Annotated in this window: 403 protein-coding genes, 8 tRNA genes and 7 pseudogenes (2 of these 418 only partly in view); 248 read left to right on the top strand and 170 right to left on the bottom strand. The window is 64.6% G+C overall.

What is annotated here, in order from left to right:
* From rpsI to ACVIGB_RS09675, 3 genes are all read left to right on the top strand, one after another.
* Nucleotides 1–217: the end of a 30S ribosomal protein S9 gene (gene rpsI / locus ACVIGB_RS09685; protein ID WP_092114692.1), read on the top strand. 260 nt of this gene lie to the left of the window's left edge; 217 of the gene's 477 nt are visible here — the last part of the coding sequence; the start codon falls outside the window, past its left edge; the stop codon is at nucleotides 215–217.
* Nucleotides 218–463: 246 nt separating this feature from the next.
* Nucleotides 464–1,681: a GGDEF domain-containing protein gene (locus ACVIGB_RS09680; protein WP_092114691.1), complete on the top strand. Its 1,218-nt coding sequence runs from the start codon at nucleotides 464–466 to the stop codon at nucleotides 1,679–1,681.
* Nucleotides 1,682–1,725: 44 nt separating this feature from the next.
* Complete coding sequence (locus ACVIGB_RS09675; protein WP_456722846.1) at nucleotides 1,726–1,962, top strand: hypothetical protein; 237 nt, start codon at nucleotides 1,726–1,728, stop codon at nucleotides 1,960–1,962.
* Here ACVIGB_RS09675 and ACVIGB_RS09670 read toward each other — a convergent pair.
* Nucleotides 1,955–3,118: an AI-2E family transporter gene (locus ACVIGB_RS09670; protein WP_456722847.1), complete on the bottom strand. Its 1,164-nt coding sequence runs from the start codon at nucleotides 3,116–3,118 to the stop codon at nucleotides 1,955–1,957. The two genes, ACVIGB_RS09675 and ACVIGB_RS09670, sit on opposite strands and share 8 nt — an antisense overlap.
* 274 nt (nucleotides 3,119–3,392) lie before the next feature.
* On the opposite strand from ACVIGB_RS09670, the gene ACVIGB_RS09665 reads away from it, so the two are divergent.
* On the top strand, nucleotides 3,393–4,163 hold the full coding sequence (locus ACVIGB_RS09665; protein ID WP_456722848.1) for a gamma-glutamyl-gamma-aminobutyrate hydrolase family protein: 771 nt from the start codon (nucleotides 3,393–3,395) through the stop codon (nucleotides 4,161–4,163).
* Between the two features lie 767 nt (nucleotides 4,164–4,930).
* On the opposite strand, the gene ACVIGB_RS09660 is transcribed toward ACVIGB_RS09665, so the two are convergent.
* A complete protein-coding gene (locus tag ACVIGB_RS09660) occupies nucleotides 4,931–5,965 on the bottom strand; it encodes an aldo/keto reductase (RefSeq protein ID WP_456722849.1) in 1,035 nt (344 codons plus the stop codon).
* 160 nt (nucleotides 5,966–6,125) lie between these two features.
* Between ACVIGB_RS09660 and ACVIGB_RS09655 the strand changes: the two genes are divergently transcribed.
* The 5 genes from ACVIGB_RS09655 (at nucleotide 6,126) to ACVIGB_RS09635 (ending at nucleotide 11,299) form a co-directional block, all read left to right on the top strand.
* On the top strand, nucleotides 6,126–6,965 hold the full coding sequence (locus tag ACVIGB_RS09655) for an ABC transporter permease (RefSeq protein ID WP_456722850.1): 840 nt from the start codon (nucleotides 6,126–6,128) through the stop codon (nucleotides 6,963–6,965).
* A gap of 87 nt (nucleotides 6,966–7,052) precedes the next feature.
* Nucleotides 7,053–8,015 carry an ABC transporter substrate-binding protein gene (locus tag ACVIGB_RS09650; protein WP_456722851.1) on the top strand — a complete coding sequence of 321 codons (963 nt, stop codon included), beginning with the start codon at nucleotides 7,053–7,055 and terminating at the stop codon, nucleotides 8,013–8,015.
* Between the two features lie 26 nt (nucleotides 8,016–8,041).
* Nucleotides 8,042–8,812 (top strand): ABC transporter ATP-binding protein, encoded by a 771-nt coding sequence (locus tag ACVIGB_RS09645; RefSeq protein WP_456722852.1) that lies wholly within the window; start codon nucleotides 8,042–8,044, stop codon nucleotides 8,810–8,812.
* Between the two features lie 17 nt (nucleotides 8,813–8,829).
* The gene (locus tag ACVIGB_RS09640) at nucleotides 8,830–9,921 is read left to right on the top strand and encodes an LLM class flavin-dependent oxidoreductase (RefSeq protein WP_456722853.1); all 1,092 of its coding nucleotides are present in this window, start codon (nucleotides 8,830–8,832) and stop codon (nucleotides 9,919–9,921) included.
* A 22-nt stretch (nucleotides 9,922–9,943) separates the two neighbouring features.
* On the top strand, nucleotides 9,944–11,299 hold the full coding sequence (locus tag ACVIGB_RS09635) for an LLM class flavin-dependent oxidoreductase (RefSeq protein WP_456722854.1): 1,356 nt from the start codon (nucleotides 9,944–9,946) through the stop codon (nucleotides 11,297–11,299).
* Between the two features lie 36 nt (nucleotides 11,300–11,335).
* Here the strand turns inward: ACVIGB_RS09635 and ACVIGB_RS09630 are convergent, their stop codons facing one another.
* The gene (locus ACVIGB_RS09630; protein ID WP_456722855.1) at nucleotides 11,336–13,636 is read right to left on the bottom strand and encodes an NF038122 family metalloprotease; all 2,301 of its coding nucleotides are present in this window, start codon (nucleotides 13,634–13,636) and stop codon (nucleotides 11,336–11,338) included.
* 308 nt (nucleotides 13,637–13,944) lie between these two features.
* Here ACVIGB_RS09630 and ACVIGB_RS09625 point away from each other — a divergent pair, with 308 nt between their 5' ends.
* The 5 genes from ACVIGB_RS09625 (at nucleotide 13,945) to ACVIGB_RS09605 (ending at nucleotide 19,615) form a co-directional block, all read left to right on the top strand.
* A complete protein-coding gene (locus ACVIGB_RS09625) occupies nucleotides 13,945–15,432 on the top strand; it encodes a PAS domain S-box protein (RefSeq protein ID WP_456749132.1) in 1,488 nt (495 codons plus the stop codon).
* Nucleotides 15,425–16,249 carry an ATP-binding protein gene (locus ACVIGB_RS09620; RefSeq protein WP_456749370.1) on the top strand — a complete coding sequence of 275 codons (825 nt, stop codon included), beginning with the start codon at nucleotides 15,425–15,427 and terminating at the stop codon, nucleotides 16,247–16,249. The genes ACVIGB_RS09625 and ACVIGB_RS09620 overlap by 8 nt, the downstream gene beginning before the upstream one ends.
* 87 nt (nucleotides 16,250–16,336) lie before the next feature.
* Complete coding sequence (locus ACVIGB_RS09615; RefSeq protein ID WP_456722857.1) at nucleotides 16,337–17,458, top strand: dipeptidase; 1,122 nt, start codon at nucleotides 16,337–16,339, stop codon at nucleotides 17,456–17,458.
* 135 nt (nucleotides 17,459–17,593) lie between these two features.
* Nucleotides 17,594–18,661, top strand: a complete 1,068-nt coding sequence (locus tag ACVIGB_RS09610; RefSeq protein WP_456722858.1) for an ABC transporter substrate-binding protein — start codon at nucleotides 17,594–17,596, stop codon at nucleotides 18,659–18,661.
* Between the two features lie 57 nt (nucleotides 18,662–18,718).
* A complete protein-coding gene (locus ACVIGB_RS09605) occupies nucleotides 18,719–19,615 on the top strand; it encodes a haloalkane dehalogenase (protein WP_092114684.1) in 897 nt (298 codons plus the stop codon).
* A 162-nt stretch (nucleotides 19,616–19,777) separates the two neighbouring features.
* Here ACVIGB_RS09605 and ACVIGB_RS09600 read toward each other — a convergent pair whose 3' ends face one another.
* Both ACVIGB_RS09600 and ACVIGB_RS09595 read right to left on the bottom strand, forming a co-directional pair.
* Nucleotides 19,778–21,007 carry an ABC transporter substrate-binding protein gene (locus ACVIGB_RS09600; RefSeq protein ID WP_456722859.1) on the bottom strand — a complete coding sequence of 410 codons (1,230 nt, stop codon included), beginning with the start codon at nucleotides 21,005–21,007 and terminating at the stop codon, nucleotides 19,778–19,780.
* Nucleotides 21,008–21,192: 185 nt separating this feature from the next.
* A complete protein-coding gene (locus tag ACVIGB_RS09595) occupies nucleotides 21,193–22,170 on the bottom strand; it encodes a GlxA family transcriptional regulator (protein WP_456722860.1) in 978 nt (325 codons plus the stop codon).
* 151 nt (nucleotides 22,171–22,321) lie between these two features.
* Between ACVIGB_RS09595 and ACVIGB_RS09590 the strand changes: the two genes are divergently transcribed.
* Nucleotides 22,322–22,585 (top strand): tautomerase family protein, encoded by a 264-nt coding sequence (locus ACVIGB_RS09590; RefSeq protein ID WP_092114681.1) that lies wholly within the window; start codon nucleotides 22,322–22,324, stop codon nucleotides 22,583–22,585.
* 179 nt (nucleotides 22,586–22,764) lie between these two features.
* On the opposite strand, the gene glnA is transcribed toward ACVIGB_RS09590, so the two are convergent.
* Nucleotides 22,765–24,174, bottom strand: a complete 1,410-nt coding sequence (glnA, locus tag ACVIGB_RS09585; protein ID WP_092114679.1) for a type I glutamate--ammonia ligase — start codon at nucleotides 24,172–24,174, stop codon at nucleotides 22,765–22,767.
* Between the two features lie 151 nt (nucleotides 24,175–24,325).
* Nucleotides 24,326–24,664, bottom strand: a complete 339-nt coding sequence (locus ACVIGB_RS09580) for a P-II family nitrogen regulator (protein WP_011441447.1) — start codon at nucleotides 24,662–24,664, stop codon at nucleotides 24,326–24,328.
* A 354-nt stretch (nucleotides 24,665–25,018) separates the two neighbouring features.
* Between ACVIGB_RS09580 and ACVIGB_RS09575 the strand changes: the two genes are divergently transcribed.
* The 3 genes from ACVIGB_RS09575 (at nucleotide 25,019) to ACVIGB_RS09565 (ending at nucleotide 28,742) form a co-directional block, all read left to right on the top strand.
* Complete coding sequence (locus ACVIGB_RS09575; RefSeq protein WP_092114678.1) at nucleotides 25,019–26,518, top strand: NAD(P)H-hydrate dehydratase; 1,500 nt, start codon at nucleotides 25,019–25,021, stop codon at nucleotides 26,516–26,518.
* A gap of 19 nt (nucleotides 26,519–26,537) precedes the next feature.
* Nucleotides 26,538–26,957, top strand: coding sequence for a GNAT family N-acetyltransferase (locus ACVIGB_RS09570; protein WP_456725208.1), 420 nt, complete (start codon nucleotides 26,538–26,540; stop codon nucleotides 26,955–26,957).
* Between the two features lie 168 nt (nucleotides 26,958–27,125).
* Complete coding sequence (locus ACVIGB_RS09565; protein ID WP_092114677.1) at nucleotides 27,126–28,742, top strand: B12-binding domain-containing radical SAM protein; 1,617 nt, start codon at nucleotides 27,126–27,128, stop codon at nucleotides 28,740–28,742.
* A 42-nt stretch (nucleotides 28,743–28,784) separates the two neighbouring features.
* On the opposite strand, the gene ACVIGB_RS09560 is transcribed toward ACVIGB_RS09565, so the two are convergent.
* Entirely contained in the window at nucleotides 28,785–29,612 is an 828-nt protein-coding gene (locus ACVIGB_RS09560) for an oxidoreductase (protein WP_456722861.1), read from the bottom strand.
* A gap of 101 nt (nucleotides 29,613–29,713) precedes the next feature.
* Here ACVIGB_RS09560 and ACVIGB_RS09555 point away from each other — a divergent pair, with 101 nt between their 5' ends.
* Complete coding sequence (locus tag ACVIGB_RS09555) at nucleotides 29,714–30,679, top strand: LysR family transcriptional regulator (RefSeq protein ID WP_456722862.1); 966 nt, start codon at nucleotides 29,714–29,716, stop codon at nucleotides 30,677–30,679.
* A gap of 20 nt (nucleotides 30,680–30,699) precedes the next feature.
* Here ACVIGB_RS09555 and ACVIGB_RS09550 read toward each other — a convergent pair whose 3' ends face one another.
* Nucleotides 30,700–30,963 (bottom strand): hypothetical protein, encoded by a 264-nt coding sequence (locus ACVIGB_RS09550; protein WP_456722863.1) that lies wholly within the window; start codon nucleotides 30,961–30,963, stop codon nucleotides 30,700–30,702.
* 105 nt (nucleotides 30,964–31,068) lie between these two features.
* On the opposite strand from ACVIGB_RS09550, the gene ACVIGB_RS09545 reads away from it, so the two are divergent.
* Entirely contained in the window at nucleotides 31,069–31,896 is an 828-nt protein-coding gene (locus ACVIGB_RS09545; protein WP_456722864.1) for a tetratricopeptide repeat protein, read from the top strand.
* Between the two features lie 33 nt (nucleotides 31,897–31,929).
* On the opposite strand, the gene ACVIGB_RS09540 is transcribed toward ACVIGB_RS09545, so the two are convergent.
* The 4 genes from ACVIGB_RS09540 to ACVIGB_RS09525 form a co-directional block, all read right to left on the bottom strand.
* Nucleotides 31,930–32,640 carry a hypothetical protein gene (locus ACVIGB_RS09540; protein WP_456722865.1) on the bottom strand — a complete coding sequence of 237 codons (711 nt, stop codon included), beginning with the start codon at nucleotides 32,638–32,640 and terminating at the stop codon, nucleotides 31,930–31,932.
* 103 nt (nucleotides 32,641–32,743) lie between these two features.
* Entirely contained in the window at nucleotides 32,744–33,574 is an 831-nt protein-coding gene (locus tag ACVIGB_RS09535; protein WP_456722866.1) for a hypothetical protein, read from the bottom strand.
* A 127-nt stretch (nucleotides 33,575–33,701) separates the two neighbouring features.
* Entirely contained in the window at nucleotides 33,702–34,787 is a 1,086-nt protein-coding gene (locus ACVIGB_RS09530) for an enolase C-terminal domain-like protein (protein ID WP_456722867.1), read from the bottom strand.
* A 32-nt stretch (nucleotides 34,788–34,819) separates the two neighbouring features.
* On the bottom strand, nucleotides 34,820–36,133 hold the full coding sequence (locus tag ACVIGB_RS09525; RefSeq protein WP_456722868.1) for a multicopper oxidase family protein: 1,314 nt from the start codon (nucleotides 36,131–36,133) through the stop codon (nucleotides 34,820–34,822).
* Nucleotides 36,134–36,286: 153 nt separating this feature from the next.
* Between ACVIGB_RS09525 and ACVIGB_RS09520 the strand changes: the two genes are divergently transcribed.
* The 5 genes from ACVIGB_RS09520 (at nucleotide 36,287) to lon (ending at nucleotide 43,213) form a co-directional block, all read left to right on the top strand.
* Nucleotides 36,287–36,371 (top strand) — tRNA-Leu (locus tag ACVIGB_RS09520).
* Nucleotides 36,372–36,535: 164 nt separating this feature from the next.
* Nucleotides 36,536–37,894, top strand: a complete 1,359-nt coding sequence (gene tig, locus ACVIGB_RS09515; RefSeq protein ID WP_456722869.1) for a trigger factor — start codon at nucleotides 36,536–36,538, stop codon at nucleotides 37,892–37,894.
* 206 nt (nucleotides 37,895–38,100) lie between these two features.
* The gene (locus ACVIGB_RS09510) at nucleotides 38,101–38,736 is read left to right on the top strand and encodes an ATP-dependent Clp protease proteolytic subunit (RefSeq protein WP_092114669.1); all 636 of its coding nucleotides are present in this window, start codon (nucleotides 38,101–38,103) and stop codon (nucleotides 38,734–38,736) included.
* Between the two features lie 453 nt (nucleotides 38,737–39,189).
* Complete coding sequence (gene clpX / locus ACVIGB_RS09505; RefSeq protein ID WP_092114668.1) at nucleotides 39,190–40,464, top strand: ATP-dependent Clp protease ATP-binding subunit ClpX; 1,275 nt, start codon at nucleotides 39,190–39,192, stop codon at nucleotides 40,462–40,464.
* A gap of 319 nt (nucleotides 40,465–40,783) precedes the next feature.
* Nucleotides 40,784–43,213, top strand: a complete 2,430-nt coding sequence (gene lon, locus ACVIGB_RS09500; protein WP_092114667.1) for an endopeptidase La — start codon at nucleotides 40,784–40,786, stop codon at nucleotides 43,211–43,213.
* Nucleotides 43,214–43,294: 81 nt separating this feature from the next.
* On the opposite strand, the gene ACVIGB_RS09495 is transcribed toward lon, so the two are convergent.
* Nucleotides 43,295–44,506: an MFS transporter gene (locus tag ACVIGB_RS09495; protein ID WP_456722870.1), complete on the bottom strand. Its 1,212-nt coding sequence runs from the start codon at nucleotides 44,504–44,506 to the stop codon at nucleotides 43,295–43,297.
* A gap of 1 nt (nucleotide 44,507) precedes the next feature.
* Entirely contained in the window at nucleotides 44,508–45,176 is a 669-nt protein-coding gene (locus ACVIGB_RS09490; RefSeq protein WP_176530996.1) for a GntR family transcriptional regulator, read from the bottom strand.
* A 200-nt stretch (nucleotides 45,177–45,376) separates the two neighbouring features.
* On the opposite strand from ACVIGB_RS09490, the gene ACVIGB_RS09485 reads away from it, so the two are divergent.
* Nucleotides 45,377–45,781 (top strand): GFA family protein, encoded by a 405-nt coding sequence (locus tag ACVIGB_RS09485; protein ID WP_456722871.1) that lies wholly within the window; start codon nucleotides 45,377–45,379, stop codon nucleotides 45,779–45,781.
* A 55-nt stretch (nucleotides 45,782–45,836) separates the two neighbouring features.
* A tRNA-Val gene (locus ACVIGB_RS09480) sits at nucleotides 45,837–45,911 on the top strand.
* A 112-nt stretch (nucleotides 45,912–46,023) separates the two neighbouring features.
* Here ACVIGB_RS09480 and ACVIGB_RS09475 read toward each other — a convergent pair.
* The gene (locus ACVIGB_RS09475; RefSeq protein WP_425304801.1) at nucleotides 46,024–46,272 is read right to left on the bottom strand and encodes a PRC-barrel domain containing protein; all 249 of its coding nucleotides are present in this window, start codon (nucleotides 46,270–46,272) and stop codon (nucleotides 46,024–46,026) included.
* A 248-nt stretch (nucleotides 46,273–46,520) separates the two neighbouring features.
* On the opposite strand from ACVIGB_RS09475, the gene ACVIGB_RS09470 reads away from it, so the two are divergent.
* From ACVIGB_RS09470 to ACVIGB_RS09460, 3 genes are read left to right on the top strand one after another with little or no spacing between them, the layout of a single operon-like run.
* Nucleotides 46,521–46,817: a hypothetical protein gene (locus ACVIGB_RS09470; protein WP_092114663.1), complete on the top strand. Its 297-nt coding sequence runs from the start codon at nucleotides 46,521–46,523 to the stop codon at nucleotides 46,815–46,817.
* Between the two features lie 22 nt (nucleotides 46,818–46,839).
* Nucleotides 46,840–47,145: a YciI family protein gene (locus ACVIGB_RS09465; RefSeq protein ID WP_456722872.1), complete on the top strand. Its 306-nt coding sequence runs from the start codon at nucleotides 46,840–46,842 to the stop codon at nucleotides 47,143–47,145.
* Nucleotides 47,146–47,178: 33 nt separating this feature from the next.
* Nucleotides 47,179–48,030 (top strand): class I SAM-dependent methyltransferase, encoded by an 852-nt coding sequence (locus ACVIGB_RS09460; protein ID WP_456722873.1) that lies wholly within the window; start codon nucleotides 47,179–47,181, stop codon nucleotides 48,028–48,030.
* On the opposite strand, the gene pepT is transcribed toward ACVIGB_RS09460, so the two are convergent.
* Both pepT and ACVIGB_RS09450 read right to left on the bottom strand, forming a co-directional pair.
* Nucleotides 48,031–49,287, bottom strand: a complete 1,257-nt coding sequence (gene pepT / locus ACVIGB_RS09455; RefSeq protein WP_456722874.1) for a peptidase T — start codon at nucleotides 49,285–49,287, stop codon at nucleotides 48,031–48,033.
* A gap of 163 nt (nucleotides 49,288–49,450) precedes the next feature.
* Nucleotides 49,451–49,774 (bottom strand): HU family DNA-binding protein, encoded by a 324-nt coding sequence (locus ACVIGB_RS09450; RefSeq protein WP_224924859.1) that lies wholly within the window; start codon nucleotides 49,772–49,774, stop codon nucleotides 49,451–49,453.
* Nucleotides 49,775–50,081: 307 nt separating this feature from the next.
* On the opposite strand from ACVIGB_RS09450, the gene ACVIGB_RS09445 reads away from it, so the two are divergent.
* Nucleotides 50,082–50,158 (top strand) — tRNA-Asp (locus ACVIGB_RS09445).
* A gap of 1 nt (nucleotide 50,159) precedes the next feature.
* On the opposite strand, the gene ACVIGB_RS09440 is transcribed toward ACVIGB_RS09445, so the two are convergent.
* Nucleotides 50,160–50,399 carry a hypothetical protein gene (locus ACVIGB_RS09440; RefSeq protein WP_456722875.1) on the bottom strand — a complete coding sequence of 80 codons (240 nt, stop codon included), beginning with the start codon at nucleotides 50,397–50,399 and terminating at the stop codon, nucleotides 50,160–50,162.
* A gap of 362 nt (nucleotides 50,400–50,761) precedes the next feature.
* Between ACVIGB_RS09440 and ACVIGB_RS09435 the strand changes: the two genes are divergently transcribed.
* The gene (locus ACVIGB_RS09435) at nucleotides 50,762–51,640 is read left to right on the top strand and encodes a class I SAM-dependent methyltransferase (RefSeq protein ID WP_456722876.1); all 879 of its coding nucleotides are present in this window, start codon (nucleotides 50,762–50,764) and stop codon (nucleotides 51,638–51,640) included.
* A gap of 84 nt (nucleotides 51,641–51,724) precedes the next feature.
* On the opposite strand, the gene ACVIGB_RS09430 is transcribed toward ACVIGB_RS09435, so the two are convergent.
* The 3 genes from ACVIGB_RS09430 to ACVIGB_RS09420 all read right to left on the bottom strand — a co-directional run bounded on the left by ACVIGB_RS09430 (nucleotide 51,725) and on the right by ACVIGB_RS09420 (nucleotide 53,599).
* Entirely contained in the window at nucleotides 51,725–53,026 is a 1,302-nt protein-coding gene (locus ACVIGB_RS09430) for a hypothetical protein (protein ID WP_456722877.1), read from the bottom strand.
* Between the two features lie 166 nt (nucleotides 53,027–53,192).
* On the bottom strand, nucleotides 53,193–53,360 hold the full coding sequence (locus ACVIGB_RS09425; protein ID WP_244549469.1) for a hypothetical protein: 168 nt from the start codon (nucleotides 53,358–53,360) through the stop codon (nucleotides 53,193–53,195).
* Nucleotides 53,361–53,398: 38 nt separating this feature from the next.
* Nucleotides 53,399–53,599 carry a hypothetical protein gene (locus tag ACVIGB_RS09420; RefSeq protein ID WP_050405629.1) on the bottom strand — a complete coding sequence of 67 codons (201 nt, stop codon included), beginning with the start codon at nucleotides 53,597–53,599 and terminating at the stop codon, nucleotides 53,399–53,401.
* Between the two features lie 146 nt (nucleotides 53,600–53,745).
* On the opposite strand from ACVIGB_RS09420, the gene ACVIGB_RS09415 reads away from it, so the two are divergent.
* On the top strand, nucleotides 53,746–53,901 hold the full coding sequence (locus ACVIGB_RS09415) for a hypothetical protein (RefSeq protein WP_456722878.1): 156 nt from the start codon (nucleotides 53,746–53,748) through the stop codon (nucleotides 53,899–53,901).
* Between the two features lie 7 nt (nucleotides 53,902–53,908).
* Here the strand turns inward: ACVIGB_RS09415 and ACVIGB_RS09410 are convergent, their stop codons facing one another.
* Nucleotides 53,909–54,112: a hypothetical protein gene (locus ACVIGB_RS09410; protein WP_092114654.1), complete on the bottom strand. Its 204-nt coding sequence runs from the start codon at nucleotides 54,110–54,112 to the stop codon at nucleotides 53,909–53,911.
* A gap of 256 nt (nucleotides 54,113–54,368) precedes the next feature.
* Here ACVIGB_RS09410 and ACVIGB_RS09405 point away from each other — a divergent pair, with 256 nt between their 5' ends.
* Nucleotides 54,369–55,325: a TRAP transporter substrate-binding protein gene (locus ACVIGB_RS09405; RefSeq protein ID WP_456725209.1), complete on the top strand. Its 957-nt coding sequence runs from the start codon at nucleotides 54,369–54,371 to the stop codon at nucleotides 55,323–55,325.
* A 133-nt stretch (nucleotides 55,326–55,458) separates the two neighbouring features.
* Here ACVIGB_RS09405 and ACVIGB_RS09400 read toward each other — a convergent pair whose 3' ends face one another.
* Nucleotides 55,459–57,288, bottom strand: a complete 1,830-nt coding sequence (locus ACVIGB_RS09400; protein WP_456722879.1) for an FAD-binding oxidoreductase — start codon at nucleotides 57,286–57,288, stop codon at nucleotides 55,459–55,461.
* Between the two features lie 161 nt (nucleotides 57,289–57,449).
* On the opposite strand from ACVIGB_RS09400, the gene ACVIGB_RS09395 reads away from it, so the two are divergent.
* From ACVIGB_RS09395 to ACVIGB_RS09385, 3 genes and pseudogenes are all read left to right on the top strand, one after another.
* Nucleotides 57,450–58,457, top strand: a complete 1,008-nt coding sequence (locus tag ACVIGB_RS09395; RefSeq protein ID WP_456722880.1) for a LytTR family DNA-binding domain-containing protein — start codon at nucleotides 57,450–57,452, stop codon at nucleotides 58,455–58,457.
* 1,250 nt (nucleotides 58,458–59,707) lie between these two features.
* Nucleotides 59,708–62,330: pseudogene (locus ACVIGB_RS09390) on the top strand (autotransporter outer membrane beta-barrel domain-containing protein); the annotation flags it as partial.
* 139 nt (nucleotides 62,331–62,469) lie between these two features.
* Nucleotides 62,470–63,288 (top strand): alpha/beta fold hydrolase, encoded by an 819-nt coding sequence (locus tag ACVIGB_RS09385; RefSeq protein ID WP_456722882.1) that lies wholly within the window; start codon nucleotides 62,470–62,472, stop codon nucleotides 63,286–63,288.
* On the opposite strand, the gene ACVIGB_RS09380 is transcribed toward ACVIGB_RS09385, so the two are convergent.
* On the bottom strand, nucleotides 63,285–64,577 hold the full coding sequence (locus tag ACVIGB_RS09380) for a spinster family MFS transporter (RefSeq protein ID WP_456722883.1): 1,293 nt from the start codon (nucleotides 64,575–64,577) through the stop codon (nucleotides 63,285–63,287). The two genes, ACVIGB_RS09385 and ACVIGB_RS09380, sit on opposite strands and share 4 nt — an antisense overlap.
* Nucleotides 64,578–64,628: 51 nt before the next feature.
* On the bottom strand, nucleotides 64,629–65,819 hold the full coding sequence (locus ACVIGB_RS09375) for a Rieske 2Fe-2S domain-containing protein (RefSeq protein ID WP_456722884.1): 1,191 nt from the start codon (nucleotides 65,817–65,819) through the stop codon (nucleotides 64,629–64,631).
* Nucleotides 65,820–65,970: 151 nt separating this feature from the next.
* On the opposite strand from ACVIGB_RS09375, the gene ACVIGB_RS09370 reads away from it, so the two are divergent.
* The 21 genes from ACVIGB_RS09370 (at nucleotide 65,971) to mtnK (ending at nucleotide 86,088) form a co-directional block, all read left to right on the top strand.
* Nucleotides 65,971–66,486, top strand: coding sequence for a MarR family winged helix-turn-helix transcriptional regulator (locus ACVIGB_RS09370; protein WP_456722885.1), 516 nt, complete (start codon nucleotides 65,971–65,973; stop codon nucleotides 66,484–66,486).
* 214 nt (nucleotides 66,487–66,700) lie between these two features.
* Entirely contained in the window at nucleotides 66,701–67,066 is a 366-nt protein-coding gene (locus ACVIGB_RS09365; RefSeq protein ID WP_018271860.1) for an NADH-quinone oxidoreductase subunit A, read from the top strand.
* Entirely contained in the window at nucleotides 67,057–67,647 is a 591-nt protein-coding gene (locus tag ACVIGB_RS09360) for a NuoB/complex I 20 kDa subunit family protein (protein WP_050402390.1), read from the top strand. Before ACVIGB_RS09365 ends, ACVIGB_RS09360 begins: the two co-directional genes overlap by 10 nt.
* Nucleotides 67,648–67,657: 10 nt before the next feature.
* Nucleotides 67,658–68,275 (top strand): NADH-quinone oxidoreductase subunit C, encoded by a 618-nt coding sequence (locus ACVIGB_RS09355; RefSeq protein WP_456722886.1) that lies wholly within the window; start codon nucleotides 67,658–67,660, stop codon nucleotides 68,273–68,275.
* 2 nt (nucleotides 68,276–68,277) lie between these two features.
* Nucleotides 68,278–69,468 (top strand): NADH-quinone oxidoreductase subunit D, encoded by a 1,191-nt coding sequence (locus ACVIGB_RS09350; RefSeq protein WP_456722887.1) that lies wholly within the window; start codon nucleotides 68,278–68,280, stop codon nucleotides 69,466–69,468.
* A gap of 41 nt (nucleotides 69,469–69,509) precedes the next feature.
* Nucleotides 69,510–70,121, top strand: a complete 612-nt coding sequence (gene nuoE, locus ACVIGB_RS09345) for an NADH-quinone oxidoreductase subunit NuoE (RefSeq protein ID WP_029080758.1) — start codon at nucleotides 69,510–69,512, stop codon at nucleotides 70,119–70,121.
* Nucleotides 70,121–70,345: a hypothetical protein gene (locus tag ACVIGB_RS09340; protein ID WP_092114644.1), complete on the top strand. Its 225-nt coding sequence runs from the start codon at nucleotides 70,121–70,123 to the stop codon at nucleotides 70,343–70,345. Before nuoE ends, ACVIGB_RS09340 begins: the two co-directional genes overlap by 1 nt.
* Nucleotides 70,346–70,364: 19 nt before the next feature.
* Entirely contained in the window at nucleotides 70,365–71,690 is a 1,326-nt protein-coding gene (gene nuoF, locus ACVIGB_RS09335; RefSeq protein WP_092114643.1) for an NADH-quinone oxidoreductase subunit NuoF, read from the top strand.
* Nucleotides 71,691–71,699: 9 nt separating this feature from the next.
* A complete protein-coding gene (gene nuoG / locus ACVIGB_RS09330) occupies nucleotides 71,700–73,775 on the top strand; it encodes an NADH-quinone oxidoreductase subunit NuoG (protein WP_456722888.1) in 2,076 nt (691 codons plus the stop codon).
* Nucleotides 73,776–73,785: 10 nt separating this feature from the next.
* Nucleotides 73,786–74,856 carry an NADH-quinone oxidoreductase subunit NuoH gene (gene nuoH, locus ACVIGB_RS09325; RefSeq protein WP_456722889.1) on the top strand — a complete coding sequence of 357 codons (1,071 nt, stop codon included), beginning with the start codon at nucleotides 73,786–73,788 and terminating at the stop codon, nucleotides 74,854–74,856.
* Nucleotides 74,857–74,863: 7 nt separating this feature from the next.
* Nucleotides 74,864–75,358: an NADH-quinone oxidoreductase subunit NuoI gene (nuoI, locus tag ACVIGB_RS09320; RefSeq protein ID WP_212314863.1), complete on the top strand. Its 495-nt coding sequence runs from the start codon at nucleotides 74,864–74,866 to the stop codon at nucleotides 75,356–75,358.
* Between the two features lie 9 nt (nucleotides 75,359–75,367).
* The gene (locus ACVIGB_RS09315; RefSeq protein WP_456722890.1) at nucleotides 75,368–76,006 is read left to right on the top strand and encodes an NADH-quinone oxidoreductase subunit J; all 639 of its coding nucleotides are present in this window, start codon (nucleotides 75,368–75,370) and stop codon (nucleotides 76,004–76,006) included.
* Nucleotides 76,003–76,311 carry an NADH-quinone oxidoreductase subunit NuoK gene (gene nuoK, locus ACVIGB_RS09310; RefSeq protein WP_027537255.1) on the top strand — a complete coding sequence of 103 codons (309 nt, stop codon included), beginning with the start codon at nucleotides 76,003–76,005 and terminating at the stop codon, nucleotides 76,309–76,311. Before ACVIGB_RS09315 ends, nuoK begins: the two co-directional genes overlap by 4 nt.
* A 7-nt stretch (nucleotides 76,312–76,318) precedes the next feature.
* The gene (gene nuoL / locus ACVIGB_RS09305) at nucleotides 76,319–78,379 is read left to right on the top strand and encodes an NADH-quinone oxidoreductase subunit L (protein ID WP_456722891.1); all 2,061 of its coding nucleotides are present in this window, start codon (nucleotides 76,319–76,321) and stop codon (nucleotides 78,377–78,379) included.
* On the top strand, nucleotides 78,380–79,894 hold the full coding sequence (locus ACVIGB_RS09300) for an NADH-quinone oxidoreductase subunit M (protein WP_456722892.1): 1,515 nt from the start codon (nucleotides 78,380–78,382) through the stop codon (nucleotides 79,892–79,894). It begins immediately after the preceding gene.
* Between the two features lie 10 nt (nucleotides 79,895–79,904).
* Nucleotides 79,905–81,341 (top strand): NADH-quinone oxidoreductase subunit NuoN, encoded by a 1,437-nt coding sequence (gene nuoN / locus ACVIGB_RS09295; protein WP_092114636.1) that lies wholly within the window; start codon nucleotides 79,905–79,907, stop codon nucleotides 81,339–81,341.
* Nucleotides 81,342–81,402: 61 nt separating this feature from the next.
* Nucleotides 81,403–82,209 (top strand): biotin--[acetyl-CoA-carboxylase] ligase, encoded by an 807-nt coding sequence (locus tag ACVIGB_RS09290; protein ID WP_456722893.1) that lies wholly within the window; start codon nucleotides 81,403–81,405, stop codon nucleotides 82,207–82,209.
* Nucleotides 82,209–83,879, top strand: coding sequence for a ribonuclease J (locus tag ACVIGB_RS09285; RefSeq protein WP_456722894.1), 1,671 nt, complete (start codon nucleotides 82,209–82,211; stop codon nucleotides 83,877–83,879). Before ACVIGB_RS09290 ends, ACVIGB_RS09285 begins: the two co-directional genes overlap by 1 nt.
* A 42-nt stretch (nucleotides 83,880–83,921) precedes the next feature.
* Nucleotides 83,922–84,326: a methylmalonyl-CoA epimerase gene (gene mce, locus ACVIGB_RS09280; protein WP_092114633.1), complete on the top strand. Its 405-nt coding sequence runs from the start codon at nucleotides 83,922–83,924 to the stop codon at nucleotides 84,324–84,326.
* 6 nt (nucleotides 84,327–84,332) lie between these two features.
* On the top strand, nucleotides 84,333–84,608 hold the full coding sequence (locus tag ACVIGB_RS09275; protein ID WP_456722895.1) for a DUF1467 family protein: 276 nt from the start codon (nucleotides 84,333–84,335) through the stop codon (nucleotides 84,606–84,608).
* A gap of 175 nt (nucleotides 84,609–84,783) precedes the next feature.
* Nucleotides 84,784–86,088, top strand: coding sequence for an S-methyl-5-thioribose kinase (gene mtnK / locus ACVIGB_RS09270; RefSeq protein ID WP_456722896.1), 1,305 nt, complete (start codon nucleotides 84,784–84,786; stop codon nucleotides 86,086–86,088).
* A gap of 677 nt (nucleotides 86,089–86,765) precedes the next feature.
* On the opposite strand, the gene ACVIGB_RS09265 is transcribed toward mtnK, so the two are convergent.
* From ACVIGB_RS09265 to ACVIGB_RS09235, 7 genes are all read right to left on the bottom strand, one after another.
* Nucleotides 86,766–88,139, bottom strand: coding sequence for a S8 family serine peptidase (locus ACVIGB_RS09265; RefSeq protein WP_456722897.1), 1,374 nt, complete (start codon nucleotides 88,137–88,139; stop codon nucleotides 86,766–86,768).
* A gap of 78 nt (nucleotides 88,140–88,217) precedes the next feature.
* A complete protein-coding gene (locus ACVIGB_RS09260; RefSeq protein ID WP_456722898.1) occupies nucleotides 88,218–89,042 on the bottom strand; it encodes a phosphatase PAP2 family protein in 825 nt (274 codons plus the stop codon).
* A 41-nt stretch (nucleotides 89,043–89,083) separates the two neighbouring features.
* Nucleotides 89,084–90,814: an adenylate/guanylate cyclase domain-containing protein gene (locus ACVIGB_RS09255; RefSeq protein ID WP_342711414.1), complete on the bottom strand. Its 1,731-nt coding sequence runs from the start codon at nucleotides 90,812–90,814 to the stop codon at nucleotides 89,084–89,086.
* 902 nt (nucleotides 90,815–91,716) lie between these two features.
* Nucleotides 91,717–92,751 (bottom strand): ABC transporter permease, encoded by a 1,035-nt coding sequence (locus tag ACVIGB_RS09250; RefSeq protein ID WP_092125653.1) that lies wholly within the window; start codon nucleotides 92,749–92,751, stop codon nucleotides 91,717–91,719.
* Between the two features lie 12 nt (nucleotides 92,752–92,763).
* Nucleotides 92,764–94,266, bottom strand: a complete 1,503-nt coding sequence (locus tag ACVIGB_RS09245) for a sugar ABC transporter ATP-binding protein (protein ID WP_456722899.1) — start codon at nucleotides 94,264–94,266, stop codon at nucleotides 92,764–92,766.
* Nucleotides 94,267–94,275: 9 nt separating this feature from the next.
* Entirely contained in the window at nucleotides 94,276–95,313 is a 1,038-nt protein-coding gene (locus ACVIGB_RS09240; protein ID WP_456722900.1) for a sugar ABC transporter substrate-binding protein, read from the bottom strand.
* An 88-nt stretch (nucleotides 95,314–95,401) separates the two neighbouring features.
* Entirely contained in the window at nucleotides 95,402–95,827 is a 426-nt protein-coding gene (locus ACVIGB_RS09235; RefSeq protein ID WP_456722901.1) for a globin, read from the bottom strand.
* A gap of 209 nt (nucleotides 95,828–96,036) precedes the next feature.
* Here ACVIGB_RS09235 and ACVIGB_RS09230 point away from each other — a divergent pair, with 209 nt between their 5' ends.
* The 10 genes from ACVIGB_RS09230 (at nucleotide 96,037) to ACVIGB_RS09185 (ending at nucleotide 107,072) form a co-directional block, all read left to right on the top strand.
* The gene (locus ACVIGB_RS09230) at nucleotides 96,037–96,657 is read left to right on the top strand and encodes a DUF2946 domain-containing protein (RefSeq protein ID WP_456722902.1); all 621 of its coding nucleotides are present in this window, start codon (nucleotides 96,037–96,039) and stop codon (nucleotides 96,655–96,657) included.
* Between the two features lie 82 nt (nucleotides 96,658–96,739).
* Complete coding sequence (locus ACVIGB_RS09225; protein ID WP_456722903.1) at nucleotides 96,740–99,118, top strand: TonB-dependent receptor family protein; 2,379 nt, start codon at nucleotides 96,740–96,742, stop codon at nucleotides 99,116–99,118.
* 11 nt (nucleotides 99,119–99,129) lie between these two features.
* Entirely contained in the window at nucleotides 99,130–100,356 is a 1,227-nt protein-coding gene (locus ACVIGB_RS09220; protein ID WP_456722904.1) for an exo-alpha-sialidase, read from the top strand.
* Nucleotides 100,353–100,850 (top strand): TlpA family protein disulfide reductase, encoded by a 498-nt coding sequence (locus ACVIGB_RS09215; RefSeq protein ID WP_456722905.1) that lies wholly within the window; start codon nucleotides 100,353–100,355, stop codon nucleotides 100,848–100,850. Before ACVIGB_RS09220 ends, ACVIGB_RS09215 begins: the two co-directional genes overlap by 4 nt.
* Before the next feature lie 34 nt (nucleotides 100,851–100,884).
* The gene (locus ACVIGB_RS09210; RefSeq protein ID WP_456722906.1) at nucleotides 100,885–101,412 is read left to right on the top strand and encodes a copper chaperone PCu(A)C; all 528 of its coding nucleotides are present in this window, start codon (nucleotides 100,885–100,887) and stop codon (nucleotides 101,410–101,412) included.
* Between the two features lie 7 nt (nucleotides 101,413–101,419).
* Nucleotides 101,420–101,947, top strand: a complete 528-nt coding sequence (locus tag ACVIGB_RS09205; protein WP_456722907.1) for a YcnI family copper-binding membrane protein — start codon at nucleotides 101,420–101,422, stop codon at nucleotides 101,945–101,947.
* Between the two features lie 3 nt (nucleotides 101,948–101,950).
* Nucleotides 101,951–103,528, top strand: coding sequence for a copper resistance CopC/CopD family protein (locus ACVIGB_RS09200; RefSeq protein ID WP_456722908.1), 1,578 nt, complete (start codon nucleotides 101,951–101,953; stop codon nucleotides 103,526–103,528).
* Nucleotides 103,529–103,692: 164 nt separating this feature from the next.
* Nucleotides 103,693–105,012: a proline--tRNA ligase gene (proS, locus tag ACVIGB_RS09195; protein ID WP_456722909.1), complete on the top strand. Its 1,320-nt coding sequence runs from the start codon at nucleotides 103,693–103,695 to the stop codon at nucleotides 105,010–105,012.
* Nucleotides 105,013–105,084: 72 nt separating this feature from the next.
* Nucleotides 105,085–106,365: a lipoprotein-releasing ABC transporter permease subunit gene (locus ACVIGB_RS09190; RefSeq protein WP_092114619.1), complete on the top strand. Its 1,281-nt coding sequence runs from the start codon at nucleotides 105,085–105,087 to the stop codon at nucleotides 106,363–106,365.
* 8 nt (nucleotides 106,366–106,373) lie between these two features.
* Nucleotides 106,374–107,072 carry an ABC transporter ATP-binding protein gene (locus ACVIGB_RS09185; RefSeq protein WP_092114618.1) on the top strand — a complete coding sequence of 233 codons (699 nt, stop codon included), beginning with the start codon at nucleotides 106,374–106,376 and terminating at the stop codon, nucleotides 107,070–107,072.
* 109 nt (nucleotides 107,073–107,181) lie between these two features.
* Here the strand turns inward: ACVIGB_RS09185 and ACVIGB_RS09180 are convergent, their stop codons facing one another.
* Nucleotides 107,182–107,463: a DUF3551 domain-containing protein gene (locus ACVIGB_RS09180; RefSeq protein ID WP_456722910.1), complete on the bottom strand. Its 282-nt coding sequence runs from the start codon at nucleotides 107,461–107,463 to the stop codon at nucleotides 107,182–107,184.
* 115 nt (nucleotides 107,464–107,578) lie between these two features.
* Complete coding sequence (locus ACVIGB_RS09175; protein WP_244549464.1) at nucleotides 107,579–107,875, bottom strand: DUF3551 domain-containing protein; 297 nt, start codon at nucleotides 107,873–107,875, stop codon at nucleotides 107,579–107,581.
* A gap of 294 nt (nucleotides 107,876–108,169) precedes the next feature.
* Here ACVIGB_RS09175 and ACVIGB_RS09170 point away from each other — a divergent pair, with 294 nt between their 5' ends.
* The 15 genes and pseudogenes from ACVIGB_RS09170 (at nucleotide 108,170) to fabZ (ending at nucleotide 125,952) form a co-directional block, all read left to right on the top strand.
* Complete coding sequence (locus ACVIGB_RS09170) at nucleotides 108,170–108,904, top strand: outer membrane protein (RefSeq protein WP_092114616.1); 735 nt, start codon at nucleotides 108,170–108,172, stop codon at nucleotides 108,902–108,904.
* Nucleotides 108,905–109,079: 175 nt separating this feature from the next.
* Entirely contained in the window at nucleotides 109,080–109,217 is a 138-nt protein-coding gene (locus ACVIGB_RS09165; protein ID WP_171947601.1) for a hypothetical protein, read from the top strand.
* Between the two features lie 514 nt (nucleotides 109,218–109,731).
* Nucleotides 109,732–113,256, top strand: coding sequence for a DNA polymerase III subunit alpha (gene dnaE / locus ACVIGB_RS09160; protein WP_456722911.1), 3,525 nt, complete (start codon nucleotides 109,732–109,734; stop codon nucleotides 113,254–113,256).
* Between the two features lie 110 nt (nucleotides 113,257–113,366).
* On the top strand, nucleotides 113,367–113,894 hold the full coding sequence (locus tag ACVIGB_RS09155; protein ID WP_456722912.1) for a DUF2846 domain-containing protein: 528 nt from the start codon (nucleotides 113,367–113,369) through the stop codon (nucleotides 113,892–113,894).
* 260 nt (nucleotides 113,895–114,154) lie between these two features.
* Complete coding sequence (locus tag ACVIGB_RS09150; RefSeq protein WP_092114613.1) at nucleotides 114,155–115,147, top strand: 30S ribosomal protein S2; 993 nt, start codon at nucleotides 114,155–114,157, stop codon at nucleotides 115,145–115,147.
* 128 nt (nucleotides 115,148–115,275) lie between these two features.
* Nucleotides 115,276–116,199: a translation elongation factor Ts gene (gene tsf / locus ACVIGB_RS09145; protein ID WP_456722913.1), complete on the top strand. Its 924-nt coding sequence runs from the start codon at nucleotides 115,276–115,278 to the stop codon at nucleotides 116,197–116,199.
* Nucleotides 116,200–116,269: 70 nt separating this feature from the next.
* Nucleotides 116,270–116,986 carry a UMP kinase gene (gene pyrH / locus ACVIGB_RS09140; protein WP_092114611.1) on the top strand — a complete coding sequence of 239 codons (717 nt, stop codon included), beginning with the start codon at nucleotides 116,270–116,272 and terminating at the stop codon, nucleotides 116,984–116,986.
* Nucleotides 116,987–117,038: 52 nt separating this feature from the next.
* The gene (frr, locus tag ACVIGB_RS09135) at nucleotides 117,039–117,602 is read left to right on the top strand and encodes a ribosome recycling factor (RefSeq protein WP_028334007.1); all 564 of its coding nucleotides are present in this window, start codon (nucleotides 117,039–117,041) and stop codon (nucleotides 117,600–117,602) included.
* Between the two features lie 21 nt (nucleotides 117,603–117,623).
* Nucleotides 117,624–118,382: an isoprenyl transferase gene (locus tag ACVIGB_RS09130; protein ID WP_456722914.1), complete on the top strand. Its 759-nt coding sequence runs from the start codon at nucleotides 117,624–117,626 to the stop codon at nucleotides 118,380–118,382.
* The gene (locus tag ACVIGB_RS09125; protein WP_456722915.1) at nucleotides 118,379–119,251 is read left to right on the top strand and encodes a phosphatidate cytidylyltransferase; all 873 of its coding nucleotides are present in this window, start codon (nucleotides 118,379–118,381) and stop codon (nucleotides 119,249–119,251) included. The genes ACVIGB_RS09130 and ACVIGB_RS09125 overlap by 4 nt, the downstream gene beginning before the upstream one ends.
* A 4-nt stretch (nucleotides 119,252–119,255) precedes the next feature.
* The gene (gene dxr, locus ACVIGB_RS09120) at nucleotides 119,256–120,482 is read left to right on the top strand and encodes a 1-deoxy-D-xylulose-5-phosphate reductoisomerase (protein WP_456722916.1); all 1,227 of its coding nucleotides are present in this window, start codon (nucleotides 119,256–119,258) and stop codon (nucleotides 120,480–120,482) included.
* Between the two features lie 44 nt (nucleotides 120,483–120,526).
* Nucleotides 120,527–121,678, top strand: coding sequence for an RIP metalloprotease RseP (gene rseP / locus ACVIGB_RS09115; RefSeq protein WP_092114608.1), 1,152 nt, complete (start codon nucleotides 120,527–120,529; stop codon nucleotides 121,676–121,678).
* 177 nt (nucleotides 121,679–121,855) lie between these two features.
* Nucleotides 121,856–124,400 (top strand): annotated as a pseudogene (gene bamA, locus ACVIGB_RS09110) (outer membrane protein assembly factor BamA).
* Between the two features lie 32 nt (nucleotides 124,401–124,432).
* On the top strand, nucleotides 124,433–125,494 hold the full coding sequence (gene lpxD / locus ACVIGB_RS09105; RefSeq protein ID WP_092114606.1) for a UDP-3-O-(3-hydroxymyristoyl)glucosamine N-acyltransferase: 1,062 nt from the start codon (nucleotides 124,433–124,435) through the stop codon (nucleotides 125,492–125,494).
* Nucleotides 125,494–125,952: a 3-hydroxyacyl-ACP dehydratase FabZ gene (gene fabZ / locus ACVIGB_RS09100; RefSeq protein WP_016841580.1), complete on the top strand. Its 459-nt coding sequence runs from the start codon at nucleotides 125,494–125,496 to the stop codon at nucleotides 125,950–125,952. Before lpxD ends, fabZ begins: the two co-directional genes overlap by 1 nt.
* 21 nt (nucleotides 125,953–125,973) lie before the next feature.
* Here fabZ and ACVIGB_RS09095 read toward each other — a convergent pair whose 3' ends face one another.
* On the bottom strand, nucleotides 125,974–126,297 hold the full coding sequence (locus tag ACVIGB_RS09095) for a KTSC domain-containing protein (RefSeq protein WP_456722918.1): 324 nt from the start codon (nucleotides 126,295–126,297) through the stop codon (nucleotides 125,974–125,976).
* Between the two features lie 138 nt (nucleotides 126,298–126,435).
* On the opposite strand from ACVIGB_RS09095, the gene lpxA (ACVIGB_RS09090) reads away from it, so the two are divergent.
* From lpxA (ACVIGB_RS09090) to ACVIGB_RS09065, 6 genes are all read left to right on the top strand, one after another.
* Nucleotides 126,436–127,230 (top strand): acyl-ACP--UDP-N-acetylglucosamine O-acyltransferase, encoded by a 795-nt coding sequence (gene lpxA, locus ACVIGB_RS09090; RefSeq protein ID WP_456722919.1) that lies wholly within the window; start codon nucleotides 126,436–126,438, stop codon nucleotides 127,228–127,230.
* Nucleotides 127,231–127,249: 19 nt separating this feature from the next.
* Entirely contained in the window at nucleotides 127,250–128,107 is an 858-nt protein-coding gene (locus ACVIGB_RS09085; RefSeq protein ID WP_456722920.1) for an LpxI family protein, read from the top strand.
* Entirely contained in the window at nucleotides 128,104–129,285 is a 1,182-nt protein-coding gene (lpxB, locus tag ACVIGB_RS09080; RefSeq protein ID WP_456725210.1) for a lipid-A-disaccharide synthase, read from the top strand. The genes ACVIGB_RS09085 and lpxB overlap by 4 nt, the downstream gene beginning before the upstream one ends.
* Nucleotides 129,286–129,457: 172 nt before the next feature.
* On the top strand, nucleotides 129,458–129,829 hold the full coding sequence (locus tag ACVIGB_RS09075; protein WP_456722921.1) for a DUF1330 domain-containing protein: 372 nt from the start codon (nucleotides 129,458–129,460) through the stop codon (nucleotides 129,827–129,829).
* Between the two features lie 564 nt (nucleotides 129,830–130,393).
* Nucleotides 130,394–131,050 carry an SRPBCC family protein gene (locus ACVIGB_RS09070; RefSeq protein WP_456722922.1) on the top strand — a complete coding sequence of 219 codons (657 nt, stop codon included), beginning with the start codon at nucleotides 130,394–130,396 and terminating at the stop codon, nucleotides 131,048–131,050.
* A 5-nt stretch (nucleotides 131,051–131,055) separates the two neighbouring features.
* The gene (locus ACVIGB_RS09065) at nucleotides 131,056–131,391 is read left to right on the top strand and encodes an ArsR/SmtB family transcription factor (protein ID WP_456722923.1); all 336 of its coding nucleotides are present in this window, start codon (nucleotides 131,056–131,058) and stop codon (nucleotides 131,389–131,391) included.
* Nucleotides 131,392–131,423: 32 nt separating this feature from the next.
* Here ACVIGB_RS09065 and gltA read toward each other — a convergent pair whose 3' ends face one another.
* Together gltA and gltX are read right to left on the bottom strand one after the other, a co-directional pair.
* A complete protein-coding gene (gene gltA, locus ACVIGB_RS09060) occupies nucleotides 131,424–132,725 on the bottom strand; it encodes a citrate synthase (protein WP_456722924.1) in 1,302 nt (433 codons plus the stop codon).
* Nucleotides 132,726–132,885: 160 nt separating this feature from the next.
* Nucleotides 132,886–134,307 carry a glutamate--tRNA ligase gene (gltX, locus tag ACVIGB_RS09055; RefSeq protein WP_456722925.1) on the bottom strand — a complete coding sequence of 474 codons (1,422 nt, stop codon included), beginning with the start codon at nucleotides 134,305–134,307 and terminating at the stop codon, nucleotides 132,886–132,888.
* A gap of 179 nt (nucleotides 134,308–134,486) precedes the next feature.
* On the opposite strand from gltX, the gene ACVIGB_RS09050 reads away from it, so the two are divergent.
* Nucleotides 134,487–136,166: a glutamine--tRNA ligase/YqeY domain fusion protein gene (locus tag ACVIGB_RS09050; RefSeq protein WP_456722926.1), complete on the top strand. Its 1,680-nt coding sequence runs from the start codon at nucleotides 134,487–134,489 to the stop codon at nucleotides 136,164–136,166.
* A 35-nt stretch (nucleotides 136,167–136,201) separates the two neighbouring features.
* Entirely contained in the window at nucleotides 136,202–136,588 is a 387-nt protein-coding gene (locus tag ACVIGB_RS09045) for a YybH family protein (protein WP_456722927.1), read from the top strand.
* A 158-nt stretch (nucleotides 136,589–136,746) separates the two neighbouring features.
* On the opposite strand, the gene ACVIGB_RS09040 is transcribed toward ACVIGB_RS09045, so the two are convergent.
* Complete coding sequence (locus ACVIGB_RS09040) at nucleotides 136,747–137,355, bottom strand: LysR family transcriptional regulator (RefSeq protein WP_456722928.1); 609 nt, start codon at nucleotides 137,353–137,355, stop codon at nucleotides 136,747–136,749.
* Nucleotides 137,356–137,495: 140 nt separating this feature from the next.
* Between ACVIGB_RS09040 and ACVIGB_RS09035 the strand changes: the two genes are divergently transcribed.
* The gene (locus ACVIGB_RS09035; RefSeq protein WP_092114593.1) at nucleotides 137,496–137,972 is read left to right on the top strand and encodes an L-2-amino-thiazoline-4-carboxylic acid hydrolase; all 477 of its coding nucleotides are present in this window, start codon (nucleotides 137,496–137,498) and stop codon (nucleotides 137,970–137,972) included.
* A gap of 106 nt (nucleotides 137,973–138,078) precedes the next feature.
* On the top strand, nucleotides 138,079–140,364 hold the full coding sequence (locus tag ACVIGB_RS09030) for a ComEC/Rec2 family competence protein (RefSeq protein ID WP_456722929.1): 2,286 nt from the start codon (nucleotides 138,079–138,081) through the stop codon (nucleotides 140,362–140,364).
* On the opposite strand, the gene ACVIGB_RS09025 is transcribed toward ACVIGB_RS09030, so the two are convergent.
* The 7 genes from ACVIGB_RS09025 to ACVIGB_RS08995 form a co-directional block, all read right to left on the bottom strand.
* A complete protein-coding gene (locus ACVIGB_RS09025) occupies nucleotides 140,361–140,588 on the bottom strand; it encodes a hypothetical protein (RefSeq protein ID WP_092114591.1) in 228 nt (75 codons plus the stop codon). The genes ACVIGB_RS09030 and ACVIGB_RS09025 overlap by 4 nt on opposite strands.
* A gap of 145 nt (nucleotides 140,589–140,733) precedes the next feature.
* Nucleotides 140,734–141,162 carry a hypothetical protein gene (locus tag ACVIGB_RS09020; protein ID WP_092114590.1) on the bottom strand — a complete coding sequence of 143 codons (429 nt, stop codon included), beginning with the start codon at nucleotides 141,160–141,162 and terminating at the stop codon, nucleotides 140,734–140,736.
* A 256-nt stretch (nucleotides 141,163–141,418) separates the two neighbouring features.
* The gene (lexA, locus tag ACVIGB_RS09015; protein WP_092114589.1) at nucleotides 141,419–142,123 is read right to left on the bottom strand and encodes a transcriptional repressor LexA; all 705 of its coding nucleotides are present in this window, start codon (nucleotides 142,121–142,123) and stop codon (nucleotides 141,419–141,421) included.
* Nucleotides 142,124–142,354: 231 nt separating this feature from the next.
* Nucleotides 142,355–143,566, bottom strand: a complete 1,212-nt coding sequence (locus ACVIGB_RS09010; protein ID WP_456722930.1) for a molybdopterin molybdotransferase MoeA — start codon at nucleotides 143,564–143,566, stop codon at nucleotides 142,355–142,357.
* A gap of 23 nt (nucleotides 143,567–143,589) precedes the next feature.
* Entirely contained in the window at nucleotides 143,590–144,216 is a 627-nt protein-coding gene (locus ACVIGB_RS09005; protein WP_456722931.1) for an HAD family hydrolase, read from the bottom strand.
* Between the two features lie 1,616 nt (nucleotides 144,217–145,832).
* Nucleotides 145,833–146,495, bottom strand: a complete 663-nt coding sequence (locus ACVIGB_RS09000; protein WP_456722932.1) for a response regulator — start codon at nucleotides 146,493–146,495, stop codon at nucleotides 145,833–145,835.
* Complete coding sequence (locus ACVIGB_RS08995) at nucleotides 146,492–147,901, bottom strand: histidine kinase (RefSeq protein WP_456722933.1); 1,410 nt, start codon at nucleotides 147,899–147,901, stop codon at nucleotides 146,492–146,494. Before ACVIGB_RS08995 ends, ACVIGB_RS09000 begins: the two co-directional genes overlap by 4 nt.
* Before the next feature lie 223 nt (nucleotides 147,902–148,124).
* On the opposite strand from ACVIGB_RS08995, the gene ACVIGB_RS08990 reads away from it, so the two are divergent.
* The 6 genes from ACVIGB_RS08990 to ACVIGB_RS08965 all read left to right on the top strand — a co-directional run bounded on the left by ACVIGB_RS08990 (nucleotide 148,125) and on the right by ACVIGB_RS08965 (nucleotide 154,815).
* The gene (locus tag ACVIGB_RS08990) at nucleotides 148,125–149,057 is read left to right on the top strand and encodes a DUF2380 domain-containing protein (RefSeq protein WP_456722934.1); all 933 of its coding nucleotides are present in this window, start codon (nucleotides 148,125–148,127) and stop codon (nucleotides 149,055–149,057) included.
* 149 nt (nucleotides 149,058–149,206) lie between these two features.
* The gene (locus ACVIGB_RS08985; protein ID WP_456722935.1) at nucleotides 149,207–150,118 is read left to right on the top strand and encodes an amino acid ABC transporter substrate-binding protein; all 912 of its coding nucleotides are present in this window, start codon (nucleotides 149,207–149,209) and stop codon (nucleotides 150,116–150,118) included.
* 251 nt (nucleotides 150,119–150,369) lie between these two features.
* Nucleotides 150,370–151,386, top strand: coding sequence for an ABC transporter substrate-binding protein (locus tag ACVIGB_RS08980; RefSeq protein ID WP_456722936.1), 1,017 nt, complete (start codon nucleotides 150,370–150,372; stop codon nucleotides 151,384–151,386).
* A gap of 419 nt (nucleotides 151,387–151,805) precedes the next feature.
* Nucleotides 151,806–151,955 (top strand): hypothetical protein, encoded by a 150-nt coding sequence (locus ACVIGB_RS08975; RefSeq protein WP_456722937.1) that lies wholly within the window; start codon nucleotides 151,806–151,808, stop codon nucleotides 151,953–151,955.
* A gap of 136 nt (nucleotides 151,956–152,091) precedes the next feature.
* Entirely contained in the window at nucleotides 152,092–153,279 is a 1,188-nt protein-coding gene (locus tag ACVIGB_RS08970; RefSeq protein WP_456722938.1) for an NADH:flavin oxidoreductase/NADH oxidase, read from the top strand.
* 186 nt (nucleotides 153,280–153,465) lie between these two features.
* A complete protein-coding gene (locus tag ACVIGB_RS08965) occupies nucleotides 153,466–154,815 on the top strand; it encodes a S41 family peptidase (RefSeq protein ID WP_092114580.1) in 1,350 nt (449 codons plus the stop codon).
* A gap of 105 nt (nucleotides 154,816–154,920) precedes the next feature.
* On the opposite strand, the gene ACVIGB_RS08960 is transcribed toward ACVIGB_RS08965, so the two are convergent.
* The 6 genes from ACVIGB_RS08960 to ACVIGB_RS08935 form a co-directional block, all read right to left on the bottom strand.
* On the bottom strand, nucleotides 154,921–157,653 hold the full coding sequence (locus ACVIGB_RS08960) for a bifunctional diguanylate cyclase/phosphodiesterase (RefSeq protein ID WP_456722939.1): 2,733 nt from the start codon (nucleotides 157,651–157,653) through the stop codon (nucleotides 154,921–154,923).
* A 154-nt stretch (nucleotides 157,654–157,807) separates the two neighbouring features.
* The gene (locus ACVIGB_RS08955) at nucleotides 157,808–158,599 is read right to left on the bottom strand and encodes a hypothetical protein (protein ID WP_456722940.1); all 792 of its coding nucleotides are present in this window, start codon (nucleotides 158,597–158,599) and stop codon (nucleotides 157,808–157,810) included.
* A gap of 9 nt (nucleotides 158,600–158,608) precedes the next feature.
* On the bottom strand, nucleotides 158,609–159,124 hold the full coding sequence (moaC, locus tag ACVIGB_RS08950) for a cyclic pyranopterin monophosphate synthase MoaC (protein ID WP_456722941.1): 516 nt from the start codon (nucleotides 159,122–159,124) through the stop codon (nucleotides 158,609–158,611).
* A 4-nt stretch (nucleotides 159,125–159,128) separates the two neighbouring features.
* Nucleotides 159,129–159,950, bottom strand: a complete 822-nt coding sequence (trpC, locus tag ACVIGB_RS08945; RefSeq protein ID WP_456722942.1) for an indole-3-glycerol phosphate synthase TrpC — start codon at nucleotides 159,948–159,950, stop codon at nucleotides 159,129–159,131.
* An 11-nt stretch (nucleotides 159,951–159,961) separates the two neighbouring features.
* Complete coding sequence (gene trpD / locus ACVIGB_RS08940) at nucleotides 159,962–160,975, bottom strand: anthranilate phosphoribosyltransferase (RefSeq protein ID WP_456722943.1); 1,014 nt, start codon at nucleotides 160,973–160,975, stop codon at nucleotides 159,962–159,964.
* Between the two features lie 70 nt (nucleotides 160,976–161,045).
* Nucleotides 161,046–162,947 (bottom strand): SurA N-terminal domain-containing protein, encoded by a 1,902-nt coding sequence (locus tag ACVIGB_RS08935; protein WP_456722944.1) that lies wholly within the window; start codon nucleotides 162,945–162,947, stop codon nucleotides 161,046–161,048.
* A 240-nt stretch (nucleotides 162,948–163,187) separates the two neighbouring features.
* On the opposite strand from ACVIGB_RS08935, the gene tpiA reads away from it, so the two are divergent.
* Nucleotides 163,188–163,940: a triose-phosphate isomerase gene (gene tpiA / locus ACVIGB_RS08930; RefSeq protein ID WP_456722945.1), complete on the top strand. Its 753-nt coding sequence runs from the start codon at nucleotides 163,188–163,190 to the stop codon at nucleotides 163,938–163,940.
* A 192-nt stretch (nucleotides 163,941–164,132) separates the two neighbouring features.
* On the opposite strand, the gene ACVIGB_RS08925 is transcribed toward tpiA, so the two are convergent.
* Together ACVIGB_RS08925 and ACVIGB_RS08920 are read right to left on the bottom strand one after the other, a co-directional pair.
* Nucleotides 164,133–164,666, bottom strand: coding sequence for a GNAT family N-acetyltransferase (locus ACVIGB_RS08925; RefSeq protein WP_456722946.1), 534 nt, complete (start codon nucleotides 164,664–164,666; stop codon nucleotides 164,133–164,135).
* Between the two features lie 3 nt (nucleotides 164,667–164,669).
* Nucleotides 164,670–165,236: a helix-turn-helix domain-containing protein gene (locus ACVIGB_RS08920; protein ID WP_456722947.1), complete on the bottom strand. Its 567-nt coding sequence runs from the start codon at nucleotides 165,234–165,236 to the stop codon at nucleotides 164,670–164,672.
* Nucleotides 165,237–165,440: 204 nt separating this feature from the next.
* Between ACVIGB_RS08920 and secG the strand changes: the two genes are divergently transcribed.
* Both secG and ACVIGB_RS08910 read left to right on the top strand, forming a co-directional pair.
* Complete coding sequence (secG, locus tag ACVIGB_RS08915) at nucleotides 165,441–165,830, top strand: preprotein translocase subunit SecG (protein ID WP_092114570.1); 390 nt, start codon at nucleotides 165,441–165,443, stop codon at nucleotides 165,828–165,830.
* A 167-nt stretch (nucleotides 165,831–165,997) separates the two neighbouring features.
* Nucleotides 165,998–167,629 (top strand): CTP synthase, encoded by a 1,632-nt coding sequence (locus ACVIGB_RS08910; RefSeq protein ID WP_092114569.1) that lies wholly within the window; start codon nucleotides 165,998–166,000, stop codon nucleotides 167,627–167,629.
* Nucleotides 167,630–167,648: 19 nt separating this feature from the next.
* Here the strand turns inward: ACVIGB_RS08910 and ACVIGB_RS08905 are convergent, their stop codons facing one another.
* The 4 genes from ACVIGB_RS08905 to ACVIGB_RS08890 form a co-directional block, all read right to left on the bottom strand.
* On the bottom strand, nucleotides 167,649–168,314 hold the full coding sequence (locus ACVIGB_RS08905) for a class I SAM-dependent methyltransferase (RefSeq protein WP_456722948.1): 666 nt from the start codon (nucleotides 168,312–168,314) through the stop codon (nucleotides 167,649–167,651).
* A gap of 222 nt (nucleotides 168,315–168,536) precedes the next feature.
* Nucleotides 168,537–169,916, bottom strand: coding sequence for a sensor histidine kinase (locus ACVIGB_RS08900; RefSeq protein WP_456722949.1), 1,380 nt, complete (start codon nucleotides 169,914–169,916; stop codon nucleotides 168,537–168,539).
* Nucleotides 169,913–170,587, bottom strand: a complete 675-nt coding sequence (locus ACVIGB_RS08895) for a response regulator transcription factor (RefSeq protein WP_456722950.1) — start codon at nucleotides 170,585–170,587, stop codon at nucleotides 169,913–169,915. The genes ACVIGB_RS08900 and ACVIGB_RS08895 overlap by 4 nt, the downstream gene beginning before the upstream one ends.
* A 132-nt stretch (nucleotides 170,588–170,719) precedes the next feature.
* Entirely contained in the window at nucleotides 170,720–173,557 is a 2,838-nt protein-coding gene (locus ACVIGB_RS08890; RefSeq protein WP_456722951.1) for a DUF3857 domain-containing protein, read from the bottom strand.
* Nucleotides 173,558–173,794: 237 nt separating this feature from the next.
* On the opposite strand from ACVIGB_RS08890, the gene ACVIGB_RS08885 reads away from it, so the two are divergent.
* Nucleotides 173,795–174,121, top strand: a complete 327-nt coding sequence (locus ACVIGB_RS08885) for an NIPSNAP family protein (protein ID WP_092114564.1) — start codon at nucleotides 173,795–173,797, stop codon at nucleotides 174,119–174,121.
* A gap of 93 nt (nucleotides 174,122–174,214) precedes the next feature.
* Here the strand turns inward: ACVIGB_RS08885 and ACVIGB_RS08880 are convergent, their stop codons facing one another.
* Entirely contained in the window at nucleotides 174,215–175,297 is a 1,083-nt protein-coding gene (locus ACVIGB_RS08880) for an alkene reductase (RefSeq protein WP_456722952.1), read from the bottom strand.
* A 141-nt stretch (nucleotides 175,298–175,438) separates the two neighbouring features.
* On the opposite strand from ACVIGB_RS08880, the gene ACVIGB_RS08875 reads away from it, so the two are divergent.
* Nucleotides 175,439–176,383, top strand: coding sequence for a LysR family transcriptional regulator (locus tag ACVIGB_RS08875; RefSeq protein WP_456722953.1), 945 nt, complete (start codon nucleotides 175,439–175,441; stop codon nucleotides 176,381–176,383).
* Nucleotides 176,384–176,438: 55 nt separating this feature from the next.
* Here ACVIGB_RS08875 and ACVIGB_RS08870 read toward each other — a convergent pair whose 3' ends face one another.
* The gene (locus tag ACVIGB_RS08870; RefSeq protein WP_456722954.1) at nucleotides 176,439–176,774 is read right to left on the bottom strand and encodes a PAAR domain-containing protein; all 336 of its coding nucleotides are present in this window, start codon (nucleotides 176,772–176,774) and stop codon (nucleotides 176,439–176,441) included.
* 164 nt (nucleotides 176,775–176,938) lie between these two features.
* On the opposite strand from ACVIGB_RS08870, the gene kdsA reads away from it, so the two are divergent.
* Nucleotides 176,939–177,796, top strand: a complete 858-nt coding sequence (gene kdsA, locus ACVIGB_RS08865) for a 3-deoxy-8-phosphooctulonate synthase (RefSeq protein ID WP_456722955.1) — start codon at nucleotides 176,939–176,941, stop codon at nucleotides 177,794–177,796.
* Between the two features lie 15 nt (nucleotides 177,797–177,811).
* Nucleotides 177,812–179,020, top strand: coding sequence for an MFS transporter (locus tag ACVIGB_RS08860; RefSeq protein WP_456722956.1), 1,209 nt, complete (start codon nucleotides 177,812–177,814; stop codon nucleotides 179,018–179,020).
* Between the two features lie 65 nt (nucleotides 179,021–179,085).
* Here ACVIGB_RS08860 and ACVIGB_RS08855 read toward each other — a convergent pair whose 3' ends face one another.
* The 3 genes from ACVIGB_RS08855 to ACVIGB_RS08845 all read right to left on the bottom strand — a co-directional run bounded on the left by ACVIGB_RS08855 (nucleotide 179,086) and on the right by ACVIGB_RS08845 (nucleotide 184,004).
* On the bottom strand, nucleotides 179,086–179,613 hold the full coding sequence (locus ACVIGB_RS08855) for a hypothetical protein (RefSeq protein WP_456722957.1): 528 nt from the start codon (nucleotides 179,611–179,613) through the stop codon (nucleotides 179,086–179,088).
* A gap of 696 nt (nucleotides 179,614–180,309) precedes the next feature.
* Complete coding sequence (locus tag ACVIGB_RS08850) at nucleotides 180,310–180,672, bottom strand: response regulator (RefSeq protein WP_456722958.1); 363 nt, start codon at nucleotides 180,670–180,672, stop codon at nucleotides 180,310–180,312.
* A 272-nt stretch (nucleotides 180,673–180,944) separates the two neighbouring features.
* A complete protein-coding gene (locus tag ACVIGB_RS08845) occupies nucleotides 180,945–184,004 on the bottom strand; it encodes a hypothetical protein (protein WP_456722959.1) in 3,060 nt (1,019 codons plus the stop codon).
* Between the two features lie 46 nt (nucleotides 184,005–184,050).
* Between ACVIGB_RS08845 and ACVIGB_RS08840 the strand changes: the two genes are divergently transcribed.
* A complete protein-coding gene (locus ACVIGB_RS08840; RefSeq protein ID WP_456722960.1) occupies nucleotides 184,051–184,257 on the top strand; it encodes a hypothetical protein in 207 nt (68 codons plus the stop codon).
* Between the two features lie 104 nt (nucleotides 184,258–184,361).
* On the opposite strand, the gene ACVIGB_RS08835 is transcribed toward ACVIGB_RS08840, so the two are convergent.
* The 3 genes from ACVIGB_RS08835 to queF all read right to left on the bottom strand — a co-directional run bounded on the left by ACVIGB_RS08835 (nucleotide 184,362) and on the right by queF (nucleotide 185,767).
* Nucleotides 184,362–184,658: a DUF718 domain-containing protein gene (locus tag ACVIGB_RS08835; RefSeq protein ID WP_456722961.1), complete on the bottom strand. Its 297-nt coding sequence runs from the start codon at nucleotides 184,656–184,658 to the stop codon at nucleotides 184,362–184,364.
* Between the two features lie 119 nt (nucleotides 184,659–184,777).
* The gene (locus ACVIGB_RS08830; protein WP_312001179.1) at nucleotides 184,778–184,951 is read right to left on the bottom strand and encodes a DUF1059 domain-containing protein; all 174 of its coding nucleotides are present in this window, start codon (nucleotides 184,949–184,951) and stop codon (nucleotides 184,778–184,780) included.
* A gap of 339 nt (nucleotides 184,952–185,290) precedes the next feature.
* Nucleotides 185,291–185,767, bottom strand: a complete 477-nt coding sequence (queF, locus tag ACVIGB_RS08825; protein WP_194454218.1) for a preQ(1) synthase — start codon at nucleotides 185,765–185,767, stop codon at nucleotides 185,291–185,293.
* 121 nt (nucleotides 185,768–185,888) lie between these two features.
* Here queF and eno point away from each other — a divergent pair, with 121 nt between their 5' ends.
* Complete coding sequence (eno, locus tag ACVIGB_RS08820) at nucleotides 185,889–187,172, top strand: phosphopyruvate hydratase (RefSeq protein ID WP_176531090.1); 1,284 nt, start codon at nucleotides 185,889–185,891, stop codon at nucleotides 187,170–187,172.
* Between the two features lie 48 nt (nucleotides 187,173–187,220).
* Entirely contained in the window at nucleotides 187,221–188,360 is a 1,140-nt protein-coding gene (locus ACVIGB_RS08815; protein ID WP_456722962.1) for a zinc-binding dehydrogenase, read from the top strand.
* Nucleotides 188,361–188,471: 111 nt separating this feature from the next.
* Here ACVIGB_RS08815 and ACVIGB_RS08810 read toward each other — a convergent pair whose 3' ends face one another.
* Nucleotides 188,472–189,587 carry a D-alanine--D-alanine ligase family protein gene (locus tag ACVIGB_RS08810; protein ID WP_456722963.1) on the bottom strand — a complete coding sequence of 372 codons (1,116 nt, stop codon included), beginning with the start codon at nucleotides 189,585–189,587 and terminating at the stop codon, nucleotides 188,472–188,474.
* Nucleotides 189,588–189,837: 250 nt separating this feature from the next.
* On the opposite strand from ACVIGB_RS08810, the gene ACVIGB_RS08805 reads away from it, so the two are divergent.
* The 12 genes from ACVIGB_RS08805 to ACVIGB_RS08750 all read left to right on the top strand — a co-directional run bounded on the left by ACVIGB_RS08805 (nucleotide 189,838) and on the right by ACVIGB_RS08750 (nucleotide 200,077).
* Complete coding sequence (locus ACVIGB_RS08805) at nucleotides 189,838–190,389, top strand: NADPH-dependent FMN reductase (RefSeq protein WP_092114551.1); 552 nt, start codon at nucleotides 189,838–189,840, stop codon at nucleotides 190,387–190,389.
* A gap of 167 nt (nucleotides 190,390–190,556) precedes the next feature.
* Complete coding sequence (locus tag ACVIGB_RS08800; RefSeq protein WP_092114550.1) at nucleotides 190,557–190,874, top strand: FtsB family cell division protein; 318 nt, start codon at nucleotides 190,557–190,559, stop codon at nucleotides 190,872–190,874.
* A 206-nt stretch (nucleotides 190,875–191,080) separates the two neighbouring features.
* Nucleotides 191,081–192,100 carry a pyruvate dehydrogenase (acetyl-transferring) E1 component subunit alpha gene (gene pdhA / locus ACVIGB_RS08795; RefSeq protein ID WP_092114549.1) on the top strand — a complete coding sequence of 340 codons (1,020 nt, stop codon included), beginning with the start codon at nucleotides 191,081–191,083 and terminating at the stop codon, nucleotides 192,098–192,100.
* A gap of 45 nt (nucleotides 192,101–192,145) precedes the next feature.
* The gene (locus ACVIGB_RS08790) at nucleotides 192,146–193,540 is read left to right on the top strand and encodes a pyruvate dehydrogenase complex E1 component subunit beta (protein ID WP_456722964.1); all 1,395 of its coding nucleotides are present in this window, start codon (nucleotides 192,146–192,148) and stop codon (nucleotides 193,538–193,540) included.
* Nucleotides 193,541–193,545: 5 nt separating this feature from the next.
* A complete protein-coding gene (locus tag ACVIGB_RS08785; protein ID WP_021079261.1) occupies nucleotides 193,546–193,851 on the top strand; it encodes a DUF5076 domain-containing protein in 306 nt (101 codons plus the stop codon).
* A gap of 2 nt (nucleotides 193,852–193,853) precedes the next feature.
* A complete protein-coding gene (locus tag ACVIGB_RS08780; RefSeq protein ID WP_456722965.1) occupies nucleotides 193,854–195,221 on the top strand; it encodes a pyruvate dehydrogenase complex dihydrolipoamide acetyltransferase in 1,368 nt (455 codons plus the stop codon).
* A 12-nt stretch (nucleotides 195,222–195,233) separates the two neighbouring features.
* The gene (locus tag ACVIGB_RS08775) at nucleotides 195,234–195,410 is read left to right on the top strand and encodes a hypothetical protein (protein ID WP_171947596.1); all 177 of its coding nucleotides are present in this window, start codon (nucleotides 195,234–195,236) and stop codon (nucleotides 195,408–195,410) included.
* Nucleotides 195,411–195,653, top strand: coding sequence for a hypothetical protein (locus ACVIGB_RS08770; protein ID WP_092114546.1), 243 nt, complete (start codon nucleotides 195,411–195,413; stop codon nucleotides 195,651–195,653).
* Nucleotides 195,654–195,670: 17 nt separating this feature from the next.
* Complete coding sequence (lpdA, locus tag ACVIGB_RS08765) at nucleotides 195,671–197,092, top strand: dihydrolipoyl dehydrogenase (RefSeq protein WP_456722966.1); 1,422 nt, start codon at nucleotides 195,671–195,673, stop codon at nucleotides 197,090–197,092.
* A 168-nt stretch (nucleotides 197,093–197,260) separates the two neighbouring features.
* Nucleotides 197,261–198,502, top strand: a complete 1,242-nt coding sequence (locus tag ACVIGB_RS08760; RefSeq protein ID WP_456722967.1) for a threonine synthase — start codon at nucleotides 197,261–197,263, stop codon at nucleotides 198,500–198,502.
* A 79-nt stretch (nucleotides 198,503–198,581) separates the two neighbouring features.
* Nucleotides 198,582–199,550: a tripartite tricarboxylate transporter substrate binding protein BugD gene (locus tag ACVIGB_RS08755; RefSeq protein WP_456722968.1), complete on the top strand. Its 969-nt coding sequence runs from the start codon at nucleotides 198,582–198,584 to the stop codon at nucleotides 199,548–199,550.
* Nucleotides 199,508–200,077, top strand: coding sequence for a hypothetical protein (locus tag ACVIGB_RS08750; protein WP_456749418.1), 570 nt, complete (start codon nucleotides 199,508–199,510; stop codon nucleotides 200,075–200,077). Before ACVIGB_RS08755 ends, ACVIGB_RS08750 begins: the two co-directional genes overlap by 43 nt.
* 161 nt (nucleotides 200,078–200,238) lie before the next feature.
* Here the strand turns inward: ACVIGB_RS08750 and ACVIGB_RS08745 are convergent, their stop codons facing one another.
* Nucleotides 200,239–202,464, bottom strand: coding sequence for a lytic transglycosylase domain-containing protein (locus ACVIGB_RS08745; protein WP_456722970.1), 2,226 nt, complete (start codon nucleotides 202,462–202,464; stop codon nucleotides 200,239–200,241).
* A gap of 292 nt (nucleotides 202,465–202,756) precedes the next feature.
* Between ACVIGB_RS08745 and ACVIGB_RS08740 the strand changes: the two genes are divergently transcribed.
* The gene (locus ACVIGB_RS08740) at nucleotides 202,757–203,605 is read left to right on the top strand and encodes an SMP-30/gluconolactonase/LRE family protein (protein WP_456722971.1); all 849 of its coding nucleotides are present in this window, start codon (nucleotides 202,757–202,759) and stop codon (nucleotides 203,603–203,605) included.
* On the opposite strand, the gene ACVIGB_RS08735 is transcribed toward ACVIGB_RS08740, so the two are convergent.
* Entirely contained in the window at nucleotides 203,602–203,772 is a 171-nt protein-coding gene (locus tag ACVIGB_RS08735; RefSeq protein ID WP_456749131.1) for a hypothetical protein, read from the bottom strand. The two genes, ACVIGB_RS08740 and ACVIGB_RS08735, sit on opposite strands and share 4 nt — an antisense overlap.
* Nucleotides 203,773–203,888: 116 nt before the next feature.
* Between ACVIGB_RS08735 and ACVIGB_RS08730 the strand changes: the two genes are divergently transcribed.
* A complete protein-coding gene (locus tag ACVIGB_RS08730; RefSeq protein ID WP_158231348.1) occupies nucleotides 203,889–204,026 on the top strand; it encodes a hypothetical protein in 138 nt (45 codons plus the stop codon).
* A gap of 36 nt (nucleotides 204,027–204,062) precedes the next feature.
* On the opposite strand, the gene ACVIGB_RS08725 is transcribed toward ACVIGB_RS08730, so the two are convergent.
* Genes ACVIGB_RS08725 through dctP form a run of 3 tightly spaced genes read right to left on the bottom strand, consistent with a single transcriptional unit; the run spans nucleotide 204,063 to nucleotide 206,991 of the window.
* Nucleotides 204,063–205,421 carry a TRAP transporter large permease gene (locus tag ACVIGB_RS08725; RefSeq protein ID WP_092114540.1) on the bottom strand — a complete coding sequence of 453 codons (1,359 nt, stop codon included), beginning with the start codon at nucleotides 205,419–205,421 and terminating at the stop codon, nucleotides 204,063–204,065.
* Nucleotides 205,418–205,969 (bottom strand): TRAP transporter small permease, encoded by a 552-nt coding sequence (locus ACVIGB_RS08720; RefSeq protein ID WP_456725211.1) that lies wholly within the window; start codon nucleotides 205,967–205,969, stop codon nucleotides 205,418–205,420. Before ACVIGB_RS08720 ends, ACVIGB_RS08725 begins: the two co-directional genes overlap by 4 nt.
* On the bottom strand, nucleotides 205,969–206,991 hold the full coding sequence (gene dctP, locus ACVIGB_RS08715) for a TRAP transporter substrate-binding protein DctP (protein ID WP_456722973.1): 1,023 nt from the start codon (nucleotides 206,989–206,991) through the stop codon (nucleotides 205,969–205,971). The genes ACVIGB_RS08720 and dctP overlap by 1 nt, the downstream gene beginning before the upstream one ends.
* A 336-nt stretch (nucleotides 206,992–207,327) precedes the next feature.
* On the opposite strand from dctP, the gene ACVIGB_RS08710 reads away from it, so the two are divergent.
* Nucleotides 207,328–207,561, top strand: a complete 234-nt coding sequence (locus tag ACVIGB_RS08710) for a pentapeptide MXKDX repeat protein (RefSeq protein ID WP_092114537.1) — start codon at nucleotides 207,328–207,330, stop codon at nucleotides 207,559–207,561.
* A 56-nt stretch (nucleotides 207,562–207,617) separates the two neighbouring features.
* Here ACVIGB_RS08710 and ACVIGB_RS08705 read toward each other — a convergent pair whose 3' ends face one another.
* The gene (locus ACVIGB_RS08705) at nucleotides 207,618–207,974 is read right to left on the bottom strand and encodes a DUF6481 family protein (RefSeq protein WP_456722974.1); all 357 of its coding nucleotides are present in this window, start codon (nucleotides 207,972–207,974) and stop codon (nucleotides 207,618–207,620) included.
* Nucleotides 207,975–208,178: 204 nt separating this feature from the next.
* Nucleotides 208,179–208,400, bottom strand: coding sequence for a hypothetical protein (locus ACVIGB_RS08700; RefSeq protein WP_456722975.1), 222 nt, complete (start codon nucleotides 208,398–208,400; stop codon nucleotides 208,179–208,181).
* A 185-nt stretch (nucleotides 208,401–208,585) separates the two neighbouring features.
* On the opposite strand from ACVIGB_RS08700, the gene ACVIGB_RS08695 reads away from it, so the two are divergent.
* Complete coding sequence (locus tag ACVIGB_RS08695) at nucleotides 208,586–208,762, top strand: hypothetical protein (protein ID WP_456722976.1); 177 nt, start codon at nucleotides 208,586–208,588, stop codon at nucleotides 208,760–208,762.
* Nucleotides 208,763–208,902: 140 nt separating this feature from the next.
* The gene (locus ACVIGB_RS08690; protein WP_456722977.1) at nucleotides 208,903–209,208 is read left to right on the top strand and encodes a hypothetical protein; all 306 of its coding nucleotides are present in this window, start codon (nucleotides 208,903–208,905) and stop codon (nucleotides 209,206–209,208) included.
* A gap of 97 nt (nucleotides 209,209–209,305) precedes the next feature.
* Here the strand turns inward: ACVIGB_RS08690 and ACVIGB_RS08685 are convergent, their stop codons facing one another.
* Entirely contained in the window at nucleotides 209,306–209,482 is a 177-nt protein-coding gene (locus ACVIGB_RS08685) for a hypothetical protein (protein ID WP_171947593.1), read from the bottom strand.
* A gap of 208 nt (nucleotides 209,483–209,690) precedes the next feature.
* Here ACVIGB_RS08685 and ACVIGB_RS08680 point away from each other — a divergent pair, with 208 nt between their 5' ends.
* The 3 genes from ACVIGB_RS08680 (at nucleotide 209,691) to ACVIGB_RS08670 (ending at nucleotide 211,642) form a co-directional block, all read left to right on the top strand.
* The gene (locus ACVIGB_RS08680; protein ID WP_050402491.1) at nucleotides 209,691–209,906 is read left to right on the top strand and encodes a hypothetical protein; all 216 of its coding nucleotides are present in this window, start codon (nucleotides 209,691–209,693) and stop codon (nucleotides 209,904–209,906) included.
* 174 nt (nucleotides 209,907–210,080) lie between these two features.
* Nucleotides 210,081–210,995 carry a 2-dehydro-3-deoxygalactonokinase gene (locus ACVIGB_RS08675; RefSeq protein WP_456722978.1) on the top strand — a complete coding sequence of 305 codons (915 nt, stop codon included), beginning with the start codon at nucleotides 210,081–210,083 and terminating at the stop codon, nucleotides 210,993–210,995.
* An 11-nt stretch (nucleotides 210,996–211,006) separates the two neighbouring features.
* Nucleotides 211,007–211,642, top strand: a complete 636-nt coding sequence (locus ACVIGB_RS08670) for a 2-dehydro-3-deoxy-6-phosphogalactonate aldolase (protein ID WP_456722979.1) — start codon at nucleotides 211,007–211,009, stop codon at nucleotides 211,640–211,642.
* A gap of 27 nt (nucleotides 211,643–211,669) precedes the next feature.
* Here the strand turns inward: ACVIGB_RS08670 and ACVIGB_RS08665 are convergent, their stop codons facing one another.
* Nucleotides 211,670–211,975: a hypothetical protein gene (locus ACVIGB_RS08665; RefSeq protein WP_092114532.1), complete on the bottom strand. Its 306-nt coding sequence runs from the start codon at nucleotides 211,973–211,975 to the stop codon at nucleotides 211,670–211,672.
* A 243-nt stretch (nucleotides 211,976–212,218) separates the two neighbouring features.
* On the opposite strand from ACVIGB_RS08665, the gene ACVIGB_RS08660 reads away from it, so the two are divergent.
* Complete coding sequence (locus tag ACVIGB_RS08660; protein WP_092114531.1) at nucleotides 212,219–212,632, top strand: SRPBCC family protein; 414 nt, start codon at nucleotides 212,219–212,221, stop codon at nucleotides 212,630–212,632.
* 203 nt (nucleotides 212,633–212,835) lie between these two features.
* Nucleotides 212,836–213,078 (top strand): YdeI/OmpD-associated family protein, encoded by a 243-nt coding sequence (locus tag ACVIGB_RS08655; RefSeq protein ID WP_456722981.1) that lies wholly within the window; start codon nucleotides 212,836–212,838, stop codon nucleotides 213,076–213,078.
* A 282-nt stretch (nucleotides 213,079–213,360) separates the two neighbouring features.
* Here ACVIGB_RS08655 and ACVIGB_RS08650 read toward each other — a convergent pair whose 3' ends face one another.
* From ACVIGB_RS08650 to ACVIGB_RS08640, 3 genes are all read right to left on the bottom strand, one after another.
* Nucleotides 213,361–213,807: a hypothetical protein gene (locus ACVIGB_RS08650; protein WP_456722982.1), complete on the bottom strand. Its 447-nt coding sequence runs from the start codon at nucleotides 213,805–213,807 to the stop codon at nucleotides 213,361–213,363.
* A 373-nt stretch (nucleotides 213,808–214,180) separates the two neighbouring features.
* Nucleotides 214,181–214,648, bottom strand: coding sequence for a DUF992 domain-containing protein (locus ACVIGB_RS08645; RefSeq protein ID WP_456749130.1), 468 nt, complete (start codon nucleotides 214,646–214,648; stop codon nucleotides 214,181–214,183).
* 213 nt (nucleotides 214,649–214,861) lie between these two features.
* On the bottom strand, nucleotides 214,862–214,996 hold the full coding sequence (locus tag ACVIGB_RS08640; RefSeq protein WP_276327610.1) for a hypothetical protein: 135 nt from the start codon (nucleotides 214,994–214,996) through the stop codon (nucleotides 214,862–214,864).
* A gap of 715 nt (nucleotides 214,997–215,711) precedes the next feature.
* On the opposite strand from ACVIGB_RS08640, the gene ACVIGB_RS08635 reads away from it, so the two are divergent.
* From ACVIGB_RS08635 to acuR, 3 genes are all read left to right on the top strand, one after another.
* Entirely contained in the window at nucleotides 215,712–216,230 is a 519-nt protein-coding gene (locus tag ACVIGB_RS08635) for a hypothetical protein (RefSeq protein ID WP_092114527.1), read from the top strand.
* 138 nt (nucleotides 216,231–216,368) lie between these two features.
* Nucleotides 216,369–217,958 (top strand): alpha/beta hydrolase domain-containing protein, encoded by a 1,590-nt coding sequence (locus ACVIGB_RS08630; RefSeq protein WP_456722984.1) that lies wholly within the window; start codon nucleotides 216,369–216,371, stop codon nucleotides 217,956–217,958.
* 59 nt (nucleotides 217,959–218,017) lie between these two features.
* Nucleotides 218,018–218,650, top strand: a complete 633-nt coding sequence (gene acuR, locus ACVIGB_RS08625) for an acrylate utilization transcriptional regulator AcuR (protein WP_223966387.1) — start codon at nucleotides 218,018–218,020, stop codon at nucleotides 218,648–218,650.
* A 124-nt stretch (nucleotides 218,651–218,774) separates the two neighbouring features.
* Here the strand turns inward: acuR and ACVIGB_RS08620 are convergent.
* Nucleotides 218,775–218,851 (bottom strand) — tRNA-Arg (locus ACVIGB_RS08620).
* A 289-nt stretch (nucleotides 218,852–219,140) separates the two neighbouring features.
* Here ACVIGB_RS08620 and ACVIGB_RS08615 point away from each other — a divergent pair.
* The 8 genes from ACVIGB_RS08615 (at nucleotide 219,141) to ACVIGB_RS08580 (ending at nucleotide 232,398) form a co-directional block, all read left to right on the top strand.
* Nucleotides 219,141–224,348, top strand: a complete 5,208-nt coding sequence (locus ACVIGB_RS08615) for an alpha-2-macroglobulin family protein (protein ID WP_456722985.1) — start codon at nucleotides 219,141–219,143, stop codon at nucleotides 224,346–224,348.
* Nucleotides 224,345–226,558: a penicillin-binding protein 1C gene (gene pbpC / locus ACVIGB_RS08610; RefSeq protein ID WP_456722986.1), complete on the top strand. Its 2,214-nt coding sequence runs from the start codon at nucleotides 224,345–224,347 to the stop codon at nucleotides 226,556–226,558. The genes ACVIGB_RS08615 and pbpC overlap by 4 nt, the downstream gene beginning before the upstream one ends.
* Before the next feature lie 61 nt (nucleotides 226,559–226,619).
* Nucleotides 226,620–228,365, top strand: coding sequence for an ArnT family glycosyltransferase (locus ACVIGB_RS08605; RefSeq protein ID WP_456722987.1), 1,746 nt, complete (start codon nucleotides 226,620–226,622; stop codon nucleotides 228,363–228,365).
* Nucleotide 228,366: 1 nt separating this feature from the next.
* Nucleotides 228,367–229,212, top strand: a complete 846-nt coding sequence (locus ACVIGB_RS08600) for a phosphatase PAP2 family protein (RefSeq protein WP_456722988.1) — start codon at nucleotides 228,367–228,369, stop codon at nucleotides 229,210–229,212.
* A gap of 67 nt (nucleotides 229,213–229,279) precedes the next feature.
* A complete protein-coding gene (locus ACVIGB_RS08595; protein ID WP_456722989.1) occupies nucleotides 229,280–230,056 on the top strand; it encodes a glycosyltransferase family 2 protein in 777 nt (258 codons plus the stop codon).
* The gene (locus tag ACVIGB_RS08590; RefSeq protein WP_092114520.1) at nucleotides 230,056–230,394 is read left to right on the top strand and encodes a lipid-A-disaccharide synthase N-terminal domain-containing protein; all 339 of its coding nucleotides are present in this window, start codon (nucleotides 230,056–230,058) and stop codon (nucleotides 230,392–230,394) included. The genes ACVIGB_RS08595 and ACVIGB_RS08590 overlap by 1 nt, the downstream gene beginning before the upstream one ends.
* A gap of 29 nt (nucleotides 230,395–230,423) precedes the next feature.
* On the top strand, nucleotides 230,424–230,648 hold the full coding sequence (locus tag ACVIGB_RS08585; RefSeq protein ID WP_456722990.1) for a hypothetical protein: 225 nt from the start codon (nucleotides 230,424–230,426) through the stop codon (nucleotides 230,646–230,648).
* 7 nt (nucleotides 230,649–230,655) lie between these two features.
* A complete protein-coding gene (locus ACVIGB_RS08580) occupies nucleotides 230,656–232,398 on the top strand; it encodes a peptidoglycan DD-metalloendopeptidase family protein (protein ID WP_456722991.1) in 1,743 nt (580 codons plus the stop codon).
* A 19-nt stretch (nucleotides 232,399–232,417) separates the two neighbouring features.
* On the opposite strand, the gene ACVIGB_RS08575 is transcribed toward ACVIGB_RS08580, so the two are convergent.
* Nucleotides 232,418–234,100 carry a Na/Pi cotransporter family protein gene (locus ACVIGB_RS08575; protein WP_456722992.1) on the bottom strand — a complete coding sequence of 561 codons (1,683 nt, stop codon included), beginning with the start codon at nucleotides 234,098–234,100 and terminating at the stop codon, nucleotides 232,418–232,420.
* 290 nt (nucleotides 234,101–234,390) lie between these two features.
* Here ACVIGB_RS08575 and ACVIGB_RS08570 point away from each other — a divergent pair, with 290 nt between their 5' ends.
* Both ACVIGB_RS08570 and ACVIGB_RS08565 read left to right on the top strand, forming a co-directional pair.
* Nucleotides 234,391–234,636, top strand: coding sequence for a PilZ domain-containing protein (locus ACVIGB_RS08570; RefSeq protein ID WP_021079298.1), 246 nt, complete (start codon nucleotides 234,391–234,393; stop codon nucleotides 234,634–234,636).
* Between the two features lie 139 nt (nucleotides 234,637–234,775).
* Nucleotides 234,776–235,600 carry a tetratricopeptide repeat protein gene (locus ACVIGB_RS08565; RefSeq protein WP_456722993.1) on the top strand — a complete coding sequence of 275 codons (825 nt, stop codon included), beginning with the start codon at nucleotides 234,776–234,778 and terminating at the stop codon, nucleotides 235,598–235,600.
* 27 nt (nucleotides 235,601–235,627) lie between these two features.
* Here ACVIGB_RS08565 and ACVIGB_RS08560 read toward each other — a convergent pair whose 3' ends face one another.
* The 5 genes from ACVIGB_RS08560 to metC all read right to left on the bottom strand — a co-directional run bounded on the left by ACVIGB_RS08560 (nucleotide 235,628) and on the right by metC (nucleotide 241,423).
* Nucleotides 235,628–236,896: an AAA family ATPase gene (locus ACVIGB_RS08560; protein ID WP_092114516.1), complete on the bottom strand. Its 1,269-nt coding sequence runs from the start codon at nucleotides 236,894–236,896 to the stop codon at nucleotides 235,628–235,630.
* A complete protein-coding gene (locus tag ACVIGB_RS08555; protein ID WP_456722994.1) occupies nucleotides 236,893–237,633 on the bottom strand; it encodes a CpaD family pilus assembly protein in 741 nt (246 codons plus the stop codon). Before ACVIGB_RS08555 ends, ACVIGB_RS08560 begins: the two co-directional genes overlap by 4 nt.
* Before the next feature lie 27 nt (nucleotides 237,634–237,660).
* Nucleotides 237,661–239,049: a type II and III secretion system protein family protein gene (locus ACVIGB_RS08550; protein ID WP_456725212.1), complete on the bottom strand. Its 1,389-nt coding sequence runs from the start codon at nucleotides 239,047–239,049 to the stop codon at nucleotides 237,661–237,663.
* A gap of 91 nt (nucleotides 239,050–239,140) precedes the next feature.
* Entirely contained in the window at nucleotides 239,141–239,944 is an 804-nt protein-coding gene (cpaB, locus tag ACVIGB_RS08545) for a Flp pilus assembly protein CpaB (RefSeq protein WP_092114513.1), read from the bottom strand.
* A gap of 282 nt (nucleotides 239,945–240,226) precedes the next feature.
* Complete coding sequence (gene metC / locus ACVIGB_RS08540) at nucleotides 240,227–241,423, bottom strand: cystathionine beta-lyase (RefSeq protein ID WP_456722995.1); 1,197 nt, start codon at nucleotides 241,421–241,423, stop codon at nucleotides 240,227–240,229.
* Nucleotides 241,424–241,753: 330 nt separating this feature from the next.
* On the opposite strand from metC, the gene ACVIGB_RS08535 reads away from it, so the two are divergent.
* Genes ACVIGB_RS08535 through ACVIGB_RS08520 form a run of 4 tightly spaced genes read left to right on the top strand, consistent with a single transcriptional unit; the run spans nucleotide 241,754 to nucleotide 246,269 of the window.
* Entirely contained in the window at nucleotides 241,754–242,770 is a 1,017-nt protein-coding gene (locus tag ACVIGB_RS08535) for an amino acid ABC transporter substrate-binding protein (RefSeq protein ID WP_456722996.1), read from the top strand.
* 24 nt (nucleotides 242,771–242,794) lie between these two features.
* Nucleotides 242,795–244,000 carry an amino acid ABC transporter permease gene (locus ACVIGB_RS08530; RefSeq protein WP_456722997.1) on the top strand — a complete coding sequence of 402 codons (1,206 nt, stop codon included), beginning with the start codon at nucleotides 242,795–242,797 and terminating at the stop codon, nucleotides 243,998–244,000.
* Nucleotides 243,997–245,517: an amino acid ABC transporter permease gene (locus ACVIGB_RS08525; protein WP_456722998.1), complete on the top strand. Its 1,521-nt coding sequence runs from the start codon at nucleotides 243,997–243,999 to the stop codon at nucleotides 245,515–245,517. Before ACVIGB_RS08530 ends, ACVIGB_RS08525 begins: the two co-directional genes overlap by 4 nt.
* Before the next feature lie 11 nt (nucleotides 245,518–245,528).
* A complete protein-coding gene (locus ACVIGB_RS08520) occupies nucleotides 245,529–246,269 on the top strand; it encodes an amino acid ABC transporter ATP-binding protein (protein WP_029083902.1) in 741 nt (246 codons plus the stop codon).
* Nucleotides 246,270–246,332: 63 nt separating this feature from the next.
* Here the strand turns inward: ACVIGB_RS08520 and ACVIGB_RS08515 are convergent, their stop codons facing one another.
* Together ACVIGB_RS08515 and ACVIGB_RS08510 are read right to left on the bottom strand one after the other, a co-directional pair.
* Nucleotides 246,333–247,367 (bottom strand): cysteine synthase A, encoded by a 1,035-nt coding sequence (locus tag ACVIGB_RS08515; RefSeq protein WP_092114509.1) that lies wholly within the window; start codon nucleotides 247,365–247,367, stop codon nucleotides 246,333–246,335.
* A gap of 206 nt (nucleotides 247,368–247,573) precedes the next feature.
* Nucleotides 247,574–247,771, bottom strand: a complete 198-nt coding sequence (locus tag ACVIGB_RS08510) for a hypothetical protein (RefSeq protein WP_456722999.1) — start codon at nucleotides 247,769–247,771, stop codon at nucleotides 247,574–247,576.
* A 214-nt stretch (nucleotides 247,772–247,985) separates the two neighbouring features.
* Between ACVIGB_RS08510 and ACVIGB_RS08505 the strand changes: the two are divergent.
* From ACVIGB_RS08505 to ACVIGB_RS08480, 6 genes and pseudogenes are all read left to right on the top strand, one after another.
* Nucleotides 247,986–249,456, top strand: a pseudogene (locus ACVIGB_RS08505) (efflux transporter outer membrane subunit).
* On the top strand, nucleotides 249,446–250,897 hold the full coding sequence (locus ACVIGB_RS08500; RefSeq protein WP_456723001.1) for an efflux RND transporter periplasmic adaptor subunit: 1,452 nt from the start codon (nucleotides 249,446–249,448) through the stop codon (nucleotides 250,895–250,897). The pseudogene ACVIGB_RS08505 and the gene ACVIGB_RS08500 overlap by 11 nt, the downstream one beginning before the upstream one ends.
* A 48-nt stretch (nucleotides 250,898–250,945) precedes the next feature.
* Nucleotides 250,946–254,074, top strand: coding sequence for an efflux RND transporter permease subunit (locus ACVIGB_RS08495; protein WP_456749129.1), 3,129 nt, complete (start codon nucleotides 250,946–250,948; stop codon nucleotides 254,072–254,074).
* The gene (locus tag ACVIGB_RS08490; RefSeq protein WP_456723002.1) at nucleotides 254,071–257,175 is read left to right on the top strand and encodes an efflux RND transporter permease subunit; all 3,105 of its coding nucleotides are present in this window, start codon (nucleotides 254,071–254,073) and stop codon (nucleotides 257,173–257,175) included. The genes ACVIGB_RS08495 and ACVIGB_RS08490 overlap by 4 nt, the downstream gene beginning before the upstream one ends.
* 37 nt (nucleotides 257,176–257,212) lie before the next feature.
* Nucleotides 257,213–257,938 (top strand): tRNA-uridine aminocarboxypropyltransferase, encoded by a 726-nt coding sequence (locus tag ACVIGB_RS08485; protein WP_456723003.1) that lies wholly within the window; start codon nucleotides 257,213–257,215, stop codon nucleotides 257,936–257,938.
* 55 nt (nucleotides 257,939–257,993) lie between these two features.
* Nucleotides 257,994–258,067 (top strand) — tRNA-Cys (locus ACVIGB_RS08480).
* Nucleotides 258,068–258,110: 43 nt separating this feature from the next.
* Here ACVIGB_RS08480 and ACVIGB_RS08475 read toward each other — a convergent pair.
* Complete coding sequence (locus tag ACVIGB_RS08475) at nucleotides 258,111–258,293, bottom strand: hypothetical protein (RefSeq protein WP_092114503.1); 183 nt, start codon at nucleotides 258,291–258,293, stop codon at nucleotides 258,111–258,113.
* Between the two features lie 433 nt (nucleotides 258,294–258,726).
* A complete protein-coding gene (locus ACVIGB_RS08470; protein ID WP_456723076.1) occupies nucleotides 258,727–259,374 on the bottom strand; it encodes a TetR family transcriptional regulator in 648 nt (215 codons plus the stop codon).
* A 92-nt stretch (nucleotides 259,375–259,466) separates the two neighbouring features.
* Here ACVIGB_RS08470 and ACVIGB_RS08465 point away from each other — a divergent pair, with 92 nt between their 5' ends.
* The 9 genes from ACVIGB_RS08465 to ACVIGB_RS08425 all read left to right on the top strand — a co-directional run bounded on the left by ACVIGB_RS08465 (nucleotide 259,467) and on the right by ACVIGB_RS08425 (nucleotide 268,481).
* Nucleotides 259,467–259,952, top strand: a complete 486-nt coding sequence (locus ACVIGB_RS08465) for an anthrone oxygenase family protein (RefSeq protein ID WP_456723077.1) — start codon at nucleotides 259,467–259,469, stop codon at nucleotides 259,950–259,952.
* A gap of 114 nt (nucleotides 259,953–260,066) precedes the next feature.
* A complete protein-coding gene (locus tag ACVIGB_RS08460) occupies nucleotides 260,067–260,225 on the top strand; it encodes a hypothetical protein (RefSeq protein ID WP_456723078.1) in 159 nt (52 codons plus the stop codon).
* Between the two features lie 265 nt (nucleotides 260,226–260,490).
* A tRNA-Asn gene (locus tag ACVIGB_RS08455) sits at nucleotides 260,491–260,565 on the top strand.
* Between the two features lie 130 nt (nucleotides 260,566–260,695).
* A complete protein-coding gene (locus tag ACVIGB_RS08450; protein ID WP_092114500.1) occupies nucleotides 260,696–260,875 on the top strand; it encodes a hypothetical protein in 180 nt (59 codons plus the stop codon).
* Nucleotides 260,876–261,010: 135 nt separating this feature from the next.
* Nucleotides 261,011–261,676 (top strand): protein-L-isoaspartate O-methyltransferase family protein, encoded by a 666-nt coding sequence (locus ACVIGB_RS08445; RefSeq protein ID WP_092114499.1) that lies wholly within the window; start codon nucleotides 261,011–261,013, stop codon nucleotides 261,674–261,676.
* A 215-nt stretch (nucleotides 261,677–261,891) separates the two neighbouring features.
* Nucleotides 261,892–263,274, top strand: a complete 1,383-nt coding sequence (locus ACVIGB_RS08440; RefSeq protein ID WP_456723079.1) for a TolC family outer membrane protein — start codon at nucleotides 261,892–261,894, stop codon at nucleotides 263,272–263,274.
* A 331-nt stretch (nucleotides 263,275–263,605) separates the two neighbouring features.
* Nucleotides 263,606–264,343 (top strand): PopZ family protein, encoded by a 738-nt coding sequence (locus tag ACVIGB_RS08435; protein ID WP_456723080.1) that lies wholly within the window; start codon nucleotides 263,606–263,608, stop codon nucleotides 264,341–264,343.
* A gap of 251 nt (nucleotides 264,344–264,594) precedes the next feature.
* The gene (locus tag ACVIGB_RS08430; protein ID WP_456723081.1) at nucleotides 264,595–267,462 is read left to right on the top strand and encodes a valine--tRNA ligase; all 2,868 of its coding nucleotides are present in this window, start codon (nucleotides 264,595–264,597) and stop codon (nucleotides 267,460–267,462) included.
* A 248-nt stretch (nucleotides 267,463–267,710) separates the two neighbouring features.
* On the top strand, nucleotides 267,711–268,481 hold the full coding sequence (locus tag ACVIGB_RS08425) for a hypothetical protein (protein WP_456723082.1): 771 nt from the start codon (nucleotides 267,711–267,713) through the stop codon (nucleotides 268,479–268,481).
* A 10-nt stretch (nucleotides 268,482–268,491) separates the two neighbouring features.
* Here ACVIGB_RS08425 and ACVIGB_RS08420 read toward each other — a convergent pair whose 3' ends face one another.
* The gene (locus ACVIGB_RS08420) at nucleotides 268,492–269,103 is read right to left on the bottom strand and encodes a DNA-3-methyladenine glycosylase (protein ID WP_456723083.1); all 612 of its coding nucleotides are present in this window, start codon (nucleotides 269,101–269,103) and stop codon (nucleotides 268,492–268,494) included.
* Nucleotides 269,104–269,235: 132 nt separating this feature from the next.
* Here ACVIGB_RS08420 and lipA point away from each other — a divergent pair, with 132 nt between their 5' ends.
* From lipA to ACVIGB_RS08405, 3 genes are all read left to right on the top strand, one after another.
* Complete coding sequence (lipA, locus tag ACVIGB_RS08415) at nucleotides 269,236–270,195, top strand: lipoyl synthase (RefSeq protein ID WP_298372592.1); 960 nt, start codon at nucleotides 269,236–269,238, stop codon at nucleotides 270,193–270,195.
* Nucleotides 270,196–270,284: 89 nt separating this feature from the next.
* Nucleotides 270,285–270,824: a DNA topology modulation protein gene (locus ACVIGB_RS08410; RefSeq protein WP_456723084.1), complete on the top strand. Its 540-nt coding sequence runs from the start codon at nucleotides 270,285–270,287 to the stop codon at nucleotides 270,822–270,824.
* Nucleotides 270,824–271,291, top strand: a complete 468-nt coding sequence (locus ACVIGB_RS08405) for a type II toxin-antitoxin system RatA family toxin (RefSeq protein WP_097671889.1) — start codon at nucleotides 270,824–270,826, stop codon at nucleotides 271,289–271,291. Before ACVIGB_RS08410 ends, ACVIGB_RS08405 begins: the two co-directional genes overlap by 1 nt.
* A gap of 101 nt (nucleotides 271,292–271,392) precedes the next feature.
* On the opposite strand, the gene ACVIGB_RS08400 is transcribed toward ACVIGB_RS08405, so the two are convergent.
* The 3 genes from ACVIGB_RS08400 to ACVIGB_RS08390 all read right to left on the bottom strand — a co-directional run bounded on the left by ACVIGB_RS08400 (nucleotide 271,393) and on the right by ACVIGB_RS08390 (nucleotide 273,747).
* The gene (locus ACVIGB_RS08400) at nucleotides 271,393–271,779 is read right to left on the bottom strand and encodes a BA14K family protein (protein ID WP_456723085.1); all 387 of its coding nucleotides are present in this window, start codon (nucleotides 271,777–271,779) and stop codon (nucleotides 271,393–271,395) included.
* 170 nt (nucleotides 271,780–271,949) lie between these two features.
* The gene (locus ACVIGB_RS08395; protein ID WP_456723086.1) at nucleotides 271,950–272,549 is read right to left on the bottom strand and encodes a CinA family protein; all 600 of its coding nucleotides are present in this window, start codon (nucleotides 272,547–272,549) and stop codon (nucleotides 271,950–271,952) included.
* A gap of 1 nt (nucleotide 272,550) precedes the next feature.
* A complete protein-coding gene (locus ACVIGB_RS08390) occupies nucleotides 272,551–273,747 on the bottom strand; it encodes a bifunctional 2-C-methyl-D-erythritol 4-phosphate cytidylyltransferase/2-C-methyl-D-erythritol 2,4-cyclodiphosphate synthase (RefSeq protein WP_456723087.1) in 1,197 nt (398 codons plus the stop codon).
* Nucleotides 273,748–274,033: 286 nt separating this feature from the next.
* On the opposite strand from ACVIGB_RS08390, the gene dusB reads away from it, so the two are divergent.
* The 9 genes and pseudogenes from dusB (at nucleotide 274,034) to mgtE (ending at nucleotide 286,466) form a co-directional block, all read left to right on the top strand.
* A complete protein-coding gene (dusB, locus tag ACVIGB_RS08385) occupies nucleotides 274,034–275,035 on the top strand; it encodes a tRNA dihydrouridine synthase DusB (protein ID WP_456723088.1) in 1,002 nt (333 codons plus the stop codon).
* The gene (locus ACVIGB_RS08380; protein WP_092114488.1) at nucleotides 275,032–276,198 is read left to right on the top strand and encodes a two-component system sensor histidine kinase NtrB; all 1,167 of its coding nucleotides are present in this window, start codon (nucleotides 275,032–275,034) and stop codon (nucleotides 276,196–276,198) included. The genes dusB and ACVIGB_RS08380 overlap by 4 nt, the downstream gene beginning before the upstream one ends.
* A 9-nt stretch (nucleotides 276,199–276,207) precedes the next feature.
* Nucleotides 276,208–277,652, top strand: a pseudogene (gene ntrC, locus ACVIGB_RS08375) (nitrogen regulation protein NR(I)).
* A gap of 179 nt (nucleotides 277,653–277,831) precedes the next feature.
* On the top strand, nucleotides 277,832–280,288 hold the full coding sequence (locus ACVIGB_RS08370) for an ATP-binding protein (protein ID WP_456723089.1): 2,457 nt from the start codon (nucleotides 277,832–277,834) through the stop codon (nucleotides 280,286–280,288).
* Nucleotides 280,289–280,305: 17 nt separating this feature from the next.
* Nucleotides 280,306–281,676 (top strand): nitrogen assimilation response regulator NtrX, encoded by a 1,371-nt coding sequence (ntrX, locus tag ACVIGB_RS08365; RefSeq protein ID WP_028331957.1) that lies wholly within the window; start codon nucleotides 280,306–280,308, stop codon nucleotides 281,674–281,676.
* Between the two features lie 386 nt (nucleotides 281,677–282,062).
* Nucleotides 282,063–282,311 (top strand): RNA chaperone Hfq, encoded by a 249-nt coding sequence (hfq, locus tag ACVIGB_RS08360; RefSeq protein ID WP_006020546.1) that lies wholly within the window; start codon nucleotides 282,063–282,065, stop codon nucleotides 282,309–282,311.
* Between the two features lie 11 nt (nucleotides 282,312–282,322).
* Nucleotides 282,323–283,717 (top strand): GTPase HflX, encoded by a 1,395-nt coding sequence (gene hflX, locus ACVIGB_RS08355; RefSeq protein ID WP_456723090.1) that lies wholly within the window; start codon nucleotides 282,323–282,325, stop codon nucleotides 283,715–283,717.
* A 44-nt stretch (nucleotides 283,718–283,761) separates the two neighbouring features.
* Nucleotides 283,762–284,937 carry an FAD-dependent oxidoreductase gene (locus ACVIGB_RS08350; RefSeq protein WP_456723091.1) on the top strand — a complete coding sequence of 392 codons (1,176 nt, stop codon included), beginning with the start codon at nucleotides 283,762–283,764 and terminating at the stop codon, nucleotides 284,935–284,937.
* 158 nt (nucleotides 284,938–285,095) lie between these two features.
* The gene (gene mgtE, locus ACVIGB_RS08345) at nucleotides 285,096–286,466 is read left to right on the top strand and encodes a magnesium transporter (RefSeq protein ID WP_456723092.1); all 1,371 of its coding nucleotides are present in this window, start codon (nucleotides 285,096–285,098) and stop codon (nucleotides 286,464–286,466) included.
* A gap of 169 nt (nucleotides 286,467–286,635) precedes the next feature.
* Here mgtE and mazG read toward each other — a convergent pair whose 3' ends face one another.
* On the bottom strand, nucleotides 286,636–287,490 hold the full coding sequence (mazG, locus tag ACVIGB_RS08340) for a nucleoside triphosphate pyrophosphohydrolase (protein ID WP_456723093.1): 855 nt from the start codon (nucleotides 287,488–287,490) through the stop codon (nucleotides 286,636–286,638).
* A 128-nt stretch (nucleotides 287,491–287,618) separates the two neighbouring features.
* Here mazG and queC point away from each other — a divergent pair, with 128 nt between their 5' ends.
* Nucleotides 287,619–288,338, top strand: a complete 720-nt coding sequence (gene queC, locus ACVIGB_RS08335) for a 7-cyano-7-deazaguanine synthase QueC (RefSeq protein WP_456723094.1) — start codon at nucleotides 287,619–287,621, stop codon at nucleotides 288,336–288,338.
* 374 nt (nucleotides 288,339–288,712) lie between these two features.
* Here the strand turns inward: queC and ACVIGB_RS08330 are convergent, their stop codons facing one another.
* The 3 genes and pseudogenes from ACVIGB_RS08330 to nthA form a co-directional block, all read right to left on the bottom strand.
* A complete protein-coding gene (locus ACVIGB_RS08330; RefSeq protein WP_456723095.1) occupies nucleotides 288,713–289,090 on the bottom strand; it encodes a nitrile hydratase accessory protein in 378 nt (125 codons plus the stop codon).
* Complete coding sequence (gene nthB / locus ACVIGB_RS08325) at nucleotides 289,090–289,749, bottom strand: nitrile hydratase subunit beta (protein ID WP_456723096.1); 660 nt, start codon at nucleotides 289,747–289,749, stop codon at nucleotides 289,090–289,092. Before nthB ends, ACVIGB_RS08330 begins: the two co-directional genes overlap by 1 nt.
* Nucleotides 289,746–290,376 (bottom strand): annotated as a pseudogene (nthA, locus tag ACVIGB_RS08320) (nitrile hydratase subunit alpha). Before nthA ends, nthB begins: the two are co-directional and overlap by 4 nt.
* Before the next feature lie 74 nt (nucleotides 290,377–290,450).
* Between nthA and ACVIGB_RS08315 the strand changes: the two are divergent.
* The gene (locus ACVIGB_RS08315) at nucleotides 290,451–291,257 is read left to right on the top strand and encodes an enoyl-CoA hydratase/isomerase family protein (protein ID WP_456723097.1); all 807 of its coding nucleotides are present in this window, start codon (nucleotides 290,451–290,453) and stop codon (nucleotides 291,255–291,257) included.
* 27 nt (nucleotides 291,258–291,284) lie between these two features.
* Here ACVIGB_RS08315 and ACVIGB_RS08310 read toward each other — a convergent pair whose 3' ends face one another.
* Nucleotides 291,285–292,532, bottom strand: coding sequence for a DUF763 domain-containing protein (locus ACVIGB_RS08310; RefSeq protein WP_456723098.1), 1,248 nt, complete (start codon nucleotides 292,530–292,532; stop codon nucleotides 291,285–291,287).
* 236 nt (nucleotides 292,533–292,768) lie between these two features.
* On the opposite strand from ACVIGB_RS08310, the gene ACVIGB_RS08305 reads away from it, so the two are divergent.
* The 4 genes from ACVIGB_RS08305 (at nucleotide 292,769) to ACVIGB_RS08290 (ending at nucleotide 298,711) form a co-directional block, all read left to right on the top strand.
* Nucleotides 292,769–293,470, top strand: coding sequence for a L,D-transpeptidase (locus ACVIGB_RS08305; RefSeq protein WP_456725213.1), 702 nt, complete (start codon nucleotides 292,769–292,771; stop codon nucleotides 293,468–293,470).
* A gap of 637 nt (nucleotides 293,471–294,107) precedes the next feature.
* Nucleotides 294,108–295,127, top strand: coding sequence for a TRAP transporter substrate-binding protein (locus tag ACVIGB_RS08300; RefSeq protein WP_456723099.1), 1,020 nt, complete (start codon nucleotides 294,108–294,110; stop codon nucleotides 295,125–295,127).
* 22 nt (nucleotides 295,128–295,149) lie between these two features.
* Nucleotides 295,150–297,036 carry a TRAP transporter large permease gene (locus tag ACVIGB_RS08295; protein ID WP_456723100.1) on the top strand — a complete coding sequence of 629 codons (1,887 nt, stop codon included), beginning with the start codon at nucleotides 295,150–295,152 and terminating at the stop codon, nucleotides 297,034–297,036.
* Between the two features lie 25 nt (nucleotides 297,037–297,061).
* On the top strand, nucleotides 297,062–298,711 hold the full coding sequence (locus ACVIGB_RS08290; RefSeq protein ID WP_456723101.1) for an acyl-CoA synthetase: 1,650 nt from the start codon (nucleotides 297,062–297,064) through the stop codon (nucleotides 298,709–298,711).
* Nucleotides 298,712–298,903: 192 nt separating this feature from the next.
* On the opposite strand, the gene ACVIGB_RS08285 is transcribed toward ACVIGB_RS08290, so the two are convergent.
* A complete protein-coding gene (locus ACVIGB_RS08285) occupies nucleotides 298,904–299,371 on the bottom strand; it encodes a MarR family winged helix-turn-helix transcriptional regulator (protein WP_456723102.1) in 468 nt (155 codons plus the stop codon).
* Nucleotides 299,352–300,110 carry a nitroreductase family protein gene (locus tag ACVIGB_RS08280; protein ID WP_456723103.1) on the bottom strand — a complete coding sequence of 253 codons (759 nt, stop codon included), beginning with the start codon at nucleotides 300,108–300,110 and terminating at the stop codon, nucleotides 299,352–299,354. Before ACVIGB_RS08280 ends, ACVIGB_RS08285 begins: the two co-directional genes overlap by 20 nt.
* Nucleotides 300,111–300,211: 101 nt before the next feature.
* On the opposite strand from ACVIGB_RS08280, the pseudogene ACVIGB_RS08275 reads away from it, so the two are divergent.
* Nucleotides 300,212–300,482 (top strand): annotated as a pseudogene (locus tag ACVIGB_RS08275) (AMP-binding enzyme); the annotation flags it as partial.
* Here ACVIGB_RS08275 and lpxA (ACVIGB_RS08270) read toward each other — a convergent pair.
* The 7 genes from lpxA (ACVIGB_RS08270) to ACVIGB_RS08240 form a co-directional block, all read right to left on the bottom strand.
* Nucleotides 300,434–301,270: an acyl-ACP--UDP-N-acetylglucosamine O-acyltransferase gene (gene lpxA / locus ACVIGB_RS08270; protein WP_456723104.1), complete on the bottom strand. Its 837-nt coding sequence runs from the start codon at nucleotides 301,268–301,270 to the stop codon at nucleotides 300,434–300,436. The pseudogene ACVIGB_RS08275 and the gene lpxA (ACVIGB_RS08270) sit on opposite strands and share 49 nt — an antisense overlap.
* A gap of 128 nt (nucleotides 301,271–301,398) precedes the next feature.
* A complete protein-coding gene (locus ACVIGB_RS08265) occupies nucleotides 301,399–302,205 on the bottom strand; it encodes an MBL fold metallo-hydrolase (RefSeq protein ID WP_456723105.1) in 807 nt (268 codons plus the stop codon).
* On the bottom strand, nucleotides 302,202–302,993 hold the full coding sequence (locus ACVIGB_RS08260) for a TatD family hydrolase (RefSeq protein ID WP_456725214.1): 792 nt from the start codon (nucleotides 302,991–302,993) through the stop codon (nucleotides 302,202–302,204). The genes ACVIGB_RS08265 and ACVIGB_RS08260 overlap by 4 nt, the downstream gene beginning before the upstream one ends.
* A 14-nt stretch (nucleotides 302,994–303,007) precedes the next feature.
* Nucleotides 303,008–304,990 (bottom strand): methionine--tRNA ligase, encoded by a 1,983-nt coding sequence (metG, locus tag ACVIGB_RS08255; RefSeq protein ID WP_456723106.1) that lies wholly within the window; start codon nucleotides 304,988–304,990, stop codon nucleotides 303,008–303,010.
* An 88-nt stretch (nucleotides 304,991–305,078) separates the two neighbouring features.
* Nucleotides 305,079–306,119, bottom strand: coding sequence for a DNA polymerase III subunit delta' (locus tag ACVIGB_RS08250; RefSeq protein ID WP_456723107.1), 1,041 nt, complete (start codon nucleotides 306,117–306,119; stop codon nucleotides 305,079–305,081).
* Nucleotides 306,116–306,802, bottom strand: a complete 687-nt coding sequence (gene tmk / locus ACVIGB_RS08245) for a dTMP kinase (protein WP_456723108.1) — start codon at nucleotides 306,800–306,802, stop codon at nucleotides 306,116–306,118. The genes ACVIGB_RS08250 and tmk overlap by 4 nt, the downstream gene beginning before the upstream one ends.
* A gap of 1 nt (nucleotide 306,803) precedes the next feature.
* A complete protein-coding gene (locus ACVIGB_RS08240; RefSeq protein ID WP_456723109.1) occupies nucleotides 306,804–308,063 on the bottom strand; it encodes a D-alanyl-D-alanine carboxypeptidase family protein in 1,260 nt (419 codons plus the stop codon).
* Nucleotides 308,064–308,225: 162 nt separating this feature from the next.
* On the opposite strand from ACVIGB_RS08240, the gene ACVIGB_RS08235 reads away from it, so the two are divergent.
* Complete coding sequence (locus tag ACVIGB_RS08235) at nucleotides 308,226–309,161, top strand: alpha/beta fold hydrolase (protein WP_456655666.1); 936 nt, start codon at nucleotides 308,226–308,228, stop codon at nucleotides 309,159–309,161.
* Nucleotides 309,162–309,194: 33 nt separating this feature from the next.
* Here ACVIGB_RS08235 and ACVIGB_RS08230 read toward each other — a convergent pair whose 3' ends face one another.
* Nucleotides 309,195–310,127: a septal ring lytic transglycosylase RlpA family protein gene (locus ACVIGB_RS08230; protein WP_456723110.1), complete on the bottom strand. Its 933-nt coding sequence runs from the start codon at nucleotides 310,125–310,127 to the stop codon at nucleotides 309,195–309,197.
* An 856-nt stretch (nucleotides 310,128–310,983) separates the two neighbouring features.
* On the opposite strand from ACVIGB_RS08230, the gene ACVIGB_RS08225 reads away from it, so the two are divergent.
* Nucleotides 310,984–311,418, top strand: coding sequence for an NUDIX domain-containing protein (locus tag ACVIGB_RS08225; protein ID WP_456723111.1), 435 nt, complete (start codon nucleotides 310,984–310,986; stop codon nucleotides 311,416–311,418).
* Here the strand turns inward: ACVIGB_RS08225 and ACVIGB_RS08220 are convergent.
* Nucleotides 311,411–311,842: an arsenate reductase/protein-tyrosine-phosphatase family protein gene (locus ACVIGB_RS08220; protein ID WP_456723112.1), complete on the bottom strand. Its 432-nt coding sequence runs from the start codon at nucleotides 311,840–311,842 to the stop codon at nucleotides 311,411–311,413. The two genes, ACVIGB_RS08225 and ACVIGB_RS08220, sit on opposite strands and share 8 nt — an antisense overlap.
* 246 nt (nucleotides 311,843–312,088) lie before the next feature.
* Here ACVIGB_RS08220 and ACVIGB_RS08215 point away from each other — a divergent pair.
* Nucleotides 312,089–312,178 (top strand) — tRNA-Ser (locus ACVIGB_RS08215).
* A gap of 23 nt (nucleotides 312,179–312,201) precedes the next feature.
* Here ACVIGB_RS08215 and ACVIGB_RS08210 read toward each other — a convergent pair.
* Entirely contained in the window at nucleotides 312,202–313,122 is a 921-nt protein-coding gene (locus tag ACVIGB_RS08210) for an alpha/beta fold hydrolase (protein WP_456723113.1), read from the bottom strand.
* 147 nt (nucleotides 313,123–313,269) lie between these two features.
* On the opposite strand from ACVIGB_RS08210, the gene ACVIGB_RS08205 reads away from it, so the two are divergent.
* Together ACVIGB_RS08205 and ACVIGB_RS08200 are read left to right on the top strand one after the other, a co-directional pair.
* Nucleotides 313,270–313,740, top strand: coding sequence for a winged helix-turn-helix transcriptional regulator (locus tag ACVIGB_RS08205; protein WP_456723114.1), 471 nt, complete (start codon nucleotides 313,270–313,272; stop codon nucleotides 313,738–313,740).
* A gap of 52 nt (nucleotides 313,741–313,792) precedes the next feature.
* Nucleotides 313,793–313,993: a hypothetical protein gene (locus ACVIGB_RS08200; RefSeq protein WP_456749128.1), complete on the top strand. Its 201-nt coding sequence runs from the start codon at nucleotides 313,793–313,795 to the stop codon at nucleotides 313,991–313,993.
* 12 nt (nucleotides 313,994–314,005) lie between these two features.
* Here the strand turns inward: ACVIGB_RS08200 and ACVIGB_RS08195 are convergent, their stop codons facing one another.
* On the bottom strand, nucleotides 314,006–314,824 hold the full coding sequence (locus tag ACVIGB_RS08195; protein WP_456725215.1) for an aminoglycoside phosphotransferase family protein: 819 nt from the start codon (nucleotides 314,822–314,824) through the stop codon (nucleotides 314,006–314,008).
* A 197-nt stretch (nucleotides 314,825–315,021) separates the two neighbouring features.
* Here ACVIGB_RS08195 and ACVIGB_RS08190 point away from each other — a divergent pair, with 197 nt between their 5' ends.
* The gene (locus ACVIGB_RS08190) at nucleotides 315,022–315,279 is read left to right on the top strand and encodes a hypothetical protein (protein WP_092114459.1); all 258 of its coding nucleotides are present in this window, start codon (nucleotides 315,022–315,024) and stop codon (nucleotides 315,277–315,279) included.
* Nucleotides 315,280–315,297: 18 nt separating this feature from the next.
* On the opposite strand, the gene ACVIGB_RS08185 is transcribed toward ACVIGB_RS08190, so the two are convergent.
* The 3 genes from ACVIGB_RS08185 to ACVIGB_RS08175 all read right to left on the bottom strand — a co-directional run bounded on the left by ACVIGB_RS08185 (nucleotide 315,298) and on the right by ACVIGB_RS08175 (nucleotide 324,580).
* A complete protein-coding gene (locus ACVIGB_RS08185) occupies nucleotides 315,298–316,641 on the bottom strand; it encodes a PQQ-dependent sugar dehydrogenase (RefSeq protein WP_456723115.1) in 1,344 nt (447 codons plus the stop codon).
* Between the two features lie 138 nt (nucleotides 316,642–316,779).
* Nucleotides 316,780–318,273 (bottom strand): sensor histidine kinase, encoded by a 1,494-nt coding sequence (locus ACVIGB_RS08180; RefSeq protein WP_092125634.1) that lies wholly within the window; start codon nucleotides 318,271–318,273, stop codon nucleotides 316,780–316,782.
* Nucleotides 318,274–318,289: 16 nt separating this feature from the next.
* Nucleotides 318,290–324,580 carry a HAMP domain-containing protein gene (locus tag ACVIGB_RS08175; protein WP_425304799.1) on the bottom strand — a complete coding sequence of 2,097 codons (6,291 nt, stop codon included), beginning with the start codon at nucleotides 324,578–324,580 and terminating at the stop codon, nucleotides 318,290–318,292.
* A gap of 283 nt (nucleotides 324,581–324,863) precedes the next feature.
* Between ACVIGB_RS08175 and ACVIGB_RS08170 the strand changes: the two genes are divergently transcribed.
* Nucleotides 324,864–326,819, top strand: a complete 1,956-nt coding sequence (locus ACVIGB_RS08170; RefSeq protein ID WP_456723116.1) for a PAS domain S-box protein — start codon at nucleotides 324,864–324,866, stop codon at nucleotides 326,817–326,819.
* Nucleotides 326,820–327,183: 364 nt separating this feature from the next.
* Here the strand turns inward: ACVIGB_RS08170 and ACVIGB_RS08165 are convergent, their stop codons facing one another.
* Complete coding sequence (locus ACVIGB_RS08165) at nucleotides 327,184–327,504, bottom strand: hypothetical protein (protein ID WP_092114455.1); 321 nt, start codon at nucleotides 327,502–327,504, stop codon at nucleotides 327,184–327,186.
* Nucleotides 327,505–327,565: 61 nt separating this feature from the next.
* Here ACVIGB_RS08165 and ACVIGB_RS08160 point away from each other — a divergent pair, with 61 nt between their 5' ends.
* Both ACVIGB_RS08160 and ACVIGB_RS08155 read left to right on the top strand, forming a co-directional pair.
* A complete protein-coding gene (locus ACVIGB_RS08160) occupies nucleotides 327,566–327,766 on the top strand; it encodes a DUF3072 domain-containing protein (RefSeq protein ID WP_229166414.1) in 201 nt (66 codons plus the stop codon).
* Nucleotides 327,767–327,868: 102 nt separating this feature from the next.
* Complete coding sequence (locus ACVIGB_RS08155) at nucleotides 327,869–328,123, top strand: hypothetical protein (RefSeq protein ID WP_092114454.1); 255 nt, start codon at nucleotides 327,869–327,871, stop codon at nucleotides 328,121–328,123.
* Nucleotides 328,124–328,283: 160 nt separating this feature from the next.
* Here ACVIGB_RS08155 and ACVIGB_RS08150 read toward each other — a convergent pair whose 3' ends face one another.
* Nucleotides 328,284–328,541, bottom strand: a complete 258-nt coding sequence (locus ACVIGB_RS08150; RefSeq protein ID WP_092114453.1) for a hypothetical protein — start codon at nucleotides 328,539–328,541, stop codon at nucleotides 328,284–328,286.
* Between the two features lie 112 nt (nucleotides 328,542–328,653).
* Between ACVIGB_RS08150 and ACVIGB_RS08145 the strand changes: the two genes are divergently transcribed.
* The gene (locus ACVIGB_RS08145) at nucleotides 328,654–330,723 is read left to right on the top strand and encodes an ATP-dependent helicase (RefSeq protein ID WP_456723117.1); all 2,070 of its coding nucleotides are present in this window, start codon (nucleotides 328,654–328,656) and stop codon (nucleotides 330,721–330,723) included.
* A 143-nt stretch (nucleotides 330,724–330,866) separates the two neighbouring features.
* On the opposite strand, the gene ACVIGB_RS08140 is transcribed toward ACVIGB_RS08145, so the two are convergent.
* Complete coding sequence (locus ACVIGB_RS08140) at nucleotides 330,867–331,598, bottom strand: adenylate/guanylate cyclase domain-containing protein (RefSeq protein WP_456723118.1); 732 nt, start codon at nucleotides 331,596–331,598, stop codon at nucleotides 330,867–330,869.
* Between the two features lie 82 nt (nucleotides 331,599–331,680).
* A complete protein-coding gene (locus ACVIGB_RS08135) occupies nucleotides 331,681–331,932 on the bottom strand; it encodes a PilZ domain-containing protein (protein ID WP_092114450.1) in 252 nt (83 codons plus the stop codon).
* Between the two features lie 343 nt (nucleotides 331,933–332,275).
* Here ACVIGB_RS08135 and ACVIGB_RS08130 point away from each other — a divergent pair, with 343 nt between their 5' ends.
* From ACVIGB_RS08130 to ACVIGB_RS08120, 3 genes are read left to right on the top strand one after another with little or no spacing between them, the layout of a single operon-like run.
* A complete protein-coding gene (locus ACVIGB_RS08130; protein ID WP_456749127.1) occupies nucleotides 332,276–333,607 on the top strand; it encodes an MFS transporter in 1,332 nt (443 codons plus the stop codon).
* Nucleotides 333,608–333,618: 11 nt separating this feature from the next.
* Nucleotides 333,619–334,806, top strand: coding sequence for an acyl-CoA dehydrogenase family protein (locus tag ACVIGB_RS08125; RefSeq protein ID WP_456723119.1), 1,188 nt, complete (start codon nucleotides 333,619–333,621; stop codon nucleotides 334,804–334,806).
* Between the two features lie 24 nt (nucleotides 334,807–334,830).
* Nucleotides 334,831–335,232, top strand: a complete 402-nt coding sequence (locus ACVIGB_RS08120; RefSeq protein ID WP_456723120.1) for a VOC family protein — start codon at nucleotides 334,831–334,833, stop codon at nucleotides 335,230–335,232.
* 262 nt (nucleotides 335,233–335,494) lie between these two features.
* Here the strand turns inward: ACVIGB_RS08120 and ACVIGB_RS08115 are convergent, their stop codons facing one another.
* Nucleotides 335,495–336,232 (bottom strand): Spy/CpxP family protein refolding chaperone, encoded by a 738-nt coding sequence (locus ACVIGB_RS08115; protein ID WP_456723121.1) that lies wholly within the window; start codon nucleotides 336,230–336,232, stop codon nucleotides 335,495–335,497.
* A 455-nt stretch (nucleotides 336,233–336,687) separates the two neighbouring features.
* Here ACVIGB_RS08115 and ACVIGB_RS08110 point away from each other — a divergent pair, with 455 nt between their 5' ends.
* The 7 genes from ACVIGB_RS08110 to ACVIGB_RS08080 all read left to right on the top strand — a co-directional run bounded on the left by ACVIGB_RS08110 (nucleotide 336,688) and on the right by ACVIGB_RS08080 (nucleotide 344,398).
* Nucleotides 336,688–338,028, top strand: a complete 1,341-nt coding sequence (locus ACVIGB_RS08110; RefSeq protein ID WP_092114445.1) for an ABC transporter substrate-binding protein — start codon at nucleotides 336,688–336,690, stop codon at nucleotides 338,026–338,028.
* 116 nt (nucleotides 338,029–338,144) lie between these two features.
* Entirely contained in the window at nucleotides 338,145–339,083 is a 939-nt protein-coding gene (locus tag ACVIGB_RS08105) for a carbohydrate ABC transporter permease (RefSeq protein ID WP_456723122.1), read from the top strand.
* Nucleotides 339,083–339,994 carry a carbohydrate ABC transporter permease gene (locus ACVIGB_RS08100; RefSeq protein ID WP_092114443.1) on the top strand — a complete coding sequence of 304 codons (912 nt, stop codon included), beginning with the start codon at nucleotides 339,083–339,085 and terminating at the stop codon, nucleotides 339,992–339,994. Before ACVIGB_RS08105 ends, ACVIGB_RS08100 begins: the two co-directional genes overlap by 1 nt.
* A 20-nt stretch (nucleotides 339,995–340,014) precedes the next feature.
* Complete coding sequence (locus ACVIGB_RS08095; protein WP_456723123.1) at nucleotides 340,015–341,115, top strand: ABC transporter ATP-binding protein; 1,101 nt, start codon at nucleotides 340,015–340,017, stop codon at nucleotides 341,113–341,115.
* Between the two features lie 30 nt (nucleotides 341,116–341,145).
* Entirely contained in the window at nucleotides 341,146–342,135 is a 990-nt protein-coding gene (locus ACVIGB_RS08090) for a hydroxyacid dehydrogenase (protein WP_456723124.1), read from the top strand.
* 69 nt (nucleotides 342,136–342,204) lie between these two features.
* Nucleotides 342,205–343,629 (top strand): amidase, encoded by a 1,425-nt coding sequence (locus tag ACVIGB_RS08085; protein WP_456723125.1) that lies wholly within the window; start codon nucleotides 342,205–342,207, stop codon nucleotides 343,627–343,629.
* A gap of 91 nt (nucleotides 343,630–343,720) precedes the next feature.
* Nucleotides 343,721–344,398: a hypothetical protein gene (locus ACVIGB_RS08080; protein WP_456723126.1), complete on the top strand. Its 678-nt coding sequence runs from the start codon at nucleotides 343,721–343,723 to the stop codon at nucleotides 344,396–344,398.
* Between the two features lie 16 nt (nucleotides 344,399–344,414).
* Here ACVIGB_RS08080 and ACVIGB_RS08075 read toward each other — a convergent pair whose 3' ends face one another.
* Nucleotides 344,415–344,939 carry a DUF1993 domain-containing protein gene (locus ACVIGB_RS08075; RefSeq protein ID WP_456723127.1) on the bottom strand — a complete coding sequence of 175 codons (525 nt, stop codon included), beginning with the start codon at nucleotides 344,937–344,939 and terminating at the stop codon, nucleotides 344,415–344,417.
* A gap of 86 nt (nucleotides 344,940–345,025) precedes the next feature.
* Between ACVIGB_RS08075 and ACVIGB_RS08070 the strand changes: the two genes are divergently transcribed.
* Complete coding sequence (locus ACVIGB_RS08070) at nucleotides 345,026–345,799, top strand: transporter substrate-binding domain-containing protein (protein ID WP_456723128.1); 774 nt, start codon at nucleotides 345,026–345,028, stop codon at nucleotides 345,797–345,799.
* Nucleotides 345,800–345,984: 185 nt separating this feature from the next.
* Nucleotides 345,985–346,791, top strand: coding sequence for a DUF2147 domain-containing protein (locus ACVIGB_RS08065; RefSeq protein ID WP_456723129.1), 807 nt, complete (start codon nucleotides 345,985–345,987; stop codon nucleotides 346,789–346,791).
* A 161-nt stretch (nucleotides 346,792–346,952) separates the two neighbouring features.
* On the opposite strand, the gene ACVIGB_RS08060 is transcribed toward ACVIGB_RS08065, so the two are convergent.
* Both ACVIGB_RS08060 and ACVIGB_RS08055 read right to left on the bottom strand, forming a co-directional pair.
* The gene (locus ACVIGB_RS08060) at nucleotides 346,953–347,357 is read right to left on the bottom strand and encodes a (R)-mandelonitrile lyase (protein ID WP_092114437.1); all 405 of its coding nucleotides are present in this window, start codon (nucleotides 347,355–347,357) and stop codon (nucleotides 346,953–346,955) included.
* Nucleotides 347,358–347,380: 23 nt separating this feature from the next.
* The gene (locus tag ACVIGB_RS08055; protein WP_456723130.1) at nucleotides 347,381–348,079 is read right to left on the bottom strand and encodes a ribonuclease activity regulator RraA; all 699 of its coding nucleotides are present in this window, start codon (nucleotides 348,077–348,079) and stop codon (nucleotides 347,381–347,383) included.
* A 212-nt stretch (nucleotides 348,080–348,291) separates the two neighbouring features.
* Between ACVIGB_RS08055 and pxpB the strand changes: the two genes are divergently transcribed.
* The 4 genes from pxpB to ACVIGB_RS08035 all read left to right on the top strand — a co-directional run bounded on the left by pxpB (nucleotide 348,292) and on the right by ACVIGB_RS08035 (nucleotide 351,418).
* Complete coding sequence (gene pxpB / locus ACVIGB_RS08050; protein ID WP_092114435.1) at nucleotides 348,292–349,023, top strand: 5-oxoprolinase subunit PxpB; 732 nt, start codon at nucleotides 348,292–348,294, stop codon at nucleotides 349,021–349,023.
* Nucleotides 349,020–350,054: a 5-oxoprolinase subunit C family protein gene (locus ACVIGB_RS08045; RefSeq protein ID WP_092114434.1), complete on the top strand. Its 1,035-nt coding sequence runs from the start codon at nucleotides 349,020–349,022 to the stop codon at nucleotides 350,052–350,054. Before pxpB ends, ACVIGB_RS08045 begins: the two co-directional genes overlap by 4 nt.
* 32 nt (nucleotides 350,055–350,086) lie before the next feature.
* On the top strand, nucleotides 350,087–350,860 hold the full coding sequence (locus ACVIGB_RS08040; RefSeq protein WP_456723131.1) for a LamB/YcsF family protein: 774 nt from the start codon (nucleotides 350,087–350,089) through the stop codon (nucleotides 350,858–350,860).
* A 150-nt stretch (nucleotides 350,861–351,010) separates the two neighbouring features.
* Complete coding sequence (locus tag ACVIGB_RS08035) at nucleotides 351,011–351,418, top strand: hypothetical protein (protein WP_456723132.1); 408 nt, start codon at nucleotides 351,011–351,013, stop codon at nucleotides 351,416–351,418.
* Nucleotides 351,419–351,571: 153 nt separating this feature from the next.
* Here ACVIGB_RS08035 and ACVIGB_RS08030 read toward each other — a convergent pair whose 3' ends face one another.
* The 3 genes from ACVIGB_RS08030 to ACVIGB_RS08020 form a co-directional block, all read right to left on the bottom strand.
* Nucleotides 351,572–351,724: a hypothetical protein gene (locus ACVIGB_RS08030; RefSeq protein ID WP_171947587.1), complete on the bottom strand. Its 153-nt coding sequence runs from the start codon at nucleotides 351,722–351,724 to the stop codon at nucleotides 351,572–351,574.
* 254 nt (nucleotides 351,725–351,978) lie between these two features.
* On the bottom strand, nucleotides 351,979–353,136 hold the full coding sequence (locus tag ACVIGB_RS08025) for a CmpA/NrtA family ABC transporter substrate-binding protein (protein ID WP_456723133.1): 1,158 nt from the start codon (nucleotides 353,134–353,136) through the stop codon (nucleotides 351,979–351,981).
* Nucleotides 353,133–353,723: an ANTAR domain-containing response regulator gene (locus ACVIGB_RS08020; protein WP_018271619.1), complete on the bottom strand. Its 591-nt coding sequence runs from the start codon at nucleotides 353,721–353,723 to the stop codon at nucleotides 353,133–353,135. The genes ACVIGB_RS08025 and ACVIGB_RS08020 overlap by 4 nt, the downstream gene beginning before the upstream one ends.
* A 900-nt stretch (nucleotides 353,724–354,623) precedes the next feature.
* Between ACVIGB_RS08020 and rimO the strand changes: the two genes are divergently transcribed.
* Entirely contained in the window at nucleotides 354,624–355,943 is a 1,320-nt protein-coding gene (rimO, locus tag ACVIGB_RS08015; protein WP_456723134.1) for a 30S ribosomal protein S12 methylthiotransferase RimO, read from the top strand.
* 6 nt (nucleotides 355,944–355,949) lie between these two features.
* Here the strand turns inward: rimO and ACVIGB_RS08010 are convergent, their stop codons facing one another.
* Nucleotides 355,950–356,246, bottom strand: a complete 297-nt coding sequence (locus ACVIGB_RS08010) for a hypothetical protein (RefSeq protein ID WP_456723135.1) — start codon at nucleotides 356,244–356,246, stop codon at nucleotides 355,950–355,952.
* A 411-nt stretch (nucleotides 356,247–356,657) separates the two neighbouring features.
* On the opposite strand from ACVIGB_RS08010, the gene ACVIGB_RS08005 reads away from it, so the two are divergent.
* Nucleotides 356,658–357,854 (top strand): acetylornithine transaminase, encoded by a 1,197-nt coding sequence (locus ACVIGB_RS08005; protein ID WP_456723136.1) that lies wholly within the window; start codon nucleotides 356,658–356,660, stop codon nucleotides 357,852–357,854.
* A 98-nt stretch (nucleotides 357,855–357,952) separates the two neighbouring features.
* Here the strand turns inward: ACVIGB_RS08005 and ACVIGB_RS08000 are convergent, their stop codons facing one another.
* From ACVIGB_RS08000 to pcsA, 3 genes are all read right to left on the bottom strand, one after another.
* Complete coding sequence (locus tag ACVIGB_RS08000; RefSeq protein WP_092114426.1) at nucleotides 357,953–358,927, bottom strand: quinone oxidoreductase family protein; 975 nt, start codon at nucleotides 358,925–358,927, stop codon at nucleotides 357,953–357,955.
* Nucleotides 358,928–359,060: 133 nt separating this feature from the next.
* Nucleotides 359,061–359,786 (bottom strand): TerC family protein, encoded by a 726-nt coding sequence (locus ACVIGB_RS07995; RefSeq protein WP_456723137.1) that lies wholly within the window; start codon nucleotides 359,784–359,786, stop codon nucleotides 359,061–359,063.
* Nucleotides 359,783–360,511, bottom strand: coding sequence for a phosphatidylcholine synthase (gene pcsA, locus ACVIGB_RS07990; protein WP_092114424.1), 729 nt, complete (start codon nucleotides 360,509–360,511; stop codon nucleotides 359,783–359,785). Before pcsA ends, ACVIGB_RS07995 begins: the two co-directional genes overlap by 4 nt.
* Before the next feature lie 133 nt (nucleotides 360,512–360,644).
* On the opposite strand from pcsA, the gene ACVIGB_RS07985 reads away from it, so the two are divergent.
* A complete protein-coding gene (locus ACVIGB_RS07985) occupies nucleotides 360,645–361,829 on the top strand; it encodes a UbiH/UbiF family hydroxylase (protein ID WP_456723138.1) in 1,185 nt (394 codons plus the stop codon).
* A gap of 70 nt (nucleotides 361,830–361,899) precedes the next feature.
* On the opposite strand, the gene ACVIGB_RS07980 is transcribed toward ACVIGB_RS07985, so the two are convergent.
* Nucleotides 361,900–362,853, bottom strand: a complete 954-nt coding sequence (locus ACVIGB_RS07980) for an AEC family transporter (RefSeq protein WP_456723139.1) — start codon at nucleotides 362,851–362,853, stop codon at nucleotides 361,900–361,902.
* Nucleotides 362,854–362,974: 121 nt separating this feature from the next.
* Here ACVIGB_RS07980 and hspQ point away from each other — a divergent pair.
* Nucleotides 362,975–363,308: pseudogene (gene hspQ / locus ACVIGB_RS07975) on the top strand (heat shock protein HspQ).
* Nucleotides 363,309–363,358: 50 nt separating this feature from the next.
* On the opposite strand, the gene ACVIGB_RS07970 reads toward hspQ, so the two are convergent.
* Both ACVIGB_RS07970 and ACVIGB_RS07965 read right to left on the bottom strand, forming a co-directional pair.
* Entirely contained in the window at nucleotides 363,359–364,633 is a 1,275-nt protein-coding gene (locus tag ACVIGB_RS07970; RefSeq protein ID WP_456749126.1) for an MFS transporter, read from the bottom strand.
* Between the two features lie 394 nt (nucleotides 364,634–365,027).
* Complete coding sequence (locus ACVIGB_RS07965) at nucleotides 365,028–365,864, bottom strand: invasion associated locus B family protein (protein ID WP_456723140.1); 837 nt, start codon at nucleotides 365,862–365,864, stop codon at nucleotides 365,028–365,030.
* A 384-nt stretch (nucleotides 365,865–366,248) separates the two neighbouring features.
* On the opposite strand from ACVIGB_RS07965, the gene ACVIGB_RS07960 reads away from it, so the two are divergent.
* The 3 genes from ACVIGB_RS07960 (at nucleotide 366,249) to ACVIGB_RS07950 (ending at nucleotide 370,915) form a co-directional block, all read left to right on the top strand.
* The gene (locus ACVIGB_RS07960; RefSeq protein ID WP_456725216.1) at nucleotides 366,249–367,985 is read left to right on the top strand and encodes an extracellular solute-binding protein; all 1,737 of its coding nucleotides are present in this window, start codon (nucleotides 366,249–366,251) and stop codon (nucleotides 367,983–367,985) included.
* A gap of 85 nt (nucleotides 367,986–368,070) precedes the next feature.
* Nucleotides 368,071–369,582: an AMP-binding protein gene (locus ACVIGB_RS07955; protein ID WP_456723141.1), complete on the top strand. Its 1,512-nt coding sequence runs from the start codon at nucleotides 368,071–368,073 to the stop codon at nucleotides 369,580–369,582.
* 106 nt (nucleotides 369,583–369,688) lie between these two features.
* Nucleotides 369,689–370,915: a GGDEF domain-containing protein gene (locus ACVIGB_RS07950; RefSeq protein WP_456723142.1), complete on the top strand. Its 1,227-nt coding sequence runs from the start codon at nucleotides 369,689–369,691 to the stop codon at nucleotides 370,913–370,915.
* A 108-nt stretch (nucleotides 370,916–371,023) separates the two neighbouring features.
* Here ACVIGB_RS07950 and ACVIGB_RS07945 read toward each other — a convergent pair whose 3' ends face one another.
* From ACVIGB_RS07945 to ACVIGB_RS07920, 6 genes are all read right to left on the bottom strand, one after another.
* Nucleotides 371,024–376,924 (bottom strand): AIDA repeat-containing protein, encoded by a 5,901-nt coding sequence (locus tag ACVIGB_RS07945; protein WP_456723143.1) that lies wholly within the window; start codon nucleotides 376,922–376,924, stop codon nucleotides 371,024–371,026.
* A 553-nt stretch (nucleotides 376,925–377,477) separates the two neighbouring features.
* Nucleotides 377,478–383,798, bottom strand: coding sequence for a hypothetical protein (locus tag ACVIGB_RS07940; RefSeq protein ID WP_456749125.1), 6,321 nt, complete (start codon nucleotides 383,796–383,798; stop codon nucleotides 377,478–377,480).
* Between the two features lie 117 nt (nucleotides 383,799–383,915).
* A complete protein-coding gene (locus ACVIGB_RS07935; protein WP_456749369.1) occupies nucleotides 383,916–384,161 on the bottom strand; it encodes a hypothetical protein in 246 nt (81 codons plus the stop codon).
* 214 nt (nucleotides 384,162–384,375) lie between these two features.
* Nucleotides 384,376–384,942 carry a hypothetical protein gene (locus ACVIGB_RS07930; protein WP_456723146.1) on the bottom strand — a complete coding sequence of 189 codons (567 nt, stop codon included), beginning with the start codon at nucleotides 384,940–384,942 and terminating at the stop codon, nucleotides 384,376–384,378.
* A gap of 511 nt (nucleotides 384,943–385,453) precedes the next feature.
* The gene (gene mfd / locus ACVIGB_RS07925) at nucleotides 385,454–388,972 is read right to left on the bottom strand and encodes a transcription-repair coupling factor (RefSeq protein WP_456723147.1); all 3,519 of its coding nucleotides are present in this window, start codon (nucleotides 388,970–388,972) and stop codon (nucleotides 385,454–385,456) included.
* The gene (locus tag ACVIGB_RS07920; RefSeq protein WP_456723148.1) at nucleotides 388,969–389,259 is read right to left on the bottom strand and encodes an FAD assembly factor SdhE; all 291 of its coding nucleotides are present in this window, start codon (nucleotides 389,257–389,259) and stop codon (nucleotides 388,969–388,971) included. The genes mfd and ACVIGB_RS07920 overlap by 4 nt, the downstream gene beginning before the upstream one ends.
* 278 nt (nucleotides 389,260–389,537) lie before the next feature.
* On the opposite strand from ACVIGB_RS07920, the gene recG reads away from it, so the two are divergent.
* Nucleotides 389,538–391,646, top strand: a complete 2,109-nt coding sequence (gene recG / locus ACVIGB_RS07915) for an ATP-dependent DNA helicase RecG (RefSeq protein ID WP_456723149.1) — start codon at nucleotides 389,538–389,540, stop codon at nucleotides 391,644–391,646.
* 114 nt (nucleotides 391,647–391,760) lie between these two features.
* Here recG and ACVIGB_RS07910 read toward each other — a convergent pair whose 3' ends face one another.
* The 3 genes from ACVIGB_RS07910 to ACVIGB_RS07900 form a co-directional block, all read right to left on the bottom strand.
* On the bottom strand, nucleotides 391,761–392,546 hold the full coding sequence (locus ACVIGB_RS07910) for a DUF502 domain-containing protein (RefSeq protein WP_092114412.1): 786 nt from the start codon (nucleotides 392,544–392,546) through the stop codon (nucleotides 391,761–391,763).
* 197 nt (nucleotides 392,547–392,743) lie between these two features.
* Nucleotides 392,744–394,570: a glutamine--fructose-6-phosphate transaminase (isomerizing) gene (gene glmS / locus ACVIGB_RS07905; protein WP_456723150.1), complete on the bottom strand. Its 1,827-nt coding sequence runs from the start codon at nucleotides 394,568–394,570 to the stop codon at nucleotides 392,744–392,746.
* 211 nt (nucleotides 394,571–394,781) lie between these two features.
* The gene (locus tag ACVIGB_RS07900) at nucleotides 394,782–394,961 is read right to left on the bottom strand and encodes a hypothetical protein (protein ID WP_456723151.1); all 180 of its coding nucleotides are present in this window, start codon (nucleotides 394,959–394,961) and stop codon (nucleotides 394,782–394,784) included.
* A 100-nt stretch (nucleotides 394,962–395,061) separates the two neighbouring features.
* On the opposite strand from ACVIGB_RS07900, the gene ACVIGB_RS07895 reads away from it, so the two are divergent.
* Both ACVIGB_RS07895 and ACVIGB_RS07890 read left to right on the top strand, forming a co-directional pair.
* On the top strand, nucleotides 395,062–395,205 hold the full coding sequence (locus ACVIGB_RS07895) for a hypothetical protein (RefSeq protein WP_456723152.1): 144 nt from the start codon (nucleotides 395,062–395,064) through the stop codon (nucleotides 395,203–395,205).
* Nucleotides 395,206–395,298: 93 nt separating this feature from the next.
* Nucleotides 395,299–396,513 carry a sensor domain-containing diguanylate cyclase gene (locus ACVIGB_RS07890; protein ID WP_456723153.1) on the top strand — a complete coding sequence of 405 codons (1,215 nt, stop codon included), beginning with the start codon at nucleotides 395,299–395,301 and terminating at the stop codon, nucleotides 396,511–396,513.
* A 177-nt stretch (nucleotides 396,514–396,690) separates the two neighbouring features.
* Here ACVIGB_RS07890 and ACVIGB_RS07885 read toward each other — a convergent pair whose 3' ends face one another.
* Together ACVIGB_RS07885 and ACVIGB_RS07880 are read right to left on the bottom strand one after the other, a co-directional pair.
* The gene (locus tag ACVIGB_RS07885) at nucleotides 396,691–397,485 is read right to left on the bottom strand and encodes an adenylate/guanylate cyclase domain-containing protein (RefSeq protein WP_456725218.1); all 795 of its coding nucleotides are present in this window, start codon (nucleotides 397,483–397,485) and stop codon (nucleotides 396,691–396,693) included.
* Between the two features lie 141 nt (nucleotides 397,486–397,626).
* The gene (locus ACVIGB_RS07880; RefSeq protein ID WP_456723154.1) at nucleotides 397,627–398,691 is read right to left on the bottom strand and encodes a carbon-nitrogen hydrolase family protein; all 1,065 of its coding nucleotides are present in this window, start codon (nucleotides 398,689–398,691) and stop codon (nucleotides 397,627–397,629) included.
* 160 nt (nucleotides 398,692–398,851) lie between these two features.
* On the opposite strand from ACVIGB_RS07880, the gene ACVIGB_RS07875 reads away from it, so the two are divergent.
* The 4 genes from ACVIGB_RS07875 to ACVIGB_RS07860 all read left to right on the top strand — a co-directional run bounded on the left by ACVIGB_RS07875 (nucleotide 398,852) and on the right by ACVIGB_RS07860 (nucleotide 403,133).
* Nucleotides 398,852–399,802: a LysR family transcriptional regulator gene (locus tag ACVIGB_RS07875; protein ID WP_092114407.1), complete on the top strand. Its 951-nt coding sequence runs from the start codon at nucleotides 398,852–398,854 to the stop codon at nucleotides 399,800–399,802.
* A gap of 78 nt (nucleotides 399,803–399,880) precedes the next feature.
* Complete coding sequence (locus tag ACVIGB_RS07870) at nucleotides 399,881–400,183, top strand: DUF485 domain-containing protein (protein WP_456723155.1); 303 nt, start codon at nucleotides 399,881–399,883, stop codon at nucleotides 400,181–400,183.
* A gap of 15 nt (nucleotides 400,184–400,198) precedes the next feature.
* The gene (locus ACVIGB_RS07865; RefSeq protein WP_456723156.1) at nucleotides 400,199–401,782 is read left to right on the top strand and encodes a solute symporter family protein; all 1,584 of its coding nucleotides are present in this window, start codon (nucleotides 400,199–400,201) and stop codon (nucleotides 401,780–401,782) included.
* A 310-nt stretch (nucleotides 401,783–402,092) separates the two neighbouring features.
* Nucleotides 402,093–403,133 (top strand): IS110 family RNA-guided transposase, encoded by a 1,041-nt coding sequence (locus ACVIGB_RS07860; RefSeq protein WP_456721091.1) that lies wholly within the window; start codon nucleotides 402,093–402,095, stop codon nucleotides 403,131–403,133.
* A 325-nt stretch (nucleotides 403,134–403,458) separates the two neighbouring features.
* Here ACVIGB_RS07860 and glmU read toward each other — a convergent pair whose 3' ends face one another.
* Nucleotides 403,459–404,817, bottom strand: a complete 1,359-nt coding sequence (glmU, locus tag ACVIGB_RS07855) for a bifunctional UDP-N-acetylglucosamine diphosphorylase/glucosamine-1-phosphate N-acetyltransferase GlmU (RefSeq protein ID WP_456723157.1) — start codon at nucleotides 404,815–404,817, stop codon at nucleotides 403,459–403,461.
* Between the two features lie 183 nt (nucleotides 404,818–405,000).
* On the opposite strand from glmU, the gene ACVIGB_RS07850 reads away from it, so the two are divergent.
* The gene (locus ACVIGB_RS07850) at nucleotides 405,001–406,383 is read left to right on the top strand and encodes a hypothetical protein (protein ID WP_456723158.1); all 1,383 of its coding nucleotides are present in this window, start codon (nucleotides 405,001–405,003) and stop codon (nucleotides 406,381–406,383) included.
* 95 nt (nucleotides 406,384–406,478) lie between these two features.
* On the top strand, nucleotides 406,479–406,859 hold the full coding sequence (locus ACVIGB_RS07845; RefSeq protein WP_092114402.1) for a hypothetical protein: 381 nt from the start codon (nucleotides 406,479–406,481) through the stop codon (nucleotides 406,857–406,859).
* Here the strand turns inward: ACVIGB_RS07845 and ACVIGB_RS07840 are convergent.
* Entirely contained in the window at nucleotides 406,819–408,447 is a 1,629-nt protein-coding gene (locus tag ACVIGB_RS07840; RefSeq protein ID WP_092114401.1) for a glycoside hydrolase family 17 protein, read from the bottom strand. The genes ACVIGB_RS07845 and ACVIGB_RS07840 overlap by 41 nt on opposite strands.
* Before the next feature lie 244 nt (nucleotides 408,448–408,691).
* Here ACVIGB_RS07840 and ACVIGB_RS07835 point away from each other — a divergent pair, with 244 nt between their 5' ends.
* From ACVIGB_RS07835 to ACVIGB_RS07825, 3 genes are all read left to right on the top strand, one after another.
* Nucleotides 408,692–409,303 (top strand): beta-1-3, beta-1-6-glucan biosynthesis protein, encoded by a 612-nt coding sequence (locus ACVIGB_RS07835; RefSeq protein ID WP_456723159.1) that lies wholly within the window; start codon nucleotides 408,692–408,694, stop codon nucleotides 409,301–409,303.
* Nucleotides 409,304–409,496: 193 nt separating this feature from the next.
* A complete protein-coding gene (locus ACVIGB_RS07830) occupies nucleotides 409,497–412,322 on the top strand; it encodes a glycosyltransferase (RefSeq protein WP_456723160.1) in 2,826 nt (941 codons plus the stop codon).
* Between the two features lie 178 nt (nucleotides 412,323–412,500).
* Nucleotides 412,501–412,576 (top strand) — tRNA-Lys (locus ACVIGB_RS07825).
* Nucleotides 412,577–413,002: 426 nt separating this feature from the next.
* Here ACVIGB_RS07825 and ACVIGB_RS07820 read toward each other — a convergent pair.
* From ACVIGB_RS07820 to ACVIGB_RS07775, 10 genes are all read right to left on the bottom strand, one after another.
* Nucleotides 413,003–413,260, bottom strand: coding sequence for a hypothetical protein (locus tag ACVIGB_RS07820; RefSeq protein ID WP_143046575.1), 258 nt, complete (start codon nucleotides 413,258–413,260; stop codon nucleotides 413,003–413,005).
* Between the two features lie 602 nt (nucleotides 413,261–413,862).
* Nucleotides 413,863–414,066 carry a cold-shock protein gene (locus tag ACVIGB_RS07815; protein WP_092114124.1) on the bottom strand — a complete coding sequence of 68 codons (204 nt, stop codon included), beginning with the start codon at nucleotides 414,064–414,066 and terminating at the stop codon, nucleotides 413,863–413,865.
* Between the two features lie 634 nt (nucleotides 414,067–414,700).
* Nucleotides 414,701–414,829 (bottom strand): hypothetical protein, encoded by a 129-nt coding sequence (locus ACVIGB_RS07810; RefSeq protein ID WP_456723161.1) that lies wholly within the window; start codon nucleotides 414,827–414,829, stop codon nucleotides 414,701–414,703.
* A 771-nt stretch (nucleotides 414,830–415,600) separates the two neighbouring features.
* Nucleotides 415,601–415,846 (bottom strand): hypothetical protein, encoded by a 246-nt coding sequence (locus tag ACVIGB_RS07805; RefSeq protein WP_456723162.1) that lies wholly within the window; start codon nucleotides 415,844–415,846, stop codon nucleotides 415,601–415,603.
* 206 nt (nucleotides 415,847–416,052) lie between these two features.
* On the bottom strand, nucleotides 416,053–416,247 hold the full coding sequence (locus ACVIGB_RS07800) for a hypothetical protein (protein ID WP_092114120.1): 195 nt from the start codon (nucleotides 416,245–416,247) through the stop codon (nucleotides 416,053–416,055).
* A 595-nt stretch (nucleotides 416,248–416,842) separates the two neighbouring features.
* Nucleotides 416,843–417,325 carry a hypothetical protein gene (locus ACVIGB_RS07795; RefSeq protein ID WP_456723163.1) on the bottom strand — a complete coding sequence of 161 codons (483 nt, stop codon included), beginning with the start codon at nucleotides 417,323–417,325 and terminating at the stop codon, nucleotides 416,843–416,845.
* A 37-nt stretch (nucleotides 417,326–417,362) separates the two neighbouring features.
* On the bottom strand, nucleotides 417,363–417,527 hold the full coding sequence (locus ACVIGB_RS07790; protein ID WP_456723164.1) for a hypothetical protein: 165 nt from the start codon (nucleotides 417,525–417,527) through the stop codon (nucleotides 417,363–417,365).
* A gap of 87 nt (nucleotides 417,528–417,614) precedes the next feature.
* Nucleotides 417,615–417,875 (bottom strand): DUF3551 domain-containing protein, encoded by a 261-nt coding sequence (locus ACVIGB_RS07785; RefSeq protein WP_092114117.1) that lies wholly within the window; start codon nucleotides 417,873–417,875, stop codon nucleotides 417,615–417,617.
* A 298-nt stretch (nucleotides 417,876–418,173) separates the two neighbouring features.
* Nucleotides 418,174–419,154 (bottom strand): 3-hydroxybutyryl-CoA dehydrogenase, encoded by a 981-nt coding sequence (locus ACVIGB_RS07780; protein WP_456749368.1) that lies wholly within the window; start codon nucleotides 419,152–419,154, stop codon nucleotides 418,174–418,176.
* An 11-nt stretch (nucleotides 419,155–419,165) separates the two neighbouring features.
* Nucleotides 419,166–419,357 (bottom strand): hypothetical protein, encoded by a 192-nt coding sequence (locus tag ACVIGB_RS07775; protein ID WP_456723165.1) that lies wholly within the window; start codon nucleotides 419,355–419,357, stop codon nucleotides 419,166–419,168.
* Between the two features lie 529 nt (nucleotides 419,358–419,886).
* On the opposite strand from ACVIGB_RS07775, the gene ACVIGB_RS07770 reads away from it, so the two are divergent.
* The 6 genes from ACVIGB_RS07770 (at nucleotide 419,887) to ACVIGB_RS07745 (ending at nucleotide 423,765) form a co-directional block, all read left to right on the top strand.
* Nucleotides 419,887–420,102, top strand: a complete 216-nt coding sequence (locus ACVIGB_RS07770) for a hypothetical protein (protein WP_092114112.1) — start codon at nucleotides 419,887–419,889, stop codon at nucleotides 420,100–420,102.
* A 128-nt stretch (nucleotides 420,103–420,230) separates the two neighbouring features.
* Nucleotides 420,231–420,488: a hypothetical protein gene (locus tag ACVIGB_RS07765; RefSeq protein WP_456723166.1), complete on the top strand. Its 258-nt coding sequence runs from the start codon at nucleotides 420,231–420,233 to the stop codon at nucleotides 420,486–420,488.
* A gap of 216 nt (nucleotides 420,489–420,704) precedes the next feature.
* Complete coding sequence (locus ACVIGB_RS07760) at nucleotides 420,705–421,994, top strand: hemolysin family protein (protein WP_092114108.1); 1,290 nt, start codon at nucleotides 420,705–420,707, stop codon at nucleotides 421,992–421,994.
* Between the two features lie 119 nt (nucleotides 421,995–422,113).
* Nucleotides 422,114–422,713 carry a formyltransferase family protein gene (locus tag ACVIGB_RS07755; RefSeq protein WP_092114106.1) on the top strand — a complete coding sequence of 200 codons (600 nt, stop codon included), beginning with the start codon at nucleotides 422,114–422,116 and terminating at the stop codon, nucleotides 422,711–422,713.
* Between the two features lie 193 nt (nucleotides 422,714–422,906).
* Nucleotides 422,907–423,266: a hypothetical protein gene (locus ACVIGB_RS07750; RefSeq protein WP_244549451.1), complete on the top strand. Its 360-nt coding sequence runs from the start codon at nucleotides 422,907–422,909 to the stop codon at nucleotides 423,264–423,266.
* Nucleotides 423,211–423,765, top strand: a complete 555-nt coding sequence (locus tag ACVIGB_RS07745; RefSeq protein ID WP_456723167.1) for a hypothetical protein — start codon at nucleotides 423,211–423,213, stop codon at nucleotides 423,763–423,765. Before ACVIGB_RS07750 ends, ACVIGB_RS07745 begins: the two co-directional genes overlap by 56 nt.
* A gap of 154 nt (nucleotides 423,766–423,919) precedes the next feature.
* Here ACVIGB_RS07745 and ACVIGB_RS07740 read toward each other — a convergent pair whose 3' ends face one another.
* Nucleotides 423,920–424,318, bottom strand: coding sequence for a RidA family protein (locus ACVIGB_RS07740; RefSeq protein WP_456723168.1), 399 nt, complete (start codon nucleotides 424,316–424,318; stop codon nucleotides 423,920–423,922).
* Nucleotides 424,319–424,460: 142 nt separating this feature from the next.
* Between ACVIGB_RS07740 and ACVIGB_RS07735 the strand changes: the two genes are divergently transcribed.
* Entirely contained in the window at nucleotides 424,461–425,336 is an 876-nt protein-coding gene (locus tag ACVIGB_RS07735; RefSeq protein WP_456723169.1) for a DMT family transporter, read from the top strand.
* A gap of 79 nt (nucleotides 425,337–425,415) precedes the next feature.
* Here the strand turns inward: ACVIGB_RS07735 and ACVIGB_RS07730 are convergent, their stop codons facing one another.
* Both ACVIGB_RS07730 and cysK read right to left on the bottom strand, forming a co-directional pair.
* Nucleotides 425,416–425,661 carry a BrnA antitoxin family protein gene (locus tag ACVIGB_RS07730; RefSeq protein ID WP_092114100.1) on the bottom strand — a complete coding sequence of 82 codons (246 nt, stop codon included), beginning with the start codon at nucleotides 425,659–425,661 and terminating at the stop codon, nucleotides 425,416–425,418.
* Nucleotides 425,662–425,664: 3 nt separating this feature from the next.
* A complete protein-coding gene (gene cysK / locus ACVIGB_RS07725) occupies nucleotides 425,665–426,639 on the bottom strand; it encodes a cysteine synthase A (protein WP_092114098.1) in 975 nt (324 codons plus the stop codon).
* Nucleotides 426,640–426,866: 227 nt separating this feature from the next.
* On the opposite strand from cysK, the gene ACVIGB_RS07720 reads away from it, so the two are divergent.
* Nucleotides 426,867–427,082 (top strand): hypothetical protein, encoded by a 216-nt coding sequence (locus ACVIGB_RS07720; protein ID WP_092114096.1) that lies wholly within the window; start codon nucleotides 426,867–426,869, stop codon nucleotides 427,080–427,082.
* Nucleotides 427,083–427,091: 9 nt separating this feature from the next.
* On the opposite strand, the gene tgt is transcribed toward ACVIGB_RS07720, so the two are convergent.
* Nucleotides 427,092–428,225 carry a tRNA guanosine(34) transglycosylase Tgt gene (tgt, locus tag ACVIGB_RS07715; RefSeq protein ID WP_456723170.1) on the bottom strand — a complete coding sequence of 378 codons (1,134 nt, stop codon included), beginning with the start codon at nucleotides 428,223–428,225 and terminating at the stop codon, nucleotides 427,092–427,094.
* Between the two features lie 254 nt (nucleotides 428,226–428,479).
* Between tgt and ACVIGB_RS07710 the strand changes: the two genes are divergently transcribed.
* From ACVIGB_RS07710 to ACVIGB_RS07685, 6 genes are all read left to right on the top strand, one after another.
* Nucleotides 428,480–429,613: a patatin-like phospholipase family protein gene (locus ACVIGB_RS07710; protein ID WP_456723171.1), complete on the top strand. Its 1,134-nt coding sequence runs from the start codon at nucleotides 428,480–428,482 to the stop codon at nucleotides 429,611–429,613.
* Between the two features lie 97 nt (nucleotides 429,614–429,710).
* Entirely contained in the window at nucleotides 429,711–430,448 is a 738-nt protein-coding gene (locus ACVIGB_RS07705) for a TetR/AcrR family transcriptional regulator (protein WP_092114091.1), read from the top strand.
* Nucleotides 430,449–430,753: 305 nt separating this feature from the next.
* Nucleotides 430,754–431,356, top strand: coding sequence for a PepSY domain-containing protein (locus ACVIGB_RS07700; protein ID WP_244549450.1), 603 nt, complete (start codon nucleotides 430,754–430,756; stop codon nucleotides 431,354–431,356).
* 249 nt (nucleotides 431,357–431,605) lie between these two features.
* A complete protein-coding gene (locus ACVIGB_RS07695) occupies nucleotides 431,606–432,643 on the top strand; it encodes an aspartate-semialdehyde dehydrogenase (protein ID WP_456723172.1) in 1,038 nt (345 codons plus the stop codon).
* A gap of 86 nt (nucleotides 432,644–432,729) precedes the next feature.
* Nucleotides 432,730–432,921, top strand: a complete 192-nt coding sequence (locus ACVIGB_RS07690; protein WP_456723173.1) for a hypothetical protein — start codon at nucleotides 432,730–432,732, stop codon at nucleotides 432,919–432,921.
* A gap of 285 nt (nucleotides 432,922–433,206) precedes the next feature.
* Entirely contained in the window at nucleotides 433,207–433,719 is a 513-nt protein-coding gene (locus tag ACVIGB_RS07685) for a GNAT family N-acetyltransferase (protein WP_456723174.1), read from the top strand.
* 1 nt (nucleotide 433,720) lies between these two features.
* Here ACVIGB_RS07685 and queA read toward each other — a convergent pair whose 3' ends face one another.
* The 5 genes from queA to coaD form a co-directional block, all read right to left on the bottom strand.
* Nucleotides 433,721–434,797 carry a tRNA preQ1(34) S-adenosylmethionine ribosyltransferase-isomerase QueA gene (gene queA / locus ACVIGB_RS07680; RefSeq protein ID WP_456723175.1) on the bottom strand — a complete coding sequence of 359 codons (1,077 nt, stop codon included), beginning with the start codon at nucleotides 434,795–434,797 and terminating at the stop codon, nucleotides 433,721–433,723.
* 75 nt (nucleotides 434,798–434,872) lie between these two features.
* Entirely contained in the window at nucleotides 434,873–435,337 is a 465-nt protein-coding gene (locus ACVIGB_RS07675; RefSeq protein ID WP_016846097.1) for a peptidylprolyl isomerase, read from the bottom strand.
* The gene (locus tag ACVIGB_RS07670) at nucleotides 435,313–435,753 is read right to left on the bottom strand and encodes a hypothetical protein (protein ID WP_456723176.1); all 441 of its coding nucleotides are present in this window, start codon (nucleotides 435,751–435,753) and stop codon (nucleotides 435,313–435,315) included. The genes ACVIGB_RS07675 and ACVIGB_RS07670 overlap by 25 nt, the downstream gene beginning before the upstream one ends.
* 6 nt (nucleotides 435,754–435,759) lie before the next feature.
* On the bottom strand, nucleotides 435,760–436,323 hold the full coding sequence (locus ACVIGB_RS07665; RefSeq protein ID WP_173643492.1) for a peptidylprolyl isomerase: 564 nt from the start codon (nucleotides 436,321–436,323) through the stop codon (nucleotides 435,760–435,762).
* A gap of 46 nt (nucleotides 436,324–436,369) precedes the next feature.
* Complete coding sequence (gene coaD, locus ACVIGB_RS07660; RefSeq protein WP_092114077.1) at nucleotides 436,370–436,867, bottom strand: pantetheine-phosphate adenylyltransferase; 498 nt, start codon at nucleotides 436,865–436,867, stop codon at nucleotides 436,370–436,372.
* A gap of 267 nt (nucleotides 436,868–437,134) precedes the next feature.
* Between coaD and ACVIGB_RS07655 the strand changes: the two genes are divergently transcribed.
* Nucleotides 437,135–437,392, top strand: a complete 258-nt coding sequence (locus ACVIGB_RS07655; protein WP_456723177.1) for a hypothetical protein — start codon at nucleotides 437,135–437,137, stop codon at nucleotides 437,390–437,392.
* A 154-nt stretch (nucleotides 437,393–437,546) separates the two neighbouring features.
* Nucleotides 437,547–439,445 (top strand): potassium transporter Kup, encoded by a 1,899-nt coding sequence (locus ACVIGB_RS07650; RefSeq protein WP_456725220.1) that lies wholly within the window; start codon nucleotides 437,547–437,549, stop codon nucleotides 439,443–439,445.
* An 82-nt stretch (nucleotides 439,446–439,527) separates the two neighbouring features.
* Here ACVIGB_RS07650 and ACVIGB_RS07645 read toward each other — a convergent pair whose 3' ends face one another.
* Complete coding sequence (locus ACVIGB_RS07645) at nucleotides 439,528–439,719, bottom strand: hypothetical protein (RefSeq protein ID WP_456723178.1); 192 nt, start codon at nucleotides 439,717–439,719, stop codon at nucleotides 439,528–439,530.
* Entirely contained in the window at nucleotides 439,716–440,525 is an 810-nt protein-coding gene (locus ACVIGB_RS07640) for a transglutaminase-like domain-containing protein (protein WP_456723179.1), read from the bottom strand. The genes ACVIGB_RS07645 and ACVIGB_RS07640 overlap by 4 nt, the downstream gene beginning before the upstream one ends.
* A 261-nt stretch (nucleotides 440,526–440,786) precedes the next feature.
* On the opposite strand from ACVIGB_RS07640, the gene ACVIGB_RS07635 reads away from it, so the two are divergent.
* The gene (locus ACVIGB_RS07635; RefSeq protein WP_092114072.1) at nucleotides 440,787–440,966 is read left to right on the top strand and encodes a hypothetical protein; all 180 of its coding nucleotides are present in this window, start codon (nucleotides 440,787–440,789) and stop codon (nucleotides 440,964–440,966) included.
* Nucleotides 440,967–441,390: 424 nt separating this feature from the next.
* Here ACVIGB_RS07635 and gyrA read toward each other — a convergent pair whose 3' ends face one another.
* Both gyrA and ACVIGB_RS07625 read right to left on the bottom strand, forming a co-directional pair.
* Complete coding sequence (gene gyrA / locus ACVIGB_RS07630; RefSeq protein WP_092114068.1) at nucleotides 441,391–444,117, bottom strand: DNA gyrase subunit A; 2,727 nt, start codon at nucleotides 444,115–444,117, stop codon at nucleotides 441,391–441,393.
* Between the two features lie 235 nt (nucleotides 444,118–444,352).
* Nucleotides 444,353–444,751, bottom strand: coding sequence for a DUF2306 domain-containing protein (locus ACVIGB_RS07625; protein ID WP_456723180.1), 399 nt, complete (start codon nucleotides 444,749–444,751; stop codon nucleotides 444,353–444,355).
* A 340-nt stretch (nucleotides 444,752–445,091) separates the two neighbouring features.
* Between ACVIGB_RS07625 and ACVIGB_RS07620 the strand changes: the two genes are divergently transcribed.
* Nucleotides 445,092–445,460 carry a low molecular weight protein tyrosine phosphatase family protein gene (locus tag ACVIGB_RS07620; RefSeq protein WP_456723181.1) on the top strand — a complete coding sequence of 123 codons (369 nt, stop codon included), beginning with the start codon at nucleotides 445,092–445,094 and terminating at the stop codon, nucleotides 445,458–445,460.
* A 20-nt stretch (nucleotides 445,461–445,480) separates the two neighbouring features.
* On the opposite strand, the gene ACVIGB_RS07615 is transcribed toward ACVIGB_RS07620, so the two are convergent.
* Nucleotides 445,481–445,975 (bottom strand): single-stranded DNA-binding protein, encoded by a 495-nt coding sequence (locus ACVIGB_RS07615; RefSeq protein ID WP_092114064.1) that lies wholly within the window; start codon nucleotides 445,973–445,975, stop codon nucleotides 445,481–445,483.
* A gap of 445 nt (nucleotides 445,976–446,420) precedes the next feature.
* On the opposite strand from ACVIGB_RS07615, the gene ACVIGB_RS07610 reads away from it, so the two are divergent.
* The 3 genes from ACVIGB_RS07610 to uvrA all read left to right on the top strand — a co-directional run.
* Nucleotides 446,421–447,167: an outer membrane protein gene (locus ACVIGB_RS07610; protein WP_456723182.1), complete on the top strand. Its 747-nt coding sequence runs from the start codon at nucleotides 446,421–446,423 to the stop codon at nucleotides 447,165–447,167.
* 316 nt (nucleotides 447,168–447,483) lie between these two features.
* Nucleotides 447,484–448,143, top strand: a complete 660-nt coding sequence (locus ACVIGB_RS07605) for an outer membrane protein (RefSeq protein ID WP_456725221.1) — start codon at nucleotides 447,484–447,486, stop codon at nucleotides 448,141–448,143.
* 317 nt (nucleotides 448,144–448,460) lie between these two features.
* On the top strand, nucleotides 448,461–451,189 hold the 5' portion of the coding sequence (gene uvrA / locus ACVIGB_RS07600; protein WP_092114062.1) for an excinuclease ABC subunit UvrA. Its footprint extends 247 nt past the window's final position; the window shows 2,729 of its 2,976 coding nt (coding positions 1–2,729); it begins with the start codon at nucleotides 448,461–448,463; its stop codon lies off the right edge, out of view.

The following is a 451,189-nucleotide window of genomic DNA, read 5'->3' as shown; positions in this document are numbered from 1 at the left end:
CCAGTACGACGTGATCTGCACCGTCGCCGGCGGCGGTCTGTCCGGCCAGGCCGGTGCCGTCCGCCACGGTATCTCGAAGGCGCTGACCAACTTCGAGCCCGAGCTGCGCGGCGTCCTCAAGAAGGGCGGCTTCCTGACCCGCGATAGCCGCACGGTCGAGCGTAAGAAGTACGGCAAGGCCAAGGCCCGCAAGTCCTTCCAGTTCTCGAAGCGCTAATTCGAGTCTTCAAATTCGCGGCAATTGCCGCGTGCATCGAGTTGCAGAGGGCGCCGCGAGGCGCCCTTTTTGCTGCGCCCAACCGCGCGTGCTTCGACGCGAATTAGCGCAGTTTTTCATGAAAACTTGCGTGTGCGTGCAAACGAAATTGGAACTCGGGCCTTTTAGCCTGCGGGCTCGCACTGGCGCTGCATCACCGTATTATTTGCGCCTGCGAACGTTGCATCACCGGGCTGGGGTGACTCTATGTCGTTCGATCCATCGACGCTTTATCTGTTCGCCACCATGGTTGCGGGCATGCTCGGCGCCATGCTCTGGTTGTTCGGCAGGCAGGAGAACATTGCCGCGCTGAAATGGTGGGGCACCGCCTATCTGCTCGGCGCGGCCTCCGTCGCGCTCTGGACGGTCGGCAGCTCGACGCTCGATCCGCTCGTCTTGCTAGGTCTCAACGCGATCGGCTTCGCCGCCTGCGGCATGGTCTGGAATGCCGCGCGTATCTTCCACGGCCGCAAGGCCAACCTGCCGGGTCTCGTGCTCGGCCCGATCGTGTGGATCGGTGCCGCGACGTCAATCGCGGATCCGGCGATGCGCCTGACGATCGGCGCCGGGATCGTCGCGATCTACGCGGCGCTGACCGCCTCCGAACTCTGGAGCGAGCGACGCCGCGCGATGCAGAGGCGCTGGATTGCGATCGCGATCCCGGTCGCACATGGCTGCGTCCTGATGCTGCCGATCCTGGTCGGCGACGTGCTGCGACTGAACGGCCAGAATTTCGTCAGCAGCTTCTGGGTCACGCTGTTCTCGATCGAACTCGTGCTGTATGCGATCGGCACGGTGTTCGTGATCTTCATGATGGTGTCGGACCGCGCGGTCGCCGTGCACAAGACGGCCGCGTCGATCGATCCGTTGAGCGGCATGCTCAACCGCCGCGGCTTCACCGAGGCCTGCACGCGGGTGATCGAGCGGGAGGCCACGGCCGGCCGGCCGGTCACCGTGATGATCTTCGACATCGACCACTTCAAGTCGATCAACGACCGGTTCGGCCATCCCGCCGGTGACGAGATCCTGAAATTGTTCTCCGCCGTGGTGGTCAACAGCCTCAGGATCAGCGATCTGTCGGGCCGGATCGGCGGCGAGGAGTTCGCGGCGCTGCTGCCGTGCTCGCTGGAGGAGGGCGTCTTGGTCGCCGAGCGCGTGCGCGAGGCGTTCGAGAACAGCAACATCACCTGCGAGGACGGCGCGGTCGACACCACGGTCAGCATTGGCGTGGCCGGCGGACCTGCCGGGACCGAGCTCGAGGTGCTGTTGGCCTCGGCCGACACCGCGCTCTACCAGGCCAAGCGCGGCGGCCGCAACCGCGTCGAGGCGGCAGAGGAATTGCCGCTGTCGCTGGAGAATTGGCGGCGCAAGACCGCCGGCCTGCCGGCATCGGCGCGGCAAAAGCCGGCGCCCGCCCGCGCGTGAGCGCGGTAACGACTGGTTAACCATTCGATCCCATGCTTTCGGGCATGGAGTCGATCAGCACCCGCAACCCGCATTCAGCCCTGATGTCGCTCGAAGCCGACGCGGCTTCGGCGCGCGGCGGCTTCGCCTGCCTGTTCTCGGACTCCGATGAATACGAGACCGCGCTGATCGCCGAACGCCGCGCGCAGGGACGATACCAAGCGCCCAGGCGCCGTTGGCCGATCGTGATGCTCGTCGGCGTGATGCTGATGGTCGTCGGTACCGTCCTGCTGTTCAACTGAGCTGCGGCACGTTCGACGGAGCGGGCGTCTGCGCCGGCGCCTGATCTTCCGCCTTGAAGTGGTCGATCATCACCTTGGCGATCGCCATCAGCGGCAGCGCCAGCGCGAGCCCCCAGATGCCGAACACGACGCCGAGCAGGATCTGGAACGCGAACAGTGTTGCCGGCGGGATGTCGAGCGCCTGGCGCTGGATGATCGGCGTCAACACGTAGCTTTCCAGCGCGTGGACGCCGAGGAACAGGATGAAGGCCGACAGCGCCGCGATCCACCCGGTCGCGAGGCTCGCCAGCACCACGATCAGCCCGCCCAGGATCGCGCCGACCGTCGGGATGAAGGCGAGCAGGCCGGCCTGGATGCCAAGGATGAACGAGCTCGGAATCCCGATGATGGCGAGCCCGATCCAGGTGACGAGGAACACCGCGGTCATGGTGATGATCTGCGCGATCAGCCAGCGCTCCAGCGTCTCGCCGATGCGGTCGACGATGACGGTCGCCTGGGCGCGGTATTTGGCCGGCGCGATGAACAACAATCCGGCGCGGTAAATGCTCGGCTGGGCCGCGAAGGCGAGCCCGAGGAACAGCACGATGAAGAAATTGCCGACGACGCTGACGGTGCCGAGCAGCACCTTCAGCGTCTGACTGATGATCGCGCCGCCGCTCGAGGCCAGCGCGCCGGCGCCGGGGATGCCATGAGACTGCGACGCTGGCGGTGTCGTCGTCGTCACGGCGGAGCCTTCGCCCTTCGCCTCGCCGGCGGCATTGGTGAAGTCGAGATAGCTGGTATCGACGCCGCGCTGCTCGAGGAACTCCTTGACGTTGCCGAGCTGCGATTTGATCGTGTTGCTCAGCACCGTGGCCTGCTGCGCGATCGTGGTGCCGCCGAGGAACACGATGCCGGACAATAGCCCGGCCATCGCCAGGCAGACGATCGCAAGCCGCAACGCGTGAGGCAGCGCGGTCAGCCGGCCGAGCAGGGTGGTCATGGCATTGAGGGCGACCCCGAGCAGCATGCCCGCGAACAGCAGGAACAGGGTCGCAGCGAACTGCCAGGCGAAGGTCAACAGGGCGGCGAACAGCACGATGCCGATGCCGCCGACGCCGATCGCCCACGCCATGTCGTTGCGGGCCTGCAGGCGATTGTCAGCCGGGTCTGTCACGGGTGATTCCCCCTTCGCGACGGTGTCCAGCAGTCTTTGGCGAAAATCCCGCCGGGATCAAGCTGGGCGGACCGTGCCGGTTTGCCGCTGACGCGCCGTGGTCCGGGCGTGACCGTGGGGCGCCCGCCGGATTTGGGGCCGCGAGAGCGCCAATCTGTGCAGGACTGCAAGGTCCCCTGTGCAGATATAGGCAGTTGATCCGGGGGGAACTCGAAGGCATGATCGTCTCCGCAAAGTCGCAAACTTAGAATAATCATTGCGCGAGACTTTAATAATGAGACGGCCCGTGGTCGGCGTGATCGGAAACGCCCATCGCATTGAAAATCGTTTCACAGTCCAGATGGTCGGAGAGCGCAACCTTCGGGCGGTTGCCGAGGTGTCGGGTGCCGTGCCCTTGATGTTCGCGGGCAGCCCCGAAATCACCGATGTCGGCGCCTTGCTTGACGTGGTCGACGGCGTGGTGCTGACCGGGGCTCGCGCCAACGTTCATCCGACCCGCTTCAACACTGAACCTTGCGCGGCTCATGAGCCTTACGACATCCACCGCGACGACGTCGCGCTGGCGCTGTCGGAGGCTTGCGTCGCGCGCGGCGTGCCGATCTTTGGCATCTGCCGCGGCCTGCAGGAGATGAACGTCGCGTTCGGTGGCTCGCTGCATCCGGAGATCCGCGAGATCCCGGGCCGCATGAACCACCGGATGCCGCGACTGGAGAACGGCGAAATCCATCCCGATCCCACCGTGGTGTTCGCCGACCGTCACGACGTCGCGCTGACGCCGGGTGGCGCCTTCGCAAGGATCCTCGGCTGCGAGACCATTCGGGTCAATTCGCTGCACGGCCAGGGCATCCTCGAGCCCGGCAGGCGCGTCGTGATTGAGGGCATCGCCGAGGACGGCACCATCGAGGCGATCCGCATCGCCGATGCGCCCGGCTTTGCGCTCGGTGTGCAATGGCACGCCGAATACGATCCGCAACGCAACCCGATCAACCGCGCGCTGTTCGAGGCATTCGGCGACGCACTGCGCGAGCGTCGGCGAGCGGCGTAGGGGCTGCTGGTCATACAACGACCACCGCCGTCGTCCCTTCGGGCGTGTTGTCATGGTTTTCTGACATGGCGCGGGCAGGTGCCGCACACGCGCATGTCGTCCTGGCGAAAGCCAGGACCCATAACCACCGCAGTCGATTGGGAATGGGATCGCGGCCGCAGCGTCGTGCAACGACTGACATTTGGGGTAATGGGTCCTGGCTTTCGCCAGGACGACGATTGAGGATGTTGACGCGGCTTCGCATTCTCGCGGCTTGATTTGCCCGAGTCTTGCCATTCGTTCCGCCCTCTCGCTTGAAGAGGGCGCAGGGAAAGCCGGGTGCCGATCGCACCCATGGGCCCCGAGCAAAAGGTAGAAAGCTCGGGGGTAGGACCACAGGTGTAACCGGAAACAACCCGGCTTTCCCTGCGCGATGGGTTACGGCTTACTTCGTGCTCTCCCCGGCGAGACTGGGCTTGTTTGTCACCGCCTTCGCAAAGCGCTTGCGCGTTCTGCGAGAGGACACCTGCCGCTAGGGCGTCAGGACCACACGACTTCACCGTCCGCTTTAGCCACACTCGTCAGTCGTGGCATCAGCGTCCACCGCATCTCGACCCACGTTCGTGACGATCGCGAAGCGCCCCTAGATCGGGTGAGACAGCGATTTCATAGCACTGAGTTGCCCTTCCGATAAACCGAATATTTTCGATTTGGGGGCTTGCGCCGTCGGGCAAATCAGCGCTAGCGGGTCGTGGCCTCCCGAGGATCGGTCTCCTCGTCGTCGCTCCTCATCGTAAGCCGACCGACTGGCGAAACAGCCGCTTGAGGTCCGCTGCTGCAGTCTGCCCCGATTGCAGTTGTTCATTGCGATCGTGTTGGACTTGTTGCGGGCGATAAGGCTCTTCCAGTGCATCGAGCTCCTGGTCGGTCAACCGGATGTCGAGCGCGGCAATGGCATCGTCGATATGATGGAGCTTGGTCGCGCCGAGGATGGGAGCCGTCACGGCAGGGTTGTGCAGCAACCAGGCAAGCGCGATCTGGGCGGGCTTGCACCCGCGCGCCTGCGCCACGGCGAGCACGCGATCGATCACCGCGTCATCTTCCGGACGTGAGAAGTCCTTCACGACGCGTGACCGCTCGGTACTTTCGCGGCGGCTGCCGGCGAGTAGTCCCCGCGCAAGAGGGCTGTAAGGAATGATTCCGACGCCCTGGTCGAGACAGAGAGGGATCATCTCTCGTTCTTCTTCGCGATAGAGAAGATTATACTTGTTCTGCATGGTGACGAATTTCGTCAACCCGTTCGTCTGCGCAAGCGCCTGCAGCTTGGCAAACTGGAACGCGTGCATGCTTGAAGCGCCGATGTGGAGTGCCTTGCCGCTGCGCACCACTGCATCAAGCCCCTCAAGGATCTCCTCGTAAGGCGTCAGCGGATCGAGGCGGTGGACCTGGTACAGGTCGACATAATCGGTGCCGAGGCGACGCAGGCTGTCGTCGATGGCATGTCGAATATGCTTGCGCGACAATCCCCCCTGATTGGCGCCGGCTCCCATCGGAAAAAAGACCTTGGTGGCGATGACGACCTGGTCCCGTCCTGCGGCGAACCGCTTCACCGCGCGCCCAAGGATCTCTTCGCTGAGGCCGGATGAATAGGAGTCGGCGGTATCGAAGAAGGTAAAGCCATCCTCAAAGGCGCGACGATAATGATCTTGTGCCTGCTCCTCGTTCAACGCCCACGGCATCCAATCCTTCGATCCATAGCTTGAACACCCGAAGGCTATTCGCGACACCTGGATTCCGGTGTTCGCGAGCGTTACATATTTCATCTGCATATCCTTCACTGTCGTGCGGGGCTTTACGAGATGGGTCATCACGCACGGCCGCAAACTATGGAATATCTTGTCTGACGAATTGGTCTAGTTTGCTTCCACTGCAAGGGTGCGGTCGCAAGCGTGATCTCTGCCCGTAGCGTATTAGGGCATGGCCATGTCAGTCGAGTCGATCGAAACCGTTGTTGATGTTCAGACCAACGACAAGGAGAGCCGCGCAAAGCTGCGCTCTCTCGCTGCCAAGCTGCCGTGGATCGCCATCGTTCAGGTACTGGTGGTTGCTGCGATCCTGCTGGCTGTGCAGATCGCGGTCGATAGCGGCGCAGTTAAACGAATCTACCTGGCTTCGCCGACGCAGATCGTTGCTGCCTTCCCTCAGCTCTTCGCCAGAGAGAATTTACTCTTTCATCTCTCGGTGACGCTTGCCGAAGCGGGCGTTGGCGTGGGGTTGAGTGCGATCCTCGGCATTGTGACCGGCATAGCCATGGGCCTGTTTCCGAAGGTGCATCAATTTCTCAGCCCCTTCCTGATCTGGTTCATGGCGATACCCAAGGTCACCATCATTCCGCTTCTCACGCTCTATCTGGGCCTCGGGTTCGAGCACAAGGTGTTCATCATCTTCCTGTTTTGCTACTTCCTGTTCGTCTTCAATACGATTGCCGGTATCAAGCAAGTCCAGGACAATCACGTCAAGGTCGCGCTGACGCTCGGGGCGAGCCAGCGTCAGATCATCTGGAAAGTGGTGCTGCCGTCCGCCACACCATCGATCGTGGCCGCGGTGCGGATCGAGGCAGCGACCTGTCTGCTCGCAACTCTTTTCGCCGAGATCGTCGCCTCCAAGGCCGGCGTCGGCAACCTCCTCAACAAGCTATCCGGCATCTACGACACCGCCGGTGTCTTCGCCCTCGTCATTCTCGTCACGTCGATCGCATTGCTGATCATCTATCTGGTGGATCTGCTCGAGCGACGTCTCTTGCTCAAGTGGAAATACGTCTGACCGGTCCCGGTTCCGCGTCTTCCCGTCACTGCTCGTTCGAAGGGATCGATCATGTTCTCAACAAGCCTTCCGGCTCGTCTCCTTGTCTTGACTGCACTCACTCTCGGCTTCTCCGCGTCGGCAAATGCGCAGGACAAGAAAACCCTCAAGCTTCAGGATACCACAAGCTATACGCAGCAGCCCATCGTGTTTGGTGTAGAGAAGGGGTTCTTCGCGGAGGAAGGCCTGAACGTCGAATTTGTGGGAACGCAGGATCCGGTCACGGCCACTTCGCGAGGCGACGTGACCTTTGCCTTCGGACCGACCAGCGTCTATCTGCGAGCCGCCGCTTTGGGGGCTCCGATCAAGATCGTCTCCGCGGCCTTCCGCTCGAAGGGGCCTTATTTTCTCATCGCGCGGAAAGGCATCAAGTCCTTCGCCGATCTGAAGGGCAAGACGATCGGCGTCGGACCCGACACAAGCGGCAATCTCGCTTCGGTCGCTCGCTATCTGCTGCGGGCCGAAGGTATCAATCCCGATCGTGACGTGACGCTTTTTGCCGCGGGCGCAACCGAAAAGGCCTACGGTGCGCTCGAAACCAGCCAGGTTGACGCCACCATCATCCATCAACCTTTCGCGGCACTCGGCGAGATCGAAGGAGTCTCGACGACGCTTGCTCGCGCCTGGGATTACCTTCCAACCTATCACACGGGCGTCCTGATTGCGGGCGACTCGGTGATAGCGCAGGATCCAGACCTGCTGCGGCGGGGCCTACGGGCCTATTTCAAGTCCTACAGCTACGCCAAGGCGCATTATGACGAGTATCTGCCTTGGCTGCAGGCCCGCTTGAAGATCAATCCGGAGGCGGTGAAGCGCGCCATCTATCAGGAGGATGACGTCTGGGATGCCAATCCGGCGATCGATCCGAAGGCGATCCACGACACCCAGCAGCTGGAGATCGAGGTCGGCAACCAGAAGGAATTCTACGACGCCGCCAAGTATATCGATGTCCGCTTCATCCCACAGGACTATGTGAAGCCATTCACCTATCCCGAGCGCAAGACGCAGTGAGTGAGAGCAAGCGGAGCGCAAAGGGCATGCCTGCCTTCACCATCAGGTCTCTCGATAAGGTCTATCCGGGCGCGCCGCCGGTGCGCGCGCTCAGCAACATCAGTTTCTCGGTCGAGGAGGGCGAGTTCATCGTCCTGCTCGGCCCCAGCGGCTGCGGCAAGAGTACGCTTCTGGAAATTCTCGCCGGGCTCCAGCAGCCGAGCGGCGGATCGGTGCTGTTTCGCGACAAGCCGATCAACGGTCCCGGCGGAGAGCTTGGCGTGGTGTTCCAGGATGCCTCGCTCTACCCGTGGCGAACGGTTGCGGCCAATGTCGGCCTCGGGCTGGAATTGCGCGGAGTGGACAAGCAGCAAGCCCGGCGATTGGTCGAGGAGCATCTGTCCCTGGTCGGGCTCGACGGCTTTGGCGGCAAGTTTCCGCACCAGATCTCCGGCGGCATGAAGCAACGCGCCGGCATCGCGCGCGCGCTCGTCAATGATCCCGACGTCATCCTGATGGACGAACCGTTCGGAGCCGTCGATTACGTGACGCGCAACAGGCTGCAGGAAGACCTGATCCGGATCTGGCAGCAGCGCCGCAAGACCATCGTCTTTGTGACACACGACGTCGGCGAGGCGGTGTTTCTGGCCGATCGTATCGTCCTGCTGTCACCGCGGCCCGGAAGGATCGCTGAAATCGTTACCCTCGACCGGCAGCGTCCGCGTCGGCGGGGCGACATCGAACTTCTGCAATGCGAAGCTCGGATCTACGAGGCGCTCCGCGCGCTGGAGCCGGCTGCGACGGCAACCGTGGCCTGACAGAACGGAGACCAAAAATGGCCAAACCGCTCCACCTCGGCTTTCTCTATGCGCCGCAATCCGGACACCAGACGCACGACGAAGGTTTCGATCCCCTGAACCCTCTCCACCTGACGGCTCTCGCGCGGGACCTCGAGGGGGCCGGCTTTGCCTTCCTTCTGGTAGACGACAGCATCGGCCATGCGGAGCCCGCGCGCAGCGAAGCGTTCACCACGGCGTCCTTCCTCGCGACCAGGACGCGCCATATCGGTCTGATCGCCGCGGCCAACACAAGCTATGTCGAGCCGTACAATGTGACGCGGCTCGCCGCGTCGCTCGACCATGTCACGCATGGGCGCGCCGGCTGGCTGGTCTCGACCGGCGCGGTCGACCCCGCCGGCGCCAATTACGGGCAGGCCGCTGTTGCACCTGATGTCCACTACGAGCGCGCCGATGAAATCCTCGATATCGCGCGCCGGCTCTGGGATAGCTGGGAGGATGATGCCTTCATCCGCGACAAGCAAAGCGGCGTGTTCGTCGATGGCGCCAAAATCCATCCCATCGATCACATAGGGCCTTCCTTCAGGGTCAAGGGACCCCTCAACGTCGCACGACCGCCTCAGGGCCAAGTCATCGTTGCTCATCGCGTGGTGGACAGACGGTCGGCTGACTTCGCGGGACGGCACGCAGATATCGCCATCCTCGGAGCTGACACGGCGGGCAATATCGCGGCCTTGCGTGACAATGTGCTCGCTGCCGCGCGGGGCGTCCATCGCGATGAGCAACATGTGCGCCTGTTTGCGGAGATCGTGCCTTTCATTGGGCCGGACCATGCGGCAGGCACGCCGACAACACGCGCGGCGAACCATGTGTCCGGTACCCCGACGGAAATCGTCGACCAGATCGAGGCGCTGGCGAATGCAGTGACGCTGGATGGTCTGGTGGTGGCGCCTCGGGTTCTGCGTAGCGGCCTCGATGCCTTTTCCCGGGATGTCGTCCCGGAGCTGGCGCGGCGGCAGCGGCTGCGATCCGGCGACACATCGGCCACCCTGCGCGAAAGGCTCGGTCTGGCCCGGCCGCGCAATATCTTCGAACACAAGGCACCACGTCAGGCCAGCACGGCAGCCTGAATCCTCCTGCGAGCGTTGCATCATGTCCAAGCGAGAACTCCATTTCGGCCTGATGTTCTGGGCCGGCGGCACGCACCCGAGCGGCTGGCGCTATCCGTCCTCCCATGCCGGGGCCGCGTTCGACATCGAGTTCCTGCAGCGGGTCACCCGGATTGTGGAAGCGGCCAAGTTCGACTTTCTCTTTCTTGGCGACCGGCTGGCGAGCGATCCAAGCCTGCAAACCACCAATCCCGCCCAGATGTCGCGGCTCGAACCCTTCGTGTCCGGCGCGAGCCTGGCGGCGGCGACCAGTCATATCGGCATCGTCGTCACGGCCAATCCGACCTACTACGATCCCTATAATCTGGCGCGCATGTTCGCTTCGCTGGATCATCTGAGCCAGGGCCGCGCATCGTGGAACCTGGTGACCGGCGCGGATGAGATCGCGGCCGGCAATTTCTCGCGCCAGGCCCATTGGGACACCGAGCGGCGCTATGATTGGGCGGATGAATTCGTCACCGTGGTGCGGGGACTTTGGGATAGCGATGCGGTCACGCCGCTGCACCACAAGGGGCGCTATTTCGACGTCGCCGGGCCGCTCAACGTCAGGCGCCCACCGCAAGGCCACCCGGTGATCCTGCATGCCGGCACGTCAGACCGTTCGCGTGAACTCGGGGCGCGCGATGCCGACGTCATCTTCGCCGGTCAGGCGACGATCGAGAGCGCGAAAGCCTACTATGCCGACCTCAAATCCAGGGCCGGCAAATACGGCAGGAGGGATGGCGACATCGCCATTCTGCCCGGGCTCACCCCCGTCGTTGCGGAAACGACGCAGAAGGCGGTTGAGATATTCGACCATCTCAATTCCTTCATCGCGCTGGAGCCCGATGGCGATGGCGGCGAGGCCAGCCGCTACGGTTCTCTTGGCAGAATGGGGAAACGCCGCAACCTCACGGCGGTGTCGGCTGCGATCGGTGTCGATATCTCCGGTCAAGACCGCGACGCGGCTGTCGATCCCGTGGTGCTGGCAGAGGCCAATGAAGACGGCCAGCGGCTGTTTGCCGATGTCACGCGTCTCACCCGCCGCGACGTGAAAGGCCGCAACCGTCTGACTTATCGCGATCTCATCATCGGGCACATCAGCTCCGGTGCCGTCGTGGTCGGCGATCCGAATGAGGTCGCCGACCACATCCAGCTCTGGTTTGACCAAAGGGCGGCCGACGGTTTCAATATCTTCCCGCCCTATGTGCCGGAATCCGTCGAGGCCTTTACCAGCCTTGTGATCCCTGAATTGCAACGGCGCGGCCTCTACCGGACCGACTATTCCGGTTCGACCTTTCGCGATCATCTGGGCTTGGCAAAGCCGGCGCCCATTCTGGCCAACGCCTCCAGCCTTTGAGGCCGGCCGACGAGAGGTCCTCGGCGACGGCCGGGGTCACACCAGATGAAAGCCGTCTGCGCCCGTCGCGGGCACCGGCGGGTAGGGCGTTCCGGCGGGCAGGCCGAGATAGAGATATTCGAGGCCGTAGGTCGCCGCGAAGCTCGATGCCGCGGCGTCGAGGACGATGTTGCCTGCCGTGCCGAAATGCAACTCGGGACGGGTCAAGCCGTCGGCCGAGAAGGCCGGCGCATCATTGACGGACAGGCCGTTGAAGCTCGCATTCACGTGCGACAGGTCGGCGGCGTTGCCGGCAAGGTCGGCGATAGCAGCGCCGCCGTTGAGATTGACGCCGGTCACGGCGAGCGAAGAAGTCGCGCTGTCACTCCCTGACACCAGATAGTCGAAGGCGAGTTTGGTCGCATCGTGCAGCGCCGCGGTCGCTGCCGCGTCGTAGGTCGCGCTGCCACCATTGCTCAGCGCAAGCGTGGGAGTGCCGCCCGTTACCGTGACGGCTTCATTGAAAGCGAGCGTCAGGGCGACGGACGCGCCAGCGGTCTCGATGCCGGTCGCCGGTGCCGCGCTGACCCCTGAGGACTCCGGCGCAGTGGTGTCGATTTGCAGGATGCCGCCGGGATTGGTCACCGCACCTATGAGGCTCGCATGATGGCCGTAGCTGTCCGTCAGCGACGCGCCGTGCAGCAGGAAACCTGATACCGCGAGATCGGCGGTGTTGTCACCGGCAGCGACCGTGTAGCTGAAGGCCGGGGCGTCGCTGCCGCTGCCACCCGTAAAGGTCGCGACACCACCATCGTTGAGCAGCAAGGTCGGCATGCCATGAGCGGTGTCCACGGTGACGGCGTCGCTCATGTTGAGGCTGAAGGTGACGGCATGACCGGCGTTGAGGTCGCCATTGCCGCCGGAGATGCCGGCGCCGCTGGTCGCAACCGACAGCACCGACGGCAGCAGGAAGATCGCGGTGCCGCCAAAGCCATCGCCGCCGACACCAAAGGTCTGGCCGGCGAAATTGTCGTTCGGATCGAGCTGGAAGTCGAACGTCTTGTTGTGCTCGGTGAGCTCGAGCACGTTGCCGGGCAGCAGCGTGACCGCGGCATTGCTGCCGATGTTGACGCCGTAGAAATCGATGGTGTCGCCGATCGCAAAGCCGCTGATGATGTTGGCCGGCGGCGTGTGTCCGTCGATCTCGAGCGTGCCGCCTGCGCCCTGGAACACGATCGGTGTGCCGCCGGTTACCGCGCCGCTCGTGACATCGACCAGCCCGCCTGCGATGGTCACGCCATCGGCCGCGCCTCCGGAATCGACGGTCAGCGTGCTGCCGGCATCGACGATGATGCCGTGGATTGCACCGCCGCTGTCGATCTCGGCATTGCCGCCATCAAGCGCAACGGCGGTTGCGGTACCCGCGACGTCGAGCGTGCCGCCCGCCTGCACGACAAGGTTGCTGGAGGTATGGCCGGCTGCGACGAAATAGATCTCGCCGTTGAACACGAAGTTGTCCGGCGCCGACGGATTCCACCCGAGCGTCTGCATCTGGATGAAATCGGTCTGGGTAAAGCCGTTGATGAGGCCGGAATTGCTTTCATTGTTGAAGGCGTCGTCGCCGAACGGGCCCGGACCCCCGCCGGAGCCGAAGCCGGAATCCCAATCGCCGAGATCGCCCTTGGCGACATGGTTGTTCCAGCTTGCAAGGCTGGTTGCGCCATTGTCGATCGAGAAATAGCCGGTGGAATGGAGGGGGCCGGGTACGAGTTCGCGGACGCCGGGCGCCGAGAAGCGGAACAGGTCGGGGACGCCCCAGCCATTGGCATAGTGCTCGCCATTGACGCCGAGCAGCGAGTCGCGGCCCAACACCTCGGTGATCTCGTGCTCGATCGAGCCGACGAGATAGTATTGATTGCTTCCCGGCGTGGCCGTCGGGTCGTAGGACCAGTTCGCCGTGGCATCGAAGCCGACCCAGCCGTCATTGGCCGGGTCGTTGGCGGCGATCAGACCGAGCGCCTTGGCTTCCGCGCGCCCGATATCGAACGTTCCACCGCCGGTCGGATCCAACGCGGGCAAGGTCGCGAAGGCCGCGAGTTGGGCGCTGGAGGTGCCGTCCGCGATCAAGGCATTCCTGATCGTGGCGTAGTCATAGGCCGGCGCCTTTGCCTCCTCGCTTTCACCAAGGAAACCCGACGCGATCGCCGAGCCGCCGACCTCGCCCCAGCCGACATGGATGCTGAGGGTGACGTCATTGGTGAAGGCGGTGTCGAACAGGTTGACGACATAGGCGACCGCGGTCTTGAAGCCTGACGGCGCGGACGCGACGCTCGGGTCGTAGACGACGTTGATCTGCACCGATGCCTCCCGGGAGACGGCGAGCGACTTTGCGGAGCGCAGGCGGCTCGTGCGCGCCGGCGACCGCGCGAAGATGCCCTAAATCGGGACCGCCGGCTTGGACTCCCCGGCGCCGGAGGCGGTTCAACCGGCATCGGCGCGAGCGTTCTCCGTACTTATACGGATACGAAAGTGGCGGATTGCAGGGCCGGACTCGGCTAAGCAAGAAGGCGCAAGCCACCCGATATTGCCCCGGCGCCGACGATCCTTTTCGATATTGTTTTGCTTTTCCATTTTCCGGTGCAACTGCTCACGATGAGTTGGTCGGGATGAATTTGTCGGACCGACTGGCGGCCGGGATGATGCTTCCCGTCGTCACACTCCTGCTCGCGTTGGGCTTCATCTATGGCGTCGCGTGGCCGGGCATTCTGCTCGCCGGTGGTGTGGTTTCGGTGGTGTTGATGACGGCTGAGATGATTGCGAGGTCGCAGTCCAGAACGCCCGCCCAGTTGGTGCGGGCGGCGGAGGCGCTGTCGCGCGGCGAGCCGGTCTCGATACGCCCAAGCGGCGACGACGAGGCCGTCCAGCTCGCTACGACGCTTGCCGAACTGTCCGCGCAATTGGGCAGCAGGCAGCACCTGCTGGAGAAGACCGTCGAGAGCATCCGCGATCCGGTGGTGGTCGCCGACGAGCATGCGATGATCGTGATCGTCAACGCCGCGGCGCGGCGGCTGTACCGTGTCGAACCCGGTTTTGACACCCTGACCGGCGTTCGCACCTTCCAGAACTATTATGCCGACGGTACGACTGTCATGCCGATCGCGGAGACGCCGATGGCGCGTGCGCTGCGCGGCGATGACGTCGACGATTGCGAGCTGATCGTCAGACCCCTGCGGCCGGAACCGGCTGTCTGCCTTGTCGCCAACGCCAGGCCGCTGCGCGACGATACCGGCAATTTGCGCGGCGCGGTTATCGTGCTGCGCGATGTCACCGCGGAGCGTCAGGCGCATCAGGCGCTGGTGGAGAGCGAGCAGATGGCGCAGGCCATCGTCAGGACCGCGCTCGACGCCTTCGTTCAGACCGACCAGGACGGCATCGTGCTCGACTGGAGCCCGCAGTCCGAAGCGTTGACCGGCTGGACGCGCTCGGAGGCGGTCGGCCAGCGCGTGGTCGAACTGGTGTTCCCGGAAGAGCTGCGGGTTGCACACCGCCAGCGCATCACCCGCTTCCTGCAGGAGACCGCGGCCGGCGGCATGGGCATGCGCTATGAAACCGCATCCGTGCACCGCGACGGCCACCGGTTCTATGTCGAGGTGTCACTCAATGCGCTGCGCCGTGGCGACGGCTGGATCATCAACTCCTTTGTCAGGGACGTCACCCAGCGCCGGCGCGCCGAAGAGCAATTGATCCAGGCGCAGAAGACGGAATCGCTCGGGCGGTTGACCGGCGGCATCGCGCACGACTTCAACAACATGCTGACCGTGATCACCGGCACGATCGAGATACTTGCCGACGGCGTCAGGGATAACCCGCAGCTTACCGCGATCGCCAAGCTGATCAGCGATGCCGCCGATCGCGGCGCGCAACTCACCTCGAGCCTGCTGGCATTTGCGCGCAAGCAGCCGTTGCAGCCCGCCGAGACCGACGTCAACGACCTGATCGACGAAGTGGTCCGGCTTGCTGTCGCAGACGCTGGGGTCGCAGACCGAGATCAGGACGGAGCTCGGCCGCAACGCCTGGCTTGCTTTCGTCGACCGCAGCCAGCTCGGCGCTGCGCTGGTCAATCTCGGCATCAATGCGCGCGATGCGATGCCTGATGGCGGCACGCTGACCTTTGCGACCCGCAACATGCAGCTCGGGATTCCCGATGCCGTGGCGCACGGCGTCGAGCGCGCCGGCGACCATCTCGTGATCGAGGTGAACGATACTGGTACCGGAATTTCGCCGTCGCATCTGGAGAAGATCTTCGATCCGTTCTTCTCCACCAAGGAGGTCGGGCAGGGCACCGGGCTCGGGCTCAGCATGGTGTTCGGCTTCGTCAAGCAGAGCGGCGGCGGCATCGAGGTCAAGAGCGAGCAGGGGCGCGGCACCATCTTCAGGATCTATCTGCCCAAGGCGGACGGCATCGCGCAGCGCGCGGCCGAGGAGGACGATCTGCCGGTCAGGGGCGGCAACGAGACCATCCTGTGCGTCGAGGACGATCCGACGATCCGCGACTATGTGATGGGCCAGCTCGAAAGCCTCGGCTACAAGGTGCTGGTCGCGGCAAACGCAGATGCCGCGCTCGAGATCGTCAGCCGTGGCACCGCGTTCGACCTCCTGTTCACCGACATCGTGATGCCCGGCAGCATGAACGGCCGGCAATTGGCGGAGACGCTAATGGCCGGGCGACCGGCGCTGCGGGTGCTGTTCACCTCGGGCTACAGCGATGGCGCGCTGCCGGCGCAACAGAGCCGTGGCGGCCACGGCATTCCGCTGCTGACCAAGCCCTATCGGCGCAGCGAACTGGCGCGGATGCTGCGGCGCTGCCTCGATCTTCAGGTCGACTTTCAGGGCGATCCGGTTCCGCAGCCTTACTCCGTGCAGCCCGATCTCGAACGCTTCCTGCGCGAGAACCCGCCCGAGAAGAATTAGTCCACAGCGTGGACCCATCACTTTCGTAAGCCCCGACACGATGGATATCGCGGAGTTTGTCATCGGGCCGCGCGCTGCGCGGACCCGTTGGCTCAACCCATCCTGCGCGCTACGCTGCTCGACGCGGGCAAGGCGAAGGAGAACGGTCCGGTGCAGGAAAGCGGCAAGGTTGCGATCTTCGACGGCCATAATGACGCGGCTCAGCATCTGGCTGAATACCGGGAAGGCGGGCGGGATTTTCTCGTGCGCTCCGAGGATGGTCATCTCGATCTGCCGCGTGCCCGGGAAGGCGGCATGGTTGGCGGCCTGTTCGCGATGTACGCCAAGGCAGAACATCCGCGCCAAGGCGATTTCACCCGAACCGCCGACGGATACGAGGTGCGCCTTGCGGAGCCGCTCGGTGTGGCGTACGCGCGCCGTACCATCGATGCCCAGCTGAGCGCGCTCGAGACCGTGGTGGCCCGCGCAGGCGGGAAAATCCGGTGCGCGACGACCGTGGATGAGATCGAGGGAGCACGCCGCGACTCCGCATTCTCAATCGTGCTGCACCTCGAGGGCGCCGAAGCGATCGACGCCGATCTGGACGGGCTGGCGAGGCTCTACGCCCGCGGCCTGCGTTCGCTCGGCCTGGTCTGGAGCCGTCCCAACATCTTCGGCCATGGCGTGCCGTTCGCCTATCCGCGCTCCCCGGATACCGGCCCCGGTCTGACTGACGCGGGGAAGGCGCTGGTGAAGGCCTGCAATGAACTCGGAATCATGCTCGACGCGGCTCACCTCAACGAGCACGGCTTCTGGGATCTGGCGGCGGTCAGCACCGCGCCCATCGTGGCGACCCACGCCTGCGCGCATGCGGTCTGTCCCGCGACCCGCAACCTGACCGACCGGCAGCTCGATGCTGTCAGGGCATCGGGCGGCGTCGTCGGCTTCAATTTCAGTGTGTCCGAGGTGCGCCCGGACGGGCACCGTGATCCGGACATCCCGATCGAGACCGTCGTCGACCACCTCAGCTACCTGGTCGAGCGGATGGGTGACGACCACGTTGCGCTGGGATCCGATTTCGACGGCGCGCTCATGCCCCTTCCGTTGAAGGATGCAAGCCACCTCCCGAACCTGATCGATGCGCTGCGGGCACACGGCTTCGATGACGCCACATTGCGCAAGATCGCCTTCGACAACTGGATGCGTGTGTTTCGCCAAAGCTGGCGGTGATCAGTCGGTAGTCTGTAGGATGGGTAGAGCCAACGGTCCGCGCAACGCGCGGACCCGTTGGCTCTACCTGTCCTACGCGCTATGGTCCCGCAACAATGGCGCGGCTGGTCAACGGCCCGATTTAGGGAGCATGGAATGCAGGACCGCAAATGGTCGAGACGCGACTGGCTCAAGGTGACGGCGGCGACGGCCGCGGGCATGGTGTTCGCCGAACCGTTGCGGGCGGCGGCGCCGCCGGCCGAGGCCGTGATGCCGGAGTTGATCGCAGCCGCCAAGAAGGAAGGCAAGATCTCGTTCTACAGCGCGCTCGAACTGAACACGGCGGAGCGTCTCGCGCGCGACTTCGAGCAGAAATATCCGGGCATCAGCGTCCGCGTCGAGCGCTCCGGTGCCGAGCGCATCTTCCAGCGCATCGCGCAGGAGCAGGGTAGCGGCATCCATGCCGTCGACGTCGCCAACTCGACCGACCCTGCGCATTACCTCGACTGGAAGAAGAACGACTGGCTCGCGGCCTATCTGCCCGAGGGGGTCGCAAGGCATTTTCCCGCCGATCAGATCGATCCCGACGGCACCTCGGTGACATCCTGCGCCTGGTTCGAGGTGATCGGCTACAACACCGAGCAGGTGAAGCGCGAGGAGGCGCCGAAGAGCTACGCCGATTTGCTCGATCCGAAATGGCGCGGCAAGATCGTCAAGGGCCACCCGGGCTACTCCGGCGCGATCTTGACCGCGACGTTCGTGCTGGCGCGCGATCTCGGTTGGCCGTACCTGGAAAAGCTGGCGCAGCAGCGCGTGATGCAGGTGCAGTCGGCTGCCGATCCGCCGAAGAAGATCCTGCTCGGCGAGCGTGCGGTCATGGCCGACGGCAACGACTACAATCTCGTGCTGGCCAAGGATCAGGGCAAGCCGGTCGAGGTGGTCTATCCGACGGAGGGCGCGCCTCTGATCATCGTGCCGAGTGGCGTGTTCAAAAGCGCGCCGAACCCGAACGCGGCACGGCTGTTCCAGAGCTACTTCTTCAGCGCCGAAACCCAGCAGATGCTGGCCGACGAGTTCGCGCACCGCTCGTTCCACGCCAAGGTGAAGGAAAAGGCCGGGCACGTGCCGCTCGACAAGCTGAAGATGCTCAAGGCCGACCCGGTCCAGGTGCAGGCGCAGAGCGAGGAGATCAAGGCGCGTTACGCGAAGCTGTTTCGCGTGTGACGGCCAGTCCTCGCCCCCCATCCTGCGAGCGACGTCAACAATGAGGAGCATTGGACAATGGCGATCGGGGCTTTGCGGACCGCGGATGTATGCTTTGATGGCCTTCCCGGCTATTCGTTCGCGCCCAACTATCGTGACGATCTTCCCGGCTATGCCGGCTTGCGCATGCATTATCTCGACGAGGGAAGGGGCAATGCCCGTGTTGCGCTGTGCCTTCATGGCCAGCCGACCTGGAGCTACCTTTACCGCAAGATGATTCCCGGCCTCGTCGCCTCCGGCTATCGGGTGATCGCGCCTGACATGTTCGGGTTCGGTCGCTCCGACAAGCCTGTCGAGGAGTCCGTCTACACCTTTGACTTCCATCGTGAGAGCCTGATCGCCCTGATCCGTGCGCTCGATCTCGGTCGCATGACGCTGGTTTGCCAGGACTGGGGCGGTTTGCTCGGTCTCACCATCCCGATGGAGATGGCCGGTCGCTTCGAAGCGCTGCTGGTCATGAATACCATGCTCGCGACCGGGGACCGCCCGCTGACGAAGGGCTTCATGGATTGGCGCGCGTGGAGCAACGCAAATCCCGACATGGCGGTCGGCAAACTGATGGCGCGCGCCTGCCCGCAGCTCTCGCCCGCGGAGGCAGCCGCCTATGACGCACCTTTCCCTGATGCCAGCTACAAGTCCGGTGTGCGCAGATTCCCGAACCTCGTGCCGGACCAGCCCAGTGCCGGCGGCGCGGCCCTGTCACGCAAGGCGCGCGAATGGTGGCGAAGCGAATACTCCGGCAAGACCGCGATGGTGATCGGCATGACCGACCCGGTGCTCGGGCCGGCTGTCATGGCGGAGATGCGGCAAACGGTCCGCAATTGCCCCGAGCCGGTCACGCTCACCGCAGCCGGTCACTTCGTGCAGGAATGGGGTGAGGATGTCCTGAGGGGCGCGCTGCCGCTCCTGTCCTGAACGCGGAGGCGAGCAAGCCGGGCAACCGCAGCCCGCAAAAAATGGGTAGAGCTCAGCGAAACCCATCGCCTGTGCAAGGAGCGAGATGATGGGTTTCGCGGAGTTTATCATCGGGCCGCGCGTTGCGCGGACCCGTTGGCTCTACCCATCCTGCAGATCGCGCTAACCGCCGACTTCTGCGCTGAGCATCGGCCCGAACAGCTCCCATCGCTCGCCCGTGAGCCGTCTGAGCTGCATCTGCTTGATCGGCGCGAAATCAATCGGACTGGTGTTCATCGTGATTCCGGGCAGCAGGTTGTTGGTCCGGAAGGCCTTTAGGTTGGCGGCCTGTTTCATCACGTTGGCGCGCGTGAGGTCGTCGCCGCACTGCTTCAGCACCTGAACCAGCGTCTGGGCGGCGTTGTAGCCAGTTACCACCAGGCCATCGGCTCGATTGCCCTCGGGGAAATATTTGGAGAGATATTGGTCGAATGCCTTCATGCCGGGGTCGTCCTTCCATTGCGGATCGAGCGGATCCATTAGGTAGGCCACCGAAATGATACCTTGTGCGTTCTCGAGGCCCGCAGGCTGGATCACGGCGCCGAGCGAGGAGCCGACCGAGTTGAGGATGTGCAACGGCTTCCAGCCGATCTCGGCCGCCTTCTTGATGGCCTGCGCTGCGAATTTCGGTGTGGCAATGTTGACGAATACGTCGGCATTCATCGACTTCATCTTGACGATGTGCGTGTCGATCGTCGGCTCGGCCACCTCATAGGCATCCTCGATAACGATCATCGCCGCCGCCTTGTCGCCGAGGCCGTCCTTCAGCCCCTTGAGATAGTCCTTTCCATAATCGTCGTTCTGGTAGAGGACGGCGATCCTGCCGCCCGGCTTTTCCTTCAGGATGTGCTTGGCGTAGATTCGTCCCTCGCTCTGATAACTGGGTTGCCAGCCCATGGTCCACGGAAAGTTCTGCGGATCGTTCCACTTGGTCGCACCGGTCTGGATGAACAGCTGCGGCACCTTCTTCGCATTCATGTATTTCTGAATCGCGCCATTGGAGGCCGTGCCGAGTGCGGCGAAAATCAGCAAGACCTCGTCGCCTTCGACCAGCTTGCGTGCCTGCTCGACCGTCTTCGGCGGACTGTAGCCGTCATCATAGGAAATGAACGTGATCTTGCGGCCATTAATGCCTCCCTCGGCGTTGACCTTGCGGAAATACGCCGCCTGAGCCCGGCCGCTGGTGCCATAGGCGGATGCCGGCCCGCTGTAGGGCATGATGTTGCCGATCTTGATTTCCGTATCGGTTGCGCCGGTGTCGTATCTCTTCTGCGCGAATGCGCTGCCTGCACCGACAGCGAGGATGATGATGGCGGTCGAAAGCGCCGCCATTCGTCGTGCGACGAAAGACATCTCGTTTCTCCCCATGCGAAAATGACTGTGCTTGTGTTATCGGAGACCGCTTTTGAGTCCTTGCCGGAAGTGAACACCCGACTCCACACGTTGTCGATTCCGAACATCGCGCTTTGCGTGTCGGCTCGCGTCACGTCATTGGGTTCGTCAGTATTGCTGACCGTAGTCTTGCGGGCAGCTTGCAACTACGCCGCGCGCATGGTGCGCTGTGCGCGGTAGGCCTGAGGCGACAGCAGCGTCAGCTTGCGGAAGGCCTTGCGAAAGCTGCTCTCGTCTTCATAGCCGGTGGCGCGGGCGATGGCCTTGATCGGTTGCGCCGTCGTCTCCAGCAGCGTGCGCGCGTGCTCGACGCGGCGTCGCATGATGAAGGCCTGCGGCGGCTCGTGGGTCAGTTCGCGGAAGCGGCGGTTCAGCGTGCGCTCGCTGAGGCCCAGCGCCTGCGCGAGGCCGCGCACCGTGATCGGCGCCTTGCCGGTGCGGCGCACCAGCATGTCCGCCTTCATCAGCAGCGGATCCTGGGCGAGCATGTAGCCAAGCGGCATGAAGATCGCCTGCGTGCGTTGCGCGGTGTCGATCACCGCATAGTCGGCGCAGACCTTTGCGACCTCCGGGCCTTCGACGAGCTCGATCAGCCGCAGCAACAGGTCGACCCACGACATCGGGCCGGCGGCACAGACCAGGCGGTCGGCCTGGGTGAGCACGGCATCGCTCGCGAGATCGATTCTGGGATGGCGGCGGCGGAGTTCGCTCTGCAGCCACCAGGTGATGGTGGCGCGGCGGCCATCGAGCAGGCCGGCATTGGCGAGCAGCAGCACGCCGCTGCAGAAGGCGCCGATCAATCGTCCACCAGCATGTTGCTGGCGCAGCCAGGCGCCGGCCTGGTCATATTGCGGTTGCAGGCGCTCGGCGGTCAGATGATCTACCAGGCTGCCCGGCACGATGATCGCGTCGAATGCCGTCCGGTTGCTGACGGCGCCGTCGACGGCGAGCAACTTGCCGCCGCCGGCGCGCACCGCCTTGCCATCGAGCGAGAGCGTCTGCCAGGTGAAGCGCGCCTTGCCGCCGCGCAGTTGCATCACATGGTTGCCGAGCGTGAGGATGTCGGCGATGCCGGCGACCGCCGATTGCATGCAGCCTTCCAGCGCGAGTATCGCAAGCTTCATGGGACCTCCGGAATTTGCCGCCATCCTACCCGATCGGCGCAGGCAGGCCATGGCAGATATTGCCCGATCTCTGTCCGATCGGCCACTGCCTGATCGCACCGCGCCGGTCCATCTTCGTTGCGTTGTCACAACTCAGCAATGGAGAGAGACCATGCCTTACGTCACCATTTCCACCGTCCGCGGCATCTTCGATGTCGTGCAGAAGCAGACGCTGCTGCAGCGCGTCACCGATCTCATGGTCGAGGTCGAGGGGCAGGGTAACCCAGATTTCCGCCGCAACGTCTGGGTCAAGATCGAGGAGGGCGAGCCGGCGAGCTGGTCGCTCGGCGGCATGATCCCGACGCCCGACATGATCGCGGGCAATTTCGGAGCGCTCGATGCCGGCGGGCGGCGGGTCGCGAAGGTGAAAGCCTAGCCGCACGTCGTAGGGATGGGTAGAGCGAAGCGAAACCCATCGTTTTTCGCCGAGGTCCGCGACGATGGGTATCGCTTCGCTCCACCCATCCTACGGATCGCGCCTTGTGGCTACACCACCCAAAAACAAAAGGCGCTTCCGATGGAAGCGCCTTTCGCATTCGTGAGTGGCCGTAGAGCTTACAGCGAGTAGTACATCTCGAACTCGACCGGGTGCGGGGTCATTTCGAAACGGGCGACCTCGGTCATCTTCAGCTCGATATAGGCGTCGATGAAGTCGTCGTCGAACACGCCGCCGTTCTTGAGGAACGCGCGATCCTTGTCGAGGCACTCGAGCGCCTCGCGCAGCGAGCCGCACACGGTCGGGATCTGCTTCAGCTCTTCCTTCGGCAGGTCGTAGAGGTCCTTGTCCATCGCCGGACCCGGATCGATCTTGTTCTTGATGCCGTCGAGGCCGGCCATCAGCATCGCGGCGAAGCCGAGATAGGGATTGGCCATCGGGTCGGGGAAACGCACTTCGACGCGCTTGGCCTTCGGGTTCGCCGTATAGGGGATGCGGCAGGACGCCGAACGGTTGCGCGCGGAGTAGGCGAGCAGCACCGGCGCCTCATAGCCCGGGACCAGACGCTTGTAGGAGTTGGTCGACGGGTTGGTGAAGGCGTTGATCGCCTTGGCGTGCTTGATGATGCCACCGATGTAGTGAAGGCAGGTCTCCGACAAATCGGCATATTTGTTGCCGGCGAAGGTCGGCTTGCCGTCCTTCCAGATCGACTGGTGGACATGCATACCCGAGCCGTTGTCGCCATAGACCGGCTTCGGCATGAAGGTGGCGGTCTTGCCGTAGATGTGGGCGACCTGGTGGATGCAGTACTTGTAGATCTGCATATGGTCGGCCATCAGGGTCAGCGTGTCGAACTTCATGCCGAGCTCGTGCTGGGCGGACGCCACTTCATGGTGGTGCTTCTCGACCTTGACGCCCATCTTGGCCATCGCGCCGAGCATCTCGGAGCGCATGTCCTGCACCGAGTCCTGCGGCGGCACCGGGAAGTAGCCGGCCTTGGTGCGGATGCGGTGGCCGAGGTTGCCGCCTTCATACTCGGTCGCCGAGTTGATCGGCAGCTCGGAGGAATCGAGGCGGAAGCCGGTGTTGTAGGGTTCGGCCGAATAGCGCACGTCGTCGAACACGAAGAACTCGGCCTCGGGGCCGACGAACACGGTGTCGCCCACGCCCATCGACTTCACCATGGCCTCGGCCTTCTTGGCGATGCCGCGGGGATCGCGGTTGTAGGGCTCGCCGGTGGTCGGCTCGAGCACGTCGCAGGTGATGACCATGGTGGTCTCGGCGAAGAACGGGTCGATCGTCGCGGTGACCGGGTCCGGCATCAGGCACATGTCGGATTCATTGATCGCCTTCCAGCCGGCGATCGAGGAGCCGTCGAACATCTGGCCTTCGGAAAAGGTGTCCTCTTCGATCATGCCGACGTCGAAGGTCACGTGCTGCCACTTGCCGCGCGGATCGGTGAAGCGCAGGTCGACGTATTTGACGTCGTTGTCCTTGATCGATTTCAGGACGTCTTTGGCGGTCTTCATGAATACCCCTTATGGATGTGCGGGTCGGTTTCCAGCGGAGAGGGACGTTATTCCCGCTTTTGGCGAGTTCGTGTGACTGCTGAAACGAAATGAGGCTGCCGAAGCAGCCTTTTTTCTCTTTTGCCGTCAGAAAATCCGGATAGCACCGGGCTTAAATAGCGTCCAGCCCGGATTCGCCGGTCCGGATGCGGATGGCTTCCTCGATGTTGGAGACGAAGATCTTGCCGTCGCCGATCCGCCCGGTCTGGGCCGCGCGGCGGATCGCGTCAATCGCCTTCTCGACCAGGTCGTCGCCGATCACGATCTCGATCTTCACCTTGGGCAGGAAGTCGACGATGTATTCCGCACCGCGATAGAGCTCGGCATGGCCCTTCTGGCGGCCAAATCCCTTGGCCTCGGTCACGGTGATGCCTTGCAGTCCGACTTCCTGGAGCGCTTCCTTCACCTCGTCGAGCTTGAAGGGCTTGATGATGGCTTCAATCTTCTTCACTGAGCGCCTCCCGGGCATTGCAGATTGCAGGGTCGAGTTCGATGCGCGTGGGGCGCAGTCTGGTTGGTCTTAAGCCTTCCGGCGGGTGGCCGGAAACACGCGCAATGGTCGCATCGAGCGGCATTGTGCGCGGCTTCCTCAAAAGCAGGGTCTATGCCAAGTTGTTAAGGTCCCCGATTTTGGAATGTTATCAGCCTTTTAACAGGCAGTCGGCTGATATCGAACCACACGGGCTATGATATCCAAGCCCAACAAATAGGCAAATAGATCAATCCGTATGCAGTCGGCCAGTAGAAATCCCGCGAACGTCACAGGAATTGCCTCTCGAAAAGGCGAAGCGATTGAGGATTCGGCATGGACGTTCTGACCACCACCGAGATGGAGCGCGCCGACCGGCTGACCATCGCAGCCGGCACGCCGGGCTTCGCACTGATGATGAGCGCCGGCCAGGCCGTCGCTGAAGCCGCGATGGACCTGGTCGAGGAGGGGCCGATCGTCGTGGTCGCCGGCCGCGGCAACAATGGCGGCGACGGCTTTGTCGCCGCCGCTGAGCTCGCCGCGCGCGGCCGCGAGGTGTCGGTGATCTTGCTTTGCGAGCGCGACAGCCTGCAGGGCGACGCGGCGCTGGCGGCGAAGGGCTGGAAATATCCGGTGTTGCCGTTCAACCCGCAGGCGCTGGGCAAGCCGGCGCTGATCATCGACGCGCTGTTCGGCGCCGGGCTCAATCGCCCGGTGAAGGGCGACCCGCTGGAGATGATCGCGGCCATCAACGCCAACGGTATGCCGGTGCTGGCAGTCGACCTGCCGAGCGGTATCAACGGCACGTCGGGCGCCGTCATGGGCGCGGCCGTGCAGGCGACCGAGACCGTCACCTTCTTCCGCAAGAAGCCTGCGCACCTGTTGCTGCCGGGACGGATGTATTGCGGCCGGGTGCGCGTCGCCGACATCGGCATCGCGGCGCAGGTGCTCGACGAGATCAAGCCGCTGACTGCGGAGAATCTGCCACAGGTCTGGCGCTGGTCGTTCCCGGTCCCGCGGATCGACGGCCACAAATACGCAAGGGGCCATGCCGTCGTGGTCTCGGGTGACATCGCCTCGACCGGGGCGGCGCGGCTCGCCGCGCGCGCGGCGCTGCGCGCAGGCGCCGGCCTCGTCACCCTGGCCTCGCCGCGCGATGCGCTCGCCGTCAACGCGGCGGCGCTGACCGCGGTGATGGTGCGCGCGGTCGACAATCCGATCCAGTTCGCCGAACTGCTCGACGACAAGCGCCTCAATGCCTGCGTGATCGGTCCTGGTGCGGGCGTCAGCGCGCGCACCCGCGACTTCGTTCACACCGCGTTGTCGGCGCAGCGGCATCTGGTGCTCGACGCCGACGCGCTGACCAGCTTCGCAGGTTCGCCGGACCGGCTGTTCGAGGCGATCAGGGCCTCCGACGGTCTTGGGGTGGTGCTCACGCCGCATGAAGGCGAGTTTCCGCGGCTGTTCAGCGACATCTCCAACAAACATCCCGGCCGCTCGAAGCTCGAGCGCGTCCGCGCGGCGGCCGAGCGTTCCGGCGCGGTGGTGCTGCTGAAGGGCGCAGACACGGTGATCGCATCTCCGGACGGCCGCGCGACCATAGCCGCCAACGCGCCGCCTTGGCTTGCCACCGCCGGCGCCGGCGACGTGCTGGCCGGCATCATCGCCGGCTTCCTGGCGCAGGGCGTCGCGGCATTCGAGGCGGCCAGCATCGGCGTGTGGCTGCACGGCGAAGGCGCCAGCGAGGCGGGGCCCGGCCTGATCGCGGAGGATCTCACCGAAGTGCTGCCTTCCGTGTTCCGCCGGCTCTATGATGAGTTCGGAATTGAATATTAGGCGGCTCCAGCTTGCCGACATGGATGCCGCCGCACGCGTGCACCGCGCGGCGTTCGACGAAGCGTTGCCGTGGCTCGCGGGCCTGCACACACCGGATGAAGATCGCTGGTTCTATCGCGAGCGGATGTTTGCGACCTGCGCGCTGTGGGGCGCGTTCGACGGCGATGCGATGAGCGGCGTCATCGCGTTCCACGACGACTGGATCGAGCAGCTCTATGTGCTGCCGGCCGCACAGGGCCGCGGCATCGGCGGCGCGCTGCTCGAGATCGCGCAGCAGGGTGCGGACCGGCTGCAACTCTGGACCTTCCGGCGCAATGCGCGGGCGCGCCGCTTCTACGAGGCGCGCGGTTTTGCCGCGGTCGAGGAAACCGACGGCAGCCGCAACGAGGAGAGGGAGCCGGACGTGTGCTATCTCTTGGCGCGCAGGGCCGGCGGATGACATATTGATCGGATTGACTGACCCCAGGCGGATCCGGGGAACAGGACGGGGCTCACGGCGGGACGAAAGATCGTCTGGCAATCGGCCACCATTTGAGCACTTAATGCCTGTATCGACGAGCGAAAGTACCCTTGAGCCTCGAAGCCGCGTGGTACGGACCGGAGCACCATGACGAGTCCCTGCCGCGTTCTAATGATCTATCCGAAGTTCGTTCCAGACTCGTTCTGGAACTATACGGAAGCTTGCGAACTCGTCGGCGCGAAGTATCCGGCGGCGCCACTCGGACTGATCACCGTCGCCGCCATGCTGCCGAAGCATTGGGAGATTCGGCTCGTCAACCGTAACACCGAGCCTTCGACCGACGCGGACCTTGACTGGGCCGATCTCGTCATGATCGGTGGTATGCTCAACCAGCAGCCTGATTTTCTCCACCTGATCGATCTCGCCCACCGGCACGGCAAGCCGGTATGTGTCGGTGGGCCTGACGTCTCCTCGAGCCCGCACCTTTACGCGGCTGCGGACTTCCAGGTGATCGGCGAGGCCGAACACATCATCGAGGAATTCATCGCCGCCTGGGAACGCGGCGAGCGCGAGGGTGTGTTCATCGCCGAGAAATTCAAGATCGACGTCACGCTAAGCCCGATGCCCCGCTACGATCTGATCAAGTTCGATCATTATCTCTTTATTGGCGTGCAATATTCGCGTGGCTGCCCGTTCACCTGCGAGTTCTGCGATATTATCGAGCTGTACGGGCGCGTGCCGCGCACCAAGACTCCCGATCAGATTCTCGCTGAGCTGCAAGCGCTCTACGATCATGGTTATCGAGGGCATGTCGATTTCGTCGACGACAATTTCATCGGCAACAAGAAAAACCTCCGCATTTTGCTGCCGCGGCTCAAGGCCTGGCTGGAAGAGCGAGACTATCCGTTCGAGTTCTCGACCGAAGCCTCGATCAATATCGCTGATGACAGCGAGCTGTTGCAGGCAATGAAGGACGCGAACTTCTTCGGAATTTTCGTCGGCATTGAGAGCCCGGATCCAGAGACCCTCGTGCAGATGAAGAAAAAGCAGAACACCAGGCGCAACATCGCCGAGAGCGTTCACAAGATTTACGACTATGGCATGTTCGTCACCGCGGGTTTCATCGTCGGGTTCGATACCGAGAAACTCTCAATGGCGCAGGCGATGATCGACTTCATCGAGGAGGCGAGCATTCCAGTCTGCATGGTCGGACTGCTCTATGCGCTGCCTGGCACACAGCTGACGCGGCGGCTAGCCCAGGAAGGCCGCCTGCACGAAGGCCATGATCTCATGAAGGTCGAACAGGCGGGCGACCAATGCACGCTCGGCTGCAATTTCGACACCAAGCGTCCGCTTCGTGACATCCTTACGGATTACAAGGCTGTGCTCGGGCACGTCTACAGCCCGACAGCATACGCAGGACGGCTGTCGCGGCTTTCCGTCATGCTCGACCGGTCCGACCGGCGCCGCGATCTGCCCGATGGCGACGTGCGCACGAAGCTTGGCGGCATCGAGGGCGTGCACAGGATCATGCGGACCCTGCCGGAGGTTCGCGAGCCGTTCTGGAAGACCTTCGTCGAGGTCGCCAAGTCCAACCCAGGCGCACTGCGCTACATCGTGATGCTGATGGCGCTGTACCTGCATTTCGGGCCGTTCTCGAAGCACGTGATCGGTGAGATTGACCGCCGGATTGCCGAGCTGGATGCCATGCCTCCGGTAAGGGGCGCGGAGCTTGTGCCGCGAGCTCAGCTTGACGCCGTTTGACGGACGGCAAAGTTCGCCGGACTCTTGGGCAGCTGACGCAACTCAGGCAACGTCGGTGGAAAGCGAAACGCTCTTCCACGCATCGAATTCGGCTTGCAGCAGTTTCATTTTTTCCTCGACCAGCCGCACGGCATCGCTGCCGAGCAGGAGATGCGTCGGCGGATCGGCCGACAAAGCGAGTTTCAACATCGCCTGCGCCGCCTTTTGGGGATCGCCGACCTGCCAGCCACTCAGTTCCATGCGACGTTTGCGGATTGGATTGATGACAGCGTCATAATCTCCGATCGACCGCTCCGCCCGTACCATCGATCGTCCGGCCCAGTCGGTGCGAAAGCCGCCCGGCTCGACCGCGGTGACCTTGATGCCGAGGTCTTTGACCTCCTTGCCGAGGGATTCCGATATCCCTTCCAGCGCGAACTTGCTGCCGTGGTAGTAGCTGAGACCGGGCATCGTGATGATCCCGCCCATCGACGTGATGTTGAGGATGTGCCCGGCGCGCCGCTTGCGCATGAAGGGCAGCACCGCCTGGATCATCGCCACCGCGCCGAAGACGTTGACCTCGAACTGGCGTCGTAGATCGTCGATCGACGATTCCTCCAGAATGCCCTCGTGGCCGTAGCCGGCATTGTTCACCAGAATGTCGATCGCGCCGATCCTGTGCTCGACGTCGGCGACGGCGGGCGCGATGGCCTCGGTGTTGGTGACGTCAAGGACCACCGCGTGCACGCCGGCGCCGAGCGCTTCGAATGTCCGCTTGTCATTCTCGTTGCGCACGGTGCCGGCGACGGTGTGGCCGTCGCCCAATGCTGCCTCGGCCAACGCGCGGCCGAAGCCGGACGAAACGCCCGTGATGAGGAAAGTCTTTGCCATAGGAGATGTCCTTCAGATCGAGATTGCGGGCTCGATATAGGCGACTTGATTGCTGCAATAATCGGCATAGAGTGGTATGACCTGATGCAGATAATCGAACAATGCAGCATGCTGGCCTTTTCGAGCTGAACGCCGTCGTCGCGATTTCAACGCATCGCAGCTTTCGCGCGGCCGCGACTGAACTCGGCATTTCACCCTCGGCGTTGAGCCATGCGATCGCCGCGCTGGAAAAGCGGTTGGGCGTGCGCCTCATCAATCGGACGACGCGCAGCGTCGCGCTTTCGGAGGCGGGAGAGCGTTTCCTTGCCAGGGTCAGTCCCGCGCTGCGCGAGATTGCCGGCGCGATGGAGGATGTGAACGAGTTTCGCGACACGCCCGCGGGAACGCTGCGTATCAACCTGAAGGAGCGCGCCGCGCACCAGATCCTCCGCCCGGTCGTCGCAAAGTTTCTGCGGCGCTATCCCGACATGAACGTCGAGCTGACCCTGGAGGGACGTCCCATCGATATCGTCGCGGAAGGTTTCGACGCCGGCATCCGGCTGGCCGAAGCCGTGCCGCAGGACATGGTCGCGATCCCCTGCGGCCCGGACACGCGCTTCATTGTCGTCGGCGCGCCCGATTATTTCGCGCGCTGTTCGGTGCCGCGGTCTCCGCTCGATCTGCTCGCCCATGAATGCATTCGCAGACGGATGCCCAGCGGCAAGCTGTACCACTGGGAGTTCGAAAAGCGCGGCGGCGAGCAGATGGTGGTGGATGTTCGGGGCAGGCTGACCCTCGACAATGACAGTCTGATGGTCGAAGCCGCACTCGAAGGCGTGGGACTGGCGTTCGTCAGCGATTTTTGGGTAGCGGGGCATCTCGCCGCCGGAGCCCTGCGCGCCGTGCTGGACGACTGGACGCCGCCATTTCCCGGCTTGCGTCTCTACTATCCGAGGCACCGGCACATGACAGCCGGGCTTCGTGCTTTCGTCGACATGGTGCGGGAGGAGACCAAGGTGGCCGCCAGGGGCGGGGAGGTCCACTCACCCCCCGCCAAGCGATCGGGTAGTCATCGCAAGCGCGCGTGAGCCGTCTCTACATCGGCCATCTACAGATGCGGCACCACCTCGACGCTTGCCTTGAGGAGCGCTGAAGCCGGCGAGCTGTTCATCAGCTCGGAGGAAAATCGCGTCTCGAAATAGTCGCCGCCGGGAAAGCCCGTGTTCGGGCTGTAGGCGGTGTTGGTCTCATTATCAGCCCAATACTTGCCGCGGTTGGGGCTGATGAGAATCTTCTGAGGGCGCATCGGCCCCGGCGAACCATAGTTGGTCCGGCACACGTGATCTTGCAGCACGACGGCGACCCATCCCATCCGAGCGCGATCCACTGTGCCTGCGTCACGAGACTTTTGGTGGACGCGTGGGAAGAGGCGGGTTAAAGCCGCATGACATCCCTTTGTATCCCGTGAATCTCCCTCGTGAGTGACAGGCAGAACAGTTTCCTCGTTCAGGCGCTGCAACAAGGCGCATCCGCGTTGCGGGCGCGGCAGTTTGCTGAGGCAGAGCAGATCGCGACAAGCATCCTGAAATCAAACCGCAAGGACAGACACGCGGCGCTTCTCCTGGCGCATGCCCTGATGGGGCAAAAGCGGGGAGGCGAGGCGATTGCACCGCTCGAGCGGCTTGCACGCCGCGGCGACGATGGCGAGGTCGAGACCTTGCTTGGCGCATTGTTGTGCGGTGCGGGGCGCGCCACGGACGGCCTCGCACAGCTTCGGCGCACGGCGGCACGCCGCCCACCATATCTCCCTTCCTTTCAGGAACTCGCCGGGCAGCTTGCCAAGGCCGGTCAATACGACGAGGCGATCAGCACGGTCGAGGCCGGCCTCGCGCTGGCCCCTGACAGCGTCGATCTGAGGCTCGATCTCGGGCGGCTGTTGCATGATACCAATGACTTCGCGCGGGCTGCGAGTGTCCTGACCGCCGCACGTGATGCTGCGCCGGGACGCCCGGACATTCTTAACCAGCTCGGGCGGGTCCTGATCCTTCATGGCGACTACGCCGCAGCCGCGGACGCTTTCCGCCGCGTACTCGCGCTCTATCCGGACGATCGCTCGACCCGCGCCTACCTCGCCACATCCTTGTTCGAGCAGGGGGAGCGCGACGCCGCCGAAGCGGCGCTGCGCTCCATCATTCGTGGTCAGCCCCAGCTGCTGGGTCGCGCGGCATTCGTCATGGCCGCGGCATCGCATGGTCGCTTCTTCTTCTCCCAGCGCGACGTTGCGAAATTCCTCGGCGGGGAGTGAGGCCGGACGCACTGGACGAAATCTGGTCGCGCCTCACGCCCTGAAGTTTCTCCGGTAGAGGTTGGGCTGCCGCCTGAGCTCATTCCGGAACTGGCCGACGCGCTTGGCTTCTTCCGCGGTGAAGGAGGATGTCTGCGCAGTCCAGTCGTCTCGCTTGACCGGAATGCATTGCGCGATCGGAGTCCCCTTGGGGAGGACGCCTCTGAAATTCCGGTCGTGCCAGTATGCCGGGAAATGCACCCAATTGTCGGTATAGAGGTCCGAATTGACCAGGCCGCTGAGCGTGGTGAACGGCAGGTCGAAGCGGTTGACGGGATGGGTGAAATAAATCGCGTAGCCTTCGGGCGCCTCGACGGTCCACAGATTGTGGAATTTGAGAAAGAAGCGGCCCGCTTCGAACAATGGCGTGCCGCTGACCTGACCCGGATCGTGAAAGCCGATCGGCGAACGCGGAAATTCGGGTGTGCCTCCCGGCGGCAGGTCGTGATCCCAGGTGATTTCGCCGTTCTCGACTCTGAGATCGCAGACCAGTGGGAGCAGGAACCCGCAGGTCATCGCGTCCACGAAGGGCGGGCAGCGCTTGATGGTGTCCTCGTCGTGCAGGTTGATCGAAGAGAAGGCCGTCGCAGGCATTGTCTTGAGCCAATCGGGAACGCCCTGCGCCGCCGGGATGGGGGCCGGAATTTGTCCCTCAAGCTCCTTCGGACAGCGAAATTTGAGCGTCAGTTTGCTGTTGGTGGACATTGGGCGCTCCGATGTCGTGATGACCTACATGAATGCGTTGCAAAGGTGAAGCTCACGATCAGGCGCAAGATCGGCAGATTGCAAGAGCGGTCGGCAGGCTCCATCAATTGCGCACGAGATAGAGCGGCGTTCTCAGCGTCAGCTGATAAGATGGCTTCGGCACCCAGATGATTTGGGCCGTGACCCCGAACAGTCGATTGTCGTTGTCATCCATCCGGTCGAGGTCAAGTCGGAGGATGGGCTCGGTGAAGGACTGGATTGGCGTGAAATTCAGGAGTTGCGCGCCGCCGAAATGCTGTACTCCGACCCGGCCGGTGAATTTCCAGTTGCTCGGCCACTGATAATAGCCGCCGACATAGCCGATGATATTTGGATGGATCCGTGCGAGATCGGTCGCTACCTCGACGCGGGTGTCCTGGATGCCCGCCAGCATTCCACGCGTTCCGTCCTTGTCGAAGGCATAGTCGAACTCGAGAATGTTGTTGAAGGTCGTCGTCCCAGTCGGCCCGTTCGGGATCGCCTGGGTGATTGTCGATTGCCAGGTGATGGTCGGGATTGAGCCGCCATTCTGGCTGTAGAGGTCCGCCTGAAAGCCGACGTTCCAGCTGGTGACGTCGAAGGGCGTCCACCCCTGTGCGGGGCCATAGGTCGTGGTGCCGGAAATGCCGGCATACAGCGAGACCGCATCGGTGACATCTACCGTCAATGGAAGATCGACGGCGAGGGATTGCCGGGACGGCAAGGAGACGCTGGTCGGAAGCGAGCTGCCGTTCGCGAGCGCAAGCGATTGCAGCGCGCTAAACAGAGCCGGGCTGCCGAAACCTACCGGCAAAGCGCCGGCCGGCACCGTTGCGTAGCTTGTCCGCAAATCGAGATAGATATTTGGCGGAGCGCTGTCGTCGTCGCGATCTTTGCCGAACGCTGGTCCGGCCAAGCATGAGCCGATGAAACAGGCCAGCACAAGGCCCGGTAACGACGGAAAATCGCCAAAAGAAGAGGTGGTCAGAATGCGCGGAGAAACTGGCACGACCTTTAGGCTCCTCTCTTGACCCGGCGAGCCGCTAGCTCACGAGATACATCGCCACCGCCGGCTCGTTCCATTCGATGCCGAGCCCGGGACCGCGGGCGGTCACCGCGCTGTCTATGATCTCGGCGGGCCTTGCGAGGATCGCGCCCGCGAAGTCGAGGAACTCGAGCCAGTGCGCGGTCGGCGTCACCGCGAGCAGATGCGCGCTGACTTCCGCGAACAGATGGCTCGACATCGGGATCGACGCGGCATCGGCCTGTCCCGCGACCTGCATCCAGCCGGTGACGCCGCCGACCTTCATCACGTCGGGCATGATGAAGTCGGATGCGCCGGCCGCGATCGCCTCGGCGAAGCCGCGCGGAAACCACCAGTTCTCGCCGGCCTGGATCGGCGTCGGCGAGGTCGCGCGGACCTTGGCATGGCCGGACAGGCTCTCCTGCGGCACCGGCTCCTCGATCCAGTGCAGGTCGTAGGGCGCAAGCCGGGCGATGCGACGGGTGGCTTCCGCCGGATCGAGCGACTGGTTGAAATCGATCATCAGCGCGATGTCGGGGCCGAGCAGCGCGCGCACGCCCTTCACGACGCGCTCGTCATTGGCGGCATCGCCGTCGCCGCCCTTGATCTTGATGCCCTTGAAGCCTTGGTCGAGCGAGCGGCGCAGCGCGCGCTCGTCGGCAACGGGATCGACCGCGCCGTAGCTGTCATAGGCCTTGATCGGCTTCGCCGAGCCGCCGAGCAGCTCGACCAGCGGCCGGCCGGCGAGTTGGCCGAGCACATCCCAATAGGCCATGTCGAGGCCTGACACGGCCATCCCGACCAGACCCTGCGCGCTGAGCAGCCGAAACTTGGCGTCCATCGCCTTCATCAGATCGAACGGGGCGACCGGCCTGCCGATCAGCTCGCGTCCGATCTCCTCGATCAGATAGCAGAGAGGGTGAAGTGTGAGCTTGCTGTAGGCGAAGATGTAGGTGCGGCCGGTAACGCCTTGATCGGTTTCGACATCGATCAGCACCAGCGGACCGGAATCGATCACGCCAAACGCGGTCTTCACAGGACGCTTAAGCGGCACCACGACGCTTCGTGCCTTCACTCCGCGAATCGCTGCAACTGTCTGGCTCATCGGTGTTTCCTTAAGGCGGTTTCCACTTCTTGTTATTGGACACTGTACCATCGCAGCAGCCGCGGCGCGGCCCAATCAGTCGCGACCTGCTCGATCAGATAGCGGCCCGGATATTCGGCGAGGAAGGCGATGCGCTGGGTCTGGCCCGGTTCGACCGCGAGCGTGTCGAGCCAGAACGGCTTCCAGCCGTCGTCGAGCCGGTCGAGCAGACGGAAGTGATGGCCGTGCAGGTGAAAGGCGCTGGCGATCGTGGCCTGGTTGGTCAGGGCCAGCACGACGGTTCGGCCTGCCTTGGCCTGAAAGGCCGGAGCCGCTGACGGCTTGAAATCGGCCGGGCGGAACCACTCGGTGGGTGCGCCGAGCGCCAGATCGAATCGCGTCGCGCTCTTGAGGTCGAGCTGGGCGGGCATGTCGTTGCCCGGCAGCGGTGGGGCCGGCGGGAACGGCGCCGTTCGGATCGGCGGCTCGTTCGAGACGGCGAGCTTGCCGACCGGACGGGCTTGCTTGCCGTCGTGCAGCAGGATCGGGAAGCTCGTTCCGGCCGGACCGGCCGCATCGACAAAGACATCCGTGCGGCTTCCGGGAGCCAGGACCAGCGCGCCGTTGCGGGCCGGGAACGGTTCGGCTGGCTGGCCGTCGATCGCCATCACCCGGACGTCGAGGTTGTCCAGCTTGACCGCCAGCACGCTGCGTTGGCTGCCATTGATAAAGCGGAGTCTGAGGCGGGCATTGGACGGTGCCGAGATGTCGTATGAGGTTTTTCCGTTAATTGTATGAATTTGCGTCGAATCTTTTGGATCGCTTCCAGGCGGGATCGCGGTTCCATCGGACCGCAGACGCCACTCCTCGATCAGCAAGACCTCGTCGCGATCGACAGCGACCGGCGAGGTGCCGGTCACGATCAGCGGGCGCGGCCGTGCCGGCGCCGTGCCGTCCCCGAACAGCGGCTCGCAAAGGAAGGTGCCGGCATGCCGAAGCGGCAGCTGAAAGGTATCCTTTGCCCCCGTGGCAAGGGGCGCCCGCGAGGCCAGCGGCTCCGCGGCCGGGACGCCATCGAGCCCGCGGCAATCGAGCGCGGCCGCGACCGGCAGCTCGTTGCCGAACGTCACGTCGAGGATCTCGCCGCGCTTGAAGTGGAGATCGCCGCTGCCGAGCGACCAGACCAGGGTCTCCGGTCCGTCGGGACGAAGCAGGATGCGGTCGATCTTGGCCTGCAGCGTAACCGCCGTCCGGCCCTGCGCCGAGCCGGTGGCTGGCCAAGCGGGGCAAAGCGCCGCGGCGCCGAGGCCGGCGATCAGGTCGCGCCGGGTGAGGGAAAATTGGGGACTTGCTGGGGGACTTGCCATTCGGCCGATGCGGACCATTTTCAAGTGTACCTGTCCAGTCGCGATCGGTCGCAGGGCGGGCTCTCCAGCGGCCATTTTTTTGCTGCGAACCGGTGGGCGCATGTTATAAGCCCGGCCGCCCGCGGCATCGCGGCCGGACTGGATGCTTTTCGCGCGGGCGTGGCGGAACTGGTAGACGCGCTGGATTTAGGTTCCAGTGACGAAAGTTGTGGGGGTTCGAGTCCCTCCGCCCGCACCAAGCGCTTACAGCGTTTGCATGACGATTCCTTGGAGAACCTTGGCCCCCGAAGGGGACGAGGGTTCGCCGAACCCACAGACGTTAGGCCGCAAGGCTCACCGTCGAACAGATTGACACTGCCACGGCCACTCGGGCCGCGGCAAAAGCGGAAGAAGATTGATACCATGCAGGTCACCGAGACCCTCAACGAGGGACTGAAGCACGAATTCAAGATCAGCGTTCCGGCATCCGATCTCGATGCCAAGGCGGGCGCCAAGCTGGTCGACCTCAAGGACAAGGTCCGTCTCAACGGCTTCCGTCCCGGCAAGGTGCCGGTGGCGCACCTGAAGAAGATCTACGGCCGCTCTGTCATGGCCGAGACCATCGACCAGACCATCAGCGACACCAACCGACAGATTTTCGAAGATCGCGGCTTCCGCCTCGCCGGCGAGCCGAAGATCACGATGCCGACCGAGAAGGACCAGGTCGAGGAATTGCTGTCGGGCAAGACCGACCTGACCTACACCGTCGCGATCGAGGTCGTGCCGCAGATCCAGCTCGCCGATTTCAAGTCGTTCTCGGTCGAGAAGCCGGTGGTCGATGTTTCCGATGCCGACGTCGACGATGCCATCAAGCGCATCGCCGAAGGCAGCCGCCCGTACAGCGCCAAGACCGAGGGTGCGGCGGAGAAGGGCGACCGCGTCACCATCAGCTTCAAGGGCACCATCAACGGTGAAGCCTTCGAGGGCGGCACCGGCGAGGGCATCCAGGTCGTGATCGGCGCCGGCCAGTTCATTCCGGGCTTCGAGGAGCAGCTGATCGGCATCGGCACGGGCGAGACCCGCACGCTGAAGGTTGGTTTCCCGAAGAACTACCTCAACGACAAGCTCGCCGGACAGCCGGCCGAGTTCGAGACCACCGCGACACTGATCGAGGCGCCCGGTGAGACTACGATCGACGACGAGTTCGCCAAGACGCTCGGCCTCGAGTCGCTTGACAAGCTGAAGGAAGCCGCACGCGAGCGCCTGACCGCCGAGTTCGCCGGCGCGACCCGTCAGAAGGTCAAGCGCGCGCTGCTCGACCGGCTCGACGAGAGCCACAAATTCGAGGCGCCGCCTTCGCTTGTCGCCGAAGAGTTCAACCTGATGTGGAACTCGATCAAGGCCGAGATGGATTCCTCCGGCAAGACCTTCGCCGACGAGAACACCACCGAGGATGCGGCCAAGGAAGAGTACCAGAAGATCGCCGACCGCCGCGTCCGCCTCGGCCTCGTGCTGTCGGAGATCGGCGAGAAGAACAAGATCACCGTGACCGACGACGAGGTCTCGCGCGCCGTGATCGAGCGCGCGCGCCAGATGCCGGGCCGCGAGAAGGAAGTCTGGGATTACTACCGCAGCAACGCCCAGGCGCTGGCCCAGCTCCGCGCCCCGATCTACGAGGACAAGGTCGTCGACTTCGTCCTGGAGCTCGCCAACGTGACCGAGAAGAAGGTCTCCAAGGATGAGCTGTTCAAGGATGAAGACGCCGAGCAAACTGCCGCCTAATTGCGGCACCTCGCGTTAATGATGAACTGCGAAAGCAAGCCTGGCGAGGGTTCCCCTCGCTAGGCGCGCCGACGCGAATCGGCTTGAACTTCTGCGTCCTGCCCAGGTGGCTAGTACGGCCAGTGCCGGCCTTGTCGGCCGGAAATTGGTCCATATCTGGGTTAAGCCTTAACGTTCTGCATCACCCCTAACCCTTGGGTTCTTTCATGCGCGATCCCGTTGAAACCTACATGAACCTCGTGCCGATGGTCGTCGAGCAGACCAATCGCGGCGAACGCGCCTACGACATTTTCTCGCGCCTGCTGAAAGAGCGCATCATCTTCGTCACCGGTCCGGTGGAAGACGGCATGGCGACGCTGACCGTCGCGCAGCTGTTGTTCCTCGAGGCCGAGAATCCGAAGAAGGAAATCTCGATGTACATCAACTCGCCGGGTGGCGTGGTGACGTCGGGCCTTGCCATCTACGACACGATGCAGTTCATCCGTCCGCCGGTGTCGACGCTGTGCACGGGGCAGGCGGCCTCGATGGGCTCGCTGCTGCTCGCAGCCGGCGAGAAGGACATGCGCTTCACGCTGCCGAACTCCCGCATCATGGTGCACCAGCCGTCCGGCGGCTTCCAGGGACAGGCGACCGACATCATGCTGCACGCGCAGGAGATCCTGAATCTCAAGAAGCGCCTCAACGAGATCTACGTGAAGCACACCGGCCAGACCTACAAGGCGATCGAGGACGCGCTCGAGCGCGACAAGTTCCTCACCGCCGAGGACGCCAAGGCGTTCGGTCTCGTCGACAAGGTCATCGACAAGCGGCCGGAAGACCCGTCGGCCGCCAAGGCGGCGTAACAGGCTGCCTGATCTGCACAGGCAACCCGAGGCGTCGGTGTGATCTCCACATTGGCGCCTCACATAGTCGGCAAAGCAGGACGGCGGAGTACCTCGCAAGCGCATATGTGGGGGCAGAAAGTTCCGCTTTCGTGCTCATGGTCCGGCGTGGTAATCCCGCAACGTTCCGTGGATTTCGAAGCGTGTTCCACGTGCGATCGTGGAAAATCACGGTATTGTCACGGTCTTGAGCCTGCCCCCCGATTAGCGAATTCTTGATAGTCGGGTGCCAGCATGGTTGGCTGTAATGCATCGGCTATGATCGCGGAGATTCGAATAAACCGTGATCCACACGGTCAGTATTGCGTAGGGTCTTTTTTGGTACGGAATTTGCTCTATCTACCCAATACTCCGGTTTTGTACCGGATTGGGTCGATCTGGCAAACGAGGTCGAACGGCGGACGGAGATAATGAATGAGTAAGGTCGGCACGAGCGACGCCAAGAACACGCTATATTGCTCGTTCTGCGGCAAGAGCCAGCATGAAGTTCGCAAGCTGATTGCCGGACCGACTGTCTTCATTTGCGACGAGTGTGTCGAACTCTGCATGGACATCATTCGCGAGGAGAACAAGTCCTCGCTGGTGAAGTCGCGCGACGGCATCCCGACGCCGAAGGAAATCTGCAAGGTCCTGGACGACTACGTGATCGGTCAGAGCCATGCCAAAAAGGTGCTGTCGGTCGCTGTCCACAATCACTACAAGCGGCTTAACCACCAGACCAAGCACAACGACGTCGAGCTGGCGAAGTCGAACATCCTGCTGATCGGTCCGACCGGTTCGGGCAAGACGCTGCTCGCGCAGACGCTCGCCCGCATCCTCGACGTGCCGTTCACCATGGCTGACGCGACGACGCTGACCGAAGCCGGCTACGTCGGTGAGGATGTCGAGAACATCATCCTGAAGCTGCTGCAGGCCGCCGACTATAACGTCGAGCGCGCGCAGCGCGGCATCGTCTATATCGACGAAATCGACAAGATCAGCCGCAAGTCGGACAATCCCTCGATCACCCGCGACGTGTCGGGCGAGGGCGTCCAGCAAGCGCTGCTGAAGATCATGGAAGGCACGGTGGCCTCGGTCCCGCCGCAGGGCGGCCGCAAGCATCCGCAGCAGGAGTTCCTGCAGGTGGATACCACCAACATCCTGTTCATCTGCGGCGGCGCCTTCTCGGGCCTCGAGAAGATCATCTCCGCGCGCGGCCGTTCGACCTCGATCGGCTTCGCGGCGCAGGTGCTCGCGCCGGAGGATCGCCGTACCGGCGAGATCTTCCGTCACGTCGAGCCGGAAGATCTGCTGAAGTACGGCCTGATCCCGGAATTCGTCGGCCGTCTGCCCGTCGTGGCGACGCTGGAGGACCTCGACGAGGCCTCGCTGAAGAAGATCCTGACCGATCCGAAGAACGCGCTGGTGAAGCAGTACCAGCGGCTGTTCGAGATGGAGAACATCGAGCTGACCTTCGCCGACGAGGCGCTTGGCGCGGTCGCCCGCAGGGCGATCGAGCGCAAGACCGGCGCGCGCGGCCTGCGGTCGATCCTGGAGAGCATCCTGCTCGAGACCATGTTCGACCTCCCGGGCCTCGAAGGTGTCGAGGAAGTCGTGATCTCGCGCGAGGTCGTCGAGGGCACGGCGCGTCCGCTCTACATCTACGCGGATCGTTCCGATCGCGCCGTCGAGAGCAGCGCGAGCGCCTAAGGCGCAACTTTCTGTCGTCGCAATTCATGCGGCTGCCGGGCGATCCGGCGGCCGTTGCGGCGCAGCAGCAGGCCATTTTCGCGTCGCAGTAAATGCCTGTTTAGCCTACATTTCCCGGCACTTCTCAGACTTGACACCCCCCCGCCTGATAGCCACCTAATGCTATCGGTGAGGGATCTCGTGCGTTGAGATTCGTCGCTTTACGATGCGGAATATGCGGCTGCTGACGGCAATCTAATTCCGGATCACCAAGGCACCTTGTGGCGGTTGCGCAAGCAGGCGGACTGCGTGCAAGGGGGCAAAACAAAAGGATAAGGCCATGACGACTTCAAAACCCCGGCCAACGATCGTCCACGGCGAAAGCCATTCCTATCCGGTGCTGCCGCTCCGTGACATCGTCGTCTTCCCGCACATGATCGTGCCTCTCTTCGTCGGCCGCGAGAAATCGATCCGCGCGCTCGAAGAGGTGATGAAGAACGACGCGTTGATCATGCTCGCGACGCAGAAGAACGCGTCCGATGACGATCCGGCTCCCGATTCAATTTACGAGACCGGTACGCTTGCCAGCGTGCTGCAGCTCCTGAAACTGCCCGACGGCACCGTCAAGGTACTGGTCGAGGGCCTCGAGCGCGCGCGTGTCGAAAAGTATTCCGACCGCAGCGAGTACTACGAGGCGACCGCGGTCGCGCTCGCCGACACTGACGCCAACTCGGTCGAAGCCGAGGCCTTGGCGCGTTCGGTCGTGTCCGACTTCGAAAGCTATGTGAAGCTGAACAAGAAGATCTCCGCCGAAGTCGTCGGCGTGGTTCAGGCGATCACCGATTTCGCCAAGCTCGGCGACACCGTTGCCTCGCATCTCGCGGTCAAGATTGCCGATCGGCAGGCGATCCTGGAGACGTTGTCTGTCACCCAGCGCCTGGAGAAGGTGCTCGGCCTGATGGAGAGCGAGATCTCGGTGTTGCAGGTCGAGAAGCGCATCCGCTCGCGCGTCAAGCGCCAGATGGAGAAGACCCAGCGCGAGTATTACCTGAACGAGCAGATGAAGGCGATCCAGAAGGAGCTCGGCGACGACGAAGGTCGCGACGAGCTGGCCGATCTGGAGGAGAAGATCTCCAAGACCAAGCTTTCCAAGGAAGCGCGCGAGAAGGCCCAGCACGAGCTGAAGAAGCTGCGCCAGATGTCGCCGATGTCCGCGGAAGCGACCGTCGTGCGCAACTACCTGGATTGGCTGCTGTCGATCCCGTGGGGCAAGAAGTCCAAGGTCAAGAAGGACCTCGAGGCCGCGCAGGCGGTGCTGGACTCCGATCACTACGGGCTCGAGAAGGTCAAGGACCGTATCGTCGAGTATCTCGCGGTGCAGTCACGCGCCAACAAGCTGACCGGACCGATCCTGTGCCTGGTCGGGCCTCCCGGCGTCGGCAAGACCTCGCTCGGCAAGTCGATCGCGAAGGCGACCGGCCGCGAGTTCGTGCGCGTGTCGCTCGGCGGCGTGCGTGACGAGGCCGAGATCCGCGGTCACCGCCGCACCTATATCGGCTCGATGCCCGGCAAGATCATCCAGTCGATGCGGAAGGCGAAGACCTCGAACCCGCTGTTCCTGCTGGACGAGATCGACAAGATGGGCGCCGATTTCCGCGGCGATCCGTCGTCGGCGCTGCTTGAGGTCCTGGACCCCGAGCAGAACTCGACCTTCAACGACCATTACCTGGAGGTCGACTACGACCTGTCCAACGTGATGTTCATCACGACCGCGAATACGCTGAATATTCCGGGCCCGCTGATGGACCGCATGGAGATCATCCGGATCGCCGGCTACACCGAGAACGAGAAGGTCGAGATCGCGCGCAAGCATCTGATCCCGAGCGCGCTCTCCAAGCACGGTCTGGACTCCAAGGAATGGTCGATCGACGACGCGGCCTTGCTCTTGATGATCCGCCGCTACACCCGCGAAGCGGGCGTGCGTAACCTGGAGCGTGAGCTCTCCACACTCGCCCGCAAGGCGGTGAAGGAGCTGATGATCTCCAAGAAGAAGTCGGTGAAGGTCACCGAGGCGAACATCGAAGAGTTCCTCGGCGTGCCGAAGTATCGCTTCGGCGAGATCGACGACGAGGATCAGGTCGGTATCGTCACCGGTCTGGCGTGGACCGATGTCGGCGGCGAGCTGTTGACCATCGAAGGCGTCATGATGCCCGGCAAGGGCAAGATGACCGTCACGGGCAATCTGCGCGACGTGATGAAGGAGTCGATCTCGGCGGCGGCGTCTTACGTCCGCTCGCGCGCGATCGTCTACGGCATCGAACCGCCGATGTTCGACCGCCGCGATATCCACGTTCACGTGCCGGAGGGCGCAACGCCGAAGGACGGTCCGTCCGCCGGCGTGGCGATGGCCACCGCGATCATCTCGGTCATGACCGGCATCCCGGTCCGCCACGATGTCGCGATGACCGGGGAGATCACGCTGCGCGGCCGCGTGCTGCCGATCGGCGGTCTGAAGGAGAAGCTGCTGGCTGCCGCGCGCGGTGGCATCAAGACGGTGCTGATCCCTGAGGACAACGCCAAGGATCTCACGGAGATTTCCGATGCGATCAAGGGCGGCATGGAGATCATTCCGGTGTCGCGGCTGGACGAGGTCGTTGCCAGGGCGCTGACCCGTGTGCCTGTGCCGATCGTCTGGGAAGAGGAGACCAGCAAGGTCGACGTCAAGCCCGACGCTTCGGATGAGGCATCCGGTGGCCTGACGGCGCACTGAAGCGAGCTCCAATCGAAATAATGAAACGGCGCCTTCGGGCGCCGTTTTTGTTTGGCGCTTCGTGCGCCTTTATCGTCCGGATTACTCTTTCTTCTCGACGACGAAATTGCCGATCGCCCCGAGTGCCATCAGCACGCTGGTGCCGAGAAACACCGCGCGCATGCCGATATGGCCGCCGATAAAGCCGCCGGCGAGCGGGCCGATTACCTGGCCGGCATATTGCGCCGAGATCGAATAGCCCAGCATGCTGCCGGTGACCGTGTCAGGCACGTTGTGCCGGATCACGCTTGCGATGCAGGGCAACAGGCCGCCGAGCGCGAGCCCCATTAGGAAGCGGAGCAGGATCAGCTGCCAGCCGCTGACCACGAAGGCCTGCGGGATCAGCAGCAGCGCCGAGGCGGCCAGGCATATGGTGATGATCCGCCAGTGGCCGACGCGATCGGCCAGCTTGCCGAGATGCGAAGACGACAGCAGGCTGCCGAACGCCGCCGCCGACATCACGAGGCCGGCGACGAACGTCACCTGCGGCGCCTCGACCAGCTGCGCGACATAGACCGTGATGATCGGCTCGATCGACATGTTGGCGATCATCAGCAGCAGGCCGGTGCTCCACATCGCGAGCACCGGTCGCTTGTCCGGAACCAGCGACCAGCCGCCACGCGCCTTGGCACCTTTCGCCATCTTCGGGTGCGCCTCCTCGCGGATCAGGAAGGTCGTGCCGAGGAAAGTGAAGAAGATGACGCCGCCGATCAGGAAGAAGGTCGCGCGGATGCCGATCAGGCCGGGCAGGACGCCACCGATCAAGGGACCGACCAGGCTGCCGGCCATGATGCCGGCTGACAGCACGCCGATCGCCCAACCGGACCGCGCCTTCGGCGTCTGCGACGCGACCAGCACGGTCGAGCCCGAGGCGTAGCCGCCGAGCAGGCCGGTCAACAGCCGCAAGCCGACCAGCTCATAGACGTTGTGCGCCATGCCGATCAGCGACATGGCAACCGCCATGCCGAGGCTGGCACGGATCAGCATCAGCTTGCGGCCATAGCGGTCCGCGAGCCGTCCCCACAGCGGCGCCGTCAGCGCCGCGCTGAAGAAGGCTGCGCCATAGGCCACGCCCGACCATTGCACGATCGCGGCATGATCGGTCACGCCGAGCTGCTCGACATAGAGCGGCAGGAACGGCAGCAGCAGCGTCATCCCCACGATGGTGGTGAAGGATCCGAACACACAGACGATCAGGTTGCGCTTCCAGGGGCCGGCGTCGAGGGCCGCCTCGCGATCGATTTCCATGTTCATGTCAGCGAAGCCCGATCACGGCGAAGCCGCGCGCCCGCAGGCCGCGGCGATCCTCGTTCAGCGAACGCAGCAGCCGATCGCGGGTGTCGGTGATGTGATCGGCGGCTTCGCGCGCGGCCGAATCCGGATCGTTGGCCTTGATGAAGCCGAGAATGCGCCGGTGCTCGCGCCAGGCCTGCTCGCGCGACGGCTCGGTCCACACTTCGAGCCAGCGCGCCCGCGACAGCCGGGTCATGGCGCCGGCGATCGCCTTGACGATGAAGGGATTGCCGGACAGGCGCGCGATCTCGACATGGAAATCGGTGCCGACGCGGTGCCATTCCTCGCGCGGCGCGCCCGACTGGCAGGCATCCAGCATCGCTTCGACGCCGGCGATGTCGGCCGCACTCGCTCGCGCGCAGGCGAGGCGGACGGCTGTCGTCTCCAGCGGGATCCTGAACTCGGCCAGCGCCTCCAGCTCTCCGAGGTCGATCGGTGCGACGATCCAGTTGCGGCCGTCGCGGCGGACCAGCTCTTCGCCTTCGAGCCGCACCAGCGCGGCGCGGATCGGCGTGCGCGATCCCTCGAACCGGCTCTCGAGCCAGCGCTCGGTCAGCCGCTCTCCGGGGCCGAGATCGAGGGAGAGGATCATCTCCCGGAGCTGGTCGTGGATCTGAAGCATCTGCGACATGGCGGTCTGCCGGCCTGGGAGTAGAGATTTGAGTCTCTGTCGACGTATCCCGAATTGGTATCCCAAACAATCCTGTTTTGGGATGCCAGCATTGTCCCAACGGGGCACCCGACCGTGTTCCGGATACCTTGCGGGCCGCATCCCGGGAACGACCTCTTGGAGACCGCCTTGTTGCACGACGCCGAATTGGGAGAACGCAGATGCAGATCGACGGGCAATGCCACTGCGGGGCCGTGACCTATCAGGCGGAGATCGATCCCGAACGGATGTCGATCTGCCATTGCACGGACTGCCAGGCGCTGACCGGCTCGCCCTATCGCGTCACGGTGATCTGCGCCGCCGAGCAGGTCCGGCTGACCGCAGGTGCGCCGAAGATTTACGGCAAGCGGGGCGATAACGGCCGAATCCGCTTCCAGCACTTTTGCGGCGACTGTGGTTCCCCCTTGTTCACGAGCGGAGAGGACGGCGGTCCCGACGATTGGGGTATCCGCTGGGGCAGCATTCGCCAGCGCGGCGAATTGACCCCGCGACGCCAGGTCTGGTGCCGCTCCGCCGCGTCCTGGATCAATGATCTCAAGGGATTGCCGGCGCGGCCGATGGATTGAGGCTCTGCGACCTTGCGCCTGAGGGGCGGGCGAGGCTAAAGAGGCGCGCTGGTAAGGGCGGTTAGCTCAGCGGTAGAGCACTGGTTTTACACACCATTGGTCGGGAGTTCGATCCTCTCACCGCCCACCATTCGCAAGCCCTCTGAAGCCCGCAGAGCGACCCGGCTGCCGGAACCAGCGGGGGATGATTGGGAGATTTTCATCGGCGCTGGCCCGATGAGGTAAGGGGACCGGATCCAGCCCTATGGTTGGAGCATCCTGATTGTCGAGATCGGCCACTTCCCGATGTGCCCTTTGATCGAGATGCGCAACCCGTGCGACTCGTCCAGCGCCACGCTCTCGACGGTCCCTGCCGTCCCATCGGTGAGAACCGCAGCCCTTCCGACAAGCTCAGCCTCCACTTGCACATGCTCGCGCAAGATGACGGTGGCGCGGTGTTTCACGAGTTGCAAAGCGGCCTCTGGTTGATGGGCTCTGCGTAGCGAGGCCATTGTTCGGCCCTCCGTGAGCGCGCGGAGAGGGCGCGATCCCGGCCTTGGGGTAGTCTATGGGGTGGCCGGGACCGCGCTTGCTCCGCGCTGGTGTGCCGAATGTCATTCGATATCCGATGGCGCGAAAGGTGCCGAAAGTCACGCTCTCGTCGCGGGGCGGGATCGGTTCCTGTTGGCGCGATGTCGCTCAGGTTTGGCACCGACGCCGCTGCGATGCTATTCTCTGCGTCTAACCGGGAACTTGATGCATGCGCAAACTCGCCGCGATTTTTCTTCTCACCATGATTGCCGGACCGGCATGGGCGCAGCAGGACCATGTTCAGCGCTATCGCGAAGAGATCGAGAAGTCGCCGTCGGATGTGGCCAACGAGGCGCGGCAGCAGCGCGCCTACCAGCGCGCGCTCAGCGGCGTGCCGGACCAGAAGCCCACCGACCCTTGGGGCATTGCGCGCAGCAATGACGGGCAGGCCGCGCCGAAGGCCAATGCCGCCAAGACGACCCCAGCGCCGAAGCAGGCCAAGCCCACGAGCGCTGCCGCCAAATAATCCCCGAGCGCGGAGCAGGTCGATGAAGTACTACGTCTGCAAATTGACCGGACCGCGCCCAACCTTTCCGCAGGACATGACGCAGCAGGAAGCCGCCATCATGCAGGCGCATGTCGCCTATTGCGGCGAATTGCTGCAGGCCGGCAAGGCGCTGATCTTCGGGCCGGTGGCCGATCCCGCCGGCGTCTGGGGACTCGGCGTGCTGCAACTTCCCGACGATGCCGATCCGCAGGAGATCGTCGCCAACGATCCCGTCAGCAAGGCCAATGCCGGATTCACCTATCAGGTCACGCCGATGTTGCGCGCGGCCACGCGCGAGACTTGCTAGGATCGGCGCAACTCCTCAACAGGTTTGGATCGCATGAACGCAGGCCATCCGCAAAACGCCGATCAGATTGCATATTGGAACGGGCCGGGCGGTCAGCGCTGGGCCTCAAGGCAGGCCGCGCAGGATATCGTGCTGCAGCCGGTGCTCGACCTGCTGATCGATCGCGCCGCGCCGAAGGCCGGCGAGCGCATCGTCGATGTCGGCTGCGGCAGCGGCGCCTCGACGAACGGGTTTGCGACCAAGGTGGGGCCGTCAGGCCATGTGTTCGGCGTCGACGTCTCCGGACCAATGCTGGAGCGGGCACGGCAAAGCACGCCGAAGGATGCGCCGGTCACCTATGCGCTTGCCGACGCCACGGTCTATCCGTTCGATCCCGCAAGCTTCGATCTGTTGGCGTCGCGCTTCGGCGTGATGTTCTTTGCCGATCCGGTGGTGTCGTTCGCCAATCTGCACAAGGCGCTGAAGCCGTCGGGCCGGCTCGCCTTCGCCTGCTGGCAGGAGCCGCGCGAAAATCCGTTCTTCATGGCGCCGCTGCAGGCGGTCTACAAGCACGTGCCGAAGCTGCCGCAGCTTGGTCCCGAAGACCCCGGTCCGTTCTCATTCGCGTCCGAAGCGCGCGTGAACCGGATCCTCGGCGAAGCCGGCTTTTCCGACGTTGCCATGGAGCCGTGCCGGGTCGAACTCGATGTTGCGACCGGGCGCGGCATCGATGCGGCGATCCAGGGCGCGCTCGAGATCGGGCCGGCCAGCCGTGCGTTGGAAGGGCATCCGGATGAGGTTCGCTCCGCCGCCGTCGCGTCGATGCGCGAGGCGCTGGCGCCGTTCGTCAAGGGCGATTCCGTGCCGTTGCCGGGCGCGATCTGGATCGTAACGGCGCGGGCCTGATCAGGCTTTCTCTTCCCAGATCATCGCCAGGTGGACGATGGTCTGCACGGCCTTTTCCATGTCCTGGCGGCTCACCCATTCGAGCCGCGAATGGAATGCGTGCTCGCCGGCGAAGATGTTCGGGCAGGGCAGTCCCATGAACGAAAGCCGCGAGCCATCCGTGCCGCCGCGGATCGAGGTCTTCACCGGCGATAGCCCGGCGCGCTCGATCGCCTCGATCGCATAGGCGACGATCTGGGGGTAGCGATCGATCACCTCTTTCATGTTGCGGTATTGCTGCTTGACCTCCATGCGGTAGGTCGAGCGCGGATATCCCTTCATGACGTCCCGCACGATGTTTTCGAGCAGCGCCTCCTTCTGCTTCAGGCCTTGCTCGGTGAAATCGCGCACGATGAAGTCGATCCGCGCATTCTCCAGCGCCCCCGAGATCGCGACCGGATGCAGGAAGCCTTCCTTGCCTTCGGTGGTCTCGGGCGAGCAGGTGTCCTTCGGCAGCCGATCGACGATCGCGGCCGCGATCTTGATCGCGTGCTCCATCTTGCCCTTGGCAAAGCCCGGATGGGTCGCGACGCCTTCGATGATGATGCTGGTGCCGTCGGCGGAGAAGGTCTCGTCCTCGATGTGGCCTGCGGTCTCGCCGTCCATGGTGTAGCCGAAATCGGCCCCGAGCTTCTTGATGTCGACCTTGTCGACGCCGCGGCCGATCTCCTCGTCCGGCGTGAACAGGATCTTGATGGTGCCGTGCTTCACCTGCGGGTTGGTGACCAGGAAATGCGCGGCGTCCATGATCTCGGCGAGGCCGGCCTTGTTGTCGGCGCCGAGCAGGGTGGTGCCGTCGGTCGTGATGATGTCGTTGCCGATCTGGTCGGCCAGCGCCTCGTGCTCGGCGGCGCGGATCACCTGCGAGGAATCGGCCGGGAGCACGATGTCGCCGCCGCGATAGTTCTTCACGACCTGCGGCTTGACGTTCGTGCCGGTGCAGTCGGGTGAGGTGTCCATGTGCGAGCAGAAGCAGATCACCGGCACCGTCTTGTCGGTGTTGGCCGGGATCGTCGCATAGACGTATCCGTGTGGATCGAGATGCGCATCGGATATGCCCATCGCCTGCAGCTCGGCGACCAGCAGGCGGCCGAGATTCTTCTGCTTCTCGGTGGAGGGCGTGGTCGGTGAATCCGGATCGGACTGGGTGTCGATCACGACATAGCGCAGGAAGCGCTCGGTGACGGTGTGCTTGAAGTCGAGAGCCGGTGCCAGCATGAAGACCGCGCGAGGGTAGGAGAACGGGAATAAGACGCTCAGGCGACGTTGGTTCGCGCAAGCAAAGCGCATCGAGAGACAACTCTACAACAGAAAAGCGCCACTCCGGGGCCGCGTCGCGAGCCGGAATGGCGCCTGGTATCAAACCGGGAAAGCTAAAGCCTTAGACGGCCTCCTTCAGTTCCTTGGCGGCGCGGAAGGCGACCTTCTTGCTTGCCTTGATGTGGATCTGCTCGCCGGTCGCCGGGTTGCGGCCCATGCGGGCGGCGCGCTTGCGAACCTGGAGGATGCCGAGGCCAACGATGCGAATCCGCTCGCCCTTCTTGAGGTGCTTGGTGATCCGGGTGACCATGTCGGTCAGGATCGCCTCGGCCTGTTTCTTGGACAGCTCCTGCTCTTCGGCGATGGCCGCCGCCAGGTGCTTCAGCGTGATCGTCGCCGGGGTCGCTGCTTTCTTCGCCATGTGTGGCCCTCCTCGTTGCTGAATGGCTGGATTGCTGCTTTCACGCGAATGGCGCGCCGTTCGCGTCGGGAAAATGCGTCCGGAAAAGTCCTGAAACCGGCGGTTCTGGGAACGGGCAGCGCCGGGCCCGGCCACAGGAAACCCAGACGTATCAGGCCTTATTTGATTCGGGGCTTTGCTGACTACGCCGTTTCCCCTGAAAACAGGCGACAACTCGTGCCCGTGGCGCGAAAATGCCCGCGCTGTGCAGGGCTCCGCAACGCGCTTGACTATCGGGATGCGGGCCTTTATGCCCTCGATCCTGCGCGGATCAATCCGATGATCGGCATCCGCGGGAGTAGCTCAGTTGGTTAGAGCGCCGCCCTGTCACGGCGGAGGCCGCGGGTTCGAGTCCCGTCTCTCGCGCCATTTATTTCAATGACTTAGCAGAAATGTCGGTTCCCAAGAGTATTTCTTGGGAGGTCGCCGGAATGCGTTTTTGTCCCTCGGGCAGGTCCGTCCGGATGAGCTGGCCGTGGTCGAAACGGCGGGTGCTCCCGACGTTTGCCGGGCCGCAAGTCTCGCGCACCTTCTCGTTGTGATGGACCATGTTTGCCATCGTGTCGATCCCCCCCGCCGCGCCGCCGGCGTCACCCTCGACAATGGTCATCAACTGGTTCCCGCGCCTGCGCGTGTGTCATCCGATGTGACCACATTGCGGTCGACGTTGCCGACACGGGTTCTGCGACGGCATGCGTCGGCTTCGTTTCAGCGTCTTGTCGCTGGCGGCGCGATGGAAGCTGACGAAACAGATCCAAGTTCTGCGGTTGAGGTCTGTCGCTATCACTCCTGGTGACGGCGATCGCTCGTCCATGGCGCAGAAACGACATCAGCGGTTCCACCACCTTGCGGAACTCACGCGCTTTCGATGGGTCTTAAAGTTGCCGGAGTAAGCGAAGACAGTCCACGACATTCAAACGACGCGAGCGTGGGCGAGGGCTGATCAAGCGAACCTAACACGGAGGCGTGCCGATGAACTGGAGTTCGTGGCTGAACGAATACTACAACGACGAACTGGAAAGAGCTGACGCTGCCTGCCGAAGGGGAGAGTCCGTATACGACGCACTCAAATGGATCGACGATCCGTATCTGTGGAATGTATTGCTCTGGAAGGAATATGATGGCTTCAAGGCTATCAAGGCCGCCATTCCCGATCCGCCGGATGCCGGGACCCAGAAAAACTGGAGCGGTCGTTCCGGGATGGAGCTCGGCGCCGCCGTCATCGAAACCTATCGTCTTTTGCACGATAAGCTCAGGCGGCATCTGGATAAGCCGTTCGATGAATGCGAGGTGCTGGACTATGGCTGCGGCTGGGGCAGTGTGCTCCGGTACTTCATGAAGGATGTGCCACTGCGCAATCTGCATGGGTGCGATCCGCACAAGGGCATCATCCAGGTCGCGCAACGCTCCAACCCGCACGCCGACATCGTGTTGTCGGACAGCCTGCCGAGACGTCTCCCGTTCAACCAGAAATTCGATGTCGCTTACGCACTATCGATCTGGACGCACCTCTCGCCTGCCGCAAGCGACACATGCCTGACCGCGGTTCACGACTCTCTGGAGAATCGCGGTCTCTTTCTTCTGACCGTTCGGCCGCCGGCATACGCATTCTATGAGCCGATTTCCAAATTGCCCGGCTGGGATCAGCAAAGGATTGCCGAGACTGTGGCGCGGGAGGGATTCTACTTCTATCCGCAAAGCTATCCGGTCGATGGCGAAATGACCTACGGCGAGACGATCATCAGCAAGCGCTACATCGAGACGCACTGGACCGACCGGTTTGATCTCGTTGACGTCGGCATGAACGGGATCTCACCGTATCAGAGCATCATCGTTCTCCGAAAGAAGTGAGGCCACAGGGTCGTATCGGCGTTGCTTGGTCGCGGCTGTCGATCGCTCAGGCCGCAGCGTCGTGCCGCGGCAGGGCGCTAGACATCAGGCCGCGACACCGACGGCATCGATAGGCCGCGTTGACTGTTGCTGTTGCTGCGAAGCTTCCGCTCGCCATTCGGGCGTCAGCCACCACAGCAGGAACAGCAGCGCGATCCCGTTCGAGACCAGGCTTGTCGTGAGCGGCACGTTCATGATGGCCTGAACGGCGATGCCTGAGGACACCGCGATGAAGCGCGGCGACAGGTGCCGCGAGACCATCGACCCCACCGACAGGATCAGGCCGCATACGAGTGCCGAAACCGGCGTGAGCGCAAGACCGACCGACGCGATGCCCTCGGTGGCGAGGAAGGAGGCGTTGAAATTGCCGTCCCGATAGATCGCTCCGAGCGCCGGGCCGAGCTCGCCATACGGGCAGGCGGTCACCTGTCGCACGATCGATATCTGGCAGAAGCGGGTCAGGTCGCGGTGCGCGAAGAAGTCGGCATATTGATCAAGGGCGAGCGACGGGATTGCGAGGAAGCGCAGATTGATGGCGCTGAACACGACGTAGTCCCTGTCGGCGCCGAGCACGGCGAACGCCGTGAGCCCAATGATCATCGGAATGAGGAATGCGAGCACCGTGGCCAGCCGCGGGGTGAACCGGCCGAACAGCCAGAACAGAAACGGCAGCCAGATCGGCAACAGCAGCACGGTCTTGTTGTTGACGACCGGATAGAAGCAAAGCGCAGACAGCAACACGCAAGCGGCCTGCACCCATTGCCTGCGCGACGCGAAATGCGCGAACAGATAGGGCAGGACCGCGCCGATCATGATCCCGGTGAGATAATTCAACAGCGCCGGCCGCGTGACGGCGTTGCGGGCTGCGCCGTAGGGATTGCCGAGATTGGCGCCGTACGAGATGTCGGCGACCAGCACGGCCAAGGACGACGCCAGCAGCAGCAGCGCAATGCGTTTGATCGCCGTTTCGGACAGGCCGGGCCGCCAAACCGGCATATTCTGGAACATCAGGGGGATCATCGCGGCGGCCAGCGCGGCGATCATGGCCCAGCGGGCGATGGCATGCGGATAATCGAACGCGCTGAAGAAGCTGAGCCAGACGAAGCCGAACACCGCCGAGAGCAGCGCGAAGCTCACCAGATAACCGAAGCTGAAGCGGCCCGCGACGAACGCCGGGATGAAGACGGCCATGACGGCGGTGCCGAGGATGGCCTCGGCAGTGATGCCGGAGCGCCAGACATGCATCGCCGGGAACGCGTGCCCGCAGGCGATCATCGAGGCGGTGCTGAGGACGAGGAATCCAGGGATTGTGACCCCGACAGTCAGGTCGTCGCGCGTCAATTGCATCGGCCCGTCCGAATCGAAAGCTGTGCGACAGCTAGCCGATCGACCTCGGGCTAATCAAGTCAAGCAAGGTTAAGCGACGTCTCGGTCTGTATTGTTATGTTTCCGCCGGGCGATCTGTCACCGCGGCGCCGCATTGAATTCACAAACGCGGAACGCGCCGCCTTGATCAGGCAAAGAATGCGGCGACCGCGTTGAGGTCGGATTGTCCCGGGGCCTCGCCGCGCAAATTCGCGTCGATGATACGGCGGCAGGCGTCAACCGTGTGGGTATCGCCCAGTTCGTTGGCGGCCTCGAGGATCGACCAGACGGTGTCCAGGGGAATGTCGCTCTGCATGGTCGCGTTCGGGTCTGACAGCATCGGCGGCGCCGGGGTTAGAATTCGAACAGGTCGCGGCCGCGCCGCGCCAGGGTGTGCAGATCCGCCACGGTGCCGCGCACGGCGTTGCAGCGGCGGCATTCGATGATGGTGTCGCCGGACGCATGCGCGGGATCGGCGACCTTGATCGCCAGGCTGCCGCAATCCGTGCAGATGATCTTGAAGCCGGTCGAAATTACTTGCTGCTGCAAATTCATTGTGGGCCTGCGCCTCTGTTGACGCCGACCCTAACGGAACAATTTTTAAAACGGGGGTCGCGGAGCGGATTGCAATCGAACGACCGCGTTAGGAGGCGGTTAAGATTTCGCCGCGGCTGCGCGGTCCCGCGTCAGCCAGACCGCGCATGCACAATCAGCAGCGGATTGCGGCACAGGATCGAGAACAAGCAATCGCTGTAACCGAACTTGGCGAAGGCCACACCGCTCTGATCGGAGTGCGGGACGATCAGACCCAACAAAAAAGCCGCCCGAAGGCGGCCGCTTTGTCTGCCGAAGCCTGAATTCGTCTCAGCGGACCGTCGAGGTGCCCGAGGAGGTGATCGCGACGGGCTTGCCGGCCTTGATGACCTGGTTGGTCTGGGCGGTCTGGGTGAAATCCGCGTTGTTCCGGGCCGAAATACCGAAAGCCGCAATCCCGATGGCGGCAACGAGGGCAACAACCACAATCTTGAGGTGGGTCGCGCGATCGGCTGAATGGATCGAGTGGTTCATGGTCGCCTCCGGGCGTCTATGCGCCGTCTATGGCAGCTACTGGTAAGCGCCATCTGTTTCCGGATCGTTTCGTGAGTTCCCGGAAATGGTTTCGTGCCACGGGCGGATTGGTTTCACCGTGCCTTGCGTCACAGAAAGAGAGGGCTGAAACTGACCATGGGCGCGGACTGCGCCTGGGAGAAAAACAATAATGAAAACAAGGAATATGACTCGCCGCCGGATGCTGGGAACCGGCTCCGTGGCACTTGCCGCCGCGATGTTTGGTAAGCCGTCTCTTGCCGCTGCAGAGTTCGACTTCAAGCTCGGCGTCAACACTCCGGAAACCCATCCGCTAACAATCCGTCTGGCCGAGGCGGCCAAGGCGGTCGGCACGCAGGCGTCCGGCAGGATCAACATCACGGTGTTCGCCAACAGCCAGCTCGGCGGTGATCCGGAAATGCTGTCGCAGGTCCGCGCCGGCGGTATCGAGCTATTGGCGGCACCGAGCATGACCTTGTCGACGCTGGTGCCGTTGTCGGGCCTGCCCAGCATCGGTTTTGCGTTCCAGTCCTACGATCAGGTCTGGGCGGCGATGGATGGCGGCGTCGGCGGCATCGTCCGCGATGCGATCGCCAGGACCGGCGTCGTGCCGCTGAAGAAGGTCTGGGACAACGGCTTCCGCCAGATCACCTCGTCGTCGAGCCGGCAGCTCAACAGCGTCGACGATCTCAAGGGTTTCAAAATTCGCGTGCCGGTGACCGCATTGCTGACGTCGCTGTTCTCAGGACTTGGCGCGCTGCCGTCGAGCATCTCCTACAGTGAACTCTATTCGGCGCTGCAGACCCACATCGTCGAAGGGCAGGAGAATCCGCTGGCGCAGGTCTCGACCGGAAAGCTGTACGAGGTGCAGAAATACTGCGCGCTGTCGAACCATTGCTGGAGCGGCTACTGGATCCTCGGCAACCGCCGCGCGATGGCGGCCCTGCCGCCCGATCTGCTCGAGCTCATCAATGCGGCGTTCGACGCGGCGGCGGTGAAGGAGCGCGCCGATCTGGTCGAGATGGACCGCTCGTTGCAGGCCGAGCTGACCGAGAAGGGCATGACCTTCAACACGCCCGATCCCGTGCAGTTCAGGGCAGCCTTGGTGAAAGCCGGTTTCTACACGCAGTGGCAGAAGACCTATGGCGCGGACGCCTGGGCGGCGCTGGAGAAATACACCGGCAAGCTGACCTGACGGTGTGAGCGCGGCGATCTCTGGCGTCGCGCTCCACTTTACCCCTCTCGCGCGGGAACTCGCTTCGCGACGTTCAAATGAACCGGAGCGAGGCTTCCGGTCCGCAAATCGTCGACGGTTCATATCGGCACGCTCATGGACGCGTCGCCAGCCGCGTAAATCCGTCGTCGCTCCAGTCGTCGCTGCCGACGCCGTGGCGCACGAAGAACAGGCCGGCCGGATCGTACTTCTGCTTGATCTCCAGAAGCCGCTGGTAGTTCGGGCCCCAATAGGCCTGCTGCCACTTCGGTTCGAAGAAGCTGCTTTCCGCAAGATAGGCGCCGCCGTCCGGCGCCACCTTTCTAAGTTCGCCGACCGCCTTCGCGATCCCTGCGGCATTCTTGTGCGCGTCGGCCAGATCCGGCTCGTGGCCGCTGAGGCCGGAATAGGCGGGCGGGCCCTCGCTCGCGATGATGGCGAGCACGAAGGCGTCGATCACGGCGGGGTTCGTGGCGGTTTCCCTTGCGGAGGCGATCGCGGCTTCAGATCCGCCGGCCAGCCCTTTCTGGAAGTGCAACTCGACCGTCGCATGGTGGGCGGCCGCCAGCAGGGCTTCGACAAGCCGCGGACGTTCCACGCCGCTCAGCAGCGATGCCGGAAGCCAGAGCGATTCAAAACCGTGGATGAAGTGTCCGGCTTCGCTCAGATTGGCGGCCCAGAACACGTTCTCCGCCGGAGCGCCCGGACGATCGTCGGAGAGGATCGCCTGCGGAGCGCGCTGTCGGATGTAGGCGGCGTCCCAGCGGTGCGCTGCCGGACCGGTGCGGATCGATGGCGGACGGGTGAAGGTGAATTCCCCCTCGGCCTCCGTGACGAAGCGAATGAAGGGCCGCCACAGTTCGTCGGCCTGCGGCTTGTCGAGGCCCTGGAACGAAAGCTGGATGTCGAGCACGTTGCCCGGCTTGATGTTGACGATCTCGCCCCAATGAGGGTTGTGCAGGCGCTCCGCGTAGAGATCGATGAATGCGCCGACGAGCTTGCGGAATGATGCGTCCGACGCTGCTCGGATCGTCATGGAGGCAAAGCCGAAGACGTCGGGTAGTTCATGGGTGCGCAACGTCAGGCGGGTGACGACGCCAAAGGTGCCGCCACCGCCGCCGCGCAAGGCCCAGAACAGGTCCGGGTTGCTGCGGGCATTTGCGATCCGGACGACGCCGTCCGCGGTGACGATCTCGGCTTCCAGCAGGCTCGCCGCGGCGATGCCGTAGTTCTTCGAGTAGCTGCCGAAGCCGCCGCCCTGCACCAGTCCCGCTACGCCGACGGTTCCACAGCCGCCACCCTGGACATAGCGGCCACCTCGGGTCGTCACCTCATTGTAGACATGCATCCAGATCGCGCCGGCGCCGATGGTGACGGCCGGCCGTGGCGGATCCAAGCAGCCTTGCGGGACGAAGCTGTCGTGCAGCGTGATGTCGTGCATCGCGCGGGTCCAGATCATCAGCGAGTCCGGCGCACTCGATGTGCCGAGATAAGAGTGGCCGCCGCCCCTGACGACCAGCCGCAGATTGTTGTCACGTGCGAAATTGACGGCGGCAACGACGTCACCTGTCGTGCGCGCCGCGACGGCGTAGACACTTGGCTGGGACGCCCATGCATCGAGATAGCCCGTGGTCTGGGTCAGCGCCGCGTCGTCGCCGATGTAGTAGGGGTTCTTCAGCCCCTTGAACACATCGCGGCACGCCGGACCTGAGGGACTGTCCTGACACGCCGCCAGCGGCGACTTCACCGCCATGAGGTGGTCATCGGTTTGCTCGTTCAGCCGGTTCCAGCTGGCGGCCGACGGCCACTGCGGGTCCGAGGGACGCGTTCGCCGAAACGTTTCCGAGGAATTGCTCGCGCCCTGCGCGGCGGCGACAGGCCTCGGTACGATCCAGTGCGCCATCGGCGTCAGCACGCCGCCGATCAGGAGTTCGCGACGATTCATCGACCGGTCACCTGTCCGTGAGCATGGCGGACTTCACGCCCGTCCGGACGGCGCGCCATCCTGTCCTGCGGGACGCCGCTCGCCCGCCTGTGATAAGGACCCGATTGCGTGACGAATCGCAATTGGGTCCCGGACCTGTCCGCAGGGGCAGGTGACGTGACGTGTTGCAGCATTTATTCCATCCCGACATGTCCACGACGCAGCCAGAGAATTCCATTGAACGCGGCATCGATCGGCGCGTCGAGCGGGGTTGGGATGAGCAAGCGGATTCCGGGGACGAAAATCGCAGCGATGTGACCGCGATCCGGCCGGGCGGGGCGAAGCGCGGCTCGATGCTCGCCTATGGTTGGGTGGCGCTGCTGATCGTGGCGAGCGGGGTGGTCAACGTCTTCTCCTCGGTGAGCGAATTCAAACTGTCCGCGGGGTTCGCGCCATTGCGCATGCCCGTGCTGCTCGAGGTGACGAGTGCCATTGCCTGGATCCTGTTTCTGCCGCTGCTGCGAAGCGGCATCACCCAATTGCGTGTTGGTCGCAGCCGAGTGATGGCTGTCACATGGGCAGTGGCGGCGACGCTGCTCTACGCGCTCGCACATCTCGTCACCATGGTCGGGTTGCGCAAGCTGCTGCTGGCCGACGGCTATTCCTTTCATTGGGCAACGGCGTTTCCGCATGAGCTCCAGAAGGATGCCGTCTCGTCCCTGATGGTGGCCGTGGTGATCTGGCTGATGGATCGCAAGGTGTTGGCGCTGCCCGTAACACCGATGCCCGCAACACCAGCGCCGCCGGCCCCGGCGCTTGCACTGCCGCTGGCCGGACCGTCCGTCGACACCGCCAATCCCGGTTTGTGGCTGCGGGACGGCACCACGAGCTTTCGGGTCGATCCTCGCGATATCGTGGCCGTGACGTCTGCGGGCAACTATGTCGAGTTTAGCCTCCCCAACGGACGTCGCCTGATCCGCGGCACGCTTGCGCGGGAGGAGGATCGGCTGAAGCCGTTCGGCCTTGTCCGCGTGCATCGGGCGCGGCTGGTGAATTTGGCGCGGGTCGTGGCAGTCGAGCATCGTCCGGCGGGGGACTTCGTCCTGCGGATGGACAATGGCGAGACAATCGCGGGCAGCAAGCGCTATCGGAATGTCGTGACGAGCTTCACGGAAAATACCAACAGGTAAGTCCCACGTGACCCCGCGCCGACGACGGCCCATCGTTCTGCCGCCGACGGGTCGGGATGAAGTGGGGCCTCGCCTTGTGGCAAAGAAGGCACATCGTCGCGCTTTCAGTTCCATTCTTGTTTTTTGTCATGCGGCAGGATTTCTCAGGGGATACAACCTCCCGCTGAGATTTTCAGTGGCCGCCCATGCGCGGCCCGAGTTGGAATGCCATGCGCGTGTCCGTTGTTGAACGCTTTCGAACCCGTGCGTGCTGTTGTGATCGGCGGCTTCCCAGTGGTTCCTGTGTGTCTGCGCCTGCGCGTGCCACGGAGCTGAGCGATACCGTTGGCGAAATGAAACGTGCGGAGCTCCGAGTACGGCGATCCTCTGGGCGCAGCCTGACGTCGATGCCAGCCGGTGCTGCAGCGCTTGCACTGGTTGCTCTGCTCTGTTGGTCGCCGCTCGCGCCGGCGTTCGCTGATGGCGGCACGGGAGGCAATGCCCATCATGGCAATCCTCCCAATCTGGTCGGTATTGGTGGCCCAGGCGGAGCGGACGGCCTGGCGGGAGCCCCGGGCACCAATGCGGCTCCCGGCAGCGCCAGCGGTGGGGGAGGTGGCGGAGGCGGTGGCGCCGGAAGCGCGCCGGGTGGCCAGGGCGGGCTCGGCGATACCTCCGGCAGCGCATCGGGCGGTAATGGTGGCGCGGGCGGCGCCGGCGGCGCCAACGGGTTGTCAGTCCCCTTTATCCAGAATGTTGCTCCGATCGTCGGCGGGACAGGCCTGACTGGAGGCAGCGGCGGCAACACCAGCGGCGGTCCCGGCCCTGACGGTGGTGGTGGTGGCGGCGGCGGCTCGGGCGGGCATGCCCTGGTCGTGACGGGGGCTGCCGCAAGCTCGAACGGCTCTACGCTGACGGGCGGCACCGGTGGAACGGGTGGCAGCGGCGGCAACGCCTCGGCGTCGGGCGGTGGTGGCGGCGGTGGTGGCGGTGGCGGGGCTGGCCTGAAGCTTGGCGGGCCCGGGGCAGTCTTCACCAACACGGGTACGATTCAAGGAGGTCTCGGCGGGGTCGGCGGGGTGGGTGGCAACGGACCTACAGGCGGCAATGGCGGCAATGGCGGGTCGGGGGGCGTGGGGGTCCTCGGCGCCGGTCTGCCTGCCGTGCTGGTCAATAATGGGTTTATCCAGGGCGGCAATGGCAGTGTCGGAGGCGCCGCAGGTAGCGGTGCTATTGCGATTGCAGGTACGGCAGGGACAGGTGGTGCCGGCATTGTCGGTGCCAATCTCACCGTCATCAACAGCGGCACCGTTGCAGGCGGGATATCGGGCGCAGGCGGCATTCGCGCCAACGCCATCACGTTTACCGGCGGCAGCAACATACTCGAACTGCAAGCCGGCTCGACCATCATCGGCAACGTGGCCGGCACCGGCAGCGACACGTTGCGCTTGGGTGGCGTGGGTAATGCGAGCTTCGACGTGTCCACGATCGGGTCGGCTGCGCAGTATCAGGGTTTTGCGGCCTTCGTTAAGACCGGCACCGGCACCTGGACGCTCACCAGCGCGACGGCAGCCGTGACGCCCTGGAGCATCAACCAGGGTGTTCTGTCGATCTCATCGGACGCCGCGCTCGGCAGCGCGTCGGGAAATCTGAACTTCAACGGCGGCGTGCTGCAGACGACCGCGGTGTTCTCGACCGCGCGCGCCATCACGCTGAACCTCGGCGGGGGCACTTTCCAGACCGACGCCGACCTTTTGCTCAACGGCACAATCTCAGGCCAGGGCGCTCTCACCAAGACGGGTGCAGGGACGCTGGTCCTCATCGGCGCCAGCACGTATGCGGGGCCGACCGCCATCGATGCCGGCAGGCTGCAGGCGGCCGCCGTCGACAGCTTCGCGCCTGCCAGCGCCTATACAGTGGCGAGCGGGGCGGTGCTCGATCTCAACGGCCACGACCAGACCATCGGCTCGTTGGCCGGGGCCGGCGCTGTGACGCTCGGCGCAGCGACGCTGACGACCGGCAATGACGGCACAAGCACGACGTTCTCCGGCAGCCTGTCCGGGACCGGCGGGCTGACCAAGGTCGGTGCCGGCACGTTGGCGCTGTCAGGCATTAACATCTACACCGGCTCGACCACCGTCAGTGGCGGTACGCTCGAAGTGGACGGTTCGATCGCCAATTCGTCGAATGTGACGGTCAATTCCGGCGGCACCTTGAGCGGCACCGGCGTCGTCGGTCGTGCGCCCGTCACCGTTGTGAACGTCGACAGCGTGTTGACGCTGTTAGGCACCAACCCCAACAGGATAGCCATCAGCGGCGGCGTTGTTGATCCGGCGCCCACAACCATCATGAGCGGCGGGCACGCTCGCGCCCGGCAGTGCGGCAAACCCGACCGGCACACTGACCGTCAACGGCAATCTCGCCTTCCAGTCCGGCGCGATCTATCTGGTTCAGGTCACGCCGACCGCTTCGGCGTCGACCAATGTCGGCGCGACGGCGGCGCTCGGCGGCGCCACCGTCAATGCAGCGTTTGCCAACGGCAGCTACATCTCGAAGCAATATACGATCCTCAGCGCCGGCAGCGTCAGCGGGACCTTCGGCGCGCTCGTCAATACCAACCTGCCGACGAATTTCACCGACACGCTGAGCTACGACGCCACCCACGCCTATCTCAATCTGGCGCTGAATTTTCCGGCTCCCAACTTCGGCGGCGGGCTTTCCACCAACCAGCAGAACGTCGCGAACACGCTGGTCAACTACTTCAATGCGACCGGCGGCATTCCGATGGCCTATGGCACGCTCACGCCGGCGGGGCTGACCCAGGCCTCCGGCGAACTGGCGACCGGCTCGCAGCAGACGACGTTTGATGCGATGAACCTGTTCATGGGGCTGCTCACCGATCCCTTCACGAACCGCACCGGTGCGGCGGGTTCGATGCCGGGCGCGCCTGGCTATGCGGACGAAGGCGAAGCGAGCGCCTACGCCGCAACCCGGAAGACCGATGCGTTCGCGATGTTCACCAAGGCGCCGCCGGTGCCGTTCGTGCCGCGCTGGAACGTCTGGGCCGCCGGCTTCGGCGGTTCGCAATCGACCAGCGGCAACGCCATGGTCGGATCGAACGACACCACCAGCAGCGTTTACGGCACGGCGGTCGGCGCCGACTATCTGTTCTCGCCGAACACGGTTGCCGGGTTTGCGGTCGCCGGTGGCGGTACCAGCTTCTCCGTCGCGGGCAGCGGCAGTGGCCGGTCCGATCTGTTCCAGGCCGGCGCCTATGTTCGCCACACCGAAGGTCAGGCCTATGTCACCGCAGCGCTCGCCTATGGCTGGCAGGACATCACCACTAACCGCACCGTGACGGCCGCAGGCATCGACCAGCTTCGCGCCGAGTTCAATGCCAACGCCTATTCGGGGCGGCTCGAGGGCGGCTATCGTTTCGTCGCGCCGTGGATCGGCGGCGTCGGTATCACGCCTTACGCCGCCGGCCAGTTCACGACATTCGAGCTGCCTGGTTACGCCGAGCGGGTGATCTCGGGTTTGTCGACGTTTGCGCTGACCTATGGCGGCAAGAGCCTGACCGATACGCGCAGCGAGCTCGGCCTCCGCACCGACAAGTCCTTCCCGGTGCAGGACGGCATCCTGACGCTGCGCACGCGTTTCGCCTGGGCCCACGACTACGACCCCAGCCGCTCGGCTGCCGCGACCTTCCAGGCGCTGCCGGGCACCAGCTTCGTCGTCAATGGCGCGGCGCAGGCAAGCGACTCCGCGCTGACCACGGCGTCGGTCGAGATGAACTGGCGAAACGGCTGGTCGGCGGCCGCGACGTTCGAAGGCGAGTTCTCCAACGTCACCTCGAGCTACGCCGGCAAGGGCGTTGTGCGCTATCAGTGGTGAGACGGAGGCGCTTCCGCTTCGGGCAGCCTTACATCACGCGCGTGATTACCTGACGCGTAATCGCGCGCGCGATCTCCCTTTGCGATGGTCGGTGCATCGGCGGCGATGTTGCCGATCGATCTGCAAAGGGACATCCATCATGGCCAGCAAACCGCTCTATGCGACCGCGAGCGACGGCACAAAACTGTTCGTGCAGGATTGGGGCTCGGGTAAGCCGGTGCTGCTGCTTGCTGCCTGGACGTTCAATTCCGGCGTCTGGGGCAGCCAGATCGTGGCGCTGAACGCCAAGGGTTTTCGTTGCGTGGCGCCGGATCGGCGCGGCCACGGCCGTTCCGACATGCCGATGACGGGATACGATCTCGACACGCTGACCGATGACGTCGCTGCCGTGATCGAGCAGCACGATCTCCACGACGTCACGATCGTCGCGCATTCGATGGGATCGATCGAGGCGGTGAACTATCTGGCCCGTCACGGCGCCGATCGTATCGCCCGGCTGGACCTGGTGGCACCGACCACGCCGTTCATCGTCCAGACCGAGGACAATCCGGTCGCGGTGCCGAGGGCGATGGTCGAGGCGCAGAATGCCGCGATCGCGCAGGACTTTCCGAAATGGATGGGCGAGAACGAGGCGCCGTTCTTCATGCCCGACACGCCCGAGGCGACGCGGGCCTGGATCAGGGAGATGATGCTGGGCGTGCCGCTGCCGGTGGCGCTGGCCTGCCGCAAGACCATCTCCTTTGCCGACCTGCGCGCCGCGGCCAAAGGGATCGATCGCCCGACGCTGATCGTGCACGGCGACAAGGATGCCAGCGCGCCGCTCGAGCTGACCGGCGCGAAGACGGCGGCGCTGATCAAGGGCAGCAAGCTCGCCGTCTATGAAGGCGCGCCGCACGCTTTGCCGCTGACGCACAGTGCGCGCTTGATCGCCGACCTGCTTGCCTTCATGGACGCTTAGCTGGCGCGCGCGATATCGGCACGGATCCAGCGCGCCGTCCAAGCGAACAGCAGTGCGCCCAGCGTCGTCGTCACCGCGGCCGACAGCAGCGAGTAGCGAACCGCATCCGTGCCGTACGCGCCCTTCAGGGCGTCGTTGATCATGCCGACGGCGAGGGGGCCGACGCCCTGGCCGAAGCAGGTCGCGGTGAGTAGTACGATCGCCGAAGCCAGCGCCCGCATGCTGGGCTTTGCGACCGTCTGGGCGATCGCAAAGATCGGGCCGAGATGGAAGCCGACCATGAACGAGGTCAATGCGAGCGTCGCGACCATCAGCGTGAAGCTTTGCGTCAGCATGCACAATGCGAAGACGGGGCCCGCGAGGCCGGACATGATCGCGGGCGCCCACAGCTTCCAGCGATCGTCGCGGCGGCCGATCTGCGCTACCACGAGGCCGCCGATCAGCGTGCCCGCCATGCCGGCGAGACCCTTGAAGGTGCCGGCATAGGTGCCGATCTCGGCGCTGGTGAGATGATGGATGCGCGCCAGGAACGGCGGGATCCACACCGCGGTGGCGTAGTTGGTGTAGGTCGTGAGGCAGAAGCCGACCAGCACGATGACGAAGCTCGGCTGCGAGATCAGGAAGCCCAGCGTCGGCCCGATCGGCTCGGCCTTGAAGGTCTCGGCCATCGCACCGCGCTTCGGCTCGGAGATCGTCAGCCACAGCACCCCGGCGAGCGCGATGCCGGGCAGGCCCGCGGTGAAGAAGGCCATCCGCCAGCCATAGTGCTGATTGACATAACCGCCGATGAAATAGCCGAGGAAGACGCCGAGATAGGTGCCGATCGCGTAGATGCCGAGCGCGCGCGGACGTTCGTTCTTGTCGAACAGATCGGCGATCATCGATTGCGAGGCTGGCGTGCCTGCGGATTCCCCGATGCCGACGCCGACCCGCGCCAGTGCCAGCGTCGCGACGCTGGAGGCCAGGCCGCAGAGATAGGTCATCGCGCTCCAGAACGCGAAGGCCAATGCTACGATGTTGCGGCGGTTGAGGCGATCGGCCATCCGCGCAATCGGAATGCCGAGCAACGAGTAGAACAGCACGAAGCCGAACCCGGCGAGCAGGCCCATCGTGGTGTCGCTGAGCGCGAACTCCTTCTTGATGGGCTCGATCAGGACGTTGAAGATCGTGCGGTCGAGGAAATTGAGGGCGTAGATGATCGTGAGCAGGCCGAGGACGTAATAGCGGCGGGCAGCAGGCCTGGCGCTGACTTGCGCTTGCGCAGCCGCCTGCGGTGCGACATCGACCATGACTTCCTCCCCCGATGATCTCTTGTCTTTTCTTGTTTGCCTGCGCGGGCCTTACGCCTCGCGGATGTAATTCCCTGCCTCGAATTCGACCGGCCTGGCATCGGCATCGAACGACACGCCGATCGGGTCGCGGCCGGCGGCCACGGCCTCGATCTGGTCAGAAAGCATCCGGCGGATCATCAGGATGCCGCGGTCGCTCTGGCCGAAGTGCTCTTCCGAATGAATCGTCACCGGCCCCTGGCCGACCTGGGCCTCGTAGTCGCCGGGGAATTGCTGGTGCTCCTGCTCCGTCATGTCCCACCAGAACTTGCCGTTGAACTTCGAGCGCATGCGGCCGATATCGCCTGACTGCTTGACGCGGCCGGCGACATAGATGCGGAACGCGGTGTCGTCGATCGGCAGGGTCCAGCCGATTGATTCGACGCGGGCGAATTGCGCGACCCGCGGATTGGGCACGACGCGGAGCGTGGGGAGGGCGGCCTCGGTGACGCGATAGAACACCTTGCCGTCGTCCTGCTTGCGGATCGAGCGCACCGCGACGCCGCGCGGCGACATCTCGAACTTCACCTCGGGCATCGAGGCCATCATGGTGGTGAATTGCGGCCCTGAGAACGAGCCGTGCAGCACCGGCACATGATAGGGGTCGGCGACGTTCTCGAAATGCTGCAGCCAGTTGCAGGGGATCACGGCGGGCCCGCCGCCGCCGATCGAGGAATCGTCGGCCTCGACGAATTCGCCGTCGTCCATATTCTCCAGGCACTCGTAGCGCGGCAGCACCGGCTTCTTATCTGCCGAGCCCATATAGGCGAAGATCAGGCCGTAGCGTTCCTGCACCGGATACCAGGGCTGGCGCACCTTGCCCTTGAACAGGCCGCCTTCGGGCTCGCAGGGCTGTTCGAGGCAGCGGCCCTCGGTGTCGAACTTCCAGCCGTGATAGCAGCAGCGGATGCCGTCTTCCTCGACCTTGCCGTAATAGAGTGTGGTGCCGCGATGGCAGCAGCGCGCATGCAAGAGGCCCACCCGGCCATGCCGGTCGCGGAAGAGGATCAGGTCTTCGCCGAGCGCACGGACTTTTCTGGGGATATCGGTGGCGTCGCCGGAGAGCCCGATCGGGTGCCAGTAGCGGCGCAGCAGCTCGCCCATCGGTGTGCCGCGGACGACCGAGGTGAGCTCGGTCCGGGTGGTGGACGGCTTCATCGCATAGGCCGTGCCGAGATCGCGATCGAGCTGGGACGTCGTCATGCTGGTTTCCTCCCGTCGCCGGATTCTTGCCGACGGTCGCTGTGTCGTTGATGGCAGTCAACGTTGTTGACGAAGTCAACGATATATCGATGACAATGTCAACGATCTCGTTTAGCTTGGCAGGGACAGGCTTTGTTGGCAGAGGTTGGCGATGACCGAGAAGCTCAGGACTGCGAGGGCCTTGCCGCCGGAAGCGGTGGTGGATGCCGAGCTGGCGCCGATCACCGCGATGATGTCGTCGCGGCTGATGGTGCTGGCGAATCTGCTCAGGCGCGGTGCGCTGCTGCGCTACAAGCGGCTGACCGGCCTGTCCTCGGTCGAGTTCGGCCTGGTTGCCTCGCTCGGCCGGCGGCCGCCGATGAGCGTGGTGCGGCTTGCCGAAGCCGTCGGCATGGACAAGGGGCAGATCAGCCGTGCGCTCGCCGAGCTCGTCGCGCGCAAGCTGGTCGCCAAGGCCGCCAACCCGCGTGACAATCGGGAAACACTTGTCTCCCTCACCAAGGCTGGGCTCGCCGCCCATGACGCCATTGTGGCCGGTGCGCAGGAACGAAACCGGCGTCTGCTGGAACAGCTTGGCCCGCAGGATCTTGAGTTGCTGCTCGGACATATTGACCGGCTGACGCTGACCGCGGCCGAGATGCTCGCTGCCGAGCGGGAGCCGGGCTGATATGGGGAGAGCGCAGGGCACCGGATGGCCGGCGCAGCGTTGCCCATTGAGGCAGCGCATCCGCCCGATGAGGCCATCAGCCCGCGGCAAGGGGCGGTAAAAGCGTCAAAATAGCTTGTCTTGCGCCCCCTGTTGCGCTGCGCTAAAGCCTCAAGAACAATTCCAATCAACGAATCTGCGGCACGTCCGAAACCGCAGCAAGAAGGCCTCGCCGATGACCGGCATCCTGCAGAATTATCTCCCACTTGTGGTCTTTATCGGGGTCGCGAGCCTGATCGGGCTGGCGCTCCTGATCGCGCCGTTCCTGGTCGCGTTCCAGTCGCCGGATCCGGAAAAGCTGTCCGCCTATGAATGCGGATTCAACGCTTTTGACGACGCCCGCATGAAGTTCGACGTCCGCTTCTACCTGGTGGCGATCCTCTTCATCATCTTCGATCTCGAAGTGGCGTTCCTGTTCCCGTGGGCCGTGGCGTTCGGAAAACTGGGCGCGACCGGCTTCTGGTCGATGATGGTGTTCCTGGCCGTGCTGACGGTCGGGTTCGCGTATGAATGGAAGAAAGGCGCGCTCGAATGGGATTGAGCCCCACCGCCGCATCCTCGCAGCCGGCGATTGCGCAAGCTCCGAGAGGCATTCTCGATCCGTCGACCGGCAAGCCGGTCGGCGCCAATGATCCGTTTTTCCTCGAGGTCAATCACGAGCTGTCCGACAAGGGCTTCTTCGTCGCGGCGGCCGACGACCTGATCACCTGGGCGCGCACCGGCTCGCTGATGTGGATGACCTTCGGTCTCGCCTGCTGCGCGGTCGAGATGATGCAGGTCTCGATGCCGCGCTACGACGTCGAGCGCTTCGGCTTTGCACCGCGTGCCTCGCCGCGGCAGTCCGACGTGATGATCGTTGCGGGCACCCTGACCAACAAGATGGCGCCCGCGCTGCGCAAGGTCTACGACCAGATGCCGGAGCCGCGCTACGTCATCTCGATGGGCTCCTGCGCCAACGGCGGCGGCTACTACCACTATTCGTACTCGGTGGTGCGTGGTTGCGACCGCATCGTGCCGATCGACATCTATGTGCCGGGCTGTCCGCCCACGGCGGAAGCGCTGCTCTACGGCGTGCTGCTGCTGCAGAAGAAGATCCGCCGTATCGGCACTATCGAACGCTAAGGTTTCAGGCATGGACGACGGCAAGCTCGACGCCCTTGGGCAGACGATCGTGAGCGGGCTTCCGGGCGCCGCCACGGCGCACTCGGTCGCGTTCAATCAACTCACTATCGACGTCGAGATTGGCAGAATCGTGGACGTCGTCACTTTTCTGCGTGACGATCCGAACTGCCGCTTCGTCAACTTCACCGACGCGACGGCGGTCGACTATCCGAGCCGCGAAAAGCGCTTCGATGTCGTCTATCATCTGCTGTCGCCGACGCTGAACACGCGCATCCGTTTGCGCGGGCAGGCCGACGAGACCACGCAGGTGCCGTCGATCATCGGCGTCTTCCCCGGCGCCGACTGGTTCGAGCGCGAGACCTACGATCTCTACGGCGTGATCTTCATCGGCCACCCCGACATGCGCCGCCTGCTGACGGATTACGGCTTCGACGGCCATCCGCTGCGCAAGGATTTCCCGCTCACCGGCTTCGTCGAGGTTCGCTACGACGACCAGGAGAAGCGGGTGCTGTACGAGCCGGTCCGGCTCAACCAGGAATTCCGCAAGTTCGATTTCCTGTCTCCGTGGGAAGGGGCCGACTACCCCTTGCCGGGTGACGAAAAGGCGAAGGCGGAACCGAAGGCCTGATCATGAACGAACAGAATCTTCGCAATTTCACCATCAACTTTGGCCCGCAGCATCCGGCCGCCCACGGCGTGCTCCGTTTGGTGCTCGAATTGGACGGCGAAGTCGTCGAGCGCGTCGATCCGCATATCGGCCTGCTTCACCGCGGCACCGAGAAGCTGATCGAGCACAAGACCTATCTGCAGGCGATTCCGTATTTCGACCGGCTCGACTATGTCGCGCCGATGAACCAGGAGCATGCGTTCTGCCTCGCGGCCGAAAAGCTGCTCGGCATCATGGTGCCGCGCCGCGGCCAGCTGATCCGGGTGCTGTATTGCGAGATCGGCCGCATCCTATCGCATCTGCTCAACGTCACCACACAGGCGATGGACGTCGGCGCGCTCACCCCGCCGCTGTGGGGCTTCGAAGAGCGCGAGAAGCTGATGGTGTTCTATGAGCGCGCCTCGGGCTCGCGCATGCACGCGGCGTTCTTCCGCGTCGGCGGCGTGCACCAGGACCTGCCGCCAAAGCTGATCGACGATATCGAGGCGTGGTGCGATCCGTTCCTGAAGGTCGTCGACGACCTCGACACGCTGTTGACCGGCAACCGCATCTTCAAGCAGCGCAACGTCGATATCGGCGTGGTGCCGCTGAAGGAGGCCTGGGAGTGGGGCTTCTCCGGCGTGATGGTGCGCGGCTCGGGCGCGGCATGGGACCTGCGCAAGTCGCAACCCTATGAGTGCTACGCCGAGATGGATTTCGACATTCCGATCGGCAAGAACGGCGACTGCTACGACCGCTACCTGATCCGCATGGAAGAGATGCGCCAGTCGGTGCGCATCATGAAGCAGTGCATCCAGAAGCTGAAGGCTGCGGACGGGCAGGGCCCGGTCGTGGTCGAGGACAACAAGATCGCGCCGCCGCGCCGTGGTGACATGAAGCGCTCGATGGAAGCGCTGATCCATCACTTCAAGCTCTACACCGAAGGCGTCCACGTGCCGGCCGGCGAGGTCTACGCCGCGGTCGAGGCGCCGAAGGGCGAGTTCGGCGTCTATCTCGTCGCCGACGGCACCAACAAGCCCTACAAGTGCAAGATCCGCGCGCCGGGCTTCGCCCATCTGCAGGCGATGGATCACATCTGCAAGGGCCATCTGCTGGCCGACGTTTCCGCCATCCTTGGCTCGCTGGACATCGTGTTCGGCGAGGTCGACCGGTGATGATGTCCGCATCCGCACCGCCCGTAATGAGAGTTTGATCGATGTCCGTCCGCCGCCTTGCCCCGAAGGAATTGCAGCCCGCGAGCTTCACGTTCACGGACGAGAATCTCGCCTGGGCCAAGAAGCAGATCGAGAAATATCCGCCGGGCCGTCAGGCTTCGGCTGCGATCGCGATTCTGTGGCGTGTGCAGGAGCAGCATGACGGTTGGGTCTCGGAAGCGGCGATCCGCGCCGTCGCCGACCTGCTCGAGATGCCGCATATCCGCATGCTGGAGATCGCGACCTTCTACACCATGTTCCAGCTCTCACCGGTCGGCAAGAAGGCGCACGTCCAGGTCTGCGGCACCACGCCGTGCCGGCTGCGCGGCGCCGCTGACCTGATCGAGGTGTGCCAGCATCGCATCCATCACGATCCCTTCCAGCTGTCGAAGGACGGCAACTTCTCGTGGGAAGAGGTCGAGTGCCTGGGGGCCTGCGTGAACGCGCCGATGGTACTGATCTGGAAGGACACTTACGAGGACCTCACCAAGGAAAGCTTCGGCAAGGTGCTCGACGGCTTTGCCGCCGGCAATCCGCCGAAGCCGGGCCCGCAGGTTGACCGTCAGTTCTCGGCCCCCGCAGGCGGGCCGACGACGCTGAAGGAAACCACCTGATGGGGGGCTTTCAGGTGCAGGCAAACGGGCAGGAAAACAAGGTGGGGAGGGGCGCGGCGATGAAGGCCTGGCGCACGATCGCCCTGCATACCGCCGTCGCGGCGGGCTTCATGTTCCTGCTGCAACGTTACGGCCTGAGCGCGACGCTGGAATCCAGCCTGTTGTGGGCCATCGTGTTCGGCGGCTGCGCTGCCGGGCTCGCTTATTCGCAAGCCAATCGGTGATGTTCGGAAAGTTTTGAGCATGCTCGACGACAAGGACCGCATCTTCAAGAACCTCTACGGCCAGTATGATTGGGGCCTCGAGGGCGCGCGCCGCAGAGGCGCCTGGGATGGCACCAAGGGGATCATCGACAAGGGCCGCGACTGGATCATCAACGAGATGAAGGCGTCGGGCCTGCGCGGCCGCGGCGGTGCGGGCTTCCCGACCGGCATGAAGTGGTCCTTCATGCCGAAGGAATCCAAGGACGGCCGTCCGAGCTATCTCGTCGTCAATGCGGACGAGTCGGAGCCCGGCACCTGCAAGGACCGCGAGATCATGCGGCACGATCCGCATCTCCTGGTCGAAGGCTGCCTGCTCGCGAGCTTCGCGATGGGCGCACATGCCTGCTACATCTACATCCGCGGCGAGTTCATCCGCGAACGCGAGCGGCTGCAGGCTGCGATCGACCAGGCCTATGAGGCCAGGCTGGTCGGCAAGGACAACATCAACGGCTGGCCGTTCGACATCTATGTCGCGCACGGCGCTGGCGCCTATATCTGCGGCGAAGAAACCGCGCTGCTCGAGAGCCTCGAGGGCAAGAAGGGCCAGCCGCGGCTGAAGCCGCCGTTCCCGGCCAATGTCGGCCTCTATGGCTGCCCGACCACCGTCAACAACGTCGAGTCGATTGCGGTCGCCCCCGACATCCTGCGCCGCGGCGCCGCCTGGTTCGCCGCCATCGGCCGGCCGAACAATGTCGGCACCAAGCTGTTCTGCATCTCCGGTCACGTCGAGCGGCCCTGCAACGTCGAAGAGGCGATGGGCATTCCGTTCCGCGAGCTGATCGAGAAGCATTGCGGCGGCATTCGCGGCGGCTGGGACAACCTGAAGGCCGTGATCCCCGGCGGCTCGTCGGTGCGCATGGTTCCGGCCGACCAGATCATTGACACGCCGATGGATTTCGACAGTTTGAGCAAGCTGCGCTCGGGTCTCGGCACCGCGGCCGTGATCGTGATGGACAAGTCGACCGACCTGATCCGGGCGATCGCGCGCATCTCGTATTTCTACAAGCATGAGAGTTGCGGCCAGTGCACGCCGTGCCGCGAGGGCACCGGCTGGATGTGGCGCGTCTTGACCCGCATGGCCGACGGCCGCGCCCACAAGCGCGAGATCGACATGCTGCTCGAAGTCACCAAGCAGGTCGAGGGCCACACCATCTGCGCGCTCGGCGACGCCGCGGCGTGGCCGATCCAGGGTCTGATTGCGCATTTCCGTCACGAGATCGAAGAGCGCATCGATCAGTATTCGCACAAGGCCGATCTCGACGATCAGGGCGTTCGTGATCCCGTCCACATGGTCGCGGCGGAGTAGAGAAGAGACATGAGCAAGATCATCGTCGATGGCAAAGAGATCGATGTGCCGCCGGAGTACACGCTGCTGCAGGCGTGTGAGGCGGCGGGCGCCGAGATTCCGCGCTTCTGCTATCACGAGCGGCTGTCGATCGCCGGCAATTGCCGGATGTGCCTGGTTGAGGTGAAGGGCGGCCCGAAGCCGGTCGCGAGCTGCGCCTGGGCCGTGCGCGACTGCCGTCCGGGACCGAAGGGCGAGCCGCCGGAGATCTCGACCCGTTCGCCGATGGTCAAGAAGGCGCGCGAAGGCGTGATGGAATTCCTGCTGATCAACCATCCGCTGGACTGCCCGATCTGCGACCAGGGCGGCGAGTGCGATTTGCAGGACCAGGCGATGGGCTACGGCGTCGACACCAGTCGTTTCGCCGAGAACAAGCGCGCGGTCGAGGACAAGTATCTCGGCGCGCTGGTCAAGACCTCGATGAACCGCTGCATCCAGTGCACGCGTTGTGTCCGCTTCTCCGCCGAAGTCTGCGGCGCGCCGGAAATGGGCGCGACCGGGCGCGGCGAGGACATGGAGATCACCACCTATCTCGAGCAGGCGCTAAGCTCGGAGCTGCAGGGCAATCTCGTCGATATCTGCCCGGTCGGTGCGCTGACCTCGAAGCCCTATGCTTTTGCGGCGCGCCCCTGGGAGCTCGGCAAGACGCAGTCGGTCGACGTCATGGACGGCGTCGGCTCCGCGATCCGGGTCGACACCCGCGGCCGCGAGGTGATGCGCATCCTGCCGCGCATCAACGAGGCGGTGAACGAGGAGTGGATCTCCGACAAGACCCGCCACGTCGTCGACGGCTTGCGCACGCAGCGCCTCGACCGTCCCTATGTGCGTGAGAATGGCCAGCTCAGGTCGGCGACCTGGCAGGAGGTCTTTGCTGCCATCGCCGCCAAGGCCGGCCGCACCGACGGCAAGCGGATCGGCGCGATCGCGGGCGATCTCGCCGCGGTCGATGAAATGTATGCGCTGAAGGAGCTGCTCGCGAAGTTCGGCTCGGTCAATCTGGCGGTGCAGGGCGGCGACGCGTTCGACGCCAAGGCCGGCCGTGGCTCCTACATCTTCAACCCGACCATTGCCGGCATCGACCAGGCCGACGCGATCCTGATCATCGGCTCGCATCCGCGCAAGGAAGCGGCGGTGCTGAACGCCCGGATCCGCAAGCGCTGGCGCACCGGCGGGCTCAAGGTCGGCATGATCGGCGCCAAGGCCGATTTCACCTACGACCACGACTATCTCGGTGCGGGCACCGACACGCTCGCGGACCTCGTGGCCGGCAAGCACTCCTTTGCCGATGTGCTGAAGAACGCCAAGAACCCGATCATCCTGGTAGGCGCCGGCGCCTACACCAGGCATGACGGCGCGGCAGTGCTGGCGCAAGCCGCCAAGCTCGCCGTCGATGTCGGTGCGCTGAAGGACGGCTGGAACGGCTTTGCCGTGCTGCAGGACACCGCCTCGCGCGCCGGCGCGCTCGATATCGGCTTCTCGCCGGCGGCAGGTGGCCTGACCACGGCGCAGATGACGACGTTCGGCACCCTCGACGTGCTGTTCCTGCTCGGCGCCGACGAGATCAAGGCGCCGGACGGCACCTTCGTGGTCTATATCGGCACCCATGGCGACAAGGGCGCGCACCGCGCCGACGTGATCCTGCCGGGCGCCGCCTATACCGAGAAGTCCGGCATCTACGTCAACACCGAGGGCCGGGCGCAGATCGCCAACCGTGCCGCGTTCCCGCCGGGTGAAGCCCGCGAGGACTGGGCGATCATCCGCGCGCTGTCCGACGTGCTTGGCAAGAAGCTGCCGTTCGACTCGCTGCAGGCGCTGCGCCAGGCGATGTTCAAGACCTATCCGCATCTGATGCGGCTCGACCAGATCGAGGCCGGCAACGCCGACGACGTCAAGGCGCTGGCCGGCAAGGGCGGCAGCGTCGACAAGGCGGCATTCAAGCCGACCGTCGAGGATTTCTATCTGACCAACCCGATCGCGCGGGCCTCTGCCGTGATGGCGGAATGCTCGCGGCTGGCGTCGGGCCGAATGCTGACGGCAGCGGAGTGAGCGTGACCTGATGGCTGAATTCTTCGCAAGCGCGTTCTGGACCGGCTTCCTCTGGCCGCTGATCATCATGGTCGCGGAAAGCCTGTTGCTGCTCGTCGTGCTGCTGATCGCGATCGCCTACATCCTGCTCGCCGACCGCAAGATCTGGGCGGCGGTGCAGATCCGCCGCGGCCCCAACGTGGTCGGCCCGTTCGGATTGCTGCAATCCTTCGCCGACCTTCTGAAGTTCGTGCTGAAGGAGCCGGTGATTCCGTCCGGCTCCAACAAAGGCGTGTTCCTGCTGGCGCCGCTGGTCTCGTGCATCCTGGCGCTGGCCGCCTGGGCCGTGATCCCGTTCAATCTCGGCTGGGTGATCTCCGACATCAATGTCGGCATTCTCTACATCTTCGCGATCTCCTCGCTGTCGATCTACGGCGTCATCATGGCCGGTTGGTCGTCGAACTCGAAGTACCCGTTCCTGGCCGCGCTGCGCTCGGCGGCGCAGATGGTGTCCTACGAAGTCTCGATCGGCTTCGTCATCATCACCGTGCTGCTCTGTGTCGGCTCGCTGAACCTGTCGGCGGTGGTCGAAGCGCAGAACTCGCGCGGGCTCGCGCATCTGATCGGCCTGCCGCAGCTCACCATCCTGAACTGGTATGTGTGGCCGCTGTTCCCGATGTTCGTGGTGTTCTACGTCTCGGCGCTGGCGGAGACCAACCGTCCGCCGTTCGACCTGGTCGAAGCGGAGTCCGAGCTGGTCGCCGGCTTCATGACCGAATACGGCTCGACGCCGTACCTCCTGTTCATGCTCGGCGAGTATGTCGCGATCACCACGATGTGCGCGCTGGCGTCGATCCTGTTCCTGGGCGGCTGGCTGCCGCCGGTCAACCTGCCGCCGTTCACCTGGGTTCCGGGCATCGTCTGGTTCGCCCTGAAGGTGTTCTTCATGTTCTTCATGTTCGCGATGGCGAAGGCGATCGTGCCGCGCTACCGCTACGATCAACTGATGCGGCTCGGCTGGAAGGTGTTCCTGCCGCTGTCGCTGGCGATGGTGGTGATCGTGGCCGGTGTGCTGCAGTTCGCCGGCATCGCGCCGAAGTGAGGTCGTCATGAGTGTCAACGTCAACGCAACAGCCCGCTCGCTTCTGCTCTCGGAATTCGTCTCGGCGTTCGTTCTCGCCATGCGGTATTTCTTCAAGCCGAAGCCGACGCTGAACTATCCCTTCGAGAAGGGGCCGATCTCGCCGCGCTTCCGCGGCGAGCACGCGCTGCGCCGCTATCCGAACGGCGAGGAGCGCTGCATCGCCTGCAAGCTGTGCGAGGCGATCTGCCCGGCGCAGGCGATCACGATCGAGGCCGGCCCGCGCCGCAACGACGGCACCCGCCGCACGGTGCGCTACGACATCGACATGGTGAAGTGCATCTATTGCGGCCTGTGCCAGGAGGCATGCCCGGTGGACGCCATCGTCGAGGGACCGAATTTCGAATTCGCGACCGAGACCCGCGAGGAACTCTACTATGACAAGGCGAAGCTGCTCGCCAATGGCGACCGCTGGGAGCGCGAGCTCGCGAAGTCGATCGCGCTCGACGCGCCGTACCGGTGAGGTGAGGGCATGATCCTTCCGGCGCTGTTCTTCTATCTGTTTGCCGCGGCCTGCGTGGCCTCGGCGGTCATGGTGATTGTCTCGCGCAATCCCGTGCACTCGGTGCTGTACCTGATCCTGGCGTTCGTCAACGCCTCGGGCCTGTTCATCCTGATGGGCGCCGAGTTCCTCGGGATGATGCTGATCGTGGTTTATGTCGGCGCCGTCGCGGTGCTGTTCCTGTTCGTGATCATGATGCTCGACGTCGACTTCGTCGAACTGCGCGAGGGCTTCATGCAGTACCTGCCGATCGGCATCGTGATCGGCGGCATCTTCCTGTTCGAGCTGCTGCTGGTGGTCGGCGCCTGGGTGATCAACCCGTCCGTGACCAAGACGATCACGGCGGCGATCCCAACCAATATCAGCAACACCGAGGCGCTCGGCCTCGTGCTCTACACGAAGTACATCCATTACTTCCAGCTCGCCGGCATGGTGCTCCTGGTCGCGATGATCGGTGCCATCGTGCTGACGCTGCGCCACAAGGCGAACGTCAAGCGGCAGAACATCAACGTGCAGAACGCGCGCACGCCCGAGATTGCGATGGCGATGCGCAAGGTGGCGTCGGGGCAGGGCCTGCAGGATGCCGATGCGGCGGAGTGGGTGAAATGACGATCGGGCTAGGGCACTATCTGGCGGTCGGCGCGATCCTGTTCACGCTCGGGATCCTCGGCATCTTCCTGAACCGCAAGAACATCATCGTCATCCTGATGTCGATCGAGCTGATCCTGCTCTCGGTCAACATCAACCTGGTGGCGTTCTCGACCTTCCTCGGCGACATCGTCGGCCAGGTGTTCGCGCTGCTGGTGCTGACGGTGGCGGCGGCCGAGGCCGCGATCGGCCTCGCGGTGCTGGTGGTGTATTTCCGCAACCGCGGTTCGATCGCGGTTGAAGACGTCAATCTGATGAAGGGCTAATCCGGCGATGATACAGGCAATCGTATTTCTGCCTCTGCTGGGAGCCATTCTCGCGGGGATCATCTCGCTGGTCGGCGCGCATGCGCGCTGCCCGAGCGGCGACACCGTCGACCATCACGACGACGCGCATGCCTCAGCGGCCCACGACGATCACGGCCATGATGATCATGGTCACGACGACCACCACGTCGCCGAGCCGCCGGCGGCCGGATCGCGGCTGGCCGAACTGATCACCACGGGTCTCTTGTTCGTCTCGGCGGCGCTGTCCTGGTTCACGCTGGTCGATGTCGGCTTCATGCACCATGACGCGCGCGTCGTGCTGCTGCCCTGGATCACCTCGGGCGACCTTCAGGTGACCTGGACGCTGCGGGTCGACACCCTGACGGCGGTGATGCTGGTCGTGGTCAACACCGTGTCCGCGCTCGTCCACCTCTATTCCATCGGCTACATGGACGAGGACCCGAACCGGCCGCGCTTCTTCGGCTATCTCTCGCTGTTCACCTTCGCGATGCTGATGCTGGTGACCTCCGACAATCTGGTGCAGCTGTTCTTCGGCTGGGAGGGCGTCGGTCTCGCGAGCTACCTCCTGATCGGGTTCTGGTACCAGAAGCCGTCGGCGAATGCGGCGGCGATCAAGGCGTTCGTGGTCAACCGCGTTGGCGACTTCGGCTTCGCGCTCGGCATCTTCGCGATCTTCGCGCTGGTCGGTTCGACCGACTTCGAGACCATCTTCCACGCCGCGCCCGGGCTGACCGGCAAGACCATCGACTTCTTCGGCTGGCATCCTGATGCGCTGACGCTGACCTGTCTGTTCCTGTTCATGGGCGCGATGGGCAAGTCGGCCCAGTTCCTGCTGCACACCTGGTTGCCGGACGCGATGGAAGGCCCGACCCCGGTGTCGGCGCTGATCCATGCCGCGACCATGGTCACCGCCGGCGTCTTCATGGTGGCGCGGCTGTCGCCGCTGTTCGAGCTGTCGCCGACCGCGCAGGCGGTGGTGATGTTCTTCGGTGCGACCACGGCGTTCTTCGCCGCCACGATCGGCCTCGTGCAGAACGACATCAAGCGCATCGTCGCGTACTCGACCTGTTCGCAGCTCGGCTACATGTTCGTGGCGATGGGAGCGGGGGCCTATTCGGTCGGCATGTTCCATCTGTTCACGCACGCCTTCTTCAAGGCGCTGCTGTTCTTGGGCTCGGGCTCCGTGATCTACGCGATGCACCACGAGCAGGACATCCGCAACATGGGCGGCCTGTGGCGCAAGATCCCGTACACCTTCGCGGTGATGTGCATCGGCACCCTGGCGCTGACCGGCTTCCCGCTGTTTGCCGGCTACTTCTCCAAGGACGCGATCATCGAGGCGGCCTACGCCGCGCACAACCCGTTCGCGACCTACGCCTATCTCTTGACCATCGTGGCTGCTGGCCTGACCTCGTTCTACTCCTGGCGTCTGATCTTCAAGACGTTCTTCGGTGAGCCGCACGACCAGAAGCACTATGAGGCCGCGCATGAGAGCCCGGTGTGGATGCTGGTGCCGATCGGCGTGCTCGCCGCCGGCTCGATCCTGGCGGGTCTGCCGTTCAAGGAAGTGTTCGCCAGCCCGCACGGCGTCGAGGAGTTCTTCCGCGAATCCGTGAAGATGAACCCGCACATCCTCGAGGATATGGAGCACATGCCGAGCTGGCTCGCGCCGCTTCCCACCGTGATGATGGCGCTCGGCCTGTTCGTCTCGTACCTGTTCTACATCCGCAGGCCGTATCTGCCGGTCGAGCTCGCGAACCAGCAGCCGATGCTGTACCAGTTCCTGCTCAACAAATGGTACTTCGACGAGCTGTACGACTTGATCTTCGTGCGCCCGGCGAAGTGGCTCGGCTACACGCTGTGGAAGAAGGGCGACGGCTTCGTCATCGACGGCTTCGGTCCGGACGGCGTCTCGGCCCGCGTGCTCGACGTCACCCGCAACGTCGTGAAATTGCAGACCGGCTACCTCTATCACTACGCGTTCGCGATGCTGATCGGGGCCGCCGGATTGATCACCTGGTTCATGTTCGGCTTGGGAGGCCAGTAAATGACAACCTGGCCCATCCTTTCCGTCACGACCTTCCTACCGGCGGTCGGCGCGATCCTGGTCTACCTGCTGGCGCGGGGCGGCGACGAGACCGCCAGCCGCACGGCGCGCTGGATCGCGCTGTGGACCACGCTGATCACCTTCGCGGTGTCGCTGATCCTGGTCGCGCGTTTCGATCCCACGCAGACCGACTTCCAGTTCGTCGAGAAGACGTCCTGGCTCGCCACCGGCATCACCTACCACATGGGCATCGACGGCATCTCGCTGCCGCTGATCATCCTGACCACCGCGATCATGCCGCTCTGCATCATCGCGAGCTGGAAGTCGGTGACGCAGCGCGTCAGCGAATACATGATGGCGTTCCTGATCCTGGAAACGCTGATGGTCGGCACCTTCTCGGCGCTCGACCTCGTGCTGTTCTATCTGTTCTTCGAGGGCGGCCTGATTCCGATGTTCCTGATCATCGGCGTCTGGGGCGGCCCGCGCCGGGTCTATGCCTCGTTCAAGTTCTTCCTCTACACGTTCCTCGGCTCCGTGCTGATGCTGCTCGCCATCATGGCGCTGTACTGGAACGCCGGCACGACCGATATCCCGACCCTGATGCACACCGCGGTGCCGCGCTCGTTGCAGACCTGGGCGTGGCTCGCGTTCTTCGCCTCGTTCGCGGTGAAGATGCCGATGTGGCCGGTGCACACCTGGCTGCCTGACGCGCATGTCGAGGCGCCGACGGCGGGCTCGGTGATCCTGGCCGCGATCCTGCTGAAGATGGGTGGCTACGGCTTCCTGCGCTTCTCGCTGCCGATGTTCCCGCTGGCCTCGCACGACTTTGCGCCGTTCGTGTTCACGCTGTCGGTCATCGCCATCATCTACACCTCGCTGGTGGCGATGATGCAGGAGGACATGAAGAAGCTGATCGCGTACTCCTCCGTCGCGCATATGGGCTTCGTCACCATGGGCATCTTCGCGGTGACCACGCAGGGCGTCGCCGGCGGCATGTTCCAGATGATCTCGCACGGCATCGTCTCTGGCGCGCTGTTCCTCTGCGTTGGCATCGTCTACGACCGCATGCACACCCGCGAGATCGCGGCCTATGGCGGCCTCGTCAACCGGATGCCGCTCTATGCGATGACCTTCATGGTCTTCACCATGGCCAATGTCGGTCTGCCGGGCACGAGCGGATTCGTCGGCGAGTTCATGACCTTGCTCGGCACCTTCAAGATCTCGCTGCCGACGGCGTTCTTTGCCACCACGGGCGTGATCCTGTCGGCCTGCTACGCGCTCTGGCTCTACCGCAAGGTGGTGTTCGGCGCGCTGGTCAAGCCGTCGCTGATGTCGATCAAGGATCTCACCTTCCGCGAATGCGTGACGCTGTTCCCGCTGATCGCGCTGACCATCCTGTTCGGCGTCTATCCGAAGCCGGTGCTCGACATGTCGGCCGCCTCGGTGCAGCAGCTCGTCAACAATTACAACACCGCCGTGACTGCCGTGAAGGCAGCCGCGCTGGTTACGCAGTAAGGCCGCCGCCATGAGCTTTTCCAGTGCAGGTTATCAGTTGCAGCCGGTGCTGCCGGAGCTGGTGCTCGCGGTCGGCGCCATGGTGCTGTTGATGATCGGAGCCTATCGCGGGCAGGGGACGACGCGGCTGATCACCGCGCTCGCGGTGTGTCTGCTGGTGCTGACCGGCGTGCTGGAGCTCTGGCTGCCGGCCGGCAAGCTCGTCACCTTCGGCGGCAGCTTCATCGTCGACGACTTCGCCCGCTTCCTGAAGATCCTCGCTTTGATCGCCTCGGCGGCAACGCTGATCCTGTCGACCGAGTACCTGTCCCAGCCGTCGACCCGCAATTTCGAGTTCTCGATCCTGGTGCTGCTGTCGACGCTCGGCATGATGGTGCTGATCTCGGCCGGTGACCTGATCTCGCTCTATCTCGGCCTCGAGCTGATGAGCCTTGCGCTCTACGTCGTCGCCGCCAGCCAGCGCGACAATGCCAAGTCGAGCGAAGCCGGCCTGAAGTATTTCGTGCTCGGCGCGCTGTCGTCGGGCATGCTGCTCTACGGCGCCTCGCTGATCTACGGCTTCACCGGCACGGTCAGCTTCGCCGGCATCGCGGCGGCCGCGACCACCGGCAGCATCGGCATCGTGTTCGGCCTGGTGTTCCTGCTCGCCGGCCTCTGCTTCAAGGTCTCGGCGGTGCCGTTCCATATGTGGACGCCCGACGTCTATGAGGGCGCACCGACCCCGGTGACAGCCTTCTTCGCCTCGGCCCCGAAGGTCGCGGCGCTCGCCGTGTTCACCCGTGCGACGCTGACCGCGTTTCCGGGCATCGTTACCCAGTGGCAGCAGATCCTGGTGTTCGTGGCGATCGCCTCGATGGCGCTGGGCTCGTTCGCCGCAATCGGCCAGTCCAACATCAAGCGGCTGATGGCCTATTCCTCGATCGGCCATATGGGCTTTGCGCTGGTCGGCCTCGCCTCCGGCACGGTCGAAGGCGCGCAGGGCGTCTTGATCTACATCGCGATCTATGTCGCGATGACGCTCGGCACCTTCTCGATCATCCTTGCCATGAAGCGCAACGGCCAGGCGCTGGAGCAGATCAGTGATTTCGCCGGCCTGTCCCGCACCAACCCGCTGATTGCTTTCGTCTTCGCGATGCTGCTGTTCTCGCTGGCCGGCGTGCCGCCGCTCGCCGGCTTCTTCGGCAAATGGTACGTGTTCGTCGCCGCGATCAAGGCCAACCTGTTCACGCTCGCGGTGATCGGCGTGCTGACCAGCGTGGTGGGCGCGTTCTATTATCTGTCGATCGTCAAGGTGATGTATTTCGACCAGCCGCTCGGCAAGCTCGACCCGGTCCGCGTCGAGCTGCGCACCGTGCTGGCGGTCGCAGGCATCTTCAATATCTTCTTCTTCGCATATCCGGGACCGCTGGTGAGCGTGGCCACGGCGGCGGCGAAGTCGCTGTTCTAAGGCACATGATCCCGAAAACAGGACGCTGGCTTTCGGATCGGATCATGCGCATAACCTCACTATGACCTTCACGCTCGGACCCCGGGCCATTGCGGCGGGCTATAAGCTCGCCGCCTTCGATCAGATCGGCTCGACCAATGCCGAGGCGATGCTGCGCGCGCGCGACGGCGAGCGCGGGCCGATGTGGTTCGTGACGCCGGAGCAGACCGCTGGCCGCGGACGCCGTCAGCGGGTCTGGGTCGCACCGCGCGGCAATCTCGCCAGCAGCATTCTCGAGGTGACCGACGTTCAGCCGGCGGTTGCCGCGACGCTCGGCTTTGCCGCTGGGCTGTCGCTCGAAGCCGCGTTGCGGAAGGTCAGCATCGAGGCGGCGCTGCGGCTCGGGCCGGACAGCCCGAAATTCACCCTGAAATGGCCGAACGACGTGCTGGCCAACGGCAAGAAGCTCTCGGGCATCCTGCTGGAGGCCGAGGCGGTCGGCGACCGGCTTGCAGTCGTCGTCGGCATCGGCACCAACGTCGTTGCGGCGCCCGAGGGCACGCCGACGCCTGCGGTATCGCTCGCTGCGCTCGGCATCCAGATCGGTGCGGAAGAGCTGTTTGTGGCATTGTCGGATGCTTGGGTCGAGTTTCGCGGCATCTGGGACGATGGCCGCGGCTTCCCGGAGATCCGCAGGCTGTGGCTGGAGCGCGCAGCCGGCCTCGGCGACAGGGTCGCGGTCCAGACCGGCACGGCGACCGTTGAAGGTACCTTTGACACCATCGACGACACCGGCTGCCTGATCGTCCGCACCGCGGCCGGGCAGCGCTTGCCCGTCACGGCCGGCGAGGTCTATTTCGGCACCGCAGCCACAGTGAGGGCCAACTGATGGCGCGACCTGACGAGCTTACCTTTGCACCGCTCGGCGGCGTCGGCGAGATAGGCATGAATTTGTCGATCTATGGGCTCGGCAACCGCCACCAGCGCTCGTTTCTCGCGGTCGATCTCGGCGTCTCCTTCGGCGACGAGGAGCATCTGCCGGGCATCGACCTGATCATGCCGGATGTGCGCTTCCTCGAGAAGGAGCGCAACAATCTGATGGGCCTCGTGCTGACGCACGCCCATGAGGACCATTTCGGCGCGATCATCGATCTCTGGCCGAAGCTCGGCTGCAAGATCTACGCGACGCAGTTCAGCGCGGCGCTGTTCGAGGCCAAATGCGCCGCCGAGCGCAATCCGCCCAAGATCCCGATCACGGTGATCCCGTCGGGCGGGCGGGTCGATATCGGCCCATTCAATGTCGAGTTCATCCCGGTCGCGCATTCGATTCCGGAATCGCACGCGCTGGCGATCAAGACCGATGTCGGCACCGTGCTGCACACCGGCGACTGGAAGATCGATCCGACCCCGATCATCGGCCTGCCGACCGACGAGCGGCGGCTGCGCGAGCTTGGTGACGAAGGCGTGCTGGCGCTGGTCGGCGATTCCACCAACGCGGTGCGCGACGGGCGCTCGCCTTCGGAGACCGAGGTTGCCGCCACCATCAAGAAGCTGGTCAAGGCGGCCAAGGGCCGGGTCGCGGTCACCACCTTCGCCTCCAATGTCGCCCGCGTGAGGGCGGTGGCGGACGCCGCGAACGCCGCCGATCGCGAGGTCGTCGTGGTCGGCCGCGCCATGGAGCGCGTGGTGCAGGTCGCGCGCGAATGCGGCTATCTCGACGGCTCGCACAAATTCCGCAGCGCCGACTATTACGGCCATTTCCCGCCCGACAAGGTGCTGGCGCTGTGCACCGGCAGCCAGGGTGAGCCCCGCGCCGCGCTGGCGCGGATCGCCAATAACGACCATCCGCAGGTGACCCTGAACAGGGGCGACACCGTGATCTTCTCCTCCCGCACCATTCCCGGCAACGAGAAGGCGGTCGGCGGCATCATCAACGGGCTGGTGACGCAGGGCGTCGAAATCATCACCGACCGCGAGCATCTGGTGCACGTCTCCGGCCATCCGCGCCGCGACGAACTGCGCGACATGATCTCCTGGGTGCGGCCGCAGCTCCTGATCCCCGTGCATGGCGAGGCGCTGCATCTCGCCGAGCACGCCAAGTTGGCGCGCGCCGCGGGTGTCCCGAAAGTCCTGACCTGCCGCAACGGCGACCTCGTCAAGCTCGGGCCCGGCGATCCCGGCATCGTCGGCGAAGTGCCGTCGGGGAGGCTCTACAAGGACGGAACCATCCTTGAGGATTCCAAGTCGCGCGCCGTGGTCGAGCGGCGGCGGATGGGTTTTGCCGGCTGCGCCTTCGTCGCCGTCGCCATGACCGCGCAGGGCGAGATGGTCGACGATCCCGAGGTTGATCTCGTCGGCATGCCGGAGAAAAACGCCGCGGGCGAATTGTTCGACGACATCGTGTTCGATGTCGTGGTATCGACGATCGAGGGCCTGCCCCGGCCGCGGCGCCGCGATCCGGACGCACTCGGGGAATCGGTGCGCCGTGCGGTGCGGGCCGCGCTGAACGAGCAGTGGGGCAAGAAGCCGATCTGCGTCGTGCACGTTCTGACGGTCTGACACACGCCCTTAAGGCGTGCGCAACGACAAAGGGAGAGAGATATGCTGGGCCGCCTCAATCACGTCGCCATCGCGGTCAAGGACGCCAGGCAGGCCGCCAAGATCTACGGCACGGCCTTCAATGCCGAGATTTCCGACGCGGTGCCGCTGCCGGAGCATGGCGTCATCACCGTGTTCGTGACGCTGCCCAACACCAAGATCGAGTTCATCGAGCCGCTCGGCGAGGCCTCGCCGATCGCGAAGTTCGTCGAGCGCAACGCCGACGGCGGCATCCACCATGTCTGCTACGACGTGCCCGACATCATCGCCGCCCGCGACCGCATGATCGCCGAGGGCGCGCGGGTGCTGGGCGACGGCCAGCCGAAGATCGGCGCGCACGGCAAGCCGGTGCTGTTCTTCCACCCCAAGGACTTTTCCGGCGCCCTGGTCGAGATCGAACAGGCCTGAGCCCACATGGCGTACCAGATCACCACCGGGCTTGCGATCTACTTCGTCCTTTGGTGGCTCGTGCTGTTCCTGACGCTGCCGTTCGGCATACGGAGCCAGCATGAGGACGGCGTCGGCGCGCCCGGCACCGATCCCGGCGCTCCGATCATGGCGCGGATGGGCCGCAAGCTGTTCTGGACCACGCTGATCTCGGCCGTGATCTTCGCGATCGGCATGTGGGCCTATTATGCCGGCTATCTCTCGATCGAGCGGCTGTCGAAGCTGATGGGGATGCCGTTCTAGAGGTGCATCCGGAAGTAGCCCGCATGACCGAAGCGACATGCGGGAACACTTTCCCGGGTATCTACGCTCACCCGGGCTACGAACTGATGAGGATGCGGTTCTAAAACCGACCAGGATCTGATGCCGATGGAGTGAGGATCAACCTCACCCTGGCGATGCGGAGGAGGCGACCACGATGAAGCTGCAGGCACAGCCGGGCTCCGCCCAGAGCGCCTATCGAATCCTGCGGGAGGCCGATCTGCGCGACTATCTCGCGAGCCTTCCCGCCATCGTCACCCAACTCGGCGGAGCGCCGGCCGGCTGGTCGATCAGCGAGGTCGGTGACGGCAATCTCAACCTCGTCTTCATCGTCAAGGGCAACAGCGGCGGCGTCGCCGTCAAGCAGGCGCTGCCTTATGTGCGGCTGGTCGGCGAGAGCTGGCCGTTGCCGCTGTCGCGGGCGCATTATGAACATCTGGCGCTGGTGCATCAGGCGCGACTGGGGTCGAAGCTCGTGCCGGCTGTGCTGCATCATGACGCGCCGCTTGCGCTTACCGCGATGGAGCTGCTCGAGCCCCACATCATCATGCGCAAGGGCCTGATCGGGGCCACGCGTTATCCGCGCTTTGTCGAGGATATCTCGACATTCCTGGCGCAGACGCTGTTCTTCACGTCCGATCTGGCGCTGTCGGCCGCGGAAAAGGAGCAGGGGATCGCCGATTTCGCCGGCAACCACGCGCTCTGCAAGATCACCGAGGATTTGATCTTCACCGACCCCTATCGCATCGCCGAGCAGAACCGCTGGACCGCGCCATATCTCGACGCGACGGCGGCGGCGTTCCGCGAGGATCTCGACCTGCATGTCGCGATTAGCAGGCTCAAGCTGAAATTCATGGCGAGCCCGGAGGCGCTGCTGCACGGCGATCTGCACACCGGCTCGATCATGGTCACCGACAGCGAGACCAAGGTGATCGATCCCGAGTTCGCCTTCTATGGCCCAATGGGCTTCGACATCGGCGCCGTCATCGGCAATCTCCTGATGGCCTATCTGGCCTCTGCCGGCCACGAGCGCACGCCGGGCGAGCGCGCGTCATTCGAGGTCTGGCTATTGGAAACCATCGAGGGTGTCTGGACAGAATTTTCGCGCAAGTTCCTCGCGCTGTGGCGCAACGACGCGAAGGGCGACGGCTATCCGGTGTCGCTGTTCGCAGGTGAGGCGGGCGCCGCGCGGCTGGAGGCGGAGCGGCAGGCCTACATGGCGCGGCTGTTCCAGGACACGGTCGGCTTTGCCGCGGCCAAGACCATCCGGCGCATCCTTGGTCTCGCGCACAACATCGATTTCGAATGGATCGCGGACGAGAAGCAGCGCGCGATCTGCGAGGCACGGGCCCTCAAGCTCGCCCGCAACATGATGCTGGAGGCGGCATCCTACACGACGATCGGGACGGTCACCTACACGGCGCGCGAGCTGCGCCACTGGCAGCCGGATTTCGCCAGATAACCGGGAGCATCGATCGTCGTGTGCGGCAAGTCGAATTCGCGTCCACGAGGATCGGCAAGGAATGTTCGGCGAGCCGTTCCGCGGGGTTATCCCTGGCGGTCGCGGTGTTCGTTGGTACGACCTTTGTCACCCCTCGAAGCTGCCGCTGAGGAACTAAGATCAAGCCGCAGCGGCATGGACTAGCTTTCGGCCGGACGCACGAAACAGAGAATGCCGGCCTCAGGCGTGAAACAGACCACGGCGCGGTTCGTCGGGTTGTCGGTTCTGTCGATGATCCTGTTTGGCGGGACCCGCAGCCAGAATGGCGCCGACAACTTCCAGCGACCATCGATTAGTACTTCGTAGCCGTCTCGGTCCTGTCGGAACTCTACCGTCCGGCAATCCGCAATCGAGCAGCACGACGCACCGGTGCCTGGTTGCTTCAGGCTCTCAAACCATGGGGCAAGCGCGGGACTTGGGCTATCGGGCGGGGCTGCTACCGCGGCCTGACTTACAGCAAGTCCGACCGCAACGGCGATTTTCCTGCAAACGCTCCCGGTTATATCGCGATGTGCCGTCGCCGCTGACAAGAGAGTAATCCTAGTGACCATGAGTGGACGTTCGGCCCGTCGGCCTCGACATGTCTCATGAGCGAACAGCATTGACGTCTGATGCCGGCTCTGCCGGCCATTTGCGGGTCATGGGATAATGCCGAGGCTCCGCCCCGCCGCCACCGGCCGAACGACGCCATAGCCGTAATCGTAATTGGGCACGGCGCCGCCCGCAGGCAACGCCGTCGCCTGCAATACTGCAATCATGGCTGCCGGATCCGTCGCCGTCGGTGGCTGCCGGGTTCGCAGCGCAGCGATGCACCCGGAAGCGATGGCGCATGATGTGGACGTTCCGGTGTCCGGCTCGAAGCCGCGCGGGCCCCGTAGCACCTTCGAGCCGAGAAACTGCGTGTAGGCAGTGATGTCCGGCTTTTGCGGAGGCATGCCCGCGATAGAAGGTCCTTGCGAGGAATAACAGACGCGCGCGTCGTGAATGTCGCAACCGGCGAGCGTCAGCACTTCGGTGTATGCGTTGGCGCCCATGATCATTCCCGCCGTGCGCTGCAGACATACAGCGCTCGGGCACCCGTTCCCGCAATTGCCGGCTGCGAAAACCACGTCAGCCCCGAATGCCGTTAGCAACCAGACGTAAAATGCGAAAGGGTGATTGGGGTTGTCGATGTAGCGCCTGGGATCGTTGGCCGGAAATTCGTCGAGGCTCGGATGAAAGATGCCCCAACTGTTGTTGACCACCAGCGCGCTCTGCGAAATGGTGCCGATGATCGCCCAGCGCCAGATCAGGATCAAATAGCCACGGATCATTTCCCCGATCGTTGCGCTGACGGTGTGCTCCCCGGCCGGCCGCCCAAGCAGCAACGGATAGTCGAGCAGCGTCACGTTCGGGGCAATCGCGAGCACGCCATAGGCACACATCGTGCCATGTCCGATGCGATTGAGGCCCGGCGTCGTCGCCAGGGTCGGTGGCGTCCAGGAATTGGCAACATCAAGGGCCGGGTTGAAGCCAAGCCGCTTGGCAAGGTGCGGTCTGCAGATGCCGGTATCGACGATGGCGACGGCAACGCCTCCACCATAAAGTCCGTTGTCCTGCAGCGTCGTCGTGTCGAGGTCCTGCCGAACCTGGTGGGTGTCGCCTGTGGCCTGGTTTGCGGGCGGTAAGGCATAGTTGCCGCTTAGATCCGGGTCGGACCAGACCGGCTCGCCATCGTTGAAATTCGATTTCGCGAGGCTCGCGGGAGCAACGTAGGCTCGGATCAGGAATTTCCTCGATTTATCGAGCGCGAGGAGCGAGCGCGCCTTTTTGCCCCTGTCGTTCACAGAGATCGCCGGTCGGCGATCGGCGCCGTCCCAGATCGGCACGGCGCCGAATTCAGTGTCGACGACAAAGTCGTGCTTCGCGTTCGCGTCGGCGTAAACCCGCATTTGCTCGGCTGGGCTCCGGCCCTCCAACATGTCATTCGCAGCCTGGACCAGCGTGTCGTGCTGATTGCGCTGCGCCAGCACCCGTACATAGCCGGTGGACATTTCCCAGGGCTTCACGGCTCCCTCCCGGTCCAGTGGTTCAGGTTGGGCGCGATCTCGCTACCATTCGGTCTGCGCGAGCGCGAACGTGGCGGCATAGAACGGGCAAGCCGTGAGGAAGGGTTTCAAGGCGAGCGCTGACCTGGCGCCCGCATCAATGTCCTCGCGATAATGCAATCCCGCGATCATCCGGTTCATCGCGACTCGCGCAGCCAACGCGCTCAATGCCTGGCTGTATTGAGGCAGCAGGTCAGCAAGGCATGCGGACGTGAGCGTGCCGATGAGCGCATGCCCGGCCGGATAGGCTGGATGCCCCGGGACCGCGACCGGCGGATACAGTGTCGGGCAGACCTGGTTTGGTCGCGGCTGGTACCAATAGGGTGGGGGGGCTGCACCGGCCATGTTCGAATACTGGAGCTTGAGCTGGACCATCGTGAACTCGCCGATCCGGGCCATGATCTTCATCAGCAGGAACGTGTGCGGGTAGGATGCGGCATTGATGTTGAGAAGCTGCAGCCAGCGCAGCTGAAAATTCTGATCTTCCTCCACGATTTCGCCCAACGCTTCGGGTCGCTCCGCGACCGCCAGCACAAGGAGTTCGTCGATCATCTGCGTCGTGACCGGGTAGGTGGGGGGTGGTAGCGCGACCGCCGCCTGCCAGTGCTGGCCTCCGATCTGCTGCGCCAGGAATTCGGGCAGGATCGCCGTGGCGCGCAAATCCGGATCCCATTCCGCTTCCTTGAACTCGGCGTTGTACGCCCGTGGTATCGCGATCTCGGCAAGGGGCCGGTCAGCCCGCATGGCATAAACGGGCGTTGCATTGCCGCCACCCGAGCCGCCTGTCCAGTTGCCTCCGAACCCGCTTCCGAACCAATTGCCCCCCATCACGGACCTCCTGTCGTTCGCTGTGAAAATGCACCACGACTTCAGTCTGGCAAACCCGCCTGCCGCAAATGATCGATGAAGCGCTCCCGCAGACCTTCTCTGAATGGGCACCGCTCACTGTAGGCCGAAAGTTGGAATCGAGGTTGTATCTCAAGAAGAGTCTTGGCGACGGCCCGCGCTTCTGCGCCTCGGCCACTCGCAACATAGGCCGCTGCCAGGACACGCAAGTTGGCGGATAGCCGTCCGTTTAAAGCAGCGGTCTTGCGTGCCCAGACGACCGCCTCATCGAAATTGCCACTGATATAATGCGCTTGGCCGAGGAACATCAGGTAAAAATATGCCTGTGTGTCGGCCGGCGATAGACGCAATCCCTGTTCAGCGCGCGTGATCGCCGATTGCCCCTCCTCAAGGTAGCCGTACACGCCGCTGCTAAGCGTCCAAGCCATAGCATTTCCGGGCGACGCGCTCAATGCTCTATCAAAGAGGTCGAGCGCCGCATCATAGTCTTTGAATAAAAGTGCTTTGGTGTGCCCAAGAACGGCCAACGCGAAGCCGTCAGCCGGCGCACGATCGACCGCGGCAGCGGCAAGGCGTGCACTTTCCGCCGCGTCGGGGCCGCCCTCGGCGCCCCAGCCTTGTGCGACATTGTGAATGTGCCAAAGCGCGGCATAGGCATAGGCGGTCGCATAATTCGGATCCGAAGCGATCGCGGCCTGCAACAATTCGCCCGCTCGGCCGAAGTCGAAGAAATTCATGCGATACATGAAGTCGATCGCCTTCATGAGCAACTCATAGGCATTGAGATTGTCCGAACGCTTGCGGAGCGCCCGCTTCAGCTCCGCCTCGCGGACCTGGGGAGCAATACTCCACACGATGCGCGTCGCAATGCGGCTCTGAAATTCAAATAGCTCGGAGACATCGCCGTCATAGTGATCTGCCCACAGCACGATGCCGGCTTCGACGTCCTTCAACTCCACTCCAATGCGAAGCTGCTTGTCGGCCCGGCGGATGCTGCCGCTCAAGACGTAACGGACCCCGAGTTCTTGGCCGACCTTCTGGCTGTCGACCGGTCCGGTACGATAGGGAAGCGTGGACATGCTTGAGATGACGAACAGGCCACGGATGCTCTGAAGCGCCACAACGATCTCGTCGGCCGTCCCATCGCCGAAGTAATCGTCCTCCGGGCTTCCTTGCGTACGAAACGGCAGCACCGCGATGAAGGGCACCTTGGCCTGACGGCTCGCCCGGCTTGGCGGCAATCGCTCGGCCTCCGGCAGCAGGAGAGAGTAAGCGTGGACGGGTCGCGAAAGGTGCTTGAGCCGGAGCAAGCCGAGATCTTCGACAGCTACCTCGAGCCGGTCCTTGATCTCCTGGAACATCTCATCTGAAATTATGACGCCGCCAGCGGGCGCTGACTGCTCGAGCCTCGCCGCTATGTTGACGCCCTTTCCGAAGATGTCCTCCGATTCGACGATGGTCTGTGCAACGTTCAGACCCATCCGGAATTGTATCTTCCGATCATGTCCTTCTCGGCTCTGCACCGCGGCCACTTCATGCTGCAGGGCGACCGCGCACCGCGCGGCATCAAGCGAAGAATCGAACGAGGCGAGATAGCCGTCACCCGTATTCTTCACGATCTTGCCGCGATAGGAGACGATGCACGGGTTGATCACGCCAAAGCGAAGCGCGCGGAGGCGGACGTGAGTGGCTTCCTCCGCCACCTCGGTGAGGCGAGCATACCCGACGACATCAGCAGCCAGAATGGCGAGCACGCGCCTCTTCGGCGGAGATTCCCCAGTACTGACCCCCGGATGGATCACCGCTATTGCCCCGCGACGTTGCCGAACATGATCAGCATAGCATGACTTGACGCCATTGACAGCGCTCGCCGAACGCCCTGCATTCCAGGACAAATCGACCGTGCTTGCGCGCGGTCGGCGGCTTGGGGTTCGCTGAGGGCGCCCATGCCACTGAGTTGCCCGACGGCGCAAGCTCCCGCAGCAAAAATATTTCGCTTTATCAGAAGAGCAACTCAATATATGAATCCGCCCGTCTCACCCGATCGAGGGGCGCTTCGCGGTCGTCACGAACGTCGGTCGAGATGCGGTGGACGCCGAATGCGCAGTCGACGAATGCGCATGATGCGGACGGCGAAGTCGTGCAGGCCTGACGCCCTAGCGGTAGGTGTCTTTTCGCGAAGCGCGATGCGCCTTGCGAGAACGGTGACAACAAAGCCCAGTCTCGCCGGGGAGAGCACGTATAAGCCGTAAGCCATCGCGCAGGGAAAGCCGGGTTGTTTCCGGTTACACCTGTGGTCCTACCCCCGTGCTTTCTATCCTATGCACGGGGCCCATGGGTGCGATCGGCACCCGGCTTTCCCTGCGCCCTCTTCAAGAGAGAGGGCGGAACGAAAGCGCAAAGCTCGGGCAAATGATGTCGCGAGAATGCGAAGCTGCGTCCCCATACTCATCGTCGTCCTGGCGAAGACCAGGACCCATTACCCCGAATGCCCATTGTTGCGCGACGCTGGGACGACGAATCCCATTCACAACTCCTGCTGCGGAGTATGGGTCCTGGCTTTCGCCAGGACGACAGCGGTGGATGTGCCGCGATATCGACAACTGGAGAGGACGAGCGCTTCCATCACCATGATGCTGAGCTGGCTTCGGCAAGCTCACTCCGCCGCCTGCTCGCGCAGCCGCTGCGCGTACACGTTGATGATCAGCGCCGCGAGCAGGATCAGGCCGCGGATCAGGATCTTCAGGAAGCTGTCGATGTTGACGTGGTCGAGGCCGTTGTTGAGCACGCCGAGCACGAACAGGCCGACGATGGTGTTGCCGATGCCGCCGCGGCCGCCGAACAGGCTGGTGCCGCCGACCACCACGGCCGCGATCGAATCCAGGAGATAAGTGTCGAACTCGTTCTGCTGCGCGCTGCCGAAATGGGCGACGCCGAGCATGCCGCCGATCCCCGAGCAGACCGCCGAGATCACCATCACGCTGCCGAGGATGAGCTTGACGTTGAGGCCGGCAAACTCCGCAGCCTCGCGGTTGCCGCCGACCATGTAGACGTAGCGGCCGAAGCGCGTGTAGGTCAGCACCAGATGGCCGCCGAGCAGCATCACCGCGGCGACGATCACGATCCAGGGGATGCCGCCGATCGAGCCCGAGCCGAGCGTCGTGATCAGCGGCGGCACCTTGTAGGCGATCTGGCCGCGCACCAGGAGCGCCGAGACGCCGGCCGCGATCTGCATCATGGCCAGCGTCATGATGAAGGAGGGGATGCCGATCACGGTCAAGCCCAGCGCGTTGACGAGGCCGAGCAGCGCGCACAGCGCCAGCGCCAGCAGGATCGCGGCAAAGCCCGGCATCGGGACATTGGCGATGTTGACGTAGGACTCCTGCAGCGTGAAGTACGCCACCGCAATGCCGGTGACGTTGGCGATGCTGGCGATCGACAGGTCGATCTCGGCGCACAGGATCACGAAGGTGAGGCCGACGGCGATGATGCCGGTGACCGACACCTGCGTCAGGATATTGCCGAGATTGTCGATGGTCGCAAACGACGGGCTGGCGATCGCGAAGAAGCCGCTGAGAAAGATCAACGTCAGGAACGGCGCGATATTGCGCATCTGCGAGCGCAGGAACGGCGCCAGCCCGCGCGGCCGCTTGTGATCGGCTGGGCTCGTCGCGCTGTCACTGCTCGCCATCATCCCACTCCATTAGGCCGCCTCGAGCAGCCGATCCTTGCTGACCGCTTCGCCCGCGAATTCACGCACCACCGCGCCGCGCTTCAGCACCAGGATCCGGTCGGCCAGCGACAGCACCGTTTCCGGCTCGGTCGACAGAACGATGATCGCCAGTCCCTTGGCGCGGAGGTCGCGCACGATGTTGATCACGTCGTTCTTGGCGCCGACATCCATGCCGCGGGTCGGCTCGCACAGCACCAGGAGGCGCGGCGGGTAGGTCAGCCATTTCGCCAGCGCCACCTTCTGCTGGTTGCCGCCGGAGAGCATGCCGAGATCGAGGCCGACCACCGGCGGCCTGATCTGCAACTGCTCGACCTGGCGCTGGGCGATCGCGCGCTCGCGCACCGGCTTGAGCAGCAGCGCCGAGATCCGCTCGAGGATGCTGATCGAGATGTTCTTGTAGACCGGCTCCTGGTGGAACAGCATGGCGCGGCGGCTCTCCGGCACCAGCGCAACGCCGGCCCGCCGTGCCGCCGCGGTGCTGCGGAATGTCTTGGCGGAGCCATCGACAACAAGCGTTCCGGCGTCCGGCCGGAGCTTGCCGAACAGGATGCGCGACAGCTCCAATTGGCCGCAGCCCATGAAGCCGTAGACGCCGAGCACTTCACCGGCGCGGGCCTCGAACGAGACGTCTTGCAGGCTGCGGCGGAGCGAGAGCTGATTGACCTTCAGGACCGTCGAACCGCCACCCGGTTTCGGGAGCATCAGGTCGTCGGTGTAGCTGTGCTCCAGCGCCTCACCGCCGCGGCCGATCATGGCTTCGATCAGCGCGCCCTTGGTGGTGTCCGCGGACGCGGTCTCGGCGATCTTCCGCCCGTTGCGGAACACGGTCACCAGATCGGAGACCCGCAGGATATCCTCGATGAAATGCGAGATGAAGACGATGCTGGTGCCCTCGTCACGGAGCCTGTGCAGTGTCGTGAACAGGCGCTCGACCTCGGGCGGGGAGAGGGCCGAGGTCGGCTCGTCGAGGATGATGATGCGCGCGCCGGAGAACAGCACGCGGGCGATCTCGATCAGTTGCTGCAGGCCGATCGGCAGGTCGCCGAGCCGCGTCATCGGATCGACGTCGATGCCGAACCGGGACAGCTGCTCGCCGGCCTCGCGCGCCATCCGCCGCCATTGCACGAAGCCGAGGCGGTTGGTCGGCTGGTTGCCGAGGAAGACGTTCTCGGCGACGGTGAGATCAGGCGCGACGCTGAGTTCCTGATGCACCATGCCGATGCCGGCGGCATGGGCGTCGCGGGTGGAGCGGAACCGGGTTTCCTTGCCGTCGAGCACGAAACGGCCGGAGAACTCCGGGTGCACGCCGGCGATGATCTTCATCAGCGTGCTTTTTCCGGCGCCGTTCTCGCCTACGAGACCATGGATCTCGCCGGCGTGCAGCGCAAAGTCGACCCCACGAAGGGCTTCGACACCGCCGAAGGCCTTCGTGATCTGGTTCAACTCGAGGATCGGGGAGCGTCCCTGCGACATGCGGACCGCTCAGATCAGGAAGTGATCCTCCATCCATTGCATGCCGGCGGCGTTGGCCTTGGTCACGACGGGACCATCGGTCACGACGTTCTTCGGAATGCCCTGGCCGCTCTTCTCGCCGCCGACCACGGCGGCGACGCCCGCGACGATCGCGCCGCCATGGATGCGGCAGGACGGATTGCGGACGGTTGCGAACATGCGGCCTTCGCTGACCGCCTGGATCGCCGGCGGCATGGCGTCGACGCCGCCGATCAGGATGTTGTTGCGGTTGTGCGCCTTCATGATGTTCGCGGCGGCAAGCGCCATGTCGTCATTGTGGAAGAAGGCGGCGTCGATCTGCGGATATTTCGTCAGGTAGGTTTCCCAGAGCCGGGCGGTCTTGGAAACGTCCCAGTCGGCGGGCTGGGTATCCAGCACCTCGATATTCGGGAACTGCTTGACGACGGAGTTGAAGCCCTTGGCGCGGCCCTGCGCGCCGGTGTGGCCGAGCGCGCCCTGGGTCATGATGACCTTGCCCTTGCCGCCGATCGCGTTGCACAGCGCCTGCGTCACCGAGGCGCCCATGAACTCGTTGTCGGGGGCGAGGAACGAATGGACGTTGATCTGGTCGAGCGGCGCGATCAGCGTGTCCATGTCGATGACGGGGGTGCCGGCGTCGATCATCTTCTGCACCGGCTGGGTCAGCGTGCCGATGCCGAATGCCTGGATCGCGACGAAGTCCCATTTCTGCGAGGCCATGTTGTCGATCGCGGCGCGCTGCTTGACGGCATCGAGCTGGCCGTCGAACCAGGTCACCTCGACATTGAACAGCTTGCCCCAGAACTCGGCGGCCTGCTTGCCCTGTGCGCACCACGTCGCCTGCAGTCCGGCGTTGGAGAACGCGGCCTTCAGCGGTTTTTCCGAGCGTCCCGTTTCGGCTGCGAGCGCGGACGTCGTCGCGCCCATTCCGCCGAACAGGCCGGCCGCAGCTCCGCCTGCCGCCGCCATTTGCAGAAGGTCGCGCCGCGTCGTCGACGCCTTGTCCATCCCCTTGTCGGTCCCTGGCATTGTTTGCTCCCTCTTCGTTTTTCTGACCGTCGGCGTCAGTTGCACGCGCCGCGGATAAAGGGAGTGTGTCACAATCGGAACGGTGACGCTACGCCTTCGCGTCCACGAGATGTTTCTGTTGCAGCACGATGGCCTCGATGTCGCGAAGCAGCTTGTGCCACGCAGCATCGATCTCGTCAGACCATTGCTCACCGAGAATGTCGCGCAAGCAGTCCGCGATCACGGCGAAGAATGCGACGAACAATTCGCGCGGCGTCCCGTAGGCATCATGCGAGAACACCTCGGATTCGATCAGGCGAAAATGTCCGCGGCGCTCGCCCGCGAAATCGAGGATGGCTTCGATCGTCAACGCCAGCATCGAGCCTTTCACCGGCTCGCTGCCTTCGGTGCGAAACATCGCCTGCGCCTCGGGATGTCCGCGAAACAAGCGCTGGTACACCAACGGCGTCAGATCATCGCAAGCCGCTGCTGCGAGTTCAAAACTGCGTTCGATTGGATTCGATGATGGAGTCATAGCGCTTTGCGATCATCACATAAAAAAAGAGCAGGGCTTCAAGCCCTGCTCCAAAAATTGTGTCGACCCTATTTGCCCCAAAAATTCGGTTTGATCTTGATTGATGGGGTGACGCTGCTTGTGCGCGTCGGGCTCCTCCCGAGACTTGGACCACCAGGACACACCTCGCGGCTGGCCTGAGCCCGAATTGGTAGACTATCTTTCCAGCCTTGTCATCATTTTCGGCAACGATTGTTCAAATTTCGAGCAATTTGCGAAATGATTGGGATGGTGCCACCGGCAGTTGCGAAAGTGAGCTGAAAACACGTGACGGGGTAAGGGGATACAAAGGCCGGTGGAGTGGCCGTGACGATAGTGTCACGTCCGGCTATTTCCGTCAGCCGGAAGAAACGAGCGAGGTCGATGATCTCGACTTCCGACGGCTGTGGTGGTTAGTTCCGTCCCGGATGGGTTTTGCGATGCGCCGGCGGCTGAAGATTTTTCTGCCCATAGTCCTGGTTGCCCTGCTGGTGCAGATTTTCGCACCGATCGGGGCCTGCTGGGCGGCGAGCTTTGCCGCGTCCGATCCGCTCGCGGCCGCCACCACCTGCCATGGCAATGCCGGCTCCGGAGCCGGGCAGGGTGACCAGTCCGGTCATGATGCCCATGACGGCTGTTGCTCCGCATGCAGCGTGCTGCAGACCGGTGCGCCCGTTGATAATCCGGCGACGACGGCTCACGCCGTCGAGCGGCCTTCAACGCGCATCGCGTGGCTTGATTTCGCGGGCGAATTCGATCGCTCGCAAGCGCGCCTCTCCGCGCAAGCCCGCGCGCCGCCGCTTTTTTCCTGACGACGTTCTCGCTGCCGGTGCGCGTTGCGCCGGCGAGTGCCTTTGAGCAAGCCGGCCGCAGAGCCGGTGTCAGGATTCATCCATGTTTCGATTTCATCCGCGGGCCGGAGCCAGTGCGCTCACGCTGGGCCTCGGGCTTTCCATGCTTACAAGTTGGGCAGAGGCCCAGACGACGCTGCCGTCCGTCACGGTCGATGCGCCGCAGGCCGCGCGCCCGAAATCGGCAAGATCCAAGCCGAAGATCCGCGCGGTTGCCGCCCGGCGGCCCGCAAGGCCGCTGGCGCCCTTGGCCGTGGCAGCGGCCGGCCGCGCGCAGCGCATCACACCCGGCGCGGCGCGGGACAGCCTGAACCAGGGGCCCGCCGGTCAGACGCAAACCACCATCGATCGCAGCCAGTTCGACAATCGGCCGTCCTTCTCGGTGGCGGACGTGTTACGCGACAGCCCCGGCATCTCGATCAAACAGGGCAACGGCCCGCGTGATTTCGGCATCTCGATTCGCGGGTCGAATGCACGCAATGGCTTCGGCATCCGCAATCTGGTGATCTTCGACGACGGCTTTCCGGTCACTCAGCCGGACGGCCTGTCTCGCAGCGACCTGATCGATCCGCACGCCTATGGCGCGATCGACGTGGTCCGCGGGCCGTCATCGGCGCTCTACGGCAACTATGCGACCGGCGGCGCGTTGAATTTCCGGACCCGGCCGGGCGGCACGATCGACGGCGTGGAATACGGCGTCGATGGCGGCAGCTTCGGCTATCTCAACAACTATCTCGCCGCGGGCAAGAAGGTCGGCAATTTCGAGGGCTCGCTGTTCGCGAGCGACGCGCGTGGCGACGGCTATATCGGCAACAGCTGGTTCAATACCCAGACCGTCAATTTCCTCGGCACTCTGCAGGTCACGCCGGACGACCGTTTCACGGTGAAGCTGATCAACAATGACCTGACCGCGCGCCTGCCGATCCGCTCGTCGCTCAATCAATTCTACCAGAATCCGTTCCAGCAGGGCTGCGCGACCGGCGCAACGGCCGCGCCGGGGTGTGGAACCGTGACCTTGTTCAACAACGGCTTCAACGGAACCAAATCCACCGAGACTGCGGTTCAAGCTGGCCTCGGCCGAGATGACCGCCGGACGATCGTTGGGGGCCGCTGGGAGCACGATTTCGACAACACGACTACGTGGCGCAACCAATTCGTCTTCGACGACAGGAACATCAATCAGCCGACGGGGTCGACTAGCGCGCTGGGTGACTATCCTTCGTACAACTTCATGAGCGATTTGACCAAGCGCGGCGAATTGTTCGGAATGGATTCGACCACGATGGTCGGGGGTTGGTACAACACCCTCACGACGACCGGTACGACCTGGAACGTTTCGCCCGCGGGCAATGCGACACTCGGACTGCCACAGAGCAGTCTGTATCAATCGACAACCAATTATGGCGTCCGGGCGCGGGAAGAAATCAAGCTGATTCCCTCGGTGACGGCGATCGCTGGGGTCGGTTGGGAAACGACCACGCTAAACGGTGTCAACACTTTGCTGTCCTATCCGGTCACCAACAATCCCGCAATCGTGGGAGCGACTGTGACGCAAGCGGCACCTGTGTTCACCAACACCGCGCCGGAGTTCGCGCTCATCTACAAGCCGGACGACGAATGGCAGCTACGTGCTCGCGTGGCGACCGGCTACGGTACGCCGCAAGTCAGCAATCTGTTCGTTCTGCCGAATGGGTCATCGGGCAACAACACGTCGCTCAAAACCCAGACCAACCTCGGCTACGACCTCGGCGCGGATTGGTCGCCCAACAAGAGCGTGAAGGTTAGCGCCAGCGCCTTCTACGAATTCTTCAACAATGAACTTGTTTCTCAGGCGACGCCTGTGGCGGGATTTACATACACCTTTAACGCACCGCGCTCGGAACATCGCGGCGTCGAGCTCGCCGCTCAATGGGGCTTTTATCAGGGGTGGCGGCTCACGGCGGCCTACACCTACCTGGACGAAGTATATACCGACTACACGGAAAGCATCAGCGGCTTCACATTCAATCGTGCCGGCAACAAGATTCCCGGCGTCTCGCCGAACGAGCTGACGACACGGCTTGGCTATGACCAGCCGTCGGGTGCGTTGCAGGGGCTTGGCGGGTTCGTCGAGGTCCAGTGGAAGGATGCCTTCTACATGGACAACGCCAATCTGCTGCGGGCGCCGGGTTACGAGCTGGTCAATCTCAACGTTCACTACACGACGGACCTGATCTCCGATTATTTCAAGTCGCTGAATCTGTATCTCGAGGTGCGGAACGTGTTCGATCGGACCTACGTGGCTTCGGCGAACAACATTGCAAACTCGGTAACCGCGGCCGGCATTCAAAATCCCGCGGGCGTACTGGCGAACTCGACCAACTCGATCTATGCCGGATCACCGCGCGCCTTCGTGGCGGGCATGAAGATTGCGTTCAAGTGAGGAGCGCATCGATGAGATACCGCAAACCTGCGACTCTGACGGTGCTGGCAACGGTCATGCTTGCGGTCTTGCCGAACCTTGCCATGGCACAGATGAGCCATCAGCACGCCTCCGAAGCGGCCTGCGAAGAGACCGTGCTGCGCTGCGCGAGCAAGGTCACTCCGGCCTTCGCGCCGGACGGGACACTGTGGCTGACATGGATGGCCGGAGGCCAGATCTCCGTCGCGAGCTCGAAGGATCGGGGCAGGAGCTTTTCCGCGCCGGTACAGGTGACGCGGGAGCGGCTCAATTTGGATTGGGGGCCGGACGCCCGGCCGAAGCTTGCGATCGACGCCAAGGGGGAGCTCGCGTTGGCTTTCTCGACCTTCCGCGATCAAGCCTTCAATGGGCAGGTGCTGACCACGCGGTCGACCGATGGCGGGCGCAGCTTCGATCCGCCGAAGCCGATCACCACCAACAACGAGAGCCAGCGGTTCGAGGCGATCGGCTTCGATCCAGCCGGTGCCGTGTTCGCGGTCTGGCTCGACAAGCGCAATCGCGTGCCGGCACAGCAGCGCGGCGAGAAGTATGACGGTGCCGGATTGTTCTTTGCGACCTCGAAAGATGGTGGCGCGACCTATTCCGATGCGCGGCTCGTGGCCGACAACACCTGCGAATGCTGCCGTCTCGCCCTGGCGTTCGATGGTGCCGGCCATCCGGTGGTCGTGTTCCGGAATATTTTCGAAGGCGGCGTGCGCGACCATGCGATCGTGACATTCAACGATCTGGCTACGCCCGGCGAGGTGCATCGGGTGAGCCGCGACGACTGGCAGATCGCGGCATGCCCGCACCACGGTCCAAGCCTGACCATCTCGTCCGCAGGAACCTACCACGTGACGTGGTACACCAACGGAAAGGCGCGCAAGGGATTGTTCTATGCGCGGTCACGCGACGGCGGCAAAACCTTCTCCGATCCGCTTCAGATCGGTCAGCCGAACCGCAGCCCGTCACGGCCGCAGATCGCCGCCGGGCCGCTGGGGCTTGTGATGGTCTGGAAGGAGTTCGACGGGCAGAAGACATCGATCAATCTGATGACATCGCACGACGATGGAGCGACATGGTCGAAGCCCACTGATATCGCCGACACCGCCGACAGCTCCGACCATCCGCTGCTGGTCTCGGACAGTCGGCAGACCTACCTGTCGTGGATGACGAAGGCCGACGGCTACCATTTTCAAGCGATCGAGGGCGAACCATGAAACGTCATTTGCTCGCTGCTCTTGTCCTGCTCGCAACGCTGCCGTCCGCACTGGCGGCGGGCGAGGGCGCGCCGAAGCCGTTCGAACGCGGCAGCTGGCAGAAGCTGCTGCATGCGCATGCCGGTCATCCGACCCTGGTGCACTTTTGGGGCGTGACCTGCGGACCATGCAAGGTCGAACTGCCGCAGCTTGGCCAGTTCATGAAGGATCATCCCGATGTCGACGTCGTCACGATCAGCGCGGATTTGGTTCCGAACCTTCCCGAGGCGACGCGATCGATGCTCGATCACGCCGGGCTCGCTTCCGCCGAAAACTGGATTTTTGGCGACGGCTTTGCCGAGCGATTGAGGTTTGAGATCGATCCGGCGTGGCAAGGCGATATCCCGCGAACCATGCTGATTGCGCGTGACGGAACGATCACAACGATCGAAGGATCGGCCGAAATCGCCGATCTGAACAAATGGTCTGAGGCCCAGGCCGCAACAATCCGATAGCACAACTACTTCAATCTGAAAGGAAGCCGTCACCATGAAATCGTTCCCTCGCATCCTCGCCCTCACGACGCTGACTGCTGCGCTCGTGTCTACGTCCGTACGCGCGGAGGACGTCAAGGCCGGCGACCTCGTGATCACCCAGGCGTGGACGCGCGCCACGCCGAACGGCGCCAAGATCGGCGGCGGCTACCTGACGATCGAGAACAAGGGGACGACGCCCGACCGGCTGGTTTCAGGCTCGGGCGACGTCGCCGGCAAGATCGAGGTCCACGAAATGTCGATGGACAATGGCGTCATGAAGATGCGTGCGCTCGACAAGGGACTGACCATCGAGCCGGGCAAGACCGTGAAGCTCGCACCCGGCGGCTATCACCTGATGATGTTCGACCTGAAGAACCCGCTGAAGCAGGGCGACAAGGTGCCGGTCACGCTCGAATTCGAGAAGGCCGGCAAGGTCTCGGTCTCGCTGGACGTGCAAGCGGTCGGTGCGCAGGCGCCGGGTGGCAGCGATCACTCCGGCCATGGCGACCATTCCGGTCACATGGACATGAAGAAGATGTGAGGAAGCCATGCGATCACACACGCTCTTCATTGCCACGGCGGCGCTGCTCGCAGCTTCGCCGGCGGTCGCTCACATCACGCTTGAAGGAAAGCAGGCGCCGGTCGGTTCGTATTACAAGGCGGTCTTCGCCGTGCCGCATGGCTGCGCGGGATCGGCGACGATCAAGATCCGCGTGCAGATTCCGGAAGGCGTGATCGGGGTGAAGCCGATGCCGAAGCCCGGCTGGACCCTGGATACGGTGACCGGCAAATATACGACCCAGTACGACTATCACGGTGCCAAGCTCTCCGAAGGCGTGAAGGAAGTCGCTTGGAGCGATGGCAAGCTCTCCGACCAGAACTACGACGAGTTCGTGATGCAGACGTATCTCACCGATACGCTGAAGCCGAACACCACGTTGTATTTTCCCGTCGTGCAGGAATGCGAACAGGGCGTCAGCCGCTGGATCGATATCCCGGCCGAGGGGCAGGGCGGCGGGCACGACCATGGCAGCAAGACGCCGGCGCCCGGCGTCAAGCTGCTGCCGAAGTCGTAAGCCGTGCGGGCGGTCGCAAGTCTTGTTGTAACAGGCCTGGCTGCGCTGCTGTTGGCGCTGTGTCTTGCGACCTCGGCCCATGCGCATGCCGTCCTGATCGCCGCTGAACCTGCGGATGGCAGCGTGGTGACGGAGGCACCGAAGACAGTGGTGCTCCGCTTCAACGAAGCGGTGGCGCCGACCGCGGTCAGCCTACTCGACGCTGCGGGCAAGCCGCGCGACGTCACGATCCGCGCCGTCGATCAATCTGTCATGGTGACCCTGCCGGCGGACCTGCCTCAGGGCACGCAGGTGGTCAGCTATCGCGTGGTGTCGCAGGACGGCCATCCGGTCGCGGGCTCGCTCTTGTTCTCGATCGGCGTCGTCACCGGCTCGGCGGCGCCAACTGGCGATGGCGTGCTGCATGCGCTGATCTGGCTGGCGCGGCTCGGGCTCTATCTCGGGCTGTTTGCCGGCGTCGGCGGCGTGCTCTTTGCCGCCTGGATCGGGCAGGGCCCGGCCGGCGAACGGCTGATCATGTGGTCGCTGGCGATCGGCCTCATCGGCGCGGTCGCCTCGCTTGGCTTGCAGGGCGTCGACCTGCTGAACCTGCCGATCACGGGCGTCCTGACCTGGGCGGCGTGGGCCAGCGCCGCCGGCACCAGCCTGTTTCCTGCACTGCTGCTCGCGATTGCTGCGATGTTGATCGCGGCGACCGCCTGGCGCAGTCCGTCGTTCAGCGCGGCCTGGATCCGTACCGCGGTCGCAATGATCTGTGTCGGGCTGTCGCTTTCGGTCAGCGGCCATGCCGCCACCGCGTCTCCGCAATGGCTGACGCGGACCGCGCTGTTCATCCATGGCGTTGGTCTGGCGTTTTGGATGGGTGCGCTCGGGCCGCTGGCGGTGCTGGCCTGGCAGCGCAAGGATTCGCTGCTGCGGGTGCTCGGGCGCTTTTCAATGCTCGCGGTGCCGGTCGTCGCGTTGATCGCTCTGTCGGGCCTCGCGCTTGCCATCGTTCAGCTCGAAAGCTTTGGCGCACTGATCGACACCGGATACGGCAACATTCTCCTCGTGAAATTTGTGCTGGTGTCGCTGTTGCTCACGCTCGCTGCGCTGAACCGGCTGGTGTTCACGCCGGCGATCGCGCGCGAATTTCACCGCACGCGGCCGCTGCAGCGCTCGATCGCGCTCGAGTTCGTGCTGATGATCGCGATCCTCGGTCTCGTCGCGCTATGGCGCTTCACGCCGCCGCCGCGCGTGCTGGCAATGTCAGACGACGTTCCGCTCGCGGTGCACATCCACACCGATGCCGCGATGTTCCAGGTGCTGATCGCGCCGGGCAAGGTCGGGCAGAATGACTTCGTGCTGCAGCTGATGAACGGCGATGCGAGCCCGTTCGCGGCCAAGGAGGCGACACTGACGCTGAGCCTGCCGGATCGCGGCATCGAGCCGTTGGAACGGAGCGCCGCGCTGGGTCCCGACGGCTATTGGCACGTGAAGAAGGTGCCGTTGCCGGTCCCGGGCCGCTGGCACATGCAGATCGACGCCCTGGTGACCGATTTCAAGAAAGTGACGCTGGAAGACGATTTCGAGGTCAGGTAAACGCACGATCGGCGCGCCGGGCGCGCCGGCGGGACGCAAATCGCTCAAATGGCGGAAAATAGCCTGATTTGAAGGGCTTTTGTCATTTGGCGGCCTTGTGTTTTCACAGCCGATCCGGTTTCACTGCTGCGCTTCCCATGCTTTCCTGATTCCCGAGTAACGCCATGCGATTGTCGCGGTTTTTCCTGCCCATCCTGAAAGAAAACCCGAAAGAGGCGGAGATCGTCTCGCATCGGCTGATGCTGCGCGCGGGCATGATGCGGCAGGAGGCGGCCGGCATCTATGCCTGGCTGCCGCTCGGCTTCCGGGTGCTGAAGAAGATCGAGCAGATCGTCCGCGAGGAACAGGACCGCGCCGGTGCGCTCGAGCTTTTGATGCCGACGCTGCAGCTTGCCGATCTCTGGCGTGAAAGCGGCCGCTACGACGCCTATGGCCCGGAGATGCTGCGGATTCTCGATCGTCACAAGCGCGAGCTGTTGTACGGGCCGACCAACGAGGAAATGATCACCGAGATCTTCCGCTCCTACGTCAAGTCCTACAAGAACCTGCCGCTCAACCTCTACCACATCCAGTGGAAGTTCCGCGACGAGCAGCGTCCGCGTTTCGGCGTGATGCGCGGCCGCGAATTCCTGATGAAGGATGCGTATTCGTTCGACCTCGACGAGGCCGGCGCGCGGCGTTCCTATAACAAGATGTTCGTGGCCTATCTGCGCACCTTCGCGCGGATGGGCCTGAAGGCGATCCCGATGCGGGCTGAGACCGGACCGATCGGCGGCGACCTCAGCCACGAATTCATCGTGCTGGCGGAGACCGGCGAATCCGGCGTCTACATCAACCGCGATGTGCTGGACCTGCCGGTGCCGGGCGAGGACGTGGACTATGACGGCGATCTGACGCCCATCATCAAGCAGTGGACCTCGGTCTATGCTGCGACCGAGGACGTCCACGAGGCTGCGCGCTTCGAACAGGAAGTGCCGGAAGCAAAACGGCTGAACACCCGCGGCATCGAGGTCGGCCAGATCTTCTATTTCGGCACCAAATATTCCGACACCATGAAGGCGATGGTGGCGGGTCCTGACGGCGTCGACGTGCCGATCCATGGCGGCTCCTACGGTGTCGGCGTGTCGCGCCTGGTCGGCGCGATCATCGAGGCCTGTCACGATGATGCCGGCATCAAGTGGCCCGAGGCGGTCGCGCCGTTCCGTGCCGCGATCCTCAACCTCAAGCAGGGCGATGCCGCGGTCGACGGTGCGTGCGAGCAGCTCTATCGCGAGCTCTCGGCGAACGGCGTCGACGTGCTCTACGACGACACCGATCAGCGCGCCGGCGCCAAGTTCGCCGCGGCCGATCTGATCGGTATCCCCTGGCAGATTCTCGTTGGGCCCAAGGGGCTCGCGGAAGGCAAGGTCGAGGTGAAGCGCCGCAGCGACGGTTCACGCGAGAACATGAGCCCCGCGGACGTGGTCGCGAAGCTCGCGGGTTAAAGTTTATTCACGCCGAATCTATCGGCGGGGTAATCCGGCCACATTTGACCCGAATCATGGGATTATCGAGAGATGGATGAGACCATGAACGAGCCAGTCCGTACCCCGCCTTTTGCGCCATTCGAATGGCTGCTGTCCGGACGCTATCTGCGCGCACGCCGCAAGGAAGGGTTCATTTCGGTCATCGCGGGCTTTTCGTTCCTTGGCATCATGCTCGGTGTTGCGACGCTGATTGTGGTGATGGCCGTCATGAACGGCTTCCGCAAGGAGCTGCTCGACAAGATCCTCGGCCTCAACGGCCACCTTCTGGTGCAGCCACTGGAATCGCCGCTGACCGACTGGAAGGACGTCGCCGACCGCATCAGCCAGGTGCAGGGCATCCGTCTGGCCGCGCCCGTTGTTGACGGACAAGGGCTCGGGTCGTCGCCGTTCAACGCGGCCGGCGTCTTCATCCGCGGCATTCGCGCCGACGATCTCAACAACCTCACCTCGATCGCCAAGAACATCAAGCAGGGCACGCTCGAGGGCTTCGACGAGGGGCAGGGGGTTGCGATCGGCCGTCGGCTTGCCGATCAGCTCTCGCTGCATGCCGGTGACATGATCACGCTGGTTTCGCCGAAGGGCGCGGTGACGCCGATGGGCACCACGCCGCGCATCAAGCCCTACAAGATAACGGCGGTGTTCGAGATCGGCATGTCGGAATACGATTCGACATTCGTTTTCATGCCGTTGGCCGAGGCGCAGGCCTATTTCAACCGCAACAACGACGTGTCCTCGATCGAGGTGTTCACGACCAATCCGGACAAGATCGACACCTACCGCAAGCTGGTGACGGAGGCGGCCGGTCGGCCGGTCTTCCTGGTCGACTGGCGGCAGCGCAACTCGACGTTCTTCAACGCGCTGCAGGTCGAACGCAACGTGATGTTTCTGATCCTGACCATGATCGTGCTGGTCGCGGCGCTCAACATCGTCTCCGGGCTGATCATGCTGGTGAAGGACAAGGGCCAGGACATCGCGATCCTGCGCACCATGGGCGCCTCGCAGGGCTCGATCATGCGGATATTCCTGATCACCGGCGCCTCGATCGGCGTGGTCGGAACGCTGACCGGCTTTGCCGTCGGAATGCTGATCTGCCTGAACATCGAATCGATCAGGCAGTTCCTGTCATGGCTCACCAACACCGAGCTGTTCTCGCCGGAGCTGTATTTCCTTTCCAAGCTGCCGGCTGAGGTCGATTTCGGCGAGACGCTCGCCGTCGTGATCATGGCGCTGACGCTGTCCTTCCTGGCGACGCTCTACCCGTCGTGGCGCGCCGCGCGCCTCGATCCGGTCGAAGCGCTCCGGTACGAATAGGGGCGCACATGGCAGAGGGGGCGGAAGACGTACCGGTTGTCTATCTTCATGATATCAAGCGGGAATACAGGCAGGGCGAAGCGACGCTGACGATCCTGAACGGTGCCAAGCTCGCGCTGTGGCCCGGTCAATCGGTGGCGCTGGTGGCGCCGTCGGGATCCGGCAAGTCGACGCTGCTGCACATCGCGGGCCTGCTGGAGAGTCCCGATGAGGGTGAGGTGTATGTCGCGGGCACGCCGACCTCGCAGATGTCCGACATCGACCGCACGCAAATTCGCCGCTCCGATATCGGCTTCGTCTATCAGTCGCACCGGCTGCTGCCGGAGTTCTCGGCGCTCGAGAACGTCATGCTGCCGCAGATGATTCGTGGCCTCAAGCGCTCCGAGACCGTGAAGCGGGCGACCGAGATCCTGGCGTATCTCGGACTTGGCGACCGCATCACCCATCGTCCCGCCGAACTCTCGGGCGGCGAACAGCAGCGCGTGGCGATCGCGCGCGCGGTTGCGAACGCACCGCGGGTGCTGTTTGCGGACGAGCCGACCGGGAATCTGGATCCGGGAACCGCCGATCACGTCTTCAACGCGCTGATGCAGCTCGTGAAGGCGACCCGGGTCGCGATGCTGATCGCGACCCACAACATGGATCTCGCCGCACGGATGGATCGTCGGGTGTCACTGTCGAACGGACAGGTCGTCGAGCTCGAATAGCGTTTCGCGCGAAGTGGGTCGCAGTTCGTGTGAAGAACATACGCTAAGCACAGGAGTGTAGGGCTTTTTCCGCTCTGCTTCGGTCGGAATGGAAAGGGCTTTTGAGCCCTCAATAAGCGGGGCGAGGCCGTCTGCCAGACTGGCTCGGCCGACGATCAATCGGCGGCCCGGCATAATACGGATTGGTGATGCACATCGCGGCGAGGCCGGACGCCGAGGCGCGGCACTGCTCCAGCGACGTGTAGCCGCAGTCGGTATCCTCGCCGCCCCATCGGTAGTTCGTCTTGCAGACCGGCGAGGTCGAATCGTATTTCTGGGCATTGGCTGGCGTGCTTGCGATCGTACCCAGCGCCAAGAGCGCCGGAAACAGTGCCAGAATCAGGTTTCGCATCAGAAGCTCCAATCGATCTGGCGCCGGCAACGCTCGCGCCCAACGTCCGTGCAAACAGTCCCCGCGTGCGGGAGCGATCAACTCACATTCCCGCGGCGGCGACGCCGGGCGGGCGTCAGTGGAAGAACAGGTCGAAGAAATTACCCTCGCGGCGGTCCCGCGGGGCGACGTGCAGATAGGAGCGCGGGTCGTTGTCGCCGGCATAATAGGGGTTGGCGATGCAGTTCTGTCCGATGCCGGAGGCGGTGGCGAGGCAGGCCTCATAGGACGGATAGGAGCAGTTGCTGAGACCTGGATAGCGGTCGCCCTGGATGCAGAACGGGTAGCGCACGCCGACGGCATGGGAGGGCGCCGTTCCAAGCGTAGCGAGCGTGACCACAGACGCCGCAGCAGCAAGAATCATCGTCCGCATGTGCATTCCTTATCGCTGCGAAGATTCGATCTCAGCGACGATCCAAATCGGACAAGCCGGTTCCGGTCAACACGATCTTGCGCACAGCCGCGCACGCAGTTTTGAATTGTGAAGATTGTGCGGCAGCTATGTGGCGAAAGTTCCAAGAAGTGCTTGTAACGCAGTATTAACTTCAAATTTGAGCGAAGTCGTTTGGGCCTGCCTGTTGCAGCGAAGTTACAGCAATTCCGACGGGGGCTGCTATGACGGTGTCTCGCGGCCTTGGGGGCCTGTAGAAAAAGTTGGAACGGGAAAATGAAAAAGATTTTGCTTGTCACCGCCAGCCTGCTCGCGCTCAGCGCGACCGCTGCCTCTGCGGCTGACCTCGCGGCTCGCCCTTACACGAAGGCTCCGCCGCCCATGGTTGCCGCTGTGTATGATTGGACCGGCTTCTACATCGGTATCAACGGTGGTTGGGGCCAGAGCCACGACAACCGTTCGGTCGACGGCTTCGGCCAAGCCGGCAGCTACGATGCCAACGGCGGCACCGTCGGTGGCCAGGTCGGCTACCGCTGGCAGACCGGCGGCTGGGTCTGGGGTCTGGAAGCTCAGGGCAACTGGGCTGACTTCTCCGGCAGCACCGGCAACCTGCTGGTCCCGGGCGGCACCGTTCGCTCGAAGACCGATGCGTTCGGCCTGTTCACCGGTCAGATCGGCTACGCCTGGAACAACGTCCTGCTGTACGCCAAGGGCGGTGCTGCGGTCACCGATCGCAACTACCAGTTCCTGGCACCCGGCGGCGCGCTGGCGTCCTCGACCGGCTACGACACCCGTTGGAGCCCGACGGTCGGCGTTGGCCTCGAATTCGCCTTCACTCAGGGCTGGTCGCTCGGCGTCGAATACAACCACATCTTCGAAGACACGCACGGTGCGACCTTCGTGACCCCGGCTGGCGTCGGTGTGACCGGCTTCCACACCGGTGGCGACACCGACATGGTCCTCGGTCGTCTGAACTACAAGTTCGGTGGCCCGATCATCGCGCGTTACTGATCGCTCGCTTAATCCAAGCGGCATCGAAAACCCCGGGCTTCGGCCCGGGGTTTTTTGTTGGCCTCGCGGATTAACCATCGGCATTTCCCGGGCTCGCTTGGGGGGGGTGGGGCAGTTTGATTGTGGCGGTCGGCGGGGATGGAAAATTACCGGCGCTGGGAGCATATTTGCTCCCATGGGACAGTGGCTAAAGGCGGCCTTGGTCATTTTCGGCGTGTGCGCCGGATGGATGGTCATTGGTTACTTGGCCTTCGATGCCGATGACGATGACGTCGTCCAAACCATCGTGGCGCATAAAAAAGCGCACAAGTGACCCCTAGGGGCCCTGGAGACCCCAAGCGGATCATTGATATCGCCACAGGCGAAAACGCCCGACCGTGATCCTACGCCAGAGGAAGGGGGATTGACCCCGCTGCGGTTGATTAACCAAGCCCTTTCTTTCGCGGTCACCTTTCAAACTGACCCACTACCCTCCGCTTGACTCCGAGAACAGAAAAGGAACAATGTTCTGCATACGTTCCAGTTCGGGAGAGCGGCCATGTTGAAGATTTTCGTGCAGGAAGCTGCAGCGCTGGCATCGATCACGCTGTTCGTCGGGATGATCGCGGTTTGGGCCCAGCTGATCACCCAATTCTGAAATGTGCCCGCAGGCACAGGGGCATAGGTTGCTTCTGGGGAAAAGCAGGACGACTTGGCGCCACGCCGCGTTCGGCGTGGACTTGGCAGGGCCGAGGCCCCACGATGGGGATGCGAGTCGGGTCTGATGCTTTCGAGCTCCGGCTTGGGCACTCGCGCCATCCCTGAGTTCAAGAGACCCCCGAGCAGCCATGCCGAATGCCGGATTCGTTCATCTTCACGTTCATTCCGCCTATTCGCTGCTGAAGGGCTCGATCAAGATCGCCAAGCTCGGCGAACTCGCCAAGGCCGACCGTCAGCCGGCGCTGGCGCTCACCGACACCGACAACATGTTCGGGGCGCTGGAATTCTCCGACAAGATGGCCGGCTACGGCATCCAGCCGATCGTCGGTTGCGAGCTGGCGGTGGATTTCGGCGATGTCGACCCCAATACGCGGAGCATCCTTGCGACGACGGGGCCGACGCGAATCGTGCTGCTGGCGGCCCGCGAGCGCGGCTACCGCAGCCTGATGCGGCTGAACTCGCGGGCGTTCCTGGAGACACCGGTCAACCAGACCCCGCACATCAAGCTCGACTGGCTCACCGACGACGCCGAGGATCTGATCGCGCTGACCGGGGGGCCCGACGGGCCGATCGCGCTGGCGCTGCGTGCCGAGCAGGCCGCACTGGCCGCGACCCGCTGCGAACGCCTGGCGAGCCTGTTCGGCGATCGTCTCTACATCGAATTGCAACGCCACGGCATCGACAAGGAGCGCCGCACCGAGGGCGGCCTGATCGATCTCGCCTACAGCAAGGGCCTGCCGCTGGTTGCGACCAACGAGCCGTATTTCGCCAGCAGTGACGACTACGAATCGCATGATGCGCTGCTGTGCATCGCCGGCGGCCACTTGATCGCCGAGACCAACCGCGAGCAATTGACCCCGGATCACCGCTTCAAGACCCGCGCGGAAATGGCGGTGCTGTTTGCCGATATTCCGGAGGCGCTGGCCTCGACGGTGGAGATCGCCGAGCGCTGCTCGTTCCGGCCGAAGACCCGCAAGCCGATCCTGCCGTTCTTCACGGTCGGCGCCGCCGCCAGCTCCGATGCCGCCGCCGACGAAGCCGCCGAGCTGAAGCGCCAGGCCGAAGAGGGCCTCGCCAACCGCCTGCGGGTGCACGGTCTCTCGCCGGGAATGACCGAGGAGGACTACAGCAAGCGGCTTGCCTTCGAGCTCGACGTCATCACCCGCATGAAATACGCCGGCTACTTCCTGATCGTCTCGGACTTCATCAAATGGGCCAAGGCGCAGGGTATTCCGGTCGGACCGGGCCGCGGCTCCGGTGCCGGCTCGCTGGTCGCCTGGGTGCTCACCATCACCGACCTCGATCCGATGCGCTTCGCCTTGCTGTTCGAGCGCTTCCTCAATCCCGAACGCGTCTCGATGCCGGACTTCGACATCGACTTCTGCCAGGACCGCCGCGGCGAGGTGATCCAGTACGTGCAGGAACGCTACGGCCGCGACCAGGTGGCGCAGATCATCACCTTCGGTACGCTGCAGGCGCGCGGCGTGCTGCGCGACGTCGGGCGCGTGCTGCAGATGCCGTACGGGCAGGTCGACAAGCTGACCAAACTGGTGCCGCAGAACCCCGCGGCTCCCGTGACGCTGGCGCAGGCGATCGAAGGCGAGCCCAAGCTGCAGGCGTTCCGCGACGAGGATCCGGTCGTGGCGCGTGCGTTCGACATCGCGCAGCGCCTCGAGGGTCTGACCCGCCACGCCTCGACCCACGCTGCCGGTATCGTGATCGGCGACCGGCCGCTGAGCGAGCTGGTGCCGATGTACCGCGATCCGAAATCGGACATGCCGGTCACCCAGTTCAACATGAAATGGGTCGAGCCGGCGGGCCTCGTGAAGTTCGACTTCCTCGGCCTCAAGACGCTGACGGTGCTCGATGTCGCGGTCAAGCTGCTCAAGCAGCGCGACGTTCATGTCGACCTCGCAACGCTGCCGATCGACGATGCGCCGAGTTACCAGATGCTGGCCCGGGGCGACGTCGTCGGCGTGTTCCAGGTGGAAAGCCAGGGCATGCGGCGCGCGCTGATCGACATGCGGCCGGACCGCTTCGAGGACATCATCGCGCTGGTGGCGTTGTATCGCCCGGGCCCGATGGCGAACATCCCGACCTATTGCGCGCGCAAGCACGGCGATGAGGAGTCGGAATATCTGCATCCGATCCTGGAGCCGATCCTGAAGGAGACCTTCGGCGTCATCATCTACCAGGAACAGGTGATGCAGATCGCGCAGCAGATGGCGGGCTATTCGCTCGGCCAGGCCGACCTGCTGCGCCGCGCGATGGGCAAGAAGATCCGCGCCGAGATGGACAAGCAGCGCGACATCTTCGTCGCCGGCGCGATGAAGAACTCTGTGTCGAAGGGGCAGGCGGAGACGATCTTCGAGCTGCTCGCCAAGTTCGCCGACTACGGCTTCAACAAGAGCCACGCGGCGGCCTATGCGCTGGTGTCGTATCACACCGCCTATATGAAGGCGCATTACCCGGTCGAGTTCCTGGCGGCGTCGATGACGCTCGAACTCAACAACACCGACAAGCTTTCCGAATTCCGCTCCGAGGCGCAGCGGCTCGGCATCAAGGTCGAGGCGCCCAACATCAATCGCTCCGGCCCGACCTTCGAGGTCAGCGGCAACACGATCTACTACGCGCTCGCCGCGCTGAAGGGCGTCGGCATCCAGGCGGTGGAGCAGATCATCGAGGAGCGCAACAAGAAGGGCGCCTTCACCTCGCTCGCCGATTTCGCAGCAAGGGTGAGCCCGCGTGCCGTCAACAAGCGGATCATCGAAAGCCTTGCGGCGGCCGGCGCCTTCGACACGCTGGACCCGAATCGGGCCCGCGTTTTCGCCGGCGCCGATGCGATCCTCGCCGCCTGCCAGCGCAGCCACGAGGCGGCAACTTCGGGCCAGAACGACATGTTCGGCAGCGCGCCGGATGCGCCGAGCATCATGCTGCCACAGGTCGAGCCATGGCTGCCTGCGGACCGGCTGCGGCGCGAATATGATGCGATCGGCTTCTTCCTGTCGGGTCATCCGCTCGACGACTACGCGACCGCGCTGAAGCGGCTGCGCGTGCAATCCTGGGCGGAATTCTCCCGTGCGGTGAAGACCGGCGCAACGGCAGGCAAGGTCGCGGCAACCGTGGTGTCGCGCATGGAGCGGCGCACCAAGACCGGCAACAAGATGGGCATCATGGGCCTGTCGGATCCGACCGGCCATTTCGAGGCAGTGTTGTTCTCCGAGGGCCTCGCACAATACCGCGACGTGCTCGAGCCCGGCGCGGCGGTGCTGCTGCAGCTCGGCGCCGAACTGCAGGGCGAGGACGTGCGGGCGAGGGTGCTGCACGCCGAGCCGCTGGATCACGCCGCGGCCAAGACGCAAAAGGGCCTGCGGATCTTCGTGCGTGACACCAAGCCGCTGGATTCGATCGCGCGCCGGCTCAACATGCCGGACGCCGCGCCCGCCCCGGGCGCTTCCGCAAAGGCACCAGCGGCGAAGCCGGCTTCCGCGCCGCCACCCGCGGCTGGCGCCGATGGCGACGTCTCGCTGGTGATGATGCTGGACCTCGAGACCGAGGTCGAGATGAAGCTGCCCGGCCGCTACAAGGTCTCGCCGCAGATCGCCGGCGCAATCAAGGCGGTCGCGGGCGTGGTCGACGTGCAGACGCTGTAGACGACGATCCCGGCGACGCTGCGGAAAAACAATGGATTCGGCTTGAGCACTATTGCAACCACACCGTGCTTCTTTCTATGGTCGCGCCTGCTGGGAATTTCGGGGACGGGATGTTTGGACGTTACGCGGCCTTGCTGGCCGGTGTGTTGATGGTGTCGGGCTGCGTGAGCGATGGTGTCGGCACCGACTATGCGGCGATCTCGCAGAAGTTCGGGCCACCGAAGCCGGGACATTCCCGCGTCGTCGTGCTCCAGGAGAAACGCAAGGGTCTGAGCATGGCGTTTTGCGCCTGCGACTTGAAGCTTGATGGCGAGCCGATCGGCAAGGTCGCATTCGGGACCTACGCGTTCGCCGATCGCCCCGCCGGCCGTCATCAACTGGTCGCGAGCGAAGTGATGTTTCCCGGCGACACCACCTTCAACTTCGCAACCGAGCCGGGCCGCACCTATTTCTTTCTGTTGAGATCGAGCGAGCGCCACGACTCCGTCACCGGCGTGTCGATGGTGGGAGGTTTGGTCGGTGGCTTCGTCGCGTCGGCTGCGACCGCGAACGCCGCCAATCCGGGACCGGCCGATTTCGTAGCGCTGGACGAGGCGACCGCGCGTACGACGCTGGCGGAGCTACAATTGGCGCAATAGGGATCGCCCGGCGGGATCTTGGCGGGGCCTTGGCCGGCCATACCGGGCCATTTTGGGCCAAAACGGATCAGTTTCGGGGTTCAAAGGGCCCGTCCGGCCGGCGTAACCGGCCGTATTTCCTTGCTTCTGGCGCAAATCGCGCTATATACCGCGCCATCTCACACGGAAACATGGCTCTCAAAGGCCGTCCGGTGGCAACCGGGCCATTCAGGCTCGTTTGCTCACACGTTTCCGGAGGAACCAACCGGAGAACTAGATCTATGTCGCTGCCCGAATTCAACATGCGTCAGCTCTTGGAAGCTGGCGTTCACTTTGGCCATCAGTCCCACCGCTGGAACCCGAAGATGCAGGATTACATCTTCGGCGCCCGCAACAACATCCACATCATCGACCTCGCGCAGACCGTGCCGATGCTGCACCGTGCCTTGCAGGCGGTCAGCGATACCGTCGCCAAGGGCGGCCGCATCCTGTTCGTCGGCACTAAGCGCTCGGCCCAGGACGGCGTTGCCGATGCGGCCAAGCGTTCGGCCCAGTATTTCGTCAACTCGCGCTGGCTCGGCGGCACGCTGACCAACTGGAAGACGATCTCGGCCTCGATCAAGCGGCTGCGTCATCTCGACGACGTGCTGTCGTCGGGCGAAGCCAGCTCCTACACCAAGAAGGAGCGGCTGACGCTGCAGCGCGAGCGCGACAAGCTCGACCGTTCGCTCGGCGGCATCAAGGACATGGGCGGTCTTCCCGACATGATCTTCGTGATCGACACCAACAAGGAAGACATCGCGATCCAGGAAGCCCAGCGGCTCAACATCCCGGTCGCTGCGATCGTCGACACCAATTCGGACCCCAAGGGCATCACCTATGTGGTGCCGGGCAATGACGACGCCGGCCGCGCGATCTCGCTGTATTGCGATCTCGTGGCGCGCGCCGCCATCGACGGCATCTCGCGTGCGCAGGGCGATTCCGGAATCGATATCGGTGCGTCGGCTGCGCCCGTGCAGGAAGAGCTCCCGGCGGCTGCGCCGTCCGGCTTCCAGGGCCTCGCTGGTCCGCGCGGCACCGCCGACAATCTCAAGAAGCTCACCGGCGTGTCCGGTACCATCGAGAAGAAGCTCAACGACCTCGGCATCTTCCACTACTGGCAGCTCGCCGAGCTCGACCACGACACCGCGCACAAGATCGGCGAAGAAGTCGGTCTGCCGAGCCGTGCCGATGCCTGGGTCGCCCAGGCCAAGACGCTCGCCGAAGCGGAATAAAGGTTACGCGGCGTGGCCGGGTCTCGCCCCGGCCGCCGCTTCTATTCCACGAACAACGATTTCCCTGTCGCTGACAGCGGCGCCATCGGGCGCCGCGGTTTCTGTACAGGCAAGAAGGACATTGAACGATGGCAACGATCACAGCAGCGATGGTCAAGGATCTCCGCGAATCGACCGGCGCGGGCATGATGGATTGCAAGGCAGCGCTGACCGAGAACAACGGCGACATGCAGGCCGCGCAGGATTGGCTGCGCAAGAAGGGCCTGTCCAAGGCCGCCAAGAAGGCCGGCCGCGTGGCCGCCGAGGGCCTGATCGGCGCGCTGACCTCCGGCACCAAGGGCGTGCTGGTCGAGGTCAATTCCGAGACCGACTTCGTTGCGCGCAACGAGCAGTTCCAGGGCCTGGTCAAGATGATCGCCCAGGTCGCGCTGCATAACGGTGCCGATGTCGAGACGATCAAGGCGGCCAAGGTCGGCGACGTCACCGTCGAGACCGCGATCTCCGACGCCATCGCGACCATCGGCGAGAACATGACGCTACGCCGCGCCGCCTCGCTCGAGGTGAGCAAGGGCGTGGTGTCGAGCTACGTCCACAACGCCGTCGTCGAAGGCGCCGGCAAGATCGGCGTGATCGTGGCGCTGGAGTCCACCGGCAAGACCGACGAACTCGCAGTGCTCGGCCGCCAGCTCGCCATGCACGTCGCGGCGGCGAAGCCGCTGGCGCTCGATCCGGCCGGGCTCGATCCGGAGACCGTCAAGCGCGAGAAGGACGTACTGGCCGACAAGTACCGCCAGCAGGGCAAGCCTGAGAACGTCATCGAGAAGATCGTCGATTCCGGCCTGAAGACCTACTACAAGGAAGTCTGCCTGCTCGATCAGGCCTTTATCCACGACAGCGGCAAGTCCGTTGCCCAGGCGGTGAAGGAAGCTGAGGGTAAGGTCGGCGGGCCGATCAAAATCGCTGGCTTTGTGAACTATGCTCTCGGTGAGGGAATCGAGAAGCAGGAAAGCGACTTCGCCGCCGAAGTCGCTGCCGCCAGCGGCAAGAAGTAACCGCTGACACCAAGGCGTCCGGCGCGCGCGCCGGAGGCCTGCCTGCGCGGGATGAGAAAGCGATCGCATCATGGCTGAGCCGATCTATCGTCGCGTGGTGATCAAGCTGTCCGGCGAATATCTGGCCGGCTCCCACGGGTTCGGTATCGATCAACCGACAGTCGACCGTGTGGCCGACGACCTGATCGCGGCCCGCAAGCTCGGTGTCGAAGTCGCGGTCGTGATCGGCGGCGGCAACATCGTACGCGGCGTCGAGGTGTCCTCGCGCGGCGTGTCGCGGCCGACCGGCGACACCATGGGCATGCTTGCCACCATGATGAACTGCCTCGCGCTCGAGGCGGCGATCGAGCGCAAGGGGACCCCGGCGCGGACCTTGTCGGCATTCGTGATGCCGGAGATTTCCGAGCTGTTCACCCGTAGTGCGACGCACAAATATCTCGCCGAGGGACGCATCGTCCTGCTCGGCGGCGGAACCGGCAACCCGTTCTTCACCACCGATACCACCGCCGTGCTGCGCGCGGCCGAGATCGGTGCAGAGGCGGTGCTGAAAGCCACCAATGTTGACGGCGTCTACAGCGCCGATCCGAAGAAGGACCCCAAAGCCAAGCGCTTCGACCGCCTGACCCATTCGCAGGCGATCGAGGGCGGCTACAAGGTCATGGACGCGACCGCTTTCGCACTTGCCCGCGAGACGTCGCTGCCTATCATCGTGTTCTCGATCGCGGAGCCCGGTTCGATCGGTGCGATTCTGCGCGGTACCGGACACGGCACGGTCGTCGCCGGCTGATCGCCGCGCCTCCGGGCGTCGACAGCCGGTTTCTAGTAAAGGGAGAAGCGTCATGGCCGCAGCTGGTTTTGACATCAACGACGTGAAGCGCCGCATGCAGGGCGCCACACAATCGCTCAAGCACGAGCTCGGCGGTCTGCGTACCGGCCGCGCCGCAGCCTCCATGCTGGAGCCGGTCCAGGTCGAGGCTTACGGCTCGCATATGCCGCTCAACCAGGTTGCGACCATCAGCGTGCCCGAGCCGCGGCTGCTCTCGGTGCAGGTCTGGGACAAGACGATGGTGAAGGCCGTGGAGAAGGCGATCGTCGACTCCAACCTCGGCCTTTCGCCGGCAACCGAAGGACAGGTGCTGCGCCTGCGGATTCCCGAACTCAACGAGGAGCGCCGCAAGGAGCTGGTCAAGGTCGCGCACAAATACGCGGAAGCGGCCAAGGTCGCGGTACGCCACGTGCGCCGCGACGGCCTCGACGTGATCAAGAAGCTCGAGAAGAATCACGAGATCTCCGAGGACGATCAGGAGCGCCTGTCGAACGAAGTGCAGAAGGCGACCGACGGCGTGATCGCCGAAGTCGATCAGCTGCTCGCCGCCAAGGAAAAGGAAATCCTGACGGTCTGAAGGCGCTACGGGAAAGAGCAGATGTCGAACGCCGCCGCCCCAGCAACTGACGGACCGGATCGCTCCGGCAGCCCGTTGCATGTGGCGATCATCATGGACGGCAACGGGCGCTGGGCCGCCTCGCGCGGCCTGCCGCGCGTCGAGGGCCATCGCCGCGGCGTCGAGGCGCTGCGCCGCGTGGTGCGTGCGGCCCATGAACTCGGCATCGCCTATCTCACGATCTTTTCGTTCAGCTCGGAAAACTGGTCGCGGCCGGCCAGCGAGATCGGCGATCTGTTCGGCCTGCTGCGCCGCTTCATCCGCAACGATCTGGCGACGCTGCATCGTGACGGCGTGCGGGTGCGCGTGATCGGCGAGCGCGCCGGGCTCGATCCCGACATCTGCGCGCTGCTCAACGAGGCCGAGGAGCTGACGCGGAATAACGTCAAGCTCAACCTTGTGGTCGCCTTCAATTACGGCTCGCGGGCGGAGATCGCTGCCGCCGCGCGGCGCCTCGCGCGCGAGGTCGCCGAAGGCAAGCGCGACGCCGACTCCATTGATGCCGATACGCTCGGGCAATATCTCGATGCGCCCGACATTCCGGACCCCGATCTGATCATCCGCACCAGCGGCGAACAGCGGCTGTCGAACTTCCTGATGTGGCAGGCCGCCTATAGCGAGCTCGTGTTCGTGCCGATTCACTGGCCGGATTTCGACAAGGCGGCGCTCGAAGGCGCGATTGCGGAATACGGCAAGCGTGAGCGCCGGTTCGGCGGCCTCGCCGCGAAAACCGGCTCGTGAGCGAGGGCGAAGCCGCACCGGCGGCAGCAAGCGAGCAGTCGCCGGCGGCAGCAAGCGAGCAGGGGTCGCGCAACTTCGCGATACGCGTGGTTGCGGCGCTGGTGCTGGCGCCGGTTGCGATCGCGCTGGCCTATCTGGGTGGCATCGCATGGTCGCTGCTGGTGACGCTGGTTGCGGTTGGGTTGTTCGCGGAATGGCTCATGGTCACCGGGCTCGGACGCGAGCTCCGCGTCATGGTGTCCGGTGTTGTCGCGCTGCTGCTCGCCGGACTTTGCCTGATCGCCGGCCGCATCGATGCGGCGCTGGTGGTGCTCGCCGTCGGTGCGGTTGTCGTGGCGCTGACCTCGGGCGTGCGGCGCAACTGGGCCGTCGCGGGATTGCTCTATGCTGCGGCCGCCGAGATCGCATCGGTGCTGCTGCGTCTCGATACGGCGAAGGGCTTTGCCGCGCTGATGTTCGTGTTGCTGATCGTGTGGGTCACCGACATCGGCGGCTATTTCGCGGGCCGCAGCATCGGTGGACCGAAGCTTTGGGTGCGGGTCAGCCCCAAGAAGACATGGGCTGGCGCGGCCGGTGGTTTCGTCGCGAGCCTGTTGGTTGCGGCCTGCTTTGCCGCCTTCGAGATCGGCACAGCCGGGCCGCTGCTGATGCTCGGCGCCGTTTTGTCGGTGGTCTCGCAACTTGGCGATCTCTTCGAATCCGCTGTGAAGCGGCGGTTCGGGGTGAAGGATTCGAGCCACATCATTCCCGGCCATGGCGGCCTCTTGGATCGCCTGGACGGATTTGTCGCGGCCGTCATTGTGGCGGCGATTTTCGGCTTTCTCCGTGGTGGCGCCGATGGCGTCGGACGCGGTCTTATGGTTTGGTGATGAGATGAGCGCAGTTCCGTTGCGTAACAACAAGGCCGCGGCGGCATCCGCAGCGCGGTCCGTGACCGTCCTCGGTGCCACCGGCTCGATCGGCGACAGCACGATGGATCTGCTGCGTGGCGCGCGCGACCGTTACCGGGTCGAGGCGCTGACCGCGAACAGCAATGTCGAGGGACTGGCCAAGCTCGCCAAGGAGTTCGGCGCGCGGTTCGCTGCGATTGCCGATCCGGCGCGGCTTTCCGAATTGAAGGACGCGCTGGCCGGAACCCGGATCGAATGCGGAGCCGGGGAGAGCGCGATCATCGAGGCGGCCGCGCGGCCGGCGGATTGGGTGATGGCCGCGGTCAGCGGCGCTGCCGGATTGAAGCCGGCGCTGGCCGCGGTCGATCGCGGCGCAACCGTTGCGCTCGCCAACAAGGAGTGCCTGGTCTGCGCCGGTGACATCTTCATGGAGCGGGCCAAGAAGGCCGGCGCCTGCATCCTGCCGGCGGACTCCGAGCATAATGCGCTGTTCCAGGCGCTGGCATCCGGCAATCGCGAGGAACTGACGCGGGTGATCATCACGGCGTCCGGCGGGCCGTTCCGCACCTGGGCTCCCGCCGACATCGAGCAGGCGACGCTGGAACAGGCGCTCAAGCATCCCAACTGGAGCATGGGGCAGAAGATCACGATCGATTCCGCCTCGATGATGAACAAGGGCCTCGAGGTGATCGAGGCGTCCTACCTGTTCGCTTTGGCGCCCGACGAGATCGACGTGCTGGTGCACCCGCAGTCGATCATCCACGGCATGGTCGAGTTCTCCGATCGCTCCGTGATGGCCCAGCTCGGCACGCCCGACATGCGGATCCCGATCGCGCATTGCCTCGGCTGGCCGGACCGGATCGTCGGCCCGTCCGCCAAGCTCGATCTCGCCAAGATCGGACAGCTCACCTTCGAGGCGCCGGACTTCCAGCGCTTCCCGGGGCTGCGGCTCGCTTACGAGGCGCTGCGGCTCGGCAATGGCGCGACGACGGTCTACAACGCTTCGAACGAGATCGCGGTCGCGGCGTTTATCGCCGGCAAGATCAAGTTCGGCGCGATCGCCCGGCTGGTCGAGGCGACGATGAACGATTGGATCAGGTCGGGGAATCGGCCACCACTGAATTCGGCGGATGATGCGATTTCCGTTGACCATATCGCGCGAAATAAAGCTGCCGCCCTATTGCCTCAAATTGCCTTAAAGGCAACCTAGAGGGTTGGGGACGGAGCCTATGGCTCTTGTCGAGGGGAATTCGAATGCCCGAGTATTTTCTTCATAGTATCAATGCGTTGAGCCATGGGCTCCTCGGTTATATCGTTCCCTTTCTCTTCGTCCTGACCATCGTTGTTTTCTTTCACGAGCTCGGCCATTTCCTGGTTGCGCGCTGGGCCGGCGTGAAGGTCCTGACGTTCTCGCTGGGGTTCGGGCCGGAGCTTGCCGGCTTCAACGACCGGCATGGCACACGCTGGAAGATCTCCGCGATTCCGCTTGGCGGTTACGTCAAGTTCTTCGGCGACGACAGCGAGGCGTCGACGCCGTCGACGGAGACGCTTGCCGCCATGACGGCAGAGGAGCGCGAAGGCAGCTTCCATCACAAGTCGGTCGGCAAGCGCACCGCGATCGTCGCGGCCGGTCCGGTGGCGAACTTCATCCTCGGCGCCCTGATTTTCGCGGGTATGGCGCTCTATTACGGCAAGCCCAGCACGATCGCCCGGGTCGATGGCCTGGTCGCCGAGAGCGTCGCTGCGAACGCGGGCTTCAAGGTCGGTGATGTCGTCGTCGATATCGACGGCAGCGCGATCCAGAGCTTCGCCGACATGCAGCGGATCGTAGCTTCGAACGCAGGTTCAGAGCTTGGCTTCAAAGTGAAGCGGGACGGCGCGGTCGTTGCGCTGAAGGCGACACCGGCGCTGAAGGAGGTCAAGGACCCCTTCGGCAATGCCCACCGAATCGGCGTGCTCGGAATCGAGCACAAGGCTCAGGTCGGCGAAGCATCCAGCGCTCCGGTCGGCGTCTTTGAAGCCATGAAGATCGGTGTCGAGCAGGTTTGGTACATTATTTCGAGCACCTTCAAGTTCCTGGGGTCGCTGTTCGTCGGGACCGGCAATCCGGCCGAGGTGAGCGGGGTCATCGGAATCGCGAAGCTGTCGGGTCAGGCCGCGAGCGCCGGGTTCCAGTTCGTTGTCAATCTTTGCGCCATCCTCTCGGTCTCGATCGGGCTGTTGAATCTGTTCCCGATTCCGCTTTTGGATGGCGGACACCTCCTGTTCTACAGTGCGGAAGCGCTTCGTGGACGCCCGCTTTCAGAGCGGACGCAGGAGGTGGGTTTCCGAATCGGGCTGGGTTTGGTTCTGATGCTGATGGTGTTTGCGACGTACAACGACATCCTCAGAATCGCTGGGTCCTGAAACGGGGCTTTTCTGTGGCGTTGCCAATGGGCAACGTCTTGGTATGAAAATGGAAATGTTCAGCTGTAGTAAGTTTGCCCCCTTGGCAAAGTTGGCTACAAGCTGAGCGGCAGGTTGGGAATCTGTCGGGTCGTTGGGGAACGGTCCGGCATTGCGAAAGATAAGGGCGCGTTGCGCATGATGTTTGGAATGCGAGTGAGGGGGGGGCTGTTCGCCGCCTTGGTCATGTTCGCCGCGCCGGTGGCGGCCACCTTGGCGGCCGTTGCTGTCTCTGCGCCTGCGCTTGCGCAGACGGTCGATTCGATCACGGTGGAGGGGAACCGCCGCGTCGAGCTCGAAACCATCCGTTCCTATTTCCATCCCGGACCGGGCGGTCGGCTGGGCCAGGCCCAGATCGACGACGGCCTGAAAGCGCTGATCGAGACCGGCCTGTTCCAGGACGTCCATATCGATCAGCGGGGCGGGCGCCTCGTCGTGGTCGTGGTCGAGAACCCGGTGATTGGCCGCGTTGCCTTCGAAGGCAACAAGAAGGTCAAGGACGAGCAGCTCACCGCCGAAGTCCAGTCCAAGCCGCGCGGCACCTTCTCGCGCCCGATGGTACAGTCGGATGCCCTGCGCATCGCCGAAATCTACCGCCGTTCGGGCCGCTACGACGTGCGGGTCAATCCGCAGATCATCGAGCAGCCGAACAACCGCGTCGACCTGATCTTCGAGGTCAATGAAGGCGTGAAGACCGGTGTGCGGTCGATCGAGTTCATGGGCAACAATGCCTACTCGGCGTCCCGCCTGCGCGACGTCATCAAGACCCGCGAATCAAACCTGTTGAGCTTCCTCGGCGGCAACGACGTCTACGACCCCGACCGGGTCGAGGCCGACCGTGACCTGCTGCGCCGCTTCTACCTCAAGAACGGCTACGCCGACGTTCAGGTCGTGGCCGCGCTGACCGAATACGATCCCGACAAGAAGGGCTTCCTGGTTACCTTCAAGATCGAAGAGGGCCAGCAGTACCGCGTCGCGGCCGTCAACTATACGTCGTCGATCGCAACGCTCGATCCGAACGCGCTGCGCTCGTTCTCGCGCGTCAATATCGGCTCGCTCTACAACGCCGAGGCGCTGGAGAAGTCGGTCGAGGAGATGCAGATCGAGGCGTCGCGCCGCGGCTACGCGTTCGCGGTGGTCCGTCCGCGCGGCGATCGCAATTTCGACAATCACACGGTGTCGATCACCTTCGCGATCGATGAAGGTCCGCGCACCTATATCGAGCGCATCAACATCCGCGGCAACAGCCGCACGCGCGACTACGTGATCCGCCGCGAATTCGATATCTCGGAAGGCGACGCCTACAACCGTGCGCTGGTCGACCGCGCCGAGCGCCGGCTGAAGAACCTCGACTTCTTCAAGACGGTGAAGATCACCACCGAACCCGGGTCCTCCAGCGATCGCGTCATCCTGATCGTCGATCTCGAGGAGAAGTCGACCGGCGACTTCTCGGTGTCGGGCGGCTATTCGACCACCGACGGCGCGCTGGCTGAAGTCAGCGTCTCCGAGCGCAACCTGCTCGGCCGCGGCCTGTTCGCCAAGGCGTCGGTGACCTACGGCCAGTATGCCCGCGGCTACTCGCTGTCGTTCGTCGAACCCTACCTGCTCGACTATCGCGTCGCGCTCGGCCTCGATTTCTACCAGCGCCAGCAGCTGTCCAACAGCTACATCGCCTACGGCACCAAGACGCTCGGCTTCAGCCCGCGCCTCGGCTTCAGCCTGCGGGAAGATCTGTCGCTGCAGCTGCGCTACTCGATCTATCAGCAGGAAATCACGCTGCCGTCGACGCTCAACAACTGTAACAACAATCCCTTCCTGGCTGACGGTGTAACGCCCAATCCTGCGTTCAATCCGAGCCCGGCCTATGCGAACCTGAACGGGATCAGCCTGGTGTCGACCAACGGTCTCGGCTGCTACAGCGATGGCGAAGCCTCGCTGCCGGTCCGCAAGGAGCTGGCGGGTGGCAAGACCCTGACCTCGGCGCTGGGCTACACGCTCAACTACAACACGCTCGACAACAACAAGAACCCGACTGACGGTCTGATCATCGACTTCAAGCAGGACTTCGCCGCGCGTCGGCGGCGACGTCAGCTACATCAAGAGCGCGATCGACGCGAAGTACTACACCCCGCTGGTGTCGGACATCGTCGGCGTGATCCACGCCCAGGGCGGCATCCTGAACAAGCTCGGCACCCAGGATCTGCGCATGCTGGATCACTTCCAGATGGGCCCGAACCTGGTCCGCGGCTTCGCGCCTAACGGCATCGGTCCGCGTGACATCAACCCGTACGGCACCATGGACGCCATCGGCGGCACTAAGTACTGGGGCGTGTCGGCGGAACTGCAGATGCCGTTCTGGTTCCTGCCGAAGGAAGTCGGGCTCAAGGGCGCGGTCTATGCCGACGCCGGCGGCCTGTACGACTACCAGGGGCCGCAGTCGTGGGTGGCGACAGGCGAAGTCAACACGCCTGGCTGCGTGAAGCCGACGAACAACCCGCCGTCTCCGGGTACCTGCCTTGGCCTTAGTTTTGACGACAGCAAGGTTGTCCGTACCTCGGTCGGTGTCGGCCTGATCTGGCAGTCGCCGTTTGGTCCGCTGCGCTTCGACTACGCTGTACCGCTGACCAAGGGTGCGTATGACCGCGTGCAAGAATTCCGGTTTGGCGGCGGTACGACTTTCTAACACCGCTGCTCGACCGGACTGCGACGGATGGAATGGCGCAGCCGATCTTCTTCAAGAGTCCTCCTTCGTCATCGCTGGCTGAAATTGCCGCGCTGACGAAGGCGCAACTGGTCGACCCCGAAAGGGGCGCGCTTCAGATCAGGGGGCTGGCCTCGCTCGACGAGGCCGGTCCGATGCATCTCGCGTTTTTCGACAATCTCAAATACGCCGACCAGCTGGCCGCGACCAAGGCCGGCGCCTGCCTGGTCAGCCCGCGTTTCGAGGCGCAGGTGCCGAAGGGCACGGCGGTGCTGCGCGCTGCGAAGCCGTTCCAGGTGTTCGTCGAGCTCGCCCGCGAATGGCACGCCGATGCGCTGCGGCCGCAATCCTGGTTCGGGACCGAGGGCATCGCCCCGTCGGCGATCATCGATCCCACCGCGCGCCTCGAGGACGGCGTCATCGTCGATCCGCTGGTCGTGATCGGCCCGCGGGTCGAGATCGGCTCCGGCACCATCATCGGCGCCGGCGCGGTGATCGGCGCCGACGTCAAGATCGGCCGCGACTGCAATGTCGGCGCCAAGACCACCATTCAGTTCGCGCTGATCGGCAACAACGTGCTGATCCACCCGGCCTGCAATATCGGCCAGGACGGCTACGGCTTCATCTTCTTCGGGCCGGCAGGGCACGTGAAGGTGCCGCAGACCGGCCGCGTGGTGATCCAGAACAATGTCGAGGTCGGCGCTGCCTCGACCATCGACCGCGGTTCCCTGCGCGACACCGTGATCGGCGAGGGCACCAAAATCGACAACCAGGTCCAGATCGGCCACAATGTGACCATCGGCCGGCACTGCCTGCTCGCGGCCCAGATCGGGCTCGCGGGCAGTCTGACGATCGGCGACAATGTCGCGCTCGGCGCCAAGGTGGGCATCAACAACCACCTCAAGATCGGCGACGGCGCCCAGGTGACGGCGATGAGCGCGGTCAAGGACGACATTCCGGCCAATGGTCGCTGGGGCGGGCATTTCGCCAAGCCGACCAAGCAGTGGTTCAGGGAAATTATCGCGGTGGAGCGCCTGGTGCGCGACAACGAAGCCAAAGGCAAGGAACAGGAGTGATGGAGGAGGCACCGGTCAAATTCGAGCTCGTGGATATCAACGATATCCTGAAGACGCTCCCGCATCGCTTTCCGATGTTGCTGATCGACCGCGTGATCAAGATCCGCACCGACTACAGCGGTATCGGCATTAAGAACGTCACTTTCAACGAGCCGCCGTTCCAGGGGCATTTCCCGGATCGCCCGGTGTACCCGGGCGTGATGATGATCGAGGCGATGGCCCAGACCGCCGGCGTGATCGGCATCAAGTCGGTCGAGGGCACCGAGAAGCCGCGCGCGGTGTATTTCCTCACCATCGACAAGTGCAAGTTCAGGAAGCCGGTGATGCCCGGCGACACCATCGAGTACCACATGCGCTCGCTCGGCCGCCGCAAGACGATGTGGTGGTTTCACGGTGACGCCAAGGTCAACGGTCAGGTTGTCGCCGAGGCCGATGTCGGCGCGATGCTGACGGACTAAAGCAGTTTCAAGTCGCCGAGGTCACGACCTCCTGCAAGCATATCGGCCGTCCGCGCCGGCGATCCGCAGGACGCGGTTGAGGAAGATGCCCATCGATGGTGCGATCATCAGCGAATCGTAGGTTTCTTCAGGCACGCCGCAATAATGCTGGTAGCTGCCCCTGACCGCGACCAGCAGCGTGCGTTCGCCCGCGCTGTAGCAGACCCGCTGGACGATCGTGCTGCGGTTGATGTCGCGGCAGTCGAAGGTCGAGAGATCGACACTCGTGCTGTTGCCGAGATCGACGGTCTCCGGCCCGATCGGCGCGGAGAACAGGCTGAGGATCAGTGCGGCGGCCCGGACCATGGATTGGTTGCGACCTTCTCGTTTGCAACAGGTCGTCATCATACGTCACTGGACAGGGCGGGCAAAGTCGCGCTAACGACCGCCGAAACCGAAAGCATAGCTCCTTGGCGCCACTCACGAATTCCGGACCGTAACGACATGAGCATGATCGACCCCACTGCGCGGATTGCGGATGGCGCTGTGATCGGGGCCGGCACCGAGATCGGTCCGTACTGCATCATCGGCCCCAACGTCGTGCTGGGCGAGAACTGCAAGCTGATCGCGCATGTCACGATCAGCGGGCACACGAAGATCGGCGCCGGTTGCATCATCTCGCCGTTTGCCGCGCTCGGCGGGCCGCCGCAGGATCTCAGCTATCGCGGCGAGCCGACCCGTCTCGAAGTCGGCGAGGCCTGTACGATCCGCGAAGCCGTGACGATGAATGTCGGCACGGTCAAGGGCGGCGGGCTCACCCGCGTCGGCGATCGCGGCTTCTTCATGAACAACAGCCATGTCGGCCATGACTGCATGGTCGGCAACGGCGTGATCTTCGCGACGTCAGCGACGCTCGGCGGCCACTGCGAGATCGGCGACTTCGTCTATATCGGCGGCCTGTCGGCGGTGCACCAGTTCACCCGCGTCGGCTCGCAGGTGATGATCGGCGGCGTCTGCGGCGTGCGCGGCGACATCATCCCGTTCGGGTTAGCCAACGGTCAATACGCGGTGCTCGAAGGGCTCAACATCATCGGCATGCGGCGTCGCCAGTTCACCAAGGCGCGACTGGCGACGGTGCGCGCGTTCTATCAAAAACTGTTCCACGGTCCCGGCATCTTCGCCGAGCGGCTGGCTTCGGTGCAGCCGCTGGCGGGTGAGGATCCTGCGATCGCGGAAATCCTCGCCTTCATCGAGGGCGGCAAGCTCCGCCCGCTCTGTCTTCCCGCCGATACCAACTGAGCAGGGGATGGCCGCCAGCATGACGTCAGCGGCTTCCTCGCTTTCCTCGCCCGTCGGCGTGATCGCCGGCGGCGGCGCCATGCCGTTCGCGGTTGCCGATCAGCTCACCGCGCGCGGCATCACGCCGGTGCTGTTCGCGCTGCGCGGTGCCTGCGATCCGGCGCGCGCGCAGCGGTTTCGTCACCGCTGGATCTCGGTCGGCCAGCTCGGACGCGCGACCCGGCTGTTCCGCGACGAAGGATGCCGCGACCTGATCTTCATCGGCACCCTGGTGCGTCCCGCGTTGTCGGAGATCCGGCTCGACTGGGGTACGCTGCGTCTGCTCGGCCATGTCGTGCGTGCGTTCCGCGGCGGCGACGATCATTTGTTGTCGAGCGTCGGCCGCATCCTCGAGCAGCAGGGATTTCGCATGGTCGGAATCAAGGATGTCGCGCCCGATCTCCTGATGCCTGAGGGCGCCGTGACACGCACGACGCCGGACTCGAGCGCGCTCGCCGACATCGCGCGCGGACGCGGCGTGCTCGATGCGCTTGGACCGTTCGACATCGGTCAGGCCGCTGTGGTGATCGACGGTCACGTGGTTGCGGTCGAAGACATCGAAGGCACCGATGGGCTGTTGGCGCGGGTGGCGCGGCTGCGCGCCGACGGCCGCATCCGCGCCAATGCCGGCCGCGGCGTGCTGGTGAAGGCGCCGAAGAGCAAGCAGGATCTCCGCTTCGATCTGCCGACCATCGGTCCACGCACGGTCGAGGGCGCGGCCGCGGCGGGCATCGCCGGGATCGCCGTGATCGCCGGCAACACGCTTGCCGCCGATCCGCAGGCGCTGATCGAGGCCGCCGACGCCAAAGGGCTGTTTGTCATCGGACTGGCGGGCTGATGCAGGCGCGCAGTCCCAGCAGCCGCCGCAAGATCTTCCTCGTCGCGACCGAGGAGTCCGGTGACCGCCTCGGCGCGGCACTGATGAAGGTGCTGCGCCAGCGCCTCGGCGATGCCGTGCAGTTTTCCGGCGTCGGTGGCCGGGAGATGACGGGCGAGGGCATCGATCCCCTGTTTCCGATCGAGGAGCTCTCGATCATCGGCTTTGCCGCCGTCGTGAAGCAATTGCCGAAGATCCTGCAATTGATCCGGCGCACTGCCGATGCCGTGCTTGCCGATGCCCCTGACATGCTTGTCATCATCGACAGCCCCGACTTCACCCACCGCGTCGCCCGCCGCGTCCGTGCGCGCAACCCGAACATTGCGATCGTCGACTATGTGTCGCCATCGGTCTGGGCGTGGCGGCCGGGCCGGGCGCGCGCGATGCGAGGCTATGTCGATCACGTGCTCGCGCTGCTGCCGTTCGAACCGGAGGAGTATCGCAGGCTGCAGGGACCGCCATGCAGCTATGTCGGGCATCCCCTCACCGAGCAGCTCACTTCGCTGCGGCCGAACGAGGAGGAACAGAAGCGGCGCGATGCGCAGCCGCCGGTCCTGCTGGTTCTGCCCGGAAGCCGGCGCAGTGAGATCAGGCATCATCTGGCGCTGTTCGGCGCGGCGCTCGGCCAGCTCAACAAGCAAACCCCGTTCGAGCTCGTGCTTCCCACCATGCCGCATCTCGAGGCCATGGTGCGCGAAGGCGTCGCGTCGTGGCCCGTGGCGCCGCGGCTCGCGGTCGGCGAAATCGAGAAGCGCGCCGCGTTCCGCGTGGCCCGCGCGGCGCTCGCAAAGTCGGGCACGGTGACGCTGGAGCTCGCGCTATCAGGCATCCCGATGGTGACGGCCTATCGCGTCGGTGCCGCCGAGGCATTCATCCTGCGCCGTGCGATCCGGGTGTCGTCGGTGATCCTCGCCAATCTCGTGATCGGCAGCGACATCATTCCCGAGTTCCTGCAGGAGGACTGCACGCCGGACAAGCTCGCGCGCGCGCTGGGCGATGTACTCGCGGATTCGCCCGACCGTCTGCGGCAGCTCGTGGCGTTCGCGACGATGGACGGGAAGATGTCGACCGGCGACCAGCCGCCAAGCGTCCGCGCCGCTGACATCGTGCTGGCGGAGATGGACCGGAGTTCGACCTAGTCATTCGCTCAACGTGTCGTCAGTGGGGGGCTTGGTTTGACCCGTAGTGGTCTGTTTTGAGATCGGCTGTGGCCTGTCTCCAGAGTGTGCAATTTTGCTCAGGCACGCGGGACATCTGAGTTTACCATTGCTTGCCTCCCGCCGGATCATCGGCGGCAATGGAGGGGAAGTCATGAAAACCCGCTACACAGTGGCATTATCGATGCTCGCAGGCGTTGCGGTTGGTGCGCTCGCAATTCAAGGCCTTCACGCGCAAGCCAAGCCGGCTGTCTACGTTATCGCGGAAATCGACATTTCGAACCCCGACGCCTACGCGAAGGAGTTCCTACCGCTCGTTCAGGCGAATCTCGGCAAGGCGCTTGCCACGGGAAAGCCGGTTACCATCAGCGGAGAACCAGCGAAGTCGCGCGTCACTGTGCGGCTCTACGATAGTATGGAAGCAGCTAAGGCGGCTTACGATTTGCCAGCGTACAAGGAAGCTCGCAAGATTGGTGACAAGTACGCCACATTCCACATTTTCGCCGTCGAAGGCTTGCTGAAATAGCCCCCGCGCCAGAAGCGCCATTGGGGGCCGCCTCAGTTGGCGGCCTCTTTCATTTTTTGTCGAGATCGAATCCAGTTTGGATCGCGGCTGGAGTGTCCCTCGGCTCAGCGAGAGACACAATTAAGTCCACCCAGAGTTTCAGCGCTTTCCAACTTTTCCCCGACAGCTCGGGATTTGCAGCGCAACCGTCCCTTCCGGCAAAGGCAGCGTTGCGCGCGGGATAGAGGGCCCACCGCCTCCAGCGAAGTGTTGCGCTTCGGCTGAGTATTGCCCTGAGCGACGCGTAGTTCTTGGGGGAACATCTATCGCTGCAAAGGATGCGACGGACACATCACGGCAACCGACGAGCCGGACTGGCTCTAGCCGACGGATTCCCGGAGCGTCCTCGCCTTGACTAGACTCTGTCACGAGGCGTCACCGAGGGTGGCCGGTTTTGATTTGGCGAGTGGCCTATTTCGGCCAGTACCCGTCAGCGGGCGGCATACTGCCGCAACGGTTCCGCTTGCTTCAGAGATTTAGGCCGTACTAATATTAGCGATAGCTAATATTGGTACGGAGCCTCGCATGAAGATCGATCCTGTCGCCTATGTCGGAGCTGTTGTTCGCGAAGTCGCCGTCCGGGAACGCGACGGCAAGCCGGCGCGGGCTGTCATCGCGGCTCGCGGCTACGACACCGACATCGCTGATCTCTGGGACGCGCTGACCAATCCTGAGCGCATTCCGCGCTGGTTCCTGCCGATCTCGGGCGATCTGAGGCTCGGCGGCCGCTATCAGTTCCAGGGCCAGGCGGGCGGGGAAATCACGACGTGCGAACCGCCGCGCCGGCTCGTGGTGACCTGGGAGGCGATGGGTGCCGTCAGCTGGGTCACCGTGACCTTGGCCGACGATGCCGCCGGCGGCACACGGCTCGAGCTGGAGCACCTTTCGCTGATCGAGGGGGACTTCTGGGATCGTTACGGACCCGGCGCGGTCGGTGTCGGCTGGGACCTCGCCTTGATCGGGCTTGCGCTCTATGTCGCCGCAGGCCCTGGCGGGCAGTTCGACCGGGCGGCCGCGGAGGCATGGCCAGGCTCCGCGGACGGCAAGGATTTCATCCGCCGCAGCAGCGCGGACTGGTGCAGGGCCTCGATTAAGGCGGGAACGGACGAGGCGGCGGCACACCGGGCCGGCGCCAACACGACGGCGTTCTATTGCGGCGAGCCTGAACCGAGTGGAGGCTAGCGACCGTGCACGCCTTCGACATCCTGGGCGATCCCGTCCGCCGGCGCATCCTGGAATTGCTGGCGACCGGCGAGCACAGTTCGGGCGACGTCGTCGCCGTCGTGCAGCGCGAATTCGGCATCACCCAATCGGCGGTCTCGCAGCAGCTGCGGATCCTACGCGACGCCGGTTTCGCGTCGGTGCGCGCTGACGGCACCCGCCGCATCTATGCCGTGGAGCCGGAGCGGCTGCGCGAGGTCGACGACTGGCTCGACCGGTTCAGGGCGTTCTGGCTGCCGCGTCTCGATGCGCTCGCGACCGAAGTCGCCCGCGGCAAACGAAAACGGCGCCATCAGGAATGATGGCGCCGTCTCGAACTTGTCAGAGATGAAGCTTACTTGCGCTTGTCGATCGTCACATAGTCGCGGCGCGCGACGCCGGTGTAGAGCTGGCGCGGACGGCCGATCTTCTGCTGCGGATCCTCGATCATCTCGCTCCACTGGCTGATCCAGCCGACGGTGCGGGCGACCGCGAACAGCACGGTGAACATCGAGGTCGGGAAGCCCATCGCCTTCAGCGTGATGCCCGAATAGAAGTCGACGTTCGGGTAGAGCTTGCGGTCGATGAAGTAGGGATCGCTGAGCGCGATCTTCTCGAGCTCGAGCGCAACCTTCAGCATCGGGTCATCGCCATGGCCGGTCTCGGCCAGCACCGCGTGACACATCTTCTGCATGATCTTGGCGCGTGGATCATAGTTCTTGTAGACCCGGTGACCGAAGCCCATCAGGCGGACTTCGCTGTTCTTGTCCTTCACCCTGGCGATGAAGTCGGGAATCTTGTCGACCGTTCCGATCGACGACAGCATGGCGAGCGCGGCTTCGTTGGCGCCGCCGTGGGCCGGACCCCACAGGCAGGCGATGCCGGCCGCGATGCAGGCGAACGGGTTGGCGCCCGAGGAGCCGGCGATACGCACCGTCGAGGTCGATGCGTTCTGCTCGTGATCGGCATGCAGGATGAAGATCTTGTCGAGCGCGTCGGCGAGCACCGGGTTGATCTTGTATTCCTCGCACGGCACCGCGAAGCACATCTGCAGGAAGTTCTCGGCGAAGGACAGCGAGTTCTTCGGATACACGAAGGGCTGGCCGATAGTGTATTTGTAGGCCATCGCCGCCAGCGTCGGCACCTTCGCGATCATCCGCATCGAGGCGATCATCCGCTGCTTCGGATCGTTGATGTCTGTGGAGTCGTGGTAGAACGCGGCGAGCGCGCCGACCGCAGCAACCATGATCGCCATCGGATGCGCGTCGCGGCGGAAGCCCTGGAAGAAGCGCGCCATCTGCTCGTGCACCATGGTGTGGTGGATCACGCGATGGTCGAAGTCCTTCTTCTGCGCCGGGGTCGGAAGCTCCCCGTAGAGCAGCAGGTAGCAGGTTTCGAGGAAGTCGCCGTTCTCGGCGAGCTGCTCGATTGGGTAGCCGCGGTATTCGAGGATACCGGCGTCGCCGTCGATATAGGTGATCTTGGACTGGCAGCTGCCGGTCGAGGTGAAGCCGGGGTCGTAGGTGAACACCCCGGCTTGGCCGTAGAGCTTGCCGATGTCGATGACATCAGGCCCAACCGTGCCGCTCAGGATCGGGAAATCGTAGTTCTTGTTGCCAATGGTGAGTGTGGCTGTCTTGCTGGATTTTGCGTCCATCGTGAGATCCCCGATGAAATCGTTGCGAAAACCGACCTTGCCCAGTCGCTAATTTGCGGCCCATGGCGGGGCGGAACGGCTTGTGGAGAAAGCGTCCGGCGATGGGTAGCTCATTGCAATGTGCGCTGCAAGATGGACCCTGGAGGGGGTCCATGCAGGATCACGCCGCCTGATCGGCGAGACGGGCAAGGCACTCCTGGCGTCCCAGGACGGCCAGCACGTCGAAGATGCCCGGCGATGTCGTGCGTCCCGTCAGCGCCACCCGCAGCGGCTGGGCGACGGCGCCGAGTTTCAGATTGTTCTGCTCGGCGAAATTCCGCATGGCGGTCTCGGTGGTTTCGGCCGTCCAGTCGTTGACGGCTTCCAGCGCGGTGCGCAGCCGGCCGATCAACGCGCGCGTTTCCGGTGTGAGGAGCGCGGCCGCTTTCGGATCGAGCTCAAGCGGGCGATCGGCGAAAATGAAGTAGGCGCCCGCGATCAGCTCGATCAGCGTCTTGGCGCGCTCCTTCAGGCTCGGCATCGCCCGCAGCAATTGCGCGCGGGTGGTATCGTTGAGCTTGGCCTTCAGCGCGGCGCCTTCAGGAACATAATCCAGCACGCTCTCGAATTGGCTCACGAGGGATTGATCGTCGCTCTGCCGGATGTAGTGGCCGTTGAGGTTCTCCAGCTTGGCGAAATCGAACCGCGCCGCCGAGCGGCCGACGCCCGAGAGATCGAACGCGTCGATCATCTCCTGGGTCGAGAAGATCTCCTGGTCGCCATGGCTCCAGCCGAGCCGGACGAGGTAGTTGCGCAAGGCGGCCGGCAGATAGCCGAGCGCGCGATAGGCATCGACGCCGAGCGCGCCATGGCGCTTCGACAGTTTCGAGCCGTCGGGTCCGTGGATCAGCGGAATGTGGGACATGCTCGGCAGCTCCCACTCCAGCGCGTCGTAGATCTGCTTCTGGCGCGCGGCGTTGATCAGGTGGTCGTCGCCGCGGATGATGTGGGTGACGCTCATATCGTGGTCGTCGACCACGACCGCGAGCATGTAGGTCGGGGTGCCGTCGCCGCGCAGCAGGACGAGGTCGTCGAGGTTCTCGTTCTGCCAGACCACGCGGCCCTGGACCTGATCCTCGATCACGGTCTCGCCGGTCTGCGGCGCCTTGAGGCGGATGGTCGGCTTGACGTCGGAAGGCGCGGTCGCCGGATCGCGGTCCCGCCACATGCCGTCATAGAGGCGGGTGCGGCCCTCGGCGCGCGCCTTCTCGCGCATCGCGGTGAGCTCCTCCGGGGTGGCGTAGCAGTAATAGGCGCGCCCGGCGGCGAGCAGGCCCTCGGCGACCTCGCGATGGCGGGCGGCGCGGCTGAACTGGTAGATGACGTCGCCGTCCCAATCGAGCTCGAGCCATTTCAGGCCGTCCAGGATGGCGTCGATCGCCTCCTTGGTCGAGCGTTCGCGGTCGGTGTCCTCGATCCGGAGCAGCATCTTGCCGCCGAGCTTCCTGGCATAGAGCCAGTTGAACAGCGCGGTGCGGGCACCCCCGATGTGGAGGAAGCCGGTCGGCGAGGGGGCGAAGCGGGTAACGACGGAATTGGTCATGATCGAGTGCGACGTATGCTGGAATGGGCGGTGGTGTATATCAGGAACCGAACATAACTAAAGCCCCGGCTGACCTTTTGCCGGCCAAACCAGGCTTGAAACCAGACTTTGAAACCAGGCTTGGCCGGACGGCGCGAATTTGGCAGAAGGTTGAGCTGACTCCTCCAGGGAACCCTTTGATGACGATTGACACGACGGCAGAGGCAGGGCGCGACTTCATCCGCGACATCGTCCAGGCCGATCTCTCCTCCCACAAGCACAACCGGATCGTGACCCGCTTCCCGCCGGAGCCGAACGGCTACCTGCATATCGGCCACGCCAAGTCGATTGCCCTGAATTTCGGCATCGCGCAGGAGTTCGGCGGCCAGTGCAATTTGCGCTTCGACGACACCAATCCGACCAAGGAGGAGCAGGAGTACATCGACTCGATCCAGGCCGACGTCCATTGGCTCGGCTACGATTGGGGCAAGAACCTCTTCTTTGCGTCGGACTATTTCGAGCGCCTGTACGATTGGGCCGAGGGCCTGATCAAGGCGGGCTACGCCTATGTCGACGATCAGTCGCAGGAGGAGATCCGCACTTCCCGCGGCACCTTGACCGAGCCTGGCAAGAACTCGCCGTTCCGCGACCGCACAGTCGAGGAGAACCTCGACCTGTTCCGCCGCATGAAGGCCGGCGAGTTCACGAACGGCGCCCGCGTGCTGCGCGCCAAAATCGACATGGCCGCCGGCAACATCAACCTGCGGGATCCCGTGCTGTACCGCATCCTGCACGCTCACCATCCGCGCACCGGCGACAAATGGTCGATCTATCCGAGCTACGACTACGCGCACGGCCAGTCGGACGCCATCGAGGGCATCACCCATTCGATCTGCACGCTGGAATTCGAGGATCACCGCCCGCTCTATGAGTGGCTGCTCGACAAGCTGCCGGTGCCATCGAAGCCGCGCCAGTACGAAATGGCGCGGCTCAATTTGACCTACACGCTGCTGTCCAAGCGCGTGCTGACCCAGCTCGTCCGTGACGGCCATGTCTCGGGCTGGGACGATCCGCGGATGCCGACCATCGCCGGCCTGAAGCGGCGCGGTGTGCCGCCGGCCGCGGTGCGCGAGTTCATCAAGCGCATCGGCGTTGCCAAGGCCAACAGCGTGGTCGATGTCGGCATGCTCGAATTCTGCATCCGCGAGGAGCTGAACCGCACGTCGCTGCGCCGCATGGCGGTGCTGCGGCCGCTCAAGGTGGTGATCGAGAACTATCCGGAAGGGCAGGTCGAGGAGATCGAGGCGATCAACCATCCCGACAATCCGGACGCCGGCACCCGCAAGATCGCGTTCGGCCGCGAGCTCTATATCGAGCGCGATGACTTCATGGAGAACCCGCCGAAGAAGTTCTTCCGCCTCTCGCCGGGCAATGAGGTGCGGCTGCGCTATGCCTACTTCATCAAGTGCACCAGCGTCGTGAAGAACGACGCCGGCGAGATCGTCGAGCTGCGCGCGACCTACGATCCCGCCACCAAGGGCGGCAACGCGCCCGATGGCCGCAAGGTGAAGGCGACGATGCACTGGTTGCCGGCGGCGCAGTCGAAGCCGGCTGAGATCCGCATCTACAACCAGCTGTTCGCCAACCCGAGCCCGAACGCCGCCGATTTCGCCGCCGACCTCAATCCGCAGTCGCTGGAAGTGCTGAGCGATGCACGGGTCGAGCCAGCGATCGCCGAGGGCAATTCGCCTGAGGCGATGCAGTTCGAGCGGCAGGGCTATTTCGTGCGCGATGCGGATTCGGCGCCGGACAGGCTGGTGTTCAACCGCACCATCGGCCTGCGCGACACCTTCGCCAAGGAAGTCGGCGGCAAGGGTTAGCGTGATCCGGCGCGACCAACGGACGGAGGCGATCGATGCCTGACGAAGCCGACGATATCGCCTCCGCCATCATCGGGCGATGGTCCGCGGGTTTCGGCATGCTCGATGCGGATACGCTTGCTGCGCTCTACTCGCAGCACGCGTTCTTCTTCGGCTCGAACCCGACGCTCTATCGCGGCCGCAACGGTGTCAAAGCCTACTTTGACGGCCTACCGCGCTGGCACGCACCGCGCGTACAGTTCAGCGACGTCAGGACCGAACGGGTGAATGCCGATCTCGTCAACATGGCGGCTATCGCGTCGTTCTTCCTCGACGGCGATGCGCCCTCGCTGGCCGTCAAGATCACCTGGGTGATCGCGCGCGAGGACGGCGACTGGAAGATCGCCTGCCATCACGTCTCGTCGCAGACACCGCTGATCTAGGCGCTGCCAAAATATCGAAAACAACCCCATGCAAAGTAGCCGGCGGCCGCCGGCGTTCGACACGGCAACTTGACACGTCGGGCAAATCAACGGTATTCTTCCATTATTCCGAAATCATGCAAGCGCGCCCCGCCCGCAAGCTCTAGCCGCGGCTCGCATCACGTCTCGGCGGACACATTTTGCTCTTGCAGGATTTTGACGAGCGCCCGGTGCTCCAGGCAGCCGGCCAATCCCGGCAGCGTGAGCAGGGTGGCCGGCACGGTCACGCCCTTCGGCGAGCGAAGTTCAATCTGTTCGAGATGCAGTCCCGGATGCGATCGCATGGTGGGTCGCAGCAAGGCATCGAGCCTGCCGTCGATCAGTTCGCCGAGATCGCCGGTCGCGGAGAGATTGACGCGCAATTGCCGTTGATCCTGCCGCGTCAAACCTTGGATCGCAGGGCACTTCCTTGACAGGATGACCGGTGCAACGCCGAGCCGAAGCCGCCTGCCGCGAAGCGCGGGCGCTGTGCGATGCGTCGCATGCGATATCTCACGGAAGGCGCGGCTGATCGACGGCAGGTACTCTTCGCCGGCGGTCGTCAGCAGCAATCCGCGCGGCAGCCGCCGAAACAGCGCGATCCCCAACGCGGTCTCCAACGCCTTGACCTGCTGGCTGACGGCGCCGGGCGTCACGCACAATTCGTCGGCCGCGCGCTTGAAGCTCAAATGCCGCGCGGACGTCTCGAAGGCGCGCAGTCCGTTCAGGGGAGGGAGACGGTAGCTCATTGTCGGCACTTCTCAGGTTCTGTCGAGCCGCAGTTTTCAGGGATAGATTTTCTAAGTCAACGGCCGAGGAGGATTGGTTTGATCCGGCCGGTCCGCTCCCGCAGAAATAGCCCGATCGGTTTCTGCCAGGGAGAGCATCCATGCCCGACACTCACGACGTGGCCATCAGTCATTTGCAGCGGCGCAAGATCGAGGGCCGCGTTCTGATCCCCTTCATCCAGACGCTGCGCGACAAGCTCGGCGACGATGCCACGCGAGAGCTCGTCGATGCCACGATACGCCGGCTCGCGGCCGAGGATGGCGCAACATGGGCCGCCACCTATGGACAGGGCATCGGGTCGTTGAGGCGGATTGTAGATGAATTGTGGGCGGCCGGCGGCGCCATGGAGGTCCAGATCCTGGACCAGTCGGAGCAGCAGTTTGCTTTCAACGTGAAGCGCTGCGGCTATGCCGAGTTCTACAAGGATCTCGGTCTCGCCGACATCGGCTACGAGGTTCACTGCAAGCGCGACCATGCCATGCTCGCGGGCTTCGACGAGGGCCTGCAGCTCTCCCGTTCCCAGACCTTGATGGAGGGGGCTTCGTGTTGCGATTTCCGCTTTCGCAAGACCCCGTAGCAGCCGGAGCTCGTGCTGCCGGATACCTTCGTGTTCCGGTTGTGTTCTGCTAGGCGGCCAACGGGGGCTTCCGCTAGCCTGCCGCCCGGCAGGGATCGCGAGCGGAATGGCGGAGCAGGGCACGACGCCGGGCGGCAGACGCGGCTACGCGGGGACGTGGCCGCCGCGCGCGGCTGCGCCAGCCGGCGGCTATATCCCGGCGCGGGCCAGCATCTGGCGGCCTTTCGTCGAGACACTCCGGCAGTGGGCGCGCGCGGAAACGGGAGCCGGGCGGCTGCTGCCGTGGGTGCCGGTGGCGTTCGGCACCGGCATTGCATTCTATTTCGCGGCCGAGCACGAGCCGGTGCTGTCGGTCGCGGCGACCGTCGCAATCGCGCTCTGCCTGCTGGCACTGCTGCTGCGGCGGCGCAGCGTGTTTCCCGCGGTGGTGATGCTGGCCGCGGTCGCGGCGGGCTTTGCGACGGCGACATGGAAGACCGCGCGGATCGCCCATGGCGTGCTGGCGCGGCCGATATTTTCCGTGGCGCTCACCGGTTTCGTCGAGACACGCGACGTCAGGGAGAAGACCGACCGCTTCGTGCTGCGCGTCATGTCGATGGAAAGCCAGCGCGAGGTGCCGAAACTCGAGCGCGTCAGGCTCTCGGTCAAGAAGGGCACCGCGCCAGAGGTCGGTAGCTTTGTCGAATTGAAGGCGCGGCTGATGCCGCCGCTCGGGCCGCAGCGACCGGGCTCCTACGATTTCGGCCGCGACCTCTATTTCCAGGGTATCGGCGCCTCCGGCTTCGTGATGGGCGCGGTGAAGACCAGGGAGCCACCGGCGGCCGGTGGCCTCGCGCTGCGTTATGCCGCCTTCATGCAGGGTCTGCGCGACGCCATCGACGCGCGCATCCGCACCACGCTCGATGGGGATCAGCGCGCGATCGCAACGGCGCTGCTGACGGGGCGGCGCGATGCGATCACGACGCCGGTCAACGATGCGATGTTCATCTCGGGGCTCGGCCATGTGCTGTCGATCTCCGGCTACCACATGGCCGTGGTCGCGGGCGTCGTGTTCTTCACGATCCGGGCGCTGCTTGCGCTGTTTCCGGTGCTGACGGCTGGACACCCGATCAAGAAATGGGCGGCGGCGGCCGCGCTCGTCGCGGCGGCGTTCTACCTCCTGCTGTCGGGAGCGGAGGTCGCGACCCAGCGGTCGTTCTTCATGACGGCCGTGGTGCTGATCGCGGTGATCGTCGACCGCCGCGCGATCACCTTCCGCACGCTGGCGGTGGCGGCGCTGATCGTGCTCGCGATCGCGCCGGAAGCGCTGGTGCATCCGAGCTTCCAGATGTCGTTTGCGGCGACGCTCGGGCTGGTGGCGCTGGTGCAGATCGGGCTGCCGAACCTGCTGGCGTCGCCCGATCATTCGGCGACCGCGCGGGTTGCCCTGTGGGGCGGGCGTGAGCTCACGATGCTGATGCTGGCCTCGCTGGTGGCGGGGCTCGCGACCACGCCCTACGCCGCATTCCACTTCCATCGCGTGACGCCCTACGGGCTGCTGGCGAACCTCGCGGCGATGCCGGTGGTGTCGGCGGTCGTGATGCCGGCCGGCCCGCTCGGGCTGCTCGCGATGCCGTTCGGCTTCGACGGCGTGTTCTGGGCGATTATGGGGTTCGGCATCGACTGGATGATCCTGGTGACGCAATGGGTTGCGGCGCTGCCGGGCGCAGTCGGCCGGATGGCGGCGTTCGGCATCGGGCCGATGGTCGTGGCAAGCGCCGGCCTCATCCTGCTCGGGCTGTTGCGCACGCCGCTGCGCTGGTCGGGCGCGGTGCTGTTGGTGGTGGCCTCGGTCTGGGCGCTGTGGGTGCCGCAGCCGGACGTGCTGGTCTCCGCCGACGGACGCAACGTTGCGGTGCGGGGCGGCGACGGGCGGCTGCATCTGATGCACAGCGCGAAGGACGCCTTCCTCGTCAAGGAGTGGCTGGCGGCGGATGCCGACGCGCGGACTGCCACGGATTCCTCGCTCGGCGAGGGTGTCTCTTGCGATCCGAGCGGCTGCGTGACGCAAGGTCCTGGCGGCGCCTTCGTCGCGCTGGCGAGCCGGCCGGAGGCATTGGCCGACGATTGCGAGCGTGCGGCGCTGATCGTGACCGCGCGGCCGGCACCGCGGGACTGCGCGGCCTCGGTGATCGATGCCGAGCGGTTGCGGCGCCACGGCGCGCTGGTGCTGCGGCGCATCAGGGACGGCTACGCCATCGATGCGGTCAAGCCTGGCGGGATCGACCGGCCGTGGTCGCCGGCGGTTCCCGGCGACGGCGAGAGCGAGACGACGCTACGCACACCCGCCAGCGCGCCGCGGCCCGCTGTCGATGCGACGCCGGCTGAGACCGATTTGCAGGGCGAAGATTAGCCGTTGTCGGGCGAGGGGCCGGTCGGCAGCTCGAACAGGCCGAGATGGTATTCGTCGGAGTCGGGGCCGGCGTCGGGCTTCTTGACGAGGGTGAAGGAAGCCTCGGGGAATTGCTCCCAGACCTTCAGATCGTCAGCCGTCACCGTCAGCCAGCCGAACCGGAACATGTAGCGGCCCGGCTCCGTGACGCGTCCGGCCTTTTGCCATGTGACCTTGTCGACCACCACGCACGTCCTCCGTGCCCGATGATGCGCCAAGGCGCGCGCCGACGCAATTCTCCAGCTGCGCCCCGGAACCCGGCGTCCGGGGTCGCTCGAAATCGCTTAGGTCACCCGCCGCCGAACAACTCATTCCGCGGCGACGATGCGTTCAACCCAAAAACAGCGACGCAAATGCGGAGGGGCGCCGCTCCACAACCTTCGGCTTCTGCTCGACCGGCGGATGCAGTGCCGGCAATTGCAGCACGCTGACGCGTTGTCCCTCGACGAGCTGGGTCACCAGCACATGGCTGCCGTCGGGGAATTCGACCGCGTCATGATGGCGATCGGGAACGTCGGGCTCGACTTCGTTGAACACGCCGACGCGGAAGTTCATCGTCTTGGTCCAGATCCAGCGGCTGTCGTAGCGAACGTTCTCGGCGAAAGCGAGCTCGGTGCCCGGCAGCATGCAGACCGCGACAGTGGGATCGGTCTCCGAAGCAAAGCCGCGGGTCGACGTGCCGCGGAAAGTCGTGGTGATCAGCGTCTCTCCAACAATGGCGGGGCGCGACGCCACGGCGTGCAGACTATAGTCACACATCGGATGGCTCCTCTGTTCGAGGTAGCGACCCGTGCCTCTCCTTGAGGCATTGGGCCTCTACCAGAGTGGACGATAGCGAACGAGTGTCTCCTCGTTTCTGGGCGATTGTACGACTGGTCGCCCAACGCCCCCGATCACAAACACGCGACGCTGCGTGAGAGGTATCGGAGCGCATCGGGCAAACAGCACGTCACGTTATCATCCAAAGAACGATCCGATGTGTTGCTCGTTCCCCGCCGCCGCAAGTATTTGAAATTCAGTATTTGCGATAGAGGCCGATCAGCTTGCCCTGGATGCGGACCCGGTTCGGCGGCAGGATGCGCACTTCATAGGCGGTATTGGCCGGCTCCAGCGCGATCGACGCGCCGCGGCGGCGGAAGCGCTTCAGGGTGGCTTCCTCCTCGTCGATCAGCGCCACCACGATGTCGCCGGTGTTGGCGACGTCGTTGCGCTGGATCAGCGCCATGTCGCCGTCGAGGATGCCGGCGTCGACCATCGAGTCGCCGCGCACTTCCAGCGCATAGTGCTCGCCGGAGCCGAGCATGTCGGGCGGCACGCTGATGGTGTGGCTGCGGGTCTGCAGCGCCTCGATCGGCGTGCCGGCGGCGATCCGGCCCATCACGGGGACCGCGACCGGACGGTTGCCGTCGTCCTCGGCGATCGGCGGCGAACTGGTGCGCTTGCCGAGGGTGCCTTCGATGACGCTCGGCGTGAAGCCGCGGCGGCCGTTGCCGCCGCCGGCCGAGAGCTCAGGCAGCTTGATGACCTCGATGGCGCGGGCGCGGTTGGGCAGGCGGCGGATGAAGCCGCGCTCCTCCAGTGCAGTGATCAGGCGGTGGATTCCGGACTTCGAGCGCAGGTCGAGCGCATCCTTCATCTCGTCGAAGGAGGGCGGTACGCCGGCCTCTTTCAGACGTTCATTGATGAAACGCAGAAGTTCGTACTGTTTGCGCGTGAGCATCTCGAGTATTCCCCCGGTTGGTAGCGTCGTTCGATTCCGAGACTTTTCAGGCGGGGCCAGACCTCAGGAGCAGGGTGCTCATCACAAGCGCTCCCTCGCGGCCTCCCATTTGTACACACCAGTACTCGAAACAAATCATGAACGGACACTATATGTTCGATATGTGTTCCGCAACCACTTAATTTCCGGTGAACGCATCCGGCGAGCGCTCAAGCGATGCGGTCTGCGCCGTCACTCGGGCAGCGTCAGGATCTCGCATTCGCTGCCTTTGACGGCGGCAGGCGCAAACGGCGGGCGCACGAGAAGTGCCCGTGCCGCAGCGAGATTCCCGAGCAGCGACGAGTCCTGCTGCGTGACAGGCGTTGCGATCAGCGTGCCGTCCTCGCGCTCCTCGAGGCGTGCGCGCAGATAGTCCTCGCGCTGGTCGTTGGCGGCGAGGTCGCGGCCGAGCAATGCGCTCGCGCGGCGATGGTGAATCGCTTTTCGGCCGCTCAGCGCCCGAATCAACGGCACCAGAAACAGGAAGGCGCAGACATAGGAGGACACCGGATTGCCGGGCAGGCCGATCACCCGCATCGCGCCGAGCCGGCCATGCATCATCGGTTTGCCGGGCCGCATCGCGATCCGCCAGAACGCCATCTCGACGCCCTCGGCCTCCAGCGACTGCTTGACCAGGTCGTGGTCGCCGACCGAGGCGCCGCCGGTCGTGATCAGGATGTCGGCACCGGTCTCGCGCGCCCGGCGGATGCCGGCGGTGGTGGCTTCCACCGTGTCGGCGGCAACCCCGAGATCGACGGTCTCGGCACCTTCGGCGCGCGCCAGTGCCCGCAGCGCATAGCCGTTGGAATAGACGATCTGGCCGGGGCCGGGCGTCGAGCCCGGCATCACCAGCTCGTCGCCGGTCGCCAGCACCGCGACCTTCGGACGGCAGCGCACCGCGAGGTCCGGATAGTTCATGGCGGCCGCCAGCGACAGCGCGCGATCGGAGAGGCGGCTGCCGGCATAGAGCAGCACGTCGCCCGCACGGAAGTCGACGCCGGCCGGGCGGATGTGCCGTCCGGCGGTTGCGGCCTCCGTGATCGTGATGTGGTCGCCGTCGATGGCGGTGTCTTCCTGGATGATGACGGCGTCGGCGCCATTGGGGATCACACCGCCGGTGAAGATCCGCACCGCTTCGCCGGCGCCGACCATCCGCTCGAACGGCCGGCCGGCGGCGACTTCGCCGATCACTTTGAGCCGGGCCGTCAGATCACCAGCGTCGGCCGCGCGCACGGCATAGCCGTCCATCGCCGACATCGGCTGCGGCGGCTGGGTGCGCCGGGCGGCGAGGTCGCGCGCCAGGGTGCGATGGTAGGCGGCATCGAGCGCGACCATCTCCTCCGGCAGCGGTTCGGCGCCGGCGAGGACGGCGGACAGGGCATCGGCAACCGGCATCAGGGCCACGCTCAGAGCTCCTCAATTCCTAATCACATACCAAGTGCGGTCAGAGCCCTTGCCACGTCATCCGTCGATGTCACGTGGATGGCATGAAGGCCGCGCGCCCGCGCGCCTTCGATATTGGCAGCCAGGTCGTCGAAGAACAGGATCCGCGACGCCGGCACGCCGATGGCTTTTACCACATGATCGTAGGCCTCGGCGTCGGGTTTCCGAAACCCGATCGTCGAGGACAGGAAGACGGTGCGGAAATGGCCGAGCAGCTCGGCATGGGTGACCGAGAAATGCGCGACGTGGGCCGGATTGGTGTTGGAGAAGGCGTAGAGCGGCATCCGCCTGGCGGCGGTGGCGAGCAGGGGGGCAATCCCCGGCATCTCGCCGGTGAAGATCGCATTCCAGCCTTCGAGGAACTGCGCATCGGTGAGGTTGATGCCGAGCGTCCGGCGCAGGTTTGCGAAGAACGCCGCATCGTCGATCCGGCCGATCTCGTGATGCCTGAAGCTGTCGTCGACGACAAAGCGCGTGGCGAGGTCGGCCGGCGCGCAGCCGGCATGCTGCGCCCAGTACGCCATCACCTTCTCGAAGTCGATGTCGAGCACGACGCGGCCGATATCGAACAGCAGCACGTCGACGGAATCGGGGGAGAGTTGCGAGGTCATTGCGTGAAACCGTGTACGAGAATTGCGGGCGGGCGGCAATGTCCCCGATTTGTGCGGCAGGCATGCGACGAAGGCGTAGGGCGCGATCCTCCGTGAAGTGACGTCATCGTGAGGCTAACTTTTTGCGTCAGTGCAGGCACCGTCATCCCCGCGCAAAGGCTTCGCCTTTGTCGCTGGAGGTGCGAGCGGAGCGAGCCTCGAAGGATGTACGGCCACAGTCGGGCCGTCGACCGTTCGAGACGCCGCTCCGCGGCTCCTCAGGGTGACGGTGACAGAGACGAACCCGCGATCTCTCCAATCGTCTTGCTGGCGAAAGTCAGCACCCATAACCACGACATTCGGTGATGAGCGTGATCGCGGCCCCAGCGTCGCGCACCAATTGAGACTTGGGGTAATGGGTCCTGGCTTTCGCCAGGACGACACCGAATGCGTGGCACGGCCTACATCCCGTCGTCCCTGCGGAAGCAGGGACCCATAACCACCGGGTCGTGTTGTAAAAGAGGGCTGTGGCCCTAGCGTCGCGCAACTATCACCTTCGGTGGTTATAGGTCCCTGCTTTCGCAGGGACGACAGCGAATTTGTTGCACGATCCGTGAGTCACACATCGACGTTCTCGCGACATGATTGCCCGGGCTTTGCTTCTCGTTCCACCCTCTCTCTTGAAGAGGGCGCAGGGAAAGCCGGGTGCCGATCGCACCCATGGGCCCCCGAGCAAAAGGTAGAAAGCTCGGGGGTAGGACCACAGGTGTAACCGGAGCATTCCGGCTTTCCCTGCGCGATGGGTTACGGCTTACTTCGTGCTCTCCCCGGCGAGACTGGGCTTGCTTGTCACCGCCTTCACAAGACGCGTTGCATCTTGCGAGAGGACACCGGCCGCTAGGGCGTCAGGACCACACGACTTCACCGTCCGCATTGCGTGTGCTCGTCAGTCACAACGCTCCGCGTCCACCGCATCTCGACCCACGTTCGTGACGACCGCGATCCGCCCCTCGGTCCTGCGGGGCTTGGGCCGTCGGGCAAATCAGTGATTGGGCCTCACGGGCTTTTGGTGCGTCAAGCGACTTGCTGCTTGCCGGGCAGACCTCTCATATCCGGGAAAGCGCCAGGCCGAGGTAGGCGATGAGCGCGCCGGTGCTGAGGATGACGACGACGAGCGCCTGCTCTGAACGTGCCTGCAGGGTTTTTCGGCTCACGGCAATGACGCTCCATCCTTCAAGATCATGCTGTCCAACTCACGTCGGCTGATATCCGTTCCGGTTCCTGTCGGGGAACTTTCATTCGTGTCAGCTGCGTGGGCACGCCGGGGTCGCGTCTCGTCGCAGGGCAGAAACGCGCAACGCCGCCCGCATTGAAATACGACGGGCGGCGTTGGTTCTAGCCCAGGAGGAATGGCAAAATCCTGACGTTATGGATACGCGCGAGCGAGCAATAAGGTTCAGTCTTCGACCCGTATGAATCCGGTAACTCCGAAGGAGCCAAGGAAAGCGCCGGGGCGAGGTCTAGGATGGTGTGACCAAGTTGCTCTGGCCTCAGCGTGTACCCCCTCGCTGGGGCCTTTCTTTGCGCAGCGATCTCGGTGGTGCGGCTAGCAATGCAAGCCGGCCCCCGCCGCGGGCTCACCGTTCGCCCAGGTCGATCTGCGTCAGGATGCCTTGCCGGAGCGCGAGGCGGACCAACTCGATGTCCGTGCCGACGCCGAGCTTGTCCTTGATCAGGGAATGCAGGTTCGCGACCGTCTTGGGGCTGAGGTGCAGCGCCTCGGCGATCTCGTCGGTGGTCTTTTCCGCGAGCAACATGCGCAGCACCTCGAATTCCCGCGCGGTCAGGAGGTCGGCGGCGGCGGTCTCGCCGGCGAGGCGGCTGAGCGCGAGCTCGTGGTCGATATCCGGACTGATCGCGATCTTGCCCGACAGCGCATCCATCACCGCGTGCACCAGCGTCTCCGGCGGGCTGGTCTTGGTGACATAGCCGCTCGCGCCGGCGCGGATCGCCTGCACGGCAAAGGCCGCGTTCTGGTGCATGGTGAAGACCAGGATCTTTGCCCGCTTGTCCCACTGCCTGAGGCGCCGGATGGCTTCGATGCCGCCGATGCCGGGCATCGACAGGTCCATGATGACGAGGTCGGGCCCGGTCTCCTTGTAAAGGCGGTAGGCCTCGACGCCGTCGGAGGCTTCGGCGACGACGGAGAGCCCTGGCTGCTTCTGCAGCATCGCCCGGTAGCCCTCCCGAACGACGGCGTGGTCGTCGACCAGCATGATGGTTCGCGCCGTATTGCTCATGCCGCGCGTTCCACCGGTGCGGCCTCTCGGCTGGCTGCGACGGGAACGCTGACGCGGAGCGACGAGCCGTTGGGCTGTCCGGCATCGAAGCTCAGCCGCCCGCCCAGCGCCGCGACCCGCTCACGCATGCCGAGCAGGCCCATGCCGGACTTCACTTGAGGATCGCCGGGCCGGCCATCATCGTCGATCGCGAGCACGATTTCGCGGCCGCCGCCGGCCGAAGCCGTCTCGCGCATCTCAAGCCGCAGCATGACGCGCGTGGCGCCGGCGTGCTTGGCTGCGTTGGTGAGCGCCTCCTGCACGATGCGGTAGAGGTTGGCGCCAATGGAGGCGGGGATGCGCTCGAACGATCCCGATGTGGCGATCTCGAACCGCGGCTGTCCCCGGCTGCGGCCGTTCCAGCCGGCGATCAGGCCCTCCAGGCTCGCCGCGAGGCCGAGTTCGTCGACATCGGGCGGGCGCAACCTGAAGAGGGCGCCGCGCAACGTCTCCATCATGTCGGTCGCGGTCCGCGCGATGCCGTCGCATTCGGTGAGCAGGGCCGGGCAATCCTGCACCGCGGTCAGGCGCGCCGAGGCGGCGAGCGCGCGGATCGCGGCCAGCGATTGCCCGAACTCGTCATGCAGCTCGCGTGCGAGATGCTGGCGCTCCTCGTCCTGCACCAGGATCAGTTTTTGCGTCAGCGCGTTGCGGTCGGAAAGCGCGGCGGCGAGGCGCTCGGCGAGATGATTGAAGACGTCGCCGATCGCCGACAATTCGGCGAGATCGAACGGCGGCAGCCGCGCGGCGAGGTCGCCTGCGGCGATCCGCTCGAGCCCGTCGCGGATCAGCCGTGTCGGACGCAGCGCACGCGACAGCGCCGCATAGACCAGGGCGCAGAGTAGCGGCAGCGCGAGCATCAGCACCGCCATCAGCCGGCCGGCATCGTGCCAGGCCTCAGTCGTCAGCACCGCCGGATCGACCCAGACCACGGCCTCGCCGATCGCCTGGCCGCGCGCAATCACCGGGCGCACGGTCTCCCGGCCGGGATCGAACAGGCGGCGATAGAGCGCCGCAAAGGCCTGCGGCGGCGCGGCCGTATCGGTCTGCGTGCCGCCGCAGAAGCGCTGGCTGATCTTGCCGCTGTTGCTGCGAAACGCGAGGCACAGGCCGGGCGCCATGACCGAGGTGGCAACGCTGTCAAGATCGGGGAAATCGGAGCGCGGATTGTTCAGCCACTGGATCTTGCTCTGCTGCAGCTCCAGCGTCCTGGCGGCGACATCGGCAACGGCAGCGATCCTTGCGCGCACCGAGCGGTCGGCCTCGATCAGGAAGAAGCCGGAGATCGCTGCAAAGCAGAGCATCGACACGGCAGCCACACGCAACGTCAGCCGCAGCTTCAGATCGCTTCCGGACCAATTCCGCATCGGCGTATCCTCAGAGGTCGCAGACGACCTTCGGCGCCCGTTCGCAGGCAGGGCCGTCACGCTCATTAAACGGCAGAAAGGAAGCGTCGAGAAGCGTCGCCTTGGGGACGGACCGCGGTCGTGAAATTTTCCCGGCAGCGGCCGGGAGGCGCTCCGCTGCGGCGCGGCGGCCGCCGGCCTAGGCTGCGATCGACCCCGCGCAAGCACCTGAAAGGCCTCGATCATGCGCCAGTCCCGCTTCGTTTTGCACGCCCTTGCGTTGATCGGCCTTCTGGCCGGACCTTGTCCGCTGCGCGCCGAAACCGCCGCCGTGGCTCCCCCGCTTGGCGTCAGCATCGATGATTTCAGCTATGTCGATACCTCGGGCGAGGTGATCGATCAGACCGCCGTGCATCAGAAGCGGCTGGATGCGTTCATGGCCGCGCTGCGCGCCGATGTCGCCGCGGAGCCGCGCTATCGCCTGGTGCCGTCAGCGGCGCCCGCCGGCGAGGCCCAAATCAAGGTGGTCGGCGGCGTGCAGAAGATGAGCACGCTGGTGCAGTGGGCCAAGGTGGCGGTCATCGATGTCGGCGCGAGCCGTGTGCTGTATGAAAAGCTCTACACATTTCGTGGCGACAATGACGAGGCATGGGACCATGCGCGGATGTTCGTGTCGCGCGAGGTGCGCGCCGTTCTTGCCGCTGCGCCGCCGACGGCACCGGCCGCCGCCGTGGCGCCGATCGGGCTTGCGGTGTTCGAGTTCGAGCTCGAGGACAATTCCGCGGCACCGTCGTCCGGCCTTGCCGGCTCCGATGCCGCCACGCTGGCCGATGTCACCCAGGGCGTCCGCGACCGGCTTGCGCAATCGGGCCGCTACCGCCTGGTCGATACCGGCGGCGCAGTTGCCGAGCCCGTCAAGGCGCGGGCGCTGCGCGACTGTGACGGCTGCGAGGCGGCGATCGCGCAGAAGCTCGGCGCCGATCAATCGCTGATCGGTGTGATCAGGCGGGTCAGCCGGACCGAATACACGGTCGGCTTCCAGGTGCGCGACGCCCGCAGCGGCGCGGTCGTCTCACGCGGCGACAGCGGCTTGCGGATGGGCGCCGATTATTCCTGGACCCGCGGTGCGGTTCACCTGGTCGGCGACCGCCTGCTCGAGGGCGGGGCGCAGCAGTAGCGATCCGGGTGCGGATGTCTCGGGGCTGTGGTCGCAAGCTCGGCAGGCGGACCATAGCAAAGCGCGATAGCTGATAGACACATCATCTTCTATCGCCGGGCCTGTGTGTGGGCTATCACCGCCATCCGATCACCGCACAGGAGCCGCCGATGCGTTTGCCCGCCATCCTTTTCGCTCTCACGCTCGCCGCGAGCCCCGTGGCAGCCGAGGAGCTGTCGGGCACGCTGCAGAAGATCAAGGAGACCAGGAAGGTCACGCTGGGCTTTCAGGAGGCCTCCGTTCCCTTCAGCTATCTCGACGACAATCAGCGGCCGATCGGCTTCGCGCTCGATATCTGCCTCAAGATCGTCGATGCCGTGAAGAAGGAGCTCGGCATGCCCGACATCGCGGTCGACTATCTCCCGGTGACCTCGTCGAACCGCATCCCGCTGATGGTCAACGGCACCATCGATCTGCACTGCTCGGCGACCACCAACAGCGCCGAGCGCCAGAAGCAGGTGACCTTCACCAACTCGCATTTCCTGAGCGCGACGCGCTTTGCCGCCAAAAAGTCCGCCGGCATCAACACCATCGACGACCTCAAGGGCAAGTCGGTCACCGCCGTTGCAGGCTCGGTAAATCTGACGCAGCTCATCAAGGTCAACACCGAACGCAAGCTCGGCATCAACGTTCAGCCGGCCAAGGACCAGGCCGAGGCGTTCTTGATGCTGGAGACCGATCGCGCCCAGGCCTATGCGCTCGACGACGTGCAGCTTGCGGTGGCGATCGCGCGATCCAAGCAGCCGGCGCTATACATGATCAGCGAGGAGGCCTTCTCGAAGGCGGAACCCTTCGGCATCATGCTGCGCCGGGAGGACGCGCCGTTCAAGGCGCTCGCCGACCGCGCCACGGCCGAACTCTACCGGAGCCCGGAGATCGAGGTCATGTACAAAAAGTGGCTGGAGCAGCCGACCCCGCCGAACGGCATCAACTACAACGTCCCGATCTCGCCGGCGCTGCGCCACGCGTTCGCCAATCCGAGCTCGAGCTACGATCCTGATGTGTACGAGGTTGCGAAGTAGCGCCGCTGTCGTAGCCCGCATGAGCGAAGCGACATGCGGGTCTTAATTGTGGGCGCCGATGCAGCGGCCCCGGATATCGCTCGGCTCATCCGGGCTACGTTTCGTGGTCGGATATTGTTTTCCGCGCCAAGCCGTCAATCCTTGGAACGGCTTTTCGCGCACGACGCCAAAAACGAAATAGCGTCTCATATACATCAGCGGTTTTTCTCCTAAGCTTGCAGCAATTGTGACTGCTGATCAGGAGCTCGCCGGTGACCACGCCATTTGTCCTTTCGCGACGTTCTGCGCTCGGCGTACTCGCCGGAAGTCTGATTGCCGGCAGTGCGCGCGCGGAAACGGGGGCGGGTGGGGGCGCCGATCTCGGCGGCGTCACCTTGCGGGTGGCGTATTACAAGGGCGGCTGGCGTCCGCTGCTGCAGGCCGCCGGCGAGGACAAGACGCCCTACAAGATCGAATGGAAGGAGCTCAACAACGGCGTGCTCCACATCGAGGCCCTGAACGGCGATGCGCTCGACGTTGGTTCGGGCAGCGAGATTCCTGCGATGTTCGCCGCGCGCCAGAACGCCAAGGTGCGCTTCATCGCCGTTACCCATGAGGATCTCAACATCCAGGTCACGGTGGCGGCAAAGGACGCGCCGATCCACTCGATCGCCGACCTCAAGGGAAAGCGCGTCGGCTATGTGCGCGCGACAACGGCGCATTACTTCCTCGCGAAACAGCTCGAGGAAGCCGGGCTCGCGTTCAGCGATATCGAGGCCATCAATCTGACGCCGTCCGACGGCTACTCGGCGTTCGCGTCCGGCAAGCTCGATGCCTGGGCGATCTATGGCTACAACGGGCAGCTCGCTATCGCCAAGCAGGGCGCGCGGCTGCTCAAGACCGGCGTCGGCTATCTCTCCGGCAATTTCCCGATCTACGCCAATCCGAAGGCGGTCGACGATCCGCTGCGCCACGCGGCCGTGAGCGACCTGTTGCTGCGCGTCCAGCGCGCCTATGCGTTCGCCAACAAGAATTTTCCCCTGTATGCAGCGGCGCAGGTCGCCGAAACCCATCTGCCGTTGCAGGACATTCTCGACCAGTTCGCCCGCCGCAGCGACGACTTCTCGCTGGCTGGTGTAACGCCTGATGTGCCTGACACCCACCAGAAGGTCGCCGACACCTTCCTCAAGCTCGGCGTGCTCGACGCGCGCGCCGAGGTCGGAAAATTCTGGGATACGAGCTTCAACGACGCAATCGCCGCGGGCGCAGCAAGACTTGCGCGGAGTTGACGGCCGTCGTGAGGGTGTAGCCCATATGGGCTAGGTGATGGACGGGCAGGTTGCCGGAGATCGCGGCATTCTTCGTCGCAAAATTCCGGTCCAGCTGGAACTGCAGATATTTGCGACCCCAGCGTGACGGCTGGGGCCGCAGGAGGTGTTGTGTGCCTCTGGGGCAATGATCAGAGCACAGCCCCCGAACGGCACACAGACGAGAAAGTTCCAGCACGGCTGCCGCCGGTTGTGCCGTGCTGCCATGCAGACCGGAGAGCTTGCAGGACGCGCCAGGTCCGTACGATGATGATCTCGACCACGTTGAATCGAATGCGGGTCAGGTAGACAGCCCCGGTAGCGGCCTTCAAGGTCCCGGGGCCAGTTTTTGTTCGCAGCTGATGGTTGTCGCTTATGCTGATTGTTGCTCGGAGCTGAAATTGAATCACGACACGTTGGCCAAGCTCACCGTCACCATCATCGTCCTGGTTGCGCTGCTGGTCTGGCGTGTTGCCGACCAGAAGAAAGCGATCGCATGCGGGGTAGACTGCCCGACGGACCTGTCGGCGAACCGGAAGCCCGCTCAATAAGAGCAGCTCGTTGATCGATGTCGCCTCGGTGTTGTGCGCCGCGCGCCTCTATCCGCCGTCGCGAGGTGCGTATATCGTCGGCGCCAAACACAAGATCGACCCGCCGCGCCGGGTAACGACGTGAAGTGAGGAAGCGATGTCCGATATGCTGCTGTTTTCGCCGATGACCATCCGCGGCGTCACGCTGAAGAACCGCATCGTGGTGCCGCCGATGCATCAGTATTCGGCCGAGAAGGGCTTTCCGACCGACTGGCATCTGATGAATGCCGGCAAGTTCGCCGCAGGCGGCGCCGGCCTCGTGATCGTCGAATCGACCAAGGTCGAGCGTCGCGGTTGCGGGACGATCGGCGATCTCGGCATCTGGGACGACCAGTTCATCGCGCCGCTCAGCCGGCTCGTCAGCTTCATCAAGCAGCAGAACGCAGTGGCCGGCATCCAGCTCGGCCATTCCGGCCGCAAGGCGCGCGCAAGCCGTCCCTGGGAGGGTGACCGTCCGCTCGAACGCAGCGCCGCAATCGAGGATTGGGACGCCTGGACGCCGGTGGCGCCGAGCGCGATCGCTCATAGCGAGCGCTGGCCGGCGCCGCGCGCGCTGGAAACGCATGAGGTGAAGGACCTCGTCGCGGCCTGGGGGCAGGCGGCGCGCCGCGCGCATGAGGCCGGGTTCGATGTGCTCGAGCTGCACGGCGCCCATGGTTATCTCGTGCACGAATTCCTCTCCGCGCGCTCGAACCAGCGCAGCGATGAATATGGCGGCTCGGAAGCCAACCGGATGCGCTTCCTGATCGAGGTGACGGAGGCCGTGCGCGCGCACTGGCCGGATCACAAGCCGCTGTTCGTGCGGCTGTCGGTCGAGGACAATGCCGGCTGGGGTCCGGAGCAGAGCGCTCGGCTGGCGGCGATCCTGAAGGGGAAGGGCGTCGATGTGATCGACTGCTCGTCGGGGGGAATCAGCGAGATGGCGCCGATCCTGGGCAAGGAGATCAAATACAACTATCAGGTGCCGCTTGCGGAATATGTTCGCCGGCATGCCGATATCATGACCATGGCGGTCGGCCTGATCATCCATGGTGACCAGGCCGAGCAAATCCTGCGCAATAAACAAGCAGATTTGATCGCGGTCGGCCGGGAGATCCTCAATAACCCGAACTGGCCGATGGATGCCGCGCTAAAACTCGGGGTTGAAGGGCCATTTCGCCATGTTCCCCCGCAGTTTGGCTATTGGCTGGGCACCCGGGCCAAGCGCGGATTCGGGACCCGGCCGTCGACCTGGCAGAACGGGTTGCGGGAGGCTGGGCCAGAGGCCGACCGGGAGCTGACTTGAGGCTGATTTGGTGCTGACTAAATGCTGATTTTGGGGCTGACCAGGGCATCGTGACAGGACCGTAATGGTCCAGTGACAAGGCGGCCTTGATCCGACCAAAAAGCCGTTGTGTGGTGCCCCCGTCGGGGTGGGGCAGGCGAACGTTGCGGAACGTTGCCGGCCGATAGCGAAAAAGGATCGCGGATAATGCGCAAACATGTTGGCTTCTTCCTCGGGACGGTTGCGGGAGCGTGTCTGACCCTGCTCGTGGCCTCGCCGCAGGGGGCGCATCTGTTCGCCGTCGCCAATGCCGCCGCGCATGCCGACAACACCTATTCGCAGCTCAATCTGTTCGGCGAGGTATTCGAGAAGATCAAGACCGACTACGTCGAGAAGCCCGAGGACTCCAAGCTCGTCGAAGGGGCGATCAACGGCATGATCTCCTCGCTCGATCCGCACTCCCGCTACATGAACGAGAAGGGCTGGGCGGAGATGCAGGAGACCACGCATGGCGAGTTCGGCGGGCTCGGCATCGAGGTCACGATGGAGGACGGCTTCGTCAAGGTGGTGGCGCCGATCGACGACACGCCGGCCTCGCGCGCCGGCATCATGTCGGGCGACGTGATCACCTCGATCGACGATGAGCAGATTCAGGGCCTGACGCTCGACCAGGCCGTCAACAAGATGAAGGGCGCGCCCAACAGCTCGATCCGGCTGAAAATCATCCGCAAGGACGCCGACAAGCCGATCGAGGTCTCGATCACCCGCGAGATCATCCGCGTCCGCCCGGTGAAGTATCACGTCGAGGGCGGCGACATCGGCTATATCCGCATCACCTCGTTCAACGAGCAGACCACCGAGGGCCTGCGCAAGGCGATCGGCGAGATCCAGAAGCAGGTCCCGCAGGACAAGCTCGACGGCTATGTCGTCGACCTGCGCAACAATCCGGGCGGCCTGCTCGACCAGGCGGTCTCGGTGACCTCGACGCTGATGCAGCGGGGCGAGGTGGTCTCGACCCGCGGCCGCAATCCGGAAGAGACCCAGCGCTTCACCGCCCATGGCGGCGACATGACCAAGGGCAAGCCGCTCGTGGTGCTGATCAATGGCGGCTCGGCTTCGGCCTCCGAGATCGTCGCCGGCGCGCTGCACGACCACAAGCGCGCGACCCTGATCGGCACCCGCTCGTTCGGCAAGGGCTCGGTACAGACAATCATTCCGCTCGGCGCCGGCAATGGCGCGCTGGCGCTGACCACGGCGCGGTATTTCACCCCGTCGGGCCATTCGATCCAGGCGCTTGGCATCAAGCCCGACATCGAGGTGCTGCAGGACGTGCCGGACGAGTTCAAGACCCGCTCCGAGATCAAGGGTGAGGCCTCGATGCGCGGCCATCTCTCCGCCGAGGGCGCCGAGCAGACCGGCTCGCAATCCTACGTGCCGCCGGACGAGAAGAACGACAAGGCGCTGGCCGCGGCGTTCAACCAGCTGCGCGGCGTCACCGTGAACGCCGACGCCAAGAACGCGGACAAGGCCGCGCAGAAGCGGCCGGTGCCGAACTAGGCGCGGACGTTTCCTCACGACGTCGTGGCCGGGACGTCTGGCGCGAAGACGCGCTTCGCGCTTCCGTCCGGGCATGACAAATAGGTCGCCCAGTCCTTCCGAAACTCACGCCGCGCCGGCGACAGGCCTCCGCCGGCGCGTGGCGGTTGGACCTGCAGCGGGGCCGCGGCGGTGCCCGGCCAGGAGCTCGCGGATCTGGGCGGCCGGCTTCGGCGGGCTGAACAGGTAGCCCTGCATTTCCGAACAGCCGAGCTCGCGCAGCAATTGCTGCTGCTGCGCGGTCTCGACGCCTTCCGCCGTCGTGGTCATGCTGCGCTCGGCGGCGATGTTGACGACGGCCTCGACGATGCCGGCCGAACCTTGCGGATCGGCGATGTCGGTGACGAAGCAGCGGTCGATCTTGATCTTGTCGAACGGAAAGCGCTTCAAATAGCTCAGCGACGAATAGCCGGTGCCGAAATCGTCGAGCGCGATCCTGATGCCGATGGCGCGGAGCTGGTGCAGCGCGGCCAGCGCCGTCTCGTCATCGCGGATCAGCACCGCCTCGGTGATCTCGAGCTCCAGCCGGCCTGCCGACAGGCCCGATGCCGCCAGCGCCGCGATCACCTTGAGCGCCAGCGTGCCGGTCCGGAACTGCACCGGCGAGACGTTGACCGCGAGCTTGACGTGATCGGGCCAGTTCACCGCTTCCTTGCAGGCCGTCATCAGCACCCATTCGCCGAGCTGGTTGATCAGGCCGGTCTCCTCGGCGATCGGCACGAAGTCGGCCGGCGAGATCATGCCGCGCACCGGATGGCGCCAGCGCACCAGCGCCTCGCAGCCGGTGATCTCGTTGCTGCGCAGGTCGACGCAGGGCTGGTAATACACTTCGAGCCCGCTGCCCGCGGCGATGGTCTGCCGCAGCTCCACCTCGAGCTCGCGGCGGGCGCGGGCATCGGCGTCCATCGCCGGTTCGAAGAACCGCGAGACGCGTCGGCCGGCCGACTTTGCCGCATACATCGCAAGGTCGGCGTTCTTCAAGATCTGGTCGAGATCGGTGCCGTCCTTCGGCGCCAGCGCAATGCCGATGCTGGCGTCGGTCGTGACCTGGTGGCCGAGGCATTGATAGGGCGAGCGGATGACCTCGTAGATGCGCGCGACGAGGTCGGTGACCTCGACCTCGTTCTTCACGCCGGTCTGCACGATCGCGAATTCGTCGCCGCCGAGCCGGGCGACGAAATCGCCGTCGCCGATCACGCCGGATAGCGTCCGCGCAACGGACTTGAGTAATTCATCGCCGACCATGTGGCCGAGTGAGTCGTTGACGCCCTTGAATTCGTCGATATCGATATAGAGCACCGCGAGCTGGCTGTCGGGAGCGACATGCGGCAGCTCGCGCTTGATCTCCTCGTGGAAGAGCGCGCGGTTCGGCAGGTCGGTGAGAGCATCGTAGTGGGCAAGATGCGTGATGCGCTCCTCGGCGCGGCGCCGCTCGGTGACGTCCTCATGGGTCGCAAGCCAGCCGCCATCGGCCAGCGGCTCGTTGACGACCTGGATCGAGCGCCCGTCGGGCGTCGCGATCACCATGGTGTTGCGGATGCCGACGTCGCGCAGCACGAGGTTGACGTAGCGCTCGACGTCGCCCTGGAATGAACCGGTCAGGTGGCGATGCACGATGACGTCGCGGAAGCTGCAGCCGGGCCGGATGACGTCGGCGGACAATCCGTACATCTCGATATAGCGCTTGTTGCAGATCACCAGCCGCTGCCCGGCATCGAACAGCAACAGCCCCTGCGTCATGTTGTTGACGGCGGTGTCGAGCCGGAGCTTCTCCAGCGTCAGGCGCTGCTGCTGGGTGCGGTGCTGCTGCAACAGCTTGCGCACCACGAGCGTGAGCAGGATCGCGATCGCCAGCACCGATGCTGCGGTCACCGCGATCAGGATGCCGATCTGCTCGCGCCAGTTGGCGAGCGCCGCGTCCGTGGTGGTGGTGGCGACAACGACGATCGGGAATTTGGTGAGCGCCCGCGACGACACCAGGCGGTCCTTGCCGTCGACCGGGCTGGTCAGCCGCGAAGTGCTCTGCGGCAGCTCGAACACCTGCTGCTGACCGGCCGGGCCGCTCCGAAAATTCTTCCCGATCATCTCCTCGACATGGGGATAGCGCGCCAGCAGCGTGCCGTCGCGATGGTGCATCGAGATCGCGGCGCCTTCGCCGAGCGCAACGGTCGAGAAGAACTTCTCGAAGGTCGCCGGCTCGATGCCGCGCCCGACCACGCCGAGGAACTCGCCATGCGGGCCCGTGACCTTGCGGACGATCGCGGTGGTCCAGTTTCCGCTGACGCGGCTGACTACCGGCGCGACCATCATGTCGGGCGAGTAGGGGCTGGACTTGAAGATATTGAAGTAGTCGCGATCGGCGATGGAGGCCTGCGGCAGCGGCCAGGCGCCCGAGCTGTTGATCAGCACGCCATCGGCGTCGAACACGTTGAGGCTGCCGACATTGGACAGCGCGTCCATCTTGGACTTGAGCATCGCATGGATGTCGGCGGCCGACATCCGGCGCTTGTAGTTCTCCGGCGTCGCGATCCCGTTGTCGCGCATGAACGCGATCAGGTCGCGCTGGACCACCTCGAGGTCGTCGAGCTGCTGGTCGAAATGCCGTGCCAGCAGCAGCACGGTGTTCTCGAGCTCGCGCTCGCTGTTGTGCAGGGCGCGCTCGCGGAAATTCTCGGCCATCAGGGTGGCGCCGATCGCGATCGCGGCCATCAGCACGGCGCCGCCAAGGATCAGCCAGCGGATCGGACCACTGCCGATCACCGAGGTGACGTTGAACGAGGCGCTGCCGTTTTGCTTCATCTATCGTTTCCAGGCGTTTCACCCGGAAGTAGCTTTCGCGCACCTCCGGCCCGCGAAAGTCGTATCCAAACGAGATGGAGCGCGGGTTAGCGAGATTGGTTAACGAATGGTTGCGCGTCTTCGCGAAAGGCGCTGTCGCGCAACGATCTGCGACCTATTTGCCGGCGCAGGACGACGCGCCGGGGTCGATCTTGACCTGCTGCACGAAGGTCTGCAGCGCCGGCCACATGTCCCAATAGAGGCGATTGAAGACGGGATCGACGTGATCGTTGCCGGGGCGCGGCATCCCCAGGATCGCTGCCATATCGATCTCGAACGCCGTCATGTCACCGAACGGGCGCTTGAAGTGGACCGCGGGTGCGGGATAGCCCGATCCGGCGATGATCCTCATGATCTCGCTGTCCGGCCACTCGAACCTCAATTGGTGCAGCAGTCGCAGATGCCGGCTCGTGAACTGAAAAGTGCCGTCCGGCTCGAACCGAGGCAGTTCGGCTACGACAGCTGCCATGCGCACGTCAGGCAATCCGACGAGTTCCTGCCGGAGGCGCCGTTCCATCGTCGCATTGTCCAGATGACCGAGCTTGTACTGTCCATCGGCGAGGTCGCAATTCTGCAGCGCCCGGATCAGCAGCGCCGAGACCTCGCGATGAAACCGCGCAACCGCCACGCGATCGCGCGTGCCGATGATCGGGCCAAGGTCGGCCGCCATATCCGCGCTGCCATAGGGTGCCATCGGATCCACGACCGGCCCGCCGCTTTCGATCCGCGCATTCCAGGCGAATTGCAGCTTCCGCAACGCTTCGACATGCTTCGGCGTGATCGTCAGGGCAGGACTCGCTGGATCGGCATAGATTTGCCGCTCGGCCTGCCACCGCCACGCGGTCCATGCCAGCCAGGCAAGCGCCGCCAGGATCGGAACGAGCCAAATCAGGCGGCGGCTGCGCATCGGTCGCAATCACTTGTCCGCGCGATAGTGCCCGGACTTGCCGCCGATCTTCTCGACCAGATGAATGCCTTCGATCCGGATGCCACGGTCGACCGCCTTGACCATGTCGTAGACCGTCAGGCAGGCGACCGAAACCGCGGTCAGCGCCTCCATTTCGACGCCGGTCGGTCCCGTCACCTTGACGCTGGCGCGCACGATGCAGCCGGGCAGCTTGCGGTCGGGTGCGATATCGATCGTGACCTTGGTCAGCGCCAGCGGATGGCAGAGCGGGATCAATTCCGAGGTCCGCTTCGCCGCCATGATGCCGGCGATCCGCGCGGTCGCCAGCACGTCACCCTTCTTGGCCTGGCCGGACTCGATCAGTGTGAGCGTTGCCTTGCTCATCAGGACGCGGCCTTCGGCGATCGCGGTCCGTTCGGTCGCGGGCTTGGCCGAGACGTCGACCATGCGCGCCTCGCCCTTGGCGTCGATATGGCTGAGGGCGGCAACGGGTCCCTTCGATCCGGCTTTGGTCTTCCGCGCCATTGCGTCAGCGCGTGCCGGTGGCGCGCGGTGCCGTCTGCCGCGTCAGCAAGGCGCGGGTGGCCGCGGTGACGTCCTGCTGGCGCATCAGGCTCTCGCCGACCAGGAAGGTCGACATTCCGACGCGCTCGAGGCGGGCGAGATCCTCGGGCGTGAAGATACCGCTCTCGCCGACCATCAGGCGGTCGCCGGGGATCAGCGGCGCCAGCGCCTCGCTGGTCGCGAGCGTCGTCTCGAAGGTGCGCAGATTGCGGTTGTTGACGCCGATCATCGGCGAGCGAAGTTTCAGGGCACGGTCGAGCTCAGCGCGGTCGTGGATCTCGATCAGCACGTCCATGCCATAGCCGAGCGCGGCGTCCTCGATCTCGCTGGCCGCGATGTCGTCGAGCGCGGCCATGATGATCAGGATGCAGTCGGCGCCATGGGCGCGCGCCTCCGCCACCTGATAGGTGTCGAACATGAAATCCTTGCGCAGCACCGGCAGATTGGTCGCAGCGCGGGCGGCGACCATGAAGTCGAGATGGCCCTGGAACGAGGGCGCGTCCGTCAGCACCGACAGGCACGCCGCGCCGCCGGCCTCATAGGCTTTCGCGAGCGCGGGTGGATCGAAGTCGGCACGGATCAGCCCCTTCGAGGGCGAGGCCTTCTTCACCTCCGCGATCAGCGCGTAGTCGCCGCGTGCATGCTTGTCCTTGAGGGCGCGGACGAAGCCGCGTGGAGCTGAGGCCGCTTTCGCCTGCGCCTCGACCTCGGCGATCGGACGCGCGCGCTTTGCGGCGGCGATCTCCTCGCGCTTGTACGCCTCGATCTTGGTCAGGATGTCGGACATGTCCCGCGCTCTCAGCCGTTGGAAACCGCGACCAGGTGTTTCAGCCGCGCCGCGGCCGCGCCGCTGTCGAGCGACTGGGCGCCGATCGCCACGCCTTCCTTCAAGTCCTTGGCACGGCCGGCCACGATCAGCGCGGCGGCCGCGTTGAGCAAAGCGACGTCGCGATAGGCGCTGGGCTTGCCCTGGAGCACGCTCGACAGCGCGATCGCATTGGCATCGGCGTCGCCGCCCTTCAGCGCCTCGCCGCCGACGCGGCCGAGGCCCGCATCTTCCGGCGTCACCTCCGATGTCCTGATCTCGCCGTTCTCGAGCGTTGCAACGAAGGTCGGGCCGGTGAGGGTGATCTCGTCGAGGCCATCGGAGCCGTGCACCACCCAGACCTTGTCGGAGCCGAGGTTCTTCAGCACCTGCGCCAGCGGCTGCACCCATTGCCGCGAGAACACGCCGACCATCTGCCGCTTGACGCCGGCCGGGTTGGAGAGCGGCCCGAGCAGGTTGAAGATGGTGCGGGTGGCGAGCTCGACCCGGGTCGGGCCGACGTTCTTCATTGCCGGATGATGCGAAGGCGCGAACATGAAGCCGATGCCGGCTTCCTTGATGCAGCGCCCGACTTGCGCAGGCGTCAGGTCGAGCTTGACGCCGAGCGCGGCCAGCACATCGGCGGCACCCGAACGCGACGACAGGGCGCGGTTGCCGTGCTTGGCGACGGGCACGCCGGCGCCGGCCACGATGAAGGCCGCGCAGGTCGAGACGTTGACCGAGCCGGAGCCGTCGCCGCCGGTGCCGACGATGTCGACGGCCTCCGCCGGTGCGGTGACCGGCAGCATCTTGCCGCGCATCGCGCTGACCGCGCCGGTGATCTCCTCGACGGTCTCGCCGCGCACCCGCAGCGCCATCAACAGCCCACCCATCTGCGAGGGCGTGGCTTCGCCCGACATCATGCTGTCGAAGGCTGACGCCGCTTCTTCACGCGTCAGCGTGGCGCCGGTGGCGACTTTTCCGATGATCGATTTCAGGTCGTCCATTCGCTGGCTCAGGGTCTGTTGTTGGAGCTTGGTCGGCGCGCAGCGCGTTGTCGCGCTGTCCCGATCATGCTCAATTATTTGCGCCTGTCACCTGTGCGAAGGCTGCCTGGTTGACGGTCACACCGATGTCGGTCTCGATCTTCGCGACATATTGCGCGACCTGCTCGTCGCTCAACGAGCGCCGCAGCGCCTCGCTGAGCTGCTTGACCTCGTTGGAGGCGAAGTCGACCGCGGGCACCGTCACATCGGTGACGCGGAACACCACCCATTGGCTGCCGCCGGCCGCGGAGGTCTGTCCGTCGCCGTCCTTGGCCGTGCGGAATGTGGCCGCGATCACGCCGGCCGGCACGTTGGGCAGCGTGGCCTCGCGGCGGAAGTTCGCAGCGGTTTCGACCTTGACGCCGGCCGCCGTGGCCTCGTCGGCGAGCTTGGCGCCGCTGTCGAGCTTCTGGACGATCTCGGTCGCCTTGGCGCGCAGCTTGGCGGAGATCTGGTCCTCGCGCCACTTGGCCTCGACCTGATCGCGGACCTCGTCGAGGGTGCGCTCGCGCGACGGCGTGATGCCGAGCACGTCGTACCAGACATAGCCGTTGTTGAACTGGATCGGGTCGTTGTCGACGCCAACGTCGCTGTTGAAGGCCTGCGACACCACGTCGAGGCCGCGCGGAATGTTCGACGCGACCTGGCCGTTCGGCAGACGCCCCGAGCGATCGATCGCGTCGATGGTGACGGCGGTCAATTTCAGCTTCTGCGCCGCGTCGATGACGCTGGAGCCGCCGCCGCGCTCGTCTTCCATCTTGTCGCGGAGATCGGCGACCTTGGCGCGGGCGCGCTCTGTCGCGATCTCGTTCTTCACCTGCTGCGCAAGGCTCTCATAGGTCGGGGTCACGCCGGGCTCGATCTTGCCGACCTTGACCAGCGCCACGCCGAAGCGGCCCTGGACCGGCTGGCTGACTTCACCCGCGGGCAGGGAGAAGGCGGCGTCGCCGACGGCCGGATCGAGGATCGCAGACTTCGTAACCAGGCCGAGATTGACGTCGGCGGGGTTGAGCTTGCGCTCCTTGGCGATGTCGTCGAACGAGGTGCCCGAGGTGATGCGGGCGCGGGCGGCCTGCGCCTCACCGGCGTCCGGAAACACGATCTGCGAGACCTCGCGCTTCTCCGGCGTGCTGAGCCGGTCCTTACGCTCCTCGAAGATCTTCTTGGCATCCTCGTCGGACACGGTTTCCCACTTGCCGATTTCTTCCGGCGTGATCGCGACGAAGGCGATCTTGCGGTACTCGGGCGCGCGGAACTGGACCTTGTGGTCCTCGAAATAGGCGGCGAGCGCCTCGGGTGAGGGCGGATCGATGGTGCCGGCCTGCGCGGCGCCGAGCGTGACATAGTCGATCGAGCGCTGCTCGTTCTGGAAACGGGTCAGCGCCTCGACCACGGCCTTGGTCGGCTCGATTCCGGACGAGATGGTGCCGGCGATCTGCCGCCGCAGGCCGACGCGGCGCTGCTCGGCGATGTAGCGGCCCTCGGTGTAGCCGAAGTTGCGGATCACGGACTGGAAGCGCTGCGGATCGAACTGGCCGTTGAGGCCCTTGAAGTTCGGATCGTTGTAGATTGTGCGCAACACCTCGGCATCGGACTGGTTGAGGCCCATGCGGCGCGCTTCCTCGTCGAGTGCGGCTTCCGCGAGCGTCTGCTGCAGCACCTGGCGGTCAATCCCGAAGGCGCGCGCCTGGTCCGGGGTCAGCGGACGGCCGAACTGGCGGCCGAGCTGCTGCAGGCGGTCGGTATAGATCTGGCGGAACTGCTCGGCCGAAATCTCGGTCCCGCCCACCTTGGCGAAGGTCGACTGGCCAAACCCCTTGAAGATGTCGGCAATGCCCCAAATTCCGAAACTGACGATCAAAACGCCCATCACCACGGCCATAATCGTCTTGCCGAGCCAGTTTGATGAGGCTTTCCGCATTCCTCGAAGCATGGGTCCAACTTGTTTTACAGGAGGGGAACCGGGTCGTGCCCAAATGGGACTAAAAGTCGGGACTTTTTGTCCGGCAGCAGGGCGTCACCGAATTGAAAACGCTTATAAAGTGGCTCGTGTCCCCCCGCAACCTCGGGCGCGCGGGCGGAAGCGTCGCACGGCAGGCGCGAAGCCGCGCTCTGGAAGTCGCCGCCCGGCTCTGATAGCGCAGGGGCACGCTTGAATGATGGGAAATCCGACATGACCGACACCATACGGCCGCTGATCGCCGGCAACTGGAAAATGAACGGCCTGAAATCCTCTTTTGCCGAGTTCGACGCGATGCTGGCCGGCGCCGGCGATGTCGCCGGGAAGGCCGATCTCTTGGTCTGTCCGCCGGCGACATTGGTCGGGGCCTTTGCCGACAAGGCGCGCGGTTCGAAGGTCGCCGTCGGCGCCCAGGATTGCCATCCGAAGGCGTCGGGCGCCCACACCGGCGACCTCTCGGCGGAAATGTTTAGGGATCTCGGCGCGGTCGCCATCATCGTCGGCCATTCCGAGCGGCGCGCCGACCACGGCGAGACCGACGCCTTGATTCGGCAGAAGGCGGAGGCCGTCTGGCGTGCCGGCCTGACCGTGATCGTCTGCATCGGCGAGACGCGCGAGCAGCGCGACGCCGGCAAGACGCTCGATGTCTGCGGCACCCAGCTTGCGGGCTCGCTGCCCGACGGCTCGACCGCAGCCAATTTAGTGGTGGCCTATGAGCCGGTCTGGGCGATCGGCACCGGCCTGACCCCGACGGCGAAGGATGTCGAGGAAGTTCATAGGTTTATCCGAGGTCAGCTCACCGATCGCTTCAAGGGCGAGGGAAACCGGATCAGGATCCTCTATGGCGGCTCGGTGAAGCCGTCGAATGCCGCCGAGCTGATGGCCGTCGCCAATGTCAACGGCGCGCTGGTCGGCGGCGCCAGCCTGAAGGCGGCGGACTTTTTGGCGATCGCCGCGGGCTGTTAGGCCTGCCCATCCACGCCGACCCGACCTCTCACACCGTCATCCTGAGGAGCGCGCTCTTGCGCGCGTCTCGAAGGGTCGACGGCCCGGCTGGTGGCCGTCGACCCTTCGAGACGCGCTACGCGCTCCTCAGGGTGACGGGATTGGCAGTATTGCGAAGCCAGCCTTCGTCGGCATCTGTGCTTGGCTACGGAATCAGGCGACCTCAGCCGCGCCGATCCGCTTCCAGTAGATCATCGTCCCGGTGAGGCCGCCATGCGGCTTCAACGCGTAATCGGGGATGATGCCGCTGAGCTGAAATCCCTGCTTCTCGTAAAGTGGCGCGGCGCCGTCGTCGACGGCGGTGTCAAGCACCAGCAGCGTGCGCCCGTGCGCGATCGCCAGCTGCTCGGCGGCGCGCAGCAACGCGGACGCCACGCCGCGGTTGCGGTGGCTCACGCGCGTCATCATCTTGGCGATCTCGGCGCGATGCGGCTGGTTCGGCGGCAGCTTCAGCAGCAGCGTCACGGTGCCGATCAGGCTGTCGCCGTCGAACGCACCGAGCACTACTCGCTCGCCGCGCGCAGCGGCGCCAAGCGAGTCCTGCCAGAATGCCTTCGCGTCATTTAACGGCAGCGGATGCATGAAGCTCACTGAGCCGCCGCTTGCGACGGTCTCGACCAGCAGCGCGCCGAGCGCGTTGCACAGGTCAGGCTCGTCCTCGAGCGGCTTGATGGCGAAGTGCGACATGCATCAGCTCCGGGCCAGGGCGACCACGTAGGTGCAGCCGGCGTTGGTTTCGTTGGCGAAGGTGGTCTCAGCGGGCGGGCCGAAGCCGAGGCAATCGCCGCTACCGAGCACATAGCGCGCGCCGCCCTCGGTGATGACAAGGCTGCCGCTCAGCACCCAGACCAGTTGGCGGATATGGGCGTAGGACGAGGCGGGCAGGGTCACGGACTGCCTCGCCGGCATTTCCACCCGCACCAGCTCGACCGGATGATCGGGACGGCTGAACACCTGGCGGCGCAGATAGCCGGTTTCCGGATCGCTCCAGACCGGCTGCGTGGCGGCGCGCGACAGCCGCTCGCCCTGGCCCTCGGCGCGCAACATCAGCCCGGCCAGAGTGAGGTCGAAGGCCGAGGCGAGGCGCACCAGCACGACCGCGGTCGGGCTGACCTCGGCGCGCTCGATTTTGCTGATCGTCGCCTTCGAGACGCCGGAGCGTTCGGCCAGCTCGGCCAGCGACCAGCTCCGGCCGTCACGCTCGAGCCGGATCCGCTGCGCCAGGCGCTGGCTCAGATCGTCTACCAAAGTATCCATACGTCTATTATAATGGAAAGAGCCGGTTCCGATCAAGCCTCGGGCGAGCGCGACCGAGGCAGCTTGTGATGTCAGCCATTGCGACTATCTCGGGGGTGACAATGCCCGGTCCAATCGTGTAACAGGGCGCGACTTCACGAAAAACCGCAAAGCCGATAGCGCCGTTTGTCTGGCCGCTTGGCGGCTTGTGACGGAAGGCTTGCGATGCAGACTGTCGTTATCATTATCCATCTCATGATCGTCGCCGTCATGATCGGCGCTGTTTTGTTGCAGAAATCCGAAGGCGGCGGCCTTGGCATGGGCGGCGGCGCCGGCTTCATGTCGAGCCGCGGCACCGCGAATCTGTTGTCGCGGACCACCGCGATCCTCGCGGCCGGCTTCTTCCTCACCAGCCTGTTCCTGTCCTGGTACGCAGGCTACGACCGCAAGCCGAGCTCGATCATCGGCACCGGCGCACCGGCGCAGACCCAGCCGGCCAGCGGCGCGCCGATCACTGCACCGACCTCCGGCGGCATCCTCGATTCGCTGAAGAAGACCGACGAGCAGCAGGGGCAGCAGGCTCCGAGCGGCCCGCAGGCACCACGGTCGCAATAAAGCGGGGGCGCCATGCAGGATGCACCGCTGGCGTCCTGCATCAGAAATCCCCATCAATGCTCTGAAATCGCTTCCAATTTAATGTAACCCACAGCCCGGTGGATTGTTTGCCGGGAACAGCCGATTCGTTTTGCGAATCGCTGGAGTCGGCTTAAAGGTAAAGTCCCATGGCGCGGTACATATTCATCACCGGCGGCGTGGTCTCCTCGCTCGGAAAGGGTCTGGCATCGGCGGCGCTCGGCGCTCTGCTGCAGGCCCGAGGCTACAAAGTCCGCCTTCGCAAGCTCGATCCCTATCTCAACCTCGATCCCGGAACGATGTCGCCGTATCAGCACGGCGAAGTGTTCGTGACCGACGACGGCGCCGAGACCGATCTCGATCTCGGCCATTACGAGCGATTCACCGGTCGTCCGGCCACCAAGGCCGACAACATCACGACCGGGCGGATCTACCAGGACATCATCACCAAGGAGCGCCGCGGCGATTATCTTGGCGCCACCATCCAGGTGGTCCCGCACGTCACCAACGCGATCAAGGAATTCGTGCTGTCGGGCAACGACGACTACGATTTCGTGCTGGTCGAGATCGGCGGCACTGTCGGCGACATCGAGGGCCTGCCGTTCTTCGAGGCGATCCGCCAGCTCAAGAACGAGCTGCCGCGCGATCACGCCGTCTACATTCACCTGACGCTCTTGCCCTACATTCCAAGTGCCGGCGAGCTCAAGACAAAACCGACGCAGCACTCGGTCAAGGAGCTGCGCTCGATCGGCATCCAGCCGGACATCCTGCTGTGCCGCACCGACCGTGAAATCCCGAAGGAAGAGCGGCGCAAGCTCGGCCTGTTCTGTAACGTGCGCGAGAGCGCCGTGATCGAGGCGCGCGACGTCGACAACATCTACGCCGTGCCGGAGGCCTATCACGCCGCCGGCCTCGACGACGAGGTGCTGGCCGCGTTCGGCATCACGGCGAAGATTCCGCCGGCGTTGCAGAGCTGGAACGTCATCAACGAGCGCGTCCGCAATCCGGAAGGCGCGGTGACGATCGCGATCGTCGGCAAGTACACCGGCATGAAGGACGCCTACAAATCGCTGATCGAGGCGCTCTCGCACGGCGGCATCGCCAACAAGGTGAAGGTCAATCTCGACTGGATCGAGAGCGAGGTGTTCGAGAACGAGGACCCGGCGCCGTTCCTCGAGCACGTCAACGGCATCCTGGTGCCCGGCGGCTTCGGCCAGCGCGGTGCCGAGGGCAAGATCCGTGCGGCGCAGTTCGCGCGCGAGCGTGACGTGCCGTATTTCGGCATCTGCTTCGGCATGCAGATGGCGGTGATCGAGGCGGCGCGCAATCTGGTCGGCATCGAGGAGGCCAACTCGACCGAGTTCGGCCCGACCAAGGAGCCGCTGGTCGGCCTGATGACCGAATGGCTGCGCGGCAACGAGCTCGAGAAGCGCTCGCAGAGCGGCGACCTTGGCGGCACCATGCGGTTAGGGGCCTATCCCGCGGCGCTGAACCGCGGCAGCCGCGTTTCGCAGGTCTATGGCGGCGCGACCGAGATCTCCGAGCGGCACCGCCATCGCTACGAGGTCAACACCGCCTACAAGGACCGCCTCGAGCAGCACGGCCTGCGCTTCTCCGGCATGTCGCCCGATGGCGTGCTGCCGGAGATCGTCGAATACGAGGACCATCCCTGGTTCATCGGCGTCCAGTTCCACCCCGAGCTGAAGTCGCGGCCCTTTGAGCCGCATCCGCTGTTTGCATCGTTCATCGAAGCGGCGGCGAAGCAGAGCCGGCTGATGTAAGCGGCCATCAGCTGCGCCGTCACACGGCGGCGCAGTCCTTGCTGGCCCGGCGTTCCTTCTTGATCGGTGAGACGCCTGCATCGGCGGCAGGGGTGACGTCGCGCGTGATCAGCTTGTATTGCGGGCGTCGCGTCAGCCGGTAGACCGCGGCGGGCGGCACGTTGAGGATGGCGCGATCGACCAGCGTGGCGCGCAGGCCGAGCCGGTCGAGAATCGGCCGCGGCACCGGGCAGCGCATGCCGTAGGTGAATTGATAGAACGCGCCATTCGGACGCATGTAGCTGAATGCGCCGCTGACGATCGAGATCACCTTGCGCGGCGACATGTTGAGCAGCGGCAATCCGCTGACGACGGCGCCGACCGGCGCGCCGTCATACAGCCGTTCCGAGGCCAGCCGCGCGGCGTCCATCCACAGTACGCGCGCGCCGGGAAAGCGGAGCTGCAGCAGCCGCATGAAATCCGAACCGTATTCGATCAGCGTGAGATCCTGCTGGCGCACCCCGCGCTTCAGCAGCTGATAGGTGAAGGCGCCCGTTCCAGGACCGAGCTCCAGCACCGGACCGGTCTTGGCGCTGATGTCGCGCGTGATCAGTTCGGCGAGCGCTGTGCCCGAGGGCGCGATGGCGCCGACGCGGCCGGGGGCTGCCATCCACGCCGTGAAGAAAGACAGGAGATCATGTGACATTGGGATTCCCAGCAAAGTGTCGCCGCGCCTCGACTCGATTGCGCGGCGCGTTCTCTTCTTTGCGGGGCCTGCATTGCGACAACATTGCGCGATGTTGCGGGAGCCCGTTCCGATTGAATCGGAACGAGCTCTGGATTCTAGCTTTGATGCGTTTTCTTCACGCGAACCGGTGCCCATCCCGGATCAAGTCCGGGACAGGCTTCGCTCGAAAACGCTGTGGCATCACGATGCGAACGGCGCCGGCGGTAATGTGAGACGGAAGCTCGCGCCACCCTTCGGGCCATCGAGCACGGAGACGTGACCGCCATGCAGTCTTGCGATCTCGCGCACCATGTTGAGTCCGAGGCCGGCGCCGCGATCGAGCGGCGCAAGCCGATAGAACGGATCGAAGATCCGCGTGCGCTCATCCTTCGGAATGCCGTTGCCTTCATCGGTGACGTCGATCGTCGCGGCGCTACCGACATGGATGGTGATGGTGCCGCGGCGGCCGCCATGCTGGATGGCGTTCTGCACGAGATTGGTCAGCGCACGCTCGAGCGCAGCGCGGTCACCCAGCGTCTCGACCCGATCGGTTGCGGTATCGAGCGACAATTCGTAACCGGCCGCGATCGCGAGCGGCGCGAGGTCGGCGGCGACATTGCGCGCGACCGCGACGAGATCGACGCGGCCGAACGGATTGCGGCACTGGTCGAAACGCTGGATGTCGAGGAGCTGCTCGGCGAGCGTCGCAAGCCGTGCCGCATCCTCGAGCAGGCGGGTTTTCTCGGGTCCCGGCGGCAGCGACTCCAGCCGCGTGTTGAGGATCGCGATCGGCGTGCGCAATTCGTGCGCGGCGTCCGCGACGAAGCGCTGATGGCGCGAATAGCCGTCGTCGAGCCGCTTCAGCGCATCGTTGACGGCGCTCACCAGCGGCGCGACTTCGAGCGGCAAATGGTCGGCCGACAACCGGCTGCCGCGCTGGCGGAAATCGATCCGGCGGGCCTCGTCGGCAGTGGAGTCGATGCCCGCAAATGCGCGCCGCACGACCATTGGCGTCGCGATGAAGGTGGCGCACGCCATCAGCAACAGGCCGGGCAGGGTGCTGCCCAGGCACGTCAGCGCCATCACCAACAGCGCCTTGGTCCCGGTCATCCGGCCTTGCGTCGCGGTGAGGATCTGGACGTTCCCGGCATCCGTGTTGACGCGCTTCAGCCGCGCCGCCGGCTTGCCGGGACTGTCCTCCAGCATCTGGTAACCGAGCCGCGCCTGGCTGATATGATCGAGGGCATTGCCGATCCGCGCGAAATCGGGCGGCACGTCTCCTTCGGAGAGCGTGTGCCCCTCGCGGTCCCGCACCGCGAACCAGAGATCGGGAATCTCGGCGCGCAGCTTGCTGAGATCGTCGGTCGGACGCAGCACGAGTTCGCCCTGCGCGTTGCGCGCGACGGCCGATTGCACGACGTCGATGACCCGATCTTCATCCCGGTTGACCAGCAGGAAACCCGAGGCCCACAGCGCGCCCAGCACCGTGAGCACGAGTCCCGTCAGCAGGACTGCCTGCAGCGCAACCAGGCGCCAGCTCAGTTGCGAGCGCAGGCAGTAGTGATCGGCGGGTTGGCTCATGATACCTGCTTCAGCAGGTAGCCCACGCCCCGGATGCTGTGGATTTCGACGCCGGCATCGGAGTCGGCGAGCTTGCGGCGCAGCCGCGAGACGTGGGCATCGAGCGCGTTCGACTGAATCTCGTCCTCGAAATTGTAGACGGCTTCCTCGAGCGTCGCGCGCAGCACGGTGCGGCCCATCCGGCGCAGCAGCGTCTCCAGCACCAGCAGCTCGCGTCGCGGCAGCTCGAGCGGGCAGCCATTGACGCTGGCCTCGCGATGGCTGCAGTCGAACGCCATCCGGCCGGCCTTGATGATCTCGAACTGCACGCCGGCGGGACGGCGCAGCACGGCGCGCAGCCGCGCCAACAGCTCCTCGACGGCGAACGGCTTGGCCAGATAATCGTCGGCGCCGCTGTCGAGGCCGGTGATGCGGTCGGCGAGATCGCCGCGTGCGGTCAGCACGATGATCGGAACGCCGTCGGCCTTGGCGCGCAGCTTCGGGATCAGCGTGAGGCCGTCGCCGTCGGGGAGCTGGCGGTCGAGCAGGACGGCGCCATGCACGTCGGCGGAAATCGCTTCCTCAGCCTCGGCAAGGGTCGGCACATGATCGACGACCATGTCGTAGCCTTTCAGCGCCTGCGACAGCGCCGCCGCCATTTCGGCCTCGTCTTCAACCAGCAGTATCCGCATATGCCTTTGGGTCCAGTTCCCGTACGGCCGGTTGTAGGGCAAGTAACATTGCAACAACATTGCGGGTGCGGCGCCCACATCGCGCAGTATCGGGGTATGGTGCGGCCCGGGGGACGCTGTTCGGTCCCGAAATCAGTGGGCGACCGCACCTGGCTTGGCTGACGTCGTCGCGCCCAGCTTCTTCAGACGGTCGAGCTCGAACGCAGCGCAGTCATTTTCGACATACTCGATTACGCCGATATCGCGCGTCTTCTGGAAGAACGCCTGCGCCTGCGTGGTGTCGCCGAGTGCGAGGTTGCGCAGGCCGATATAGAAATAGGCTTCCGCGAGCGCCATCTGGTGCTCGTCGCCGGCCTTTTTCTCGAGCGATTTGAGCAGGTCGTCCGGTGACATCAGGCCCGCCAGCATGGCCAGGCCGGCACGCGGCCAGTCACCTTGTGCTTCGGCCCCGGCGCGCTTGACCAAGTCGGCAGGAACTGGCTTGCCGAGGCGGCCGTAGGTCGCAACCAGCCACATGTCGCTGTAGAGCCGGGCCTCGCGGTCGCCCAGTTCGCTCGCCTTGGCGAAGTCCTCGATGGCCTCCTGCATCCGGCCGGCATAGACCCGCGAGACGCCGCGCCAGCGGAATGCGAGGCCGTCGGCGCCGCCGCCCAGGGCGATCGCGTTGGAGTAGTCGGTCACGCTCTTGTCGAACTGTCCCGACTGGAAATAGATGCTGGCGCGGCACGTCAGGATGTTCGCGGCGGTCGGCGCGAGGCGCACGGCGGTGTTGGCATCCTGCAGGGCCTCGTCAACGCGGTCGAGGTCGGCTCTGGCGTGGCCGCGCAGGCAATAGCTGTTGGCCAGATCGCTGCCGGTGAGCTTGCCGCCATCGATGCTTTCGGTGGTCTTCTTGATGATCTCCTCGTGCTGCTCATGCAGACGGTGCGCGATATCCGCCTTGGCGGCATTGTTGTTGAGCATCGCCTTGTTGACCGCAAAAGCGCCGCCGATCGCCTTGTGGAGCGAACGGAGGTCCTCGGCATAGCCGGGGTAATCCGCCGGCTCGACCGACGGCTGCAGCGTCTTCAGCTCGACGGTCTTCCTGGCGTTGCTGCCTCGAAAATATTCGGTGACCGTGGCGTTGAAATACTTGTTGGAGATGGTGTGCTCGCGCGGGTCGATGCTGGCGCTGACCTGTTCGGGAAAGTTTATCTCGAAACTGTATTTGCCGTGGAACGGGAAGCCTGGAATCCGCAGCGGCGTGGTGCGGTTTGCCGACTGCGAGGCGATCAGGACATTCTGCATATTGTCCAGCGCGTAGCTGACGACCCAGTTCGCTTCCACCTCCGTGGCGAGCTTCGGAATCCTGTAGTGCGCCGAGATCGAGAGCTCGTTCTTCGCGGTGTCGTTCTGCACGACCGGTTCGCCGACCAGCGTCGCGCCGGGATAGCGGCGTTCCAGGGCATCCCGGACGAACCTGGTCGTCTGGTCGTGCGATGCCCGTTCAAGCACGACGCGGAGTTGCTCGGCGCCAAGCCCGCGCCAGACGCGCCGGACGTCGAGCTGACCTTCTTCGCCGAACTTGGCCAGCGTTGCCCGTTCGGTGATTTCATTGCCGACGATATCGCCGGTGTCGGCGGGAACGCGCGAGACGGCATCGGTCTCGCGCGCCGCGACGAGGACCTGGACCCCGACATGCGCCTGGCCCGCCCGGTCGAGCTCGCCATGCTGTCCCAGCCGCGTCGGGTCGAGGAAATAGGGCTTGCCACCGACCGTGGCCTCGACGATGGCATGATCGAAGAATTGCGGGCTGGGCAGCGTTTTCTCCAGCCCGCCATGGCGTCCGATCTGCAGCAGCACTGGCCGGCTCGTGATGCCGAGCTCGCGGAGCAGGGCGACCAGCAACAGCGACTTGTCCTTGCAGTCGCCGTAGCGGCGCCGCAGCACCTCGTCGGGTTGGGTCGGCCGGTGCGAGCTTTCGCCGAGCGCGACCGAGAAATACCGGATCTGGGATTGCACGAACTCGAGCGCGGCCATGGTGCGGGCCGGCTCGGACGGCAGCGTCTTGATCCGCTTCACGACGTCCTGAAACTCGCCGTCCTTTGGCGCGCTCGCCTCGAACAGGTTGCTCGCCCAGCCAGCGACATCGCTCCAGCTCGCAAACTCGGTGAATTGCACGAAGCGAAGCCCGAAGAAGTCGGGCGGAGCCATCGTCTCTCCGGGAAATCCCGGCAATGGCTGCTGGTCGAAGCTGACGCGCCGAAATCCGTTGCGCACGGATTCGGTTGGGGTGAGAGGAGGCAGCGGCCGGTCGCCGACCACGCGCCAGGCGATCGATCGGTCGGTTGGATAGTTCAGAACGACCCGCCGCCGCAAGGTTGGTGCGTTCTGGTCCCACGGCGCCGCGCCGAAGGCCTTGCCGCCGAACACGGGATTTTGACCGGAGCTCGTATAGGCGATCTCGAGCGTGTCGCCGACGCGCAGGTCGTCGATCAAGATGGAGGCGGTCACCCGGCCGCTATAGACGCCGCGCTCGAGATCCTGCTCGCGCTGCAGGAAGCGGATGTTGGATGTCAGCGTCCGATCGAATTGTTCCTGTCCGCGAAAGATGCGGATCGTGTGAAGCCGGACATGCTCATATTCAGGGGCGAATGCGATCGAAAGGCGTCCGGCCGCCGTAAGCGCTGCGGCATCGTTGATCTGCATCGCGCGCCGAAAGTAGAGCTCGGAAGTTTTCCCAAGCAGGTATTGACTGTCAGCGAGACGGATGACCACCGGCAATGAAACGGTCTTAGGGACCTCGGGGATCGGCAGTTGCTCAACCCATGCCGGCACCGGATCGCCCAGCGTAAATGCATCCTTGCCGAGCTGGACTTCCTTGAGCCCGTTATCGGTCGCCTGTTGGGCCGCGGCGCCATGACATCCCAAAAGACATCCGAGTGCAACCACCAGCAACAAGCCAACGCGCAACGATCTCATGAGATACATTCGCCACCTCCTTCACTTAGGGGTTGTATAGATGATGGCGGACGGGCCGGCAATTATTGCAAGCGGCCAGGTTTGTCGGCGAGGTGAAGTTGATGTGAAGGTGTGCGGCGCCTGCGGACGGGCCATGCTCGCGGCGAGGGGCTGAACCACGTCAATTTGACTTGGCGATTTTGACTTGACCCGGGTTTGTTGTCAGAACTTGCGCCCTTTCGCGAACAGGATCTGGGAGGATCACCAATGATCTACGAGACGCGTGTCTATCGCTGCCTGCCGGGCCGGCTGCCGGCGCTGCTGAAGCGCTTCGAGACCATCACGCTGAAGCTGTGGGACAAGCACGGCATCAAGCAGGCCGGCTTCTTCACGACGCTGGTCGGTGAATCCAACCAGGAACTGACCTATCTGCTGGCCTGGGAATCGCTTGCCGAGCGCGAGAAGAAATGGACCGCGTTCCAGACCGATCCGGAATGGATCACCGCGCGCGCCAAGACCGAGGAGGACGGCCAGATCGTTCTCAACATCGTCAACCAGCTCTTGGTGCCGACGTCGTTCTCGGCGGTCAAGTGACGTTGCCGAACGAGGGCGCGTGCAATTGAGGAAAACCTCCGGCGGTCTGCCGGAGGTTTCCTTTTCCTTGGGCATTTTCTAAGGGATCGACCGTCAAGCCATCGCAGCGGCCGCAAGCACCGGATAATCGGTGTAGCCGCGCGCCGTGCCGCCGAAGAAGGTGGTGTGATCGGCGTCGTTCATCGGCGCGCCGGTCTTCAGCCGCGCGACGAAATCCGGGTTGGCGAGGACCAACCGTCCGTAGGCTTCAAGATCCGCCAGGCCCGACGCGAGATCGGCGCCGATCTGCTCGGCGGGATGACCGGGACGGTTCAGGATCAGGGGCCGCTTCCACAGCGCGCGCAGGTCAGCCACCAGGCGGTCGTCGCCGTTGTGAAGGACGTGAAGGTAGGCAAGGCCAAGCTTGTCGAGTTCGGCGACCAGGTAACGGTACAGGGCAGGGCCGTCCGCGCCTTCGTCGATGCCGCCGAGATTTGAACCGGGCGACAAACGGATTGCCGTCCTGTCCGCACCGATCTCCGCTGCAATTGCGGTGGCGACTTCAATCGCAAAGCGCGCGCGGTTCTCGATCGAGCCGCCATATTGGTCGGTGCGCGTGTTGGCGCTTGGCGCGAGGAACTGCTGGATGAGATAACCATTCGCGCCATGGATCTCGACGCCATCAGCACCAGCCTCGATGGCGGCGCGCGCCGCATGACGGAAATCGGCGACCGTCTGGCGGATCTCTTCGATCGACAGCGCGCGCGGCACCGGAATGTCCTTCATCCCCGTCGCCGTGAACATCGGCGCCCCCGGGGCGATGGCGGACGGGGCAACGCCCTGACGATGATGCGGCGTATTGTCGGGGTGCGACATGCGTCCCGCATGCATCAGCTGGATGAAGATGTGGCCGCCCTTGTCGTGCACGGCCGTCGTCACCTTCTTCCAGCCGGCGATGTGTGCGGCCGTGTAGATGCCGGGCGTGGCGAGATAGCCCTGGCCGTCATCCGAGGGCTGCGTGCCTTCGGTGACGATCAGGCCGACGCTGGCGCGCTGGGCGTAATATTCGGCCGCGAGGTCTCCCGGCGTGCCATCGAGTCCCGCGCGGCTTCGGGTCATGGGTGACATGACCAACCGGTTGGCCAGGGTGTTGCGTCCGATACGGACGGGCAGAAATCTTTGCGTGCCGAGTGCCATTTTGTGGGTTCCTATCTTTGCTCCGGACGCCTCGCTGCGAGGACGAGGTCGCCTTTCAAGGGCAGAAGTAGGATTTGGTTATATCGGCGGTAGCCAGTATATGTTGATACTATCTATCGGATCAGCCGATATGAGGCCACGATGCTTGAGAGCGTATCGTTCGACCAGCTGCGGATGTTCGTGGCCGCTGCCGATGAGGGCAGCTTCTCGGCCGCAGCACGCCGCGTGCAGCGAACCCAATCGGCGGTCAGCGAGGCAATCCTGAACCTGGAGGCCCATCTCGGCGTCGTCTTGTTCGACCGCGCGGGCCGCTATCCGAAGCTGACAACGGAAGGCGTCATCCTGCTGGCGGACGCGCGGACGGTCGTGACCGACGTCGACGCCATGAAGGCGCGCGCGAAAGGCATCGCCGGCGGGCTTGAGGCCGAGCTGACGGCGGTCGTGGACGTATTTCTCCCGATCGAGGCCGTCGCCGCATTTGCCCGGCAGTTTCGGGTCCAGTTTCCGGCGACGCCGCTGCGGCTCTATGTCGAAGCGCTGGGAGGCGCGGTGCAACCGGTGATCGACGGACGCGTGAGCGTCGGGATCGTGGGTTCACTGCCGTCGCTGCCGCGCGATCTGGTCAAGGAGCGCGTGACCAACATCAAGTTCATGTTCGTGGCTGCCTCGAACCACCCGCTTGCCTCCTATCGGGGAGTCATTCCGAAAGAGGAGTTGGCGCGGCATGTGCAACTCGTCCTGACCGATCGTTCGACGCTTTCGCAGGGCCGCGAGATCGGCGTGATGTCCGCGTCGACGTGGCGCCTGGCGGATCTCTTCGCCAAGCACGCGTTTCTTCTCAACGGCCTTGGATGGGGAGGCATGCCCCATCATACCGTGGCAAACGACATCGCCGCGGGGCGGCTGGTGGAACTCGCAATCGAGGAGGCGCCGCCCGGAGGACTGCCGCTGCCGATGTTCGCGGCCTACCGGGTTGCCGAGCCGCCGGGACCCGCGGCGCGATGGATGATCGAATTCTTCAAGAACTGCCGGGGCGGTGAGGGCTCAAATGAGATAGTGCAGGTTGCCGCAAGCCGGACCTCTTGATTGGGCACTGCGGACGACGCTCACAGATCTGCCGCGCGGGGCGGCAAGATGCGCGCTATTGCGGGCAGCCCGACGTTTGATCGCCCTCACGGACCATCGGCTTGCCATTGATGAAGACGCCGTGGCTGCCTGAGGTCGTCTTGCCGCCGCAATGCGTGCGATCGCCCATCACCACGGCCGGCTTGCCGTTGATCAGGACGTTGGGTACGCCCTCGACGAGTGGGCCGCCATTGCTGGTGGTGTCGCCGCTGCGCGCGGCCGGCTTGCCGTTGACGGTGACGCCTGCGGCGCCGCCGGTGACCACGCCGGGCTGGCTGCCGGTTTGGGCGTAGGTCAGGCTAGACATGACCGAAAGGGCTGCGACAGCTCCGATCATCAGCGAGATGCGCATTCGTTCCTCATGGGAATCTGTTCCGCGCCAGTCTATAGGGGCGGTTGGGGCAGGATTGTGATAGCACGGCCACCCACGGCGTCAGCGCAACCCCCTCATCGTGCGGGATGGCTTGATCCATCCCGCGCGGGATTGCATGGTCGCCGGCAAAAGGATGCAGCATTTTGACCAATCAGGTTTCCGCGCCAGCCGCCGCGCCGATCGTTGCCGTCGGATCGGCGAAATTCGGCAACGCCTTGCCGATCTCGATCATCGCCGGTCCCTGCCAGCTCGAGAGCCGCGCGCATGCGCTTGAAGTGGCGTCCGCGCTGAAGGAGATCGCGGCCAGGCTCAAGATCGGTCTGGTGTACAAGACCTCGTTCGACAAGGCGAACCGCACCAGCGCGTCGGCCGCGCGCGGCATCGGGCTGAAGCACGCGCTGCCGATCTTCGCCGAGATCCGTTCTTCGCTCGGGCTGCCGGTGCTGACCGACGTGCATGAACCCGACCAGTGCGCTGAGGCGGCGCAGGCGGTCGATGTGTTGCAGATCCCGGCCTTCCTGTGCCGGCAGACGGATCTCCTGCTGGCTGCGGCTGCGACCGGCAAGGTCGTCAACGTCAAGAAGGGCCAGTTCCTGGCGCCCTGGGACATGGCGAACGTGGCCAGCAAGATCACCGGCGCGGGCAACGCCAATGTGCTGGTCACCGAGCGCGGCGCGTCGTTCGGCTACAACACGCTGGTGTCAGACATGCGCGCGCTGCCGATCCTGGCGCGCACCACCGGCGCGCCTGTGATCTTCGACGCCACCCATTCGGTGCAGCAGCCAGGCGGCAAGGGCACGTCCTCGGGCGGCGAACGCGAATTCGTGCCGGTGCTGGCGCGCGCCGCGGTCGCGGTCGGCGTTGCCGGCGTGTTCATCGAGACCCATCCCGATCCGGATCACGCGCCGTCGGATGGCCCCAACATGGTGCCGCTCCGCGACTTCGAATCCCTCGTCAAGCGGCTGATGCAGTTCGACGCGCTCGCCAAGACGGCAGCCTGACCGGCGGACAACGACATGACCGCAACGAGCGGCATGCCGCCGGCCCTCAACGTCATCACGCTGGCGACCTTCGCGGCGAGCCTGTCGGTGCGCGCGCTCGATCCGGTGCTGCCGCATGTCGCGGAGGATTTTGGCGTCAGCATCGCGACCGCGGCGAGCTTTGCCGCGGTGTTCGCCTTCACCTTCGCCGCGGTCCAGCCGGCGATCGGCGCCGCCGCCGATTTGTTCGGCAAGGCGCGGTTGATGACGATCTGCCTTGGGCTGCTCGGCGTCGCCAACATCCTCGGCGCACTCTCGACCTCGTTTCCGATGCTGTTCGTGACCCGCGTCCTCGCCGGCATCGGCTCGGGCGGCGTGTTTCCGGTGGCGCTGTCGCTGACCAGCGATCTCGTCGGTCCCGACAAGCGGCAGCTTGCAATCGGGCGAACGCTCGCAGGCTCGATGACCGGCAACCTGCTCGGCGCCACGGCCTCCGGTCTGATCGGCGATTTCCTCGGCTGGCGCGGGGTGCTCGCGGTGCTTGGCGGCCTCGTGATCATCGTTGCACTGGCGGTTGCGGCGGGCTTCCGCGGCGCTGCGTTGAACCGTCCGCCGCGCACCAGCCTGAAGGCGCTGCGTCACGGCTATCGCACCATCTTCACCAATCCGAACGCGCGGATCTGCTATTCGGCGGTCTTCATCGAAGGCTGCTGCGTGCTCGGGCTGTTTCCCTTCATCGCCTCGTTCCTGTTCGAGCTCGGCGAGACCTCGCTCTCGATCGCCGGCATCGTGATCGCGGGCTTTGCGATCGGCGGATTGCTCTACACGCTGACGGTGGCGCGCCTGCTGCCTTTGATCGGCATGAGGGGCATGATGGTCGTCGGCGCAACGCTGGTCGGCATCCAGCTCGTCGGCGTCGCCTTCGGGCCGCACTGGAAGCTGCAGATGGCGGGCCTCCTGGTGATGGGCCTCGGCTTCTACATGATCCACGGCTGCCTGCAGGTGTTCGCCAGCGAGCTGTCGGTCGAGGCCCGCGCCACCGCGCTGTCGCTGCACTCGTTCTTCTTCTTCATGGGGCAAACCGTCGGCCCGATCGCCTATGGCTTCGGCCTGCAACATGCCGGCAAGACCGCGACGCTCGTTTCCGCCGCCGCCGTGATGGTCGTGCTCGGCTTCATCTGCGCGAGATTCCTGAAGCAGCGGCGACCGGCCGATGCCGACCTGCGCCCGGACGTCGAGCCCTAGCGAACCCTCAGGTTATGAACACACAAGCATCAAGGCATTGTGTCGCTCAGTCGCCTTAGTGCTCGCTATTCGAACAGGATGCGCGTACCGTGCCTTATCACCGTGCTTCCAACGCGGCCTCTATCGGTGACCGAGGGTAACGAACGCTCCCGCCGTGGTGATGAAGGAGCGTGCGCGTTGTCCGGACGTCGCTTGACCGACTGAATTGTGCCGCCGGTCATCGTGACGCTGTTTCTTCTGCTCTGCTTGGTCGCTGTGGTCGTCTGGCGCCGGAGCTGCAATGTCTCGTCGGTGGCAACAATCAGCCCCACCGTTAACGTGATCATGGCAAAGCTCGACACCGAAGCCTGATCAACGTCGCTCCAACGAGGCAATATTGACCCATGGTCGCGCGCGATAGATGGACCGTAGACCTGGAGTGCCCACGCTGCGGGAGCATCGACGTAGCTATTCTGTCTCAGGCAGATGGCTATGCTTATGTGAGAGGCGATAGTGGGACGCGCGCCGACCATGTGCCAGCCGGCTTCGCGTGCATTGATCCGGAGATCTGCTGCTTTCAGTGTTTGAAATGCCAGGTGCGGATACCGTGACATCGAATGTCGCCGCAAAGCGGCTTCAACGGTGGTCTCGACCTTGAACGAGACATCCGTCGGTGTTCAGACCGGATGTCCACCGCATCGCTTTTGATCGTGGCCCTATCGCTGCCAGCCGGATCGGCGTATGCTTTCCGCATCGCCGCCCGGCCCGTGGCTTCTATCGGTGATGAGAACGCCGGTTGCGCTTTCGCCCCACTCAGGGAGCAGCGCAGCCAAATGATCAGTTTACCTCACATTTCAGTATATTTTTCCTGCGAGAGCTGTGGCGCCACATATGAGGCCTCACAGGATCGCAATGATCGCAGTGGAAAGTTTCACTGCGTTCATTGCGCCAGATTGGTGCATCAATGGTCCGGCACCTTTAGCTATTTGGGCTGGCGATTGTTCCGCACGTCCGCCGAGCTGTCATGATCGGTCATTGCATCCTTTGTGAGGACACGCGCTGGGTCTGTGAGAGTCACGAGGATCAGCCATGGACAGGTCCCGACGCCTGCACGTGTTGTGGGGCCGGGTCGCCATGTCCTCATTGCAATAAGCCTGAAGCCGAGGCGCGGCTGCCGCGAGGCTTTCGCAACATGTTCGACAACGGAGCCGAGTCATGACAGGCCGTACATCCTGATCTCTCGCGCATTGATCACATGCCGGACCGCAGCAACCAATTGGCGTCCAGGCAACGCCGGCGCGCAATCCCCACTATTGGTCAGCCGTAACCTGCCGGAGGTGCATCCCGACGTCGGCGAGGCTGTACGGCTTGGCAATGAAATGACCGCCGGCCGGGAGGTCGTCGAGGATTACGTCGGTGGCCGACGTGGCAATGATCGCAATCGGCGGCCAACGATGGCGGACGACATGCGCAAGCCTCAAGCCGTCGATCGAGCCGGGCATCTGGATATCGGTGAAAATCACCCGGATGTCGTCACGCGTTTCAAGGATCGCTATCGCGTCATCGGCGTTCCCAGCTTCAATGGAGTGGAACCCAGCGGCCTCGACCATGTCAGCTGCCTGCATGCGGATCAGAAAATCGTCTTCGACGACGAGAACGGCCGAGCGTGTCATCGAATGTGCAAGCCCGGTTGTGATTTGCGTGGGACGCAAATTGACCTAGGCTAATTCGGCATTGGTGGCTCAGTTCCTGTTGGCTACTCAACAATCTCGCTTCGCCACGGCAGACGCGCCCGGCAGACGCGCTCGCGAGCCGCTCAGAGTGAGCGGAGCTGCGAGAGGAACGTCGCATCCCCTCGCAGCCCATCATGGGTTTCCGACGCTAGATCAGATGGAAGGTGTGCATGCCCATCGCGGCATAGATCGCCGAAACGTCATGTTCCACCTCAGGGCCGCCATGCGCCGTTTGAGAGATATCGGACGCAAGCTGCGCAAGCGTGTCCGCGGCTGAGGCACCTCCGAAGAAGCCGTGCGGGGCGTTGTTGGCCGCATCGCCGGTGTGGCCGCCACTGGCAAATGCGAAGCCATCGCCGGCGGTGCTGACCCATGGGCCGCCGTGGTCGGCCGCAACCGGAGCCGGCGAGGGATCGGGCGTGAAGCTGACGCCATGCGGCGAACTGAAGTTGAATCCCGGCGCGTTGTCGGCGGACAGCAGCGGCGTGAAGGTGCCGGTGTGCGGGTCGACCTGACCGAACGCCTTCAGGCTTCCAACCGAGGCATAGAAATCGTCGGGGTTCAGCCCTGTTGCGTGGAACGAAAAGACCTTGTTGGTCGCCGTATCGGTCAGGGTGAAGGTACCGGATTTGGCGCCCGGCTCGATGACGTCGTCGAGGCCGGCCTTGGCGCCGACGCCGGCTATCGGCGTGAATGACACCGATTGGTGGGCGGTTCCGGGGGGCCTTGATGTCGATGATGGTGCCGTCGTCGCCGCTCGACAGCAGCAGATCGCCATTCGGCGCAAGCTTCAGCGAGTCGGGATCGTTTTGCGGCACGACCTCGATCTTGCCGGTCACGGTGTCGAGCCCGGTCGCGCCGAATTCGAGGATCGGCTTGGTGGTCAGCGTGCCGGTCGGATGATCGCCGTTGAGGAGCTGGACCACGGTCGCATCGCCCGGATTGACCGGGTTGGTGAAGCTCAGGAACACCTTGTCGCCCTTGAACACGACGTCGTCATAGCCACGGCTGGCCGACGAATCGGCATAGCTGAGCGGTGCCGAGACCGCATGCGTCTCCGGGTTGATCAGCGTCAGGGTGGGATTGCCATCCTGGTTTTGCAATGCCCAGATATCGCCCGTTACCGGGTTGTATTTCAGGCCATCGACGGATCCCGACAGCGAGTAGCTGAACTCGATGTCGCCGTGCTTGTCATACTGGACGATCGTGCTCGAGCCGCCGGCGCCGGTCGAATCCGCGCCATTGCCATACTCGACAAAGGTCGAGCCGTGCGCGGTGGTGACGGAATCCGGCTGGGTCGATCCGTCGGTGGGAGCCTGGAAGGTCTTGACGCTGTCGATATGCGGAAACGGCGCTGCGTTCTTGTCGGGGATGAACACCACGCCATGCGGCGAGCCGAAGCTGAAGCCCGGTGCATTATCCTGTGAGACCAGCGCGGTGAACGCACCGGTGTTCTCGTCGACCTGACCGAAGGCAGCGAGCGCGCCGACGGATGCATAGTAAGCGTTGGGATCGAGGTCGCTCCCATGCACCGACAGGACGTGGCCGTCCTTTGCGTCAGAGATGTAGAACGTGCCCGACGTCGCGTTCGGCTTGATGACGTCGTCGAGGCCGGCATTGCCGATCGAGCCCGCAGGAATTCCCTGGATCGGGGTGAAGGCAATTGCCTGCTTGGAGGTGCCGGGATTCTGGATATCGATGATCGCGCCATCGGCGTTGCTGGAGAAGATGAGGTCGCCATTGGCGGCGAGCTTCAGCGAATCCGGATCGGTCTGCGGCACCAGCTCCATCTTGCCGGTGACGGTGTCGTAGCCGATCGCGCCGTCGAGCAGCACGGGAGCGGTGGTGAGGAGGTCGCCGGGCTTCGGGCTGGTGCCGTTCAGCAATTTGACGATGGTCGGATCGCCGTTGCCGGTCGGGTTGGTGTAGCTCAGGAACACCTCGTTGCCCTTGAACACCACGTCGTCATAGCCGCGCGAGGTAGACGGATTGGCGTAGTTGAAGTGAGCCGTCACTGTCTGGGTGTTGGGATCGATCAGCGACAGCGAGGAACGGCCGTCCTGGTTTTGCAGCGCCCACACCATGCCGGTTTCGGGATTGTATTTCAGTCCATCGACCGATCCCTCGATCGAATAGGCGTGCACGAAATGACCGGCGTGATCATACTGGATGATCGTGCTGTCGCCGGGCACTGCTCCAGTCGAGTCGACGCCGTTGCCGTACTCCACGAACACGTACTTGCCGGCGATCGTGATCGAGTCGAGTCCGGTCACCCCGTTTGGAACGCTGGCGAAGGTATGGATCGCATCGACATGCGCCACCTGCGGCGCATTCTTGTCGGGAATGAAGAGCAGGCCGTGCGCGGCGGAAAAATTTGGCCCGGTGACGATCGGCGTGAAGGCGCCGGTGGTCGGATCGACCTGGCCAAAGCCGCCGAGACTGGCGACCGCGGCGTAGTAGTCGTTGGTGTTGAGGCCGCTGGCGTGGAATGAGTAGACGTTCCCCGATTTCGTATCGGTCATGTAGAACGTGCCCGCGGTCGCACTCGGCTTGATCACGTCATCGAGGCCGGCATTGCCGAAGGAGGCCGCCGGGATTCCGGCGATCGGCGTGAATGAAATCGCCTGGCTGGCCGTTCCGGGGTGTTGAATATCGATGATCGAGCCGTCGGCTGCGCTGGAGAAGATCAGATCGCCATTGGCGGCGAGCTTCAGCGAATCCGGATCGGACTGCGGAACGAGCTCGGTCTTGCCGGTCACCGTGTCGAGGCCGGTGGCGCCGTCGGTCAGGATCGTCGTCGTCAGCAGTGTGCCGCTCGGATGGTCGCCGTTCAGCAATTCCACCAGCGTCGGATCGCCGGCGCCGTTCGGATTGGTGTAGCTCAGGAAGACCCTGTTGCCGTCGAACACGACGTCATCGTAGCCGCTGGTCGCGGAGGGATTGGCAAAATTCAGCGGACCGGTCACCTTGTGCGTGACGGGATCGATCAGCGTCAGTGTCGAGTTTCCATCCTGGTTCTGCAGCGCCCAGATCTGACCGGTGTAAGGGTTGTATTTCAGTCCGTCGACCGACCCGGCGATCGTGTAGGTCCGCTCGACCTTGCCGCTGTTGTCGTATTGCACGATCGTGCTCGAGCCGCCGGCACCGGTCGAATCCGCGCCATTGCCGTATTCGACGAAGATCGTTCCGTTTGCCGTCGTGATGGAATCCGGAGCCGTCGCGCCAATCGATGTCCCCGACGCGAACGTCTTCATCCCGCTGATCGTGACCATGTCGACCCTCCATGGGTTTGCAATGTTTGGAAACGGGAGGAAACGCGTGGTGCACGACGTGGATGTGACGATTGGCCGCGCGAATTTTTGCAACGATGGCGGAACCTTTTCGCGATTGCGAATCGTCCCGATAGCTCAAGCGCTTTCGCGCGTGTTCCGCGCGCATCACGAAACTGTTGCTGCGAAAATCAGCAAGGCAAGACCAGCGACGCTGGTTTCGGCCGTCGCGATGGTCGTGCTCGGCTTCATCTGAGCGAGATTCCTGAAGCAGCCGCGTCCGGCCGATGCCGACGCGCCGCTAGACGTCGAGCCCTGGCGATCCCTCAGGTCATCTCGGCCCGCTTATTCCCACAACCGTCATTTCAGGGATGAGATGACCGGACCCGCAACCGGATCGGTTAGGCCGAGACCGTTGCCGAGATCTTCGAGCGTGTCGCGAAAAGAATTCAGCGTGGAAATCATGGCTGGCCGCGCCTCGATGCACGCGTCCATATCTTGCCACTCAGCGATAATGCAGTAGGAACGGTCACCGGTCTTAATAATGCTGGCATGCAATAAACCCAGCCAGGTTGCTCCAATTGTCTTGTGAGCGTCCAAGAACTCTTGATCGCGCCCCGGCTTCACTCGAAAACGCACAGCATTGAAAGCGGTCACCGTCTTCTCCCAAAGCACTGAGATGCTCCCGTACAGGAAGCGCGCTTACGTGGGTCGCGCAGCTTGAAAGCGCATGCATTCACTTCCGCTTCGTGGCGGTCACGGACCGATTGGCCCGCCTACTGGGTTTTTATCATCTTCGCCAATTCATGGCGCAATTCTGGACTATCTTGATGGCCATGCACCGCGACAGCGTGTTGTACCGCGGCTTCCAGAAGTTCCTTTTGAGTATCAGCTGAAATCGCGATCGTGCAGTTCATCTCACTTGGGTAATCTCGGCAATCCAAAAACATTCTACCCAAATCTGCCTCCGTCAATACGAGTATACTATTCGCCGTGCTGAACTACTCCCACTCACGATAATGCCTGCGTCTGCTCACTATGCCTGACTTCTTCAAATGATAGCTCATGGCCGGCCAGCTTACGCGCCGTCCATAACGAGCGTGCCAATCGTCTTCGATCGTGGTCGCTTCGGCCACATTGGCGCAGCCATTATCGGAGCAGCCGTTATCGAACATATCACACATCGAAGGGAGCGCCACGTCAGTTCCTGGCCCAAGGCCGACATGCATGTCGGCTTCTGCGCCGGTTTCCGAGGATCAGCAGACGTGGCGGACTGAAGGGGGCCCGACCTATCCCCGCCCGCGATAAGTCGCGACGCCCTGATCGGGAACCCAGAGACCCTTCGGCAGCCGGCCGGTCTGGAAGAACACGTCGATCGGAATGCCGCCGCGCGGGTACCAGTAGCCGCCGATGCGCAGCCATTTCGGCTTGATCTCGTCTGATATCCGCCGGCCGATCATGACCGTGCAATCCTCATGGAATGCGCCGTGATTGCGGAAGCTCGCGGCGAACAGCTTCAGCGATTTGGATTCCAAGAGCCAGCGGCCCGGCACGTAGTCGATCACCAGATGCGCGAAATCCGGTTGGCCGGTCACCGGGCAGATCGAGGTGAATTCCGGCACCGTGAAGCGTACCAGATAATCGGTACCAGCCTGCGGATTGGGCACGCGGTCGAGCTGCGCCTTTTCCGGCGCGTCGGGCCATTCCACCGCACGGCCGAGTTGCAGGCCGGGGGAGGTCGTTGATTTGCTGGATTTCTTCGCCATTCGGGGTCTCCGTGGGGTCTCCTAGCCTATGATCGGGCGTCCGTCACCCGGCCTTTTCCCCCTCGATGCATTGCGCTAGAAGCACCGCCATCCGACCCCCTCACTGCCACAAGAGGTACTCATGACTGACATCGTCGACATCATCGGCCGCGAAATCCTGGATAGCCGCGGCAACCCCACGGTCGAGGTCGATGTGGTGCTGGAAGATGGGTCAATCGGCCGCGCGGCGGTGCCGTCGGGCGCCTCCACCGGCGCCCATGAGGCGGTGGAACTGCGCGACGGCGACAAGTCGCGCTATCTCGGCAAGGGCGTGGAAAAGGCGGTTGCCGCCGTCAACGGCGAGATCTTCGAGGCGCTCAGCGACCAGGCCGTCGAGGAGCAGGTCGCAATCGACCAGATCATGATCGAGCTCGACGGCACGCCGAACAAGAGCCGGCTTGGCGCCAACGCCATCCTCGGCGTGTCGCTGGCCTGCGCCAAGGCCGCGGCCGAATCCTTCGACATGCCGCTGTATCGTTATGTCGGCGGCACCTCGGCGCGGACGCTGCCGGTGCCGATGATGAACATCATCAATGGCGGCGTGCATGCCGACAACCCGATCGACTTCCAGGAATTCATGATCCTGCCGGTCGGCGCCACGTCATTTGCCGAGGCGCTGCGTTGCGGTTCGGAAATCTTCCACACGCTGCGCGGCGAGTTGAAGAAGGCCGGCCACAACACCAACGTCGGCGACGAGGGCGGCTTCGCACCGAACCTGCCGTCGGCCGACGCCGCGCTCGAGTTCGTCATGAACGCGATCGGCAAGGCCGGCTACAAGGCGGGCGACGACGTCGTGCTCGGCCTCGACTGCGCCTCCACCGAATTCTTCAAGGAAGGCGCCTACGTCTATGGCGGCGAGAACAAGACCCGCTCGCGTTCGGAGCAGGTGAAGTATCTCGCCGATCTCGTCGCCCGCTATCCGATCGTCACGATCGAGGACGGCATGTCGGAAGACGACATGGACGGCTGGAAGGAATTGACGGATGCGATCGGCAAGAAGTGCCAGCTGGTCGGCGACGATTTGTTCGTCACCAACGTCACGCGGCTTGCCGACGGCATCAAGAACGGCCGCGGCAATTCGATCCTGGTCAAGGTCAACCAGATCGGCACGCTGACCGAGACGCTTGCGGCGATCGAGATGGCCTACAAGGCCGGCTACACCGCCGTGATGTCGCACCGCTCCGGCGAGACCGAGGATTCCACGATTGCCGACCTCGCGGTCGCCACCAATTGCGGGCAGATCAAGACCGGCTCGCTGGCGCGCTCCGACCGCACCGCCAAGTACAACCAGCTGCTGCGCATCGAGCAGCAGCTCGGCACCCAGGCGAAATACGCGGGCAGGGCGGCCTTGAAGGCGCTGGCCTAGCGCCCCAACTGATCGGGACTGAACAAGACGCAAAAAAGGGAGGTCGGGATGAGTGACGGCAAGAGCGGTCTGCAGCTGCGTTCGCTGCTCAAGAAGGATGGCGAACTGGAATTGTCGCTGGTCAATGTCCCGACCCCCGAGCCCGGTCCCGACGAGGTCGTGGTCCGGGTCGAGGCGAGCCCGATCAACCCGTCCGACCTCGGGCTCCTGATCGGCCCGGCCAACATGGCGGCGGCAAAGGTCACCGGCAGCAAGGAATTGCCTGTGGTGACCGCGCGCGTGCCGGAAGCGGCATTGCCCGGCCTCGCCGCGCGACTCGACGAGTCGATGCCGGTCGGCAATGAAGGTGCCGGCGTCGTGATCAGGACCGGCTCGTCGGACGCTGCGAAAGCGCTGATGGGCCGCACCGTCGCGATGATCGGCGGCGCGATGTATGCGCAATACCGCACGCTGCGCGTCAACGAATGCCTGCCACTGCCCGACGGCACCACGCCGGCGGATGGCGCGTCCTGCTTCGTCAATCCGCTGACCGCGCTCGGCATGACCGAGACGATGCGGCGCGAGGGGCACAAGGCGCTGGTGCACACGGCGGCGGCGTCGAACCTCGGCCAGATGCTCAACAGGATCTGCCTCAAGGACGGCATCGGCCTCGTCAACATCGTGCGCAACAAGGAGCAGGCCGACATCCTGCACAAGATCGGCGCCAAACATGTCGTCGATTCCGGCGCGCCCGATTTCATGGACAAGCTCACCGGCGCGCTGGTCGAGACCGGCGCGACCATCGCCTTCGATGCGATCGGCGGCGGCAAGCTCGCGGGCCAGATCCTGGTCGCGATGGAAACCGCGATCAACAAGACCGCCAAGGTCTACAGCCGCTACGGCTCGAACGTGCACAAGCAGGTCTATGTCTATGGCGGCCTCGATACCCGCGAGATCGAGCTCCCGCGCGGCTTCGGCATGGCCTGGGGCATCGGCGGCTGGCTGCTGTTCCCGTTCCTGATGAAGATCGGCCCGGAGGCCGGCAACAAGCTGCGCCAGCGCGTGGTGGCCGAGCTGAAGACGACGTTCGCCAGCCACTACACCAAGGTGGTGTCGCTGCAGGAGACCCTGCAGCTCGACAACATCGCGGTCTACGGCAAGCGCGCCACCGGCGAGAAATTCCTGATCAACCCGAACAAGGGCGCGTAACGAACCGCGTCTGGAGCATTCGGTTCTGATTGAATCAGAACCGAAGCTCCTGCTTCTTGCATTGACGCGTTTTCTTCACGCGAACCGGCACCCACTTCGCTCGAAAACGCTCTACTCGCGCTCGAATGCCAGCTTCCTGGAGCGTTTGTGACGCTCCAGGGCGTGGCCGACCAGCACATCCATCAGCTCGGATTGCGGCAGGCCGCTGGCCTCCCATAGCCGTGGATACATGCTGATGTTGGTGAAGCCGGGCAGGGTGTTCGCCTCGTTCACGAACGCCTGCTCGCCGTGCAGGAAGAAGTCGATCCGCGCCATGCCTTCGCAGCCGAGCACGCCGAATGTTTTGATGGCGAGCTCCCTGATGGTTTCGGCAACGGCAGCCGGCACGTTGGCCGGCACTTGCAGCAGCGCGCCGTCCGCATCGAGATACTTCGCGTCGTAGGAATAGAAGCCGTGCTTGTCGGACGGAACGATCTCGCCGAGCTGGGAGGCACGGACGCGGCCCTCGGCATCCTCGAGCACGGAGCACTCGACCTCGCGGATCGGCGCGACACCCCGCTCGACCAGGATCTTGGTGTCGAAGCGGAACGCCAGTCTGCAGCCGGCCTCGAACTCCTCCGCGGTGCGCGCCCTCGACACACCAACCGATGATCCCATGTTGGCGGGCTTGACGAAGACCTCCTGCGACCCGACGGCGCTGACCGCGTCGTCATAGCTGATGGGGGCCACGGCCGACATCGCGACAAAGGGGACGATCGGCAAGCCCGCCTCGCGCATCAGGCGCTTGGCGACGTCCTTGTCCATGCCGGCCGCCGAGCCCATCACGCGCGAGCCGACATAGGCGACATCCAACAATTCCAGCGCGCCCTGCACCGTGCCATCCTCGCCGTTCGGTCCATGCAGGACCGGGAAGACGACGTCGAACGCCGGCAATTCCGTTGGTCCCGCCGCTGGTCCCTGAAGCACCACGACGCGGCCCTGTCCGCCCGGCAGCAAGGCGAGTTGCGGTCCCTGGTCGGGAATGGTCAGCGCGCCGCTCCCGGTGCCGGGGCCGTTTCCCGCGTCGGTGACGATCCAGCGGCCATCGCGCGTGATGCCGATCGCCGTGGCGTCATAGCGATCCGGGTCGAGCGAGCGAAGCACGTTTGCTGCCGACGCCCGCGAAACGTCGTGCTCGGCGGAACGGCCACCGAACAGGATTGCAACCCGGATCTTGCGCTCTCGCATTGTCTTGTCTCTCGGCCTCGGCGGAGGAAGCGGAATCCGCGGCAGTATGCTCGGACGAAGATGTCGGCAATTTGTTACACAGGTCTACATCGGTGTTGCGGGGGCCGGCCGGACGGCCGAGGGTCCGCGTCCAGCCCAATTTTGAAAACGCTGCGTTTCCGGAATTAGACAATCCATGCACTTGCATCTTTCTTGGCGTGCCGGTAGGTGAAGTGCAGCAGTCTTACGCGCAACCGAGGGGAATCTTGTAATGGCCTATAACATCGTCACCATCGTCGGCAGCATCCGCAAGCAGAGCTTCTCGCTCAAGATCGCCAATGCGCTGGCCAAGCTCGCGCCGGCCTCGCTGAAGCTCGATGTGACGACCCTCGAGGGCATTTCCTTCTTCAACCAGGACCTCGAGGCGGCGCCGCCGGCGGACTGGTTGGCCTTTCGCGAAAAGCTGCAGAAGTCGAACGGCGTGCTGTTCGTGACCCCCGAATACAACCGTTCGGTTCCGGGTGTGTTGAAGAACGCGATCGACGTCGCCTCGCGGCCCTACGGCAAGAGTTCATTCATCGGCAAGCCGGTCGGAATCGTCTCCAACTCGCCGGGCCCGCTCGGCGGCGTCAGCGCGGCGAAGCACCTGCAGAACATCCTGCCGGGCATTTCCGGCCCGATCCTCGGTCAGCCGGAAACCTATCTCAACGGCGTCGGCGACGCCTTCGACGACAAGGGCGAACTGACCAAGGAAGCGCTCAAGACGGTGTTGCAGCAGTACCTCGACGCCTTCGCCGCCTTCGTCGCGAAGCAGAACGGCTGACCCGGCGCCCCGTTCCGATTGAATCGGAGCGGGGCTCCAGGCTGGTTGTTTTGACGGGTTGTCTGCGCGCGAACCGCTATCCATCCCGGATCAAGTCCGGGACAGGCTCCGCTCGAAAACGCTCTCGTTTAGCACTCCGTTAACCGCATGGCCGCATCTTCGCCGCCATGGTTTCCCGCACACGCCTCAAATCGATTCTGACCGGGCTCGCCCTCTACACGCTGGCGGCGCTGATGGTCGGCTATTTCGGCGTCAACGCTTATACCGGCAAATACGGCCTGAACGCGCGGCAGGAGCTCGACCAGGAAATCATCGCGCTGACTTCGGAGCTGGCGCGGCTGAAGAAGGAACGGGCCGAGGGCGAGCAGCGGGTGTCGCTGCTGCGGTCGGACCGGGTCGATCCCGACATGCTGGACGAGCGTGCGCGCTTCCAGCTCGACTACGCCAATCCGCGCGATCTGGTTCGGATCAACAAGGCGAACTGACACCGGCAGTGATTTTTGGACAGCGCTTGTCCGAAAATAACTCGCGCCCGTTCTTCAAATTTCAAAATTGATCAATCAACATCACAAAAATGTCGCGCCGCGTTGCAGTGCGGCATAGCAAAATTCCATCCGGCGAATGCAATCCTTCCAAGGCGATTTGAGTTGGGTTAGAGAGGGTTCTTCGACTTCTCTCACCCGGAATTGCCATGGCCACACCCAAGAAAACCGTCGCAAAGGAATCAGGGCAGGAGAAGGCCGGCTCTCCGCCCGAATTCTCCCGGGAGCAGGAGCTGAAGGCTCTGCGGGACATGCTCCTGATCCGGCGCTTCGAGGAGAAGGCCGGTCAGCTCTACGGCATGGGTGCGATCGGCGGCTTCTGCCATCTCTATATCGGCCAGGAAGCGGTCGTGGTGGGCATGCAGATGGCGCTGAAGCCGGGCGACGAGGTCATAACCGGCTACCGCGACCACGGCCACATGCTGGCTTGCGACATGGAAGCCAAGGGCGTGATGGCGGAATTGACCGGACGTCGCGGCGGCTATTCTCGCGGCAAGGGCGGCTCCATGCACATGTTCAGCAAGGAGAAGCATTTCTACGGCGGTCACGGAATCGTGGGCGCGCAGGTGTCGCTCGGCACCGGCCTTGCGTTCGCCAACCGCTATCGCGGCAACGATAACGTCAGCGTGACCTATTTCGGCGACGGCGCGGCCAACCAGGGCCAGGTCTACGAAAGCTTCAACATGGCGGAGCTGTGGAAGCTGCCGGTGATCTACGTCATCGAGAACAACCGCTATGCGATGGGCACCGCGGTGTCGCGCGCCTCGGCGCAGCAGGACTTCTCCAAGCGCGGCGTCTCCTTCAACATTCCCGGCAGGCAGGTCGACGGCATGGACGTGCGCGCCGTGAAGGCCGCCGCCGATGAGGCCACGGCATGGTGCCGCGGCGGCAACGGTCCGATCATTCTCGAGATGCAGACCTACCGTTACCGCGGCCATTCGATGTCCGATCCGGCGAAGTACCGCACCCGCGAGGAGGTCGAGAAGGTTCGCCACGACCAGGACCCGATCGAGCAGGTGCGCAACCGCTTGCTGGCGGCAGGCGTGAGCGAGCAGGATTTGAAGGCGATCGACGCCGAGGTGCGCGAGATCGTCAACGCAGCCGCTGACTTCGCGCAGCACGATCCGGAGCCCGATCCGTCCGAGCTCTACACCGACATCTACCGCTGACCCCACCCGCGCAGAAGAATCTCAAGACCGATTTCGGGAGCTGATATGCCCATTCAAGTGCTGATGCCTGCGCTGTCGCCCACCATGGAGAAGGGCAACCTCGCCAAATGGCTGAAAAAGGAAGGCGAGACCATCAAGTCCGGTGACGTCATCGCCGAGATCGAGACCGACAAGGCGACGATGGAGGTCGAGGCGACCGACGAGGGCACGCTCGGCAAGATCCTGATTCCGGAAGGCACCGCCGACGTTGCGGTGAACACACCGATCGCCACCATCCTGGCCGACGGCGAAAGCGCCGCCGACCTCGCCAAGGCGCCTGCCGCACCAGTGCCGCAGCCGAAGGCCGCGGAGGCGCCCGCTGCGGAAGCCAAGGCGGAAGCGCCGCAGCCCGCGGCGAAGGCGCCGGCCGCGCCGGTCAGCGAGGCATTGCCCGACCCGGAAATTCCGGCGGGTACCGAGATGGTCACCCAGACCATTCGCGAGGCGCTGCGCGATGCGATGGCCGAGGAGATGCGGCGCGACGGCGACGTCTTCATCATGGGTGAGGAGGTCGCCGAGTATCAGGGCGCCTACAAGGTGACGCAGGGCCTGTTGCAGGAGTTCGGCGCCCGGCGCGTGATCGACACGCCGATCACCGAGCACGGCTTTGCCGGCGTCGGCGTCGGCGCAGCGATGGCCGGGCTGAAGCCGATCGTCGAGTTCATGACCTGGAACTTCGCGATGCAGGCGATCGACCAGATCATCAACTCCGCCGCCAAGACGCTGTATATGTCCGGCGGCCAGATGGGCTGCTCGATCGTGTTCCGCGGCCCAAACGGCGCCGCCGCGCGCGTCGCCGCCCAGCACAGCCAGGACTACGCCGCCTGGTACTCGCAGGTGCCGGGTCTGAAGGTGGTCGCGCCGTACTCGGCCGCCGACTACAAGGGCCTGCTCAAGGCCGCAATCCGCGATCCCAATCCGGTGATCTTCCTCGAGAACGAGATGCTGTACGGCCACACCGGCGAGGTGCCGAAGCTGCCCGATTTCGTGGTGCCGATCGGCAAGGCGCGGATTGCACGCGCTGGCAAGGACGTCACCATCGTCTCCTGGGCGATGGGCATGTCCTATGCGCTGAAGGCGGCCGATGAACTCGCCAAGGAAGGCATCGAGGCCGAGGTGATCGATCTCCGCACCATCCGTCCGATGGACACCGACACGATCATCAACTCGGTGAAGAAGACCGGCCGTGCGGTGACGGTGGAGGAGGGCTGGCAGCAGAGCGGCGTCGGCTCCGAGGTCGCTTCGCGCATCATGGAGCATGCCTTCGACTATCTCGATGCGCCGGTCGCGCGCGTCTCGGGCAAGGACGTGCCGATGCCCTATGCCGCGAACCTCGAAAAGCTCGCTCTGCCCTCCGTGGCCGAGGTGGTCGCGGCCGCCAAGGCCGTGTCGTACCGGTAACGCCGATGGCCGGTCCCAAGGAGCAGCCGCTGCCGCCCGACGTGATGGGCCGCGACGACGCCGTGGAGGTGCTGCGCGCCTTCGTCGTCGACGGCGGCCTGTCGATCGCGTTCCAGCGCGCCTTCGAGGAGCCGGACATGTGGGGGCTGATGCTCGTCGACATCGCCCGCCACGCTGCGCGCGCCTATTCGCGCGAAAGCGAATACACCGAAGACGAGGCGCTCGCGCGCATCGTCGAGATGTTCGAAGCCGAAATCGCCCGGCCGACCGACATGGGCCAAACCAAACCGCGGTCGCAACAAGGTCACTGACAATGCCGATCAATATTCTCATGCCCGCGCTGTCGCCGACGATGGAAAAGGGCAACCTCGCCAAGTGGCTCAAGAAAGAGGGCGACAAGGTCAAGTCCGGCGACGTGATCGCTGAGATCGAGACCGACAAGGCGACGATGGAAGTCGAGGCGGTCGACGAAGGCACGATCGCCAGGATCCTGGTGCCCGAAGGCACGCAGGACGTGCCGGTCAACGACGTCATCGCCGTGATGGCTGGTGACGGCGAGGATGTGAAGGCGGCGGCCAGCGCCGGAGCGGGCGCTGCACCGGCCGCCAAACCCGCCGAGGCCCCGAAGCCCGCCGCTCAGGCTGCACCTGCCGCGGCGCCTGCACGGGCGGCTGCGCCGGCGCCGCAGCCGGCCGCAGCGCCCGCCGCTGCGCCGCAGGCTGCTGCACCGGCCGCGCAGGCCAATGGCCACGCTCGCGTGTTCTCCTCGCCGCTGGCGCGCCGGCTTGCGAAGGAAGCCGGCATCGATCTTGGCCGCATCACCGGCACCGGTCCGCACGGCCGCGTCATCGCGCGCGACGTCGACGACGCCAAGTCCGGCAAGGGCCTGAAGGCGCCGGCGGCTGCGCCGGCCGCCACAGGTCCCAGCATCGCGCCGTCAATGTCCGACAAGCAGATCCTGGCGCTGTTCGAGCCGGGCTCCTACGAGGTCGTGCCGCATGACGGCATGCGCCGCACCATCGCGCAGCGTCTCACCGCCTCGGTGCAGAACGTCCCGCACTTCTACCTCACCATCGACTGCGACATCGGCAAGCTGCTCGCCGCGCGTGAGGAGATCAACGCGGCTGCGCCGAAGGACAAGGAGAAGAAGCCGCTCTACAAGATCTCGGTCAACGACTTCGTCATCAAGGCGATGGCGGTCGCGCTGCAGAAGATCCCGAACTGCAACGTCAGCTGGACCGAAGGCGGCATGCTCAAGCACAAGCATTCCGACGTCGGCGTCGCGGTGGCGATGCCGGGCGGCCTGATCACGCCGATCATCCGCAAGGCCGAGACCAAGACGCTCTCGACCATCTCCAACGAGATGAAGGATTTCGCCGCGCGCGCCCGCGCCCGCAAGCTGAAGCCGGAAGAATACCAGGGCGGCACCACCGCGGTGTCGAACCTCGGCATGTACGGCATCAACCACTTCACCGCCGTGATCAACCCGCCGCATGCCTCGATCCTTGCGGTCGGCACTTCGGAGGAACGTCCGGTGGTGCGTGGCGGCAAGATCGAGATCGCGCACATGATGAGCGTGACCCTGTCGTGCGATCATCGCGCGATCGACGGTGCGCTCGGCGCCGAGCTGATCGGCGCCTTCAAGCAGCTGATCGAGAATCCCGTGATGATGATGGTGTGACGGGCATCCGCCATGTACGCGATCTACGGTCCGTACGTCCTGCTCGCCGCCATCGCCGTCGCGTTACTCTTCGCTGTCAACCGCGACCTGATATCGACGATCCAGTTCAGGATCATGATGATCGGCGCCGCTGTGCTGGCGCTGGCGTGGACCGTGTTCCTCGGTGCGGTATGGCAGGAGTACGGATAAATGGCCGGCACGGCTCGCACGCGCTGGCCCTGGATCTCGCTATTGCTGTCGGCCGCACTGGTGCTCAATCCGGTCGGACTGGATTTTCTGCACTCCGCGTTCTTCGCCGGCGAACAGCTGGCGCGGAACATCGCCCAGCCGATCGTGCTGACGGCCCTGGCCATCATGGCCGTGGTGATCGGGCTCGAATGGCTGGTCAGGTCATTGATCGCAAGAAGCCGCGCGCGCGGCGTCACACGTTGAGTTGAACGGGAGCCGCTATGGCCGACACATCCTTTGACGTCATCATCATCGGCTCCGGCCCCGGCGGCTACGTGACCGCGATCCGGGCCGCGCAGCTCGGCTTCAAGACCGCGATCGTGGAGAAATCCTATCTCGGCGGCATCTGCCTGAACTGGGGCTGCATCCCGACCAAAGCGCTGCTGCGTTCTGCCGAGATCTACCACTACATGCAACACGCCAAGGATTACGGGCTGTCGGCCGACAACGTCTCGTTCGACCCGAAGGCGGTGGTGCAGCGCTCGCGCGGGGTCTCGAAGCGCCTCAACGACGGCGTCGGCTTCCTGATGAAGAAGAACAAGGTCACGGTGATCTGGGGCGATGCCACGATCGACGCGCCCGGCAAGATCACGGTGAAGAAGTCGACGGTCGAGGCGCCGAAGGGTGCGAGCGGCGAGGGCACCTATCAGGCCAAGCACATCATCGTCGCGACCGGCGCGCGGCCGCGCGTGCTGCCCGGGCTCGAGCCCGACAAGAAGCTGATCTGGACCTATTTCGAGGCGATGGTGCCGGAGCGGATGCCGAAGTCGCTGCTGGTGGTCGGCTCCGGCGCGATCGGCATCGAGTTCGCCTCGTTCTTCCACACCATGGGCTCTGACGTCACCGTGGTCGAGGTGCTGCCGCAGATCTTGCCTGTCGAGGACGCCGAGATCGCGGGGCTGGCGCGCAAGCGGTTCGAGAAGATGGGCATCAAGATCATGTCCTCGACCAAGGTGACAAAGCTGGAGAAGAAGGCCGACAGCGTGGTCGCGACCATCGACGACGGCAAGGGCCAGCCGCAGACCAAGGAGTTCGAGCGCGTGATCTCGGCGGTCGGCGTGGTCGGCAATATCGAGAATCTTGGGCTGGAGAAGCTCGGCGTCAAAACCGACCGCGGCTGCATCGTGATCGACGGTCTCGGCAAGACCAACGTGCCCGGCATCTACGCGATCGGCGACGTCGCGGGACCGCCGATGCTCGCGCACAAGGCCGAGCATGAGGGCGTGATCTGCATCGAGGCGATCAAGGGCCTGCATCCGCATCCGATGGACAAGCTGCTGATCCCGGGCTGCACCTACTGCAACCCGCAGGTCGCCTCCGTCGGCCTCACCGAAGCCAAGGCCAAGGAAGGCGGCCGCGAGATCCGCGTCGGCCGCTTCCCGTTCGTCGGCAACGGCAAGGCGATCGCGCTCGGCGAGGACCAGGGCCTCGTCAAGGTGGTGTTCGACAAGAAGACCGGCCAGCTGCTCGGCGCGCACATGATCGGCGCCGAGGTCACCGAGCTGATCCAGGGCTATGTCGTGGCGATGAATCTGGAGACCACGGAGGAGGAATTGATGCACACCGTGTTCCCGCATCCGACCCTATCGGAAATGATGAAGGAAGCGGTGCTCGACGCCTACGGGCGCGTGCTGAATATCTAGTCTCTGCTCCGTCATCCTGAGGTGCTCGCGCAGCGAGCCTCGAAGGATGCACGGCCCGGATCGAGCACCGAGGCTCGTCGCCCTTCGAGGGCCGCTGAAGAAGCGGCCACCTCAGGGTGACGGGTCAGGCAGCAAAGAATTCGCAAAGAACAAGAAGGATCAGAACCCGTGAAAGACAACGACAACCTCACCATCGAACGCCCGACCTTCGTGACCCATCTCGAATGCGCGATGGAGGGCGATCATTATGCGGCCGATCAGGTGCACAACCTCTCGAAGGCCGGTAAGCCGCTCTTGGTGCGCTACGATCTCGCCGGGGTGAAGAAGGCGCTGACCAAGGACGCGCTGGCCGAGCGCCCCGCCGACCTGTGGCGCTACCGCGAGCTGTTGCCGGTGCGCAAATGCAAGGACATCGTCAGCCTCGGCGAAGTCACGACGCCGCTGATCCGGCTGCCGAGGCTTTCCGCAAGGCTTGGCGGCGGCGAGATCATCGTCAAGGACGAGGGGCGGCTGCCGACCGGCTCGTTCAAGGCGCGCGGCCTCGTCATGGCGGTCTCGATGGGCAAGGCACTCGGCATCAAGCACATGGCGATGCCGACCAACGGCAATGCCGGCGCGGCGCTCGCGGCTTACGCGACCTCCTGCGGGATCAAGACCACGATCTTCTGTCCGGCGGATACGCCGGAGGTGAATGTCAGCGAGATCGAGCTGCAGGGCGCCACCGTCTATCGCGTCAACGGCTACATCGACGATTGCGGCAAGATCGTCGGCGAGGGAAAAGCAAAAGTCGGCTGGTTCGATACCTCAACCCTGAAGGAGCCCTACCGGATCGAGGGCAAGAAGACGATGGGCCTCGAGCTCGCCGAGCAGCTCGGCTGGGACGTGCCCGACGTGATCTTCTATCCGACCGGTGGCGGCACCGGCTTGATCGGCATGTGGAAGGCGTTCGACGAGCTCGAGAAGATCGGTTTCATCGGTTCGAAGCGCCCGCGAATGGTCGCGGTGCAGGCCTCCGGCTGTGCGCCGATGGTGCGCGCCTATGAGGCCGGCACCGAGCATGCGGCGCGCTGGGAGGACGCTCACACCATCGCCTCGGGCATCCGCGTGCCGCAGGCGATCGGCGACTTTCTCATCCTGCGGGCGGTGCGCGAGAGCAAGGGATTTGCGATCGCGGTCGACGACGAAAGGATCACCGCCGCCCTCAACGAGGTCGCGCGCGAGGAGGGACTGTTGCTGTGCCCCGAGGGGGCTGCGACCTATGCCGCCTACAAGCAGAGCCTTGCCGACGGCCGCGTCACCAAGGCAGACCGCGTGATGCTGTTCAATTGCGCCAGTGGTCTGAAATACCCGCTGCCGTCGGTGACCCGCACGCTCGACAGGCACAAGCCGATCGACTTCTCGCAGTTCTGACGCCTCATCCGAAGGGCCATCTTGTTGAAAGGTGGCCCTTCAAAAATGATACGACAAGGAAGATTGAGGGGAGCGCGTGATGCGGAAGCTCGTTCTGGCCGTGCTGGCGATGTTGGCGTTCTCCGGGAGCGTTTCGGCGGAATCCTGGCCTGCGCACCCGATCACCATCGTCGTGCCGTTCGCCGCCGGCGGTCCGTCGGATGCGATGGCGCGCATCCTCGCCGAGCGCATGAAGCAGTCGCTCGGCGAGGTGGTTCTGATCGAGAACGTGACCGGAGCGGGCGGCTCGCTCGGCGTCGGCCGTGCGGTGCGCGCGGCGCCCGACGGCTACACCGTCTCGTTCGGCCATCTCGGCACCCATGTCGCGAACGGCGCGATCTACAAGCTCGGCTACGACCTCGTCGATGATCTCGAGCCGGTGGTGCTGCTGCCGAGCAATCCGATGATCATCGTCAGCAAGAACGCCGTGCCGGCGAAGTCGCTGAAGGAACTGTTGGAGTGGCTGAAGTCGCGACCGGCGCCGCCGACCGCGGGCACCGCCGGCGCCGGCAGCGGCAGCCACATCGCCGGGCTCTATTTCGAGAACGTCTCCGGCATCAAGCTGCAATACGTGCCGTATCGCGGCACCGGGCCGGCGCTGAACGACCTCGTCGCCGGCCAGATCGATATCATCGTCGACCAGACGTCGAACTCGATCAACCAGGTCCGCGCCGGCAACATCCGCGCCTATGCGGTCACCGATTCCAAGCGGGTCGCGAACGCGTCGGAGGTCCCGACGGTCGACGAGGCCGGCCTGCCGGGCTTCCACATGACGCTGTGGTCCGGCCTCTGGGTGCCGAAGGGCACGCCGAAGGAGATCGTGGACAAGCTCAACGTCGCGGTGATCCAGGCGCTGAACGATCCCGCGGTGAAGAAGCAGCTTGAAAATCTCGGCTTGCAGATGCCGCCAAAGGACCAGTTGAAACCGGAAGCACTCGGCGCCTGGCAGAAGGCGGAGATTGCAAAATGGTGGCCGATGATCAAGGCCGCCAATGTGAAGGTGGATTGAGGTTACAAGGGTGCCGTTGGATGGCTTGGCAGATGTTGCGCAACTACTTCCGAAGCGCTGTCCGGGCGGCCAATCTGATTGCCTACGGTCTCTCGATTCTCATTTTTCATAGTCTTCAGCCCGTCGCCGCAAAGGCCTACAACGACCTTTGCGCGAGCCAGGGAATGATGTTTGGTGAGGGACAATCCGTCAGAACGCTCGTCCTTGCAATGATCGTCATTGCAATGCCGGTTCTTCTCGCCCGCAGCAAAACTCTTGTCGTATCGAACTTGATTATGGGACTGATTACCGTCGCGGGGGCCTCCGGATTGCTCTCAACCGCGGGAGACACACCATACGAATGCTTCACGACGAGCGGCACCTATGAGGATCATACGTCCGGGTTAGACGGATTCGGCTTTTGGTTCATATTTGTCCTCGCCGTGTCGTACGTTCTCTTGCTTGTCGATTGGGGGATTTGGGCATCGAGGATGGCTATCGCCAAGTGGTGGCCGATGATCAAGGAAGCCAATGTGAAGGTGGATTGAGGGTGGTCTCTCCGCGTCGTCCCGGCCTAGCTAGTGCGCAATTGCGCACGGAGGCCGAGATCCAAACGCCGCGGCCGACGTAAGGGGCAATTGGCTCAACAATTTGCGAACAACTTACAAGGGTGGCTATGCGCCCCGGCCTTCGCCGGGACGACGCTGCATTATTGCGACGGCATTGCCCCAGCCGGCGCCGCGTTGCTCTCCTGCGTCACGACGCGCTCGCCGCTCTTTGCCGCCAACGCCGTGCCTGCGTCCTCGAACCGCGCCTGATAGACCGCGAAATTCTCCATCACGCGCTGCACGTAGTTGCGCGTCTCCGAGATCGGAATCCGCTCCACCCAGTCGACTGGATCGACCTTGGGATCACGCGGGTCGCCATAGGCCTTGATCCAGTCGCGGACGCGGCCGCGGCCGGCGTTGTAGCCGGCAAAGGTCATGATGTGGCAGCCGCGATATTCCGCCAGCAGTGCACTCAATTCGGCGGCCCCCATCTGGGTGTTGTAGACCGGATCGGAAACCATCCTGCTCCAGTCGTAGCTGACGCCGAAACGCTTGGCGGTGTCGCGGCCGGCTTCGGGTGTCACCTGCATCAGGCCGACGGCGTTGGCCGCCGACTTGTCGCGCTGATCGAACGCGCTTTCGGTGCGCGCGATCGAGTAGGTCATGCTGCGCCCGATATCGGGGGCGATCGGGGTGTGCTTGGGAATGCCGATGACCGGGAAGGCGTAATGGTCGAAGGCAAAGCCGCGCGCCAGCGCAATCTTGCCGATCTGCAGCATGGCGCGGGCATCGTTGCGGCGGCCGGTGAGCTCGCCGAGCGCCTCGAGCATCCCGACATCTGCGCTTTCCTCGGCGAGGTCGGCAGCGAAATAGAGCACGATATCGGGCTCGCCGATCGCGTAGAGCATGTCGGCGGCACGCACGCGCTCGTCGGCTGCGATGCTGCCGGCGCTGGCCGCGGGCGAGGGCGCGCGCAGCTCGATGCCGTCACGGCCGAGCTTGGCCAGCGCGAGCTGACCGTAATAGGCGGTCGGGTAGCGCGCCGCGGCCTGGTAGTCGGCCCGCATCGCCACGCTGTTGCCGAGCGCCTCGGCGGCGCGACCGCGCCAATAGGCGGCGCGCGCCAGCACGGTCGGGTTGGTCTGGCCTTCGTCGATCCGCGCGAAATGCGCTGCCGCGGTCCTGGCATCGTCGAGATAGCGCAGCGCGATCCAGCCGCGCATGAAGTGCATGTCGGAGCGGTAATAGGGATTGTCCGGCGCCGCCGCGGCGCGGATGACGTCGTAGGCCGCCTGGTACTCACCCTGGTCGAGCAGCTTGCGGGAGAGGATGCGGCGCTCGCGCCACCACTGGTCGGTGTCCTGCTGCGCCATCGTCTCGGGCGCCGCCGCAATCGTCACGCGCGCCGCATCGTCGATCCGGTTCTTCGCGAGCAGCCACTGGATGCGGCACAGCGTGTAGCCGAGGTCGCTGCGGGCGTCCGCCGGCACATCGTTGAGGGCGTCCTCTGCCTTGCTGGATTGCCCGCGGATCGCGCCGCAAGCCTTCACGATGGCCAGCTCGTCGCTGCCGAGGTGCTGTGCTGCGCGCCGCGCGCCGGCAAGATCCTTGGCGCCGATCCGCTTGTCCATGCGCGCGCGATGATCATCGCGCGTCAGCAGGTCCTTGAATGCGTCGTAGGCGTCGCTCTCGGTACGGTCCAACAATTCTTCCGAGCGCCAGGCCTCGCGCACCAGCCGCGCGGCGCCGTCGCGATCGCCTTCGGCGAGCAGCGTGCGGGCGAGCGCGAACTTGCCCTTGGCGCTGATCGGCTGATCGAGCGTGAAGCCGTGCACCGTGGCCGGATCGCTGCGCTCCTGCCACATCCGCGCTTCAGCCCGTTTGCGCAACAGCGTGACGCTTGGCCAGTCCGGGTTGGCCGTGACGAATGCCGCATAGCGGCTGAACAGCGCATTCGACTCCGAGTGGCGCAGCAGATACCACTCGACGAGCTTCCGCCCGACGGGATCGGTGATCTTTGCCTGGATATCGGTCGCGTCGCTGGTCTTGCCGCGGCGCGCCACGACGATCGCGTCCCTGACCGCGGCGAGATCGCCCGACAATTGCGGCCCGGCGGGCTTTTCCGGCTCGGGCGCCTTGGTGGTCTCAGCCGATTTGGACGAAGCGGATTTGGCCTTCGCTGATTTACGCTTGTCGGCGCCATGCCTGGCATGGCGCCGCTTGCCGGCAGCGCTCTCGCGCGTCGCCTTGGCGCCGTGCGCCTTCTTGTCCCCATGGCCGCTCTTGGCCTGGTGCTGATGATGCGGTTTGGCGCCTGCCTCAAGCGGAAGCAGCGCGAGCACGGCCACCGTGGCGAGGCACGCCAGCGGACGTAGGCAACGGTTCATTCCCTGGCCCCCCTGAAACGATCAGGCACAAACGGAACGCGTCGTACGCGGCACATCCGCCGCAGATTACTACCACCCTCGATTCTCGAGTATTAACGCTGCCGCAACTCAACAGGGAAAACGCGGCAAAATATGGCATACAGCGTGTGGAACCCTGCGGGAACCGGGGTTTTGCGGGTCTTTTTAAGGGGCCGAGACGCCAGTTTGACCGGTCCCAGCAGGGATATATTCTCGCCAAACGTGCGGCGGGGCGCTTTCTCATGTCAGATCTGTCCTTTCAGGCCGGTGCGTCATGACGGCTCGGCTCAGAACCATCCTGGATGACGGGCGCTATTTCGAGGGCCCGCGCTGGCATCGCGGGCGGCTCTGGTTCGTCGACTGCATGGCGCGGATGCTGCTCAGCATCAGCCCGTCAGGCGAACGCCAGGAGCATGCGGCGGTGACCGACGACACGCCGTGCGGTCTTGGCGTGCTGCCTGATGGCGACATCGTCGTGCTGACGATGTTCAGGAAGCGGCTGCTGCGGTTTTCCGGCGGCGCGCTGTCGCTGTATGCCGATCTTTCCGGGATCGCGACCGGTACGATCGATGACATGATCGTCGACGGGCAGGGCCGTGCCTATGTCGGCGATCTCGGCTTCAATCTACCGCCGCCGGAGGGCCGCGGCGCCGTCGGCCGCATTATCCTGGTGATGCCCGACGGCGGCGCCCGCGTCGTCGCCGACGGTTTGCGCTTTCCCAACGGCATTGCCGTCTCCTCTGACCATCGCCGGCTCGTCGTCGCAGAGATGGACGGTGCCGGTCTCGCCGACTACGACATCGCGCCGGACGGCGGCCTGAGCCTTCGCGGGCGGTTCGGTCGCGTCAATGATCCCGACGGCATCTGCCTCGACGGCGACGGCGCAGTCTGGGTCGCGTCCTTCACCGAAGACGCGTTTGTCCGGATCGATCTCGATGGTGTCGAGCGTGCGCGCATCGCGGTCCCCGGCCGCCGCGCGCTCGCCTGTGCATTCGGCGGCACGGATCGCAGGTCGCTGTTCTGCCTGAGCGCGGAGACGTCCTACGAGGAGCTGCGGAAGGGCAAATCGGTGTCGCGGATCGACGTGATCGAGGTCGATACACCGGGCGACGGCTATCCCTAGCCGAGGCGAGACTGTTTCTTCTTTTGCTTCTCTTTCTTCTTCAGGATCTCGGCCTGGCTCCTGAAGGCGCGGGCCAGGGAGCGCATCTGATCGGCGACGATTGCGTCCGCGGTCGCCGATGCGACCCGCTCCGCGGTCTGCGCCTGCTTGCGAATTGCCTTGGCCATTTTCATGAAGGAACCAATCGCCCTGCGTCGTCCTGGTTCCCGCGCCAGCGACGGCCTGTTGCGGCCTTGAGTTTTGTTCTTGTTTCGTTCATAGTGAGGCACTCCGGGAGAATGCCATGGACGCCGAGCGAGATCGCGAAATCATCAGGCTGTGGAATGAACTCCGCCGGCTGCAGCGCGAGGGACGTCCGACGGCGTTGCTGGTCCGCCGGATCGAGCAGGCTCTTGCGGCACGCGAGCAGGAGGCGGCCTGAAGCTCCCGTTTGACGCGATTGCTTCAGGCGACCGGTCTAGCGCCCGCCGTCCGGCCCCATCACCAGATTCGGCAGCCAGGTCGATATCTCCGGGAAGAAGCACAGCATCAGCACGGCGAACATCATCAGCAGCACGAAGGGCAGCGTGCCCCAGATCACCTCGCTCAGCGGGATGTCGGGCGCGACGTTGCGGATGACGAAGATGTTGAGGCCGACCGGCGGGTGGATCAGGCCCATCTCCATCACGATGGTCATGACAACGCCGAACCAGATGATGTCGAACTCGGCGGCGCGGAGCGGCGGCAGGATGATCGGCGCGGTCATCAGGATGATCGAGACCGGCGGCAGGAAGAAGCCGAGCACGATCACCATCACGAGGATCGCAAACAAGAGCTCCCAGCGCGGCAGGTGCATCGCGACGATCGCCTCCGCCGCCGATTGCGAGATGTGCAAATAGCTCATCACATAGGAATAGAGCAGCGACATGCCGATGATCAGCATCAGCATGGTCGACTCGCGGATCGTCGATTTCAGTATCGGCGACAGGTCGCTCGGTTTCCACACGCTGTAGATCACGGCGATCAGCCCGAGCGCCAGAAGGCCGCCGAGGCCGGCGGTTTCCGACGGCGTCGCGTAGCCGCCATACAGCGCGATCATCACGCCGGTTAGCAGCAGCACAAACGGGATCACGCGCGGCAACGCGCTGAAGCGCTCGGCCATGGTGAACTCGTCGCGTTGCAGGATCGCGGCATCCTTGCCGGTCGCGTCATAGACGGCGCGGGCCATGGCGTATTCCTTGCGGAAGCGGAACACGGCGTAGAGGCCGAACAACGACACCAGCAGCAGTCCGGGGCCGATGCCGGCGAGGAACAGCCGTCCCAGCGATTTCTCGGCCGCGACGGCGAACAGGATCATCGTGATCGAGGGCGGCAGCAGGATGCCGAGCGTGCCGCCGGCGGCTATGATCCCCGCTGCAAAGCCGCCGGAATAGCCGCGCTTGCGCATCTCGGGAATGCCGGCCGAACCGATCGCCGAGCAGGTCGCGGGCGAGGAACCGGCCATCGCCGCGAACAGGGCGCAGGCGAACACGTTGGCGACGCCGAGCCCGCCGGGCACGCGGTGCAGCCAGGCATGCAGCGCCGAGTAGAGATCCTGGCCGGCGCGGGATTTGCCGATCGCCGCGCCCTTCAGGATGAACAGCGGGATCGACAGCAGCGTGATCGAGGCCATCTCCTCGTAGACGTTCTGCGTCACCGTATCGAGCGAGGCCGCCGGCATGTAGATCGCCATGAACACGACCGCGACCGCACCGAGCGCGAACGCGATCGGCATGCCGGAGAACATCGCAAACAGGGTGGCAAGCCCGTAGGAGATGCCAATACCAAACACGGTCATCGGCGCGCGCCACCAGTCAGCGGAATGAGGATCTGCAAAAGGAGCTGCACGCAGAGCAGCGTCATGCCGAGCGCCATCAGCCCATAGGGGATGGCGAGCGGCGGCGACCACATCGAGTTGGACACCTGGCCGTCGACATAGGCCTCATGCGCCAGGGTCCAGGATTTCCAGGCGAAGAAGGTGCAGAACGCGAAGCTCGCGACGTCGACCAGCCACAGCCTGATGCCGTTGGCGCGCGCCGAGAGCAGGCCGACGAACGCCTCGATGCTGACATGACCGCGCTGGCTCTGCACGTAGGCCGAGGACATGAAGGTGGCGCCGACCAGCAGGAACACGGCGGCCTCGTCCTGCCAGTAGTTCGGGCTGTGGAACAGGGCGCGGCCGAGCACGCTGTAGCTCAGGATCACGCAGGCCGCGATCAAGGCGAGCGCGGCGAACACCACGATGATGTTGTTGCAGACGGACAGCGCACGCCCAAGCATCGCCACGGGTGTATGGCCCGTGGCACTGCTTGGGGTTTCGGCTTGATCCGCGGCCGGACCATGCATCATGCGGCGACGTCGCTTGCGAGCTTCAGCAGGTTGGCTGATGTCGCCGTCTTGGCACCGTAGTCCTTCCAGGCGGTGTCGCGCGCGATGTCGCGCCACTTGCCGACGATGGCGGCGTCGAGTGCGCTGACCTTGGCGCCGGCCCTCTCATAGACCTTGGTGACTTCGGTATCGTCGTCCTGCGCCCCCTTGCGGCCGAACGCCTCGAGCTCGGCGCCGACGGCGAGGATGACGTCCTGCTGGTTCTTCGGCAGCTTATCGAAGATCGCCTTCGACATCATCAGCGGCTCCAGCATGAACCAATAGGAGGCGCCGGCGCCCGAGGTCAGCGACTTCGCGACTTCCTCGAGGCGGAACGAGATCAGGCTGGTGGAGGAGGTGATGCCGGCATCGCAGGCGCCGGTCTGCATCGCGGCATAGATCTCGTTGGACGGCACCGACAGCACGGCGGCGCCGGCGGTCTGCAGCACCATGTCCATCTCGCGCGAGCCGCCGCGCACCTTGAGGCCCTTGGCGTCCTCGGGCGCCACGATCGCCTTGGAGCGGCTGGCGACGCCGCCGGCCTGCCAGACCCAGGAGATCAGCAGAATGCCCTTGTCGGCGAGGAAGTCGCTCAGCGCCTTGCCGACCGGCTCCTTCTTCCAGCGCAGGCCCTGGTCGTAGGTCGTGACCAGGCCCGGCATCAGGCCGATATTGGTCTCCGGCAATTCGCCGCCGGCATAGGGCATCGGATAGAGGCTGAGATCGAGCGCGCCCTTACGCATCGCCGAGAACTGCGCGTTGGTCTTGATCAGCGAGGAGTTCGGATAGACTTCGGCAGTGAGGTCGCCGCCGGAGCGCTTGGCGACCTCGGCCGCGAACATCCGGCACAGCCTGTCGCGGAAATCGCCCTTGTCGATGGTGCCGCCGGGGAACTGATGCGAGATCTTCAGCGTGGTCGCGGCATGCGCAGTCCCGACACCCATCCGCAGGACGGCGGGGGCGGCGAGGGCGGAAGCGAGGACGTGGCGGCGTGTGAGCATGGTTGTTCCCCTGAAGAGCTTCTTGAGTGGCTGTTAGGCCGGCGCGGAGCTTTAGCTTAGCCGGTCTTCGCGTGAAACTTCTCTAGTCTGATAGTTCGAGGCGCCCCGATAGTGCGGGCCGACAGGCGGTCGCAAGTCGTCAGGCCGCAAGTCTTGCAGTTGCTGCGGCGCACACTGCGCTGCCGCAGCGTCGCCGCCCGATCCTCGCGCGATGAGCGTACGCGCCGGTGTGCTTCAAGAATTTGTTATTGGAGGTAACAACCGGCGGCGCAAGCGCGTCGAGGAGAGAGCGGCAAGTCGTCGCGCTCACATTCGACCACACAAGGGATCATCAACATGACCACCAAGACCCGCCTCGGCCTTTCGGCCGCGTTGCTCTCGTTCAGCCTCGCGCTGGCGCCCGCTGCCTTCGCTCAGGACAAGATGGGCAAGGACGACGCAATGAAGAAGGAAGGCACGATGTCCAAGGATGCCATGAAGAAGGACGATGGCATGATGAAGAAGGACGACGCCATGAAGAAGGATGGCGGCGCGATGATGAAGAAAGACGACGGCATGAAGAAGAACTGACCGTCGCCACCGCTCATCCTTCACAGGCCCGCCGTCGTGGCGGGCCTGGTTACGCCTCAGCGCTTCTTCTTGCCGCGCTCCTTGCGCGCAGCGTAGCGGGCGTCGCGCTTGGCCTTCTGTTCAGCCTCGAGCGCAGCCAGTCGTGCGGTTTCCTCGTCCTTCTCCCGCGCAATGCGGATGGCCTCGGCTGCGGCGGCCTCTTCCTCGCGGCGCTTCCGTTCGGCCTTCTCGATTTCACGGGCTTCCCTGGCCTTCGCGCGGCGTTCGGCAATAGCCGCGCGCTCATCGGCCCGTGCCTTCACGGTCGGATCGTCAGCGCCCGGCTGGGTGCGAAACTTGTTGAGGAGGTTTTGCCGCGCCTGCAAGGCCGCTTTCTGGCGGTCGGCAAAACCCGGTTCCTTGAAGCCACTCATAGAGGAAGCCTGCTGCTTTCTGTTCGTTGATGGATGGGGTTCGGTTCGGCGTTCAATAAGTGAATGGCAGCGAAAAGGCCAGTGGTGAACGAGGGGCTGTGGAGCAAAGGAGATATGAGCGGACAGCAAATGGCCGACGGTGGTGTTTGCGCCCGGCTGGCGGCCGGCGTGGTGAGTGGTTGGTCACCGAACCTGCCGACAGGCCTAGCCGCGCTGAAATTGCTCGCGCCGGCCGTTGCCGAGCACCTTGGCGACCGTCTCGGCGGTCATCGCGCTCCGGTCCGAGGCGCGCTGCGCTTCCAGCCTGTCGCGCGCCTTTTCGGTGATCAGGAGGCTGATCAGCCGCAGTCTGCTGGTCTCGTCGACAGCTTCCAAGAGCAGCTGCCTGTAACGCTGATAATCGTAACTCGCTTCTTGTTCGCTCACCGGCACGCCCCGCACACCGCTCCACTCAGCGAGCAGTTTTTCGCGAGTCGCGCCAGCCCGCAATGGAATTGCAGGCCCGATCGCTGCCGGCGCGCATTTCGTTGTGCGACTGTTGCAGAATTGATCGCACGCAACCGTGCAAACGGTCATGATACGGGCGATGGCAAAAGGGAACCGAAGCGGCCATGAGCGAATCCGAAGACGGAGGTAACCGCCGCGGGGCGCTGATCGGACTGCTGGTCGCGGTGGTCATGCTCGCGGTCGGTCTCTGGCTTGCGCATGACCTGACGGCGGCGAGCAAGATGCAGGACTGCCTGATGTCGGGCCGGACCAACTGTAATGTGATCGAGCCGGTGCGCTGATCCTGCCTTGCGGCAGTGCAATATCGCTCCCACATCAAGCCCAAAGATTCGGGCTGAACTGTTTGGTCCTGATTGTGATTCCGGTCACACGCGGGCAGGCGGGCTGCCTCGACTCCCAGAGATCGGCGGGAACCAAGGCCATGATGTCCAAGCTGTGGTCCGGAACGGGCGCGGCACTGGCTGCCGCAGCCGCGGCGGGTGCCGTTTTGGTAGCGTATCTATCCCTGACGCTGGCGTCGCCGGAACCGGTGTCGAGCGCGGCGCTCGGGCCGGCGTGGCAATGCAGCCGGGTGGCTTTCGTGCTGACCACCTGCATGCGGGCGGACGAGGATGAACAAGAGGCCAGGGGTGAGCGCGAGGTGAAGGCTGAGCGTGAGGTCAAGACCGAGGGCGAGGTCAAGGCGATCCCGGTGCGGGCCAAGGACGATTGTCCGCCGGAACCCTAGATCTTTGTTTCTGACGCGCCGTCTTTAAGCGGATCGGTGCCCATTTCGCTCAAACGCGCTCTGGCCGGCCGGGCTACGGCCGCGGCCGTATTTCAAACTATTTCTTGGTGGCGCCACGCGGCTTGATGGAGAGGCCAAGGCGCATCGCCATCTTCTTGATGCGCTCCGGCGAACGGCCGGTCGCCTTCACGACCTCCTCCAGCGACTTGGAGGAGCGCGCCAATTCCATCAGTCGTCGGTCCTCCTTGAACGACCACCGCGGCTTTCGGGCCATCTTGTTGGTATCCTTGTGCATTGCTGGGCAACAAAGCCGCCAGGCGGGGTCGCCTGACGGCCTTGCCGGTGTGGGCCCGGACCTTGGGGAAATGTCCGGTGGATAAGCAATACTGCTTCCGGATCAGGTCGCAATTGAAACCGAAATTTAACCTAACCTATCAAGGTTACTTGCAAGGATACTTGGATAGAGCGTGGCAGGAGGCCTTATGCGCAAGGTCGCCATTTTGAGTGCCGCAGCATTTTTACTGTCCGGTTGCTGGTCCGACCCGGAGGTCACGGGATCGACCAACAGCTGCGCGGCCAATCTTTATAGTCAGTACAATCCCAAGGTCATGGATCAGTGCGTCAACGCCTGCATCAAGTGTGACCATGGCAACGTCACGACCTGCACGACCTCCTGTACGCTGAAGGGCGCGCGGTAACCGATCCGCGCACGCACCGACGCGAACAGGGCCCGGCGGTCGCATGCGCGCGTTCGCGTGATCGCGTGGCTGCGCGATCTTGGCGCGCCTTGCGCGGCGTCTTGAACGCCGTTATCGCGTCTGTTCGGCGGCGTCATCGCCGAGCCGGAAACCAAGAGCGTGGAACAGAGCGCGATGAGCGGGCCTTCCTATGTCGCGGTCGATTGGGGCACCAGCAGCTTCCGGCTCTGGCTGATGAGCGCCGGCGGCGAGCTGTTCGGCGAACGGCGCAGCGACGAGGGCATGACGGCGGCCGCCAGGGCCGGCTTTGCGTCGGTGCTGCAATCGCATCTCGATGCGCTGGGCGCGGCGGCCAATCTGCCGGTCGTGATCTGCGGCATGGCCGGCGCGCGGCAGGGCTGGGTCGAGGCCGGCTATGTCGACATACCGGCGCATCTCTCCGATATCCTCAAAGGCGCCGTCGTGGTCAGGGGGCAGCCGCGCGATATCCGCATCCTGCCTGGGATTGCACAGCGCGATGCTGCGGCACCCGATGTGATGCGTGGCGAGGAAACCCAATTGCTTGGCGCGCTCGGTCTGGATGCGCCGGGTGAGGCCCTCGTTTGCATGCCCGGAACCCATTCCAAATGGGTGCGCCTGCGCGGTGGAACGGTCGAGCGCTTTGCGACCTTCATGACTGGCGAGTTGTTCAGCGTGGTTGCGCGCGATACCATTCTGTCGCATGCCGTCGCCGGTGCGGAAGAGGCCGTTGATGCCGATGCGTTCCGCTCGGCCGTCGTCGAGGCGTTCGCAACGCCGGCGCTATCGGCCAATTTGCTGTTTCGGGTGCGATCCCGGCAGTTGCTGTTCGGCGGCAGCGCGCAGGCGGCCCGTGAGACGATCTCCGGCACGTTGATCGGTGCCGAGCTGGCGGCCGGCCTTGCCGAGCGGGAGCCAGCAACGCCGGTTACGCTGATTGCATCGGGCCGGCTGCAACGGCTCTATCGGATCGCGCTCGAAAGCCTTTCGATTCCGCTCAACGTGATGGATGCGGAGGAGGCGGTTCGCCGTGGCCTCGCCGGCGCCGCGGCGGCGATCTGGACCAATTGAGGGATCAACGCATGAGCATTCCGTTTCCTCCGATGAAGCGTCCGCTGGTCGCGATCCTGCGCGGCGTCAAGCCGGACGAGGCTTTGGGCATCGTGAGCGCGTTGCTCGAGGCTGATATGACCGCGATCGAGATTCCGCTGAACTCCCCCGAGCCGTTCCGTTCGATCGAGATTGCGGCGAAGCGGGCGCCCGCTGATGTCCTGATCGGCGCCGGCACGGTGCTGACCGCGGGAGACGTCGATCGTCTCCATGACGCCGGGGGGCGCCTCATGGTGTCGCCGAACGTCGACGTCGACGTGCTGGCGCGCGCCCGGCACCACGCGATGATCACGATGCCCGGTGTGTTCTCGCCGACAGAAGCGCTGCTCGCCGCACGCACGGGCGCCTCGAGCCTGAAGTTCTTTCCGGCAAGCGTGCTCGGCGCTTCCGGCATCTCGGCGATCCGCGCCGTGCTGGCGCCGGATGTGATGCTCGCCGCCGTCGGCGGCGTCTCGGACCAGAATTTCGCGGAGTATGTGAAGGCGGGCATTCGCGCCTTCGGTCTCGGCAGCAGCCTCTACAAGCCGGGCATGACGGCCGCGGATGTTGCGGTCAGGGCGAAAGTCACGATCGAGGCGTATGACAGGGCCGTGCAGGGCGCTAGCTAGGCCCGGTCCGTAGTTCTTGACCGCGGGCTAATCGTCGCGCTTTCCGCCATCGATCACCCTGAAAAGCGGGGCTGCCTCGCGAGGATTCTCGAGCAGCTCTTCGACCATGGCGATCGCGGCCGCGACGTATTTCCCGGTCGCGGCGTCCAGCGGCCGTTCGGCTTCGTCTGCCAGCGCGAGCTTGGCGCCTTCGAGCAGTTTGCGGGTGCGGATGGCGGACTCGTCGCCGGAGGTCAGGGCGGCGCGCGCGATCGATCGCAGCACGAACAGCTCGCCCTCCAGCCGCAGCAGGCGGTCGTTCAGCTTGCTCAGTACAGTATTCAGGTTCCGCATGTCGTCCTCTCCGGGCGTTGGACCCGTCTTCCATACACGGTCATTCCTGACGAAATTCTTGTGCCGGCCACACACCATTTGGTTTGTTGAACGGCGTCGCCGGCCACCCCATGTTCCCGGCGGCCCTGGCAGGAGCTGTCGTCCGGCGGAGTGGTTTGTGGATCACGGCGAATAGCCCTAGTAGAGTGTCCGCGGTCAGGCGCCCCGTGGGCGCACCCGTTTAGGAACGACGAAGGAACGCATATGAAGATTGCCGTCGAAACGACCGTTGCCGCGCCGATCGCAGATGTCTGGCGCGCCTACACCACGCCCGACGACATCAAACAGTGGAATGCGGCCTCCGACGATTGGCACACCACTGCTGCGACCGTGGACCTGCGCGCCGGTGGCGCATTCTCGTCGCGGATGGAAGCCAAGGACGGCAGCATGGGGTTCGATTTCGCCGGCACTTACACCAAGGTCGAGGCGCCCCGGCTGCTGGAATATGCGTTCGGCGACCGCACCGCGCAGGTTGCGTTCACGCCTGAGGCGGGCGGCGTCAAGCTGCAGGTCAGCTTCGACGGCGAGGATACCCATTCGGTCGAGCAGCAGCGCGGTGGCTGGCAGGCGATCCTGGATAATTTCAAGCGCTACGTCGAGGCAAAGCAGCGGTCCTGATCCGGCCACCGGAGGCGACGTGATCGATGCAGCAAGGGTCTGGCAGCTTGCGCTGCCAGCGAGATCGAGGGACGGACCACCGGATTCGAGACGTCGGTGATCGTCGTCGACGTCCACGCCTCCGACCACTTCGTCACCGAATGGCTGGTAGAGGAGGCGGAGCGCCGGCAGGGCCAGGTCGCAGCTCCGCGCGAGAGGACGGCATGATCCTGAAACGACCGCGCGCGACCATGCCGGCGGGGATCCGTCGCGAACTCGACGCTGCAGGTCTGACGGAGGCGTTCAAGCAACGTCCGCCGTATCAACGCAATGACTATCTGCATTGGATCGAACGCAGTGTGCGGGCTGCGACCAAGCGCAAGCGGATCGACCAGATGCTGGAAGAATTGAAAGCCGGCGGGGTCTATATGGGAATGGCGCATCGGCCGAGCAACCGGGCGAGGTGATCGTTCTCTCGGGCGCGGTCGCGATGATCGTCAGGAGCAAATGCGATGCGTTGTATCTTGGCACTTGGCCTACTGGTCATCCTTTGCGTGTCGGCGAGCGCCGCAACACGGCGTCACTCCCACACACGCCAACCCGCAACTGTTCGTTCGCCCGCGGCTGCAACGCCGGCGGCGCGCTTCGCCGTTCCCGGCTGGAGTGACGAATCGACGCGCCAATGGCTCGACCGCGCGTCGGAAAATGCCGGCCGAGGTGGATAGTGCGGCAACTCCCCGGAGCCAAGCTCAATCGGCGCCGTCGTCCTCGGTTCCCCGAGAGTTCGATGCCGAGCGGCCGCCGTACTGCCGGGAAACGCCCGCCGCCCTTCTCGCGCTCACGCCCTCGCTCTCACGCAGTTCCTTCCGTGCGCGCCGCGCGGTTCGCATCGCTCGCTTGATATTTGAATCGTGCGAGTCCTCGTCGAAGAAGAGGACGATCTCGCAGCTCGGGCATTGGCGCGAGTAACCGTTCTGCAGCCGCTTGGCGCGATCACGAAAGACGTTCTTGCAGCGTGTGCAACGGATATGGACGGAGTCTTCCATATCGACCCCAAAATATCGACGAACGATGAGAGCGCTGACAATCTCTTCAAGAAAGCAATTCCGGATTAAGAAATCACGAAGCACGCCGCCCAAGATCGCTGCGAGAATCGGAACCTGCAATGTGACGAACAGAATACGTTCGGCACTCAAGCGCTGTCGGAACTTTGTTCACGCACGGAGAACTACGGAAGCGTTGCGTGCGCTGAGTGATAAAGAACACGACGCGACTTCAGAGCAGACCGTGAACATCAGAAAAGAAAGGCCTCAGCGCGTGGGCCACGCTGAGGCCAAGTTGACACTTTGGTCGTGAGGCACCGTCACCGGTGCCTCGGTGCTTAACCTAGCTTCGTTTCTCTCCGGCCAAATGGCCCATATGGGCCATGATCGTTGGCACAAGACGTGCAAGCTTGGAGCTGTCAGGATTTTGCATCACCTTCCTGGGGCTAGGAGCATCGCCGTCCGCACATATTTCAAGCGGGCGGCGTTGTGCATTTCGGCGGCCAGTACGCGGCTTCGATCAGGATCAGCGATCCATCGGCCGAATTTCCAGGCTCTCGATTTTGACCGGCGGACTCGAGAAAGCATCCTCGTTCAACGGATGCAGCGTGATCGGCGTAGTCGTGCCGCCGGTGAGGACATTGTCACGCGCGCCGCTTTCGTGCGTGTAGCTGCCGGCGAGTTGGTCGAGCCCGAGCCACGGCACCGGCGCCATCACCTTCCAGGTCAGTGCGACTTCCTGGTCGCCGATGAAAATGCCAAGGTTGGGAATGGCTGCGACGTAGTGACCGTCCGGTGCGCTATCGGCCTGCAGCACGCAATCGAGATTGGTCACCGGGCCCAGGATGAAACCGGTATCGGGGCCGCCACGACACGCGAGCGTTCCGGCCTGCACCTGTTGTGCCTCGGCGGTTGCGATGGGCGTGGCCAGAACGGCCGCGCCACACACCGCAACGATGACCCAATGACCCTTTGTACGCATGGCGCTGTACAACGCGAAGGGACACGCAATCGGTCCGCGCTCTCGCGTGCGGCCTTCGCTGGTGGTTAAGGGATTCTTAGAATGGGGGGCGCCACGAAACTACGCCGCCGGGCTCGAAATGAATTGTCCCGACGGCGCCCTGTTTCAATCTGGGCCCGCAATCCCAGTCATATTCTGTCTGCGAGACTGGCGCCGAGGTTCGAGTAACCCGTATTCATACGGGCGTCAGCGTCTCGCGACAGTCTGGGGTTGGCTGCTGACCTTCTTGTGCCCCGGCGGAGGGCCGATGGTCACCCAGACCACCGCTGCGATTACCATCGCCGTCAGGATGGCGCCGGCCAGGGGCTGATCGTTGTCCATGCTCCGCGCCCGTTCAGATGTGATGCTCCAGCTTCCGCATCTCCTGCAGGCGAGCCAGGCAGAAATCCCGATACAATTCGTTGATGAAATCCCACATGACCGAATCCCCTTTTGGTGCAATCACGGGACGCTATCCCGGCTTTGTTTCCGGCCGGCTTCGCGGCGTCCGGAAAATGGCTTCATCGGAAGGGGAGTGAGGTGGCGATCCCGGCGGGATTCGAACCTGCAACCCGCGGAGTAGAAACAAACCGGGCGCCACGGCGACTGTCGCGACACCTCAAATCGTTAGCGCGCATCGTCCGTCGGTCCGGTGACTTTTCCGGGGATCGGGCGCCGTGCCTCCGCGCGATCTCCTCCTCGCAATCGGCATTGAGCTGCCGCGCCTGGCGCACTGCCCATGCCCGGTCACGCTCGCGGCGCGCGTCGCTCTCGCTGCAGTTCGCGCGTCCGCAGGTCAGGCGCCGTAGACGTCCTGATACCTGATCCGCGCGTGGCGCTCGCCTTCGTCGTCAATAAAGAGTGATTAGCGAAATCGCTCGCAGCCAAGTACTAGACGATCCGTCTAATTTAAATGGGTCTCGGTAAAATGCAGTGATTTCGGCTTTGCCGGAGTTCGGTCGCTGCCGAGCGCTGACGGATTGATCGAGACATCTTCAATAAACAACGTCCGCCGACTCCTTCGCGGTTGGCTGGTTTCCAACATGAGAGGTCACGTATGGTTCGCAAGATCGCGCTTGGAATGACGATCGCTCTCGCAATGGCTCTGACCGCTCCGGTGGCCATGGCCCAGCAGAAGCAACATGTCAGCTATAATACCCCGGCAACTCAGACGACATACACCCAACAACATGTAATCGATGTTGGCGATATTCCGGGACATCAAGCTCGGCTCTTCGAAATCCGGCGGATCTATGGGGACGATGCCCCCGTCATCAACGGGTCGAAATTGAAGGAGCAGTGGACGCGCGGCATGTCGGACTACATCGACAACAATGGTCCGGCCCTCATCTACAACGTCTGGATACTTGAGAATGGCGACAAGTTTTTTGTCAGGACATCTCTGGTCGCCCAAAGCAGTGGAGACGGCAAGCTTACAAACATGACATCGGGCGTCATTACTGGAGGCACAGGTAGCCTCGCCAGGATTCGTGGCATCATTAGCAGCCGTGGCCCGTCCGAGCCCAAGGCCGGCGTCAATGCCAATCAGACCGACATCGACTATTGGATGGAGTGAAAAGCTCTGCGCCACAGGCGATGGACCGGTGAGAAATTGCCGGTCCATTATGTCCGTTTCCATGATGTCTCCCCCAGTGACGATATCTGGGCACCGCAACACCAAAAACGTCGTGGCGATCAAGCCGGGAGGATTCCAATGTTGCACCTGAACAGGCCCATCGTGTCGTTTCTGCTCTGCCTGTTCGGCCTCATCGCTGTGACGCGATCTGCAACTGCGGAAATCACCAAAATCGAATTCACGTCGAAACAGCCGTACGGCACGTTTCGTGTAGGCGAGTACGTGATTTGGCAAGGTCGCATCCACGGCGACCTATCACCGCAAGAGGCCATTCCGGGAATCGACAAGGCGCCGCGCAATGAACGCGGGCGCGTCGACTACGCCGCGAAGATCATTCTCATGATGCCGGCGGCTGCCCGCGGGCGAAACGGCGCATTGCTGGTGGACGTACCCAACCGCGGCCTGGCCAACGCGGAGATGCTCTATAACTCGCCGCGCGATATACCCTTCCTCTTCGGCACACTGGAGCAAGGCACGGGCTTTCTCCAGGACCACGGCTTCACGGTCGCAGAGGTTTATTGGGAGCTCGGACAGGGCGCGGACCTGCCTTCGTTCGCCGACGGCGACGGCAAGACTCACTACGTCGAGGGGGTGGGCTTTGCGATCGTGCGCGATGCCGCGGACTTCCTCGCGCATGCGGCTGCCGACGGCGCCGGAACACTCAACCCGCTCAACGGCGCGATCAATCGCGTGCTCGCGAGCGGCAGGTCCCAGGATGGACGGTTCCTGAAGTCCTTTCTGCTGAACGGCTTCAACATGGTGGGCGATCGGCGCGTCTTCGATGGAATGCATGTTTTTGTTTCGGCAGCCGGCCTTCTTCCGATCCTTCAGACGGGCCTTGGGCCAACGTCGAGCGCCGAGGGAGCTCCCACATTCGACAATCCGGATTTTCCCGGCGTGAATGACGGACCTCTCACGATCGGCGAGATCACGGCTAAGGTTGAGGCGCGCGGCGAAGTACCGCCGAAAATGCTGTTGGTCAGCTCCACCACGGACTACTACTCGCTGCGGGCTTCGCTCGGTCGCACCGGCGCGTCCGGGACCGCGGATCAGCCGCTGCCTGCCAATGTGCGGATGTACGACATCGCCGGTGGGTCGCATGTGATCGTTCCCAAGGCGCCGGCGGCCTGCAAGTTGCCGCCCGGCCGTATCGATTGGGCCCCGCTGTCGCGAGCCCTGCTGCTGCACCTTGATGCATGGGTCGGTCGCAACGCCGAGCCGCCCGCGAGCGAACTGATGCCACTCGAGCCTGCGAGCGGCGAGCCACCCGCGCTGCGTGCCCCGAGCCGGCTCTCGGCCGCCGTGATCCAGGTGCCGAAGCGCGATCAGGATGGCAACGCGCTCGGCGGCGTGCGGCTGCCCGATCACGCGGTGCCGACCGGCACGAATGGCGGGCAGAACCAGCCGCAGACATTCACCTGCATGCTGGTTGGATCGTTCTCGCCGTTTGCGGCAACCAAGGCGGAGCGAGAACGCACGGGCGACGCCCGCCCGTCGATCGAGGAACGCTACCACGGCCGCGACGATTATGTGAACCGGATCCGGATCGCCGCGCTGGACCTCGTGACGCGCGGCTTCATGCTGCCGGAAGATGCGGCGGTGATCGTTCAGGAAGCCGCGTCGAGCAAACTGTTCGCGCCCGCGCCTGCGAATGACGCGCCACGCTGAGGGACGTCCGGATCACCTGGCGCTTGCTTCTCCTAGACGACCGGTCTATTAGATTTTTTATGAGCAAGACGTTGCCTCTTCGCCGCCGCGGGCGACCACCGAAAGAGCTTGCCGGCTTTAGCGCGACCCGTGACGCGCTGGTCCGTGCAGGTGTCGTCATGCTGACGGAGAAGGGCTATTCCGCGACGGGAATCGAGGAAGTCTTGCGTAGCGTCGACGTGCCAAAGGGTTCGTTCTACCACTACTTTCCGAGCAAGGAAGCGTTTGGAGCGGAACTGATCGACAGCTACGCTGCCTATTTTTCGCGGAAGCTCGACAGCTTCTTCCTGAACGAGCAACACCCCCCGCTGGAGAGGCTTAGGGGTTTTACCGACGATGCTGCGTTTGCCATGAAGCGCTTCCGTTATACGCGCGGCTGTTTGGTCGGCAATCTTGGCCAGGAGATGGGCGCACTTCCACAATCTTTTCGTCAGCAACTGTTCGCCGTGTTCATCGACTGGCAGCAGCGCACAGCCAAGTGCTTGAGGTCTGCTCAAACCATGGGTGCGATCTCGTCCAGCCACGATTGCGATTGGCTTGCCGAATTCTTCTGGATCGGCTGGGAGGGCGCGGTCCTGCGCGCCAAACTCGAGCGCCGTTCCGACCCGCTTCACTCCTTCTCGAAAGGCTTTTTCAAGCTCCTCAGTAAATGAGCCTTTTTGTCATTGAGTCGTTCAATATCAAACAATCGTTTCGCTGTGCGGAATTGTTTCGGGGATTTTTCTGGGGATTTGGTGCAGCATTCGGCGACAAACGGCTGCGTCGGGCGAGGAAAACTGGCGATCCCGGCAGGATTCGAACCTGCAACCCGCGGAGTAGAAATCCGCTACTCTATCCAGTTGAGCTACGGGACCGTGGCCGCCTTGTAGCACCCGCAATATGAAAAATCCGCCTTTCCGCCAAGTCCGTCCGAACCGATTTTTGTGGTCGGACGACAAAGGCGAGCAGGGGTCCCGTCCTGCGGTGGCCTGACCAGCCCGCCGAGCCGGCATCATGCTGCCGCCGGGGCCGGTCGAAGGAATGTCGGCAATGCAATCTGCGACGTTTTCGTCCATTCATGTCAGCGCCTTCACTCCGTCACCTTTTCGCGCATTTTTTAACCCCAACGCGGCGGTCGACCGCGGGGCGTCCAGGAGCTCCATCATGATCGGATTGGTTCGTGCGGCCGCAATTTGCGCCACGCTGGCGCTCGGCTTGGTGAGCGCCCAGGCTGCGGACAAGGCCTTCAAGCGCGACGATCTCGCGGATTCCGCGATCAAGCTGGAGGCCCAGATCAAGAGCGAGGCGGGCGCGGTCAACAAGTCGGCCGCGACCTTGCGCACCGACGCGGACGCAGCCTTCAGGCGCAATGATTTCCGCGGCGGGCTCACGATCCTCGGCCAGATCGCGGCAACCGCGCCCGAGGACGGCGCCAACTGGCTGCGGCTTGCCAAGACCGTCTTCCAGATCCGGTCGGCCAGCTCCAGCGAACAGACCTTCCTGATGGAGCGCGCCTCCACGGCCGCTTACATCGCCTATCAGCGCGCCGGCAATGCGGGCGAGGAGGCCGATTCGTTGGCCGTGCTCGGCAAGGCGCTCGCGGAACGCAAGCTGTGGCGTCCGGCGCTCGACGCGCTGCGGCTGTCGCTCGACCTGCGCGAGGTCGCCGATGTCCGGGGCCAGTATGAGAAGATGCGCGACGAGCACGGCTTCCGGCTGCTCGATTATACCGTCGATTCCGACGCGGCCTCGCCGCGGGCCTGCTTCCAATTCTCCGAGGAATTGGCCAAGCGCGTCGACTTCGCGCCGTATCTCGCACTGGCCGGCACCGACAAGCCGGCTTTGTCGGCAGAGGGCCAGCAGCTCTGCGTCGACGGGCTGAAGCACGGCGAGCGCTACAACATCAATCTGCGCGCCGGCCTGCCATCGACCGTCAAGGAGACCCTGCCGAAATCCGCCGAGTTCAACATCTATGTCCGCGACCGCAAGCCGTTCGTGCGGTTCACCGGGCGCGCCTATGTGCTGCCGCGGACCGGCCAGCGCGGTATCCCGGTGGTCAGCGTCAACACACCGGCGGTCACGGTCAACGTGTTCCGGATCGGCGACCGCAACCTGATCAACACCGTGATCGATAGCGACTTCCAGAGCACGCTGAGCCGCTATCAGCTCTCCGATCTCGGCGACCAGCGCGGCGTCAAGGTGTGGTCCGGCGAGCTTGCCACCGCCACCACGCTGAACCAGGACGTCGTCACCGCATTTCCGGTCGACCAGGCGCTCGGCGACCTGCAGCCGGGTGTCTATGTCATGACCGCCGCGGCCAAGGGGCCGGGCAGTGACGACGACGGCACGCTGGCCACTCAATGGTTCATCGTCTCCGACATGGGCCTGTCGGCGTTCTCCGGCAACGACGGTATCCACGTCTTCGTCAACTCGCTGGCCTCCACCGAAGCGGTTGCCAATGCCGAAGTGAAGTTGGTCGCCCGCAACAACGAGATCCTGGCCACCCGCAAGACCGATGCAGCGGGCCATGTGCTGTTCGAGCAGGGGCTGGCGCGCGGCGAGGGCGGATTGTCGCCGGCACTGCTGACGGTGGCGGGCGAGAAGGCCGACTATGCCTTCCTCAGCCTGAAGACCAATGCCTTCGACCTCACCGACCGCGGCGTCGCAGGGCGCGCAATCCCGGCCGGCGCGGACGCCTTCGTCTACGCCGAGCGCGGCGTCTACCGCTCCAACGAGACCGTTTATCTGACCGCGCTGCTGCGCGACGGACAGGGCAACGCCCTGACCGGGACACCGCTGACCATGGTGATCGAGCGGCCCGACGGCGTCGAATTCCGCCGCACCGTGCTGCCCGACCAGGGTGCCGGCGGCCGCATGCTGGCGGTGGCGCTGAACTCCGCAGTGCCGACGGGGACCTGGCGGGCGCGCGTCTTTACCGATCCCAAGGGCTCGTCGGTTGGCGAGACCACCTTCATGGTCGAGGACTACATCCCCGAGCGGATCGAATTTGACCTGACCAGCAAGGAGAAGGTGATCAAAGCTGAAGTTCCTGTGGAACTTCAGGTTTCCGGCCACTTCCTCTATGGCGCCCCGGCCTCCGGCCTGCAGCTCGAAGGCGACATGCTGGTCGCGCCAGCAGCAACCGGCCGGCCCGGCTATGCCGGCTACCAGTTCGGCGTCGACGACGAGCAGACCGCGAGCAACGAGCGGACCCCGATCGAGGACCTGCCGGAGGCCGATGCCAACGGCGCGGCGAGCTTCCCGGTCAAGCTCGAGAAGCTCCCGGCCTCGACCCGGCCGCAGGAGGCCCAGATCTTCATCCGCATGGCGGAGACCGGCGGCCGTTCGGTCGAGCGCAAGATCGTGCTGCCGGTCGCCCCTGCGGCCTCGCTGATCGGCGTCAAGCCGCTGTTCGGCGACAAGAGCGTGGCCGAGGGCGACAAGGCCGAGTTCGACGTCGTGTTCGTCGCGCCCGACGGCAAGCAGCTGTCGCGCAACGGACTGCGCTACGAGCTGTTGAAGCTGGAGTCGCGTTACCAGTGGTACCGACAGAATTCGTCCTGGCAGTATGAGCCGGTCAAATCGACGCGCCGCGTCGCCGACGGCGACGTCAATCTCGCGGCCGACAAGCCGATGCGCCTGACCTTCCAGCCGCAGCCCGGCCGCTACCGGCTCGATGTGAAATCGACCGATGCCGACGGTCCGGTGACTTCGGTGCAGTTCGACGTCGGCTGGTACTCCGACGGCAGTGCCGACACGCCCGATCTGCTCGAAACCTCGATCGACAAGCCGGAATATCAGTCCGGCGACACCATGACGGTGTCGGTCAACGCGCGCACCGCCGGGAAGCTCACGGTCTATGTGCTGGGCGACCGCCTGCTGACGACCCAAAGCGTCGATGTCAAGGAGGGCACCCAGCAGGTCAAGCTCCCGGTCGGCAAGGACTGGGGCACCGGCGCTTACATCATGACGACGCTGCGCCGTCCGCTCAACGCCGCTGCCGGGCGCATGCCGGGCCGCGCGATCGGGCTGAAATGGTTCGGGATCGACAAGAAGACACGCACGCTGGCCGTCGAGCTCTCGCCGCCCGCACTGGTGCGGCCGGGCACGGCGCTGAAGATCCCGGTCAAGCTCGGCGGGCTCAATCCCGGCGAGGACGCCAAGGTGGTGCTGGCTGCGGTCGATGTCGGCATCCTCAACCTGACCAACTACAAGCCGCCGGCGCCGGATGACTATTATCTCGGCCAGCGCCGCCTGACCGCCGAGATCCGCGACCTCTATGGCCAACTGATCGACGGCATGCAGGGCACCCAGGGCCAGATCCGCAGCGGCGGTGACGCCGCCGGTGCCGAGCTGCAGGGCTCGCCGCCGACGCAGAAGCCGCTCGCGCTCTATTCCGGTATCGTCACGGTCGGCCCCGACGGCACTGCCGAGGTGAGCTTCGACATCCCCGAATTCGCCGGCACCGCGCGGGTGATGGCGGTGGCGTGGAGTGCCACAAAACTCGGCCGCGCCAATGTTGATGTGATCGTGCGCGATCCCGTGGTGGTGACCGCGACATTGCCGCGTTTCCTGCTGACCGGTGACAAGGGCACCATCAGCATGGATATCGACAATGTCGAAGGCGCCGCCGGCGATTACGCCGTCAGCGTCAAGGCGAGCGGCCCGATCAAGGCCTCGGGCAATCCGACCACGACCGTGAAGCTCGCCGCCAAGCAGCGCACCTCGCTGTCGCTCGGCCTCGAGGCCGGCGGCGCAGGGCGCGCCGATTTCGACGTCGACATTTCAGGGCCGAACGGGATGACACTGGCACGGCACTATGCGCTCGACGTCAAGCCGGCGACCCAGGTGCTGGCGCGCCGCTCGATCCGCACGCTGGCGAAGGGAGAGAGCCTGACGCTGACCTCCGACATGTTCTCCGATCTCGTGCCGGGCACCGGCAGCGTCTCGGTCTCGGCGAGCCTGTCGACCGCGCTCGATGCGGCGAGCATCCTGAAGGCGCTCGACCGCTACCCTTATGGTTGCTCGGAGCAGATCACCAGCCGTGCGTTGCCGCTGCTCTATGTCAACGATCTCGCCGCCGGCGCCCATCTTGCGATGGACACCGCGGTCGACCAGCGCATCCGCGATGCGATCGAGCGGCTGCTGGCGCGACAAGGATCAAATGGCTCGTTCGGCTTGTGGTCAGCAGGCGGCGACGACGCCTGGCTCGACGCCTACGTCACCGACTTCCTGACCCGGGCCCGTGAAAAGGGCTTTGCGGTGCCGGACGTGCTGTTCAAGAACGCACTCGACCGCGTCAGGAATTCGGTGGTCAATGCCAACGAGCCGGAGAAGGACGGCGGCCGCGATCTGGCCTACGGCCTCTACGTGCTCGCACGCAACGGCGCCGCGCCGATCGGTGACCTGCGCTATCTCGCCGACACCAAGCTGAACAATCTGGCGACGCCGATCTCCAAGGCGCAGCTCGCCGCGGCGCTGGCGCTGGTCGGCGACAAGGCGCGGGCGGAGCGGGTCTATGGCGCCGCGCTCGACGCGCTGAACCCCAAACCGGTGATCGAGTTCGGCCGGGTCGATTACGGCTCGGCGCTGCGCGATGCCGCGGCGCTGGTTTCACTCGCGGGCGAGGGCAATGCGCCGCGCACGACGCTGACGCAGGCCGTGCTGCGGGTGGAAGCGGCGCGGGGGCTGTCGCCTTACACATCGACGCAGGAGAATGCGTGGATGGTGCTGGCGGCACGCGCGCTCGCAAGGGAGACGATGGCGCTCGACATCAACGGCCAGCCGGTCAAGACCGCAGTCTATCGCAGCTACAAGGCCGAGGAGATGACGGGCCAGCCGCTCAAGATCACCAATACTGGTGATGCGCCGGTACAGGCGGTGATCTCGGTGTCGGGCTCGCCGGTGACGCCGGAACCCGCGGCCTCCAACGGCTTCAAGATCGAGCGCAGTTATTTCACGCTCGACGGCAAGCCGGCTGACGTCACCAAGGCGAAACAGAATGACCGCTTCGCGGTTGTGCTGAAGGTGACGGAAGCCAAGCCGGAATTCGGTCACATCATGGTGGCCGACTATCTGCCGGCCGGGCTTGAGATCGACAACCCGAACCTGGTGTCGTCAGGCGATTCCGGCACGCTCGAGTGGATCGAGGATGGTGTCGAGCCGAAGAACACCGAGTTCCGCGATGACCGCTTCACCGCGGCGATCGACCGGGGCGCCAACGACAAGTCGGTGTTCACGGTCGCCTATGTCGTGCGTGCGGTGTCGCCGGGCAAATACGTTCTGCCGCAGGCCTATGTCGAGGACATGTACAACCCCTCGCGCTACGGCCGCAGCGGCACCGGCGCGGTCGAGGTGAAGCCGGCGAAATGAGTGATCGTGGAATGAGCAAGGACGCGCGTCCAAAACTCTTCTCGTCATGGCCGGGCTTGACCCGGCCATCCACGGACGCGTCCTCGCGAACGAAAGACGTGGATGCCCGGGTCAAGCCCGGGCATGACAAGCGCGGTGGGCGGCTGGCGCTTCGCGTCGTTGCCGCAATGGCCGTCGTGTTCGTCGCGATCGCCGGCGCGTTCGCCGCCTGGGTCGCCTCGCTCGGGCCGCTGCCGCTTGCGCAAGCGCAGCAGGTCTCGACCACCGTCATCGACCGCAACGGAAAACTGTTGCGCGCCTATGCGATGGCGGATGGGCGCTGGCGGCTACCGGTGGACGCCAAGGCATCGGTCGATCCCACCTATCTGAAGCTGTTGTTCGCCTATGAGGACAAGCGCTTCTACGCGCACCACGGCGTCGATCCGCTGGCGCTGTCGCGGGCCGGATTCCAGCTGCTCACAAGCGGCCATATCGTCTCGGGCGGTTCGACGATCACGATGCAGCTGGCGCGGCTGATCGAGCCGCGGCACCAGCGCTCGGTCTACGCCAAGCTGCGGCAGATGGTGCGGGCGGTTGAACTGGAGCGGCAGCTTTCGAAAGACCAGATCCTCGACCTCTACCTTGCGCTGGCGCCGTTCGGCGGCAATCTCGAGGGCGTGCGCGCCGCCTCGATCGCCTATTTCGGCAAGGAGCCGAAGCGGCTCTCGCTTGCCGAGGCCGCACTGCTCGTGGCGTTGCCGCAATCGCCGGAGCGGCGGCGGCTCGATCGCTATCCGGAAGCCGCCCACGCCGCGCGCGACCGCGTGCTCGACCGCATGGTCGAGGACGGCGTGGTGTCGAAGGACGACGCCGCGCAGGCCAGGGCAACGCCAGTGCCGAAGTTGCGCAAGCAGATCCCGATCCTGGCGCCGCATTCGTCCGATCAGGCGATCGCGACGATGAAGGATGCGCCCGTCATCAAGCTGACGTTGGACGCCACGCTGCAACGGAACCTGGAGGCGCTGGTGCGCGATCGCGCCATCGCGCAGGGGCCGGACGTTTCGGTCGCGATCGTCGTGGTCGACAACGAGACGGGCGACGTGCTCGCGCGCGTCGGCTCGGCGGATTATTTCGACGAACGGCGGGCCGGGCAGGTCGACATGACGCGCGCGGTGCGCTCGCCGGGCTCGACGCTGAAGCCGTTCATTTACGGCCTCGCCTTCGAAGACGGCTTTGTCCATCCCGACAGTCTGATCGAGGATCGGCCGATCCGCTTCGGCTCCTATGCGCCGGAAAATTTCGACATGACGTTCCAGGGCACGGTGCCGATCCGCAAGGCGCTGCAATTGTCGCTGAACGTGCCGGCGATCGCGCTGCTCGACCGCGTCGGCGCCAGCCGGCTATCGTCGCGGCTGAAGCAGGCCGGCACCAACCTCGTGCTGCCGAAGGACGAGGCGCCGGGCCTTGCGATGGGCCTCGGCGGCGTCGGCATCACGTTGCAGGATCTCGCCCAGCTCTATTCCGGCCTGGCGCGGCTCGGTGCGACCAAGCCGTTGCGCGAGATCGTGCAGCCGAATGACGGCCGCGACACGATGCGGCTGATGGATCAGGCGGCGGCCTGGCAGGTCGGCAACGTCCTGCTCGGCACGCCGCCGCCGGAGAACGGCGTGCACAACCGGATCGCGTTCAAGACCGGCACCAGCTACGGCTATCGCGATGCCTGGTCGGTCGGCTTCGACGGCCGGATCACCATCGGCGTCTGGGTCGGCCGTCCGGATGGCGCGCCGGTGCCGGGCCTGGTTGGGCGTACGGCGGCGGCGCCGATCCTGTTCGACGCCTTTGCGCGCACCGGCAAGATCCCGGCGGCGTTGCCGAAGCCGCCGCGGGGCGTGCTGGTCGCCTCCAACGCGAAACTGCCGCCGCCGCTGCGCCGGTTTCGGCCGCTCGGCGAACTGGTTCGCAGCGGCAACGACCAGGCGCCACATATCCAGTTTCCGCTGAACGGCTCACGCATCGACGTCGATCAGTCCGAGGGCGGCAGCCATGCGGCGATGCCGGTCAAGGTCGCCGGCGGGGTGCTGCCGCTGACGGTACTCGTGAACGGTGTCTCAGCCGGGGACATCGACAGCCGGCGGCAGCGCCTGATCGACCCGCCCGGGCCGGGCTTCGCGCGGCTGACCGTCATCGACGCCACGGGGGCAGCGGATACCGTTGTGATCCGCGTGCAATGATCACGCGGGAAAGCGGAACAGCACGGTTGTTTGCGCTGCGGTTTCATCGTATGCGAAACCCATGGTGGATAGCCTCCAACCCCGGCGCTTCGGAGCAGGGCAACAGTCTGTAAAACCTGCGCATTCGAGCCGCAGGCTGTTCATGGCGTTCGAGTTCGCGACGGCCAGCCAATGGCGTTCGATCCTGTTCCTGATGCTGACCTGCCTGGTGCTGTTCCTGCCGGGCTTCTTCACCATCCCGCCGATCGACCGTGATGAGGTTCGCTTTGCCCAGGCGACCAAGCAGATGGTCGAGAGTGGCGACTTCGTCGATATCCGCTTCCAGGATGACGTCCGCTACAAGAAACCGGTCGGCATCTACTGGATGCAGGCGGCGGCGCTGAAGACGATCTCCGCGCTCGGGGTGCCGCGCGCCCAGGTCCGCATCTGGGTGTACCGCCTGCCGTCCCTGATCGGCGCCATCGGCGCCGTTTTGCTGACCTATTGGACGGCGCTTGCCTTCGTGACGCGACAGGGCGCGGTGCTGGCTGCCTTGATGATGGCAAGTTGCGTGCTACTCGGGGTCGAAGCGCGGCTCGCCAAGACCGACGCCATGCTGCTGCTGACGGTCACCGCGGCGTTGGGCGCGATGGCGCGGGTGTATCTGTCCTGGCAACGCGGCGAGGATCCGGCGCATCCATCATGGGCGCCGCCTGCGATCTTCTGGACGGCGCTGGCGGTCGGCATCCTGCTCAAGGGCCCGCTGATCCTGATGTTCGTCGGCCTTGCCATGGCCGGGCTTGCGATCCTCGATCGATCGGCGGCCTGGTTCTGGCGCATGCGCCCGGTCTGGGGCCTGATGTGGACCCTGGTGCTGGTGCTGCCGTGGTTCGTGCTGATCTTCCTGCGCGCCGGCGAAACCTTCTTTGCCGACTCCGTCGGCGGCGACATGCTGAGCAAGCTCGGCGCACAAGAATCCCATGGCGCGCCGCCCGGGCTCTATCTGCTGCTGTTCTGGATCACGTTCTGGCCCGGCGCGCCGCTCGCCGGCCTGGCGGCGCCGGCGGTCTGGCGCGCGCGCCGCGAGCCGGGTGCCCAGTTTCTGCTGGCCTGGTTGATCCCGTCCTGGATCGTGTTCGAGGCCGTGCTGACCAAGCTGCCGCACTACGTGCTGCCGCTCTATCCGGCGATCGCAATCCTGACCGTCGGCGCGCTGGAGCGGCGTGTGCTGTCGCGTTCCCCCTGGCTGTTGCGCGGCGCTGCCTGGTGGTTCGCTATCCCCGCGTTCGGCGCTGTGCTCGTGATCGTCGGCGCCATCAAGGCGATCCATCAGCCGGTGTTTCCGGCCTGGCCGTTGTTCGCGGTGGCGATGGTGTTCGGCCTGATCGCCTGGTGGATGTTCGAGGATAGCCGCGCCGAGCGCTCGCTGCTCAATGCGGTGATCGCCGCGGCGCTGATGGCGGGCGCCACCTATGGCGTGGTGCTGCCGCGGCTCACCACCGTGTTTCCGAGCCAGGAGGTCGCGCGCGCGTTGCGCAACGTGACCTGCGTCGGCCCGAAGGCGGCGGCTGCCGGCTTCCACGAGCCGAGCCTCGTGTTCATGACCGATACCTCGACGCTGCTCACCGACGGATCGGGCGCCGCGGATTTCCTGGGGCAGGGCTCCTGCCGCTTCGCGCTGGTCGAACAGCGCTCCGAGCGCGCCTTCGTGCAACGCGCCGAGGCGATCGGGCTGCGCTACAACGCGCCGGTGCGGATCGACGGCTACAACATCTCGCAGGGCAAGGCCGTTTCGATCGCGATCTTCCGTTCCGAAGGGACGGAGTGACATGGCGGCGCCGCCAGCCATCGCGGAATCCGCCAACTATTTCGGACGATTGCTGACGCTGGTCTGGCTATCCTTTGCCCAGCTCGTGCGTGCTCCGTCGCATTCGCGCCGGGCCGAGGCGGCGCGACGCTCCGCGCGCCATGGACTCCTGCTCGTCGTCGGCGTTGGCGCCGTGATCATCACGCTGATGTATGCGGTCGATGTCGCCGAGATCAGCCTGATGCCGCCACGCGGCACGCCGGGGCTCTGGTGGGTGAAGACGCTCACTGATTTCGGCAAGGATGAGTATGTGCTGTGCGCGCTTGGTCTGCTGCTGATTGCGGTCGCATTGACGGCACCTGCGCTGCGCGGTGTGCCGCGCGCGACTTTGCTCGGCCTCGGGACGAGGCTGCAATACCTGTTCCTGTCGGTGGTGTTGTCGGTGGCGGTCGGTGAGCTGATCAAGTGGATCGTCGGCCGCGGGCGACCGTTTGTCGGCGGCAAGGCCAATGCTTTCAACTTCCAGCATTTCGCCGGCACCGAGGCCTATTCGAGCTTTCCGTCGGGACATTCGATCACGGCATTTGCGCTGGCCTTCGCCGTGTCGGCAGTGTGGCCACGTGCACGGGGCGTGATGCTGGTCTATGCGCTGACCATCATCGCGACACGGCTTGTGCTGCTGGCCCATCATCCGAGCGACGTGGTGGCCGGCGCGCTGGTTGGCGTAATCGGCGCAATGGCCGTGCGCTACTGGTTCGCCGCCCGCCGCCTTGGTTTCGCCATTGATCGGGATGGCACCGTGTTGGCGCTGTCAGGACCGTCGGAAGAGCGCCTTAAAAGGGTTGCGAGGAACGCCTTCGCCCCATAAAAGCGGTCGCCCGATGGCCGGATCGGGCGGGTTCCATCCGCTGCCAACACCAACCACGAGTGCCGATTTGCCTGCTTCCGACCAGACGCCGGTCGCCGTTTCCATCGTCGTGCCTGTGCGCAACGAGGCGGACAATATCGCGCCGCTGATCGCCGAGATCGCGGCGGCGCTCGACGGACGCTGGGCCTACGAGATCGTCTACGTCAATGACGGCTCGACCGATGCCACCGGCGAACGGCTGCGCGCGATCATGGCGCAGCGGCCCAATCTCCGGCAGCTCCGCCACACCGTCTCGTCGGGCCAGTCAGCCGCCGTGCGCAGCGGCGTGCGCGCCGCGCGCGGGGCGATCGTGGCAACGCTTGACGGGGATGGCCAGAACGATCCGGGCTTCCTGCCCAACCTGATCGCGGCGATCGAGAGCGGCAATGGCCGGGTTGGCCTCGCTGCGGGCCAACGTGTCGGACGCAAGGACACCGGCTTCAAGAAGCTGCAATCGCGGATCGCCAACGCCGTGCGCGGCATCATCCTGCGCGACGGCACCCGCGACACCGGGTGCGGCCTGAAGGCGTTTCCGCGCGAGGTGTTTCTGGCGATGCCCTATTTCGACGGGTTGCATCGTTTCCTTCCGGCGCTGGTCCGTCGCGAGGGACTGGCGATCGCCTATGTCGATGTCGTCGACCGCCCGCGCCATTCCGGCGTGTCGAATTATGGATTCTTCGACCGGCTCTGGATCGGGATCATGGATCTCGGTGGCGTGTGGTGGCTGATCCGCCGCAAGAAGCCGACGCCGGTCGTCACTGAAGTGACAGGCACTGAAGTGCCTGATGTGACCGAGGTGAAGTGATGCTGATTCAGTTCGGCCAGGCGCTCAGCGCCTATTTCTACGAAGTGTTCATCGCCAAGTTCGACTTCTGGCTGGCGTTCGGCCTGATCGCGCAATTGTTCTTCACCGCGCGCTTCCTGGTGCAGTGGATTTCCAGCGAGCGCGCCGGCCAGAGCGTGGTGCCGATGGCGTTCTGGTTCTTCTCGATGGGCGGCGGTTTGATGACGCTGATCTATGGGTTCGCCAAACGCGAGCCTGTCATCATCATCGGGCAGGGTCTCGCGACGCTGATCTACATCCGCAACATCATGCTGATCGTGAAGAACCGCGGCAAGGCGTCGAAGACGCTCGACAGCTGATCGTCGTGGTCGTCAGTGCGACGAGCGGTATGCTGGGCCTCCTCGGCAAACTCGACGGAGTCCAGCACCGGGCTCCGCTCGACATTGTGATCGAAACAAAACGACGGTCAAACAATCGCCCCAAGGCGTATGGCATCTACGCTTCGTTGTGGGCGTGGCTGCATCCCGAGACCATGCGCCAAGGGATGAGGGGCGTTGATGACCGGCCGTGGCGAACCGACCAGAGCGCGTGGTTATCCATCGAGCGTCCGTGATGTCCCGATGCTTGACGAGCCGCCGCTGACCGGCGAGCGCGGCCTGCCGGATCGGCGTGCAGTCAGTATGCGCTGGATGGCGGGGACGATTCTGATCGGGACCGCGGCCGTCGCGCTCCTTGGTGGCGCGCTGCGCGGTGCATTCGGCTATCGCACGCGATTCGCAGCATCGCCGGTCGTTTCACTTCCGCGCTTCACCGGGCAAGTGGTTGACGAGGCGCGGCGCGGCGATCGTCTGGATCGGAGACCAGGCTCGCAAGGCAGTCCCTCGGCGCTCAAGATCGAGCAGCTGAGCGATGCCGGCTCGGTCCGTCGATTTACCCGTGTGTCAGCGCGGCTCGCGGAGATCGATCCCGAACCACAACAGGACCATCGTCGCGAAGCACCGGCAGACGGCAAGGACGAGCAGCGAGCGAACGCGCAATTGCTGTCGGAGTTACCAGCCATCATCCGGGCGGGTCCATCACGCCGCGGGCTGCCGGGCCGCACCAGCGCCTATGCCGACAGTGAAGATGTGCCGCAGCCGCATTCTCCGATCGGGGAGGCTGTCAACGTAACCAACCTTCCGAAGTCGCCTTCCTCGTCGCGTCACCATCGACATGTCGTTATCGCGAGGAGCGGTGACACGCTGTCCGCCATTCTGCGGGCGTTGGCCGCGGCAGCGGAGGACGCTCCGGCGATCCTTGCCGCTTTCCCGTCGCCTGGCAGTCAAGAGACGCTGTCTGGTGGCGAGAAGATCACGATCATCGAACAAGACGGAGACCCCGGGTCGCCGCGCGGCCATGTCGCGAAATTGTCGATCGAACGGCCAGACTCAGGAGTGTCCGCTGTCGGTCGCACCGATAGCGGACAGTACCAGGCGATCGTGCCGGAACAGCCGGATGTCGTCGTGTCGAACGGGAAATTGTTGCGTCAGTCGATCGACACCCACTCCGTCCCCGGCGAGACGCTACGTGACGGGCTTAACGCGCTTGCACGCTCAAATCACGTCGACGAGGGGATCGTTGCTGAACTGATGCGGCTTTGCGGCCGCGATTTCGACCTCGACGAGCCTCTCGGCGACGCCGACGTCGCCAACATCATCTATGCTCCCAACGAAATTGGCCAGCCGGAGCTGGTCTTCATCGACTTGACGGCCGGCGCGCAGGCGCGCCGCTACTATCGCTTCACGGCCCCGGATGACGGCAGCTCCGATTTCTACGATGAGGATGGTCAGTCCATCACTAAATTCCTGTTGCGCAAGCCGGTGGTCAGCGGCCGCCTTGGCGACGGCTTTGGTTGGCGCATCCATCCGATCCTCGGCGACCGCCGCTTCCATGAGGGTGTCGATTTTGCAGCGCCCTATGGTTCGCCGATTGCGGCCGCGGGCGCCGGCGTCGTCGAGACCGAAGGCTACGAGCACGGCTACGGGAAATATATCCGCGTGCTGCATGATCGCGGCTATGAGACCACCTATGCCCACGTCGCGAGCTTCCCGCCCGGGCTGAAGATCGGAGACCGCGTTCGTCAGGGCGAGACGATTGCCTATGTTGGATCGACCGGGCTCTCGACCGGACCGCATCTCTATTACGAGGTGCGGATCAACGGCCATAACGTCGATCCGCTGCGGATGAAATTGTCAGGCGGCCGGCTGCTGCAAGGCGACCTGCTTGGGGCTTTCGATCGCCAGCGGGACAGCATCAACCAGCTCGCGGCGGCCTCCGCGTTTCCGCAGCGGCCGCCTGGATCCGAACACGGGCCGCCTACGTAGCCTTCGAAGGCACGTCTGATCAAAGCCGCCCGGGCGCCGGCAGTTCGGCCGCCTCGACCGCATTCTGGCGATCGGCCGCGGTCTCGCCGGCGGCGTCGAGCACGGGATAGGCGACCGAGCAGATGTGCGAATGGATGCGGCGAAGGTCGCGCAGCACGTCGAGATGCAGCGAGGTGGTCTCGATGGTCTCGGGCCGGCCTTCGCGCAGGCGCTCCAGATGGCGCTCGACGGCGGCGAGTTCCGCCGCGCGCAACGCCGCCTTCTCGGTGAGCAGCTTGCGCGCCTCGGCGGCGTCGCCCGACATGAACACGCCGAACGCGAGCCGCAGCGAGTCGATCGTGCGCTTGTGGAACGCCGACAATTCCTCGGCGCCTTCGGCCGAGAATTGCAGGCGATGCTTGATCTTCTTGGTCGCGAGCTCGCTGAGATTCTTGTCGATGATGTCGCCGATATGCTCGAGATTGATCGCGAACGCGACGATCTCCATGGCGCGCTGACCCTCGCGCTCGTCCAGGCTGCCCCGGGTGAGCTTCGTGACGTAAAGCTTGATCGCCTCGTTCAGCCGGTCGACGGTGTTGTCCATCTTCGACACCTGGTCGACCATTGCGCGATCGTTGGTCAGCATCGCCGTCATCACCTTGCGCAACATGGCCTCGGTGTGGTCGCCCATATGCAGCACCTCGCGCGCGGCATCGGCCAGCGCGAGTGAAGGCGTCTCCAGCGCGCTTTCGTCGAGATAGCGTGGCCGTGACGGATCGGTCTCCTGCGCCCGCTTGGGCAACAGCCGCTCGAGCAGACGCGCCAAGTGGTCGAGTATGCCGATGAACAGCAGCGCCGTCGCAACGTTGAAGGCAATGTGGAACAGCGCGGTCGCCTTGGCGAGATCCGGCTGCCAGGCGTAGATGTGCTCGGTGATCGGGCGCAGGAACGGCGCCACCAGCAGGATACCGACGACGCGGTTGACGAGGTTGCCGACCGGCAGCCGGTAGCTCGCCGGATTGTCGCGCCGCGCCCCCTCCATCAACGGATTGACGGCGCTGCCGAGGTTGGCGCCGAGCACGAGCGCGAACGCGGCATAGGGCGAGATGAACTGCGAATAGGCCAGCGACATTACCAGCAGCACGCTGGCGACGCTGGAATGGACCAGCCAGGTCACGACCGCGCCGATCAGGATGCAGAGCACGGGATCGCCGGTGATCGCGTTCAGGAACACGCGGACGCCTGGGGCATTCTCGGCCGGCGCCATCGTATCGAGCAGGATATGCAGCGCGAGCAGCATCAGGCCGAGGCCGATCGAGACGCGGCCGAGATCCTTGATCCGGGAGCGCGGCCCGCTGCGGAATGCGACGAGGCCGACGATGAACAGCACCGGCGCCACGGCTGCGACGTTGAACGACAGCACCTGCACGATCAGCGTGGTGCCGATATTGGCGCCGAGCATGATCGCAAGCGCCGGCACCAGGCTGACGATCTCCTCGGCGGCGAAGGAACTGGTGATCAGGGCGGTCGCGGTCGAGCTCTGGAGCAGGGCAGTCAGGCCGAAGCCGGCGCCAAGGGCGGTGAAGCGGTTGTTCAGCGCCCGGGCCAGCAACAGCCGCAAATCGGGCCCGAAGGCCCGCAGAATCCCGCTGTGGACCATATGCAGGCCCCACAGCAGGAGCGCGACGCCCCCCATCAGATCAAGCAGAACAAGACTTCCCATGCTTCCTGGATATCCCGGCAAATTCGAGTCGAAGGGGTCACGCTATCGTCAAATGACCTGGGATCAACCCCTTTTTGTTCCCGTTGGAACCGGCTTGTCGGAAGGGCCTGTAACGAGCGCGGCCGCCAAATGAGGCACTGAGGTCACTGGAGCCGGTAAACGAATCTCGAACATGACCGCTCAATTGCGATTGGTTCCGCTAGGCAGTTTCCAATCTTTCCCCGTTATGACGGTGGGAACGAGAAGCTGTCCAGCCGAGAAGCTATCCAGAAAAGGGCTTGGGGATCAGGATGTTTGTCAATCGCCGCAAGAGCGAACGCCGTGAGTGCCGGAGCGTCGCCAAAATTCAGTTGGGCACAGGGTCGCTGCCGCGCGACTGCATGATCACCGATATCTCGGCTGGCGGCGTCAAGGTGATCGCTGAATATCTGGAGATTCCGCCGGAATTCACCATCATCCTGTCGAGCGGCAGTCCGCGTCAGTGCCGCCTGGCCTGGCGGATCGGGCACGAATTCGGCGCCCAGTTCGTCGACTGATCCAGCCGGCAGGCTGGCGGTTCGCGCCGCGTCCGGCACCGCTTCTTGGCCGGATGACGGCGAGATGATGGCATCCTTAACCGGAACTTAGGGTTAAGCTGTGAGCATCCCGGAACCTTCGCTGTTCCGAGTCTCATTGATGTCTGACAAACTACCCCGACCTTCAGGCCGTATGCACCGTCTCGCCGGCTCGGTATCGGCTGCGATTCTGCTGATCGGGCTGTCCGCCTGTCAGACCTCGGGTCCGTCCGACATCACTGGGTCATTGGGCGATACGGCGGAATCCACGCCGGCCCCAGCCGACCCGCGGCGCGACATCGCGACCTATCACGAGCGCGTCCGCGCCAACCCCAAGGATACGGACTCCGCGCTGAAATACGCCCGGGCGCTGCGCGCCACCGGCCAGCGGGCGCAGGCGGTCGCGGTCATGGAGCAGGCGGTGCTGGCGCAGCCCAGCAACAAGGCGCTGCTCGCAGGCTACGGACGGGCGCTCGCCGACAACGGCAATTTCCAGCAGGCATTCGACGTGCTCGGGCGCGCCCACACCCCGGAAGACCCTGACTGGCGCATCCTGTCGGCGCAGGGCGCCGTGCTCGATCAGCTCGAGCGCCACGACGAGGCCCGCCAATATTACGCGAGCGCCCTGAAGATCGTGCCTGACGATCCATCGGTGCTCTCCAATCTCGGCCTGTCCTATCTGCTGTCGAAAGATCTGCCGAAGGCCGAGGAAACGCTGCGCCGGGCCCGGGATCGCGCGCCCGACGACATGCGGGTGCGCACCAATCTCGCCGTCGTGGTCGGCCTGCAGGGCCGCCAGGCCGAGGCTGAGACCATCATGAAGGCCGATCTGCCGCCCGATCAAGGATCGGCCAATGTCACCGCGCTGAAGCGGCTGTTGACGCGCAGGGACGCAAGCCGCAGCGATACGGACAAGATCCCGGTCGCGGCCAGCCGCCGCGACTAGAGCGTTCTCACGCGAAAGTCTGGAAGGCTAGCCGGCGGCGCGGCGTCCATCGCTTCGACGCGACTGCAGCTTCCTGAGGATCGGCGACAGGAACGACTCGCGCGTCTCGGCGAGATCGGGGCGGCCGGTGAGGCGTTGCGCGATCTGCAGGAAGGTCTTGGTGGTGCGGTGACGCGCGGAGACTTCCGCGATCATCTGACCGTTGTTGGCGGCTTCACCGAACAACCTGGAATCGAACGGGATGGTCGCGATCGGCTGGCTCTCGATCGTCTTGGCGAAGTCCTTGACCTCGATCTCGGGACGCTTCGACATGCCGACCTGGTTCAGGCAGTAGAGCGGCGGGCGGTCGTTCGGACGTGCGGTCCGCAACAGGTTCATCATGTTCTTGGTGTTGCGCATGTTGGCGAGGTCCGGCTCGGCGACGATCAGGATGTCGTCGGCGCCGACCAGCACGCGTTTGGTCCAGGCGGTCCATTGATGGGGAACGTCGAGCACGATGCAGGACGTGGTCATGCGCATCGTATCGAAGATCGCATCGAATGCTTCGGCGCCGAAATCGTAGACCTGGTCGAGCGTGGCCGGTGCCGCCAGCAGGCTCAGGTGATCGCCGCATTTTGCCAGCAGGCGCTCCATGAAGGCACTGTCCGGGCGCTCGGGCGAGAACACGGCGTTGGCGATACCCTGCGTCGGATCCTGGTTGTAGTCGAGGCCGGCGGTGCCGAAGGCGAGGTCGAGATCGACCACGACCGAATCCAGCCCGAGGTCGCGCGCGATGGTCCAGGCGACATTGTGAGCGATGGTCGAGGCGCCGACGCCGCCTTTGGCGCCCGCGACCGCGATCAGGCGGCCCACAGAGACTGCTTCCGAGGACGAGAACAGGCCGCAGATCGAGCGCACGATGTCGAGCACCTTGACCGGCCCGATGACGTAGTCGTTGACGCCGCGCCGGACCAATTCGCGATACGGTGCAGTCTCGCCGGGCATGCCGAGCACGACGACGCGGGTGCCGGGATCGCAGACCGTGGCGAGTTCGTCGAGACCGGCGAGCAAATCAATGTCCGGCTCGGTCTCCAGCATGATGACGTTGGGCGTCGGCGCCTTGTGATAGGCGTCGATGGCGGCGGCGATGCCGCCCATATGGACGGAGAGGTGAGCCTTAGCGAGCCGGCGGTCTTCGGCGGCGGCGCGCGCCGTCGTGGCGGTCGCGACGCTGGCGCAGAAGGCCTGCACGGAAATCCGTGGCGCCGGCGCGATGTGGTCGTTGGCGTGCTGTGGCTCGTCTTGTTGTTCGGTCATTTCCCGGCGTCGCTCAGCTTGGCTCTATCGGCTTCGGGGTAGGTGGTCGCGGTGGACTCACCCTTGCCGTATTTCTGGAACGCGACCGACCGGCGCGGCGTGTAGGATGCGGTTTCGGTCCGCGGCTGCACGAGGTCGGACGGATTGGCGACCATCGCAGCCAAATTGTGCTGCGTGGCGCAGCCGAAATTGTCCCACTGCTTGTTCTCGTTGTAGCTGGGATTGTAGATCGAGGGACCCAGGTCGCTCGGCCACAAGCCGCAGGGTCCGGCGACCGCGGCCATCTTCGAATAGCTGAGGCGAATAGTCGGCAGCGCGCGCGGATCGTCGACGCGATAGGAACGCCTGACGATGGCGTGGGCGGGCACGCCCATCGACGCCAGCACGCCGCGGATTTCCTGATACACCGCCTGCGCCGAGCGCGCGTTCGAGGTGTCGGCCGGGACGTCGACCGCGATCGCGCCGGTGCCGTCGCGGCGCCAGGTGCGGGCCATCCCCATGACGTCGTCGCGTTGCGTTTCGGTGAGATTGCCGCGGGCGCGCCCCACGAACACGACGATCGACTGCTCGCCTTCGGTGACGGCGATCGGATGCCGTTGCCGGTAGTCGTCGGGCACTGTGCCGGTCGCAATATTGTCGCCGGTCAAATTGCAGCCGCCGAGCGCGATCGCGGTGGCGACGAGGGCGCCGGACAGCGACAGCGTCCTCGCATGGCCGGCTCGTGTGTTGCGTGTCATCATGGCATCCCCCAACTCTTCAGCGCCTCAGTCGATGATGAAGCCGAAATTGACCGGCGTGGCGCCGATCGGCTCGGCACGGGCGGCAACGCCGTAGATGCGATTGACGCGCGCCAGCAGCGCCGACTGCGCGTCGGAGGCCGGGGCGAACCCGTCATCGGGACGGGACAATTCCTTCTGCGCAACCGCGCGCACCACGTAGGGCGTCACGATGACCATGAGCTCGGTCTCGTTGTTGACGAAGTCCTGGCTCCTGAACAGCTGTCCGAGGACCGGGATCTGATCGACGCCAGGCATTCCGTTGATGGCCTGCTTGGTCTGCTCCTGGATCAATCCGGCCATCGCGATCGAGCCGCCGGAGGGCACTTCCAGCGTGGTATCGGCGCGTCGGGTCTTGATCGACGGAATGGTCGTGCCGCCCTGGCCGCCGGTCAACGCGTTGTCCATCGAGACTTCGGAAACCTCGGTCATCACCTTCAGGCTGATGCGCCCCTCGGACAGCACCACCGGGGTGAAGTTGAGCGAGATGCCGAACTTCTTGAAGCTGACGGTCTGGACGCAATTCCCGATCGTGCCTGTCGACGAGGTCTGACAGGTGACGCCGGTCGGAATGGGAAACTCGCCGCCTGACACGAAGGTCGCGGACTCGCCGGAGATCGCCGTGAGGTTGGGCTCGGCCAGCGTCTTCACCACGCCCGCGCTCTCCATCGCGCGCAGCGTCGCGGTGACGGTCGGCACGCCGAGCTTGTTCAGGGCCGCGCCGGTCAGCACGTTGTTGGCGAGCGGTCCGTTGTTGGCGGTGAAGGCGTTGGTGTTGTTGAAGACGACCGCAGCGGTACCGTAGTTCATGTTGGCACTGAGATCGACGCCGAGCTGCTTGACGACGTCGCGGCGCACTTCGGCGACCGTGACCTTCAGCATCACCTGGTCGCGGCCGCGCACCACGATGGAGTTGACGACCTTGTCGGGGCCGCCGACGAGCTTGGCGGCGATGTCGCCGGCCTGCTGGGCCTCGACCGGGCTTGCCACCGTGCCGGTCAGCACCACGCTCTCGCCGACGCCCTCGATCTGGACGCCCGGCAGCATCTGCTTCAGCGCGGCACGCATGCCGTTGAGATCGCGCTTGATCGCGATATCGTAGGACGCGACCTGGTTGCCGTCGGCGTCGAAGAACACCACGTTGGTCTGGCCGACCGCGGCGCCGATGATATAGGCGCGCTGGGCAGAGCGGATCACGGCGTTGGCGATCTTGGGATCGGCGACCAGAACGTCCTTGGCCTCGCGCGGCAGGTCGACCACCACCGACTTGCCGACGCCGAGCGAGACGAAGCGCGTCTTGGCGGCGATGCTGCTCGTCACCGCGACGTCCGCGTTCTTGTCGGGATCGGTCGCGCTGGCGAGGGCAGGGATCAGCATCAGGGCGGTGACCGCCGAGACTGACAGCGAGCGGACCAGCGTGGTCCGCCTCGCCAGTTGTTTTGCAGCAATTGTCATGTCGAAGCCCCCATCACTTCTGTGTCGTCTGAGAGCTCGGGATGCCGAAACGCACCACCCGAATGCTCTCGCCCCGCTTCGGGGCCTGATCTCTGGTCTCGTCGGTCTTCTCGTTGACGTCGGCGATGCTGCGCAGCGCCAGCGCCAGCGTGCCGCTCTGCCGTGCCCGCGCGAGCGTCTCGGCCTGTTCGGGCTTGAGCTCGAGGGTCACGGTCTTGCCGATGAGGGAGTTGTTGCCGTCCTTCTCTTTCGGTGCCTGGTCGATCGCCAGCACTCGGACGTTGGACAGCAGGATTTCGGTGGTGATGATGTCGCGGCTGCCCTGTTGCTGGTCGGGATTCTTGTCGCGTCGCGACAGGATTACGTCGACGCGGTCGTTCGGCAGGATGAAGCCGCCGGCGCCGGTCTCCGGCGAGATTTCCGTGGAGATCGCGCGCATGCCGGTGGGCAGGATCGCGGCCATGAAGCCGCTGCCATTGGCCTTGACCAGTTTCTGCTCGCGGATCGGCTCGCCGATGATGAAGGGAGCGCGTGCGATCGAGCCGATGACGTCGTTCATGGCGTCAGCATTGGTGTCGTGGCGGATGAACGCGCTGCTTGCGGTTTCGGCCGGCCAGCGCTGCCATTGCACGTCTTCAGGCTTGACCGACTGACCGAGCCCGATGTCGGACTTCGCCACCAGCACCTCGACGGTCGGCAGCTGTACCACTGGCGGCGCAACCGGCGCCGGTTTGCGATCGCCAACGCTCGCGAGATACATGGCCGCGAGGCCTGCGACGCCGGCGATGCCGAGGACCACGATGCGTGCCGTCTTCATGCGATTGTCTGAATGCCCTTAACGCAGGGCAGTCACGTCCTTGCGGCACTGACAGCCCTTCCCGGGAGCATCAGTACGGCCGCAAAAGTATAAGGGAACTTGATGGAAGGTCCGGACAATTAAGGGATTGGTGGGGATGGTGAACGGCGAGTTATCGGCGCCGTCGCATCTCCGCAGAATCCCGGAGATCGTGCGCGCGCAACGCGTGCGACGTTAGTCGCAACGCGGCGTCTTGGCCGGTCGGTCGTGGTTAATGTCGTCTAACGCAGCCGGCGTGGAAAGTCAGAGCGCGGCCTTCAACGCGGCAAAACCGCGATCGAGATCGGCCTTGAGGTCGTCGAGATTCTCGAGCCCGATATGCAGCCGCAACGTCGGCCCACCCGGCGACCATTTGGTCGCGCTGCGATAGTCGCTGCAGTCGAACGGGATGGCGAGGCTTTCGAAGCCGCCCCAGGAAAAGCCCATGCCGAACAGCGTGAGCGCGTTGAGCATCGCATCGACCGCGGTCTGCGGCACAGGCTTCAGCACGATGCTGAACAGGCCGGAGGCGCCGGTGAAGTCGCGCTTCCAGATCGCATGCCCCGGGTCGGTCTCCAAGGCAGGGTGCAGCACCCGATCGACCTCGGGCCGCGCGCCAAGCCAGCGCGCGATCTCGAGCCCGGAGCGGTGGTGCTGCGCCAGCCGCACCGACAGCGTCCGGACCCCGCGCAGCGCGAGATAGACGTCGTCGGGGCCGGCGCAGACGCCGAGCAGGCGGATCGCCTCCTGCACCAGCGGCCAGGCCTTCGCATTGGCCGCAATGGTGCCGAACATGATGTCGGAGTGGCCGCCGATATACTTCGTGCCGGCTTGCATGCTGATGTCGACGCCCTGTTCGAGCGAGCGGTGATAGAGCGCCGTCGCCCAGGTGTTGTCGTCGATCATCAGCGCGCCGCGGGCATGTGCCACGGCCGAGATCGCGCGGACGTCGGGCATCTCGAAGGATTGCGAACCGGGGGCTTCAATCAGCACCGCACGGGTATTCGGCTTGAACAGCGTCTCGATGCCGGCACCGATCAGCGGATCGAAATAGCTGGTCTCGATGCCGTAGCGCTTCAGCATGTTGTCGCAGAAATTGCGGGTCGGCCGATAGGCGTTGTCGCACACCAGCAGGTGATCGCCGGCCTTCAGCACGGCGAGCAGCGTGGTGCTGATCGCTGCCAGTCCCGAAGGGGCGAGGCCGACGCCGGCGCATTGCGGGCCCTCCAGCGCCATCAGCACGTCCTGCAGCGCCCGCGTGGTCGGGCTGCCGTGGCGGCCATAGGTAAATTCGGCGCGATGGGCGTGCAGGTCCTCGGCGGTCGGATAGAGCACGGTCGAGCCGTGAAACACCGGCGGATTGACGAAGCCCTTCTGGGCCTTGGTGTCGCGGCCGGCCGTGACCAGGCGGGTCGCGGCGTCGTGCGGGCGGGAGGGCGTGGAGCCGTCGGAGGAGGTCATGGTTTGCTGCCGTTAGATTTTAGACTTTTTGCCGCAGCCGTACCGCGTCGGGAAGACAGGGCCACGCCGGGAGGTGTTACTAACAAGACGTAGAAGACGTGCGTCAACCCCTTGACCCGGCTCGTCAGTCGCTATGTGATGCGCCGCAACTACCAGTCGCCGCACGTTGAGGGGCCTGCCGCGACCTACGATCCGTTGCCTGGCCGGTTTGCACGTCAAACTGACTGTCAGATCAGCATCTTTTGCTGCAAGGGATCATTGGGATGGCCCGTGAACGCGAGGCGATCACAAAGCAAAAACGTCCAACGGACGACCCTGAAAGGCCTACCCATGAAACGCGTATCCCTGGCTATTCTCCTTGCCGCTGCCGTTGCCTTGTCGGTCCAGTCCGCCTCGGCGCAAACCCTCAAGACGGTCAAGGACCGGGGCCAGCTGTCCTGCGGCGTCAGCCAGGGCCTGCCTGGCTTTTCATCACCGGACGACAAGGGGAACTGGACCGGGATCGACGTCGACGTGTGCCGGGCCATTGCCGCCGTGGTGCTCGACGACCCGACCAAGGTCAAGTTCGTGCCGCTGTCGGCCAAGGATCGCTTCACCGCGCTGCAATCCGGCGAGATCGACGTGCTGTCGCGCAACACCACCTGGACGGTGTCGCGCGACACCTCGCTCGGCGCCAATTTCACCGGCGTGACCTATTATGACGGGCAGGGCTTCATGGTGAAGAAGTCGCTGAAGGTCAATTCGGCGCTCGAACTGAACAGCGCGTCGGTCTGCGTGCAGACCGGCACCACGACGGAGCAGAACCTCGCCGACTTCTTCAAGGGCAACAACATGAAGTACGAGGTGATCGCATTCGGCAGCATCGACGAAGCCGTTAAGGCCTATGAATCCGGACGCTGCGACGTCTTCACCGACGACGCCTCCGGGCTCTATGCCAGCCGCCTGAAGCTCGCGAACCCCGCCGATCACATCGTGCTCCCGGAAATCATTTCCAAGGAGCCGCTGGGGCCGATGGTGCGCCACGGCGACGACCAGTGGTTCGACATCGTGAAGTGGACGCTGTTTGCGATGATCAATGCCGAGGAGCTCGGCATCACCCAGAAGAATGTCGACACGATGCTCAAATCGGACAAGCCGGAGATGAAGCGGGTGCTCGGCACCGACGGCAATCTGGGCGAACAGCTCGGCCTCACCAAGGACTGGGTCGTGCGCATCGTGAAGGCGGTCGGCAATTACGGCGAGACCTTCGAGCGCAATGTCGGCACCGGCTCGCCGCTCGGCATCGCCCGTGGCGTCAACAATCTCTGGAACAAGGGCGGGATCCAGTACGCGCCGCCGATCCGCTGATCGGTCCGGCCAACGGCTGCCGCGATGAGTATCGCGCCCCGCAAACCACCGCTGCAATTTGCCCTCAGGCTGAAGCGTGCGCTTGGCGGCAAGACCGGCTGGAACGGATTGGCCGCCCAGATTGCCTTCGCCGCGGTCCTGGCCTGGATCGCCTACGAGATCGTGGCGAATGCGCGGACGAACCTGGAGACCCAGCACATTGCGTCGGGCTTCGGCTTCCTCAATTACAATGCGGGCTTTGACGTCAATCAGAGCCTGATCGCCTACAACAATTCCGACATCTACTGGCGGGTGTTCTTCGTCGGCTTGTTGAACACGATCCTGGTCTCGGTGATCGGCATTGTCTTTGCCACCGTGATCGGCTTCGTCGTGGCGCTGTGCCGGTTGTCGCCGAACTGGCTGCTGTCGCGGATCGGCGGCATCTATGTCGAGATCGTCAGGAACTTGCCGGTCTTGTTCCAGATCCTGTTCTGGTACCTCGCTGTGCTCGCGGCGCTGCCGGCTCCGCGGCAGAGCGTCTCGATCTTCGGTACGTTCTTCCTCAACAATCGGGGCCTGATCGTGCCGCAGCCGGTCAGCGAGCCGGGGCTCTATCCGTTCCTCGCCGCGCTCGCGGTCGGCATCGTCGTGGCGCTGGGCTTGCGGCACCACGCCCGGCGCGCCCTGTTCCAGCGCGGGCAGATGATCCGGATCTGGCCCTATGTGCTGGGTTGCCTGGTCGGACTGCCGCTGGTCTCGATGCTGATCTTCGGTTGGCCGTTGAAGTTCGAGCTGCCGCAGCTGAAAGGCTTCAACTTCGCCGGCGGCGCGCGGGTCATTCCCGAATTCGTTGCGCTGACGGTCGCGTTGTCGACCTACACGGCGGCCTTCATCGCCGAGATCGTCCGCGCCGGCGTCATGTCGGTGCACAAGGGACAGATGGAGGCGGGCTCTTCGCTCGGCCTCAGCCGCGCCGCGACGCTGCGGCTGATCGTGGTGCCGCAGGCGATGCGGGTCATCGTGCCGCCGCTGACCAGCCAGTACCTCAATCTCACCAAGAATTCGTCGCTGGCAGTGGCGATCGGCTATCCGGATCTGGTCTCGGTGTTCGCCGGCACCGCGGTAAGCCAGACCGGGCAGGCGATCGAGATCATCGCCATGACGATGGGCGTCTACCTGCTGCTCTCGCTCGCGACGAGCGCGCTGATGAGCGTCTATGGCTGGCGCATCAACCGGAGCATGGCGGCATGACGGATCTGTCCGGCTCGTCCTTTGTCCGGCAGGATCTGGTCGCCGAGCGTGCGGCGCCGGCCAAGACCACAGGCTTCATCGGCTTCGTACGAACGCGGCTGCTGAATTCGCCGGGCAACATCCTGCTCACGATCCTCGGGCTATTGCTGGCCTGGTACATCGTTGTCCCGACGATCAAGTTCCTGCTGGTCGATGCGGTCTGGGCCGGCAAGGATCGCACCGCTTGCCTCGCCGAAAAGGCGGGGCACGAGGTCGGCGCCTGCTGGCCCTATATTGAGGCCAAGCTGACGCAGCTGATCTATGGCTTCTATCCGGAAGCGCAGCGCTGGCGGGTCAATCTGACCTATGGGCTCGGCGCCGCGCTGTTGCTGCCGCTGCTGATGCCGCGCCTGCCGGCCAAGGGCATCAACTCCGGCCTGTTCTTCTTCGCGTTTCCCGTGGTGGCGTTCTTCCTGCTGCATGGCGGCGGCGTCGCGGGCTTCGGCGTGAGCTGGACCGCCGGCGTGTTGCAGCTGTTCGAGCAGAGCGTTGGCGGCGCCGGCGATCTCTTGGTCAATCTCAGCAAGAGTTCGGCGATCGCCCCGCTGCCATGGGTACTGGGCAAGCTGCTCGTCCTGGTCGGCTTTCTGATCCATTGGCTGATCTTTCCGCTGACCTGGCTGCGTGACCAGTTGCAGCTCTCGTCGCTGCCGGTCTGGGGCGATTTCCTGGTCACCGCCGTGATCGTCTCCGCCGTGCTGTTCGTACTCGGAGGCGGCATGCGGACCGGGCGCAGAGCGCTGATCGGCAGCCTGCTGACGTTTGCCGGGATAGCCGTCGGCATCAAGCTGATGGGGCTCGATCGCGGCGGCTTTCCCATCGTCGACACGCGACTGTGGGGTGGGCTCCTGGTGACGCTGGTGATCGCGATCACCGGCATCGTTGCCTCGATGCCGATCGGGATTGCGCTCGCGCTCGGCCGTCGCTCGAGCATCCCGCTGATCCGGATCTTCTCGATCGCCTTCATCGAATTCTGGCGCGGCGTGCCGCTGATCACGGTGCTGTTCTTCGCGACCTACATGCTGCCGCTGTTCGTGCCGGGCAATTTCGCCGTCGACGGCCTGTTGCGTGCCCTGATCGGTGTGGCGATCTTTACCGGCGCCTATATGGCCGAGGTGATCAGGGGCGGGTTAGCTGCGGTGGCGCGCGGGCAGGCGGAGGCCGCATCGGCGCTCGGCCTGTCTTGGTGGAAGACGACGTCGCTGATCGTGCTGCCGCAGGCGCTGCGCTACGTCATTCCCGGCATCGTCAACAGCTTCATCTCGCTGTTCAAGGATACCTCGCTGGTGTCGATCGTGGCGCTGTTCGATCTGTTGGGTTCCCTGCGGGCATCGTTCTCCGACCCGAACTGGTCGACGCCGACGACGGCCTTTACCGGCTTCGCCTTTGCGGGAATGATCTATTTCGTGTTCTGCTTCGGAATGTCGCGCTACTCGCTGTTCGTCGAACATCGGCTCAACGCTCACCGCCGCCACTGAACAAGGTCATCATGTCCACAACCCCGATCGTCAACATCTCCACGCTCAACAAATGGTACGGCGACTTCCACGTGTTGCGCGACATCAACCTTGAGGTCGGCAAGGGCGAGCGTATCGTGATCTGCGGCCCGTCCGGCTCGGGCAAGTCGACCCTGATCCGCTGCATCAACGCGCTGGAGGAATTCCAGGAGGGCGAGATCGTGGTCGACGGCATCGAGCTCGGCCCGAACCTGCGCCGGGTCGACGAGGTGCGGCGCGAGGTCGGCATGGTGTTTCAGAGCTTCAACCTGTTCCCGCATCTCACCGTGCTCGACAATTGCACGCTGGCGCCGATCTGGGTGCGCAACATTCCGAAGAAGGATGCCGAGGCGGCCGCGATGAAGTTCCTCGAGCGGGTCAAGATCCCGCATCAGGCCAACAAGTTTCCCGGCCAGATGTCGGGCGGTCAGCAGCAGCGCGTCGCGATCGCCCGCGCGCTGACCATGAACCCGAAGGTGATGCTATTCGATGAGCCGACGTCGGCGCTCGACCCGGAAATGGTCAAGGAGGTGCTCGACACCATGGTCGATCTCGCCAGGGAAGGCATGACCATGCTGGTCGTGACCCACGAGATGGGCTTTGCCCGCGAGGTCGCCAACCGCGTCGTGTTCATGGACGCCGGTCAGATCATCGAGTCGAACACGCCGCAGGAATTCTTCGCCAACCCGCAGCATGCGCGGTCGAAGCTGTTCCTGAGCCAGATATTGAGATGAGCGAGTAGGGAGTAGCGAATAGAGCTTGTCACTATTCGCCATCCACCATTCGCTGTTCGCTGCCTACACGAACGGCAGCTCGATCTTGCTGCGCTTTTCCAGCCATTCCGGGACCGGCAGATTCTTCGAACGCATGAAGGCCGGGTTGAACAGCTTGGACTGATAGCGGTTGCCGGAGTCGCAGAGAATGGTGACGATGGTCTTGCCGGGACCGAGCTGCTTGGCGAGCTGGATCGCGCCCGCGATGTTGACGCCGGTCGAACCGCCGAGGCACAGGCCTTCGTGCTCCAGCAGTTCGTAGATGATGGTCACGGCTTCCTCGTCGGAGACCAGGAACGCATCGTCGACGTTCGCTGTCTCGATCACCGGTGTCTTGCGTCCGAGGCCGATGCCTTCGGTGATCGAGTCACCCGGCGTCGATTTGACCTGGCCGTTCTTGAACAGCTCGTACATCGCGAAGCCGTGCGGATCGGCACAAGCGGTGACGATGTCCTTGTTCTTTTCCTTCAAATAGCGGCTGATGCCGGCGAGCGTGCCGCCGGTGCCGACCGAGCAGATGAAGCCATCCACCTTGCCGTTGGTCTGCTGCCAGATTTCCGGTCCGGTCGAGTCGTAATGCGCCTTGGGATTGTCGAGGTTGTTCCACTGGTCGGCGAACAGCACGCCGTTCGGCTCGGTCTTGCGCAGCTGCTCGGCGAGACGCCTGCCGAGATGCTGATAGTTGTTCGGGTTGGAGTAGGGCAGCGCCGGTGCCTCGACGAGCTCGGCCCCGCACAGGCGCAACATGTCCTTCTTTTCCTGGCTCTGCGTCTCCGGAATGACGATCAGGGTGCGGTAGCCCCGCGCACTGGCTACGACCGCAAGTCCGATGCCGGTATTGCCCGCGGTCGATTCGACCACGAGCCCGCCGGGCTTCAGATCGCCGCGCTTTTCGGCCTCCAGGATCATCCCCTTGCCGGCGCGATCCTTCACGGATTGGCCGGGATTCATGAATTCGGCCTTGCCGAGAATGGTGCAGCCGGTCAGTTCGGATGCGCGCTTCAGCTTGATGAGGGGGGTGTTGCCGATCGCTTCAATGACGTCTTTGTTGAATGCCATGTCGGGGAATTTCTTTGCCGGTCTGTGTCTTGCTTGCGGCGAACCTAGTGTGCTGATCGAAAAAGGGAAGGGCTTTCGCACTGCGGCAAATGGCGGGTTCACCACGCCGAACCCGACTGGCGCGCACCACATGGGCATCGCGGAGGAGGCTGTTTTGCAGCGGGCTGGTCGTCTGGCAGAATCGTTCTGCGGCCGGCGCTTTTGCGTCAGTTGCGCGCGATCGAGCAAGTCAAGGCCTGACGAGGCGTCGCCTGGCGCGGCGAGATCCGTTGTCGCTCCGGCGCATGTTGCGGATTCGGAGCAACAGGGCCGAGAAATCCCCATGAAATCTTTGTAAGAATGACGCCTTCCGGCGCCGGTCTGAAGCGCGCGGAAATGCCGTAAAAATAGGGAAAAGTCGGCATTCCGGGTAGCCGCGAATCGCTTGTGATGCGACGTCGCGCAATCGTGACAGGGCTGTCCGCCCTATCGTCCCAAGGGTAGGATGGGATAGCCAAGTTCCATTGGAAGCATTACCCCCGTGCACGTCACCCAGACCATTGCTGACTGCGTCATTCGTGCGCCACGGGCGAAGTCTGGTTTTGGCGGAGAATGGGTGTGACCCAGCCCGCGTCCGTGATGGCGCCTGGAGGCCGGTTCGGCCTCGCCGTCCGCATGCGACGGCTCGCGGGACGATCGCTTGTCGCGCTCGGCCTGGTCGCGGGCTCGGCCGGCTGCATTCTGACCCAGGACATCCCCGATCCCGCGCTCGACGTGCCGCAGGGCTACAAGGCGGCGCGTCTGGGCCGGCCGAGCGACGCGCTTCCGACGCTCGATTGGTGGCGAGGCTTCCGCTCCAAGGAGCTGACGCAGCTGATGGAGGAGGCGCAGACCGTCAACCTCGACATCGCCGCGGCCGTGGCGCGCTTCCGCCAGGCCGACGCGCTGGCGCGGCAGGCCGGTGCGGCGCTGCTGCCGACTGTCAATCTCAACGGGTCTGAAACCTATTCGCGCACGTCCGGCTCCAGCGCCAGCGGTCTCACCAACGGCGGGCGCGAGGTGGTGAACTATAGCGCCTCGCTCAGCGCGAGCTACCAGCTCGACTTCTGGGGCCAGAATCGCGACGCCGCGCAGGCGGCGGAGGAGACCGCCGTCGCCAACCGGTTCGACCGCGAGGTGGTGGCGCTGACCACGCTGGCGAGCGTCGCCAATGCCTATTTCACGGTGCTCGCCGCACAGGACCGGCTGCGCACCGCACAGCGCAATATCGCCAGCGCCGAGCGCATCCTCAATGCGATCCGGGATCGCTTCAAGGCCGGCACCGGCTCCGATCTCGATGTCGCGCAGCAGGAGAGCGTGCTGGCCAACCAGCGCGCGCTGGTGCCGCCGCTGCGGCAGACGCTCGACCAGAACATCAACGCACTCGCGGTGCTGGTGTCGCGGCCGCCGGAGAGCGTGCGCCTCGCCGGCGGCTCGCTCAATTCAGTCGCGATTCCGCGCGTCACGCCGGGCCTGCCCTCCGAATTGCTCACCCAGCGTCCCGATATCCGCAGGCAGGAGGCGCAGCTCGCATCCGCCACCGCCAATGTCGGCAGCGCGCGGGCGCAGTTCTTCCCGAGCATCCAGCTGACCGGGACAGGCGGCTATCAGAGCCAGGCGCTGGTCTCGCTGTTCCAGCCGCATGCGGCCTTCTTCAACCTGGTCGGCGGCATGACCCAGCCGATCTTCGACGGCGGCCGGATCCTCGGCAATTTCGAGAATGCGAAGGCGCGGCAGGATGAGCTGTTGCAGACCTATCGCAAGACGGTCGTGCAGTCGTTCACCGATGTCGACAACGCGCTGGTCGCGATCCGCGAGACCACGCGGCGCCTGCAGCTGCAGCGCGACGTGCTGTCGTCGTCGCGGCGCGCCTTCGACCTGGCCGAGCAGCAGCTCAAGGCCCGGCACCGCCGACATCGTAACTGTGCTAAATACGCAGCTGACCCTGTTCCAGGCGGAAGACGCTTATTCCCAGGCCCAGCTGGCCCGGCTATTGGCGATCGTGAGCCTGTATCAGGCCTTGGGGGGCGGCTGGGAACCGAAGATGGAAAGACCGGTCGATGCTCTTTAAGCCCGACTCGAGGGACGACGAGAAAAGCTCAGCCCCACGCAAGCGGAACCTGGTCTCGCGCCTGCTTGGACGCATGGTGTCGCTGCTCATCACACTCGTGATCCTCGGCGGGCTCGGCTATCTCGGTTGGCTCGCTTTCCAGCCCAAGCAAAATGGAGGCGGCGGGCGCGGCGCGGGCGCGCGGCCCGATCTGCCGGTGCCGGTGCTTGCGGCCACGCCGCAGGTGCATGACGTGCCGGTCTATCTCGACGGCGTCGGCTCGGTAAAGGCGCTCAACACCGTCACGGTGCGCTCGCAGGTCGATGGCAAGCTGCTCAAGGTGAACTTCGTCGAGGGCCAGGACGTCAAGAAGGACGACGTGCTCGGCGAGATCGATCCTGCGATCTATCAGGCGCAGCACGACCAGGCCGTCGCCAAGAAGGCGCAGGACGTCGCGCTGCTCACCAACCAGAAGCTCGACCTTACCCGCTATGAGCAGCTGGCCGCCAGCAATGCCGGCTCCAAGCAGCAGGCTGACACGCAGCGTGCGCTGGTGGCGCAGCAGGAGGCGCTGATCAAGGCCGACCAGGCCGCCATCGACAATACGGGCGCGACCCTGAGCTACACCAAGATCGTCGCGCCGATCTCCGGCCGCGCCGGCCTGCGCCAGGTCGACCAGGGCAACATCATCCACGCCTCAGACACCACCGGGCTCGTGATCCTGACCCAGCTGCAACCGATCGCGGTGTGGTTCAGCCTGCCGCAGCAGCAGATCATGCGGGTCAACGCCGCGGCGGCAAAGGGCCAGCTCGCGGTCGACGTGTTCGGCAATGACGGCGTCACCGTGATCGATACCGGCAAGCTGACCGGCATCGATAACCAGGTCGATCCGACCACCGGCACGCTGAAGCTGAAGGCCGAACTGCCGAATGCCAGCTACCAGCTCTGGCCCGGCCAGTTCGTCAATGTCCGGCTCAAGGTCGAGACCCTGCCGCAGGCGATCGTGGTGCCGACCTCGGCGGTGCAGCGCGGTCCCGCCGGCACGTTCAGTTACGTCATCGGCGAGGACAGCACTGTCACCGCCAAGCCGGTCACGGTCACGCAGCAGAACGAGCATGAAGCCGTCATCGCCAGCGGCTTGACCACGTCGGACCGCGTCGTGACGACGGGCTTTGCCAATCTCGCTGATGGCTCCAAGGTCGTGGTCGGCAAGGACGACGGGCCGCCGGCCGCCGATCTTGCGCCGCGCAAGCGCGGTCGTACTCCGGACGGCAAGCGCGGGGCGCAAGGCGAGGGCCAGAGCAAGGATCAGGGCAAGGACGCCAAGCAGGACGGGCAGGGCGGCGAGCATCGCGGCCGGCGCGACCACAGCGAGGGCGATCAGAAGGGGCAGACCGGACCGGCGCCCGCGCCGGCGGCAGGGGGCGAACAGTCGGGCGGCGCGCCGAAGGCGCAGCCATGACCGACATCCTGACCTCGTAATGTCCGACCTGACAGCGAGCACGCAACCATGAGCGTCTCCGAACCGTTCATCCGCCGGCCGATCGCCACCTCGCTGCTCGGCATCGCCCTGATGATCGGCGGCGCGCTGGGCTATTGGGCATTGCCGGTCTCGGCGCTGCCGCAGGTCGACTTCCCGACCGTACAGGTGACGACGCAACTGCCGGGCGCGAGCCCCGACGTGGTGGCCTCGCTGATCACGGCGCCGCTGGAGCGGCAGCTCGGGCAGATTCCGTCGCTGTCGTCGATGAACTCGACCAGCTCGTTCGGCGTCAGCCAGATCTCGCTGCAGTTCGACCTCAACCGCGACATCGACGGTGCCACCCAGGAGGTCCAGGCCGCGATCAATGCCGCCGCCGGCATTCTGCCGAAGACGCTGCCGTACCCGCCTGTCTACGCCAAGGTGAATCCGGCGGACGCGCCGGTCATGACCCTGGCGCTAACCTCGGACACGATCTCGCTGCGGGCGATGAGCGATCTTGCCGATACCATCCTCGGACAGCGCCTGAGCCAGATTTCCGGCGTCGGCCGGGTCTCGATCCTCGGCGGATTGAAGCCCGCGGTGCGCGTGCAGGCCGACCTGGCGCGGCTTGCGGCCTATGGCATCGCGATGGAGGATCTGCGCAACGCGATCGCCGGCGCCAACGTGTCGGGGCCGAAGGGCTCGCTCGACGGCGCCCAGCAATCCTACACCATCGCCGCCAACGACCAGATCGCCGCCGCCGATGCCTACCGGCCGATCATCATCGCCTATCGCAACGGTTCGCCGGTCACGATCGGCGACGTTGCGCAGATCGTCGACGGGCTCGAGAACGATCGCACCGGCGGCTGGTACCAGGGCACGCCGGCCGTCATCATCGATATCCAGCGCCAGCCCGGCGCCAACGTCATCGATGTCGTCAAGCAGATCCGCGGCGAAATCCCGCGGCTGCAGCGGGCAGTCCCGGCCGGCGTCAAGCTGACCGTGGTCTCCGACCGCACCGTGACGATCCGCGCTTCGGTCCACGACGTGCAGTTCACGCTGATCCTGAGCGTGGTGCTGGTGACGCTGGTGGTGCTGTTGTTCCTGCGGTCGCTGCGCGCGACCCTGATCGCCGGCGTCGCCCTACCGCTGTCGCTGATCACGAGCTTCGGCGTCATGTATTTCGCCGGCTTCAGCCTCGACAATCTGTCGCTGATGGCGCTGACCATCGGAACCGGTTTCGTGGTCGACGACGCCATCGTGATGATCGAGAACATCGTTCGCCACATGGAAGGCGGCGAGACCGTGATGGAGGCCTCGCTGAAGGGCGCCAGCGAAATCGGCTTCACCGTGATCTCGCTGACGGTGTCGCTGATCGCGGTGTTCATTCCGCTGTTGTTCATGTCCGGCCTGGTCGGCCGCATGTTCCGCGAATTCGCGCTGACCCTGACGATTGCGGTCGTGACCTCCGCGATCGTCTCGCTGACGCTGACGCCGATGATGTGCTCGCGGCTGCTCAAGAACATCCATGAGGAGATGGCGGTCCCGGGCCTTGCCGCGGTCAGCCGCTTCATCGACCGTATGGTGGAGTTCTACCATCGCACGCTGCTCTGGGTGCTGCAGCGGCAGCGCGCGACGCTGCTGGTGACATTCGCGACCATCGCGCTGACGCTCATCATGTATGTGCTGGCGCCGAAGGGCTTCCTGCCGCTACAGGACACGTCCTCGATCACGGCGGTGACCGAGGCCGGCCCCGACGTCTCGTTTGCCGAGATGCAGCGCCGCCAGAGCGCGGTCTCCGACCTCATCAAGGCTGACCCCGACGTGGTCGGCGTGGTCTCGGTGATCGGTGCCGGCTCGGTCAATCCGACCATCAATGTCGGCCGCCTGGTGATGACGCTGAAGCCGCTCGACCAGCGGCGCGACGGTGTCGTCAAGGTGATCGAGCGGCTGAAGCAGAAGATAGCGACGGTCCCCGGCATGACCGTCTACTTCCTGCCGGTGCAGGACGTGCAGATCTCGACCCAGTCGAGCCGCTCGCAATACCAGTACACGCTGACCGCGACCGATGCCGCCGAGGTCTCGCAATGGTCGCAGAAGCTCGTCGCCGAGATGCGGCGCGACCCGATCTTCCGCGATGTCTCGTCGGAGGCGCAGGATGGCGGTCTGCGTGCGGCGCTCGACATCAATCGCCAGCGCGCCGGCCAGCTCGGCGTCAGCTTACAAGGCGTCACCGACACGTTGAACGACGCCTTCGCGCAGCGGCAGATCTCGACGATCTACGGCCAGGCCAACCAATACCGCGTGGTGCTCGAGGCGTTGCCGATGTATCAGCGCGATCCCTCGATCCTCGACAAGCTCTATTTGCCCGGCGCCAACGGGGCGCAGGTGCCGCTGTCGGCGGTCGCGACGCTGGTCCGCACCACGGCGCCGCTTGCGATCTCGCACCAGGCGCAATTCCCGTCGGTCTCGCTCAGCTTCAACCTGGCGCCCGGCGAGGCGCTCGGCGACGCGGTCGAGGCGGTAAAGGCGATCGAGACCCGGATCGGCATGCCTGGCAGCATCGTCGGCATCTATTCCGGCGACGCCGCCGAATTCGCGCGCTCGCTGGCCGGACAGCCCTGGCTGATCCTAGCGGCGATCATCACGATCTACATCGTGCTCGGCGTGCTCTACGAGAGCTACATCCATCCGATCACGATCCTGTCGACGCTGCCCTCGGCCGGCGTCGGCGCCATCCTGGCCTTGATGCTGTGCGGGCAGGACCTCTCGGTGATCGGCCTGATCGGCATCATCCTGCTGATGGGCATCGTCAAGAAGAACGCGATCATGATGATCGACTTCGCGCTGGAGGCCGAGCGGCATCAGGGCATGTCGTCCTATGACGCGATCGTGCAGGCCTGCCTGTTGCGGTTCCGGCCGATCATGATGACGACGCTGGCAGCGCTGTTCGGCGCGCTGCCGCTCGCGATCGAAAGCGGCACCGGCGCCGAGCTGCGCTTCCCGCTCGGCATCTCGATCATCGGCGGCCTGCTGCTGAGCCAGCTGCTGACGCTCTACACCACGCCGGTGATCTATCTCGCGCTCGACCGGCTCAACCGCCGGATCGAGCGGGCCGTGCCTGAGCCCGGTCCCAGCGGCCCGCCGATCGCGGGTGCCACCGAGGGCATGCAGTGATCTCGATCTCCGAGCCCTTCATCCGCCGGCCGGTGGGCACCACCTTGCTGGCGATCGGGCTGTTTCTGGTCGGGATCGTCGCCTACGAGTTTCTGCCGGTGTCGTCGGTCCCGAATGTCGACTTCCCGACCATCCGGGTGTCGGCGTCGCGGCCCGGCGCCGATCCCTCGGTGATGGCTGCGACTGTCGCGGCACCGCTGGAGCGCAAGCTCGGCACCATTTCGGGCGTCGACCAGATCACCTCGACGAGTTCGCTCGGCACCACCAGCATCCAGGTGCAGTTCTCGATCGGCCGCAACATCGACCGCGCCGCGCGCGACGTGCAGGCCGCGATCAATGCCTCGCTCGCCGATCTGCCGAGCGACCTGCCGTCGCTGCCGAAATTCCGCAAGGCCAATCCGGCCGCGGCACCCGTGTTCGTGCTGGCGCTGACCTCGAAGACGATCTCGACCAGCGCGATGTACGACGTCGCCGACACCGTGCTGGCGCAGCGCATTTCGCAGGTGCCGGGGGTCGGCGAGGTGACGGTCAGCGGCGCCGACCAGCCGGCGGTGCGCATCGCGCTCAATCCGGTGTCGCTGGCCAATGCCGGGATCGCGACCGACGACGTCCGGCTTGCGATCATCAATGCCAATCCGCTGGGCCCCGTCGGCATCCTCAATGGCGACCGGCTGAGCGAGACGCTTTCGATCAACAAGCAGATGCGCACCGCGACCGAGTTCCGCGACATCGTCATCAAGAGTTCGAACGGCAATTTCGTCCGCCTCTCGGACGTTGCCGAGGTCGAGGATTCCGTTCGCAATTCGCGCTCGATCGCCTGGTTCAACAAGCAGCCGGCGGTGCTGATCCAGATCACCAAGCAGGGCGACGCCAACGTCATCGATACCGTCGACGGCGTTCGCAGGATGCTGCCGGAACTGAAGCAGTGGATCCCGGCCGGTGTCGAGATCTCGACCCTGGTCGATCGCACCGGAACGATCCGCGCCAGCGTCGAGGACATGCAGTTCACGCTGCTCGCGACCGCCATGCTGGTCATGGTGGTGGTGTTCGTGTTCCTGCGCAGGATCGTACCGACGATCGCCGCCGGCGTCTCGGTGCCGCTGGCGCTGGCCGGCACCTGCGCCGGGATGTGGCTTGCCGGCTTCTCGATCGACAATCTGTCGCTGATGGCGCTCGCGATCTCCGTCGGCTTCGTGGTCGACGACGCCATCGTGATGATCGAGAACATGTACCGCAATCTCGAGCAGGGCATGGCGCCATATCCGGCGGCGGTCGAGGGCGCCAAGCAGATCGGCTTCACGGTGCTGTCGATCTCGCTGTCGCTGATCGCGGCCTTCACGCCGCTGATCTTCATGGACGGGATCGTCGGCCGCCTGCTGCGCGAGTTCTCGCTGACCCTGACGTTTGCCATCATCGTGTCGACCCTGGTGTCGGTGACGATCACGCCGATGATCTGTGCGCACTACATCAGGGAGGCGACCTCGGATCGCGCCACCTGGTACGACCGCGTCATCGAGGGCACGCTGTCGCGGGTCGTGGCGTTCTATACGTCGACCCTGCGCATCGTGCTCGGCTATCCCTTCCTGACCTTGGTGGTGTTCTTCGCCACCGTCGCGCTGACGGTGGTGCTGTACGTCAAGACGCCGAAGGGCTATTTCCCGACCGACGACAGCGGCTTCGTGATCGGGTCGACCCGCGCTTCCGCCGACATCTCGTTCCAATCGATGCTCGGTCTGCAGCAGCGGCTCGCCGACATCGTGATGGCCGACCCCGCGGTCGCCGGCATCGGCTCGTCGGTCGGCTCCGGCGGCGGCCCGGGCGGCGCGACCTCCAACCGTGGCACCATGTTCATCAGCCTGAAGCCGCCGGAGGAGCGGGGGGGCATGTCGACCGCGCAGGTGATCGACCGGCTGCGTCGCAACCTGTTCATGGTGCCGGGCATCCGCCTGTTCATGTTCGCCGCCCAGGACATCCGCACCGGCGGCCGGCAGAGCGATTCCGACTACCAGTACACGCTCGCCTCGACCGATCTCGATCTGTTGCAGAAATGGGCGCCGCTCGTCGCCAAGCGCATGGAGACCGTGGAGGGCATCACCGATGTCTCCGCCGACCGCGATCCCGGCGGCTTGCAGCTCAACCTCGTGATCGACCGCAAGATCGCCTCCAGCCTCGGCGTCCGGGTGCAGGACATCGACAATGCGCTCAACAACGCGTTCTCTCAGCGGCAGATCTCGTACATCTACACCCAGCGCAACCAGTACGTGGTGGTGCTCGAGATCGATCCGAAATTCCAGAGCGACCCGTCGAATCTCGAGCGCATCTATGTCGCCGGCGCCAATGACGTCCAGGTGCCGCTGTCGGCGCTCGTGCACTACCAGCGCGGACTGTCGGCGCTCGCGGTCTATCACTCCGGCGGATTCCCCTCGACCACGGTGTCGTTCAACCTTTTGCCGGACGTGCCGCTGGAGGTCGCGACCACGAACATCCAGCAGGCGGTCGACGAGCTGCACATGCCCGAGGGCATTCGCGGCAGCTTCGATGGCAGTGCCGGCGACTTCAACAAGACCAGCGGGCGGCAGCCGCTGCTGATCCTCGGCGCGCTGGTCGCGATGTATATCGTGCTCGGCGTGCTCTATGAGAGCCTGGCGCATCCGATCACGATCATCTCGACACTGCCGTCGGCCGGACTCGGCGCCTTGCTGGCGTTGCAGGTCACCAACACGCCGCTGACCGTGATCGCCTTTGTCGGCATCATCCTGCTGATCGGCATCGTCAAGAAGAACGGCATCATGATGGTCGACTTCGCGCTCGAGGCCGAGCGGCATCAGGGCCTGTCGTCACGGGATGCGATCTTCGAGGCCTGTCGGGCACGCTTCCGCCCGATCCTGATGACGACCATGGCCGCGCTGTTCGCCGGCATTCCGCTGGTGATTGCGACCGGCCCGGGCACCGAGCTGCGGCGGCCGCTCGGCATCACCATCATCGGCGGCCTGTTCGTGTCGCAGATCCTGACGCTCTACACCACGCCGGTGATCTATCTGCTGATCGACCGGTTGCGCCGGCGCCCGGCGCCGTCAGGCGTGCACGCTCCAGCGGAATAGGTTGGATTGAACGGCTCCGCACGCGTATAGCGAAGCGATGTCCGAACCGACCGAAGCAAAGACCGAACTAGCCACCGAGATCCCGGAGTGCCCGCATTGCGGCAAGCCGATGCCGCTGTGCATCTGCGACAGCGTGACGCCGATCAAAAGCCGGATCCAGCTGCTGATCCTGCAGCACCCGCAGGAGCAGGACAGGGCGCTCGGCACGGCGCGGTTGACCGCGCGGCATTTCGAGAACGCCGTGCTGCGGATCGGGCTGTCCTGGCCGAGCCTCTCCAAGGCGCTCGGCCGGCCGGTGGCCGATCCGTCGCGCTGGGCGGTGCTCTATCTCGGCTCGGCCAAGGTCGAGGATCTCGATACCGACGCCGAGATCGTCGCGATCAACCGCAAGGGCGAGCTGGAGCCGCACCAGCGCGCGATCCTCTCTGACATCGAGGGCATCGTGCTGCTCGACGGCACCTGGAGCCAGGCCAAGGCGCTGTGGTGGCGCAACGCCTGGATGCTGAAGTGCCAGCGGGTGATTCTCGGGCCGAAACGGCCCTCGCTGTACGGCAAGCTGCGCCGGGAACCGCGGCGCGACGGCCTGTCCACCATCGAGGCGGCCGCGATCCTGCTGGCCGGGCTGGAAAAGCGGCCGGATATCGCGGCAGCGTTAACTGATAGTTTCGAGCGGATGCTGGCGAGATTCCGCGAAGTGCAGGCCGAAATGCCGGAATTGGCGCCAAAACCGAAGAAGCGGGACTTCCGGAAGCGCCGACGTTAGCTGTCCGGCTTGGTTGCCTATCGCAAAGAGGGCGTATATGAAGTGCGCCGCAAGGGGCCACGTGGCGGAGTGGTTACGCAACGGTCTGCAAAACCGTGTACACCAGTTCAATTCTGGTCGTGGCCTCCACTCATCTCATCAATGGCTTGCAGCCGACAAATGAGAAGCCGCATTAGCTCGCGGCGTACCAGCCTTCAGGAAACGGAATCAGCGGCCACGGCGCCTGGTTGTCATTCGCCGCGCGCGGCGGCGGCTGAATGCGGGGCGAGGGTCGAGCCACGAAATCCTCCTGAGCAATAGGCGCGATCGCCGTTCGCACGGCGTCCAGCAGCAGATCAAATTCGACTTCGCTCATCGCGCTCTCCGAGGTTCGAGAGCGCCATGGTCGCAAAACTGTCTTCGGTCCGGATTGAGCGATTCGTTCGAATTTTATGAAAAGAACGATGGCGCCCGCTTTGGTAAATAAATGTCTGATGACCCCTCGGGGAACCTAGGTCGGCAAGGCCGCTCCTCGTGTGAGACAAATTACATCTTGCGAAAAACTCTTCCCGGACTTCCCGGCAATATTCATAGCCGTCAAATATCGCAGGAATTTTAGGGAGACGTGACAGTGAAGGCAAGTTTCGCAGGATAGTCGACGATCCCATCTCGCATCGATTCTCGGCTCTTGCCGGCATGGTCCGCCAGCGGGACGGCGTCGGGTGCAGCGAGCCGCTCCCGAACGGCGTCTACACCCGCTGTCTATCGCCTCGGCGCCGGGGAAATTCCCGACATCGGCGCGGGCGCGGTCATGCCAGCCCGGCGAGGTCTCCCGGCAGCATGGTCTTGAACTGCGCCAGCACCTGCCGGGCTTTCCGTGGCGGCAGCGTGATCGCGTGACGCACGGCGGCTGCGATCAGTGTCATCGTCAGTCCCGAGAAGGTGCTGAGGGTGGCGGCCGGCATGGTGGGCGCAACACGCCTGACCGCGTCGGACAACAGGCCGGAGAGCACGGCCATGTCGTCCGCATCGAGCTTTTGCAGGGCGCGGTCGGCCTGGGTGGCCTGCCAGATGTCCCGCATGACAGGTTCGCGCATGAACATCTCGTAGTAACTGTCGACGATCCGGCATAGCGCCGGGTGCAGGTCGCGCGCGGACGAGACTGCGGCCAGATCGCGCCTGACGCAATCGCACCCGATGGCGTTATGCCGTTCCGCCAGCGTGCCGATGATCGCGGCCTTGTCGGGGAAATATTGATAGAGCGAGCCGAATGCGACGCCGCTGCGTTCGACGATGTCGCTCATGCGGAAGGCCTCGCTGCCTTTCTCCGCCATGACCTCGGTCGCGCAGGAGAGGATGCGCTCGAACCGCTCGCGGCTGCGCTGCTGCGTCGGGGCAAGCCGTGCCAGCCCGGGCAGGGGGGCTTCCGCCCCGGGCGCGGCCTTTCGTCTTGCCATCTCTCTCCTCCGCAATCGGGGTTGACGTTTCAAATACGAGAGTTTATCGCATTTGACAAATGCGAGTATCTCTCGCTTTTGGAGGTGGAGCGATGCGCAACATCCTGACCTCGGGCTTGCTGTGGTTTTCCGCGCTCGGCTGCGGCCTGCTTGCCGGGGTCTATTTCGCGTTCTCGGCGTTCGTCATGACCGCGCTCGGCCGCATCGACCAGGCCGCCGGCATCTCGGCGATGAACGCGATCAATGTCGACATCGTGCGCTCGCTGTTCATGCCGATCTTCCTCGGCACCACGCTGTCTTGCGCCGGGCTCGTCGTGCTCGGCGGGCTGCGATGGCAGGAGCCGGGCGCGCTCGCGATGATCTGCGGCGGCAGCCTCTATGTCGTCGGGACGTTCGTCGTCACGGTCGTCTTCAACGTGCCGCTGAACGATCAGCTTGCGGCCACAGATCCCGCGAGCACCGCGGCCGCGCCGGTCTGGGTGCGCTACCTGACCGACTGGACCTTCTGGAACCACGTGCGGACCATTGCCTCGCTTACGGCGACGGCGCTGTTGATTGCCGCCATCGCTGCGCGATAGAGCGCTTCCGAGCGAAGCGCTTCGCATTCTGTGCATGATTTGTACTCGTGTAGCGCGATCGCTAAGGAGGTGACGCCGCACACCGACGTGCGACCGACTGCCAGGAGATTTTCAATGAAGTTTATTTTGCCGGCACTGCTTGTGATGGGACTGGGGTTGATCGCGTCGCCCGCCTCGGCCGCCGATAACCGCAACGTCTCGGTGGTCGACGAGACCGGATACGCCATCAAGTTTCTCGGGTTCAACGGACCCGATGACGGCCTCGACGAATAGGAAGGGGCAAGGGCTGGCCGCGGAAGAATCAACGGCGCGGCGAAATGGCCGCGCTCGGCGGTGTTTGACGGTGTTTCCTTGCGCCCGCAGCGCCGATAACGGGACAGCCGGGACAGGCCTGCATCGCCCTGGAACGCCGGCAAAGCCTTGCACCGCAGAGGTTTACCGTGCCCCGCTAAAGTTTCGCCGGAGGCCCATTTGGTTCTTTGCAAGGCCGAAAGGCTTTGTTATACGCTGCCCGCTCGCGAACGTTTTGTTCGCCTATTCCTCGGTAGCTCAGCGGTAGAGCATTCGACTGTTAATCGAATGGTCGCTGGTTCGAATCCAGCCCGGGGAGCCAGTTTTGGCCCCATCAAGACCTTCAACGCCCATCACAAGCCTGTGGTCCGCTACGGACAGACAAAAAACGTCGTCAAATCGACTCAATAACCGTCGACACTTCGTCCTGCCGGGTCTTGAGAGGTGATTTGATGGCCATTAACCTGATCGACCTGTCGATGCCGCAGCCGACGCTTGTTCCGAGCGATGCTCCCGACATCAGTGACGATGAGTGTGTCCGCCGGCTCGCGAGGGCCGTCGAGGAGCATGATTCCGAGCATCTCGATGAAGTGGTCCGCCTGATCGGCCGGCTTGCCGTCACGATCGAATAGAGCGCACCATGGCGCGCGTTTTGGGAGCGGGTTTTGCACGCCAACGGCGTGTTGCGTTTTGGCGGAGCTTGTTCCAAAAGATGGCCCTGTTCTAGCTTCTCCAGCGGCAATGCCGCGACTTGCAGGGTCCCGCCAATGACCGGTTTTTCGACCGCGCGCCAGTACATGGTGGATGGTCAGGTGCGTCCGAGCGACGTGACCGACGATCGTATTCTCGAAGCCATGCTGACCGTGCCGCGCGAGGTGTTCGTGCCGGCCGGCAAGCAGGCGCTGGCCTATCTGGACCTCGATCTCGACGTGACCGAGGGCGGCACGGCCAGGCGCTGCCTGATCACGCCGGCGTTGCTCGCCAGGATGCTGCAAGCCGCCGAGATCAAGGCGACCGACCGCGTCCTGGTCGTCGGCTGCGCGACCGGCTACGCCGCCGCCATCGTGGCGCGCTTTGCCGGAGAGGTCAGCGCAACCGAAAGCGATCCGGCGCTGGCCGCAAAGGCCTCCGCAGCGTTCGCCCAGCTCGGCATCCAGAATGTGACCGTCAAGACCGCAGCCGCCGCCGACGGTGATGCCGCCGGCGCGCCATATGATGTCATCGTTCTCAACGGTGCGACCGAGATTATCCCGACCGGGCTGTTCGGCCAGCTCAAGGAGGGGGGCCGGCTGGTCGGGGTGTTCGGCCTGACGCCGCCGCCGCGTGCCACCCTCGTGACTCACTCCCACGGGGATTTCGGCCATCGCGAGCTGTTCGACGCCACGGCCCCCGTGCTGCCTGGATTGGAACGGGTTCCGGCCTTCGTCTTCTGACCGCTACCGCGCTGCGCCAGCTGATAAAATCCCGTTCTGAATCAGAAGTGTGGCCCGTTTGCCCCACGTGAAGAGTTTCCATCGTGTTCCGTTGCGGGGTGGTTCCGTTGCCCTTAGCTGCGGACTAAGGTGAGGCGGGACTCACTTCGTCTGAAGCGACCGCCGGAACTGACTTGCGTGTGGAGACGGCGACTACAATGATTGGATTACCGGGGATGCGTGGGGTGAAAGCTATCACCGCGGCTGCGACTGCCGTCCTTCTGTTGGCGGAGATGGGCCCCGTGCCTGCGCTCGCCGATACTATCGAGGCCGCGCTGGTGCGGTCCTACCAGAACAATCCCCAGCTGAATGCGCAGCGCGCGCTGGTGAGGGCAACTGACGAAAACGTTCCCCAGGCGCTCTCGGGCTATCGTCCGAAAGCCGCGCTGACCGTGAGTGGCGGATATCAATACAGCGACCAGCAGCCGACGGGCATCAAGGACTCGATTCACGGCACCCAAAATCCGGCCAGTGCGGGCCTGACGGTGAATCAGTCACTGTACAACGCGCAGACCCCGCACAGGGTGCGCGCGGCTGAAAGCCAGGTGTCGTCGGCGCGCGAAGGTCTGCGCGTGCTCGAGCAGACCGTCATCCTGAGCGCCGCCACGATCTATATGGACTATCTCCGCGACGCGGCGATCGTGGAAGTCCAGCGCAGCAACACGCGCGTGCTGGAGCAGACGCTGAAGCAGACCCAGGACCGCTTCAACGTAGGTGAGGTGACGCGGACGGACGTCGCACAATCCGAGGCACAGCTTGCGGCCGGCAGGACCCAGCAGCTCACTGCGGAATCGAACCTGACGACAACGCGGTCGAACTTCCGCCGCATCATCGGCAACGAGCCGCAGAATCTCGCGCCCGGTTCGCCGGTCGATCGATTCCTGCCGACGACGCTTGCGGCCGCCGTCGAGCTCAGCCTGACCCAGAATCCGAACGTCACGTCCGCGATGTACGGCGTCGACGTCAACTTCCTGCAGACCAAGGTTGCCGAAGGCGCGCTGCTGCCGACGGTTGGCTTGCAGGCGTCGGTGACCGAAGGCTACCAGCAACAATTGTCGGTGAACCGCCTCTTCAATGCCGCGGCGCAGGTTCAGGTGTCGGTGCCGATCTATCAGGGCGGCGCTGAATACTCGCTGATCCGGCAGTCGAAGGAATCGCTGGCGCAGCAGCGTCTCGTCCTGGAACAGACCAGGGATCAGGCGCGCGCCAACGTCGTCACCGCATGGGGCCAGCTGGTCGCCGGCAAGTCGCAGGTCGCGTCGGCGCAGGCGCAGGTGACCGCGTCCGAAATCGCGCTGAACGGCGTCCGCGAAGAGGCCAAGGCCGGCCAGCGCACCACGCTCGACGTGCTCAACGCGCAGCAAGCGCTGGTCAATGCGCGCAACGCACTCGTCACCGCGCAACACGACCGCGTCGTTGCATCCTACAACGTGCTGAGCGCGATTGGCCGGCTGTCACCGCAGGTGATGGGCCTTTCGACCAACGTCTATGATGCCAGCGTGCATTACCAGCAGGTGCGCGACAATTGGGCCGGCGTACGCACGCCCGACGGCCGCTAAACACCTTCACGTCAACATCGCTTGTCGCGCCATGTTTGTGGTTCTGAGTTAATCAGGACCACAGACTGGCGCGTTTGCTTGCAATCGATAATTGGCCTGACATACCGTTTTGTCGGGCAGCAAGGCGATTCGCGCCGGCGTTGCGTGATGGCAGGTGCGACGCCACCTGTGATCACGCTGCATTGGGCGACACGAAGCTTGCACAAAGCCTGGGGCGGGCTTGATCTGGGGACAAGTCGGGCGGGAGCAATGAAAATCTCCGCCTGCTTCATCGGAACCGGCGAATCCCTCTCGGGCTTGATGTAAAATAAGTTTCGATGTGGAGTCGGAGATGACGCAACCTGCGAAGGTCCAAGAGCCCTCGATGGAGGAGATTCTGGCGTCGATCCGTCGCATCATTGCCGACGACGAGGCGAAGCCGGCCGCGGCCGAGAAACCTGCTTTTGCCGCTGCGCCGCCGCCGAAGGTTGAACCGCCGCCACCAGCAGCCAAGCCCGCGATGAAGAGCCCGCCGCCCGCAGCGCCCCCGGCCGCGAAGCCCGCCGCGTCAGCGCCGAAATCACCGCCACCCGCGCCGGTGCCGGCCAGCAACAATCAGGACGACATCGACTCGCTGCTCGCCAGCCTCGACGAGGCGACGCCTGCGTCCGAGATCAGGCCGTCGCCGCAGCCCGAAGCCGACGTATTCGAGCTCACCGACGACATGGCGCTGCCGGAGCCGGCGGCCACGCCGTCGTTCCGTAAGGTCGAGCCGCAGGACGATGTCGAGTTCACGGAAGCCCGCACACGGGCGCCGGAGCCCATGCGAGAACCGGTTCGAGAGCGAGAACCGCCGGCAATCGAAACCGCGCCGATGCAGCAGATCATCTCGGGAACCACGATGCGGGCGGTCGAATCCGCCTTCAACTCGCTGGCCAACACCGTGCTGAGCAACAATGCTCGGACGCTGGAGGATCTGGTCAAGGAGATGCTGCGGCCGATGCTGAAGTCCTGGCTGGACGACAATCTGCCGGGGCTGGTCGAGCGGATCGTCAAGGCCGAGATCGAGCGGGTCTCCCGCGGGCGATAGCTCCACTGCGGCGGTAGCTCCTGCCGCAGGGGGCTTGGCAGCCCTCATTCAGCCCCCAAATGTCCCAGAGTTTCGGTTCTGATAGGATCAGACCCGAAACGCTGGTTCCCTGTTTCGACCCGTTTCTTCACGCGAACCGGTGTCCACCTCGCTCGAAAACGCCCTCAATGCCGTTTTGACGTACCGGTCCGGTTGACTCGGTGCGTTCTGGCGGCTTTCTACCCTTTCCCCATGGTCCACAGCGCATTGTCATGATCGAGAAAAACTACCAACCTGCCGATATCGAGCTCCGGATGGCCCAGCTCTGGGAGGAGAGCGGTGCGTTCAAGGCCGGCCGGCCCGAGCGCAAGGACGCCGCGCCTTTCACCATCGTGATCCCGCCGCCGAACGTGACCGGCTCGCTGCACATGGGCCACGCGCTCAACAACACGCTGCAGGACATCCTGTGCCGCTTCGAGCGGATGCGCGGCCGTGACGTGCTGTGGCAGCCAGGCACCGACCATGCCGGCATCGCCACCCAGATGGTGGTCGAGCGCCAGCTGACGGAACGGCAGGAGCCGGGCCGGCGCGACATGGGCCGCGCCAAGTTCCTCGAGCGGGTCTGGCAGTGGAAGGCCGAGAGCGGTGGCACCATCGTCAACCAGCTCAAGCGCCTCGGCGCCTCCTGCGACTGGTCGCGCGAGCGCTTCACCATGGACGAGGGCCTGTCGCGTGCCGTCGTCAAGGTGTTCGTCGAGCTGCACCGCCAGGGCCTGATCTACAAGGACAAGCGCCTGGTCAATTGGGACCCGAAGCTGCTCACCGCGATTTCCGATCTCGAAGTGCAGCAGGTCGAGGTCAAGGGCCATCTCTGGTACCTGCGCTATCCGATCCAAGGCCGCAGCTTCAGCCCCGAGGATCCCAAATCGTTCATCGTGGTCGCGACGACGCGTCCGGAGACGATGCTCGGCGACACCGCGGTCGCGGTACATCCTGACGATGAGCGCTACACCGATCTGGTCGGCCAGCATGTCATCCTGCCGCTGGTCGGCCGTAAGATTCCGATCGTCGCCGACGACTATTCCGATCCGGAGAAGGGCTCGGGCGCGGTCAAGGTGACGCCGGCGCACGACTTCAACGATTTTGAGATCGGCAAGCGCCATGGCCTGCCGCAGATCAGCGTGCTGGACCAGGAAGGCTGCCTGAACCTCACCGGCAACGAGGACTATCTGCGCGGCCTGCCGGCGGGCGCCGACGAATTCGCGGCGGAGTTTCACGGCATCGAGCGCTTCGCCGCGCGCAAGAAGATCGTCGCAAGGCTGGAGGAGTTCGGTTTCCTCGAGCGGATCGAGCCCAACACCCACATGGTGCCGCATGGCGACCGCTCCAATGTCGTGATCGAGCCGTACCTCACCGACCAGTGGTATGTCGACGCCAAGACGCTGGCGCAGCCGGCGATGGCGGCGGTGCGCTCGGGCGAGACTACGTTCGTGCCGAAGAACTGGGAAAAGACCTATTTCGAGTGGATGGAGAACATCCAGCCCTGGTGCATCTCGCGCCAGCTCTGGTGGGGCCATCAGATCCCCGCCTGGTACGGGCCCGACGGCAAGGTGTTCGTCGCCGAGACCGAGGAAGAGGCGGTCGGCAACGCGCTTGGCTACTATGTCGAGCAAGAAGTCATCACGCCGGAGCAGGGTCACGACATGGCGGTCGATCCCGCCAAGCGCGAGGGCTTCATCACGCGTGACGAGGACGTGCTCGACACCTGGTTCTCCTCGGCGCTGTGGCCGTTCTCGACGCTGGGCTGGCCGGACGACACGCCGGAGGTCGCGCGCTACTACCCGACCAACACGCTGGTCACGGGCTTCGACATCATCTTCTTCTGGGTCGCCCGCATGATGATGATGGGCCTTCATTTCATGAAGGAGGCGCCGTTCTCGACCGTCTACATCCACCGTCTCGTCCGTGACGAGAAGGGCGCCAAGATGTCGAAGTCGAAGGGCAACGTCATCGACCCGCTGGGCGTGATCGACGATTTCGGCGCCGATGCGCTGCGCTTCGCGCTGACCCGCGAGGCGGCGCAGGGCCATGACATTCGCCTGTCTCCGCATCTGGTCGAGACCAACCGCAACTTCGCGACGAAGTTCTGGAACGCCTGCCGCTTCGCCGAGATGAACGAGTGCGTGAAGCCGGACGGTTTCGATCCGAAGGGCGCCAAGGAAACCTTGAACCGCTGGATCGCGCACGAAACCTCGCGCGTCACCCGCGAGGTGACCGAGACGATCGAGGATCATCGCTTCAACGACGCGGCCGGCGCGATCTACCGCTTCGTCTGGAACGTGTTCTGCGACTGGTATCTCGAGCTCGCAAAGCCGGTGCTGATGGGCGAGGAGGGCGCGGCCAAGGCCGAGACCCGCGCCATGATCGCCTGGACGCGCGACGAGATCCTCAAGCTGCTGCATCCGTTCATGCCCTTCATCACCGAAGAGCTGTGGGCCGTGACGGCTAAGCGCGACGGCCTCCTGGTGCTGGCGCCCTGGCCGCGCAAGTCGGGCGTGACCGGGGAGCAGCTGGCGGCAATCGCGACCGCAGGTCCGGTTGTCGATCCGATCATTCCGCCGGTGATTGCCGCGCTCGACGCGGACGAGTTCAGCGATCCCGCAGCCGAGGCCGAGATCGGCTGGGTGGTCGATCTCGTCACCGCGATGCGGTCGGTGAAGGCGGAAATGAACATCCCGCCGTCGACGCTGACGCCGCTGGTGATCGTGACCACCTCCGACGAGACGCGCGACCGCGCCCAGCGCTGGAACGACACCATCAAGCGCCTCGCGCGATTGTCGGAGATTTCCTTCGCGGACGCCGCCCCGGAAGGCGCCATGCAGCTGCTGGTGCGCGGCGAAGTCGTCGCGCTGCCGCTGAAGGGCGTGATCGACCTTGGGGCCGAACGGGCACGGCTGGAGAAGGAGCTCGGCAAGGCCGACGCCGACATCAAGCGGGTCGACGCAAAACTCTCCAACGAGAAGTTCGTCGCCAACGCGCCGGAAGACCTTGTCGAGGAAGAGAAGGAGAAGCGCGCGGCAGCAACGGAGCGCCGCGCCAAGATCCTCGAGGCGATCGAGCTGCTGAAGCGGGCGTCATAGCGGGCGGCACCAACGACGGTGCGCCCGGGCTGCGCGACTATCACGCCTCGTATGATGCGGCGTTCCTGGTCGATCCCGACGGCAACCGGATCGAGGCGGTCTGCCATCGCGCGGTGTGAACCCGGTCACGCCGGCATCCGACCAACCAGCCGAGAGGTCGGCGTTCAATTCGTTCCGGCTCCCCCAGCCGCGAGATCATCGTGACGATATCCCGAAGAACGCTGCTGATCGCGACAGGAGTCTTGCCAATGCTCGGTTTCGGCGAACGCGCTCAGGCGGCTGTATCGACGGTCAAGCCGCGCCACGTGCTCTGCTTGCTCGGCGGTGAAGGCGAGCTGCCGCGGCTACAGGATGCAGCCTCGCGTGCAATCGAACAATTCGCGGCGGGCTTCAGCGTCGATACCACCTATTCGCAGGGGAAGGCGGATCCCAATATGAGCCGCTCATTCGGCGTGTGCTGGGATCGCGTCGCGCCGAAAGCCTGGACCGATGCCGACGAGGCGGCTGTCGCCAACCACAAATCCGTTCTCTATGTGCTGGGACCGCCGATGTCGGCGGACAATGCCGTCATGTGCTCGGCCGGCGCGTTGTTTCTGGTCGACGCCGTGATCAAGGCAGGTGCGACGGCTGCCAAGGGTGAAAGCGCAGGCGTTGCCCATGGCCTCGCGCGTTGGGTCGCGCTCGCTCACGAGGCTGCCGCAGCTTTGCAATCGGATGACAACATCGCTCTGCGTCGGGCCTGCCGGCTGGCCTTCGCCAAGCGGCCGCTGGCCGGCGCGACCCACCTGGAGACCGTCGGCTTTCACCTCGTCGGGCTTCCCGAAGTATATGTGGCCAAAGCCTATGGCAGCGAGCGAGAGGTGGTTGCGCTGATGGATGAGGTCGGTGACCAGCTTGTGCAGCGCGGGCTGGAGGCGGTGCTCGCCGACCGCAAGGCGCAGCTGTCTTATGAGACCTCTTATGAACCAGACGATTTCAAGTTCAATCCGTATGGGATCGTCACCATCGACCGGCGCTGACTGGGTTGTCTCACCGTGGAAACCGCTTGCTGAGGAATTTCGATCCCTTCAGCCCGTAGCGCCAGGGCAGGTCGACGGCTTTCGTGATGCCGATCCGCAATCCGGTGACGATGTCGGGCGTCTCGGTCCGCGCGTGGAGCGCGATCGGCGGACGGTCGAGCGGCAGTTCGCTGTGCGCGATGGTAATGCCGAGCGCCTCGCAGAGCTTGCCGGGCCCCGAGCACAGCGCGCGCTCGTCTTCCAGCCCGCGCCGCCGGCGCATCGCGGCGAGCCCATGGGTCGGCTCGAGCGCGCGGATCAGGACGGCGCTGGCCGAGCCCGGCGCTTCGCAGACGAAGTTGACGCACCAATGGATGCCGTAGGAGCGGTAGACATAGGAGAAGCCCGGCGGGCCGAACATGATCTGGTTGCGCGGGGTCGGTCCGTTGAACGAGTGGGCTGCCGGTTCGGTGTGATGGTAGGCCTCGACCTCGGTGATGATGCCGCCGACGCCGCCGACCAGGAACGTCGCACCGATCAGGTCGGGCGCGACCTCGTGGACGCTGCGATCGAAGAAGGCGCGTTTCAGAGCTTTGCCGAGGCGCGGCGCGGTCGCACGGGTCGATCGGGGTTTTTGAGCCATTTTGAGGTGGGAATCGGCGTGGAACGGACCGCAAGACTGCCAATATATGGGCTGATCTGCTAGGGTCGCAGGGCGGGTTGCGAGCCGCGTCAACACCGATTAGCTATGGCCTCTCGCGACTTGCAGGCACAAATGGTCACCATCGTCGACACCATCTCCACCACGCAACTCCGCCCGCGCCACCCTGAAAAGGTGAACCGGCCGGATGCCGTGTCGCCGCCGAAGCCGGACTGGATCCGTGTCCGCGCGCCGAACACGCGCGGCTATGCCGATACGCGGCGGATCGTGAAGGAGAATGGCCTCGTCACGGTGTGCGAGGAGGCAGGCTGCCCCAACATCGGTGAGTGCTGGGACAAGAAGCACGCCACCTTCATGATCATGGGCGACACCTGTACGCGCGCCTGTGCGTTCTGCAACGTCAAGACCGGCATGCCCGGCGCGCTCGATGCCCACGAGCCCGAATACGTCGCTGAGGCGGTCTCGAAGCTGGGTCTGACCCATGTCGTGATCACATCGGTGGATCGCGACGATCTCGCCGATGGCGGCGCCGAGCATTTTGCAGAGACCATCCGCGCCATCCGTGCGCGCTGCCCGACCACCACGATCGAGATCCTGACGCCGGACTTCCTGCGCAAGGACGGCGCGCTCGAGCGCGTGGTCGCGGCCAAGCCCGACGTCTTCAACCACAATCTGGAAACCGTGCCGTCGCGCTATTTGACGGTCCGTCCCGGCGCCCGCTATTTCCATTCGATCCGGCTGCTGCAGCGGGTCAAGGAGATGGACCCGACCATCTTCACCAAGTCGGGCATCATGGTCGGCCTCGGCGAGGAGCGGCACGAGGTGCTGCAGGTGATGGACGATCTGCGCTCGGCCGAGGTCGATTTCCTGACCATCGGCCAGTACCTGCAGCCGACGCGCAAGCATCACGCCGTGATGCGCTACGTGACGCCGGACGAATTCGCGGGCTACGAGCGTGTCGCCTATACCAAGGGCTTTCTGATGGTGTCGGCGAGCCCGCTGACGCGCTCGTCGCATCATGCCGGCGAGGATTTTGCGAAGCTGCAGGCGGCGCGCACGGCTCGCGGCCGCTAGATTTTGTAAACGGCAGGAGGCCGGCGCCGCCACGCGCCGTTGCCTGATCGAGCCTCGACCGAACCTTGACCGAATCTTGGACGGGACCAATGCAACGCGTGCTGGTGATGGGATCGTCGGGGTCCGGCAAGTCGACCTTTGCGCGACGGCTGTCCGCCATGACGGGCATCCCGACCGTGTCGATCGACGCGCTGTTCTGGAAGCCGGGCTGGGTCGAGTCCGACAAGGATGAATTCGAGCGCCGCATGGTCGAGGTCACGCAAGCGCCGCGCTGGATCATGGATGGGAACTACATGAAGGGCGGTGCAGGTGAACTACGCCGGCAGCTCTCCGATACGATCATCTGGTTCGATCTGCCGCGGCTGACCTGCATGCTCGGAATCCTGGGGCGGATTGCCGGCAGCTATGGCCAGGTTCGCCCCGAGATGGCGGAAGGCTGCCCGGAGAAGATCGACCTCGAATTCTTCCGCTATGTCTGGACCTATCGCCAGCAGCAACGGCCGAAGCTGATCGAATATTTTTCGGGCTTGCGCGCCGATCAATCGCTGGTCTGCTTCACCGATCGGACCCAGGCGGACGATTATCTGAAGCGCCTCGCACTGAAGCAAAACCGTGCGAGTATCCACTGATGCCACGATTCTCAAGCAAGCGGCGGGTCCGCCACACCGCACCTCAGATGTTCGATTTGGTCGCCGACGTCGAGCGCTATCCGGAATTCGTGCCGCTGTGCCAGGCGCTCAAGATCCGCCAGCGTACGCCCAAGGACGACGGCACTGAGGTCGTGGTCGCCGACATGACGGTCTCGTTCAAGCTGGTGCGGGAAACCTTCACCAGCAGGGTGACGCTCGACCGGCCCAACCTGAAGATCCTGGTGGAATATCTGCGCGGCCCCTTCAGTAATCTGGAGAACCGCTGGAGTTTTGAGCCGAAGTCGGAGACCGAATGCGATGTCGGCTTCTTCCTGAACTACGAATTCAAGAGCCGGATGCTGGCGATGCTGATGGGCTCGATGTTCGACGCCGCATTCTCGCGCTTTGCCGCCGCGTTCGAGAAGCGTGCCGACCAAGTCTACGGCAAGCCCCAGCTCTCGACCTAGCGACGCCGTCTCGTCCGCCCAGGAGGTTGCTTTTTCCCCGGAACGCAAATGCCCGGCACGAGGCCGGGCATGACGGATGACGGTAGATGCGTTCGCTGCCGTTACGGGCAGGAACGCCGCACGCCGCCCGACGCGATGTAGGTGCCCGAAGCCGGGTCGTAGGTGCGGAAACGCTGGGAGCAATAGGCGTCGTTGTTGGCCTTGGCCTGGCTCGCCGCGATGGCGCCGCCGATGATCGCGCCAGCTGCAAGCCCGCCGATGATCGCCGCGCTGTTTCCACCGCCGCCATGGCGATGACCGTAGTAGCCACTGCGGTAGCCGTGACGCGGGCCGCCATGCCAGTGACGATACTGCACGTGCTCGACGGAGGTCGGCTGGTCCTGCAACCGCGCGGGCGCGAGCGGTGCGGCGAACGAGGGGGCAATAGTCGAAAGCGTCATGGCGCCTGAGGTGATTGCGGCCACGACCAAAGTTCCCAACTTCATCATTTTCTCCTTGTTGTGGGATTTTGCCGTTTGGAAAAACAATTCAAACAGCAGAGTTGGAACAATAGAAAACGGCGAAGCGACGTCGCAGTTCCACCTGAGATAGGCGGCACTGGGTCGCAGTTGACACAGGGGTGTGTGGTTGGCCTTCGCGCGATGCGACTTGCGTAGGCCTATCCGCGTGGCGGCCGCCGGCGTTTCGCGGCATGGCTTCGCGGCGACCGGGCAACCCGTGGCCGCAACCGGCTGGCGGTCTCGCGGCGCGGCTTTGCGGCCTGCGGCGGCCGCGCGAGCTCCATCAGCATGCGGAGCGCCTCGACCACCGAGCGCTGCCGCACCGTGCTGCGGCCGATCGCGCCAAATCGTTGCTCCCGATGAACGATGCGGCCGTCGCGCGCGGCGACGGCGAAGTGCACCAGGCCGACCGGTTTGCCCGGTGTCGCGCCGCCGGGGCCCGCGATCCCGGTGATCGAGACCGCAAGGTCGACGCCGGCCTTTTCCAATGCGCCGATCGCCATCGCGGTCGCGGTTTCCTTGCTCACCGCGCCGAACGTCTCCAGCGTCGCCGCCTTGACGCCGAGCATCACCCGCTTGGCCTCGTTCGAGTAGGTGACGAAGCCACGATCAATCACGTCGGAAGAGCCGGGGATGTCGGTGAGCGCACCGGCGACCAGGCCGCCGGTGCAGGACTCGGCGGTCGCGATGGTCAGCTTGCGCATCCGGCACAGGTCGAGCAGCGCGCGGGAGAGGGCACGAGCGTCGCTGCCGCCCATGTCAGGCACTCCAGCCTTTTTCATCCCAGGGGAGGCGGACCGTGGCGCTCGCGGTCGCTGCGATGCCTTCCTCGCGGCCGGTGAAGCCGAGCCGCTCGCTGGTGGTGGCCTTGACCGCCACGCGCGAGATGTGGACGCCGGAGATCTCCGCGATCTTCGCCCGCATGGTGTCGCGCAGCGGGCCGATCTTCGGCCGCTCGCAGATCAGCGTCACCTCAAGATTGGCGATCCGCCCGCCGCGCGCGGTGACGCGCTCGACGGCATATTTCAGGAACAGGTCGGAGGAGGCGCCTTTCCACTTGGCGTCGCTCGGCGGGAAGTGCGAGCCGATGTCGCCGTCGGCCAGCGCGCCGAGGATCGCGTCGACCAGCGCATGCAGCCCGACGTCGCCGTCGGAATGGGCCAGGAAGCCTTTGGTGTGCGGCACGCGCACGCCGCAGATCATGACGTGGTCGCCATCGCCAAAGGCGTGCACGTCGTAGCCGGTGCCGGTCCTGATGTCGCCGAGCTGGCTTGCGAGCCGCGCTTCCTCGCGCACGAAGTCTTCGGGTGTGGTGAGTTTCATGTTGGCAGCATCGCCTTCAAACGTCGCAACGGTCAATCCCGCCCATTCAGCAAGCGCGGCATCGTCGGTGAAATCGCTGCGGCCCTCGCGCGCGGCACGACGATGCGCCTCCAATATTACGTCGAAACGAAATGCCTGTGGCGTCTGCGCGATCCGCAAGCGGGCGCGCTCCGGCGTCGCCTCGACATCGCCGGTATCGCCGGTGAGCTTGATCGTGTCGGTGACGGGAATCACGGGGATCGCAGCGCCGGTTCGGCCGGCCGCGGCGATCGCGCGCGAGATCACGGCCGCGGTGACGAAGGGGCGCGCGGCATCGTGGATCAGCACGATGTCGGGCTTCTTGCCGGCGAGCGCCTCGAGCCCGGCATGGACCGAGGCCTGCCGGGTCGCGCCGCCCGGCGTCGGCGGTTGATGGCGGAGGCCTGCGACCGCTTCGTCGAACAGCGCGGCATCATCAGGATTGACCACCGGCTGCACCGCAAACACGTCGGGATGTCCCGAGAACGCCTCCATGGCGCGGTAGATCACCGTCTGTCCGCCGATCGTCCGGTATTGCTTCGGCCCGCCTGCGCCGGCGCGCAGTCCACGGCCGGCTGCGACAAGGATGGCTGCGGTACGCTCAGGCTTCGGCATTTTGAACCAGTGACAGGCAATTCGGGGATGAGGGGGACGGCGGGGGACCGCCGCGCACAGCCCTTAGCATGACCGCTCCGCAAAAACAGAGCGTTTGCCGATGACTGTGGGAAAAGCGGATTTTGTTGCAGTGCACCTGCACTGATGGTAGGAATGTCTAAACCGTAGGCATGAGCCTTGACTGCACAAGAATTGTGCGCAGAATAGGCGGCGTCAGCTGCAATGGCGTGGCTGACAGAACGACGAGACGGCTGTGACCGGCGTGCAAAGTACTCCTCGTAACCCATTGAAGATAGGCGATATTGCTGTCGCCAACCGGGTTCTCCTCGCGCCCATGTCCGGCATCACCGACGCGCCCTTCCGGCGACTCGCTGCCACTTTGGGCGCCGGACTGGTGGTCTCCGAGATGACCGCCAGCGACGATCTGGTGAACGGCAAGCCGATGTCGAAGCTGCGTTGTGAGGCAGCCGGGATCGGGCCGCATGTGGTTCAGCTCGCCGGCTGCGAGACCCATTGGATGGCGGAGGGCGCGCGGATCGCCGAGGGCGCCGGCGCCGACATCATAGATATCAACATGGGATGCCCGGCGCGCCATGTGACCGGCGGCCAGTCCGGCTCGGCCCTGATGCGCGACCTGGATCACGCGGTGACGCTGATCGATGCGACGCTATCGGCGGTCAAGGTGCCGGTGACGCTGAAGATGCGACTAGGCTGGGACGATCGCTCGCTCAATGCGCCCGAACTGGCGCGCCGCGCCGAGGCATCAGGCGTGCAGATGATCACCGTGCATGGCCGCACGCGGTGCCAGTTCTACAAGGGCGAGGCCAACTGGAACGCGGTGCGCGCGGTCAAGGACGCCGTGACGATCCCGGTCGTGGTCAATGGCGATATCACCTCGTTCGACAAGGCTCTCGGCGCGCTGGAAATGTCGGGCGCCGACGCCGTCATGATCGGGCGCGGCGCGCAGGGGCAGCCCTGGCTGCCCGGCCAGATCGGTCGCCGGCTCGAGACCGGCATCGCCGAGGCTGCGCCGTCGCTTGCCGAGCAGCTCAAGCATGTTCGCGCGCTCTATGACGAGGTCTGCAGCCACTATGGCCTGCGCATCGGACTCAGGCATGCGCGCAAGCATCTCGGCTGGGCGCTGGAGACCGCTGCTGCCTATAGCTGCGCGCCGGCGGCAACGCTGAAGACCTGGCGGCAGGCGATCCTGACCTCGGAGCAGCCGTCCAGCGTGCATCGCGCGCTCGAGGACGCTTACGACGACTTTGCCTGGAGTGCTGCCGCATGACGTCAGCCATGGAATTTCGCCGGCCCGTGCCGACCGATGGCGAGGCCATCCTCAACGCGCTGCCCAATCCGGTGCTGCTGGTCGCACCCGACGGACGGATCGTCGATGCCAACATCGCCGCCGAATCCTTCTTCGAGATCTCGACGCAGTTCTTGCGCCGGCAGTCGCTGAAGGAGCTGGTGCCGTTCGGAAGTCCGCTGCTCGCCCTGATCGAGCAGGTGCGGGCGAGCGGCTCCCCGGTCAATGAATACAAGGTCGATCTCGGCACTCCGCGGATCGGCGGCGATCGTCAGGTCGACCTGCACGTCGCGCCGCTGACCGAGCGGCCCGGGCATATCGTGGTGATGCTGCAGGAGCGCACCATCGCCGACAAGATGGACCGCCAGCTCACCCATCGCAGCGCGGCGCGCTCGGTGATCGCGCTGGCCGCGATGCTCGCCCATGAGATCAAGAATCCGCTGTCCGGCATCCGCGGCGCCGCGCAGCTGCTGGAGCAGCAGGCTTCCTCGGAGGACCGGCTGCTGACGCGGCTGATCTGCGATGAGGCCGACCGCATCGTGACGCTGGTCGACCGCATGGAAGTGTTCGGCGACGACCGTCCGGTGGCGCGTGGCCCGGTCAACATCCATTCCGTGCTCGATCATGTGAAGCGGTTGGCGCAATCCGGCTTCGCCCGCAACGTCCGCTTCATCGAGGACTATGATCCGTCGCTGCCGCCGGTGCTGGCCAACCAGGACCAGTTGATCCAGGTGTTCCTCAACCTCGTGAAGAACGCCGCCGAAGCGGTTGCCGATCTCGGCACCGATGCGGAGATCCACCTCACCACGGCGTTCCGGCCTGGTGTGCGGCTGTCAGTGCCCGGCAAGAAATCGCGGGTCTCGCTGCCGCTGGAATTCTGCGTCAAGGACAACGGCAGTGGCGTGCCGGAAGACCTGTTGCCGAACCTGTTCGATCCCTTCGTCACCACCAAGCAGACCGGCAGCGGGCTCGGCCTTGCGCTGGTCGCCAAGATCGTCGGCGATCACGGCGGCATCATCGAATGCGAGTCGCAGCCGCGCAAAACCACCTTTCGCGTGCTGATGCCGATGTACAGCGCCGCCAAGCAACACGATCACAGCAACCGCGATGACGTTCCGGGTACGTCCTCGCCTGCCTCACGATGAGGAACAACAATGCCTGCAGGTAGCATACTTGTCGCTGACGACGACACCGCCATCCGGACCGTCCTGAACCAGGCGCTGTCGCGCGCCGGCTATGAGGTGCGCCTGACCGGTAACGCCGCCACGCTGTGGCGCTGGGTCAGCCAGGGTGAGGGCGATCTCGTCATCACCGACGTGGTGATGCCCGACGAGAACGCGTTCGATCTGCTGCCGCGGATCAAGAAGATGCGGCCGAACCTGCCTGTCATCGTGATGAGCGCGCAGAACACCTTCATGACCGCGATCCGCGCCTCCGAGCGCGGCGCCTATGAATACCTGCCGAAGCCGTTCGACCTGAAGGAGCTGATCACCATCGTCGGCCGCGCGCTCGCCGAGCCGAAGGAGCGGGTCTCCAGTCCCGCCGACGACGGCGAGTTCGACTCGATCCCGCTGGTCGGCCGCTCGCCGGCGATGCAGGAGATCTACCGCGTGCTGGCGCGGCTGATGCAGACCGATCTCACCGTGATGATTTCAGGTGAATCAGGCACCGGCAAGGAGCTGGTCGCCCGCGCGCTGCACGACTATGGCCGGCGCCGCAACGGCCCGTTCGTCGCGCGGTCAACATGGCGGCGATCCCGCGAGACCTGATCGAATCCGAATTGTTCGGCCATGAGCGCGGCGCGTTCACCGGCGCCAACACTCGCGCCTCGGGCCGCTTCGAGCAGGCCGAGGGTGGCACGCTGTTCCTCGACGAGATCGGCGACATGCCGATGGAGGCGCAGACCCGTCTGCTCCGCGTGCTGCAGCAGGGCGAATACACCACCGTCGGCGGCCGCACGCCGATCAAGACCGACGTGCGCATCGTCGCGGCCTCCAACAAGGATTTGCGCATCCTGATCCAGCAGGGCCTGTTCCGCGAAGATCTGTTCTTCCGCCTCAACGTGGTGCCGCTGCGGCTGCCGCCGCTGCGCGAGCGGATCGAGGATCTGCCCGACCTGATCCGGCATTTCTTCTCGCTCGCCGAGAAGGACGGCCTGCCGCCGAAGAAGCTCGACACCCAGGCGCTGGAGCGGCTCAAGCAGCACCGCTGGCCGGGCAACGTCCGCGAGCTGGAAAATCTCGCCCGGCGGCTCGCCGCGCTCTATCCGCAGGACGTCATCACCGCCTCTGTCATCGACGGCGAGCTGGCGCCGCCGGCCGTCACCTCGGGCAGCACCGCGACCGTCGGCGTCGACAATCTCGGCGGTGCCGTGGAGGCCTACCTGTCCTCGCACTTCTCCGGCTTCCCGAACGGCGTGCCGCCGCCGGGCCTTTACCACCGCATCCTCAAGGAGATCGAGATCCCGCTCCTGACCGCCGCGCTGGCCGCGACCCGCGGCAACCAGATCCGGGCCGCCGACCTGCTCGGGTTGAACCGCAATACGCTGCGCAAGAAGATCCGCGACCTCGACATTCAGGTCTACCGCAGCGGCGGCTAGGGCCGAGCCGGGGCGGGGCGAGAGCCTCACTACCGTTTTCGAGTAGTCACAAATGGTTTTGAGGACACGGCGCCGCACCGCGGTTTGCGCCGCGGAAATGTCGCAATTCGGCAACATTGTGATATGATTGCATCAGTTCGCAATTCCCGCGGGCGATCGCACTCAGCTCAATTGCCGGTATGACCAGCGCAGAGACAACCGCTTCCACGTTACACGCGCCCCCGGCCGAGCCCACCGCAGAGGCGCGGGGCTTCCCGCTGCGGCGCTGGCTGGCGCCGTTCGCCGTGGCGATCGCGCTGCTATCGGCCTTCCTGACCTTCGTGGTGCTGACCGGCCTGACCCCGATCGAGCCGACCTCGGACGTCGTCCGCTCTTTCCTGATGATCAACGCCGCCACGATCCTGCTGCTGGTCGGCATCATCGTCCGGGAAGTCTGGCAGATGGTGCAGGCGAGGCGGCGCGGCCGGGCGGCAGCACGGCTGCACGTGCAGATCGTCGGCCTGTTCTCGGTGATCGCGGTGCTGCCCGCCGTGCTGGTGTCGATCGTCGCCAACGTCACCATCGAGCGCGGCCTCGACCGGCTGTTCTCGGGTCCCACCAAGCAGGTGATCCAGAACTCGCTGACGATCGCCAGCGCCTACATGCAGGAGCACGCCCAGCTCATCAACGGCGACACGCTGGCGATGGCCAACGATCTCGCCCATGCGCGGCCGCTCTACGACCAGGATCGCATGACGTTCCTGCAACTCCTGACCGCCGGCGCCGAGGCGCGCAACCTGCCGGTCGCGGTGCTGATGGACAAGGACGGCAAGATCGTCGCCAGCGCGGAAACCGGCGTTCGTTTCAACTATGAAGCGCCGCCACCGGACATCCTCAAGGACATCAACGAGACCGAGCCGAAGATCTCGGTCTTTCCCGAAAACTACGTCGCCTCCGTGGTCCGCCTGCGGGCCTATGACGATATGTTCCTGTATGTGGCGCGTCTGCTCGATCCGGCCGTCGTCGCCCAGCTCAAGCAGACCCAGACCAGTGCCGCCGAGTATGCCCAGCTCGAGACCCGCCGGCTCGGCATCCAGGTCGCGTTCGCGCTGATGTTCGCGGTGATCGCGCTGACCATCCTGATGGCTTCGGTGCTGATCGGCCTGAATTTCGCCAACGGGCTGGTGTCGCCGATCCGCCAGCTGATGGGCGCCGCGAGCGAGGTCTCGACCGGCAACCTCAATGTCCAGGTGCCGGTCCACAAATCGGCAAGCGACCTCGCGATGCTCGGTGAAATCTTCAACAAGATGACCCAGGAACTGCGCACCCAGCGCAACGAGCTGGTCGACGCCAGCGAGACCATCGACAGCCGCCGCCGCTTCATCGAGGCGGTGCTGTCGTCGGCGAGCGCCGGCATCATCGGGGTCGACGCCTCCGGCACCATCGGCGTCCTCAACCGGTCGGCGGAGAAGCTGATCGGGCACGCCGAGTCGGAGACGCTCGGCCATCCGCTCTCGGACGTGCTGCCCGAGCTCGACGAGATGATGAAGACGGCGCGCGAGGGCACCCAGCGCCTGGTGCAAGGGCAGGTCACCATCCTGCGCGACGGCAATGAGCGCAATCTGTCGGTTCGCGTCTCGGCCGAGCAGACCAGCCAGTCGCGCGACAGCTATATCATCACGCTCGACGACATCACCGAGCTGGTCTCCGCGCAGCGCACCTCGGCCTGGGGCGACGTCGCCCGCCGCATTGCCCACGAGATCAAGAACCCGCTGACCCCAATCCAGCTCTCCGCCGAGCGCATTCGCCGCAAGTTCGGCAAGACCATCACCGAAGAGAAGGACAAATCGATCTTCGAGCAGTGCACCGACACCATCGTGCGCCAGGTCGACGACATCAGGCGCATGGTCGACGAGTTCTCGCGCTTTGCGCGGATGCCCAAGCCCGTGATGGAAGGCGAGGACGTCGCCGACGTGGTGCGCCAGGCCGTGTTCCTGATGAAGGTCGCGCATCCCGATCTCGACATCGAGGCCGACATCAAGCAGTCGCCGCTGCCGGCACAGTTCGACCGCCGACTGATCTCGCAGGCGCTGACCAACATCATCAAGAACGCGACCGAGGCGATCGAGCAGGTCCCGCGCGAGGAGCTCGGCAAGGGCCGCATCGACGTCGTGGCGCAGCGCGAGGGTGACGACATCCTGATCGATGTCGTCGACAACGGCATCGGCCTGCCCAAGGTCGCCCGTGCGCGGCTGCTCGAGCCCTATGTCACGACGCGGGCCAAGGGCACCGGTCTTGGACTTGCGATCGTCGGCCGCGTTCTCGAGGACCATGGCGGCCGCATCGAGCTCAAGGACGCGTCCGATTTCCGCGAGGGCCAGCGCGGTGCCTGGATGCGGCTGCGCTTTTCCGTCACGGGCCAGGCGGCCAAGCCGGAGAACAAGGAACAAAAGCCGGACGTGAAATCATCCGACCCCGACAGTGAAAAAAATCCGCCACAGGAGCCGACCAACGGCCCGGCACAGGCGACCAACAATGAACCAAAAATCCAAGAACCAATCCAAGAACCCGATCAGCAAGAACCAAATAACCAAGAGCCAAATGCGCAAGAGCCAAGAAGCCAACAGCCAAGAATCAAAGCCGCGACGGGCGACTGACAACGCAGGTGTAACCCATGGCAAGTGACATTCTGATTGTCGACGACGAAGCTGACATTCGCGACCTCGTTGCGGGTATCCTGGACGATGAGGGGTTCTCCACGCGTACCGCGCGCGACAGCGATTCGGCGCTTGCCGAAATCGCCAACCGCCGCCCGAATCTGGTCTTCCTCGACATCTGGCTGCAGGGCTCCAAGCTTGACGGCCTGCAGCTGCTCGAGCAGATCAAGAAGGACAATGCCGATCTGCCGGTCGTGATGATCTCCGGCCACGGCAACATCGAAACTGCCGTCGCGGCGATCAAGCGCGGCGCCTATGACTTCATCGAGAAGCCGTTCAAGTCGGACCGGCTGATTCTGGTCGCGACGCGGGCGCTGGAGACCTCGCGGCTCAAGCGCGAGGTGAAGGAGCTCAAGCAACTGGCGCCGGCGGCGAGCGTGCTGACCGGCCGCTCGGCCTGCATGAACCAGCTGCGCCAGACCATCGACCGCGCCGCCAAGGCCAACAGCCGCATCCTGATCGTCGGTCCCTCCGGCGCCGGCAAGGAACTCGCCGCGCGGACGCTGCATCATGCCTCCGGGCGCGCCGAAGGGCCGTTCGTGGTGATCAATGCGGCCGCGATCACGCCGGAGCGCATGGAGATCGAGCTGTTCGGCATCGAGGGATCGAACGGCGAGCAGCAGCGCAAGGCCGGTGCGCTCGAGGAAGCGCATGGCGGCACGCTGTTCATCGACGAGATCGCGGACATGCCGCGCGAGACCCAGAACAAGATCCTGCGTGTGCTGGTCGATCAGACCTTCCAGCGCCAGGGCGGCACCGGCAAGGTCCATGTCGACGTCCGCATCATCTCCTCGACCGCGCGCAACCTCGAGGAGGAGATCGCAGCGGGCCGTTTCCGCGAGGATCTCTATCATCGCCTCTCGGTGGTGCCGATCCGGGTGCCGCCGCTGTCGGAGCGCCGCGAGGACATCCCCGAGTTGATCGACTATTTCATGGACCAGATCTCCGCCGCCACCGGCCTGCCGAAGCGGCAGATCGGACAGGACGCGATGGCCGTGCTGCAATCGCATGTCTGGCCGGGCAACGTCCGCCAGCTCCGCAACAATGTCGAGCGCGTGATGATCCTGGCCGGCGGCGGGCCGGAGGCGATCATCACCGCCGACATGCTGCCGCAGGACGTCGGCTCCATGGTGCCGGCGATGCCGACCTCCAACAATGGCGAGCACATCATGGGCCTGCCGCTGCGCGAGGCGCGCGAGGTGTTCGAGCGCGATTATCTGATCGCCCAGATCAGCCGCTTCTCCGGCAACATCTCGCGCACAGCGGAGTTCGTCGGCATGGAGCGCTCGGCGCTGCATCGCAAGCTGAAGGCGCTCGGGGTCGGCTGACGCTCGGGGTCGGCTGATCCCGATATGCCTGGGCGCGCAATCGCCGGTGGCTTGGCGCGAAGCCTCGGCGGTTACCGCCGGGGAAGCAGGAGCCAGGCTCGGGTCCGGGTGGGCGCGCGAGGCGAGGGCAGGGCCGGCACAACCGGGGGATTTATCCACTCTCCACGAGAATATTCGTCTCTTTCCCTGCACTTTCTTAGAATTGCCACCGTGTTCCTCCCGACTGCACCTCGAACCGGCTTGCCTAAAAACCGCGCGTAGCCTCTAATCCTACCGCTACGCCTGCCAGAGGGGGATCTCAGGGCAGGTGGGCGGCCGGAGGAGGCTCCGTCAGAGAGCCGCAACTGGTTCAATAAAAAGAAGCACAAGCTTGCGGGACAAAAACAATGGCGGCAGACCGCGCACAAAATCTACAAGACACCTTCCTTAATCACGTTCGTAAAACAAAAACGCCACTGACGATATTTCTGGTCAACGGGGTAAAGCTGCAGGGCATTGTCACATGGTTCGACAATTTCTGCTTGCTGCTGCGGCGCGACGGTCACTCGCAGCTTGTCTATAAGCACGCGATCTCGACCATCATGCCCGGCGCTCCGATTCAGCTGTTCGAAGGTGGTGAGGACGCACCGGCTTGAGAGTGAATTGATTGGAACCCTTCAATCCTGAAGGGGGCGTCGACCGGACCAAGTCTAGGCCCGGGTCGGCGGGGGACTTGAGCACCGGGCGGGTGATCGTCATCGGCCCGTACTTGCGCATGCGCCGTGGCGACGGCGATGCGCAAACGGATTCCTCTGTCCGCGACTACGAAGCGCGGATAGAGGAAGCCGCCGGCCTCGCCGGTGCGATCGACCTCACTGTGGTGGAATCCGTCGTCGCGCCGATCAGCCAGATCCGGCCCGCGACCTATCTCGGCAAGGGCAAGGTCGAGGAGATCAACGGCCTCGTCGCCGGCGACAAGGTCGAGCTCGTGGTGATGGATTGCGCGTTGTCGCCGATCCAGCAGCGCAATCTCGAGAAGGCCTGGAGCACCAAGGTGCTCGACCGCACCGGCCTGATCCTGGAAATCTTCGGCCGCCGCGCCAAGACCAAGGAAGGCGCGCTGCAGGTCGAGCTTGCCCATCTGAATTACCAGCGCAGCCGCCTGGTGCGGTCATGGACCCATCTCGAGCGCCAGCGCGGCGGCTTCGGCTTCATGGGCGGTCCGGGCGAGACCCAGATCGAGGCCGACCGCCGCTTGATTGGCGACCGCATCACACGGCTTGAGAATGAGCTGAAGAAGGTGCAGGCGACACGGCGGTTGCATCGCGCCGGACGCCAGCGCGTGCCGTACCGCGTCGTCGCACTGGTTGGCTACACCAATGCCGGCAAATCGACCCTGTTCAACCGCCTGACGCGCGCCGACGTGCAGGCCGCCGACATGCTGTTTGCGACGCTGGACCCGACCCTGCGTGCGCTCAACCTGCCGCATGGTGGCAAGGCGATGCTGTCGGACACGGTCGGCTTCATCTCCAATCTACCGACCCAGCTGGTGGCCGCGTTCCGTGCCACGCTGGAGGAGGTGCTGGAAGCCGACATCATCCTGCATGTCCGCGACATCTCCCATGAGGATGCGGAGGCGCAGGAGCGCGACGTCGAGGCGGTGCTGCACCAGCTCGGCATCGATCCGGACGCCGACGGCGGCCAGCGCATCATCGAGGTCTGGAACAAGATCGACTGCTTCGATCCCGAGGAGCGGGACAATCTGCGCAACATCGCCGCGCGCCGGCCGCCAGAACGGCCGTGCTTCCTGGTCTCGGCCGTCACAGGGGAGGGGATCAAGGAGCTCCTGACCGCGATCGAGGATCGCCTCGCGGCCAAGCGCATCACGCTCAATCTTTCGATCGATGCCTCCGACGGCGCCGGCATCAGCTGGCTGCATCGCAATGCCGAGGTCCTGAACAAGGAGCTTAATGGCGAGCGCTTCGACATGACGGTGCGAGTCGATGAGACCAAGCGCGACATCGTCATGTCACGATTCGATGCTCTGCCGCACGGGACGTAGCGTCCCGGACATCCGCGGCGGCAAGGGGGATCGAAGTGGGATCGATGTTCAACCGTCGAACATTTCTTGGCGGCGGCCTGGCGAGCGCTGCGGTCGCAGGGATTTCAACGCGTGGGGTTGCCGACAACGCTGCTTTCGTCGACCCACCCGCGCTCCGGCCGGTTCTTGCGCGTTCGGACCGCATGTTTCGTGTCACGGTATGCCTGCGTCCGTTCCGCGCTGCCGGTCCGCGCATCGAAGCGGAATGGATCGACAGCAAATATGTCGTCCACAATTACGGACACGGCGGTAGCGGCTGGTCGCTGTCCTGGGGCGCCGCGCAGGAGGCCGTGCCGCTCGCGCTGCAATTGAGTGCGCACAACATTGCCGTCGTTGGCGCCGGCGCGATCGGTCTGACGACGGCGATCACAGCCCAGAGGATGGGCGCGAACGTCACGATCTACGCCAAGGAGCGCTTTCCGCAGGTGCGCTCGGCGCGTGCGACCGGGGACTGGTCGCCGGATTCGCGTATCGCGATGGAAGCAGACGTCACGCCGGACTTTGCCGACCGCTGGGAGCGGATGGCGCGCACGACCTTTGCCACCCATCAAAGCTATCTCGGCCTTGCCGGCAATCCGATCGAATGGACCGATCGCTATTTGCTGTCCGACGATGCGCCCGACGCCGACGGCCGTCCGCACCGGCGCCAGCATGCCTCGGGCGACGACTCGAAGAAATTCCTCGAATTGCGCGGCCGGATCAGGTCGCTCACGCCGCGATGGGACTTGCTGGCCGCCGGATCAAATCCGTTTCCGGCGCCATACGCGTGGAAGAGCGCCTCGCTCACCTACAATGTCACGGATCTCTACCGTCAGCTCGAAGCGGAATTTCAGCGCGCCGGCGGGCTGTTCGTGCCGATCGAGTTGCACACGCCGTCCGATCTCTCGAAGATCCGCGAAACCGTCATTGTCAATTGCACCGGCTACGGCGCCCGTGCGCTGTTTCGTGACGAGAGCATCGTTCCGGTGCGCGGCCAGATCGCCTGGCTCATTCCCCAGCCGGATGTCAATTACGGCGTCTTCTACCGCAACCTCAGCGTGCTCGGCCGGCGCGATGGCATCGTCGTCCAGCCGGTCGGCGAGAACGACTATTTCGGCTACAACGACGACAACGAGACGCCGGATCTTGCCGCCGCGCGCCAGGCGGTGGACGACGCCGCGAAACTGTTCAGCCGGTCCTGAGCGGCCCTCCGGCACGGCACCTCGCAATCTCCCGAAATGTGACGGCGCCGTGACGCGGCTTCACTCGACAGCGCCTGCGACGTGCCGCCGCACTTTCTGTTTGAAATCTGCGCCGCCTTGGTTCATTGCGCTGCTGGACGCAAAGCCGAGGCCGATCGATGCAGGACACCAGCGAAACCATTACCCACGACACGCTCGCCGGCCAGAACGGGGACCTTGCCCATGTGCGGGCGCCAGAGATCGTCGATGCCCTCAATGCCCGGGAGCCGGCGGATGCGGCAAAGCTGCTGCAATCGCTGCCGGCCGAGAAGGCGATCGAGGTGCTCGACCTGCCCGGGCTCGACAACACCTGCGAGATCCTGGCCGAGTTGCCGAAGGACACGGCGGTGTCGCTGCTGTCCGGCGTCTCCGACGACCGTGCCGCCGACATCTTCAAGGAACTGGTCGAGCCGCTGCGCACCACGCTGCTGAACGGCCTCAATCCGGATACCCGCAACGTCATCTCCGGGTTGCTGGCCTATCCCGAACGCAGCGCCGGCAGCATCATGACGACCGAATTCGTCAGCGTGCCCTCGAACTGGACCATCGCCGAGGTCCTGCATCATATCCGAATGGTCGAGCGCACCCGCGAGACCGTCTATTCGATCTTCGTGATCGACCCGGTCAAGAAGACCCTGATCCAGGCGGTGCCGCTGCGCCGCCTGATCTCGGCCGATCCGCATGCCAATGTGCTCACTGCGGCACCGGCGCGGAAGCCGCTGATGATCTCGCCGGAGGCCGACCGCATGGAGGCGGCGCGGCTGATCTCGCGCTACGATCTGCTCGCGGTCGCCGTCGTCGACGGCCCCGGCCACATCCTCGGCATCGTCACGGTCGACGACGTCATCGACGCCATCGTCGAGGAATCCACCGAGGACGCCCAGAAGTTCGGCGGCATGGAAGCCATCGACGAGCCTTATCTGCGGATCGGCTTCCTCGAAATGATCAAGAAGCGCGGCGGCTGGCTGTGCGCGCTGTTCCTCTCGGAAATGCTGACCGCAACCGCGATGCAGTCGTACCAGAGCGAACTCGAGAAGGCGATCGTCCTGACGCTGTTCATCCCGCTGATCATGAGCTCCGGCGGCAATTCGGGCTCGCAGGCCACCTCGCTCCTGATCCGCTCGCTGGCGCTGCACGAGGTTCGGCTGCGCGACTGGTGGCGTGTCGCCATGCGCGAACTGCCGACCGGTATCGTGCTCGGCGCCATCCTGGGCTTGATCGGCATCGTCAGGATCACGCTCTGGCAGACCCTTGGCCTGTTCGACTACGGCCCGCATTGGATGCTTGTGGCCATCACCGTCGGCGCCGCGCTGGTCGGCATCGTCACCTTCGGCTCGCTGTCCGGATCGATGCTGCCGTTCATCCTCAAGCGCATCGGCTTCGATCCGGCGAGCGCGTCCGCGCCGTTCGTCGCGACGCTGGTCGACGTCACCGGCCTCGTGATCTATTTCGGCGTTGCGGCGGTCATCCTGCACGGCACGCTGCTGTGAGGTGAGGGACTGCGCATTTTGACGCGGCCCTCCACATGTTCGATGTCGTCCCTGCGAAAGCAGGGACCCATAACCACCGGCCATCGTTATTGGGCTTGGTCGCAGTTCCGCACTACAACTTCGCCGCCGATGACTTGCGCGGGACTGTCATCGTCACCCAATCGTTAGATCACGCGATATGGGTCCCTGCTTTCGCAGGGACGACAGCAGTGGCGGCGGTCTTCGCTTCGTTCCACAGCGCGTCCATCTCTTCCAGCGATGCGCCGTCGAGCGAGCGGCCCTTCGCGGCCAGCGCCTTCTCGATATAGGCAAACCGCCGCTCGAACTTCGCGTTGGTCGCGCGCAGTGCGGTTTCCGGATCGGCGTCGACGTGGCGGGCGAGGTTGACCAGTGCGAACATCAGGTCGCCGGTTTCTTCCGCAATTTCCTGCTTGTCGTTGCGGTCGAGCGCGGCCTCGATCTCGTCGGCCTCCTCGCGGATCTTGGCGAGCACGGCGCGCGGATCGTTCCAGTCGAAGCCGACGGTGGATGCCTTGCGCTGCAATTCCATCGCCCGCGTCAGGGCAGGGAGGCCGGCCTTCACGCTGGCGAGCAAGGATTTGTGCGCGGTCTCTTCCGGGGGCCGCCGAGCGGCGCGCTCGGCCTTTTCCTCGGCCTTGATGCGCTCCCAGGCGCTCTTGACGCCGGCGGGCTGGATGTTGCCGTCCTTGTCGGCGAAGACGTGCGGATGACGGCGGATCATCTTCCTCGTGATCGCCTCGACCACGTCGCCGAACGCAAACGCGTTCCGCTCCTCGGCCATCCTTGCGTGATAGACCACCTGCAGCAGGAGGTCGCCGAGCTCCTCGCGCAAATCCTCGAAATCGCCGCGCGCGATCGCATCCGCGACTTCATAGGCCTCCTCGATCGTGTAGGGTGCGATGGTCTCGAAATTCTGCACGAGGTCCCATGGGCAGCCGGTCACCGGCGTGCGCAGCGCAGCCATGATCTCGATCAGGCGGGAAATGTCGCGGGAAGGGGTCATGGGACACCGGCATCAGGGAGGTTCTGGCTTTATGCCAAAACACCCCTCCCGATCCCAGCAAAACACGCCGGAAACACGGCGCTGTCCACGGATTGGCCGCGGCGCCGTCAGGTGCTAAATCGCGTCTCATGACCGATCAGAACAATTCCGACACCGCGCTGGTGCTGTTTTCCGGCGGCCAGGATTCCACCACCTGTCTGGCCTGGGCGTTAGACCGCTTCGCGCGCGTCGAAATGCTCGGCTTCACCTATGGCCAGCGCCACGCGATCGAGCTCGACTGCCGCGACCGCCTGCTGGACGGGATCAGGGCGCTGCGGCCGGATTGGGCAGCAAAGCTCGGCGACAGCCACACGCTGGCGATCCCGACGTTGTCGGAGATTTCAGACACCGCGCTGACCCGCGACGTCGCGATCGAAATGGGTGCGGACGGGTTGCCCAACACCTTCGTGCCCGGCCGCAACCTGGTGTTCCTCACCTTCGCTGGGGCGCTGGCCTACCGGCGGGGCATCCGCCACGTCATCGGCGGCATGTGCGAGACCGACTATTCCGGCTATCCGGATTGCCGCGACGAGACCATCAGGGCTTTGCAGTCCGCGCTCAGCCTCGGCATGGCCAGGGATTTCGAGCTGCACACGCCGCTGATGTGGCTCGACAAGGCCGCGACCTGGCGGCTCGCGCACGAGCTCGGCGGGGCAGGGCTGGTCGATCTGATCCGCGAGCACTCGCACACCTGCTATCTCGGCGAACGCGGCGCGCAGCACGATTGGGGTTACGGCTGCGGCGAATGCCCGGCCTGCAGCCTGCGGGCCAAGGGCTGGCGGGAATATGTCGCGCAGGGCGGCCCGTAACCGTGGGCGGATAGCCGTCCGCAGGGGCGCACTGCCAAAATATCGAAAACAACCCCATGCAAAGGTGCCGGCGGCCGCCGACGTTCGACCTGGCAACTTGACACGTCGGGCAAATCAGCGGTACTCTTCTATTATTCAGAAATCGTGCAGGCTCGGCTCGACCGGACGATCCGGACAGCGCCTTGAAGAGCGAACCCATCCTCATCGTCGTCCTGGCGAAGGCCAGGACCCATTACCCCAAATGAGAATTGTTGCGCGATGCTGGGGGGCGCGATCCCGTCCATCATCAAATGCGGTGGTTATGGGTCCTGGCTTTCGCCAGGACGACGAGTGTGATGAGGCGCGCGACGACGAACGAAGGAGAGAGCGCGCCGCTACCCAAAATCCGCAGCCGTCAGTTCGATCGGCTGGCCGTGCGGGGTGCGGTCGGCGGCGTGGTCCCAGGCGTCGCGGTAGCGGTGCAGCGTCTCCGGTGTCGTGACGCCCTTGGCGGCGACGAGGTGCTCGAGGGTCGCGAGCCAGTGCTGGTAATAGGTCTCGCCGGTGTCGGGATCGCCAGCCGCCTGCGCGCGCTTGATCTGATCGGCGAGGGCGGCGGCCCATTCGGGCCAGGTGAACACGCCGCGGTCATGCAGCGTCAACGCCATGGCGAACGCCTGCGCCTCCCACGGCGCGCGGAATACCGGGCCGTCCTGATCGCGGGGAATGCTGGACACGGCGCTGGTTGCGCGCGCGGCGGCGCCGGCATCCATCAGACCGCCTCCAGATACGGCTCGAACGCGTCGATCGAGACCTTGATCGTCGGATCGGAGTCCGGTCCCCACAGTTCGCGTCCATCGAACACGACGGTGTACAGCCATTGCGGATGCTCGCCGGCATCGTTGGCTACCGTGTCGGGAAACACGTGACAGCCATGATCGCGCTCGACCACCCCGACATGACCGCGAACATAGCGCGGCAGCCGCGTGTGCGTGGCGGGATGGATGTTCTTCGCCCGCACGCGATCGCCGGCCTTGAACTTCGCCGGCGCCGGTGCGGCGCGGCCGAACTTGCCGCGCACCATGATGCGCTCGACGTCGGCGATCGAGAACTTGCCATGCTTGAGCGATTTCGCCGGCGCGACGGAATGTCCGGCAGCGACGTCGTCCTTCGAGATAAAGCCCTTGTCGAGCAGCAGGGCTTCCAGCCCGAGCAGCCATTTCCTGTAGTAGGAGCTCGACAGATAGACCTGCGGGGGCAGGGTCTCGCGATAGAAGCGCGATGCATCGATGTTGAAGGCGCCGGCCGCGCCCATCGCACGGACCATGGCGAGCACCCGCGATTCCCATTCCTGATGGAACATCGGCTCGTTCGGCTCGGGCTCGACTTTGCCGAACCCGTCCATGCCGCCCATGTCGTGGACGCCGTTCACGACGGTGCTCCCGGGGTTTTCGGGAAGCCGGTGCCGATCATGGAATCGCGCGTCACGAGATCGGCGAGCTGCTCTTCGCTCCAGCCCTCGGTGCCTGCGGGTCGCATCGGCAGCACCAGGAAGCGCGTTTCGGCCGTAGAGTCCCAGACCCGGATTTCCGTCTCCTTCGGCAGGCTGACGCCGAAATCGGCGAGCACGCCGCGCGGATCCTTGACCGCGCGCGAGCGATACGGCGAGGCCTTGTACCAGACCGGCGGCAGGCCGAGCATCTCCCATGGGTAACAGGAGCACAAAGTGCAGACGACCATGTTGTGACGGCCAGGTGTGTTCTCGATCGCGACCAGATGGTCGCCGACCCGGCTGACGTGGCCGAGGGTGCCGACTGCCTTGCTGGCATCCTCGAGCAGCGCCTTCTTGAAGGCAGGATCGGTCCAGGCCTTGGCGACGACCCGGGCGCCGTTATGCGGGCCGATCTTCGTCTCATAGGCCTGTACGATGGCGTCGAGCGCGGCAGCCTCGACATAGCCCTTTTCGGTCAGGAGTCGATTCCAGCGCGCGGACGCGCAGTTCGGTCTCCGACAGTTCGGAATGGTCGTGATCGTGGTGGTGATGATCATGTTCGCTCATGCCCACAGAATAGGCGAAACCGCCGTGCTATGTCGAGGCAAGCAGTACACAACAATGCGAGCAGGGAGGTATGCGTGGTTGACGATGTGACGATCGAGAAGGGCCTCGGAACGGAGGGACGCATCGCCGTGGTGCGGTTCGACCGCGGCGACGGTATCAACGCGCTGTCGCCGGAGGTGATGCGGCGATTGACCGATGCGGCGCGCAGTTTCGAGGATGATGGCGAAACCTCGGTAGTGGTGCTGGCCGGCGGCGCCAAATCGTTCAGCGCCGGCTTCGACCTCAAGGATGCCGAGGGGCGCTCGCGCCAGACGATGGATATGGGCGCGCTGCGCCGTCACCTGAAGCTCGGGCCGCGGCTGACGCGCGCCTGGCAGGAGATGGAGCAGGTCACCATCGGCGCGATCGAGGGCTTTTGCGTCGGCGGCGGCGTGGCGCTCGCGGTTGCGCTGGATTTTCGGGTCATGGCGCGCGATGCGCATCTGCGCGTGCCGGAGATCGCGCTCGGCATGAACATGAGCTGGCAGAGCGTGCCACGCATGCTGCATCTGATGGGGCCGGCGCGCACCAAGCAGGCCGTGATCCTGGCCGACGACCGGATCTCAGCCGCCGAGGCTTACGAATGGGGCCTGGTGGAGCAGGTGGTTGATCCAGGCAAATCCTGCGAGGCCGCGATGGCGCTCGCGTCCAAGGTCGCCGCCCAGCCGCCGATTTCGGTGGCGATGACCAAGCTGACCGTCAACCGGCTGGCGCATGCGCTCGACGATCTCGCCAGCCACATGGATCTCGACCAGTTCGTGCTGGCGAGTCTGACCGACGACCACAAGGAGGGCGTCGCGGCCTTCCTCGGACGGCGCAAGCCGCGCTTCCGGGGGCGCTGACAGGTGTCGCGGTCAACAGGCGCCGCACTAGCGTTTGGTGATGCGGTCGCGGCCGGCGAGGTCGGCCTCCCAGCCAAACACCGAACGGCCGTCGAGATCAGGCGAACGCGCGCGCTCGTTGGCGACGTAAGTATCGAAGGACGGGCCGGTTGCGGTCAGCTCGAGCCTGCGGGCCTGGTCATCCAGTCGCTTCAACGCCTGCAGCTCCTCGTCGCGGCCGAGCTTCGCCTGCTGTATCGCCGATTTCAGCACGCCGATGGTCTCGTCATAGACCTTGATCGGCACCGGAAACGGATGACGGTCCTTGCCGCCATGCGCGAGCGAGAAACGCGCCGGATCGCGGAAACGGTACGGCGTGCCGTGGACGACCTCGGCGACCATGGCGAGCGACTCGACGGTGCGGGCGCCGACGCCGGGCGTGAGCAGCAGCTCGGGAAAGTCCAGCGGCCCGCGCTCGGCCGCGGCGGCGAGGGTGCCGTGCAGGCGGCGGATGAAGACATCGCTCGAGCGCACATCGTGATGCTCGGGCATGATCAGGTGCAAAAGATCGCCCTGCGCCGCCACCTTCTCGGTCAGCTCGGCATATTCACGCGCGATGCCATCGGGACCGAGCGCGGCGAGCAAGTCCAGTTGCGCGTGGCGCGAGGCGTCGGCGCGGTGATCGGTGAGATTGACGATCTCGCCCTGCGCTGGGCCGTCGATCGCGCTGTGCGGTTCGTCGACGAAGCTGCGCAGCCCCTCCGAATGCCAGTGGTAGCGTCGCGCCTGCCGCTTGTGATCGTTCATGCCTTGCTGGACCACGGTCCATTTGCCGTCCGCGGTGACGAAGAAGCCATGCAGATAGAGCTCGAAGCCGTCCTGGACCGCGGCGCTGTCGACCTTGGCGACCAGGCGGCTGGCGCGGGTGAGGGCAACGCCGTCGAAGCCGGTCCGCTCGCCCAGCGCCGACAATTCGTCCGGCGTGCGCCGCGAATGCTTGCCGCGGCCACCGCAGACGTAGATGCCAAGCTCGTCCTGCAGCGGCGCCAGCCCGCGCTTGAGCGCGCCGATGACGCTCGTGGTGATACCAGACGAATGCCAGTCCATGCCCATCACGGCGCCGAACGACTGGAACCAGAACGGATGCGAGAGCCGCTGCAGGAACGCGTCACGGCCGTAGTGATGGACCACAGCCTGCGTGATGATCGCGCCCAGCGTTGCCATGCGCTCCGCCAGCCACGGCGGCACGCGTCCACCATGGAGCGGGAGATCAGCGCTGCCGGTACGTCGGGCCATCAGTCTCCAAGTCTCGAACTGGTGTCGTTGAGTCGGGGGCAGACTATCAGGCAAAGCCTTCGGGGGTTGTTGAATTCCCCGCATAAGACCGACACACAGAACGGAATTCCTTAGCTTTTTCTTGAAAATTTCCCTTCATAAAAAAGCGCGAAATCCTCCATAAGAGTGTCGTAACGGGGTGGTTCCCCGACATAAGCTTGTCGCGCCTTCTGGAAAATCTCGGAAAACCCGAAATCATGATCATGGACCGTGGAATTGCCGGCGCGATGGGCAAGGGCGCTCTGTCTGGGCCTCGGTCGCCGCGTCTCAACCGCCGGGCGTTTCTGTTCGGCTCCGCTGCCGGTCTTGCCGCACTGGGCCTGGCCGGTTGTGCATCCGGCTACATGAGCCTGGCCGAGGCTGAGAAAGTCTACGGGCCCGTGCCTGACGAGAAATTCCCGATCCCTGCGGTCGATGTTAGCAAGGTCAAACCGCAATATTTTCGCAAGACAGTGCGCTACGACAGCGATGAGGCACCCGGTACGATCATCATCGATCCCAGCAAGTACTATGTTTACCGCATTGAAGGAGAGGGAAACGCGACCCGCTATGGCGCCAACGTCGGCCGCGATGGATTCCGGTGGAGCGGGGAGGCTTATGTCGGGCGCAAAGCCGAATGGCCTATCTGGACGCCACCCAAGGAGATGATCGCGCGCCAGCCGGAGGCAGGCAAATATGCTCGTGGCATGCCGGGAGGTCTCGACAATCCACTCGGTGCCCGCGTGCTCTACCTCTATCAAAACGGTGCATATACGCTTTACACGATCTATAGCACCAGCGACCCCGAAACCATCGGGAACGGCATTACGAGCGGCTGCACCGGCCTCCTCAGTCAGGACATGATCGACCTCTATTCGCGAACGCCTCTCAAAACCAAGGTGATCGTGCTGCCGGCCTAGGCAGCGGCAGGCCGAGGATGCGCTCGAATCGGAGCAGGCGGCCGTCGCAGGGGATCGCAATCACGCACGATGCGGACAAGAAAATAAGCCTTCCGCAGGTCTTTCGATTGCGCCGCCTTCGCCATCTTCGGCAGCGTCTACACCGGCGGCTATGACCGACACCGGCGTGTCGCAGACGTCGCAAGGATATCGCCCAACTCGGTGGTCAGCCGGACATACCAGGAGCGACCTTAGGGATCGCAGAGATGCGTTGCGACGGCCTTATGGGATGAAATGCGAACCTTATGAGGGAAGCCACAGCCGGGCCGCCAAACCGGATCGACTTCCATATCCGAAATTCGCATAAGGTATATTATGGAATATTTATATCTACAATTAGATCAGATATTTAGTGGGAAATCTTCGCACCGGCCCGCAGCTTGGCGTCTGTCGAGGCTCGTCCCGGTCGTTGGTTCGGCTGGTCCAGACAGCACAGCGATCCACGCCCACGCGTCTCGTCAGAAAGCCGATATTGCCGCGGCGTACGGACGCTGCAATAAGCGCCAGCTGTGCAGAGATCGCTGGTGACCCCACGGCATCAGGTCCGTATAGGATGGCATCTCAGAACAACAACAAGCCTCTCGAGGGAGCAAACCCAATGAGCTTTTCACGACGCACGCTGCTGAAGGTTTCCGCTGCTTCCGCCGTCCTGGGCGGAATTGGCGCGCCGTATGTCGCGCGCGCCCAGTCGGCCGAGTTCTCGTACAAGTTCGCCAATAACCTGCCGGAGTCGCATCCATTCGTGGCGCGCGCCCGGGAGATGGCCGCGGCGATCAAGACCGAGACCAACGGCCGGTTCGACCTGCAGGTGTTTCCGAACAGCCAGCTCGGTTCCGATACGGACATGCTGAGCCAGGTGCGCTCCGGCGGCGTCGAGTTCTTCACGCTATCGGGCCTGATCTTGGCGACTTTGGTGCCGGCAGCCTCGATCAACGGCATCGGTTTCGCATTCCCGGATTATCCCACGGTCTGGAAGGCCATGGATGGCGAGCTCGGCGCCTATGTGCGCGGCGAGATCAACAAGGCCGGCCTCGAGGTCATGGACAAGATCTGGGACAACGGCTTCCGCCAGACCACGTCGTCCACCAAGCCGATCAACGGTCCTGACGATCTCAAGGGCTTCAAGATCCGCGTGCCGGTGTCGCCGCTGTGGACCTCGATGTTCAAGGCGTTCGATGCATCGCCCGCCTCGATCAATTTCAGCGAGGTCTATTCGGCGCTGCAGACCAAGATCGTCGAAGGCCAGGAAAACCCGCTGGCGCTGATCTCGGCGGCGAAGCTGTACGAGGTGCAGAAGTACTGCTCGCTGACCAACCACATGTGGGACGGCTTCTGGTTCCTGATGAACCGCAGAGCCTGGGCGGCTCTGCCGGACGATATCAAGACCATCGTCGCCAAGAACGTCAACGCGGCCGCCGTCAAGGAGCGCGAGGACACCGAGAAGCTCAACGCCACCGTGAAGCAGGAGCTCACCGGCAAGGGCCTCGTGTTCAACCAGCCCGAGGTCGGGCCGTTCCGCGACAAGCTGCGCACCGCCGGCTTCTACGCCGAGTGGAAGGGCAAGTACGGCGAGAAGGCCTGGGAGCTGCTCGAGAAGTCCGTCGGCAAACTGTCCTGATCGATCAAGCGGGAGGCTTGCCATGGCTCATGTCGAGATGACGCCGGCCGTGGCCGGCGAGGCGGCGTCACAGCCCCCTCGCCGCCGCTCTGTTCTCGGTTCCATCGAGGCGGCGCTCGGATGGCTGGTCGAAATCCCGGCGGCGATCCTTGTCGTCGCCGAGGTCGTCATCCTGTTCGCCGGCGTGGTGTCGCGTTACGTGCTGCATGCGCCGCTGATCTGGTCCGACGAGCTGGCGTCGATCCTGTTCCTGTGGCTCGCGATGCTGGGTTCGGCGGTCGCGTTCCGCCGCGGCGAGCACATGCGGATGACGGCGCTGGTCGCAAGCGCCGGACCCCGGCTGTGGGGCTATCTCGACGTGGTCGCGACCTGCGCCGCGCTGGCGTTCCTGATCCTGATCGTGCGGCCGGCCTATGAATACGCCTACGAGGAAAGCTTCATCACGACGCCTGCGCTGCAGATCTCCAACACCTGGCGCGCGGCGGCGCTGCCGGTTGGCACCTGCCTGATGGGTCTGTTTGCGCTGCTGCGGCTGGCACGGGTCGGAGACATCAAAACCTTCCTGCTGGCCGCGCTGACGGTCCTCGCGTTGATCGGCGTGTTCTGGCTGGCGCAGCCGATGCTGCGGCCGCTCGGCAACCTCAACCTGATCATCTTTTTCGTCGGCGTGGTCGGCTTCTGCGTCTTCGCCGGCGTGCCGATCGGCTTTGCCTTCGGCATGGCGATCTTCGGCTATCTGGCGCTGACCACGCGGACGCCGCTGATGGTGCTGGTCGGCCGGATGGACGAGGGCATGAGCCACCTGATCCTGCTGTCGGTGCCGCTGTTCGTCTTCCTCGGCCTGCTGATCGAGATGACCGGCATGGCGCGCGCGATGGTCGCGTTCCTGGCGAGCCTGCTCGGGCATGTCCGCGGCGGCCTGCATTACGTGCTGGTCGGCGCCATGTACCTGGTCTCCGGCATCTCCGGATCGAAGGCCGCCGACATGGCCGCCGTCGCACCCGTGCTGTTCCCGGAAATGAAGGAGCGCGGCGCCAAGCCGGGCGATCTGGTTGCCCTGCTCGCCGCGACCGGCGCGCAGACCGAAACCATTCCGCCGAGCCTCGTGCTGATCACGATCGGCTCGGTCACCGGCGTCTCGATCTCGGCGCTGTTCACCGGCGGATTGCTGCCGGGCGTGGTGCTGGCAATCACGCTGTCGGGACTGGTGTGGTGGCGCTACCGCGGCGAGAACTTGAGCCACGTGCAGCGCGCCACCGGCAGCGAGATCGGCAAGGCGTTGGTGTTCGCCCTGCCCGCATTGGCGCTGCCCTTCGTGATCCGCTACGCCGTGGTCGAAGGCATTGCCACGGCCACCGAAGTCTCGACCATCGGCATCGTCTACGCCTTCGTCATCGGCCTCCTGATCTACCGCAAGTTCAACTGGCGGCGGCTAGTGCCGATGCTGATCGACACGGCGTGCCTGTCGGGCGCGATCCTCTTCATCATCGGCACCGCGACCGGCATGGCCTGGGGCCTGACCCAGTCCGGCTTCTCGCGGGCGCTGGCGGCGTCGATGACCGGGCTGCCGGGCGGTTCGGCGACCTTCATCGCGGTCTCGATCCTGGCCTTCGTGATCCTCGGCAGCGTGCTGGAAGGCATTCCGGCCATCGTGCTGTTCGGGCCGCTGCTGTTTCCGATCGCGCGCCAGGTCGGCGTCCACGAGGTGCACTACGCCATGATCATCATCCTGGCGATGGGCATCGGATTGTTCGCGCCGCCGTTCGGCGTCGGCTATTATGCCGCCTGCGCCATCGGGCGCGTCGATCCGGCCGAGGGTATCCGGCCGATCTGGGGTTACATGCTGGCGCTGTTGATCGGCCTGATCATCGTCGCCATCTTCCCCTGGATATCGATCGGTTTCCTTTAAAGCACCTTGCGGACGGGATAGAGCCATGAGTGCAGCTCAAAACCAGTACACGATCGGGCTCGACAAGACGCCCGCCAATTACGTGCCGCTGACGCCGCTGAGCTTCCTGGCGCGCTCGGCCGCGGTCTATCCCGACCATGTCAGCGCGGTCTATGAGGGCCGCAGCTTCACCTGGAAAGAGACCTACGAGCGCTGCAAGCGCTTCGCATCCTATCTCGCCGGCCACGGCATCGGCCATGGCGACACGGTTGCGGCAATGCTGCCGAACATCCCGGCGATGAACGAGCTGCATTTCGCGGTGCCGATGACCGGCGCGGTGCTGAACGCGCTCAACATCCGCCTCGATGCGGAATCGATCGCGTTCCAGCTCGACCATGGCGGCGCCAGGATCATCCTGGTCGATCCCGAATTCTCCGGCGTGATCGCGGAAGCATTGACCCTGATGACGGGCGCAAAGCCGTTCGTGATCGACGTCGATGATGCTGCCTTCGGCGGTGGCAAGCGGATCGGCGAGATCGAGTATGAGGCGGCGGTCGCCTCAGGCGATCCGGCATTCGCCGAGCGGCCGCCGGCCGACGAATGGGATGCGATCGCGCTCAGCTACACGTCGGGCACGACAGGCAATCCGAAGGGCGTCGTCACCCATCACCGCGGCGCCTATCTCAACGCCGTCAGCAACATCCTCGCCGGCAATCTCGGCCAGCATCCGGTCTATCTCTGGACGCTGCCGATGTTTCACTGCAACGGCTGGTGCTTCCCCTGGACGATCGCGGCGACCGCCGGCGTCAATGTCTGCTTGCGCAAGGTCGATCCGGCAAAAATCTTCGAGCTGATCCCGAAACACGGCGTCACCCACATGTGCGGGGCGCCGATCGTCTACAACACGCTGATCAATGCGCCTGATGCGCCGAAGGGCGGCAAGGCGAAGCCCGTCGTCGGCCTGATCGCGGGCGCAGCACCGCCGGTCGCCGTGCTCGAAGGCGCCGAGCGCATCGGCATCAAGCTGACCCATGTCTACGGGCTGACCGAAGTCTATGGGCCCGCCTCCGTCTGCGCCGAGCAGCCGGGCTGGGACGAGCTGTCGGCCGATGCGCGTGCGCAGCTGAAGCGACGCCAGGGCGTGGCCTACCCGCTGCAGGAAGACGTCACCGTGCTCGATCCCGAGACCATGCGCGAGGTGCCGCGCGACGGCGAGACCATCGGCGAGGTCATGTTCCGCGGCAACATCGTGATGAAGGGCTATCTGAAGAACGAGAAGGCGACGCAGGAAGCGTTTGCCGGCGGCTGGTTTCACACCGGCGATCTCGGCGTGCTCGACGAGCACGGCTACGTCATCATCAAGGACCGCTCGAAGGACATCATCATCTCTGGTGGCGAGAATGTCTCGTCGGTCGAGGTCGAGGATATCCTCTACAAGCACCCGGCCGTGCTGTTTGCCGCGGTCGTCGCAAAGCCCGACCCGAAATGGGGCGAAGTGCCCTGCGCCTTCCTCGAGCTGAAGGACGGCGCCAGGGCGACCGAGGCCGAGATCATCGCCTATTGCCGGGAGCATATGTCGGGCTTCAAGACGCCGAAGTCAGTGGTGTTCGGGGTGATCCCGAAGACATCCACGGGCAAGATCCAGAAATTCCTGCTGCGCAACCAGGTCGGATCGGCCAAGGCGATCTCGGCCTGAGCAGAAGCCGCCTTCAGTGTCGTGCAGCGCACTCTTGCCTCATAGACGCTGTCGTCCCGGCGAAAGCCGGGACCCATAACCACAGGGTTGCGTTGTTGGAGTGCGATGTGGCCCAGCGTTGCAACACAACTGGCATTCGTGGCTATGGGTCCCGGGTCAAGCCCGGGACGACAGCGAGTATGTGGCGCCGGCTCAGCCCTCCGCAAGTCGGTCGAGCAGCTCGTACAGTATTCGTTTCTGGTCAGCCTTGAGCGGCGCCAGCGTCGTCGCGGTGCATTCGATCTCGATCGGGATCAACTGCTCGACCAGCGCCACGCCGGCCGCAGTCAGATCGATCAGGATCAGCCGCTTGTCGGTCGGGTCGCGCCGGGTCGCAACCAGGCGGCGCTTCTTCAGCCGAAGGACGACATCGCGGATATTGGCCGGCTCCATCGCGACCAGCCGCCCGAGCAGGTTCTGCGACAGCGCCCCGCGCTCGTAGAGCCGGGCCAAGGTCGCATATTGCGGGGCCGTCAGGTCGTAGGATCCGATCCGGTCGACCAGGTTGGACGAGGCGCGCTGATAGGCCCGGCGCAGCAGGAAGCCGACCTGGTCCTCCAGCCTGTAGTCCGACGCGACGCGCCGGACCGCCGCGTCCGCTTTAGTCGACGTTCTCGGCATCCCGGTACATCACCTTGTGGCGCGTGGTCGACACCCATTCGTCGATCTGGGCTTCGGTCATGAAGTGCTGATCATCGAACCTGTTCCAGTTGCTGATGTCGGCCAGGCTCTTCTTCCAGCGCTTGTACGGCGTCTTGGCCGGCGGACCGAAACACATGATATCGAGCACGGATAATTCCTCGGGAATGCCGAGCAGCGGCTTCATCGCCTGCTGGGCCTTCTCCTGCCCGATCGCGGTCACCCACCAGACGTTGTAGCCGAGCGCGGCCGCCGCGAGATGCGCCGACATCGTCGCCGCCGCCACGCTCTGCAGCAGGATGCGTTCGGCGTTCTCCTTGTACATCTTGTCGAGCTCGGAGCCGTCGTTGAGCACGGGAAACGCTTTGACCCAGCGGAAGTCGCTGGCGACGACGATGAAGCCGGGCGCCGACGCGAGGCCGCGATAATCGGGCGTCGGAAACTTCATCTTGAGCCGGGCGCGCGCGACCTGCTCCTCGCGGAAATATTCCGTGATCCTGTTCTTGAGGTCCTGATCGGTGACGGCAATGAAGTGCCAGGGTTGCGCATTGGCGCCCGACGGCGCGTGCCGCGCGGCCTCCAGGATCATGTCGTAGTGCTCCGGCGGCATCACGTAGCTGGCGTCGAACGCCCGGGTCGTCAGGCGGTTCTTCACGACATCCATCAGCGCGTCATATCGCGTGCGATCAGTGTAATCGCGCGCCGCCACAGCTTCCGTCATCTGATCCTCCCGGATATATCGTTATGATCATAACGATATGCCCTTTGCGTGAAAGGTCAAGACAGGACCGTTGGCGATCTTGTGCAACCGCCGCCCGCCCGCCGGGCGGCGAGTTCATAGCGGTGGTCGTCGCGGCAAAACCCGATCCGAAATGGGGTGAAGTCCTCCGCGCCGTTGTCGAACTGACGGAAGGCGCGCGGGTCGCGGAGCCCGAGATCATCGCGTTCTGCCGCAGCCACTGCCCGGCCTTCAAGACGCCGAAGGCCGTGATGTCCGGCACGACCCCGAAGATATCGACCGAAAATCCAGAAATTTCTGCGGTGCTATCGGCTCGGTTCAGCGAAAGGGCTTCGGCGTGCCGCAATCATATGATCATCGTTCGCCGGCAGACACAGCGAGCGATGCCTTACCGCGTCGATGAAGGCCAGAATTTCTGCAATCGCGGGGTCCGCGTCCGCCAGTTGCCTTACCTCGTGCAGACGCGCGGCAAACACACCGGGGCCGCGAAATAGTTTCTGATAAAACGCTCGGATCACCGCGAGGCGTTCGCGGGTAAATTCGCGGCGTCGCATGCCAACGAAGTTGAGCCCGGCGAGACCCGCGTACTGGCCGCTTGCAAGGCCAAACGGGATTACGTCGCCACGTACGCAACTTGTAGCCCCGATCATCGCCTGCGCCCCGATCCGAACGAATTGATGGGCGGATGAGAGGCCTCCCATAAAGACAAAATCGCCGATTTCGCAATGGCCGCCCAGCGTCGCTGATGTGGCGAAGATGACGTCGTTCCCTACCACGCAGTCGTGACCGACATGGCTGCAATTCATGAAATAGCCACGATCGCCGACGCGGGTAACACCGCCACCCACGACGGTTCCGGCGTTCATGGTCACGTGCTCGCGGATCGTACAATCCTGGCCGATCTGAAGTTTGGTCAGTTCGCCGCGATAGCTCAGGGCTTGCGGGGGCGTGCCGAGCGAGACGAACGGATAGATCGTGCAGCCGCCACCGATCGTGGTCTCCGCGGTCATGTGCACGTGCGCGATAAGCTTGCAGTTTGCGCCGATAATGACGCGGGAACCAATAACGCAATAAGGACCAATCGACGTGCCGGCGCCGATCACCGCCCCATCCTCAATCCGCGCAGTGGGATCGATGAGCATATAGTTCCCTCGAAAATGGATTATTCGCGACCTGCAGCAGAGTGCAAGCTCAAGCAGAGTGCAAGCTCAAATGCCGTCCGTCGGGTGTGCCCCGTCGGATTTATTGCCGCGCGACATGACGGCTTGCTTCAGCCGGCTCGATCGAGCATCAGCCGCATGCCGTCATAGGCCGGGATCACGCCGGCCGGCAGGCTCTGCCGCAGCACCTCGTAGTCGAGGTCGGAATGCATGTTGGTGATGACCGCGCGCTTCGGCTTGAAGCGCTCGATCCACGACAATGCGTCGGCGACGCTGAAATGGCTGGGATGCGGCGCATAGCGCAGGCCGTCGACGATCCAGAGATCGAGACCTTCCAGCGTCGGCCAGCTCGCCTCGGGAATGTCGTGCAGATCTGGCGTGTAGGCAGCGTCGCCGATGCGATAGCCGAGCGCGGGTATCTGGCCATGCTGCACCAGGAAGGCCTCGAGCTTCAGCGGACCGCCCTTCCCCTGCACCGTGTGGCTCTCGCCGGCCTCGATCGAATGCCGGGTCAGGATCGGCGGATAGTCGCTGCCTTCCGGCGAGATGAAGCAATAGGAGAACCGCGCCATGATGTCCTTGGCGGTCGACTGGTTGAAGTAGACCGGGATGCGGCGGCGCTGGTGCAGCACCACCGAGCGCAGATCGTCGATGCCGTGGGTCTGGTCGGCATGCTCATGCGTCAGGAACACCGCGTCGATATGCTCGACATTGGCGTCGATCAGCTGCTCGCGTAGGTCGGGCGAGGTATCGATCACGACCCGCGTGGTGCCGTGCTCCATGGTGCGCTCGGCCATGATCGAGCAGCGGCGGCGGCGATTCCTGGGATTGTTCGGATCGCAGGCGCCCCAGCCGAGCGCCGGACGCGGCACGCCGGCGGATGAGCCGCAGCCCAGAATGGTCAGTGTCAGCGTCATGCAGCAACCTTCGGCGCCGGCACCTTGGAGAACAGCCGGAAGAAGTTTTCAGTGGTCTGCCGCGAGATCTCCTCCAGGGAGACGCCGCGGGTCTCGGCGAGCACCTTGGCGACCTCGACGACGTAGGACGGCTCGTTGCGCTTGCCGCGGAATTTTCCGGGCGCAAGATACGGCGCGTCGGTCTCGACCATGATGCGATCGGCCGGCAGCTCGGCAGCCAGTGCGCGCAGGGTGTCCGACTTCTTGAAGGTCAGGATGCCCGTGAACGAGATCGACAGCCCAAGCCCAATCGCTTTCATCGCGAGCTCGCGGCCGCCGGTGTAGCAGTGCAGGACGGCCTTGAACGGTCCCTTCGCGACCTCATCCTCCAGGATGTGGCCGCAATCCTCGTCGGCCTCCCTGGTGTGGATGACGAGCGGCAGACCGGTTTCGCGTGCCGCCGCGATATGCGCGCGAAAACCACGCTCCTGCGCCTCGCGCGAACCATGCTCATAGAAATAGTCGAGCCCCGCCTCGCCGAGCGCCACGACTTTCGGGTGCTTGGTCAGCTCGATCAGTTCGCTGGCCGGGATGCCGTCCTCTTCGTCGGCATGATGCGGATGGGTGCCGACCGAACAGTAGACGTCGGGAAACCGCTCCGTGATCGCAAGCAGGCCGCCGAGCCGCCTCACCCGGGTCGAGATCGTAACGATACGGCCGATGCCGGCCGCTTCGGCGCGTCCAACGATCCCGTCGAGATCGTCGGCGAAATCAGGAAAGTCCAGATGGCAGTGACTGTCGACCAGCATGAATTTCGAACCACTCACTCGGTCTTCGGTTCCACATAGCGCGGAAACACGCCGACCGGCGCCGGCAGAACCGTGCCCGGCTTGATCCGCTCGGCGACCGCCGCGAAGCTGCGCGCATCCGCTGATATGCCGAGGCTGTCGAGCATCTTGCCACAGGATGCCGGCATCACGGCCTGCGCCATGATCGCGATCTGGCGCACGACTTCGGCGGTGACATAGAGCACCGTCTTCTGGCGCGCCGGATCGGTCTTGGCCAAGGCCCACGGCGCCTCACCGGCAAAGTAGCGGTTGGCTTCGGCGACCACGGCCCAGACCGTGTTGAGCCATTGATGGATCTGCTGCGTCGCCATTGCGGTCCGCGATGTCTCCAGCATGGCGTCGGCCTGCGCCAGGATCGCCTTGTCGTTGTCGCTGAACTCGCCAGGCTCCGGCAGCACGCCGCCGAGTTGTTTGGCGATCATCGACAGCGAACGCTGCGCGAGATTGCCGAAATCGTTGGCGAGGTCGGCATTGATGCGCGCGACGATGGCCTCGTGGTTGTAGTTGCCGTCCTGGCCGAACGGCACTTCGCGCAGGAAGAAGTAGCGCACCTGGTCGACGCCGTACTGGTTCGCCAGATTGAAGGGATCGACCACGTTGCCGACCGACTTCGACATCTTCTCGCCCCTGTTGAACAGGAAGCCGTGCGCATAGACGCGCCTCTGCAACGGGATGCCGGCCGACATCAGGAAGGCCGGCCAGTACACCGCGTGGAAGCGGATGATATCCTTGCCGATGATGTGCACATCGGCCGGCCAGTAGCGCCAGTGCTTGTCGCTCTCGTCGGGATAGCCGACGCCGGTGATGTAATTGGTCAGTGCGTCGACCCAGACATACATCACGTGCTCGGGATCGTCGGGGACCTTGACGCCCCAGTCGAAGGTGGTGCGCGAGATCGAGAGATCCTTCAGCCCGCCCCGCACGAAGCTCATCACCTCGTTGCGGCGCGAATCCGGGCCGATGAAATCAGGCTGGCTCTCATAAAGGTGCAGCAGTTTGTCCTGATAGGCCGACAGCTTGAAGAAGTAGCTCTTCTCCTCGACCCATTCGACCGGCGTGCCCTGCGGACCGCGGCGGACATTGTCCTCGCCGACTGTGGTCTCATCCTCGGCGTAATAGGCCTCGTCGCGCACCGAGTACCAGCCGGCATAGGCGTCGATATAGATGTCGCCATTGTCCTGCATGCGGCGCCAGATTTCCTGCACCGACTTGTGGTGCGCAGGTTCGGAGGTACGGATGAAGCGGTCGAACGAGACGTTCAGCCGCTCGTCCATCTCCTTGAACCGCGCAGCGTTGCGGGTGGCGAGATCGTGCGGCGTCATCCCCTCGCCCTGCGCGGTCTGGATCATCTTCTGTCCGTGCTCGTCGGTGCCGGTCAGGAAGAACACATCCTTGCCGTCGAGCCGCTGGAAGCGCGCCAGCGCATCGGTCGCGATCGCCTCATAGGCGTGGCCGATATGCGGCTGACCGTTCGGATACGCGATCGCGGTCGTGATGTAGTAGGCGTTGCCGCGGTCCGCGGCAGGTGCCGGGACGGACGCGCGCGCAGCAGCCTTCGCTGCGGGTTTGGGTTGCTTGGGCGCGCGGACCGTTGCCGCCTTCGGAGCCCTCTCGGCAGCTGGAGCTTTCGGCGCAGCGGGCTTCCTTGCAGCCGGAGCCATGGCGGCCGCTGCTGCCTTCTTCGGCGGAGCCTTGGTGGGCTTCGTGGCAGCCTTCTTGGCGGTCTTCTTCGCAGCCTTCTTGACGGCCTTTTTGGCGACCTTTTTGGCGACCTTCTTTGCCGCCGGCTTCTTGGCACCTGTCTTGGCCTTGGTGGCTTTCTTCGTCTTTTTGGTGACGCGCCCACCCTTCTTGGTCTTGGCAGCGCGCGACTTCGCCGTGGCTTTCCTGGTCGCGCGAGCGGGCGATGCCTTCGTCTTCTTGGCCTTCTTCGACGATTTCTTCTTAGCGGTCGCCACCACGGAATCCTTTGCAGATCGAAACGAGATTGTCGGGAGTGTTGTCGGACGGATGCGTTGTCAGACTGATTGTTTTCAGATTTGGCGTCTATCGGGTCGCGTCCGCGAGCATCGAAAACACCGAGAAAACCAGCGGCTTGCGCTCCAGATTGTAGGCTTCGGTATCGCGCGCGGCGCGGACGATCTTTTCCCATACCTCCGCCAGCCGTGCAAGGCGCGGCAGATTGGCATTGGCGTCGCCGGTTCGCATGCGCTCGCTCATCCAGCGATCGATGCTGTCGATGAAGGCGGCAAGCGCGACGCGATCGCTGGTGCCGAGCGCATCGCCCAGCGCGTGCAGCTCGCGCGGATCGACGCTCGGAAGCGTTGCCAGCAGCGCGGCCGTGCGTTGCTGCAGCTTGAGCGCGTCGCCGCCGAGCAGCGATAGCGCCCGCCCGACACTGCCCTCGGACGCTGCCGCGGCTTCCGCCAGCGCCGGATCGTCGGCCTCGATGTCGGTTGCAGCGGTGGCCGCGCGCACCACATCGCCCGTCTCCAGCGGCCGCAGCAGCAATTTGCGGCAGCGGGACAGGATGGTCGGCAGCACCCGTGACGGCGCGTGGCTGACCAGCAGGAACAGCGACTGCTGCGGCGGCTCCTCGAGGATCTTCAGCAGCGCGTTCGCGGCATTGGGATTGAGCTCATCGACCGTGTCGACGATGCAGACGCGCCAGCCGTCGACCGCTGCGGTCGAGCCGAAGAACGAGATCGTCTCGCGCGTCTCGTCGACCGTGATCACGGTGCGCATCACGCCGCGGTCGTTGAGGCCGCGCTCCAGCACCAGCAGCCCGCCATGGGCGCCCGCCGTGATCTGGCGCGCCACCGGATCGGACGGATCAACCCGCAGCGTCGGCGCCGCCTGAACCTGGGACGATTTGGGATTGCGGAACGCCAGCACGAACCGCGCCATGCGATAGGCCAGCGTCGCCTTGCCGATGCCCTGCGCGCCGCCGATCAGCCAGGCATGCGGAATTCGACCGCTGCGATAGGCATCGAGCAAGGCGGTCTCCGCCTCGCGATGCCCGAACAGGTCGGGGGTTTCGCGCGGGTGGCGAGCGGGGTTCTCCTGTTCGACCTTGCGTGCGCTCATGCGGGATTGTCTGCCGTGAGCGTTGCGCGCAGATGCTCACGCAGCGCGGCCCAGATCCTCGCCGCGACCGTGTCCGGTTCGGCCGTCGCGTCGATCAGCACGCAGCGCTGTGGATCGTCCGCCGCGATCTTGCGGTAGGCATCACGTAAATCCTGATGGAACTTGATGCCCTCGGCTTCGAAGCGATCCGCCATGGCATTGCCGCGGCGCAGGGCGGCGCGCTGCAGTCCGACTTCGACCGGCACATCGAGGATGAAGGTGAGATCAGGTTTGAGATCGCCGATGGTGACGCGCTGCATGGCATTGACGAGGCCGGGCGACACCTGCCCGAGCTGGCCTTGATAGGCGCGTGTGGAATCGAAGAAGCGATCGCACAGCACCCAGATGCCCTGGTTGAGCGCCGGCAGGATCACGGTGCGGACATGGTCGTCACGCGCGGCGGCAAACAGCAGCGTCTCCGCTTCCGGCCCGAGCAGCTTGCCCATCCCCGACAGCACGAGGTGGCGGATGATCTCGGCCCCGGGCGAGCCGCCGGGCTCACGGGTCACGATCGCGCGCAGCTTGGCGACATCGAGCCGTTCGGCGAGCTTGCGGATCTGGGTCGATTTGCCCGATCCCTCGCCGCCCTCAAAGGTGATGAAGCGACCGCGCAAGCTCGGCCGTTGGACTGCTGCTTCCGCCATGTCAGAGCTTCTCGACCCCTGCGCGGAACATTCCGATCACAAGCTCCTGGGCGCCGTCGAGCGCGCGGCGCATCGTCGATCCCGTGCCGACGGCATCCGCCGCGAACACCGGAGTCTCCATCGCGACATTGGCACCGCGCCAGACCCGGACGACGCCGATCTGCTGGCCGGCGGTGATCGGCGCCTTGACCGGGCCGCTATAGATGACGCGCGCGAGCAGCTTGTCGTTGCCGTTCTTTGATACCATCACCTTGATCGGATCGGGGCTGACGAGCTTGACCGAGCGGCTCTCGCCGCCGAACACCCGGGCGTAGCCGACCGGCTGGTTGGCCGCGATCAGGACCCGGGTCTCGAAGCTGCGGAACCCCCATTCCAGCATCTTCTTGGCTTCGGTCGCGCGGTCGTCGGAATCCTCGAGGCCATTGACCACGACGATCAGCCGCGTGTCGTTCTGCACGGCCGAGCCGACCATGCCGTAGCCGCCTTCCTTGGTGTAGCCGGTCTTCAAGCCGTCGGCGCCGGGCAAGGCATTCAGCAGCGGGTTGCGGTTCTGCTGGCGGATCTTGTTCCAGGTGAATTCCTTCTCGCCGAACAGCTTGTACCGGTCCGGGTAAGTCAGGATGATGTGGCGCGCCAGGATCGCGAGTTCCCGTACCGTCATCTTGTTGGTCGGGTCCGGCAGTCCGTTGGAATTGCCGAAGGTCGACTTGGTCATGCCGAGCTCGCGGGCGCGCTTGGTCATGAAGTCGGTCGCAAACGTATGCTCGTTGCCGGCGATGCCTTCGGCGAGCGCGATGCAGGCGTCGTTGCCGCTCGGGATGATCGCGCCATGCAGGAGATCGTCGACCGAGACCTTGCTGTTGATCGCCGCAAACATCGTGGACGTCCCGGACGGCGCCCCGCCCCGCCGCCAGGCGTTCTCGCTGATGCGGTACTCGTCGGTCAGCTTGATGTCGCCCTTCTTGATGGCGTCGAACACCACCTCGGCCGTCATCAGCTTCATCATGCTGGAAGGCGCGCGCAACTCGTCGGCGTTCTTCTCGAACAGCACGCTGCCCGAGGAGGCCTCGACCAGGATCGCGGTCGGCGCGTCGCCGTCGAACCCGCCCTCTTCCTTCTTGGCGCCCTGGACGCTGTTATTGGCGGCATAGACCACCCCGCCATAGCCGATCGCCAGCACGACTGCGGCCGCGACCAGGCCACGCCAAGAACGCCCAGCGCGAGCGAACAACGTGCGGGGAATTGCGATCTGGGCTGCCATCGGCGATGTCCTGAAAGACTGCGTTCTAACAGCTGGAAGTATCGCAAACAACTGAGGTTTCGCCGCTTGTGCACGGCCGGCTGGATTGCCGGCAGCGCTGAACGCCCGTATCCTTGGAACCAGCTAACGACAACAGAACCGGCAAACAAGGCGGAAACGCGAATGTCATCCTCCCGCACCATTTCCGCCAACGGCATCGACATGTTCGTGCGTGAGGCCGGGCAAGGCCCACTGGTCGTGCTCTGCCATGGCTGGCCGGAACTGTCCTACTCATGGCGGCACCAGATCGCAGCCCTCGCCGCGGCAGGCTTCCGGGTCGCAGCCCCTGACATGCGCGGCTTCGGCCGGACCACCGCGCCGGCCGATGTCGGCGCCTACACGATCTTCGATACGGTGGGCGACATGGTCGCACTGGTGGCCGCGCTCGGCGAGCGGAAGGCGATGATCGTCGGTCACGATTGGGGAGCGCCGGTCGCCTGGCACGCGGCCCTGTTCCGTCCTGATATCTTCACCAAGGTCGCCGGCCTCAGCGTGCCGCCGCCGTTCCGTGGCCGCGGCCGTCCGCTGGAAACCTTGCGCGAGGGCGGCATCACCAATTTCTATTGGCAATACTTCCAGCCGCCCGGCGTGGCGGAGGCCGAATTCGAGCGCGACATCGCTCACACCATGCGACTGGTGCTCGGGCGCGGCGTCTCCGATCCGAGCTCGATGTTCGTCGACGAAGCCAAGGGCTTCCTCGGCAAGCTGCCGGCCGGAATGCCGCTGCCGGCCTGGCTGACCGAGGCCGATATCGCCGAATTCGCCGAGGGCTACCGGCAGTCCGGCTTCCGCGGCGGCCTGAACTGGTACCGCAATCTCGACCGCAATTGGGAGCTGACCGCGCCCTGGCAGGATGCGCAGATCCATCAGCCGTCGCTGTTCATCGCCGGCTCGAACGATTCGGTGATCACCGGGCTGATCGGTGCGAAGCGGGTCGCGGACATGGAGCGCGTGCTGCCGAACCTGCGGCAGAAGCTGATCATCGAGGGCGCCGGCCACTGGATCCAGCAGGAGCGCCCGGCCGAGGTCAACGCGGCGCTGATCGCATTTTTGAAATAATCAGGCCAAGAGCTTGATTCGCAACGGCTCGATTCAGTAGAGCCCGCGGCCGCTCAGGACTTCGGCGGGTCCACGCGCGTCGATCGGCACATAGGCCGCCGCCGGGCTCGGGGCCGCGGCGTAGCGCGCGTCACCCTCGTAGGAGACCTCGCGCGGATTGTTCGGCACGCGGCGGTGCGATCGGCTCGAGGCCGACATTTCCGAGGTGGCGCTGACCGAGGCGTAGTCGGACTGGGTGTTGCCGAGACTGTAGGGCCGCCCTTCGGGCAGCGGGACATCGCCCCGGACTCGGCCCGACGAGGACGACATCTCCGGCACGAACGGCCGGGCCGAGGCGACCCGGACCATCGACGGGGACGGCGCCGGCGTACCGGTGCGCAGGGTCGCCATCAGCTGGCGGTCGTCGGAGCCTTCGAGCGGCGCCCGGCCGACATATTCGACGCGGACGCGCGCGACGCCATTGCCTTTGAAATCAAGCAGTTCAGCGGCCTTGTTCGAGACGTCGATGAGGCGGTTGCCGTGGTACGGGCCGCGGTCGTTGACGCGAACGACGAGCGATCGGCCGTTGCTCAGATTGGTGACGCGCGCGTAGCTCGGCATCGGCAAGGTCGGATGGGCGGCCGTGAGCGAGCCCATGTCGAACACCTCGCCATTGGCGGTCAGGCGGCCGTGGAAATCATCGCCATACCAGGACGCCATGCCCTCGGCGTGGTAGTTCTCGTTCTCTTCCGGCACATAGGTGCGGCCGGCGACGACATAGGGCTTGCCGATGCGGTAGGTGCCGCCGCCCTTCGGCACGGGGTCGCCGAGCGCCACCACACGCGGGCTCGAGGACACGCCGTATTTGGGATCGACCCGGCTGGCGAACTGGTTCGAGGAGGCACAATTGGCGAGGACGAGGCACGAGGCCACCGCAACGGCGCCGCGTGCCGTCCGGATCATCGAATCTGGCCGTCTAATCCCCATCTGCCCCAAGTACCATTCTGCCCGGACCCGCGCCTACTCCGAGACGTCGGGATCGATTCTGTCACTGCGCGGCCCACCTCCGCACCGGATGGTGAAGATATCGCAACCGGAACACGGCGGAAATGGGGAGAGCCATCGGGCGGTGGCGTCTTGGTGAATGGTCTGTTGCGCCTCCTCCGTCCTTCTACGGACCTGCCGTGCACGCAAAACGCCCTGGCCTGTCCCGCGATCAGACACACTGTTGCAGCAAATCATCAGTCGGGGGGCATCTTCAATTCCAACAATTGAATCTTTTTGACTGTGCAAGGCCGCAATCGTTTTCTCTCGGACGTGGGGCGCAAAGGAAGTTTGCGATGATCGAGACGGTTACAGCGGTGATGGGCCTGGTGAGTGCGGCGATCTTCTTGGCGCATGCCGTGGAAGGCTATCGGTACCGGGCCTGACAGTCCGTTGAAGGCGGAAAGACGCGTCACCTCTTTCCAGGAGCGAATGTTCGGAAAGCTTTAATCAATTCGGATGAGCATCAGTAGAAAGCAGGTGTATCATGCGTAATCACGATTTGGTCTCCGACGGATTTCTAACCCTGACCGCAGCAAGCCTCGTGCTGCTGTGCTCGAGCCTGCTGGCCTTCGCTTTCGGCTGAACACGTGATGTCCTGGGCGCCGTCTGCGCCCATGCGACAAGCCTGGCGACCCTTGCCTCCCCCTCGCCGCTTGAACCCCGGCTTCAGCCTTACAGTGCTGGCGATACCAATCAGGCACGTGCTCGGCTGCTATGATCTGCACGGCAGATCCGCCGTCTTCTCCCAGCCCCAGTCATGACGCACCCTCCACGTTCTCAGCGAGAGGATTCGCGAATGACCGGCGCAGTAAGAGAGGGAACGTCTGCGCTGCTGGTCAGCACGGATGGTCGGTTGCTGATGCAACTGCGCGACGACCTTCCTCACGTTTCCGACCCCGGCAAGATCAGCCTGTTCGGCGGGCGGCGCGAGGGCAGCGAGACCTTCCTGCAATGCGTGGTGCGCGAAATCCACGAGGAGATTGGCTACTACCTGCCGTCCGAACGTTTTGAGCTGATCGGCCGCTATTTTGGGCCGGATCATTCCACGCCAGGCGGCAGCCTTCGCGGCGAGGTGTTCCTTGCGCGGGACGTGCCGATCGACCGGTTGAGGGTCACTGAAGGCCGCCTCGAGATCGTCGCTGTCGATGACCTCGAACGCGTCAGCGGCAGGCTCGCGCGCCCGGCGGAATATGCGCTCGCGATCTTCCTGAAGCGCGAACCGATTACCTGAGCGATGAAACCAGCTCGCGGACGAACTCGTCGATCATCGGCAGCGCATCCGCGGGATGGGCAACGTCGATATCGTGCACATGCCAGTAGGTCACCTTGTCGGCGACCTCGGGGAACCGCCGCTCGATCAGCGGACGATGCTCGGCTTCCTTGAGCGCGATCACCAGGTCCACGCCGTCGAAGTCAGCCAATGAACACGGCTGCGGATCGCGCGCAGCGCCCTCCGGAACGATGCCGTTGGCGCGAAGCCGGTCGTCGGCAAACACCGACATGGCGCCGACATTGTCGGGCGAACCCCGTTCGGCGGCGCCTCGCGAGAAGGCGCGCCACGGCAGGTTTTCGCCGCGCGCAAGATGATTGAACAGCTCCTCTGCGTATCGACTGCGGTAGTAGTTGCCGGTGCAAAGGAAGAGGACGCGCTTCATGAGCATCATGATGGCCAACGGCGATGGTCGCGGTCAACCGTGGTGCGTGCATGCGACGATGACCCGCGGCCAATTGCTGCAGCCTCGGCGCCGTAGCATCGGCTGAAGGCCAGGTTGTCCTCGCGCTCAATTGAGTCGGTTCGCTGCCAGTGGACCGAGCTAACGGCCCATTTCGCTCCGGTGTTCTCGCCAAGTTCGCGTTGCGTTCGGCGTCGCCCTACGCTAAGGGCCTGATCCGAATGATCCGGAAGGGTGGCCGAGTGGTTTAAGGCACCGGTCTTGAAAACCGGCGTGCCCGCAAGGGTACCGTGGGTTCGAATCCCACCCCTTCCGCCAACTGCCCTCGATGTGCCCAGCAGTCAGGTCTGCCGGATGAACTCCGCGATCAGGCCGCCGATTTCCTCCGGGGCATCCTCAAGACAGTAATGCCCGACGCCGGCAAGACGCCTGACCGGTGCCGCCGGGAAGATCGCGGAAAACAGCGGCAGGAAATGCTCGGCGCCCAGCGTGCGGTCCGCCTCGCCCCAGATGGCGAGCGCCGGCTTGCTGCGGATCGCGCGGTCGGCGGCGGGAGCCGGCGCGACGAACCGGTGCGCACCGGTCGCAAAGCCCCTGGCCCATCCGATCGCGCCGAGGCAGTCGGCCGGACGTGCGAAGGGTGCGCCGTAGGCGGCGAGCCAGGCGTCGGTGATGACGGCGTTGTTCTCGAAGCCGTTGAGCTTGAGCGTGCTCAGGATGTTGAAGCCGAGTTGGCCGAGAACCGGCTCGAGCTCGCCGTTCGCCTCGGCCTTTGCGATCCATTGAAACCACGGCGAAGCCAGCGCATTGGCGGTGACGCGCTCGAACAGATCGCTCTGCCCGAACGGCGTCGGCCCGTTGGCCGAGATGATGCGGCGGATGCGATCCGGATGCCTGACCGCGAACCCCATGCCGACGGGGCCGCCGAAGTCATGCATGACCAGCGTGATGTCGGTCAGATCGAGCGCAAGGACCAGCGCTTCGAGATTGTCGACATGATCCTGCAGCCAATAGCTGCGCTGCGCCGGGGTTGCGCTCTTGCCGAACCCCATGTGATCCGGAACGACCACGCGCTGCGTCGCGCTGAGGGCCGGCACCAGATGGCGAAACAGATAGCCCCAGGTCGGTTCGCCATGGAGGCAGAGCACCACCTCGCCGTCCCGCGGGCCTTCGTCGACATAATGCATCCGGAAACCTGGAGCCGCGCTGAAATGCGGCGTGAACGGAAAGGTGCCGTCGAAGGTGGCGTCGGACTGGATCATGGCTTGGCCTCGGGTGGTTTTAGATTGAAACCGTCGTGTACCGCTTGTGGTTTTACTTTGCAACCGATATATCGAGACCCCGACGGGCCGGTCTTTCGGGCCGCGCACCGATCAGAATATGGATTGAGGAGCGTCAGGCGGACCACGATGGCGAAGCGAGTGAGCCACAGGGACTCGATGTGCGGCGTGGCCCGGCCGCTGGATGCGATCGGAGACTGGTGGTCGCTGTTGATCGTCCGCGATGCATTCGACGGGCGGCGCCGGTTCGGCGAATTTCAGAAGAGCCTCGGGCTTGCCAAGAACATCCTCGCCGCCCGGCTCCGCAATCTGCTGGCGCACGGAATCATGGAGACCGTGCCTGCAGCGGACGGCAGCCCGTATCAGGAATATGTGCTGACCGAAAAGGGACGCGGGCTGTTCCCGCTCCTTGTCGCGCTCCGGCAGTGGGGCGAGGATTTCTTCTTCGAGCCCGACGAAGCGCATGTGCTGCTGGTTGATCGAAAGAATGGACTGCCGGTGCGCCGCCTCGAGCTGAGAGCGCAGGACGGACGCGTCGTTGGTGCAGAAGACACCATGGTGCGGCTGCCGCGGGCTTCACACGAGAACGGCAGCGCGTGAGAGGCGCGTGCGCCACGCTGGATCGCTGCAAGCAACCGGATCTTAACCCTCCTTGCCGCAGCATCCGCGCGTGGAGGTTCGACCAATGCAGACATTCCGGATTTCGCTGAGCGATGGGGAGCGGAAATTCCACACGGCGATTCAGGCGCCGGATCCCGCTTCCGCGCGCATCAAGGCCGCCTACTTCTTCGACATATCGAAATGGCGGATCTTGAGTGTGTCGCTGAGCGGAGCCAGCGCCGCCGCGGCGTAGTCGCTGCGCGCCCTACGCCATCCGGTCGAGCTCAGCGGCGGCAAGGTTTGCAATCTGCAGGTCGATTTCGGCGAGCGGATCGTCATCGCCGAGGAACCACGCTGCCGACAAGCCGGTCCAGGCGACGATCCATGACAGCAAGCGCCGCCGATCCAGCTTTGCTGCTTCCACGACGATGTCGAGACGCCGCGCAAAACGTCCGGGTTCGGTTGCAACCGGCCGTGCCGGATCGGCAAGATCCGGATTGGTGAAGATGTTGGCGAAGTCGAAGCCACGCTCGCCGACGAGATGCTTGGGATCGATCGCAAGCCAGCCGCGCGCGCCGAAGTCGAGCACATTGTCATGGTGCAGATCGCCGTGCAGCACCACGATCTCGCGCTGATCGCCGAGCAGCGCTTCGGCGATGCCGGCCGATCGACTCAGGATGCCGCCGTGCGCCCTCGCCGCCGGCCACAGCTCGCGAAACCAGTCTTTCAGTGGCGTCAGGTCCGGCCGCGGTTTCGCCCGCCGGCCGTGTAGCCGATCGGCCGTTGCACAGAGAATTCTGCAGGCTTCATCGTCCCGGCCGGCTCGCGCCATGTCGCCGAGCGAAGCGGTACCCATCGCCCGTTCGAGCAGGAGCGCCCCGCCGTCACGGGCAAGGACGCGCGCCGCACCGTCGCCATCCCACCACTCCATGACGATCGCGCCGAGACGCTCGTCCGGTTCGTTCGAGAGCTTGAGCATTGCCGGTTCGCCGTGCCGCCGCACCGGCAGCAACCGTGCGGCGTGCGTCACGATCGGGTCGCCGTCGGGGACAAGGCTCCAGGCCGAGAGATAGGGTTCGAACATCGGGCGGCCTGACTGGGTGATGAAGGGACGCAACCGTCGTTCTAAGCATTGCCTGCGCGCGCTGCCACGCTGGTTCCCTGCGGCGCATCGTGGCAGGGCCGCGCCAACCGGTTCCTGGCCGCCCTGCCTATGTTGGCTGATGACAGCCCCCACCCATCTCGCGCTACAATGTCGCAGCCGGTGCGACGGAGGGTGTGATGCCGCGAAAGGGAATTACCGGACACGACGATTGGGTGGTCACGGAAGCTCTGGCCACCGCGCTGGTCGCGCTCGAGCAGTTGCCGTCGAAGCATCAGCCGCGCGCGCATATGGAGGACGTCCGGAAGCTCCTGACCGCGAGATGTGAGGCCGGAGCCGTCACTCTGCATCTTGCACAAGCCAAGTGCCGGTTGTTTCCCGATACCGATCCCCTGACCATCTATGAGGAATACGGCCTCAAGGACGGATTGGGGTAGCCGCCGCCGACCGAACGGCTAATCGTGGCTGACGCGCCAGATCGTGCCGTTGCCGTCTTCGGAGACCAGCAGCGCGCCGTCCCGCGCCACGGTGACACCCACCGGACGGCCCCAGACCTCGTTGTCGCCGACGACAAATCCGGTGACGAAATCCTCGTACTCGCCGGTCGGCATCCCGTCCTTCAACCTGATGCGAATGATCTTGTAGCCGGTGCGCTTCGCGCGATTCCACGAGCCGTGTTCGGCTGCAAACGCATCGCCGCGATATTCGGACGGAAAACTGCTGCCGGTGTAGAAGGCCAAGCCGAGTGAGGCCGAGTGCGCCTGCAACAACACGTCGGGAGTAGTCACCTTGTCCTTGAGGTCGGGCCGCGCGCCGGCATGCGCCGGGTCTTCATTGGCGCCGATATAGTACCAGGGCCAGCCGTAGAACGCGCCCTCGCGGATACGCGTCACATAGTCGGGCACGAGGTTGTCGCCGCGGCCGTCGCGCTCGTTGGTCGAACACCAGGGCGTGCCGCTTCCAGGCTGGATCGCAAGTCCGACGCAGTTGCGGATACCGGTAGCGAACAGTTTCTGGTTCTTGCCGTCGGGATCGAAGGCGAGCACCGCCGCACGGTCGGTTTCCGATCCCCAGGCCGCGCCAAGCGCGTGTTCGCGGCTCCAGCTTTCGATACCTTCCGGCGGCCGGCCAAGACCCTCGCCCGCGTTGCCGGCGGAGCCGACCGACACCAGCATGCGCTTGTCGTCGGGCGTGAACACGATGTCACGCGTCGAATGGCCGTAGCCGTGAGGAAGGTTTGCGACAATGCTCTCAGGCTTTCCCGACGCCCTGAGATCGCCGTTGCGGTAGGCAAAGCGCACGACGCTGTCGGTGTTGGCGACGTAGAGCCATTGCGGATTGTCGCCGTTTGGAAAGAACGCGATGCCGAACGGCCGGTTCAGTCCGGTTGCGTAGACCTCATTGGTCGCCGGCTTGGTGGCGCCGTCGGCGCTGCGCAGGACACGGATGCGGCCGGAGTTGGTCTCCACGACGAAGATATCGCCGTTGGGCGCGGTCCGGATAATCCGCGGACCGCTGAGGCCGCTCGCAAACAGCTCGACCTTGAACCCCGCCGGCACCTGCGGCACCGCCGATGCGGGGCGCGACACGACGCGGGACGAATTGCTGCTGGAGGCCGTCGCGCCCGGCTTGGGCAAGTCCTGCGGCGTGATCAGACGCACCGTGCCCGGTCTGTCGCGCTGCCAGTCGCCGAAGGCCTCCGCGCCCTTCAGCACAGGTTCAGCGCCCGACCGCGCGATACTGGTCGCTGCGAGGATGACGACGGAAATGCTCACGCCGGCAAGATTTGTCTTACGCATTTGCTCCTCGCGCGAGGTCCCTGTCAGACGCGCAGCTCATAGCGCAGCTCGCGCGCAGGCTGCGTTCACAATGTCGTCTGTATCAATGGCCGTTGGGAAGCGCTGTCACTTCAACAGGCGAGCGCTCCACAGGATGCACTACACGGCCCTGGAACGGACCATGGGCTTGCGCTCGGCTGCCGACGGTTCGCGGAACGCCGGCGTGTCTCCAACAAGCGGCTTGAGAGGAACCGTGAGCCTGCAGATCAATCCCTCGGCGCGCCAATCGAAATCGGCCCGTCCGCCGAGTTGGGTTTCGATGCTGGCGATGACACTTCGTGTGCCGAAGCCTTTCTGTTTCGGCTTGGTCACCGGAGGCCCGCCGGATTCCACCCAGGCCAGGATGAGCGTGTCGTCCGCCACTTCCCAGGTGATCGCGAGCCGGCCCGGCAACACCGACAGGCTGCCATATTTGGCGGAGTTGGTGACGAGCTCGTGCAGCGCCAGTGCCAGCGTCTGCGCGGTCGCGGGCTGCAACTGTACCTCTCCGCCGGCGATCCGGATCTGCCCGGCCTCGGAATAAGGCGCGATCTCCTCGGTCACCAGCCGCCGGATTTCGGCGCCCTGCCAGCTCGACAGCGACAGCACGGTGTGAACCCGCGCCAGCGCCGTGATGCGGCCCTCGACCGCCCGCACATAGGCGGTCACGTTCTGCGCGCGCGTCAGGCGCACGATCGACTGCGCCAGCGCGAGCGCGTTCTTGGCGCGATGGTCGACCTCGCGGGTCAAGAGGCTCTGCCGTTCCTCGGCCTTCTTGCGATCGGTGATGTCGACGGTGACGCCGCTGACCCGCACCACCCTGCCGCTCCTGTCGCTGGTCGCCGCAGCCGTGCCGACGCACCAGCGGATCTCGCCGTCCGGCCGCACGACGCGGAATTCGGCCTCATAGGATGTGTGGCCGTTGCCGAAGCCGGTCCAGCCCTGCCGGAGTTGTTCGACATCGTCCGGATGAAACAGCGCCCGGATATTATCGGAGGTCAGTGCGAAGGATTTCGGATCGACGCCGAAGATCTTGTATTGCCCCTCGTCCCACATCCAGTCGCCGTTGACCCAATCCCAGTCCCACGAGCCCATCTTGCCCGCGGCAATCGCCATGCTGCGGCGCGCCTCGCTTTCGACCAGCCGTGTGGTCGACTGCTCGAGCTCGGCGGTGCGGGCGCGCACCCGGTCCTCGAGCTCGGCGTTGAGGCGTTCGAGTTGCCGCGTCTTGCGGTAGAGCTCGGCGAACACGCGAATCTTTGCGCGCAACACTTCCGGCACGACCGGCACCGGCACGTAATCGACCGCGCCCATTTCGTAGCCGCGCAATCGATCGATGTCGCTGACCTGGATTGCCGAGATGAAGATCATCGCGGTCTTCTGGAAACGCGGATGCTCGCGGATCATTGCCGCGAGCTCGAAGCCGTCGAGCTCGGGCATGCAGACGTCGACCAGGATGACCGCGACTTCATTCTTGAGCAGGAACTCCAGCGCCTCGCGGCCCGACGAAGCGGCCACGAGCGTCTCGCCGAGCTCCTTCAGGATGACCTCATAAGCCAGCAGCTTGGCCGGCTGGTCATCGACCAGAAGGATGTTCACCTTTTCATGGTCCATCATGTTCGATCGCCGATCAGCGGTGCAGCCACATGCGGATCGCCAGCAGCAGTTGCTCGGTGTTCACGGGTTTCGCCAGATAATCGGATGCGCCTGCTTCCAGGCATTTCTCCCGGTCACCTTTCATCGCCTTCGCGGTCAGCGCGATGATCGGCAGCCGCGCAAAGGCGGGATTTTGCCGGATGGCGCCGATGGTCTGGTAACCGTCCATCTGCGGCATCATGATGTCCATCAGCACGATCGCGATCTTCGGATTGGACTCGACTAGCGAGATCGCCTCGTGACCGGTTGTCGCAGTCAACACCTTCATACCTCGCCGCTCCAGCACGCTCGACAGCGCGAAGATGTTGCGGGCGTCGTCGTCGACCAGGAGCGCGGTCTTGCCAATAAGATCCTCATCGGAACTATTGAGCTTCTCCAGCATCCTCTGTTTTTCGACAGGCAATTCCGTGATCACACGGTGCAGGAACAGTGACGTTTCGTCGAGCAGACGTTCGGGCGACTCCACGCCTTTGACGACGATGCTGCGCGCCATCGTGTGCAGTTCCGCGTCCTCTTCAGCCGAAAGTTCCCGGCCGGTAAACACGACAACGGGAACATTGGAGAGCGTCTCGTCGTTGCGGATATGATCCAGCACCTCGAAGCCGCTCATGTCGGGCAGGCGCAGATCGAGCACGACACAGTCGCACGGATGCTCGCGCAACGTTGAGAGCGCCCCTGCCCCGGTTCCGCTGGTCACGATCTCGATATCCTCGTGGCCGAGCAACTCGGTGATGCTGAGCTGCTCCGCCGCATTGTCCTCCACAATCAGCAGGCGCTTGCGACGCGGTCTGGCGTATTCCTTGATCTGCGACAGCGCCGCGCTGACGCCCTCGGTCGTGGTCGGCTTGTTGACGAAGGAGAAGGCGCCGCGCGCCAGCGCATGTTGCCGGTCCTCGTCGAGCGTAATGATCTGGACTGGAATGTGACGGGTGAGCGGATTGTGCTTGAGCTGGCTCAGCACCGTCCAGCCCAGCATGTCGGGGAGGAAGACGTCGAGCGAAACTGCGCTCGGCTGGAACTGCTTGGCGAGATCCAGCGCCTCGGCGCCCCGGCTTGCAACCAGAACCTTGAAGCCCTTGTCGCGCGCCAGATCGATCAGCACCCGCGCGTAATGCGGGTCGTCCTCGACGATCAAGAGGATCGTGTCGCCGGGCTCGAGATCGAGCCGGTCGTCCGGCAGCTGCTCGATCACACGCTCCTGTGTGCCGGACGACTGCAGCGACGCCGCCGCCGTGTGCGGCATCGCAAATGGCTGAGCCTGCGGGCGCAACGCCACCGACGGTCCGGCATATTTCAGCGGCAGATAGAGCACAAAGGTCGAGCCTTTGCCCGGCGCGCTTCGCAGATGAATCTCGCCACCGAGCAGGCCGGCCAACTCGCGGCTGATGGCAAGGCCAAGGCCCGTGCCGCCATATTTGCGGCTGGTGCCGGCATCGGCCTGCTGGAACGCTTCGAAGATCAGCTTCTGCTTGTCCTGGGGAATGCCGATGCCGGTATCCGACACTTCGAATGCGACGACGGCCGGTGCGGCATTCAGGATCGGATGCTCGGCGCTCCAGCCGCCGAGCGCGGCCGACACAGTCAGGCTAACGCCGCCGTCCGCGGTGAACTTGAACGCATTCGACAACAGATTCTTCAGCACCTGCTGCAGCCGCTTGGAGTCGGTCACCATGCTGCGCGCAAGGTTGGCATCGACATCGATGCTGAAGGACAGATGCCGGTTCTCCGCCTCGTGCCGGAACGGCCGCCCGACGGTCTCGAGCAGGCTCGAGGTGAGGATTTCCTCGGCATCGACCGTCACCGTGCCGGACTCGATCTTGGACAGATCGAGAATGTCGCTGATCAGGTTCAGCAGGTCGGTGCCGGCGCCATGAATGGTGCGGGCGAACTCGACCTGCTTGCCGGTCAGATTGCCGTCCGGATTCTCCGTGAGCTGCTGGCCCAGGATCAGGATCGAGTTCAGCGGCGTCCGCAACTCGTGCGACATGTTGGCGAGGAATTCGGACTTGTACTTCGAGGTCAGCGACAGCTCGGTCGCCTTCTCTTCCAGCGCGCGGCGGGCCTGCTCGATTTCCTGGTTCTTGCGTTCGACGTCGACGTTGCGTTCGGCCAACTGCTGGGCCTTCTGCTCGAGCTGGTCGTTGGTCTGCTGCAACTCCTTCTGCTGGGTCTGCAATTCGCCGGCGAGCTGCTGCGACTGCTTGAGCAGCGCCTCGGTCTGCATCGTCGCCTCGATGCTGTTGAGCACGATTCCGATGCTGTCGGTCAGCTGTTCGAGGAAGGTGATCTGCGATGTCGTGAACGACGAGATCGAGGACAGCTCGATCACCGCCTTGACCTGGTTCTCGAATTGCACCGGGAAGACGACGAGGTTCTTCGGCATGATCCGCATCAGCGCCGAATTGATCGGCACCGCGTCGCCGGGAATGTCCGAGACGAGGCGCTGGCGCTTGTCGAGTGCGCACTGGCCGATCAGTCCCTCGCCGAACTGGACGATTTGCGGATGCGGATTGCTGCTGTCGCTGGCATAGGCCGACAGCAAGCGCAGCTGCGCATTCTCGGGATTGTCGACCTGGTAGATCACGCCCATATGCGCGTTGATCAGCGGCGCGAGCTCGGTCAGCAACAGGCGGCCGACGGTCGCGAGATCGCGCTGGCCCTGCAGCATGTTGGTGAAGCGCGCCAGATTGGTCTTCAGCCAGTCCTGCTCGGTGTTGCGCTCCGTGGTGAGACGGAGGTTGCCGATCATCGTGTTGATGTTGTCCTTGAGCTCCGCGACTTCGCCGCGCACGTCGACCTGGATCGAGCGCGTCAGGTCGCCCTTGGTCACCGCGGTCGCCACTTCCGCGATCGCGCGCACCTGGGAGGTCAGGTTGGCTGCGAGCAGGTTGACGTTGCCGGTGAGGTCCTTCCAGGTGCCTTCGGTGCCGGGCACGTTGGCCTGACCGCCGAGCCGGCCCTCGACGCCGACTTCGCGCGCCACGCTGGTGACCTGTTCGGCGAAGGTCGCAAGCGTCTCGGTCATGTTGTTGATGGTGTCGGCGAGCGCGGCCACCTCGCCCTTCGACTTCACCGTCAGGTTCTGCTTCAGGTCACCATTGGCGACCGCGGTCACCACCTTGACGATGCCGCGCACCTGCTCGGTCAGGTTCGCCGCCATGACGTTGACGGTGTCGGTGAGGTCTTTCCAGGTACCGGCGACACCGCGAACCTCGGCCTGGCCGCCGAGCTTGCCCTCGGTGCCGACTTCGCGCGCGACGCGCGTCACCTCGCCGGCGAAGGCGTTGAGCTGGTCCACCATCGTGTTGATGGTGTTCTTCAGCTCGAGGATTTCGCCCTTCACGTCGACCGTGATCTTGCGCGACAGGTCGCCGCGCGCCACGGCGGTCGTCACCTCCGCGATGTTGCGGACCTGCGTGGTCAGGTTCGCGGCGAGAAGGTTGACGTTGTCGGTGAGGTCCTTCCAGGTACCGCCGACGCCGGGCACCACGGCCTGGCCGCCGAGCCGCCCCTCGGTGCCGACCTCGCGCGCCACGCGCGTCACTTCGGCGGCGAACGAGCGCAGCTGCTCGACCATCGTGTTCAGGGTGTCCTTGAGCAGCAGGATCTCGCCGCGCACGTCCACCGTGATCTTCTTCGACAGATCGCCGCCGGCGATCGCGGTCGCGACCTCGGCGATGTTGCGGACCTGCGCCGTGAGATTCGACGCCATGAAGTTGACGTTGTCGGTCAGGTCCTTCCAGGTGCCGGCGACGCCGGGCACTTCGGCCTGGCCGCCGAGCTTGCCTTCGGTACCGACCTCGCGCGCCACGCGCGTCACTTCGCCGGCGAAGCCGTTGAGCTGGTCGACCATCGTGTTGATGGTATTCTTCAGCTCGAGGATTTCGCCCTTCACGTCGACCGTGATCTTGCGCGACAGGTCGCCGCGCGCCACGGCCGTCGTCACTTCGGCGATGTTGCGGACCTGCGCCGTCAGATTGCCGGCCATCGAGTTGACGCTGTCGGTCAGGTCCTTCCAGGTGCCGGCGACGCCGGGCACGTTGGCCTGGCCGCCGAGGCTGCCGTCGGTGCCGACCTCGCGCGCCACGCGTGTCACCTCGCCCGCGAAGCGGTTGAGCTGGTCGACCATCGTGTTCAGCGTTTCCTTCAGCTGAAGGATCTCGCCGCGGACGTCGACCGTGATCTTGCGCGACAGGTCGCCGCCGGCGATCGCGGTCGCGACCTCGGCGATGTTACGAACCTGCGCCGTGAGGTTGCCGGCCATCGAGTTGACGCTGTCGGTCAAATCCTTCCAGGTGCCGGCGACGCCGGGCACTTCGGCCTGTCCGCCGAGCTTGCCGTCGGTGCCGACCTCGCGCGCCACGCGCGTGACTTCGCCGGCGAAGGCGTTGAGCTGGTCGACCATCGTGTTGAGCGTTTCCTTCAGCTGAAGGATTTCGCCCGACACGTTCACGGTGATCTTCTTCGACAGGTCGCCCTTCGCCACCGCGGTCGCGACCTCGGCGATGTTGCGGACCTGTGCCGTCAGGTTCGAGGCCATCGAGTTGACGCTGTCGGTCAAATCCTTCCAGGTGCCGGCGACGCCGCGCACCTCGGCCTGGCCGCCGAGCTTGCCCTCGGTGCCGACCTCGCGCGCCACGCGCGTCACCTCGCCGGCGAAGGCGTTGAGCTGGTCGACCATCGTGTTGATGGTGTCCTTCAACTCGAGGATTTCACCGCGCACGTCGACCGTGATCTTCTTCGACAGGTCGCCATTGGCGACCGCGGTGGTGACGCCGGCGATATTGCGGACCTGCGCGGTCAGGTTCGACGCCATGAAGTTGACGTTGTCGGTGAGGTCCTTCCAGGTGCCGGCGACGCCGAGCACGTTGGCCTGGCCGCCGAGCTTGCCCTCGGTGCCGACCTCGCGCGCCACGCGCGTCACTTCCGACGCAAACGCGTTGAGCTGGTCCACCATCGTGTTGAGGGTTTCCTTCAGCTGAAGGATCTCGCCCGATACGTTCACCGTGATCTTCTTCGACAGGTCGCCGCCTGCGATCGCGGTCGCGACGTCGGCGATGTTGCGGACCTGGGCGGTCAGGTTCGACGCCATGAAGTTGACGTTGTCGGTCAAATCCTTCCAGGTGCCGGCGACGCCGGGCACCTGGGCCTGGCCGCCGAGCTTGCCTTCGGTGCCGACTTCGCGCGCCACGCGCGTCACTTCCGAGGCGAACGAATTGAGCTGGTCCACCATCGTGTTGATGGTGTCCTTCAATTCGAGGATCTCGCCGCTGACGTCGACCGTGATCTTGCGCGACAGGTCACCGCGCGCCACGGCCGTGGTCACGTTGGCGATGTTGCGGACCTGAGCGGTCAGGTTGCCGCACATCGCGTTCACCGAGTCGGTGAGGTCCTTCCAGGTACCTGCGACGCCGGGCACGATCGCCTGGCCACCGAGCTTTCCATCGGTGCCGACCTCGCGCGCCACGCGCGTCACTTCGGAAGCGAATGAACGCAGCTGATCGACCATCGTGTTGATGGCCTCCTTCAGCTGCAGTATCTCGCCACGGACGTCGACCGTGATCTTCTTGGACAAGTCGCCGTTGGCGACCGCGATCGTCACCTCGGCGATGTTGCGGACCTGGCCGGTCAGGTTGTTGGCCATCGAGTTGACGCTCTCGGTCAGGTCCTTCCAGACGCCGGTCACCTCCGGCACCTGGGCCTGGCCACCGAGCTTGCCCTCGGTGCCGACTTCGCGCGCCACGCGCGTGACCTCGGAGGTAAACACCGAGAGCTGCTTGATCATCGTGTTGACGATGTTCGCCGACTGCAGGAATTCGCCGCGCAGCGGCCTGCCCTCGACGTCGAGCTGCACGGTCTGCAGCAGGTCGCCCTGCGCCACCGCGGCAACCGCGCGGGTGACTTCGCGGGTCGGCCACAGCAAATCGTCGATCAGGGTGTTGACCGAGCTCTCCATGTCGGCCCAGGCGCCACTGGCGAGGCCGAAATTGACGCGCTGGCGGGTCTGTCCCTCACGGCCGACGACCTGCCCGACGCGCGCCAACTGCTGCGCCATGCGCTCGTTGGCGGCTGCGATTTCGTTGAAGGCGTCGGCGATCTTGCCATCGATACCGAGATAGTCGCCACGCATCCGAACCGAGAAGTCGCCACCGCGCATCGCCTGCAGCGATTGCAGCAGGTCGTGCGAGGAATCGAGACTTCCGTTCGATGATTGGGCGCGGCGTGTATCAGCACGGGGACGAGGCGGCGAACCGAGATCGGTCATGTAATTTCCCCTACGCGCTGGCCACGAATCCAAGGACTCGGAGAAGCCAGTGTGACCATAAGAATGACTGCCCCTGATCTATTCAAGCGGGAAAACGCCAAAACCGCGATTTGTGACGCAAACCGAGGGGCTTAATCGTCGATGGAACCAAAAGTTCCCATGCGCATTGGAACTTTTTGCGCAGGAGCGTAAGCCGTTCATATTGCTTGGGCCCGATCGGCGCATTTGATCGCATTGGAACATTGGCCTCCCCGGAACGTTCCCGGCGTTGGCAGGATTGGTGATGGTTAAAAAGTCAGACCAGCTCAAGCGGGGCATTCTCGAAAGCGAACGCAGCTTCCGCCTGTTGGCCGGAGGGGCGATTGACTATGCGATTTGCACGCTCGCCCCCGATGGACGGGTGATCAACTGGAATAAGGGCGCCGAGCGCATCACCGGCTATCCGGCCAAGACGATCCTCGGCAAGCACTTCTCGGTCTTCTACCCTGAGGAGGATCGTGCATCGGGCCTTCCCGCGATGGCGTTGCGGATGGCGCGGAAGGAAAAGCACGCCGTGGCCGAGGGCTGGTGCGTCCGCAAGGATGGCTCGCAATTCTACGCCTCCGTCGTCATCGATCCGATCTACGAGAAGCGCAAGCTCGTCGGCTACGCGATGGTCACCCGCGACATCGCCGAGCGCCGGCAGGCGCGCGCGGATCTCGAGGCCAGCGAAAGCCAGTTCCGCCTGCTGGTCAGCAATGTCACCGACTACGCGCTGTACATGCTGACGCCGGCCGGCATCGTCGCCAACTGGAACGCCGGCGGCGAGCGCATCAAGGGCTATTCGCCAAGCGAAATCATCGGCCAGAGCTTCGCGCGGTTCTACACGCCGGCCGACCAGGCCGCGGGCAAGCCGGCTCGTGCGCTCAAGATCGCGGAAGAAACCGGGCACTACGAGGAGGATGGCTGGCGGGTCCGCAAGGACGGCTCGTTCTTCTGGGCCAGCGTCGTGATCGATCCGATCCGCGACAGCGACGGCAGCCTGGTCGGCTTTGCCAAGATCACGCGGGACATTTCCGAGCGGCGTGAGGCGCAGCAGAAGCTCGAACTGGTGCAGCGACAGCTGGCTGAATCGCAGAAGATGGATGCGCTGGGCCAATTGACCGGCGGCGTCGCGCACGACTTCAACAACCTGCTGATGATCATTTCGGGCAATCTGCACCGGATCAAGCGCGAGGTGACGAGCGAGCGCGGCCAGCTTGCCCTGAGCGCGATCGAAACCGCATCCGAGCGCGCCGCATCCCTGACCAGCCAGCTGCTCACCTTCGCGCGCCGCCAGAGCGTCAACCCGCAGACCATCGATGTCGCCGACAGGATCACCGCGGTGCGCGAGGTGCTGAGCAGCGCGCTCGGCGGCGCGATCAAGCTGAACTTGGAGATCCAGCCGGATATCTGGCCGATCTTCGTCGACCCGAACGAATTCGAGACCGCGCTGATCAACCTTGTCGTCAATGGGCGGGACGCGATGGCTAGTGGCGGCACGCTGACGGTCTCGGCCCGAAACGTACCCGCAACCACCGAGGTGGCCGTCGGCGTAGCCGATACCGGCGAGGGCATCCCCCAGGATGTGCTGAGCAAGGTCTTCGACCCGTTCTTCACCACCAAGCCGGTCGGCAAAGGGACCGGCCTCGGACTGTCCCAGGTCCACGGCTTCGCCCACCAGGCGGACGGCCGGATCGAGATTGCAAGCACGCTAGGCAAGGGCACCACGGTCAGCATCTACCTCCCGCGCGGGACTGAGGCCGCAACGGGTACGACTGCGGGCGACAGCGTGCGCGGCTCCGCAACGGTCCTGCTGATCGAGGACAATCCGGCGGTCGCCGATGCGAGCACGGGCCTGCTCGAACAGCTCGGCTACACCGTGCGTTGGGCTTCGAACGCAGAGGCTGCCTTATCGGAAATCGAGACCAACGGGGTCGACGTGGTGTTCAGCGACATCGTGATGCCCGGCAAGATGGATGGGCTGAAGCTGGCGCGCACGATCCGGGACAGGAGGCCCGAGCTGCCGATCCTGCTGACGACGGGTTACAGCGAGAGTGCGCGCAACGTGCGGTCCGACTTTCCGGTTCTGCGCAAGCCGTACCGCATTCAAGACCTCAGCCGCGAACTCTCGAAGCTGACGGGGCAACGCTCCGTAAGCGTGTCGGACGATCTCCCGGCAGATGAAGATCTGCCTAGGAAGGCGAGAGCGCGGTCGTAATTTTCAAATGGAGGGCTAACGGTCCGCTGGCCAGGTTCGCCGCACCAATTGCACCCGTTCGATGCGGCTGCATTGTTCGCAGCGATATTGAAGGATGTCCCTGCCCTCACTGCCCGGAGAGCTGCTCTCAAGCCGCATCGTCCTGATGCAGCTGATGCAGGAGATCAGCGTCAGCAACGGGCTGCGATCGTCATTCATCGATGCCCGCGGTGGTGCGGTCGGATCGGCGATCATGGCGCTGGGCGATGCTATGGTGTTGGCTCTCACCACAAGAAAATGCCCACCCGCGGCTAGGGTTCCCGCCGCGAAACCAGATTCGGACTCGAGCCGGTGTGTGACGCGCCCTCCCGCTCGGGCGGACCGATCAAACCCTCGCGTTGCTCTGGCCCGGACTGAGCTTGCCTTTGTCCGATTTGTCGGGAGCCGGCTTGCCGGCCGCAACGGCACGATCCGCAAAGCTTCGGCTCAGCCGCTCCCGCACCGTGGGGAGGCGCTCGCCGCCGCCGGCGGCCTTCCACCGGCCGATGAGTTCGGCCACTTCGGCGCGCATCGCCATCAGCCGGTAGGACGCTTCGCTGCAATCCAGATCACGGTTGACCTGATCCCGGATCGACGCCTCGACCAGGCTCATCTCAGCCCGCAAAGTGCTGATCTTGCGACGAATTTCATTGATCTTGTTGTCCATGCCTTGTTAGAACAAAAATAGAACATATTGTCAAGTCACGATCCGGCAAGCGAGGTGAGCGATGAGCATGGCAGCGGTGAGATTTGGCGGGGTTGCGGAGCGGCTTGGCGGGCTGATGTCGCGTGCCCAGGCGCTGCGGTTGCGGACCTTGGCCGAGGAGGCCTATCAGCCGAACCAGTACGCACGCGACCTGACGTCGGAGGAAGCCGAACGGCGCATCGATGCCCTCCGGGCGGAGATCGCACTGGCGGATTCCTTCTGAACCGCCCAACCCGACCGACCCGGACACTCCCTTAAGGCTTTGATATAGCGGGGCAGCTAGGTCTGTTCTGTTATTGCGGTTTGCCTTTTGGGGGAGCCTTTCGTGCTGGAGCTGGAGAAGCGGTCGCCGCTTGCGTTCCCGATCACGCTGAGAGACGGGCGAACACTCGCGACCGTCGGCGACGCGGCGGACTACCTGTCAGCATTGAGCGCGGATCAGCGCGAGCGCGGGTACTGGAAGACGGCGATCATGATGTTCAACAACGCGATGCGCGAACCCAGCTATCTGAGGATCGCAACGATGAACCTGCGCTCTGCCCTTGTGTACGACCGCCTCGTCGACGACGTCGGCCACTGATTGTGGTGTTGCAGCTACAGCCGAATCGGCGCGCCTTTCGTAAGGCCCGTTCGTTATGGCCGCAAACAAGGTAACGGCGGTACACGCGACGGCCGGGTGCGCAATGCGCTTCGGCCGCACTCTCGGGCCGCCGCGGAGGGCCAAGGCGGCCCATTTCTTTTCAGAGCAATTTGGCGCGGACGAACAGCATCCGCAGCGCGGAGGTTGCTTGCACCGTCAGCATGGCGTTACCCGCCGCTCGCTCCAGCGCGACCAGCGCGTCGTCATGCAGTGAGCGGAACTCCATCCATTCGACGGCGCTGAGATTGCTGATGAAGCGGTAGGCCTGACCGACGGTCGCGAGCGTCACCGTCTCGCCGTTCAGCCGCACTCTGAATGTCGCCTTTAGCGGCGTGTCGGATTTGGAAACATCACCCATGGCGCGGTTGTGCTCCGCGGCGCGTTAATGTCAATCTAATTTCTCTGCTCCCATAGAGGTGCGCCGGCTCCACGGAATCGCAATGTCTGTTAGCGTTTCGTGGGGGTGATTCGTGCCTGATCTTGCCAACACAGCCTATCTCGATGCGCTCAATTCCGAGCAGCGCCGCGCCGTCGTGCACGGGGTCGGCAAGGATGGCATCGTCGGCGCCCCGTTGCTGGTGATCGCGGGCGCGGGCTCCGGCAAGACCAATACGCTCGCCCATCGCGTCGCGCATCTGATCGTCGCAGGCGCAGATCCGCGCCGCATCCTGTTGATGACCTTTTCGCGACGCGCAGCCGCCGAGATGGCCGGCCGCGTCGAACGCATCGCGCGGCGCGTGCTCGGCGATCGCGCCTCGATCATGACCGATGCGCTGAATTGGGCCGGCACCTTCCACGGCATCGGCGCGCGACTGCTCCGCGAATTCGCCGAACGCATCGCCCTCGACCCGGCCTTCACGATCCATGACCGTGAGGACTCCGCCGACCTGATGAACCTGGTCCGCCACGATCTCGGTTTCTCCCGCACCGAAAGCCGGTTTCCCACCAAAGGCACATGCCTTGCGATCTATTCGCGCTGCGTGAACGCGGAGATGCCGATCGAGGCCGTGCTGGGCCAGTTCTTCCCGTGGTGCTCCGGCTGGGCCAGCGAGTTGAAGCAATTGTTCGCGGCCTATGTCGAAGCCAAGCAGCGGCAGAACGTGCTCGATTACGACGACCTCCTGCTCTACTGGGCGCAAATGGTGACGGATACGGCCCTAGCCGAGGAGATCGGCGGCCGCTTCGACCATGTGATGGTCGACGAATATCAGGACACCAACCGCCTGCAGTCCTCCATCCTGCTCGCGCTCAAGCCGGCGGGACGCGGGCTCACCGTCGTCGGCGACGACGCACAGTCGATCTACTCGTTCCGCGCCGCGACCGTGCGCAACATCCTCGACTTCCCGGCGCAGTTCAGCCCGGCCGCCGAGATCGTCACGCTCGACCGCAACTATCGCTCGACGCAGCCGATCCTGGCGGCAGCCAATGGCGTGATTTCGCTCGCCAAGGAACGCTTCACCAAGAACCTGTGGACCGACCGGACCTCGACCCGCAAGCCGCTGCTCGTCACGATCCGCGACGAAGCTGATCAAGCCCGTTACATCGTCGAGCAGGTGCTGGCCAATCGCGAGGAAGGCGCGCTGTTGAAGCACCAAGCGGTGCTGTTCCGCACCTCCTCGCACAGCGGTCCGCTGGAGGTCGAGCTGACCCGCCGCAACATTCCCTTCGTGAAATTTGGCGGCCTCAAATTCCTCGATGCCGCGCACGTCAAGGACATGCTGGCGCTGCTGCGCTTCACCGCCAATCCGCGCGACCGGGTCGCCGGCTTTCGCATCCTGCATCTGTTGCCCGGCGTCGGGCCGGCCTCGGCGCAGCGCGTGCTCGACCGCATGGCAGAAGCCGCCGATCCGATCGCAGCACTCGTGGCGCTGCCTGCCCCGCCCCGCGCCGGCGCCGACTGGCGGCTGTTCGTCGAAGCGATCGAGAACCTTCGCTACTCGGAATGGCCCGTCGACATCGAACGCGCGCGCCTCTGGTACGAGCCGCATCTCGATCGGATCCACGAGGACAGCGAGGTCCGCCGCGCCGACCTTATTCAGCTCGAGCAGATCGCCGCCGGCTATCCGTCGCGCGAACGCTTCCTCACCGAGCTCACGCTCGATCCGCCCGACGCGACCAGCGACCAGGCCGGCGTGCCGCTGCTCGACGAGGATTATTTGATCCTGTCGACCATTCACTCCGCCAAGGGGCAGGAATGGAAATCCGTCTACGTGCTCAACGTCGTCGACGGCTGCATGCCCTCCGATCTCGGGGCCGGTACGTCGGCTGAACTCGAGGAGGAGCGCCGCCTGCTCTATGTCGCCATGACCCGCGCCAAGGATGATCTGCATCTGCTGGTGCCGCAGCGCTTTTTCGTCCACGGCCAGGCCGCCAAGGGCGACCGCCACATGTACGCCTCGCGCACCCGCTTCATCCCGGAGCGGCTGCTGCCGATGTTCGAGCGGACCAGCTGGCCGCGCGCCGCCGCCGGGCAGGCCTCGTCCGCCAGCCGCGCCCCGCCGATCGATATCGGCGCCCGGATGCGCGGCATGTGGCGCTGACGCCGGCCCGAAAAATCTTGCTGACGGCAGGAACGAAGCGGCCCGCCTCGCGTTGAGGGGCTGTTCGTAATCGGCAAACGACCATCCCGACGGCTTCGGCGCGGTGCTCCGCGCTGGAGCCGTCTTTTTTGCGCCGCGTCAATTCACGCAGGAAATAATTTAACCGGTTGGTCAAAACCCTTCAGCACGTGATCGGAACCGGCCGCCGTGATCATGTCGCGGGTTCGGTCGCGCACGGCCGTCGTGACCAGGATCTCGCCGGATTTTGCCATCGCCTGGGCGCGTGCCGCGCGATTGACCACCGTGCCGACCGCCGTCAGGTCGCGGTGGGTCTGGCCGAACTCTCCGAAATTGGTGTCGCCGCTGTCCATCCCGATGCCGATGCCGAGCTCGATGTCGCCGGCGCCGATCGTCCGCACCAGGGCGTCGTGCCTTTCCTGGAAACGGCGCTGGATGTCGCGCGCTGCCAGCAAGCCCTGCACGGCATGATCCTCCCGCCGCACCGGAAAATTGAAGATCGCGAACACGGCATCGCCGATCGTCTTGTTGAGAATGCCGTCATAGCGCCAGATCGCGGCGGCGCAGTCGTCGTAGAACGCATCGAGCAGCGATGTCAGCCCGTCCTGCGCGATGGTCTGCGTCAGTGTGGTGTAGCCGCGCAGATCGGCGAACAGGATGGTGGCGTCGATGGTCACGGCGCGTGCCTTCATGATCTTCGAGAAGGCCATCTCGCAGATCGTGCAGGTGTTCGGATTCATACGGCTCGGCCGGACACCGAACAGGCGGAACGGCGCCGACAACGGGCCGCGCAGCGGGATCGGCATATGCAGGTTTTGCCAGCAGCCAAGGCAGATCGTTACGGGTTCTGGAGTCATCGGCGTGTCACCTGCTGTTCCAGCAACGAAACCACCCCACCCTGGCTCCGTCGGTCATGGCGTCCCCACGAGATTGCCGCGCTCAGGCGGTCGTCACGAAACTCACTCCAATCCGCGTCTTCTTGCTCCAGATCACCTGGCACTCATGGACGACCGAGGCGTCCCGGGCCATCACGAGGCGGAATCTGTGCGGGACGAAGGCCGGATTCTCGACCTCGATGGCCGCCCCTTCCGGCGACATGTTCACGATCGTGCAATGCATAACCGAACCGCCCGACGAGACATAGCCGGGTTCATTGACCTCGGTTCGCGGATACTTGCGCTTTTCGTCCACCCGGCCTCCCCCTTAAGCTTTCCTCACGCAAACGTGGGCGATCGGCATTGCAGGAGTCAACGGCTCCTACGGCTTGCATCAGGCTTTCGCACCACGATTTGTGCGCAGCAGTAAGCCGAATTGCTTATCGCGCCCGTGCAGATGAGCCCCGCGTCGGTGCGGGCTTGCCGTTCGCGACAGCGCGAGGATAGCCTCACCCTATGGGCGATGCGCTGGCGCGACGCACGCTCCCAACAATAACGAACTGGCGCCATGGGGAGACGCGCCATGTTCGAGATTCTCGATCGCCGGACGACTCTGACCGGCAACCAGATCAAGATCCTTGCGGCGGCCATCATCGGCGATGCGCTGGAGTTCTTTCGACTACTTCCTGATCGGCTTTGTGCTCGCGTTCCTGATCGGGCCGTGGAAACTCACCTTTGGCCAGTCGGCCACCGTCCTGATGAGTTCCGGCATAGGTGCCATCCTCGGCGCCTATCTGTGGGGCTGGCTCGCCGACCGGGTCGGGCGCCGCATCGTCTTCATCGGCACTGTCCTGAACTTCTCGATCGCGACCGGCCTGCTCTATTTCACGCCCGACAATGGCTGGGTCTATCTGGCGATCCTGCGCTTCTTTGTCGGCACCGGCGTCGGCGGGCTCTATTGTGTCGACTTGCCGTTGGTGCAGGAGTTCATGCCCTCGCACAAACGCGGCTGGGTGGGCGGGCTCGTGACCTGCGTGATCCCGCTCGGTGTCGGGCTCGGCGCGGTGCTGGGCGCGATCATGGGCACTGATCAGTGGCGGCTGCTGTTTGCGATCGGCGTGCTGCCCGCTGTCCTGGTACTGCTGGTCCGGCTCTGGGTTCCGGAGTCGCCGCGCTGGCTGTGCCGGCAGGGACGCTATGACGAAGCCCGCAAGTCGCTGGCCTGGGCGCTGCAGGTGCCGCCATCGGAGCTGCCGTTGCCGAGCGCGGCCGACGCCGGCCCGATCGTCAAGACGAGCTGGTTCGACCTGTTCAAATATCCGCGCAGCCTGATCGTCTCCTGGCTCGGCAATGCCGGGGCGCAGACCGGCGTCTACGGCATCACGCTGTGGGCGCCCGCGCTGTTCGTGCTGCTCTTGAAGGTCACGCCGCAGGAGGCCGCCAAGATGATGATCCTGCTCAGCATCACCGGCTTCCTCGGACGCATCTCGTTCTCCTACTTCTCGGAACTGCTGGGACGGCGCATCGCCGGCGGCCTGCTCGGCTTCGGCGCCGGCGCGCTGACCATCATTGCCGGCTATCACTACGACGCGACGCTGTTCGGCATGTCGGCGTTCTGGCTGCTGCTCGGCGCCGCGTTCTTCTTCGCCGACGGCGGCTTTGCGATCGTCGGGCCCTATGCCGCGGAGGTCTGGCCATCGCATCTGCGCACCACCGGCATGGGATCGGCTTACGGCTTCGGCGGGATCGGCAAGATCATCGGACCGGTCGGGCTTGCCCTGATCGTCGGCTCGAACAACTACCTCAAGCCGGATGTGCCGCTGACCCAGATCCCGACCGCCTTCGTCTACCTCGGCTGCTGGTTCCTGATGGCGGGCGCGGTCTATCTGTTCTTCGGGCTCGAGACCCGGGGCAAGTCGATCGAGCAGATCGACAAGGAGCTCAACGCGACGGCTGACGTCGCGGCCTCCGCGACGATCCGGCGCGCCTGAGGGAGGCCGACATGACCGTGACTTCTGCCGATCTTGCCGGCGATCGCGACGTAATCGCCCGCGCCGAGGCGATCAGGGACGCGGTTGCGGCCGCCTCCGACGAGATCGAGACGACGCGCCGCCTGCCGCCCGATCTGCTCGACCGGCTGCATGAGGCGCGGCTGTTCCGCCTGCTGTTGCCGCGCTCGACCGAGGGGATCGAGACCGATCCCCTCACCTTTTTCCATGTCATCGAGACCATCGCCAAGGCCGATGCCTCGACCGCGTGGTGCCTGAGCCAGGCCGGCGGCTGTGCCATGTCGGCGGCCTATCTCGACCTGGCGGTCGCGCAGGAGGTGTTTGCCGACCCGCGCGCCGTGCTGGCCTGGGGACCCGGCCCGAAGGTCAAGGCGATCGAGTGCGCGGGCGGCTACCGCGTCACCGGGGTCTGGTCGTTTGCATCAGGCGGACGGCACGCCACCTGGCTCGGCGCCCACTGCCCGGTCTATGCCGCCGACGGCTCGCCGCGCCGCGACGCCAATGGCGAGCAGGTCGAGCGCACCATGCTGGTGCGGACCGAAGACGTCGAATGGACCGACATCTGGAACACGGTCGGGCTGCGCGGCACCGCCAGCGACCAGTTCGCGCTCAACGACGTCTTCGTCCGCGCGGACCATTCGATCACCCGCGAGTTCGATCGCGAATGCCGCGAGAATGGTCCGCTGTACCGGATGAGCAACCACACCTGCTACCAGATCGGCTTCGCCGGGGTCGCCTGCGGCATCGCGCGCAGTGCGCTGGACAATTTCGTCGACGTCGCCCGCAACAAGGTGCCGCGCGGCATGAAGAAGACGCTGCGCGACAATGCCGTGGTGCAGTCCGGCCTCGCCCAGGCCGAGGTCAATCTGCGCGCCGCCCGCGCCTTCCTACTGCAGTCGATGGCGGATATCTGGCAGGACCTGGTTGCCGGCCACAGCATTACGGTCGCGCAGCGCATGACGATCCGGATGGCGGCGACGCACGCCATCCACAAGGCACGGGAAGCCGTCGACTTCGCCTACAACACGGCCGGTGCCACCGCGATCTTCGACGGCCATCCGCTGGAGCGGCGGTTCCGCGACATCCACACCGTGACCCAGCAATTGCAGGGCCGCTTCAGCCATTTCGAGACCGTCGGCGCCTGGATGCTGGGCGTCGATGCCGACCTCAGCTTCGTTTAACCCGATTTCGCAGGGAGAAGAACCATGCCACTGGGTGGACTACAGCATTTCACGATCGAACCGCAGGACCTGGAGAAGACCAAGGCGTTCTATTGCGATGTGCTCGGGCTCGAGAATGGCGATCGTCCGCCGCTCGACTTCCCCGGCTACTGGCTCTATTCCGGCGGCCAGGCCACTGTCCATTTAATGGGCACGCGCAAGCCGCGCGACGGCATCGTGGTGCGCGGCACAGCGAAGAAATATGAAGACACCGGGCGGCTCGATCATATCGCCTTCGCCGCCACCGACGTCGACGGCGTGCGCAAGCGCCTGCAGGCGAAGAACGTCAGCTTCCGTGAGCAGATCGTGCCGCGCACCGGCGACACCCAGATCTTCCTCTACGATCCCGACGGCGTCGGCGTGGAGCTGAACTTCCCGAAGAGCTGAACCGGTCTTCGCCGGATTATCCGCTGCTCAACAATTGGCCGGCGCATGTGCCGGCCAAATTTTCATCTCAGCAAAACGGTCCCCGACAAAGGCCCTGACTCGGCCATCACTCGGGCGTGATCCGGTCCGTTTTTCTTCAACATTGAATGACGAATTAACCGGGCCGCGCCGCTGCGGCAGAATAGCCGGGTGCTGCGCCTTTAACCTACCCCAGGGCCTGGTGGCCCGGCTATTCGTCCCCACTTCGCCGTGGGAAATGGCTCTAGTCGAGCCCGCGTTCGTGGCTGAGGCGGACCATTTCGTTGATGAAGATTTGTTTCTGCTTGTCGTCGAGGCTCGCATAGAGCGGCTCGGCAGCGTCGGCGACGCCGCGCTGATCGACTGCGCGGTCATTGAGGAACTGGGCCTCGTTGCGCATCTGCTCGATGATGTCGTCAGGCGGATCGCGCTGCGCGCGCGCAATGCGCAGGTTGAGGCGGTCGGCGCCATTGTGCCCGAGATAGTGCATCGCACTGTTGAAGCCGGCCCAATTCTTCTCCTGCTCCGGCGTCAGGTTGAGCTCCTTCTTGATCCGCTCGATGTTGGCGTCGCTGTTGGCGACGATCTGTTCGGCCGTGAGCTGCGGCGCCCCGGCCTGGGTCAGCACGGTCGGCGCCTGTTTCGCACCCTTGTCCTTGGCGGCAGCCTTGGCCGATTTGGCGGCCTTGGCGCCCTGTTTGTCGCTGGACGCCGGAGGCTGGGCGTTCTTGCCGTTTCCGGCATTGTTGCCGGTCAACACCCCGGTTACGCCTGTCACCACCCCGACAACGCCGCCGATCGCGCCACCCAAAACTCCGCCAACCGGTCCGGCGGCCTTGTTGCCTTCGCGCGCGCCGTTTTCGACGCCCTGCACGATCTGCGCATCGACCATATGAGGCACTGCAAGCAGCGTGACGGCGGCGGCCCCAACCGCGGCGCACAACCTCCATTGCGCTCGCAGCTTCGCTACCGGGATGAGCATGATCGGGTCTCCGTGATCGATGGTGGATTGCAGGACTGACGCGGCGGGCAAGTTCGACGAATCCGGAGTTTATCGTTTCCGGCTTCGGCAAGTCTATCGGTCGCGCTGGCCATCAACATGACGGAACACGGCTCGGTGAGGCGTGGCCGGAAAGCTGCGGCTCAACCGCGCACCGTCCGCGAGCATCGTCGCGCCAAGCTCCGCGTGCGTCGCAGCATGATCATTGGACGCACGGCAAACCACGGGGCAACTGTAGTGATGCTGATGACACTGCCTGCGATTTGACCACAACGTTAGTACTACTTGGCATAGGCATCTCGTTTCTCGACAGCAGCCGGCAATTCTGTTCTGATCAGTGTGAATGAAATCCCGCGACGTCGCGCAAACGCGACGCACAAAAACAACAACGGGATTCAAAAAGTCTTTTGTCCGTCGGCTACCAGGGAGGGAATGCCATGTCACGGAAGAAGCTTTCGCGCCGAGAATTCGTTGCAGCGACAGCGCTGTCATCGGCGGCGCTCATTACAGCCCCCTACGTACGTGGCGCCTACGCAGCCGGAAAGCTCTCGATGGGATTCTGGGATCATTGGGTGCCGGGCGCGAACAGTGCCTCCACCGAGCTGGTCAATGAATGGGCCGCCAAGGAAAAGGTCGAGGTCCAGATCGACTACATCACCAGCCAGGGCAACAAGAACATCGTCACCATCGCCGCCGAGGCGCAGGCGAAATCCGGTCACGATATCTTCCAGATGCCGACATGGTGGCCACAGGCCAATGCGGAACTGCTCGAGCCGGTCAACGACATCATGGACCCGCTCCTCAAGCTGAACGGCGACGTCAACGGCACGGTGAAGTATCTCGGCCAGGCCGACGGCAAATGGCTCGGCGTTCCCGCCAGCGTCGGCAGCCAGATCAAGGGCCCCTGCTCGCGCATCGATCTGATGAAGAAGTACGCCAACATCGACGTCCAGGAGATGTATCCGGCCGGAAGCCCGCCGAAGGCGGACAACTGGACCCTCGATACGTTTCTCAAGGCGGCCGAAGCCTGCCACAAGGCCGGCTTCCCGTTCGGCATCGGTCTCGGCGAGACCAGCGACAATGTCGACACCGCCGGCGCGATCTTCAACTCGTTCGGCGCGCAGCTGGTCGACGCCAAGGGCAACCTCACGGTCAAGACCGACGCGGTGCGCCAGTCGCTCGAATTCTACAAGAAGCTGCTGGCGTTCCTGCCGCCCGACGTTGCCGCATGGGACGATGCCTCCAACAACAAGTGGCTGGTCGCGGGCAAAGGTGCGATGATCATGAACCCGCCGAGCGCGTGGGCGGTCGCCAAGCGCGATGCCCCGCAAGTCGCGGAGCAATGCTGGACCCACGGATTCCCTGCCGGACCCAAGGGACGTTTCGCGCCCTATCTGCCGTTCTTCTGGTCGATCTGGTCGTTCTCGAAGAACAAGGAAGCGGCCAAGAGCCTGCTGTCCCATCTGTCGCAACCGGCATCGATCGAGAAGATGGTGGTCGCGAGCGGCGGCTACGACCTGCCGGCCTACGAAAAGCTCACGACCTTGAAGATCTGGGAAGAGGTAGGGCCGCCCAAGGGCACGCTCTACCACTACCCGAACCCCTTCAAGCACCAGACGCTGTCGATGGCGGCCTCGCCTGCCCCGCCCAAGGTCGCGCAGCAGATCTACTTCCAGGCCACCCTGACCAAGATGTGCCTGCGCTACTACCAGGGTGAAAGCATGGAAAAGACGCTCGCCTGGGCCGAGGGCGAGTGCGAAGGCTTCATGCGAAGCTGACGACGAGCGGGCTTTCGCGCGACCGTCCGTAGTGCCGGCCGCGCGGGGTCTCGTCTTCACATCCCGGCCGCCGAACCGGCGAGCCGTGCAACCAACCCGCGCGAGGGACCTGCGTTATGGTTGACGTCGCATTCCAATCCAACCGTACAGCCGCGGCCCCGGCAGGGCGACGGCGCACCGGTCTGCGCAACGCGCTGCGGCGCAAGTCGATGTCCGCGTTCCTGATGGCGCTGCCGTTGATCCTCCTGATCGGCGTGCTGGTGATCTATCCGGCCATCTACTCGCTGCATCTGGCGACGCTGAACAAGGCGATGACCAAGTTCGTCGGCCTTGGCAACTTCGAGTTCCTGTTCAAGCGCGAGACCTTCTGGCTGGTGGTCAAGCAATCCTGCATTTTCGCGATCTCGGCGGTGGTCTTCAAAGCGCTGATCGGTTTCATCGTCGCGCATTTCGTGCACAATGTCCCCGCCAACAAGCAGCGCAAATGGCGCGGCATGCTGCTGGTGCCATGGGTGATCCCGCCGGCCATGAGCACGCTGGCCTGGCTGTGGCTGTTCGACCCGTCCTACAGCGCCTTCAACTACACGCTTGCGTTCTTCGGCCTTGGGCCGATCCCGTGGACCGGCGACGCGATGTGGGCGCGCTTCTCGGTGATCCTGGTCAACGTCTGGTACGGCGCGCCGTTCTTCATGATCATGTATCTGGCGGCGTTGAAATCGGTGCCCGAGCAGCTTTATGAGGCGGCCGCGATCGACGGCGCCAATTGGTGGCAGCGGATCTGGTACGTGACCCTGCCGATGATGCGCAACATCATCGCGATCACGACGCTGTTCTCGCTGATCGTGACCTTCGCCAATTTCGACATCGTGCGCATCCTGACCGCGGGCGGGCCGCTCGACCATACCCACATCTTCGCCACCTGGGCGTTCCGCGTCGGCATCGAGGGCAGCGACATTCCGCTCGGCGCCAGCGTCTCGCTGTTCATGGTGCCGATCCTCGCGGTCGCGGCGATCTTCATCCTGCGCGACATCACCAAACGCGGGAATGAATCCTGATGAGCACGGTGACAATCGACAAGTCCGGACCGACCCGCAAGGTCAAGTACGGCAGCATGAGCCGCGACCGGACCTGGGCGCTGCGCTGGTCCTATTTCTTCCTGACGCTGTTTGCGATCTTCTCGCTGGTGCCGCCGCTCTACATGCTGATCACCTCCCTGAAGGGCAGCGCGGAGATCTCGGCAGCGACCAATCCGTGGTGGGTGTACCACCCGACACTCGAGAACTACATTCAGCTGCTGACCTCGAACCAGTTCCTGCGCTTCTTCTGGAATTCGGCCTGGGTCTCGATCATCGTGGTCACCATCACGATGCTGATCAGCGTGCCGGCGGCCTTTGCGCTGGCGCGGATGAAATTCTGGGGCTCGGCGACGCTCGCAACCGGGGTGTTCCTGACGTACCTCATTCCGGACAGCCTGCTGTTCATCCCGCTGTTCAAGATGTTCGCGGTTATCGGCGACTGGACCGGCATTCAGCTCATCAATCGCTGGTACGTGCTGCTGTTCATCTATCCGACGCTGACAGTGCCGTTCTGCACCTGGATCATGATCGGCTATTTCGCCTCGATCCCGAAGGAGCTCGACGAAGCCGCGATCATCGACGGCGCGAGCTGGTTCCAGACGCTGACCCGGATCTTCATCCCGGTCGCCCTGCCCGGCCTGATCGCGGCGACGATCTTTGCCTTCACCGTCTCCTGGGCCCAGTTCCTCTATCCCCTGGTGTTCACCACCTCGACCGATCAGCTGGTGCTGCCGGTCGGCATCATCACGACCCTGATCAAGGGTGACGTCTTCAACTGGGGGCAGATCATGACCGGCGCCCTGCTCGGCGCCGCGCCGCCGCTGATCATCTACGCTTTCCTGATGGACTACTACATTGCCGGCCTGACCGCCGGTGCGACAAAGGGTTGAACGCGACAAAGGTAGGATTCATGGCCGACGTCAGTTTGCGCAAGGTGGTGAAACGTTACGACGAGGTCGAGGCGGTGCGTGGCATCGACCTCGACATCGCCGACCATGAGTTCGTGGTGCTGGTCGGGCCGAGCGGCTGCGGCAAGTCGACGACGCTGCGGATGATCGCCGGCCTCGAGGACATTTCCGACGGCGACATCATGATCGGCGGCGACGTCGTCAACGACGTGCCGCCGAAGGACCGCGACATCGCAATGGTGTTCCAGAATTACGCGCTCTATCCGCACATGACCGTCGCCGAGAACATGTCGTTCGGGCTGCGGCTGAAGCACTATCCCAAGGCCGAGATCAAGAGCCGGGTCACGGAAGCTGCCCGCATGCTCGACATCACCGATCTGATCGACCGCAAGCCGAAGCAGCTCTCCGGCGGCCAGCGCCAGCGTGTCGCGATGGGACGCGCGATCGTGCGCAACCCGAAGGTGTTCCTGTTCGACGAGCCGCTGTCCAACCTCGACGCCAAGCTGCGCGTGCAGATGCGGATCGAGATCAAGAAGGTGCACCAGAAGGTCCGCACCACGACCGTCTACGTCACCCATGACCAGGTCGAGGCGATGACGCTGGCCGACCGCGTGGTGGTGATGAACCACGGAAAGATCGAGCAGATCGGCACGCCCAACGAGCTCTATCACAAGCCGGCGACCCGGTTCGTCGCAAGCTTCATCGGCTCGCCCGCGATGAATTTCGTGCCGTGCCGGCTCGAGGACGTCGGCGGCAAGCTCAACGTTCGGCTGACCGATCGCCTCTCCTTCCCGCTGCCGCCGGCGCGCGCCGCCCGCTACCAGGCCCTTTCCCGCACCGACAAGCTGCTGCTGGGTCTGCGGCCCGAGCATGTCATGGAGGCGCGGCCGCATGCCGAGCCCGGCATTGAGCCGTTCGACGCGGTGCTCGACGTCACGGAGCCGATGGGCATGGAGACGCTGGTCTACTTCACGCTCGAGGGCTCCCAGCTTTGCGGCCGGGTCAATCCCAATGCCGGCGCGCGGGATGGCAGCCCGCTCCGATTGGCTGTGGACCTCAACAATATGCATTTGCTAAACGAGGTGACCGGCGCCGTGCTTTGACGGCGCACAAAGAAACCTCAAGGGCAGGAAATGGCTACCAACAAGAAGAAGATTTTCATCACCCAGACTCTGTCTCCGGGGGCACGGGCCCTCCTCAATGAACGGGATGATGTAGAACTCGTCGAATTTCCCAACCTGATCTCGGCCAAGGACTTCCAGGCGATGCTGGAGCAGCATGCGCCGGTTCATGGCGTGGCGCTCGGCGCGACCCGCTTCGGCGAGGCGGAGCTGGAAGCGTCCAAGGGCATGTTGGTGGTGACCCGGATCGGAGTCGGTTATGACGCCGTCGACGTGCCGGCGCTGTCCCGCCGCAAGGTGCCGCTGATGGTGGCGGGCACCGCGAACTCGCCGTCGGTCGCAGAGCACGCCCTGTTCATGATGCTGACGCTGGCCAAGCGCGCGCAGGAAATGCACGCGATGGTCAAGGAAGGCACCTGGGCGAGCCGTCTCGGCGCGCTGCCGTTCGACCTCTACGGCAAGACGGTCCTGATCGTGGGCTTCGGCCGCATCGGCACCCGCACCGCCAAGCGCTGCCTCGCGATGGAAATGAATGTGCTGGTCTACGATCCCTACAAGGCGGCCGGCGAGATCACCGCGACCGGCTGTGAGGCTGTGCCGAGTCTCGAAGCGGCGCTGCCGCGGGCGGATTTCGTCACGATCCATTGCCCGAAGTCGCCCGAAACGGTCGGCCTGTTCAACGCCGCGCGGATCAGGCTGATGAAGCCGACCGCCTACCTCATCAACACCGCCCGCGGGGGCATCGTGGACGAGAGGGCGCTGTACGACGCGCTGGTGTCGGGCAAGCTCGCCGGCGCCGGCCTCGACGTGTTCGAGGTCGAGCCTCCGCCGCTCGGCCAGCCCCTGCACGCTTTGCCAAATGTGATCATGGCACCGCATGTTGCCGGCGTGACCGTCGAGGCTGTCGATCGCATGAGCGAGCAGACCGCGCGCAATATCCTGAGCGTGCTGGACGGCAATCCGCTGCGCCAGAACGTGATCAATCAGGACGTCCTCGGCTGAGCTTTCAGCCTTTCTCGTTGGCGCCGCGGCCGATCCAGCGAGGTCGGCCCGGCGATGCGGAGCATGCACATGGCTTTCAAGGAATTCGGCAACCACGATGCGGTCGGTCTCGCCGAGCTCGTCCGCAAGAGGGACGTCACGCCAAAGGAGCTGCTCGACGAGGCGATTGCGCGCACCGCCGCCGTCGATCCGAAGATCAACGCGATCGTCGTCAAGCACTACGACTACGCCGAGCGCCAGATCGCCAAGGGGTTGCCTGACGGCCCCTTCACCGGCGTACCGTTCCTGCTGAAGGATCTCGACCTGCTCGAGGGCACCCGCACCACGTCGGGCGCCAGCCTGCTGAAGGACTTCGTTGCCGATCACAATGGCACGCTGACCCAGCGTTTCCTCGATGCGGGTCTTGCGATCTTCGGCAAGAGCGCGAGCCCGGAATTTGGCCTGATGCCGACGACGGAATCCCGTCTATTCGGCCCGACCCGCAATCCCTGGAATCTCGAGCATTCCTCCGGCGGCTCGTCCGGCGGCGCGGGGGCTGCCGTCGCCGCGCGCATCCTGCCCGTCGCGCATGCAAGCGACGGCGGCGGCTCGATCCGGATCCCCGCCTCCGCCTCCGGCGTGTTCGGCATGAAGCCGACGCGCGCCCGCAACCCCTGCGGTCCAGATCGCGGCGAAGGCTGGGGCGGCTTCTCCGTCGGCCATGTGCTGAGCATCAGCGTCCGCGATAGCGCGGTCATGATGGATGCGATCCACGGTCCGGAGCCGTCGAGCCTCTACGTCGCGCCGCCGCCGGAGCGGCCGTTTTCCCAGGAGGTCGGCCGCGACCCCGGCCATTTGCGCATCAGCTTCACCGACAAGTCGCCCTATGGCGATGCTGTAGATCCCGAGATCGCCGCGGCGGTCCGCGACATCGCCAAGCTACTGGCGGGCCTCGGCCATCATGTCGAGGAGCGCGCGCCACCGCTTGCCGCCGATCCCGCCGCGGTCATGACGACCATCGTCGGCGGCAACACGGCGCTGACGATCCGCCTGCTCGAGCAGCGGGTCGGGCGCACGCTGACCTCGGACGATGTCGAGCGGCTGACGCTCGCCAGCGGCCAGAACTCGGTCAAGATGACCCCCGCCGACTACGTCGCCGCGCAGCTTGCAGCGTTCCAAATCTCGCGCGGGCTCGCGACCTTCTTCGAGGGCTGCGACATCTTCCTCAGCCCGACGCTGTGCGCGCCGCCGCTTCGCATTGGCGAGCTGAACACTATGTCCGAGGACCTGAGCCACATCGCGCCGGTGCTGCGCCGCTACATGCCGGGCACCTCGATGTTCAACATGTCCGGGCAGCCGGCGATGTCGGTGCCGCTGGCCTGGAACAAGGCCGGTCTTCCGCTCGGCATGATGTTCGCGGCCAAGCTCGGCGAGGAAGGACTGCTGTTCCGCCTGGCCGGTCAGCTCGAACAGGCTCGTCCCTGGAAGGACCGGCATCCGCCGGTCTGCGCCTAGCTCAATCGGGCGCGACAAAGGGCAGTCCAATCAGGTAGATAGGAAGGGCGTCGGCACGATTCCGCCGGCGTCATGCCTGGGAGACCAAACCGTGAGTGACCCGACCGACAATGCGCTCGCCGCAATCGCGAGCATTCTCGATCAGACGACGACGCCTCCGGAGAAGTCCAAGTCGTCTGATAACAAGTCGTCCGACACCAAGTCGTCCGACGAGACGGCGGACAATGCATCCGAGCCCGTCGAGGAGCCGCCGGTCTCGATAGCGATGCCACCGCCCCTGCCATCATCAGTCGAGGTCGTCACCGTCGAGGCCGTGTCCATCAACACTGAGTCGATGGACGCCGCGCCTGCCGAGCCGACGACGGTCGAGCCTCCGCCGATCGAGGAGCCCGAGCTGCTGGTCGAGCAGCCCGAACCAAACGAACCCGAGCCGTGCGTGCCGGAGCCAGAGCCGATCCAGCCGCCCCAGCCGATCGAGGCCAATGGCTATTCCAAGTCCGGACCAGGCCCGATGGCCGCGCTGCGCTTCCGCTGGACGGTGCGCGAGGACGGCGCCCAATACTATGTCGACGAGACCGTCGGCGAAGGATCGACCCCGCTGGTCAACGGCCCCATGGACAGGGACGCCGCGATCAAATTCGTCGACGATCGCGAGGCCGAAGCGCGGCGGCGCTTCGAGCATTTCAAGCACGAGATCGTCAGCCGCACGGCGGCCGCCCTTCAGGCGAGCAGGGATCGCCACGAGGCCGAGAACTTCGGTCCTGATTGAATCGCTCGAAAACGCTCTAGCCCAGCGGCGGCCTCGGTGATCCCAAAAAATCCTTCTTCGCGAGATCGACGCCGGCATGGCGCAGGATGTCGTAGGCCGTTGCGACATGGAAGAAGAACTGCGGTACGCTGAAGGACAGGATCAGGGACTTGCCGGTGAATGGTCTGGTCGCGCCGCTCCGGAACGTAAATACGACGTCCCTGTCGCAGGCGGCGTCGATCACCTCCCGCGGCAGGCCCTGCGCAAAATCAATCGTGGCCGCAATCTGTGCTTTCAGTCCGGCGATGCCGGGCGCCGTGTCGGCGAAGACCGGCGGCGCGCACCCCGCCAGCAACGCGCAGCTCAGGACGACATGCCGGTTCGCCTCACCGACCTGCTGGCGAAGGCTGTACATGTTCGGCGAAAGCCGCATGTCGAGCAGGACGGCTGGATCGATCTTGCGCGCCCCGGCATGGGCCTCGGCATGATCGAGCAGCGCGGAAAGATTGCGCAGATACCGCACATAGACGCCGACGGATGCTTCGTGGAGCGAGATGGTCACTGTTGCGCCCGCTGTACTGGCCTGATCGTCTCGTCTGGTCTAAATGGTCCGCAACGACATGTCATCGAAATTGACGGAGAAGTCTGATGTTTCGCGCGCTGGCCGGCCTCGCTCTCGCCTTGCTTGTCTCTGCCGCGCAAGCGCAGCCGGCGCCGTCCCGGCTCGATGAGATCGTCAAGCGCGGCACGCTGCGCGTCGGCATGACCGGCGACTACCTGCCCTTCACGGCGCTCGACAAGGAGACGAAGGCGTTTCGCGGCTTCGACGTCGACATGGCGCAATCGCTCGGCAAGGCGCTCGGCGTCAAGGTCGAGTTCGTGCCGACATCGTGGCCGCAGATGATGAAGGATTTCGAGGCTGACAATTTCGACGTCGCGATGGGCGGCGTCTCCATCACCTTCGACCGGCAGAAGAAGGGTCTGTTCTCGACACCGATCATGCGCGAGGGCAAGACGCCGATCGCGCGCTGCGCCGACAAGGGCAAGTTTGAGACGATCGCCGAGATCGACAAGCCCGGCACCCGTGTCATCGTCAATCCCGGCGGCACCAACGAGCGTTTTGCGCGCGCCAACGTGAAGACCGGCGACATCCGTGTCTTCAATGACAACACCAAAATCTTCGACGAGATCGCCAAGGGTGACGCCGACCTGATGATGACCGACGCGTCCGAGACGCGCTATCAGCAGAAGCTGCATCCCGGCGTGCTCTGCGCCGTGCATCCCGACAAGCCGTTCGACTTCGCGGAAAAGGCCTATTGGATGCAGCGCGACGTGGCGTTGAAGGCATTCGTCGACCAGTGGCTCCACATCGCGCGCGAAGACGGCAGCTACGCGAAGATCTATGCCGCGTGGTTTGAATAGGCTGCGTCAAGTTCACTGCTCGCGTGCCGCAAATTGATGCGCACGGCCTGAACCCGATCGCAATCCAGTGATTTGAACCTAGGGCGCGAGGGCACGACTCATGTTCTGACCGTGATTTGGGGCACGTTCAGCGAGGCAGCCACCAAATAGCCTCGCGAACGGGATTCCCTACACTGGAGGTCGAGATGAGAAAGCTTCTGGCGATCGCCACGCTTGTGCTGGCCAGCACGGCGACAGCGCAGGCGCAATATACGTTCGATTACGGCGGCCGCACCATTCGGATCGATCCCGATCGTGGAACGGTTTCGATCCCCGGTGTCTATGACAATACCGGCCGCAGCACCAAGCGCGCCAAGCACAAGGACGCCGAGCAGAAGCACGAGGCGGCGCCGACGGACGCCAGGACGGATTCTCCGTCCATGCCTGCCGCGTCACCCGCGGCTGCTGCATCCCCCTCTCCGACTGCCGTTGATCAGGCGGCTGCTTCGGCGGCACCGGCGCCGACAGCAACAACGACAGAGCCGGCGAACACGAGCGTTGCTCCGGCTATGGTAGCGACCACACCGCCGCCACCACCCGCGCCGCCAATCGTGCAGCAAAGCGCCGCGCCGGCGTCGGCAAAGCCGACCCCAGCGCCAACGGTCGGCGCCGTATCGCCTGCACCCAAGCCGGCGGCGAACCCCGTACAAGCAGCCAATTCGCCGCTCGGCATCTGGTTGACGGAAGAGAAGGAAGGCAAAGTCCGCATCGAACAATGCGGCGCCAATCTCTGCGGCTATTCGGTCGACAAGAAATCGAACGCCAACGGCGAGCAGGTTCTAATCAACATGAAACCGGGCAAGGACAAATGGAGCGGCCGCATCTTCGATCCGAACAGCGGCAGCACCTACGATTCCACGATCGCACTGAAGAGCCCCGACACGCTGCGCGTCCAGGGCTGTGCGTTCGGCGGCATGTTCTGCGGCGGCCAGACCTGGACGCGGGTGAACTGATTAGCTGCAAGTCGTAGCCCGGATGGAGCGCAGCGCAATCCGGGGTTGTCACCGCGGGACAGATCGCCCCGGATTACGCTTCGCTCCATCCGGGCTACGCATACGAGCAACAAAAAAGCCCCGCAGCGCGCGGGGCTTTCCTTTGGCTTGCTACGTCGGCTTTAGCCGAGCTTGCCGTTATATTCCTCGTCGGTGACGTGCTCCATCCAGGTCGAATAGACGCCGTCGAGCGCCTCCTGCATGGCGATGTGGGTCATGCTGTTGTCAGGCGAAGCACCGTGCCAGTGCTTCTCGTTCGGCGGGATCCAGACGACATCGCCCGGGCGGATCTCCCGGATCGGACCGCCCTTGGCCTGCACGCGGCCGATGCCTGATATCACGTACAGCGTCTGCCCGAGCGGATGGGTGTGCCAGGCGGTACGCGCACCAGGCTCGAACGACACGCGCGAGGCATTCAGCCGGGCCGGCGCCGGCGCCATGTTGATCGGGTCCTGCAGCACGCTGCCGGTGAAGTTCTCCTTCGGCGCGCGGCGTGTCGGCCGCGAGCCGGAAACGTGGATATCCATGGGGTTACCTCCCTCTCCTGACGTTATTTCTTGGATGCGGCGTAGCGCGCCTTGGTCTCGGCGTTCATCGGATACAGGCCGGGCAGCTGGGCGCCATTGTTCACCTCGCTGACGATCCAGGCTTCCATCCGCTCCTGCTCGGGTCCCTCGGCCAGCACCTGGTCAAGGAAGGCCTGCGGGATCAGCACCGCGCCGTCCTGGTCGGCCACCACCACGTCGTTCGGAAACACGGCAACGCCTCCGCAGCCAATCGGTTCACCCCAGCCGACGAAGGTCAGGCCCGCAACCGACGGCGGCGCGGCGTAGCCGTCGCACCACACCGGCAGGCCGGTGCCGAGCACGCCCTCGACGTCACGCACCACCCCATCGGTGATCAGCGCCGTTACCCCGCGCTTGACCATGCGGGCGCAGAGGATGTCGCCGAAAATGCCGGCATCGGTGATGCCCATGGCATCGACCACGGCAATGCAGCCGGCCGGCATCGCCTCGATCGCGGTACGGGTCGAGATCGGCGACGACCAGGATTCCGGCGTCGCCAGATCCTCGCGGGCCGGCACGAAGCGCAGCGTGAAGGCCGGTCCGACCAACCGCTTCTGCCCGGGCTTCAAGGGCTTGGTGCCGCGCATCCAGATGTTGCGCAGGCCCTTCTTGAGCAGGACCGTGGTGATGGTGGCGGTGGACACGTGCGACAGCGTCGCGATCGCTTCGGCGGACAGTGACATCTGGAAAGCTTGCTCCGATGGGAGGAAAAGACCGGCGCATGTTGCCGGGCGAAGGCCCTGCGTCAAGGGCTGCGCGAAAAGCTCCGATCATCCAAATTTATCGCCGGCATGCCGATTAATTTATTGAAGTTGCTGCATCATTTTGCACGAAGCGAATTCCGTTTTGAATCGAAACACGCTAGCTTGATGGCCGACCCAATCTGCTTGAGCCGATGGCCGAACCCATAAGTCCTCCCCGCCTTTTGCCGAGTGGCGACAGCGCCATCACGGTGGAATTCAGCCGCACCATCGATGACGCCGCCAACCGGCGGGTGCTCGCGCTCGACCGCGTGATCGCAGCCGAGCCGATCGCCGGCATCACCGAGACCGTGCCGACCTACCGGTCCCTGCTGGTGCATTACGATCCCGTGCAGATCACCTTCGATGCGCTCGGCGAGCAGCTGCTTGCGCGCGCCGCCAAGGCACCGCCGACCGAAAGCGGAACGCGGCGCTGGCGGATCCCCATCACCTATGGCGGTGAGCACGGCATCGATCTCGAGGATGTGGCGAAGGCGCTCCAGACCACGCCCGATGACATCGTCGCGCGCCATGCCGCCGGCGACTATCGCGTCGCCATGATCGGCTTCACGCCCGGCTGGTCCTATCTCAGCGGGCTGGACAAGTTCCTGCATTTACCAAGGCGCAAGGAGCCACGGCTCGTGACCCCTGCCGGCACCATCTCGATCGGCGGCATCCAGACCGGCGTGCAGTGCCTCGCCGGCCCGAGCGGCTGGCACCTGCTCGGCCGCACTCCAGTGCGAACCTACCAATTGCATCGCGATCCGACCTTCTTGCTGGAGCCCGGCGATGCCGTCAGCTTCACGGCAGTGGATGCCAAGACCTTTGCCGAACAGGACCGCGCCGCCGAGGCTGGCGAGTTCGTCGCAGAACTGGTGACGACATGAGCAAGCTCGTCGTCACCTCGATCGGCCCGGCGAGCTCGGTGCAGGACGGCGGACGTCCGGGCTCGCAGCGCTATGGCCTGACGCCGAGCGGCGCGATGGACCGGCTTTCGCTGGCGACCGCCAACACGCTGGTCGGCAATGAGCCGTTCGCCGCCGCGGTCGAGATCGGTCCATTCGGCGCCACCTTCACTGCGCGTGGCGGTGCCGTGCGCGTCGGGCTCGCCGGCGCATCGCGCAATGCGGACATCGGTGGCCGGCCGGTCGCCTTCGACAGTTCGGCAACGCTCGCCGAAGGTGAGACGCTCAATCTCGGTTTTGCGCGCGGCGGCTCGTTCAGCTATCTCGCGATCGAGCACGGTATCGAAGGCGAGCCGATGTTCGGCAGCCTCGCCGTCAACGCCCGGGCCGGGCTCGGCAGCCCCTACCCGCGGCCGCTGCAAAGCGGCGACGAGTTGAAGACAAAAGCTGCGAGCGGCGCCACTGAGCGCCGCATCGAATTGCCGGCCGCCATCGACGCGCCGATCCGCGTCGTATTCGGCCCGCAGGACGACGAATTCACCGAGGAAAACAAGCAGCTGTTCCTCGACAGCGAGTGGAAAATCTCGGCCACCAGCGACCGCATGGGCTACCGGCTCGAAGGAGCTGTCATCAAGCACCGCGACGGCCACAACATCGTCTCCGACGGCACCGTCAACGGCAGCATCCAGGTGCCCGGCAACGGCCAGCCGATCGTGCTGATGCCGGACCGCGGCACCAGCGGTGGTTATCCAAAGATCGCGACCGTGATCACGGCCGATCTTGGCCGCTTCGCGCAGACCTCCGCCGGCCGGCCGTTCCGCTTCAAGGCCGTGACCATGGCGGAAGCGCAGGCCGAGGCGATCAAGTTCCACGCGCTGCTGCATTCCCTGTCCGACCGCCTCCGCGGCATCGACGATTTTGGCCTCAACATCGAGGCGCTGCGGGATGCGAATGTCGCGGGTCAGGCCGTCAGCGCCGTCGATGTGTCGACCTGGCAAGTTGCGCTACCCTGAATCAAATACGAACAACAAACGGATCGATCGTCATGACTGCAACCATCGACCTCAATTGCGATCTCGGCGAAAGTTTTGGGCCCTGGGAAATGGGCAATGATGCTGCGATGATCGAGCTTGCGACCTCGGTCAACATCGCCTGCGGCTTCCATGCCGGCGACGCCGACATCATGCGCAAGACCGTCGAGCTCGCGAAGGCGCGCGGCGTCAGCGTCGGCGCCCATCCCGGCTATCGCGACCTGCACGGCTTTGGCCGCCGCCCGATGCCGGGGCTGACATCCTCCGAGATCGAGAACCTGATCGCCTATCAGATCGGCGCCCTGCAGGCGATTGCAACCGCGGCCGGCCACAAGGTCACGCACGTGAAGGCACATGGCGCGATCTCCAACGTCGCCTGCGAGGACGACATGACCGCACGCGCGATCGCCAATGCGATCAAGGCAGTCGACCCGAGCCTCGTGTTCGTGGTGCTCGCCAACTCAAAGCTGGTGCGCGCGGGTGAAGCCGCCAATCTGCGGATGGCGCATGAAGTGTTTGCCGACCGCGCCTATGAGGACGACGGCAATCTGGTGTCGCGCAAGAAGCCCGGCGCGGTGCTGCACGATCCCAAGGCGATCGCCGAGCGCGTGGTGCGGATGGTGCAGGACGGCGCGGTCGTCTCGGTCACCGGCAAGGTGATCAAGATGCAGACCGATACCGTCTGCATCCATGGCGACACGCATGGCGCCGTCGAGATCGCGCGCGGCCTGCGCGAGGCGCTGAGCAAGGCCGGCATCACGGTCGCGCCGTTCAAGACCGCGCACTGAGCCGCGCACACGTCGATTGAAAAGGGTCGGCCGCCGCGCCGACCCTTTTAGATTCCGTTAAGAGTCTTCTTAAACCCAAACTTGCCGTTTGATTGCTAGGTGCAGCTTCCGAGCCTTTGATTGTCCTCTCAGGAAATTGGGTACGAAAGCATGTTCCGCACCAGCCTCTCCTTCGCAATTGCTGCGGTGGCCACGGCCGCCTTCACCAGCGCGGCGTCCGCCGGCTGCTACAGCTGCTATACGCCGCCGCCCCAGCCCTGCACGACCTGCTATCAGGTGCAGACCGTGCCGCCGCAGTATCGCACTGTGCAGGAGACCGTGATGGTGTCGCCGGGCCGCGTCATCGCGCATCGCACGCCGCCGCAGTATCGTACCGTGATGGTGCCGAGGACCGTGATGGTCGCGCCCGAAGGCGTCGCCTATGAGCGCATCGCGCCGCAATACGCCACCCAGGAACGCACGCAGATGGTCTCGCCGGGCTATTCCTACTACGCGCCGGTCCAGCCGACCTGCAACACCTGCGGCGGTGGTGGGTACGGATACGGTTACGGCTACTGATGACGTTGCGTAGGGTGGGTTCGCGCAGCGTAACCCACTTTGTTGCGGGACGAAGGTGGCGGGTTACGCCCTCGGCCAACCACCCTACAAGTTCGCAAACAAAAGCCGCCGCCTGAGGCCATCAGACGGCGGCTTTTCAATTCTCTGATTTGCTCAGAACGGGTGGACGGACAGCGTGCCGAACACGATCGCCGCGATCACCGCAAAGGCGCTGTAGAGCGCCGCAGTGTGAATTCCGGTCCCGGACTTCCTTGAAATGTGTCGCGCGTAAAAGTGCAGGCGGGCTTCCGCCGATAGCTCGCGCATGGTCGATCTCCAACGCCCCATTCTCGGGCATATGGAATAGCGTTCGCGCCCGGATTCAAGCGGGCGGAAAAAATAGCGATGCCGCCGCCTTCGGGAACACGGTTCCGAGAGGATTATTCTGCCTCGCGAGTTCGCCCGAGAATCTTATTCGTCGCAATTCGAGGCGTCGGGAACCCACGCCAGCCCGCAATAACCGAAAATCTCGAAAACAACCCCATGCAAAGTAGCCGGAGGTGGATCGCTGAGGCGGGGCCTCAGGGCTTCCAGCGCCCGATCTTGAAGGCCGCCAGATGGCCGGGAACGTCCTTCGGATCGAACGGCGGACCGGCGAACGCGCCGATGGCGTTCGATGTGTCAGCTGGGCGCCCGGCCGCAGCGTCATAGAGGTCCGGCCTGAACACCGCCATGGCAGCCTTCAGCGCCTCCGGCCGGTACGGTGTCTGGCCCCAGCGAACCATCTGCGCGTAGAGCCAGGCCGCCTGCCCCGGGTCCGGCCGCGCCGCCGCCTCGCGCCCGACCAGCAAATAGCGATTGCTTTCGCGCATAGTGCCGTCGGGCGAAATCTTCAGCCGGCCATCGAGCGTGCGCTGGATGACGCTGGCCTCGACGCCGATCCGCTCGGGCTGCGCCAGGATGCGCGCGACTTCGGGCCGGTTTTCCGATTGCTCGATGAACTCCGCGGCGCGCAGATGCGCGCGCACCAGCGCGGCCACGACGTCGGCGTGCTTCTCCGACCAGCTCTGGCGCACCGCCAGCACCTTCTCCACCGCGCTGAGCAGGATGTCCGAGACGAAGTGCAGGATGTGGCCGACGCCGAGATCGACCGCGATCGAATTCCAGGGCGCGCCGACGCAGAACGCGTCGACATGCCCGTTGGCGAGACTGTCCACCATGTAGGGCGGCGGCAGCACCACGAGCTGGACGTCCTCGTCGGGATCGACGCCGCCGGCGGCCATCCAGAACCGCAATTGATAATTGTGGGTCGAGAACGGGAAGGTCATGCCGAAGGTCAACGGCTCGGCCCCGCTCTTCCGCCGCCTGGCCACGACGCGGGCAAGCGCGCGCGAGGTCGCCATCGGATCGAAGCGCTCGCCGTCGATCTCTTCCAGCAGCGCGGTGTGCAGCGCCGGCGATACGGTGATGGCGTTGCCGTTGAGCCCGAGATTGAAGGGGGCTGCGATCGGCACCTTGACGTGGCCGAGCCCGAGGCTCGAGGCGATTGCCACCGGCGCCAGCAGATGAGCCGCGTCGAACAGGCCGATATTGAGCTTGTCGCGGACGTTCGACCACGACACTTCCCGCACCAGCGTGACATCGAGGCCTTCGGCTGCGGCAAACCCCTTGTCGACCGAGACGATCAGGGCGGCAGCGTCCACCAGCGGAATGAATCCGATGTGCAGGGGTGTGGTCATTTCAGAAGCTCCGACGCCGTCAGGATCGATTGAGCGATCTCCCCGATCTTCTTTTTCTCGCGCATCGCGGTCGAGCGCATCAGCACATAGGCCTCTTCTTCGGTCAGCCCCTTCACCTTCATCAGGATGCCCTTGGCGCGGTCGATCACCTTACGCTCCTCCAGCGCATGCTTGGTGCGGTCGAGCTCGTCCTGCAATTTGGAGAAGGCATTAAAGCGGGAGACGCAGAGATCGAGGATCGGCTTCATCCGCTCCTTCTTGAGCCCGTCGACGATGTAGGCGGAGACGCCGGCCTCCACCGAGGCCTGGATCGAGGCGGCGTCGCTCTGGTCGACGAACATCGCGATCGGGCGGCGGACCGCGCGGCTGACCTGGAACATCTGTTCCAGCACGTCGCGGCTGGGGTTCTCGAGGTCGATGACGATGATCTCGGGATCGAGCGCATAGATCCGCGACAGCAGGCTCTGCATCTCGCTGATATGGACCACGTCCGTATAGCCGGCCTCCCGCAGTCCCTCCTCGAGGATGGCCGCACGGATCGGGCTCTCGTCGACTATGACGATCTTGGGAGACGATTCAGCGCTCATCGACCACTCTTAAAGCCCGGCAAGAACCATCCATATCACGCCGAGACGGTGCGGAAAGGGTTGTAATTCTCGACAATTGGGACTAGCTCCTGCCCATTCATGCGGCAGATCAAAGATATGGAGCGGGCCGGCGCGCCATAAAGTAACCTCACATCGCAGGGGTGTTCCGAAGGAACCGAACACATAGGCGACGTCGCTTCCGGTTCAACCGGCATTGCATTCGAGCCCCTGTCGCGATCAATGGGCCGCATACAGCATTCGCGTTACTGGCGCCGCGCCTGGAGGGTTCTCAACGCTTTCGCTCTTTATCTCTGATTGATCCGAACAGAGCCTTCGGCTGTTGGGCGATTGTCCGGTCCGAGCGTCACCCAGTCGGGGCGCGTGAGAGCCTGATTTCCCGCGTTCGGGTCCTGAGGTTTTGTAAAGCGGTCCCCCGCCGGTCTAGGGGGATTCCTCGGATCAAAACTGACATACTCCTCTCGAACAAGTCCGCCACCAATCCTCACCCAGCATCCAGTCTTGTAGTCCCAGACACCTTCTAGATTGAACGGCGCCCACCGGCCCTTGCAGCCCTCGCTGGCGACGAACGGAACGACGACCGCAATCAGCACCGTAAGCAAGCCAACTCCAATCCAAAATACTCGCATATGCGGTGCCCAATGATCCGGCGGGTCTCGCCGATTTCCTTAGATGAGAGTCTACCCAGCGGAGAACACAACCGGATGTTGTGTCCTGGATCAACAGGAAAATAGGCCGCTTCAGTGGCCGCAGTTTTGAATAACAATGTCGCCTCCCCTGCCTTGGCGGCACAACGCACGTATTAGTCATTGAATTTCGCTATCGGATCAATTAGTTGGATCACCATATCCGAACAATTCAGATCAGGCTCCAGGCGACCACATGGAAAGAGCGCCCCATATTTCGTTCGTCAGTCTCGGCTGCCCCAAGGCGCTGGTCGACTCCGAGCGCATCATCACCCGGCTGCGCGCGGAGGGCTATGAGCTCGCGCGCAAGCATGACGGCGCCGACATCGTCATCGTCAACACCTGCGGCTTCCTCGACAGCGCCAAGCAGGAATCGCTCGCGGCGATCGGCGAGGCCATGGCCGAGAACGGCAAGGTCATCGTCACCGGCTGCATGGGCGCCGAGCCCGAGCAGATCGAGGCGGCCTATCCCGGCGTGCTGTCGATCACGGGGCCGCAGCAATATGAAAGCGTGCTGGATGCCGTGCATCGCGCGCTGCCGCCGGCGCACAATCCGCACATTGACCTGGTGCCGCCGCAGGGCGTCAAGCTGACGCCGCGCCACTACGCCTACTTGAAGATTTCCGAAGGCTGCAACAACCGCTGCAGCTTCTGCATCATCCCGAAACTGCGCGGCGATTTGGTGTCGCGGCCGGCCAACGACGTGCTGCGCGAGGCCGAGAAGCTGGTGAAAGCCGGCGTCAAGGAATTGCTGGTCATTTCGCAGGACACCTCGGCCTATGGCGTCGATCTGAAATACGCCGAGAGCACCTGGCAGGATCGCAGCGTGCGCGCAAAATTCTTCGATCTCGCCAAGGAGCTCGGCGAGCTCGGCGCCTGGGTGCGGCTGCAATATGTCTACCCCTACCCGCACGTCGACGAGGTGATCGGCCTGATGACCGAGGGCAAGGTGCTGCCCTATCTCGACATCCCGTTCCAGCATGCGAGCCCGGACGTGCTGCGTGCGATGAAGCGCCCGGCCGCCCAGGAGAAGACGCTGGCACGAATTCAGAAGTGGCGCGAGCAATGCCCCGAATTGACGCTGCGCTCGACCTTCATCGTCGGCTTCCCCGGCGAGACCGATTCCGATTTCGCCTATCTGCTCGACTGGCTCGACGAAGCGGAGATCGATCGCCTCGGCTGCTTCAAATACGAGCCGGTCGCCGGCGCCTCCTCGAACGCGATCGGCAATGCCGTGCCCGACGAGGTCAAGCAGGAACGCTGGAATGCGCTGATGGCGCGGCAGCAGAAGATTTCGGCGAGACGCCTGAAGCGCAAGGTCGGCACCCGCCAGCAGGTGATCATCGACGAGGTCGGTCCGACGGTGGCCAAGGGCCGGTCGAAAGCCGACGCACCCGAGATCGACGGCGCCGTCTACCTCACCAGCCGCCGCCCGCTCAAGGTCGGCGAGATCGTCACCGCAAAGATCGAGCGCGCCGATGAATACGACCTGCACGGCAGCGTCGCCGGATTCTGAACGCGCCTAACTCGCAGTCGGCGCGGCGGCAAGCGCCGGATCCAGCGTGCGAAGCACGCGATGGATGCGGACCGGGCTGGAGATGCCTGCGTTGCGCGCATAGGCATCGATGACCTCCTCGCTCTCGACCACGACGAGGCCGAACAGCTTGCGGTCGTCGGTCGCGTAGGTGCAGAGCCAGTGCATTCTGCCCTGCGTCGCGATGATGGCGTCCAGCGCAATCCGCGCATGACGCGCCGCCTGCGCGTCATCGGTCACATCGAAACCGGCCGGAAGATCTCGTTCGATCAGCAGCTTGATCACGGCGCCACCTCCAGGATTGCCTGGTCGCAGCCTAGAGCACTTTCGGTTCCGATTGAATCAGAACCGAAGCTCTAGATTCTTGTTTTGACGCGTTTTCTTCACGCGAACCGGTGTCCACTTCGCTCGAAAACGCTCTATCACGCTCCGCGCGTCGCTTGTGTGCGACGTCACCTCTCGCTTGACACCACGGGCCGTTCGGCTGTATGGCCCTGCGCCATGAAGCTGAACCGGACCCACCGCCGCGCCATCAACCGTCGTCGCAACCGCGACGATGCTGGGCTGCGCCGTGTCCGACGCCACCGCTGATTAGCTAGAGTCAGCTGAGGTTTTCGAGAAGGCCGCGCCCCCAAAGCGCGGCCTTCTCGCTTTTTCGGCCTGCCCTTTCCCACACCGACCCCAGAGGAGATCGACATGACCAACGCACCCCATCCGTTCGATGCGCTGATGGACATCACCGCTCGCCCCGAGGTCGTCTTCGTGCGCGGCGCAGGCTCGTATTTGTGGGACTCCAACCGCAACCGCTATCTCGATTTCGTGCAGGGCTGGGCCGTCAACCCGCTCGGCCACTCGCCGGTCATCGTTGCCGATGCGCTGGCCGCGCAGGCCAGGCGGCTATTGACGCCGAGCCCGGCATTCTACAACGAGCAGAGCCTGAAACTGGCAAAGGCGCTGGTCGACAACAGTTGCTTCGATCAGGTGTTCTTCGCCAATTCCGGCGCCGAGGCCAACGAGGGCGCGATCAAGCTCGCGCGCAAATACGGCGCCAAGTACAAGAACGGCGCGCACGAGATCATCACCTTCGAAGGCGGCTTCCACGGCCGGACGCTCGCGACCATGTCAGCCTCGGGCAAGAAGGCGTTCGAGCCGCTGTTCGAGCCGAAGGTCTCGGGCTTCCGGAAAGCGCGGCTGAACGACATCGAGTCGGTGCGCCAGCTGATCACGTCGTCGACGGTCGCGGTCATGCTGGAGCCGATCCAGGGCGAAGCCGGCGTGTGGCCTGCGACCGACGCGTTCCTCAGAGAGTTGCGGGCGCTGACCCAGCAGCGCGGCCTGCTCTTGATCGTCGACGAGATCCAGACCGGCATCGGCCGGACCGGAAAGCTGTTCGGCTATGAGCACGCCGGGATCGAACCCGACATCATGACGCTCGGCAAAGGCATCGGCGGCGGCGTGCCGCTCGCGGCACTGCTTGCGACCGAACATGCCTCGTGCTTCGATCACGGCGATCAGGGCGGCACCTTCAACGGCAATCCCCTGATGTGCGCCGCCGGGCTTGTCGTGCTCGATCAGATCGGCCAGCCCGATTTCCTGAAATCGGTCACCGACACCGGGCTGCTGCTCGAGCGTGAATTGCAGCGGCTGTCGGCGCGGCACGGGCTCGGCGAGATCAGAGGCCGTGGCCTCCTGCTCGCGCTCGATCTCAAGATGCCGATCGGCGCCGCCGTTGTCGCCGAGGCGTTCGCCGCCGGCGTGCTGGTCAATTCGCCGCAGCCGGACACGCTGCGCTTCATGCCGGCGCTCAACGTGACGCGGGAGGAGATTTCCGCGGTCATCGATTGCCTCGATACCGTGCTGACGAAGGTCGGCGCGGCGCGGCGGGTGGCGTAACGGCTCACGTCATTGCGAGCGAAGCGAAGCCATCCATCCCTCCACGCGTGCGGGACAATGGATTGCTTCGTCGCTTCGCTCCAATGACGAGGAGAGGCTTACGGCCGCAAAATCGCAGCGCCTGTGGTCGCCCGGCTCTCCAGATCGATGTGCGCCTTGGCGACGTCCTTGAGCGCATAGGCGTGGTTGATCGGCACGTGCAGCTTGCCGTTGATCACGGCGGCAAACAGCGTGTCGGCGCCTTCGAGCAATTCCTTGCGGGTGCCGACATAGTCGTTGAGCTTCGGCCGCGTCGCGAACAGCGAACCGTGGTTGTTGAGCTCGGCGAGCGGGAACGGCGGCACCGGGCCGGAGGCGTTGCCGAACGAGACGAACAGGCCGCGTGGCCGCAGGCACGACAGCGATCCCGGGAACGTCGTCTTGCCGACGCCGTCATAGACGACGTCGCAGAGCTCGCCGCGGCTGATCTGCTTGACGCGTTCGACGAAATTCTCCTCGTTGTAGAGGATGACGTGGTCGCAGCCATTGGCAAGCGCGATATCGGCCTTCGCCTTCGAGCCGACGGTGCCGATGACATGCGCGCCGAGCGCGTGGGCCCACTGGCAGGCCAGCAGCCCGATGCCGCCGGCCGCGGCGTGGATCAGCACCCGATGGCCCTGCTCGACCTTGAAGGTCTTGTGCAGGAGGTACCAGACCGTGAGTCCCTTGAGCATCAGGACGGCACCCTGCTCATACGTGATGTGGTCGGGCAACTTGACCAGCTTGTCGGCCGGGATGACGCGCTCGGAGGCGTAGCCGCCGAGGTTGTAGTAGTAGGCAACACGATCGCCGGGGTGGAAATTGGTCACGCCCGGACCGACGGCCACGACCTCGCCCGCGGCCTCGTTGCCGGCGATGAACGGCAGGCCGGGCGCCTTGTAGAGGCCGGTGCGGAAATAGACGTCGATGAAGTTCAGCCCGACCGCATGCTGGCGGATGCGGACCTCGCCGGTCCCCGGCGCCCCCACCTCGACATCCTCATAGGTCAGGACCTCAGGGCCCCCCACCTTGTGCACCCGCACAGCCTTGGTCATGTCGTCGCTCCCTCAGATCTCAGCGTCAAACGAGCGAATGCCATCGGCGCCGGCTTGTCAACCAAGCGTCCGGAACCGGGGCTACAGCATGATCCGGAAAAGTGCGAAGCGGTTTTCCGAAAGATCATGCCCTTTAGCCGGCCGGCTTCTTGCGGTTGCGCCTGGCCAGCACATTGAACATCTCGACTGCCGCCGAGAATGCGATGGCGAAATAGATGTAGCCGCGCGGAATGTGGAATTTGAATCCGTCGGCCACCAGCGCAACGCCGATCAGCACCAGGAACGCCAGCGCCAGCATCTTGGTGGTCGGATGCTCCGCGACAAACCGCGCCACCGGTCCCGACGAGATGTACATGATCGCGCAGGCGATCACGACCGCCGCGATCATGATCTCGATGTCCTGCGCCATGCCGATCGCGGTGATGATCGAATCCAGCGAGAACACCAGGTCGATGATGATGATCTGCACGATCACCCAGAAGAACGCGTTGGGGCTCGGCTTGTCATTCTGCTCGGCGTCACGCGCCTCGACCTCGCCGTGGATCTCGTGGGTCGCTTTCGCAATCAGGAACAGGCCGCCGCCGATCAGGATGATATCGCGCCACGACAGCGCGACACTCTCGATGGTGATCACAGGCTGCGTCAGCCCGATCAGCCAGACCAGGACGCTGAGCAGGATGATGCGGAACACCAGCGCCAGCAGCAGGCCGATCTGCCGCGCGCGGTTGGCCTGCGGTTGCGGAATCCGCGAGACGAGCACTGACAGGAAGATGACGTTGTCGATGCCGAGCACGATCTCGAGCGCAGTCAGGGTCAGCAGCGCCGCCCAGGCTTCCGGGCTGGTGATCAACTGCATCATGCTCTGAAGGCTTTCATCCGGCGGATCAGGGTATCGCTGCCGACGATGTAGACGGCGATGGCGCAGAGACCGAAGGTGATCGGGGCTCCGACCACGAAATCGTTGGCGAGCGTGTACATGCCGAGCAGCGCCCAGGCGCCGAGCAACCACAGCGTCAGCCAGCGCAGCCGCACCACGCGGAACGGGTGCAGCACATGGAACGGCGCAAAGGTCAGCCCAATCAGGACCGCGACCACGATCGTCGACAGCACCGGCGGCAAATGCAGCAGGAACAGATAGAACGCCGCTGCATTCCACAGCGCCGGGAAGCCACGGAAATGGTTGTCATCGGCCTTCATGCGGCGGTCGGCGAAATACAGCGCGCTCGAGACCACGATGCCGATGCCGAGGATCGGCGCGGCCAGCGGCAGCAGCATGCCGCTCGCGGTGATCGCATAGGCCGGCACGAACACATAGGTGACGAAATCAACCACCAGGTCGAGCACCTCGCCCGACCAGTTCGGCTGCAGCCGCACCACGTCGAACCGGCGCGCCAGCGGGCCGTCGATCCCGTCGATGATCAGCGCGACCCCGAGCCAGGCGAACATGTTGGCCCAGTGCTCGCGCACCGCCTCCAGCATCGCCAGCAGCGCGACCCCGGCGCCGAGCGCCGTGAAGATATGAACGGAGAATGCGGCGGTCCGCATCCGTTCTGGCAACGCATCCGGCTGGCTCGAGTGCTCCATCGGCCGAAGTGCTATCAGGAATCGGCCACCTTTGCATATGCAGTCTTGCGGCGTTCCGCCGCGCAGATCGTTGGAGACTCTTGGTGGTTACCGATGGCTTGAAAATCGGGCCAGGCATGTCAAATGTCCTGATATGACCGACAGCTCCCAGGATTATGACGTTATCGTAATAGGCGGCGGTCCGGCCGGATTGACGGCTGCGATTGCCCTCGCCGACGCCGGCGCGCGCACCGCGCTGTTGGCGCGCCGCGCCCCCTATGCCGACAACCGGACCACCGCGCTGCTCGGCGCCTCGACCGATATCCTGGAGCGGCTCGACGTCTGGCGGCGCTGCAGCGACCAAGCGGCGGCGCTCAAGACCATGCGCCTCGTCGACGACACCGGCCGCCTGATCCGCGCCCCGGAGGTGCGGTTCTCCTCCGAGGAGATCGGCCGCGAGCAGTTCGGCTTCAACATCGACAATCGCTCGCTGGTCGCAGCACTCGAGGAGCGTGCCAGCGAGATGGCCGCGCTGACGCGGTTCGACGACGAGGCCGCCTCGGTGCAACCGAAGGATACTGCGGTCACCGTGGTGACGCGGCAGGGCCAGTCGCTGTCGGCCCGGCTCGTGGTCGGCGCCGACGGGCGCAACTCGCTGTCCCGCGAGGCCGCCGGCATCGAGGTGGTCAGCCGCGAGCTCGGCCAATCCGCCCTCACCTTCAACATCACCCACAGCCGGCCGCACCGGAACATCTCGACCGAGTTTCACACCGAGCACGGCCCCTGCGTGTTCGTGCCGCTCAGCGGCAACCGCAGCAGCGTGGTCTGGGTCTCGGCGCCCAAGGAGGCCGAACGGCTGAAGGCGCTTGGCGATGGCGAATTATCCGAAGCGGCCGAGCGACAGTCGCATTCGATTCTCGGCCGCGTCGAGGTTCAAGGCGGCCGTCACGTGTTTCCCCTCGCCATCGAGCGGCCCCGGCAATTCGCCAAGGATCGGATCGCGCTGGTCGGCGAATCCGCCCATGTGCTGCCGCCTATCGGCGCGCAGGGGCTCAACATGGGGCTGCGCGATGCCGCCGATATCGCCGAGATCACGGGCCAGGCGATCGGCCGCGGCGAGGATCCCGGCGCGCCCAATGTGCTGTCGCGCTACCAGGCGGCGCGGCGGCCCGATGTTGCCAGCCGGATTTGGGCGATCGACATCGCCAACCGGTCGCTGCTCAGCGGTTTCCTGGGGGTACAGACGGCGCGGGCCGCCGGCCTGCATCTGATCGGCGCATTCGGCCCGCTGCGGCGGCTGGCGATGCGCGAGGGTCTCGCGCCGTCATGGCGGCGGTGACCAAAGCGTTTTCGAGCGAAGTGGGTACCGGTTTGCATTAAGAAAACGCGTCAAATAGAAACCGCGCCGCTTAGGGAAACACCAAGCGTCCGCTCTGGATGAACCACATCACGCTGGTCAACGTGACCACCGAGGCAAAGGTGCCGATCAGCACCGCGACCGACGCCGGCTCGATCCAGGTGTCGTTCTGCCGTGCAATCACGAACACGTTGAGCGCCGGCGGCAGCGAGGCCATCAGCACCGCGGTCGCAGCCCAGGGCTGCGCGAACGGACCGAACAGCAGCATCAGTCCGAAGGCCAGCAGCGGATGGATCAGAAGCTTGATCGCGACCACACCCGGCACCTCCCACGGCACCCGCTCGAACGGCCGTAGCGCCACGGTGATGCCGAGCGCGAACAGCGCCATCGGCGCCGCGGCGTTTTGCAGGAACTGGATGGTGCGGTCGAGCGCGACCGGAATCGGGATGTGAAACGCGGCGACCAGCGCGCCGAACACCGCGGACATGATCAGCGGGTTCTGCACGATCTGCCGGAGCACCACGCCGAACGCATGCAGCAGCGAGGGATGGTCGCGGTCGGTGAGTTCGATCAAGAGCGGCACGATCGAGAACAGGAAGATGCTGTCGCAGCAGAAGATCAGCGCGGTCGGCGCCGCTGCCTTGGTGCCGAGCACCGCGAGCGCGAGCCCAGGCCCCATATAGCCGATATTGCCGTAGGCGCCCGACAGGCCTGCCAGCGTTGCCTCGCGCAGCGACAGCCCTCCGATCAGCTTTCCTGCGACCATCGCGAGGAAGAACGCGATCACGGTTCCGAGCGTGGTGGCGATCAGGAATGGCGGGTTGTTCAGCTCGGCGAACGGCGTCTTCGACATGATCCCGAACAGCAGCGCCGGCAACGAAACGTAAAGCAGGAAGAAATTCATCCAGGCAAGCCCGCTCTCGGGCAAACCCTTGGCTTTTCCGCATGCGTAGCCGATAAAGATCAAGCCGAAATACGGCAACGCCAGATTGAGGATATCGATCATTCTGAAAGTAATTTCTCGGCCGGATTTCGGGTCGTTTTTGCAGGTCTGGAATCGGTAAACCGGGGGTTAATTCGAGGCTTAGCCCCTAGCATCGGCCACAATGTTGGTCTATCGACGAACCATGATCAAAGCGCGGACCGCCAAGTTTCAGATCGGGCAGATCGTCCGTCACCGGGTGTTCTCCTTCCGGGGCGTGATTTTTGATATCGACCCGGAGTTCAACAACACCGAGGAATGGTGGCTGTCGATCCCCGAGGACATGCGGCCGCACAAGGACCAGCCGTTCTATCACCTGCTCGCGGAAAACTCGGAGACCGAGTACGTCGCCTATGTGTCCGAGCAGAACCTGCTGCCCGACGATTCCGGCGAGCCGATCCGGCACTCGCAGGTGGCGGAGATCTTCGTGAAGGACAAATCGGGCGGCTACCGTCCGCGCAACACCGTCGCTGAACTGACGCGCGGCGCCTGTCCGGCGACGGACAGGACGGCGCGGCTTCCAGCCTGCTCATACCCCCTCATGCGCGGCCAGCGCCGCCGCGATCGCCCAGACCGCAAAACCCGCCAGCGCCAGCCCCGCGCCGACGAGACCGGTCGAGGTCCAGCCGTAGCCGGCTGCGACGGCCATTCCGCCGAGCCACGGCCCCAGCGCATTGGCGACGTTGAAGGCGGAATGGTTGAGCGCAGCGGCGAGGCTCTGCGCGTCGCCCGCGACATCCATCAGCCGGGTCTGCAACACGGTGGCAAGCGCTCCGCCCAGCCCGATCAGGAACACGTCGGCGCTCAGCGTCCAGAAATTCGCCGCCGCCAGCGGATACAACGCCAGCGTCGCCGCCGACCACAGCAGCAGCCCGCCCGCGGTTGCCATCAGCGTGCGGTCGGCAAAGCGCGGCACGATGATGTTGCCGGCGGTGAGGCCAGCCCCGAACACGCATAGCGTGACGGGCACCAGCGCGGGCGACGTGTGCGTCACCGCCAGCATGGTCGACGCCAGATAAGTGTAGACCGAGAACAGTCCGCCGAAACCGATGGCGCCGATCCCAAGCGTCAGCCAGACGTGCTTGCGCCCGAGCGCCGAGAGTTCACGCAACGGGCTCGCCTTGCTGTCAGCGACGTCACGCGGCGCGAAGATCAGAACCAGGATGGAAGTCAGCAGGGCGAGGCCGGCAACGATCGCAAACGCCCAGCGCCAGCCGATAGCCTGCCCCACGCCATTTGCGAGCGGCACGCCGATCGTCGTCGCGATGGTGAGACCGAGCAGCACGCGGCCGACCGCCGCGGTGCGCTTGTCGATCGGGACCAGCGAAGCCGCGACCAGCATGGCGATGCCGAAATAGGCGCCATGCGGCAGCCCGGCGAGGAAGCGCAGCACCAGCATGGTGTGGTAGTCGGGCGCGAGCCCGGAGAGGCCGTTCATCAGCGCAAAGAAGCCCATCAGCGCGATCAGCAGCGTCCGCCGCGCCATGCGCGCCGACAGCACAGCGATCACAGGCGCGCCCACCACGACGCCGAGCGCGTAGGCGCTGATCGCGTGACCCGCCTGGGGCTCACTGATGTGCAGATCATGGGCGAAGAACGGCAGCAGGCTCATGGTCGCGAATTCGGCGATGCCGATCGCGAACCCGCCCATCGCCAGCGCGAGATGAACGATGCCCGGATGAAAGCTCCCGGGGGCGTTGTCCTGGTTGAGGCGCCCACCGGCATCGGCCGAAGCACGGCCGGTCGGCGGCTCCGAAGGCCGGGAGAGCGGTTCCCGCCGCTGCGTGTTGACTCGCTGGGACATTGGCAGACTTCCATGATTGCGAACGGCGGACGGGCTTGCGACCCCAGGCAAAGTCCAGTCGCATCGCGCCATCAGGCGTCCGCACAGCGGCCAGGGTTCGCACAGAACCACGCGCGCATTTGCGCATCGAAGGCGCGCATGCCGCGCTTTCGTCTGGCCTCCCGTGACGGATTTATGATTGTGCTTCGACGCCGGACTTGTCCGGATAAGGCAACCACGATGCGGCTCGGCCGCGATCGATTTGCCTTGAGGCGACCATCGCACACGATGGGCACGGTCACCAGCGCGGCAGGCTGCCATCAGCCAGTCTGTTTCGCATGACAAAAAAGGCGCCCTTGCGGGCGCCTTTTGCTTGCGACGGTCTCGCGCTTTCTTGAACGCGTGATCGACGTTGTTACTTGGCTGCCGGATTGGCCGGAGCCGGCGCAGCGCCACCGCCCGCGCCTTCGAGCTTCTTGCGCTGTTCTTCGGCGCGCTTCTGCAACTCTTCCTGCAGCTTCTTCGAGTTTTCCTCGAACACCTTCGGATCGGTCGGCGGGCCGTCATAGGCCTTGGCGAATTCGGTGTTGAGCGGCAGCGGTAGCGTCAGCGGCGCGCCATTCGAATTGATCGCCTGGACCACGAGGTTCTGGCCCTTCTTCATGTTGGCGATCAGTTCGGGGGTTGCTTCATAGTCGGACATGCAACCGTTCTGGAAGCAGATCACATAGGGCGCCTGCTGCGGCGGGTTGCCGTCGACGATGATGCGGGTGCCGTGAACGAGCTGCATGCCGAGCGGCAGCGTGACGCGCAGGATCTTCTTCGGCTCGCCTTCCGGCTCGATGATCACGGCGGCGATCACCGGCTGGCCCGACTCGATGCGGCCGTCCTTGCCGGTGAAGCAAACCTGCTTGGCGTTGGCTTCCTGACCCTTCAGGCAGAACTTGGTCCAGGGGGCGTAGATGAGCTGGATCTGCTGATCCTGGGGCGGCTGCTGGGCGGCGGCAGCAGGCGCCTGACCTGCGGCCGGGGCCTGTGCCTGGGGTGCCGGCTGGGCTGCCGGCGCCGGCGCCTTCGGAGCTGCCTTCGGTGCCGCCTTGGGCGCGGCCTTCGGTGCCGCAGGCGCCGGCGCTGCCGGCTGCTGGGCCCGAGCGGCAGGAACCAGGAGCGCTGCAGAGAATGCCGTCGCCGCCATCAGGGCAACAATTCGCCCATGCGGCCGGACCGGGGCGGCCAAGATACGGAAATTCATTGCGGAAAACCCTTTCTGAACGGCAGCGCCCGAAACCGCTGCAGGCGCCGACACATAGCCGTTTGGGCGGCTGTCTCCTAGTCAATTGAGGCGGATACGTGACAGGCGTTCCCGCCCTCGAATTGCACGCCTTCAATACAGCGGCGCGCGGAAAGATCAATGCCGACAAGCGCATTTGCGGCCATGTCACGGCGAGTTTCAGCGCCCTGTGATAAACCTCCTGATGTGACGTTTCGCGAATCAAATCCGGCGCCTCACGCACGTGTTCCCGGGCACGGTTGGCGCGCCGCATTGGCCGTCGTCTGGCTTGTGCTGGCATCCATCCCGGCATTCCTGACGAGCGCGCTTGCCCCTGCGGCCGCCACCGAGAGCCACGCCATCGCGATGCATGGCGCGCCCGCGCTGCCTGCCGACTTTACTCACCTGCCCTACGCCAATCCTGACGCCCCCAAGGGCGGCCGTCTGGTCCTGAGCCCCCGGGACGGCACCTTCGATAGCCTCAATCCCCTGATTGTCAGGGGTCTCGCCGTGCAGCAGCTCCGGGGCTACGCCTACGAGCGCGGCTATGTCTACGAAAGCCTGTTGGTGCGGAACAATGACGAGCCCTTCACGCTGTACGGCCTGCTCGCCCGCAGCGTCGAGACCGACGATGCCAGAAGCTATGTGACATTCCGCCTCGATCCTCGCGCGCGCTTCTCCGACGGGCACGAGGTCACTGCGGACGACGTCGTGTTCTCGCTCGAACTGCTGCGCGATCACGGCCGTCCGCTGCATCACCAGTATTACTCGAAAGTCGCAAAGACCGAGGTGCTCGACCCGCTCACGGTGCGGTTCGATTTCGGCGGCGTTGCGGACCGCGAATTGCCGCTGATCCTCGGCCTGATGCCGATCTTGCCGCGTCACGCCACCGACGTCTCCAAATTCGAGGAGACCACATTGGCGCCGCCGATCGGCTCCGGCCCGTACCGCGTGACGGCAGTCAAACCCGGCAGCAGCGTGACCTTCACCCGCAATCCGGATTACTGGGGGCGCGACCTGCCGGTGAACCGCGGCCTCTGGAATTTCGACGAGATCAGGCTCGATTACTACCGCGACGCCAACGGCCAGTTCGAGGCGTTCAAGCGCGGCCTCTATGACTTCAGGACCGAGCCCGAACCGCTGCGCTGGCATGACGGCTACGACTTCCCCGCCGCGAAAAGCGGCGAGGTGATCCGCGACACCATCAAGATCGGCACGCCCGATCCGTCCGAATTTCTGGTGTTCAACACCAGGCGGCCGAAGTTTGCCGACGTCAGGGTGCGCCAAGCGTTGCTGATGCTGTTCGATTTCGATTGGATCAACCGGAATTACTATTTTGGACTTTATTCGCGCGCCGGCGGCTATTTCGCCGGCTCGGATTTGTCGGCCTATGGCCGCCCGGCCGATGACCGCGAGCGCGATCTCCTCAAGCCGTATCTGTCGCATATTGCGCCCGACATTATCGAGGGCCGCTATCGCCTCCCCGACACCGACGGCTCAGGCCGCGACCGAACCGTTCTGCGCAACGCGCTCGCGCTGCTGTCGGAGGCGGGCTACGCGCTCGACGGCACGGTGCTGAAGCAGCGCTCGACCGGGACGCCGCTCCGGATCGAGATCCTGGTGACGACACGCGAGCATGAGCGGATCGCCCTCGCCTATCAGCGCGACCTGAAGCGGGCCGGCATCGACGCCGCGGTCCGGGGGGTCGACGCGGTGCAGTTCGAGCTGCGCCGGGTCGCCTATGACTTCGACATGATCCCCATTCGCTGGGACCAGTCGCTTTCGCCGGGCAACGAGCAGTGGTTCTACTGGGGCAGCCAGGCCGCCGACGTGCCGGGCACCCGCAACTACATGGGCGCCAGGGATCCGGCCATCGACGCCATGATCGCCGCGCTGCTCGCGGCGCGGGAGCGGCCGGCCTTCGTCTCGGCGGTGCGGGCGCTGGACCGCGCCCTGATGTCGGGCTTCTACGCTATCCCCCTATTTAACTTGGGAGAGCAATGGATCGCGCGCTGGAATCGGATAGAACGGCCTTCGGCCACGGCGTTGACGGGCTACCTGCCGGAGACCTGGTGGCAGAAGCCCGGCGCGCAATCCAAGTGAGCTGCCAAATTGAGCTACCAAGTGATTTGCGACCCGACGCGGCATGGACCGGTCTGATCGAAACGATGCAACCGACGTTGAACCTGTGAACCAGTCGATCACCTCGCCCACGCTCGATACGCTGTTCAAGCGCAGTTTGGCGCGGCAACCCGAGGCGCTGGCGCTGGTCGACCCGATCAACAAGCAGCGCGTCACCGGACAGACCCGCAAGCGCCTGACCTATGCTCAGGCCGACCGCGCGATCTCGGCGATCGCCGCCCACTTCGTCGAGAGCGGATTGCCGGCCAATACCGTGATCGCGGTTCAGCTTCCCTCGACGATCGAATTCGCCCTGACCGTGCTCGCCGCCTATCGTGTCGGCCTTGTGGTGGCGCCGTTGCCGCTGCTGTGGCGGCAGGCCGAGCTGACCTCCGTGCTCAACCGCACCGCGGCGCGGGCGATCGTCACCTGCGGCAGGATCGACGGCGTCTCCTACGCCGACATCGCCATGAACGCCGCGGCGGAAGCCTTTTCGATCCGCCACGTCTGCGGGTTCGGCACCGATCTGCCGGAAGGCATGGCGTCGCTCGATGACGCGATCCTGCAGGACTCCCGGACCTCGCGCCCGATGATCCAGGACGGCCGCAAGCCGGCGCTGATCTCCTTCGACGTCACCAGCGACGGTTTTCGTCCGGTGCCGCGCGCGCATTTCGGTCTGATCGCCGGCGGGCTCGCGATGTCGCTGGAGAGCGACCTGGCACAGGGCGCGACCATCATGTCGGCATTCGCGCCGATGTCGTTTGCCGGCATCTGTTCGTCGCTGGTGAGCTGGCTGCTGTCGGGCGGAACGCTCGTCATGCATCACCCGTTCGACGAGGAAGCGTTCGAAGCCCAGTTCAACGATCACGGCTGCGACACGCTGATCGCGCCGGCGCAGCTCGCGCTGCGGCTCGACGAGTGTGGCTTGTCGGAACGCCTGCCCACCCTGCGCAACGCGATCGGCCTCTGGCGGACGCCGGAGCAGGTAGCCTCCAGTGCGCACTGGACGTCGCGGCGGGTGACCCTGACCGACGTCTATCTGTTCGGCGAGGCCGGGCTGTTCGGCGCCCGCCGCAACGCCGAGGATGGATCGCCGGCCCCGATCAAGCCCGGCCCGCACAGCGCGCCGCGTGAGGCTCCCGGCGCATCGATCGCCGGCGAGGTCCTGCTGACCCCGAAGGGCACGCTCGGCCTGCGCGGGCCCATGGTGCCGGTCGCCGCTTATGCGCCGCCGCCGCCCCCGGGCGACAGTCTGATTGCGCCGCCGCCGCGTGATTACGTCGACACTGAATATGCCGCGCGGGTCGACCGCGCGACCGGCGCCGTCAACATCACCTCCCCGCCGTCGGGGGTCATGACGGTCGGCGGTTACCGCTTTCTTGCCGGGGAGTTGCAGGAGTGGTCGCGCCGACTCGGCCAGGGCGCATTGTTGACGGCACTGCCCGACCGCCTGAGCGGCCACCGGCTGGCCGGACGGGCACAGGACAACGCGCGAGCCCGCGACGCCCTGACAGAACTTGGGCTTAACCCGTTGATGGTCGAGGCATTTCGCGACCGCAGCGGCACTGGGATGCCTTAAAATCTTATCATTGCGTTAGTCTTAGCATTGTGTTGACGCCGCATTAAGCCATGCCAACTAGCATCGAAGCCGTTTGCTGATCTGTGCATTGGTTTCGAGCGTTCGAATGTCTCAACAAGGTCCGGTCCTCATCGTATCGGCATCGGCAAAGCCGCCGTTTGCCGCGGTCCTCGATGAGACGAAACTGTTTCCGGTCGTGGTCACCGACTGGCACGAGGTCGGACGCGCGATCGAGCAGGTCAAGCCGGCTGCGATCATCGCGGCCGCCGAGGGCGTCGACTTCGTCACCCTGTCGGGCCTGGCCAAGCGCGCCGCCGCCCGCGCACCCTATCTGCCGCTGATCGCGGTCGATCCCGCGACCACCCTGCCCGACACGGTCATCGCGTTCTTCCAGCACAAAGGCATGCCGGATCGCCTGGTCGCCCGGCTCAACGCGTCCTTACGCGTTCGCGCCTTGCATGCGACCGTGATGCGCCGCCTGGTGCCGCCGGCGCCGATCGCATTATCCGATATCGATCCGGTCGGAGAGGCCACCGCGCTCCTGATCGGCCGCGGCGGCGCCTACCCGGCCCTGTCGGTCGCGCTCGGCGAACGCGCCGGCGTGGTTGGCGCGCTCAGCATCGAGGCGGCCGCAAAGCACCTCTCCAACCGCGACATCGACGGCATCGTGCTGGCCGAAGGCTTCACCCCGCGCGTGATGGATGCGTTCCTGACGGTGCTGACCGAGGATGTTCGCTTCCGTCCGTTGCCCGTCATCGTCGCCTCCGGTGAGCTGACGCCGCGTTACGAGCTGCCCAATCTCGAGATCGTCACGGCCGGGCCGACGCGCGTCGGCGACATGGTGTTGCCGATGATCCGCCAGCATGCCTTCGAGGCGCGGCTCGGCCGCATGCTCAAGGCGATCGATGCCAAGGGCCTGATCGATCCCCGCACCGGTCTGCTCACCAAGGCCGCGTTCGAGCGCGACTTCGCGACCGCCGTCTACCAGACCGCCGAGCGCGGCGGCGCGCTCTCGGTGGCGCGGTTCACCTTCGACAACACCCAGCCGCGCGCGCAATTCGACGGCGCGCGGATCATCAGCCGGCTGATGCGCCAGGCCGATTTCGGCGCCGTGCACGACGACCGATCGCTCGTCGTGGCGTTCGCCGGGACCGATCTGCGCAATGCCCAGGCGATCACGCGGCGATTGGCAAGCGTGATGCGCCACACCCAGAACGGCCGCCGCGACACTAGGGCCGAGCCCGCCGTCAGCATCGCAACGCTGCTGCCGGGCGATTCCGCGATGTCGCTGCTCGGGCGCCTGTTCGGCACGGTGGAACGCGCGGCGTCGTAACAAGCTCTATGCCGCTTGTCAGTTGCCGCGATCGCTGGCGGGAAGCGTCGGCAGCAGGCGAAGCCACCTACCTCAGTGGTGCCTCCGCATGCCCCTCATCTTCAGGCCTCACGCATGCTGAGGCTGCGCCAGTTGGCTGACCTGCATCGCCGGCGGATCGACAACCAGGGTCCCGCCATGGCCGTCACTCGAGGTCGTGAATGTCGAGGCCATGTAGTTGCCCAGCAGCGCAATGCTCGCCGTGACGGTGCCGTCCGTCACCGTCAGCGTTCCGCCCGATGCGTTTCCGCTGAAGCTCGGAGTATGAACGTTCGCGAAACTGATGTTCGCGAAATCGATCGCGTCCGAACCGGTCATCCCGGCGACGGTTCCCGCAAAGCTCGCGGAATTGTCGAGCTTCAGCGTCCCTGTCGAGCCCTGGAATGCGACGGTGGCGCTCGACGCCCCGGTCAATTCCAGGGTGGCGCCCGCTGCGATGGTGGCGCTGCCGGAACTCTCGCCCGTCGCGTTGAACGGCTGCCAGGCCCCCCACGCAATGCCGTCATACGCACGGATCCAGAGTTGGTCCGTACCCGAGCCGGCCTGATAGGTCGTCTGGGAAAGTTGCGCCGCAGTGATGTCGATCTCGGTATTCGCGGCCTGCGTAGCTCCGTTAACGCTCCAATGCCCGTTGGTGTTGGAATCCCACAGCGCATATTTCGTGATGGCATCGCCGTCGGCGTCCGTCGCAGTGACGAGGTTCGCAGCAGCAAAGGTCTGCCCCGAGACCGTCACGACGTTGGCGACCGAGACCGTCGGCGCCTGGTTGGTGGCGGTGGCCGTAAAGGCCGTCCATGCACCCCACGTGATGCCGTCATTGGCTCGCACGTAGAGCGTGTCCGCCGGCGAGCCGCCAGGTCCGAACACGTAGCTGACCTGCGACAGGTTCGCCGCCGACACATCGATCTCGGTGTTGGCCGCCTGCGCGACACCATTCACCACCCAGTGGCCGTTGCCGCCGGTGTCCCAGAACGCGTACTGCGTGATCGTGTCGTTGTCGGCGTCCGTGGCCGTGAACAGGCTCGAGGCCGTGACCGAATGGTCGTGAATTCCGGTCGCGTTCGATGCCGAAACAACCGGAGGGTGGTCGGACCCCGGGGTGGCCGAGAACGCCGTCCAGCCTCCCCACAGCAATCCGTCATTGGCCCGCACGTAGAGCGTATCAGGCGTCGAGCCGGTCGGGCCGTACACGTAGCTCACCTGCGACAGGTTCGCCGCCGACACATCGATCTCGACGTTGGCCGCCTGCGCGACACCATTCACCACCCAGTGGCCGTTGCCGCCGGTGTCCCAGAACGCGTACTGCGTGATCGTGTCGTTGTCGGCGTCCGTGGCCGTGAACAGGCTCGAGGCGAGAGCTGACGCCTGCCCGTGATTGGCGGTGACGTTCGGTGCCGTCACAACCGGCGCGTGGTCGAGCCCCGGGGTGGCCGTGAACGCCGTCCAGCCTCCCCACAGCATGCCGTCATTGGCCCGCACGTAGAGCGTGTCCGCCGGCGAGCCGGTCGGGCCGTACACGTAGCTCACCTGCGACAGGTTCGCTGCCGACACATCGATCTCGACATTGGCCGCCTGCGCGACACCATTCACCACCCAGTGACCGTTGCCGCCGGTGTCCCAGAATGCGTACTGCGTGATCGTATCGTTGTCGGCGTCCGTGGCCGTGAACAGGCTCGAGGCGAGAGCTGACGCCTGCCCGTGATTGGCGGTGACGTTCGGTGCCGTCACAACCGGCGCGCGGTCGGGCCCTGGTGTGGCCGTGAATGCTGTCCAGCCTCCCCACAGCATGCCGTCATTGGCCCGCACATAGAGCGTATCTGATGTCGAGCCGGTCGGGCCGTACACGTAGCTCACCTGCGACAGGTTCGCCGCCGACACATCGATCTCGACGTTGGCCGCCTGCGCGACACCATTCACCACCCAGTGGCCGTTGCCGCCGGTGTCCCAGAACGCGTACTGCGTGATCGTGTCGTTGTCGGCGTCCGTGGCCGTGAACAGGCTCGAGGCGAGAGCTGACGCCTGCCCGTGATTGGCGGTGACGTTCGGTGCCGTCACAACCGGCGCGCGGTCGGGCCCCGGTGTGGCCGTGAACGCGGTCCAGCCTCCCCACAGCATGCCGTCATTGGCCCGCACATAGAGCGTATCTGATGTCGAGCCGGTCGAGCCGTACACGTAGCTCACCTGCGACAGGTTCGCTGCCGACACATCGATCTCGACATTGGCCGCCTGCGCGACACCATTCACCACCCAGTGACCGTTGCCGCCGGTGTCCCAGAATGCGTACTGCGTGATCGTATCGTTGTCGGCGTCCGTGGCCGTGAACAGGCTCGAGGCGAGAGCTGACGCCTGCCCGTGATTGGCGGTGACGTTCGATGCCGTCACAACCGGCGCGTGGTCGAGCCCCGGTGCTGCCGTGAACGCGGTCCAGCTTCCCCATAGCATTCCGTCGTTCGCCCGTACGTAAAGCGTATCAGGCGTCGAGCCGGTCGGGCCGTACACATAGCTCACTTGTGACAGGTTCGCCGCGGCAACATCGATCTCGACGTTGGCGGCCTGGGCGACACCATTCACCACCCAATGGCCGCTGCCGCCGGTGTCCCAGAATGCGTACTGGGTCATCGGATCGCCATCGGCGTCCGAGGTCGAGAACAGGCTCGAGGCAAGAGCCGACGTTTGCCCATGGGCGGCCGTCACGTTCGCGGCCGTAACGACCGGAGCGGCATCGACACCTGGCCCCGCCGTGAACGCCTTCCAGGCTCCCCACAACGTTCCGTCGTTCGCCTTGATGAACAGCGTATCGGGGGCTGACCCTGGCGGCCCGAACACGTAGCTCAACTGCGGCAGTTGCGACGCGGGAATATCGATCTCGGTGTTGGCAGGCAGAGCCACGCCGTTCAACGCCCAGTGGCCACTCCCCCCGGTGTCCCAGAGGGCGTATTCGGTGATCGTGTCGTGATCCGGATCGCTCACCGTGAACAGGCTGGATCCGGCAATCGACGTCTGGCCGTGCGCCGCAGTGACGTTGGCTGCGTTCACGGTTGGTGCGGTGTCGACAAATCCGGTTGCCGTAAACTGAGTCCAGCCGCCCCAAACCGTGCCGTCATTGGCGCGAACGTAAAGGGTATCGCTCGAACCGCTTGGACCGAAGACGTAGCTCACCTGCGACAGGTTCGCCGCCGCAACATCGATCTCGGCGTTGGTCGCCTGCGCGACGCCGTTGACGACCCAGTGTCCGTTACCTTGGGTGTCCCAGAACGCGTATTGGGTGATGGCATCGCCATCGGCGTCCGACACGGTGAACAGGCTGGAAGCCGCCACCGAACTCTCGCCCACGGTTGCCTGTACATTGGGCGCTGACGTAACCGGTGCGATATCGGCACGCGTCGTGACCAGCGTGCCGGTGCCGGAATCCGTGCTGACGCTGAACCGCGCGCCAGGGGTCTGATCAAGCTGCAGATCGTAGGAGGAAGCACCCTCCGTGACTTGCAGGATATTGCCCGGGAGCAAGGTCACCGAGCCGCCGGAGGAGAACGTCACCCCGGCCAGATCGATGCTGTCGCCCAGGACCAGCCCGCTGATGGTCGTCGTCGGCATCGACGTGCCGTCGATCTTGAGCTGCCCGCCGGACCCGCTGAAGGTGATGCCACCGCCCGCGACGCTGCCAGCCAGCAACTCGACCACGCCGCCCGAAATCGTCACCGGACCAGTCGACCCACCCGAGGAAACGACTTCCGTGCCGCCGGCAAACACCGTCACGTTGCTGGTCACTGCGCCAGCCACTTTGAACGTGCCGCCGCTGGAGACGGCAACATGGTGGGCCGTTGCCCCGGACAGAACATTCAATATGCCGCCACTGCTGACGGTCGTGTGGTCGATTGCGCCTCCCGATGACACGTTCACCGTGCCGCCCGAAATCCCGGTTCCGGAACTGGTCACGCCGGTAACCACACCTCCCGAGAACACGTTTTCGATGCCGCCGGCAAAGACCGCGACGTTGCTCAGGACCGTGCCGCCGACGTTGAAGATGCCGCCGCTCGAGACGGAGATATGGTCCGCCGTCGCACCCGACGAGACATTCAGGTCACCGCCACTGAAGACGGTCGCATATTCGAACGAAGCTCCGGAGAGAACGTCGACCACGCCGGAAATTGCGGTACCCGAACCAGTGACACCGGTGACGGAGCCACCCGCAGAGACGATTTCGTGGCCGCCGCTTTGAATAGTGACATTGCTGGTGATCTTGCCCCGCACGTTGAGCGTGCCGGACACGTTGATCATGCTGGCCGAGCCTCCGGCCAGAACGTTGAGCGTCGCTCCGGCTGCGACGAATGTTCCGGTACCGGCCGTGCCGCTGATGGTGCCCTGGATGACACCGCCGGACGAGACGTTCTCGATGCCACCGCTCAACACCAAGACCGTGTTGGATGTGGTCCCCGTGACATTCAGAGTGCCGCCCGCCGAGACCGTCGTCCCGGTGGCAAATCCGCCAGCCAGCACGCCGAGCGTTCCCCCGGATACGAGCGTTCCGCTGGCCGTGCCGCCGCTGCTGACAAACATCGTCGCGCCGCTTGCAACGACGGCATTCGCATCGCTGCCCGCGACCGCTTCGGTGCCGCCGGACGAGACGGTCGTGCCCGTGTCGCTGCCGCCGTTGTTGACAGTCAGAAGCCCGCCGCTGCTGACGGCGGTGCTGACGGCCGACCCGCCGGAGGCAACGAACATCGAACCGCCATTGAGCACGGTATCGCCGGTGTCGGTTTGACCACTCGATACGGTGTAGGACGATCCGCTGCTTACAGTCACAGGGGCGGTTTGGTGAACGATCGTGCCGCCGTTGCTGGTCACGTTCGTGACATTGGCGCCAGCAATGAGAATCAGGGTCCCGCCGGTATCGAGGACGATGCCGCTTGCGGTGCCGCCGGACGAAACGACTTCGGTGCCACCGGAGCTGATCACCGTACTGCTGGCGGTGCCGCCCGCGATCACGATCTCTGTGCCGCCGGCGCTGATCACCGTGGTTCTGGCGATGCCGCCGGACGAAACGATTTCGGTACCGCCGGAGCTGATCACCGTACTGCTGGCGGTGCCGCCCCAGACGATCTGCTCACCGCCCGCGATCAGCGTGGTGGAGCTCGCGGTTGCGCTGCCGCTGTATTGGCCACTGCCGACATATTGGATGCTGCCGCTGCCGGTGACCGTCGTGTTGACGGCTGTGCCGCTCGCATTAACGAGGCCGTATGGCGCAACATACTGGATTCCACCGCTGGTGATGGTGGTATTGGTTGCGAAACCAATACCGGCGCTTCCGGCGGCGGTATAGCCGAGGTACTGCGTACCGCCCGCGACGATGGTGCTTACCGCGCTGCCCGCCCCGAGAAATCCAACGATCTGTTCGGAACCGCTTCCCACCGTGGTGTTGGACGCGACTGCGCTGCCGTAGGCGTTGGGGTTGTTGTTGTAGTCGTTTGAGATGTACTGGAACCCACCGTTCTTGATCGTCGTATTGATGGCGGTGCCGCCAAAGATTTCCTCACCCCCGTTGTTCCCATCGATGGTGGTTTCGCTGGTGGTGCCGCCGAACAGGTACAGCCTGCTGCTGCTGCCGACCGAGGTGTTGCTTGCAGTGGAGCCACTGTCCACCGACATCTGGCCATCGTCGATCGTGTCGATCGCAGTTGCGGCACCGAGCGTGAATGTGAGCTGGTTGTAACCGATGACCTCGTTGCCACCGCTAATCACGCTGCTGATGACAGTGCCGAGAACGTACAACTGCGCGGCACCATTTGAATCGTGGGATACGGTGTCGCCGACATCGGTGCCGCCGGAGGACACAACGACGGTGCCAACATCGAGGGTGCTGCTGATAGTTCCGCCATTCAGCACGTAAAGCGTGCCGCCGTCCTGAACCGTGTTCCCGCTCTGCGTCGAGGACACATAAACGCTGCTGCCGCTGCCAACGTTCACACCCATCAACCCCTCCCCCGAAAAAACTGATCTCGAAATCCAATAAATCTGTCCGGCAACTCGCCCCCGCGGCCGAGTCTGGCCGATCGCCCGACAGTCGAAGCAAACGCCCGCTAGCCCTCACCAACTCACTTGGCGCGGGGTCTTCATCACTGAGTTTTGGAGAGCAGTTGAAATGCTGGCGGGACGCGAACCAGATTCAAGTTGCTACGTCATCCAAAATTACAAATCGCCGGTCTGAACTAAAAACGTGATCAGCTTACAATTCGCCCAAGGGTCGTCAAGGTGCTGGTCGCAAAAGTTCAATGTTTCTCGCCGGTTGTTCACAGTGTGAAACAGTCGGCCCGCTTGGCAGCCGACAGATGACCCGTCAAATTACGGAGTTGTCTCCGCCATGAGAAGTCTGCCACGCCGCCCTTCTTGCTCTCCACGAAATTGGCGAGCTGGCGCAGGAGCTCGGTGGTGCCGACGCCTATCAGTCGCTGCGATCGCTGCGCGGGCTTCGCCGGCAGGCGAAGCCACCTTGTCTCGGTGGCTCCGCATGCCTCATCTTCAAGCCTCACGCATGCTGCGGCTGCGCCAGCTGGCTGACCTGCATCGCCGGCGGATCGACAACCAGGGTACCGCCATGGCCATCACTCGAGGTCGTGAATGTCGAGGCCATGTAGTTGCCGAGCAGCGCAATACTCGCCGTGACGGTGCCGTCCGTCACCGTGAGCGTTCCGTGCGATGAGTCTCCGCTGAAGGTCGGCGTGTGAACGTTCGCGAAATTGATATTCGCGAAATCGATCGCGTCCGAACCGGTCATCCCGGCGACGGTTCCCGCAAAGCTCGCGGAATTGTCGAGCTTCAGCGTCCCTGTCGAGCCCTGGAATGCGACGGTGGCGCTCGACGCCCCGGTCAATTCCAGGGTGGCGCCCGCTGCGATGTGGGCGCTCCCGGAGCTCTCGCCCGTCGCGTTGAACGGCTGCCAGGCCCCCCACGCAATGCCGTCATACGCACGGATCCAGAGTTGGTCCGTACCCGAGCCGGCCTGATAGGTCGTCTGGGAAAGTTGCGCCGCAGTGATGTCGATCTCGGTATTCGCGGCCTGCGTAGCTCCGTTGACGCTCCAATGCCCGCTGGTGTTGGAATCCCACAGCGCATATTTCGTGATGGCATCGCCGTCGGCGTCCGTCGCAGTGACGAGGTTCGCAGCAGCAAAGGTCTGCCCCGAGACCGTCACGACGTTAGCGACCGAGACCGTCGGCGCCTGGTTGGTTGCAGTGGCCGTGAAGCTCTGCCAGGCGCTCCACATGCTGCCGTCGTTGGCTTTTACCCAGAGCGTATCGGGCGTCGAACCGCCGGGGCCGAACACGTAGCTCACCTGCGACAGGTTTGCCGCCGCAACATCGATCTCGGCGTTGGCCGCCTGGGCGACACCATTCACCACCCAGTGGCCATTGCCGCCGGTGTCCCAGAACGCGTACTGGGTGATCGTGTCGTGCTCGGCATCGGTGGTCGAGAACAGGGTCGTGGCCGCCACCGAATGGTCGTGAATGCCACTGACGTTCGATGCGGTAACGACCGGGGCCGTGTCGGGGCCCGGTGTTGCCGTGAAGCTCTTCCAGGCGCTCCACATGCTGCCGTCATTGGCCTTCACCCAGAGCGTATCGGGCGTCGAACCGCCGGGGCCGAACACGTAGCTCACCTGCGACAGGTTCGCCGCCGAGACATCGATCTCGGCATTGGTGGCCTGGGCGACGCCGTTGACGACCCAGTGTCCGTTACCTTGGGTGTCCCAGAACGCGTACTGGGTGATCGTATCGTGCTCGGCATCGGTGACCGAGAACAGGCTCGAGGCGAGAGCCGAGAACTGCCCGTGATTGGCGGTTACGTTCGGTGCCGTCACCACCGGAGCCGTGTCGGGGCCCGGTGTTGCCGTGAAGCTCTTCCAGGCGCTCCACATGCTGCCGTCATTGGCCTTCACCCAGAGCGTATCGGGCGTCGAACCGCCGGGGCCGAACACGTAGCTCACCTGCGACAGGTTCGCCGCCGAGACATCGATCTCGGCATTGGCGGCCTGGGCGACACCATTGACCACAAAGTGTCCGTTGCCGCCGGTGTCCCAGAACGCATACTGGGTGATCGTATCGCCCTCGGCGTCGGTGACCGAGAACAAGCTCGAGGCGAGCGCCGACGTCTGCCCATGAACCGCGGCCACGTTCGGCGCCGTCACGACCGGGGCCGTGTCGGGGCCCGGTGTTGCCGTGAAGCTCTTCCAGGCGCTCCACATGCTGCCGTCATTGGCCTTCACCCAGAGCGTATCGGGCGTCGAACCGCCGGGGCCGAACACGTAGCTCACCTGCGACAGATTCGCCGCCGAGACATCGATCTCGGCATTGGCGGCCTGGGCGACACCATTGACCACAAAGTGTCCGTTGCCGCCGGTGTCCCAGAACGCGTACTGGGTGATCGCATCGTGCTCGGCATCCGTGACCGAGAACAGGCTCGAGGCGAGCGCCGACGTCTCACCGTGAACCGCGGTCACGTTCGGCGCCGTCACGACCGGAGCCGTGTCGGGGCCCGGCGTTGCCGTGAAGCTCTTCCAGGCGCTCCACAGGCTGCCGTCATTGGCCTTCACCCAGAGCGTATCGGGCGTCGAACCGCCGGGGCCGAACACGTAGCTCACCTGCGACAAGTTCGCCGCGGAAACATCGATCTCGGCGTTGGTGGGCTGCGCGACGCCGTTGACGACCCAGTGTCCGTTACCTTGGGTGTCCCAGAATGCGTACTGGGTGATCGTATCGTGCTCGGCATCGGTGACCGAGAACAGGCTCGAGGCGAGCGCCGAGAACTGCCCGTGATTGGCGGTCACGTTCGGTGCCGTCACGACCGGAGCCGCGTCGGGGCCCGGTGATGCCGTGAACGCGGCCCAGGTGCTCCACAGGATGCCGTCATTCGCCCGCACGTAGAGCGTATCTGATGTCGAGCCGCTCGGGCCGAACACATAGCTCACCTGCGACAGGTTCGCTGCGGACACATCGATCTCGGTGTTGGCAGGCATAGCCACGCCGTTCACCACCCAGTGGCCGCTGCCGCCGGTGTCCCAGAACGCGTACTGGGTCATCGTGTCGCCATCCGGATCGCTCACCGTGAACAGGCTGGATGCGGCAATCGACGTCTGGCCGTGCACCGCAGTCACGTTGATTGCGTTCACGGTTGGCGCGGTGTCGCCAAATGCCTTGGCCGTAAATTGAGTCCAGCCGCCCCAAACCGTGCCGTCATTGGCTCGAACGAGAAGGGTATCAGTCGATCCGCTTGGACCGAAGACGTAGCTCACCTGCGACAGGTTCGCCGCCGCAACATCGATCTCGGCATTGGTGGCCTGGACGACGCCGTTGACGACCCAGTGTCCGTGACCTTGGGTGTCCCAGAACGCATATTGGGTGATGGGATCGCCGTCGGCGTCCGACACCGTAAAGAGGCTGGAAGCCAGCACGGAGGTCTGGCCAGCGCCTGCATGGATGCTGGACGCTGACGTGACCGGTGCGATATCGGCACGCGTCGTGACCAGCGTGCCGGTGCCGGAATCCGCGCTGACGCTGAACCGCACGCCGGGTGTCGCATCAAGCTGCAGATCGAAGGAGGAAGCCCCCTCGGTGACGTGCAGGATGTTGCCGGCCTGCAAGGTCGCCGACCCACCCGATACGAAATTGAGGCCTGCCAGATCGATGCTGTCGCCCAGCACCAGACTGCTGATGGTCGTACCGGCCAGGGAGCCGCCATCGATCTTCAGCTGACCGCCGGAACCGCTGAAGGTGATGCCGCCGTTCGCGACGCTGCCGGCCTGCAGTTCGACCACGCCGCCGGAGATCGTGACCGGCCCAGTGGAGCCGCCAGAGGACACGATCTCATTGCCTCCGGCAAAGACCGCGACGTTGCTCGTCACCGCGCCGGCAACGTTGAGCGCACCACCGCTCGACACCGCGACGTTGTGCGCCGTGGCTCCAGACTTAATGTTCAGCACGCCACCGCTGATGACGGTCGTGTGGTCTATTGCGCCTCCCGACGACACGTTGACCGTGCCGCCCGAAATCCCGGTTCCGGAACCGGTCACACCGGTGACAACACCTCCGGAGAGTACGTTCTCGATGCCGCCCGCAAAGACCGAGACATTGCTCAGAACCGTGCCGCCGACGTTGAAGATGCCGCCGCTCGAGACGGAGATATTGTCCGCCGTCGCGCCGGACGAGACATTCAGGTCACCGCCATTGAAGACGGTCGCATATTCGAAAGACGCTCCGGAGAGAACGTCGACCAGCCCGGAAATTGCGGTACCCGAACCAGTGACACCGGTGACGGAGCCACCCGCAGAGACGATTTCGTGGCCGCCGCTTTGAATAGTGACATTGCTGGTGATCTTGCCCCGCACATTGAGCGTGCCGGACACGTTGATCATGCTGGCCGAACCGCCGGCCAACACGTTGAGCGTTCCGCCGGTTGCGATAACCGTTCCCGTACCGGCCGTGCCGCTGATGGTGCCCTGGATGACGCCACCGGACGAGACGTTCTCGACGCCGCCGCTGGACACCACCACCATGTTGGAGGTGGTCCCCATCACGTTGAGGATGCCGCCCGCCGAAACCGTCGTCCCCACACCGTTGGAGGATGCCGAGACCAATCCTCCCACCAGCACGTTTTCTATGCCGCCGCTCGAGATGAAAACGTTGCTGGTGATGGTGCCGCCAAGGTTGAGCGTGCCACCCGACAGGGTGACGTCGTGCGCCGTCGCGCCGGCGGAAACATTCAAGGCGCCGCCGCTGAAGACCGCAGTGTTGAACGTCAGGCCGCCGGACGAAACATTCTCAACACCTCCGCTTGAGACTTCCGTCGCAGCCGAACCGCCGGCCGACACATTCAACACACCGCCGCTTGAAACGCTGGCGCCAATGGTGACGCCACCAGAGGAAACCACCTGAGTGCCACCCGACAGAATCGTGGCGCCGGAATCGACGCCACCACTGAAGATGGCCTCGAAGCCGCCAGACAGGATGGTGCCCGTCGCGCTGCCACCGGCCGAACCGGGACTACCGCTGAACGGTCCTTCGCCGAGCTGAAAATAGCCGCCGCTCAGCACCGTCGTGCCGGCCGCCGTGCCGCCGCTCAGCACGGTCATGCCGCCGGAGTTGGAGATCGTCGTTCCGGATACTGCACCGCCCGAGGTGACTTGCGCGCCGCCGTTGTTGGCAATCGCGGTGGACACCGCAAGGCCACCGGAGTTCACACTGAGCTGACCGCCCGCCACGGTCGTATTGCTCGCGGTTCCGCCCGCCGAACCACCCGATCCCTGGAACGACGGAATGCCGACTTGCATGAAGCCGCCATTGCCAATGAAGGTGCCCAGGGCCGTGCCGCCCGCGAACACGTTCTCCGTCCCGTTCGCGGTGACGGTGGTGGCGGAGGTTGAGCCGCCCGACAGAACGTCAAGGATCGGGCCACTACCCGCCGAATAGCCGCTCACGACAGCGCCAGGGCCCACCTCAAGGTGTGTGCCGGCAGCGAAAGTGGTGTTGGAAAGCTGCGAAACGGACGCTCCGCTGACCAGTTCTACGGCGCCGAAATTGACCGAAACGCCACTGAGGGACCCGCCTGCGAACAGCTTCAGCAGACCACCATTGACCATCGTGGCGTTTGCCGATCCGCCGGAAAGAACATCGAGCTCACCGCCGCCGAAGATATTGGCGCCGTTCTCGGCACCTCCGGACGAAACGGTTTCCAGGCCACCGTTGTGGATGTTGATGTTACTGGTTGTGCTTCCCGCGAGATTGAATTGGCCACCGCTATTCACATTGATGTCATGCGCGGACGCGCCGGCCTGCAAGTTCAGGGCGCCGTTGCTGTTGACGGCAACGTAGCTGACGGACGCACCCGCGGATGCATTCACTGTGCCCACGACGGTGACCGTTGGGAGGGCGGATGGATCCAATGATCCGTTGATGGCACCGCCGGCAGAGACGTTCACTGTGGCGCCGCCAGCAATGAACACGAAGTTCGTCGCCGTACCCAGAAGGCTGAGCGTTGCTCCGTTCGATACAGTAAGATCGTGAACGTTGGCGCCGGTTGCCACGCTGGCCGAGGCTCCGGACGACAAGGTGAAGAACTCGGACAGGCCTCCGGAGAGGACATTGAGCGAGCCTCCCGACACCGTAAAGTCCTGCGCATTGCCGCCAGAAAGCACGTTCAGCGTGCCCCCCGACACATCGAAGTTCTGCGCACTGCCTCCCGAAAAAATGTTCTCGGTGCCACCGGCGAAGACCTCCGAGTTGCTGGTCTGAGAACCTGCGAGATTGAGGATGCCGCCACTGCTGACGCCGAAGTCGTGGATCGTCGCGCCATTGTCGGCCGTGACAAGGCCGCCACTCCTGACCGTGAAGTAGGAGAGCTGGCCGCCCGACGTCACGCTGACCGTGCCACCCGACACAATCGTCTCGTCGCTGCCGGGAGCGCCCGTCTCGATGCCGCCGGAAGAGATCACAACAAGGCCGCTCGAAAAGACCTCAACGTGGCTTGTCACCGTTCCGGCAACGTTCAGCGTGCCGCCCGACGACACGGCAAGGAACGACGCCGAACCGCCCGAGGAAACGTTGAGCAGGCCGCCTGCAGACACCGTGGCCGAGACGCCGAGACCGCCGCTGGAGATATTCTGACTGCCGCCGGACAGAATCGTGGCGCCGCTGTCGACACCACCGCTCGAAATCACCTCGTTGCCGCCGGACACAGTCGTTCCGGTGGCGCTGCCGCCGGTCTCAATGATCAGCGTGCCGCCAGTCAGGACGGTATCGCCGGATTCAGTGCCAGAAGATACAGTAACGGTGACGCCGCTGGAAATCGTCTGCATGGTTCTGCCTCTAGGCCAGACTAAAATTCATTTGCCGGTTTCGGGCATCGATGCCCATCGGCGTCGACGTCCTTTACGCGCACCGCGTTGGCGTCGACCGAAAATCCTGGTATGCGCTCAATAACCTGCCTTACGTGATCGGCCGTAAATCAGCCGCGTGCATTCAAATTGTCGCGGTGAATTTGCGTGCCGCGGACGCCACAAGAAATCCTTGTGGCCGAAACGCATCCGCGGATCGTTCCAGCAACTGTTGCACGCGTGAAAATTGACAATGCGGTAAGGCGTTACACATTCGTTGGTGGGATGGGTGAACCCGCTGATCATGATGACCGGGGTTCCTGACGCCCATGCAAGCCGCGACAGGCCGCTCGACAGACCAATGAAAAAGTCAGCATGACTGGCGAGGCGTCGGTCGAACGATCAACGATGACGTTGGGATGTTCCGGCAAATGGTCCGCCGGGCGCTTGAGCGCGATCGCCGGCGCGACGGTAATCGTATTCACGAAAAACCCCTGCAGTGAAATACAAAGAAACTGTTCGAAATGTGAGAAAAAGCTAGGCGAGATTGACAACCTCGTCAACGAAACCTTGGCGAGTACCCCTTCGGGGCTGCTCCGGAATCGCAGGAACAAAACAACATACAACGATGAACAGCATCCCAGCGCCGCTCCAGCTTGCCTTGGGCGAAGTCTGCTCTGCCCGTGACAACGAACGTGGCGATCACCATCGCGGCCAGTTGGTAAAGGCCAATACGCAAATTCCGCTCCGAGCCGATGTACTGCGTACCGCCTTCGACGATGATGTTGATCGCAGTGGCAGCCCCAAGAAATCCAACGATCTGTCCGGAACCGCTTTCCACCGCGGTGTTGGACGCGACTGCGCTGCCGTAGGCGCCAGGGTTGTTGTTGCAGTCGTTTGAGAGGTACTGGAGCCAACCGTTCTTGATCGTCGTATTGATGGCGGTGCCGCCATAGATTTCCTCACCCGACTCTTCGTTACCATCGATGGTGGTATCGCCGGTGGTACCGCCGAACACGGTCAGCTCGCCGTTGCTGCCGACCGTGGTGCTGCTTGCGGTTGAGCCACTGTCAAGTGTCAGTCGGCCGCCATTGATCGTGGTGTCGATCGCAATTCCAACTCCCAATAAGTCTGTCCGGCAATTCGCCCCCGCGGCCGAGCCTGGCCGATGCTCGACAGTCGAGGCAAACGTCCGCTGGCCCTCATCAACTCATTTGTGGCGCGGGGTCTTTATCACTGAGTTTTGGAGAGCAGTTGAAATGTTGGCGGGACGCGAACCAGATTCAAGTTGTGACGTCATCCAAACTCTTAGAAGGCCGATCCGAACGAAAAGCACGATCGGCTTGCAATTCGCCCAAAGCCGCCCTTCTTGCTCTCCACGAAATTGGCGAGCTGGCGCAGGAGCTCGTGCCATTTGAGACGCAAATGATACCGGCAAAGCCGATGCCAGTCAAAAACCCTGATCCAATGCGATCATTGCGTTGATGAACACCAGCGATCGCAACCACGCTCCTGTCCGCATGGAACTCCGGCGGTGGTTCACTCCGGCCCCACCGCAGATCCGGCGATCGATTGTGTGATGTTCGCACACCAGCATCAGCGCATGCGCCGATCCAGCAAGCAACTGTGAGCGAACCTCACGCAGCCTTCTTGGTCTCCGCGAGATTGGCGAGCTGGCGCAGGATCTCGGTGGTGCCGGCGAGCCGCTCTTCTGGCGTCTCCCAGTCCTGGAAGAACACCACCTTCATGTCCGGGCGCACCTTGGCGGCCTGGCCGTGCTGGCGGATGAACGTCACCAACCGCTCCGGATGCGCAAAGCTGTTGTCGCGGAACGCGATCACCGCGCCCTTCGGGCCGGCATCGACCTTGCCGACATTGGCTCTGCGGCAGTAGGCCTTGATCGCGGCCACCTTGAACAGATAACGCACCTCGTCCGGCAGCACGCCGAAGCGGTCGCGCATCTCGGCGGCGAAACTGTCGATCTCGTCGTCGGTCTCGAGATCGGCGAGACGGCGATAGAGCGACAGCCGTACGCTGAGATCGTTGACGTAGTCCTCAGGAATCAGGACCGGCATGCCGATCGTGATCTGCGGCGACCAGCGGTCGGCGGCGGGCTCGGCGACGCCGGCCTTGAGGTTGATGATCGCCTCCTCCAGCATCGACTGGTACAGCTCGAAGCCGACTTCCTTGATGTGGCCGGACTGCTCCTCGCCGAGCAGATTGCCGGCGCCGCGGATGTCGAGGTCGTGCGAGGCGAGCTGGAAGCCCGCGCCCAGCGTCTCCAGCGACTGCAGCACCTTCAGCCGCCGCTCCGCCTGCGCCGTGATCTTCTGCTGTGCCGGCAGGGTGAACAGCGCATAGGCGCGCAGCTTCGACCGCCCGACACGGCCGCGCAGCTGGTAGAGCTGCGCGAGACCAAACATGTCGGCGCGGTGCACGATCAGCGTGTTGGCGTTCGGGATGTCGAGGCCGGACTCCACGATCGTGGTCGAGAGCAGGATGTCGTATTTGCCGTCGTAGAACGCGGACATGATGTCCTCGATCACGGTCGGCGGCATCTGGCCGTGGGCGACCGCGACCTTCATCTCCGGCACGTTCTTGTCGAGGAAATCCTTGACGCCGGCGAGGTCCTCGATCCGCGGCACGACGTAGAACGCCTGACCGCCGCGGTAGCGTTCGCGCAGCAGCGCCTCGCGGATCATCAGGGGATCGTGTGGCGCCACGAAGGTGCGCACCGCGAGGCGATCGACCGGCGGCGAGGCAATGATCGAGAGCTCACGGACGCCGGTCAGCGCGAGTTGCAGCGTGCGCGGGATCGGGGTTGCCGACAGCGTCAGCACATGGACCTGGGCGCGCAGCTGCTTCAGCCGCTCCTTGTGGCTGACGCCGAAGTGCTGCTCCTCGTCGACGATCAGGAGGCCGAGGTCCTTGAACTTGATCGCCTTGCCGAGCAGCGCATGGGTGCCGACGACGATGTCGACGTTGCCGTCGGTGAGCCCCTTCTTGACCTGGTTCAATTCCTTGGTCGACACCAGCCGCGACGCCTGCGCAACATTGACCGGGAAACCGCGGAAGCGCTCGGTGAAGGTTCTGAAGTGCTGGCGCGCCAGGAGCGTGGTCGGGACCACGACCGCGACCTGCCGGCCCTCAAGCGCCACGGCGAACGCCGCGCGCAGCGCCACCTCGGTCTTGCCGAAGCCGACGTCGCCACAGATCAGGCGGTCCATCGGGCGGCCGATTTCGAGGTCCTTCAAGGTCGAGTTGATGGCCCCTAACTGATCTTCGGTCTCCTCATAGGGGAAGCGCGCGCAGAACTCGTCATAGACATGCGGCTGCAGCGGGAATTTCGGCGCCTCGTGCAACTGCCGCTCGGCCGCGATCTTGATCAATTCGCCGGCGATCTCGCGGATCCGGTTCTTGAGCTTCGCCTTGCGCGCCTGCCAGCCGCCGCCGCCCAGACGGTCGAGCTCGACATTGGCGCTGTCGGAGCCGTAGCGCGACAGCAGCTCGATGTTCTCGACCGGCAGGAACAGCTTGGTGTCCGCGGCATAATGCAGCTCGAGACAGTCATGCGGCGCGCCGGAGACTTCCAGCGTCTGCAGCCCGACGAAGCGGCCGATGCCGTGCTCGACATGGACCACGAGATCGCCGGTCGCAAGGCTCGTCACCTCGGAGATGAAATTGTCGAGCTTGCGGCTCGCCTTGCGCGGCCGCACCAGGCGGTCGCCGAGAATGTCCTGCTCGCTGATGACGGCGAATTCGTCGGTCTCGAAGCCGGACTCCATGCCCACTACGGCCAGCATGGTCTCGTTGCGCGGGGTCGCCTGCACGATCCGCCAGGTGTTGACGCTGGTGGTGTTGAGCAGCTTGTGGTCGCGCAGCATCGCGCCCATGCGGTCGCGCGAGCCCTCGCTCCACAGCGCGACGATCACCTTCTTGCGCTGCGACTGCAACGCACCGATATGGCCGACCACGGCCTCGAACACGTTGACATTGCCGTCGGCGCGCTCCGGCGCGAAATTGCGGCCCTGCCGCGCGCCGGCGTCGAACACGTCGGGCGAGCCTTCCGGCACCGCGAACGGCGTCAGCCGCGCCAGCGGTGCATCGCCGAGCAGCCTGGTCCATTCGGCCTCGGTCAGATAGAGCTTGTCCGGCGGCAGCGGCTTGTAGATCGCGCCGCTGCCGGGATGCTCCAGCGCTTCGCGCCGTGCGTCGTAGTAGTCGGCGATTTGCGTGAAGCGCTCGCGCGCGGCGTCCTCGCCCTGCGGTTCGATCGCGATCGTCGCGCCGTCGAGATAGTCGAACAGCGTGTCCATCCGCTCCTGGAACAGCGGCAGCCAGTGCTCCATGCCGGGATGGCGCCGTCCCTCGGAGACCGCCTCATAGAGCTGATCGTCGCGTCCCGGCGCGCCGAACGCGGCGACATAGCCCATGCGGAAGCGGCGGATGGTTTCGGTCGTGAGCTGGAATTCGGACACCGGCACCAGATCGAGCCCGCGCATGTCGAGCAGCGTGCGCTGGGTCTCGGCATCGAAGGTGCGGATCGACTCGAGAGAGTCGCCGAAGAAGTCGAACCGCACCGGCTGGTCGAGGCCGGCCGGAAACAGATCGAGGATGCCGCCGCGCACGGCATATTCGCCGGGCTCGCGCACCGTGGACGAGCGGGTGTAGCCATTGTGTTCGAGCCACGCGACGACAGAGTCCATCGGCACGACATTGCCGGGCGCAACCGACAGCGCCTGCGTCGCGACCTGATCGCGCGCCGGCACCCGCTGTACGGCGGCGTTCACGGTCGTGAGCACGATCAGCGGCTTGTCGCTGCCGACCAGCCGCGACAGCTTGGCAAGCGCGGTCAACCGCTGCGCCAGAATGCCGGAATGCGGCGAGACGCGGTCATAGGGCTGGCAGTCCCAGGCTGGAACCTGCATGACAGCGATATCGGGCGCAAAGAACTCCAGCGCGCGGGCGAGCTGCTGCATCCGCGCGCCGTCGCGGCACACCACGGCGAGGCTGACCGCCGGCCGCTTCGGCTGCGCGGCAATGGCGCGCGCCAGATCGGAGATGACGAGCCCTTCGGCGCCCTCGGCGACGTTGGCGATGGTCAGCACCCGGCCGGGCGCGAGCATCGCCGCCGGCGATTTCATCGGCTGCTTCATGCGCTGGGATCCGCCACCCGGAACGCCTTGATGCGGGCAAACAACGCGGTCGCATATTCGGCTGCCAGCACCTTGTCGCCGGTCAGTGCGGCATAGAGGTCGGGATCCGGCACCTCGATCAGATGCTCGAGTTCGCCGATCTCCCGGTCGGAAAGGTCCGCGATGGTCGCATCGGCAAAGCGGCCGAGGATCAGGTCCATCTCCCGGGTGCCGCGATGCCAGCAGCGAAACAAAAGCCGCTTGCGGCGGTCATCGAGCCCACTGCTCGATCGTGTCGATCCCGTCATGTCCCAAAATCCATCGAACGCCAAAAGCCCGGACGTGCCGGGCGGGGCTTGATATAGCGATGGCAGGGGCCGATGTCAGCCCTCTTTCGCCGCGTTTTGGAGATGTTTGGGCGCATGCCGTCATTGCCGGGCTTGCGCGCCCGTCGAAGCCTTAGTGCAGGCCCTTGGCGCAGCTCTTGGCGTAGACGGGACCCGGCTATCCATGCCCGCTTAAAAAAGACGTGGATGCCCGGCACAAGGCCGGGCATGACGTGTCGAAACGGACCTAGAATCTCCTGATGCGCCCTAGTCTGCTCAATCCGCTGTTTGCCCAGGTCACGACCCTGCAGGGTGTCGGCCCGAAGCAGGACAAGCTGCTGCGCTATCTGCTCGACCGCAGCGAGACGCCGCGGCTGGTCGATCTGCTGCTGCACCTGCCGGCGAGCGTGATCGATCGGCGCACGCGGCCGAAGATCCGCGACGCCGCGGTCGGAACCATGGTCACGCTCGAGGTCACCGTCGACCGCCATCGTCCGCCGCCGCCGCGCAATTCGCGCGCGCCCTACCTTGTCTATGCCAGCGACGACACCGGCGACGTCGTCCTGACCTTCTTCCGCGCCCAGCCCGGCTATGTCGAGAAGCTGCTGCCAGTCGGCGAGAAGCGCTACGTCTCCGGCACGCTGGCGATGTATGACGGCATCCCGCAGATCGTGCATCCCGACCGCGTCGTCGATGAGGCCGGCTTCGCAAAACTGTCCGGCATCGATCCGGTCTATCCGCTGACCGAGGGGCTCGCGATCGGCTCGCTCCGCCGCGCCATCGCGCAGGCGCTGACCAAGCTGCCGGACCTGCCGGAGTGGATCAGTCCCGAGGTGCTGCGCCGTTGCAATTTTCCGCCGATCAGGGAGGCGCTGACCCGCGTCCATGTTCCGGTCGAGCTGACCGACATCCTGCCCGATGGTCCATTCTGGTCGCGGCTTGCGTTCGACGAGCTGCTCGCCGGCCAGCTCGCGCTGGCGCTGATCCGTGCCACGCTGCGCCGCCCGGCCGGCGTCCGCAATGCCGGCGACGGTCATCTGCGAAAGCGGATCATCGACGCCCTGCCCTATGCGCTGACCAGGTCGCAGCAGCAGGCGGTCGCGGCGATCATCGCGGACCTGCAACAGCCGGTGCGGATGCTGCGCCTCGTGCAGGGCGATGTCGGTTCCGGCAAGACCGTGGTGGCGTTGCTGGCGGCCGCTGCCGTCGCGGAAGCCGGCAAGCAGGCCGCGCTGATGGCGCCGACTGAAATCCTGGCGCGCCAGCACATCAAGACCATCGCTCCGCTCGCAGAGAGCGCCGGCATGCGCGTCGCCATCCTGACCGGCCGCGAGAAGGGCAAGGAGCGCCGCGAGCTGCTGGCGCGGCTCGAGGCCGGCGAGATCGATCTCCTCGTCGGCACCCACGCGCTGATCCAGGACGACGTGATCTACAAGGCGCTGGCGCTCGCCGTGGTCGACGAGCAGCATCGCTTCGGCGTGCGCGAGCGGCTTGCGCTGACCTCCAAGGGCGAGGCCGTCGACGTGCTGGTGCTGAGCGCGACGCCGATCCCGCGCACGCTGGTGCTCACTTACTTTGGCGACATGGACGTCTCGGAGCTGCGCGAAAAGCCCGCCGGCCGCCAGCCGATCGACACCCGCGCGGTGCCGATGAGCCGGATCGAGGACGTCATGGACGGCGTCGGCCGCGCGCTCGGCGCCGGCAAGCTGGTCTACTGGATCTGCCCGCTGGTCGATGAATCCGAGGCCGAGGGCACCGAGCACCTCACCAACGCGACCGAGCGTTTCGAGTCGCTACAGAAGCGGTTCGGCGATCGCGTCGGCCTGGTGCACGGCCAGATGAAGGGCACCGAGAAGGATCGCATGATGGCGCAATTCGCCGCGCACGAGATCGGGCTCCTGGTCGCAACCACGGTGGTCGAGGTCGGTGTCGACGTGCCGGCAGCGACCATCATGGTGATCGAGAACGCCGAACGTTTTGGCCTTGCGCAATTGCATCAGCTGCGCGGCCGGATCGGCCGCGGCTCGGAGGCCTCGACCTGCCTTTTGCTGTACAAGGAGCCGCTCGGCGAGATGTCGAAGGCGCGGCTGAAAGTGATCCGCGAGACCACGGACGGCTTCCGGATCGCCGAGGAGGATCTGAAGCTGCGCGGCGAAGGCGACGTGCTCGGCATCCGCCAGAGCGGCCTGCCCGGCTATCGCATCGCGCGCTCCGAGGTGCACGGCCAGCTCATCACCCAGGCCCGCGACGAGGCGCTGCGGATCATGAAGGACGATCCGAAGCTGAGGGGCGAGCGCGGCGAAGCGCTGCGTTGCCTGCTCTATCTCTATGAGCGCGATGAGGCCGTGCCGCTGATCGGCGCGGGGTAACCACCGCCACCGTCGTTGCGAGCGAAGCGAAGCAATCCATCGCGCAGCATATGCAGAAGCATGGATTGCTTCGTCGCTTCGCTCCTCGCAATGACGGGGATGGAGTTGGGCCCCCTACTCGACCTTCGCCGGCGCAGGCTGAGTTGCCGGCTGCAACGAGGCCTGGTTGGCGACGCGCGCGGCGTTGGCCATGCCGGCGAGCGCTGCGGCGCGCTGCTTCTGGTCGTTGGCGCCGGGCTGCACCACGCCGGCCGACATGATCAGGGTCGCGGCGTCCTCGGTGCTCATCTCGATCTCGATGATCTTGCTCCTCGGCACATAGAAGAAGAAGCCGGTGGTCGGGTTCGGCGCACACGGCAGGAACACCGAGATGTGCTCCTCTTCGCCGGGCAGGCTGGCCGCGAGTTCGGCGCTCGGCGCCTGCGAGATCAGCACGATCGACCACATCCCGGGCGAGGGAAACTCGACCAGGCCGACGCGGCGGAAGCTCGATCCGTTGCCCGAAAACAGCGTCTCGAACACCTGCTTCAGGCCGCGATAGATCGCACGCACCGCAGGGATCCGCCCGAGCAACCGCTCGCCCAGATCGACCAGGGTCCGCCCGATCAGATTTGCGGTGAGGAAGCCGAGCAGCGTCAGCGCGATGACGGCGACGATCAGGCCGGAACCCGGCAATCCGAACGGCAGGTAGGTCTCCGGCCGGTAGGCCGTGGGCACGAACGGCCGGACCAGATTGTCGACCCAGTTCACGAACCACCAGGTCAGATAGAAGGTGATCGCGATCGGCCCGGCCACCACCAGGCCGGTCAGGAAATAGTTGCGGAACCGCGCCATGAGCCCGCGGGGAGCGTCCGGAGGCAGTTCACCTGGCGCGTGGGGAGGCACTTTGTTGGACGTCATTGCTGTTCCAGATCGTCGAAGCGGCCGTCCTCACCAGCATGATCCGGAAAAGTGCGCCGCGGATTTCCGAAAAGATCGTGCATAAACAAAAGGCTAGCGCGAGATGATGATCCTGTCCCGAACTTCGGCGCGCAGCACCCCTGAGCTAAACCATTCTAGCAGGTTTTTGAAGGACTGCGTGACAGCGTCACTTGCGGCTATTCGACCGTGACCGATTTGGCCAGATTGCGGGGCTGATCGACGTCGGTGCCCATCACCACGGCAGTATGATAGGCGAGCAGCTGCACCGGAACGGCATAGACCATCGGCGCGAAGGTCGCCCCCATGTCCGGCATCACGATCGTCACCAGCGACTGGATGGTCGCCTCCGCGGCGCCCTTGGCGTCGGTCATCAGGATGATCTTGCCACCGCGGGCGGCGACCTCCTGCATGTTGGACACGGTCTTCTCGAACACCTTGTCATAGGGTGCGATCACCACGACCGGCATGTGCTCGTCGATCAGCGCGATCGGCCCGTGCTTGAGCTCGCCGGCGGCGTAGCCCTCGGCATGGATGTAGGAGATTTCCTTCAGCTTCAGCGCGCCTTCCAGCGCCAGCGGATAGCTGGTGCCGCGGCCGAGATAGAGCACGTCGCGCGACTTCGAGATCTCGCGCGCCAGCTTCTCGATCTGCGGCTCGGACGTGAGCGCTTCCGACATCAGCCGCGGGATCTCGACCAGGCCATGCACCAGCTTGGCCTCGTCGGCATCGGACAGTTCGCCGCGCGCCTTGCCGGCGGCAACCGAAAGCGCGGCCAGCACCATCAGCTGGCAGGTGAACGCCTTGGTCGAGGCGACGCCGATCTCGGGACCGGCGAGCGTCTGCAGCACGGTCTCGCTCTCGCGCGCGATCGTCGAGGTCGGCACGTTGACGACCGAGAGCGTATGCGCGCCCTGCGCCTTGGCGTAGCGCAGTGCGGCCAGCGTGTCGGCGGTCTCGCCAGACTGCGAGATGAAGATCGCCAGGTCGCCCTTGCGCAGCGGCGCCTCGCGGTAGCGGAATTCGGAGGCGACATCGAGCTCGACCGGAACGCGTGCCAGCCGCTCCAGCCAGTATTTTGCGACAAAGCCGGCATAGCTCGCGGTGCCGCAGGCCGTGATCGAGATGCGCTGGATATGCTTGAAGTCGAACGGCAGCTTGATCGGCAGGGCGACGCGCTCGGTCGCCATGTCGACATAACGCGCGAGCGTGTGCCCGACCACTTCCGGCTGCTCGTGGATCTCCTTCGCCATGAAGTGGCGATAATTCGCCTTGTCGACCAAAGCAGTCGCAGTCGTGTGCTTGATCGCCTCGCGATGGACGATGGCATTGTCCTTGTCGAAGATCGTCGCGCCCTTGCGGGTCAGCACCACCCAGTCGCCGTCCTCGAGATAGCTGATCGTATCGGTGAACGGCCCGAGCGCGATCGCATCGGAGCCGAGATACATCTCGCCCTCGCCGTGGCCGACCGCGAGCGGCGGACCGTTGCGGGCGCCGATCATCAGATCGTCCTCGCCGGCGAAGATGAAGCCGAGCGCGAACGCGCCGCGCAGCTCCGACAGCACCGCCCTCACCGCCTCGATCGGCTTGACGCCGCCCTTGAGCAGATTGTCGACCAGATGCACCACGACCTCGGTGTCGGTCTCGGTCGAGAACACCGCGCCCTTATGCTCGAGTTCCTCGCGCAGCTCGCGGAAATTCTCGATGATGCCGTTATGCACCACGGCGACACGTTCGGTGGCGTGCGGATGCGCGTTGTTCTCGGTCGGCCTGCCATGGGTGGCCCAGCGGGTGTGGCCGATGCCGGTGTGGCCGCCGAGCGGCTTTGCCTCCAGCAGGGCCTCGAGATTCTTCAGCTTGCCCTCGGCGCGGCGCCGCGCCAGGCCGCCGTTCTCCAGCGTGGCGACACCGGCGGAATCATAGCCGCGATACTCCAGCCGCTTGAGCGAATCCACCAGTTGCTCCGCGACCGGAGCGCGTCCAAGAATGCCGACGATGCCGCACATGCGGTTCAATGTCCCCAAAAATCGCCGAAAATTTGCCAAAGCGGCGACACGGTCCCTTAACGGGAATCGCCGGTCGCAAGATACTCAATAATTATTGCCGATTGCGACAGTCCTAAACGGCAAGGTTGATGCGAAAGGCTGGTTAATCGGGACTAACTAGTTTGGCAAGGGCGCGTCCATGTCGTCTGACACAGCGGGATCCCCAAGCCCTTCACCTCCACATCATGGCGTAGGTGAATAAGCCCACGAAGATCCAAAATATCATTCCGCTGAACATCGCTACGAGGTCGTGCGGCCGCAGGCCGACGAGACCCCACAGCCCTCGGCCGGTCTTGGTCAGGAAGGCATCGAACAACATTTCGGCGAGGTCGCGGACCAGACCATCGATCACGGCTCCCATCCCTGCGCACGCAGCCACACTTCACGGCACGCCATCAGCATGCCGAGCAGTCCCATCTTGAGCAGATAGGCATTCAAACCGAACTCTTCCGATGCATCGCCAATCGGCCCATCCCGGTCCACTGATAGAGGCGTTCACCGCCAGCATCGGCAAGCAGACTGCAAAAGATTCCGAACAGAAAGACGGCAGCAATCTTGCGCTTGCGCATGAAGCATTGTTGGCCGCGGCTGGCTAAGGGCCCGTGAAACCACCACCGGCAAACGTTTCAGATCACGTCAACCCACCGTTAACGCCTTTCGGAGAGGGTGCCGCCGCCGGAGGTACCCTGATGCAAACCACGCACGACCGTGAGACGCAGCGCCTCGATGTCCTGGCCGAACTCGACATCCTCGATACGCCGCGCGAGCTCGCCTTTGACCGCCTGACCGGGCTGTGCCGGAAGGTCTTTCGCGTGCCGATGTCGACGCTGACGCTGATCGACGGCCATCGGCAGTGGTTCAAGGCCTCTGAGGGCATGGCGGATCGCGAGACCGCACGCGGACCTGCGCTCTGCAGTTTTGCGATCGCGCAGGAGCATCCCCTCATCATTCCCGACACGCAGCGCGACCCGCGCCTCGCCGACAATATTTTCGTGCGCGGCAAGCCATTCATCCGCTTCTATGCCGGTGCGCAGCTCAAGATCTCAGGCGCGATCGTCGGGACCCTGTGCGCGATGGACACACGCCCCCGTGAGTTCGATGCCGATGCCGTCAGCATGCTGACCGACCTCGCCGCGATCGCCGTCGACGAGATGATGCTGCGGAATCTGAGCATGCAGGACGGCCTCACAGGTTGCTCCTCGCGGCGCGCCTTCCGCGGCGAAGGCGAACGGCTGACCGCGCTGGCCGCGCGGCATCTCAGCCCGCTGGCCTGCGCCGTGCTCGATGTCGATCACTTCAAACAGGTCAACGACACCTATGGGCACGCTGTCGGCGACATGGTGCTGGCGGCGGTCGCGGATGCCGCGCGCTGCGCGTTGCGCGGCTCCGACGTGATCGGCCGGCTCGGCGGCGAAGAATTCGGCATCCTGCTGCCGCACACCAGGCTCGACCAGGCGATGGGCGTGCTCGAGAAGGTGCGCGCCGCCGTCGCGGCGACCCGGATCGAGACGCCGGCCGGCACGGTCAGCGTCACCTGCAGCCTTGGCGGCGCGGTGCTCTCGCCCGGCAACTGCTTCGACGACATGCTGCGCAACGCCGACCTCGCGATGTACGGCGCCAAGCAGGCCGGCCGCAACCAGGCGCTGGCCTGGGTCGACCGTGCGCCGTCGATTGCGCCGACCGCACGGCGCGTGTTCAAGGCCGGCAAGATCAGCTTCAACGCCGGCCATTCCACGATCGACTGCACGGTGCGCGGTCTGTCGCGCGACACCGCGACGATCGAGGTGCTGTCCACCTCGGGCATCCCCGATCAGTTCAAGCTCGCGATCGCCGCCGACGCGCTGTCGCGGGCCTGCCGCATCACCGCGAAGGCCGACAACCGGATCGAGGTCGCCTTCACCTGAGCGGCCAAGCAGGACTATCTCTAGTCGTCATTCCGGGGCTCGCGAAGCGAGAGCCCGGAATCCATTTCACAGCTTGTTCTAGGGCCCGATGGATTCCGGGCTCGCGCCAAGAGGCGCGCCCCGGAATGACGAGGCCCGATGAGTGAGGCAACACCAGCTCCACTCTGACGGGACGCCCTAATGTTCGACCCGGTAGAGCCGCCATCGCTCCGGCACGCCCTTGAGCTGGTGCGCGCCGCGATCTTTGAAACGGATTTCGGACTCCCGCATCAGGTCCTTGACTGCGCTCGAGACCAGCACCTCGCCGGCACGTGCCTTCGCGGCGACGCGCGCACCGATGTGAAACGCGAGACCGATGACCTCCGCGCCGCTCACCTTGTATTCGCCCGCGTGCAATCCCACCCTGATCTCGAGCCCCAGCGTGCGCACGGCCTTGACGATCGCGGTCGCGCAACCGATCCCGGCCGCCGGCGCGCGGAACGTCGCCAGCACACCGTCGCCGGTCGTCACGACCTCCTTGCCGCGCAAGGCCTTCAGCTCGCGGCGGACGGCGGCGTAATAGTGATTCATCACCGTCGCCCAGCGCGCATCGCCCAGCCGCGCGGCCTTTTCGGTGGATCGGACGATGTCGACAAAGAGGATCGTGGCGAGCGCCTGTTTGAGCTCCGAGCCTCGATCGGCGGTCCGGCGCCGGTTCGCAATATTTCCCGTCAGCGGTTCATAGCTATGGCTGCGCCGCCGCGCGACGGCGGCCTTGGTGTAGTCCTGGGCACGCTGCACCGTGCGGCAGCGAATTGTTTTTTCCTGCGGTGGAAACGTCCAGTAGACTTTTCGCCCGGCTCCGGCGCCCTGAACCTCCACGGCGCCCCATTTCAGGAAGACCGTCGAGCCAGCCCGTCGAATGCACCATGCCTTTGACGTGTATCCGGATACGTTCGACTGGTGGACTCCGATGCGAAGGAATTTGGGCATGAGCGTCCGGCCGATCGAACGAGCGCTTGGGGGCTGACCTTGGGGTAAAGCGTAGCCATACATTCCCGCATTGGCAACGGTGCTCGTTTCCGTACCGATCAAAAGCGCCGGGCTCTGCGATGTCCGAGATCCAGCTTTTAGTCAGCTCCGGTATTCGCGCCTCTGCCCGTTCGATACGACGTCAGCGTCGACCGACAGAATTGCCTCGTCCTGCGCTTTTGCGATCGGCTGTTCTTCATCGCGAAATCGTGCCGGGGTCAGCCGGCTGCGGTCGACCGTCATGCCAAAGATGTCGAAGCGGTTGTAATAGCCGACCACGTCGTGAAACTGCTTCGGCTCCACGCAGCGATTGAGATCGATCTCCGCATAGGCGATCCCTTCCTGGTCCTGCAATTCATCGCCAAAGACACCACCCGTCGGATCGACGAAGAAGCTCGCCGCACGCGGCGTCTGGTCGATCACGTCGGCGATGGTTCTGTCGCGTTCAATGAGGAAGGCCCGCATCGGCTGGTCCATGTAGCCGGCGGTGACGATCCCGAATACCTTGGCTTCGAAGCAATGGGCGCTGGCCCGGATGCGGTTGGCGGCGACGTTGTCGAAATTGCCGCCGCCTGCCGGGCGCCTTGTGGGCCACATCGGCGGCCAGCTCGAGATGTGCACCTGTTCGCCTTGCGCCATCAGCGCGAAGCGGGCCAACGGATTGGTATTCTCGCCACAGATCAACCCACCGATCCGGCCCTGCCGTGTCTCAGCGACCTTGAGGCCCGCACCGTCCCCCGACGACCACACCAGCTTCTCATAGAAGGTCGGAACCAGCTTGCGGTGATGAACCAGAATTTCGCCGGTCTCGCCGATCAACAGGTTCGAGTTCCACAGCCCCCCAACGCTGACGGCCGAGCGCTCGCTGATGCCGATCGAGACGGTGACGCCGAGGCCGCGCGCCTCGGCGCACAGCCGCGCCACTTCCGGTCCGTCCACCAGCACGGACTGCTCCGCCATCCGCACGAACAGATCGTGATTGTCGATCGGCGGCCACAGCGCGGCCCAGACCGGAAAGGCGGGAATGTAGGTTTCGGGAAATGCGATCAGCTCGGCGCCGGCCCTGGCTGCCTCGCGCATGATGGCGATCGCCTTTTCGGTGGTCGCCCGGCTGTCGAGGAAGACGGGCGCGGCGTGGACGGCAGCAGCCTTGAAACGAGGAAGCATGACGAAAATCCCGGCTAGGACTAGGGAGGCGAAGCGGTATCATCACGGCCTTCCCGGCATGCATGGGAATTGTCGCAAGGTCGGTTGCGAAGGATCGGAGCCGCCGCGTGTGGAACGGGAATTGCTTTGCTGACAGGAACCGTAAATCCGGAGGCAGGTCATGTTCGATACGATCAACTGGGACGATCTGCGGGTCTTTCTCTGCGCCGCTCGCGCCGGGAATTTGAGTCAGACAGCAAAGCGGCTGCGGCTGGATCATTCCACCGTGAGCCGGCGGATCGCCCAGATGGAGGCTTCCCTCGGGATCGCGGTGTTCGAACGCCACCGCACCGGGCTTAAGCTCAACGAAGTCGGCGAGCGGTTGCTGCGTCATGCCGAGCGGGTCGAGAGCGCGGTGATCGCCATTCGCGAGGAGGCCAGCGCCAGCGACACCCAGGAACTGGTCGGAACCGTGCGGCTCGCCACCATGGAGGGGATCGCCTCGCTCTATCTGGCGCAACGCTTTGCGAAACTGCGGCGCACCGCGCCGCAACTCGCCGTCGAACTCGTCACCTCCGCGCAGACGGTCTACGTGCACAAGCGCGAAGCCGATCTGTTCGTGTCCTTCTTCCGGCCACCCGGTCCGGGCCTGATCTCCGAGCGCATCGGCAAGTTTCGGCTCGGGCTATTCGCCAGCCAGAGCTATCTCGACAATCACGGCATGCCTGCAAACCTTCGCGACCTCGGGGATCATTGGTTCGTCTCCTATATCGAGGACCTGATCCAGGTCGATTCGGTGCGCTGGCTCGCCGACGTCATCGAGGAGCCGAAGATCGCCTTCCACTCCAACAGCATGATCGCACAGATGAACGCCGCGGCGGGCGGCCTCGGCATCGTCATGCTGCCGAGCTTTGCCACCAACGACCGGCCCGACCTGATACCGGTGCTGCCCGCCCTCGCCGGCACCGTTCGCGAGGTCTGGCTCAACGTCCACAGCGACCTGCAATTTGCCCCGCGCATCCGCGCCGTCCGCGCGTTTCTGAAAAATACCCTGAAGCAGGACCCCGACATGCAGGTCACGCTCGCCGACGCCCTGCCGCAGCCGCGCACGGCAGATTGCAAAAATCCATAGTTCCCTTCCATCGGAGCCCGGCTGAAGCTCGTCCGATTGGCGCAAGGTCGCGCGCGCTGAAGTTTTGAGGGGGCAAACATGAACGTGGTTATTCCCGGCAGTACCGATCCGGCGCCGAGCGTCAGCGCCTTGGCCAAGAAACTGGCCAAGAAGCGGCTGATCGTCGCGCTCGTGCTCAGTGCCGCGATGATCGTGATCTATTTCAGCTTCATGGGGCTGTTCGCGTTCGACAAGCCGCTGCTCGGCACCATCCTGGTGCCCGGCCTGTCGCTCTGCATTGTGCTCGGCCCGCTCGTCATCATCTCCTCCTTCGCGCTCTGCCTGGTCTATGTGCTGTGGGCGAACCGGGTGTTCGATGCCGGCGTCCGCAATCTTCGCTAAAGGGGCCAGAGCAAGATGGGCAGCAGCACGCTTTCGATCGGGTTCTTCTTCGCCTTCATGGCGCTGACGCTGGCGATCACCTATTGGGCCGCACGGCGCACGCGCACCACCGAACACTTCTTCGCCGCCGGCGGCCAGGTCACGCCGTGGCAGAACGGCTGGGCACTCGCAGGTGACTTCCTGAGCGCCGCCGCCCTGCTCGGCATTGCCGGCATCGTCACCTCAAACGGCTTCGACGGCATGATTTATTCGATCGGGTGGCTGGTCGGCTGGCCGATCATTCTGTTCCTGATCGTCGAACCGTTGCGCAACGTCGGCCGCTTTACCTTCGCCGACGTCGTGGCCTATCGGCTGCGCCAGCGCCCGGTGCGCCTCGCCGGCGCCGTCGGGACACTTGCCGTCATCCTGTTCTACCTGATCGCCCAGATGGTCGCGACCGGATCGCTGATCAAGCTGCTGTTCGGCCTACCCTACACCTGGTCGGTCGTCGTGGTCGGCAGCGTCATGCTGGTCTATGTGCTGTTCGGCGGCATGTTGGCGACGACCTGGGTGCAGGTGGTGAAGGCCGCGCTGCTGATGGGCGGCGGCATCCTGCTCGCCTTTCTCGTGTTGACCCATTTCGACATGAACCCGCTCAAGCTGTTCGCCGCGGCGTCCGAGAAATACGGCACCAAGGTCCTGCAGCCGGGATCCAAGGTGGTCTCGGGTCAGTGGGATGCCATCTCGCTCGGGCTCGGCCTGATGTTCGGGACCGCCGCGATGCCGCATGTGCTGATGCGAGCCTATACGGTGAAGGATGCCAAGGCCGCGCGGCTATCGATCCTCTATGCCACCGGCCTGATCGGCGTCTTTCATCTCATGGTGTTCATCATCGGCTTTGGCGCCATGGTGCTGGTCGGCGCCGACGCGGTGGCAAAGGCCGGAGGCGGCGGCAACATGGCAGCGCCCCTGCTCGCGCTCACGGTCGGCGGCAATGCCTTCTTCGGCTTCATCTGTGCGGTCGCATTCGCGACCATGCTCGCCGTCGTCGCCGGGCTGACGCTGTCGGGCGTCGCCACGCTCTGCCACGACGTCTGGACCAATGTGATCCGCAACGGCAGCGCTTCCGAGGCCGAGCAGCTCAAGGTCGCGCGCGTCGCGACCGTCATGATCTCGATCTTCGCCATCTTTCTCGGCATCGCGTTCGAGGGCCAGAACGTCGCCTTCATGGCGGGGCTTGCGTTCTCGATCGCCTGCGCCGCCAATTTCCCCTCGCTGGTTCTCGCCATCACCTGGCGCCGCTTCACGACGGCTGCAGCCGTGGCGAGCATCCTCGTCGGCACGCTGAGCTCGCTGGTGCTGATCTATCTGTCGCCGACCATCCAGGTCGACATTCTCGGCAAGCCGCTGGCGGCGATCGAGCACCAATGGTGGTTCGTGTCGCTGCGCAATCCAGCGATTATCAGCATGCCGCTGTCGTTCGCGGTCGCGATCCTGCTATCGCTGGTCACGCGGGAGAAGAACGCCAATCTCGCCTTTGACGAGATGCAGCGGCGCATCCTGCTCGGACCGGTTCAGTCCACCACCAAGGAGCAGGGCCCGGTGAAGAGTGCGGCCTGAACAGCGCTGCGGGGACGACCACCCTCAATGAGGACAAACGGCCCCTAGCGCTGATTTGCTCGGACAATCATGTCGCGGGAACGCGAATGTGTGACTCCCCGGCCGCACTACACATTCGGTGTCGTCCCTGCCTAGTGCGCAATTGCGCACGGGAGCAGGGACCCATAACCACCGATGGTCATTGTTTCACGATGCTGGAACGACGAGTCCCGCCTCCAACGTCGGCCGCGGAGTTGATGGTGTGGACGGCCCCCTACGGCATCAGTATGCCAGAATGAGGTTGTCTAGATCTCATACATGGGAGCCGTCCGTGAACCAGATTATCCGCATTGGGATGGATACGTCGAAGCATATTTTTGTGCTGCATGGGGTTGATGCGTCCGAGCAGCCGGTCTTACGCAAGAAGCTTTCGCGCAAACTCGTGCTGGAGTTCTTCGCCAAATTGCCGCCGACGGTGATCGGGATGGAGGCATGCGGAGCTTCGCAATATTGGGCGCGAGAGCTTTCCAGGCTGGGCCATGAGGTGAAGCTGATGGCACCGCAATTGGTGAAGCCCTACGTGATGCGGAACAAGAATGACGGGCGAGACGCAGAAGGCCTGTGTGAGGCGATGAGCCGGCCGAGCATGCGCTTTGTGCCGGTGAAGAGCGCCGAGCAACAGGCTGCGCTGATGCTGACGGGTATCCGCGACGGACTGATCGCCCGGCGCACCCAATTGACCAACACGATCCGCGGCCATGCGGCGGAGTATGGCCTGATCGCGCCCAAGGGGCTGGAGGCGATCGAACCGCTGCTGGCGCGGATCGCGCAGGACGAGACGCTTCCCGCTCTGGCGCGCGAGCTGTTTGTCGTGCTGGGCCGGGAGTGCGTCAGGCTCGAGGGCGAGTTGGAGGTGGTTGAGGCCAAGCTGATGGCCTGGCACCGCGGCGATGCCACGGGCCGGCGCCTGGCGCAGATTCCGTCGATCGGTCCGATCATTGCAACGATGCTGGTGATGAAGACACCTGATCCGGGCGCGTTCCGCTCCGGTCGTCACTTTGCGGCTTGGCTCGGCCTCACGCCCAAGGACCATTCCACCGCAGGCAAGACCAGGCTCGGCAAGATTACCCGGGCGGGCGACCAGGACCTGCGCCGTCTGCTGGTCGTCGGGGCCACGGCGGTGATCCAGCAGGCCAAGCGGGGGCGCGGTCATCACTCGCGCTGGCTGCTGGCGCTGATCAAGCGTAAGCCGCCGAAGCTTGCGGCCGTGGCGCTCGCCAACAAGGTGGCGCGCATCGTCTGGAAGCTGATGGTGACGGGGGAGAGTTATGACGCCGCACGGCTGAATGCCGCGACGACGGGTACCGCTTAACAGATTGGCCGGCTGGCGGGCTCGCTCGTCAGCCGACCCGGAGCTGCAAGAGCGGATGGAGCGATCGATCGAGCAACGATGCGAGACAATCCGTGGGACCCATCGGCCGTCAACAGGTCGCGGAGTTGTTTGGAACTCGCATCGCGCAAACCATCTTGGCCAGCGATCTACTCGATCGCACCCAACAGGCCGGACATATGGATGCAAGCGATCCGATCTTGCCAAAAGGCTCTTGTGCCACGGGGGCCGTCCACATATGGGTCCCTGATTTCGCAGCGACGACGATTCTTCGCGGAAACAGAGTCGCGAACGTCGCGCGACGTCCTTACTTCCCCTTCGCGGCCTTCGCCTTCAGCTTCGCCGCGCGATAGCGGGCGGCGCCGCCTTCGCGGATCGACTGTTCGCTGCGCTCGAGCGCCATCGCGTCGTCGGGGACGTCCTTGGTGATGACGGAGCCCGAGCCGATATAGGCGCCGTTGCCGATCGTCACCGGCGCGACCAGCGAGGTGTTGGTACCGATGAAGGCGCCCTCGCCGATCAGCGTCTTGTGCTTGAGGAAGCCGTCATAGTTGCAGGTGATGGTGCCGGCGCCGAGATTGGAATTGGCGCCGACATGGGCGTCGCCGACATAGGAGAGATGGTTGACCTTGACGCCGGCCTCCAGCGTCGCGGCCTTGGTCTCGACGAAATTACCGATCCGTGCGCCGTCGCCGAGCGAGGTGCCGGGCCGCAGCCGGGCATAGGGACCGACCGACACCTTCTTGCCGATGGTGGCCTCGACGATGTGCGAGAAGGAATGGATCACGGCGCCGTCGTCGATCGAAACGCCCGGTCCGATCACCACGAACGGCTCGATCACGACGTCCTTGCCGAATTTGGTGTCGGCGGCGAGATAGACGGTGTCCGGCGCGATCAGGGTCACGCCGGCCTCGAGCGCCTGCTTGCGCAGCCGCGCCTGCATCACGGCCTCGGCCTCGGCGAGCTGCGCCTTGGTGTTGATGCCGCGTACTTCGTCTTCGCTGGTTTCGATCACGACGGCCTCCAGTCCCAATTCCCTGACGATGCCGACGGCATCGGTCAGATAATATTCACCCTTGGCGTTGGCATTGCCGATCTTCTCGATGATCGCGAGCGCCTTCCTGCCGTCGAACGCCATCACGCCGGCATTGCACAGCGTGATCTTGCGCTCCTCGGGGCTGGCATCGGCATGCTCGCGGATCGCAATCAGCTTGCCGTTCTCGGTCACCAGCCGGCCGTAGCCGGTCGGGTCGGCGGCGTGGAAGCCGAGCACCGCAAGCGCGGCGCCCTCGCGCAGCGGCGCACGCATCCGCGCAAAGGTCTCGGCCGAGATCAGCGGCGTGTCGCCGAACGCGACCAAGAGGTCGTCGGCGCCGCGGGCGAGCGCCTCGCGCGCCGCCAGCACCGCATGCGCCGTGCCGAGCCGCTCGCGTTGCACGAAGGTCTGCGCATCGGGCCGCACCCGGCGCGCCTCGGCGGCGACCGCCTCGTGGTCGGGGCCGATCACGACCGCGAGCTGCGATCCCTCGCCGGAGGCGGCGGCATCGAGCACATGCGCCAGCAGCGACTGCCCGGCCACCGGATGCAACACCTTCGGCAGCGACGAGCGCATCCGCGTGCCCTCGCCGGCCGCAAGCACCACTGTCAGGCTCGTACGCGCAGTCATTCAGCATCCTCGACGGTTCGCGCAGTCGGCTGCGCAACGCTTTCTTTGAGGCCGTCTTTAATTGTTTTCCCCGGCAGAAGAAACCGATTCGCCTCCGTGGCCCCTCAGATTCAAGTTCCCGGTCCATTTCCTGTTAATCTTTGCCTCGTGATTCGGCGGGCCTTGAGGAGGGCCAAGCGGGCTTTGGCCAAAGATCCCGACAATCTGGCGGCGGATTTCGACACCGAGAGCACCACCGGCTTTTTGGCTGAGGAGGATGCTTTCGATCGCAGCATGCTGTGGCGGCTCGGCTCGTGGGGCGTGGCTGCGGTCGGTGCCGTCACCATCGCCGTGATGGCCAACCAGTCCGCGCTGACGCTGCGGCGCGACCAGGTCGCCGCATCTGATGTCGCGCGCCAGGCCCAGCAGTTGCAGACGCTGGCGAAGGAGAGCCACAACGAGACGCGCCGCCTGGCATCCGCGATCGATACGCTCAACGGCGACCGCGACCGGCTGTATTCGCGGGTCACCACGCTGGAACAGGGTCTCGACTCCGTGACCGGCACGATCGCGAAACAGCCGGTGGCGGCCGTGCCGGCACCACCGCCAGCTCCGGCAGCGTCGCCTGCTACGCCGCCCGCATCAGCCAATTCGGCGCCCGCAGCGGCGGCACCGGCCGTTGCCGCCGTCGCAACGACGCCGCCTGCCGCATCGGACAAGCCGGTCGCGACCGACAAGGTGGTGGCGTCCATCGACAGCAAGGCGCCGGCACCGGTCGAGAAGCCGGTTGCTGCGGCCGAGAAGCCCGACAAGAAGCCGACGGCCGCCGCGAGCAGGCCGCCAGTTGCCGCGGAGAAGCCGTCAGCCTCCGAAAGTTCGCCGCCGGTTTCTGCCTCCGCCCCATCAGTTGCCAGTCCGATGAGCGCCGCGGCCGCCGCGGCCAGTACCGACGAAATAAAGGCGGCCGCGCCAGCGCCCGCGGCCACGCCCGCTGCGGACAAGCCGCTGATGGCATCGCGCGATCCTGCGCCGAACAAGGCAACCGAAGCGCCCAAGCCGCCGACCTCGAGCGATGTCAACGCCGCGCCGATCCCGCCGCTCGTGATCACACCGGATCCGGACTCCGAAGTCGAAGACGATGCGCCGAAGGCGCAGATCCAGCGCACCGAGTTCGGCGTCGATCTGGGCACGGCAAATTCGGTCAACGGACTGCGCGCGCTCTGGCGCAGCCTCTTGAAGTCGAAGGCCAACGCGCCGCTGGCTGCGCTGCGGCCGATCATCGTCATCAAGGAGAACAGCAACGGGCTCGGCATGCAGTTGCGCCTGGTGGCCGGACCGCTGAACGACGCCGGGACCGCCGCCAGGATTTGCGCTGGCCTCAGCCTGGTTCAGCGGACCTGCGAGACGGCGATCTATGACGGCCAGCGGCTGGCCCTGAACGAGCCGCCCGCCGGAGCCAGGCCGGCCTTGCCGCACCGGCGGGTCGCGCCGAGGCGCGCTGCCGCCCCGCCAGCGCAGCCGGTCGCCGAGGAAAAGAAGCCGGAGCCGACGACAATCTCCTCGATGTTCCGGCGGAACAGCCAATAATCATGTCCGGCAAAGGATTGCGGCCAAATTCTCAACCGATTTCGCTGCTCTGACCGAGCCTTGTCCGAAACCCCGTTCCCGACCATAGTGCCGCGATGACAAAACCTCCGTTCCGCCTCTCCCCCTATCAGGTCCAGTTCCTGATGGTCGTGGGCTTCGTCACCGTCGGCTACGCGCTGTACGTGCGCTATCTCGCCATCGAATTCTCGCCGGTTGCACTGGCGTGCGACGCCGGCACGCAGACCATGCTCTGCAAGGCCCGCGCGCTGTCGACCGTGCTGTTCAAGAGCTCGGTGTTCGGGATCACGGCGCTGGTGATTGCGGTGCTGAACCTGACACGGCCGTCGATCGTGTTGCTCACCGTCGGCTTGATCGCAGCCGGGCTCGGGATCGTGCTCTACAACGTCGTGCTGTCGGGGCTCGCGATCGGCTTGTTCATCCTGGGTTTTGCGCGGCCCGCGCCCGCCACAGCGTAGCGGCGAGCAAGAGGTACATCACGCAGGTCCAGTCCGACTGCCAGTTGATCGTGCCCTCGTTGTAGATCGTGAACAGGGCGGCGATCGCCAACAGACCGGCGAACACGGATTCCGCGAGCGGCCGGATGCCTTCCTTCGGGCGATTGAACATGGTGAGCAGCGCGAACGGCACCACCGCCATGGTGAGTGAGGCATACGGAAAATCGCGGTAGCGCGGATCGAAGGCGAAGCCGAGCGCGGTCTCGGCTGCGATCACCGTGGTGATGACCAGCACGATCGCCAGCAATGCGCCGATCGCGCCCTTGCCGCGATAGTCGCGCGGCCCGACCAGCTCCAGGAAGGTCGGCAGCGAGCGCCCGGCGATCAGCGCATGCGCGGTCAGCAACGGCGAGGCAATGGCGGCCGCGAGCAGCACGCCCCAATGCAGCCAGCCGCCGACGCCGTAGCTCTCGTAATACATCTTGTCTCCGGCGATCCCGAGCAGCGCCCCCGCCGTCGTCGCCGAAATCGCGACCGCGATCCAGGCCGACGGCCGCGGCGTCCAGGGCCGGCGGCGCAGCGTCAGCCAGGCCGCGAGGAAGGTGGCGATCGACAGTGCCATGCCGCCCGCCATCTGCAGCTTCCAGGTGGGGTAATTGCTGATCGCAACGCCGGGCGGGTACTTCACCTGCCGCTTGGCCGCATCGAACAGGCCCCAATTGCCGCCGACGGTGCCCTCGAGCTTGCGCTTCCAGGGCTGGTCATAGGCCTCGATCAGGTTGACCCGAAAACCCTCGCGCTTGGCGAGGTCGAGGATCTCGGACACCACCCGCGCCTGGTTGGTGCGCGACGGCAATGCGCCCTCCCGCATCCGCCCCGCGCTCGGCCAGCCGGTCTCGCCGATCAGGATCTCCTTGCCGGGGAACGTCACCGCCATCCGCTTGCGGATATCGTCGACATGCGCCGCGGCGTACTTCGCCTTGACCGGGATATCCTCCCAATACGGCAGGATGTGAATGGTGACGAAATCGACCGCGTCATAGATCTCGCGGTTCTTCACCCAGTATTCCCAGACGTCGGCATAGGTGACCGGGAGATTACCCGCCGCCGCCTTCACCGCGCGGATGTTGCCGGCAAGATCGGTGGCGGTCATTTCGCCGCGCAGCAGCACCTCGTTGCCGACGATCAGCGAGGTGACGACGCCGGGATATTCCTTGGCGAGCCGGACCGCGATCGCGATCTGCTGCAAATTCTTGAAGCGGTTGCTGCTGAGCCAGATGCCCTGCATCACCTTCAGCCCGACCTTGGCCGCCACGCCGGGGACCTGGTCGAGGCCGTTCTCGATCGAATAGGTCCGCACGCAGTCGGTGACCTTGGCGAGATCGGCGAGGTCCTGCTCGATCTGCTCGACCGGAATCTGCGTGGTCGGATCAAGCGGCGTCTGGGCGCCGCGGAACGGCGTGTAGGATACGCATTGCAGCTTTGCGGCAGGATCGATCGGCGCACGCGCGAGTGTAATCGGCGTGGCGAGCCACCACCACACAGATGCAATCACGGCAAGCGATATCAGGAGAAGCGCCAGCGGCGTACGAAGCGAAATCGGTTCCATCCTCCGGGGGACCGTCGAATTAGCCGGTCACAGCCCGTCTGCCAAGTCCAGGAATCGGTCAATACCATGGTTGTCCTGCGACAGTTTTGCGCTGGGTCGATAAAGTTGTGAGTTTGCTGGACAAAATACCAAATTCCAGTCATGGGATTCCGCCAGAGTCTCCGCCGCACTGGAGACCTATTTGGACGGCATCACGCGAGCCGTTAGGATGATCCCGCAGGGGCCGGAACATATCGGGGAATGCATGCGTCGACGGCTGCTTGAGTTGAAGAACACTGCTTTGCGCCATCTTGCCGTAACGGGCCTCGTCACAGCGCTCGCGCTCTTGAACGGAGCCGGCGGCGCGTTCGCCCAGAGCGGCACGCCGAATCCGCCTGATCAGGCCAAACAGCAGCCCGGACAGGCCGACGCCAATGCCAACGCCGTGCGGGAAGCCAACCAGCGCAAGGTCGAGGAGTTCGTCGAGGCCCAGCAGGCCATCAACGGCCCGGCCGGCAACCCGGAATGCGTCTGGCTCGGCCGCCGCGTGGTCCGCCTGATGTGGAACGACGACCTCGACACCGCCTTCCGCCATCTCGACCTCTATGACCGGTTCGGCTGCCCCGGTGGCCACGTCCAGGCCGCCTTCCGCTGCCTGACCCGCTTCGGCGCCCAGATCGACGACAAGGTGCGCGGCAGCCTCGACGGCCGCATCCACGCCTGCTGGATCAACCCGGGCGCCCAGCCGCAGGCCGCGGCCGCCGCAGCCGCGCCCACCCCGGCGCCGTCGACGGCCGGCAATGCCGCGCCTGCGCCGGCGGCATCGCCCTCGCCTGCGCCGACCCCGTCGGCGACACCGGCGCCGGCATCGAAATAGCCGCATCGCGCGATCGGATCCGGCCGCGATTTTTTTCGCGGCTGGAACGGCTTGCGCCCTTAAAACGCCATCGCGGCACACCAGTTGTTAAATCGGATGGCGGAGATATCTTTCCCTCCGCCGCTATGTTGGTCGAACCCAGGGGACGGGTTCGCTTAGTCCTCAATCTCAGGCCCCGTATGGTTTAACCGCGATGCGCGCCGTCGTCGCCGTCCTGTTGCTTGTCACCGCCGCCCACGCCGCCCTGTGGGGTCTCTTCCAGGAGAAGCAGTCGGCGCCCGATTTCCGTGGCACGTTGCCGAGCCTGTCCTATGCCCCGTTCGAGTCCGGCCACTCCGTCGCAGACGTTGCCGCCGACAGCGAGAAGGTGCGCACCGACCTGAGAAAGCTCTCGACGCTCACCAAAGCGGTCCGCCTCTATTCGTCGACCGAAGGCAACGAGCTGGTGCCGCCGGTCGCCGCCGAGTTCGGCATGAAGGTCACGGTCGGCGCCTGGATCGACAAGGACGCCAACCGCAACAATCGCGAGATCGAAGCCGCGATCAACCTTGCCAAGCGCAACAGCAACGTCATCGGCATCGTGGTCGGCAACGAAACCGTGTTCCGCGGCGAGCAGGTCCCGCTGGAAAACCTCGGCTCGGTTCCGGAGATCGGGGTGCCGCCGGAGGAGTCCGAGCGGATCCTCCGCGAGGAGGCGCAGCGCCTGCACGACGCGGAGACGCAGCCCGAGGACAGGCGGGCCGAAGCCGTCAAATGGGCGATCGCCGAAAGCAACGTGCACCGGCTGATCAAGGTGATCCAGCGGGTCAAGAAGTCGGTCAGCGTTCCCGTGACGACCGGTGAAATCTGGAACATCTGGCGCGACCATCCGCAGCTCGCCAATTCGTCCGACTTCATCGCCGCGCACGTGCTGCCGTACTGGGAAAACTTCACCGACAAGCAGGCGGTGGATCAGGCGGTCGACCGCTACAACCTCCTGCGCGACTCGTTCCCCGGCAAGCGCATCCTGATCGCCGAATTCGGCTGGCCGAGCCAGGGCTACAATCTGCGCAGCGCCGAGCCCGGTCCGTTCCAGCAGGCCACGGTGCTGCGCAATTTCGTCGCGCGCGCCGAAGCCATCGGCATGGACTACAACATCGTCGAAGCCATCGATCAGCCGTGGAAGTTCTTCGAAGGCGGCGTCGGTCCCTACTGGGGCATCCTCAATGCCGACCGCGAGGCGAAGTTCGCCTGGACTGGCCCGGTCACCGACCTGAACTACTGGAAGATCGCGCTGGTCGCCGTGCTGGTCGGCCTCTTCATGTCGCTGCCGATCCTGCGGCTGGACCAGCCGACCGTGATGCAGGCGCTGCTGCTGTCGGCCGCGGCCAACGGCGTCGGCGCCTGGGTTGCGACCGTGTTCTCGTACTGGACCACGCACTATTTCGTCTGGGGTTCGGCCTTCGCGCTCAGCCTCGGCCTCGTGCTGCTGGTTCCGCTGGTCCTGATCGCGATGGCGCGGATCGAGGAGATCGCGGCGGTGGCGTTCGGCCGCGGCCCACGCCGGCTGATCGGCAAGAGCGCGACCCTCGCACCGGCCACGATGGGCGAGAATGTGACGTTCCCGAAAGTCTCGATCCACATCCCGGCCTATTTCGAACCGGTCGAGATGCTGAAGCAGACGCTCGATGCGGTGTCGCGGCTCGACTATCCGAATTTCGAGTGCGTCTGCATCATCAACAACACGCCTGATCCCGACTTCTGGCGGCCGATCCAGGATCACTGCCGCATGCTCGGCGAGCGATTCAAGTTCATCAATGCCGAGAAGGTGCAGGGCTTCAAAGCCGGCGCGCTGCGGATCGCGATGGAGCGGACTGCGGCGGACGCCGAGATCATCGGCATCATCGACGCCGACTATGTCGTGCATCCGGACTGGCTCAAGGACCTGGTGCCAGCGTTTGCCGATCCGCGCGTCGGCCTGGTGCAGGCGCCGCAGGAGCATCGCGACGGCGACCGCTCATTGATGCACTACATCATGAACGGCGAATATGCCGGGTTCTTCGACATCGGCATGGTCCAGCGCAACGAGTTCAATGCCATCATCGTGCACGGCACCATGTGCCTGATCCGCCGCGCCGCGATGGACAAGGCCGGCGGCTGGTCTTCTGACACGATCTGCGAGGACACCGATCTCGGCCTCTCGATCCAGCAGCAGGGCTGGCTCACGCACTACACCAATGTGCGCTACGGCGAAGGCCTGCTGCCCGACACGTATGAGGCCTTCAAGAAGCAGCGCCACCGCTGGGCCTATGGCGGCTTCCAGATCGTCAAGAAGCACTGGCGGCGCTTCCTGCCCGGCGCCAGCCGGCTGACGCCGGACCAGCGCCGCGAATTCTCGCTGGGCTGGCTCAACTGGTTAGGGGCTGAAAGCCTCGGCGTCGTGGTCGCGATCCTCAATCTGATTTGGGTCCCGATCGTCGCCTTCGCCGACATCGCGATCCCCGACAAGATACTGACGCTGCCGATCATCGCCTCCTTCATCGTCTCGCTGGTGCATTTCGTCGCGCTCTACCGGCTGCGGGTGAACATCAAGGCCGGCCAGATGCTAGGGGCCATGATCGCGGCGATGAGCGTGCAGTGGACGGTGTCGCGCGCGGTGGCGCAGGGCCTGATCACCGAGCATCTCGCCTTCGCCCGCACCTCGAAGGGCGGCCTGTCGCGGATGTCGATCGAATTCCAGGCGTTCTGGGAGGCGGTGATCGGCGTGCTGCTCCTGATCGGCGCCATCGTGCTTGTCGTCACCAACGGCTACAAGCAGGTGCGCGAGATCTACATCTTCGCCGGCGTGCTGGTGCTGCAAAGCCTGCCATTCCTCGCCGCAGTTTCCATCGCGATCCTGGAGAATTCGCGGATCAACGAGTTCGCATTCTGGCGCAACAGCGCGATCCGGACCGCGGAACTGATCGGGCTCCGCCCGGTCAGCCTGCCCTCGGTCGCCCCGTCGCAGCCGGTCGGCTCGGAAATCCGCCACGACAGCTGAGCCGACTTCAAGAAACGGTCCTAACCACAGGCGCAGGAACGGCAAATCCAGCGCGCCGGTGCACGATTGACCGCCCTTCGGCTATTGACCCGATGGGCCCTGCCCCCTACACAGCGCGGGCTGGAGCATGATCCGGAGCGGTTAAAAGCCTGCGTCCGGAGCCGATGTTCAGGTGAGTGAGCGCGTAGCTCAGGCGGTAGAGCACGTGACTTTTAATCATGGGGTCGTGGGTTCGAGTCCCACCGCGCTCACCAATAAATCCAAGCATCTCCGACATTTGAGACGACCGGGGACGCCGCACTTCTCTGCTCGGGGACGCTAACACGTCTTATGGGTAAGAACGACCCGCCCGGCGCGAACCGGCCGGCCTTGGTCATCGGCCCGTGGCACAGGCCGTGCAATTTGCTTGCTGCTGGGGATTTCAGTGTCCCAGTTCAGGAAGAAAACGCCGCCGGGCGTGTATTTGTGAGACCGGCGGCGTCTTTTTTTGGGATTAGCGCGACCTAAGCCCCCAGAAGGCAATGAGCAGCAAGGCGCAAGCGCCCAGTCCCATCAGCGATACGACGGCTTCCAGCATCATGGCCGAATCAACTCCGCCCGTTAGGCAGCATGCGCGCGAGCGGAGTTTTTGTCGTCGTCAAAGGCGATATAGTCGCCTGCCAACTAAGGTTCGAGCGGTGTCATTCGAGGGGTAGAGCGAGCGACGGCAGCGACTTATTGGCCTGCCCGCAACCTGTTCGTCCCTTGAGAGGCAGAATCGAAGTTGAGCTGGCCACGGCCACCGCAGTCGTCGACCGGCTCATGAATTGGGCCAGATTGGCGTCCGATGACCACTCCACATAACCAACGACTGCAAGGGCAAGCGCTGCTACGACGAGAACGCCGAGCACCGAAGCGGTCGCTACTCCGGGCCAGCTTTCGTTGCTGAATGATGGCATCGCGATTCTCCGACAGGGGTTTGCCGGTCGTTAGACCGACTCGCGATTTTCAAATGTGAACGGCCTTACATCTCACGCGCACTTGATGCTGAGGCAAAGCCTGAGACCGCGTGGGTGATACCCGGCGGCTGCACAATGAAAAACGACCCCGACGCGGGGAGCATCGAGGCCGCTTATTTGACTCCCAGCGGTCGGGGTTGGGCATTGGTAACCTCTGGAAGCAAATGATGACGCTTTCGGTTGCCAATTGTTCCCGTCCCGTTTTCCGGCAACGGCGAACCGCCCCGACGCGGGGACCGTCGAGGCCGCTATTTAATGCTCCCGTTGTCGGGGGCGAGTGACCGTAGAAACCCGTTTAGGATCCCTGAGCGTGCCTTGCGCGTTGAGCCCCCATCAAGGGGCTGAACCTGGAGGTGGGTTATGTGCGACGTTCCTCGGGATATACAAAGAAAGTTCGAGCGGCGGTGGGCCGCTAGATTTGCGCGGCCAGCGGAAACGCGCCGGCCCGAAAGGCATCAATCTCGAAAGCCGGATCAACCCGTCGCCGCTCCCCTCAAAACCCAGAGAAAAGTCCGCCCAAATGAACCGGCGGCCCCAGTTCGTTAGCCTACTCTCAGATTCTCCGCCGACGTTTTGCCCCGGTTTTCTCTCTCTTCGTAGCTAACCTTGGCGCCCTCGTTGAGACTGCTCAGCCCTGCCTTCTCAACGGCTGAAATATGTACGAAGACATCCTTGCCCCCGTTGTCGGGTTGAATGAAGCCATAACCCTTCGTCGAATTGAACCACTTCACTGTACCTGTCGCCACGCCGGCTCTCCTCCTTGAAATAAGCGACGGCAGCCTAAGTCGGTAACGCAGCCGGCTGCAAGGAAAACCGGCCGAGCATGAATCGGCGGCCTGTGTTCCTCGCCGAAAAACGATGTCGATTCTTCATTCGATTGGGCTGGCTAGGTGAGGCCGTTAGCAGATCGGCAAGCAGGTCGGCCGCAGGCTTCCCGGAAGGACGGGGCCGGTTTGGGGAACGTCTTACGGTCACGTTTCGGAGGAACTGGCGCGCTGCCCTGCCCGCCGGCTCCTCAATTTCGAGAACTTGCCGCCGCCGGGACAAACCATTTCGGGCCCGGCGGCGTACTTTTCAAATCCTGGCGGTCGGGCAGACAACCTGGAAGCGGCTTGTCGAGTAGGCCGGCGACCGGCACCGCGAGCGCCCGGCCTTCGAGCGCGCCTTTCGCGTACCCACGTTGCCGTCCCACTCGAAATGGACGACCGCCGACGCCAATGGCCTGTATTCCCTCGACCATCGGTCAAGGCCATCTGCGCGCAGCTATGTCGCGCTAAAAACGAAACCCATGAGCAACAGCGCCAGCAGAACAGTTGCTCCTGCTACCATGTTTAGCACTTTGCCTGTTACTCGCGGCTTCGCGGGTCGGTTCATAGCTTGTCAGCCCGGGAACTGCGGCTGAATTAGCGATGCAATCATCACGGCCGCGATCAGTAACGCGGGCGCGCAGCTCACTCCGGCAGCCAACCAAAGCTCTGCATCGCGAAAGATCTGGTAATCATCCTGCATGGACGGTTCTCCATCCGTCTTGGTCCGAAAGAAGTGGCCCCAGCGAGGGGGGCAAGCTGAGGCCAAGTTTACACTTGGGTTATCCCAGCGCCGTTGAGGCAGCAGGTCGGCACTGGACCACGACAACCATTACCGAACGCGCTTCGTTCCTGTTCTCAGTCGATCGACTCCGCGCACAACGGAAACAGCCTCAGCGTTGGGGAACAACGCTGAGGCCGTCATCTTCCTATGCTATCGTCGACCGCCGATTGCCGCGAAATTCAGCGGCCGTGCTGGGCCTGTAAAAATACGAAATGAAATTGCCTGCCCATGTCTCGGATGATTCCGAGCGATTGAGGTTCCGGAAATAACGTGTGTGAATCGCGGTGAAAAAATGCCGCGGCGCCGCGCTCAAGGGCCACCTTGAAGTTTCGTTGCAGATTGCAACGAAACCAGCTCGGTGATCTTGATCCGCACTGTCGCTGCGGCGCGCTACCACCTTTGCGCGAGGGATTAGCCTTCCCGCGGTATCCGCCGGCTAGTTCAGAATCGCAATTGCTGCGGGCATTTGTCGATTTACGATGTGCCCAATCGTGCAGATTGGCCGACCAACCCCACACACCGACCATGCATCGCGCGATGAGGGATCGCCGCTCCAGCCCAAGGAGCGACGGTCCCGCCCAATCGCGGGGGAGCTGCCCGCCAGCCATCTATGGATTATGTCCATCAAGCGAAGCGCGATGTCGTGAAGCGACCGAAGCGAACGCCGATCAAGTTCTCTTCGATGAGCACTCACGGCTCCACCGTCAGGGGCAGCTCGCCCTGATCGCCCGTCCAGTCGATGATATCGAGCGGGAGCCCTCGCTTCAGCATCTCGGCCTCGAGACTGCCGGCGTGCCGTTTCCATTCGGGCGTTGAGCGGACCCGAAATTTTGGCTCTTCGCCGTTGGCCTCGAATTCATCGTCGGCTTTGAGCGCACCGCGGATGGCTTCGTACATCATCTTCAGGCTGGCGTCGGTGAAGGCGCCGTAGTCCATCGGTCGTCTCCCTCAGCACTCTCGGAACGCAAAAGGCCGCCACGGAGCTTGTCGTGGCGGCCTTCTGCATAGCGGCCCATCCAGACGGCCCAAGGGGAGCGTGAGTGAGTCGAGTTAACGAAACGTTGTTGGTGCGGTGGCGGCATCCCGGCAACAAGGCCAGGATCATCCGCACGGCGTCGCAGCCGTGCCGGCCCGGCCGCTCGTCAGAGCCTCAGGCATCGAAACAGTTGGGCGAGCGCCGTGTTGGCGGATTGTGCGCGCCGTTCGAGGATTTCGGCCGCCGTGGCGTAGTTGCGAGCAAGGATCTGGAGCGCGCGTCGAGCATCCGGCAGCGTGGACTGCTTGGCCATCTCCAGGCACTGGTGCTCGAAGTAGCGAAGCTCCTCAAGTTCGGTCATTGCGATTCGTCCGATTTCATCTGCATCTTCGAACTCAGTGCGCCAACGACCTAGTGAAAGTTTGGCAAGATTGTTGCGGACGCGGGATGATCTGGTCGGAGTGTTGCTGGAGGCGCGATTTGATAATCACTGCTCCGTGACCAGTGCGGTGCGCGCTACGCGGATCGACAAGCACGCCCGATCGCTTCAGTATGCGTGAGTCTTGCTTGGGACGCAGCAACGTCTTGACCGCAGTGTTGGGGCATCTTCGCGCGGATTGCGGTGGTGAGGCATTTGGTGGCGTGGTTGGCGCAGGCCCGTGGCCGGCGTGTCCTTGAGTTGGCATTGTTGTATCAGATGAAGAAACGCGATTGGGCCTTCGTGGCCGCCTGTGTGGCCGCCGCGGTGTTGTTCGGTGTCTGGAGTTTCCAGATGGGGATCGCGTTTCATCGCTCCCGGCAGGGCTCAACCGATCTCTCCAGCTCGCACCGGCGTAGCCAGAACGGCTCTTCCGCGAGTAGCCCTGCCCGGCCCGCGGCCGACGACAGCGACGAACAGGCCCGAAAAGCCGCGATAGGTGGCACAATTGCGTTCCTCATCGCCGCATCGCCTCGATCTAAGCCCATGCCAGGCCCGCGACGACAGCGGGCTCATCATCGTCGGTCCTCGCACCGGTGAGGCGTCTGCGGCGCACGCTGTCCTTGGCGCGACGATGACGCGTGTCAAACCGGCGTAGCGCCATCGGCACACGCCGCGCGAGGCCTTGAGCGAGCTCGATGGCCTGTCTCACGACGGCCATCACGATCGCCACGCGCGCGAACAGGCCGATCAGGAAGATCATCGAGAAGACGTCGATATAGGCCAGCACATCGCCGACCAGCATCAATTCGGGAGGAAGCGGAATCCGGTGCAGATAGGCACCGATCACGATGACGACCGGGATCAGCGCGATCAGCTTCCGCAACGTCAGCCGATCCAGCAGGGCCGCGAGCTCAACGACCAGGACCTGCCAGAGCCAGTCGCCAAGCGCGGCCGGCTTCTCGATCGTCCAAGTCTGCCAAAACGTCTGCCACAACTGCCGCCAGTTCCGTTTCCACATCGCAGCGTCCGCATCCTCTCGAGCGCAATACCGGTGGCTACGGCTTCGACGATGCCTCGCTGCCGTCGCCCTCGACCGCGGCGCCTTGCACATCAGCCGAATCGGCCGACGGAAAGATGCGCTCGTAGTTGGCCCGGGCCTCGCGAATCAGACGCGCGCGCTCCAGTTCAGACTTCGGGATGAACCTGATGATCTCGCCCATGTGCTCTCCAACGCAGGGTGAATTCTCCGACCATCGGCAATGCAACCATCATGCCTGATGGCCGCCCGGCCGACATGCTCGTACCGCTTAGCGGGGGGCCCGCGGCGATATCCGCTGCTGGCTGAACGCAACCCGGGGATTGATGCCGCAATAGGCATCGCGGCCTGACGCCGACGCCTGGCACTGCTCGTAGGTCTGGTAGCCGCAATAGCCGGGATATCCCTCATCCCTGCCCTGGATGCACCAGGGATAATCATAGGGATCGGCCGCCGCCGGCTGTGCGGAACCGACAATCCAGCTCGTCCCGAGCGCCGCGAACGCCAGAATTGCCAAATTCGACCTGCGCATGATCCTGCTTCCTTCTCGATCGGCACCCAGCCGTTGATTTAGGTACGCCGGGAAGATCTGCGAGGTTTCCGCTCACCGCCTCAAGAAGGTGTGACCCGAGCACGGAGGAGCGCATCGGAAGCCAGGGCGCTCCGGATGGGCTGGGGACCAAACAAAAAACACGAGGCCCGGTGTGCCTAGGAGCCCGGGCCTCGTGTCTGATGTCCCCCGCCTCAGTGGCGGATCAGGCGTTGTGATTACGCGAGCTTGTCCGCGCGATCCATCCCGGATGACTACGGGGGTCAGGCGCGCGCAGACTTCACTTGCTGTAGCTGTAGAACCCCTGCCCGGTCTTGCGGCCGAGATGGCCGGCATCGACCATCTCCTTCAGCAGCGGCGCCGGCCGGTATTTGGGATCGTTGAAGCCGGTGTAGAACACCTCCATCACCGACAGCATGGTGTCGAGCCCGATCAGGTCGGCAAGCGCGAGCGGGCCGATCGGATGGTTGCAGCCGAGCTTCATGCCGGCGTCGATCTCTTCCGCGGTCGCAATGCCTTCCTGCAGCGCGAAGATCGCCTCGTTGATCATCGGGCACAGGATGCGGTTCACTGCAAAGCCCGGGCTGTTCTTCGCGGTGATCGCGACCTTGCCGACACGCTTGGCAAAGGCTTCGGCCTTGGCGACCGTGTCGTCCGAGGTCTGCAGGCCGCGGATCAGTTCGAGCAGCGCCATCACCGGGACCGGATTGAAGAAGTGCATCCCGATGAAGCGGTCGGGACGATCGGTCGAGGCCGCAAGGCGGGTGATCGAGATCGACGAGGTGTTGGTCGCGACCAGCGCGCTCGGCTTCAGCCCGGCGCAGAGATCCTTGAGAATCTTGACCTTCAGCTCCTCGTTCTCGGTGGCGGCTTCGATCACGAGATCGCAGGCGGCAAGCTTGGACTTGTCGGTGGTCGCGTTGATCCGCGCGAGCGTCGCGTCGCGATCGGCCGCCGTCATCTTCTCCTTGGCGACCAGGCGGTCGAGACTGGACCCGACCGTCTTGAGGCCGCGTTGCACCGCCGCGTCCGAGATATCCACCATGGTCACGGCAAGCCCCGCCGCTGCGCAGATTTGCGCGATGCCGTTGCCCATGGTTCCGGCGCCGATGATGCCAACCGTCTCGATCATTGTGTCTGTCCCTTCTCGTCGCTTGCGCCGCCGCGCGGCCGCATCGTCAAAAACGGCGAACCCTTGAGGTCCGCGGGTGGCGCATGCATAGCAGTCCGGCCGAACGGCCGATACAGGAGGCGGCGGTATCCTGGTGGGGTCTATTCCGGGCGCGGCGGGATGGATCGCCGTGGCGGGACGGCGGCGCGCGGCGGCAATTGGGTGCGCGGCGGCTCGGCCGCGCGCGACGGCTCGAGCACGCGGTTAAGCCGTACGATCCACCAGGCGAACCGGCCGTAGCTGCGGCGCAGCGCCGACCCACATCCCTCGTCGATGTCCTGGTCCCGATCCATGCCGCTCTCGTTAACGTCGATCCTTGAAGGAACGGTGTGACGCGATCATCCGCTGCGCCAGCCGCCGTTAGGAATTTGGCAACTATCGGCGCGCAGGCTGAAGGCTCAGTGCCGGTAATCTCCCGGATTGCACAGGGCAGACCCCGCGCCGCAGCATCGCCATGGCGGCGCGACTCGCTTTTAATTGATCGAATTTTCCGCCGGATGCCGCGACATAAGGACGTTAGACGACGAGGGCTACGCCCATGCTTTCTGAAAAATTCTTTTTGGTTCTCGAGACATTGCTCAACGGCCAGACCCATTCCGACGGAAGCCCGCGTGTGGTGAGCACATCGCCCCACGTCCCGGTCAAGCTTCCGCAGGAAAGCCAGCCGGAACGCAAGCTCCCTCGCTAGGCTTCGTGCCGCGAGCCGGCCTGATCGATCGCCGCGACGAGCGAAGCCGATCGTCCGTCTCGCGCCCGTGATCCAGCTCATAGTCAGTGCAGGTGAGCCGCGCTACACCACTCCCGCAACGAAGTGGTGCCGCCGTGAACGATGAGACCGACAGCAAGACCGATTTCGGGAGCATCGCCGTCGCGATCTGCGTCGCCGCCTACGCAGCGATCATGCTCGCCTATCTCGCCCAACACGATCTCGGCCTGACCGCCACGCAAACGCGTCATCTTTCGATGATGGCCGCGCTGTTCCTCGCGCTGCCGATCGCACTGGATTTCCTGCGCACCGGCCCCGGCAAGGCGCGGTGAGCCGGGCAACGGCGCGCCTGCCGCATCCGATCTCCCCTGCCGAACACGCGCCTGGGCAACATAGCGCTAGGTGAAGCGACGCGAATCAGCGTTACTTTGCAACTGATCACCTCGTGGGATTTGGCTGCATGACCCAGCCCAGCGTCCTGGATCAGAAGATTTTGGATCAGAACATTCGCGAGCTGCAGGAATGGCTCCGCAGCGCCTGGCAACAGCTTGCGGACCCCTCGCTCACCACCTTCTCCCGACGCGAACTGCGCAACCAGATGAAGCAATGCAACGCCGATTTGCGCGTGCAGCTGCAAGCCGCTTCCAAACAGATGCTGAGTCAGCCTTCTGCATCGGGCAAGACGTTCGTCCGACCTGAGCTGCGGATACTCGCCTAGGAGCGTTTTCCAGCGCAGCGGATTGCGGCTCGTGCGAAGAAAGCGCCGCGCTGCCACGAACGCGGCGCGCCAAAATGCCGCGATCTCCTGCTGCATGCGCGCCATACGCACGCTCTGCTTGTGCAGGGGCGCCCGACAAGGCACAGCAAAACGGCCCCGGTATGCCTATATAGGGCGTCGCAGAGCGGCTCATGCCGCCAAACCTCAGGGACTCCCGTGTTATATCTGGAACTTGCGATCGTGGCGGTCTTGATCGTCGTCAACGGTCTGTTGTCGATGTCCGAGCTCGCGATCGTCTCCTCCCGTCCGGCGCGCCTTGCCGCGCTGGTCGAACGCGGCGTCAACGGTTCGCGCCGCGCGCTTGCGCTGGCCTCCGATCCCGGAAAATTCCTCTCCACGGTGCAGATCGGCATCACGCTGATCGGCGTGCTGTCCGGCGCCTTCTCGGGCGCGACGCTGGGCCAGCGCCTCTCGCAATGGCTGTTCGAGCTTGGCGTGCCGGCCAACGTCGCCGACGCTGCCGGTGTCGCCATCGTCGTCGGCGTGATCACCTATGCCTCGCTGATCGTCGGCGAGCTCGTGCCGAAGCAGATCGCGCTGCGCGATCCGGAGGCGATCGCGGTGCGGGCCGCGCCGGCGATGACGGTGATGGCAAGATTGTCGCTGCCGGTGGTGTGGCTGCTCGACCGCTCCGGCAAATCGCTGCTGTGGCTGTTGGGCCATCGCGAGGATGCGCAGGACCGCGTCAGCGAGGACGAGATCAAGACGCTGGTGGTGGAAGCCGAAAACGCCGGCGTGCTGGAGCCCGGCGAAAAGGAGATGATCGCCGGCGTGATGCGGCTTGGCGATCTGCCGGTCGGCGCCGTCATGACACCGCGCCATGAGGTCAGCCTGATCGACCTCGCCGCGCCCGCGCCCGAGATCCTGGCGACGCTGCAAAAGAGCAGTCACTCGCGCTGTGTGGTGTTCGACGGCAACCGCGATCATGCGCTCGGCATCGTGCAGGCCAAGGACGTGCTCGACGTCTACCTCGCCGGCCAGACGCCCGACATCCGCGCGCTGACGCGCGATGCGCCGATCATTCCGGAGACCGTCGACGCCCGCGACGTGGTCGCGATCCTGCGCGACTCCGCGGTGCATATCGGCCTCGTGCACGACGAATACGGCACCTTCCAGGGCGTCGTCACCAGCGCCGACATCCTCGAGGCAATCGTCGGCGCCTTCCATACCGAGGAAGGCCCGGCCGAGCCCGCCTATGTCAGGCGCGACGACGGCTCCTATCTGATCTCGGGCTGGATGCCGGCGCTCGAGTTCAGCGAACTGCTCGGCATCGTGCTGCCCTCGCCGCGGCCCTACCAGACCGCCGCCGGCTTCCTGCTGCATGCGTTCGGCGCGATCCCCGATACCGGTGCGAAAATCACTGCGCAGGGTTGGGACTTCGAGATCGTCGATCTCGACGGCCGGCGTATCGACAAGGTGCTGGCGAGCAAGCAGCCGGCGGCCTGAGGTTGCCAGCCGGCCGGCCTGTTGATAACGGGCAGCACAACGAAACCGGCGACCGCGGTGTGCTATCGGCATAGCGGCAGCCCAAGCAAATCCCGCGTAACCCCCACGGAATTGATCCCATGCGCCTTACCCTCGTCGGTTCCCGCCATTTCGGCGTGACGACCTTGAACATGCTGCGCGAGCACGCCGTCGAGATCGCCAGGGTGGTCGTCCATGACGGCGAGGACCGGCTGGCGGCAGCCGCCCGCGCGGCCGGCATCGAGGTCGTGGTCCAGGCCGATCCCAAGCTGGTGACGGCCGCCGAGATCGCGCCGGGCACCGACCTGATCGTCACGGCCCACAGCCACGCCCGGGTCAGCAAGGAGGCCCTCGCCGCGACCAAGTTTGGTGGCGTCGGCTACCACCCGTCGCTGCTGCCCCGCCACCGCGGCATCGCGGCGGTGGAATGGACCATCAAGGAAGGCGATCCGATCGCCGGCGGCAGCATCTATCACCTCGCCGACCGCATGGACGCCGGCGCCATCGCCGCCCAGGACTGGGTGTTCGTCAAGAAAGGCGAGACCGCTCGCGAATTGTGGGAGCGTGCGCTGGCACCGCTCGGCCTGCGCCTGCTCGGGGAGGTCATCGACTACGCGAAGGCCTTCAAGACCCTGCCGGCCAAGCCCCAGGATGAGCAGTTTGCGACCAAGGCGCCTAACCTCAGCCCTGACAAGCACTAACCCGCAGCTTGGTATCCAGATACCTTGGATAATCAAACGACGGAACAAATTCTTCGTTCCCGACCCGGAACCAGATTCACTATGATGTGTTTGAGTTCACAGGAACATTCGGGGCTCCCGCGACGCAGCAAATTTTGAACACATTGTGACAGGATAAGCCGCGTCATCACACGAAATGACAGGGATTTGATTCATGCGTTCGATCCGCATTCGCGACCTGATTTTGGTCACTTCGGTCGCCTCGGCTGCCGCCCTCACCGCTGCTCCCGCCTCCGCGCAGCAGCCTTATGACGGCCTCTGGAACGTCACCGTCGTCACCAAGACCGGTAGCTGCGAGCCGTCGTCCAGCTCCACCCTGACCGTTTCGGAAGGAAAGATCACCGCGCCCGGCGCGACGATCTCCGGCACCGTTGGCAGCGGGGGCCTTGTGCGCGTCTCGATCAATGGTGCATATGCGAACGGACAACTCAGTGGCAACTCCGGATCGGGGAAGTGGAATGGGGCATCAGCTGGCGTACCGTGCAGCGGCCGATGGGAAGCATCCCGTCAATAAGATCACCAGCGTATCGAGTTTCTTCGCCATCGCGCGGCGGCCAGCATTTGCAGCCGCCGCGTTTTTCGTGACCGCATTGGCAAGCACCGCTGGCCATGCCCAGTCCGGCCCGTTCGCCGGCATGGCAGGCACTTGGTCGGGCGCCGGCTCGGTCACCCTCGACGACGGTTCCAGCGAGCGGATCCGCTGCCGTGCGACCTATCACGTCGGTGGGCCCAGGATGACCATGAGCCTCACCTGCGCCAGCGACGCCTACAAGTTCAACCTGGCGGCCGACGTGGAGGCCGAGGGCAGCGCGGTCACCGGCTCCTGGAGCGAGTCCAGCCGCAATGTCAGCGGCGACCTGCGCGGTCGCGGCGGCGGCGGCAACTTCCAGGTCGTTGCCAGCGCGCCCGGCTTCAACGCCGACATTTCGATGCGCACCAGCGGCAACAAGCAGTCCGTCACGATCAGGGCCGACAGCCAGTTCCGCGGCGCCAACATCACCCTGTCGAAGTAACCAATCGACACGCCGAACGAGAAAAGCCCTCGGGTCATCCCCGAGGGCTTTTTGCTGGCTGCGCGGCAACCACCGCACGCGCGTCTCGACGCTAGATTCTTGTGTTGGCGCGTTTTCTTTACGCGAACCGGTATCCACTTCGCTCGAAAACGCTCTACGCGGCGGGCACGAACGCGGTGACCTCGATCTCGACCTTGGCGCGCTGATCGACCAGCCCGTCGATATAGAGCAGCGTGGACGGCGGGAAATTGCGTCCGAGCGTCTCCTTCCACGCCGCGCCGATACCGGCGCCCGCGGCCTCGTATTCGCTGCGGCTGGTCAGGTACCAGGTCAGGCGGACGATGTGCTCGGGACCGGCACTGGCTTCGTTCAACAGCTTGATGATGCGCCTCAGCGCCGTGCCGACCTGGGCAGCCATCTCGGGTGCGTACTCGCCCTTCTCATCGCCGCCGGTCTGCCCCGCCAAGACGATCCATTTGCCGGGCGCGTCGAACGCGACACCGTGCGAGAAGCCGCGGGGTTTCGACCACTCGGCCGGTTGCAAGATACGCATGAGCAGATCCTCCTGATGTGATTATTCCCGCCCTGCTTAGCAGAGATCACGCGGTTGACGCACCACGCATCGGCAGAATTGCGCGTTGCAAATTCACATCGGCTCGCCGATACCGGGAATCCCTCCTCATCTCATTCCCGTCATGGATCGCACGCCCTCAAAGACCCGCGCAGCACTGTGGATGTCCGGTTGGCTCGCGCTGATGCTGATCGTGGCGGTGGCCGGCCGCGAGGCGACGCGCGAGGTCAACGTCTTCCAGCTGATGGCCGTGCGCGGCGTGCTCGGCTTCGTGATGCTGTATCCGCTCGTCCACATCAATGGCGGGCTTGCGATCGTGAAGACCGCGCGCGTGCACTTGCACATTGCGCGCAACCTGATCCATTTCTGCGCGCAGCTTGGCTGGTTCTATGCGTTGACACTGATCCCGATCGGCCAGGTGGTCGCGATCGAGTTCACCATGCCGATCTGGACCGCGATCCTCGCGGCGGGCTTCCTCGGCGAACGGATGACATCCTGGAAGGTCGTCGCGATCGTGCTTGGCCTCATCGGCGTCATCGTGATCGTGCGGCCGGCGACCGGTGCGATCAATCCGGGCCAGCTGATCGCGCTTGCCGCGGCCATGGGCTTCGGAGTCTCGATCGTCGTGGTCAAATCGCTGACGCGGACCGAGCAGGCGCTGACGATCATCTTCTGGATGCTGGTGGTGCAGTCGCTCGCCAGCATCGGGCCTGCGCTCTATGTCTGGACCTGGCCGCCGCTCTCCACCTGGGGCTGGCTTGCCGTGATCGCATTCTGCGGCACCTTCTCGCATTACTGCATGGCGCGCGCCCTGCTCCACGCTGATGCGACCGTCGTGATCCCGATGGATTTCGTCCGGGTCCCGCTGACCGCGATCGTCGGGTGGCTGATTTATGCCGAGCAGCTCGACGCCTATACGGTGCTTGGCGCCGCCATGATCCTGGCCGGCAACCTCCTGAACCTGAAGCCCGCTGCAAAGGTGTCGGCGCGCGCAAGATGACGGCCGCGCAGCGCTACACCGCTGCGGCTCGACCACAAAGCCCGGGGATCATCCCGGGCCTGCCTGCTTCGAAAGCGTGCTACTTCCCGGCGGCCTTGCGCAGCGCCGCGTTGATGCGGTCCTGCCAGCCGGGGCCGCCCTCCTGGAAATATGCCAGCACGTCCTGATCGATCCGCAGCGTGACCTGCTCCCGGACGCCGGGGACCGGGACGGCCGCAGTCTTTGGCAGCGCATCCGCGACCTTGGTGGTGGCCCGTTTGAACGCCGCCTCGGCTTCGCTGCGGGCATCGTTCAGGGTTCGCGGTCGTCTCGGCTGGTCGGCCATGTCCTAGATTCCTTCAAACAGCACCGTCGAGAGATAGCGCTCCGAGAATGACGGCACAATCGCCAGGATGGTCTTGCCCGCAGCCTCCGGCCGCTTGCCGATCTGCAAGGCGGCCGCGATTGCCGCCCCCGACGAGATACCGCCGGGGATGCCTTCGTTGCGCGCCAGCGCGCGCGCGGTCTCGATCGCGGTGGCGCTGTTGATCTTGACGATCTCGTCGATCACCGAGCGGTCGAGGATGTCAGGGATGAAGCCCGCGCCGATGCCCTGGATCTTGTGCGGCGTATGCTGGCCGCCCGACAGCACCGGGCTCTCCTCCGGCTCCACCGCGACGACGCGCAATGACGGCTTGCGCGGCTTCAGCACCTGCCCGACGCCGGTGATGGTGCCGCCGGTGCCGACGCCGGCGACGAAATAATCGATGTTGCCGCCGGTGTCGTTCCAGATCTCCTCCGCCGTGGTGCGGCGATGGATTTCGGGATTGGCGAGGTTCTTGAACTGCTGCGGCATGACGGCGTTGGGGGTCGTGCGCACGAGTTCTTCCGCGGTCGCGATCGAGCCCTTCATGCCCTGCGCCGCCGGGGTCAGCACGATCTCTGCGCCAAGGAAGGCGAGCATCCGCCGCCGCTCGATCGACATCGATTCCGGCATCACGAGCTTCAGCCGATAGCCGCGCGATGCCGCGACATAGGCCAGCGCAATCCCAGTGTTGCCCGAGGTCGGCTCGATCAGCACGGTGTCGGCGTTGATGATGCCGGCCTTCTCCATCGCCACGATCATCGCCGCGCCGATGCGATCCTTCACGCTGGCCGCCGGATTGAAGTATTCCAGCTTGGCGAGGATCGTCGCGTTGACGCCGCTTGCCTGCGGCAGTCTGCGCAGCCGCACGATCGGCGTCGAGCCGATCGCATCGACGATGGAGTCAAAGACGCGGCCGCGTCCGGGTTGCACTGCACTCGTTGTCGACGGCGCGTCCATCAAGCGGCTCCTGCTGCGGGATATGCTGGAAATATGCGGTCTTCTCTCATTAGAAGCAGCGCATCATGACGCGCAAGTGAGAAACCGCCGAGACGCAAATTCGTTGCATTGCAAAAACTAGAACCTGCGCAAATAACGTAAAACCTACGCATTTGTGTTGCGACAAGGTCAAACAAATGCGTCTATATACTTTGGTAAGGTGCAGCTCAGAACGCAAAGGAGGTCACATGCCAGCTCTCGCTGAAGTTCTGTCGACCGCAGCGTCCAGGCCCGATCCGCGCGGCAGCGATTTGCCGACCTGTCCTGTGTGTGCTGACTCCATGGTAGCGGCAGAAGCGTCCGCGTACCTGTTCGACAATTTGATCAGCTATCTCTGGACATGCGACAATTGCGGTTACGGGTTCGTGACCAAGCACACGGTGAAACCGATCGTGTGCAACTGATCACACAGCTCACCTCGGAGCGATGTCACCGCGCGCCCAACCGGCGCGCGTTTTCGTTTTGAATTCCTCGAAGGTGCCGTTTGCCACCGCGTCGCGAATGCCCTGCATCAGCTCCTGGTAATAGGCGACGTTGATTTCGGACAGCAGCATTGCCCCAAGTGTTTCGCCGGCACGCACCAGATGGTGCAGATAGGCGCGCGAGTAGCTGCGCGCCGCGGGCCACATACTCTCTTCATCGAGCGGACGCGGATCGTCGATGTGCCGGGCGTTGCGTAGGTTGATCTGCCCGAACCGGGTGAACGCCATGCCGTGCCGCCCGTTCCGGGTCGGCATCACACAGTCGAACATGTCGACACCGCGCGCCACCGCCTCCAGAATGTCCTCCGGCGTGCCGACGCCCATCAGATAGCGCGGCCGATCGGACGGCAGCGCCGGCGCGGTCTCCTCGATCATCGACAGCATCACCGCCTGCGGCTCGCCGACCGCCAGCCCGCCGATCGCGTAGCCGTGAAAGCCAATGTCGGTCAGCCCGCGCGCGCTGGCGTGGCGGAGATCGGGGATGTCGCCGCCCTGGACGATGCCGAACAGCATGTAGCCGTCCGGCGCGCTCTCGAATGCACGCTTGGAGCGTTCGGCCCAGCGCAGCGACAGCTGCATCGCGCGCTCGATGTCGGCGCGCTCGGCCGGCAGCCGCACGCACTCGTCCATCTGCATCGCGATGTCGGAGCCGAGCAGCCGTTGCACCTCGATCGAGCGCTCCGGCGACAGTTCGACCTTGGCGCCGTCGATATGCGAGCGGAAGGTCACGGCCTTCTCGGTCACCTTGCGCAGCTCCGAGAGCGACATCACCTGGAAGCCGCCGGAATCCGTCAGCATCGGGCCGCCCCAGCCGGTGAAGCGCTGCAGGCCGCCAAGCCCCGCGATCCGCTCGGCGCCCGGCCGCAGCATCAGGTGATAGGTGTTGCCGAGCACGATATCGGCGCCGGCATCGCGCACCTCGCGCCAATGCATGCCCTTCATCGCCCCGGCGGTGCCGACCGGCATGAAGGCTGGCGTCCGGACGACGCCATGCGGCGTGGTCAGGCGCCCGGTGCGGGCGGCGCCATCAGTGGCCAGCAGTTCGAAATGATTGGGAAGATTCATGCGGCTGCTTATTGCGTGTCGCCGGTGCGCGATCAACCCGTCGGGTAACGGCCTCCGCGCGACTTCGTGATCGCCAGCGGCCGGACGGATGCTTGCCCCGGAACGGCCCTTCCGTTAAACAAAACGAAACCGTATCGTTTTATGTCGAGAATAAGGCGGCGGATCGTTCCCGCCGCGACTGCAATCCGCGTGAAACCTGACTGGCCGAGATGTTCCCACCCTGCAGCGCCCGGCCTGACGGCGTCCGCCATCGGATGACTACCGCTCATGCGATCCGGCAAGCGGTGCTGCTGTGCGGGCTCGCCTTCGCGCTGGCGGCCTGCAGCTCGCTGCCGCGTATGCCTTACACGGCTGCCGACGCCGCCAATTCGCGGGTGCTCGATCTCGACGGGCTGCGCCGCTACGCCGACGAGCCGGCGTCCAAATTCCGGCTCGAGAAGAGCGACCGCGCCCCGATCAAGACCTATCTCGCCCTCTCCGGCGGCGGCGCCGACGGCGCCTATGGCGTCGGCGTCCTCAACGGCTGGACCGCGGCCGGCAACCGTCCGAACTTTTCGGTCGTCTCCGGTGTCAGCACCGGCGGACTGATCGCGCCCTTTGCATTCCTCGGCCCGCGCTATGACGACACGCTGAGGGAGGTCTACACGTCGGGGATCGCCGAAAGCCTGCTGCAGGACCCGAGCCTGATGCGGGTGCTGTTCGGCTCCGGCCTGTTCGGCAACAAGCGGCTGCGCGAGCTCGTGGCCCGTTACGTCGGCCAGGACATCCTGAGCGAGGTGGCGCGCGAAAACGCCAAGGGCCGAAAGCTCCTGATCGTCACCACCGATCTCGACACCCAGCGCACGGTGATCTGGGACATGGGACGGATCGCCGCCATCGGAACCCCCGAGGCGCTGCAGCTGTTTCGCGACGTGATGGCGGCCTCAGCCAGCATCCCGCTGGTATTTCCGCCGATCATGATCGACGCCGAGGGCCAGGGCCGCCGCTTCCAGGAGATGCATGTCGACGGCGGCGTGACTGCGCCCGTCCTGACGCTGCCGGACGCACTGCTGTTTCGCGAACGTGCCTGGCCCGCCGATGGCCGCATGAACATCTACATCCTCGTCAACAAGAAGCTCGAGGGCAACTTCGAGCTGGTGTCGAACTCGACGATCGACGTCGCCTCGCGCAGCATTTCCGCGATCACCCAGGCGCAGACGCGCTCGGTCATTCTCTCGACCTATGATTTCGCCCGCCGCAACCGGCTGGGCTTCCATCTGTCCTACATCGAGCGCGACTATCCGGCGCCGGAAACCCAGGGCTTCGACACCGCCTATATGCGCGCGCTCTACCAGCACGGCTACGAGAAGGCCGCCGCGGGGCAGGCCTGGACCGCGACGCCGCCCTGAGCGGGCCAGCCCCCCGGTACCACCGAATGGACGAATCCGCATCGCGCGGGTTATAGACCGGACAGACCCGTCCGAACGCACAACGAGATGAATGGGCATGGGATTGACGGCAACCAAGGCCAAGGTGGCCAAGCGCGGCGTGATCAAGTCACGCGGCGGCCGGCCGACCCGGGATGCTGCGATCGAGCGCGACCAGCGGCTGATCGAAGTCGCTACGCGCCTGTTCCTCGAGCGCGGCTTCGATGCGACGTCGATCGACGCCGTGGCCGAGGCCGCCCGCGTCAGCAAGCCCACCGTCTACGGACAGTACGGCGACAAGCGCGGCCTGTTCACCGCGGTGCTCAGGCGCGAAATTGCCCGGTGGCTTGCCCCGCTCGCCGCCGCGGCAGCCGAAGCGCAGGCCGGCGGTAGCTGCGACGGTTCGGTCGAGGAACGGCTGATCGAGCTCGGGCGGCAGCTGCTGGTGCTGAACTGCAGCGCCGACTCCATCGCCTTCAGCCGGATCCTGACCGCGCAGGCGATCAATTTCCCCGAGGTCGCCAAGCTTGCCGTCGACGAAGGCTGGTCGAAGGCGGTGTCGACGACGGCGGATTTCTTCGACCATCTGGTCGACAATGGCGCCCTCGACCTCGAGGACACGACGATCGCGGCCGAGACCTTCCTCAACATGGTGGTCGGCCACACCCACCGGATGGCGACATTCGGGATTCTGATCGACATGAAGGCCGCGGTGACGCGGATGGAAGTCTCGATCCGGCTGTTCCTCGCCGGTGCCGTGGGACCGCGGGACCGGCTGCGCGACGCCGCCAAGGCACGTCGCCGGCCAACGCGCTGACCATTTTATTGGATCGTTTCGTCGTCCTACACGTTGCCGTGATGAGTCTTGAATAAACAGAACGAAACCGTATTGTTTAGTTGCAAAGAGACGCTCAGCCCGGATCGCCCCCCAAGGGTTCTGCGTCACCTTGTAACTTCGATCGTCACGACGGAGCTGCCGCCATCGCTCCGCCTGAACGTTCGGCGGCCGACCTCTGACTAACAGAGGTCGGCCGCACCTTTCTCGGCCCGCCCCTCGCTCTGCGAACGCGGGTCATGCGCGTGCACATGTTCAATACAGGTTCGACGATGAGGACAGGACGATTGCACGCACTGAGGCATTGGGCATTGGGAGCGCGGCTACTTGCAACCGCGCTGCTGGCCCTGCCCTTCGCGTCGCCGGCCCATGCGATCACGAGTTCGGCTGCCGCCGCGCTCACCCCGCAGGACAGTGACAGCGCGCTCGACGTGCATGCGGTTCGCCGCGAGCTCGACAGCTTCCAGTCCGCCCAGATCTCGCTGCGCAAGGCGATGTCGATCGCGGAGGCGCTGCACTCGGGCTCGATCACCGCCGACATCAGCTTCGACGGCGCGTCGGATCCCGCGGTCTACCGGGTCAAGACCATGCAGCAGAACCGCATCTGGCAGCATGCGATCGACGCCTCGACCGGCCAAGTGGTCGGCGGCGAGCCGCCTTCGCCGCTGGCCTCCCTCGGCGCCGAAGACCGCGACAACCTTGTCGTGCTCAGGGCGCTGCGGCATCGGCTCGCCGATGCGGTGCGCGTCGCCGAGCACACGACCTCGGGCAAGGCGATCAGCGGCGGCTTGATGCGCGAACGCGGCAAGCTCAATTTCGTCATCGTGGTGCTGACGGGCAACGACCTGAAAGAGGTGATCCTCGAGCCGCCCGGCGCGCGCCGGCGCTGAGAGCCGCGCGGGTGCTGCCAAGTTCTCCCTTGCCAGGTTTTCGCCCAAAAGCCGTTGACGGACGCCGATCTCTGCCGCATAAGTCCGCACCATGATCATCGCGACCAAACGCACGACCAAAACCACCAAGCCCTCTGGGGCCTCGGGAGGCGTGCGCGCGTAGTCGGTCGTACAGCATCATCTCTACCCGAAGCCCCGCCTGATGAAGGTCCGGGGCTTTTTTGTTGCCCGCGTCATGCTCAAATTCGAATGGAGGACAAAGTGAGTAACGATCCCGTCGTCGCGATTGTCGGCGTCACCGGCGCAGTCGGCGCCGAATTCATCGCCACCATGGACAAGCGCGGCTTCCGCGTCGGCAAGCTGAAGGCGCTGGCGAGCGCCCGCTCGGCCGGCAAGACCGTCAGCTTCCGCGGCAAGCCGGTCGTGATCGAGGAGCTGACCGAGCGCGCCTTCGAGGGCGTCGACATCGCGCTGTTCTCGGCCGGCAGCGGCATCTCAAAGAAGTTCGCGCCTGTCGCGGTGAAGTCCGGCGCCGTCGTGGTCGACAATTCGTCGGCCTTCCGGATGGATCCGAACGTGCCGCTGGTAATCCCCGAGATCAACGCCAACCGCATCCGCGACCACAAGGGCATCATCGCGAACCCGAACTGCGCCGCCATCACCGCGCTGGTGCCGCTGTGGCCGATCCACCAGAAGAACCGCATCAAGCGCGTGATCATCTCGACCTACCAGGCCGCAAGCGGCGCGGGAGCAGCCGCGATGGAGGAGCTCGTCGAATCCACCCGCGCCAATCTCAACGGACAGGTCTACACCCCGAAGGTGATGCCGCACCCCTACGCCTTCAACCTGTTCAACCACAACACGGCCATCGATCCGGAGACCGGCTACAACGACGAGGAGACCAAGGTCATCAAGGAGACCCACAAGATCTTCGAGGACGAGAAGATCGCGGTCGGCGTCACCTGCGTGCGGGTGCCGGTGCTGCGCGCGCATTGCGAGGCGATCACCTTCGAATGCGAGAAGCCGATCACCGAGGACCAGGTGCGCGCGATCATGGCGCAGGCGCCGGGCGTCAAGATCGTCGACGATCGCGCGAAGAACTACTTCCCGATGCCGATCGATGCGTCCGGCCAGGACGACGTGCTGGTCGGCCGCATCCGCAAGGATCTCAGCGATCCCTCCGGGCACTCGATCTCGATGTTTGTCGCGGCCGATCAGCTGCTCAAGGGGGCTGCGCTGAACGCGGTGCAGATCGCCGAGCTGCTGCCCGAGCGCGCGATGGCGTGAGGTAACGAGCTGCACAGGGTGGGCAAGGCGTAGCCCACCCCGTGATCCGCCGGATCGTTCGGCGACAGACAAGAGCAGGACGTATTATGCCAAGCACTCGGATCACGACCGGCATTTGGGCCCGCGGCATCGAAGCTAAAGTGATTGAAGCCGTCCAGGACGCCCTGCTCGCGGCGCTGAAAATCCCGGACTATGACCGCGATGTCGTGCTCGACCTCTATGACGACGCCGCCCGGATCGTTCCCACCGGCCGATCGGAGCGCTACACACGGATCTAGATACTCCTGTTTTCCGGACGATCGCTGGCCGCCAAGAAAGCCCTCTACGGCGCCGTGGTGGCGAACCTCTCCCCCTCGGGGTGCCCGCGAATGAGATCAAGACCGTTCTGATCGAGGTTCCATCCGACAATTGGGGTTTGCGCAGAAGTTTGCCTGCGTCCGAAATTGACCTCGGGTTCAAGGTTGACGTCTGACGGGCATGCCCAGTGAAACTCGCTCAAGTCGCAGCATCGGACGAGCTGCCGTAACCCACTTCGATGCGTTGCCGATGGACCGCTTCCCGATATGCATTCCTCATCCGAACAGTTCGAGATCAGAGACCTTCACACTCATTCTGAGCGCGAAGACCTCCTGCACCTGAACAACGCCAGCGCACGGGAGACCTCGCTGCTGACGAGGGCGCGTTTCGCGCAATTGATCGATACCGCATCGATCGCGCTGTTCGTCCCGCCTTCCGCCGCATTGCTATTGGCGTTTGCGCATTGCGACGATTACGACGGCACGCATTTCGGCTGGTTTCGCCGCCAGATGGACCGGTTCATCTATGTCGATCGAATCGTCGTTGGGGCTGCGCGGCGGCGGCACGGGCTGGCGCGCTTGCTCTACCGCGAGGTGTTCCAGCAGGCTACGCGCCGCGACCTCGGCCATGTCGTCTGCGAGGTCAACGTCGAACCACCGAACCCGATGTCGGACGCATTCCACAGCTCGCTCGGCTTCGAGGAGGTCGGCCGGGCCACGATCGACGGCAGCGCGAAGACGGTGCGCTATCTCTGCGCGCAGCTTGAGCCTCGTGCGTGAACTACCCGCCCGCCCGAAACAGCAGGCAGGCATCGCCGTATGAATAGAACCGGTAGCCGTCGCTGATCGCGTGCGCGTAGGCACGCTGCATCGTCTCGAGGCCGGAAAAGGCCGAGACCAGCATGAACAGCGTCGAGCGCGGCAGGTGGAAGTTCGTCAGCAGGATATCGACCGCGCGGAAGCGATAGCCCGGCGTGATGAAGATCGAGGTTTCCGCCGCAAACGGCTGGATGGTGCCGTCGGCATTGGCAGCGCTCTCCAGCAGCCGCAGCGACGTGGTGCCGATCGCGACGATCCGGCCGCCCTTTGCGCGCGCCGCATTCAGGGCAGAGGCGGTCTCGGCGGTGATGCAGCCCCACTCGGCATGCATCTTGTGTTCGGAGGTCTCATCGGCCTTCACCGGCAGGAAGGTCCCTGCCCCGACATGCAGCGTCAAGCGATGCAGTTGGACGCCGCGGCTCTTCAGTGTTGCCTCGAGCGCCGGCGTGAAGTGCAGCCCCGCCGTCGGTGCCGCGACCGCGCCTTCATTGGCGGCGAACATGGTCTGGTAATCGCTGACGTCCTGGTCGTCGGGCGTGCGCTTGGAGGCGATGTAGGGCGGCAGCGGCGTGGCGCCAACATCGGCGATGGCCTGGTCGAGCACCGGACCATGGAACGAGAATGACAGCGTCACCTCGCCCTCCTGCCCCTTGGCCTCGACCTCTGCATCGAGATTGCCGAGCAGGCAGACCTTGCCCTCATTGCCGAAGCGGATGGTGTCGCCGGGCGCGAGCTTCTTCGCCGGCTTCACCAGCGCCTGCCAGCGCGAGCCGTCGAGCCGCTTGATCAAGGTCGCCTCGATCTTCGGCTCGGTCTCGCGCCCGATGCGGCGGCCCTTGAGCTGGGCTGCGATCACCTTGGTGTCGTTGACGACGATCTGATCGCCCGCCTCCAGCCAATGCGGCAGGTCCGCGATCGTGGCGTCGCGCAGCACGCCGTCCGGATGCACCACCAGCATCCGCGCGGAATCGCGCGGGCTCGCGGGGCGAAGCGCGATGCTTTCGGGCGGCAGTTCGAAATCGAAGAGATCGGTGCGCATGGCGCGATTGTAACTTCAACGTTGTCATTCCGGTACGTCGCTTTCGCCACGCCCCGGAATGACGAAGTGTTCAGCTCAAGCCGCGTCGGCGGCCATGCGCGCCTTGACGATCTTGTCCGGATCCTTCACCGGCTCGCCGCGCTTGATCTTGTCGACGTTCTCCATGCCCTCGGTGACCTTGCCCCAGACCGTGTACTGGCCGTTGAGGAAGGAGGCGTCGTCGAAGCAGATGAAGAACTGGCTGTCGCCGGAATCCGGATTGGCGGCGCGGGCCATCGAGGCGGTGCCGCGGACATGCGGCTCCTTGTTGAACTCGGCCTTCAGCTTCTTGCCGGAGCCGCCCATGCCGGTGCCCTGCGGGCAGCCGGTCTGCGCCATGAAGCCGTCGATCACGCGGTGGAACACGATGCCGTCGTAGAAGCCTTCGCGCACCAGCTCCTTGATCCGCGCGACGTGTCCGGGCGCGAGATCCGGGCGCATCTCGATCGTGACCGGGCCCTGCGTGGTTTCGAGGATCAGAGTATTTTCGGTAGCAGCCATGCTCGCTTCTCCTGGCTTCGGGGTGGATATTTCTTGTTCCTGAACGGGATTGCGAATGGGCGACCCGCAACCGCGCCGCCCAGGCTCTCGGTAAATGGCATCGGCGTGCAGCGTTGCAACGCCTCCATCACGGCGACCCGGTACGCAATCCGGTCGTTGTCGGTCGCGTCCTGCGATTCATAGCTGATCCTGGGATGCCCGAGGATCGCGCCCTCACGGTTGAAGCTGACAATGACGGTAATGTCGATCGGGCCGGCCTTGTCCGCCGCCGGCGGCCGCCAGCAGCGATGGATCGCCAGAACAACGTCCTTGATCGTATTGAGTTGCTCCGGCTCGGCCGCCACCGATCCGGTCAGCGCGAGCCACAGCACCAGCGGCGCGGCGAACCAGGCAAATGGTTTGCTGCGCGCCGCCATCGCCGATCACTTGATGTCGGATGCGACCTGCACCTTCACCATCTTGTCGGGATCGGTGACGGCGCCGCCGGGAGAGCCCGCGGGAGCCTTCTTCAGCTTGTCGACCACGTCCATGCCCGACACCACCTCGCCGACCACGGTGTACTGGCCATTGAGGCTCGATCCGTCGGCGAACATGATGAAGAACTGCGAATTGGCGCTGTCGACAGAGTCGCCGCGCCGGGCCATGCCGACGATGCCGCGCTTGAACGGGACCTGCGAGAATTCCTGCTTCAGGTTCGGATATTTCGAGCCGCCGGTGCCGTTGAAGTTCTGGCCGTCGCCGGTCTGCGCCATGAAGCCATCCATCACGCGATGGAACGGCACGTTGTTGTAGAAGCCCTCGCGCGCCAGCTGCTTGATGCGCTCGGCATGCTGGGGCGCGATGTCGGTGCGCAGCTTGATGACGATGCGGCCCTTGGTGGTGTCGATCACGATCGCATTGGCCTTGTCGAGATTGGCAGGCAGCGGCTGCGCGACAGCAGGCACGACGCAGAGCAGCGCGGCAACGAATGCAAGAATGCGGATCATGGAAACTCCGGACCTTTGACGTTCTGGGTGTGGCAGGCCGCAGGCATCAGCCGGCGAACTTGGCCTTCAGGCTAGCGGCGACTGATGACGGCACGAATGCAGAGAAGTCGCCGCCCATCTGGGCGATTTGGCGCACCAGTGTGGCGGTGATCGGGCGGACCGCGACCGATGCCGGAACGAACACGGTATGCACCTCGGGCGCCATCGCCTCGTTCATGCCGGCGAGCTGCATCTCGTAGTCGAGATCGGTGCCGTCGCGCAGGCCGCGAATCATGATGGTCGCGCCGAGCTTGCGCGCCGCCGTCACCGTCAGATTGTCATAGGTGGTGCAATCGAAGGCGCAGCCCGCCTGCTGTGCGATCGGGCCGCACACCTCGCGCAACATGTCCAGCCGTTCCTCGGTCGAGAACAGCGGCTTTTTGCCGGCATGGATGGCGACGGCGACCACCAGGCGGTCGCACAGGCCGACCGCCTGCCGGACCACGTCCAGATGGCCGTTGGTGACGGGATCGAAGGAGCCGGGATAGAGCGCGATACGAGACATGGTCCCTCCTAACCTGCCCGGCTCGTCCCGGCAAGCCGCCCGGGTTCCACCCGTTGCGCGAAATAAATCTCTCCTCGTCCAGTGAACGAGTGCTGGGATGCCAGCGTCTACGTGGGTGAATGTTTCGTCGGCCGCTGGCGGACGAAACAAAACCGGCCCGCGATGAAACCATTTTCCACCCTGGCGAAGACACCAGGAAACGTCCGGCCGGTAGACATTGGACAACGAAACGACGGGCCCGGGGGGCCCGATCATATGGGGACCGTCATGATCAAGGCACTTTCCGCTATCGCCGTTGCCGCGTTCATTGCCGCCGCGCTCACCGTTCTGCCGGGCTTTGCGCCGCAGGTCGCAGCCTCCACCCCGCAGCCGCTCGCCAAGAGCGACCGTCTCGACATCCACCCGGTCGGCAAGGATTGCTCGCAGCAGGCCTGGCCGAATTTCGAGGCCTCTTGTCTGCGCAGCGCCGGCAACAAGATGGTGGTTCGCGAAGCCCGCCTCGTCACCGCCGACCGCACCCCGTAGTCACTTCTGCCCCGTCAAGGCGTCACTTCCGGCCGTCACACAAAACCCAATGGTAATTTGCGACGTCCCGTCGCAGACTATCGTCTAAGGCGCCCGACCGGATGACCCGGCGGGCGCAAGCCATCGGGGGATTGCCGTGACCAGTACGCCCGCCATCGTTTCTTCTGGCCATCCTCCAACCAGCCCGATTCCGTTTGCCGTCACGCTCGGTGCCCTGGGTGTCGTCTATGGCGACATCGGCACCAGCCCCCTCTACGCCCTGAAGGAAGCCGCCAAGGCCGCCGCCCATGGCGGGCCGCTCAGCCAAACTGCCGTGCTGGGCACGGTCTCGCTGATCCTGTGGGCGCTGATCCTCATCATTTCAGTCAAATACGCCATGCTGATCCTGCGCGCGGACAACCGCGGTGAAGGCGGCATCGTGGCGCTGCTGGCGCTGCTCTCGGCTCGCAACGCGGCGCCCGGCACCTGGCGCGCCCATCTGCTGGTCGTCGGTCTGGTCGGCGCCGCCCTGCTCTATGGCGACGGCGCAATCACGCCGGCCATTTCCGTGCTGTCGGCGATCGAAGGCCTGAAGGTTGACGCGCCCTCGCTGGCGCCGGCGGTGGTGCCGCTCACCGTCGTGATCCTGATCGGCCTGTTCTTCATGCAGAAGCAGGGCACGGGCTTCATCGGCAAGATCTTCGGCCCGGTGATGCTGTTCTGGTTCGCCGTGCTCGCAGCGCTCGGCATTCACGGCATCGTCAAGGCGCCGGGCGTGCTGGTCGCACTGAGCCCGTTCTATGCGTTCGATTTCCTGATCCATCAGGATTTCCACGTCAGCTTTGCGATCCTCGGCGCCGCGTTCCTCGCCGTCACCGGCGGTGAGGCGATGTATGCCGACATGGGGCATTTCGGCCGCTTTCCGATCCGGCTCGCCTGGTTCGCGATCTGCCTGCCCGCGCTGGTGCTGAACTATTTCGGCCAGGCCGGTGAACTGATCAACGACCCGGGCTCGATCGACAACCCGTTCTTCCAGCTCGCCCCCGACTGGGCGCATTACCCGCTTGTCCTGCTCGCGACCGTCGCCACCGTGATCGCCTCGCAGGCCATCATCTCCGGTGTGTTCTCGCTGACCCAGCAATCGATCCAGCTCGGCTTCCTGCCGCGGATGCATATCCGCCACACCACGAGCGACGCGATCGGACAGATCTACGTGCCGCTGGTGAACTGGCTGCTCGCGGCCGCGACGCTCGGCGCCGTGCTCGCCTTCGGCACCTCGGACGCGCTGGCCGGCGCCTACGGCATCGCTGTGTCGCTGTTGATGGCGATCACCACGCTGCTCGCGGCCCTGGTCGCGATCCAGTGGGGCTATTCGCCGATCATCGTGATCGCCGTGAACGGCTTCTTCTTCATCATCGATGCGATCTTCTTTGCGGCGAACACTGAGAAACTGCTCGAGGGCGGCTGGTTCCCGCTGCTGCTTGCGGCCGCGGTGGCGTTCCTGATGCTGACCTGGCGCGGCGGCGTCAAGCTGGTCGAAAGGGCGCGCGGCAAGCTGCGCCAGCCCGAGGAGGATCTGATCGAGACCGCGGTCAACAAGTGCAGCGCCCGCCTGCCCGGCACCGCCGTGTTCCTGGCCTCGGCCCCCAACGGGGTGCCGCTCGCACTGACCCAGTTCGTCAAGCACAATCACGTGCTGCATCAGCGCGTGCTGTTGGTCACCGTGCAGATCGAGGAGCGGCCGCGGATTCCCGACGAGGAACGCGCCGACGTCAACGAGATCAGCCCGGGCATCACCCGGATCATCCTGCACTACGGCTTCATGCAGTACCCGACGATCTACGAAGGGCTGCAGCTCGCCTGCCGGCAGGGCAAGCTGCCCGGCATCGACCTCTCCGACGTGACCTACTACATCGGCCGTGAAACCATCATCCCGCGCGAGGACGTGCCAGGCATGTGGGTGTGGCGAGAATCGCTGTTCGCCTTCCTGCAACGCAACGCCGAGCGCTCCGCGGCCTTCTTCGGCGTGCCGACGGGACAGGTCGTGGAGTTCGGCACGGAGATCGAGATTTGATCGAGCGGCTCACGTAGCCCGGATGGAGCGGAGCACAATCCGGGACCCCCAATCGGACACGGACATCCGAGGGCCTGGAGATCTATTTGCCGACCGCGAGACGACGAACACCGGATGCGGTCAGGCCGAGTTCACCGAGCCGTCTGACTGCGTAGCCGAGACCGACAAGGCGCTCCCCGTGCAATTGGGGAATCTCCCGTTGGGCTTCGCCCTTGCCGACCTCGACCAGGGAGGCGAACTCGTCCGAACTGAGGGCCTGGGTATCATCCGTCATGAAGCGGCCTCGTCGGTCCAGACCTTGAACGAAATCAGCGTGTTTGGCCCAAACGTCTGGGTGATCGGAACGTCGGAGGCATCCCGTCCCTGTGCGATCAGGACCCGGCCGATCCTCGGCACGTTGTTGCGCGGATCGAACATATGCCAGCGGCCTCCGATATAGGCCTCGAACCAGCCGGCGAAATCTCCAGCGGCCCAAGGCAGCGGAGTGCCGATATCGCTGAGATAGCCGGTGCAGTAGCGCGCCGGAATGTTCATGCAGCGACAGAAGGTAATGGCGAGATGCGCGTAGTCGCGGCACACGCCCTTGCCTTCGTCGAAGACCTCCCGCGCCGTCTTGGTGGCGCGGGCGTGCTCGTAGCCGAAAGCGATGTGGCGATGGACGAAATCGCAAATGGCCTGGACCCGCGGCCAGCCCGGCGGCGTGCCCTCGAACAGCTTCCACGCGATTTCCGAAAGCCGGTCGGTCTCGCAATAGCGGCTGCCAAGCAGATAGACCAGCGTGTCCGCCGGCAAGTCCTCGACCGCGTGCTGGCCGGCCGAAGCAAACACCGGATCAGGCTCACCGCTGTCGCGCACGACGCCATCGGCCGCCAGGCGCATCGGACCGGCCGGCGCAACGATACGGCTGCACCAATTGCCGAACCCGTCGCGATACGGCGTGATCGGCACCGCGGGGGTGGTGGTCAGGTGGTCGGGGATGATGATGTCGGACGCGCGCGTGAAATGCGTGCCCAGCACCATGATCATGGGCGTCGGCTGGGGAAACTCGTAGTGCATTTCGAATCCGACGCGAAGCTTCATTCGAAACACATTCCCTGTTTGTCCTATCGACATGGCGACGATGCGGTCGAATACAAGGTACGATCTGCCTGATCGGACAAATACTCGTATCGCGCGAGAAAGTGCTGGCTATTTGCTGCAATCGCGCGCAGGAACGACGACGCTTGCCGGCTGGCGCGGCTTGCCAGCGCGAGGCGAACCCGACGAATGTTCGAGTCGGATGGTTGAAAGCCTCCTCCGTACGTTCGAGACAGATTCGAACGCACTCACCGAAAGACCTTCATGCAAAATCTCTCGCCTCGTCACGTCAAGACTGAAGAGTCCGTGCGCCTCGGCGTGACCTCAGGTTGGTATTCCACAAAAGTCAGCGGAACATTCGTGACCGGCCCGCACGACACCGAAGCCGATTGCCTGCGCAAGATCGCCGAGATCAATCCTCCGCCGCCGAGGAAGAAGAAGTAACTCCTGCCGACCAGATTGGGCCCGCTCGCAAGCGGGCCAACCAAGACGCATGTCGGCAAGATGGCCAAACAAACCCGCGTTCGCCTCCTGGAGGTTGTCGTGAGTGCGCAGAAAGAGCCCACTCGCTGGAAATGGCATGTTTCCGAAGGCGGCTTGGAGCTCGTGCACGGCTACGCGACGTCACGCGAAACAGCGCAACGGGACGGCGATAGCGCTCTGTTCACAATGCTATCTGCCCCCCAGGCGCCCTAAACGGGTCGCCCTTCTAACATAGACGCAAGGTCTCGAAGCCCGCCGAAACGACCCACGGGCGCAGCCCTGCGCGCCCGAGCAATCAGGCATCAATCGACCTGGCGGGGCCCCAGTCAACCTGGCGTGGCCCCAACCTCGAGCCGCATGCAACGAACCACGCTCGGGAACGACCCTACTCGCCGTTCCCGTTCGCGCCGTTCTCTTCCTCCGGAATGTGCTCGACCGAGACGACATGCTCGTCCTCGGCGGTATCGAACACGATCACGCCCTGGGTCGAGCGGCCAGCGACGCGGATGTCGGCCACCGGGCAACGGATCAGCTGCCCCTTGTCGGTGACCAGCATGATCTGGTCGGCGTCCTCGACCGGGAACGACGCCACGAGGTTGCCGTTGCGGTTGTTGACGCTCATCGCGACGATACCTTTGCCGCCGCGGCCGGTGGTGCGGTACTCGTAGGACGAGGTCCGCTTGCCGAAGCCATTGACGGAGACGGTGAGCACAACCTGCTCGGCCGCCGACAGCTCGGCGTAGCGCTCCTGCGACAGCTGGATCGCGTTCGCCGTCTCCTCGCCCTCGGCATCCGCGGGCTCCTCGGCCGTCGCCTCGCCAGCCACCGCGCGACGCATCTTCAGATAGGCTGAGCGCTCGTCCGAGGTGGTCTCGACATGGCGCAGGATCGCCAGCGAGATCAGCTTGTCGGCCTCGGCCAGCGCGATACCGCGCACGCCCATCGAAGTACGGCCGGTGAAGACGCGCACATCGGTGACCGGGAAGCGGATGCACTGCCCGCCGGCGGCGGTCAGCAGCACGTCGTCGCGCTCGGTGCAGATCTGCACGTCGACGATCGCCTCGCCCTCGCCGAGCTTCATGGCGATGATGCCGGAACGGCGGACGTCGACGAAATCGGACAGCTTGTTGCGGCGAACGGTGCCGCTGGTGGTCGCGAACATCACGTCGAGATTGCCCCAGGAGGATTCATCCTCCGGCAGCGGCATGATCGTGGTGATGCGCTCGCCCTGCTCCAGCGGCAGGATGTTGATCAGCGCCTTGCCGCGTGCGTTTGGCGCCGCCATCGGCAGCCGCCAGACCTTCTCCTTGTAGACCTGGCCGCGCGACGAGAAGAACAGCACCGGCGTGTGGGTCGAGGCCACGAACAGCCGCGAGACGAAATCCTCGTCGCGGGTCTGCATGCCGGCGCGGCCCTTGCCGCCGCGGCGCTGCGCCCGGTAGGTCGACAGCGGCACGCGCTTGACGTAGCCCGCATGCGACACGGTGACGACCATGTCCTCGCGCTGGATCAGGTCCTCGTCCTCGACCTCGCCTTCCTGCTCGATGATCACGGTCTTGCGCGGGGTGGCGAACTGCTGCTTCACCTCGGCGAGCTCGGTCTTGACGATGCCCTGCACGCGGGCACGCGAGCGCAGGATGTCGAGATAATCGGCGATCTCGGCCGCGAGCTTGTCGAGCTCCTCGGAAATTTCGTCCCGCCCCAGTGCGGTCAGGCGCTGCAGCCGGAGATCGAGGATGGCCCTGGCCTGCTCCATCGACAGCCGGAGCGTGCCGTCATCGTTGATGCGATGCCGGGGATCGTCGATCAGCGTGATCATCGCCTCGACGTCGCGCGCCGGCCAGTCGCGCGACATCAGGGCCTCGCGCGCGGTGTTCGGATCGGGCGAGGTTCGGATGACACGGATCATCTCATCGATGTTGGCGACCGCGATCGCAAGGCCGACCAAAATGTGGGCGCGATCACGGGCCTTGCCGAGCAGGAACTTGGTCCGCCGGGTCACCACCTGCTCGCGGAACGCGACGAAGATGGTGAGCAGGTCCTTCAGATTCATCGTCTGCGGACGGCCGGAATCCAGCGCCAGGATGTTGGCCGGGAAATTGGTCTGCAGCGGCGTGAACCGGTAGAGCTGGTTCAGCACCACGTCGGGCACCGCTTCGCGCTTCAGCTCGATGACGACGCGATAGCCGTCACGATCGGACTCGTCGCGCAGGTCGCCGATGCCCTCAATCTTCTTCTCTTTCACGAGATCGGCGATGCGCTCAACCATCGTCGCCTTGTTCACCTGATAGGGAATCTCGGTGATGATGATCGCTTCGCGATCCTTCCTGATGGTGTCGATCGCCACCTTGCCGCGCATCACGATCGAGCCGCGGCCGAGATGGTAGGCCGAGCGGATGCCCTGGCGGCCCAGGATGATGCCGCCGGTCGGGAAGTCCGGTCCGGGAATGATGTCGATCAACTCGTCGATCGTGAGCGCCGGATTGTCGATCAGCGCCACGCAGGCGTCGACGACCTCGCCGAGGTTGTGCGGCGGGATGTTGGTCGCCATGCCGACTGCGATGCCGCCGGCGCCATTGACCAGGAGGTTCGGGAAGCGGGCCGGCAGAACCGCCGGCTCCTTCTCCGAGTTGTCGTAGTTCGGCTGGAAATCGACGGTGTCCATGTCGATGTCGGCCAGAACGGCAAGCGCCGCCTTGGTCAGCCGTGCCTCGGTATATCGATAGGCCGCCGGCGGATCGCCGTCGACCGAGCCGAAATTGCCCTGGCCGTCGATCAGCGGCACCCGCAGCGAGAAATCCTGCGCCATGCGGACCATCGCGTCGTAAATCGACTGGTCGCCATGCGGATGATATTTACCGATCACGTCGCCGACGACGCGCGCGGACTTGACGTATTTCTTGTCCGGCGTGTGTCCCTGCTCATGCATCGAATAGAGGATGCGCCGGTGTACCGGCTTGAGCCCGTCGCGCGCATCGGGCAACGCACGCGACACGATCACGCTCATCGCGTAATCGAGGTAGGACTTCTTCATCTCGTCGAGAATGGAAACGGGACGAATATCTGAGGGCACCGGCGGCTCGCCGGGCTTGTCGTCTTCGGGTTCGGACAAAGGGGAAATCCGGTCAGTTCTGCTGGGGAATCATATAGACCATCAGGGGCCTGATAACCACCCTTGCGCGGCTCCGGCAAGCCGTTTTTCCCTTCGTTTTTTCATGCACTTACGGGCTTGTTTGCGGTTTCGGCCGCGGCTTGGCCCGGGAAGCGAATCGTGAGCGGCGAATTGCGCATGGAACACGGGTTCCCCGTACGCAATTCGCCGCCGGCCATTCGCGATTTCGCTTCCCTCAGTGCCCGAACACCACGGCGTGCATGATCCGCCCGGGCATGAAGGTGAACAGGCCGGCAATCACCAGCGCGCCGAAGAAAATGCCGATCATCGTGAACTTGTGGCGGCGGACATTGTGGCTCCGCGCGGCCGTCACGCCGAGCACCAGCATGACCAGCGAGAAGATCGACAGCAGGTGAATCGGGCTCCACGGGCCCACCAGCTGGATCTGATGGATCCAGAACGAGCTCCCGGCAACGACCAGCATCAGGATCACCCAGATCCAGCCCAGTGTCCGGTGCGGTAGCGTGCCCTTCGGTGCGGCGAGCTGGATGGAGCCGAGCACGAAGGCCGCCATCGCGGCAAAGGCATGGAGCGGGATCGCAGGCGCAGCGTCGAGCAATGGCGCGAGGCTCATGATGGCAGCCCTCGAGTGAAGCTCACGGCCAGACGTCGCTCGCCGCAGGCCAATGTAAATATCATTCACATTGGCCTGTGTCAAAGTCTGGGGAACTTGCGCTGGTTCCCGTCAGATAAGCACGCTCTGGCGATAGGTTAGATAGTTATCCTCATAATTCACATGAGAAAATTATGGCGGCAAATCATAGCGCCACTCCGGGAAATGACCTTCACGGAAACGCCGACCGACGGAATAGTAGAAGCTTCGGCCAACCCGTTGCCCAGAAAGCGCTGCTTCCGTACCTATTCCGGCCAACCTCGCGCAAAGATGCCCGCACTCAAGTTGGCTTCGACAGCACATGACCAACGTCCTATTCGTCTGCAGTGCTAACCGCCTGCGCAGTCCCACTGCAGAGCAGGTCTTTTCAACGTGGCCTGGCGTCGAGACGGACTCGGCTGGCATCTCGTCCGGCGCAAGCGTCCTGCTGTCCTCCGAACAGATCGATTGGGCCGACATCATTTTTGTGATGGAGAAGACCCATCGCAACAAGCTCAGGAGCCGGTTTCGGTCTCACCTAAACAACAAGCGCGTCATCTGTCTCGACATTCCCGACGACTATGAGTTCATGGATCCGGTCTTGGTCCGGATGCTTGAAAATCGTGTCGGTCGCTTCCTTGCTCAGGCCGCACCGACCACACGAGACGAGCCTGACGAGCGCGCCCCGTAGGCCGTTTTGCGAAACGAGCATCAGAACGGGATGTCGTCGTCCATGTCGCTGTTGCGGCTGCCGCCGCCGGCGGCGACCGCACGGCGCGGCGCCGAGCTGACCGGACCGGACGAGCCGAAATCGCTGCCGCCGCCATCATCGGCGAAGCTGCCGCCTCCGCCGCTCCGCCCGTCGAGCATGGTGAGGTTGGAGTTGAAGCCCTGCAGCACGACCTCGGTCGAGTACTTCTCGACGCCGCTCTGGTCGGTCCATTTGCGGGTCTGCAACTGACCCTCGATGTACACCTTGGCGCCCTTCTTCAGATACTGCTCGGCGACCTTGCAGAGGCCCTCGTTGAAGATCACGACGCGGTGCCACTCGGTCTTTTCCTTGCGCTCGCCGGTGCCCTTGTCGCGCCAGGTTTCCGAGGTAGCGATGGAAAGATTGGCGATCGGACGGCCGTCCTGTGTCCGCCGGATTTCCGGATCCTTGCCGAGGTTTCCAACCAGGATCACCTTGTTCACGCTTCCTGCCATCGCATCATCTCCACTCAAAAACCGGGCGCCGGACATCGGCCGCCACTCTCAACCATCGCCACTTACTTGCAGGCGTCGCGAATGACCTATACGGCCGGTGCCGGCTCGTTGCCCTCGCCGTCGCGCGGTTATCCACGATTATCGAGATATAGCACCACAGCCGACACTGTTCCAGTTTTGTTCGCCACAACCAGCCGTAGAAGCGGCCGATGGCGATGGCGCGCCGCCGATTTCGGTCTTAGCCACCAGGGGGCTCCGGAACCTTACGAAAGTGCAAGTTAAATCAATACCTTACCTTGTCGACGCTTCTTCCGCGAGTGTTGCATTTGGGAGACGGCGCTTCCGGTTGAATCAGGGTATAGGTACCAGCCATCAGACGGGCGCTCGCGTCTGAGATCGCGCTTCGGGACCGTTGGAAGCCGATTGGGAAGCTGGGGGTTTGATTGTGAAGAAGTTTTTGCTCGCTACGGTTGCCCTGATTGCGTTCGCTGCGCCGGCCGCGGCCGCCGATCTCGCCGCGCGCCCCTACACCAAGGCGCCGCCGCCGATGATTGCCGCCGTCTATGACTGGAGCGGCTTCTACATCGGCGCCAACGGCGGCTGGGGCTCGAGCCACAATTGCTGGGACCAGGTCCCGGGCGGCATCCTGCTCGGCTCGGATGGTTGCCATGATGCGACCGGCGGCGTTGCCGGTGGTCAGATCGGCTATCGCTGGCAGTCGGGCACCTGGGTGTTCGGCCTCGAAGCGCAGGGCGACTGGGCTGACCTGAAGGGCAGCAACAACAGCGCGATCTTCCCGGGCCTGTTCACCAACCAGAGCAAGATCGACGCGTTCGGCCTGTTCACCGGCCAGATCGGCTACGCCGTCAACAACGTGCTGCTGTACGCCAAGGGCGGCGCGGCGTTGACCGACAACCGCTTCAGCACCTACTTCACGCCGACCGGCGTGCTTGCCGGCCGCGCGAGCGACACCCGCTGGGGCGGCACCATCGGCGCCGGCATCGAAGTCGGCTTCGCGCCGAACTGGACCGCCGGTGTCGAATACGACCACCTGTTCATGCAGGACAAGACCTACAACCTCACCACCCCGACCGGCGCGCTGTTCAGCAGCATCCGCGATCGCCAGGACGTCGACCTCGTCACCGTCCGCGTGAACTACAAGTGGGGCGGCCCGGTGGTTCCGCGCTACTGATCGCGCGACACGGATTTGATCCAGACGAAAGGCCGGCTTCGCGCCGGCCTTTTTGTTTGCGTGGTCGGTTTGCGCAGCCGAGCGCACTGGACCAGCGCCACAAATCAAACGTGGTCGAACACAAGCGCCGGCCTTGCGCTTCTTTGCTGCGAGCAAGCGCACGCCTCGCGCCGGCCATTTTCCGTGCATTGTGGTTTCACGGATACACAACTTCCAAGATTTCTATGTAGAAACACCTGATCGTCACACGACACTGCTGTGACGTTCCCTTCAATGTTTGAAGGGACAACAAGAAAATGGGACTGGGACTTTGAAAATCAGGAATGTTTTGCTGGCATCGGCCGGCATGTTTGCCCTCAGCGCAATTGCACCGGCAATGGCCGCCGATATGGCAGCCCGCGCGCCTTACGTGAAGGCTCCGCCGCCGGCCGCGATCTACAACTGGACCGGCTTCTACATCGGCGGCTTCGGTGGCTATGCCAGCGAGGAGTCCGGCAATCCGAAGATGGAAGGCGGCTTCGCCGGCGGCACCATCGGCTACAACTGGCAGACCAGCAACATCGTGTACGGCCTCGAGGCCGACGGCGCGTGGGCTGACGTCGACGCTTCGGCCAGCACGCTCGGCGTCACCGTGAAGAGCAAGGTCGACGCGCTCGGCACCGTGCGCGGCCGCATCGGCTTCGCCGTCGACAAGGTGCTGTTCTACGGCACCGGCGGCTACGCCTGGGTCGACAACAAGATCAGCGTCAGCGCGCTAGGCGTGACCGCTTCGCAGAGCAACTTCCACTCCGGCTGGACCGTCGGCGCCGGCATCGAGGCGTTCATCGCGCCGCAGTGGTCGGTCAAGGGCGAGTATCTGTATCGCAGCCTCGGCAGCGAGACCTACTTCGGCGTGCCTTCCCCCGACCTCAACCTGCACAGCGTCCAGTTCGGCGTGAACTATCACTTCGGCGGCCCGATCGTCGCCAAGTACTAAGCCAAGTACTGAGATCGATCTGCGATCAGATCCACGGAAAGGCCGGCCTCGCGCCGGCCTTTTTGCGTCAGAGCGGTTTCGAGCGAAGTGGATCCGGTTCGCGTAAAGAAAACGCGTCGAAAAGGCTCCAGCGGAACCGGGCCCTGCTGACGGCTGCTGCCAACAGGCAAACTATCCGTTGATGGATGCGACTCAGCACTGGAAATTGTCGGCCGTTCTTCCTACGTTCCAGTCTTCTCACCCATCGGCGCAAGGTCCCGGCAGCACCGGCGATGCGCGCCCAAAAGGCGCCCGATCATGCGCCCGGAAATGTCGCTATGGATGAAGTGCTCAAGGCGAAGCGCCAACAGACCGCCGGCTCCTCATCGCGCGCCATCACGATCCGCGGCGCGCGCGAACACAATCTGAAGAACATCGACGTCGAGATTCCGCGCGACAAGCTCGTGGTGTTCACCGGCCTGTCCGGCTCCGGCAAGTCATCGCTCGCATTCGACACCATCTACGCCGAGGGCCAGCGCCGCTACGTCGAGTCGCTGTCGGCCTACGCGCGCCAGTTCCTCGAGATGATGCAGAAGCCGGATGTCGACCAGATCGACGGCCTGTCGCCGGCGATCTCGATCGAGCAGAAGACGACGTCGAAGAACCCGCGCTCCACCGTCGGCACCGTCACCGAGATCTACGACTATATGCGCCTGTTGTGGGCGCGCGTCGGCGTGCCGTATTCGCCGGCCACGGGGCTACCGATCGAGAGCCAGATCGTCTCGCAGATGGTCGACCGCGTGCTGGCGCTGCCGGAAGGCACCCGCCTCTATCTGCTGGCGCCGGTCGTGCGCGGCCGCAAGGGCGAGTACAAGAAGGAGCTCGCCGAGTACCTCAAGAAGGGTTTTCAGCGCGTCAAGATCGACGGCACCTTCCATGAGCTGTCCGAGGCGCCCGCGCTCGACAAGAAATTCCCGCACGACATCGACGTCGTGGTCGACCGCATCGTGGTGCGCCCCGACCTCTCCCAGCGCCTCGCGGAAAGTTTTGAGACTGCGCTGAAGCTCGCCGAGGGCCTCGCCGTGATCGAATACGCCGACGCGCCGGCGGCGGCACCGGCTGAGGACAAGAAGAAGACCGCAAAAATCCACGACAAGAGCGGGCCCGAGCGCATCCTGTTCTCGGAGAAGTTCGCCTGCCCGGTCTCCGGCTTCACGATCCCCGAGATCGAGCCCAGGCTCTTTTCGTTCAACAACCCCTATGGCGCCTGCCCGGCGTGCGGCGGCCTCGGCGTCGAGCAGCATATCGACGAGGACCTGGTCATCCCCGACAAGGAGCTGACCTTGCGCAAGGGCGCGATCGCGCCGTGGGCGAAATCGTCCTCGCCCTATTACATCCAGACCCTGACCGCGCTCGGCAAGCACTACAAGTTCACGCTCGACACCAAGTGGAAGGACCTGACCAAGAAGGTGCAGGCCGCGCTGCTGCACGGCTCCGGCGACGACGAGATCAAGTTCTCCTATGAGGACGGCGTCCGCTCCTACGACACCAAGAAGCCCTTCGAGGGCGTCGTCACCAACATCAACCGCCGCTACCGCGAAACCGAGAGCGAATGGGCGCGCGAGGAGCTCGGCAAGTATTTCTCCGACGTACCCTGCGCCGGCTGCAACGGTTATCGGCTGAAGCCCGAGGCGCTGTGCGTCAAGATCGGCGGCAAGCACATCGGCGAGATCTCCGAGCTCTCGGTCAGGCGCGCCGGCGAATGGTTCGAGACCGTGCCGGAAGCGCTGAATGCGCAGCAGAACGAGATCGCGACGCGCATCCTGAAAGAAATCCGCGAGCGCCTGACCTTCCTGCTCGACGTCGGCCTGAACTATCTGACGCTGTCGCGTTCGTCAGGCACGCTGTCCGGCGGCGAGAGCCAGCGCATCCGCCTGGCCTCGCAGATCGGCTCGGGGCTGACCGGCGTGCTCTACGTGCTCGACGAGCCGTCGATCGGCCTGCACCAGCGCGACAACGCCCGCCTGCTCGACACGCTGAAGCGGCTCCGCGACCTCGGCAATACCGTGGTCGTGGTCGAGCATGACGAGGACGCGATCCGGCTTGCCGACTATGTGCTCGATATCGGCCCTGGCGCCGGCATGCACGGCGGCCACATCGTTGCCGAGGGCACCCCCGACCAGATCATGCGCAACCCGAAATCGCTGACCGGCAAGTACCTCACCGGCGAGCTTTCGGTGCCCGTGCCCGACCGGCGGCCGCCGAACCACCGGCGCACCATCAAGGTCATCAACGCCCGCGGCAACAATCTGAAGAACGTCTCGGCCGAGATCCCGCTCGGCCTGTTCACCTGCGTGACGGGCGTCTCCGGCGGCGGCAAGTCGACCCTGCTGATCGACACGCTCTACAAGTCGATCGCGCGCAAGCTGAACAATGCCAGCGAAGGCGCGGCCCCGCACGACCGCATCGAGGGCCTCGAGCACATCGACAAGATCATCGACATCGACCAGTCGCCGATCGGCCGCACGCCGCGTTCCAACCCCGCGACCTATACCGGTGCCTTCACGCCGATCCGCGAATGGTTCGCCGGCCTCCCCGAGGCGAAGGCGCGCGGTTACGAGCCCGGGCGCTTCTCCTTCAACGTCAAGGGCGGCCGCTGCGAGGCCTGCCAGGGCGACGGCGTCATCAAGATCGAGATGCACTTCCTGCCCGACGTCTACGTTACCTGCGACACCTGCAAGGGCAAGCGCTACAACCGCGAGACGCTTGAGGTGCTGTTCAAGGGCAAGAGCATCGCCGACGTGCTCGACATGACGGTCGAGGAAGCCGCCGAGTTCTTCAAGGCGGTGCCGCGCGTGCGCGAGACGTTCCAGACCCTGCACCGCGTCGGCCTCGACTACATCCATGTCGGCCAGCAGGCCACCACGCTGTCCGGCGGCGAGGCCCAGCGCGTCAAACTGGCCAAGGAGCTGTCAAAGCGCGCCACCGGCCGCACGCTCTACATCCTGGACGAGCCGACCACCGGCCTGCACTTCCATGACGTCGCAAAACTTCTGGAGGTGCTGCA

The organism is Bradyrhizobium sp. USDA 4341, from assembly GCF_054063755.1.
Note: the sequence above shows the minus strand (reverse complement) of the source record. Positions and strands in the feature narration are given on the sequence as shown.

What these genes read in the sequence shown, in the direction of transcription:
- mce (WP_092114633.1), top strand. Translation starts at nt 83,922, where the DNA reads ATGCTGGGCCGCCTCAATCACGTCGCCATCGCGGTCAAGGACGCCAGG.
- ACVIGB_RS08875 (WP_456722953.1), top strand. Translation starts at nt 175,439, where the DNA reads ATGCTTGAGAGCGTATCGTTCGACCAGCTGCGGATGTTCGTGGCCGCT.
- ACVIGB_RS08380 (WP_092114488.1), top strand. Translation starts at nt 275,032, where the DNA reads ATGACGTCAGCCATGGAATTTCGCCGGCCCGTGCCGACCGATGGCGAG.
- ACVIGB_RS08210 (WP_456723113.1), bottom strand. Translation starts at nt 313,122, where the DNA reads ATGATCCAGTCCGACGCCACCTTCGACGGCACCTTTCCGTTCACGCCG.
- ACVIGB_RS07875 (WP_092114407.1), top strand. Translation starts at nt 398,852, where the DNA reads ATGTTCGATACGATCAACTGGGACGATCTGCGGGTCTTTCTCTGCGCC.
- ACVIGB_RS09040 (WP_456722928.1), bottom strand. Translation starts at nt 137,355, where the DNA reads ATGAGCTACCGTCTCCCTCCCCTGAACGGACTGCGCGCCTTCGAGACG.
- ACVIGB_RS08560 (WP_092114516.1), bottom strand. Translation starts at nt 236,896, where the DNA reads ATGACCGAACAACAAGACGAGCCACAGCACGCCAACGACCACATCGCG.
- pxpB (WP_092114435.1), top strand. Translation starts at nt 348,292, where the DNA reads ATGGCCGAACCCATAAGTCCTCCCCGCCTTTTGCCGAGTGGCGACAGC.
- fabZ (WP_016841580.1), top strand. Translation starts at nt 125,494, where the DNA reads ATGGAGGAGGCACCGGTCAAATTCGAGCTCGTGGATATCAACGATATC.
- ACVIGB_RS08510 (WP_456722999.1), bottom strand. Translation starts at nt 247,771, where the DNA reads ATGCCGACTTTTCCCTATTTTTACGGCATTTCCGCGCGCTTCAGACCG.
- ACVIGB_RS08055 (WP_456723130.1), bottom strand. Translation starts at nt 348,079, where the DNA reads ATGTCACTGTCCGCCGAAGCGATCGCGACGCTGTCGCACGTGTCCACC.
- ACVIGB_RS08535 (WP_456722996.1), top strand. Translation starts at nt 241,754, where the DNA reads ATGAAACGCGTATCCCTGGCTATTCTCCTTGCCGCTGCCGTTGCCTTG.
- ACVIGB_RS07810 (WP_456723161.1), bottom strand. Translation starts at nt 414,829, where the DNA reads ATGCAGGATGATTACCAGATCTTTCGCGATGCAGAGCTTTGGTTGGCT.
- ACVIGB_RS08280 (WP_456723103.1), bottom strand. Translation starts at nt 300,110, where the DNA reads ATGACGGAAGCTGTGGCGGCGCGCGATTACACTGATCGCACGCGATAT.
- ACVIGB_RS09260 (WP_456722898.1), bottom strand. Translation starts at nt 89,042, where the DNA reads ATGGGGGGCAATTGGTTCGGAAGCGGGTTCGGAGGCAACTGGACAGGC.
- ACVIGB_RS07940 (WP_456749125.1), bottom strand. Translation starts at nt 383,798, where the DNA reads ATGCAGACGATTTCCAGCGGCGTCACCGTTACTGTATCTTCTGGCACT.
- nuoN (WP_092114636.1), top strand. Translation starts at nt 79,905, where the DNA reads ATGAGCTTTTCCAGTGCAGGTTATCAGTTGCAGCCGGTGCTGCCGGAG.
- ACVIGB_RS08810 (WP_456722963.1), bottom strand. Translation starts at nt 189,587, where the DNA reads ATGCGAGAGCGCAAGATCCGGGTTGCAATCCTGTTCGGTGGCCGTTCC.
- ACVIGB_RS08780 (WP_456722965.1), top strand. Translation starts at nt 193,854, where the DNA reads ATGCCGATCAATATTCTCATGCCCGCGCTGTCGCCGACGATGGAAAAG.
- ACVIGB_RS08890 (WP_456722951.1), bottom strand. Translation starts at nt 173,557, where the DNA reads ATGTATCTCATGAGATCGTTGCGCGTTGGCTTGTTGCTGGTGGTTGCA.
- mgtE (WP_456723092.1), top strand. Translation starts at nt 285,096, where the DNA reads ATGCAGGACACCAGCGAAACCATTACCCACGACACGCTCGCCGGCCAG.
- ACVIGB_RS08000 (WP_092114426.1), bottom strand. Translation starts at nt 358,927, where the DNA reads ATGACCAAGGCTGTGCGGGTGCACAAGGTGGGGGGCCCTGAGGTCCTG.
- ACVIGB_RS09410 (WP_092114654.1), bottom strand. Translation starts at nt 54,112, where the DNA reads ATGAACCACTCGATCCATTCAGCCGATCGCGCGACCCACCTCAAGATT.
- ACVIGB_RS08710 (WP_092114537.1), top strand. Translation starts at nt 207,328, where the DNA reads ATGACCACCAAGACCCGCCTCGGCCTTTCGGCCGCGTTGCTCTCGTTC.
- ACVIGB_RS08910 (WP_092114569.1), top strand. Translation starts at nt 165,998, where the DNA reads ATGGCGCGGTACATATTCATCACCGGCGGCGTGGTCTCCTCGCTCGGA.
- ACVIGB_RS07970 (WP_456749126.1), bottom strand. Translation starts at nt 364,633, where the DNA reads ATGTCCCAGCGAGTCAACACGCAGCGGCGGGAACCGCTCTCCCGGCCT.
- nuoF (WP_092114643.1), top strand. Translation starts at nt 70,365, where the DNA reads ATGCTCGACGACAAGGACCGCATCTTCAAGAACCTCTACGGCCAGTAT.
- ACVIGB_RS08140 (WP_456723118.1), bottom strand. Translation starts at nt 331,598, where the DNA reads ATGACTCCAGAACCCGTAACGATCTGCCTTGGCTGCTGGCAAAACCTG.
- ACVIGB_RS08750 (WP_456749418.1), top strand. Translation starts at nt 199,508, where the DNA reads ATGGTGGCCGATGATCAAGGCCGCCAATGTGAAGGTGGATTGAGGTTA.
- ACVIGB_RS08130 (WP_456749127.1), top strand. Translation starts at nt 332,276, where the DNA reads ATGCGCTGGAGTTCTTTCGACTACTTCCTGATCGGCTTTGTGCTCGCG.
- ACVIGB_RS09655 (WP_456722850.1), top strand. Translation starts at nt 6,126, where the DNA reads ATGTCAGTCGAGTCGATCGAAACCGTTGTTGATGTTCAGACCAACGAC.
- ACVIGB_RS07870 (WP_456723155.1), top strand. Translation starts at nt 399,881, where the DNA reads ATGAACGTGGTTATTCCCGGCAGTACCGATCCGGCGCCGAGCGTCAGC.
- ACVIGB_RS07910 (WP_092114412.1), bottom strand. Translation starts at nt 392,546, where the DNA reads ATGACGTCCAACAAAGTGCCTCCCCACGCGCCAGGTGAACTGCCTCCG.
- ACVIGB_RS09660 (WP_456722849.1), bottom strand. Translation starts at nt 5,965, where the DNA reads ATGAAATATGTAACGCTCGCGAACACCGGAATCCAGGTGTCGCGAATA.
- ACVIGB_RS08815 (WP_456722962.1), top strand. Translation starts at nt 187,221, where the DNA reads ATGAGTGACGGCAAGAGCGGTCTGCAGCTGCGTTCGCTGCTCAAGAAG.
- ACVIGB_RS07820 (WP_143046575.1), bottom strand. Translation starts at nt 413,260, where the DNA reads ATGCCATCATTCAGCAACGAAAGCTGGCCCGGAGTAGCGACCGCTTCG.
- ACVIGB_RS08585 (WP_456722990.1), top strand. Translation starts at nt 230,424, where the DNA reads ATGCTGGGCCTCCTCGGCAAACTCGACGGAGTCCAGCACCGGGCTCCG.
- ACVIGB_RS08185 (WP_456723115.1), bottom strand. Translation starts at nt 316,641, where the DNA reads ATGCGTAAGACAAATCTTGCCGGCGTGAGCATTTCCGTCGTCATCCTC.
- ACVIGB_RS08300 (WP_456723099.1), top strand. Translation starts at nt 294,108, where the DNA reads ATGAGCTTTTCACGACGCACGCTGCTGAAGGTTTCCGCTGCTTCCGCC.
- ACVIGB_RS09275 (WP_456722895.1), top strand. Translation starts at nt 84,333, where the DNA reads ATGGCGTACCAGATCACCACCGGGCTTGCGATCTACTTCGTCCTTTGG.
- nuoG (WP_456722888.1), top strand. Translation starts at nt 71,700, where the DNA reads ATGAGCAAGATCATCGTCGATGGCAAAGAGATCGATGTGCCGCCGGAG.
- ACVIGB_RS09470 (WP_092114663.1), top strand. Translation starts at nt 46,521, where the DNA reads ATGCGCAAACTCGCCGCGATTTTTCTTCTCACCATGATTGCCGGACCG.
- ACVIGB_RS07740 (WP_456723168.1), bottom strand. Translation starts at nt 424,318, where the DNA reads ATGCGTATCTTGCAACCGGCCGAGTGGTCGAAACCCCGCGGCTTCTCG.
- ACVIGB_RS09360 (WP_050402390.1), top strand. Translation starts at nt 67,057, where the DNA reads ATGGGATTGAGCCCCACCGCCGCATCCTCGCAGCCGGCGATTGCGCAA.
- ACVIGB_RS09420 (WP_050405629.1), bottom strand. Translation starts at nt 53,599, where the DNA reads ATGAATTTGCAGCAGCAAGTAATTTCGACCGGCTTCAAGATCATCTGC.
- ACVIGB_RS08250 (WP_456723107.1), bottom strand. Translation starts at nt 306,119, where the DNA reads ATGAGCGCACGCAAGGTCGAACAGGAGAACCCCGCTCGCCACCCGCGC.
- ACVIGB_RS09665 (WP_456722848.1), top strand. Translation starts at nt 3,393, where the DNA reads ATGAGACGGCCCGTGGTCGGCGTGATCGGAAACGCCCATCGCATTGAA.
- ACVIGB_RS07695 (WP_456723172.1), top strand. Translation starts at nt 431,606, where the DNA reads ATGGAGGACAAAGTGAGTAACGATCCCGTCGTCGCGATTGTCGGCGTC.
- ACVIGB_RS07960 (WP_456725216.1), top strand. Translation starts at nt 366,249, where the DNA reads ATGCATGGCGCGCCCGCGCTGCCTGCCGACTTTACTCACCTGCCCTAC.
- acuR (WP_223966387.1), top strand. Translation starts at nt 218,018, where the DNA reads ATGAGCAAGACGTTGCCTCTTCGCCGCCGCGGGCGACCACCGAAAGAG.
- pepT (WP_456722874.1), bottom strand. Translation starts at nt 49,287, where the DNA reads ATGCTGGCACCGGCTCTCGACTTCAAGCACACCGTCACCGAGCGCTTC.
- recG (WP_456723149.1), top strand. Translation starts at nt 389,538, where the DNA reads ATGCGCCCTAGTCTGCTCAATCCGCTGTTTGCCCAGGTCACGACCCTG.
- ACVIGB_RS09205 (WP_456722907.1), top strand. Translation starts at nt 101,420, where the DNA reads ATGCGATCACACACGCTCTTCATTGCCACGGCGGCGCTGCTCGCAGCT.
- ACVIGB_RS07670 (WP_456723176.1), bottom strand. Translation starts at nt 435,753, where the DNA reads ATGGCGGCGCGCAGCAAACCATTTGCCTGGTTCGCCGCGCCGCTGGTG.
- ACVIGB_RS08925 (WP_456722946.1), bottom strand. Translation starts at nt 164,666, where the DNA reads ATGTCGCACTTCGCCATCAAGCCGCTCGAGGACGAGCCTGACCTGTGC.
- ACVIGB_RS09610 (WP_456722858.1), top strand. Translation starts at nt 17,594, where the DNA reads ATGCAGGACCGCAAATGGTCGAGACGCGACTGGCTCAAGGTGACGGCG.
- ACVIGB_RS07985 (WP_456723138.1), top strand. Translation starts at nt 360,645, where the DNA reads ATGACCGACAGCTCCCAGGATTATGACGTTATCGTAATAGGCGGCGGT.
- ACVIGB_RS09680 (WP_092114691.1), top strand. Translation starts at nt 464, where the DNA reads ATGTCGTTCGATCCATCGACGCTTTATCTGTTCGCCACCATGGTTGCG.
- ACVIGB_RS08495 (WP_456749129.1), top strand. Translation starts at nt 250,946, where the DNA reads ATGAGCGTCTCCGAACCGTTCATCCGCCGGCCGATCGCCACCTCGCTG.
- ACVIGB_RS08265 (WP_456723105.1), bottom strand. Translation starts at nt 302,205, where the DNA reads ATGACGCTGACACTGACCATTCTGGGCTGCGGCTCATCCGCCGGCGTG.
- ACVIGB_RS07665 (WP_173643492.1), bottom strand. Translation starts at nt 436,323, where the DNA reads ATGATCCGCATTCTTGCATTCGTTGCCGCGCTGCTCTGCGTCGTGCCT.
- tsf (WP_456722913.1), top strand. Translation starts at nt 115,276, where the DNA reads ATGGCAACGATCACAGCAGCGATGGTCAAGGATCTCCGCGAATCGACC.
- ACVIGB_RS08805 (WP_092114551.1), top strand. Translation starts at nt 189,838, where the DNA reads ATGGCCTATAACATCGTCACCATCGTCGGCAGCATCCGCAAGCAGAGC.
- ACVIGB_RS08730 (WP_158231348.1), top strand. Translation starts at nt 203,889, where the DNA reads ATGGACGCCGAGCGAGATCGCGAAATCATCAGGCTGTGGAATGAACTC.
- ACVIGB_RS08290 (WP_456723101.1), top strand. Translation starts at nt 297,062, where the DNA reads ATGAGTGCAGCTCAAAACCAGTACACGATCGGGCTCGACAAGACGCCC.
- ACVIGB_RS08955 (WP_456722940.1), bottom strand. Translation starts at nt 158,599, where the DNA reads ATGCGCAGCCGCCGCCTGATTTGGCTCGTTCCGATCCTGGCGGCGCTT.
- ACVIGB_RS08260 (WP_456725214.1), bottom strand. Translation starts at nt 302,993, where the DNA reads ATGCTGGTCGACAGTCACTGCCATCTGGACTTTCCTGATTTCGCCGAC.
- ACVIGB_RS08005 (WP_456723136.1), top strand. Translation starts at nt 356,658, where the DNA reads ATGACCAACGCACCCCATCCGTTCGATGCGCTGATGGACATCACCGCT.
- ACVIGB_RS08040 (WP_456723131.1), top strand. Translation starts at nt 350,087, where the DNA reads ATGACTGCAACCATCGACCTCAATTGCGATCTCGGCGAAAGTTTTGGG.
- gltX (WP_456722925.1), bottom strand. Translation starts at nt 134,307, where the DNA reads ATGACCAATTCCGTCGTTACCCGCTTCGCCCCCTCGCCGACCGGCTTC.
- ACVIGB_RS08590 (WP_092114520.1), top strand. Translation starts at nt 230,056, where the DNA reads ATGCTGATTCAGTTCGGCCAGGCGCTCAGCGCCTATTTCTACGAAGTG.
- ACVIGB_RS07705 (WP_092114091.1), top strand. Translation starts at nt 429,711, where the DNA reads ATGGGATTGACGGCAACCAAGGCCAAGGTGGCCAAGCGCGGCGTGATC.
- lpxA (WP_456723104.1), bottom strand. Translation starts at nt 301,270, where the DNA reads ATGCTCATCGATCCCACTGCGCGGATTGAGGATGGGGCGGTGATCGGC.
- eno (WP_176531090.1), top strand. Translation starts at nt 185,889, where the DNA reads ATGACTGACATCGTCGACATCATCGGCCGCGAAATCCTGGATAGCCGC.
- ACVIGB_RS09540 (WP_456722865.1), bottom strand. Translation starts at nt 32,640, where the DNA reads ATGTCCACCAACAGCAAACTGACGCTCAAATTTCGCTGTCCGAAGGAG.
- ACVIGB_RS08305 (WP_456725213.1), top strand. Translation starts at nt 292,769, where the DNA reads ATGATCATGGACCGTGGAATTGCCGGCGCGATGGGCAAGGGCGCTCTG.
- ACVIGB_RS08165 (WP_092114455.1), bottom strand. Translation starts at nt 327,504, where the DNA reads ATGGACAACAAGATCAATGAAATTCGTCGCAAGATCAGCACTTTGCGG.
- ACVIGB_RS09460 (WP_456722873.1), top strand. Translation starts at nt 47,179, where the DNA reads ATGAACGCAGGCCATCCGCAAAACGCCGATCAGATTGCATATTGGAAC.
- ACVIGB_RS09625 (WP_456749132.1), top strand. Translation starts at nt 13,945, where the DNA reads ATGAATTTGTCGGACCGACTGGCGGCCGGGATGATGCTTCCCGTCGTC.
- ACVIGB_RS08085 (WP_456723125.1), top strand. Translation starts at nt 342,205, where the DNA reads ATGGCTTTCAAGGAATTCGGCAACCACGATGCGGTCGGTCTCGCCGAG.
- ACVIGB_RS07745 (WP_456723167.1), top strand. Translation starts at nt 423,211, where the DNA reads ATGGGGCATCAGCTGGCGTACCGTGCAGCGGCCGATGGGAAGCATCCC.
- ACVIGB_RS09530 (WP_456722867.1), bottom strand. Translation starts at nt 34,787, where the DNA reads ATGAGCCAGACAGTTGCAGCGATTCGCGGAGTGAAGGCACGAAGCGTC.
- nuoL (WP_456722891.1), top strand. Translation starts at nt 76,319, where the DNA reads ATGATACAGGCAATCGTATTTCTGCCTCTGCTGGGAGCCATTCTCGCG.
- ACVIGB_RS08445 (WP_092114499.1), top strand. Translation starts at nt 261,011, where the DNA reads ATGACCGGTTTTTCGACCGCGCGCCAGTACATGGTGGATGGTCAGGTG.
- ACVIGB_RS08570 (WP_021079298.1), top strand. Translation starts at nt 234,391, where the DNA reads ATGTTTGTCAATCGCCGCAAGAGCGAACGCCGTGAGTGCCGGAGCGTC.
- ACVIGB_RS08705 (WP_456722974.1), bottom strand. Translation starts at nt 207,974, where the DNA reads ATGAGTGGCTTCAAGGAACCGGGTTTTGCCGACCGCCAGAAAGCGGCC.
- ACVIGB_RS08880 (WP_456722952.1), bottom strand. Translation starts at nt 175,297, where the DNA reads ATGGCACTCGGCACGCAAAGATTTCTGCCCGTCCGTATCGGACGCAAC.
- ACVIGB_RS09440 (WP_456722875.1), bottom strand. Translation starts at nt 50,399, where the DNA reads ATGACCATTGTCGAGGGTGACGCCGGCGGCGCGGCGGGGGGGATCGAC.
- ACVIGB_RS08230 (WP_456723110.1), bottom strand. Translation starts at nt 310,127, where the DNA reads ATGGGGATTAGACGGCCAGATTCGATGATCCGGACGGCACGCGGCGCC.
- frr (WP_028334007.1), top strand. Translation starts at nt 117,039, where the DNA reads ATGGCCGCAGCTGGTTTTGACATCAACGACGTGAAGCGCCGCATGCAG.
- ACVIGB_RS08745 (WP_456722970.1), bottom strand. Translation starts at nt 202,464, where the DNA reads ATGAACCGTTGCCTACGTCCGCTGGCGTGCCTCGCCACGGTGGCCGTG.
- trpD (WP_456722943.1), bottom strand. Translation starts at nt 160,975, where the DNA reads ATGGACGACCTGAAATCGATCATCGGAAAAGTCGCCACCGGCGCCACG.
- ACVIGB_RS08240 (WP_456723109.1), bottom strand. Translation starts at nt 308,063, where the DNA reads ATGGCAGCCCAGATCGCAATTCCCCGCACGTTGTTCGCTCGCGCTGGG.
- lpdA (WP_456722966.1), top strand. Translation starts at nt 195,671, where the DNA reads ATGGCCGACACATCCTTTGACGTCATCATCATCGGCTCCGGCCCCGGC.
- ACVIGB_RS09380 (WP_456722883.1), bottom strand. Translation starts at nt 64,577, where the DNA reads ATGGTCGATGTCGCACCGCAGGCGGCTGCGCAAGCGCAAGTCAGCGCC.
- ACVIGB_RS08035 (WP_456723132.1), top strand. Translation starts at nt 351,011, where the DNA reads ATGTTCCGCACCAGCCTCTCCTTCGCAATTGCTGCGGTGGCCACGGCC.
- ACVIGB_RS08405 (WP_097671889.1), top strand. Translation starts at nt 270,824, where the DNA reads ATGCCACGATTCTCAAGCAAGCGGCGGGTCCGCCACACCGCACCTCAG.
- ACVIGB_RS09165 (WP_171947601.1), top strand. Translation starts at nt 109,080, where the DNA reads ATGGGACAGTGGCTAAAGGCGGCCTTGGTCATTTTCGGCGTGTGCGCC.
- queF (WP_194454218.1), bottom strand. Translation starts at nt 185,767, where the DNA reads ATGGCGAAGAAATCCAGCAAATCAACGACCTCCCCCGGCCTGCAACTC.
- ACVIGB_RS08190 (WP_092114459.1), top strand. Translation starts at nt 315,022, where the DNA reads ATGCCGCGAAAGGGAATTACCGGACACGACGATTGGGTGGTCACGGAA.
- secG (WP_092114570.1), top strand. Translation starts at nt 165,441, where the DNA reads ATGCAGACTGTCGTTATCATTATCCATCTCATGATCGTCGCCGTCATG.
- ACVIGB_RS08225 (WP_456723111.1), top strand. Translation starts at nt 310,984, where the DNA reads ATGACCGGCGCAGTAAGAGAGGGAACGTCTGCGCTGCTGGTCAGCACG.
- lon (WP_092114667.1), top strand. Translation starts at nt 40,784, where the DNA reads ATGACGACTTCAAAACCCCGGCCAACGATCGTCCACGGCGAAAGCCAT.
- queA (WP_456723175.1), bottom strand. Translation starts at nt 434,797, where the DNA reads ATGCGCACCGATCTCTTCGATTTCGAACTGCCGCCCGAAAGCATCGCG.
- ACVIGB_RS09170 (WP_092114616.1), top strand. Translation starts at nt 108,170, where the DNA reads ATGAAAAAGATTTTGCTTGTCACCGCCAGCCTGCTCGCGCTCAGCGCG.
- ACVIGB_RS08195 (WP_456725215.1), bottom strand. Translation starts at nt 314,824, where the DNA reads ATGTTCGAACCCTATCTCTCGGCCTGGAGCCTTGTCCCCGACGGCGAC.
- ACVIGB_RS09435 (WP_456722876.1), top strand. Translation starts at nt 50,762, where the DNA reads ATGAACTGGAGTTCGTGGCTGAACGAATACTACAACGACGAACTGGAA.
- ACVIGB_RS09290 (WP_456722893.1), top strand. Translation starts at nt 81,403, where the DNA reads ATGACCTTCACGCTCGGACCCCGGGCCATTGCGGCGGGCTATAAGCTC.
- ACVIGB_RS07995 (WP_456723137.1), bottom strand. Translation starts at nt 359,786, where the DNA reads ATGATGCAGTTGATCACCAGCCCGGAAGCCTGGGCGGCGCTGCTGACC.
- ACVIGB_RS08070 (WP_456723128.1), top strand. Translation starts at nt 345,026, where the DNA reads ATGTTTCGCGCGCTGGCCGGCCTCGCTCTCGCCTTGCTTGTCTCTGCC.
- ACVIGB_RS08450 (WP_092114500.1), top strand. Translation starts at nt 260,696, where the DNA reads ATGGCCATTAACCTGATCGACCTGTCGATGCCGCAGCCGACGCTTGTT.
- ACVIGB_RS08025 (WP_456723133.1), bottom strand. Translation starts at nt 353,136, where the DNA reads ATGACCACACCCCTGCACATCGGATTCATTCCGCTGGTGGACGCTGCC.
- ACVIGB_RS09155 (WP_456722912.1), top strand. Translation starts at nt 113,367, where the DNA reads ATGTTTGGACGTTACGCGGCCTTGCTGGCCGGTGTGTTGATGGTGTCG.
- ACVIGB_RS08900 (WP_456722949.1), bottom strand. Translation starts at nt 169,916, where the DNA reads ATGAGCCAACCCGCCGATCACTACTGCCTGCGCTCGCAACTGAGCTGG.
- ACVIGB_RS07980 (WP_456723139.1), bottom strand. Translation starts at nt 362,853, where the DNA reads ATGATCGATATCCTCAATCTGGCGTTGCCGTATTTCGGCTTGATCTTT.
- ACVIGB_RS08395 (WP_456723086.1), bottom strand. Translation starts at nt 272,549, where the DNA reads ATGGGCGGCAGCGACGCTCGTGCCCTCTCCCGCGCGCTGCTCGACCTG.
- ACVIGB_RS09175 (WP_244549464.1), bottom strand. Translation starts at nt 107,875, where the DNA reads ATGCGGACGATGATTCTTGCTGCTGCGGCGTCTGTGGTCACGCTCGCT.
- ACVIGB_RS08220 (WP_456723112.1), bottom strand. Translation starts at nt 311,842, where the DNA reads ATGAAGCGCGTCCTCTTCCTTTGCACCGGCAACTACTACCGCAGTCGA.
- pbpC (WP_456722986.1), top strand. Translation starts at nt 224,345, where the DNA reads ATGAGTGATCGTGGAATGAGCAAGGACGCGCGTCCAAAACTCTTCTCG.
- ACVIGB_RS07800 (WP_092114120.1), bottom strand. Translation starts at nt 416,247, where the DNA reads ATGACCGAACTTGAGGAGCTTCGCTACTTCGAGCACCAGTGCCTGGAG.
- ACVIGB_RS09180 (WP_456722910.1), bottom strand. Translation starts at nt 107,463, where the DNA reads ATGCGAAACCTGATTCTGGCACTGTTTCCGGCGCTCTTGGCGCTGGGT.
- ACVIGB_RS07635 (WP_092114072.1), top strand. Translation starts at nt 440,787, where the DNA reads ATGCAAAATCTCTCGCCTCGTCACGTCAAGACTGAAGAGTCCGTGCGC.
- ACVIGB_RS08485 (WP_456723003.1), top strand. Translation starts at nt 257,213, where the DNA reads ATGTCCGAACCGACCGAAGCAAAGACCGAACTAGCCACCGAGATCCCG.
- ACVIGB_RS09070 (WP_456722922.1), top strand. Translation starts at nt 130,394, where the DNA reads ATGAAGATCGATCCTGTCGCCTATGTCGGAGCTGTTGTTCGCGAAGTC.
- ACVIGB_RS08695 (WP_456722976.1), top strand. Translation starts at nt 208,586, where the DNA reads ATGAGCGAATCCGAAGACGGAGGTAACCGCCGCGGGGCGCTGATCGGA.
- ACVIGB_RS09635 (WP_456722854.1), top strand. Translation starts at nt 9,944, where the DNA reads ATGTCCAAGCGAGAACTCCATTTCGGCCTGATGTTCTGGGCCGGCGGC.
- ACVIGB_RS08330 (WP_456723095.1), bottom strand. Translation starts at nt 289,090, where the DNA reads ATGGATGCCGGCGCCGCCGCGCGCGCAACCAGCGCCGTGTCCAGCATT.
- ACVIGB_RS09565 (WP_092114677.1), top strand. Translation starts at nt 27,126, where the DNA reads ATGACGAGTCCCTGCCGCGTTCTAATGATCTATCCGAAGTTCGTTCCA.
- ACVIGB_RS09405 (WP_456725209.1), top strand. Translation starts at nt 54,369, where the DNA reads ATGTTTGGTAAGCCGTCTCTTGCCGCTGCAGAGTTCGACTTCAAGCTC.
- ACVIGB_RS07920 (WP_456723148.1), bottom strand. Translation starts at nt 389,259, where the DNA reads ATGACGGGATCGACACGATCGAGCAGTGGGCTCGATGACCGCCGCAAG.
- ACVIGB_RS08020 (WP_018271619.1), bottom strand. Translation starts at nt 353,723, where the DNA reads ATGAGCGCTGAATCGTCTCCCAAGATCGTCATAGTCGACGAGAGCCCG.
- ACVIGB_RS08460 (WP_456723078.1), top strand. Translation starts at nt 260,067, where the DNA reads ATGAAGTTTATTTTGCCGGCACTGCTTGTGATGGGACTGGGGTTGATC.
- ACVIGB_RS09525 (WP_456722868.1), bottom strand. Translation starts at nt 36,133, where the DNA reads ATGGCAAGTCCCCCAGCAAGTCCCCAATTTTCCCTCACCCGGCGCGAC.
- ACVIGB_RS08110 (WP_092114445.1), top strand. Translation starts at nt 336,688, where the DNA reads ATGTCACGGAAGAAGCTTTCGCGCCGAGAATTCGTTGCAGCGACAGCG.
- ACVIGB_RS09570 (WP_456725208.1), top strand. Translation starts at nt 26,538, where the DNA reads ATGGATGCCGCCGCACGCGTGCACCGCGCGGCGTTCGACGAAGCGTTG.
- nuoH (WP_456722889.1), top strand. Translation starts at nt 73,786, where the DNA reads ATGGCTGAATTCTTCGCAAGCGCGTTCTGGACCGGCTTCCTCTGGCCG.
- ACVIGB_RS08410 (WP_456723084.1), top strand. Translation starts at nt 270,285, where the DNA reads ATGCAACGCGTGCTGGTGATGGGATCGTCGGGGTCCGGCAAGTCGACC.
- ACVIGB_RS09085 (WP_456722920.1), top strand. Translation starts at nt 127,250, where the DNA reads ATGACGTCAGCGGCTTCCTCGCTTTCCTCGCCCGTCGGCGTGATCGCC.
- ACVIGB_RS08870 (WP_456722954.1), bottom strand. Translation starts at nt 176,774, where the DNA reads ATGCGCATCTCGCTGATGATCGGAGCTGTCGCAGCCCTTTCGGTCATG.
- cpaB (WP_092114513.1), bottom strand. Translation starts at nt 239,944, where the DNA reads ATGAAGACGGCACGCATCGTGGTCCTCGGCATCGCCGGCGTCGCAGGC.
- ntrX (WP_028331957.1), top strand. Translation starts at nt 280,306, where the DNA reads ATGGCAAGTGACATTCTGATTGTCGACGACGAAGCTGACATTCGCGAC.
- tmk (WP_456723108.1), bottom strand. Translation starts at nt 306,802, where the DNA reads ATGGCGGAAGCAGCAGTCCAACGGCCGAGCTTGCGCGGTCGCTTCATC.
- ACVIGB_RS08125 (WP_456723119.1), top strand. Translation starts at nt 333,619, where the DNA reads ATGACCGTGACTTCTGCCGATCTTGCCGGCGATCGCGACGTAATCGCC.
- ACVIGB_RS08170 (WP_456723116.1), top strand. Translation starts at nt 324,864, where the DNA reads ATGGTTAAAAAGTCAGACCAGCTCAAGCGGGGCATTCTCGAAAGCGAA.
- ACVIGB_RS08970 (WP_456722938.1), top strand. Translation starts at nt 152,092, where the DNA reads ATGTCCGATATGCTGCTGTTTTCGCCGATGACCATCCGCGGCGTCACG.
- ACVIGB_RS09050 (WP_456722926.1), top strand. Translation starts at nt 134,487, where the DNA reads ATGACGATTGACACGACGGCAGAGGCAGGGCGCGACTTCATCCGCGAC.
- ACVIGB_RS08045 (WP_092114434.1), top strand. Translation starts at nt 349,020, where the DNA reads ATGAGCAAGCTCGTCGTCACCTCGATCGGCCCGGCGAGCTCGGTGCAG.
- ACVIGB_RS08845 (WP_456722959.1), bottom strand. Translation starts at nt 184,004, where the DNA reads ATGGTCACGATCAGCGGGATGAAGACGTTCGCGTCGGGGACATCGATT.
- rimO (WP_456723134.1), top strand. Translation starts at nt 354,624, where the DNA reads ATGGAAAGAGCGCCCCATATTTCGTTCGTCAGTCTCGGCTGCCCCAAG.
- ACVIGB_RS09225 (WP_456722903.1), top strand. Translation starts at nt 96,740, where the DNA reads ATGTTTCGATTTCATCCGCGGGCCGGAGCCAGTGCGCTCACGCTGGGC.
- ACVIGB_RS07750 (WP_244549451.1), top strand. Translation starts at nt 422,907, where the DNA reads ATGCGTTCGATCCGCATTCGCGACCTGATTTTGGTCACTTCGGTCGCC.
- ACVIGB_RS08470 (WP_456723076.1), bottom strand. Translation starts at nt 259,374, where the DNA reads ATGGCAAGACGAAAGGCCGCGCCCGGGGCGGAAGCCCCCCTGCCCGGG.
- gltA (WP_456722924.1), bottom strand. Translation starts at nt 132,725, where the DNA reads ATGGACGCAAAATCCAGCAAGACAGCCACACTCACCATTGGCAACAAG.
- ACVIGB_RS07730 (WP_092114100.1), bottom strand. Translation starts at nt 425,661, where the DNA reads ATGGCCGACCAGCCGAGACGACCGCGAACCCTGAACGATGCCCGCAGC.
- ACVIGB_RS09550 (WP_456722863.1), bottom strand. Translation starts at nt 30,963, where the DNA reads ATGGGATGGGTCGCCGTCGTGCTGCAAGATCACGTGTGCCGGACCAAC.
- ACVIGB_RS09130 (WP_456722914.1), top strand. Translation starts at nt 117,624, where the DNA reads ATGTCGAACGCCGCCGCCCCAGCAACTGACGGACCGGATCGCTCCGGC.
- ACVIGB_RS08370 (WP_456723089.1), top strand. Translation starts at nt 277,832, where the DNA reads ATGACCAGCGCAGAGACAACCGCTTCCACGTTACACGCGCCCCCGGCC.
- coaD (WP_092114077.1), bottom strand. Translation starts at nt 436,867, where the DNA reads ATGTCTCGTATCGCGCTCTATCCCGGCTCCTTCGATCCCGTCACCAAC.
- ACVIGB_RS09645 (WP_456722852.1), top strand. Translation starts at nt 8,042, where the DNA reads ATGCCTGCCTTCACCATCAGGTCTCTCGATAAGGTCTATCCGGGCGCG.
- ACVIGB_RS07625 (WP_456723180.1), bottom strand. Translation starts at nt 444,751, where the DNA reads ATGAGCCTCGCGCCATTGCTCGACGCTGCGCCTGCGATCCCGCTCCAT.
- ACVIGB_RS08120 (WP_456723120.1), top strand. Translation starts at nt 334,831, where the DNA reads ATGCCACTGGGTGGACTACAGCATTTCACGATCGAACCGCAGGACCTG.
- mazG (WP_456723093.1), bottom strand. Translation starts at nt 287,490, where the DNA reads ATGACCCCTTCCCGCGACATTTCCCGCCTGATCGAGATCATGGCTGCG.
- ACVIGB_RS09575 (WP_092114678.1), top strand. Translation starts at nt 25,019, where the DNA reads ATGGACGTTCTGACCACCACCGAGATGGAGCGCGCCGACCGGCTGACC.
- ACVIGB_RS09415 (WP_456722878.1), top strand. Translation starts at nt 53,746, where the DNA reads ATGCACAATCAGCAGCGGATTGCGGCACAGGATCGAGAACAAGCAATC.
- trpC (WP_456722942.1), bottom strand. Translation starts at nt 159,950, where the DNA reads ATGTCCGACATCCTGACCAAGATCGAGGCGTACAAGCGCGAGGAGATC.
- hfq (WP_006020546.1), top strand. Translation starts at nt 282,063, where the DNA reads ATGGCGGCAGACCGCGCACAAAATCTACAAGACACCTTCCTTAATCAC.
- ACVIGB_RS08500 (WP_456723001.1), top strand. Translation starts at nt 249,446, where the DNA reads ATGCTCTTTAAGCCCGACTCGAGGGACGACGAGAAAAGCTCAGCCCCA.
- ACVIGB_RS08285 (WP_456723102.1), bottom strand. Translation starts at nt 299,371, where the DNA reads ATGCCGAGAACGTCGACTAAAGCGGACGCGGCGGTCCGGCGCGTCGCG.
- ACVIGB_RS08550 (WP_456725212.1), bottom strand. Translation starts at nt 239,049, where the DNA reads ATGCTGATCCCTGCCCTCGCCAGCGCGACCGATCCCGACAAGAACGCG.
- ACVIGB_RS08180 (WP_092125634.1), bottom strand. Translation starts at nt 318,273, where the DNA reads ATGGACCATGAAAAGGTGAACATCCTTCTGGTCGATGACCAGCCGGCC.
- ACVIGB_RS08295 (WP_456723100.1), top strand. Translation starts at nt 295,150, where the DNA reads ATGGCTCATGTCGAGATGACGCCGGCCGTGGCCGGCGAGGCGGCGTCA.
- ACVIGB_RS08895 (WP_456722950.1), bottom strand. Translation starts at nt 170,587, where the DNA reads ATGCGGATACTGCTGGTTGAAGACGAGGCCGAAATGGCGGCGGCGCTG.
- ACVIGB_RS08965 (WP_092114580.1), top strand. Translation starts at nt 153,466, where the DNA reads ATGCGCAAACATGTTGGCTTCTTCCTCGGGACGGTTGCGGGAGCGTGT.
- ACVIGB_RS08635 (WP_092114527.1), top strand. Translation starts at nt 215,712, where the DNA reads ATGGTTCGCAAGATCGCGCTTGGAATGACGATCGCTCTCGCAATGGCT.
- ACVIGB_RS08435 (WP_456723080.1), top strand. Translation starts at nt 263,606, where the DNA reads ATGACGCAACCTGCGAAGGTCCAAGAGCCCTCGATGGAGGAGATTCTG.
- ACVIGB_RS08725 (WP_092114540.1), bottom strand. Translation starts at nt 205,421, where the DNA reads ATGACCGTGTTTGGTATTGGCATCTCCTACGGGCTTGCCACCCTGTTT.
- ACVIGB_RS09555 (WP_456722862.1), top strand. Translation starts at nt 29,714, where the DNA reads ATGCAGCATGCTGGCCTTTTCGAGCTGAACGCCGTCGTCGCGATTTCA.
- ACVIGB_RS08525 (WP_456722998.1), top strand. Translation starts at nt 243,997, where the DNA reads ATGACGGATCTGTCCGGCTCGTCCTTTGTCCGGCAGGATCTGGTCGCC.
- ACVIGB_RS09220 (WP_456722904.1), top strand. Translation starts at nt 99,130, where the DNA reads ATGAGATACCGCAAACCTGCGACTCTGACGGTGCTGGCAACGGTCATG.
- ACVIGB_RS08675 (WP_456722978.1), top strand. Translation starts at nt 210,081, where the DNA reads ATGAGCGGGCCTTCCTATGTCGCGGTCGATTGGGGCACCAGCAGCTTC.
- ACVIGB_RS08985 (WP_456722935.1), top strand. Translation starts at nt 149,207, where the DNA reads ATGCGTTTGCCCGCCATCCTTTTCGCTCTCACGCTCGCCGCGAGCCCC.
- ACVIGB_RS08785 (WP_021079261.1), top strand. Translation starts at nt 193,546, where the DNA reads ATGGCCGGTCCCAAGGAGCAGCCGCTGCCGCCCGACGTGATGGGCCGC.
- ACVIGB_RS08850 (WP_456722958.1), bottom strand. Translation starts at nt 180,672, where the DNA reads ATGACACGCTCGGCCGTTCTCGTCGTCGAAGACGATTTTCTGATCCGC.
- ACVIGB_RS07675 (WP_016846097.1), bottom strand. Translation starts at nt 435,337, where the DNA reads ATGGCTGCTACCGAAAATACTCTGATCCTCGAAACCACGCAGGGCCCG.
- ACVIGB_RS07735 (WP_456723169.1), top strand. Translation starts at nt 424,461, where the DNA reads ATGGATCGCACGCCCTCAAAGACCCGCGCAGCACTGTGGATGTCCGGT.
- ACVIGB_RS09300 (WP_456722892.1), top strand. Translation starts at nt 78,380, where the DNA reads ATGACAACCTGGCCCATCCTTTCCGTCACGACCTTCCTACCGGCGGTC.
- ACVIGB_RS09475 (WP_425304801.1), bottom strand. Translation starts at nt 46,272, where the DNA reads ATGGCCTCGCTACGCAGAGCCCATCAACCAGAGGCCGCTTTGCAACTC.
- ACVIGB_RS08530 (WP_456722997.1), top strand. Translation starts at nt 242,795, where the DNA reads ATGAGTATCGCGCCCCGCAAACCACCGCTGCAATTTGCCCTCAGGCTG.
- ACVIGB_RS09185 (WP_092114618.1), top strand. Translation starts at nt 106,374, where the DNA reads ATGGCAGAGGGGGCGGAAGACGTACCGGTTGTCTATCTTCATGATATC.
- ACVIGB_RS08615 (WP_456722985.1), top strand. Translation starts at nt 219,141, where the DNA reads ATGATCGGATTGGTTCGTGCGGCCGCAATTTGCGCCACGCTGGCGCTC.
- ACVIGB_RS07690 (WP_456723173.1), top strand. Translation starts at nt 432,730, where the DNA reads ATGCCAAGCACTCGGATCACGACCGGCATTTGGGCCCGCGGCATCGAA.
- ACVIGB_RS09510 (WP_092114669.1), top strand. Translation starts at nt 38,101, where the DNA reads ATGCGCGATCCCGTTGAAACCTACATGAACCTCGTGCCGATGGTCGTC.
- ACVIGB_RS08655 (WP_456722981.1), top strand. Translation starts at nt 212,836, where the DNA reads ATGATCCTGAAACGACCGCGCGCGACCATGCCGGCGGGGATCCGTCGC.
- ACVIGB_RS08425 (WP_456723082.1), top strand. Translation starts at nt 267,711, where the DNA reads ATGCTCGGTTTCGGCGAACGCGCTCAGGCGGCTGTATCGACGGTCAAG.
- ACVIGB_RS09370 (WP_456722885.1), top strand. Translation starts at nt 65,971, where the DNA reads ATGACCGAGAAGCTCAGGACTGCGAGGGCCTTGCCGCCGGAAGCGGTG.
- ACVIGB_RS08800 (WP_092114550.1), top strand. Translation starts at nt 190,557, where the DNA reads ATGGTTTCCCGCACACGCCTCAAATCGATTCTGACCGGGCTCGCCCTC.
- ACVIGB_RS08100 (WP_092114443.1), top strand. Translation starts at nt 339,083, where the DNA reads ATGAGCACGGTGACAATCGACAAGTCCGGACCGACCCGCAAGGTCAAG.
- ACVIGB_RS09375 (WP_456722884.1), bottom strand. Translation starts at nt 65,819, where the DNA reads ATGACGACGTCCCAGCTCGATCGCGATCTCGGCACGGCCTATGCGATG.
- ACVIGB_RS07845 (WP_092114402.1), top strand. Translation starts at nt 406,479, where the DNA reads ATGACAAAACCTCCGTTCCGCCTCTCCCCCTATCAGGTCCAGTTCCTG.
- lpxD (WP_092114606.1), top strand. Translation starts at nt 124,433, where the DNA reads ATGGCGCAGCCGATCTTCTTCAAGAGTCCTCCTTCGTCATCGCTGGCT.
- ACVIGB_RS08920 (WP_456722947.1), bottom strand. Translation starts at nt 165,236, where the DNA reads ATGGATACTTTGGTAGACGATCTGAGCCAGCGCCTGGCGCAGCGGATC.
- lexA (WP_092114589.1), bottom strand. Translation starts at nt 142,123, where the DNA reads ATGCTCACGCGCAAACAGTACGAACTTCTGCGTTTCATCAATGAACGT.
- cysK (WP_092114098.1), bottom strand. Translation starts at nt 426,639, where the DNA reads ATGGACGCGCCGTCGACAACGAGTGCAGTGCAACCCGGACGCGGCCGC.
- ACVIGB_RS08575 (WP_456722992.1), bottom strand. Translation starts at nt 234,100, where the DNA reads ATGGGAAGTCTTGTTCTGCTTGATCTGATGGGGGGCGTCGCGCTCCTG.
- ACVIGB_RS08860 (WP_456722956.1), top strand. Translation starts at nt 177,812, where the DNA reads ATGACCGCAACGAGCGGCATGCCGCCGGCCCTCAACGTCATCACGCTG.
- ACVIGB_RS08720 (WP_456725211.1), bottom strand. Translation starts at nt 205,969, where the DNA reads ATGCATGGTCCGGCCGCGGATCAAGCCGAAACCCCAAGCAGTGCCACG.
- ACVIGB_RS07640 (WP_456723179.1), bottom strand. Translation starts at nt 440,525, where the DNA reads ATGAAGCTTCGCGTCGGATTCGAAATGCACTACGAGTTTCCCCAGCCG.
- ACVIGB_RS07950 (WP_456723142.1), top strand. Translation starts at nt 369,689, where the DNA reads ATGTCTCAACAAGGTCCGGTCCTCATCGTATCGGCATCGGCAAAGCCG.
- dxr (WP_456722916.1), top strand. Translation starts at nt 119,256, where the DNA reads ATGAGCGCAGTTCCGTTGCGTAACAACAAGGCCGCGGCGGCATCCGCA.
- ACVIGB_RS07720 (WP_092114096.1), top strand. Translation starts at nt 426,867, where the DNA reads ATGCCAGCTCTCGCTGAAGTTCTGTCGACCGCAGCGTCCAGGCCCGAT.
- ACVIGB_RS08755 (WP_456722968.1), top strand. Translation starts at nt 198,582, where the DNA reads ATGCGGAAGCTCGTTCTGGCCGTGCTGGCGATGTTGGCGTTCTCCGGG.
- glnA (WP_092114679.1), bottom strand. Translation starts at nt 24,174, where the DNA reads ATGAAGACCGCCAAAGACGTCCTGAAATCGATCAAGGACAACGACGTC.
- ACVIGB_RS08630 (WP_456722984.1), top strand. Translation starts at nt 216,369, where the DNA reads ATGTTGCACCTGAACAGGCCCATCGTGTCGTTTCTGCTCTGCCTGTTC.
- ACVIGB_RS08680 (WP_050402491.1), top strand. Translation starts at nt 209,691, where the DNA reads ATGCGCAAGGTCGCCATTTTGAGTGCCGCAGCATTTTTACTGTCCGGT.
- ACVIGB_RS07840 (WP_092114401.1), bottom strand. Translation starts at nt 408,447, where the DNA reads ATGGAACCGATTTCGCTTCGTACGCCGCTGGCGCTTCTCCTGATATCG.
- ACVIGB_RS07645 (WP_456723178.1), bottom strand. Translation starts at nt 439,719, where the DNA reads ATGACGGATGATACCCAGGCCCTCAGTTCGGACGAGTTCGCCTCCCTG.
- mtnK (WP_456722896.1), top strand. Translation starts at nt 84,784, where the DNA reads ATGAAGCTGCAGGCACAGCCGGGCTCCGCCCAGAGCGCCTATCGAATC.
- ACVIGB_RS09600 (WP_456722859.1), bottom strand. Translation starts at nt 21,007, where the DNA reads ATGTCTTTCGTCGCACGACGAATGGCGGCGCTTTCGACCGCCATCATC.
- ACVIGB_RS09620 (WP_456749370.1), top strand. Translation starts at nt 15,425, where the DNA reads ATGCCTGATGGCGGCACGCTGACCTTTGCGACCCGCAACATGCAGCTC.
- ACVIGB_RS07795 (WP_456723163.1), bottom strand. Translation starts at nt 417,325, where the DNA reads ATGTGGAAACGGAACTGGCGGCAGTTGTGGCAGACGTTTTGGCAGACT.
- ACVIGB_RS08400 (WP_456723085.1), bottom strand. Translation starts at nt 271,779, where the DNA reads ATGATGAAGTTGGGAACTTTGGTCGTGGCCGCAATCACCTCAGGCGCC.
- tig (WP_456722869.1), top strand. Translation starts at nt 36,536, where the DNA reads ATGCAGGTCACCGAGACCCTCAACGAGGGACTGAAGCACGAATTCAAG.
- ACVIGB_RS08475 (WP_092114503.1), bottom strand. Translation starts at nt 258,293, where the DNA reads ATGAGCGAAGTCGAATTTGATCTGCTGCTGGACGCCGTGCGAACGGCG.
- ACVIGB_RS08685 (WP_171947593.1), bottom strand. Translation starts at nt 209,482, where the DNA reads ATGGCCCGAAAGCCGCGGTGGTCGTTCAAGGAGGACCGACGACTGATG.
- rseP (WP_092114608.1), top strand. Translation starts at nt 120,527, where the DNA reads ATGCCCGAGTATTTTCTTCATAGTATCAATGCGTTGAGCCATGGGCTC.
- ACVIGB_RS09430 (WP_456722877.1), bottom strand. Translation starts at nt 53,026, where the DNA reads ATGCAATTGACGCGCGACGACCTGACTGTCGGGGTCACAATCCCTGGA.
- ACVIGB_RS07965 (WP_456723140.1), bottom strand. Translation starts at nt 365,864, where the DNA reads ATGAATTTCCGTATCTTGGCCGCCCCGGTCCGGCCGCATGGGCGAATT.
- ACVIGB_RS09245 (WP_456722899.1), bottom strand. Translation starts at nt 94,266, where the DNA reads ATGTCGCAGGGACGCTCCCCGATCCTCGAGTTGAACCAGATCACGAAG.
- dctP (WP_456722973.1), bottom strand. Translation starts at nt 206,991, where the DNA reads ATGCTCACACGCCGCCACGTCCTCGCTTCCGCCCTCGCCGCCCCCGCC.
- ACVIGB_RS08310 (WP_456723098.1), bottom strand. Translation starts at nt 292,532, where the DNA reads ATGGCCCGACGTACCGGCAGCGCTGATCTCCCGCTCCATGGTGGACGC.
- ACVIGB_RS08175 (WP_425304799.1), bottom strand. Translation starts at nt 324,580, where the DNA reads ATGACCGATCTCGGTTCGCCGCCTCGTCCCCGTGCTGATACACGCCGC.
- mfd (WP_456723147.1), bottom strand. Translation starts at nt 388,972, where the DNA reads ATGAAGCAGCCGATGAAATCGCCGGCGGCGATGCTCGCGCCCGGCCGG.
- ACVIGB_RS09490 (WP_176530996.1), bottom strand. Translation starts at nt 45,176, where the DNA reads ATGTCGCAGATGCTTCAGATCCACGACCAGCTCCGGGAGATGATCCTC.
- ACVIGB_RS08440 (WP_456723079.1), top strand. Translation starts at nt 261,892, where the DNA reads ATGCGTGGGGTGAAAGCTATCACCGCGGCTGCGACTGCCGTCCTTCTG.
- ACVIGB_RS09020 (WP_092114590.1), bottom strand. Translation starts at nt 141,162, where the DNA reads ATGTGTGACTATAGTCTGCACGCCGTGGCGTCGCGCCCCGCCATTGTT.
- ACVIGB_RS08465 (WP_456723077.1), top strand. Translation starts at nt 259,467, where the DNA reads ATGCGCAACATCCTGACCTCGGGCTTGCTGTGGTTTTCCGCGCTCGGC.
- ACVIGB_RS07895 (WP_456723152.1), top strand. Translation starts at nt 395,062, where the DNA reads ATGCATCGCCAATCGGCCCATCCCGGTCCACTGATAGAGGCGTTCACC.
- ACVIGB_RS09285 (WP_456722894.1), top strand. Translation starts at nt 82,209, where the DNA reads ATGGCGCGACCTGACGAGCTTACCTTTGCACCGCTCGGCGGCGTCGGC.
- ACVIGB_RS09315 (WP_456722890.1), top strand. Translation starts at nt 75,368, where the DNA reads ATGATCCTTCCGGCGCTGTTCTTCTATCTGTTTGCCGCGGCCTGCGTG.
- moaC (WP_456722941.1), bottom strand. Translation starts at nt 159,124, where the DNA reads ATGGCGCGGAAGACCAAAGCCGGATCGAAGGGACCCGTTGCCGCCCTC.
- lipA (WP_298372592.1), top strand. Translation starts at nt 269,236, where the DNA reads ATGGTCACCATCGTCGACACCATCTCCACCACGCAACTCCGCCCGCGC.
- ACVIGB_RS08775 (WP_171947596.1), top strand. Translation starts at nt 195,234, where the DNA reads ATGTACGCGATCTACGGTCCGTACGTCCTGCTCGCCGCCATCGCCGTC.
- ACVIGB_RS08520 (WP_029083902.1), top strand. Translation starts at nt 245,529, where the DNA reads ATGTCCACAACCCCGATCGTCAACATCTCCACGCTCAACAAATGGTAC.
- ACVIGB_RS08600 (WP_456722988.1), top strand. Translation starts at nt 228,367, where the DNA reads ATGGCGGCGCCGCCAGCCATCGCGGAATCCGCCAACTATTTCGGACGA.
- ACVIGB_RS09560 (WP_456722861.1), bottom strand. Translation starts at nt 29,612, where the DNA reads ATGGCAAAGACTTTCCTCATCACGGGCGTTTCGTCCGGCTTCGGCCGC.
- ACVIGB_RS07880 (WP_456723154.1), bottom strand. Translation starts at nt 398,691, where the DNA reads ATGCTTCCTCGTTTCAAGGCTGCTGCCGTCCACGCCGCGCCCGTCTTC.
- ACVIGB_RS09075 (WP_456722921.1), top strand. Translation starts at nt 129,458, where the DNA reads ATGAAAACCCGCTACACAGTGGCATTATCGATGCTCGCAGGCGTTGCG.
- ACVIGB_RS09350 (WP_456722887.1), top strand. Translation starts at nt 68,278, where the DNA reads ATGAACGAACAGAATCTTCGCAATTTCACCATCAACTTTGGCCCGCAG.
- ACVIGB_RS09250 (WP_092125653.1), bottom strand. Translation starts at nt 92,751, where the DNA reads ATGGCGAGCAGTGACAGCGCGACGAGCCCAGCCGATCACAAGCGGCCG.
- ACVIGB_RS08830 (WP_312001179.1), bottom strand. Translation starts at nt 184,951, where the DNA reads ATGTTTTTGGATTGCCGAGATTACCCAAGTGAGATGAACTGCACGATC.
- ACVIGB_RS08515 (WP_092114509.1), bottom strand. Translation starts at nt 247,367, where the DNA reads ATGGCATTCAACAAAGACGTCATTGAAGCGATCGGCAACACCCCCCTC.
- ACVIGB_RS09675 (WP_456722846.1), top strand. Translation starts at nt 1,726, where the DNA reads ATGGAGTCGATCAGCACCCGCAACCCGCATTCAGCCCTGATGTCGCTC.
- ACVIGB_RS08660 (WP_092114531.1), top strand. Translation starts at nt 212,219, where the DNA reads ATGAAGATTGCCGTCGAAACGACCGTTGCCGCGCCGATCGCAGATGTC.
- ACVIGB_RS09340 (WP_092114644.1), top strand. Translation starts at nt 70,121, where the DNA reads ATGGGGGGCTTTCAGGTGCAGGCAAACGGGCAGGAAAACAAGGTGGGG.
- ACVIGB_RS09240 (WP_456722900.1), bottom strand. Translation starts at nt 95,313, where the DNA reads ATGCCAGGGACCGACAAGGGGATGGACAAGGCGTCGACGACGCGGCGC.
- ACVIGB_RS08640 (WP_276327610.1), bottom strand. Translation starts at nt 214,996, where the DNA reads ATGGACAACGATCAGCCCCTGGCCGGCGCCATCCTGACGGCGATGGTA.
- ACVIGB_RS09035 (WP_092114593.1), top strand. Translation starts at nt 137,496, where the DNA reads ATGCCCGACACTCACGACGTGGCCATCAGTCATTTGCAGCGGCGCAAG.
- ACVIGB_RS08605 (WP_456722987.1), top strand. Translation starts at nt 226,620, where the DNA reads ATGGTGGATAGCCTCCAACCCCGGCGCTTCGGAGCAGGGCAACAGTCT.
- ACVIGB_RS07830 (WP_456723160.1), top strand. Translation starts at nt 409,497, where the DNA reads ATGCGCGCCGTCGTCGCCGTCCTGTTGCTTGTCACCGCCGCCCACGCC.
- ACVIGB_RS08580 (WP_456722991.1), top strand. Translation starts at nt 230,656, where the DNA reads ATGCTTGACGAGCCGCCGCTGACCGGCGAGCGCGGCCTGCCGGATCGG.
- ACVIGB_RS07685 (WP_456723174.1), top strand. Translation starts at nt 433,207, where the DNA reads ATGCATTCCTCATCCGAACAGTTCGAGATCAGAGACCTTCACACTCAT.
- ACVIGB_RS09605 (WP_092114684.1), top strand. Translation starts at nt 18,719, where the DNA reads ATGGCGATCGGGGCTTTGCGGACCGCGGATGTATGCTTTGATGGCCTT.
- ACVIGB_RS07785 (WP_092114117.1), bottom strand. Translation starts at nt 417,875, where the DNA reads ATGCGCAGGTCGAATTTGGCAATTCTGGCGTTCGCGGCGCTCGGGACG.
- ACVIGB_RS08665 (WP_092114532.1), bottom strand. Translation starts at nt 211,975, where the DNA reads ATGCGGAACCTGAATACTGTACTGAGCAAGCTGAACGACCGCCTGCTG.
- ACVIGB_RS07775 (WP_456723165.1), bottom strand. Translation starts at nt 419,357, where the DNA reads ATGGATCGGGACCAGGACATCGACGAGGGATGTGGGTCGGCGCTGCGC.
- nuoE (WP_029080758.1), top strand. Translation starts at nt 69,510, where the DNA reads ATGTCCGTCCGCCGCCTTGCCCCGAAGGAATTGCAGCCCGCGAGCTTC.
- ACVIGB_RS08885 (WP_092114564.1), top strand. Translation starts at nt 173,795, where the DNA reads ATGATCTACGAGACGCGTGTCTATCGCTGCCTGCCGGGCCGGCTGCCG.
- ACVIGB_RS09095 (WP_456722918.1), bottom strand. Translation starts at nt 126,297, where the DNA reads ATGGTCCGGGCCGCCGCACTGATCCTCAGCCTGTTCTCCGCGCCGATC.
- ACVIGB_RS09355 (WP_456722886.1), top strand. Translation starts at nt 67,658, where the DNA reads ATGGACGACGGCAAGCTCGACGCCCTTGGGCAGACGATCGTGAGCGGG.
- ACVIGB_RS08960 (WP_456722939.1), bottom strand. Translation starts at nt 157,653, where the DNA reads ATGAAGCAAAACGGCAGCGCCTCGTTCAACGTCACCTCGGTGATCGGC.
- glmS (WP_456723150.1), bottom strand. Translation starts at nt 394,570, where the DNA reads ATGTGCGGCATCGTCGGCATTCTTGGACGCGCTCCGGTCGCGGAGCAA.
- ACVIGB_RS08555 (WP_456722994.1), bottom strand. Translation starts at nt 237,633, where the DNA reads ATGACACGCAACACACGAGCCGGCCATGCGAGGACGCTGTCGCTGTCC.
- ACVIGB_RS08105 (WP_456723122.1), top strand. Translation starts at nt 338,145, where the DNA reads ATGGTTGACGTCGCATTCCAATCCAACCGTACAGCCGCGGCCCCGGCA.
- ACVIGB_RS08565 (WP_456722993.1), top strand. Translation starts at nt 234,776, where the DNA reads ATGTCTGACAAACTACCCCGACCTTCAGGCCGTATGCACCGTCTCGCC.
- ACVIGB_RS09190 (WP_092114619.1), top strand. Translation starts at nt 105,085, where the DNA reads ATGGATGAGACCATGAACGAGCCAGTCCGTACCCCGCCTTTTGCGCCA.
- ACVIGB_RS08905 (WP_456722948.1), bottom strand. Translation starts at nt 168,314, where the DNA reads ATGTCACATGATCTCCTGTCTTTCTTCACGGCGTGGATGGCAGCCCCC.
- ACVIGB_RS09210 (WP_456722906.1), top strand. Translation starts at nt 100,885, where the DNA reads ATGAAATCGTTCCCTCGCATCCTCGCCCTCACGACGCTGACTGCTGCG.
- ACVIGB_RS07890 (WP_456723153.1), top strand. Translation starts at nt 395,299, where the DNA reads ATGCAAACCACGCACGACCGTGAGACGCAGCGCCTCGATGTCCTGGCC.
- ACVIGB_RS09365 (WP_018271860.1), top strand. Translation starts at nt 66,701, where the DNA reads ATGACCGGCATCCTGCAGAATTATCTCCCACTTGTGGTCTTTATCGGG.
- ACVIGB_RS09485 (WP_456722871.1), top strand. Translation starts at nt 45,377, where the DNA reads ATGCAGATCGACGGGCAATGCCACTGCGGGGCCGTGACCTATCAGGCG.
- queC (WP_456723094.1), top strand. Translation starts at nt 287,619, where the DNA reads ATGACCGATCAGAACAATTCCGACACCGCGCTGGTGCTGTTTTCCGGC.
- ACVIGB_RS08095 (WP_456723123.1), top strand. Translation starts at nt 340,015, where the DNA reads ATGGCCGACGTCAGTTTGCGCAAGGTGGTGAAACGTTACGACGAGGTC.
- ACVIGB_RS08030 (WP_171947587.1), bottom strand. Translation starts at nt 351,724, where the DNA reads ATGCGCGAGCTATCGGCGGAAGCCCGCCTGCACTTTTACGCGCGACAC.
- tgt (WP_456723170.1), bottom strand. Translation starts at nt 428,225, where the DNA reads ATGAATCTTCCCAATCATTTCGAACTGCTGGCCACTGATGGCGCCGCC.
- ACVIGB_RS08855 (WP_456722957.1), bottom strand. Translation starts at nt 179,613, where the DNA reads ATGTCACGGTATCCGCACCTGGCATTTCAAACACTGAAAGCAGCAGAT.
- ACVIGB_RS08670 (WP_456722979.1), top strand. Translation starts at nt 211,007, where the DNA reads ATGAGCATTCCGTTTCCTCCGATGAAGCGTCCGCTGGTCGCGATCCTG.
- ACVIGB_RS07755 (WP_092114106.1), top strand. Translation starts at nt 422,114, where the DNA reads ATGCGCCTTACCCTCGTCGGTTCCCGCCATTTCGGCGTGACGACCTTG.
- ACVIGB_RS07885 (WP_456725218.1), bottom strand. Translation starts at nt 397,485, where the DNA reads ATGCCCAAATTCCTTCGCATCGGAGTCCACCAGTCGAACGTATCCGGA.
- ACVIGB_RS09495 (WP_456722870.1), bottom strand. Translation starts at nt 44,506, where the DNA reads ATGAACATGGAAATCGATCGCGAGGCGGCCCTCGACGCCGGCCCCTGG.
- ACVIGB_RS09425 (WP_244549469.1), bottom strand. Translation starts at nt 53,360, where the DNA reads ATGCAGAGCGACATTCCCCTGGACACCGTCTGGTCGATCCTCGAGGCC.
- nuoI (WP_212314863.1), top strand. Translation starts at nt 74,864, where the DNA reads ATGAGTGTCAACGTCAACGCAACAGCCCGCTCGCTTCTGCTCTCGGAA.
- ACVIGB_RS07790 (WP_456723164.1), bottom strand. Translation starts at nt 417,527, where the DNA reads ATGGGCGAGATCATCAGGTTCATCCCGAAGTCTGAACTGGAGCGCGCG.
- ACVIGB_RS08935 (WP_456722944.1), bottom strand. Translation starts at nt 162,947, where the DNA reads ATGCTTCGAGGAATGCGGAAAGCCTCATCAAACTGGCTCGGCAAGACG.
- ACVIGB_RS09045 (WP_456722927.1), top strand. Translation starts at nt 136,202, where the DNA reads ATGCCTGACGAAGCCGACGATATCGCCTCCGCCATCATCGGGCGATGG.
- dnaE (WP_456722911.1), top strand. Translation starts at nt 109,732, where the DNA reads ATGCCGAATGCCGGATTCGTTCATCTTCACGTTCATTCCGCCTATTCG.
- ACVIGB_RS09640 (WP_456722853.1), top strand. Translation starts at nt 8,830, where the DNA reads ATGGCCAAACCGCTCCACCTCGGCTTTCTCTATGCGCCGCAATCCGGA.
- ACVIGB_RS08420 (WP_456723083.1), bottom strand. Translation starts at nt 269,103, where the DNA reads ATGGCTCAAAAACCCCGATCGACCCGTGCGACCGCGCCGCGCCTCGGC.
- ACVIGB_RS09465 (WP_456722872.1), top strand. Translation starts at nt 46,840, where the DNA reads ATGAAGTACTACGTCTGCAAATTGACCGGACCGCGCCCAACCTTTCCG.
- ACVIGB_RS08090 (WP_456723124.1), top strand. Translation starts at nt 341,146, where the DNA reads ATGGCTACCAACAAGAAGAAGATTTTCATCACCCAGACTCTGTCTCCG.
- ACVIGB_RS07805 (WP_456723162.1), bottom strand. Translation starts at nt 415,846, where the DNA reads ATGGACTACGGCGCCTTCACCGACGCCAGCCTGAAGATGATGTACGAA.
- lpxA (WP_456722919.1), top strand. Translation starts at nt 126,436, where the DNA reads ATGAGCATGATCGACCCCACTGCGCGGATTGCGGATGGCGCTGTGATC.
- ACVIGB_RS08990 (WP_456722934.1), top strand. Translation starts at nt 148,125, where the DNA reads ATGCGCCAGTCCCGCTTCGTTTTGCACGCCCTTGCGTTGATCGGCCTT.
- ACVIGB_RS07865 (WP_456723156.1), top strand. Translation starts at nt 400,199, where the DNA reads ATGGGCAGCAGCACGCTTTCGATCGGGTTCTTCTTCGCCTTCATGGCG.
- ACVIGB_RS08740 (WP_456722971.1), top strand. Translation starts at nt 202,757, where the DNA reads ATGACGGCTCGGCTCAGAACCATCCTGGATGACGGGCGCTATTTCGAG.
- ACVIGB_RS08150 (WP_092114453.1), bottom strand. Translation starts at nt 328,541, where the DNA reads ATGGGTGATGTTTCCAAATCCGACACGCCGCTAAAGGCGACATTCAGA.
- ACVIGB_RS09235 (WP_456722901.1), bottom strand. Translation starts at nt 95,827, where the DNA reads ATGACTCCATCATCGAATCCAATCGAACGCAGTTTTGAACTCGCAGCA.
- ACVIGB_RS09005 (WP_456722931.1), bottom strand. Translation starts at nt 144,216, where the DNA reads ATGACCTCGCAACTCTCCCCCGATTCCGTCGACGTGCTGCTGTTCGAT.
- ACVIGB_RS07615 (WP_092114064.1), bottom strand. Translation starts at nt 445,975, where the DNA reads ATGGCAGGAAGCGTGAACAAGGTGATCCTGGTTGGAAACCTCGGCAAG.
- proS (WP_456722909.1), top strand. Translation starts at nt 103,693, where the DNA reads ATGCGATTGTCGCGGTTTTTCCTGCCCATCCTGAAAGAAAACCCGAAA.
- ACVIGB_RS07710 (WP_456723171.1), top strand. Translation starts at nt 428,480, where the DNA reads ATGACTACCGCTCATGCGATCCGGCAAGCGGTGCTGCTGTGCGGGCTC.
- ACVIGB_RS09400 (WP_456722879.1), bottom strand. Translation starts at nt 57,288, where the DNA reads ATGAATCGTCGCGAACTCCTGATCGGCGGCGTGCTGACGCCGATGGCG.
- ACVIGB_RS08735 (WP_456749131.1), bottom strand. Translation starts at nt 203,772, where the DNA reads ATGGCCAAGGCAATTCGCAAGCAGGCGCAGACCGCGGAGCGGGTCGCA.
- pcsA (WP_092114424.1), bottom strand. Translation starts at nt 360,511, where the DNA reads ATGGAGCACTCGAGCCAGCCGGATGCGTTGCCAGAACGGATGCGGACC.
- ACVIGB_RS08350 (WP_456723091.1), top strand. Translation starts at nt 283,762, where the DNA reads ATGTTCAACCGTCGAACATTTCTTGGCGGCGGCCTGGCGAGCGCTGCG.
- metC (WP_456722995.1), bottom strand. Translation starts at nt 241,423, where the DNA reads ATGACCTCCTCCGACGGCTCCACGCCCTCCCGCCCGCACGACGCCGCG.
- ACVIGB_RS08115 (WP_456723121.1), bottom strand. Translation starts at nt 336,232, where the DNA reads ATGCTCATCCCGGTAGCGAAGCTGCGAGCGCAATGGAGGTTGTGCGCC.
- ACVIGB_RS09590 (WP_092114681.1), top strand. Translation starts at nt 22,322, where the DNA reads ATGCCTTACGTCACCATTTCCACCGTCCGCGGCATCTTCGATGTCGTG.
- tpiA (WP_456722945.1), top strand. Translation starts at nt 163,188, where the DNA reads ATGACCGACACCATACGGCCGCTGATCGCCGGCAACTGGAAAATGAAC.
- ACVIGB_RS09215 (WP_456722905.1), top strand. Translation starts at nt 100,353, where the DNA reads ATGAAACGTCATTTGCTCGCTGCTCTTGTCCTGCTCGCAACGCTGCCG.
- clpX (WP_092114668.1), top strand. Translation starts at nt 39,190, where the DNA reads ATGAGTAAGGTCGGCACGAGCGACGCCAAGAACACGCTATATTGCTCG.
- ACVIGB_RS07835 (WP_456723159.1), top strand. Translation starts at nt 408,692, where the DNA reads ATGCGTCGACGGCTGCTTGAGTTGAAGAACACTGCTTTGCGCCATCTT.
- pdhA (WP_092114549.1), top strand. Translation starts at nt 191,081, where the DNA reads ATGGCCACACCCAAGAAAACCGTCGCAAAGGAATCAGGGCAGGAGAAG.
- ACVIGB_RS09595 (WP_456722860.1), bottom strand. Translation starts at nt 22,170, where the DNA reads ATGAAGCTTGCGATACTCGCGCTGGAAGGCTGCATGCAATCGGCGGTC.
- ACVIGB_RS09000 (WP_456722932.1), bottom strand. Translation starts at nt 146,495, where the DNA reads ATGAGCAATACGGCGCGAACCATCATGCTGGTCGACGACCACGCCGTC.
- ACVIGB_RS08995 (WP_456722933.1), bottom strand. Translation starts at nt 147,901, where the DNA reads ATGCGGAATTGGTCCGGAAGCGATCTGAAGCTGCGGCTGACGTTGCGT.
- ACVIGB_RS08160 (WP_229166414.1), top strand. Translation starts at nt 327,566, where the DNA reads ATGAGCATGGCAGCGGTGAGATTTGGCGGGGTTGCGGAGCGGCTTGGC.
- ACVIGB_RS08060 (WP_092114437.1), bottom strand. Translation starts at nt 347,357, where the DNA reads ATGGATATCCACGTTTCCGGCTCGCGGCCGACACGCCGCGCGCCGAAG.
- ACVIGB_RS07945 (WP_456723143.1), bottom strand. Translation starts at nt 376,924, where the DNA reads ATGGGTGTGAACGTTGGCAGCGGCAGCAGCGTTTATGTGTCCTCGACG.
- ACVIGB_RS08770 (WP_092114546.1), top strand. Translation starts at nt 195,411, where the DNA reads ATGGCCGGCACGGCTCGCACGCGCTGGCCCTGGATCTCGCTATTGCTG.
- nuoK (WP_027537255.1), top strand. Translation starts at nt 76,003, where the DNA reads ATGACGATCGGGCTAGGGCACTATCTGGCGGTCGGCGCGATCCTGTTC.
- ACVIGB_RS09150 (WP_092114613.1), top strand. Translation starts at nt 114,155, where the DNA reads ATGTCGCTGCCCGAATTCAACATGCGTCAGCTCTTGGAAGCTGGCGTT.
- ACVIGB_RS08235 (WP_456655666.1), top strand. Translation starts at nt 308,226, where the DNA reads ATGTCATCCTCCCGCACCATTTCCGCCAACGGCATCGACATGTTCGTG.
- ACVIGB_RS07765 (WP_456723166.1), top strand. Translation starts at nt 420,231, where the DNA reads ATGACCCAGCCCAGCGTCCTGGATCAGAAGATTTTGGATCAGAACATT.
- pyrH (WP_092114611.1), top strand. Translation starts at nt 116,270, where the DNA reads ATGGCTGAGCCGATCTATCGTCGCGTGGTGATCAAGCTGTCCGGCGAA.
- ACVIGB_RS08790 (WP_456722964.1), top strand. Translation starts at nt 192,146, where the DNA reads ATGCCCATTCAAGTGCTGATGCCTGCGCTGTCGCCCACCATGGAGAAG.
- ACVIGB_RS08390 (WP_456723087.1), bottom strand. Translation starts at nt 273,747, where the DNA reads ATGCCGAAGCCTGAGCGTACCGCAGCCATCCTTGTCGCAGCCGGCCGT.
- ACVIGB_RS08690 (WP_456722977.1), top strand. Translation starts at nt 208,903, where the DNA reads ATGATGTCCAAGCTGTGGTCCGGAACGGGCGCGGCACTGGCTGCCGCA.
- ACVIGB_RS08205 (WP_456723114.1), top strand. Translation starts at nt 313,270, where the DNA reads ATGGCGAAGCGAGTGAGCCACAGGGACTCGATGTGCGGCGTGGCCCGG.
- glmU (WP_456723157.1), bottom strand. Translation starts at nt 404,817, where the DNA reads ATGACTGCGCGTACGAGCCTGACAGTGGTGCTTGCGGCCGGCGAGGGC.
- ACVIGB_RS07655 (WP_456723177.1), top strand. Translation starts at nt 437,135, where the DNA reads ATGATCAAGGCACTTTCCGCTATCGCCGTTGCCGCGTTCATTGCCGCC.
- ACVIGB_RS09030 (WP_456722929.1), top strand. Translation starts at nt 138,079, where the DNA reads ATGGCGGAGCAGGGCACGACGCCGGGCGGCAGACGCGGCTACGCGGGG.
- ACVIGB_RS07620 (WP_456723181.1), top strand. Translation starts at nt 445,092, where the DNA reads ATGACCAACGTCCTATTCGTCTGCAGTGCTAACCGCCTGCGCAGTCCC.
- ACVIGB_RS09385 (WP_456722882.1), top strand. Translation starts at nt 62,470, where the DNA reads ATGGCCAGCAAACCGCTCTATGCGACCGCGAGCGACGGCACAAAACTG.
- ACVIGB_RS08065 (WP_456723129.1), top strand. Translation starts at nt 345,985, where the DNA reads ATGAGAAAGCTTCTGGCGATCGCCACGCTTGTGCTGGCCAGCACGGCG.
- ACVIGB_RS08430 (WP_456723081.1), top strand. Translation starts at nt 264,595, where the DNA reads ATGATCGAGAAAAACTACCAACCTGCCGATATCGAGCTCCGGATGGCC.